Annotated in this window: 494 protein-coding genes, 1 pseudogene, 6 riboswitches and 1 other annotated feature (2 of these 502 running past the window's edge); of the genes and pseudogenes, 139 read left to right on the top strand and 356 right to left on the bottom strand. The window is 44.0% G+C overall.

Going from position 1 to position 457,580, the window contains the following annotated elements:
• Both ACSVDE_RS03110 and ACSVDE_RS03105 read right to left on the bottom strand, forming a co-directional pair.
• Positions 1-381, bottom strand: partial view of a GNAT family N-acetyltransferase gene (locus ACSVDE_RS03110; RefSeq protein WP_439301921.1) — the 5' portion only. The gene continues 21 nt to the left of window position 1, outside the view; only the first 381 of its 402 coding nucleotides appear in the window; the start codon lies at positions 379-381; the stop codon falls past the left edge of the window.
• Between the two features lie 56 nt (positions 382-437).
• Positions 438-1,433, bottom strand: a complete 996-nt coding sequence (locus tag ACSVDE_RS03105; protein WP_439299501.1) for a serine hydrolase domain-containing protein — start codon at positions 1,431-1,433, stop codon at positions 438-440.
• A 317-nt stretch (positions 1,434-1,750) separates the two neighbouring features.
• On the opposite strand from ACSVDE_RS03105, the gene ACSVDE_RS03100 reads away from it, so the two are divergent.
• Positions 1,751-1,909: a DUF1540 domain-containing protein gene (locus ACSVDE_RS03100; protein ID WP_439299500.1), complete on the top strand. Its 159-nt coding sequence runs from the start codon at positions 1,751-1,753 to the stop codon at positions 1,907-1,909.
• 455 nt (positions 1,910-2,364) lie between these two features.
• On the opposite strand, the gene ACSVDE_RS03095 is transcribed toward ACSVDE_RS03100, so the two are convergent.
• The 5 genes from ACSVDE_RS03095 to ACSVDE_RS03075 all read right to left on the bottom strand — a co-directional run bounded on the left by ACSVDE_RS03095 (position 2,365) and on the right by ACSVDE_RS03075 (position 7,433).
• Positions 2,365-3,600, bottom strand: coding sequence for a homoserine dehydrogenase (locus tag ACSVDE_RS03095; protein WP_439299499.1), 1,236 nt, complete (start codon positions 3,598-3,600; stop codon positions 2,365-2,367).
• Positions 3,601-3,713: 113 nt separating this feature from the next.
• Positions 3,714-5,036 (bottom strand): O-acetylhomoserine aminocarboxypropyltransferase/cysteine synthase family protein, encoded by a 1,323-nt coding sequence (locus ACSVDE_RS03090; RefSeq protein WP_439299498.1) that lies wholly within the window; start codon positions 5,034-5,036, stop codon positions 3,714-3,716.
• A gap of 19 nt (positions 5,037-5,055) precedes the next feature.
• Positions 5,056-6,120: a homoserine O-acetyltransferase family protein gene (locus ACSVDE_RS03085; RefSeq protein WP_439299497.1), complete on the bottom strand. Its 1,065-nt coding sequence runs from the start codon at positions 6,118-6,120 to the stop codon at positions 5,056-5,058.
• A gap of 99 nt (positions 6,121-6,219) precedes the next feature.
• Positions 6,220-6,337: riboswitch (SAM riboswitch) on the bottom strand.
• A 137-nt stretch (positions 6,338-6,474) separates the two neighbouring features.
• Positions 6,475-7,035 carry a GNAT family N-acetyltransferase gene (locus ACSVDE_RS03080; protein WP_439299496.1) on the bottom strand — a complete coding sequence of 187 codons (561 nt, stop codon included), beginning with the start codon at positions 7,033-7,035 and terminating at the stop codon, positions 6,475-6,477.
• Positions 7,036-7,247: 212 nt separating this feature from the next.
• Positions 7,248-7,433, bottom strand: coding sequence for a hypothetical protein (locus ACSVDE_RS03075; protein ID WP_439299495.1), 186 nt, complete (start codon positions 7,431-7,433; stop codon positions 7,248-7,250).
• Between the two features lie 210 nt (positions 7,434-7,643).
• On the opposite strand from ACSVDE_RS03075, the gene ACSVDE_RS03070 reads away from it, so the two are divergent.
• Positions 7,644-8,423, top strand: coding sequence for a sulfotransferase family 2 domain-containing protein (locus ACSVDE_RS03070; RefSeq protein WP_439299494.1), 780 nt, complete (start codon positions 7,644-7,646; stop codon positions 8,421-8,423).
• A gap of 40 nt (positions 8,424-8,463) precedes the next feature.
• Here ACSVDE_RS03070 and ACSVDE_RS03065 read toward each other — a convergent pair whose 3' ends face one another.
• From ACSVDE_RS03065 to ACSVDE_RS03050, 4 genes are all read right to left on the bottom strand, one after another.
• Positions 8,464-8,886, bottom strand: coding sequence for a hypothetical protein (locus ACSVDE_RS03065; protein WP_439299493.1), 423 nt, complete (start codon positions 8,884-8,886; stop codon positions 8,464-8,466).
• Entirely contained in the window at positions 8,883-9,713 is an 831-nt protein-coding gene (locus ACSVDE_RS03060; RefSeq protein ID WP_439299492.1) for a TIM barrel protein, read from the bottom strand. The genes ACSVDE_RS03065 and ACSVDE_RS03060 overlap by 4 nt, the downstream gene beginning before the upstream one ends.
• A 258-nt stretch (positions 9,714-9,971) precedes the next feature.
• The gene (locus ACSVDE_RS03055; RefSeq protein ID WP_439299491.1) at positions 9,972-10,505 is read right to left on the bottom strand and encodes a hypothetical protein; all 534 of its coding nucleotides are present in this window, start codon (positions 10,503-10,505) and stop codon (positions 9,972-9,974) included.
• A 379-nt stretch (positions 10,506-10,884) separates the two neighbouring features.
• Entirely contained in the window at positions 10,885-11,904 is a 1,020-nt protein-coding gene (locus ACSVDE_RS03050; protein ID WP_439301920.1) for a CotS family spore coat protein, read from the bottom strand.
• Between the two features lie 308 nt (positions 11,905-12,212).
• Here ACSVDE_RS03050 and ACSVDE_RS03045 point away from each other — a divergent pair, with 308 nt between their 5' ends.
• From ACSVDE_RS03045 to ACSVDE_RS03025, 5 genes are all read left to right on the top strand, one after another.
• Complete coding sequence (locus tag ACSVDE_RS03045) at positions 12,213-13,343, top strand: glycosyltransferase family 4 protein (RefSeq protein ID WP_439299490.1); 1,131 nt, start codon at positions 12,213-12,215, stop codon at positions 13,341-13,343.
• A gap of 177 nt (positions 13,344-13,520) precedes the next feature.
• Positions 13,521-14,585 (top strand): CotS family spore coat protein, encoded by a 1,065-nt coding sequence (locus ACSVDE_RS03040; protein ID WP_439301919.1) that lies wholly within the window; start codon positions 13,521-13,523, stop codon positions 14,583-14,585.
• Positions 14,578-15,045, top strand: coding sequence for a hypothetical protein (locus ACSVDE_RS03035; RefSeq protein WP_439299489.1), 468 nt, complete (start codon positions 14,578-14,580; stop codon positions 15,043-15,045). Before ACSVDE_RS03040 ends, ACSVDE_RS03035 begins: the two co-directional genes overlap by 8 nt.
• A 120-nt stretch (positions 15,046-15,165) precedes the next feature.
• Positions 15,166-15,381, top strand: coding sequence for a hypothetical protein (locus tag ACSVDE_RS03030; RefSeq protein WP_439299488.1), 216 nt, complete (start codon positions 15,166-15,168; stop codon positions 15,379-15,381).
• A 37-nt stretch (positions 15,382-15,418) separates the two neighbouring features.
• On the top strand, positions 15,419-15,619 hold the full coding sequence (locus ACSVDE_RS03025; protein WP_439299487.1) for a hypothetical protein: 201 nt from the start codon (positions 15,419-15,421) through the stop codon (positions 15,617-15,619).
• Positions 15,620-15,690: 71 nt separating this feature from the next.
• Here ACSVDE_RS03025 and ACSVDE_RS03020 read toward each other — a convergent pair whose 3' ends face one another.
• Positions 15,691-16,647, bottom strand: coding sequence for an NAD-dependent epimerase/dehydratase family protein (locus ACSVDE_RS03020; protein ID WP_439299486.1), 957 nt, complete (start codon positions 16,645-16,647; stop codon positions 15,691-15,693).
• A complete protein-coding gene (locus ACSVDE_RS03015) occupies positions 16,644-17,927 on the bottom strand; it encodes a UDP-glucose dehydrogenase family protein (protein ID WP_439299485.1) in 1,284 nt (427 codons plus the stop codon). Before ACSVDE_RS03015 ends, ACSVDE_RS03020 begins: the two co-directional genes overlap by 4 nt.
• Positions 17,928-18,101: 174 nt before the next feature.
• Here ACSVDE_RS03015 and ACSVDE_RS03010 point away from each other — a divergent pair, with 174 nt between their 5' ends.
• Positions 18,102-18,917, top strand: coding sequence for a UTP--glucose-1-phosphate uridylyltransferase (locus ACSVDE_RS03010; protein WP_439299484.1), 816 nt, complete (start codon positions 18,102-18,104; stop codon positions 18,915-18,917).
• A gap of 288 nt (positions 18,918-19,205) precedes the next feature.
• Here the strand turns inward: ACSVDE_RS03010 and ACSVDE_RS03005 are convergent, their stop codons facing one another.
• Genes ACSVDE_RS03005 through ACSVDE_RS02995 form a run of 3 tightly spaced genes read right to left on the bottom strand, consistent with a single transcriptional unit; the run spans position 19,206 to position 21,660 of the window.
• Positions 19,206-20,336, bottom strand: a complete 1,131-nt coding sequence (locus ACSVDE_RS03005) for an MGDG synthase family glycosyltransferase (RefSeq protein ID WP_439299483.1) — start codon at positions 20,334-20,336, stop codon at positions 19,206-19,208.
• Entirely contained in the window at positions 20,333-20,923 is a 591-nt protein-coding gene (locus tag ACSVDE_RS03000) for a DedA family protein (RefSeq protein ID WP_439299482.1), read from the bottom strand. Before ACSVDE_RS03000 ends, ACSVDE_RS03005 begins: the two co-directional genes overlap by 4 nt.
• Positions 20,920-21,660, bottom strand: coding sequence for a polysaccharide deacetylase family protein (locus tag ACSVDE_RS02995; protein ID WP_439299481.1), 741 nt, complete (start codon positions 21,658-21,660; stop codon positions 20,920-20,922). The genes ACSVDE_RS03000 and ACSVDE_RS02995 overlap by 4 nt, the downstream gene beginning before the upstream one ends.
• Before the next feature lie 260 nt (positions 21,661-21,920).
• On the opposite strand from ACSVDE_RS02995, the gene ACSVDE_RS02990 reads away from it, so the two are divergent.
• A complete protein-coding gene (locus tag ACSVDE_RS02990; protein WP_439299480.1) occupies positions 21,921-23,000 on the top strand; it encodes a CotH kinase family protein in 1,080 nt (359 codons plus the stop codon).
• Positions 23,001-23,021: 21 nt separating this feature from the next.
• Here ACSVDE_RS02990 and ACSVDE_RS02985 read toward each other — a convergent pair whose 3' ends face one another.
• Both ACSVDE_RS02985 and ACSVDE_RS02980 read right to left on the bottom strand, forming a co-directional pair.
• Positions 23,022-23,645, bottom strand: a complete 624-nt coding sequence (locus tag ACSVDE_RS02985) for a class I SAM-dependent methyltransferase (RefSeq protein WP_439299479.1) — start codon at positions 23,643-23,645, stop codon at positions 23,022-23,024.
• On the bottom strand, positions 23,632-24,489 hold the full coding sequence (locus ACSVDE_RS02980; protein ID WP_439299478.1) for an alpha/beta fold hydrolase: 858 nt from the start codon (positions 24,487-24,489) through the stop codon (positions 23,632-23,634). Before ACSVDE_RS02980 ends, ACSVDE_RS02985 begins: the two co-directional genes overlap by 14 nt.
• Before the next feature lie 137 nt (positions 24,490-24,626).
• Between ACSVDE_RS02980 and ACSVDE_RS02975 the strand changes: the two genes are divergently transcribed.
• Complete coding sequence (locus tag ACSVDE_RS02975) at positions 24,627-25,217, top strand: hypothetical protein (protein WP_439299477.1); 591 nt, start codon at positions 24,627-24,629, stop codon at positions 25,215-25,217.
• 62 nt (positions 25,218-25,279) lie between these two features.
• Here ACSVDE_RS02975 and ACSVDE_RS02970 read toward each other — a convergent pair whose 3' ends face one another.
• The 17 genes from ACSVDE_RS02970 to ACSVDE_RS02890 form a co-directional block, all read right to left on the bottom strand.
• Positions 25,280-25,702 (bottom strand): DoxX family protein, encoded by a 423-nt coding sequence (locus ACSVDE_RS02970; RefSeq protein ID WP_439299476.1) that lies wholly within the window; start codon positions 25,700-25,702, stop codon positions 25,280-25,282.
• Between the two features lie 21 nt (positions 25,703-25,723).
• The gene (locus ACSVDE_RS02965; RefSeq protein ID WP_439301918.1) at positions 25,724-26,428 is read right to left on the bottom strand and encodes a pirin family protein; all 705 of its coding nucleotides are present in this window, start codon (positions 26,426-26,428) and stop codon (positions 25,724-25,726) included.
• A gap of 180 nt (positions 26,429-26,608) precedes the next feature.
• On the bottom strand, positions 26,609-27,457 hold the full coding sequence (locus ACSVDE_RS02960; RefSeq protein WP_439299475.1) for an alpha/beta fold hydrolase: 849 nt from the start codon (positions 27,455-27,457) through the stop codon (positions 26,609-26,611).
• A gap of 161 nt (positions 27,458-27,618) precedes the next feature.
• On the bottom strand, positions 27,619-28,122 hold the full coding sequence (locus tag ACSVDE_RS02955) for a DUF4188 domain-containing protein (RefSeq protein WP_439299474.1): 504 nt from the start codon (positions 28,120-28,122) through the stop codon (positions 27,619-27,621).
• A gap of 2 nt (positions 28,123-28,124) precedes the next feature.
• On the bottom strand, positions 28,125-28,682 hold the full coding sequence (locus tag ACSVDE_RS02950; protein ID WP_439299473.1) for a PadR family transcriptional regulator: 558 nt from the start codon (positions 28,680-28,682) through the stop codon (positions 28,125-28,127).
• Between the two features lie 303 nt (positions 28,683-28,985).
• The gene (locus ACSVDE_RS02945) at positions 28,986-29,435 is read right to left on the bottom strand and encodes a GNAT family N-acetyltransferase (RefSeq protein WP_439299472.1); all 450 of its coding nucleotides are present in this window, start codon (positions 29,433-29,435) and stop codon (positions 28,986-28,988) included.
• Positions 29,432-29,854, bottom strand: coding sequence for an ester cyclase (locus ACSVDE_RS02940; RefSeq protein WP_439299471.1), 423 nt, complete (start codon positions 29,852-29,854; stop codon positions 29,432-29,434). The genes ACSVDE_RS02945 and ACSVDE_RS02940 overlap by 4 nt, the downstream gene beginning before the upstream one ends.
• 118 nt (positions 29,855-29,972) lie before the next feature.
• Positions 29,973-30,266, bottom strand: a complete 294-nt coding sequence (locus ACSVDE_RS02935; protein ID WP_439299470.1) for a DNA-binding protein — start codon at positions 30,264-30,266, stop codon at positions 29,973-29,975.
• Positions 30,267-30,336: 70 nt separating this feature from the next.
• Positions 30,337-30,678, bottom strand: a complete 342-nt coding sequence (locus ACSVDE_RS02930) for an ASCH domain-containing protein (RefSeq protein ID WP_439299469.1) — start codon at positions 30,676-30,678, stop codon at positions 30,337-30,339.
• Positions 30,668-30,913 (bottom strand): hypothetical protein, encoded by a 246-nt coding sequence (locus tag ACSVDE_RS02925; protein ID WP_439299468.1) that lies wholly within the window; start codon positions 30,911-30,913, stop codon positions 30,668-30,670. The genes ACSVDE_RS02930 and ACSVDE_RS02925 overlap by 11 nt, the downstream gene beginning before the upstream one ends.
• Positions 30,914-31,010: 97 nt before the next feature.
• Positions 31,011-33,416 carry a S8 family serine peptidase gene (locus tag ACSVDE_RS02920; protein ID WP_439299467.1) on the bottom strand — a complete coding sequence of 802 codons (2,406 nt, stop codon included), beginning with the start codon at positions 33,414-33,416 and terminating at the stop codon, positions 31,011-31,013.
• A 463-nt stretch (positions 33,417-33,879) separates the two neighbouring features.
• Complete coding sequence (locus ACSVDE_RS02915) at positions 33,880-34,500, bottom strand: FMN-binding negative transcriptional regulator (RefSeq protein WP_439299466.1); 621 nt, start codon at positions 34,498-34,500, stop codon at positions 33,880-33,882.
• An 11-nt stretch (positions 34,501-34,511) separates the two neighbouring features.
• Positions 34,512-35,042 carry a GNAT family N-acetyltransferase gene (locus ACSVDE_RS02910; protein ID WP_439299465.1) on the bottom strand — a complete coding sequence of 177 codons (531 nt, stop codon included), beginning with the start codon at positions 35,040-35,042 and terminating at the stop codon, positions 34,512-34,514.
• Positions 35,043-35,069: 27 nt separating this feature from the next.
• The gene (locus ACSVDE_RS02905) at positions 35,070-35,519 is read right to left on the bottom strand and encodes a GNAT family N-acetyltransferase (RefSeq protein WP_439299464.1); all 450 of its coding nucleotides are present in this window, start codon (positions 35,517-35,519) and stop codon (positions 35,070-35,072) included.
• A 133-nt stretch (positions 35,520-35,652) separates the two neighbouring features.
• Positions 35,653-36,864, bottom strand: a complete 1,212-nt coding sequence (locus ACSVDE_RS02900) for a M14 family zinc carboxypeptidase (protein WP_439299463.1) — start codon at positions 36,862-36,864, stop codon at positions 35,653-35,655.
• A gap of 155 nt (positions 36,865-37,019) precedes the next feature.
• A complete protein-coding gene (locus tag ACSVDE_RS02895; RefSeq protein ID WP_439299462.1) occupies positions 37,020-37,301 on the bottom strand; it encodes a hypothetical protein in 282 nt (93 codons plus the stop codon).
• Between the two features lie 128 nt (positions 37,302-37,429).
• On the bottom strand, positions 37,430-38,971 hold the full coding sequence (locus ACSVDE_RS02890; protein WP_439299461.1) for a BCCT family transporter: 1,542 nt from the start codon (positions 38,969-38,971) through the stop codon (positions 37,430-37,432).
• Positions 38,972-39,169: 198 nt separating this feature from the next.
• Here ACSVDE_RS02890 and ACSVDE_RS02885 point away from each other — a divergent pair, with 198 nt between their 5' ends.
• The gene (locus ACSVDE_RS02885; protein ID WP_439299460.1) at positions 39,170-40,075 is read left to right on the top strand and encodes a DMT family transporter; all 906 of its coding nucleotides are present in this window, start codon (positions 39,170-39,172) and stop codon (positions 40,073-40,075) included.
• A gap of 168 nt (positions 40,076-40,243) precedes the next feature.
• Here the strand turns inward: ACSVDE_RS02885 and ACSVDE_RS02880 are convergent, their stop codons facing one another.
• The 23 genes from ACSVDE_RS02880 to ACSVDE_RS02770 all read right to left on the bottom strand — a co-directional run bounded on the left by ACSVDE_RS02880 (position 40,244) and on the right by ACSVDE_RS02770 (position 54,498).
• Positions 40,244-40,870, bottom strand: a complete 627-nt coding sequence (locus ACSVDE_RS02880; protein WP_439299459.1) for a DJ-1/PfpI family protein — start codon at positions 40,868-40,870, stop codon at positions 40,244-40,246.
• A 151-nt stretch (positions 40,871-41,021) separates the two neighbouring features.
• Positions 41,022-41,219 (bottom strand): hypothetical protein, encoded by a 198-nt coding sequence (locus tag ACSVDE_RS02875; protein WP_439299458.1) that lies wholly within the window; start codon positions 41,217-41,219, stop codon positions 41,022-41,024.
• A gap of 22 nt (positions 41,220-41,241) precedes the next feature.
• The gene (locus tag ACSVDE_RS02870; RefSeq protein WP_439299457.1) at positions 41,242-41,592 is read right to left on the bottom strand and encodes a DUF2200 domain-containing protein; all 351 of its coding nucleotides are present in this window, start codon (positions 41,590-41,592) and stop codon (positions 41,242-41,244) included.
• Between the two features lie 23 nt (positions 41,593-41,615).
• A complete protein-coding gene (locus tag ACSVDE_RS02865) occupies positions 41,616-42,062 on the bottom strand; it encodes a VOC family protein (RefSeq protein WP_439299456.1) in 447 nt (148 codons plus the stop codon).
• A 415-nt stretch (positions 42,063-42,477) separates the two neighbouring features.
• Positions 42,478-42,918, bottom strand: coding sequence for a hypothetical protein (locus ACSVDE_RS02860; protein WP_439299455.1), 441 nt, complete (start codon positions 42,916-42,918; stop codon positions 42,478-42,480).
• Positions 42,919-43,412: 494 nt separating this feature from the next.
• Positions 43,413-43,859 carry a hypothetical protein gene (locus tag ACSVDE_RS02855; protein ID WP_439299454.1) on the bottom strand — a complete coding sequence of 149 codons (447 nt, stop codon included), beginning with the start codon at positions 43,857-43,859 and terminating at the stop codon, positions 43,413-43,415.
• Positions 43,859-44,278: an NUDIX hydrolase gene (locus tag ACSVDE_RS02850; RefSeq protein ID WP_439299453.1), complete on the bottom strand. Its 420-nt coding sequence runs from the start codon at positions 44,276-44,278 to the stop codon at positions 43,859-43,861. Before ACSVDE_RS02850 ends, ACSVDE_RS02855 begins: the two co-directional genes overlap by 1 nt.
• An 11-nt stretch (positions 44,279-44,289) precedes the next feature.
• Positions 44,290-45,039: a phosphorylase family protein gene (locus ACSVDE_RS02845; protein WP_439299452.1), complete on the bottom strand. Its 750-nt coding sequence runs from the start codon at positions 45,037-45,039 to the stop codon at positions 44,290-44,292.
• A 99-nt stretch (positions 45,040-45,138) separates the two neighbouring features.
• On the bottom strand, positions 45,139-45,840 hold the full coding sequence (locus tag ACSVDE_RS02840; protein ID WP_439299451.1) for a DUF459 domain-containing protein: 702 nt from the start codon (positions 45,838-45,840) through the stop codon (positions 45,139-45,141).
• 434 nt (positions 45,841-46,274) lie between these two features.
• Positions 46,275-46,985, bottom strand: a complete 711-nt coding sequence (locus tag ACSVDE_RS02835; protein ID WP_439299450.1) for a hypothetical protein — start codon at positions 46,983-46,985, stop codon at positions 46,275-46,277.
• A 147-nt stretch (positions 46,986-47,132) separates the two neighbouring features.
• A complete protein-coding gene (locus ACSVDE_RS02830) occupies positions 47,133-47,576 on the bottom strand; it encodes a GNAT family N-acetyltransferase (RefSeq protein ID WP_439299449.1) in 444 nt (147 codons plus the stop codon).
• Entirely contained in the window at positions 47,566-47,781 is a 216-nt protein-coding gene (locus ACSVDE_RS02825; protein WP_439299448.1) for a short-chain dehydrogenase, read from the bottom strand. Before ACSVDE_RS02825 ends, ACSVDE_RS02830 begins: the two co-directional genes overlap by 11 nt.
• A gap of 26 nt (positions 47,782-47,807) precedes the next feature.
• On the bottom strand, positions 47,808-48,347 hold the full coding sequence (locus ACSVDE_RS02820) for a GNAT family N-acetyltransferase (protein ID WP_439299447.1): 540 nt from the start codon (positions 48,345-48,347) through the stop codon (positions 47,808-47,810).
• Between the two features lie 11 nt (positions 48,348-48,358).
• Positions 48,359-48,616 (bottom strand): hypothetical protein, encoded by a 258-nt coding sequence (locus ACSVDE_RS02815; RefSeq protein WP_439299446.1) that lies wholly within the window; start codon positions 48,614-48,616, stop codon positions 48,359-48,361.
• A 93-nt stretch (positions 48,617-48,709) separates the two neighbouring features.
• Complete coding sequence (locus ACSVDE_RS02810) at positions 48,710-49,843, bottom strand: aminopeptidase (RefSeq protein ID WP_439299445.1); 1,134 nt, start codon at positions 49,841-49,843, stop codon at positions 48,710-48,712.
• A gap of 125 nt (positions 49,844-49,968) precedes the next feature.
• The gene (locus ACSVDE_RS02805) at positions 49,969-50,340 is read right to left on the bottom strand and encodes a hypothetical protein (protein ID WP_439299444.1); all 372 of its coding nucleotides are present in this window, start codon (positions 50,338-50,340) and stop codon (positions 49,969-49,971) included.
• Positions 50,341-50,342: 2 nt separating this feature from the next.
• Positions 50,343-50,867, bottom strand: a complete 525-nt coding sequence (locus ACSVDE_RS02800; protein WP_439299443.1) for a hypothetical protein — start codon at positions 50,865-50,867, stop codon at positions 50,343-50,345.
• Between the two features lie 5 nt (positions 50,868-50,872).
• Positions 50,873-51,400: a DNA topology modulation protein FlaR gene (locus tag ACSVDE_RS02795; protein ID WP_439299442.1), complete on the bottom strand. Its 528-nt coding sequence runs from the start codon at positions 51,398-51,400 to the stop codon at positions 50,873-50,875.
• Positions 51,393-52,289 (bottom strand): hypothetical protein, encoded by an 897-nt coding sequence (locus tag ACSVDE_RS02790; RefSeq protein ID WP_439299441.1) that lies wholly within the window; start codon positions 52,287-52,289, stop codon positions 51,393-51,395. The genes ACSVDE_RS02795 and ACSVDE_RS02790 overlap by 8 nt, the downstream gene beginning before the upstream one ends.
• A 20-nt stretch (positions 52,290-52,309) precedes the next feature.
• Positions 52,310-52,777, bottom strand: a complete 468-nt coding sequence (locus ACSVDE_RS02785) for an 8-oxo-dGTP diphosphatase (protein ID WP_439299440.1) — start codon at positions 52,775-52,777, stop codon at positions 52,310-52,312.
• A gap of 13 nt (positions 52,778-52,790) precedes the next feature.
• Entirely contained in the window at positions 52,791-53,288 is a 498-nt protein-coding gene (locus ACSVDE_RS02780) for a GNAT family N-acetyltransferase (RefSeq protein WP_439299439.1), read from the bottom strand.
• Between the two features lies 1 nt (position 53,289).
• Positions 53,290-54,000, bottom strand: coding sequence for a class I SAM-dependent methyltransferase (locus ACSVDE_RS02775; protein ID WP_439299438.1), 711 nt, complete (start codon positions 53,998-54,000; stop codon positions 53,290-53,292).
• Between the two features lie 15 nt (positions 54,001-54,015).
• The gene (locus tag ACSVDE_RS02770; RefSeq protein WP_439299437.1) at positions 54,016-54,498 is read right to left on the bottom strand and encodes a hypothetical protein; all 483 of its coding nucleotides are present in this window, start codon (positions 54,496-54,498) and stop codon (positions 54,016-54,018) included.
• A 223-nt stretch (positions 54,499-54,721) separates the two neighbouring features.
• On the opposite strand from ACSVDE_RS02770, the gene glsA reads away from it, so the two are divergent.
• Positions 54,722-55,675, top strand: a complete 954-nt coding sequence (glsA, locus tag ACSVDE_RS02765) for a glutaminase A (RefSeq protein ID WP_439299436.1) — start codon at positions 54,722-54,724, stop codon at positions 55,673-55,675.
• Between the two features lie 29 nt (positions 55,676-55,704).
• Here glsA and ACSVDE_RS02760 read toward each other — a convergent pair whose 3' ends face one another.
• Positions 55,705-56,277: a DedA family protein gene (locus ACSVDE_RS02760; protein WP_439299435.1), complete on the bottom strand. Its 573-nt coding sequence runs from the start codon at positions 56,275-56,277 to the stop codon at positions 55,705-55,707.
• 217 nt (positions 56,278-56,494) lie between these two features.
• Here ACSVDE_RS02760 and ACSVDE_RS02755 point away from each other — a divergent pair, with 217 nt between their 5' ends.
• Positions 56,495-57,538 (top strand): DUF2332 domain-containing protein, encoded by a 1,044-nt coding sequence (locus ACSVDE_RS02755; RefSeq protein WP_439301917.1) that lies wholly within the window; start codon positions 56,495-56,497, stop codon positions 57,536-57,538.
• A 46-nt stretch (positions 57,539-57,584) separates the two neighbouring features.
• Here ACSVDE_RS02755 and ACSVDE_RS02750 read toward each other — a convergent pair whose 3' ends face one another.
• On the bottom strand, positions 57,585-57,755 hold the full coding sequence (locus ACSVDE_RS02750) for a hypothetical protein (protein WP_439299434.1): 171 nt from the start codon (positions 57,753-57,755) through the stop codon (positions 57,585-57,587).
• 173 nt (positions 57,756-57,928) lie between these two features.
• Between ACSVDE_RS02750 and blaOXA the strand changes: the two genes are divergently transcribed.
• Positions 57,929-58,738 (top strand): class D beta-lactamase, encoded by an 810-nt coding sequence (gene blaOXA / locus ACSVDE_RS02745; RefSeq protein ID WP_439299433.1) that lies wholly within the window; start codon positions 57,929-57,931, stop codon positions 58,736-58,738.
• 31 nt (positions 58,739-58,769) lie between these two features.
• Positions 58,770-59,120 carry a VOC family protein gene (locus ACSVDE_RS02740; protein WP_439299432.1) on the top strand — a complete coding sequence of 117 codons (351 nt, stop codon included), beginning with the start codon at positions 58,770-58,772 and terminating at the stop codon, positions 59,118-59,120.
• A gap of 710 nt (positions 59,121-59,830) precedes the next feature.
• On the opposite strand, the gene ACSVDE_RS02735 is transcribed toward ACSVDE_RS02740, so the two are convergent.
• Complete coding sequence (locus ACSVDE_RS02735) at positions 59,831-60,658, bottom strand: DUF4397 domain-containing protein (protein WP_439299431.1); 828 nt, start codon at positions 60,656-60,658, stop codon at positions 59,831-59,833.
• Positions 60,659-60,806: 148 nt separating this feature from the next.
• Positions 60,807-61,469, bottom strand: a complete 663-nt coding sequence (locus ACSVDE_RS02730) for a peroxiredoxin (RefSeq protein WP_439299430.1) — start codon at positions 61,467-61,469, stop codon at positions 60,807-60,809.
• Positions 61,470-61,680: 211 nt separating this feature from the next.
• Here ACSVDE_RS02730 and ACSVDE_RS02725 point away from each other — a divergent pair, with 211 nt between their 5' ends.
• Genes ACSVDE_RS02725 through ACSVDE_RS02715 form a run of 3 tightly spaced genes read left to right on the top strand, consistent with a single transcriptional unit; the run spans position 61,681 to position 62,955 of the window.
• The gene (locus ACSVDE_RS02725; protein WP_439299429.1) at positions 61,681-62,133 is read left to right on the top strand and encodes a PH domain-containing protein; all 453 of its coding nucleotides are present in this window, start codon (positions 61,681-61,683) and stop codon (positions 62,131-62,133) included.
• Between the two features lie 15 nt (positions 62,134-62,148).
• Positions 62,149-62,601 (top strand): hypothetical protein, encoded by a 453-nt coding sequence (locus ACSVDE_RS02720; RefSeq protein WP_439299428.1) that lies wholly within the window; start codon positions 62,149-62,151, stop codon positions 62,599-62,601.
• Positions 62,602-62,631: 30 nt separating this feature from the next.
• Positions 62,632-62,955 (top strand): hypothetical protein, encoded by a 324-nt coding sequence (locus ACSVDE_RS02715; protein ID WP_439299427.1) that lies wholly within the window; start codon positions 62,632-62,634, stop codon positions 62,953-62,955.
• A gap of 37 nt (positions 62,956-62,992) precedes the next feature.
• Here ACSVDE_RS02715 and ACSVDE_RS02710 read toward each other — a convergent pair whose 3' ends face one another.
• From ACSVDE_RS02710 to ACSVDE_RS02690, 5 genes are all read right to left on the bottom strand, one after another.
• The gene (locus tag ACSVDE_RS02710) at positions 62,993-63,400 is read right to left on the bottom strand and encodes a hypothetical protein (RefSeq protein WP_439299426.1); all 408 of its coding nucleotides are present in this window, start codon (positions 63,398-63,400) and stop codon (positions 62,993-62,995) included.
• A gap of 66 nt (positions 63,401-63,466) precedes the next feature.
• Positions 63,467-63,919 carry a hypothetical protein gene (locus ACSVDE_RS02705; RefSeq protein WP_439299425.1) on the bottom strand — a complete coding sequence of 151 codons (453 nt, stop codon included), beginning with the start codon at positions 63,917-63,919 and terminating at the stop codon, positions 63,467-63,469.
• 83 nt (positions 63,920-64,002) lie between these two features.
• Positions 64,003-64,170: a hypothetical protein gene (locus ACSVDE_RS02700; protein WP_439299424.1), complete on the bottom strand. Its 168-nt coding sequence runs from the start codon at positions 64,168-64,170 to the stop codon at positions 64,003-64,005.
• A 26-nt stretch (positions 64,171-64,196) separates the two neighbouring features.
• Positions 64,197-64,751, bottom strand: a complete 555-nt coding sequence (locus ACSVDE_RS02695) for a DJ-1/PfpI family protein (RefSeq protein WP_439299423.1) — start codon at positions 64,749-64,751, stop codon at positions 64,197-64,199.
• A gap of 108 nt (positions 64,752-64,859) precedes the next feature.
• Positions 64,860-65,708: a DUF1206 domain-containing protein gene (locus tag ACSVDE_RS02690; protein WP_439299422.1), complete on the bottom strand. Its 849-nt coding sequence runs from the start codon at positions 65,706-65,708 to the stop codon at positions 64,860-64,862.
• A gap of 138 nt (positions 65,709-65,846) precedes the next feature.
• On the opposite strand from ACSVDE_RS02690, the gene ACSVDE_RS02685 reads away from it, so the two are divergent.
• A complete protein-coding gene (locus ACSVDE_RS02685) occupies positions 65,847-66,377 on the top strand; it encodes a hypothetical protein (RefSeq protein ID WP_439299421.1) in 531 nt (176 codons plus the stop codon).
• 135 nt (positions 66,378-66,512) lie between these two features.
• On the opposite strand, the gene ACSVDE_RS02680 is transcribed toward ACSVDE_RS02685, so the two are convergent.
• From ACSVDE_RS02680 to ACSVDE_RS02660, 5 genes are all read right to left on the bottom strand, one after another.
• The gene (locus tag ACSVDE_RS02680) at positions 66,513-67,037 is read right to left on the bottom strand and encodes a GNAT family N-acetyltransferase (protein ID WP_439299420.1); all 525 of its coding nucleotides are present in this window, start codon (positions 67,035-67,037) and stop codon (positions 66,513-66,515) included.
• Positions 67,038-67,153: 116 nt separating this feature from the next.
• Entirely contained in the window at positions 67,154-68,071 is a 918-nt protein-coding gene (gene ctaG / locus ACSVDE_RS02675) for a cytochrome c oxidase assembly factor CtaG (RefSeq protein WP_439299419.1), read from the bottom strand.
• Positions 68,072-68,094: 23 nt separating this feature from the next.
• The gene (locus ACSVDE_RS02670; protein WP_439299418.1) at positions 68,095-68,685 is read right to left on the bottom strand and encodes an SCO family protein; all 591 of its coding nucleotides are present in this window, start codon (positions 68,683-68,685) and stop codon (positions 68,095-68,097) included.
• 89 nt (positions 68,686-68,774) lie between these two features.
• A complete protein-coding gene (locus ACSVDE_RS02665; protein WP_439299417.1) occupies positions 68,775-69,218 on the bottom strand; it encodes a FixH family protein in 444 nt (147 codons plus the stop codon).
• 153 nt (positions 69,219-69,371) lie between these two features.
• The gene (locus ACSVDE_RS02660; RefSeq protein ID WP_439299416.1) at positions 69,372-69,842 is read right to left on the bottom strand and encodes a hypothetical protein; all 471 of its coding nucleotides are present in this window, start codon (positions 69,840-69,842) and stop codon (positions 69,372-69,374) included.
• Between the two features lie 168 nt (positions 69,843-70,010).
• On the opposite strand from ACSVDE_RS02660, the gene ACSVDE_RS02655 reads away from it, so the two are divergent.
• A complete protein-coding gene (locus ACSVDE_RS02655) occupies positions 70,011-71,564 on the top strand; it encodes an alkaline phosphatase family protein (protein ID WP_439299415.1) in 1,554 nt (517 codons plus the stop codon).
• A gap of 164 nt (positions 71,565-71,728) precedes the next feature.
• Here ACSVDE_RS02655 and ACSVDE_RS02650 read toward each other — a convergent pair whose 3' ends face one another.
• Positions 71,729-72,553, bottom strand: coding sequence for an MBL fold metallo-hydrolase (locus ACSVDE_RS02650; protein ID WP_439299414.1), 825 nt, complete (start codon positions 72,551-72,553; stop codon positions 71,729-71,731).
• Between the two features lie 157 nt (positions 72,554-72,710).
• Between ACSVDE_RS02650 and ACSVDE_RS02645 the strand changes: the two genes are divergently transcribed.
• The gene (locus ACSVDE_RS02645) at positions 72,711-72,899 is read left to right on the top strand and encodes a hypothetical protein (protein ID WP_439299413.1); all 189 of its coding nucleotides are present in this window, start codon (positions 72,711-72,713) and stop codon (positions 72,897-72,899) included.
• Here ACSVDE_RS02645 and ACSVDE_RS02640 read toward each other — a convergent pair.
• Positions 72,896-73,060 carry a hypothetical protein gene (locus ACSVDE_RS02640; RefSeq protein ID WP_439299412.1) on the bottom strand — a complete coding sequence of 55 codons (165 nt, stop codon included), beginning with the start codon at positions 73,058-73,060 and terminating at the stop codon, positions 72,896-72,898. The two genes, ACSVDE_RS02645 and ACSVDE_RS02640, sit on opposite strands and share 4 nt — an antisense overlap.
• 69 nt (positions 73,061-73,129) lie before the next feature.
• Between ACSVDE_RS02640 and ACSVDE_RS02635 the strand changes: the two genes are divergently transcribed.
• Positions 73,130-73,423, top strand: a complete 294-nt coding sequence (locus tag ACSVDE_RS02635) for a hypothetical protein (RefSeq protein WP_439299411.1) — start codon at positions 73,130-73,132, stop codon at positions 73,421-73,423.
• 20 nt (positions 73,424-73,443) lie between these two features.
• On the opposite strand, the gene ACSVDE_RS02630 is transcribed toward ACSVDE_RS02635, so the two are convergent.
• Complete coding sequence (locus ACSVDE_RS02630; protein ID WP_439299410.1) at positions 73,444-73,977, bottom strand: hypothetical protein; 534 nt, start codon at positions 73,975-73,977, stop codon at positions 73,444-73,446.
• A gap of 112 nt (positions 73,978-74,089) precedes the next feature.
• On the opposite strand from ACSVDE_RS02630, the gene ACSVDE_RS02625 reads away from it, so the two are divergent.
• Complete coding sequence (locus tag ACSVDE_RS02625; RefSeq protein ID WP_439299409.1) at positions 74,090-74,506, top strand: DUF3888 domain-containing protein; 417 nt, start codon at positions 74,090-74,092, stop codon at positions 74,504-74,506.
• 51 nt (positions 74,507-74,557) lie between these two features.
• Here the strand turns inward: ACSVDE_RS02625 and ACSVDE_RS02620 are convergent, their stop codons facing one another.
• On the bottom strand, positions 74,558-75,100 hold the full coding sequence (locus ACSVDE_RS02620; RefSeq protein WP_439299408.1) for a YhcN/YlaJ family sporulation lipoprotein: 543 nt from the start codon (positions 75,098-75,100) through the stop codon (positions 74,558-74,560).
• A 146-nt stretch (positions 75,101-75,246) separates the two neighbouring features.
• Here ACSVDE_RS02620 and ACSVDE_RS02615 point away from each other — a divergent pair, with 146 nt between their 5' ends.
• Together ACSVDE_RS02615 and ACSVDE_RS02610 are read left to right on the top strand one after the other, a co-directional pair.
• Positions 75,247-75,429, top strand: coding sequence for a hypothetical protein (locus ACSVDE_RS02615; protein ID WP_439299407.1), 183 nt, complete (start codon positions 75,247-75,249; stop codon positions 75,427-75,429).
• Between the two features lie 106 nt (positions 75,430-75,535).
• A complete protein-coding gene (locus ACSVDE_RS02610; protein WP_439299406.1) occupies positions 75,536-76,600 on the top strand; it encodes a DmpA family aminopeptidase in 1,065 nt (354 codons plus the stop codon).
• A gap of 150 nt (positions 76,601-76,750) precedes the next feature.
• On the opposite strand, the gene ACSVDE_RS02605 is transcribed toward ACSVDE_RS02610, so the two are convergent.
• The 5 genes from ACSVDE_RS02605 to fabI all read right to left on the bottom strand — a co-directional run bounded on the left by ACSVDE_RS02605 (position 76,751) and on the right by fabI (position 81,469).
• Entirely contained in the window at positions 76,751-77,053 is a 303-nt protein-coding gene (locus ACSVDE_RS02605) for a DUF4190 domain-containing protein (protein WP_439299405.1), read from the bottom strand.
• A gap of 104 nt (positions 77,054-77,157) precedes the next feature.
• Positions 77,158-77,655 carry a GNAT family N-acetyltransferase gene (locus tag ACSVDE_RS02600; RefSeq protein WP_439299404.1) on the bottom strand — a complete coding sequence of 166 codons (498 nt, stop codon included), beginning with the start codon at positions 77,653-77,655 and terminating at the stop codon, positions 77,158-77,160.
• Positions 77,652-78,002 (bottom strand): YunG family protein, encoded by a 351-nt coding sequence (locus ACSVDE_RS02595; RefSeq protein WP_439299403.1) that lies wholly within the window; start codon positions 78,000-78,002, stop codon positions 77,652-77,654. Before ACSVDE_RS02595 ends, ACSVDE_RS02600 begins: the two co-directional genes overlap by 4 nt.
• An 82-nt stretch (positions 78,003-78,084) precedes the next feature.
• Entirely contained in the window at positions 78,085-80,535 is a 2,451-nt protein-coding gene (locus tag ACSVDE_RS02590) for an EAL domain-containing protein (protein ID WP_439299402.1), read from the bottom strand.
• A 154-nt stretch (positions 80,536-80,689) separates the two neighbouring features.
• Positions 80,690-81,469: an enoyl-ACP reductase FabI gene (gene fabI / locus ACSVDE_RS02585; protein ID WP_439299401.1), complete on the bottom strand. Its 780-nt coding sequence runs from the start codon at positions 81,467-81,469 to the stop codon at positions 80,690-80,692.
• 130 nt (positions 81,470-81,599) lie between these two features.
• On the opposite strand from fabI, the gene ACSVDE_RS02580 reads away from it, so the two are divergent.
• Positions 81,600-82,091, top strand: a complete 492-nt coding sequence (locus tag ACSVDE_RS02580) for a GyrI-like domain-containing protein (RefSeq protein WP_439299400.1) — start codon at positions 81,600-81,602, stop codon at positions 82,089-82,091.
• 44 nt (positions 82,092-82,135) lie between these two features.
• Here the strand turns inward: ACSVDE_RS02580 and ACSVDE_RS02575 are convergent, their stop codons facing one another.
• The 10 genes from ACSVDE_RS02575 to ACSVDE_RS02530 all read right to left on the bottom strand — a co-directional run bounded on the left by ACSVDE_RS02575 (position 82,136) and on the right by ACSVDE_RS02530 (position 92,286).
• Entirely contained in the window at positions 82,136-82,606 is a 471-nt protein-coding gene (locus tag ACSVDE_RS02575; protein ID WP_439299399.1) for a hypothetical protein, read from the bottom strand.
• Positions 82,607-82,978: 372 nt separating this feature from the next.
• A complete protein-coding gene (locus ACSVDE_RS02570) occupies positions 82,979-83,257 on the bottom strand; it encodes a hypothetical protein (protein ID WP_439299398.1) in 279 nt (92 codons plus the stop codon).
• Positions 83,258-83,623: a hypothetical protein gene (locus ACSVDE_RS02565; RefSeq protein ID WP_439299397.1), complete on the bottom strand. Its 366-nt coding sequence runs from the start codon at positions 83,621-83,623 to the stop codon at positions 83,258-83,260.
• Between the two features lie 18 nt (positions 83,624-83,641).
• Positions 83,642-84,112: an immunity protein YezG family protein gene (locus ACSVDE_RS02560; RefSeq protein WP_439299396.1), complete on the bottom strand. Its 471-nt coding sequence runs from the start codon at positions 84,110-84,112 to the stop codon at positions 83,642-83,644.
• Positions 84,113-84,117: 5 nt separating this feature from the next.
• Positions 84,118-85,914: a DNA/RNA non-specific endonuclease gene (locus tag ACSVDE_RS02555; RefSeq protein ID WP_439299395.1), complete on the bottom strand. Its 1,797-nt coding sequence runs from the start codon at positions 85,912-85,914 to the stop codon at positions 84,118-84,120.
• Between the two features lie 153 nt (positions 85,915-86,067).
• Positions 86,068-87,117, bottom strand: a complete 1,050-nt coding sequence (locus tag ACSVDE_RS02550; RefSeq protein WP_439299394.1) for an ATP synthase beta subunit C-terminal domain-containing protein — start codon at positions 87,115-87,117, stop codon at positions 86,068-86,070.
• A gap of 131 nt (positions 87,118-87,248) precedes the next feature.
• Positions 87,249-87,599, bottom strand: coding sequence for a VOC family protein (locus ACSVDE_RS02545; protein WP_439299393.1), 351 nt, complete (start codon positions 87,597-87,599; stop codon positions 87,249-87,251).
• Between the two features lie 76 nt (positions 87,600-87,675).
• Complete coding sequence (locus ACSVDE_RS02540; protein WP_439299392.1) at positions 87,676-88,332, bottom strand: RNA polymerase sigma factor; 657 nt, start codon at positions 88,330-88,332, stop codon at positions 87,676-87,678.
• 312 nt (positions 88,333-88,644) lie between these two features.
• A complete protein-coding gene (gene argF / locus ACSVDE_RS02535; protein WP_439299391.1) occupies positions 88,645-89,628 on the bottom strand; it encodes an ornithine carbamoyltransferase in 984 nt (327 codons plus the stop codon).
• A 189-nt stretch (positions 89,629-89,817) separates the two neighbouring features.
• Positions 89,818-92,286, bottom strand: coding sequence for a S8 family serine peptidase (locus ACSVDE_RS02530; RefSeq protein ID WP_439299390.1), 2,469 nt, complete (start codon positions 92,284-92,286; stop codon positions 89,818-89,820).
• Positions 92,287-92,711: 425 nt separating this feature from the next.
• On the opposite strand from ACSVDE_RS02530, the gene ACSVDE_RS02525 reads away from it, so the two are divergent.
• Entirely contained in the window at positions 92,712-94,196 is a 1,485-nt protein-coding gene (locus tag ACSVDE_RS02525) for a S8 family serine peptidase (RefSeq protein WP_439299389.1), read from the top strand.
• A 75-nt stretch (positions 94,197-94,271) separates the two neighbouring features.
• Here ACSVDE_RS02525 and ACSVDE_RS02520 read toward each other — a convergent pair whose 3' ends face one another.
• Positions 94,272-94,496: a hypothetical protein gene (locus tag ACSVDE_RS02520; protein WP_439299388.1), complete on the bottom strand. Its 225-nt coding sequence runs from the start codon at positions 94,494-94,496 to the stop codon at positions 94,272-94,274.
• Between the two features lie 221 nt (positions 94,497-94,717).
• Here ACSVDE_RS02520 and ACSVDE_RS02515 point away from each other — a divergent pair, with 221 nt between their 5' ends.
• Entirely contained in the window at positions 94,718-95,185 is a 468-nt protein-coding gene (locus tag ACSVDE_RS02515) for a hypothetical protein (RefSeq protein WP_439299387.1), read from the top strand.
• A gap of 132 nt (positions 95,186-95,317) precedes the next feature.
• Positions 95,318-95,563 (top strand): hypothetical protein, encoded by a 246-nt coding sequence (locus tag ACSVDE_RS02510; protein ID WP_439299386.1) that lies wholly within the window; start codon positions 95,318-95,320, stop codon positions 95,561-95,563.
• Between the two features lie 54 nt (positions 95,564-95,617).
• On the opposite strand, the gene ACSVDE_RS02505 is transcribed toward ACSVDE_RS02510, so the two are convergent.
• The 5 genes from ACSVDE_RS02505 to ACSVDE_RS02485 form a co-directional block, all read right to left on the bottom strand.
• The gene (locus ACSVDE_RS02505) at positions 95,618-96,571 is read right to left on the bottom strand and encodes an alpha/beta hydrolase (protein WP_439301916.1); all 954 of its coding nucleotides are present in this window, start codon (positions 96,569-96,571) and stop codon (positions 95,618-95,620) included.
• 111 nt (positions 96,572-96,682) lie between these two features.
• On the bottom strand, positions 96,683-96,814 hold the full coding sequence (locus tag ACSVDE_RS02500) for a YczI family protein (protein ID WP_439301915.1): 132 nt from the start codon (positions 96,812-96,814) through the stop codon (positions 96,683-96,685).
• A gap of 235 nt (positions 96,815-97,049) precedes the next feature.
• Positions 97,050-97,538, bottom strand: coding sequence for a small multi-drug export protein (locus ACSVDE_RS02495; protein WP_439299385.1), 489 nt, complete (start codon positions 97,536-97,538; stop codon positions 97,050-97,052).
• 32 nt (positions 97,539-97,570) lie between these two features.
• A complete protein-coding gene (locus ACSVDE_RS02490) occupies positions 97,571-97,993 on the bottom strand; it encodes a hypothetical protein (protein WP_439299384.1) in 423 nt (140 codons plus the stop codon).
• Positions 97,993-98,202, bottom strand: a complete 210-nt coding sequence (locus ACSVDE_RS02485) for a helix-turn-helix transcriptional regulator (protein WP_439299383.1) — start codon at positions 98,200-98,202, stop codon at positions 97,993-97,995. Before ACSVDE_RS02485 ends, ACSVDE_RS02490 begins: the two co-directional genes overlap by 1 nt.
• A 588-nt stretch (positions 98,203-98,790) precedes the next feature.
• Between ACSVDE_RS02485 and ACSVDE_RS02480 the strand changes: the two genes are divergently transcribed.
• Positions 98,791-99,498 carry a lysostaphin resistance A-like protein gene (locus ACSVDE_RS02480; protein ID WP_439299382.1) on the top strand — a complete coding sequence of 236 codons (708 nt, stop codon included), beginning with the start codon at positions 98,791-98,793 and terminating at the stop codon, positions 99,496-99,498.
• Here the strand turns inward: ACSVDE_RS02480 and ACSVDE_RS02475 are convergent.
• Positions 99,495-100,217 (bottom strand): MerR family transcriptional regulator, encoded by a 723-nt coding sequence (locus ACSVDE_RS02475; protein WP_439299381.1) that lies wholly within the window; start codon positions 100,215-100,217, stop codon positions 99,495-99,497. The genes ACSVDE_RS02480 and ACSVDE_RS02475 overlap by 4 nt on opposite strands.
• A 460-nt stretch (positions 100,218-100,677) precedes the next feature.
• Between ACSVDE_RS02475 and ACSVDE_RS02470 the strand changes: the two genes are divergently transcribed.
• Together ACSVDE_RS02470 and ACSVDE_RS02465 are read left to right on the top strand one after the other, a co-directional pair.
• Positions 100,678-101,136, top strand: coding sequence for a LytTR family DNA-binding domain-containing protein (locus ACSVDE_RS02470; protein ID WP_439299380.1), 459 nt, complete (start codon positions 100,678-100,680; stop codon positions 101,134-101,136).
• Positions 101,129-101,527 carry a DUF3021 domain-containing protein gene (locus tag ACSVDE_RS02465; RefSeq protein WP_439299379.1) on the top strand — a complete coding sequence of 133 codons (399 nt, stop codon included), beginning with the start codon at positions 101,129-101,131 and terminating at the stop codon, positions 101,525-101,527. Before ACSVDE_RS02470 ends, ACSVDE_RS02465 begins: the two co-directional genes overlap by 8 nt.
• Positions 101,528-101,643: 116 nt before the next feature.
• On the opposite strand, the gene ACSVDE_RS02460 is transcribed toward ACSVDE_RS02465, so the two are convergent.
• From ACSVDE_RS02460 to ACSVDE_RS02430, 7 genes are all read right to left on the bottom strand, one after another.
• Positions 101,644-103,026 carry an L-cystine transporter gene (locus ACSVDE_RS02460; protein WP_439299378.1) on the bottom strand — a complete coding sequence of 461 codons (1,383 nt, stop codon included), beginning with the start codon at positions 103,024-103,026 and terminating at the stop codon, positions 101,644-101,646.
• Between the two features lie 186 nt (positions 103,027-103,212).
• Complete coding sequence (locus ACSVDE_RS02455) at positions 103,213-103,506, bottom strand: hypothetical protein (protein ID WP_439299377.1); 294 nt, start codon at positions 103,504-103,506, stop codon at positions 103,213-103,215.
• A 152-nt stretch (positions 103,507-103,658) separates the two neighbouring features.
• Complete coding sequence (locus ACSVDE_RS02450; RefSeq protein WP_439299376.1) at positions 103,659-104,603, bottom strand: ABC transporter permease; 945 nt, start codon at positions 104,601-104,603, stop codon at positions 103,659-103,661.
• Complete coding sequence (locus ACSVDE_RS02445) at positions 104,600-105,535, bottom strand: ABC transporter ATP-binding protein (RefSeq protein WP_439299375.1); 936 nt, start codon at positions 105,533-105,535, stop codon at positions 104,600-104,602. Before ACSVDE_RS02445 ends, ACSVDE_RS02450 begins: the two co-directional genes overlap by 4 nt.
• Before the next feature lie 236 nt (positions 105,536-105,771).
• Complete coding sequence (locus tag ACSVDE_RS02440; protein WP_439299374.1) at positions 105,772-106,248, bottom strand: DinB family protein; 477 nt, start codon at positions 106,246-106,248, stop codon at positions 105,772-105,774.
• An 83-nt stretch (positions 106,249-106,331) separates the two neighbouring features.
• Positions 106,332-106,658 carry an antibiotic biosynthesis monooxygenase family protein gene (locus tag ACSVDE_RS02435; RefSeq protein ID WP_439299373.1) on the bottom strand — a complete coding sequence of 109 codons (327 nt, stop codon included), beginning with the start codon at positions 106,656-106,658 and terminating at the stop codon, positions 106,332-106,334.
• Between the two features lie 146 nt (positions 106,659-106,804).
• Positions 106,805-106,969 (bottom strand): hypothetical protein, encoded by a 165-nt coding sequence (locus tag ACSVDE_RS02430; protein ID WP_439299372.1) that lies wholly within the window; start codon positions 106,967-106,969, stop codon positions 106,805-106,807.
• A 189-nt stretch (positions 106,970-107,158) separates the two neighbouring features.
• On the opposite strand from ACSVDE_RS02430, the gene ACSVDE_RS02425 reads away from it, so the two are divergent.
• A complete protein-coding gene (locus ACSVDE_RS02425; RefSeq protein ID WP_439299371.1) occupies positions 107,159-108,082 on the top strand; it encodes a DMT family transporter in 924 nt (307 codons plus the stop codon).
• Between the two features lie 111 nt (positions 108,083-108,193).
• On the opposite strand, the gene ACSVDE_RS02420 is transcribed toward ACSVDE_RS02425, so the two are convergent.
• The 4 genes from ACSVDE_RS02420 to ACSVDE_RS02405 all read right to left on the bottom strand — a co-directional run bounded on the left by ACSVDE_RS02420 (position 108,194) and on the right by ACSVDE_RS02405 (position 112,288).
• The gene (locus ACSVDE_RS02420) at positions 108,194-108,757 is read right to left on the bottom strand and encodes an alpha/beta hydrolase (RefSeq protein ID WP_439299370.1); all 564 of its coding nucleotides are present in this window, start codon (positions 108,755-108,757) and stop codon (positions 108,194-108,196) included.
• Between the two features lie 71 nt (positions 108,758-108,828).
• Entirely contained in the window at positions 108,829-108,969 is a 141-nt protein-coding gene (locus tag ACSVDE_RS02415) for a hypothetical protein (protein WP_439299369.1), read from the bottom strand.
• Positions 108,970-109,280: 311 nt separating this feature from the next.
• On the bottom strand, positions 109,281-110,789 hold the full coding sequence (locus ACSVDE_RS02410) for a sodium:solute symporter family transporter (protein WP_439299368.1): 1,509 nt from the start codon (positions 110,787-110,789) through the stop codon (positions 109,281-109,283).
• A gap of 113 nt (positions 110,790-110,902) precedes the next feature.
• Positions 110,903-112,288: an LLM class flavin-dependent oxidoreductase gene (locus ACSVDE_RS02405; RefSeq protein ID WP_439299367.1), complete on the bottom strand. Its 1,386-nt coding sequence runs from the start codon at positions 112,286-112,288 to the stop codon at positions 110,903-110,905.
• A gap of 76 nt (positions 112,289-112,364) precedes the next feature.
• Positions 112,365-112,469, bottom strand: a riboswitch (SAM riboswitch).
• A 117-nt stretch (positions 112,470-112,586) separates the two neighbouring features.
• Positions 112,587-112,691: riboswitch (SAM riboswitch) on the bottom strand.
• 223 nt (positions 112,692-112,914) lie between these two features.
• On the opposite strand from ACSVDE_RS02405, the gene ACSVDE_RS02400 reads away from it, so the two are divergent.
• Positions 112,915-113,382 (top strand): hypothetical protein, encoded by a 468-nt coding sequence (locus ACSVDE_RS02400; protein WP_439299366.1) that lies wholly within the window; start codon positions 112,915-112,917, stop codon positions 113,380-113,382.
• 79 nt (positions 113,383-113,461) lie between these two features.
• Here ACSVDE_RS02400 and qoxD read toward each other — a convergent pair whose 3' ends face one another.
• The 4 genes from qoxD to qoxA are packed head-to-tail and all read right to left on the bottom strand — an operon-like array spanning position 113,462 to position 117,277.
• Positions 113,462-113,746, bottom strand: coding sequence for a cytochrome aa3 quinol oxidase subunit IV (qoxD, locus tag ACSVDE_RS02395; protein ID WP_439299365.1), 285 nt, complete (start codon positions 113,744-113,746; stop codon positions 113,462-113,464).
• 1 nt (position 113,747) lies between these two features.
• A complete protein-coding gene (gene qoxC / locus ACSVDE_RS02390) occupies positions 113,748-114,344 on the bottom strand; it encodes a cytochrome aa3 quinol oxidase subunit III (protein WP_439299364.1) in 597 nt (198 codons plus the stop codon).
• 2 nt (positions 114,345-114,346) lie between these two features.
• Positions 114,347-116,281 carry a cytochrome aa3 quinol oxidase subunit I gene (gene qoxB / locus ACSVDE_RS02385; protein ID WP_439299363.1) on the bottom strand — a complete coding sequence of 645 codons (1,935 nt, stop codon included), beginning with the start codon at positions 116,279-116,281 and terminating at the stop codon, positions 114,347-114,349.
• A 48-nt stretch (positions 116,282-116,329) separates the two neighbouring features.
• Positions 116,330-117,277 (bottom strand): cytochrome aa3 quinol oxidase subunit II, encoded by a 948-nt coding sequence (gene qoxA / locus ACSVDE_RS02380; protein ID WP_439299362.1) that lies wholly within the window; start codon positions 117,275-117,277, stop codon positions 116,330-116,332.
• A 587-nt stretch (positions 117,278-117,864) separates the two neighbouring features.
• Between qoxA and ACSVDE_RS02375 the strand changes: the two genes are divergently transcribed.
• Positions 117,865-118,401, top strand: coding sequence for a sigma-70 family RNA polymerase sigma factor (locus ACSVDE_RS02375; protein ID WP_439299361.1), 537 nt, complete (start codon positions 117,865-117,867; stop codon positions 118,399-118,401).
• A complete protein-coding gene (locus ACSVDE_RS02370) occupies positions 118,394-119,020 on the top strand; it encodes a hypothetical protein (protein ID WP_439299360.1) in 627 nt (208 codons plus the stop codon). Before ACSVDE_RS02375 ends, ACSVDE_RS02370 begins: the two co-directional genes overlap by 8 nt.
• 38 nt (positions 119,021-119,058) lie before the next feature.
• On the opposite strand, the gene ACSVDE_RS02365 is transcribed toward ACSVDE_RS02370, so the two are convergent.
• The 4 genes from ACSVDE_RS02365 to ACSVDE_RS02350 form a co-directional block, all read right to left on the bottom strand.
• Positions 119,059-120,402: an FAD-binding oxidoreductase gene (locus ACSVDE_RS02365; RefSeq protein ID WP_439299359.1), complete on the bottom strand. Its 1,344-nt coding sequence runs from the start codon at positions 120,400-120,402 to the stop codon at positions 119,059-119,061.
• 127 nt (positions 120,403-120,529) lie between these two features.
• A complete protein-coding gene (locus tag ACSVDE_RS02360; RefSeq protein WP_439299358.1) occupies positions 120,530-121,087 on the bottom strand; it encodes a hypothetical protein in 558 nt (185 codons plus the stop codon).
• Between the two features lies 1 nt (position 121,088).
• Positions 121,089-121,637, bottom strand: coding sequence for a DUF1697 domain-containing protein (locus ACSVDE_RS02355; protein WP_439299357.1), 549 nt, complete (start codon positions 121,635-121,637; stop codon positions 121,089-121,091).
• Positions 121,638-121,640: 3 nt separating this feature from the next.
• Positions 121,641-122,042: a bleomycin resistance protein gene (locus ACSVDE_RS02350; RefSeq protein WP_439299356.1), complete on the bottom strand. Its 402-nt coding sequence runs from the start codon at positions 122,040-122,042 to the stop codon at positions 121,641-121,643.
• Between the two features lie 480 nt (positions 122,043-122,522).
• Here ACSVDE_RS02350 and ACSVDE_RS02345 point away from each other — a divergent pair, with 480 nt between their 5' ends.
• Positions 122,523-123,278, top strand: coding sequence for a hypothetical protein (locus ACSVDE_RS02345; protein ID WP_439299355.1), 756 nt, complete (start codon positions 122,523-122,525; stop codon positions 123,276-123,278).
• Between the two features lie 34 nt (positions 123,279-123,312).
• Here the strand turns inward: ACSVDE_RS02345 and ACSVDE_RS02340 are convergent, their stop codons facing one another.
• The 12 genes from ACSVDE_RS02340 to ACSVDE_RS02285 all read right to left on the bottom strand — a co-directional run bounded on the left by ACSVDE_RS02340 (position 123,313) and on the right by ACSVDE_RS02285 (position 137,872).
• Positions 123,313-124,230 carry a hypothetical protein gene (locus ACSVDE_RS02340; RefSeq protein ID WP_439299354.1) on the bottom strand — a complete coding sequence of 306 codons (918 nt, stop codon included), beginning with the start codon at positions 124,228-124,230 and terminating at the stop codon, positions 123,313-123,315.
• A 93-nt stretch (positions 124,231-124,323) separates the two neighbouring features.
• Positions 124,324-125,466 carry a CehA/McbA family metallohydrolase gene (locus tag ACSVDE_RS02335; RefSeq protein ID WP_439299353.1) on the bottom strand — a complete coding sequence of 381 codons (1,143 nt, stop codon included), beginning with the start codon at positions 125,464-125,466 and terminating at the stop codon, positions 124,324-124,326.
• 171 nt (positions 125,467-125,637) lie between these two features.
• A complete protein-coding gene (locus ACSVDE_RS02330) occupies positions 125,638-126,060 on the bottom strand; it encodes a very short patch repair endonuclease (protein WP_439299352.1) in 423 nt (140 codons plus the stop codon).
• Positions 126,061-126,168: 108 nt separating this feature from the next.
• A complete protein-coding gene (locus tag ACSVDE_RS02325; RefSeq protein WP_439299351.1) occupies positions 126,169-127,296 on the bottom strand; it encodes an AIPR family protein in 1,128 nt (375 codons plus the stop codon).
• Between the two features lie 143 nt (positions 127,297-127,439).
• Positions 127,440-128,777, bottom strand: a complete 1,338-nt coding sequence (locus tag ACSVDE_RS02320; protein ID WP_439299350.1) for a DNA cytosine methyltransferase — start codon at positions 128,775-128,777, stop codon at positions 127,440-127,442.
• A gap of 112 nt (positions 128,778-128,889) precedes the next feature.
• Positions 128,890-129,870: a PD-(D/E)XK motif protein gene (locus tag ACSVDE_RS02315; RefSeq protein WP_439299349.1), complete on the bottom strand. Its 981-nt coding sequence runs from the start codon at positions 129,868-129,870 to the stop codon at positions 128,890-128,892.
• Positions 129,860-132,526, bottom strand: coding sequence for a Z1 domain-containing protein (locus tag ACSVDE_RS02310; RefSeq protein WP_439299348.1), 2,667 nt, complete (start codon positions 132,524-132,526; stop codon positions 129,860-129,862). The genes ACSVDE_RS02315 and ACSVDE_RS02310 overlap by 11 nt, the downstream gene beginning before the upstream one ends.
• Positions 132,519-133,880, bottom strand: a complete 1,362-nt coding sequence (locus ACSVDE_RS02305; protein WP_439299347.1) for an ATP-binding protein — start codon at positions 133,878-133,880, stop codon at positions 132,519-132,521. The genes ACSVDE_RS02310 and ACSVDE_RS02305 overlap by 8 nt, the downstream gene beginning before the upstream one ends.
• A 92-nt stretch (positions 133,881-133,972) precedes the next feature.
• Complete coding sequence (locus ACSVDE_RS02300; protein WP_439299346.1) at positions 133,973-134,338, bottom strand: Swt1 family HEPN domain-containing protein; 366 nt, start codon at positions 134,336-134,338, stop codon at positions 133,973-133,975.
• A gap of 12 nt (positions 134,339-134,350) precedes the next feature.
• Entirely contained in the window at positions 134,351-135,217 is an 867-nt protein-coding gene (locus ACSVDE_RS02295) for a phosphorothioated DNA-binding restriction endonuclease (RefSeq protein ID WP_439299345.1), read from the bottom strand.
• A gap of 140 nt (positions 135,218-135,357) precedes the next feature.
• Positions 135,358-137,055 carry a DUF2207 domain-containing protein gene (locus ACSVDE_RS02290; RefSeq protein ID WP_439299344.1) on the bottom strand — a complete coding sequence of 566 codons (1,698 nt, stop codon included), beginning with the start codon at positions 137,053-137,055 and terminating at the stop codon, positions 135,358-135,360.
• A gap of 112 nt (positions 137,056-137,167) precedes the next feature.
• Positions 137,168-137,872, bottom strand: coding sequence for an MBL fold metallo-hydrolase (locus ACSVDE_RS02285; protein WP_439299343.1), 705 nt, complete (start codon positions 137,870-137,872; stop codon positions 137,168-137,170).
• A gap of 231 nt (positions 137,873-138,103) precedes the next feature.
• Between ACSVDE_RS02285 and guaC the strand changes: the two genes are divergently transcribed.
• From guaC to ACSVDE_RS02270, 3 genes are all read left to right on the top strand, one after another.
• On the top strand, positions 138,104-139,087 hold the full coding sequence (gene guaC, locus ACSVDE_RS02280) for a GMP reductase (RefSeq protein WP_439299342.1): 984 nt from the start codon (positions 138,104-138,106) through the stop codon (positions 139,085-139,087).
• A 118-nt stretch (positions 139,088-139,205) separates the two neighbouring features.
• Entirely contained in the window at positions 139,206-140,435 is a 1,230-nt protein-coding gene (locus ACSVDE_RS02275) for a DHH family phosphoesterase (protein ID WP_439299341.1), read from the top strand.
• Between the two features lie 242 nt (positions 140,436-140,677).
• The gene (locus tag ACSVDE_RS02270) at positions 140,678-141,931 is read left to right on the top strand and encodes a beta-propeller fold lactonase family protein (RefSeq protein ID WP_439299340.1); all 1,254 of its coding nucleotides are present in this window, start codon (positions 140,678-140,680) and stop codon (positions 141,929-141,931) included.
• A 248-nt stretch (positions 141,932-142,179) separates the two neighbouring features.
• On the opposite strand, the gene ACSVDE_RS02265 is transcribed toward ACSVDE_RS02270, so the two are convergent.
• The 12 genes from ACSVDE_RS02265 to ACSVDE_RS02210 form a co-directional block, all read right to left on the bottom strand.
• A complete protein-coding gene (locus ACSVDE_RS02265) occupies positions 142,180-143,352 on the bottom strand; it encodes an MFS transporter (protein ID WP_439299339.1) in 1,173 nt (390 codons plus the stop codon).
• A 244-nt stretch (positions 143,353-143,596) separates the two neighbouring features.
• Positions 143,597-145,621 carry a peptidase G2 autoproteolytic cleavage domain-containing protein gene (locus ACSVDE_RS02260; RefSeq protein ID WP_439299338.1) on the bottom strand — a complete coding sequence of 675 codons (2,025 nt, stop codon included), beginning with the start codon at positions 145,619-145,621 and terminating at the stop codon, positions 143,597-143,599.
• Between the two features lie 359 nt (positions 145,622-145,980).
• A complete protein-coding gene (locus tag ACSVDE_RS02255; protein WP_439299337.1) occupies positions 145,981-146,481 on the bottom strand; it encodes a VOC family protein in 501 nt (166 codons plus the stop codon).
• A 116-nt stretch (positions 146,482-146,597) separates the two neighbouring features.
• On the bottom strand, positions 146,598-147,308 hold the full coding sequence (locus ACSVDE_RS02250; protein WP_439299336.1) for an ATP-binding cassette domain-containing protein: 711 nt from the start codon (positions 147,306-147,308) through the stop codon (positions 146,598-146,600).
• Between the two features lie 15 nt (positions 147,309-147,323).
• Complete coding sequence (locus ACSVDE_RS02245) at positions 147,324-148,082, bottom strand: ABC transporter (RefSeq protein ID WP_439299335.1); 759 nt, start codon at positions 148,080-148,082, stop codon at positions 147,324-147,326.
• Positions 148,083-148,116: 34 nt separating this feature from the next.
• On the bottom strand, positions 148,117-149,223 hold the full coding sequence (locus ACSVDE_RS02240) for a YcaO-like family protein (protein WP_439299334.1): 1,107 nt from the start codon (positions 149,221-149,223) through the stop codon (positions 148,117-148,119).
• 15 nt (positions 149,224-149,238) lie between these two features.
• Positions 149,239-150,360 (bottom strand): YcaO-like family protein, encoded by a 1,122-nt coding sequence (locus ACSVDE_RS02235; RefSeq protein ID WP_439299333.1) that lies wholly within the window; start codon positions 150,358-150,360, stop codon positions 149,239-149,241.
• Positions 150,357-151,187 (bottom strand): hypothetical protein, encoded by an 831-nt coding sequence (locus ACSVDE_RS02230; RefSeq protein WP_439299332.1) that lies wholly within the window; start codon positions 151,185-151,187, stop codon positions 150,357-150,359. The genes ACSVDE_RS02235 and ACSVDE_RS02230 overlap by 4 nt, the downstream gene beginning before the upstream one ends.
• Entirely contained in the window at positions 151,180-152,043 is an 864-nt protein-coding gene (locus ACSVDE_RS02225; protein WP_439299331.1) for an McbB family protein, read from the bottom strand. The genes ACSVDE_RS02230 and ACSVDE_RS02225 overlap by 8 nt, the downstream gene beginning before the upstream one ends.
• Positions 152,044-152,106: 63 nt before the next feature.
• Entirely contained in the window at positions 152,107-152,268 is a 162-nt protein-coding gene (locus ACSVDE_RS02220) for a hypothetical protein (protein ID WP_439299330.1), read from the bottom strand.
• Between the two features lie 184 nt (positions 152,269-152,452).
• The gene (locus ACSVDE_RS02215) at positions 152,453-152,617 is read right to left on the bottom strand and encodes a hypothetical protein (protein ID WP_439299329.1); all 165 of its coding nucleotides are present in this window, start codon (positions 152,615-152,617) and stop codon (positions 152,453-152,455) included.
• A gap of 227 nt (positions 152,618-152,844) precedes the next feature.
• Positions 152,845-153,648 carry an alpha/beta fold hydrolase gene (locus ACSVDE_RS02210; RefSeq protein WP_439299328.1) on the bottom strand — a complete coding sequence of 268 codons (804 nt, stop codon included), beginning with the start codon at positions 153,646-153,648 and terminating at the stop codon, positions 152,845-152,847.
• Between the two features lie 229 nt (positions 153,649-153,877).
• On the opposite strand from ACSVDE_RS02210, the gene ACSVDE_RS02205 reads away from it, so the two are divergent.
• Positions 153,878-154,447, top strand: a complete 570-nt coding sequence (locus ACSVDE_RS02205; protein WP_439299327.1) for a biotin transporter BioY — start codon at positions 153,878-153,880, stop codon at positions 154,445-154,447.
• Here the strand turns inward: ACSVDE_RS02205 and ACSVDE_RS02200 are convergent.
• Genes ACSVDE_RS02200 through ACSVDE_RS02190 form a run of 3 tightly spaced genes read right to left on the bottom strand, consistent with a single transcriptional unit; the run spans position 154,427 to position 159,662 of the window.
• On the bottom strand, positions 154,427-155,911 hold the full coding sequence (locus ACSVDE_RS02200; RefSeq protein WP_439299326.1) for a SagB family peptide dehydrogenase: 1,485 nt from the start codon (positions 155,909-155,911) through the stop codon (positions 154,427-154,429). The two genes, ACSVDE_RS02205 and ACSVDE_RS02200, sit on opposite strands and share 21 nt — an antisense overlap.
• 14 nt (positions 155,912-155,925) lie before the next feature.
• Complete coding sequence (locus ACSVDE_RS02195; RefSeq protein WP_439299325.1) at positions 155,926-157,851, bottom strand: TOMM precursor leader peptide-binding protein; 1,926 nt, start codon at positions 157,849-157,851, stop codon at positions 155,926-155,928.
• A complete protein-coding gene (locus ACSVDE_RS02190) occupies positions 157,848-159,662 on the bottom strand; it encodes a putative thiazole-containing bacteriocin maturation protein (protein ID WP_439299324.1) in 1,815 nt (604 codons plus the stop codon). The genes ACSVDE_RS02195 and ACSVDE_RS02190 overlap by 4 nt, the downstream gene beginning before the upstream one ends.
• A gap of 190 nt (positions 159,663-159,852) precedes the next feature.
• Between ACSVDE_RS02190 and ACSVDE_RS02185 the strand changes: the two genes are divergently transcribed.
• Entirely contained in the window at positions 159,853-160,269 is a 417-nt protein-coding gene (locus ACSVDE_RS02185) for a hypothetical protein (RefSeq protein WP_439299323.1), read from the top strand.
• On the opposite strand, the gene ACSVDE_RS02180 is transcribed toward ACSVDE_RS02185, so the two are convergent.
• The 5 genes from ACSVDE_RS02180 to nikA are packed head-to-tail and all read right to left on the bottom strand — an operon-like array spanning position 160,266 to position 165,290.
• Entirely contained in the window at positions 160,266-161,021 is a 756-nt protein-coding gene (locus ACSVDE_RS02180; RefSeq protein ID WP_439299322.1) for an ABC transporter ATP-binding protein, read from the bottom strand. The genes ACSVDE_RS02185 and ACSVDE_RS02180 overlap by 4 nt on opposite strands.
• Complete coding sequence (locus ACSVDE_RS02175) at positions 160,990-161,988, bottom strand: ABC transporter ATP-binding protein (RefSeq protein WP_439299321.1); 999 nt, start codon at positions 161,986-161,988, stop codon at positions 160,990-160,992. Before ACSVDE_RS02175 ends, ACSVDE_RS02180 begins: the two co-directional genes overlap by 32 nt.
• Before the next feature lie 11 nt (positions 161,989-161,999).
• Positions 162,000-162,833, bottom strand: a complete 834-nt coding sequence (nikC, locus tag ACSVDE_RS02170) for a nickel transporter permease (protein WP_439299320.1) — start codon at positions 162,831-162,833, stop codon at positions 162,000-162,002.
• Positions 162,830-163,771 carry a nickel ABC transporter permease gene (gene nikB / locus ACSVDE_RS02165; RefSeq protein WP_439299319.1) on the bottom strand — a complete coding sequence of 314 codons (942 nt, stop codon included), beginning with the start codon at positions 163,769-163,771 and terminating at the stop codon, positions 162,830-162,832. The genes nikC and nikB overlap by 4 nt, the downstream gene beginning before the upstream one ends.
• Position 163,772: 1 nt before the next feature.
• Entirely contained in the window at positions 163,773-165,290 is a 1,518-nt protein-coding gene (nikA, locus tag ACSVDE_RS02160) for a nickel ABC transporter substrate-binding protein (protein ID WP_439299318.1), read from the bottom strand.
• A gap of 303 nt (positions 165,291-165,593) precedes the next feature.
• On the opposite strand from nikA, the gene ACSVDE_RS02155 reads away from it, so the two are divergent.
• Positions 165,594-166,490 carry an alpha/beta hydrolase gene (locus tag ACSVDE_RS02155; RefSeq protein ID WP_439299317.1) on the top strand — a complete coding sequence of 299 codons (897 nt, stop codon included), beginning with the start codon at positions 165,594-165,596 and terminating at the stop codon, positions 166,488-166,490.
• 41 nt (positions 166,491-166,531) lie between these two features.
• On the opposite strand, the gene ACSVDE_RS02150 is transcribed toward ACSVDE_RS02155, so the two are convergent.
• Positions 166,532-166,828 (bottom strand): hypothetical protein, encoded by a 297-nt coding sequence (locus ACSVDE_RS02150; protein ID WP_439299316.1) that lies wholly within the window; start codon positions 166,826-166,828, stop codon positions 166,532-166,534.
• 186 nt (positions 166,829-167,014) lie between these two features.
• On the opposite strand from ACSVDE_RS02150, the gene ACSVDE_RS02145 reads away from it, so the two are divergent.
• Both ACSVDE_RS02145 and ACSVDE_RS02140 read left to right on the top strand, forming a co-directional pair.
• On the top strand, positions 167,015-167,350 hold the full coding sequence (locus ACSVDE_RS02145) for an ArsR/SmtB family transcription factor (RefSeq protein ID WP_439299315.1): 336 nt from the start codon (positions 167,015-167,017) through the stop codon (positions 167,348-167,350).
• Positions 167,351-167,392: 42 nt separating this feature from the next.
• Positions 167,393-167,914 (top strand): SRPBCC domain-containing protein, encoded by a 522-nt coding sequence (locus ACSVDE_RS02140; RefSeq protein ID WP_439299314.1) that lies wholly within the window; start codon positions 167,393-167,395, stop codon positions 167,912-167,914.
• A gap of 69 nt (positions 167,915-167,983) precedes the next feature.
• On the opposite strand, the gene ACSVDE_RS02135 is transcribed toward ACSVDE_RS02140, so the two are convergent.
• The gene (locus tag ACSVDE_RS02135) at positions 167,984-168,160 is read right to left on the bottom strand and encodes a hypothetical protein (RefSeq protein ID WP_439299313.1); all 177 of its coding nucleotides are present in this window, start codon (positions 168,158-168,160) and stop codon (positions 167,984-167,986) included.
• Positions 168,161-168,493: 333 nt separating this feature from the next.
• Between ACSVDE_RS02135 and ACSVDE_RS02130 the strand changes: the two genes are divergently transcribed.
• Positions 168,494-168,691, top strand: a complete 198-nt coding sequence (locus tag ACSVDE_RS02130) for a DUF2188 domain-containing protein (RefSeq protein WP_439299312.1) — start codon at positions 168,494-168,496, stop codon at positions 168,689-168,691.
• 189 nt (positions 168,692-168,880) lie between these two features.
• Here ACSVDE_RS02130 and ACSVDE_RS02125 read toward each other — a convergent pair whose 3' ends face one another.
• The 4 genes from ACSVDE_RS02125 to ACSVDE_RS02110 form a co-directional block, all read right to left on the bottom strand.
• A complete protein-coding gene (locus ACSVDE_RS02125) occupies positions 168,881-169,090 on the bottom strand; it encodes a hypothetical protein (protein WP_439299311.1) in 210 nt (69 codons plus the stop codon).
• A gap of 105 nt (positions 169,091-169,195) precedes the next feature.
• The gene (locus tag ACSVDE_RS02120; RefSeq protein WP_439299310.1) at positions 169,196-169,903 is read right to left on the bottom strand and encodes a nitroreductase family protein; all 708 of its coding nucleotides are present in this window, start codon (positions 169,901-169,903) and stop codon (positions 169,196-169,198) included.
• 113 nt (positions 169,904-170,016) lie between these two features.
• On the bottom strand, positions 170,017-170,427 hold the full coding sequence (locus ACSVDE_RS02115; RefSeq protein ID WP_439299309.1) for an RrF2 family transcriptional regulator: 411 nt from the start codon (positions 170,425-170,427) through the stop codon (positions 170,017-170,019).
• Between the two features lie 61 nt (positions 170,428-170,488).
• On the bottom strand, positions 170,489-171,760 hold the full coding sequence (locus ACSVDE_RS02110; protein ID WP_439299308.1) for an alpha/beta hydrolase: 1,272 nt from the start codon (positions 171,758-171,760) through the stop codon (positions 170,489-170,491).
• Positions 171,761-171,879: 119 nt separating this feature from the next.
• On the opposite strand from ACSVDE_RS02110, the gene ACSVDE_RS02105 reads away from it, so the two are divergent.
• Positions 171,880-172,251 carry a hypothetical protein gene (locus ACSVDE_RS02105; protein WP_439299307.1) on the top strand — a complete coding sequence of 124 codons (372 nt, stop codon included), beginning with the start codon at positions 171,880-171,882 and terminating at the stop codon, positions 172,249-172,251.
• 151 nt (positions 172,252-172,402) lie between these two features.
• Here ACSVDE_RS02105 and ACSVDE_RS02100 read toward each other — a convergent pair whose 3' ends face one another.
• Positions 172,403-173,296 (bottom strand): hypothetical protein, encoded by an 894-nt coding sequence (locus ACSVDE_RS02100; protein WP_439299306.1) that lies wholly within the window; start codon positions 173,294-173,296, stop codon positions 172,403-172,405.
• Positions 173,297-173,417: 121 nt separating this feature from the next.
• The gene (locus ACSVDE_RS02095) at positions 173,418-174,593 is read right to left on the bottom strand and encodes a S8 family peptidase (RefSeq protein WP_439299305.1); all 1,176 of its coding nucleotides are present in this window, start codon (positions 174,591-174,593) and stop codon (positions 173,418-173,420) included.
• Between the two features lie 325 nt (positions 174,594-174,918).
• On the opposite strand from ACSVDE_RS02095, the gene ACSVDE_RS02090 reads away from it, so the two are divergent.
• The gene (locus tag ACSVDE_RS02090; RefSeq protein WP_226548057.1) at positions 174,919-175,047 is read left to right on the top strand and encodes an FbpB family small basic protein; all 129 of its coding nucleotides are present in this window, start codon (positions 174,919-174,921) and stop codon (positions 175,045-175,047) included.
• A gap of 43 nt (positions 175,048-175,090) precedes the next feature.
• Here the strand turns inward: ACSVDE_RS02090 and ACSVDE_RS02085 are convergent, their stop codons facing one another.
• The 5 genes from ACSVDE_RS02085 to ACSVDE_RS02065 form a co-directional block, all read right to left on the bottom strand.
• Positions 175,091-176,020, bottom strand: a complete 930-nt coding sequence (locus ACSVDE_RS02085; protein WP_439299304.1) for an aminoglycoside phosphotransferase family protein — start codon at positions 176,018-176,020, stop codon at positions 175,091-175,093.
• Positions 176,004-176,312 carry a MazG nucleotide pyrophosphohydrolase domain-containing protein gene (locus ACSVDE_RS02080; protein WP_439299303.1) on the bottom strand — a complete coding sequence of 103 codons (309 nt, stop codon included), beginning with the start codon at positions 176,310-176,312 and terminating at the stop codon, positions 176,004-176,006. Before ACSVDE_RS02080 ends, ACSVDE_RS02085 begins: the two co-directional genes overlap by 17 nt.
• Before the next feature lie 67 nt (positions 176,313-176,379).
• Positions 176,380-177,354 carry an NAD-dependent epimerase/dehydratase family protein gene (locus tag ACSVDE_RS02075; RefSeq protein ID WP_439299302.1) on the bottom strand — a complete coding sequence of 325 codons (975 nt, stop codon included), beginning with the start codon at positions 177,352-177,354 and terminating at the stop codon, positions 176,380-176,382.
• A 120-nt stretch (positions 177,355-177,474) separates the two neighbouring features.
• Positions 177,475-178,371, bottom strand: a complete 897-nt coding sequence (locus ACSVDE_RS02070; RefSeq protein WP_439299301.1) for a vanadium-dependent haloperoxidase — start codon at positions 178,369-178,371, stop codon at positions 177,475-177,477.
• 208 nt (positions 178,372-178,579) lie between these two features.
• On the bottom strand, positions 178,580-180,049 hold the full coding sequence (locus ACSVDE_RS02065; protein WP_439299300.1) for a methyl-accepting chemotaxis protein: 1,470 nt from the start codon (positions 180,047-180,049) through the stop codon (positions 178,580-178,582).
• A 216-nt stretch (positions 180,050-180,265) separates the two neighbouring features.
• Here ACSVDE_RS02065 and ACSVDE_RS02060 point away from each other — a divergent pair, with 216 nt between their 5' ends.
• The 4 genes from ACSVDE_RS02060 (at position 180,266) to ACSVDE_RS02045 (ending at position 183,978) form a co-directional block, all read left to right on the top strand.
• Entirely contained in the window at positions 180,266-181,501 is a 1,236-nt protein-coding gene (locus tag ACSVDE_RS02060) for a glycoside hydrolase family 18 protein (RefSeq protein WP_439299299.1), read from the top strand.
• Positions 181,502-181,551: 50 nt separating this feature from the next.
• Complete coding sequence (locus tag ACSVDE_RS02055; protein WP_439299298.1) at positions 181,552-182,559, top strand: oxidoreductase; 1,008 nt, start codon at positions 181,552-181,554, stop codon at positions 182,557-182,559.
• Positions 182,560-182,693: 134 nt separating this feature from the next.
• Positions 182,694-183,593, top strand: coding sequence for a DMT family transporter (locus ACSVDE_RS02050; RefSeq protein WP_439299297.1), 900 nt, complete (start codon positions 182,694-182,696; stop codon positions 183,591-183,593).
• Positions 183,594-183,678: 85 nt separating this feature from the next.
• On the top strand, positions 183,679-183,978 hold the full coding sequence (locus ACSVDE_RS02045; RefSeq protein ID WP_439299296.1) for a DUF3243 domain-containing protein: 300 nt from the start codon (positions 183,679-183,681) through the stop codon (positions 183,976-183,978).
• Positions 183,979-184,024: 46 nt separating this feature from the next.
• Here ACSVDE_RS02045 and ACSVDE_RS02040 read toward each other — a convergent pair whose 3' ends face one another.
• The 5 genes from ACSVDE_RS02040 to ACSVDE_RS02020 form a co-directional block, all read right to left on the bottom strand.
• Positions 184,025-184,432 carry a VOC family protein gene (locus ACSVDE_RS02040; RefSeq protein ID WP_439299295.1) on the bottom strand — a complete coding sequence of 136 codons (408 nt, stop codon included), beginning with the start codon at positions 184,430-184,432 and terminating at the stop codon, positions 184,025-184,027.
• Between the two features lie 120 nt (positions 184,433-184,552).
• Positions 184,553-184,690, bottom strand: a complete 138-nt coding sequence (locus ACSVDE_RS02035; protein ID WP_439299294.1) for a hypothetical protein — start codon at positions 184,688-184,690, stop codon at positions 184,553-184,555.
• Between the two features lie 73 nt (positions 184,691-184,763).
• Positions 184,764-185,480 (bottom strand): 5'-methylthioadenosine/adenosylhomocysteine nucleosidase, encoded by a 717-nt coding sequence (locus tag ACSVDE_RS02030; RefSeq protein ID WP_439299293.1) that lies wholly within the window; start codon positions 185,478-185,480, stop codon positions 184,764-184,766.
• Positions 185,481-185,547: 67 nt separating this feature from the next.
• On the bottom strand, positions 185,548-186,495 hold the full coding sequence (locus ACSVDE_RS02025; RefSeq protein WP_439299292.1) for a sigma-70 family RNA polymerase sigma factor: 948 nt from the start codon (positions 186,493-186,495) through the stop codon (positions 185,548-185,550).
• A 63-nt stretch (positions 186,496-186,558) separates the two neighbouring features.
• A complete protein-coding gene (locus ACSVDE_RS02020) occupies positions 186,559-187,389 on the bottom strand; it encodes an undecaprenyl-diphosphate phosphatase (protein ID WP_439299291.1) in 831 nt (276 codons plus the stop codon).
• Positions 187,390-187,599: 210 nt separating this feature from the next.
• Between ACSVDE_RS02020 and ACSVDE_RS02015 the strand changes: the two genes are divergently transcribed.
• The gene (locus ACSVDE_RS02015; protein WP_439299290.1) at positions 187,600-189,057 is read left to right on the top strand and encodes an MDR family MFS transporter; all 1,458 of its coding nucleotides are present in this window, start codon (positions 187,600-187,602) and stop codon (positions 189,055-189,057) included.
• A gap of 63 nt (positions 189,058-189,120) precedes the next feature.
• On the opposite strand, the gene ACSVDE_RS02010 is transcribed toward ACSVDE_RS02015, so the two are convergent.
• Complete coding sequence (locus tag ACSVDE_RS02010) at positions 189,121-190,068, bottom strand: nucleoside hydrolase (RefSeq protein WP_439299289.1); 948 nt, start codon at positions 190,066-190,068, stop codon at positions 189,121-189,123.
• 148 nt (positions 190,069-190,216) lie between these two features.
• Between ACSVDE_RS02010 and ACSVDE_RS02005 the strand changes: the two genes are divergently transcribed.
• Entirely contained in the window at positions 190,217-191,167 is a 951-nt protein-coding gene (locus tag ACSVDE_RS02005) for a nucleoside hydrolase (RefSeq protein ID WP_439299288.1), read from the top strand.
• A gap of 69 nt (positions 191,168-191,236) precedes the next feature.
• The gene (locus ACSVDE_RS02000; RefSeq protein WP_439299287.1) at positions 191,237-192,070 is read left to right on the top strand and encodes a manganese catalase family protein; all 834 of its coding nucleotides are present in this window, start codon (positions 191,237-191,239) and stop codon (positions 192,068-192,070) included.
• Positions 192,071-192,360: 290 nt separating this feature from the next.
• On the opposite strand, the gene ACSVDE_RS01995 is transcribed toward ACSVDE_RS02000, so the two are convergent.
• On the bottom strand, positions 192,361-194,409 hold the full coding sequence (locus ACSVDE_RS01995) for a catalase (RefSeq protein ID WP_439299286.1): 2,049 nt from the start codon (positions 194,407-194,409) through the stop codon (positions 192,361-192,363).
• A 206-nt stretch (positions 194,410-194,615) separates the two neighbouring features.
• On the opposite strand from ACSVDE_RS01995, the gene ACSVDE_RS01990 reads away from it, so the two are divergent.
• Positions 194,616-195,521, top strand: coding sequence for an ABC transporter permease subunit (locus ACSVDE_RS01990; RefSeq protein ID WP_439299285.1), 906 nt, complete (start codon positions 194,616-194,618; stop codon positions 195,519-195,521).
• Positions 195,518-196,564: an ABC transporter permease subunit gene (locus tag ACSVDE_RS01985; protein ID WP_439299284.1), complete on the top strand. Its 1,047-nt coding sequence runs from the start codon at positions 195,518-195,520 to the stop codon at positions 196,562-196,564. Before ACSVDE_RS01990 ends, ACSVDE_RS01985 begins: the two co-directional genes overlap by 4 nt.
• Before the next feature lie 35 nt (positions 196,565-196,599).
• On the opposite strand, the gene ACSVDE_RS01980 is transcribed toward ACSVDE_RS01985, so the two are convergent.
• Positions 196,600-197,439, bottom strand: a complete 840-nt coding sequence (locus ACSVDE_RS01980) for a DUF2785 domain-containing protein (RefSeq protein ID WP_439299283.1) — start codon at positions 197,437-197,439, stop codon at positions 196,600-196,602.
• 222 nt (positions 197,440-197,661) lie between these two features.
• Here ACSVDE_RS01980 and ACSVDE_RS01975 point away from each other — a divergent pair, with 222 nt between their 5' ends.
• Positions 197,662-198,288, top strand: a complete 627-nt coding sequence (locus ACSVDE_RS01975; protein ID WP_439301914.1) for a spore coat protein — start codon at positions 197,662-197,664, stop codon at positions 198,286-198,288.
• Positions 198,289-198,486: 198 nt separating this feature from the next.
• Here the strand turns inward: ACSVDE_RS01975 and ACSVDE_RS01970 are convergent, their stop codons facing one another.
• A complete protein-coding gene (locus ACSVDE_RS01970) occupies positions 198,487-199,248 on the bottom strand; it encodes a kanamycin nucleotidyltransferase C-terminal domain-containing protein (RefSeq protein ID WP_439299282.1) in 762 nt (253 codons plus the stop codon).
• Positions 199,249-199,495: 247 nt separating this feature from the next.
• On the opposite strand from ACSVDE_RS01970, the gene ACSVDE_RS01965 reads away from it, so the two are divergent.
• Positions 199,496-202,714 carry a M36 family metallopeptidase gene (locus tag ACSVDE_RS01965; protein ID WP_439299281.1) on the top strand — a complete coding sequence of 1,073 codons (3,219 nt, stop codon included), beginning with the start codon at positions 199,496-199,498 and terminating at the stop codon, positions 202,712-202,714.
• A gap of 194 nt (positions 202,715-202,908) precedes the next feature.
• Entirely contained in the window at positions 202,909-203,691 is a 783-nt protein-coding gene (locus ACSVDE_RS01960) for a PAS domain S-box protein (RefSeq protein WP_439299280.1), read from the top strand.
• A gap of 5 nt (positions 203,692-203,696) precedes the next feature.
• On the opposite strand, the gene ACSVDE_RS01955 is transcribed toward ACSVDE_RS01960, so the two are convergent.
• The 4 genes from ACSVDE_RS01955 to ACSVDE_RS01940 form a co-directional block, all read right to left on the bottom strand.
• The gene (locus tag ACSVDE_RS01955; protein WP_439299279.1) at positions 203,697-204,227 is read right to left on the bottom strand and encodes a histidine phosphatase family protein; all 531 of its coding nucleotides are present in this window, start codon (positions 204,225-204,227) and stop codon (positions 203,697-203,699) included.
• On the bottom strand, positions 204,224-204,697 hold the full coding sequence (locus ACSVDE_RS01950; RefSeq protein ID WP_439299278.1) for an HIT family protein: 474 nt from the start codon (positions 204,695-204,697) through the stop codon (positions 204,224-204,226). Before ACSVDE_RS01950 ends, ACSVDE_RS01955 begins: the two co-directional genes overlap by 4 nt.
• A 123-nt stretch (positions 204,698-204,820) precedes the next feature.
• Positions 204,821-207,280 carry a S8 family serine peptidase gene (locus ACSVDE_RS01945; protein ID WP_439299277.1) on the bottom strand — a complete coding sequence of 820 codons (2,460 nt, stop codon included), beginning with the start codon at positions 207,278-207,280 and terminating at the stop codon, positions 204,821-204,823.
• 217 nt (positions 207,281-207,497) lie between these two features.
• Positions 207,498-208,130, bottom strand: coding sequence for a hypothetical protein (locus ACSVDE_RS01940; RefSeq protein ID WP_439299276.1), 633 nt, complete (start codon positions 208,128-208,130; stop codon positions 207,498-207,500).
• Between the two features lie 278 nt (positions 208,131-208,408).
• Here ACSVDE_RS01940 and ACSVDE_RS01935 point away from each other — a divergent pair, with 278 nt between their 5' ends.
• Complete coding sequence (locus tag ACSVDE_RS01935) at positions 208,409-209,023, top strand: DUF421 domain-containing protein (protein ID WP_439299275.1); 615 nt, start codon at positions 208,409-208,411, stop codon at positions 209,021-209,023.
• Positions 209,024-209,064: 41 nt separating this feature from the next.
• Here the strand turns inward: ACSVDE_RS01935 and ACSVDE_RS01930 are convergent, their stop codons facing one another.
• Positions 209,065-209,703, bottom strand: coding sequence for a response regulator (locus tag ACSVDE_RS01930; RefSeq protein ID WP_439299274.1), 639 nt, complete (start codon positions 209,701-209,703; stop codon positions 209,065-209,067).
• Complete coding sequence (locus ACSVDE_RS01925) at positions 209,678-211,522, bottom strand: histidine kinase (RefSeq protein ID WP_439299273.1); 1,845 nt, start codon at positions 211,520-211,522, stop codon at positions 209,678-209,680. The genes ACSVDE_RS01930 and ACSVDE_RS01925 overlap by 26 nt, the downstream gene beginning before the upstream one ends.
• Positions 211,523-211,856: 334 nt before the next feature.
• Here ACSVDE_RS01925 and ACSVDE_RS01920 point away from each other — a divergent pair, with 334 nt between their 5' ends.
• From ACSVDE_RS01920 to ACSVDE_RS01910, 3 genes are all read left to right on the top strand, one after another.
• Positions 211,857-212,480 carry a peroxiredoxin gene (locus tag ACSVDE_RS01920; protein ID WP_439299272.1) on the top strand — a complete coding sequence of 208 codons (624 nt, stop codon included), beginning with the start codon at positions 211,857-211,859 and terminating at the stop codon, positions 212,478-212,480.
• A gap of 120 nt (positions 212,481-212,600) precedes the next feature.
• Positions 212,601-213,224: a LysE family transporter gene (locus ACSVDE_RS01915; RefSeq protein ID WP_439299271.1), complete on the top strand. Its 624-nt coding sequence runs from the start codon at positions 212,601-212,603 to the stop codon at positions 213,222-213,224.
• A 224-nt stretch (positions 213,225-213,448) separates the two neighbouring features.
• On the top strand, positions 213,449-214,210 hold the full coding sequence (locus tag ACSVDE_RS01910; RefSeq protein ID WP_439299270.1) for a YqcI/YcgG family protein: 762 nt from the start codon (positions 213,449-213,451) through the stop codon (positions 214,208-214,210).
• On the opposite strand, the gene ACSVDE_RS01905 is transcribed toward ACSVDE_RS01910, so the two are convergent.
• Positions 214,191-215,516, bottom strand: a complete 1,326-nt coding sequence (locus ACSVDE_RS01905; protein ID WP_439299269.1) for an amino acid permease — start codon at positions 215,514-215,516, stop codon at positions 214,191-214,193. The genes ACSVDE_RS01910 and ACSVDE_RS01905 overlap by 20 nt on opposite strands.
• A 136-nt stretch (positions 215,517-215,652) precedes the next feature.
• On the opposite strand from ACSVDE_RS01905, the gene ACSVDE_RS01900 reads away from it, so the two are divergent.
• Entirely contained in the window at positions 215,653-216,594 is a 942-nt protein-coding gene (locus tag ACSVDE_RS01900; protein ID WP_439299268.1) for an arginine deiminase family protein, read from the top strand.
• Between the two features lie 209 nt (positions 216,595-216,803).
• Here the strand turns inward: ACSVDE_RS01900 and ACSVDE_RS01895 are convergent, their stop codons facing one another.
• The 4 genes from ACSVDE_RS01895 to ACSVDE_RS01880 form a co-directional block, all read right to left on the bottom strand.
• A complete protein-coding gene (locus tag ACSVDE_RS01895) occupies positions 216,804-218,489 on the bottom strand; it encodes a glycerol-3-phosphate dehydrogenase/oxidase (protein WP_439301913.1) in 1,686 nt (561 codons plus the stop codon).
• Positions 218,490-218,665: 176 nt separating this feature from the next.
• On the bottom strand, positions 218,666-220,156 hold the full coding sequence (gene glpK, locus ACSVDE_RS01890) for a glycerol kinase GlpK (protein ID WP_439299267.1): 1,491 nt from the start codon (positions 220,154-220,156) through the stop codon (positions 218,666-218,668).
• Between the two features lie 23 nt (positions 220,157-220,179).
• The gene (locus ACSVDE_RS01885; protein ID WP_439299266.1) at positions 220,180-221,022 is read right to left on the bottom strand and encodes an MIP/aquaporin family protein; all 843 of its coding nucleotides are present in this window, start codon (positions 221,020-221,022) and stop codon (positions 220,180-220,182) included.
• 197 nt (positions 221,023-221,219) lie between these two features.
• Positions 221,220-221,780, bottom strand: a complete 561-nt coding sequence (locus ACSVDE_RS01880) for a glycerol-3-phosphate responsive antiterminator (protein WP_439299265.1) — start codon at positions 221,778-221,780, stop codon at positions 221,220-221,222.
• Between the two features lie 250 nt (positions 221,781-222,030).
• On the opposite strand from ACSVDE_RS01880, the gene ACSVDE_RS01875 reads away from it, so the two are divergent.
• Positions 222,031-222,261 (top strand): hypothetical protein, encoded by a 231-nt coding sequence (locus ACSVDE_RS01875; protein WP_439299264.1) that lies wholly within the window; start codon positions 222,031-222,033, stop codon positions 222,259-222,261.
• Positions 222,262-222,538: 277 nt separating this feature from the next.
• Here ACSVDE_RS01875 and ACSVDE_RS01870 read toward each other — a convergent pair whose 3' ends face one another.
• The 8 genes from ACSVDE_RS01870 to ACSVDE_RS01835 all read right to left on the bottom strand — a co-directional run bounded on the left by ACSVDE_RS01870 (position 222,539) and on the right by ACSVDE_RS01835 (position 235,173).
• Positions 222,539-224,104, bottom strand: a complete 1,566-nt coding sequence (locus tag ACSVDE_RS01870) for an AbgT family transporter (protein ID WP_439299263.1) — start codon at positions 224,102-224,104, stop codon at positions 222,539-222,541.
• A 531-nt stretch (positions 224,105-224,635) separates the two neighbouring features.
• Positions 224,636-225,814, bottom strand: coding sequence for an MFS transporter (locus tag ACSVDE_RS01865; protein ID WP_439299262.1), 1,179 nt, complete (start codon positions 225,812-225,814; stop codon positions 224,636-224,638).
• Positions 225,815-226,141: 327 nt separating this feature from the next.
• A complete protein-coding gene (locus tag ACSVDE_RS01860) occupies positions 226,142-227,353 on the bottom strand; it encodes a type III PLP-dependent enzyme (RefSeq protein ID WP_439299261.1) in 1,212 nt (403 codons plus the stop codon).
• 16 nt (positions 227,354-227,369) lie between these two features.
• The gene (locus tag ACSVDE_RS01855) at positions 227,370-228,605 is read right to left on the bottom strand and encodes an MFS transporter (RefSeq protein ID WP_439299260.1); all 1,236 of its coding nucleotides are present in this window, start codon (positions 228,603-228,605) and stop codon (positions 227,370-227,372) included.
• On the bottom strand, positions 228,598-230,625 hold the full coding sequence (locus ACSVDE_RS01850) for an IucA/IucC family protein (RefSeq protein ID WP_439299259.1): 2,028 nt from the start codon (positions 230,623-230,625) through the stop codon (positions 228,598-228,600). The genes ACSVDE_RS01855 and ACSVDE_RS01850 overlap by 8 nt, the downstream gene beginning before the upstream one ends.
• On the bottom strand, positions 230,622-232,568 hold the full coding sequence (locus ACSVDE_RS01845) for an IucA/IucC family protein (RefSeq protein WP_439299258.1): 1,947 nt from the start codon (positions 232,566-232,568) through the stop codon (positions 230,622-230,624). The genes ACSVDE_RS01850 and ACSVDE_RS01845 overlap by 4 nt, the downstream gene beginning before the upstream one ends.
• Positions 232,569-232,826: 258 nt before the next feature.
• Positions 232,827-234,308, bottom strand: coding sequence for an LVIVD repeat-containing protein (locus ACSVDE_RS01840; protein WP_439299257.1), 1,482 nt, complete (start codon positions 234,306-234,308; stop codon positions 232,827-232,829).
• A 316-nt stretch (positions 234,309-234,624) separates the two neighbouring features.
• On the bottom strand, positions 234,625-235,173 hold the full coding sequence (locus ACSVDE_RS01835; protein ID WP_439299256.1) for a DNA topology modulation protein: 549 nt from the start codon (positions 235,171-235,173) through the stop codon (positions 234,625-234,627).
• A gap of 164 nt (positions 235,174-235,337) precedes the next feature.
• Between ACSVDE_RS01835 and ACSVDE_RS01830 the strand changes: the two genes are divergently transcribed.
• The 4 genes from ACSVDE_RS01830 (at position 235,338) to ACSVDE_RS01815 (ending at position 237,786) form a co-directional block, all read left to right on the top strand.
• Entirely contained in the window at positions 235,338-235,511 is a 174-nt protein-coding gene (locus tag ACSVDE_RS01830; RefSeq protein WP_439299255.1) for a hypothetical protein, read from the top strand.
• A 66-nt stretch (positions 235,512-235,577) separates the two neighbouring features.
• On the top strand, positions 235,578-236,708 hold the full coding sequence (gene dnaN / locus ACSVDE_RS01825; RefSeq protein WP_439299254.1) for a DNA polymerase III subunit beta: 1,131 nt from the start codon (positions 235,578-235,580) through the stop codon (positions 236,706-236,708).
• Positions 236,709-237,017: 309 nt separating this feature from the next.
• Complete coding sequence (locus ACSVDE_RS01820) at positions 237,018-237,326, top strand: ArsR/SmtB family transcription factor (protein WP_439299253.1); 309 nt, start codon at positions 237,018-237,020, stop codon at positions 237,324-237,326.
• Position 237,327: 1 nt separating this feature from the next.
• Entirely contained in the window at positions 237,328-237,786 is a 459-nt protein-coding gene (locus ACSVDE_RS01815) for an SRPBCC family protein (protein ID WP_439299252.1), read from the top strand.
• A gap of 62 nt (positions 237,787-237,848) precedes the next feature.
• On the opposite strand, the gene ACSVDE_RS01810 is transcribed toward ACSVDE_RS01815, so the two are convergent.
• From ACSVDE_RS01810 to merR, 5 genes and pseudogenes are all read right to left on the bottom strand, one after another.
• Positions 237,849-238,247 carry a hypothetical protein gene (locus ACSVDE_RS01810; RefSeq protein ID WP_439299251.1) on the bottom strand — a complete coding sequence of 133 codons (399 nt, stop codon included), beginning with the start codon at positions 238,245-238,247 and terminating at the stop codon, positions 237,849-237,851.
• Positions 238,248-238,282: 35 nt separating this feature from the next.
• A complete protein-coding gene (locus ACSVDE_RS01805; RefSeq protein WP_439299250.1) occupies positions 238,283-239,110 on the bottom strand; it encodes a DUF3224 domain-containing protein in 828 nt (275 codons plus the stop codon).
• Between the two features lie 272 nt (positions 239,111-239,382).
• Positions 239,383-240,771 (bottom strand): annotated as a pseudogene (gene merA / locus ACSVDE_RS01800) (mercury(II) reductase); the annotation flags it as partial.
• Positions 240,772-240,777: 6 nt separating this feature from the next.
• A complete protein-coding gene (merF, locus tag ACSVDE_RS01795; RefSeq protein WP_439299249.1) occupies positions 240,778-240,990 on the bottom strand; it encodes a mercury resistance system transport protein MerF in 213 nt (70 codons plus the stop codon).
• A 12-nt stretch (positions 240,991-241,002) separates the two neighbouring features.
• Positions 241,003-241,401, bottom strand: a complete 399-nt coding sequence (gene merR, locus ACSVDE_RS01790; RefSeq protein ID WP_439299248.1) for an Hg(II)-responsive transcriptional regulator — start codon at positions 241,399-241,401, stop codon at positions 241,003-241,005.
• A gap of 168 nt (positions 241,402-241,569) precedes the next feature.
• Here merR and ACSVDE_RS01785 point away from each other — a divergent pair, with 168 nt between their 5' ends.
• Together ACSVDE_RS01785 and ACSVDE_RS01780 are read left to right on the top strand one after the other, a co-directional pair.
• Positions 241,570-242,109, top strand: a complete 540-nt coding sequence (locus tag ACSVDE_RS01785) for a sigma-70 family RNA polymerase sigma factor (protein WP_439299247.1) — start codon at positions 241,570-241,572, stop codon at positions 242,107-242,109.
• A complete protein-coding gene (locus ACSVDE_RS01780; RefSeq protein WP_439299246.1) occupies positions 242,090-243,493 on the top strand; it encodes a DUF4179 domain-containing protein in 1,404 nt (467 codons plus the stop codon). Before ACSVDE_RS01785 ends, ACSVDE_RS01780 begins: the two co-directional genes overlap by 20 nt.
• A gap of 34 nt (positions 243,494-243,527) precedes the next feature.
• On the opposite strand, the gene ACSVDE_RS01775 is transcribed toward ACSVDE_RS01780, so the two are convergent.
• The 6 genes from ACSVDE_RS01775 to ACSVDE_RS01750 all read right to left on the bottom strand — a co-directional run bounded on the left by ACSVDE_RS01775 (position 243,528) and on the right by ACSVDE_RS01750 (position 247,524).
• Entirely contained in the window at positions 243,528-243,908 is a 381-nt protein-coding gene (locus ACSVDE_RS01775) for a hypothetical protein (protein ID WP_439299245.1), read from the bottom strand.
• 9 nt (positions 243,909-243,917) lie between these two features.
• A complete protein-coding gene (locus tag ACSVDE_RS01770) occupies positions 243,918-244,577 on the bottom strand; it encodes an alpha/beta hydrolase (RefSeq protein WP_439299244.1) in 660 nt (219 codons plus the stop codon).
• A 20-nt stretch (positions 244,578-244,597) separates the two neighbouring features.
• On the bottom strand, positions 244,598-245,083 hold the full coding sequence (locus ACSVDE_RS01765; RefSeq protein WP_439299243.1) for a GNAT family N-acetyltransferase: 486 nt from the start codon (positions 245,081-245,083) through the stop codon (positions 244,598-244,600).
• A gap of 12 nt (positions 245,084-245,095) precedes the next feature.
• Positions 245,096-245,506: a VOC family protein gene (locus ACSVDE_RS01760; RefSeq protein ID WP_439299242.1), complete on the bottom strand. Its 411-nt coding sequence runs from the start codon at positions 245,504-245,506 to the stop codon at positions 245,096-245,098.
• The gene (locus ACSVDE_RS01755) at positions 245,503-245,865 is read right to left on the bottom strand and encodes a VOC family protein (RefSeq protein WP_439299241.1); all 363 of its coding nucleotides are present in this window, start codon (positions 245,863-245,865) and stop codon (positions 245,503-245,505) included. The genes ACSVDE_RS01760 and ACSVDE_RS01755 overlap by 4 nt, the downstream gene beginning before the upstream one ends.
• A 117-nt stretch (positions 245,866-245,982) precedes the next feature.
• Entirely contained in the window at positions 245,983-247,524 is a 1,542-nt protein-coding gene (locus ACSVDE_RS01750; protein ID WP_439299240.1) for a hypothetical protein, read from the bottom strand.
• A gap of 187 nt (positions 247,525-247,711) precedes the next feature.
• On the opposite strand from ACSVDE_RS01750, the gene ACSVDE_RS01745 reads away from it, so the two are divergent.
• Both ACSVDE_RS01745 and clpP read left to right on the top strand, forming a co-directional pair.
• On the top strand, positions 247,712-248,371 hold the full coding sequence (locus tag ACSVDE_RS01745) for a sigma factor-like helix-turn-helix DNA-binding protein (RefSeq protein WP_439299239.1): 660 nt from the start codon (positions 247,712-247,714) through the stop codon (positions 248,369-248,371).
• 18 nt (positions 248,372-248,389) lie between these two features.
• Positions 248,390-248,974: an ATP-dependent Clp endopeptidase proteolytic subunit ClpP gene (gene clpP / locus ACSVDE_RS01740; RefSeq protein WP_439299238.1), complete on the top strand. Its 585-nt coding sequence runs from the start codon at positions 248,390-248,392 to the stop codon at positions 248,972-248,974.
• A gap of 56 nt (positions 248,975-249,030) precedes the next feature.
• Here the strand turns inward: clpP and ACSVDE_RS01735 are convergent, their stop codons facing one another.
• Positions 249,031-249,357 (bottom strand): four-helix bundle copper-binding protein, encoded by a 327-nt coding sequence (locus ACSVDE_RS01735; RefSeq protein WP_439299237.1) that lies wholly within the window; start codon positions 249,355-249,357, stop codon positions 249,031-249,033.
• Positions 249,358-249,502: 145 nt separating this feature from the next.
• On the bottom strand, positions 249,503-249,703 hold the full coding sequence (locus tag ACSVDE_RS01730; RefSeq protein WP_226548119.1) for a cold-shock protein: 201 nt from the start codon (positions 249,701-249,703) through the stop codon (positions 249,503-249,505).
• 416 nt (positions 249,704-250,119) lie between these two features.
• Here ACSVDE_RS01730 and ACSVDE_RS01725 point away from each other — a divergent pair, with 416 nt between their 5' ends.
• The gene (locus ACSVDE_RS01725; protein ID WP_439299236.1) at positions 250,120-251,289 is read left to right on the top strand and encodes a lamin tail domain-containing protein; all 1,170 of its coding nucleotides are present in this window, start codon (positions 250,120-250,122) and stop codon (positions 251,287-251,289) included.
• A gap of 252 nt (positions 251,290-251,541) precedes the next feature.
• Here ACSVDE_RS01725 and ACSVDE_RS01720 read toward each other — a convergent pair whose 3' ends face one another.
• On the bottom strand, positions 251,542-252,105 hold the full coding sequence (locus ACSVDE_RS01720) for a hypothetical protein (protein ID WP_439299235.1): 564 nt from the start codon (positions 252,103-252,105) through the stop codon (positions 251,542-251,544).
• 115 nt (positions 252,106-252,220) lie between these two features.
• On the opposite strand from ACSVDE_RS01720, the gene ACSVDE_RS01715 reads away from it, so the two are divergent.
• From ACSVDE_RS01715 to ACSVDE_RS01705, 3 genes are read left to right on the top strand one after another with little or no spacing between them, the layout of a single operon-like run.
• Complete coding sequence (locus tag ACSVDE_RS01715) at positions 252,221-253,654, top strand: FAD-binding oxidoreductase (RefSeq protein ID WP_439299234.1); 1,434 nt, start codon at positions 252,221-252,223, stop codon at positions 253,652-253,654.
• Positions 253,651-254,235, top strand: a complete 585-nt coding sequence (locus tag ACSVDE_RS01710) for an MFS transporter (protein ID WP_439299233.1) — start codon at positions 253,651-253,653, stop codon at positions 254,233-254,235. Before ACSVDE_RS01715 ends, ACSVDE_RS01710 begins: the two co-directional genes overlap by 4 nt.
• Before the next feature lie 30 nt (positions 254,236-254,265).
• Positions 254,266-255,162 carry an alpha/beta fold hydrolase gene (locus ACSVDE_RS01705; RefSeq protein ID WP_439301912.1) on the top strand — a complete coding sequence of 299 codons (897 nt, stop codon included), beginning with the start codon at positions 254,266-254,268 and terminating at the stop codon, positions 255,160-255,162.
• A 111-nt stretch (positions 255,163-255,273) separates the two neighbouring features.
• On the opposite strand, the gene ACSVDE_RS01700 is transcribed toward ACSVDE_RS01705, so the two are convergent.
• Positions 255,274-256,065: an SDR family oxidoreductase gene (locus ACSVDE_RS01700; protein WP_439299232.1), complete on the bottom strand. Its 792-nt coding sequence runs from the start codon at positions 256,063-256,065 to the stop codon at positions 255,274-255,276.
• Complete coding sequence (locus tag ACSVDE_RS01695) at positions 256,043-256,951, bottom strand: fumarylacetoacetate hydrolase family protein (RefSeq protein ID WP_439299231.1); 909 nt, start codon at positions 256,949-256,951, stop codon at positions 256,043-256,045. Before ACSVDE_RS01695 ends, ACSVDE_RS01700 begins: the two co-directional genes overlap by 23 nt.
• A gap of 144 nt (positions 256,952-257,095) precedes the next feature.
• Here ACSVDE_RS01695 and ACSVDE_RS01690 point away from each other — a divergent pair, with 144 nt between their 5' ends.
• Together ACSVDE_RS01690 and ACSVDE_RS01685 are read left to right on the top strand one after the other, a co-directional pair.
• A complete protein-coding gene (locus ACSVDE_RS01690; protein ID WP_439299230.1) occupies positions 257,096-257,413 on the top strand; it encodes a DUF3870 domain-containing protein in 318 nt (105 codons plus the stop codon).
• A 158-nt stretch (positions 257,414-257,571) separates the two neighbouring features.
• Positions 257,572-258,396, top strand: a complete 825-nt coding sequence (locus ACSVDE_RS01685; protein ID WP_439299229.1) for a YihY/virulence factor BrkB family protein — start codon at positions 257,572-257,574, stop codon at positions 258,394-258,396.
• Here ACSVDE_RS01685 and ACSVDE_RS01680 read toward each other — a convergent pair.
• Together ACSVDE_RS01680 and ACSVDE_RS01675 are read right to left on the bottom strand one after the other, a co-directional pair.
• The gene (locus tag ACSVDE_RS01680; protein WP_439299228.1) at positions 258,393-258,824 is read right to left on the bottom strand and encodes an NUDIX hydrolase; all 432 of its coding nucleotides are present in this window, start codon (positions 258,822-258,824) and stop codon (positions 258,393-258,395) included. The two genes, ACSVDE_RS01685 and ACSVDE_RS01680, sit on opposite strands and share 4 nt — an antisense overlap.
• Positions 258,825-259,033: 209 nt before the next feature.
• The gene (locus tag ACSVDE_RS01675; protein WP_439299227.1) at positions 259,034-259,390 is read right to left on the bottom strand and encodes a hypothetical protein; all 357 of its coding nucleotides are present in this window, start codon (positions 259,388-259,390) and stop codon (positions 259,034-259,036) included.
• A 154-nt stretch (positions 259,391-259,544) separates the two neighbouring features.
• On the opposite strand from ACSVDE_RS01675, the gene ACSVDE_RS01670 reads away from it, so the two are divergent.
• The gene (locus ACSVDE_RS01670; RefSeq protein ID WP_439299226.1) at positions 259,545-260,876 is read left to right on the top strand and encodes a helix-turn-helix domain-containing protein; all 1,332 of its coding nucleotides are present in this window, start codon (positions 259,545-259,547) and stop codon (positions 260,874-260,876) included.
• 230 nt (positions 260,877-261,106) lie between these two features.
• Here ACSVDE_RS01670 and ACSVDE_RS01665 read toward each other — a convergent pair whose 3' ends face one another.
• Together ACSVDE_RS01665 and ACSVDE_RS01660 are read right to left on the bottom strand one after the other, a co-directional pair.
• Complete coding sequence (locus ACSVDE_RS01665) at positions 261,107-261,700, bottom strand: hypothetical protein (protein WP_439299225.1); 594 nt, start codon at positions 261,698-261,700, stop codon at positions 261,107-261,109.
• Complete coding sequence (locus tag ACSVDE_RS01660; protein WP_439299224.1) at positions 261,697-262,599, bottom strand: hypothetical protein; 903 nt, start codon at positions 262,597-262,599, stop codon at positions 261,697-261,699. The genes ACSVDE_RS01665 and ACSVDE_RS01660 overlap by 4 nt, the downstream gene beginning before the upstream one ends.
• Before the next feature lie 183 nt (positions 262,600-262,782).
• On the opposite strand from ACSVDE_RS01660, the gene ACSVDE_RS01655 reads away from it, so the two are divergent.
• On the top strand, positions 262,783-263,799 hold the full coding sequence (locus tag ACSVDE_RS01655; protein ID WP_439299223.1) for a S8 family peptidase: 1,017 nt from the start codon (positions 262,783-262,785) through the stop codon (positions 263,797-263,799).
• A 40-nt stretch (positions 263,800-263,839) separates the two neighbouring features.
• Here the strand turns inward: ACSVDE_RS01655 and ACSVDE_RS01650 are convergent, their stop codons facing one another.
• From ACSVDE_RS01650 to ACSVDE_RS01640, 3 genes are all read right to left on the bottom strand, one after another.
• A complete protein-coding gene (locus ACSVDE_RS01650) occupies positions 263,840-265,105 on the bottom strand; it encodes an MFS transporter (protein WP_439299222.1) in 1,266 nt (421 codons plus the stop codon).
• 480 nt (positions 265,106-265,585) lie between these two features.
• Positions 265,586-266,623, bottom strand: a complete 1,038-nt coding sequence (locus ACSVDE_RS01645; RefSeq protein ID WP_439299221.1) for an NAD-dependent epimerase/dehydratase family protein — start codon at positions 266,621-266,623, stop codon at positions 265,586-265,588.
• Positions 266,624-266,747: 124 nt separating this feature from the next.
• Positions 266,748-267,680, bottom strand: a complete 933-nt coding sequence (locus ACSVDE_RS01640) for a hypothetical protein (protein WP_439299220.1) — start codon at positions 267,678-267,680, stop codon at positions 266,748-266,750.
• A gap of 154 nt (positions 267,681-267,834) precedes the next feature.
• Here ACSVDE_RS01640 and ACSVDE_RS01635 point away from each other — a divergent pair, with 154 nt between their 5' ends.
• A complete protein-coding gene (locus ACSVDE_RS01635; protein WP_439299219.1) occupies positions 267,835-268,050 on the top strand; it encodes a hypothetical protein in 216 nt (71 codons plus the stop codon).
• 26 nt (positions 268,051-268,076) lie between these two features.
• On the opposite strand, the gene ACSVDE_RS01630 is transcribed toward ACSVDE_RS01635, so the two are convergent.
• The 6 genes from ACSVDE_RS01630 to nadB form a co-directional block, all read right to left on the bottom strand.
• Complete coding sequence (locus tag ACSVDE_RS01630; protein WP_439299218.1) at positions 268,077-269,261, bottom strand: molybdopterin-dependent oxidoreductase; 1,185 nt, start codon at positions 269,259-269,261, stop codon at positions 268,077-268,079.
• A 28-nt stretch (positions 269,262-269,289) separates the two neighbouring features.
• Complete coding sequence (locus tag ACSVDE_RS01625; protein ID WP_439299217.1) at positions 269,290-269,808, bottom strand: DM13 domain-containing protein; 519 nt, start codon at positions 269,806-269,808, stop codon at positions 269,290-269,292.
• A gap of 30 nt (positions 269,809-269,838) precedes the next feature.
• Positions 269,839-270,465 carry a YczE/YyaS/YitT family protein gene (locus ACSVDE_RS01620; protein WP_439299216.1) on the bottom strand — a complete coding sequence of 209 codons (627 nt, stop codon included), beginning with the start codon at positions 270,463-270,465 and terminating at the stop codon, positions 269,839-269,841.
• Between the two features lie 244 nt (positions 270,466-270,709).
• Entirely contained in the window at positions 270,710-271,816 is a 1,107-nt protein-coding gene (gene nadA / locus ACSVDE_RS01615; protein WP_439299215.1) for a quinolinate synthase NadA, read from the bottom strand.
• Position 271,817: 1 nt separating this feature from the next.
• Complete coding sequence (nadC, locus tag ACSVDE_RS01610) at positions 271,818-272,654, bottom strand: carboxylating nicotinate-nucleotide diphosphorylase (protein WP_439299214.1); 837 nt, start codon at positions 272,652-272,654, stop codon at positions 271,818-271,820.
• Positions 272,623-274,176, bottom strand: a complete 1,554-nt coding sequence (nadB, locus tag ACSVDE_RS01605) for an L-aspartate oxidase (protein ID WP_439299213.1) — start codon at positions 274,174-274,176, stop codon at positions 272,623-272,625. Before nadB ends, nadC begins: the two co-directional genes overlap by 32 nt.
• Before the next feature lie 118 nt (positions 274,177-274,294).
• On the opposite strand from nadB, the gene ACSVDE_RS01600 reads away from it, so the two are divergent.
• The 4 genes from ACSVDE_RS01600 (at position 274,295) to ACSVDE_RS01585 (ending at position 278,410) form a co-directional block, all read left to right on the top strand.
• Positions 274,295-275,434 carry an IscS subfamily cysteine desulfurase gene (locus tag ACSVDE_RS01600; protein WP_439299212.1) on the top strand — a complete coding sequence of 380 codons (1,140 nt, stop codon included), beginning with the start codon at positions 274,295-274,297 and terminating at the stop codon, positions 275,432-275,434.
• 150 nt (positions 275,435-275,584) lie between these two features.
• Positions 275,585-275,929, top strand: coding sequence for a nuclear transport factor 2 family protein (locus ACSVDE_RS01595; RefSeq protein ID WP_439301911.1), 345 nt, complete (start codon positions 275,585-275,587; stop codon positions 275,927-275,929).
• A 134-nt stretch (positions 275,930-276,063) separates the two neighbouring features.
• Positions 276,064-277,389 (top strand): FAD-dependent oxidoreductase, encoded by a 1,326-nt coding sequence (locus tag ACSVDE_RS01590; RefSeq protein WP_439299211.1) that lies wholly within the window; start codon positions 276,064-276,066, stop codon positions 277,387-277,389.
• A gap of 25 nt (positions 277,390-277,414) precedes the next feature.
• On the top strand, positions 277,415-278,410 hold the full coding sequence (locus ACSVDE_RS01585) for a class I SAM-dependent methyltransferase (protein WP_439299210.1): 996 nt from the start codon (positions 277,415-277,417) through the stop codon (positions 278,408-278,410).
• A gap of 59 nt (positions 278,411-278,469) precedes the next feature.
• On the opposite strand, the gene ACSVDE_RS01580 is transcribed toward ACSVDE_RS01585, so the two are convergent.
• Positions 278,470-280,434 carry a phospholipase D-like domain-containing protein gene (locus tag ACSVDE_RS01580; protein ID WP_439299209.1) on the bottom strand — a complete coding sequence of 655 codons (1,965 nt, stop codon included), beginning with the start codon at positions 280,432-280,434 and terminating at the stop codon, positions 278,470-278,472.
• A 201-nt stretch (positions 280,435-280,635) separates the two neighbouring features.
• Here ACSVDE_RS01580 and ACSVDE_RS01575 point away from each other — a divergent pair, with 201 nt between their 5' ends.
• Positions 280,636-281,391 carry a sulfotransferase domain-containing protein gene (locus ACSVDE_RS01575; protein WP_439301910.1) on the top strand — a complete coding sequence of 252 codons (756 nt, stop codon included), beginning with the start codon at positions 280,636-280,638 and terminating at the stop codon, positions 281,389-281,391.
• A gap of 66 nt (positions 281,392-281,457) precedes the next feature.
• Here ACSVDE_RS01575 and ACSVDE_RS01570 read toward each other — a convergent pair whose 3' ends face one another.
• Positions 281,458-281,742, bottom strand: a complete 285-nt coding sequence (locus tag ACSVDE_RS01570; protein ID WP_439299208.1) for a hypothetical protein — start codon at positions 281,740-281,742, stop codon at positions 281,458-281,460.
• A 395-nt stretch (positions 281,743-282,137) separates the two neighbouring features.
• Here ACSVDE_RS01570 and ytvI point away from each other — a divergent pair, with 395 nt between their 5' ends.
• Together ytvI and ACSVDE_RS01560 are read left to right on the top strand one after the other, a co-directional pair.
• Complete coding sequence (gene ytvI, locus ACSVDE_RS01565) at positions 282,138-283,169, top strand: sporulation integral membrane protein YtvI (protein WP_439299207.1); 1,032 nt, start codon at positions 282,138-282,140, stop codon at positions 283,167-283,169.
• 118 nt (positions 283,170-283,287) lie between these two features.
• Positions 283,288-285,540, top strand: coding sequence for a PAS domain S-box protein (locus tag ACSVDE_RS01560; protein ID WP_439299206.1), 2,253 nt, complete (start codon positions 283,288-283,290; stop codon positions 285,538-285,540).
• A 270-nt stretch (positions 285,541-285,810) separates the two neighbouring features.
• On the opposite strand, the gene ACSVDE_RS01555 is transcribed toward ACSVDE_RS01560, so the two are convergent.
• From ACSVDE_RS01555 to ACSVDE_RS01510, 10 genes are all read right to left on the bottom strand, one after another.
• Positions 285,811-286,728, bottom strand: a complete 918-nt coding sequence (locus ACSVDE_RS01555) for a DUF6454 family protein (RefSeq protein WP_439299205.1) — start codon at positions 286,726-286,728, stop codon at positions 285,811-285,813.
• 209 nt (positions 286,729-286,937) lie between these two features.
• A complete protein-coding gene (locus tag ACSVDE_RS01550; protein WP_439299204.1) occupies positions 286,938-287,519 on the bottom strand; it encodes an ECF transporter S component in 582 nt (193 codons plus the stop codon).
• Positions 287,520-287,720: 201 nt separating this feature from the next.
• Positions 287,721-287,873, bottom strand: a riboswitch (FMN riboswitch).
• Between the two features lie 74 nt (positions 287,874-287,947).
• Positions 287,948-288,691: a twin-arginine translocase subunit TatC gene (tatC, locus tag ACSVDE_RS01545; protein WP_439299203.1), complete on the bottom strand. Its 744-nt coding sequence runs from the start codon at positions 288,689-288,691 to the stop codon at positions 287,948-287,950.
• Positions 288,692-288,764: 73 nt separating this feature from the next.
• On the bottom strand, positions 288,765-288,977 hold the full coding sequence (gene tatA, locus ACSVDE_RS01540) for a twin-arginine translocase TatA/TatE family subunit (RefSeq protein ID WP_439299202.1): 213 nt from the start codon (positions 288,975-288,977) through the stop codon (positions 288,765-288,767).
• Between the two features lie 26 nt (positions 288,978-289,003).
• Entirely contained in the window at positions 289,004-290,665 is a 1,662-nt protein-coding gene (locus ACSVDE_RS01535) for a PhoX family protein (RefSeq protein ID WP_439299201.1), read from the bottom strand.
• Positions 290,666-291,394: 729 nt separating this feature from the next.
• Positions 291,395-291,604, bottom strand: a complete 210-nt coding sequence (locus tag ACSVDE_RS01530; RefSeq protein WP_226548154.1) for a hypothetical protein — start codon at positions 291,602-291,604, stop codon at positions 291,395-291,397.
• A gap of 207 nt (positions 291,605-291,811) precedes the next feature.
• Positions 291,812-292,912, bottom strand: a complete 1,101-nt coding sequence (locus tag ACSVDE_RS01525) for a GerAB/ArcD/ProY family transporter (protein WP_439299200.1) — start codon at positions 292,910-292,912, stop codon at positions 291,812-291,814.
• A 15-nt stretch (positions 292,913-292,927) separates the two neighbouring features.
• The gene (locus ACSVDE_RS01520; protein ID WP_439299199.1) at positions 292,928-293,161 is read right to left on the bottom strand and encodes a hypothetical protein; all 234 of its coding nucleotides are present in this window, start codon (positions 293,159-293,161) and stop codon (positions 292,928-292,930) included.
• A 4-nt stretch (positions 293,162-293,165) separates the two neighbouring features.
• A complete protein-coding gene (locus ACSVDE_RS01515) occupies positions 293,166-294,359 on the bottom strand; it encodes a Ger(x)C family spore germination protein (protein WP_439299198.1) in 1,194 nt (397 codons plus the stop codon).
• A gap of 28 nt (positions 294,360-294,387) precedes the next feature.
• Positions 294,388-295,929, bottom strand: a complete 1,542-nt coding sequence (locus tag ACSVDE_RS01510) for a spore germination protein (protein WP_439299197.1) — start codon at positions 295,927-295,929, stop codon at positions 294,388-294,390.
• Positions 295,930-296,103: 174 nt separating this feature from the next.
• Here ACSVDE_RS01510 and ACSVDE_RS01505 point away from each other — a divergent pair, with 174 nt between their 5' ends.
• From ACSVDE_RS01505 to ACSVDE_RS01490, 4 genes are all read left to right on the top strand, one after another.
• Positions 296,104-297,615 (top strand): glycine betaine uptake BCCT transporter, encoded by a 1,512-nt coding sequence (locus ACSVDE_RS01505; RefSeq protein WP_439301909.1) that lies wholly within the window; start codon positions 296,104-296,106, stop codon positions 297,613-297,615.
• A gap of 64 nt (positions 297,616-297,679) precedes the next feature.
• The gene (locus ACSVDE_RS01500; protein ID WP_439299196.1) at positions 297,680-298,552 is read left to right on the top strand and encodes a phosphotransferase family protein; all 873 of its coding nucleotides are present in this window, start codon (positions 297,680-297,682) and stop codon (positions 298,550-298,552) included.
• Between the two features lie 79 nt (positions 298,553-298,631).
• Positions 298,632-298,904: a small, acid-soluble spore protein, alpha/beta type gene (locus ACSVDE_RS01495; protein ID WP_439299195.1), complete on the top strand. Its 273-nt coding sequence runs from the start codon at positions 298,632-298,634 to the stop codon at positions 298,902-298,904.
• Positions 298,905-299,266: 362 nt separating this feature from the next.
• Entirely contained in the window at positions 299,267-300,799 is a 1,533-nt protein-coding gene (locus tag ACSVDE_RS01490) for a carboxypeptidase M32 (protein WP_439299194.1), read from the top strand.
• Between the two features lie 51 nt (positions 300,800-300,850).
• Here ACSVDE_RS01490 and ACSVDE_RS01485 read toward each other — a convergent pair whose 3' ends face one another.
• On the bottom strand, positions 300,851-301,036 hold the full coding sequence (locus ACSVDE_RS01485; protein ID WP_439299193.1) for a hypothetical protein: 186 nt from the start codon (positions 301,034-301,036) through the stop codon (positions 300,851-300,853).
• 142 nt (positions 301,037-301,178) lie between these two features.
• On the opposite strand from ACSVDE_RS01485, the gene modA reads away from it, so the two are divergent.
• Both modA and modB read left to right on the top strand, forming a co-directional pair.
• Positions 301,179-301,964, top strand: coding sequence for a molybdate ABC transporter substrate-binding protein (gene modA / locus ACSVDE_RS01480; protein ID WP_439299192.1), 786 nt, complete (start codon positions 301,179-301,181; stop codon positions 301,962-301,964).
• 9 nt (positions 301,965-301,973) lie between these two features.
• Positions 301,974-302,642, top strand: a complete 669-nt coding sequence (gene modB / locus ACSVDE_RS01475) for a molybdate ABC transporter permease subunit (RefSeq protein ID WP_439299191.1) — start codon at positions 301,974-301,976, stop codon at positions 302,640-302,642.
• 47 nt (positions 302,643-302,689) lie between these two features.
• Here the strand turns inward: modB and ACSVDE_RS01470 are convergent, their stop codons facing one another.
• The 10 genes from ACSVDE_RS01470 to ACSVDE_RS01425 all read right to left on the bottom strand — a co-directional run bounded on the left by ACSVDE_RS01470 (position 302,690) and on the right by ACSVDE_RS01425 (position 310,091).
• Positions 302,690-303,478, bottom strand: a complete 789-nt coding sequence (locus tag ACSVDE_RS01470) for a putative hydro-lyase (RefSeq protein ID WP_439299190.1) — start codon at positions 303,476-303,478, stop codon at positions 302,690-302,692.
• 18 nt (positions 303,479-303,496) lie between these two features.
• On the bottom strand, positions 303,497-304,684 hold the full coding sequence (locus ACSVDE_RS01465; RefSeq protein ID WP_439299189.1) for an NRAMP family divalent metal transporter: 1,188 nt from the start codon (positions 304,682-304,684) through the stop codon (positions 303,497-303,499).
• Between the two features lie 11 nt (positions 304,685-304,695).
• Complete coding sequence (locus ACSVDE_RS01460; RefSeq protein ID WP_439299188.1) at positions 304,696-305,466, bottom strand: LamB/YcsF family protein; 771 nt, start codon at positions 305,464-305,466, stop codon at positions 304,696-304,698.
• Positions 305,463-306,473, bottom strand: a complete 1,011-nt coding sequence (locus tag ACSVDE_RS01455) for a biotin-dependent carboxyltransferase family protein (RefSeq protein ID WP_439299187.1) — start codon at positions 306,471-306,473, stop codon at positions 305,463-305,465. Before ACSVDE_RS01455 ends, ACSVDE_RS01460 begins: the two co-directional genes overlap by 4 nt.
• Positions 306,470-307,183, bottom strand: a complete 714-nt coding sequence (gene pxpB / locus ACSVDE_RS01450) for a 5-oxoprolinase subunit PxpB (protein WP_439299186.1) — start codon at positions 307,181-307,183, stop codon at positions 306,470-306,472. Before pxpB ends, ACSVDE_RS01455 begins: the two co-directional genes overlap by 4 nt.
• Before the next feature lie 14 nt (positions 307,184-307,197).
• Positions 307,198-307,956, bottom strand: coding sequence for an IclR family transcriptional regulator (locus ACSVDE_RS01445; RefSeq protein ID WP_439299185.1), 759 nt, complete (start codon positions 307,954-307,956; stop codon positions 307,198-307,200).
• A 364-nt stretch (positions 307,957-308,320) separates the two neighbouring features.
• On the bottom strand, positions 308,321-308,635 hold the full coding sequence (gene sugE / locus ACSVDE_RS01440) for a quaternary ammonium compound efflux SMR transporter SugE (protein WP_439299184.1): 315 nt from the start codon (positions 308,633-308,635) through the stop codon (positions 308,321-308,323).
• Between the two features lie 63 nt (positions 308,636-308,698).
• A riboswitch (guanidine-I (ykkC/yxkD leader) is annotated at positions 308,699-308,791 on the bottom strand.
• A gap of 48 nt (positions 308,792-308,839) precedes the next feature.
• A complete protein-coding gene (locus ACSVDE_RS01435) occupies positions 308,840-309,205 on the bottom strand; it encodes a hypothetical protein (RefSeq protein WP_439299183.1) in 366 nt (121 codons plus the stop codon).
• Positions 309,206-309,310: 105 nt separating this feature from the next.
• The gene (locus tag ACSVDE_RS01430; RefSeq protein WP_439299182.1) at positions 309,311-309,460 is read right to left on the bottom strand and encodes a hypothetical protein; all 150 of its coding nucleotides are present in this window, start codon (positions 309,458-309,460) and stop codon (positions 309,311-309,313) included.
• Positions 309,461-309,605: 145 nt separating this feature from the next.
• Positions 309,606-310,091 carry a DinB family protein gene (locus ACSVDE_RS01425; protein WP_439299181.1) on the bottom strand — a complete coding sequence of 162 codons (486 nt, stop codon included), beginning with the start codon at positions 310,089-310,091 and terminating at the stop codon, positions 309,606-309,608.
• 171 nt (positions 310,092-310,262) lie between these two features.
• Here ACSVDE_RS01425 and ACSVDE_RS01420 point away from each other — a divergent pair, with 171 nt between their 5' ends.
• From ACSVDE_RS01420 to ACSVDE_RS01410, 3 genes are read left to right on the top strand one after another with little or no spacing between them, the layout of a single operon-like run.
• The gene (locus ACSVDE_RS01420; RefSeq protein WP_439299180.1) at positions 310,263-311,243 is read left to right on the top strand and encodes a metal ABC transporter solute-binding protein, Zn/Mn family; all 981 of its coding nucleotides are present in this window, start codon (positions 310,263-310,265) and stop codon (positions 311,241-311,243) included.
• Positions 311,244-311,258: 15 nt separating this feature from the next.
• Positions 311,259-312,275, top strand: a complete 1,017-nt coding sequence (locus ACSVDE_RS01415) for a permease (RefSeq protein WP_439299179.1) — start codon at positions 311,259-311,261, stop codon at positions 312,273-312,275.
• Between the two features lie 4 nt (positions 312,276-312,279).
• On the top strand, positions 312,280-313,248 hold the full coding sequence (locus ACSVDE_RS01410; RefSeq protein ID WP_439299178.1) for a TIGR03943 family putative permease subunit: 969 nt from the start codon (positions 312,280-312,282) through the stop codon (positions 313,246-313,248).
• A 19-nt stretch (positions 313,249-313,267) separates the two neighbouring features.
• Here ACSVDE_RS01410 and ACSVDE_RS01405 read toward each other — a convergent pair whose 3' ends face one another.
• The 6 genes from ACSVDE_RS01405 to ACSVDE_RS01380 all read right to left on the bottom strand — a co-directional run bounded on the left by ACSVDE_RS01405 (position 313,268) and on the right by ACSVDE_RS01380 (position 316,439).
• Entirely contained in the window at positions 313,268-313,822 is a 555-nt protein-coding gene (locus ACSVDE_RS01405) for a GNAT family N-acetyltransferase (RefSeq protein ID WP_439299177.1), read from the bottom strand.
• A gap of 14 nt (positions 313,823-313,836) precedes the next feature.
• On the bottom strand, positions 313,837-314,229 hold the full coding sequence (locus ACSVDE_RS01400) for a hypothetical protein (RefSeq protein ID WP_439299176.1): 393 nt from the start codon (positions 314,227-314,229) through the stop codon (positions 313,837-313,839).
• 121 nt (positions 314,230-314,350) lie between these two features.
• On the bottom strand, positions 314,351-314,731 hold the full coding sequence (locus ACSVDE_RS01395) for a VOC family protein (protein ID WP_439299175.1): 381 nt from the start codon (positions 314,729-314,731) through the stop codon (positions 314,351-314,353).
• An 11-nt stretch (positions 314,732-314,742) separates the two neighbouring features.
• Complete coding sequence (locus ACSVDE_RS01390) at positions 314,743-315,294, bottom strand: cysteine hydrolase family protein (RefSeq protein WP_439299174.1); 552 nt, start codon at positions 315,292-315,294, stop codon at positions 314,743-314,745.
• Between the two features lie 227 nt (positions 315,295-315,521).
• The gene (locus tag ACSVDE_RS01385) at positions 315,522-316,073 is read right to left on the bottom strand and encodes a GNAT family N-acetyltransferase (protein WP_439299173.1); all 552 of its coding nucleotides are present in this window, start codon (positions 316,071-316,073) and stop codon (positions 315,522-315,524) included.
• A 111-nt stretch (positions 316,074-316,184) separates the two neighbouring features.
• Positions 316,185-316,439, bottom strand: coding sequence for a hypothetical protein (locus tag ACSVDE_RS01380; RefSeq protein ID WP_226548183.1), 255 nt, complete (start codon positions 316,437-316,439; stop codon positions 316,185-316,187).
• Positions 316,440-316,706: 267 nt separating this feature from the next.
• Between ACSVDE_RS01380 and ACSVDE_RS01375 the strand changes: the two genes are divergently transcribed.
• Entirely contained in the window at positions 316,707-317,237 is a 531-nt protein-coding gene (locus ACSVDE_RS01375; protein ID WP_439299172.1) for a GNAT family N-acetyltransferase, read from the top strand.
• Here the strand turns inward: ACSVDE_RS01375 and ACSVDE_RS01370 are convergent.
• The 5 genes from ACSVDE_RS01370 to ACSVDE_RS01350 form a co-directional block, all read right to left on the bottom strand.
• Positions 317,213-317,641, bottom strand: coding sequence for a gamma-glutamylcyclotransferase family protein (locus ACSVDE_RS01370; protein ID WP_439299171.1), 429 nt, complete (start codon positions 317,639-317,641; stop codon positions 317,213-317,215). The genes ACSVDE_RS01375 and ACSVDE_RS01370 overlap by 25 nt on opposite strands.
• A 9-nt stretch (positions 317,642-317,650) precedes the next feature.
• A complete protein-coding gene (locus ACSVDE_RS01365; RefSeq protein ID WP_439299170.1) occupies positions 317,651-317,812 on the bottom strand; it encodes a hypothetical protein in 162 nt (53 codons plus the stop codon).
• A gap of 100 nt (positions 317,813-317,912) precedes the next feature.
• Positions 317,913-318,012, bottom strand: a riboswitch (SAM riboswitch).
• A 77-nt stretch (positions 318,013-318,089) separates the two neighbouring features.
• Entirely contained in the window at positions 318,090-318,350 is a 261-nt protein-coding gene (locus ACSVDE_RS01360) for a DUF2164 domain-containing protein (RefSeq protein ID WP_439299169.1), read from the bottom strand.
• The gene (locus ACSVDE_RS01355; protein WP_439299168.1) at positions 318,347-319,078 is read right to left on the bottom strand and encodes an SIR2 family NAD-dependent protein deacylase; all 732 of its coding nucleotides are present in this window, start codon (positions 319,076-319,078) and stop codon (positions 318,347-318,349) included. Before ACSVDE_RS01355 ends, ACSVDE_RS01360 begins: the two co-directional genes overlap by 4 nt.
• 151 nt (positions 319,079-319,229) lie before the next feature.
• Positions 319,230-319,421: a YjcZ family sporulation protein gene (locus tag ACSVDE_RS01350; RefSeq protein ID WP_439299167.1), complete on the bottom strand. Its 192-nt coding sequence runs from the start codon at positions 319,419-319,421 to the stop codon at positions 319,230-319,232.
• Between the two features lie 174 nt (positions 319,422-319,595).
• On the opposite strand from ACSVDE_RS01350, the gene ACSVDE_RS01345 reads away from it, so the two are divergent.
• Positions 319,596-319,859: a DUF2524 family protein gene (locus ACSVDE_RS01345; protein WP_439299166.1), complete on the top strand. Its 264-nt coding sequence runs from the start codon at positions 319,596-319,598 to the stop codon at positions 319,857-319,859.
• Between the two features lie 85 nt (positions 319,860-319,944).
• Here the strand turns inward: ACSVDE_RS01345 and ACSVDE_RS01340 are convergent, their stop codons facing one another.
• The 5 genes from ACSVDE_RS01340 to ACSVDE_RS01320 form a co-directional block, all read right to left on the bottom strand.
• Positions 319,945-320,340, bottom strand: coding sequence for a hypothetical protein (locus ACSVDE_RS01340; RefSeq protein WP_439299165.1), 396 nt, complete (start codon positions 320,338-320,340; stop codon positions 319,945-319,947).
• Entirely contained in the window at positions 320,300-321,124 is an 825-nt protein-coding gene (locus ACSVDE_RS01335) for a DUF6843 domain-containing protein (RefSeq protein ID WP_439299164.1), read from the bottom strand. Before ACSVDE_RS01335 ends, ACSVDE_RS01340 begins: the two co-directional genes overlap by 41 nt.
• A 115-nt stretch (positions 321,125-321,239) precedes the next feature.
• Entirely contained in the window at positions 321,240-322,016 is a 777-nt protein-coding gene (locus ACSVDE_RS01330; RefSeq protein WP_439299163.1) for a 3-hydroxybutyrate dehydrogenase, read from the bottom strand.
• Between the two features lie 19 nt (positions 322,017-322,035).
• Positions 322,036-323,355: a GntP family permease gene (locus ACSVDE_RS01325; protein WP_439299162.1), complete on the bottom strand. Its 1,320-nt coding sequence runs from the start codon at positions 323,353-323,355 to the stop codon at positions 322,036-322,038.
• 271 nt (positions 323,356-323,626) lie between these two features.
• Entirely contained in the window at positions 323,627-324,994 is a 1,368-nt protein-coding gene (locus ACSVDE_RS01320; protein WP_439299161.1) for a sigma-54 interaction domain-containing protein, read from the bottom strand.
• A gap of 139 nt (positions 324,995-325,133) precedes the next feature.
• Between ACSVDE_RS01320 and ACSVDE_RS01315 the strand changes: the two genes are divergently transcribed.
• Together ACSVDE_RS01315 and ACSVDE_RS01310 are read left to right on the top strand one after the other, a co-directional pair.
• Positions 325,134-325,817, top strand: a complete 684-nt coding sequence (locus ACSVDE_RS01315; protein ID WP_439299160.1) for a hypothetical protein — start codon at positions 325,134-325,136, stop codon at positions 325,815-325,817.
• A 66-nt stretch (positions 325,818-325,883) separates the two neighbouring features.
• Positions 325,884-326,096 (top strand): hypothetical protein, encoded by a 213-nt coding sequence (locus ACSVDE_RS01310; protein ID WP_439299159.1) that lies wholly within the window; start codon positions 325,884-325,886, stop codon positions 326,094-326,096.
• 31 nt (positions 326,097-326,127) lie between these two features.
• Here the strand turns inward: ACSVDE_RS01310 and ACSVDE_RS01305 are convergent, their stop codons facing one another.
• On the bottom strand, positions 326,128-327,546 hold the full coding sequence (locus ACSVDE_RS01305) for an ATP-binding protein (protein WP_439299158.1): 1,419 nt from the start codon (positions 327,544-327,546) through the stop codon (positions 326,128-326,130).
• Positions 327,536-328,234 (bottom strand): winged helix-turn-helix domain-containing protein, encoded by a 699-nt coding sequence (locus tag ACSVDE_RS01300; protein ID WP_439299157.1) that lies wholly within the window; start codon positions 328,232-328,234, stop codon positions 327,536-327,538. The genes ACSVDE_RS01305 and ACSVDE_RS01300 overlap by 11 nt, the downstream gene beginning before the upstream one ends.
• Positions 328,235-328,407: 173 nt before the next feature.
• On the opposite strand from ACSVDE_RS01300, the gene ACSVDE_RS01295 reads away from it, so the two are divergent.
• The 3 genes from ACSVDE_RS01295 (at position 328,408) to hpaB (ending at position 331,725) form a co-directional block, all read left to right on the top strand.
• Positions 328,408-329,286, top strand: coding sequence for a hypothetical protein (locus ACSVDE_RS01295; protein ID WP_439299156.1), 879 nt, complete (start codon positions 328,408-328,410; stop codon positions 329,284-329,286).
• A 305-nt stretch (positions 329,287-329,591) separates the two neighbouring features.
• Positions 329,592-330,176, top strand: a complete 585-nt coding sequence (locus ACSVDE_RS01290; protein WP_439299155.1) for a GNAT family N-acetyltransferase — start codon at positions 329,592-329,594, stop codon at positions 330,174-330,176.
• 97 nt (positions 330,177-330,273) lie between these two features.
• Complete coding sequence (gene hpaB, locus ACSVDE_RS01285) at positions 330,274-331,725, top strand: 4-hydroxyphenylacetate 3-monooxygenase, oxygenase component (RefSeq protein WP_439299154.1); 1,452 nt, start codon at positions 330,274-330,276, stop codon at positions 331,723-331,725.
• 240 nt (positions 331,726-331,965) lie between these two features.
• On the opposite strand, the gene ACSVDE_RS01280 is transcribed toward hpaB, so the two are convergent.
• Genes ACSVDE_RS01280 through ACSVDE_RS01265 form a run of 4 tightly spaced genes read right to left on the bottom strand, consistent with a single transcriptional unit; the run spans position 331,966 to position 335,009 of the window.
• Positions 331,966-332,730, bottom strand: a complete 765-nt coding sequence (locus ACSVDE_RS01280; RefSeq protein WP_439299153.1) for an NUDIX domain-containing protein — start codon at positions 332,728-332,730, stop codon at positions 331,966-331,968.
• Positions 332,727-333,305: a histidine phosphatase family protein gene (locus ACSVDE_RS01275; protein WP_439299152.1), complete on the bottom strand. Its 579-nt coding sequence runs from the start codon at positions 333,303-333,305 to the stop codon at positions 332,727-332,729. Before ACSVDE_RS01275 ends, ACSVDE_RS01280 begins: the two co-directional genes overlap by 4 nt.
• Before the next feature lie 11 nt (positions 333,306-333,316).
• Complete coding sequence (locus ACSVDE_RS01270; RefSeq protein ID WP_439299151.1) at positions 333,317-334,093, bottom strand: SDR family oxidoreductase; 777 nt, start codon at positions 334,091-334,093, stop codon at positions 333,317-333,319.
• A 13-nt stretch (positions 334,094-334,106) separates the two neighbouring features.
• Entirely contained in the window at positions 334,107-335,009 is a 903-nt protein-coding gene (locus ACSVDE_RS01265; RefSeq protein ID WP_439299150.1) for a DMT family transporter, read from the bottom strand.
• Positions 335,010-335,100: 91 nt separating this feature from the next.
• Here ACSVDE_RS01265 and ACSVDE_RS01260 point away from each other — a divergent pair, with 91 nt between their 5' ends.
• The 3 genes from ACSVDE_RS01260 to ACSVDE_RS01250 all read left to right on the top strand — a co-directional run bounded on the left by ACSVDE_RS01260 (position 335,101) and on the right by ACSVDE_RS01250 (position 337,307).
• Complete coding sequence (locus ACSVDE_RS01260; protein WP_439299149.1) at positions 335,101-335,556, top strand: GNAT family N-acetyltransferase; 456 nt, start codon at positions 335,101-335,103, stop codon at positions 335,554-335,556.
• A gap of 102 nt (positions 335,557-335,658) precedes the next feature.
• Entirely contained in the window at positions 335,659-336,570 is a 912-nt protein-coding gene (locus ACSVDE_RS01255; RefSeq protein ID WP_439299148.1) for an ATP-binding cassette domain-containing protein, read from the top strand.
• Entirely contained in the window at positions 336,567-337,307 is a 741-nt protein-coding gene (locus tag ACSVDE_RS01250; protein ID WP_439299147.1) for an ABC transporter permease, read from the top strand. The genes ACSVDE_RS01255 and ACSVDE_RS01250 overlap by 4 nt, the downstream gene beginning before the upstream one ends.
• 175 nt (positions 337,308-337,482) lie before the next feature.
• On the opposite strand, the gene ACSVDE_RS01245 is transcribed toward ACSVDE_RS01250, so the two are convergent.
• The gene (locus tag ACSVDE_RS01245; protein WP_439299146.1) at positions 337,483-339,606 is read right to left on the bottom strand and encodes an AAA family ATPase; all 2,124 of its coding nucleotides are present in this window, start codon (positions 339,604-339,606) and stop codon (positions 337,483-337,485) included.
• Between the two features lie 287 nt (positions 339,607-339,893).
• Between ACSVDE_RS01245 and ACSVDE_RS01240 the strand changes: the two genes are divergently transcribed.
• Positions 339,894-340,433: a flavodoxin family protein gene (locus ACSVDE_RS01240; RefSeq protein WP_439299145.1), complete on the top strand. Its 540-nt coding sequence runs from the start codon at positions 339,894-339,896 to the stop codon at positions 340,431-340,433.
• A gap of 33 nt (positions 340,434-340,466) precedes the next feature.
• On the opposite strand, the gene ACSVDE_RS01235 is transcribed toward ACSVDE_RS01240, so the two are convergent.
• The 4 genes from ACSVDE_RS01235 to ACSVDE_RS01220 form a co-directional block, all read right to left on the bottom strand.
• Positions 340,467-340,622 (bottom strand): hypothetical protein, encoded by a 156-nt coding sequence (locus tag ACSVDE_RS01235; RefSeq protein WP_226548209.1) that lies wholly within the window; start codon positions 340,620-340,622, stop codon positions 340,467-340,469.
• 69 nt (positions 340,623-340,691) lie between these two features.
• A complete protein-coding gene (gene nfsA, locus ACSVDE_RS01230) occupies positions 340,692-341,450 on the bottom strand; it encodes an oxygen-insensitive NADPH nitroreductase (protein ID WP_439299144.1) in 759 nt (252 codons plus the stop codon).
• A gap of 280 nt (positions 341,451-341,730) precedes the next feature.
• Positions 341,731-342,138, bottom strand: coding sequence for a disulfide oxidoreductase (locus ACSVDE_RS01225; RefSeq protein ID WP_439299143.1), 408 nt, complete (start codon positions 342,136-342,138; stop codon positions 341,731-341,733).
• Positions 342,128-342,847 carry a DsbA family protein gene (locus ACSVDE_RS01220; protein ID WP_439299142.1) on the bottom strand — a complete coding sequence of 240 codons (720 nt, stop codon included), beginning with the start codon at positions 342,845-342,847 and terminating at the stop codon, positions 342,128-342,130. Before ACSVDE_RS01220 ends, ACSVDE_RS01225 begins: the two co-directional genes overlap by 11 nt.
• 193 nt (positions 342,848-343,040) lie before the next feature.
• Here ACSVDE_RS01220 and ACSVDE_RS01215 point away from each other — a divergent pair, with 193 nt between their 5' ends.
• On the top strand, positions 343,041-343,361 hold the full coding sequence (locus ACSVDE_RS01215; protein ID WP_439299141.1) for a hypothetical protein: 321 nt from the start codon (positions 343,041-343,043) through the stop codon (positions 343,359-343,361).
• A gap of 72 nt (positions 343,362-343,433) precedes the next feature.
• On the opposite strand, the gene ACSVDE_RS01210 is transcribed toward ACSVDE_RS01215, so the two are convergent.
• The 3 genes from ACSVDE_RS01210 to ACSVDE_RS01200 form a co-directional block, all read right to left on the bottom strand.
• On the bottom strand, positions 343,434-344,378 hold the full coding sequence (locus tag ACSVDE_RS01210) for an STAS domain-containing protein (protein WP_439299140.1): 945 nt from the start codon (positions 344,376-344,378) through the stop codon (positions 343,434-343,436).
• A gap of 114 nt (positions 344,379-344,492) precedes the next feature.
• The gene (locus ACSVDE_RS01205) at positions 344,493-345,377 is read right to left on the bottom strand and encodes a patatin-like phospholipase family protein (protein ID WP_439299139.1); all 885 of its coding nucleotides are present in this window, start codon (positions 345,375-345,377) and stop codon (positions 344,493-344,495) included.
• 160 nt (positions 345,378-345,537) lie between these two features.
• Positions 345,538-345,729 carry a hypothetical protein gene (locus ACSVDE_RS01200; RefSeq protein ID WP_439299138.1) on the bottom strand — a complete coding sequence of 64 codons (192 nt, stop codon included), beginning with the start codon at positions 345,727-345,729 and terminating at the stop codon, positions 345,538-345,540.
• Positions 345,730-345,856: 127 nt separating this feature from the next.
• Between ACSVDE_RS01200 and ACSVDE_RS01195 the strand changes: the two genes are divergently transcribed.
• Entirely contained in the window at positions 345,857-346,153 is a 297-nt protein-coding gene (locus tag ACSVDE_RS01195; protein ID WP_439299137.1) for a DUF3784 domain-containing protein, read from the top strand.
• 92 nt (positions 346,154-346,245) lie between these two features.
• A complete protein-coding gene (locus tag ACSVDE_RS01190) occupies positions 346,246-346,431 on the top strand; it encodes a hypothetical protein (RefSeq protein WP_439299136.1) in 186 nt (61 codons plus the stop codon).
• Between the two features lie 441 nt (positions 346,432-346,872).
• Here the strand turns inward: ACSVDE_RS01190 and ACSVDE_RS01185 are convergent, their stop codons facing one another.
• Positions 346,873-347,865, bottom strand: coding sequence for a zinc-binding dehydrogenase (locus tag ACSVDE_RS01185; RefSeq protein ID WP_439299135.1), 993 nt, complete (start codon positions 347,863-347,865; stop codon positions 346,873-346,875).
• Positions 347,866-347,987: 122 nt separating this feature from the next.
• On the opposite strand from ACSVDE_RS01185, the gene ACSVDE_RS01180 reads away from it, so the two are divergent.
• Both ACSVDE_RS01180 and yfkAB read left to right on the top strand, forming a co-directional pair.
• Entirely contained in the window at positions 347,988-348,452 is a 465-nt protein-coding gene (locus tag ACSVDE_RS01180; RefSeq protein WP_439299134.1) for a GNAT family N-acetyltransferase, read from the top strand.
• Between the two features lie 81 nt (positions 348,453-348,533).
• On the top strand, positions 348,534-349,652 hold the full coding sequence (gene yfkAB, locus ACSVDE_RS01175; protein ID WP_439299133.1) for a radical SAM/CxCxxxxC motif protein YfkAB: 1,119 nt from the start codon (positions 348,534-348,536) through the stop codon (positions 349,650-349,652).
• Between the two features lie 51 nt (positions 349,653-349,703).
• Here yfkAB and ACSVDE_RS01170 read toward each other — a convergent pair whose 3' ends face one another.
• The 11 genes from ACSVDE_RS01170 to ACSVDE_RS01120 all read right to left on the bottom strand — a co-directional run bounded on the left by ACSVDE_RS01170 (position 349,704) and on the right by ACSVDE_RS01120 (position 364,213).
• Positions 349,704-351,356 (bottom strand): M4 family metallopeptidase, encoded by a 1,653-nt coding sequence (locus ACSVDE_RS01170; RefSeq protein ID WP_439299132.1) that lies wholly within the window; start codon positions 351,354-351,356, stop codon positions 349,704-349,706.
• Positions 351,357-351,879: 523 nt separating this feature from the next.
• Positions 351,880-352,767 (bottom strand): TIGR01777 family oxidoreductase, encoded by an 888-nt coding sequence (locus ACSVDE_RS01165; RefSeq protein ID WP_439299131.1) that lies wholly within the window; start codon positions 352,765-352,767, stop codon positions 351,880-351,882.
• Between the two features lie 130 nt (positions 352,768-352,897).
• A complete protein-coding gene (locus tag ACSVDE_RS01160; RefSeq protein WP_439299130.1) occupies positions 352,898-353,548 on the bottom strand; it encodes a putative bacteriocin export ABC transporter in 651 nt (216 codons plus the stop codon).
• Positions 353,549-353,551: 3 nt separating this feature from the next.
• A complete protein-coding gene (locus ACSVDE_RS01155; protein WP_439299129.1) occupies positions 353,552-355,576 on the bottom strand; it encodes a hypothetical protein in 2,025 nt (674 codons plus the stop codon).
• A 62-nt stretch (positions 355,577-355,638) separates the two neighbouring features.
• Positions 355,639-355,950, bottom strand: a complete 312-nt coding sequence (locus ACSVDE_RS01150) for a hypothetical protein (protein WP_439299128.1) — start codon at positions 355,948-355,950, stop codon at positions 355,639-355,641.
• Between the two features lie 392 nt (positions 355,951-356,342).
• Positions 356,343-358,241 (bottom strand): endonuclease MutS2, encoded by a 1,899-nt coding sequence (locus ACSVDE_RS01145; protein WP_439299127.1) that lies wholly within the window; start codon positions 358,239-358,241, stop codon positions 356,343-356,345.
• 348 nt (positions 358,242-358,589) lie between these two features.
• Complete coding sequence (locus ACSVDE_RS01140; RefSeq protein ID WP_439299126.1) at positions 358,590-359,219, bottom strand: hypothetical protein; 630 nt, start codon at positions 359,217-359,219, stop codon at positions 358,590-358,592.
• A gap of 107 nt (positions 359,220-359,326) precedes the next feature.
• On the bottom strand, positions 359,327-359,770 hold the full coding sequence (locus ACSVDE_RS01135; RefSeq protein WP_439299125.1) for a GNAT family N-acetyltransferase: 444 nt from the start codon (positions 359,768-359,770) through the stop codon (positions 359,327-359,329).
• A gap of 9 nt (positions 359,771-359,779) precedes the next feature.
• Positions 359,780-360,760, bottom strand: coding sequence for a S66 family peptidase (locus ACSVDE_RS01130; RefSeq protein WP_439299124.1), 981 nt, complete (start codon positions 360,758-360,760; stop codon positions 359,780-359,782).
• A gap of 119 nt (positions 360,761-360,879) precedes the next feature.
• Positions 360,880-363,279, bottom strand: a complete 2,400-nt coding sequence (locus ACSVDE_RS01125) for an immune inhibitor A domain-containing protein (RefSeq protein ID WP_439299123.1) — start codon at positions 363,277-363,279, stop codon at positions 360,880-360,882.
• 292 nt (positions 363,280-363,571) lie between these two features.
• Entirely contained in the window at positions 363,572-364,213 is a 642-nt protein-coding gene (locus ACSVDE_RS01120; RefSeq protein WP_439299122.1) for a toast rack family protein, read from the bottom strand.
• Between the two features lie 161 nt (positions 364,214-364,374).
• Here ACSVDE_RS01120 and rnz point away from each other — a divergent pair, with 161 nt between their 5' ends.
• On the top strand, positions 364,375-365,310 hold the full coding sequence (gene rnz / locus ACSVDE_RS01115; protein WP_439299121.1) for a ribonuclease Z: 936 nt from the start codon (positions 364,375-364,377) through the stop codon (positions 365,308-365,310).
• 34 nt (positions 365,311-365,344) lie between these two features.
• Here rnz and ACSVDE_RS01110 read toward each other — a convergent pair whose 3' ends face one another.
• From ACSVDE_RS01110 to ACSVDE_RS01085, 6 genes are all read right to left on the bottom strand, one after another.
• Positions 365,345-366,892, bottom strand: a complete 1,548-nt coding sequence (locus tag ACSVDE_RS01110) for an ABC-F family ATP-binding cassette domain-containing protein (protein WP_439299120.1) — start codon at positions 366,890-366,892, stop codon at positions 365,345-365,347.
• Positions 366,893-367,234: 342 nt separating this feature from the next.
• On the bottom strand, positions 367,235-368,461 hold the full coding sequence (locus ACSVDE_RS01105) for an MFS transporter (protein ID WP_439299119.1): 1,227 nt from the start codon (positions 368,459-368,461) through the stop codon (positions 367,235-367,237).
• Between the two features lie 96 nt (positions 368,462-368,557).
• Positions 368,558-368,914 carry a cyclic-phosphate processing receiver domain-containing protein gene (locus ACSVDE_RS01100; protein WP_439299118.1) on the bottom strand — a complete coding sequence of 119 codons (357 nt, stop codon included), beginning with the start codon at positions 368,912-368,914 and terminating at the stop codon, positions 368,558-368,560.
• Positions 368,915-368,987: 73 nt separating this feature from the next.
• Positions 368,988-369,503: a GDYXXLXY domain-containing protein gene (locus ACSVDE_RS01095; RefSeq protein ID WP_439299117.1), complete on the bottom strand. Its 516-nt coding sequence runs from the start codon at positions 369,501-369,503 to the stop codon at positions 368,988-368,990.
• Complete coding sequence (locus ACSVDE_RS01090; protein WP_439299116.1) at positions 369,500-370,714, bottom strand: DUF2157 domain-containing protein; 1,215 nt, start codon at positions 370,712-370,714, stop codon at positions 369,500-369,502. Before ACSVDE_RS01090 ends, ACSVDE_RS01095 begins: the two co-directional genes overlap by 4 nt.
• A 133-nt stretch (positions 370,715-370,847) precedes the next feature.
• Complete coding sequence (locus tag ACSVDE_RS01085) at positions 370,848-371,594, bottom strand: DUF1836 domain-containing protein (protein WP_439299115.1); 747 nt, start codon at positions 371,592-371,594, stop codon at positions 370,848-370,850.
• A gap of 395 nt (positions 371,595-371,989) precedes the next feature.
• Here ACSVDE_RS01085 and htpX point away from each other — a divergent pair, with 395 nt between their 5' ends.
• The 3 genes from htpX to ACSVDE_RS01070 all read left to right on the top strand — a co-directional run bounded on the left by htpX (position 371,990) and on the right by ACSVDE_RS01070 (position 373,932).
• Positions 371,990-372,871, top strand: coding sequence for a protease HtpX (gene htpX, locus ACSVDE_RS01080; RefSeq protein ID WP_439299114.1), 882 nt, complete (start codon positions 371,990-371,992; stop codon positions 372,869-372,871).
• A gap of 147 nt (positions 372,872-373,018) precedes the next feature.
• The gene (locus ACSVDE_RS01075) at positions 373,019-373,342 is read left to right on the top strand and encodes an ArsR/SmtB family transcription factor (protein WP_439299113.1); all 324 of its coding nucleotides are present in this window, start codon (positions 373,019-373,021) and stop codon (positions 373,340-373,342) included.
• Between the two features lie 104 nt (positions 373,343-373,446).
• Positions 373,447-373,932, top strand: a complete 486-nt coding sequence (locus ACSVDE_RS01070; RefSeq protein WP_439299112.1) for a BsuPI-related putative proteinase inhibitor — start codon at positions 373,447-373,449, stop codon at positions 373,930-373,932.
• Positions 373,933-373,983: 51 nt separating this feature from the next.
• Here ACSVDE_RS01070 and ACSVDE_RS01065 read toward each other — a convergent pair whose 3' ends face one another.
• From ACSVDE_RS01065 to ACSVDE_RS01045, 5 genes are all read right to left on the bottom strand, one after another.
• Entirely contained in the window at positions 373,984-374,496 is a 513-nt protein-coding gene (locus ACSVDE_RS01065) for a DinB family protein (RefSeq protein ID WP_439299111.1), read from the bottom strand.
• A gap of 72 nt (positions 374,497-374,568) precedes the next feature.
• Positions 374,569-375,741, bottom strand: a complete 1,173-nt coding sequence (locus tag ACSVDE_RS01060; RefSeq protein WP_439299110.1) for an MFS transporter — start codon at positions 375,739-375,741, stop codon at positions 374,569-374,571.
• Between the two features lie 158 nt (positions 375,742-375,899).
• Positions 375,900-377,291 (bottom strand): N-acetylmuramoyl-L-alanine amidase, encoded by a 1,392-nt coding sequence (locus ACSVDE_RS01055; protein WP_439299109.1) that lies wholly within the window; start codon positions 377,289-377,291, stop codon positions 375,900-375,902.
• A 134-nt stretch (positions 377,292-377,425) separates the two neighbouring features.
• Positions 377,426-377,590, bottom strand: coding sequence for a YtzI protein (gene ytzI / locus ACSVDE_RS01050; RefSeq protein WP_439299108.1), 165 nt, complete (start codon positions 377,588-377,590; stop codon positions 377,426-377,428).
• Positions 377,591-377,671: 81 nt separating this feature from the next.
• On the bottom strand, positions 377,672-378,166 hold the full coding sequence (locus tag ACSVDE_RS01045; protein ID WP_439299107.1) for a hypothetical protein: 495 nt from the start codon (positions 378,164-378,166) through the stop codon (positions 377,672-377,674).
• Between the two features lie 328 nt (positions 378,167-378,494).
• On the opposite strand from ACSVDE_RS01045, the gene ACSVDE_RS01040 reads away from it, so the two are divergent.
• The 4 genes from ACSVDE_RS01040 to ACSVDE_RS01025 all read left to right on the top strand — a co-directional run bounded on the left by ACSVDE_RS01040 (position 378,495) and on the right by ACSVDE_RS01025 (position 382,775).
• Complete coding sequence (locus ACSVDE_RS01040) at positions 378,495-379,406, top strand: glycoside hydrolase family 16 protein (RefSeq protein WP_439299106.1); 912 nt, start codon at positions 378,495-378,497, stop codon at positions 379,404-379,406.
• Positions 379,406-380,743, top strand: coding sequence for a glycosyltransferase family 2 protein (locus ACSVDE_RS01035; RefSeq protein WP_439299105.1), 1,338 nt, complete (start codon positions 379,406-379,408; stop codon positions 380,741-380,743). Before ACSVDE_RS01040 ends, ACSVDE_RS01035 begins: the two co-directional genes overlap by 1 nt.
• Positions 380,744-380,785: 42 nt before the next feature.
• Positions 380,786-381,715, top strand: coding sequence for a polysaccharide deacetylase family protein (locus ACSVDE_RS01030; protein WP_439299104.1), 930 nt, complete (start codon positions 380,786-380,788; stop codon positions 381,713-381,715).
• A gap of 184 nt (positions 381,716-381,899) precedes the next feature.
• Positions 381,900-382,775, top strand: a complete 876-nt coding sequence (locus ACSVDE_RS01025) for a peptidoglycan-binding protein (RefSeq protein WP_439299103.1) — start codon at positions 381,900-381,902, stop codon at positions 382,773-382,775.
• Positions 382,776-382,982: 207 nt separating this feature from the next.
• On the opposite strand, the gene ACSVDE_RS01020 is transcribed toward ACSVDE_RS01025, so the two are convergent.
• Positions 382,983-383,903, bottom strand: a complete 921-nt coding sequence (locus ACSVDE_RS01020; RefSeq protein WP_439299102.1) for a DNA-3-methyladenine glycosylase family protein — start codon at positions 383,901-383,903, stop codon at positions 382,983-382,985.
• Between the two features lie 206 nt (positions 383,904-384,109).
• Here ACSVDE_RS01020 and ACSVDE_RS01015 point away from each other — a divergent pair, with 206 nt between their 5' ends.
• Positions 384,110-385,129 carry an acyltransferase family protein gene (locus ACSVDE_RS01015; protein WP_439299101.1) on the top strand — a complete coding sequence of 340 codons (1,020 nt, stop codon included), beginning with the start codon at positions 384,110-384,112 and terminating at the stop codon, positions 385,127-385,129.
• A 98-nt stretch (positions 385,130-385,227) separates the two neighbouring features.
• Here ACSVDE_RS01015 and ACSVDE_RS01010 read toward each other — a convergent pair whose 3' ends face one another.
• Positions 385,228-386,943: a S8 family serine peptidase gene (locus tag ACSVDE_RS01010; RefSeq protein ID WP_439299100.1), complete on the bottom strand. Its 1,716-nt coding sequence runs from the start codon at positions 386,941-386,943 to the stop codon at positions 385,228-385,230.
• 291 nt (positions 386,944-387,234) lie between these two features.
• Here ACSVDE_RS01010 and ACSVDE_RS01005 point away from each other — a divergent pair, with 291 nt between their 5' ends.
• A complete protein-coding gene (locus ACSVDE_RS01005; RefSeq protein WP_439299099.1) occupies positions 387,235-388,614 on the top strand; it encodes a Glu/Leu/Phe/Val family dehydrogenase in 1,380 nt (459 codons plus the stop codon).
• A gap of 156 nt (positions 388,615-388,770) precedes the next feature.
• On the opposite strand, the gene ACSVDE_RS01000 is transcribed toward ACSVDE_RS01005, so the two are convergent.
• Positions 388,771-389,616, bottom strand: coding sequence for a sensor histidine kinase (locus tag ACSVDE_RS01000; RefSeq protein ID WP_439301908.1), 846 nt, complete (start codon positions 389,614-389,616; stop codon positions 388,771-388,773).
• Between the two features lie 541 nt (positions 389,617-390,157).
• Positions 390,158-390,892, bottom strand: coding sequence for a response regulator (locus ACSVDE_RS00995; RefSeq protein ID WP_439299098.1), 735 nt, complete (start codon positions 390,890-390,892; stop codon positions 390,158-390,160).
• Between the two features lie 192 nt (positions 390,893-391,084).
• Between ACSVDE_RS00995 and ACSVDE_RS00990 the strand changes: the two genes are divergently transcribed.
• Entirely contained in the window at positions 391,085-391,474 is a 390-nt protein-coding gene (locus tag ACSVDE_RS00990; protein ID WP_439299097.1) for a PepSY domain-containing protein, read from the top strand.
• Between the two features lie 238 nt (positions 391,475-391,712).
• Here ACSVDE_RS00990 and hutG read toward each other — a convergent pair whose 3' ends face one another.
• Genes hutG through hutH form a run of 4 tightly spaced genes read right to left on the bottom strand, consistent with a single transcriptional unit; the run spans position 391,713 to position 397,131 of the window.
• Entirely contained in the window at positions 391,713-392,696 is a 984-nt protein-coding gene (hutG, locus tag ACSVDE_RS00985; protein WP_439299096.1) for a formimidoylglutamase, read from the bottom strand.
• Positions 392,641-393,915 (bottom strand): imidazolonepropionase, encoded by a 1,275-nt coding sequence (gene hutI, locus ACSVDE_RS00980; RefSeq protein ID WP_439299095.1) that lies wholly within the window; start codon positions 393,913-393,915, stop codon positions 392,641-392,643. The genes hutG and hutI overlap by 56 nt, the downstream gene beginning before the upstream one ends.
• Position 393,916: 1 nt before the next feature.
• Complete coding sequence (gene hutU / locus ACSVDE_RS00975; protein ID WP_439299094.1) at positions 393,917-395,599, bottom strand: urocanate hydratase; 1,683 nt, start codon at positions 395,597-395,599, stop codon at positions 393,917-393,919.
• 26 nt (positions 395,600-395,625) lie between these two features.
• Positions 395,626-397,131 (bottom strand): histidine ammonia-lyase, encoded by a 1,506-nt coding sequence (gene hutH / locus ACSVDE_RS00970; RefSeq protein ID WP_439299093.1) that lies wholly within the window; start codon positions 397,129-397,131, stop codon positions 395,626-395,628.
• Between the two features lie 346 nt (positions 397,132-397,477).
• On the opposite strand from hutH, the gene ACSVDE_RS00965 reads away from it, so the two are divergent.
• A complete protein-coding gene (locus ACSVDE_RS00965) occupies positions 397,478-397,945 on the top strand; it encodes a hypothetical protein (protein WP_439299092.1) in 468 nt (155 codons plus the stop codon).
• A 65-nt stretch (positions 397,946-398,010) separates the two neighbouring features.
• Here the strand turns inward: ACSVDE_RS00965 and ACSVDE_RS00960 are convergent, their stop codons facing one another.
• From ACSVDE_RS00960 to ACSVDE_RS00950, 3 genes are all read right to left on the bottom strand, one after another.
• The gene (locus ACSVDE_RS00960; protein WP_439299091.1) at positions 398,011-398,745 is read right to left on the bottom strand and encodes a C39 family peptidase; all 735 of its coding nucleotides are present in this window, start codon (positions 398,743-398,745) and stop codon (positions 398,011-398,013) included.
• Positions 398,746-399,052: 307 nt separating this feature from the next.
• Entirely contained in the window at positions 399,053-399,283 is a 231-nt protein-coding gene (locus ACSVDE_RS00955) for a hypothetical protein (protein WP_439299090.1), read from the bottom strand.
• A gap of 93 nt (positions 399,284-399,376) precedes the next feature.
• Entirely contained in the window at positions 399,377-400,363 is a 987-nt protein-coding gene (locus ACSVDE_RS00950; RefSeq protein ID WP_439299089.1) for an aminoglycoside phosphotransferase family protein, read from the bottom strand.
• Between the two features lie 112 nt (positions 400,364-400,475).
• Here ACSVDE_RS00950 and ACSVDE_RS00945 point away from each other — a divergent pair, with 112 nt between their 5' ends.
• Positions 400,476-400,577, top strand: coding sequence for a YjcZ family sporulation protein (locus ACSVDE_RS00945; protein ID WP_439299088.1), 102 nt, complete (start codon positions 400,476-400,478; stop codon positions 400,575-400,577).
• A gap of 261 nt (positions 400,578-400,838) precedes the next feature.
• On the opposite strand, the gene ACSVDE_RS00940 is transcribed toward ACSVDE_RS00945, so the two are convergent.
• Positions 400,839-401,462 (bottom strand): hypothetical protein, encoded by a 624-nt coding sequence (locus ACSVDE_RS00940; RefSeq protein WP_439299087.1) that lies wholly within the window; start codon positions 401,460-401,462, stop codon positions 400,839-400,841.
• Between the two features lie 181 nt (positions 401,463-401,643).
• On the opposite strand from ACSVDE_RS00940, the gene ACSVDE_RS00935 reads away from it, so the two are divergent.
• Both ACSVDE_RS00935 and ACSVDE_RS00930 read left to right on the top strand, forming a co-directional pair.
• Positions 401,644-402,486 carry a CAP domain-containing protein gene (locus tag ACSVDE_RS00935; RefSeq protein ID WP_439299086.1) on the top strand — a complete coding sequence of 281 codons (843 nt, stop codon included), beginning with the start codon at positions 401,644-401,646 and terminating at the stop codon, positions 402,484-402,486.
• A gap of 96 nt (positions 402,487-402,582) precedes the next feature.
• Positions 402,583-403,926 (top strand): DUF2254 domain-containing protein, encoded by a 1,344-nt coding sequence (locus ACSVDE_RS00930; protein WP_439299085.1) that lies wholly within the window; start codon positions 402,583-402,585, stop codon positions 403,924-403,926.
• Positions 403,927-403,946: 20 nt separating this feature from the next.
• Here the strand turns inward: ACSVDE_RS00930 and ACSVDE_RS00925 are convergent, their stop codons facing one another.
• Positions 403,947-404,129: a hypothetical protein gene (locus tag ACSVDE_RS00925; protein WP_439299084.1), complete on the bottom strand. Its 183-nt coding sequence runs from the start codon at positions 404,127-404,129 to the stop codon at positions 403,947-403,949.
• Between the two features lie 58 nt (positions 404,130-404,187).
• On the opposite strand from ACSVDE_RS00925, the gene ACSVDE_RS00920 reads away from it, so the two are divergent.
• Positions 404,188-405,519, top strand: coding sequence for a DUF2254 domain-containing protein (locus ACSVDE_RS00920; RefSeq protein WP_439299083.1), 1,332 nt, complete (start codon positions 404,188-404,190; stop codon positions 405,517-405,519).
• Positions 405,520-405,522: 3 nt separating this feature from the next.
• On the opposite strand, the gene ACSVDE_RS00915 is transcribed toward ACSVDE_RS00920, so the two are convergent.
• Positions 405,523-406,089 carry a peroxiredoxin family protein gene (locus ACSVDE_RS00915; protein WP_439299082.1) on the bottom strand — a complete coding sequence of 189 codons (567 nt, stop codon included), beginning with the start codon at positions 406,087-406,089 and terminating at the stop codon, positions 405,523-405,525.
• 174 nt (positions 406,090-406,263) lie between these two features.
• Positions 406,264-406,481, top strand: a binding site (T-box leader).
• A 50-nt stretch (positions 406,482-406,531) separates the two neighbouring features.
• Between ACSVDE_RS00915 and proS the strand changes: the two genes are divergently transcribed.
• Positions 406,532-407,971 carry a proline--tRNA ligase gene (proS, locus tag ACSVDE_RS00910; protein WP_439299081.1) on the top strand — a complete coding sequence of 480 codons (1,440 nt, stop codon included), beginning with the start codon at positions 406,532-406,534 and terminating at the stop codon, positions 407,969-407,971.
• Positions 407,972-408,137: 166 nt separating this feature from the next.
• Here the strand turns inward: proS and ACSVDE_RS00905 are convergent, their stop codons facing one another.
• From ACSVDE_RS00905 to ACSVDE_RS00855, 11 genes are all read right to left on the bottom strand, one after another.
• Positions 408,138-408,296, bottom strand: a complete 159-nt coding sequence (locus ACSVDE_RS00905; RefSeq protein ID WP_439299080.1) for a hypothetical protein — start codon at positions 408,294-408,296, stop codon at positions 408,138-408,140.
• Positions 408,297-408,396: 100 nt separating this feature from the next.
• A complete protein-coding gene (locus ACSVDE_RS00900; RefSeq protein ID WP_439299079.1) occupies positions 408,397-409,692 on the bottom strand; it encodes a M48 family metallopeptidase in 1,296 nt (431 codons plus the stop codon).
• A 357-nt stretch (positions 409,693-410,049) separates the two neighbouring features.
• Positions 410,050-410,514: an SRPBCC family protein gene (locus tag ACSVDE_RS00895; RefSeq protein WP_439299078.1), complete on the bottom strand. Its 465-nt coding sequence runs from the start codon at positions 410,512-410,514 to the stop codon at positions 410,050-410,052.
• Positions 410,498-410,857: a MerR family transcriptional regulator gene (locus tag ACSVDE_RS00890; protein WP_439299077.1), complete on the bottom strand. Its 360-nt coding sequence runs from the start codon at positions 410,855-410,857 to the stop codon at positions 410,498-410,500. Before ACSVDE_RS00890 ends, ACSVDE_RS00895 begins: the two co-directional genes overlap by 17 nt.
• A gap of 333 nt (positions 410,858-411,190) precedes the next feature.
• Positions 411,191-411,562 carry a VOC family protein gene (locus ACSVDE_RS00885; protein ID WP_439299076.1) on the bottom strand — a complete coding sequence of 124 codons (372 nt, stop codon included), beginning with the start codon at positions 411,560-411,562 and terminating at the stop codon, positions 411,191-411,193.
• Positions 411,563-411,588: 26 nt separating this feature from the next.
• A complete protein-coding gene (locus tag ACSVDE_RS00880) occupies positions 411,589-412,068 on the bottom strand; it encodes a hypothetical protein (protein WP_439299075.1) in 480 nt (159 codons plus the stop codon).
• A 26-nt stretch (positions 412,069-412,094) separates the two neighbouring features.
• The gene (locus tag ACSVDE_RS00875) at positions 412,095-412,487 is read right to left on the bottom strand and encodes a DUF4181 domain-containing protein (RefSeq protein ID WP_439299074.1); all 393 of its coding nucleotides are present in this window, start codon (positions 412,485-412,487) and stop codon (positions 412,095-412,097) included.
• Between the two features lies 1 nt (position 412,488).
• Positions 412,489-412,932, bottom strand: coding sequence for a hypothetical protein (locus tag ACSVDE_RS00870; RefSeq protein WP_439299073.1), 444 nt, complete (start codon positions 412,930-412,932; stop codon positions 412,489-412,491).
• A gap of 104 nt (positions 412,933-413,036) precedes the next feature.
• Positions 413,037-413,831: an IucA/IucC family C-terminal-domain containing protein gene (locus ACSVDE_RS00865; RefSeq protein ID WP_439299072.1), complete on the bottom strand. Its 795-nt coding sequence runs from the start codon at positions 413,829-413,831 to the stop codon at positions 413,037-413,039.
• Positions 413,806-414,624 carry an ABC transporter ATP-binding protein gene (locus ACSVDE_RS00860; RefSeq protein WP_439299071.1) on the bottom strand — a complete coding sequence of 273 codons (819 nt, stop codon included), beginning with the start codon at positions 414,622-414,624 and terminating at the stop codon, positions 413,806-413,808. The genes ACSVDE_RS00865 and ACSVDE_RS00860 overlap by 26 nt, the downstream gene beginning before the upstream one ends.
• Before the next feature lie 172 nt (positions 414,625-414,796).
• A complete protein-coding gene (locus ACSVDE_RS00855) occupies positions 414,797-415,639 on the bottom strand; it encodes an HAD family hydrolase (protein ID WP_439299070.1) in 843 nt (280 codons plus the stop codon).
• Positions 415,640-415,854: 215 nt separating this feature from the next.
• On the opposite strand from ACSVDE_RS00855, the gene ACSVDE_RS00850 reads away from it, so the two are divergent.
• The 4 genes from ACSVDE_RS00850 to phnE (ACSVDE_RS00835) all read left to right on the top strand — a co-directional run bounded on the left by ACSVDE_RS00850 (position 415,855) and on the right by phnE (ACSVDE_RS00835) (position 419,309).
• A complete protein-coding gene (locus ACSVDE_RS00850; protein WP_439299069.1) occupies positions 415,855-416,769 on the top strand; it encodes a phosphate/phosphite/phosphonate ABC transporter substrate-binding protein in 915 nt (304 codons plus the stop codon).
• Positions 416,770-416,927: 158 nt separating this feature from the next.
• On the top strand, positions 416,928-417,716 hold the full coding sequence (gene phnC, locus ACSVDE_RS00845; protein ID WP_439299068.1) for a phosphonate ABC transporter ATP-binding protein: 789 nt from the start codon (positions 416,928-416,930) through the stop codon (positions 417,714-417,716).
• Positions 417,700-418,506 (top strand): phosphonate ABC transporter, permease protein PhnE, encoded by an 807-nt coding sequence (phnE, locus tag ACSVDE_RS00840; RefSeq protein WP_439299067.1) that lies wholly within the window; start codon positions 417,700-417,702, stop codon positions 418,504-418,506. Before phnC ends, phnE (ACSVDE_RS00840) begins: the two co-directional genes overlap by 17 nt.
• Positions 418,506-419,309: a phosphonate ABC transporter, permease protein PhnE gene (gene phnE, locus ACSVDE_RS00835; RefSeq protein WP_439299066.1), complete on the top strand. Its 804-nt coding sequence runs from the start codon at positions 418,506-418,508 to the stop codon at positions 419,307-419,309. The genes phnE (ACSVDE_RS00840) and phnE (ACSVDE_RS00835) overlap by 1 nt, the downstream gene beginning before the upstream one ends.
• Positions 419,310-419,544: 235 nt before the next feature.
• Here the strand turns inward: phnE (ACSVDE_RS00835) and ACSVDE_RS00830 are convergent, their stop codons facing one another.
• The 3 genes from ACSVDE_RS00830 to ACSVDE_RS00820 all read right to left on the bottom strand — a co-directional run bounded on the left by ACSVDE_RS00830 (position 419,545) and on the right by ACSVDE_RS00820 (position 421,688).
• Positions 419,545-420,417 carry a Cof-type HAD-IIB family hydrolase gene (locus ACSVDE_RS00830; RefSeq protein WP_439299065.1) on the bottom strand — a complete coding sequence of 291 codons (873 nt, stop codon included), beginning with the start codon at positions 420,415-420,417 and terminating at the stop codon, positions 419,545-419,547.
• Positions 420,418-420,670: 253 nt separating this feature from the next.
• On the bottom strand, positions 420,671-420,979 hold the full coding sequence (locus tag ACSVDE_RS00825) for an AzlD domain-containing protein (protein ID WP_439299064.1): 309 nt from the start codon (positions 420,977-420,979) through the stop codon (positions 420,671-420,673).
• A complete protein-coding gene (locus ACSVDE_RS00820) occupies positions 420,972-421,688 on the bottom strand; it encodes an AzlC family ABC transporter permease (protein WP_439299063.1) in 717 nt (238 codons plus the stop codon). The genes ACSVDE_RS00825 and ACSVDE_RS00820 overlap by 8 nt, the downstream gene beginning before the upstream one ends.
• A gap of 102 nt (positions 421,689-421,790) precedes the next feature.
• Between ACSVDE_RS00820 and ACSVDE_RS00815 the strand changes: the two genes are divergently transcribed.
• Entirely contained in the window at positions 421,791-422,345 is a 555-nt protein-coding gene (locus ACSVDE_RS00815; RefSeq protein WP_439299062.1) for a helix-turn-helix domain-containing protein, read from the top strand.
• A 36-nt stretch (positions 422,346-422,381) separates the two neighbouring features.
• Here ACSVDE_RS00815 and lpdA read toward each other — a convergent pair whose 3' ends face one another.
• The 9 genes from lpdA to ACSVDE_RS00770 all read right to left on the bottom strand — a co-directional run bounded on the left by lpdA (position 422,382) and on the right by ACSVDE_RS00770 (position 432,449).
• Complete coding sequence (gene lpdA, locus ACSVDE_RS00810) at positions 422,382-423,827, bottom strand: dihydrolipoyl dehydrogenase (RefSeq protein WP_439299061.1); 1,446 nt, start codon at positions 423,825-423,827, stop codon at positions 422,382-422,384.
• Complete coding sequence (locus ACSVDE_RS00805; RefSeq protein WP_439299060.1) at positions 423,828-425,111, bottom strand: dihydrolipoamide acetyltransferase family protein; 1,284 nt, start codon at positions 425,109-425,111, stop codon at positions 423,828-423,830.
• A 14-nt stretch (positions 425,112-425,125) separates the two neighbouring features.
• Positions 425,126-426,124 (bottom strand): alpha-ketoacid dehydrogenase subunit beta, encoded by a 999-nt coding sequence (locus tag ACSVDE_RS00800; RefSeq protein ID WP_439299059.1) that lies wholly within the window; start codon positions 426,122-426,124, stop codon positions 425,126-425,128.
• Positions 426,125-427,192 carry a pyruvate dehydrogenase (acetyl-transferring) E1 component subunit alpha gene (gene pdhA, locus ACSVDE_RS00795; protein ID WP_439299058.1) on the bottom strand — a complete coding sequence of 356 codons (1,068 nt, stop codon included), beginning with the start codon at positions 427,190-427,192 and terminating at the stop codon, positions 426,125-426,127.
• Positions 427,193-427,203: 11 nt separating this feature from the next.
• On the bottom strand, positions 427,204-428,304 hold the full coding sequence (locus ACSVDE_RS00790) for a Glu/Leu/Phe/Val dehydrogenase dimerization domain-containing protein (protein WP_439299057.1): 1,101 nt from the start codon (positions 428,302-428,304) through the stop codon (positions 427,204-427,206).
• Positions 428,305-428,382: 78 nt separating this feature from the next.
• Entirely contained in the window at positions 428,383-428,778 is a 396-nt protein-coding gene (locus ACSVDE_RS00785; protein WP_439299056.1) for a thioesterase family protein, read from the bottom strand.
• Between the two features lie 226 nt (positions 428,779-429,004).
• Complete coding sequence (locus ACSVDE_RS00780) at positions 429,005-429,724, bottom strand: SDR family oxidoreductase (protein WP_439299055.1); 720 nt, start codon at positions 429,722-429,724, stop codon at positions 429,005-429,007.
• 288 nt (positions 429,725-430,012) lie between these two features.
• On the bottom strand, positions 430,013-431,359 hold the full coding sequence (locus tag ACSVDE_RS00775; RefSeq protein ID WP_439299054.1) for a sodium-dependent transporter: 1,347 nt from the start codon (positions 431,357-431,359) through the stop codon (positions 430,013-430,015).
• 142 nt (positions 431,360-431,501) lie between these two features.
• Positions 431,502-432,449: an NAD(P)H-dependent flavin oxidoreductase gene (locus ACSVDE_RS00770; protein ID WP_439299053.1), complete on the bottom strand. Its 948-nt coding sequence runs from the start codon at positions 432,447-432,449 to the stop codon at positions 431,502-431,504.
• A gap of 288 nt (positions 432,450-432,737) precedes the next feature.
• On the opposite strand from ACSVDE_RS00770, the gene ACSVDE_RS00765 reads away from it, so the two are divergent.
• Complete coding sequence (locus ACSVDE_RS00765) at positions 432,738-433,262, top strand: gamma carbonic anhydrase family protein (protein WP_439299052.1); 525 nt, start codon at positions 432,738-432,740, stop codon at positions 433,260-433,262.
• Positions 433,263-433,429: 167 nt separating this feature from the next.
• On the opposite strand, the gene paaX is transcribed toward ACSVDE_RS00765, so the two are convergent.
• From paaX to ACSVDE_RS00680, 17 genes are all read right to left on the bottom strand, one after another.
• Positions 433,430-434,326, bottom strand: a complete 897-nt coding sequence (gene paaX / locus ACSVDE_RS00760) for a phenylacetic acid degradation operon negative regulatory protein PaaX (protein ID WP_439299051.1) — start codon at positions 434,324-434,326, stop codon at positions 433,430-433,432.
• A gap of 114 nt (positions 434,327-434,440) precedes the next feature.
• A complete protein-coding gene (locus ACSVDE_RS00755; protein ID WP_439299050.1) occupies positions 434,441-435,217 on the bottom strand; it encodes an enoyl-CoA hydratase-related protein in 777 nt (258 codons plus the stop codon).
• Between the two features lie 21 nt (positions 435,218-435,238).
• On the bottom strand, positions 435,239-436,444 hold the full coding sequence (locus tag ACSVDE_RS00750; RefSeq protein WP_439299049.1) for a thiolase family protein: 1,206 nt from the start codon (positions 436,442-436,444) through the stop codon (positions 435,239-435,241).
• Position 436,445: 1 nt separating this feature from the next.
• Entirely contained in the window at positions 436,446-437,309 is an 864-nt protein-coding gene (locus tag ACSVDE_RS00745) for a 3-hydroxyacyl-CoA dehydrogenase (RefSeq protein WP_439299048.1), read from the bottom strand.
• A gap of 392 nt (positions 437,310-437,701) precedes the next feature.
• Positions 437,702-439,219, bottom strand: a complete 1,518-nt coding sequence (locus ACSVDE_RS00740; RefSeq protein WP_439299047.1) for an aldehyde dehydrogenase family protein — start codon at positions 439,217-439,219, stop codon at positions 437,702-437,704.
• A 63-nt stretch (positions 439,220-439,282) separates the two neighbouring features.
• Entirely contained in the window at positions 439,283-440,056 is a 774-nt protein-coding gene (locus tag ACSVDE_RS00735) for an enoyl-CoA hydratase-related protein (protein ID WP_439299046.1), read from the bottom strand.
• Positions 440,057-440,070: 14 nt separating this feature from the next.
• Positions 440,071-440,847 carry an enoyl-CoA hydratase/isomerase family protein gene (locus tag ACSVDE_RS00730; RefSeq protein ID WP_439299045.1) on the bottom strand — a complete coding sequence of 259 codons (777 nt, stop codon included), beginning with the start codon at positions 440,845-440,847 and terminating at the stop codon, positions 440,071-440,073.
• Entirely contained in the window at positions 440,837-441,145 is a 309-nt protein-coding gene (locus ACSVDE_RS00725) for an EthD family reductase (protein WP_226548346.1), read from the bottom strand. The genes ACSVDE_RS00730 and ACSVDE_RS00725 overlap by 11 nt, the downstream gene beginning before the upstream one ends.
• Positions 441,146-441,162: 17 nt before the next feature.
• Positions 441,163-441,672 (bottom strand): 1,2-phenylacetyl-CoA epoxidase subunit PaaD, encoded by a 510-nt coding sequence (paaD, locus tag ACSVDE_RS00720; RefSeq protein WP_439299044.1) that lies wholly within the window; start codon positions 441,670-441,672, stop codon positions 441,163-441,165.
• A 56-nt stretch (positions 441,673-441,728) separates the two neighbouring features.
• Positions 441,729-442,514 carry a 1,2-phenylacetyl-CoA epoxidase subunit PaaC gene (paaC, locus tag ACSVDE_RS00715; protein WP_439299043.1) on the bottom strand — a complete coding sequence of 262 codons (786 nt, stop codon included), beginning with the start codon at positions 442,512-442,514 and terminating at the stop codon, positions 441,729-441,731.
• Positions 442,514-442,876 carry a 1,2-phenylacetyl-CoA epoxidase subunit PaaB gene (gene paaB, locus ACSVDE_RS00710; RefSeq protein ID WP_439299042.1) on the bottom strand — a complete coding sequence of 121 codons (363 nt, stop codon included), beginning with the start codon at positions 442,874-442,876 and terminating at the stop codon, positions 442,514-442,516. The genes paaC and paaB overlap by 1 nt, the downstream gene beginning before the upstream one ends.
• A gap of 20 nt (positions 442,877-442,896) precedes the next feature.
• On the bottom strand, positions 442,897-443,865 hold the full coding sequence (gene paaA / locus ACSVDE_RS00705; protein ID WP_439299041.1) for a 1,2-phenylacetyl-CoA epoxidase subunit PaaA: 969 nt from the start codon (positions 443,863-443,865) through the stop codon (positions 442,897-442,899).
• Between the two features lie 95 nt (positions 443,866-443,960).
• Positions 443,961-445,265 (bottom strand): phenylacetate--CoA ligase PaaK, encoded by a 1,305-nt coding sequence (gene paaK / locus ACSVDE_RS00700; RefSeq protein ID WP_439301907.1) that lies wholly within the window; start codon positions 445,263-445,265, stop codon positions 443,961-443,963.
• A 130-nt stretch (positions 445,266-445,395) separates the two neighbouring features.
• A complete protein-coding gene (locus ACSVDE_RS00695; protein ID WP_439299040.1) occupies positions 445,396-445,545 on the bottom strand; it encodes a hypothetical protein in 150 nt (49 codons plus the stop codon).
• 27 nt (positions 445,546-445,572) lie between these two features.
• Entirely contained in the window at positions 445,573-445,938 is a 366-nt protein-coding gene (locus tag ACSVDE_RS00690; protein WP_439299039.1) for a hypothetical protein, read from the bottom strand.
• A gap of 150 nt (positions 445,939-446,088) precedes the next feature.
• Positions 446,089-447,084: a lipoate--protein ligase gene (locus tag ACSVDE_RS00685; RefSeq protein WP_439299038.1), complete on the bottom strand. Its 996-nt coding sequence runs from the start codon at positions 447,082-447,084 to the stop codon at positions 446,089-446,091.
• Between the two features lie 14 nt (positions 447,085-447,098).
• Entirely contained in the window at positions 447,099-447,842 is a 744-nt protein-coding gene (locus ACSVDE_RS00680) for an MBL fold metallo-hydrolase (protein WP_439299037.1), read from the bottom strand.
• A gap of 145 nt (positions 447,843-447,987) precedes the next feature.
• On the opposite strand from ACSVDE_RS00680, the gene ACSVDE_RS00675 reads away from it, so the two are divergent.
• Positions 447,988-448,629, top strand: coding sequence for an SDR family oxidoreductase (locus ACSVDE_RS00675; RefSeq protein WP_439299036.1), 642 nt, complete (start codon positions 447,988-447,990; stop codon positions 448,627-448,629).
• 33 nt (positions 448,630-448,662) lie between these two features.
• Here the strand turns inward: ACSVDE_RS00675 and ACSVDE_RS00670 are convergent, their stop codons facing one another.
• The 7 genes from ACSVDE_RS00670 to ACSVDE_RS00640 form a co-directional block, all read right to left on the bottom strand.
• A complete protein-coding gene (locus ACSVDE_RS00670; RefSeq protein WP_439299035.1) occupies positions 448,663-448,833 on the bottom strand; it encodes a hypothetical protein in 171 nt (56 codons plus the stop codon).
• A 261-nt stretch (positions 448,834-449,094) separates the two neighbouring features.
• Positions 449,095-450,789, bottom strand: a complete 1,695-nt coding sequence (locus tag ACSVDE_RS00665; RefSeq protein ID WP_439299034.1) for a glycoside hydrolase family 13 protein — start codon at positions 450,787-450,789, stop codon at positions 449,095-449,097.
• Between the two features lie 28 nt (positions 450,790-450,817).
• Entirely contained in the window at positions 450,818-451,645 is an 828-nt protein-coding gene (locus tag ACSVDE_RS00660) for a carbohydrate ABC transporter permease (RefSeq protein WP_226548365.1), read from the bottom strand.
• Between the two features lie 22 nt (positions 451,646-451,667).
• The gene (locus ACSVDE_RS00655; protein ID WP_439299033.1) at positions 451,668-452,978 is read right to left on the bottom strand and encodes an ABC transporter permease subunit; all 1,311 of its coding nucleotides are present in this window, start codon (positions 452,976-452,978) and stop codon (positions 451,668-451,670) included.
• A 69-nt stretch (positions 452,979-453,047) separates the two neighbouring features.
• Positions 453,048-454,352, bottom strand: a complete 1,305-nt coding sequence (locus tag ACSVDE_RS00650) for an extracellular solute-binding protein (protein ID WP_439299032.1) — start codon at positions 454,350-454,352, stop codon at positions 453,048-453,050.
• A gap of 105 nt (positions 454,353-454,457) precedes the next feature.
• Positions 454,458-455,444 carry a LacI family DNA-binding transcriptional regulator gene (locus ACSVDE_RS00645; protein ID WP_439299031.1) on the bottom strand — a complete coding sequence of 329 codons (987 nt, stop codon included), beginning with the start codon at positions 455,442-455,444 and terminating at the stop codon, positions 454,458-454,460.
• A 288-nt stretch (positions 455,445-455,732) separates the two neighbouring features.
• Positions 455,733-457,580 carry the 3' portion of a HelD family protein gene (locus ACSVDE_RS00640; protein ID WP_439301906.1) on the bottom strand. Its footprint extends 261 nt past the window's final position, so the window shows 1,848 of its 2,109 coding nt (coding positions 262-2,109); its start codon lies beyond the right edge, outside the window; it ends in the stop codon at positions 455,733-455,735.

Here is a 457,580-nt window from a genome sequence, read left to right as displayed (position 1 = left end):
TTCATGGGAGGCTTTGAACCCGAGTTTTTCGTAAAACCGGATGGCGTCCTTTCGTTCTTTGTCAGATGTCAGTTGGACCAACTGACATCCTCTTTCTTTTGCTCGTTCAACGGCATATTGGATCAGCTGTGAACCAAGGCCTTTTCCGCGTGTTGCCGATGAGGTCCGAACACCTTCAATCGTTGCGCGCCAACCACCTTGTCGGGCAATGTGCGGTGTATAGGTGATCTGGATGACGCCAACGACTTCATCCCTTAGGCAAGCGACGATCAACTCGTTGTTCGGATCTTTGTCGATCGCGTGAAAAGCATCCGTATAACAATCTGGTAGTGGCTTTTCAAACCGCTCCCGCTTGCTCCCTAACACATCATCAGCAAGCATTGCTACGATTTTTTCCAGGTCGTGTTCTATCGCTGTTCTGAACTCTAGTTCTGTGTTCACTGGACTTTTTCTTTTATGAGTAACGGCTTTATTTGATCCATCAACTCAAAGGTGTTCACTTTTTCAAAGTTCCATAGCATGATGATGTTGATTTTCTCTTCGGGATATTGCCATACTTCCGATTTAAAACCAGGTGTTCCCCCAGGTACAAGTCTGAAATCCTTCCCTAAGAACCACCCATAGCCATATTTCAGATTCGGTGAAATTGTCGTCTGATGATAAGGCGTAAACATTTTCTCAGTTGATTCTTCAGAAAGCACAGAACCGTTGAGGATGGCGTTGCACCACGTGCTGAGGTCTCCAACCGTCGAATAGAGCTCGCCAGGCGCATCTACATCCGCCAACCTGTCATTTTTTGCGTTGATATACGTACCATCCTCAATAGAGTGGCCGTATGCGCGTCCGATGTTGATATTCTTCGGATCGTCTTGTCCCGTATTTTTCATATCGAGTGGTTTGAAAAACAGGTGATCAAGCAGTTGTTCGAACTTGAGACCGGTCACTTCCTCCATAATATAGCTCGTCATGATAAAACCTGTACTGCTGTAATCCCACTTCTCACCAGGTGTGAACATTTGCTCTTGATTGGATAAGTAGGTGAGAAAATCACCTTCCTCTTTATTCAGTTCGGCCATTTTCAACCTTAAGTCGTTTTCACCATAGATGTCGGGAAGTCCTGAAGTGTGATTAAGTAAGTGATGGAGTGTGATTTCTGGGTGGAGGTTTTCAAGGCTAGGTATGTAATGGCTCGGTTTTTGTTTCAAATCCAGCAATCCTTGTTCTTCCAACTTGAGGGCTGCAGCAGCGATGAACATTTTCGTCACAGAGGCGATATGGTATTTCGTCTCTACCGAATTGGGGACGCCAAGCTGAATGGATGCCTCCCCATACGCTTTTTTCATTAGGACCTCCCCATCCCTCTCGATCAGGATGGATCCGCTCAAGTAATTTTTCTCACTATACGCGTCAATTACTCTTTCTAACTCATTCATAAAAACTTTCCCCTCCCCAAAGATAAAAACTGCCATGCATCAATGATTATGGACAGTTTTGTTTCAAGTGATTTATGCGAGTGTCTCGATATGAGGTATTCTGTTTTTATTTGGAATATCCTGCTAGGAACTGTGACTCCCTCCACAGTTCCTACTTTCGACTCAAATTGATATGTTATTTAAATTTTCTGTCATTTTAGTGTACATTTTAAGAATTGAGGGTATGTAAGAGGCAATTGAATATAAATGATCCCACTTGATTGTATGAACTTTTGCGAAAAGGTCAACTCTAAAAACATGAAGGGTGGTGAATGATCATGGCACAAGATGTTTTATGTGAAGTAAGCAATTGTGTGCATAATCGTGATGGAAAGCAGTGCATGGCTGAGAAAATTTTCGTAGTCAGCCATAAAGGTGAAAAGGCACATAACAGTGAGGAAACAGATTGCAAGACGTTTGAACCACAAGGACTATAATGAAAATAGGGAAGGCAGCCAATGGCGTGGTTGCCTTCTTTCCTATTATTGATAATAATTATCAATCTTATACCCGACTAAGTCCATCATGGAGAGTAATTTATATGGTTCTTGAATAGCGGACAGATATGTACTTTTCATCTTCTTTATTTGCGTATCCTTCTTGTTCTGAGTGGTATTGAAATCCTTTTGCACAACCTTTATTTCGACTGGTCAGTTCCATTTCCTTCCTATACAAGTATCTGGCTTTCTGCAAAATGAGAATATAATCCGAAATTCAGATTTATAAACCAAAATAAGAATTTATAATCCAAATTCAGAAATTATAATCCAAACCCGGAAATTATAATCCAAACCCGGAAATTATAATCCAAACCCGGAAATTATAATCCAAAATCAGGATTTATAATCCAAAATTGAAAAAACACTCATCTGAAAATGAGTGTTTCTCCCCGTTATGCCGTTACGGAAGCTTTTCGGACTCCGGAAGGAAAGGTGCCGGAAATCGGATAGGCGACCAATCCAGGTGATTTTTCAACGATTTGCTCGACAACGGTCGGCCTCACTGTGACTACCTTTACCGCATGCAACTGACCATGGATCTGCAATGTGTGATCGATTTCCACCTTTCCTGGAACAGTCGTTTTACAGTTTCCGATTAGAAGGTAGGATTGCTCTTGCTCAACAGCGCATATATTAAGCTCTACTTTTCCAGGTAATACAGGCTCTTGAACGCCACGACCCACGTTCACCAAATCCTCCACTACTGCACTCGCTGTCGGGAACTTTCCGGCACCTGGTCCTTGGAGCTTCAACTGTCCGACGAAATCCCCTGTGATGACGAGAGCGTTGTCGACCCCTTCGACAGAATAAAGGGGATGATCTTCAGCTACCAATTTCGGTTCCACTCCGAGCGTCAACTTTCCTTCCCGCAACTCGAGTGATGCGATGTGCTTCAATCGGAATCCAAGCGCTTCCGCCACTTGAAGATCTTTTACCGAAACGTGCCGGATCCCTTTGTGGTTCACCTCGTCCCAGTTGACCCTGACCCCATACAATAACTCTGTCAGAATTACGGTTTTGAAAAAAGCGTCATGTCCATCGACGTCGTTGGACGGATCAGCCTCTGCATACCCCGCTTCCTGTGCCGCTGCCAACGCATCTGAGAAAGAACGACCTTTTTCACGTATTTCGGTCAGGATATAGTTAGAGGTTCCGTTCAGAATCGCGTCGATCTTCACCACCTGGTTGGCTTGGAGAAGCTGCTTCAACGTGCCGATCACCGGGATTCCGCCTGCGACTGCCGCTTCAAAAGACACCTCTACTCCATGGACTGCTGCCAGCTTTTTCAACTCATGCCCTTTATGTGCGAACAACTCCTTGTTCGCTGTGACCACATGACACCCTTTTTCAATGACACGCTTTAAGTACGTATAACCCGGTTCCACTCCGACGATTGCTTCAACCACAATATCCAAATCCGGTATGTGAAGAATCTCCTCGAAGTTCGATGTCACCAGTACGTCCTCATCAACCTCGCGAGATTTCGTTTCATCCTGGATCAGGACTCCGGCGACCTCGACCTCTTTGCCAAAAATCGTCCGGAGCCTATCTTGCTGTTTTTGAATGATCTCATACACACCGCTTCCAACAGTCCCGAAACCGAGTAACGCTATCTTCAATTTGGCCAATTTTTTACCTCCTTTTCTCAAACTACTATGAACCTGACCACCATACCTACCAACACGAGAACGAGAAAACTTCGAACATCCATAAGTGGTATGCGTTCTTTTTTCATAAAAGTTTAGCCGACCACTTTCGTTGTGTTGAAGGAGGAGAAGCCAGTCGCAACTTCGATCGCCTGCTCAAGGTCCTCAATCAGATCTTCGACGTTCTCGATGCCGACCGATAAACGGACCAGATCTTCCGTCACTCCTGAATCTTTCAACTGGTCCGGGGACAACTGCTGGTGCGTCGTACTTGCCGGATGGATGATCAAGCTCTTCGCGTCACCGACATTGGCGACATGCGACCAAAGAGCAACACTGTTGATGACCGCTGATCCTGAATCCCTTCCACCCTGGATACCGAACACGACAATCGAGCCTGCTCCTTTCGGCAAGTATTTTTTCGCCAGTTCATGGGATGGGTGATTTTCACTTTCCGGATACAACACCCATTTGACCGCCGGATGGTTTTCCAAGTATTCCACCACTTTACGAGTATTGGCGACGTGCTCCTTGATTCGCACGTGCAAGGTCTCCAAACCGAGTGCGATCTGGAACGCATTGTATGGGCTGATAGATGGCCCTGTATCACGTAAAAGCTGTACGCGCGCCTTCACGATGAAAGCTGCTTCAGGCAACGCTTCCGAATAGATGATGCCGTGATAGCTGTGATCCGGCTCTGTAAAACCAGGAAACTTCGGTGAGTTCCAGTCGAACTTTCCGGCGTCGACGATGATGCCACCGAGCGATGTGCCGTTCCCTCCAAGCCATTTCGTCGCAGAATGGATGACGATATCCGCTCCGTGATCGATCGGTCGCGAGAGATACGGTGTGGCGAACGTGTTATCGACGATCAACGGGATGCCTGCGTCATGGGCGACTTTCGCAACCGCTTCGATATCCAATACGTGAAGTCCCGGATTCCCGATCGTTTCTGCGAAAATCGCCTTCGTTTTCGGTGTGATTGCTCTTCTGAAGTTCTCTGGATCCTTCGGGTCGACGAAATGTGTCGTGATGCCGTGCTTTGGCAGCGTTGTCGCAAACAAGTTAAACGTCCCACCGTACAGAGTGGATGCGGAGACGACTTCATCCCCCGCTTCTGCGATGTTGAAGATGGCCGTTGAAATTGCCGCCATTCCGCTGGCCAGCGCCAAAGCGCCGATACCGCCTTCAAGTTGCGCCACCCGCTCTTCCACCGTCGTCACCGTCGGATTATGGATTCGCGAGTAAATGTAGCCTTCTTCTTTTAACGCGAATAAGTCCGCAGCATGATCCGTATTTTCGAACTTGTATGCGTTCGATTGATAGATTGGTAGCGCTCGCGCACCTGTTACAGGATCAGCCTGCAGACCACCATGTACCCCGATTGTTTCTAAACGATATTTCTTGTTTTCACTCATTTGAACCTCTCCTTTTCATTTATGCTTGTTTGTGTTGGACCAATGTGTCGAGCTCGGTTAATTTTTCCTGAATGAACCAGCCCCATTTTTCAAATTCGACGAGAAAGCCGTCATGACCGAATTTTGATTTCACCTCGTAAAACTCCGCGTATCCTCCTTCTTGCTGAATCGCTGAAATGAAACCTGCCAATACTTCCGACGGATAGACGAGATCCCGGGTGAATCCGACACCGAAAACCGGAACCTGATACCCGTGGATGACTTGCTCGAGGCCACCTCTTCCCCGGCCGATGTCGTGTGTGTTCATCACATCAAGCAGCGTCAAATAACTGTCTTTGTTGAATCGTTCCTGCAATTTTTCCCCTTGATAACTTAAGTAAGAAGCGATTTCGTACGTTGGAATTCCATCTTCTGCAATGCGCTGGTTTCGGTTGAACCGCTCATTGAAGAGCACATCCGAACGATAGGTCATCATGCCGATCATACGGGCGATGCTCAAGCCTTGGTCCCCTCCGTTCCGGATCGCTTCACCGGAAATATGGTTGAACGCGATGCCGTAGTCGCTTAAGGTTGGCGTCACTGCAATCGGAAACAGCGCATTCACGAACTCCGGATACATGAGTCCCCACTCAAGGACCTGCATGCCCCCAAGTGAACCGCCCATCACACCCTTCAACCGTTTGAACCCTAAGATTTTCAAAGCGACGTATTGGACTTCGACGAGATCCCGGACTGTGAGACGCGGAAAATGCTCCCCGTATGGCTCACCCTTTTTCGGATCCATTGACTGCGGACCGGTCGAGCCGTTGCACCCACCGAGTACATTGAAGGTGATGACCTGGTACTCTGTTGTATCGATATAGCCGCCATCCTCAATCAATCCTTTCCACCAGCCGGGTTCATCCTCTGTTCCCACAGTCAGATGTTGACCGGTCAGTGCGTGGCATACAAGAATCGCTGGGGCATCCCGTGGTCCGCACCGTTCATAAGCGAGTTCCACCTCCACCAGGCTCTCACCCGACTCAAGCGTAAAATTAGGAATCTGCACGATGCCCGTTTTGTAAAAGTTTTTCTGACTACTCACCAAATCGATCCCCCTTTGTCTCAGATTGATTTATGAAGATTCGAGAAACGTAAAAAGCCTCTCTGTATAGACAGAGAGGCAAAGTTAGCGAATTTGTCTCTCTCATCTCCCAAAGCGCATAAACGCCTTGCAGGATTTGGCACCATTTCAAACGTGACGTACGTTTGACGGTTGCCGGGCTTCATCGGGCCAGTCCCTCTGCCTCTCTTGATAAGAGCTTGCATATGAAATTAAGTTTTAAATTATCTGAATCTTAGCACGGTGATTTCAACGTGTCAACATCCAGATTTCAATTTTCCGAGTTGTACATCTATTCCTATTCAGAGTATAGCGAAAAAGTTCCAGCCAATTTTTTTAAACGGATTCTTTCTTCGGAACGATCGCACCTTTCTTGGAACGTAACGTCGTAATGAAACCGTCCAGCACCTCGTTGCTATAGACGAACCCTTTTCTTTTATAAAATTCGAGGGCCTTCTCATTGCCGTTGGAAACGAACACAAAGTAGTCCTCTACTTCCCGGTAGCTGTCGAGCCATTCCATCGACATGTTGAAAAGCTTGGACCCGATGCCGAGATCGCGGTACCCTTCATCGATGTAGAAGTTCGCCAAGCAGCCCACTTCTTCTCCCTCCACCGTATCCAGGTCGAAGAACGTGGCGAAATCCATGTCGTACGTCTCCTTAGGGGCGATGTTGGAATACACGTAAGCCACCGCTTTTCCATCGATCTTCGCGACCACGGTAAAATTATGTGTAGACCGTTGTACGGCAGGAATCATGCGCGATTCGAAGCTCATCGAGTCGAACAGCTCTGGGCGGAAATGCGCCATCGACTTCTGGAACTTCATCAATTTGTTGCAAAGGTCCCTGCAACATTCAATTTCGTCATCTTTGACGATTTCATATGTAATTTCCACTGGATTCACTCCTTTTTCAGCTCAAAACCTCCACTCGGTGGTCGGTTTTGGCACTTTTCGTGGGCGGTTTTGTAAAAAACAGCGTCGGTTTTAGAAAAATCAGGGGTGGTTTTAGAAAAATCCACTCTGGTTTTGCAAAAAATCACTGACGTTTTGTAAAAATGAAGGGTCGTTTTAGAAAAACGACCTACATTATTTTATGTGTGGGCCACCTATTTCTTTTTCACCGACTTCGACTTCGCTGATCCCGTAAACGGATTCATCTCGTACGTTAAGTCTTTACCAGCCGCTTGTTCCTCTTCATGAACTGCTTTTCCAATTGCTGCATAGTACCAGATTCCCGCGCCTAATGCGATGATTCCACCGACAACCGGCACCCAGACAAAGAACTGATCCATGTCGACCTCCTATGTCCTTTTACTCTTTTTCAAAGTTGTATACACTGAACCGCTATAAAACTAGCAGTTCGGCACCTTATACTCTTCTCCTTCTACATGAAAAATCCTCTTCCTAGGTGTGGAATAGGTGTTTCCTCCCATCACACAGGGATAAGGTCGTTCATATGATATATAATCGAGCATTGGACAACCCTTCTGGAGGTACACAATATGACAAGTCATAGTTTTCATAAACGTAAAATTGCGAACCACCTGATTACCCGGCCAATCCCTCTTTTTGATGAAGATTTTCCTATCATATTCTTCTGGAATCCTAAATGTGGATGTACTTCTCTCATAAAATGGTTTTTCTATCAAATCGGGAAGCTACAGGATGCTACGGAATACGATGAAATCATCCATACTTACAGAATGAAAATATTTGAACAACAAGACAACCATACGAATAAAATCCGGAAGCATTTGTTGGATGGGACGAAAGATGTTTATAAACTTGTCCGTGATCCTTATACGAGAGCCGTCAGCTCTTACTTCCATACACTCCGGACCCCGAGCATCATGAACTCGGTTGCTCCAGGCATGGATCAGGGATTGTCGTTCAAACAATTTCTGTATCGTGTTCAAAATATGGGAGTTGAACGTGGTAACATCAACGGGCATATGATACAGCAATATCTTGATGGTGAGAAGATGTTCATCAAGAACTTTATCAAGCTTGAACAATTCGCTCCCTCAATCAAAAAGATAGAGGAAAAGTATCAGCTACCCCCTTCACCGCTGGAGGAAATTATCAAATCTCCTCATCACGTCACCCAGAAGATGAATACCAGCGACAACCGTAACTTTGCCAACATGAGATTATCTAGCCAATCATTTTATCAACCTTTGCCACCATATGAAAATTTCTACGATCAAGATACCTTGCAATTAGTCAGTACAATTTATCAAAAGGATTTCATCAATTATGGGTACGACCTCAAAAAGATCTAAAGAAAAAGAGCTGATATGAAGTCAGCTCTTTTCTCATGATTTAACGTCCTGATGAAGTGCTAAAGTGCGTTTCTTCCCCGTTTTTGAAAATCGCAAGACGATCATAATCTCTGTCGAATTGGACTTCATAGATCATCCTGTTATCTAGCTCTTTGTTTTTATCTTCTGTTGTAGTTTGTTCCTCATAATAAATGTTCAAGGTATCGCCTTCTGGATCAACTTCGAAGTTACTGAAGCTTGAGGCTGCTTCACCTTGTTTCACGTTCCACCCGTTCAAAAATACATATATTCTTTCCCCTTGATCTTGAAAAAGGTAAATCCCATTCTCATCTTGTTCATTGAGAAAAAATGAGCTGATTTCTTTATCCAATTCATCCATTTTGACTTCCTTATGGACCAACTCGTTTTGACTACACCCTGCTGATAGAAGGAACACAACCAACATCACAAGTATTTTCTTCATCTTGAGATCTCCTGTTCTTGAGGAGCGATCGACTTCACCCATTCGAATCCTTCTTTTACAAAAGACGCACTTGGATCGGTATGCGGTGTGTGCTCAAATACAAACCGCAGCCCTTCAATACTCGCCAGATACTTCAGCAAAGGCTTTAGTGTGTACAACTCTCCTTCATAAGATGGATGTACCATCGTCCAAATGTACTTGTCACCGTGAAAAGTCACATTATGAATATGCGCGACAGCGATATGTTTTTCCCACTTTTTTATGTAATCGAGTGCGGATTCACCTTTTGCCATCAGGTAATCCCCAATGTCGATACAGAGCTTCAGACCATACGTGGACCACGTCTGCTCTGAAAATTGATGTAAATATTCGATGCCTGCAGTTGACCTGTTCAATCCAAGTTTCGGTTCACATACAATCGGCAGCTGATATCGTTCTTGGATAGTGCTTAATTTCTGAAGACCTTCCTCAATGCGCTCGTTGGCGTCTCCATCATTCTCCCCTTTAAAAAATGGAAAATGGACGAGCAGATACTCCGCACCTAGCGACGACAAGCGCTCCGCTTCCTCTTCAAGCCTTTTCCAGGCAAACGACGGATCGTGGACGACTTTTTCCAAAAGATCGTATTTACTATCCTGTCGAAACACTGGTGAATGAACACCAAAGCTTGCCCGATGTTTTTTACAAGTTTGCAAGAACAATTGAAAGTCTTCTTCCTTCGCAAATTCGCCAATTTCAATATGTTCGATTCCCTTCCAGAACAGATCCTCAAATCGATCTGGATCAGATAAGATGGTACTTCCGGATACTGCATAAGTCAAAGCCAAACTAAAACCCCCAATGAACAGCTATATTTCTACCATAAACATTTCATTATGAGCTCTTCATTTTCCTTCTATGAATTTGAGAAGTACATAAACGCAAAAAAGCATCCAACAGCGGATGCTCATAAGCGATTTCGTATAAAAAACTGGAAGAACTCCGCCCGAGTGGTTGGAGTCCTTGTGCTAGATATTAGAGCCCACTCTGAGCATAGTTGGAAAAAAGGCAGGGTGTTTGTCCATTTTCGCAAAACGAAAAAAGGATTACCAGCGCTTTTTCTTCTTTTTCTTGCAACGGCAAGTAAGCGGGTACGGAGAAGTCAAGATGTGTGTGTAAGAATCTACTGCATAGCCTTTAGAGCATTTGCATTTCTTGTGCTTCTTATGGCTCTTTTTGTGGTGGTGGCTGGATTTTTTACCTGAAGATCCTGAAGATCCTGAAGAACCATACGGATCATTGTACATGTACTTTTCGTTTCCATGTTTGCTTGCTTTCTTGTAAGCTTCAGATACCTTCTTGCAGCTTTTCTTACCTTTAGAATGTTTTTTGCCGGAAGATTTACCAGAGGACTTGCCTGAAGATTTGCCTGAGGACTTTCCAGAGGATTTACCAGAAGATTTGCCTTTACTGCATTTTCCAGATGACTTTCCGGATGATTTTCCAGAAGATTTACCGGAAGACTTACCAGAGCTCTTTCCTGAAGACTTTTTCTTCTCCTTTTTGTCATACTCAATTTCTACATGTTCTTCTTTTTCGGAGCTAGAAGAACATACGTAAATCTTTTCATTACTTTCCATTAAGATTTCCTCCTATTTTAGATGTGAAAGCTTGTACTTGCATTATATGTAGGGCGTGAGGAAACGTTATGGTCATCCGTTTAAATCTTCATCCAATTCGTATGAAAGACTAGTAAACACCCATATTTTCCATATCACTGGACTGAAGAAAAAGAGAATAGAGTACGAGACATCGTATAACAAACATAGGCCTTTTATCTTAATTGACGTAATAATCCGTTCAAATGATCAGAATACGCACTGAAATGAACAGAATAAGCAGTGAAATGCACAGATTCATCCTCAGATGACCAAAAAAAGCGTCCAAATGACCAGAATACACCTCCAAATAACAAGAAAAGGAGCGAACGACTAAGTTCACTCCTTCAAATCCTCTTTTTTATCCTAGATCCGAAATGATCCGGTTGATTTCAGTGACTTTCGCCCGCTCGAACTGCATCGCGATGGCCAATTCATCTTCCAGCACTTCATTTTTCTTTCCATACTTTTCGCGGGTAATTTCATGTAATTCATACGGAAACAGCATGTCAGTGAGCATGACCTTTTTCTGATCGACAGATAATGGATTGACTGACTCGTAGCCTTTCAGCATATGGTTGATGACATCGTCATTCCATACGCCTGTATCACCCATTGAAGGTATGATCATTTTACGTAAGTCCCGGATCGGTAAGTCGAATGTCGTTGTATCCAAGTCGATGACCCAAACTTCGTCATTCGCCAAAAGGGTATTCCCTGTTCCATAGTCCTGGTGGCATAGATTCGGTCTTGCCTTACACTGTGCGACCCACTCCGGATAATGAGAGTCTTGTAACTTCAGTAGCGTCTCTTCTCCAAAATCTATGAAATAATCAATCTCCTGCACATATAACTTGGAAAAAGGATCCTCAGGCGTCTTTTCCGCAAGCATCTTCCATGAGCGCATTTGCTGGCACCTTTTCACATAGTGGTTCGGCCATCTACCGAGCTTCGTAAAAATTGGGATTCCACTAGGCGGCACATAACCGACAGAATCCAAATGGTAGTTTGCAAGACCTTTCATGATCCATTCCATGTCCTCGGGTAGCGTGATGTCGAAGGTACGTCCTTCTACCCAATCATATAAGACGAAAAGGAACGGTCCCTGTTTCGCATACAGGCTACCCTGTTTCGTCGGTATGATCCCGGGTACTCTCGCACCTTTTTTCGCTAGATAATTCTGTGCATTGATGGAAAACAACGACTTCTTCTCAGGACGGTTCATCCTCTTCAAACAGCGCGGACCATCATCCGTCATGATCTTCCATACCAATGCCATCTGCCCGCCCTGGATCAGTTCGATACCTTGTACATTCACATCCCAGTGAACGATCAGCTTTTCTGCCAACCGCTGCAGACTCTCCAGCATCTCGGGGGTCATATCGGGGTTTGCCTCGGTCTCCTCGACCTCTTCTGTTTCCTCTACCCATTCTCTTTCATTGTTTTCTTCAAACTCTGAATTACGAGTTGCCATTCTTTCACCTTCCTATTGCTTAACATTCTCTTATTATGTGTATGGCGGAATAGAAGATATGTCCTAGTTACTCGTCCATCCCTTGCAAATAGGGCGGTTGATTCAGTAGATTCGCCTTTTTTGCATTCCGATTTAAGGATTTTGCACAAAGACTCGTCTAGCTTCGTAACATGAAGAGAACCTAAAAAAATTGGAAAAGCTTTGGAGGAAAGAGAATGAAAATAGCTTTAATTGCGACAGAAAAATTGCCTGTTCCTGCAATTAGAGGTGGAGCGATACAAATATACATCGAATCTGTTGCACCGATCATGGCAAAAAGACATGAAGTCACCGTGTATTCGATCCAAGACCCGAAATTACCGCATAAAGAAAATGTACAAGGGGTCCAGTACGTTCGGTTCGAAAGTGAGAACTTCTTAGATGGAATCATCCAACATATGAAGGAAGAAAGACACGATGTCGTTCATGTTTGCAACCGTCCACACTGGATCAACATTTTACATGACAAAGTTCCTGGACCGAAGTATATCTTGAGTGTCCATAATGAAATGTTTGCGGACGGTAAGATTGAACCAGAAGACGGAGAACGCTGTATTTCGACCGTTTCGAGAATCGTCACAGTCAGTGACTTCATCGGACGTACGATCACGGAACGATTTCCGAGTGCGGATGGAAAAGTGAAAACCGTCTACAGCGGTGTGGATCTGGATAGCTACCACCCAAAATGGACAAGTGAAGGGCGAAAAATCCGAAACCGTATGAGAGAGAGTCTAGGAATTGAAGGGAAGAATGTCATCCTTTTCGTAGGAAGGTTAAGTAAGGTAAAAGGACCTCATATCCTCATCCAATCCTTACCTGAAATCATCAAACAGCATCCGGATACGTATTTGGTATTCGTCGGATCGAAATGGTTCGGAGATGATTTCGTCAACAACTATGTCAAGTATCTATATCGACTTGGAACGTTGCACATGGATAACGTGAAATTCATCAAATTCGTTGAACCTTCCGATATCCCGAACTACTATTCCATGGCCGATGTTTTCGTATGCTGTTCGCAATGGCGTGAGCCGCTGGCACGCGTACACTATGAAGCTATGGCTGCTGGTCTCCCGATCATCACGACCAACCGGGGCGGGAATAAAGAGGTCATCCAGACGGGTGGCAACGGTTATGCCATCGACAATTTCGATGATCCGTTCGAGTATTCGAAGCACATCAATAAGTTGCTGGATAGTCGATCTCTATGTGAAAAGATCGGTAAAAAAGGTCGTTCCATCGCTGAAGAATCTTTCGGATTCGAACGAGTGGCACGACAGCTTCAACAAGTATATGGAAACGCTTAACCTTAAAAAACACGACTACGATAAAAACGAAAGGATGGGACTTGAATGGAGAATGAACAACTCCGACACGATTTCATCGAGGAAATCGATGAAGAACAACTTGAAAAAGCGATAGAAGAACTTGAAGAAGATGATGGCCAGAATCTTCTCGAAGAACTGCCCGATGAAGAAGAGGAAATGTCTTCTCAGTTAAAAGACGTCAATCAATATGCCGAGCGCGTATTAAGATATTACCCGATCAAGGTGAATGGAATCAAACTCAAATCCAGCAAAAGCGGACGTACGAAATGGATCGTGGATACCGATCAAGGAAAAATGGTGCTGAAACAAGCCATCATGCCACCCGGAAGAATGCTTTTCATCAGCAACGCACACGAGCACCTTCAGGAGAACGGCGTTCCAATCGCAAAAATCATCAAAACCAAAGGCGGGGGCCTCTGTGTAGCCGCGGATGACCATGCATTCATCCTTTATGAACACCATGAAGGTAAAGAAGTGCTGTATTACAGTCGGAACCATTTGAAAAAAATCATGGAATTCATGGCAGACTTCCACATCAAATCGAAAGGATTCCATCCGATTGAAGGAACGAAGAAACGACGTCGAGTCGGAAAATGGGAAAAGCTTTATCGCTGGAAGCTTCAAGAATTGGAAGGATTCAAAAAGCTCGCCCAGAACTATCAGACCGATCCATTTTCTGAACTGTTCCTTCAACATGTCGATCAAATGCTGGAACTAGGCAGACAATCTTTAGAAGAACTCGACCATGCGGAATTCGAAAGCTGGACGAAAGATGTCATTGAATCGAAGATGTTCTGTCAACAGGACTTCACTTTGGCTCGATTGATCTTGAAAGACGATGAAATTTTCATGAGTGAACTTCATTCCGTCAACCACGATCTCCCTTCTCGAGATTTGAGATTGTTCCTGACTAAGGTCATGAAGAAGCAACACGTATGGGACAGCCAGCTATGTTGCGAAATGTTGAGAGCTTACGACCGCAAAAACCCACTCACAAAAGGGAATTACAAAGTCCTCTGGACCGATCTGAAATTCCCGCACCTCTTCTGCGCGATCATCCACAAATATTATTTAAGCCAAAAGAAAGCCTGGTCCGATGAAAAATATTTAGCAGCGCTGAAAAATACGATCGCGGTCGAAACGACAAAAATGGATTTCATCCACCAGTTCGATGACATGGTCGAACGCATCAAATTAGAAGGAGCGAAGGACAATGAGTAAACACATTGATATTCCAGTCGTCGATCTCGAGGAATTCGTGTTCTCCCCACCTGGTGCAATGGGTTGGAGTGAATCCGAATATCAAAGAGTGATGGACGAAGAACCGGATGCTTCAATGACCAACTTCTCCAACCTCTATAACATCCGAAAAGAATCCAAGCAATTGAATGTACTCCCACCTGTCGGAGAGATCGATTTAGAAGAAACGTATACCATCGAACAAGAAGAAACGCACAAAGAACCTATTCATGAACCTGTCTTGGAAGAAGTACCACAACTCGAAGAAACAGAAGTGGAAGAAACGGAAGAGATTGAAGAAGAGGAAAAAGAACTTGTGGCACCACACAAAATTCCGGAAGTGGTCCTCAATTACAAATTGAAGGTCAAGAAGTTGTCGACGACCCCATCTCTCAACAACAAAAAGAATGTGAAACAAAGCAGCATCTTCGCAAGAGGGTAAGCTTCAGTATATCTCGATTTGAAATTCTTCCCCCTCGTTCAGCACGTACCCAAACAAATGATAGGAAACCCCATATCTTAATGGTAGTAAGATTAACTCAATAAAAAGGAGGAGTATGTCTTGTTTCGTAATAATGATGAAGTTTTGGCTCTTATTACAAACTGTTTGAGCAAGAAAACTTTCTCAGAAATTGAAGTCAAGATCAAGATGCCGAATGGAGACGAAGTGGAGATCGAATTGCAAGGGGATTCTTTACCGAAAGGAAAACCTTCAAAGCCTTGGGTTTCGAATGAAGTGTTAGTGAAGAGGATCAACTCTGCCCCTTCCCTACGCTAAGGAATTCAGATCACCCGAATAGAAGGAGGGGTATAAAGTGTCAAAACACAAAAACCGGTTGTTACAAGAATTAGCCGAGTGTTTATCGGGACATCCCGGTTCTAAGATCAGCATTAAATTCAAGCATCATAGTGGAGACGATATCGAATTGTTCCATGACGTCATCGAGCTGGACGATGAAGATGATGAGGAACTGGATGATGATTTTGACGATGAAGAAGGTTTTGGTGACGAATAATTCGTCCATCAAATAAAGGATGAAGGGGCTGACGTACGTGTCGTGAGAGCCCCTTTTTACATTGTCACCATTTAAGGCAACTTCAGGTTATACAGTTTCAACAAGTCATCAAGCTCATGCTTCAACCCTTCCTTCAAACTTGTTGAAGGATTGTAGCCGAGTAATTGCTGTGCAGTGGAAATGTCTGCCCACGTATGTTTCGGTTCCCCTTTGGCATCTGGGCCAAATTGTAAGGTCGCTTTTTTGCCGACGAGTTCCTCCATGATCGAGATGACCTCCAAGATCGTTGCATTCTCTTTTCCACCGATATTCATCGTCTTTCCGATGCAAGCATCACAATCGAGCACAGCTGCTGTTCCTTTTACACAATCCTCAATGTAGGTAAAGTCCCTGCTCTGCTTCCCATCCCCGTTGATCGTTATCGGTTGGTTTTCCAGCATCTGTTTGATGAATATATGGAAAGCCATGTCTGGCCGTTGTCTCGGCCCGTACACCGTGAAATACCGTAAAATTGCAATCGGAATCTGCCAGCTTTTGTGGTACGCATGACACAAGTACTCCCCTGTCAGCTTCGTAATGCCATACGGTGAGAGTGGATCGGGCTTCAAATCCTCAGACACTTTCCCATGCTTTTCACCATACACAGACGAGGTAGAGATATAGATGAATTTTTTGATCGGTAAACCTTTACTGGCTTCTAGTAAGCGTTGCGTCGCCAGGATATTGTTCTGTACATATTCTGTGAACTCGTTCCCCCAGCTCGACCGGACACCCGGCATCCCTGCAAGATGATACACAACATCGATTTCTTGTAAAATCGGTTTCAATTCGTCCGTCGCCAGATCGACGGGTAAACATTGAAAGCGAGGATGATTGACGAGATAGCTCAAGTTTCGATTCTTGATCTCAGGCTCGTAATTGTTTGTCAATTTATCAATACCGACAATGTAGTGATTAGGATCTCGAAGCAAATATTCACTTAGATGAGAGCCAACAAATCCGGCAGCCCCGGTGATGAGAATCTTCAATGCCTGCCCACTCCCAAGTATTGAAACCCGTATTGGTGCGCAACTTCCGGATCAAGGACATTTCGTCCGTCCAAAATCACACTGCCTTTCATATTCTGCTTCACTTTGTTCCAGTCGACATTTTGGTGAAACTCTTCCCATTCGGTTACAAGGATGAGTGCATCGCAATTTTTGACGGATTCATATAGATCATCCAGTTGTCGGAAGGAAGGATGGTTCAGGACGGCAACAGGATCATATCCTTGCACTTCACATTTGTGCTCGGAAAGACGCTCCAGTAAGCGGATTGCCGGTGAGTGCCGTGTATCATCCGTCCCTGGTTTGAACGCGAGCCCCCATAAAGCAATTCTGGCGGTTGAGAGATCCGGTATGGAATCCTGTAATTTTTCAAGGTAATAATCGACCTGCGTATCATTCACTTTTTGCACAGCATGAAGTAGATAGGGTACGACTTGTTTGCTGATGGCTGAGAATGTCAATGTCGTCAGGTCCTTCGGAAAGCATGAACCTCCATACCCGATACCGGCATTTAAAAAATGTGGGCCGATTCGAGGGTCTGTGCCCAAAGCTTTGGAGATGGTTTTGATGTCCACATCGAATGCGTCACTAATTCGTGCCAACTCATTTATGAAGGAAATTTTAGTGGCCAAAAACGCATTGGAAGCATATTTGATCAATTCCGCTCCATTCAGATTCGTCACGATATATAACGTATCAAGCCCCTTATACAATTGTTTGACGGTATCGACCATCTTCTCATTCGTCGTCCCAACGACGATTTTATCGGGGTTCAGCATATCTTTAATGGCTGTCCCCTCTTTCAGGAATTCTGGATTCGAAACGAGATCGAACAGATCAGGTCGGACGCCTTTTTGAATGAGTGTCCTGTTCATCCATTCATTCGTGCCCACAGGAACGGTGCTTTTGGTGATGATGATTTTATAAGAATTAATGCTGTTGGCAAGATCCTCAATAACACTTTCCACATAAGACAAATCAGTCGTTTGATCCGGTCGTAATGGTGTCCCGACGGCAATCATGATGATTTCGTTCTGTTGAATGGCTTTCTGGACTTCCGTGGTGAATGACAACGTCCCTTTTTTCGCATTTTCTTGTATCAGTTCTTCCAGTCCCGGTTCATAAATCGGAACCTTTCCATCGTTCAATGTTTTGACTTTATTCTGATCTAGGTCTACACAGGTGACGTGATGACCAAGTTGTGCAAGAACTGCACCAGTGGTGAGGCCGACATAACCAGAGCCAATTATACATACGTTCATTCAGATCATCCTTTGCTAACGGCTCTTATATCGTATTAACCATTTCAGCGTACGTGCATCGGTACAAACATGGACAATTGAAAAATAGGCAATCGGACATTTTGTCTCCCTTTAAGCACGTACTTGTTTACATAGGAATAAATAATAAAAGTATGATATTTAGGGGGAGGAATATTGATTAAAAAAGCGATCATCCCAGCAGCTGGTTATGGTACCCGGAGTCTTCCGGTTACAAAGGTCATCCCGAAAGAAATGTTCCCGATCGGTGGCAAACCAGCCATTCATTATATTGTAGAAGAAGCGATCCAATCAGGAATCGAAGAAATATTGATCGTCGTTTCCAAATGGAAAAACATCATCGTCGATTATTTCGACGCTTCTCTTGAATTGGAAGCGTTTTTAGAAAAGAACAATAAACTGCATCTATTGAAATATACAGAGATGCCTGACGTTCATATCCAATATGTCCGCCAGCCTTATTCGAGGGGATTGGGAGATGCGATCTTACTCGGAAAGCGGTTCGTCGGCAATGAACCTTTTGCTGTGTTGCTCCCGGACGACATCATCATCAACGCCAAAACTCCCGCTCTTTCTCAACTTGTGGAAACATATAACTCCACAAACGCAAGTGTCATCGGACTGAATCAAGTCAGTCCGGAGCTCGTCAAGAAGTACGGCGTTATCGATGGAACCCCTGTGTCCTCGAACGTTTACAAGCTCAACGGGATCGTTGAGAAGCCTCAAAGCAATCCTCCATCCAACCTGGCTGTCATCGGCAGATACCTTTTTGATCCTGCTATTTTTTCTTTTTTAGAACAGGTGACACCAGATCAATCCAATGAAATACAGTTGACTGAAGCGATATCAAAAATGCTTGGTGGGCATGATTGTTACGGGGAATTGATTGATGGGGACCGATTTGATATCGGAAGCGATGATGAATATACGGAACTGGTGAAGAAATTTACTCATCCTAAGGGAAAAAAGTAAGCCGCCTTTGTCGGCGGCTTCTATCATTATTGAAGAGTGGACGTGGGTTGAAAGGGTCATTCGTGCATTTCGGCTTATACTCCAGATTTCGAAATTATAAACCCAAATCGTCAAATTATAATCCAAAATCGGGATTTATAATCCAAATCCCGAAATTATAATCCAAATCCCGAAATTATAATCCAAATCCGGAATTTATAATCCAAATCTCGAAATTATAATCCAAAACAAAAAGAGGCTGAGATTAAAAGGACATTGCACTTCCTTTTGAATCAGCCTCTTTTTACCTTAACCTGGTTGAACACTGAGCATCGGTGGTGTTTCAATCAGCTTGACGATTTCGTTCTTCGGACAGCTTTCTTTCGAATCCAGATAGTCGTCCATGCGCTGGAAAATCTGCTTGCGGCGCCATCTATTTTCCAATACGTGCGCAATGTTCTCTTCAAAATTGTCCGCTTCAATCGGTATGATCAGCTGTTTTTCACTTAAGCCCTTCAGGTTGTATTGTTCCTGACCGGGGAGTGCTGAATGAACGAAAATCAACAGCCTCTTCTTCAATGCTTCACTGATCGTGATGCCTCCAGGCTTCGTAATAATCGCATCAGCTTGCTCATATAAACGGTTCATCTCGCCACGACTCTCGATATACGGTCTGGGCTCGATATGCGCGACACCCCATGATTTCAGTTCCTTGTAGAGCTTTTCATTTTTACCGCATAAGACCGTGTAGCGATATCGGGAGTCAGAGCGAACGGGTTTCAAATATTCGAGTATGCTTCCGACCCCACTGCTGCCGCCAGCGAGCAGTATGTGCTTTTTCTCAGATGGTCGTCGTACTGTATATGAAACGATGTCCTCACTCGTCGGTATGCCTGTAATCACGATTTGATCTTCAGCAACCCCATGGTTCATCATCAGATCTCGTTTCATCAGCTCATCATTGACAAGATGGAGATCGATGCCTTCCTTCCCCCAGATGCCGTTGATGAAAAAGTCCGTATACACGTTAACGGTCGGAACATCGACGCGATGGTCCTTTTTCAACCGGTTCAGAATACTGGATGGAAAACAATGCGTACAAACGATCAAGTCGGGTTGTTCCTCTTCAATCAATTCGAGCATTTTCGCTTCAAATCGGAGCAACTGCACATAATCGAGTGGCATTGCGATCTGTTGATTCCGAGTTTCATACATGAAGTGCTTGTACACCCAATGATACGTTTTCGGGAGGGAGTTGATCCACTTCAAATACATCTTTCCGATTGTCTTTTCCAGCGTCTCATTCCAATAGCTGAGGAAATCGATTTTCTTACACTCGATTTCATCCTCGGAATTCCGAATGGATTCGATCAGCGCATCTGCCACTTGATGATGACCTGATGGCATTTGGAACAACGGCAGGAACAGTATTTTCTTCATGCTTCGCTCCCTCCTCTCCATCTCCACTTTTTCACCAAAACAACCCCGACGAATACAACGAGTGCAAGGACACTTAACCATGGTAAAAATTGCAGCGGAATCCGATCGCCGATCCAGAAACCGACCATAATGTAACCTATTGTCCAAAGGGCACTACTGATGAGTCCAAGAACGGTGTAGACACCGATCGGGTAGCTGCTTGTTCCGGCAACGTACGGAGCAATCTGTCTGAACCCAGGAACGAACATGCTGAACAGGATGGTCACTTTCCCGTATTCATGGAACTTCCTGCTGACTTTTCCCCACAGATCAGGCGTGATTTTCACATAATGCCCATATCGTTGGATGAACGGTACGCCGAAATAACGGCCGATGGCGTAAGAAACGGCTAGCCCTAAGATGGTCCCGGTGAACGCACTGAATAACGTCCAGCTGAGCATCAAATGGAACTGAGCTGCCAGCATGCCAATCAACACCATAAACGTTTCTTCCGGTGCAGGAATGCCGACGATTCCACAGAACAACGTTAACAGAATGATCCAATATCCATATGTCTCAAGTGCAATCATCACATTGTCAAAACTCATAGTATCCTCTTCTTCTGTTCCTTTTGTAATGATTTCCTATCAAGGTGTTCGTCCAGGTTGACGCATTTATAGCCTTTATTCAACGCTTCTGGCAAGAAACGTTTCAGAGCTTGAATCGTGCTTTCAGGTGCAGTCATATCCGCTGTTCGGTTCGATCCATCATCATGTAAAAGATAGATTTCCCCGTCGGACAAACGGTCGAGCATCTTTTCCTTCAGCTGACCAGGGTCTTGCACTTTCCAGTCTTGAAAAATCGAAGACCATAGCACCAATGTATATTCCTTTGCATAGTGGAAGGTAAACCAGTTCAGGCGACCATATGGCGGTCGATAATAGACGGGTCTAATTCCGGTTGTTTCTTCAATCAAATCTGCGGATCTCTCAATCTCTTTTTTCAAAGCAAAAGGTGTCAGGTACCAGCTGTCAGTATGCGTATAATGATGAACCCCGACCTGATGTCCTTCTGCCACCATCCGTTTTACCATTTCAGGATGTTCTTTCACATGATCAGCTACGACAAAAAAGGTCGCTTTACAATCATATCGTTTCAATAGTTCCAACAATTGCGGTGTATATTGCGGGTTTGGCCCGTCATCAAACGTCAATGCAAGTGTCTTTTCCTGATGTCCTTTTTTAATCATGCCAATGGATGATGTGCGGAACAGCACCGTAGGAACGACTCCATAAAGGAGAAATGCGCACAAACCTACGACAAAAATCCACAAAATGATATCCATTTCTACTTCACCTTCATACATTTGATAAATACTTTCACAATCATAACACATCCATCACAGGTGGCTGTTGAAAAAGCTACAACCTCCCTGATTCTACCAAATTCGAGCTTGTTCGGGAAGTGAGTTTAATAGCTCCAAGGTAAAATTTGTGCGTTCCCCTCAAACTTCCTGAATTCCTTTGTTCCCCTTACAAACGACCATACACTCCCTCTCAAAATACATATAGTGATAGGAGGAAATAAAACGTAAAGGAAGATTGGATGAGTAACAAGCTCCCCTCTTTTTATATAGATCTTGATCGATTCGACTGGAAAGCGATGAGGAACAATTTTTGGTCGGATGAGCTGTATGATGCGACCTTGACTGCACATAACCAAGAACACGATATCGGGTTTGCCTTTCGTGGTAACCATACCCGTAAAGTGGAAAAGAAATCATATGAATGTATTTTCCCTTTGGTGACCCAAGGAATTAAAGAGTTGCATTTGAATGCTGAATTCTACGATAAATCGTTGATCCGGAACAAATTGTCTTTTGAATTTTTCTCAGATCTAGGCGTACTTGCCCCAAAGTCTGAGCATATCACCCTGACCATCAACGATCGATTTAAAGGTGTTTACTTGCAAATCGAATCTGTAGACCGGTTCTTCTTGAAAATCAGAAATCTACCTAGTGGTGCAATCTTTTATGCAGAAAATGATAACGCGAATTTTTCATTGATGAGTCCGATCCGGAATGAACTGAAACGGAGACTGGATTCAGGATATAGCTGTAAAGAAGGAAATGAAGAGGATAAAGAAGCTTTGAGGGATCTCGTCTATCAGATCAATACGATTGAGAGTTCGAGATTCGAAAAGGACATTCAGGACTATGTCGATGTAGATCGATACTTGCGCTGGTTAGCAGGCGTTGTTTGTACGCAGAACTATGACGGATTCATCCATAACTATGCGTTGTATAAGCGGAGCGATACGGGTTTATACGAGATGATACCGTGGGATTACGATGCTACATGGGGTCGCGATATTCACGGAGATATCATGGAATTCGACTATACGCCGATCACCGGATTCAACACGTTGACTGGCCGAATCATAGATACACCCGCTTTCCGCGAACGCTACTACCACTTGATGAAGGATATCCTGGATCGAGAATTTACGGAAGAATATCAACGACCAAGAATCGAAGCGATGTATGAGAGCATTGCGCCTTATGTGGAAAAAGACCCCTTTCTGCAAGATACACTCCATCATTTTTACGATGAACCAACCGTTATCTACAACTATATCAACGGACGTAACCGATTCTTACGTGAACAATTGAACCAATTGAAATAAAGGCGTTTCATGGAACGCCTTTTAATTTTTTCGTAAAATGACCGACTGGAAGTGGAATGGTCCTCCGACGAGCTCTTTCGGTACAACATTGAAGTATTCGATCTGGAAGATTTCTGATAGGACTTCTTTCAGGTCCTCGTCCTGGAAAAACGAAAAGAACCGTTTCGGCTCGTGGAAATCGCCTTCCCAAACGCCTTCTGAATCCTGACCGCCATAAACACCCATGTAAAAAAGACCACCCGGCTTCATCACTCTTTTGATCTCTTTTAACACGGAAGGCAAATCGGATTTCGGAATATGAAGAAGACAATTCAGAGCCCAAACGGCATCAAACTTCTCGTCCGGAATCTCCAGGTTGTCGAAGCTCATCACCTCTGCATCAAGGCCTTTTTCACGGCAGATTCGAACCGATTCAGGTGAGAGGTCGGTACTTAACGTCTTTAGACCTTGTTGTTGGAAAAACAGACTGTCTCTCCCAGGTCCTGCGCCGACTTCAAGTAATGTCTGCTTTTCTTCGTTTTGGAGATGTGTTAGGAAGACATCCCGCTCAGCGACCTTCCAATCTTGTGTCGGACTCTCATTTCGTGCATCGGACTGTTGATCATATGCTGTGGCTAAATTCTTTTTGATTTCACTGTACAACATCTGCATTCTCCTCGATCCATTTAATGATTTCTTTTGCTACATCCTCCGGACAGTCCCAGTGGACGTTGTGTTTTGTATTCTCAATTCCTATAACATTCAGATCGTTAATTTTCTCATATATGCTCTTTATGGCTGCACTTCTTGTAGGGTCCTTTTCCGGTTGGGTCGCATGGAACAACAACACAGGACAATGAATGTATTGATATGTCGTCGAACAAGGTTCTGAGTAAAATGCTCTTATGGTTGAGATGACACTGAATACGTCTGCCTTCAAATGATATTTCCCATTCACCTCACGAAAGTTTGACCTGATGAGATGATTAAACGAGGCATCCAATGCACCTGTCGTATAATCCTGATAAGTATTGAGAACCCCATTCCAATCTTTGTATCTCGCGGATTCCATGTATGCTTTCCAAGCTTCAAGTGCTTGTTCTTCTGATAGGTTTACGTTTTCCGGGAACATGTAACCCCCATCAATTAATACAACTCCCCTCACCATGCTCGGGAATTCTTTTGCAAAGTGAAGCGCAAGATCACCACCCCACGAATGACCGATTATGGAAAATGGTTCTGTTGTGATGGTCTCGACAACTCGATTGAGCTTATCGACCATTGTGGAAAACCGATAATCCCTCTCCTTTGTAAAAGGATCCGTATCACCATGGCCTGGAAGATCCAAAAGAATCAGGTGAAACTTCTTATTGAGAAATTCCGTAAGTTGAACAAAAGAAAAAGAATCACTCGTCAATCCATGAAGACAAAGGATTTTCGGGTTCTGAGGATTTCCGGATTCATAACCGTAGAACGTGTGACCGTCTATTGTTCTTGTGAAATCTCTCATAACGTCTCCTCCATTTTTAAACTTCCACTCTGTTGTATACGAGATTTGAAGTTGGTATTCCTGCTTTTCATCGCTTTTAACGACTGTTGGGAGACTGGATTTCATGATACACTGTTTGTTGGTTTGGAGGAATGATTATGGAAGAACCCCCGTTAAATATACATAACACCTATGTGATCGAAGAAGGCGCATTTACTACTCGGCAAATCCGGTATTGTTCGGTGGATGGTGAGCTTGTATTTCAGATAGAGGATACGAAGAAATCCATCAGTGAGCGGATCTTGAAGGTCATCCCCCTTTATTCATTGTTGAGCTCAATAAGAAGATCTCATTTTATCTCAACCGCACCCGATCGGGAGCAGCCACTTTTTCATGTGGAAAAGAAACCAGGATTTACGGAGCACTATCGGGTTTATGATGAAAATGGTGATTTCGTAGCACAAATTCGAAGTGCCTCGAAGTGGAAATTCCAACTTGATGTGGGTGTCTACGAAGAACACCTTGGTACCATTGAAGGCGGAAGTGGTTGGTGGACGTTTGACTCTCCGGAAGGATCCCGCTATTTAGATTACAAACAAAACAGTTATTTACCTGAATATAAAACCAAGAATCCTTTGACAGGCCCAAATGTAGCCAAAATCTCAAACACCTCATCCAAAACACTTTCAATCGTAACCCACGCGATTCCTTTTATAATTGAAGAATTCACCCAAAGACAAAGTTCATAAGGAACGACTCACTATTCAACAAGAAAAAAACACCGGGAACGAATTTCCCGGTGTTCTCCTATTTATGCAGTTTCTTTCAGTTCCTTGTTCTCTTTGTTGAAAAGGACTTGGTCTAGGGCGAAGAGCTTACTGCCGCTTACTGCAAGGTAGATCGTCATCGCTAACAGCGCGAGATCAAATTCATATCCTGCCATCTCCCCATTCCCTGTGAATCCGACTGAAAGTTTTACCGTAAAGATTGCTCCTACCATGATCAGACCGAGCAAGATGGATACAATCCGAGTAGCAAAGCCGATGATCAACGCAATCCCTCCGACAAGCTCAATCACAGCAACCACATAAGCAAGAAATCCGGGCAGGCCGATACTACTGAACCATCCAGCAGTATTCTCCAGTCCTCCCTGGAACTTTCCGAGTCCATGTACAAAGAAAATGATTCCTAACGTAATACGTAAAATGACTGCTCCGATTTCACTGGTGTTCATTTTGTCATTCCTCCTTTTTCATTATGGTAAATCAATCAACATGAAACGCGCGCCAGATTCCGAGACAAGTGCCAATTCATCCAACTCTGTGATGCGTGCAGAATCTCGGTTGTTTAAGATGGCTTCCTCATTCACTGCCACATCTCCTTCAATGACGAATAGGAATATCCGACGATTTTCACCTGGTGCAAAAGTAATCTTTTTCCCTTTTTCAAGTTCGGATAGGTAGATGGTCAAATCCTGATTGATGTTTGCAACGTCATCATTCGAAGCGTTTTTGCTTACAACCGGCAGCAGCTGGTTCTTCATTTTTTCCACATCGAAATTCGTTTGTTCGTATGATGGTGTAACGCCTGCGACCTCGGGCTCGAACCACATTTGCAGGAAGTTCACCTTCTCCGTTGCAGACGGGTTCATTTCTGAGTGAACTACACCGGTACCGGCAGACATGCGTTGTACACCACCGAAAGTGGTTGTCGCTGTATGACCGCCATTGTCTTCGTGCTGCAGATGTCCGTCGAGAACGATCGATACGATCTCCATTTCCTTGTGCGGATGAGCACCGAAACCTCTCATCGGTTCTACGATGTCATCATTCAATACCCGCATCGGTCCGAAATTCATGTTCTTTGGATCAAAATACTCCGCAAACGAAAAACTGAAGTTGCTTTTCAACCAGCCATGATCGGCTGTGTATCTGGAATCTGCTGGATAAACTTTAATCATCATGATTGCCTCCTCATAGTTATCTTGAATTCGAGATATTAGGGTAAAAAAATCTAGTGGACCTTTAAGAAATTATCTCGAATCCGAGATATATTGTATAACTTGCAGTCTTGACTTGTCAACACTCCATATAAAAGAAGACCTCACTTTAAATGTGAAGTCCCCTATCGTACAATTATTTTACTGTAAAAAAGCAATAGAAACGAGGCTCGATTCGACTGGATGAGAAAGCATCAACAAGTGATCAGACTTATTGATCTGTGTAATTTGCAAGTCCGACATGATCCTCTTGTATTCGAAAAGATCGATTTCATTTGAATCACGGAACTCTTTCGGTAAAATCAATTGATCCGCCAAAATCAGAAGGATCGGCGCTTTAACTTTGGATGCGACATCCTTTCTGAAGTTCATCGACGCAACATCCTCAAGATACCCTCTCAGAGCATCATCCGGCGTTTTATGGACGAAAACCCCTTCCTCAGTCTGTTCAAAACAGATTTTGTGAGCGTTCTTAATAAGGGGAATGACATCTCTCGTTACTTCGACTCCTGCCAGCTTCATCTCTTTGATATGTTCACTCAAGTGGCTGTCCAGCTCCCGCTCTGTTTTGAAAGTCGGCTGCGACAGATCGCCTTCGACTGAGTCCACTTCGTAATAACCGCCATCCAACAAAATCACACGATCGACTTTTTCAGGGTAATGGAGCGCAAAATACTGAGCGACCCAACAAAAATAAGAACCAGCGACAATGGAGACGAACTCGATTTTCAAATCTTCCAACACGAGCAAAAGATCCTTTGATGCCTGTTCAAGTGTGTAAGGGCCTTCTACAAGCGAGTCCCCGTGCCCTCTGAAGTCCAAGGCAATACAGCGATATTGACCCGCGAACTGCTCAATCATCTTCTCATAAGATTCTTTTGTTTCTCCCAATCCATGTAAAAACACGACCACCGGAAGGTTCACCTCAGCTGTATCTATAAAAGAGATTCCGTCGACATAAGAAATATTTTTCGTCAATGAATTGGTCATCTGATCTCTCTCCTTTTTTCGAGGATATGTAACCCTTCGAGAAATGGATTAGTTTTCCTTTAACCTTTTTGTAAAAAATGTCGCTGATGAATACTGAGGACTTTCGAAGTGTATTGAAAAAGCGACCTCACTCTATCGTGAGATCGCAGGCTGTATGTGGGTTAGGAATGGACATGCTCTTTCTTCGTTTTCGTTCGAAGTCTTTCGCTTGCTGTTTTAGTCGAGTGACTCACCGGCTTCAGTCCTAATGCTTTTGCTAATCCGAACTTCGGCATGTTCCCATAGATTGATTCAAATTGATTCGGCTTGATCAGATACGTTTCGTGATAAATGCCGACCGCTTCATTTTTACCCACTTTCTTGTTGAAGTCATTCCATGCTTTCAGATGCTTCTGGCCTCGGGAATACTTCATCAAATCCTCTTCCGTTTCCCAATACTGTACCATGAGGGTCGTTCGTAAGTTGAAAAAATTCTCCATCGTCAGGAATCCTAACTGTTTATTCGTGTATAGCTCTTTGATCATTGGTGGCATCGCGAGAAAGACGGGTAGCCATTTGTGGATGGCCCACCATTTGTTGATTCGCATGCCAATCAGAAACACCACGAACTCATCCGAACCGCTTGTTTCAACCGTATACCTTCCTTGAAGAATCTCCTTCGCCATCCTTACTCCTCCTTAAGGTTTAATATGGTTTGTTTCGTTTTCACACACCAGTCCATTGCCGCTTCTGTCGTACACAGTCCATAATCCAAAGTAATGATCCAAAATGGTGCATCTCCTTCATTGCATAAATCGGATAAAATCATCTCTTTAATCCCTGCATATGTGTTGTATCTCTCGTTGAGTTTTTTGTGGTATGTGTCCAGTAAATCAATCGTAGTGGATGTTTGTTGATGACGGCTGAAAAACAGCTTCAAAAGCAGGTCGTTCTTTTCAGAAGGCAGTTCTTGGATGGGTTGCTGGAGCCAGTTTCGTAGGGTTTCTTCTCCTGTTGGTGTAATAAAGTATTCTTTTTTGTCTGGCTTTCCTTCTTGAGAGGAAAGCTTCACGTCCGCAAATCCTTGATCTACGAGCCGTTTCAATGTCGGGTAGATTTGTCCGTAGCTGATTTTCCAAAAATGATTCAGGCTACCGTCGATCATCTTCTTCATCGCGTATCCGGTATGATATCCCGTAGTCAACAGTCCGAGAATGGCATATTGCGTGTAGTTTTCTTTAGCCATTGTACACCTCATTAGTAATGTATCTTTTTGATACATATCTATTTGATATATACTGTAACAACTTTACACTCGTAAGTAAACCTTTTAGTTGAAAAAATGGTCCCGGATCTTTTTGTAGGGAGGAGGATTGCACTGTTTTCAATACCGATGAGAAATGATGAACCCAGATTCGTGATTTATAATCCAAATCCAAGAATTATAATCCAAAACCTCATTCTATACTGAAAAATTTCCGATACGATCGGAAATCTCCTCATTAAGAAAAAGACCCCGAAGGTACTTCCTTCAGGGTCTCCCTTAAACTTATAACGTTTTAACGACGGCCATTTCTTTTCCAAAGCGATCGCCATGGTCGACAAATCCAAGGCTTTCATACAATTGGTGAGCCCCTTTGTTCTCTGGATGATAGCCAACGACGATTTTCTTCGCATCCGGTAGCTTTGCCATTTCACCGAGCATCAATTCAGTTGCAATTTTCCCGATACCTTTTCGCTGATACGCTTCATCGAGCATGATTCGGTAGATCCAGTAGCCATCGAGCTCTTCTTTTTCACTATTGAACATCAAGAAACCGACGACTTTTTCACCATAATAGATCGCAAAAGCTTTCAAAGAGGGTTCAAATTTCGTCTGTGCAATGGAGACTGCATTCGATTCCATGTAAGCTTCTTGATCCTTTGTTAAGGTTAACTGACAGCATTCATACCAATTTTCTTCATTCAATTCTACGATTTCTACTTCGTTGTTTTTCATGTGTTGACTCCTTTTGCTTGTAGTGGCCGTAATTGATCCAATACGTGAAGGTCGCTCATTTCACACCAGATCTCTTGGATCCGACCTTCTTCAAACCGGATGATCATCAACCCGGTTTCTTTTACACGCTGGTCGGTAGACGGAATGTCCAACCACCCACCCTTGTACGTCATGTGACCTGTGTATCGGACTACAGCCTTTTCTCCACTTTCAAAATAATCCTCAATGATCCACTCATCATCAACGAAAACATTTCTGAACCATCCCATGAAGTCGGCAATGAATTCTTCTTGCCCGTTGAAGGCATGATTTGGAACATGCACGATTAAATCTGAATGAGTAATTTCTTTTAAACTATGTACATCCCCTTTGGTAAAAACCTCGCTGAACCATTTCTTGACGATATGTATGTGTTGCATAGGATCACTCCTTGGACTAAGGTTACTACCACCTTCTCCTTCTGTTGAAGGACCCCTTCCAAAAGAAGCGAATGGTCATAAAAAGGACATACTTTTATCTAGTGGATGTTAATTGAGATTAATGATCCCCTAGTTCAGTCATCCACTTCATTACTTTTTTCCGCGGATAATATATATTCCCATTCAATCGGATGTGTGGAATATCCGGGTATTCTTGGATTAATGCTTTCGCATCTTCTTTCGAAACTCCAATATGATGATGAATCTGGTCTTCCTTTACAAAGTTATCAGAATCCGATGAATCAAGGCTATCCATCAAACTTTTGCCATTTGGATTTTTGAAGTTCTTCAGCCCTTCTCCAATAAAAAAAGCAGCCCCGACCAGACCGAGCCCAATCCACATTAAATCCATTCCAATTCCCCCATGATTGTTGTTATGTTCCTTTTATACGTTTTGAAAAATTAGAAGTTTCAGGTGAGCACTATGTTACACGAACCTCAATGGCCAGTACTCCATATTGCTTCTCTTGCTCAGGTGTATAAATTTCATAAGTTCCGTCTACTAATTCTTGAAGTGTCCAGCCTGCGCATCCCATTTTTGAGTAAGGGAGATCTTCGTATAATTCATTGAAAGTTTGATAGTGTTTCAGCTTAATAACATCCACTTGCAATGTCTCATCCTGATCTGGCAGTTTTGTAAACTCGATTGTGTCCCCGATTTGAATACGTCTTCTCTTCTCATCATTCAACCGGATTTCAATCGTCTTATGTCCAGACTCCATCAAATCAAAATACTCTTCATACAAGCTCATCTTATGTAACATGTTCATCTCTCCCGTTCGCCTGTTCCTGCAAATAATGCTCGTATGCTTCAACGTGTTTTTCTTTATCGGGTACGAGTACGTCCATTTTCTTCTTCAACTTAAGTATTTGATATAGTCCGTAGAGGATGCTGCCAAAAACAAGCCCGAATGCGAGAATTCCTCCTATTAATGGCCCCATGCTCATGAGCACGAATCCTAATATACTGGCTAACACAATAAAAATAGGTAAGTACATCTCATCCCCTCCCCCAAACCATGTTAACATATATTTCCTTTATTGAATGAACTAAAAAAGAAGCCTTCACATGCAGAAGGCTTCTTCTTAAACGTTATTAATAGTTATTAAAAAAGCGTGTCATCGCTACTGCAAAGTCACCTCGCGTCAGTTCTTTCGCTGGGTGGAACTCTGCATGGATGGTCGGTTCCTTGTCGTAAGGGCCTTGGCTTGATGTGAAGTGTGCGTTGAAGATACCAAGGTCTAGTGCCAACTGCACGTATCCTTTCAATTCTGCCGGGATGTCTCCAGCATCCTCCACCGGCAGTCTTTCTCCTTTATAAGCGACTGTCACATCGCCTTCAAAGCTACGCGCTTCCTCTTGAAGTCCTAAGCTTTGGATGAGCGTATAAGCGAGTTCCGCTCGAGTAACGCTCTCCTCACCGTCCACTGAATTCATAACGCCATCGTGTGTATACTCACCTTTTAACGCTGAACCTTTCGTAATCACTGCGTCAACTGCCGCATCAGAACTTGTCTGATCGACTTGGCGGATTCCCGCTCCCATGAGAAGGTAGCTTGCCAGGTCTCCTTCAGTCAACAGGTCATCTGCGTTAAAATCGCCTTCGGCTTCCGCATCAAACAACCGCTCGTTGATTCCAAGCTTGATTGCATCTGCTGCTGCATGCCCTTCAATGTCTCCGAGACCATTCATGACACTCGCTGTTTTTTGGGTGAGTGTACCGACGACTTTTTCCGGTAAAGCGACTCCTGGATAAGCACTCACTTCAAGCTTCCATTCACCTGCAACCGGATTGTCGACCGTAATCGTGTTAACGAGGTCGATGCTGTACGTCGGGTTGAAACCTGATTCATACACTTCTCCGTTCGGATCCGTAATCGTGAACACGAGCGGATTTCCACCTTCTTCAGTAAACGTGTCTCCGTCCGCATACATTTTCGCTACGAGCTGTGCTTGGTTTTCTTTTACGTTGAAAGTCGTTTCGTTCGTTCCAGTAGGATCATAATCCATTTCATAGTTTTCACGTGTGACGTCCATAGAACTATAAGCGTTGAACGTCTTGTCTTTGTTCACCGTCGCTCCGTACTTTTTATCAGGATGGAAAGCCAGGTCGACTGCGCCGTATGCATTCACATATCCAGAGCCGACTTCATACGCTTCACGACCTGGAATGTTCGTTGCCGTACGACTGATGAGCTCCTTCACTTCACTCGGTGACAAGGTCGGATCTGCATCTAAAAGTAAAGCGACGATACCAGCGACATGAGGGGTCGCCATCGATGTTCCGTTCAACATCGTATAGTACGGTAGGTAAGCTGCCGGGATGTTGTCTTTATCTTTATCCGTCGCGATGACACCGACAGGAGAAACGGTCCGCGCTGAGATGATATCCACTCCAGGAGCGGTCACTGTCGGCTGGTCCTTCCACGTCCATGTTTCTCCATCGACTTCAAACGTTTCTTCCACGCCTCTCGTTCCACGGGATGAAAAGCTTGCGAGCGTGCCATCCTTCACACCTGCTGCTACTGAAATGACCCAAGGCGCTTTTGCATATGGATTGTGTGTATCCTCATCCGGTCCTGCATTCCCAGCTGCGAAAAGAACGGTGATTCCGCGATCAAAACAGTCTTTCGTCGCAACGTTCACTGGATCGTCTACGAAAAAGTCGTCATTCGATCCCCAGGAGTTGGTGATGACGCGAATGTTGTACTCATTCTGATGTGTAATCGCATAGTCGAATCCACCGACCAGATCGAGAATCAGCACGCCTCCTCCTGAGCCATAACCAATCAGGTCTGCGCCGGGTGCAACTCCTTCATAAATTCCGCCTGAAGCTGCGCCAGTTCCTCCAACCGTTCCAGCTACGTGCGTTCCATGTCCAGAGTTCGTATCCGTATTCACCACATCTTCTTGGTAGACAATAGGCGTCAGTCCTGTCGTCTTCGCCATGTTCGTCGTGGCTAGTACGTTTTGCACGAGATTCTTACCAAGTTTCAGGTCTGGGTGCGCACCATCAACACCACTGTCGTTGACGACAACGCCGATTCCTTTACCAGATACAGGGAACCCGTCGTTCGCCTTCTGCATGTCTTTGTCAGTTCGAACTTTGTTGACGCCTGTCAATTCCGTCGCGTCCCCATTGTACATCTCCACTTTACGGTTCAAGTAAAGGGAACGGACATCGTCCTTTTGAGACAATGCTTCAATTTGATCAGCGGTTGCCATCACACCTGCAATCGGTAGGGATTTCATCGTAATCCCCGTGTTGATGCCTAATGCTTTTAACAGATCCACGTTCTCTATTGTTGGAGCCCCTTCACCATGGAAGGTGACGATGACATTCAGCAGCCCAGTCGAGTCTTTCATTTTATCCAAAAGGTGCTGGTCGATCGTTGCTGTGCCATTATCCGTTGTTGCACTGCCACTACTTGTTGGTAAAAATAATCCGATAACCAATACTGCAGCCATCAGTATTGAAATGAGTGATTTGTTTCTCTTCAAATGAACGCACTTCCTTTTCCTGAAATTTCTGACATTCTCACTACATCAATTATCACACCGTTCAGGCCCGTAATCTATTAGGAGAAAGGCATATTTGCAGGTGAAAGAAAGTAGTAGATCGAGCTAGTACCTAAGGGGTAAGCCATGATATTTGGTCTAATAAAAATGCGACTACCTTTTACAGGTAATCGCAATATGTACAATTTAAGCATGATCAGTGAAGACTTTTCGGTAGGTAACGAGCAGTCCTCCAACTAACACGGATAAGACAACGAATGAAAGCACAAATAGGATAGGTGATACAGTAAAGCCAAATGCCACTTCATTCGAGAGAGGTGTTCCATTTGATAGTTCCGGGGTATAGTTCCATGTTTGAACAAAACCTATAACAAGGATGGAAACAAAATAAATAAGGTGTAAGATGGCAGAAACCATCATGGATTTCAGTATTAATTTCTTCAATTTAAAACTCCGTTCCTTTCCATTTCATTTTCATTCGGGATGCGATCTCTTGTTCATTCGTGCCTGGGCTTTTCTCCAGTTCTTGTACGACACGTTTTTGTCGCTCTGGAGAATGATTTTGACTCAGCTTCTCTTTGCCTTCCACTTGATCAATCTTGATCCTGAAGCCCTGAACCGCTTTACTCATTCCCTCAATATAACCGGTATCCACTTCATTAAGCTGATAAGGACTGTCTTTCTCTTCATATTTTTGTACCATTTCACGAAATGAACCCATCAGCTCTTCTTGGTCGGTCACAAGCTCCAAGGTTCCATAGACGTGGACCGTCACATAATTCCAGGTCGGAACCGCTCGATCCGTTTCATACCAGGAAGGAGAAATGTAACTGTGTGGACCGTGGAATATGGTAAGCACACGCTGGTTCTCAATGTCCTTCCATTGCGGATTCGCACGTGCAAAATGGCCGTATAGGTATGTCCGATCATCATTGATCAGAATCGGCAAATGGGTTGCAAACGGTATACCATCATGCTGGGAAATGAGGGTTGCAAAGCTATACTCATCTATGAACTTATAAGCCATTTCAGGCTCTATCATTTTAAAATGTGAAGGGATATACATGAGGTCCTCCTCTAGACAAGCTTATACATCAGAATATCATCTGCGTATTCATTTTCGTTGAACTTGAATTCGTTCACCTTTCGTCCTTCTTCTAAGAAACCTAAGCTCTTATACAATGAAATCGCTCTATGGTTCGTTGAAAATACACCCAAACTCACTTTTTCAATCAATGAGTTCTCTTCTGCCCAATTTAAGAGAGCACTTACGAGCAATCGTCCAAGTCCGCGGTCTCTAAACTCTTTTCGTATCATCAATCCAAAGGATCCTGTATGAGCCATACGCTTTCGTTCTTGTGCAATGAACACGATCCACCCAACTACATGGCCATCAATTTCAGCCACTAGCAATGTATCCCGCTCATTCTCGATTCTCGCTTGAACCCATTCTCTTTGTTCCTCATGTGTTCTCGTAAACTCGTCAGAAACTGCAATGAAGTAGTCACCTTCCGTAATCACATCGATATGTATGTCCAAAACCGCTTCGGCATCTTCTAATACGGCAGATCTAATCAGGCAGATTTGATCATCTTTTAACACGGTCATCTCGGTCTCCAATCTATCTCTAAATACTTATCCAGCTTTCCATTCATAAAGTATATCGGGCAGATTCTCTTCGTTTTCATGGCCTCTGCCAATGATCTCAAATCCCTTTTTCTCATAAAAATGCTGTGCTTTCTTATTCACCTCAAAAGTGTACACCTGCAATTTCCCAGTTGAGTGTGCCATTGCGTTCTCAAGCAGTCTACTCCCGATTCCTAAGCGTTGATAACCGGTATGAATATAGAGCTGGCTTATTTGAGAATCATGATATGCGATGACGCCAACCACTTTCTCCTCCACAACTGCTATCTCAATTTTGAATTCTGTAGGTAAGATGTGATCTAGAAAGTATACATGATTTTCAAAGCTATGCACTTCTTTCTGACCAATCGCCTCGTATTTGCTATCTCGCCACATCTTGACTGTTTGTACAGCATATTTAGGATCATAAGGAATAATCATGATGTCATTCTGTTTCAATGCATTACATCCTTTCGATTACAATCATCTCTTGTTCACAATCCGCAACTTAAAGTTTCGATTTATTCGTTGCTGAATCCTTTATTTGTCATAGAAAAAGAAGCTGCTTGTTACAGCAGCTTCTTTCAACAAATCAATGGTGTCCGTAATGTTGGCTTCGGTCCGTGAGCGGAATGTCATCGTAGCGATCCGGATCGATGTCATACACATCTCCTGATGCCATGCCATTGATTATACCGTACAGACCCCTCTCAACCGCTTTGACAAGTTGTCCAATCCGCTTTTGACCATAGCTTTGCGTTTGACCTGTCACTTCGAACAGCACTGCTCCACTTCCATTAAGAGCAAAAGATCCAAGTGCCGTACCTGGGAGATCAAGATTTTGTGGATATAATGAAATATTGCCGAACGGTGAATTGCCCATTTCTTGCAACGCATCATAGGCTGCAACATTCAATTGCTTGGATAAATCACCATCATACGTGTCGGCATACTCACTATACTTCTCACCTTCAGATGAACTCGGATCTGGTACGAAACTTCCTGATAGGGATAGGGTTACAGGCTCTCCGCTACCTTCAACCTTATAGACTCCTTGATGATGAAGGTCGATGAAACCATCAACTGTACCAAATTCCTCAGTCAAGTTTTTATACACATCTCGTACTGTTTGGGCTTCTGGTGTAATGTACCATCCTGGCTCAGAAGATTGACCTGGGAAATCTTCCGGTTGAGGGACGTAATCCAAGTCTGGATTGAAATCCCGGTTTACATCGAATCCAGGATTAGAAGCATAGTCCCAATATTCATTTTGGAACGTGTAGTAATTCCATGAAGGAGTGACCCCTTCTAATTGTGGAAAGTCCTCTTCTACTTCACTCCAAGATCGATCGTTTCCACGGCGATCCAATTCGGTCGCATCGGGATTGATCATCGGCATGGCAACAATCGTCACTTCATCTCGAATTTTTTGAGCTTCAGGCGAGTTATTGGATCCCAAATGCTGAAGAATGTTCAACAGTGCTCTTGTTCCTGTTTTCTCGTTTCCGTGGATCTCACTTTGGATCAACAAGACTTTATCTCCATTACCCACTCTGGCAGTGTAAATTTCACGGTCATGATTGGAATATCCAGCAACCTCTACATCAACAGTTCCTTTGCTGTTCTTTTCAATCTGTTCAAGCTTCCGGCTTAACTCATCATGACTGATGAAACCTGAAGTTGACTGGTTTTGGTTCTGATCGTTGTTGGGACTATTACCTGGCGAATCCGCATAAACAGGACTGATTAATCCAGAGACTAAAAGAATCGAACTGCACAACATGGCCATCTTCTTACTTCGCATAGAATCCCTCCTGATATTTTGATCTTTTTTAACATTCTTTTTCATATTTCGAACTCCTTGCCAAAAAGAAAAAACACAACATTCGTCGTGTTTTGTAAGGTCTTTATTTAGTTCAATCTCATTAAGTGTAGGTACATGTAAGCATACCTTATTGTTTAAAAGTACTTCTTTCCTTTCTTATTCACTAATGTGGTGATGGAATCAGAGACCATCATGATGATGCTGCTTCCTAACAATCCAGCAGCAAAGATGACCGCACCAGTCGCGATATCCTGAGACTGATGATAGGTTGCCCATCCCAGAGCGAATATCCCGTATAGAATAGAAACCATAACCATCGCTAAGCCTAGCTTCATGTTCGAACGGCGGTGCATTTTATTTCGATAAAACAACAACCAACCTCCCAAGAACAAAAAGAGAGCCAACACCTCAATCATTTCGCATCCCCCTCCTTGGTCAATCCCTACTTGTAACATTCGATTTTATCGTGATAATACCTCCTTATTCATTTTGAACCATAAAAAGAACGCAATTCACAAATGAATTGCGCCCTTTTCAATATTTTTCACCCGTTCGATAGTGCAGATTTTTTCTTCTGTCGGATGCTTTGTAGGTTTTCGGCGTTCTTCGCCTTCACTTCTTTAAAGGCAGCTTTATAGAACGCCATTCCCATCAAGAGGATCACCAATGAAAATGGGAGTGCTGTAATAATCAACACATTTTGCAAGCCCTGGGTACCCCCGAAATACATGATGATGGCAGCCATCGTCGATAAGGTAAGTCCCCAAATGATCTTTACTCTGCTCGCCGGATTCAACGATCCTTCAGTCGAAAGCATACCCAGTACGAAAGTGGCTGAATCGGCTGAAGTAATGAAGAAAATAGCAATGACGAAAATGGTGATGAACGACATTAAGGTTCCTAACGGATATTCCTGTAGGACTCCGAATGTCGCCGTTTCTAAGGCAAATTGAGAGATTGTTGCCAACCCGTTCTGTTCCAGGTACAAGGCAGATACCCCAAATACTGAGAAGAAAATGAAACAGACGAGAGAGGGTACGAACAAGACACCGAGCATGAACTCTTTGATCGTTCTTCCTCTTGAAATCCGAGCAATGAATATGCCGACGAACGGAGACCACGAAACCCACCATGCCCAATAGAAGATGGTCCAGTTATTGACCCACGTCCGATTCTCTTCATTCAATGGTGCGATATTGAAACTCATGTTGAAGAAGTTCGTGATGTACCCTCCAACGCTCTGTGTAAACATATTCAAAATGTATAAAGTCGGACCGACAATGAACAAGAGTACCAATAGTAAGAACCCCAGTCCCATATTGATATTGCTCAAGTATTTGATGCCCTTATTGATTCCAGACCATGCTGAAATGATGAATAAAACGGTCGAGACGGCAAGGATCAGGATTTGAACGGTAAAATTACTTGGTGTTCCGAATAAGAAGGACAACCCTTCATTAATCTGTGCTGTCCCGAAGCCAAGTGTAGCTGCTACACCGACAACAGTCGCGACGATCGCCAGAGTATCAATCATCTTTCCTAAGATACCTTTCATTCTCTCTACTCCGAACAAAGGAACCAACGTTGCACTGATCAATCCAGGATAACCTTTATGGAATTTAAAATAAGCAAGAACGAGTGCCACCACTCCATAAATCGCCCACGCATGTAATCCCCAATGGAAAAATGAATATTGCAAGGACTCAAGGATGGCTTTGTCCGAACCGGTCTTAGAAACAGGTGCATTTTTGAATGCGTGCGAAATCGGTTCTGCTGTCGTCCAGAACACCATCCCCATTCCCATACCTGCACTGAATAACATCGCGAACCAGGTCGGTAATGAGAACTGTGGTTTTTCATTCTCTCCACCTAGTTTGATTTTTCCAAACCGAGAAAAAATCAAATACACGCAAAAAGCAAGCATGACCACAATGATTAAGAGATAATACCACCCAAATTTATTTGAAATCCATCCAGTTAAGCTACTCGTCATCTTTTCCAAATGAGAAGGTGCAAAACCTCCCCACAGAACAAAAGCTGTACATATGGTAACTGCGTACCAAAACACTGATGTCACATTCTTCATATTTCCACCTCGTATATATGTAATCGTCTTCCCCCACCCATTTCACACGAGTGTACTTACCCTTCATACCACCGGTAGTGGAAAGAAAAACATTTTTCAATTACGTTTTAGCCAGAAAAATTCTGGGAAAAGCGGGTAACACAAATGTTTCAACACGGTCAAGCTGTATCGGTTTAAAGCATAAGGGAGGACTCTACGATGGAAAAAGCACAAAATAATGTAGCATTTTATTATGGACTCGCGTTTGTGATGTTCGCCTCATTCCTATGGGGAGTGACAGGTGGACTTTCAGGTTTCTTGCTTGATAGAGGCTGGGACCCTCTTGTCATTGCGACTTTCCGTGGATTGGTAGGTCTTCTCTTTACGGTGCTTTGGTTGCTCAGCAAGGGAACGATAAAAATCACTCTCAACCGTCATCTCATTCTCTGGTCTGTATTTGCCGGTGTGGGAATTGCAGGAAACTATGTATTTTATTACTTTAGCATCTCTCAGACCAGTGTGGCGATCGCCGCAACCCTGATGTATACTGCACCTATTTTTGTCATTATGATATCCGCGCTTTTGAACTTGGAAAGAGTGACAACATTAAAGCTTGTCTCCATTGTTGTCGTCATCATCGGCATTATCCTGTTGACGGGTTCCTATAAAAAAGACCTAGCGGATTTGAATCTATTCGGCATCATTGCTGGATTACTTTCTGGTCTCTCTTATGCAGTGTTCATTTTCGGATTGAAAAACAGCTCCAAAAATGGAGATCAAATCAGCGTATTGGTACTGGCATTCCTCGTCCAGTTTCTACTCGTTTTCACGTATGCTGATAAACAACAAATCGCTCAAGTGTTATTCGAGTTCAAGGACATTTGGTGGTTCATCCTGACAGGTATTGCCGGCGCTGGACTGTCGTTCTTCTTTTACATTAATGGGTTGAAAAAAATCAACCCAGGGATTGCCTCGATTGTTGCGATGATTGAACCCGTAACGGCTTCTCTGTTCGGAGTTCTTATTCTCGGCCAATTCTTATCACCCGTCCAACTCGTCGGAATGGCGATGATCCTCTTCATCATCACTTTCTTGTGCAAACAAACGCTCAGAAGTGGAGAATGAAAATTGTCATACTTGAGGTTAAAAGACTCGTTAGTTGCGAGTCTTTTTATTCGTGTTATTTTGCCTATGCGCAACTTTATTTCTTGTGTGCTACAATAAGTCTGCAAGGTAGTTCGTATACGAATCAGTCCCCCAGGGTGGTAGCTGGGGGACTCCTCCATTTAATTTTTATTTCTCTAACGTCTGCAATAAATCATAGAAATATTTTGCGTCACTGGTATCAAAGTAGTTGTACCAAGCTTCAAGCGTATCCTCAGAGAATAAATCTAACTTCTCTATAATAGTACGGGCGAAAAGTAATCCACCCCCGGAACTTGCAGTGATCAAATTACCATCCACTATTGCTTTCTCATCTCTATAGTAGATTTCTCCATCATAATTCGGACAAAACATCTTCAGATACTCAAGACTGTTACTCGTATGTAGTCGTTTGTCCAATATTCCAGCCTCGGCAAGTACAGTTGTTGCGCCACAAATCGCCCCAACGGTACCACCACACTTTAGTAGCTCTTTTGCTTTTTCAACGATAGGAGCATGCTTTGGATCATCCCACGTATCAGCTCCAGGTAACAATAAGACGGACGAAGAATTGAGGATCATTTCATCCACTTCCATGTCTGGGATAACTGTCATACCTCCTTTTGTCACGATAGATTCTTTTGTAGCTCCAACGGTTTTTATGGAAACAAGCTCGCTATCTTTTTTAAAATACTGACCTGAATTTAGTTCAGCAGTAACATATCCAAGTTCCCAATCCGCTAGTGTGTCCAATACATAATTGTAAACATTAATCATACATACCCTCCTGGTTTCTTGCAGCGATATTCTTAATACTACATAACTTCTGAAGCAAAATCATTAAACAATCCGTTTTACAAAAGCTCTTGACCAGAACAAAAGAAGCTTATCGTATCCCGATAAGCCTCTAATAAATTCATAGAATAGATTATGCAACACTTCTGTCCTTTTTAATTTGATTCAGAGTAATCATCAAGCCAGTAAAGCCGGCAGCAAAAGATGGTGGAAGACTCCACGCAAGATATCCCCAATTCCCTGTATTCATGGATACAAAGAGAAACAGAATTGGAAAACCGATTAAAACAATTAATGAAATCATAAGTGCGGATCTGTTATTCTTTTTCATAGCGAACCTCTTTCCCAAAGCATTATTTTCTCAAAATCTTCTCCATTGATTTTCCCTTCGCTAACTCATCAACGAGCTTATCCAAGTAACGGATTTCCTGCATGGTCGGTTCTTCAATATCTTCAACTCTGACGCCACAAACTACACCTTTAATCAAAGATCTTGAAGGATTCATGTGCGGAGCCTCAGCAAAGAAGGTCTCAAAGTCTGTCTTTTTTTCCAGTTTCTCTTCTAATTGTTCCTGGCTATAGCCTGTCAACCAACGTATAATTTCATCGACTTCTGATTTTGTCCGCTCTTTTTTCTCTGCTTTGGTGATGTAATGGGGATAGACACTTGCAAAACTCATCGTATAAATTCTATGTTTAGTCATGATACATCCTCCTTTAGATTAACTTAATTTAGAAAACTAATTTTCTCTGCCAACTCTAAAATAATTCCTTCTGGCCCTCGAACGTAGCATAATTTATATGTATTTTCATAGTTTTGTATCTCGCCTATAAGATCTGCACCTTTCTCTTTCAATCTTACAACAACGCCTTCAATATCATCCACAGCAAATGCAATATGTCGTATACCTAAGGTGTTTGCGAAAGAGGGCTGCATCCCTAGATCATCTGATGGCGTATGGAATTTGACCAACTCCAAAGTTGCCTCGCCGTCCGGCAACCCCAACATGACAACCGTACTTTCAACGTCATTAAGCCCTACGATCCGTTCTACCCACTTGCCTTTGACTTTAGCTTCCCCTAGTTCTTCCAGTCCGAAAACAAGAAAAAACGCTTTAGCTGCCGATAAATCATTCACCACTACACCCACATGATCTATCCTAAGGGCTTTCATCTCTCATACCTCCGATATTCTTAAGGTATTTACAACTTCCTCCTAAAGCTTCTCAACAAATGAACGCCGTTTGCTTCTTTTTGCTCTCCAGCCATTTTCTTCTTAACTAACTATCATTTTTACTGATTCTCTTTATACTGGGGTATCCCTGTTTATGGTGTGTTATGATCTTCTAGTTTTTTCGTAATCTGTTTTATTTCATTCCTTAGTGATCTAACTTCAACCGAAGAGTCGATACCAGTTTTCACTGCATAATGGATTATTAAGTAAAACAACCCCAACCCTAAAAGTCCGTAGAATAACAAAGCAAGAATATTAATGATTCCCAATTAACTATCCCCCATAGTATTTAAGATTTTGACTTGCACACTCCTTCACTTATAAAAGTTAATTGTTACACCCTAATCTAAACTACTTAGTCATCTTCATCATAATCAATCCAATCACCATTTTTCGCTTTTACTTTAGAAATGGTGACTTTACCCGACATAAATTCAATTGTGTATTCTTGGTCTTTATACTTTGTAATAGGATACTCAACCGTCAATAACTCATAATTAAGATGTTCATCTATTACATAGAAGGCGTGAAAGGCTTTGTCTAAACCTTCTCGGACTTCTTCAGCCACCAAAGCATATTTCTTAGAAGACTCTAGCCTTTGAGCTAATTTCCTTTGATGATGTACAATTTCTAAAAACTCAGTACGGGATACGACTTTGGTTTCAGTAAAAACTTCTTTGTTATGATCAAACGAATATTTAATCAGTTGTGCTTGTAAAGAAGGTATGTACATGAAAACGATTAAAAGAAGAAAAACCACTGAAATAATAATTAATAGTCTCCTATTTTTCTTCAACCTTTCAACCCAGCCCCCATCTTATCGATAAACTCATCCCCATATAAAATCCCAAGGGGGATGAATTTGTTTTTTAATTAATAAAGATAAACTACAAAAAGAAGAGTAACGACAATATATACAATCGTGCCTGCTAACTCTGGAGTCAATTCAAACTCATTAGAAAGCGTTGACGGATAACTACCTTCAATTCTTTTATCAGCTTCAATATTGTTTATACTTTGTAGTTAATGATTAACCTTTTTAGGATTAAGTATGTAGGTACATAGATTACTAAGAAAATACTGAATTCAGCTAGTAGCAATAGTAAATTAAACTTGTCTATAACCCAATTATAATCAAGCCCGATAAGATAATGGATCCAATCAGAGACAATTTCTGAAATGAAGATGCTAATAAAAATGATTATGAGTTCCTTCATAACACCACCCCCTTGGAAATAATTTATGCCATTCGTCAATTATACTTTTTCAGTCGGCTTCGTTCATTGCCTTCTACTTCCATTTCTCGTTGTATGTTTTGATCCATTCGATATCAATCGGTCCGTTGACAACTTCGTAGTATTTTCCGTTCAGAATGTGAACGTAGTTTTCCATTGAATGGACGATCGCTGGATTGGCCTGCCTATGATAGATGGTCGTTTCGAAATTTTCCTCAAGTGCCAAAAATTGATTGTATGTATCTTCGTCGATTCTTTTCACACGGTATTGACTTAGGAAGTCCATTAGTTCATCTGCTGATTCCTGGTCCCTCGATTCCCATTCAAAGAAACCATCCCCGACTTTTGAACGATCTTCAGTAAAGTGGATCCAAAGAAAATCCTTCGGTTGATAAGGGATGAGATCAACAAGATCCCTCTCACGGTAGTCGTTGTAAACTCTGATGGAAAGCGCAGTGAGGATACTTACCACTACAATAAGCACAAATCTTTTTTTGTTCATCAGTATCTACCCTGATACACATACGGAGCAGCGGCACCTAGCAAACCACGAACTCCACCTGTGTAATATGGCATGAGCTCATTTGCTGTCTCTATGTCTTTCCACTGCACATCGGATATGGTTGCTGTGTCCTGGATAGCAATCTCACCTCCAACGATCTTTGCTCTGAATGTTATGAAATACGCATGGACGTCTTTTGTCTCCAGAAATGCTTCATTCACGCTAACGATTTCTTCAACGTCAATGGTAAGACCGGTCTCTTCCTTTGCCTCTCGAATGGCTGCTTCCCGTAGCGTTTCGCCTTTTTCCACAGCTCCTCCTGGCAACGACCAGTTATCATGTCTGATGTTTTGGACCATCAATACTTTGTCAGATTGCTCATCATAGATCAAAGAATAAACGACATCTACTCTTTCCATACAAAATCTCCTTATCTCTTTAACGTTGAAAGATACAACGCGATTTCTCTGATTTTCTCATCTGTTTCGTCAATTTGTTCGTCTCTTGAATCTCCAACTGAATAGAATGTATCGCCCTTAATGATATGATCAGATAAGTTCAACAAGCCGACTGCCTTTCGGTTGAATCTTTCAGCGATCGCAAACGTTGTAGCGGTCTCCATATCCACGCCGATATGTCCTTGTTCCGCCCACCCCTTTACCATTTCTGAAGTTTCGACCATGATCGCTCCAGTTGTAAAAATAGATCCAGTCACATAGCGGTAGCCCTTTTCTTCACAATACTTGATCGCTTCTTCAACAAGTTGTGGATCAGCAGCAACGGTTTTCCGATCGTTCACGTACCACTGGGAAACCCCATCCTCCATTACAGCCGACGTCACAATGAAAATGTCGCCGTACTGAACCTCATGGGATAATCCGCCAAAATATCCAGTTTGGACGAAAGTCTCTGTGCCTAGTACAGCGAAGCGATGGACGATAGCTGCTGCAATGGGGCCACCGAATACATTCGCAAAGCCGATTTGATGCTTCTTATACTTTCCGACGATGGTATTCCAGATCGGAATCCATTGCTCTTCACTTAAGATTTCTTTCCATGTAGATAAGTTCCACTCATGCTCCCATTCCCCATGTAAAATGAATGATGGCGGAACCTTCTCTTCAGTTATTTTGAATGCTTCTAACCAATCCTCTTTTGTAAAGTCACCATATAATTTCATACTAAACCCCCGACAATTTCCAATAAATAAAGAGCCTTAACCTTTGTTAAGACTCTTCCATTTATGTCCTATTCGACTTTTATTTGGATATTCCTATGTCTAAAAATCATATTCTTTTACGATTCGTTGCGTAATCAGCTTATAGCCAGACTTGTTCGGATGGAGGGAGTCGCTGAAATATTTGTGTGACTTCTCTTCAAAAAGATTGTCTGTCGGAATGAACTTCATATGGTCATGCTGTTTGACGATTTGCTGACTCGATCGGTTCCACTCATCAATGACTTGCTGAATTTTATCAGACGATGGATAAGGATTATATAGTCCTAAAAATAAGATTCGCGCGTCTGGATTTTTTTCACGGATGATTTTGAAGATCTTCTGGAGATTATGCTCATAATCTTCTTTACCGATCTCCAATCTGTCTTCACGAATCGGATTTAAGTCCTTACCATTGCTCTTCACCAAGTCATTCATACCAATAAACACCGTGATGTAATCCGCTTCTTCAACATCATTCAACACTTCTGGTTGCCCTAATTGAGCGAGCAATCCATCGGACTGTTGACCGGGAATTCCGTGATTTTCAACCGTCACTTCCTCCTGTTGGTTTTCCTTAAGTAAATATTGAAGATCACCGACATAACCGCTTCCCTGCTGGTCACCCACGCCATGGGTCAAAGAATCACCTAATGCGACAAACACTTCACTGTTCTTCATCTTTACATCTTCAACCACATTGATCATCATAAATACCGCAAGAATCAGAATTGGAATAAGAGAAATCAGCAGTCGTTTATCCATGATGCCCTCCTTCGACTTACAACCTAGAACTACCCGGTAGGACATAAGCTTAAACAAGCCACCATGAAAAAAGACCAGAGTGTCACCACTCTGATCAGATTGAACCTATGTAACTGTAAGATAAGTAAACGCATAAGATTGCGGCGATGAACATCGGGACTGAAACTTTGAGATTTCTACGATATTTAAGACCAAAAGTACAAAAGAAAACCGCCGCACTGCCCTTTGCGATACTTTCGAATAAGGGGTTATGGGAGAAGTAAGTACTACTGAACACGATTGAACTGATGAAAGTAGCTAGGATCAGTACTTTGAACCACATCGGCTCTCGAAGGAATAGCTTGAAAAATCCTTTGATTTGGTTCACGGAACGCCTCCCTTGTGTAAATCTAAATTTTTTCAAGAGTATGTTCGTGTTGCAACGAATAGTACGCTTAGAATCTCTTCACGCGTTCATTGAGCTTCTTCTCAATCTGGTCTTGAACGGATTCGATCTTTTCTGGCAGGATGAAAAGATATTCAATGAGTCCCTCTAACAATTCCATCAACAATACCGCTGTCTCGTCGTCAATTTCACGCTCCAGATCAAGCATCGCATTGAAGGGACGATCAGGATGTACGAGTTGACTCAAGGAATAGATCGGTTTCGTCAAATCCACATGTTCCGGCAGCTGCTCGAATTGTTGGGCAAGAGACTGATCTTTCGTCCGCTCTCCCATGAAGTTTTTCAAAACACTCTCAAGGACTCTTTTCGACATGACGGCAGTTGCTGAATTATCTTGAGACTGACTGACGTTCAACGCGGATGTATAGGAACGGACAAGGTCAATCGGCATATTCTTGTTCTGTTCAAAATGCTCAAGACGTCCTTCCGAAGCGGTCGGATCGTATATGTAGATGTCGGCTTCTTTCACCTGTTGATTCGGTTGATCTTTCAGCATGATGACGAACTCGGACGGCTTCTTACACTCTGAACAGATCCCCTCCCCGAACAATCCGGTTTTCCGAACCTGGTAAAAGTTCGCTTTTAACGCAAATTCTCCTGTCTTGCTGCACTTTGGACATTTGGTTTTGATGTTCTTTGCTACCTTCAAGTAACCGTATTGTGTGTAGGATAGAATAGACCCCGGCAAAATTTTTCTCACGTTGTACCTCCCTGGATTCTAACCATGTCTTTAGGTTACTTTTTCTATACACAGATAGTAATTTCCTCTAAGATTCCATGATTTGTGTAACAAGATTTCACCAAATTCTACAAAAAACACCCAATTGCACAGGATTTTTACAACATGTTAGGCGAACTTTTTCACTAAGGTGTAATGGCTGACGCCAGGTGGATAGTCTTTAATTTCACCGACGACTTCAAATCCATGCTTTTCATAAAAAGAACGAGCCTGGAATTCAAAGGTCGTGACAAGTACTTTCGTGACTCCTTTCGCCTTTGCCTCTTCCTCCATTTTCTCGAGCAATTGTGCGCCGAGCCCTTTTTGACGGTACGCCTCACTAATCCAGAAATAATGGAGTTCGCACCAGTCCCAATAAACATCTGCAGTCAACCCGCCGATCCATTGTTCCTGATCATCGGTCAAAATGACGCGAATTGGCTTGCGCGAACCTTCTTTTCTCGATTCCTTATGATGAATGGATTTTGAATTGTTGTATTCCTTGAGCTTGTTCGTAATGAATTCAGAGAACGCTTCGTACTTTTCTGTAGAAACTTCTATTTTATAGTTCATGATGGTCTCCTTCGTTTTTAGTAGGACCTTTTATTTCAAACCACTCAACAAACCATTGGTTTTTATCCAAAATAAACGTACCAACTATCGTGGCAAGGAAAAATGAAATGGAGGGAAATGCTGTTTCTAGTGTGGAAGTCACAATAAAAAACAATAGAAATGAAACTGAAAACAAAGCACACACGTAAGCTAGTCCTTTTCTCATGTGATCCCCCCTATAGAATTTATCTACTATTCCCATTCAGGCATTAACAAAGAGAAGATGAGCGCATCGTGAGACTGTTGATTTTGATAGAGATAGCCTCTTAATCTACCTTCTTCCTTGAAACCAAGATTCATGAGCAGATTAATAGATGCTTCGTTTTGTGGATATGTGACTGCTCCCAACCGGTACAATTCCAGCTCGGTGAACGAATAATCCAACACTGCTTTCACCGCTTCAGAAGTCAGCCCCATTTTCCAGTAGTCAGGGTGCAATTCAAATCCGATTTCCGATTTATTGCTCCAGAGACTCAAATTGTTCAAGCCTAAAGTGCCGATGAACTCCTCTGTTTCTTTATGCACCATTCCCCAACGTATCGCTTGTTTCTTTTCAAAATGACTTTGGAATGAATCAATGATTTTAGATGCCTGGTCCATGCTCGTCAGGCGATCCATTCCATAATATTGGATAACATCATCCCTTGATAGGATGTTGTAGAAGCTTTCAGTGTGTCCCTGTTTAATTTGAACCAGATGTAGTCGTTCTGTTTCCAGCTGCTGAAATTCCATTCGATCTCTCCCTATGTAAGATAAGCTGTACTTGCCCATATGAGTAGGCCCACTGTAACGAGAACAAAAAGATAATCACTTTTGCGACTCTTCTTATTTTCAAGTTTATCTCGAAGTAAATAATGGATGCCCTGGATGAACATCATCACAATGAGCAGATATTGGCCATAATGGTCGTTATTCGGGTTATCATCGTATAACATTTCTATGATTCCAACGATTATTACAATATATATAACTGAAAAAGTGTATGTAATGACTTTCTTCATGGTGCACTCCTTACACTTAAATAATGAACCTATCAAATGGAAAAACCGAGTACAAACTTTTCCGTTCATACTCGATTTTCATTCCACCTTCTATCAAACCTGTACTTTTTCTTCCTTTTTCACCAGTTGTTCTGGGTTCAATCCTTGCAGCTCCGCTGGTTGGAAGATGCCGTTCTTCTGAATCAGTTGATCATCGAAGTAGATTTCTCCGCCACCGAAGGCTTCCTTCATGATCAATACCATATCCCAGTGGACCATGGAGCGGTTGCCGTTGTCCGCACTTTCGTACGCTTGCCCTGGTGTAAAGTGGATACTTCCATTGATCTTCTCATCAAACAAGATGTCTCCGACTGGATTATTGATGAGTGGATTGAGTCCGATTGCGAACTCACCTATATATCGAGCTCCTTCGTCTGAATCGAGGATTTCGTTCAATTTTTCCGTGTTGTCACTCGTCGCCTCAATGATTTTACCGTCTTTGAACGTAAGGGAAACATTGTTGAACGTTACACCGCGATATGGACAAGGCGTGTTGAATGTAATCGTTCCGTTTACGCTGTCTTTTACCGGTGATGTGAAAATCTCACCATCTGGAATGTTTCGTTTCCCATGGCTTGCAACCACTGGGATATCTTTAATGGAGAACGACAAATCTGTGTTCGGTGCAACAAGTCGGACTCGGTCGGTTCGTTCCATCAATTCCACAAGTGGCTTCTGTTTTTCCGCCATCTTCTCGTAATCGACACTGCATACTTCCAGCAGATAATCTTCATACTGTTCTGTACCCATCTTCGCTTTTTGAGCCGCTGCAGGTGTCGGATAGTTCAACAGCACCCACTTCCGTTCGTTCATGATACGGGTGTTCACACTACGAATGACTTTTCCATACTGCTGGAGGATTTCAGAAGGTACGCCCGACATTTCCGCATCGTTCTCATTCACACGGACAAAGATGAAGGCATCAAGGTCTTCAAGTTTTCGTTCCATCCATCCCTTTTGGATTTCCGCCGTACGTTCTGTGGAATCTTTTACAATCTCCACCAACAACTCGTCGTCTTTCAAATCCAAGAAGGGCAAGCCACCGATCCGATATACCTCACGGATGATTTCTTTCATCAACGGCTTGGCGATGACACTGCCTGATATCAAAACCTTTTCATTTTCCTTTAATTCCACTGAATGATTGACAAGTGTTTTTGCTAATTGAACAAGTCTTTCGTCTCGCATTCCTTCATCTCCTAACGATTGGTTTCATCTGAATTCTATTTCGCTTAATTGGAAGGGAATCCCTTTTTATTGTTATGGATTTGTCGTCTGTTTTCTCTCACTTAACTCAACAAGCTCCACCTTCATCATCTTTCAAAAAACGCCTTCACGTCATCAGGTACAGGTTTCACATCAACAATTTGGTAATGTTCATCGTCTTCCAGTTTTGGAGCGAATTCTACAAGCAGCATTTCCCCATTGGTAAAAGTGACAAGCATATGCTCTCGAAAATCGGTACTTGCAGTTGTCAACTTACCAAGTTCATCAAACTCTTCCATTGTGACTTCCCCTTTGGATGCTTCATGGAACAACTGTTTAAACGCTTCATAGTTTTCAATATTCATTCGGTGCTTCATCAATGTGGCAGCATTCATCGCAGTATCTGGCTCTAATACTTTTTCATTATTGCAACCGGACAAAAGGGCAAACAAGAAGATGCATAGTATAGATTTTTTCATTTCTACTCTCTCCTGAAAGACACGCATACAAAACAAATAATTGTCGCAACAACCGTGACAATCATCGCCATGATGAGTCCGATGGCAGCCATAAAGGTATCCTCACCTGGATAAGAGGGCTCAATATTTATGTACATGTAAAGGAAAATAAGAAACATAATGAGATAAAAGCTACTACCCAAAGTTCCCAACTTATAACGGCTACGTTTAGTTCCTTCATAAGAACTTCCTACTGTCACCCATGAAAGGATGCTGACGATGACCGCACTTAGCATGACTATCAAGTGGATATATGGGATGTGAATCAACATGAGTAGATAGAGAATGAGTATCGTTAATCCGAAATATAATGCATTCATCAAGAACACCAATCCCCCGCTCAACCATGGGCTCCGAAACCACTTTTGAGAAGCCATCCATTTGGTGAGCCGATTGTTAAATCCAGCCGTTTGATACATCTGTTTCCTTCGAGTAAGAAGGAAGAAAATAATGACAACACCCAATAGAAAAATCAATGATAATGACAACTTAATTATTCCTTTCTATTCCTAGTTTCATCTAGGAACCTTTCAATCTCTTTGTTGTTTTTTAAAATGACAAGTTTCTGTTCGTATGAGGCGAACTGCTCCAGCAGATCGTCTTTGCCTCGATATTCAAACTTGTAGTTCCATTTATACAACTTGAACAGATGCCGGAACTCATGCTTGTAATTCAATTGTTCATAGCCCAGCTTGAACCGGACGTAACGCCTTAATATGCGGTAGTTCCGGATCCAGAGATGCGGATACAGCATGATGATCAGGTCCGCTCTTCGGAAGCCTTCGCTCGTCCACCCATATTGTGCACCTTCAATGATCCATTCCTCTTTGGAAATCAATTCAGCGAACTGGCGGTTCCGCTCTTTTTCCGGATGACGAACATCCTCTGTTCCCGAGCGATCCCACACGACATTATCAATCTCGTAAAAAGGAATGCCCATCACCGAGGACAATTTCCTCGCGAAGATAGTCTTCCCACTGCCGACCGAACCGATGATGTGGATTTTCATTTGATCATTCATGGGCATCGTCTTTTGCATTCAAAACGGGTTCAAATAGGTAATTGGCATAGGTTGTACAATCTTCCACTTTTCCAGAATAGCCACACATATCGACTGTATATCCATAGACTGGGAGTTGATCATTCGTGATTTCAAAAACTTCACTTCCCGTTACCCCATACTTTTCGTTTTCTTTCACAGCATAATAGGACTTGGTCAAATAATGAGCCGTCACATGAAACCTCTTAGAAGATTCACCAGGTTGCATTTCCCTCAAGTCCACCTCATCCAACATACGGAAAAATTGGTTGACTGTCAGCTTTTCTTGTTCTTCCTGCCAATGAGGAGGTTGTTCATACTCTGAACGAGATCGCTGCACATGCCATTCCTCGGAGCCTTCCAATTCGATGAAGTAACGAACCTGGTCAATACCATTACTATGATCTTCCGCCTGAAAACGGAAATATTCGATGTGCCCATCCTTTGTATACTTTAGATCAATCATCTCGATTATGGCAAAATTGATATTGAACTCTTCCTTTAGCTTTTTCCAGTTATCCTGAAACTGAAAATCATAGATGCTGTTTGGTCCTTTCGCCTCGACCTCACGCGGAAACTCGTAAAATTTCTCTTGAGCGTAAGGAATCGTGATGGAAAGAATCACAACCGCCAACCCTGTATAAACGGCGTAGGATTTTACTTTTTGATTGATGGTAGGTTTTAATAATAGAAGGAATATTACAAGCCCTAAAGGAATAGGGAACCCATTGAATTTGAACGTAAAAATGCCCAGCAAATAATAGCCAACGAGCTTCCATCCCAAATGTCGCTCCTCGTCCTCTCTCCTCTTGAACCAATACCATAAAACGAATGCCACTAACCCTAACAAAATCAAATCTATGTATTCCATATGGTAAACCAACCTATCATTCATGTTCGATTAATCGTCACCTCTTCTTCCTCGTTCTGCACGTTGTCCCAGACGACATGTATTTCAAAGGTCCCATCTTCAAAAAACAGCGGGAACCTCCGCTTGAACGACTTTTGCATCGGAAGTTGAAGGGCTTCATCAATCGGCACCCAGTAAAGTTTCCCTTCCGGTGGATTCTCCAGCAGTTCGCCTTCAAAGTCTTTCGTCAAGTAATTGAAGATCATATAACGAGCATTCGTCGTAGGATTCACGTATTCATTCAGCCCTTTGAACTCCAGGTTGCGCACCGTCAGTCCAGTTTCTTCCTTCACTTCACGTATGGCACAGTCCATGATGGACTCTGGGAATTCCACACTGCCTCCAGGCGGAATGAAACCTTTGAATACTTCTTTCTGTCGGTCGATCAGCAAGATCTTGTCTCCGTCCTGAATCATACAAAATGTCCATATTTTATAGTTGACCGTCATGCTCTCTCCACCTTTAAATCAGTTTCGCCATGTAATATTCATCAATGTAAGTACCATTCACTTGCATGGAATGACGCTTGACCCCTTCAATTTCATAGCCTGCTTTATTATATAATGCGATCCCTGCTTCGTTATGGACCATCACCGTCAACTCGAGTCGATGCATTCCATTTTGCTTCGCCCATCGTTCCACTTCCTCAAAAAGCTTTCTGCCGATGCCCTGTCCGACCCACTGTTGTAAGATCCCGATTGCAATATGAATGCTATGACGCCTTCGGTTTTGCGCATTTCCCATCGCTCCGAGGAATCCGATGAGTCGGGCTTCTTTTTCAACGACAAAAATGGTCGAATGCGGGTCATGGGTAATGGATTTAATCTTGGAAGCTTGCTCATTGATCGTCGTTGTCCGCTCTCCGTCTTCAAAAAGCATGAACTCGGTCTCGCCATCCAATTGTTTAAGAAGCTTAAGGAATGCTTTGGCATCAGACTCCTTGATCTGGCGAATCTTCATCTCATGCTTCATCCTCTTTCTGGAACAATCCGACCCATAAAAACGGAACGCCGAACGTGTCCGCGGGCTGTTGAATGTCTTTCATTTTTCGCATCTCCACTGGTTTGAAAGCATTGAAGATCTCCTTCAGCTTCTCATCGGTATACCCGAGCCCGCCCTTCATGCTGCCTTGACGATACACTTCCCAGTCCGAGATTTCTGAGCCCATGTCCCCTGCCGCAAAACAGGTGATGACAAAAAGACCGCCTGGCTTCAACGCTCTCTGGATGAGGTTCACAAACGTCATCCGACGGTGAGGCGGAATGTGATGGAAACAGCCGGAATCATAAATGATATCATAACTGGCTTCCTCCACTTCCAGCTCATAGAGGCTTCCGTTCATGAAGTTGATCTGGACCTGCTTTTCGTCCGCTCTTTCCTTCGCCCATTGGAGCGCTTCTATCGATAAGTCGATTGCATCCACCTCACACCCTTGCTCTGCGAAGTAGACCGAGTTGCGACCAGGACCACATCCTAACTCTAGCACGCGTCCCGGTTTTGCCCATCCTTTTTCGAAATACTCGACGAGGTTCTCATCCGGCACATTGACGAAGAATGGGATCTCCTTCTTCCGATCTTCGTAAAATGAATCCCAAAATGCTGCCTCGTCACGCAGCATCGAGTCGAGCATCTTCAGCACATCTTCCGTATTATGTATGGTTTCGGTCTTCATCTCTAATCCTCCATCCTATTTTTCCTTGATCCAGTAGGTAGATCCGTCTTCTTTCACAGCTTTGATGGGATAGTTGTAGCCGTTGGGTTCAAGGTGGATAAAATATTTGAAATTCCCTTCGCTATTATAAAATTGAGCTGGCTGTTCACCAATGAGAATCTCTTCAACATCAGGCTCAATTACAATACCCGTATAGAACCATTCCGGTCCAACAGTGAAAAAGCCCCACCCATCATCTTTTATTTCAGTACCTCTTAAGAGGTTCCATAAACCGAGTTTTCTTTCAAAACTGACAAGATACAGCTCATCCCCCTTGGAGTACGTCACAAATCCGTATTGTTCGAAAGTCTCCTGATGGATGATTGCATCATTGGATACATATTGTGCAACCACTTCATTGAAGTCCGCTCGATTGACTTGGTTCACGTACCAATCTGCTGTGTAAACAACTACAAATACAAGTACCGCAAGCCAAACAGGAGCCTTGTAATCTTTCATGTTCCACACCTCTTTTTCTGCGCCTACAATACTTCTGTACATGGGTGTCGAATTCCTAGCAAAATACAAAAATTACTGGAAAACTGAAACAGTGCCAGGTACCGATCGAGAACCGTTGCCCTGCAACGGATTCCCATCGGTACCTGGCACCATCTTAGTTTCAAATTCCCTAGGAAGTGGAAAGCTACTGTTTAGGAGTGCAATTCGATTGGGGTGTTAACATATGAAGAAATTGACGAATGAGTTTCTGGATGAACTTGTGACGGAATGCAAGCCTTATTCACGAGAAGGAGAAGTCGTGAAAGATATACCGGGGCAAGATGCGGTAGATCAGAACAAACTCGGGGTGTGCATCATCGACATGAACGATCAGGTCTACTCTGCGGGTGACACGGATCTACGCTTCACGCTCCAGAGTGCTTCCAAAATCGTGAGTCTGATGATGGCACTCGATGACTTTGGGAAGGAAGAAGTCTTTCAGAATGTCGGCATGGAACCGATGGGCGACTTTTACAACTCCATCAGCCACCTCGAGTCCCATGACGTAAGTAAACCATTCAATCCGATGGTCAATGCAGGTGCAATTGCCGTTGCAGCGATGATCAAAGGAAAGGACACGGACGAAAGATTCAACCGTGTGCTCAAACGCTTGAGACAAATCACGCATAACAATTCCTTGAAAATGAACCAAGAAGTGTACGAATCGGAGAAGCGGAAGGGAGATCGAAACCGTTCCCTTGCCTACTTCATGAAAAGTACCGGAGCGATTGCTCACGATATCGAGGAATCACTGGACCTGTACTTCCGGATCAACTCCATCGAGGTAACGACGACCGATATTGCGAAGATCGGCGTGTTTTTCGCGAATGGCGGCCTTTGCCTCAGAACCGGGAAGCAACTCATTCCAATGCATCACATCAATACGATTGAAGCGATCATGATGACATCGGGTATGTATAATGAAGCTGGAAAGTACGCTGTCGAAGTCGGATTCCCCGTCAAAAGTGGCGTCAGTGGCTGCATCGTCGGTTCCGTCCCAGGTCGGTACGGTATCGGCATCATTGGTCCCGCCATCAATGAAAAAGGGAACAGTACTGCGGGTGGTGAATTGCTTCAACGCATTTCGCGACAGCTGGAACTGAATATCTTCTCTGTCATACGACAACAAAAAGATTGACCTCGAATGGTATCGAGGTCAATCTTTTTTTATCCTGTCTGATGGGCTTTCCGCTGTCTGTACACAAAATAGATCAGTACAGCCAGTCCAAGTGCGACGAACCCATATAGTTGAATTTCATCGAGAAACCCTTTGATGGATTTCAAGTTTCCTGTACTTCCCAACCAGAGCATCGTCATCGTCCACGGAAAGATTCCAATGAAGGTGAGGATCCCGAACTTCCATACGTTCACCTTACTGACGCCGGCAATGTAAGACACATAGTTTCCGAGTCCAAGCGGTCGCGTTAAGGCTATGCTCCAGCTTCCACATTTCTTGAACCAACGCTGTGCTTTTTCAATCTTGTTCGTGTTTGTCTTTTCCTTCAACTTGTCCTCAAGCTTATGCCCGATTCCATAAGGGATGAAGCTGAACAACGTGTACACGGCACTTGCCATTAACGAGTATGTGAATAGCTTCGTCCATGACGGATCCAGGAAATAACCGAAGGTCAGCGTAACCAGCCCTCCTGGGAAAGGTACAGATGAGGCTTCCAATGCGACACTTAACAGTAATCCCCAAACACCATATTCTTTTATCAAATCTATCACCATTTGAAACATACGCTTGTCCTCTTTCGTTTTAGACTTTTTCCTACAGCTGTAGTTTCCTTTTTCACCGTTCTGATGGGATTTAAACATTACGGACCGGTAATATTACTGGAAAATTTGTGGCGAACGAGCAGGATCTCCTGCTCGTTCACTTTTTCTGGGAAGGAGATTGTGAGGGGAATGTGTAAAGTAGAACGTGTGGAAAAAACGAGTGCAAACGAGGAGGTCTATCATGAATACAACCCAATTATCCGAACGATTTATCAACTTCGCAAAACTGGAATGCAGTGGATCGAGTGATTTATATGAGCACTTATCCTACCAGATTGCAGAAGATGACGATTTGCTAGAAATATGTACACACGCACAAGAAGGTCAGCCAGTGCCGAACCTGTTCTTAGGTGCCGTCCACTATCTACTGTTAAAAGGAAAAGATCATCCATTACGCGCTTATTACCCGAGCGTAACAGATGATCCTAAAGCACCTGAGGAAGCGTTTGACCATTTCAAGGACTTCTGTCTGATGCATCGTGAAGAGATCCTTCCAATTTTACAAACCAGACTCGTGCAGACGAATGAGGTCCGCCGGTGTGCGTACCTTTATCCGATATTCTGCTATATCCACAATAAAGTCCAGAAGCCCCTTTCGCTCATTGAAATCGGGTCCAGTGCTGGCTTGCAGCTTTTATGGGACAAGTATCAATATTCCTATGGTACAGACGAAGTGTATGGTGACCCGTATTCACCTGTACATATCACATCCGAAATCAGAAGTGCGCATACACCGACTTTCCAAAAAGAGAGTCCTCCCGTCGCTTCGAAAATCGGATTGGATCTCCATATCAGTGACCTGAGTGATGAGGACGATTTCCTGTGGCTGAAGTCACTCATCTGGCCGGAGCATGGAGAGCGTCTCGAATTGTTTGAAAAAGCGGCTAAACGATTCAACGAGGAACCGGCGAAATTGATCGAAGGCGACGGTGTCAGGTTGTTGCCTGAAATCGTGGAAACCCTTCCGGAAGATACACCGATCTGCATCTTCCACACCCATGTCGCCAACCAAATCCCTGAAGAGCTGAAGCATGAGCTGTCGTCTACAATCAAAACACTCGGGCAGACACGGGACGTCTTCCATTTGTACAACAACATGTGGGACCGTGAGCTGCACCTTGATTTTTACTTGGATGGAAAAGAATACACCAACACGATCGGAAAAACCGACGGACACGGAAGATGGTTCGAGTGGAACCTCGAGGCTTCAGTAGTGAAATAACTAAAGTAGAGCGATTACTGACATTCGTAATCGCTCTTTTTCCCATCTAGAAGAAGTTGTTAAAATCGTTTCTGTCCTTATTGTAGTAGGCTCTGTTGTTTTTGAGGTTCTCGTTCAGTTTTCTCTCGTCAATTCTTCGTTTTGCCCGCTTGTCATAGATATAGCCGAATAACATCAGCAAGCCGAAAACAAGTAGCAGCCAACCGAAAAAAGGCATGTGAGTCCTCCCCTTGGATGATAAGTTGTGAACGTTTCTAAGTGTATGTGCATTGATGAGATGGTATTAATCAATAAGGGAAAATAAGACATTCACACTATTTATAAAATAGGGATTTTGCCTTTTCCTCATCTCTTTACCAACGTTTAAGATGAGTAAAGGAGGCGATTCTCATGAAGAAAATAATCTGGTTTACAGTAACCTTTTTACTTTTTAGTATGGTGGGATGGTCAGTAGGTACAAATGCGGATGGTGAGAAACATGGAAATGGGAAAATGAAAGAGATTGATGTTAGTGACGCATTCGGTGAACATGAAGGAACTTTCATTCTAAAGGATCTCAAGCGAGACAAGACCTACGTCTATAACCCTGAACGGGCGAATGCCTCTTTCACACCAGAATCGACCTTTAAAGTGCCAAACGCATTAATTGGCTTAGAGGTAGGAGTCGTCCGAGATGAGTATGATGTGAAACGTTGGGATGGTGTTGAACGGGAATTTGACATCTGGAATGATGATCACACTCTTGGTTCTGGCATACGATACTCTGTCATCTGGTATTACCAGGAGATGGCGAGAGAAATCGGGCATGAGCGGATGCAAACATGGGTGAACGATCTTTCTTATGGTAATCAAGATCTCTCAGGAGGTATCGACCGATTCTGGCTCGATAATACACTGGAAATCACACCACTTGCACAAGCCGATTTTATGGAAAAGCTATTTGAAGAGGACCTCCCTTTCTCTGAAAAAAGTATGAAAACCGTCAAACGGATGATGATTCATAAAGAAAACGACGATTACATCGTATACGGAAAAACCGGGACTCGTTTGTCGGACTACGGACTAGGATGGTTCGTCGGTTTCGTTGAGAACGAGAAGGGAGCATATATCTTCGTCACCAACGTCAGTTCATCTGGTACGACTGCTACGAACATTACCTATGACATTTTAAGAGACCGAAACATCATAGCTGATGAATGAAAATCTTGAAGTTATGGGAGTGAGATTGGATATGAAAGTATTAAGGATTGTCTCAAATATTGATACCACTGAAATCGAGAAGGCGAAACGCTTTTATCAGGATGTTCTCGGACTTGAAGAGTTGATGAACCATGGTTGGATGGTCACATATGGATCAGAGGGAACATCAAAAGTTCAAGTGAGCTTTGCATCGCAGGGTGGTTCAGGCACACCGACACCGGATCTGTCGATTGAAGTTGACGATTTGGATGAGGCGTATCGGGTCATGAAGGAAGCAGGTTTTGAAATAGAATATGGACCTGTAGAAGAACCTTGGGGCGTGCGACGGTTCTTCGTCCGGGACCCATTCGACAAACTGATTAATATCCTTACTCATATGTAAAAAAACAGGCAGCTCATCTTAACCGGTTCGGTTATCTATCACAAACAATAAATATGTTGACTAAAATGTGCCCCGAATTGCATAGCAATTTGAGGCACTATTTTTGTTGATAAATAAGGATTATTGCTCAAATAGAACAATTTGTAACCTTACAGAATCCCCTGTATGTTTGCAAATTGACCTGCATTTTACTATTAATTGTTTTTGTTAGAATGCGGTAGGTAATCAAGATTTTAAACTTATTGTTATTCAACAAAAGGACAGGATTGTTGAAGGTGGGAGATAGGGTTTAACGGACATCAGATCCGTTATGTGTGACAAAAACGCCAATTTCGGTGTGCAAACGGACATCAGATGCGCTATTTTTTAAAAAGTATATTGTTTTTGATGATTTTGAACCAAATAAGGTATCATATGTCCGTTAAGTTTAGTGAAAATGAATAAGTTATAGAAATAAGGTCCTCAATGTCCGTTAGATTTATGAATTAGTCATTCTTCATTAATTATCGAGCGCTTTAGTTTAAAAAACTGGAATAAAATAATAGCCGCACATCGATCCGTAATGGATTGAAAGTTCGGCTTATTTTTTATCTTATACGATATGAAATACAGTGAAATTATCTATGCATTTCCATATGCAATTTCTTAAGTAAATTACGGTTTTGTGACAGGTATCAGAACCCGTTAAGCTCATCTGCCTGTTTTCTTGTTTATGGTTGTAAGAAGACGGCTTCAAGCGGAGGATCTTCTCCCGCCAAACCGACCGCCGTTGCCGTATAGACTTGATTCGGCTCAAGCGTCACTTCCGGAATGGTCAACACCGGTTGCTCGGTACCAGCGATACGAACTTCTAAGTCTGACGTGGTCGGTGGTAACGTCAGATAGCGAGTCGCCTTTCCGAATGGGACATTTCGGAAAAGTACGTCCCCACCTTTGACTGCGATATCGACAGCCGGGGCATTCGGAGATAAGTGCCAGACCCTAACTTTGGATTGACCAGGTGAAACGTTGTCACTGTCTAACACAGCAATCAAGCGCAGGTTTTCCAATGTGTCTGCTGCAGCGACCGTGTACATCTTGCCAGGTTCCACCATCACCATCTGGCTGAGCACGGGTTGATTCATTTTACCAGCGGGATAGATTTCAATCTGATATTGACCTCCAGGTACGCTTATATACTCGCTCTTCTGTTGATAGGAGATGTTCTCCAGGATTTGTTGGCCATTCACGTACACATCCACGGCAGGGGCATCCGGTGACGCGTGAAGGACCCGGACCTTCGCCATACCCATATTCCCCATACTTCCCATGCCCATGCTGTTCGGCATGCCCATTCCCATGCCATTGCCCATAGCATTGCCCATACCCATCCCATTGCCTTCTCCCCGCTCATACATGACCCATCTCTGCATACACGCCAGATGTTTTTTATAGTAGTAGATGTGTTTTTGCGGATCGCAGTATTTGTAATAGTTGGAAAGCATATCGTATTTTATAGCCTGCCATGCCAGTTGATCGCAGTTGTCATAATAATTCATCGGCAGCCTCCTTTTATCTAAAAATCTCCCATCATAAACCTATTCATTTTTTTGAAAAAGAGAACTATTTGGTGCGTGTTTGATAAGCATGTATTGCATTAAAAGATAAAAAAACATGTCGCTCTTTCGAACGACATGCTTCATATATTTATTCGGCTTTCTTTTTACAAAGATACCAATCGATGCATTCCAGGCTATCATCCTGTGATCTTTCTTCAGCCTCTTGCTGCGTTTTCGGTGGCGGGACAAGAACATTTTCACCTGGCTGCCAATTTGCAGGGGTAGGTACCTTTTCCTCTTCGGTTTTTTGAAGCGCCTTGACCAGCCGAAGAATTTCTTGCATATTCCGACCAGTGGTTAATGGATAATAGATGATGGATTTCACTGTCTGTTCGGGGTCTATGACAAATACAGCTCTTGTCGTTTCGGTGGAGCTTTCTTCCGGCATGATCATTCCGTACTTCGTTGAAACATTGCGATCAAGATCTGCTATTACTGGAAATTCAATTGACGTATTAAAATTCTTTTCAATGTTCCGTATCCATGCAAGGTGAGAAGAAATACTGTCTACACTTAGACCAATTAGTTCCGTGTTCAAATCTTCTAATTCACTAAAGATTTCTTGGAACGCGACAAACTCTGTTGTACATACTGGAGTAAAGTCAGCTGGGTGAGAGAACATCACCACCCATTTTCCTTTATAATCCGATAATCGAATCTCCCCTTGAGTCGTATTTGCTGAAAAGTCAGGAGCAGTCGATCCAATTCGAGGCAACGACACCTGCTCGACTTCTTCTTTTACACCTTCCATTCTGAATTCCCTCCTTAAGCTTCGTATGGTTTAGGTGTACCCACTCAAGTTATGTAATAACAGAATTGCAGAAATCTAGTTCTTTTTTAATGGTGTCCGTTTTCACATATAGGGTGAATAAGTCTGTAGTGGTGGTTCTCAAAACAATAAAGTCCCTTCCCCTACTGGAATATTTTTCATATAATGAGACTGAAGGATTAGGAGGGAGATTATGAGATTCGAGACAAAGTATGACGGGACGTTTCTATCCATAATCGGTGGGACAATCATTATGATTCTAGGCGTCTTTCTCATTCCTCTTTTTTTGGAAGAGAGCCTCACAGCTATCGAAATAATTGTTTCTCTATCCATCGTGATCGGCGTCATCGGTTCCTTGCTCTGGCTTATGTTTTCCACCTCTTACACCTTATTGGACAACCATCTACTTGTTATAAGTGGGCCGATTCGAAGCAAAATTCCATATGAAGAGATTACTAGAATTGCGCCAACAAGTCAGATTATAGTCGGATACAGAATCCTAACTTCTAAGGATGCCATTGATATCTCATACAAATCCGGATGGATGGGAAGCGTCAAAATCTCGCCGAAACAGAAAGAACGGTTTGTAGGAGAGCTGTTTAAACGGTGTCCGAATGCGAAAGTTGAAGGATTTGATTTAGGATAGAAAGGATTACAAGGGATGACCCAATATTGGTATATTGCCTCACCTATTAAACTACCTGTAGGCTCATACGGGTTAACTCCCGTATCACTTGAACGACCAAATGTTTTTCGTAATGAACTGGATTTCACACATTTGTACTTTGAAGATAATATTGAAAACAGGTCAAAGAAGAGGATTTCTTTCAGTCCTCATTTCAGTTTTGAATATCAAGTAGACACAAGCCATAACTTCATGCCCTTGAAAGGTTCAGAAACCGGACATCCTAATGAGGAAAAATGTCTTCATATTCTTTATTGCTATTTAGATGAAGCACTTCATGACAGTGGAATTGTTGAGATTTTTACGTGTGTTAGTGGAGATGAGCATCGAGCAATAAACAGTAAGAAACAAGTTAAATGGAAGGATATCCAATCCCCATATGACCTTGTAATGATGGATCGGGAATTTTGGGTGATTCATTTAAATTAAGTAAAAATCAAGTTTGAGGAGTTGTAAGGCATGCCGTTAGAACAAGAAGCACTTTCTATGATTTCAGGAGGAATGACGATTGTTATAGGGATAACGTTCTTCTTCACAATTCTTTTCTGGCTCAGACAGAAAAAACATCACGCAGGGTTTGCTTTGACTATTTTATCCCTATTGTTACTGTCTCTTGCTGGCCGGTTTATGGTAGAGATTTTTCAATATGATGTGACACATCCAATGGCATCTGAAGAGATATCACTTCAACTCGGGGTATCGGGTGTAACCTGGGCGTTCAGTATGGTGTGCTTGGTATTGGGAATCTATCATTTTACGAAGAATAGGACGAACGTTGGATAAAATAAATAAGCAGCCAGTTCTGGTCTCGTGTAGTCCATTACTGTCTGCTTAACCTTTCAATATCGGATTCAACTTTGTACACTCTTTTGTTTAAAGCTCCCGTTTTGTCATCAACATGATCCATAATTCTATCCGTGAATCCACCTAAACTCTCGATAATATTCTTTTGCATCTTTTCTTGGCTTTCTTCTAACCTTCGTTGGCCTTGCTTCAAGTCGCTGATGTCTGTTTTCATATCAGAAATATCTGTTTTCATATCACTGATGTCTGTTTTCATACCAGAATTATCTGTTTTCATGCCACTGATGTCTGTTTTCATACCACAAATATCTGTTTTTATATCACAGATGTCTGTTTTCATTCCAGAGATTTCTGTTTTCATATCACTTATATCCGTTTTCATGCCTTTGATTTCACTTAGGATTTGGTTTAACGTATTCTCCATATTCACTCCTCCCTTCTCTTTTCCTGCTTATTATACCATTTTTAATCTTGTTTTTGAGCCGCACCATTATATGACTTCTTTTAATTGTACCTCTATATTGTCTCCGTTAAGCATGCAATTGTCGGCCCTTACAATGGTGTATGTAAAGGATTTGTCCCCGATTATTAAAGGTTCTTTCTGAGTTTCTTCTGTATATGAATAATGGAGTGTGATCCCTTTAAAGAATTGGGACTCCCCTTTATGTATCATAATTGCTTTGTTGTCTGTATGCTTCTTCCCAATGAAAATATAAGGTGTCATTTCATAAGAAAACATAAAGCATGATAATTGTTTCTCATCGTTCAAGAAGTATTTGTTTACCTTCATCATCATTAAAAACCGTTTGCGAACTTTTTCATCCAATTCATCCATTGAGAATTGATGAAACCCTGGCCTTTGTTCAGATTGAGATTTCTTTATTGAAAAGTAAAGTCCGATGATGGGTAATGCAAATAATAGAATGATTAAGAATTTCCACATAAAATTCTCTCCTAGTTGTTGTCATTTAAAGTGAAAAATCTTCTAAGCAACATACCTATTTCTCTTTTTCCTTACCTAACTTCTTAGTTCCTATCAAATCTGAATAAACTAATCATGAGTATGAACAAAGCACCAATCAAACCAATCATGATGTTTTCCCATCTGATTTCCTCGAACATGAAAAAGCTCGCAATGGTCCATCCTATGAAAAATCCTATTGCAATACGTAATCCTTTCTTATGTATGTGCATCTCTATCTCCTTGTTTACTCGTTTGATTATGATTTTAATTCATACCAGGCCTTGTTATATTGAAGATGTAATAAGTCTCCGAACTTAAAGGCAAAATCTATGAAAGCTGACCCTCTTGCGGTAACGATATAATCATCTACAACTACTGGCAAATCGACATAGTTCGTTCCATCAAACGTGCCCAGAAACTCTCTTTGTTCCCTTGTTAATCCAGTAGTATATTTTTTATCACCCAGTATGCCACTCATAGACAACAAATACGGTGCACTGGAGATGGCAGCTATAATTCTCTTTTGATTATCTATCTTTCTTAAAAAGTCAGACAAAACGTTGTGGTCAACTAAGTGTTCAAAATCATCCACTCCAGGTAGAACGACACCATCAAGTGTTTGAACGTCAACCTCTCTAATGGTCGTTTCAGGTACACAAGGTAATCCAGCTTCTCCTATAACAACCTCATGATTTAATCCAATATAAATCGGCTGTTTCCCACCTTGCTTAATAACAGAAAGAAGGACCGACAATTCATACTCACTGAATCTTGGGTAAAGTAGAATTCCTACCTTTTTAGAGTTGTTCATTTACCTACCACCTTTGAAACTTCATTATCCTAATTTTACCATAATGAATTCGCAGTTTGGGCTTATTCTCCATTAAAAAAACGACTCGTAACCACGAGCCGTTTCCGTTTAGTAAAGTCCCATATGACGGTTTTTCCCTTTGAGGAGCTGGAAGACTCCATAGAGGAAGAGTCCGATGGCAACTGCTCCAAGCATGAATTGCCCGAACGGTTGCTGGGCGATTTTCGCAAGTGCGCCATCCAGTCCAATCACTTTATCGGTATCAGTCGTCAATGCCGTTTGAATGAGGAAATAGCCGATGATGGCAAACGTGATGCCTCGGGCAATCAAACCGATCTTACCGATTTTCTTCCCTACTCTTAATTCGTGTGAGCTCATTTCACTCGTTTTGAACCTTTTCGTAAATTCCTCACGGTAGCCTCTAATCATCTGCTTTACACCGAAACCGATGATGATGACACCGATGATACCGACCATCCATACGCCGAAGGGCTGACTCATCAATTTTGCCGTCCAAGTCTGTTTGGAATCCCCCGAGCTTCCAGCATGCATCGCCACTTTAAATGCTTTAAGCGCCAAACCACCGTAGATGATGCCACTGATGAGATATCCAATCCTTGCTCCGATACCTTTCAAGCTATTTCCTTTATTTTCTGGGTCCCAGAATGTCTGGATCAAGCGCCAACAAACGTATCCGATGAGTCCTACACCTACGATCCAGAGAAGAACTTCCCCGAATGGTTTGCTTGCAACTGAAGCAAATGCACCAGATGAATCCGTCGTTTTACCACCGACACCTGCGGCGGCCAGCATGGATAAGACACCTATGAGGATATATACCGATCCTTTTGAGAAATAGCCGAATCGCGCGAACCACCGGATCCATGGCTTCACATCGTTTTGGGCTTGCCTCGCTTTACGGCTTGTTTTGACTTTATCTAGAACCGAATCCATCATACATATTGCTCCCTTCGTTTATCAATCAGCAGTGCTTACAAGATTCCCTGAAACTTTGAAAAAGAAACTTATTATAGGAGAAAAGGAATTCAGATGTATGTAACGAAGGTGTAGATAACAATTCGAGGAGGGGGGCTCATGTACAGAATTCTGTTCCTTGCCTGTATACTTTTGCTTTTTGTAACTGTGGAAGGTCAAACGTCTACACGAGAGCAGTTGTCACCTGAAGAAATTTTTGAAAAAGCAGATGTGATCGTTTTAGGGAAATTACAACTGGACAAAGAGCCCGTATCAAATTTCGTTTTTCGCGGATATCCATTCGAGGTGGAGAAGGTGATCAAAGGGGAAGACATTCCGAAAGTGATCACAGCTGGCATTGAAATGTATGATGTACCCTCTATGGAAAATTTCCAAAAGAATGAGGGACGTTTCTTATTGTTTTTGGAGGAAAATGAACTTACCGGGTTTTTGACATCCGTAGGCGGTTCTCAAGGGATGGTCTCAGTGAAGCATTCTGTCATCCTCTCACCAGAATATATTCAGTTCAACGGTCTTTTGCATAAGGATCTCGTGCAAAATCGGGTGTTCCCGGCTATTTTCTGGCTGATTTTGTTAGGTGGAGCTGTTGTTGGGGTTATTGTGATGCGAAAAAGGAAGAAATCACTCTAAATTAGTACTCTCATTTATCGTGTTTCTCGATTTTTGAGATTTGTCTTGCCAAAAAGAGGTTAGGTTCGGCTATTCGGTCCTATCTTACTACCTATAATGTAAAAAAAGAGTGATCCACTCACTCCTTTCCTTATTCTAAACTTCCAAAAAAGCATCCGGGTAGCGGACGGTGCCTTCCACTTCATCCAACGCTCCTGGATCAAGCTCCAACACCATAAACACTTCATCGGAAACATCAAACGGCGGTTTGATGCCTTTTTCACTTGCCGGGATGAATCCGAACTTAGGGTAGTACGTCGGATGACCGAGCACAACGACCGACTCGTAGCCAATTTCCTCAGCTCTCTTCAATCCTTCACGTACAAGCGCAGAGCCGATTCCCTTGTTCTGACTCTCGGGTTTGACCGCCATTGGAGCGAGTGCCAGTGAATGTGAATCCACCATCCCGCTCTCTGTCTCAATCCTGATGCGGCTGAAAAGAATATGCCCGATGATCTCTTGTTGCTCTGTCTCTGCTACAAGAGACAACTCTTCAACAAACGCCTCCGACTCGCGGAGTTTCGCGATCAACTTGCCTTCGTTCTCCTGCTCGAAAGCCGAATCGTTCACTTCTCTAATCTTCTCAACATCAGACGGCTGCTCAGCCCGAATCGTATACATCTCCAACATCCTCTCTCAAATGGAAGTGCCAAATGGAAGTGCCAGGTACTGTTTAGGAACCCTTGTTGCACAAGGAGTTCAAAACGGTACCTGGCACCGAAATCACTTCTTCTTCTTTATTCCAACCGTGTTGCTGGTCGTGTTGCAGATAGCAGGCGGTTGATCTCTTCGTCGTCCTTCGAGCGTTCTGTGCGCACCCATTGGAAGAACACGTAGCCTAGGACAGATCCATAGATGATCTCCTGCATGACCTTCATGATGATACCGCCAAGCTTCTGATCTTCAAGCGGTGCCATCGGCACGAACTGGCTGTACAACTCTGGTGAAACCGGTCCACCCAGCTGCAAGCAAAGCCCCAAAGCATACGACCATGTCGCCGGGTTGCTGTATGTTTCATACAACATGGAGTCTGAGAAGATGATCAGCGCACATGCTGGCGTCAGCAAGACCCCGTTCCCGAAGATGTACGCGACTTTTTTCAAACCGGACATCGTATCCCATTCCGGAATCGGACAGATCATCGGCCACCACATGATGACCGCGGCAACGAACAACACCGCGAGGAACAGGATATGTTCCACGTAGTTCGTCATTAAGTAATCAAAAACGATCGGGAAATGGTAGAACGAGAACATCATGTTGAACAGCACCAACGCCACAAGCGGCTTCGTCAAGAACGCCAACGGTCGCAAGAACCCGCCATGTTTCACGAATGGACGAAGCATCCATCCCGGTGTCCCGTACAACAGCAACGGCGGCACCAATAAGAAACAGACTGACATTTGCACCATGTGGATGCTGAACATCAAGTGGGAGATCAGATAAAGCGGACCTCCGAATCCGACGTAGAACGTCAGCGCTCCTGCCACAAAGGAGGTTTTCTTTTTCCAATCAACAGGTTCTGCACCAGCAATCTTATGCCGCCATGGTCCCGTATATAGGATGTATAGCAATATGACAATGAGGGTTCCCGCTAGGAAAATCGGGCTCCACAACTGGCTGAAGCTGAAGTTGGTTGTGATTTGATCCCACATAGTAACACCTTCTCATTTCGCACTTATTGTTGAAGTGCTTTAATATCGTTGATGACCTCTTCGTCATCTTCGTTCGAACGGTTCACCCCGTCGTAACGTGTACGGACAATGCCTTCCTGATCGACGAGATAGAACGCCGTCCCGTGTGTGACCTGGTCATCGTCTTTCGGTTTCTGCACAATCGTCTTGAAGCTATCTTTTGCGAACGCTTCAATCTCAGACTGCTCATAGCCCGTCAAGAAATGCCAGTTGGAGAAGTCAGCATCGAACTTCTGACCGAATTCCTTCAACACTTCGGGTGAATCTACGCCTGGGTCGACACTGAACGAAACGATCTCAACGTTCTCAAGACCTTCCTTCTTCATGTTCTCCTGAAGGCTCGCCATGTGATTCGTCATCGGCGGGCAGACCGTTTCACAATTTGTGAAAATGAAATCGGCAATCCATACCTTGCCTTTCAAATCTTCCAGACTGACCGATTCGCCATCCTGGTTCGTATAAGTAAAGGATTGTACTTCAAAATCGTAATCATCCGGCTTGTCCATATTTTGTCCGCAAGCGGAAAGGAGCGTGAGGACAAAAAGGATGCTAAGTATAGAAAGTATTTTTTTCAAAGTAAAGCTCCTCTCTAACTCCACTACTGCCATTGTACATAGGTGATGAAGGTCGATTCAAGTCCCGAATGGTACAAAGCAGTGACAGTTTATTCCGATTTCGTCACGGTTACTTGCTGTTTCGGCATTGTATGCATGCTTCGGGCGGTGACATGGGACTGTACGAAGAACGTCCCTTCTTCATCGAACGTCGTTTCGATCGAGTACATGCCTCCCCCCTCGTTGCTCGCTTCGATCATCTTGCTTTCGTCCTTCGCGCCCTCTTTCCAGATCTCGAACATCACTTCATCTGCATCGGCAACATGTTCTTCCCCTTGTGTGACCATCGCTTTGAACGTGACGGAATCCCCTTGCTTCACTTCTTCCGGTCCATCAAGCTTCACTTCAAGAGCTTCCATGGAACCGCCCATATCTTCTCCATGCTCGCCATGACTTTCGTCTTCTGAATGACCGTCGTGATTTCCTTGATCCCCACAAGCAGCCAGGACAAGCATTAATACAAACATCGGTAGAAATAACTTGAATTTTTTCATATATGTACGTCCTTTCAATCGGTATAATTAGGTTCATTTTAACCGTATAAAAAAATTCATAAACGAACAAGGTGATATCGCGGTGGTTCTGTGAAGGTTTCTTGACAGTTAAAAAGGACACTGTTCAGGTTCAAACAGTATCCTTCCCGTCCCCTAGTAAAATTTCTCGTTCGTCTCCCACGACTCGACCATTTTGTACGCCATTTGGGGAGGGACACCCTTCCCTAGCAGGTAACTGATCGCCGCCACTTCTGTCATGGCATGCTTGTAAGACGTTTTCTTCGCTTCCTTCATGCCGTAATCCACCCACTTGTCGACCTTCATCAACGTTTCATGCTTCAAGTGATGGTGGTGAGAATGGTGGTGCATATCTTTTTCCATTTGGTACGGCATATATCCCATGTAGTGCGGGTTGTGACCGCCCATGTGATGCGGGTTCGGCCCACCCCAATCAAAAGGACTCTGCCCTTCCATATGATAGGGCATCGGCATGCCTTCCATATGGTAAGGCATCTCTTCTTGCATATGGTAGGACATCGATTCATCCATCTGGTACTGTTCCGTCTCCATCTCGTAAGGGCTTCCCCATGACCCTTTCGGCTTCGGCTTTTTCTTTTTGAACATGCTTGACACCTCTCCGTTAGAATTCAATTCACCATCATCATATGTCCAACCCGGTCCATCTGCGCAATAATTCCACAGACACCTAGACAGCCTGTTTAAATTGAACCTCCACCCCACATACTAACCAGGAGTTTACATTTCAGAGGATGATTTAAGGTGATGCGAAAAATGTTAGCAGTTTTCATTGTACTTTTACTATTGTTGATCGCATTGTATTGGTTTGGTTTTGCCACCGACGCGAAGGGGTTGGAAGACCGTTCGACGCTAAAAGTTTCAAAGCCTGTCGTGTTGCTTATCGTGGATTCCTTGATGGATGAACCTCTGCGAGCAGCCATTTCGGAAGGCCGCGCTCCCGCCCTCCAGTTTTTAATGGAAAAAGGACTGTATTATCCTGAGATGGTCAGCTCGTATCCTACGATGTCCGTCACGATCGACAGCACCTTGTTGACCGGGACGTATTCGGATGAACATCGCTTGCCAGGACTGGTCTGGTACGATGAGGCAGAACAACGGGTCATCAATTACGGAAGTGCACGAGGAGAAATCATGCGCCTCGGTACGAAGAAAGTTCTTTTTGACGGTGTCTATCAGATGAATCACGATCATTTAAGCGAAAAAGTAGAGACGGTCCATGAAGCCCTTTATAAGGATGGTCTTTCGTCCGCTTCCATCAACGGGATGATCTTCCGTGGAGATGTTGAACAGCACTTGACCGTCCCGAGGGCGATTTCCGGTTTGAACTTTTTACCGAAAAACCTGGAGATTAAAGGACCTGAACTGTTTGTGCTCGGGAGCTTGTCCCGCTACAATCCGAAGAACCAGATGAAAGGGACCGCTTGGCAAGCGTTCGGGATGAATGATTCATTTGCGATCCAAGAAATGAAGCATTTGATTTTGAAGGATAAGATGCCCGCCTTTTCGCTCGTGTATATGTCTGACCTCGATAAGTCTGTCCATAAAAAAGGACGGATGGATTTGAAAGGCGTAGAGCAAGTCGACAAAGAGATTGGGAAATTGTTAGATGCATACGGATCGTGGGAGGAAGCGAAAGAGCAGGCGGTGTGGATTGTGCTCGGAGACAGCGGTCAAGCACGCGTGAAGGATAAAGATGAGGATTCATTGATTCGGCTCGCTTCTCTTACCGACCATTACCAGGTGGATGTCGGAACGAAGCGCCCTGCTGCCGATGATCAACTCGTCTTCGCATTGAATGAACGGATGGCGTATGTTTATTTGATGGATGACAGTCTCGCGTATAAAGATGTCTTTTCAATGGTGAGTACAGATGACCGGATTGGGTGGATTGCCTGGAAAGAAGATGACGTGAATCATGTGGTTTCTGGAACGAAACGCATGCAGTTCCAGCCTGGAGGAGATCTGGTGGATGAGTACGGGAAATCGTGGAGCTTGGACGGAGATGCTACGGTGCTGGATCTCTTTATCGAGGATGATAGGACGATTCGTTGCGGGGATTATCCCGATGCCTTGTCAAGGTTGAACGGTGCTCTTCATTCCCATGAAGGTCGCTATCTGATTTTGGACGCGAAGCCGGGGTTTGAGTTCGCTACCGAACACTCTCCGACACATCCGGGTGGAGCTAGCCACGGCTCCCTCCATCGAGATGACTCGATCACACCGATGATCGTCACCGGAACCGACGTCCGCCCAGCTACCAACCGCCTCGTCGACCTCAAAAGTTGGATACTGGAGTTAGTTAGGTAGAGGTAGCGTGCCAGGTACTATGAAAGAACCCTTGTGTCCCAAGGGATTGAAAACAGTGCCAGGCACCATTCAGAAACCCTTGAGCCACAACGGGTTGAGAATGGTGCCTGGCACTTCCAATGAACTCTTGCGCCACAGGGGATTGAAAACGGTACCTGGTACCGTTAAGTATTGAAAAGCCTGCCTTCGAGGGCGTCGATGTAGCGCTTCGCTGATCGTTGCACGGCTTCGTTTGCATTCTCCCGGACGATCTTATGGAAAGCGTTGTAGACGCGGTCAAACGACAAAGGCTCGACGCGGCAAGCGATGTCCGCTACTTTGCTTGCTGGCAATGGAATAAGGTTAGGATAGCTGTACATGAAGCTCACCCACTCTTGGTCGGCAACGACCTGGATGATGTCACCCGTCAACAAGATGCCTTGTCCTTCCTTGCCGCCAGACCAGTGCAACACAGCACCTCCAGCAAAGTGACCACCCAATCGGTGCAACGTGATGCCCGCTTCAAGCTCTAACTGCTCCCCTGACCAAAACTCGATCCGCTCACTCGGCTCCATCACCCACTCTTTATCATCTCCATGGATATATACCGGAGCATCAAATGTTTCTGCCCAGTGCGCAATCGTTGAATAATAATGCGGATGGGACATCGCAATCGCATCAATGCCGCCGAGCTCTTTGATCTGCTCAATCGTTTTTCCATCTAAGTATGTCATACAATCCCACAAAATATTGAACCCGTTTTTCTGCACAAGATAAGCTGTCTGACCAATTCCGAACTGTGGTGTCGTCTTGATGCTGTACAGTCCTTCTTCCTCTTTTACTATCGAATTCTCATATCTTCCGCTTTCCTTCATCTCACCGAGCGTCGTCCATTCCTGCCCATCAGGATTGACATACTGCCGCTCCTCATTACAAATCGAGCAGCTCTTTGGCGCGTAATCACTTTCAGGATATTGAACCCCACACGTCGTACATATGTATTTACTCATCGTCTTCTCTCCCTTGTCATCTAAGTCTGATTTCATCATAGCGCAATACTTCCATTGGCAACACCTTCCTCTGATTGAACAAATCTACAACTTTTGATGTAGATTCATTTTCCATTTCGTGTAAAATAGAACTATCAATCATTCGGAGGAGATTTCGATGTTTACAAAAATGATGCACGTCTTATCCATCCTATTGCTGACAATGTTTTCACTCGCCATCCTAACAGAACGCTTTCCAGCAACACTTCCATACATCATGTACAGCTCACTCTTGTTTTTACTGTTCGCAATCGGATATCTTATCGTCCATTATGTAAAAAGAATCAGCCACATCATCAGAAGTTAATCTTCATCACGCATATTGAACGCTTTTTTAAGTGTTGTATGAATGTTCTCTAGCGTAATCAGAATCAGTCCTAACATGATGAACGTTACGACCTCAGCCGTAAACCAAGATACAATCGCCAAAATAAAGAAATAAAGTATGTACCATTTGTTTTTGAACACGACATAAACTCCTTTCAGAGATTTCCATGTAAAAGCTTACCATATTCTTGGGGTGAAAAGAGGTGACCTATGGATATTGAAAAAATAATATTATTGATTTTCGGAACCGGTCTTATTGCTTTTCTTATCATTCAAAGCTTCAAGCAACTTCGAGAGAGAAAGTATGCTGATTTTGTTGGCGCAGTGCTTGTGACTGCTGGCTTTGGAACATTCCTTCTTAGCCATCTTCACCACGGGATCGACGGTATTTTTTATGGCATGTTAGGGTTTATGTTCATCGGTTCAGGCTTTCTCTGGTTCATCATCACTCTCATCGTCCGGTCGGTTAGTGAGAAAACAAAACTAAAAAAAGAGCTTCCCTAGAATAGGTCAGCTCCTCAATCTCATCTGAACGCATTTGCAATTTCCACCAATGTTTCCGGAGGAACCGTTTCAATTACTCTTTTGTCTATTGATAAAATATACTGCCATCCGTCTCGCTCAAAAACCAACATATTCGCACCATTCAAAGGTTTTGTGAAATACTCTGCCTTATTGCCGTTATCAAGCGTGAAAACCTTCTCTGGTCTATGGTTCATCATAGAAATCCCGTGTTTGATTTGCCTCATCTGAATATTATAATGATTTTTTGGTTGTTGAAAATTTGTAACATCGACTTCAAAGTTGTCATTTACTTCTCCATCCGAATCATTACATCGCCCTACCATAAAAGTAAACGGAATCGGTGGTACCTTATAAGGTAGTTCGATGCTCTTCCCAAAATGCTTTTCACATTCTTCTAGCGCTTGTTCAAAGGGTTTATAGCCTATATCAAAAATCATCTCTTCATTATGTTTTTGAATCTCTTTCATATTTTCTGCTAAAGCATCTTCTTTTACAAAAATCATCACTAAGACAATAACTATCAGTATCCTCATACTCTTCTCCTATATCCTTTTCAGCTATTTTTCCAAGATCCCCACTCCATCATTCATAATAAAACTCTCTGAATGGCACATTAAGACGAAGCCTGAAAAGGAGTTGGATAATATGAAACGTCTCATTCTCATTGCAGTATTAGTGCTTGCACCCTTCAGCACAGTCCATGCAAACAACCTGCCCGTCCCACCTGAAAAATCAACAGAAGAGCTCTACCACGACCTCTTCATTTCACTTTTATCCGATGATATCCAAAAGCACGTAAACGAGTATTATTCCATTTTGCTGAAGGATGATCCGCTGGTTTATCCGTATGAAGTGTACATAAAGCAAGCGAAACGGACGCAAGGCCACCGGTCTTTCCGCTTCACGGTCGTCATGGAAGTCACACCCGTCATCGGTGCTCACAATTCAGTAGGGAAAGACGAACTGACCTACGACATCCAACCTGGACATGCGAAGCTCATCAAGTACAAACACCTAGAAACGTACGAAATCCCACCTCACCTGAAAGGTGTCCAACTATAAAGAAAACAGGGTGCCCTGAGTCATCAGGACACCCTTTTTACAAGCGATTTCTTATCGAGCGTTAGGGAATATACGACGAACCGTTTCGTTGAATTCTTCAAACATTCCTTCAATCGGCTCACCTTCCTCTACGCGCTCTGCGTAAGTTCCAGCACGATCGACGAACTCAGGATTCGTTGAAACGTAGACGTTGTCGATATCCGGGTCTGTCGCTTTCACATGCTTGGAAATTTTACGCTCCAAATCACGTGTCGCTTTGCCTTCCGTCTTCATACCTGTCTTCAATTCAGCAGCCACATACGCACCTTCATCGGTTACGAAAACATTTGCATCTTCTACTTCAGGCATGTTCGCAATTTTTTCAGCTGCCTTGTCCGCGATTTCAAAACGGTTGTTTCCGTTCATGTTACGGTCACGATCGTCGTCTCTGATGATGCCGCCATCCTCATTGATGTTCTCGATTTCAGCGCCATCTTCGTTCATTCCATCTTCACCATTGTCTTCGTCCATGTTACATGCGACTAAAGAAACGAGAAGCACACCTGCAAGAACCATAAACTTCGTGTTGCGACTCCATTTTTTCCAAAATTCCATCATGATTCCTCCTTATACTTAAAATCGATTATATGTTTCTTCATCGGAAGGAAATTTATACATGCGTATCTGAGGTATGAACCGACCTCCGTTAACGGACAATAAAAAGGCTCATGATGAGTACTTCTGAAGTGGAGGTGTCAGTAATGAGACAGCGACAATCCATGTTGTTACCTTTTATCACAGGAATCGGTGTAGGAGCTGCCGTTTCCGGAATGATGAAAGGCCGAAATGCGAACATGCAGAACATGGCGCAAATGATTCCTGGACTGAGCCAATTGACCGGTGCTACAACGACCGGAACCAATCCGACGAACCAGAATCAATAGCCTTTCCGAGCTCACCTTTTGGGTGGGCTCTTTTTATCAAGACAGGAATTCAAGGCGTTTATCCCGTATTAGGTAAAAAGAGAAATCATACACGACGGAGGTAATCATGCTATATCAGAAGAGAATTCGGGACTATGGAGTGGAAATCGGCCGATTACAGCCTGGAAAAAAGAATGCCATCACAGATGTGGAAGGCGTGACAGTCGGGCACGTAACATTGGATGAAGGAGATACACAAACCGGTGTGACAGCGATTCTGCCGCACCAAGGCAATCTTTTCCGCGAAAAATTGATCGCTTCTAGCCACGTCATCAACGGTTTCGGTAAAACGATGGGAACGATCCAGATGAGTGAACTCGGTACAATCGAGACGCCGATTGTGCTGACAAACACGCTCAGCATCGGAACAGCAGCCGATGCGCTCATAGAATATATGCTAGAGCAAACGCCTGAAATCGGAAAAACGACTGGAACGGTAAACCCGATTGTCGGTGAATGCAATGACATGTTCTTGAATGACATTAGGGCTCGGAATGTAACGATAGAGCATGTGTGGAAAGCGATTCAGAATGCATCAGAGGAGTTTGAAGAAGGAGCTGTCGGCGCAGGACGAGGCATGCTTTGTTACTCGTTGAAGGGTGGAATCGGAACAGCTTCACGCATGATGGAGTTTGAACATGGTACATATACGATGGGGATTCTTGTATTAGCGAACTTCGGAATATTGAGTGACTTGAGAATCAACGGAAAACCCGTCGGAGAAGAATTGAAGGAAGTCATCTTAAAAACGTGGGAAGAGAAAGACAAAGGATCGATCATGATGATTGTCGCAACGGATTTGCCAGTGTCTGAACGACAACTGAACCGGATCATCAAGCGAACCGTCACAGGCCTCTCTCGTACCGGTTCCATCATCACGACAGGCTCCGGAGAAATCGCAATCGGGTTCTCCACAGCGACGAAAATCCCGCACGAAAAGCCGGACCGCTTGCTTTCCGTTCCGACAATTCACGAAGAAGACATGGACACAGCCTTCCGAGCCGCTGGAGAAGCGACGGAAGAAGCCGTCCTCAACGTCCTCGCAACCGCAGAACACGTCACCGGCCGAGACGGAAACGAACGCCCCGCCTTCAAAGACCTGATTGAGGAACATGGGATCAGTCTTTTGTAGATCCGTACCAGGTACCATTTGAAAACCCTTGGTAGACTTGGCTTCCGAATTGGTGCCAGGTACCATTTCACTTCCCTTGATACGCTTGAGGTTTGAAATGGTACCTGGCACTAAAAAATAATAATAAAAAGAGCCTGGGATCCCAGGCTCTTACATCATTGTTTCAAATGAAGAGAAAGTCGCGAATGATACAATGATAAGCAATGCAAACAACAGATGAATTCCCACTCCCACGATGCTGCACACCAATCCTGCAGTCGCTAATCCTTTTCCTCTCTCATTTGTGGTTTGAATTTCTTTCTGCGCTTTCCTCGACATCACAATCCCAATTACTCCAAGAATGAATCCGATCACTGGGATTATAAGAGACAGAATCCCCATCACCAGACCTATAATCGCGTTACTATTTGTCTGGCCTGCTCTGTCATTAACAATTGCATTATTTTCACTCATCACAACGCCCCCTTTAAGCTAACTTTTAATTCCACAAAAAGTGCATTTCTCCTTTAAAGAAATGCATAATCACGAACTTTTATGATGATGCATATAAGAAGGCATCATATTTTCTTATAATAAATCACTGTCGCTTCTAGCTTGCTATCCAAAGACATGGCATAATCCGGTATTCTTCCCGCTTCCACATATCCAAGAGATGAATAAAGTAGGTTGGAAGGATCTCCTTCTCTTGTGTCTAGTATAAATAACGTACGCCCTTCACTTGTCGCGCGTTTTTCTGCTGCTTCCATTAATAATCGACCGATTCCCTTCCGTCGATAATCAGGATGAGTCATCAGTTTTGCGATTTCCGCACGGTGTCCACCATTTTGCTTCGTACACAGATGGACTTGAACACTTCCCACAATCCGTCCTTCAAATTTTGCAACAATTATTATGATCTCCGGGCTTACCACCGATGACCAATAACTCTGCATGATCAAACCATCGACGGGAGGCAAAAACCCAATCGATGCTCCGTTCTCTACGACTTGCGTCAATAAAGTTGAAAGCTCTTCAAGGTGTTCGTCAACTGTAGAAATTTCCTCAAAAGTGATCATACGCTCTTCCTTCCCCATGCTTTATGTACAGCTTGTTTCAAGTACATATATTGTGCTTCATTTGTATCAGAAAAAGCTTCCACACGATTAGACAAGAGATCCATATACTCGATAGGCTCGTTAAACTGAGACACAGTCAAATCATACCGAACCCCATCAATTCTATTGTAGTAGTGGGACCCTTGAAGCATTTCCGTTTTCAGTATTTCTCCACCTAACAAATCCTGGACGACGAGTGTCGTCACACCACACTGGCCTCTTGCAGGGTTTTTGAACATCCATTTCGAACTTGATTCTTTTGACCAGACTTTAAACAGGATTCTTTGTAACAATTCCAAGTTGTTCACTCTAATCACCTATAGCAAGTATACTTCAATGCATGTAAAAAAGCGCTCACCTTTTTTAGATGAGCACTTTAAAGAACTTTTCTTACACTTTCGAAGTCGGTTCGAATATTTTTGGCGTAATGAATTTGTCTGTAATTTGCGTGTAGGGTAAAGGCGGACTACATAAATAACCCTGGAATTCATTACAGTTACTTTCTAGGATACTTGCTAATTGATCCGTCGTTTCAATACCTTCCGCAATGACATTCAGTCCGAGTCTTTTTGCCATATGTACGATTGTTTCGACAACGGCTTTATCCTTCGCACTTAAATGAATTTCTTTCGTAAAGGATTTGTCGATCTTCAAAGTATCCAACGGAAAATCCTTCAGGTAACTGAACGAGGAGTACCCTGTTCCGAAATCATCCAAGGAAAGCTTCACACCCATAGCTTTCAATTGTTTCATGATTGGAATCGCTCGCTTAGGATCCTGGACAATGGTTTCTGTTAACTCAAGTTCAAGATTCTGTGGCATCAACTCTGTTTCAGCCAAAATATCCGCTACAATTTCCGGGAAGTTCGGCTGGCGGAATTGCAAGGCCGATATATTCACGGAAACATGTTTCAAGTCAGGTTTCACTTTCAACCATTCTTTGAATTCTCTGCAAGATTCTCTCAATATCCATTCACCCATCGGAATGATCAAGTTCGTTTCTTCAGCTAATGGAATGAAATCAGCAGGGGAAACGGTCCCCAGCTCTGGATGATTCCAACGGATCAGCGCTTCAAACCCGACAATCTTATCCGTCTTAACCTCCACTTGTGGTTGATAATAGACCTCTAATTCTTCACGCTCCAGTGCTTTTCGAAGACCTGTCTCCAACACCATTTTCCTTGAAATGATTTCATTGATCTCATTTGTAAAATAGTAATACTGGTTCCCGCCTTCTTTCTTCGCTTCGTACATGGCGGTATCGGCATGCTTTAGCAAGGTGCTAGCCGTTTCTCCATCTTCCGGATAAAGACTGATCCCGATAGAAGTCGAGGTATAGAGCTCTAAATCATCAATCACAACAGGTGTAGAAATGTTATTGATGATCTGTCTGGCAACGTAACCAGCCTGGTAATGGCTCGTTTGAGGTAAAACGACCACAAACTCATCACCGCTTTGCCTGGCCAGCAAATCTTTTGTGGAGAGACATCTCTGTATCCGTACTGCAATTTCCTTTAACAATACGTCCCCTATACTGTGGCCATACACATCATTGATCTGCTTGAACCGATCCAAATCGAGGAACAAGACCGCAATCATATGTCCATCCAACTTCGCTTGTTCAATATAGGAGGTCAGATGCTCCTTCAACATTCTTCGATTTGGTAAGTTCGTCAACTCATCTCGATAGACCAATTCTTTAATTCGTTTCTGACTTTCCACACGCTCTGTAATATTCCGGATGATCCCGGTAAAATAGCTGTTTTCGCCATCTTGCGTCGTTGATAATGACAATTCAATCGGAAATTCTTTTCCTGATTTATTTAGCCCCGTCAGTTCAACGGTTTGACCGATTACCTTCTTCTGATTCGTTTGATTATATCTTTCCATGCCATCTATGTGCGCTTGACGAAAATCATGAGGAACAATTGTATGTAGTGGTTTCCCAATCATTTCAGTTGAAGTATAGCCAAAAATCTTGCCAGCAGCTTCATTCCAGGACAGGATCACACCTTTATGATCCGACGTGATGATGGCATCATTAGCAGATTGAATAATCGAATGATACATCCTGTCGATGACTTCAAGACGGTGATCGCTGTCTTCGATTTTTGCTTTATATCGCAATAAGACAATGGTGAATCCAATGATCATCAAAATTCCGATCGCTACCAAAAAACCAAGGACTGTCGGGCCGACTTGACTGGTCAGATCATCCTGAGGCATTTTTACACTCGAATCATGAATGAACGTAGCTGACGCCATTCCTGTGTAATGCATACCAGAGATCGCTGCCCCCATGACGAGTGAACTAAGCGTAATCCATCTCTTCCGATTCTTTGCAGTTGAACTTGTCCGAAACAAATTCAGTGCTACAAATGATGCCACCATCGCAATCACTACGGAAAGCGCAACGATCCACATATCATATTGGATGACAGCCTGCATTTGCATCGCTTCCATTCCCACGTAATGCATCAGGACAATACCTGTTCCGATCAAAATCGAGGATGCAATTTGCGTTAGACGGGAACCTGATTTTTTGATTAAATAGAATGCAATTCCACTTGAGACGATTGAAAATAGGATACTGATGGTCAGTAAAACCGGCTCGTAGGTTACATTCATCCCCATATCATAGGCAAGCATAGCAACGAAGTGCATTGACCAAATGCCTCCACCAAGACTAAGGCTGCCCATCGCCAACCACGTCAACCGACTTTTTCCCTTCAAGTTATTCAAGCGAGCAGCTATTTCAAGAGAGATATACGACGATAATACCGCAACCGCTATTGATAAAAGGACGAGTCCAACATGATACTGCGCGTCCATTTCCCCCATTTTAATCTCCTCTATCCGTAAATTTACCGAAAGGCTAGTTTAATATATAAAAAGGATTATACCAGAAATATCTTTCAGTAACATAAATTGGATAACCATTTATGTAAAAAAACAGTAATCCCCTATCTGGAATTACTGTTCTGTTTATTTTGGGTTATCCCATAATGTTGTAGCCGGAATCGACGTAAACGATCTCGCCTGTAACGCCTCTTGAGAGGTTACTGAGGATCGCGAGTGTCATGTCACCGACTTCTTCTTGTGTCACATTTCTGCGCAGTGGTGCCGTTTCTTCGATTTTATGAAGAATCTGATTGAACGAAGGTACACCTTTTGCCGCAAGTGTACGAACCGCCCCAGCCGAAATCGCGTTTACACGGATATTCTCTTTCCCCAAATCAGATGCAAGGTAACGAACCGTCGCTTCGAGTGAAGCCTTCGCTACACCCATCACATTGTAGCCGTCTACGACACGCTCTGCCCCAAGGTAACTCATCGCAACAATCGATCCGCCTTCTGTCATGAGCTTGCTCGCCTCACGAGCCACCGCTACGAGGGAATATGCGCTTGTATCTTGCGCGAACGCATAGCCTTCACGGGATGTATTGACGAACTTGTCCTTAAGGTCATCTGCATGTGCGAATGCGATGGAATGCACGACACCGTGGATGGTCCCGACTTTTTCACCAATCTCCGCAAAAGCTTCCTTAATGCTAGCATCTTCATTCACATCACATTGGATGGTTAGCTTCGATTCGAATCCATGCTCTTCAAGCAGTTGCTCCAATTTTCCAAGTGAGCGTTCTTTTCTGTACGTAAAAATGAGGTTCGCTCCCGCTTGATAGAGGGATTTTGCTACGCCCCAAGCGAGACTTCGCTTATTCGCGACACCCATGATGACGATATTTTTGTCTTTCAGTTTCAATAAATCTTCCATTGTAGACCTCCGTTGTTATACCTGGTATTAACACCTGTTGCCAACACTCATTATAGCACAATTCAAACCCTGTCAAACTGTAAAAAGATGTATAATGGAAGAGATGAAAATATGGAGAGGAGCGTGTCCAATGTCTGTCGGACAGAAAAATGAAGTGAAAGTCGTCAGCCAAAAAGGTTTCCAAGCAGTCGGTTTGAAGTGGGAAGGTACGTTTGAAGAAGCGTTCGGTGGTGCCATCCGCAAAATCCAAGAGGAAATGCATCAGCGTCTAGCCGAAATTCCTCATGTAGCTGATTCGGATGTATTACTCGGATTGTCTTACCATGCATCACTCGGTGGAACAGGTTTCACGCATTATGCTGCAGTCGAAGTGGACAAAGTCGAGGAGTTACCAGATGGAATGGTACCGGTATCCGTCCCTGAACTTACATACGCCCAGACAGAACACAACAAAGGACAAAGCGTCAAACACTCCTATGACAACATCTATGTATGGATTAAAAGTGAAGGATATCAAGAGGACAACGCAGACGGCTTGACCCATTATGAGCGCTATCCAATGAGCCAAGATCCATATGACGAAAACCCCGAATTCACAATCCGCATCCCAGTGAAAAAGTAAAGAAATAGGGAAGGCTGATCGAGATATCTCGACCAGCCTTTGCTTCAGCTAATTAACGTCAATAGAGCAAAATTCACAACACCGAAGAATACTAGCCCTATGATGAAACTGACTACTAACATCTTCAGGGTATACCCTTTCTTAACGGTACCACGGTCGACCTTCCTGCTCTGTACATACACAGTAATGTTCATAAACACCATCAGGACAATCAAGATAAAGAACAAATCCGGAAAGGCGGTAAATACGAAAGGTTCATCGCCCATCATCCAAGCATTGAATAGCGCAATGACCCCTACAAAGGCTTGACCTCCCGCTGATACCTTCTTCTGCTTTTCCCACTCGTTCCCCATCATTAGTTTCTCATGCTCGTGGAGCTCTGCCAGTTTCCTTGATAAAAACAACATGATGGGTTTACCTTTTACAATCGCTACATAAGCTTGAACAAATAGTAGTACTGAAAGAGCAATCCAAAATGTCCTCATGGTAATCCCGGCAACTGAGACTAAACTCATAAAGGTGAAACATACCACCATGAAGACATTCATCCAGAGAATTTGAAACTTACGAAGCTTACTGATCCTTTCATGACTCATATTCCACACTACTTTCTTCTCTTTATCTGATGTCAACTTATTTACGCATGCTTATCCAGAAAGGTTTCATCACTGTTTCAAGACATAGGGTAGTAAACTTTGATCCCCTGCCGTGTACAGATAAAATATGAAAACCAATACTAAAGTAAGAATAGCGACAACTAGTTGTTTATTCGAAATCACAATATACCCCCTAAAAGTCCTAGTCCCTCTTCTTTTCTATACTACTTTTCCATTTTCCTTCCATGAAAAAAAGCAGGGTGGGATTCACCTGCTTCAAATCGGTTCATTTTAGTTTATACTTTCAAGTAATTCCTCAGCTCTATGCATCTCCTTAAGCAAGGGATTATCATAGTCACTATAACCATCAAGATATGCCCTTACTCCACCTGTTATAAATAGTTTATTTCTGTCAAATTCCCTACATTCCAGTAATTCTATAGCAATTGAATATCGTTTATATATTAAATCTAATACACCTTTTCTCTGTATCTCACTATATTTTTCTTCAATTAATCTTTTGACAATGTTTAATTGAATGACTAGTTCAGTTTTATTTTCATCATACACCTAATAAGCCTTTCCTTCCCTGGTCAATTCACCATTTATTGTATTAACAGAAAAATACCAATCACTCCAACCTTTTGTTGTCCTGGTATCCAGACATACTACAGCAGCACCATAAACTTTGTGATTAGTGAGATACGAGTATACATAGACGCTGGGCGGTTCAACTTCAAATTTTCGAACTCCTTCTAAAGTAAAACCGATTAACTTATTCGGAAAAGCATCAGGACCAGTTAGAAGCAAAACCGTATTGTTACGTAAATCTAATATTCCCTGTTTCAAATCGTTTAGTTGAACATGAAGGGTTTGATCTCTATATGTCCAAGATGCTCTTTGGCCTTCAATCCAAAAGTTTTGGCGAGCGTTCATATAACCACCTTAATATGACTAATCCTTTTGTTCTTCTAAATACGATGCAATTATTTCACTTTCCCAGTTTCCTTGTGGTATTATTTTGAAATTCAAATAATCAAAAATAACTTTATTTTCATATGGACCTCTAGAATTATTCCTATATTCATAATCTATTTTAAAAGTACCATCATTCTTCAGAACAAACGTTACATGTGTCCATAACTCTTGGGCATTATTTTTAAATTCATCTTGGAGTTTGTTGAAACTCTCATATATTTCATAGCTTTTTAACTCAAAAAAACTCTCATCTATGTTGAACTTATCCTTTATATCTAAACTATAAATATATTCTTCCCGATCTTCTGGCATGTAGTAAAAGAATATCTGTCCATGGTCTTCATCAATTTGTCCATGCAATAAAATATGTTGCCAATCTTCCGGAATAATTTCTAAAATATTATCGACTATTAGTTGGTAGATTTGCTCCATTTCCTTTGTTTGCATCCTAGTCACTCCTTGCTTGAATTTTTTAGAAATTTGCTTACTTTAATATCATTAATTGAATAGTTAATACTAAATGCCTCAGGTCTTAATGAATCACCTTTAAAAATTGGTTTTACATTTATTTCAACCTCGTCACCATTATTTAAAGCTTTAGCCCATTCATTCTCTATGGTTTTAAATGCTCCCCTATTTAGATTTGCATCCATAGGCACCAGGTTATCTATCTCACCAGATCCTTTAAAAATACTCGCTACTAAGTGACCTCCATCATCATTGGATAATCGATCATTTCCACCTACTGTTCTTTGTGCATAGGTATTTCTTTTCGCCTTACCTAATGACAATGTACCTTCTACACTTTTGATTCTACCTAATTCGTCTGTTTGATACTTGTATCCTTCTGGGGTTACATATCTTATATTGGACTGTAATACTTTCTTCCTGCCTTGTTTTACAATGTGGTCACCATAGTTGACTTCATTGATTTTTATTTTCGAATTGCCTATTTGGTTTTTAGTATTTATATTTTGTTTAAGATTTAGTGACAGATTGTCCCCAGCAACAGGTTTGTTCACTCCAACATTCGGAGCTGCTATGTTAGTCTTCACTGGATTAACCGTTATGTGGTTGTTTCCATCGATGATGGTTCGGGTTTTGGTTGCACTTTGGCTGACACTTGTATCTACAACGTTGGTTGTTGTTTTCCCTGCCTGGCTGACGGTTGTGTCTGATACTTGGGTTGACGATAGGGCAACTTGAGCTGGGTTTCCTTTTATTAAGGGAACCGCATGTGTCGCACCCATAACGGCAAGTGGGATGGTTGCTGCAATCACCGTCACTGTCGCTGCTGTCTTGAGGTTCGGCGCTTTTCCTTTAAAGATGTTGCCTAAGCTATATTCCGATCCACCGGCAACTCCGCTTCCTACCGACATTCCAGCAACTCTAGATCGGAGTAATGCGCTGGCACCTTTCATCGCTCCGCGTCCGAGTGGTCCGGCAATCGTTCCTGCCGCTCCCCAGACTACCATGTCCTGTACCATTGCTCCTGCATCAAGCGGCTGTCCATGGACGAAGTGGTTGTACAGATGTGTACCGCCTGCAAAGCCAGCGGATATTCCGCCTCCAATCATTCCGGTTCGGCCAATCAATCCGCCGACAAAGCGTAAACCAGATCCAGCAACGGACGCACCTCTTGCCCCCCATGCGGCAGCAGTTGTTCCTCTCGCAAGCCAACCTGCTCCACCAGGAACCATTCCGAGTCCCATGAACGCCATTCCGCCCCAGAAACTGACATTGTCTGTCGATGCTGCGTATAATCCGTAACTCAATGCGCCTCCAGCACCCATTACGAGTGCAGCTGTACCTGCTAATGGTGTAAGAACGACCGCTCCAGCTAAGATGACTGCGCCTCCACCGAGAATGATCAAGGATTTCGTGAACTTGTTCTGTTCACCCCACCATTCATTTGCGGCTTCCATGCCATCCTGTACTTTACCTTTCGTCCATTCATAAGCGTCTGTGACTTTTTCCTTCGTCCATTCGAAGGTATCGCCCACCGCTTTTTTAATAGGTTCAGGTAGATCGACATCTGGAATACCTAGTTTGTTCAATACCCAGTCTACTGGGTTGGGGTCTTTCTTCTCTTCAGGTGGATATCCTGTTGAATCAGTCGGTTTCAAGGAATTTCCTTCGTATTCGAACTTACCGATATTCGAGTTCGTTTCAGCTTCCGCGACCTGCTGAATAGCGAACCCTGAAGACAACACGATCAAAATGAGAATAAGCTGCAGGATTCTCTTCATTTTTCCAATATACGCCACCTTCCAAATCTATCCTACTAATATCATACCTACCCGTTTTTGGAAGTTCTATCATCCTATTGCAGAAAAATAAAAATGAGAGTTTCCTAACGTGAGGAAACTCCCATGAACAATAAAATCTCTAGTAAAATTTAATTACAGGCTCCCGATATAGTCCAGCTGGTCGACTTCTTTGGAGTCGGCGGAGCCATCGAGGATTTTTTGGACGTCGTTCAGTGTATTCTTCAGGCTGACCGTTTCCCCTTTTTTACCGGTGAATGGTTCGGCAACATAGAACGGTTGCGTCAAGTACGCTTCCAGTCGCTCGCCACGTTTGTACGTTTGCATTTCTGCGTCTGGTACAGCCTCAATTCCTTTCACATTCACGAATGCACGGAGCTCACGGTATCGGCGTAAAAGTTTCTGCGCGCGCTGTTGGATTGTGAGGTGGTGCTGATCCAGGTGAGCACCTTCCAATACAGAAGACGTCGAGTAGAGCGGGTTGATTGCCGGGAACTTATGGCGTGTCGTTAAGTCCATGTCGAATTGCCATAATGTTTCAAGCGGTCCGTATGGTAGGTCTTCGTCGACCGCTTCGCCTTTCAAGTCGACGAGGAACGTCGTGACGTTTTCAATTCCGATGCCTTGAAGACGGTCTTGAAGGTCGTGCAGTTCACCAGTCAAAACGTGTGACCGATCTGCTGAGAACAGGATGTCTTTTTTACCGAGAGAAGCCATTTTTTCGTACGTTTCGTCGATGGAATTCGTCACATGGTCGAAGTACTCAAGGATATCATTGACCTCTGGGTGGTCGCCTTCTGGTTTTAACAACAAAGTCGTGTAACCTTCTTTTTTCAATCGGTGGAAGGTTTCAGCCAGAATGACGAGCTGCCCCATACCTGGTCGTGCGACAAGTCCTACTGATCCGCCTTTGGCGAGTGGTGCAAATAAATCCAACGCTTTGATTCCCGTTTCGATCATATCGATCTTCTCCCCTCTGATTATGAGTTCATCCAAACTACATTCCGCGAGTGATGCGAGTGCGACGAGTGTCTTTACCTCAGCACGTCCGACCGGGATCTTACCGGTGCACAAGTTCGATACGGTTGCTGGGCGCAAGCCGACTGAGCGGGCTGCACTCGTCAGGTTCGGCACTCGTTTTCGTAAAAGTGAGACGTTCAAGCGAATATTTTCTAGTGTTTCCAAAATTTACACCTCCTGTTACGTTATATCGTATTCTAAGTTACGTTAAAAAGCAACATTAAATTACGTTAAAACGTAATTATTTTTTCTTCGTACACAAAAATGCCACCCTTACGCAGGATGGCATCTTTAATTTACCTAGTACAGGCAAGCAACATATTCCCTTCTGGATCGTAAAAGTGACAACCTCTCATTGATTCACCGAACGGCTCGATCGGATCCACTTTCGCACCCTTCTCAAGCAATTCCTGACGAGTCTTTTCTACGTCCTCCGTTTCAAAAAAGAAAACCGAGTAGGGTAGCGGTGTAATATCGTCCACTTGAGCCTTCAGCAAAATGAGCGGAGGTCCGTCCAGATTGAACTCCAAGAAATCGTCCCCCTCAGCACCGACCTCAAAACCGAACATCTTCTTGTACCACTCTTTCGATTTCTCGAAATCGACGAGGTGGATGAAACAACAATTGATTTGACTTTTCACAGGCATAGATATGTCCCCTTTCATGTATTTTCACTTAATAAACGTACATAAAGTTCAAATAGATACGCTCAAAATAAAAAAATTATCTTTGGATCATTCCTAAGATGTTGCCTTCCGGATCCTCAATCGTAAAGCTTTGCTTCTCTTTATCGTAAGCAATTGAGAATCCTGCTTGAGTCAGCCTTCTATATGCTGTACTGATTCGCGTTGGATCGTTATGGCGGATCGCTTGTTGAAAGACCTGTATCCATTCCATCGTCGTCTCTTCGTTCTTTTCCCGTTCAATCAGGTTTTTCACGTTCTTTCTTGCTCTATGTAAAACTGCCTTAACACTTCCAACAGAGGTGTTAAGCATTCCTGCCGTTTCCTTGGAGGTGAAGTGAAAGACTTCTATCAGCAACAGAACGGCAGCTTGCTTGGGAGGTAATGACGATGCGAGCCCTTCAACCATTTCATCCAACACGATAGGATCATTATCATGTGTTGGTATTTGAGTCATGCTGTGCTCATCCATATCCAGGACCACTTTCTTTTTCCGACAATGATCCATCCAAGTTGTGGATGCAACTCTTAACATGTACGCCTTCGGGTTGGGATGAGCATTGAGCTTTTCCTTAAATTGAAATGATTTTAAAAGCGTGTCCTGATACAGGTCTTCGGCATCCCATGGTGTACCGGTGAGCATCCTACAGTAATTCTTCAAATCCGTTTGATAATCATGGATAAGCTTGTCGAACAAACGAGCACCTCCTTCGCCCTCCTCACTTCGACTCTCTTCAGGATCTTTCCTGCTCATAGGAAAAAGAACGTAACTGCACAAGGCAGTTACGCTCCTTATTGAAGATCTAATTTTCTTCAGGAGAACCATTTTCCAGTTACGAACCACTTCTCTGGAGTTACGACCCGTTTCTCAGTGGTCTCGAACCACTTCTCTGAGGTTACGACCCACTTATTCGGTATTACGAACCACTCCTCCGCAATTACGAACCACTTCTCCAGAGTTACGAACCACTCCCCCGCAATTACGACCCACTTTCCCGAAACTAGCAACCTACTTCCCGCCCATCAGTGCCTCCATGATCGCTTTCTGTACGTGCAGGCGGTTTTCTGCTTCATCAAATACGACAGAATGCGGTCCGTCGATGATCTCAGCTGTCACTTCTTTTCCTCGATAGGCCGGCAAACAGTGCAGAAAGATGAAGTCGTTCTTCGCTTTCGAACACAACTCCGCGTTAACCTGATACGGCTTGAAGATTTCAAGCCGTTTTTCCGCTTCCTCTTCCATTCCCATGCTTGCCCACGTATCGGTCACCACAACATCCGCACCTTCAATCGCTTCCTCAGGAGAGTTCGTGATCACCACTGAGCTCTCGTTCTGTTTCGCGACAAGCTTGGCGTGGTCACGGATCCAATGGTCAGGCTCATACCCGAACGGACTTGCCACCGCGATGTCCATCCCGACTTTTGCCGCTCCCTCAAGCAACGAGTGCGTCATGTTGTTGTATCCGTCCCCAACATAACCGAGCTTCAGTCCAGAAAGCTTTCCTTTGTGCTCCAGGATCGTCAGCAGATCCGCCATCACTTGTGTCGGATGGTGCAAGTCGGTCAGTCCGTTGATCACCGGCACGTCGGCATGGGCGGCGAATTGCTCGATCGTTTGATGGTCGAACGTACGGATCAGGATGCCGTCCACATATCCGGATAAAACCTTGGCCGTATCCTCGATGCTTTCCCCGCGTCCGAGCTGGATATCTTTTGTACTGAGAAAAATCGGGTCCCCACCAAGCTGCACGACACCTACTTCAAAAGAAACGCGCGTACGTGTCGACGCTTTATCGAAGATCATCGCAAGCACTTTCCCTTCAAGGGGCTTACGGCGCACTCCGCTCTTTAGCTCTGCCTTGATTTCAACCGCTTTTTCCAGTAAGTAAAGGATCTCACTTGAATGAAAATCCGATATTGTCAAAAAGTCCTGGCCCGTGAAATTAGCAGCGGTTACCCCATATGTCTGTTGCGTTTCAATAGCGTATGCCAATGAACACCTCTCCAATCTCATCTGTATTTCGTATGATTATACGACAGTAATTATATTTATTCAATACATAATTTACTATCACTTTATTTAAAGCGTTTTCTTTTTATATAAATGCATACAGACGAATAAAAACCCGTATCAGGCAGGGGAACCTGATACGGGTCGGGGGAAATGACATTCATTCAGTTTTTACTCGAAATAAGTTGTATAGTAACGGGAGACGGATACTGCATAATCTCCGCGGGTTACCGTTTGATCCGGGTTGAAGGAAGCGACGATTGTCGGCTCCTTGTCATAAGGACCTTGCGTGACATCGAAGTAAGCGTTCAAGATATTCATGTCAAGCGCAAGTTGTACATAGCCTTTCAAATCAGCTGGAACAGCGTCCGCATCTGAAATCGCAACGCGCTCATCCTTATATTGAACCGTCAACGGCTCGTCGTTCAACGCTTTCGCTTCACTTTCAAGTCCTAACGCTTGAACGAGTGAGTAAGCAAGTTCCGCACGCTTCACCGCTTGATTTGGAGCAAAAGAACCGTCCCCACGTGCCAACATTACGCCAGCATCGCTTAAGTCAGTGTCTTTCAGTGCTGCCCCACCAGCAGTTACCGCTTGGACGTAAGCAGAATCAGCTGCTTTCACATCAGAGAATGTCAATCCATTTGTTAGGTTTTGACGGACAGCTGCACCCATTGTTAAGAACTTTGCCAAATCAGCACGCGTCAATGCACTATCAGGCTTGTAAGTGCCGTTCGCTTTTCCATCAAGAAGGCGTTCGCTGACACCCATTTTGATTGCATCTTCTGCTGGGTGGCCACTTACATCATTGATGCCTGTGAATCCGCCTGCTTTTTTATATGCCAACTCACCTTGGACTGTTTCTGGAAGTCCTGGACCACCGTCAAGTCCTTCGAGACGGAGCGTCCACTTCCCAGCCATCGGGCTCGTCACTTGGACAGTACGATCGGTGTAAAGTGTGAACACAAGATAGATGCCAGAAGAGTATTCCGTTCCATCTGGAGCTGTCAAGATCAGGTTCAACGGGTTGCCTGTTTCGCCAAGCAAGCCTTTCGCGTTCACTTTTGCTGTAAGCTCGGTCAATCCTTCTTCTACATTAAACTCGACCTGATTTGAAGAAGCCGTCGCCGGGTTGTAGTTCACCTCAACCGGCTCACGCGTTACGTCCATTTCAACGTTCGCATTGTATTCGTTCGTATGGTTCAATGTTTCACCGTATTCTTTACCGTTCAAAACCATATCGACTGCAGCGTATGCATTCGCATATCCCGCACCGACTTCCCACGCCTCATAGCCAGGCATGTTCGTCGCTGTCTTCTGGATGATGGACTTCACTTCCATCGGCGTCAATGTCGGATCTGCATCAAGCATCAAAGCGACAATTCCAGCTGCGTGTGGTGCTGCCATCGATGTTCCACTCATGTGTGTGTAATAAGGTAAGTGTGCTGGTTCAAGGTTCTCTGCATCTTGATCTGCGCCAAGTGCTGTAAGTGGAGAAACCGTCTTCGTTGAAATGATGTCTTTACCAGGCGTTGTTATGGTCGGGCGATCTTCCCAAACGAACTGCTCGCCGTCAACTGTCACTGTACCGCCTTTCCCTTTCACTCCGCGAGAAGAGAAATCTGCAAGTGAGCCTTGCTTGTCACCAGCTGCTACTGTAATGACCCATGGTGCTTTTTTATAGTTACCGGAAATCGTGGATTCTCCAGGACCGGAGTTACCAGCTGAGAATACGACGACGATGTTTCGGTCATACATTTTTTTCGTAGCGATGTTGATCGGATCTTCCGGATCGAAGTCAGTACCCGCATCACTTGTAGATCCCCAAGAATTCGTCACAACACGGATGTTGTACTGTGCTTGGTTCGTTAATGCGTAGTCGAATGCGCCAAGTGTATCGAGAATTGCGATTCCTGCTCCAGAACCGTAACCGACAAGGTCCGCTCCTGGTGCTACACCTTCGTATTTGCCTTTAGACATTGCACCGTTACCACCGACAATTCCAGCAACATGAGTACCGTGACCAGAATCTGTGTCCGTGTTCGGAACATCTTCCGTATATGTAACCGGAAGTACATCAACCAATGCATTCAAGTTCGTCGCACCTTGTACGTTTTGTACGAGATGATCACCAAATTTGATATCGTTATGTGTGCCATCGACTCCGCTGTCGTTGACTACAACACCGATGCCTTTACCGGAAACCGGCATGCCGCCGTTTTTCTCCGTCATGCTTGCATCGTTACGAAGCTCATCGACACCAGTCATTGCAGTGCCTGTATTGTTTTCATACTCCAATTTTTCATTATAATAAACCGAACGGACTTCAGGATTGTCTGCAAGGGCATTGATCTGGTCCGCTGTCGCGAGCACCCCTGCCATCGGAAGCTCATTGAATACAAGCCCCTTCGTAATGCCGACTTCTTTTAAAAGATCGACATGTTCAGCCTGCGGAGCATCATTCGTGTTGAACGTGATGATGACCTCAAGTGGTCCCGTTGCTCCCTTCATCTTCTCAACCAACGTGGCATTGATGGTCGTTGTGTTTGTCTGTGCCTTTGCCGATGATGCCGGAGAAAGGGCCATCATCCACGTCGAAAGTACGAGCATAACGCTCATCAGTAAGGTTAACCGTCTCATCTTTCCGCCTCCCATAGCGTAATCGTTAGAATACTTTAATTATTTCAATAAATCCACAACGACGCTATTCTGCAAAAGGTATAAAGTACGAACAACAAAAGATATAGAAGGACTAGAAAGAAAGTTGTAGTCGGTGCGGACAGGTAGTAGAAAGGGACTAGTTAACTTCATTAAGGTCAGGCATTAATGAACACAATCCTCCCCAATTTATAAATCGCATCGTTCTATCCTATGACCTATCTTTTCCCCACGATTCAACAAAGCATAGATGAAATATCGTCTTACCCACTACATAACTGTATCCAATGAACCATTTCGTGTAGAAGAGTGTCAGAATTTGATAAATCCATAGAGAAGGAGTCTATTTATGTGTATGGAATTATTTATCTTGCTACAAGAAAACATACCTTGAGAGGATGGAACAAATGAAGAAAGGCTTACTCGTATTTTTGGGGGTTTTACTCGCTTTATCATCATTCAGTTTCAGCGTATTTGCATCACCACAAGAGACATCCAGTTCAAAGCAGGCATTTTTAGTCGTATTCAAATCTGAAAACAGCCTGCCTGCCAATTACGAATCTATCATTGAAAAAGCTGGAGGAGAAGTGACCTATGAGGTAGCGAAGATCGGAACGGTTGAAGCAACAACTTCCAATCCAACTGCCTTCATTAAGGCTTTAGTTAAAAATACAAACATAGCAAGTCTTGCACCTGCGATGGAAGTTTCATTAAACTTACCGGAATTTGAAGTAACAGCTGCTGACGTAGAACAAAGTGGATTACAACCTGTTCCTGCAGGTGAAAGCATCTGGGAAGCTGGATGGCAATGGGATATTGAGCGCGTGACGAATAAAGGTGCAAGCCACGCCCTATCAAGTGGAAATAAAGATGTTGTGGTCGGTGTAATCGACACGGGTTTTGATTTTGACCATCCTGATCTAAAAAATAACATTGTTCCTGGGTCCAAAACCTTTGTACCTGGAACGGTTGATGCATGGGACGCACATAGCCACGGGACACACGTTGCCGGAACGATCGGGGCAAATGGTCGTATTAAAGGGATTGCACCTGAAGTCGGACTCCGCGCATACCGTGTATTCTCAACAGGTAGCGCTCAACAAATTTGGATTACTAATGCGATTATTGCCGCAGCAGATGATGGCGTAGATGTCATCAATATGAGCCTAGGCGGTACACGCGTTGTTGGCCAATGGTATTACACAGATCCAACTACAGGTGAAAAGATCCGTTTAGGTAATGACGCAGCCGATATGGTCGCTTACAACAGGGCAATTCGATATGCAACGAATAAAAATGTAACAGTTGTCGCTTCTGCAGGAAACGACGGTCAAGACTTAAGCAACCCTGCAAAGCTTGCAGATTGGTATAACCGCGTATTAGATGCAAATCCTGCTACAGCTGCTTATGATGTACAAGGTGCAGCATTTAAAGTTCCTGCACAGATTCCAGGAGTAATTACTGTTTCTGCCCTAGGTGGAGGGTTTGGTACTGAGGATCGGTTAGCATTCTACTCAAACTATGGAAATGGAAACATCAATCTTTCTGCTCCAGGCGGCGATTTAGGTCCTGATTATAACGGAACACGCGTACCTGGTGACTACAAATGGTTAGTATTGAGTGCTATTCCGACTTACATGAATTCTTCAACAGGCGTCGCCCAATTCGGAACGCAAGGTTATGGTTGGAAAGGTGGAACTTCAATGGCTTCACCTCAAGTGGCTGGAGTAGCCGCGGCTTACATCGCAAAAGTTTATGAGGAAACTGGAAAGAAGCCATCTCCTAACCAAGTGCAGACCCACTTACAACAAACTGCAGATGATGCAGGTAAAAACGGTTTTGATCCAATCTTCGGTCATGGCGTTGTTAATGCGTATCATGCAGTAAAATAAAAAAATCCCTTTCCCTTGTGTGAAAGGTTCCTTAATAAAGTAACGGTGTACCAAGTGAAAAGCCTAGGTACACCGTTATTTTTCATTTCCCCTCTTAAAGTTTCCCGTAATTTTTGCCATAATGAGCTGTTCTGCTTTTTCATCTTCAGCTGCGTCCATTTTCCTCAAGAACTTCTCCGCGTCTTTACCTTTTAAAATTTTCACTTGTTTTCCCTGATAGTCCACAAACACAGTCTGATCTTTATTCACACGATAACCAAACGGTGACTCTTTTAACCGATTCCTTTTATCAATGCTCATTTCTTCCTCCCGAGTTTATGATTCCATTACAAATTAAGTCTTCTTTACGTGCTCTATTAAAATGCATTCTTCCAACCCAAATTATTGATTAGAGTTAAAGTGATACTCTTAATTATTTAACAAACGGTTAACAATCACCTTTCTAAAAAAGAAATTAATAGAGTTATTCGTACAATCAACTTCATCTACCTAAAATATACTAGTAAAAAGGAGGTATTACCTTGAAATGTGAGTGTTTTGAGTTAAAAAGGGTAAAATCCTGTCCTGATCCTGTTCCTTCTAATGAATCACCTGAATGTACACTAAGGCGATCAGAAATTAATGGAGATATTTTCTTTACTGATTTAGGAGGTCAAATCTTTTTTATTAACTCTACTTTTAATTTTCCTGATGCTTTTCAGTTATGCCCTGACCTAGATAGTAGTTTCCATCTGATAACAGTAGAAGAGCTAAATACTACAGATATTCTTAATACAATCAAAGAAATGTTTACGGTAAATGGTAAGCCTTGTTCAATAGTAATCTGGTCAACAATAAATGGAAGACCCACATTAGTACGTCTTTTTAGTAAAAAGTGCTTTTGTGTTAATGAATGTCTTTCTGTTTGTCATGAAGTTGATTTTGAAATTTTAAATACCCCATCAACTAATTGCCTTGCTTTTTCTATATGTGTTGCACCACCAGCATAATACCCTGATCATGTTTATCTCATGATCAGAATATCTTTTATTATACATCAACAAAAATTGTGTACAATTTGAGAAAAGTATTTGACAAAATTGTGACAAAGGTTCAATAATAGAAGAAAGGGGATGAGGAACATGAATTCGAGAACAAAACTAATTAACGCTACAAAATTTGTTGGGGGATCCGTTCTTTCATTAGGCATCATGATGTTTTTAATCGGTTTCATTGTAAGCGATTTCAGCTTTCTGATGTCCATTGGAATTGGAACGGTGACCGGAGCTGTGTTCATCTTCCTGATCGGAATGTTTTTTGTAGCAACGGAAGAAATGCTTGAGAAGAGTGACAGAGGAACGAGAGAAACGACTCCTTCCAGATCGTAAATTGAACTACATACAATGATAAAAGGTGCAGCCACCAGCTGCACCTTTTTTAGGTCAATCCATATGTTTTTTCAAAAAGTCCTCAAGCTTTACTTCATAATCCTCGCGATGGCTCACAAACGACTCTCCGTGATTGGCTCCATCGTAAATTACGAGTTCCGCTTCACTTTTCGCATTTTTATAAAGTTCCTTAGACATGGTGGTCGGCACAAACGAATCATCATTTCCGTGAATGAAAAGTATTGGTGCCTCCGCTTTCTTCACTTGATCCAGAGCAGATGCTTCCGTTAATGAATAGCCCGCTTTCCATTTTGTCACCAGACTGGTCGTCGGCAACACAGGAACATCAGGCAGGTGATACATGCGATCCATCTGATACTCGAACAAGTCATATACGCTCGTATACGCGCTGTCTGCGACGATCGCTTTTACATTGTCGGGAAGCTCTTCTCCACTGGTCATCAGTACGGTCGCTGCACCCATGGAAATCCCGTGCATGACGATATCCGTCCCTGGACCTCGCTTCTCTAGCAACTTGTCCACCCACTGGACCATGTCCAACCGGTCATGCCAGCCGAAGCCGATATAGTCCCCTTCACTCATTTCATGACCACGAAGATCGACTGTCAGGACATTGTAACCGAGCTGTTCGTGATAATGTTCCGCATACAGTCCCATATCCTGACCATCCCCAAGATAACCATGAGCAAACACGACGGTTTTATCTGTTGGTTCTTTTGCTTCTAAAAAGTACCCTTGAAGCTTCAGCCCATCAGCAGACTCGATCTCCCAGTTTTCAAAAGGTTGGTTCCGGTACCAGGTACGCCAATCACCCTTAAGGAAGACATCCATCGCTTTAGCAGAAACTTCTAAGTCTTGATTGCCTGCTAGGAATTCTTTCACATCTCTTTTTATAGCTAAATCATAAAAATAAAAACTAGCAACAATATTGACCAAAAGTAAAATACACAAAAATCCTAGTCCAATTTTGACCCCTAATTTCTTTATCACGTTGTCTCCTTCCCCCTCGTCTCTCTCTAACTCCATTATACTAGGATAATAGAGGGAAGAAACCAGAAACAGCATGGTATTTCTTAACATATTCTAAGCTCAACTTTATTAATAAGTATAAATGGATACGTAAATGACAAATGCAGAGGTAAGAAATGAGAACATGGCTGTTAATTTCCTTTTCTCTTTTAGTTCATTTAAACCACCAACGAATAACATTAATCCAGCAAAAAGAAACATGTAAAAATTGAATGCATAGTTACCAGACAATAATCCATAAACGGATAAGCTTAACACGATTATCCCTAAAGAGATTTGTAACCATTTCAACAATTTCTCCACCTCAATTAAATGCAATGACATTTCCAATACTTATATATTAAGCAAAAAGAGCTAGTATCCTTGTTCAATAGAACGTGATTTCATGGTATTTGAGTGTGTGTAAAAGCAATAAATACCTTTTTCGTATAAGTCATTACTTGTTAATGAGATCGACAAGAAAACCGTCACCACGGTCTTGATAAAAGAAATCAACGCCATAATAGGTAAGCACTCCAGTTACAACTGCCCATAGGATTAAGCTGCCTTGCATCCAGAAGGCTACCATTCGTTTGTTCTGTACAAATGCCATGCTCAAAAAGGCTGCAAGGTGACTTCCAACTAGAATCGGTCCAAATAACGCCAAACCTGGAAGTCCATATTTCTTCCAAATCCTCTCTGCACGTTCACTTCGCTTTTTGGCGACCTTCCCTTTCTTTTCTCTTCTCTTCTCCAACCAGATCGTGATTTTTTCAATTAAAAGAATGACTAACAGAACTGTAAGAAGGTTTCCTAGTAAACTCACTAATATGACAACCCATGGATTCAACCCTGCAATGATCCCGATTGGAATAACCGCAATCATTTCAAAAAACGGCGTTGCAGCCAATAAAAAGACAATTAAATAGGCAATCATGAATTCCATCTGCCTTACCCCCTATGCTAGATTTCTAGTTTCTAATGCAAATACCGATATGCCTCATACCAATAAATACTGTATTGAACGGCCGCCATTACAAATAAAACGATAAGTGGTACTTCTGGAAAGATTGGATACATCGTGATGATTATAGCTCCAACTGGTACAGCAAAATAAAAGAAAACATAAACTTTGCGACAAGCTTTATTCGTCATCCATTCTTGACCTTCATCTTCTTCCTTCAATTCATAAGGAATCAACGTAAAAATGTTTACTTTTCGATCTGGATTTTTATAATTATGGACGACAATCATCAAAATGTACGCTGCTGAAAATGACAAAGTCACCCATAACATTAATGAAATCAAACCTTCATGTTCAGAAGTTATATATAAAAATAAGATAACCAATGCCATATAGAACATCATAGTAAATGGTGATCGAATGAATCTTTCTAGCATTATTCCTCTTCTCCCTTCTCCAGCCAAAACACTTCTTCTAGAGGTACTGTAAATGTTTCAGCAATTTTGAGTGCTAATGTGACTGAAGGGGCATAATCCCCTTTTTCAATCATGCCTACTGTCTGTCTTGTAGCTCCAATTCGCTTTGCTAAATCATTCTGCGTCAGATCATGACGCGCTCGCAATTCTTTAACTCGGTTCCGTAACATCTATTCCCCTTCCTTCTAAATACTGTAAGTCAAATTGTAAATGATAATTGTCATAATGTAAAGGATAGTTGTCATAATGTAAAGGATAGTTGTCATTTTGTTTAGAAAAGTTTACATGATTCAGTTTGTAGTTGAACTTAGAGCGTTTAGTAGAATTTAACTTTTATATTAAAACCATTGAACGTGAAAAAAAGTGGATAAGAGAATACCTGTCTCAAAACCCTAAGTATTCCAAGATTGAAAGATCCCTACATAAAATAGCGGAACAAGACAGGAAAAAATAATTATGAACAAGCCCAATAAAATAATGAGGAGCTTCTTTTTCCAGAGTCCGATATGCATGAGTCCAATACCCAGGACGTACCCGGCAAATATGGACCAACCCATGCTCATCAAGAATGTAAGTGCCCCCAGCAAGACAAAGATAATGAAACTGATCCACCATTTATACATGGTTGTTCCACCTTCTTATTTTTTGTTTTTAATTTACCATTTATGCGGTATGGCGATGTTGCTAAATTTTTTTAGATAAATCCTTGTAGGTGACGTTGCGTAACCTCTTACACTGTTAGTAAGGGGGAGATTTGTATGTTGAACAGAGAATCCTATTTTCGAGAGGTACCATGGAGTTGGAGACATTTTGTATCATTAATGTTGATTGTTCTTGTGTTGGTCCCATACTTTGTTGAATACCATCTGAAAAACTATGTAAATGAAAATTTTCAAAATGAATTATATTCTGGAACCTTCATTGGATTGGTCATGGCTTTCATATTTCTAATAAGTCTTTATTTTGTAGCCATAAGACCATTACAACTCACTTGGGTAGATGTTGGAGTGAGATCTTTTCCTAAAGGATACTGGCGATCTATTATAGGATGGACTCTTGCTGTAATCTTGCTCAGTATTATCATCGTCATAATTATGGACCTACTTATCCATGTTGGTACAGAGAATAGCAAAACTGAAAGCTTACAGTCACAATTAAACATTGTAACTTTCCTTATCGGCTTCATATCCGCAGCTATTGTTTCACCGATCTATGAAGAAATTTTTTATCGCGGATTTGTTTATAGGTTTTTACGATATAAATACGGAATACCAGCGGGGTTGATCATAAGCTCTACCATTTTCATGATCGTGCATATCCCAACCTATAACACATTACCGATTAATTTAGTAACAGGGCTTGTTTTTGCTTGGACCTATGAAAAAACAGGGTCTATCTGGCCAGGTGTCATCATTCATGGAACATTTAACGGAATTGCAATTGTACTTACTGCGATTAGTAGTTAATGAAAATAATCATAAGCCTGCTCAATAAAGTCGATTACCTCTGGTTTAACCGGATATAGATCAAGGGATTCTGAAGAACTTTGTGATCGACGTACTTTCCAAAACTTCTCGATAAGATCAGCATTCCCATCAAAAGTCTCTTCTGATAATAAGTCCATATCATCAGTGATAAGGCTCGCCTGAATAGAATGAGGAGAAACACCTTCTTCTATACAGAGTTCAATACGCTTGATGAGGTTTATCCATTTCTTTGTCATGATTGTATCCTCTTCAAGTTTAGGTAATCTTTCTTGTAAAATGGCTTCTTCATTTTCGGTGAAAAAATCGCTCCAATGACTTGAACTTTCTTTCGTCACTATTAAAGTCAATAGATCTTCCCATTTGATGGATCCTTCAAGCTTTAAGATATTTAACACTGAGTTAGTATGTGAGATGGACTGGCTCAGTGTCTCAGATTGTTCAATAAGTTGAGCCTTATGTGCTAATAATATTGTTTCTGTTGATTGCTCTTCTATTATTTTCTTTATTTCTTCTAAAGATAATGACAGTGACTTCAATAGAATTACCTTCTCTAGCTTTAAACAGTCATCCGACGAATAAAGTCGTTTACCACCTTCTTCTATCAAAGAGGGTTCAACTAATCCTACTTGGTCGTAATATCTAATCGTTCGAACAGAAACCTTAAGTTTCTTTGATAATTGGCCCGTTGATATGTACAAGTAATAGTCCCCTTTTAAAAATTTATTGTTTGCTCTTCTATTGCTACGCAACCATGAACACCGCGATGATACTTATCATCGCAATAAAGCCTAAACTCCACAACACGACTTTCTTACCTGTTTCACTTTTGTGGAACAAATAATTAAAACTTAAGTAGATTGCTGTCCCTATTGTATAAAAAACGATACCTGAAATAAGCTTCTCAATCTTATAACCGCCAAATATAAAATGTAGAAATGTAACGGGAATAAGAAACAGTATGATTCGATTGTGCAGTTGTTTTGTATTCAATGTATACCTCCCTTTCATTTACCTCTTAACGATCATTTACGATTCAAACGAGGTTAAGTTCCTTCATACACCCTTTCATGCATTTCATTCGACCCATTCTGCAGGTCATCCATATTTTGAAGCGAAAGTTAAAATATGGGTTTATCATCGTAACTGAGGTGTTGGGAAATGAAAATACAAATCGATATTAACGAAAACTATGAGGAAACATCAGTCACAATCAATGCAAACGCATGGACGGATGAGTTGGACCGGATCGTTCAGAAGTTAAAAGAACCCCATATGCAGAAGGTTCTCGGAATAAGAGGTGAACAATCCATTCTACTTTCCCCAGAAGATATTGAATTCGTATATGCGGAGAATCGAAAGGTCTTTGCGGAAACGGATCAATCGACGGTTGAGCTGAAACTTAAATTGTATGAAGTAGAATCGCTGCTCGGGGATTTTAATTTCACGCGATTATCCAAATCTGTAATCGGAAACATTACGCACATTCAGCGGTTTGAATTATCGTTCAATGGCAATCTGTGCGTACATTTTACATCAGGGAAAAAAGAATATGTATCAAGAAAATATGTCCCAATCCTCAAGAAAAAAGTGATTTTAGGAGGAGATTCGAATGATTGAAGCATTAAGAAGAGCGATTATTGGTGTGGGAATCGGAGGATTGGCAACGTTTGTCATGTTGACCATTTTCAAAATGAATGCAATCTCAGTAACAGTGGATGAATTATGGATCCATATGCTAGGGAGCTTAATACTAGGTATCTACTTTGGGGTCGGATCCCTCATCTTTGAAAAAGAAGATTGGAGCCCTTTAAAGCAGATTATCACTCATTTATCCCTTTCAGTAATCGTGTTCTTTCCGATTGCTTTGACAACGGGTTGGGTTTCGGCTAAACCTGTGCCCATCCTGTTCTGTCTGATCACATTTCTCATCATCTATGCATTATTTTGGTTTTCAATCCGCTGGTACTTAAAAAAGATGGAAGCCTCAATGAATGAGTCCATCCAATAACACACAGGGTCATCCGATTTTGATTGGATGACCCCTTTTTATGAATGACCATAATAAAAGCCCAACTTCCTGATCTTAAGAAATTGGGCTTCTGTCGTTATTTCATTAGCACCGATTTATACTTCTACAACATCCTTCTGCTGGTATACTTCGTTTTCGAATTCTCCTGTGGCTTTGCTTGTCAGGATACCAGATGTCATGGCTCCACTGACGTTTACGGCAGTTCGGCCCATGTCGATGAGAGGTTCAACTGATATGAGCAGTGCCACGATTGTGATCGGCAGGTTCATGACGGACAGTACGATGAGAGCTGCAAAGGTTGCGCCTCCCCCGACACCTGCAACACCAAATGAACTGATTGCGACTACGAGAATAAGAGAAATCAAGAATGATGGACTTGTAGGGTCGATACCAGCTGCTGGGGCTACCATAACCGCTAACATGGCTGGATAAACACCAGCACATCCATTTTGCCCAATGGTTAGTCCAAAGGAACCGGCAAAGTTTGCAATCCCTTCCGAAACACCAAAATCCTTTGTTTGTGACTTAATGGTCATCGGCAGTGTTCCTGCACTTGTACGCGACGTAAAGGCAAACGTTAAAGTCGGCAGACCTTTTTTCACGTAATTGACAGGGTTTAATTTTGCAAAGAACAACAATAGTAAGTGAATGATAAACACCACAGCTAATGCCACATAAGAAGCCACAACAAACGTGCCTAATTTCATGATGGCATCATAGTTACTTGTCGCTGCAACTTTTGCAATAATCGCTAGGATCCCATATGGCGTTAGACGGAGAATCAACGTGACCACTCTCATGACAATCGAGTATATACTATCAATGATTTTCGCAAATAATTCTGCATGCTCTGGTTCTTTTCGCTTCACACCAAGGTAACCCATCCCGATAATGGCGGCAAAAAAGACAACGGCAATTGTTGAGGTTGCACGAGCACCTGTAAAATCTAAAAATGGATTGCTTGGAATGAACTGTAGGATTTGCTGAGGAATCGTCATATTTTCTACAGTCCCAACACGTTCCTGTAATTGTTCATTCCGAGCGTTCTCCGCTTCACCAGCCGACAACTCAATACCATCCAGTCCAAATCCTAACGCAGATCCAATTCCAACAGCTGCCGAAATCGCAGTCGTTCCAATTAAAATCCCCACGACAAGGAAACTGATTTTCCCGATATTCTTCGTTAACTTCAACTTCGTAAAGGCTCCGACAATTGAAATGAAAATGAGCGGGATAACAACCATTTGTAGAAGCTTCACATAACCATTGCCAACAATGCTGAACCAATCAAGTGTTCCGGCTGTAACTTCGTGCTCTGTTCCATAGATCAGATGAAGAAGATAACCGAAAATGATACCTAAACCTAATCCTGTGAATACACGTTTCGAAAAGGATACTTGCTTCTTTTGCATGTAGTACAAACCAAGTATCAGCAACAATAATATTGCGACGTTTAAGGAGATCAGGAATATATTCATCTTTATCCTCCTTTTTGTTTGTTAATTTATATTACGAATTTTTCTGATGTGTATTCCTAATCTCTCCAGTAACCATTCCTATGTAAAAATAAAAACACCACAAAAAAACACTATCCATCTAGTTGGGTTAGAGGATAGTGTTTTTATGACTGCTTACATTAGTTACTAAATGAGCACACCAATTAATCAAAATAACAAAAATAATAAAGAGACAGCTGTATAACTGATTGCCACTAATAGACTTATGATGGTCTGGCGATCCAAACCATTACCACCGCTTTCTGGTGTAGACACAAATGATAGTGTTTGTGGATCCACATGACTTCCCGAGCCTTCGTGTGAAATATTCAATACTAAGAGCACGATCACGGCAGTAATCCCCACCATCACAGCAAGATCAAGAAAGTGGAAGCCTAATAAAAGAGCAGCAATGACATTTGCTATTACTAAAAGGCTAAGTGTAACCAGTACCCGCACCAAAATCTTTATATTACTCACCCCAATGACGATGTGACATCAGTCTATATTTGCAAAAGCGGTCTTCACATGAGCTTTAGTAACAACTGGGAGATCACATCAGAACTTCTTGGCATCAACAATATTATTGAAGAAACAATCAAAATGAGCTGTTTTTATATACTAATATCCCTCTTCTGGAAGAAGACGAATGTTAGGATCATGAAGATCGCATAGTACACAGTTAAGATCATCAATGAGAACTGCAGTGTGACGTCTCCCAGGATTTTATCCTGCAAAGCGTAAATCGTTAAGTCGAGATGCGGGAAAATCACAAATTTAGCCCACTCGTACTTCTCTGCCAAAAAGACCATCAATCCGCCTAGTGTGGAAGATACGAACAAGACAAAGATTCCAATACCAACCGCCAGCGCCTGACTTTTAAATAAAGTGGAGAGCATAAACGCGATTGCAGTTATGATCAACAGGCTCGGAAGGTAATAGGCCATCTTCAGGAAGAATTGTGGACCGACTTCTGCTTCCTTCTGTCCATCCATCGCCATCTCAAAGATTTTAGCTGAAAATTCCCCGTTACCGAATGCGATCAATCCTACAAGATATCCAGAAACAATCATTGTCACCAAAAGAATAAGTGAATAGATGAGTATGGATATATATTTAGAAAGGAGGATCGCCCACCTTTGATGTGGTCGGATCAAAAGCTGCTTAATCGTCCCATCCGCAAATTCAGAAGACACGCTTGCACTTGCCACAATAACAGAAAGCAATGTGACCAATATCGTGACCCCGTATACAACTTCATTCATAAAATGCCAGTTACTTTGAGCATCCGGATTCACGTCTTTATCCAGATATTGTTGTTTTTGTTGAATTTGTTCTTCAAAAAACTGCCTTTCTCCCTCAGGTACTTCTTTGGCATTTTTCTGTAATTCTTCGATCTCAGCCTTCATAGTAGCTTTCCAATCCTCATCAGCTTCACCTGCAACTGCATTGGAAATAATACCGCCCGCAATGACCGCGATCAGAATAATGATGAGATAGATCCAACTCGATTTCTTTTGGAACATTTTCATGAGTTCGTTACGAATTAAGGAAATCACTTCACTTCCTCCTTTACGCCTTGATTTGTAATCTCAAAGAAGCGGTCTTCCAGCGAAGCTTCTACACGGTTGATGCCATAGACATCTATTTCATTTGAAATCAAAAGTCGATTAATCATATTAATGCCAGCTCTATTGATATGGACGGAAAACTGTTGGTCTGAAAGTACTTTGATATTAGAAACTTCTATTTGTTCTTTCACGACATCAACGGCTTCTTGAGAGTTGTCCACCTCAAATACGACCTCTTTCGCTTCGTCAATCTCCGTCGTTTCATTCATGGATGAGATATGGATCAGCTTTCCTTTTTCGAGAATCGCAAAACGATTACACATCAGCTGCATTTCCGATAATAGATGAGAAGAAACGAGGACTGACATTCCTTCAGCTGCAAGGGTATGGAGGTAATCTCTGAATTCTCTGATTCCCTGCGGATCCAATCCATTCGTAGGCTCATCAAGGATAAGCAGTGACGGGTTATGTAACAACGCTTGAGCCACGCCAAGCCTTTGTCGCATTCCTAGTGAATACGTCTTTACTTTCTTATGCATGACGTCTTCCAGTTTCACTAATTTGACGACCTCTTTAATACGTTCATCTGACACTTCCTTAAGCGCCATATTTGCATAATGCTTTAAATTTTTGTAACCACTCATATACTTGTAAAATTCCGGGTTTTCAACGATGGCTCCCATTTCACTCATCGCATCTTTATATTGTTCATCCAGGTTGGTGCCATTAATGATAACAGCGCCATCTGTCCGTTTGATCAAGCTGACAATCATACGGATGATGGTCGTCTTCCCGGCTCCGTTGGGACCCAAAAGTCCAAAGATTTCACCCTTTTCCACACTGAAACTCACATCATCTACGAGCTTCTTCTTTCCAATGACCTTCGTCAACGATTGTACTTCTAAAGCATGTGTTGCCATAAGTTCCCCTCTTCCTATCTGAATTCTAAAGTTCTGTTTAAAAACTCCACCTATTCATACGATGAGAAACCAAAATAGTTCCCAATCTTAACCAATTTGTTTTTCTGGATTTTTCAACAAAAACAAAAACACATCAAAAAAGCTTAGGAGTAATCCTAAACCATTTCTTATATTTTTTTATAAAATCGCCTCTTAAGCTCCTGATTTCATTCTTCAAAACAAAATATTTCTTTCAGTTAACGGTTGGATGGCCACGACTTTTGCATTTTTCTGATTTGCATAATTTGACCAGTATGATAGGCGTCGTGAAGAAAAATGTCCAATAGCTTTTCTTCAAGTGAATTTTGCTCAAGCTTCTCAACAGAAGTGTTACTAAGTACCTCTCGCAACCGATGTTGAGCATTTTCTGCACGTACAACGACTTTCTTCCATTCTTCATCTTCATTAGATGGTGTAATGAAATGAAAGGTATCATCGCCATCAAGGTTGTGTGCCCACTCACGCCCTTCCATGTTTGTGGCAAGTCGCTCTTTGTAGTAAATGAGATGATTGACGTTTTCCCAGATTGATTTTGTCGCCTCTCCAGCTGGTTTCCAATTGGCTTGTTCTGCTGTGATTCCTTCAATTGCATGTTTGAACGGTGCATACCAACTCTCTTTATCATATGTTGAATCTAGAACGTTTAAAAGTAAGTTAATTTGATTCAAAATCATCTCTCCTTGTAAAGGTAGAATTCTAAAACCCTTAGTGCTGAGGCAATAGACATTACGTAATGAATAAAGTGCAGAAGTATGTATCACATTTCATAAAACTGATCTCTCTCCACCCTACAAACTCTAAGTACAAATTTTTTATACCATTCTGATTTGCCTCTATCTTGGGCAACTTGATGTGCTGAATGTTCCTTCCAATTCTTTATTGCATCCAGAGACTCCCAGTATGACACGGTAATGCCCAGCCCCTCATCACGAGCATTTTCCACACCTAAGAAGCCCTCCTGTTGAGAAGCGAGCTCTACCATTTTGTCCGCCATCTTACCATAACCACCATCAACTTCTGTTCGCTGTGAAGAAAAGATCACTGCAAAATACGGTGGTTGAGGAGTTTTTGCGATTCGACTCATATTGCTGGTCCCCCAATTTTCAAAAGAGAATACACTTTAAATTCTCCATCCTGCTCAACAACTCCTACTCGCAACAAAAATAAAAACACCACATTTAGTACTGTGATGTTCGTAGTAAACCTTTTTAAACACTTCTTATAAGGCAATCAGGTCTCATCATTTCTTTTTGGCTTTTTAATGAAGATCGGAGCTGCGTTGTTATTCAAGAGCGGGGCTAGATCAAGCGTGTCATTATCATCGCCGTTTAAAGCCTTGTTGATCTCTTCATTCGCATGTACTGCTTCATCTTCACCGCTTTTTCTTTCATTCATAGTTTGGACAACCTCCTTTTTGTGTATTTTAGCCCTAAAGTTGCAATGGTATGTCTTGTTTCATTCTTTATGTTCATCTTTCAAATTTCCAGGCAAAACCTGCCTCTCTTCGTTCCTTTTCGTGTTATGATTTGAAGATAATTCAGCTCGAATCAAACGAGAAGATCCGAAAGAAAGAAGATGATGGCTTTGACAAAACCAATCATTTATCTGTTACTGTTGATGCTCATGATTATCTGGGGCTTCAATGTCATTGCGATAAAAATTTTAGTGGACTATTTTGCACCAATCACGATCACGGCATTCCGGATTTTGACGGCAGGCTTTGTCGTGATGATTGTTTTAGGTATGAAAAAAGAATTTCGGAAAGTGAATCGGAAACAACTCTTTTATATCGTCATCTGTGCGTTGACAGGTTATTTGGGACATCATTATTTCCTAGCAACCGGATTGACGATGACGACCGCTTCAAACACAGGTCTCATTTTAGGTCTTGTTCCATTGATGACCTCGCTCTCCGCGATCCTGTTTCTTGGTGATCGATTGACGCCTTTGAAGCTTTTGGGGATTTTACTCGGATTGACTGGGGTTTCCTTCATCGTTTTGAATGGCTCAGGTAACTTGAACGGTATTTCCTTAGGGGATGTTTTCGTCTTCCTATGTGTCGTGGCACAAGCAATCAGCTTCGTATATATCAAAAAATTAACCCAAACGATGGATGCCCGTTTGATTACTGGATGGATGCAGCTTTTAGGTGCTGTATTCTTGTTTTTAGTCAGTTTTCAAATTGAACCTGGTGGGATGTCGACCCTGACTGGTAAACCGAGTTGGGTGTGGAGCGTCTTTTTCGCATCCGCCATACTCGCCACAGGCGTCGGGCATATGATCTACAACAAAGCGATCCATCAACTTGGTGCAGGTGAATCGGCGATCTTCATCAACTTGACGCCATTTTTCTCTTTGATGGGGGCTTGGCTGTTTTTAGGAGAAACCATTCAACTATCCCAGCTTGCCGGCTTTTTCTTCATCGTCACAGGAGTCGTACTAGGAACTGGCGCATTGGAAAACAAAAAGCACTATCGTGTACAGCGTACAGTCCAGAAGGGAAGCTGACGTTTCTATAACAAACAAAAGACCAAGTAGATCAAATTCTTTCTACATGGTCTTCTTTTTGTCTTTTCTTGGAAAGTGTCAAGTGGATGACCAGCTACTTTCGTTACCAATTTATATTTTGAGATTTTTTGCTTTAATATCATGAACAAGTTCTGGTAGATCATCTTGAAATAAATGCCCGTGGTTCTCGAATATTCTTTTCTGAGCGTGTGGAAGCTTATAGGCATAGTGTTCAAAATGTGAAAAAGGTACAACATCATCATTTCGGCTATGATAAAGATAGATTTGGGAGATTGAAGGTAGTCTCGTTTCAAAATTATCCGTGAGTTCAAATTCTTTATATTGCCAATCTTTATCCAAACCCCAAAAAGGTGAACCCATTACAAACAAACCAGAGATAGATACATCACAAAATTCTTCAGTTAGATACTTTAGAAGAACTGAACCACCTAATGAATGTCCGATCAAGATTACAGAACTCTTTAACTCAGAAAGTTTCTCTTCTAGTACGTTCTTCCATAAATCATAGCTTGGGTTTTCCGGATCCGGCATGGCAGGGGATGAAAAATGGAAATCCGAACTAATGGACTTTTGTAAATAAGCGATTAGTCTACTACTTCCTTGCTCTCCGTCCTGGGGTCCTGCACTGTGAATGAACAATACATGCTCCTTCAATTCATATCCTCCTCACGTTAATTTGAAAAAGGGTGGGGTGAAATAGTTAATCCATATTTAACTATTTCACCTTAGTGTTGAAGATCCCTTTTCGTACTTTCCACTTTCATAAGCACTCTTTGAGTGGGTGACTTCACCAGTTTCAGCGTTTTCACCCATCCAAAAGCACTCTTTGAGTGGGTGACTTCACCAGTTTCAGTGTTTTCACCCATCCAAAAGCCCTCTTTGAGTGGGTGACTTCACCAGTTTCAGCGTTTTCACCATATCAGAAAGCCTCTCTGGTTAGGTGACTTGACGGATTTGTCGTTTTCATCATGTCAGAACCTTTCGTAATAGAAAATACACCGTAATCATTCTCTTTGATAACTGACCTTTTGAATGTCAGGCTATGTCATCATTTCAACAGGAACACCTATCAAATTTTAGTGCAATTTGATAGGTGTTTTAATGTGCTTTTTAAATTTTTGTTGTGTTAGGTCACGTCTTCGTGCCTGTTTGCAAAAGGTGTTTGTTTTCGCCAACATCAATGATTAATTGAATACTTCAGCTTGCGTTTGACTGCTGGCTGTGTAACTAGACAAACCGAGATCATAAGGGTGAATCCGAGGATTGAACTGTAGAACAACGCGATGAACAGATTCGAGACGATTTCCAGACTGGTCAACGTCATGTAGAGTCCTGCTCCTCCGATCAAGGAGGCGAGTGCGCCGTACTTGTTCGCTTTCGGCCAGAAGTAACCAAGGGCAATCGGGGCTGCAATTCCACTGATGATTGCTGACGTTCCGAATTGGATCAATAGTGCTAGGGAATCTGGCCGTTGAACTGCAAGGTATAACGACAGTAACCCGATTACAATCAGTGATGATTTTGAGATTTTCACAGCCCGATCGTCGACCATTTTTACCGTAACCGATTTGTTCTTCAAAAGGAATGGACCGACCAATGGTTTGAAAATATCGTTTCCGATGCTTGAAGAGATCCCCAGATAGAGACTATCCGTCGTTGAGAGGATTGCTGAAATGATTCCCGTTAAAATGATGGCGACGATTACTGGATGAAACGCTTCTATTAAATACAACGGGATAGCTTTATCTGGCGCTTCAATGTTTGGTAAAATCACCCGAGCTGCTAGCCCCGCAAAAACGGTGAGCGTGGATAAGAGGAACAGGGAAATGCCGGCCGATAGCGTGAACGGTCGCAACTGCTTCTCATCATCCAACGTTAACACTTTGTTCAGTAGATGCGGCAATAAGACGAAGCTGAACAGTAGCCACTGAATCGATAAGATTGAAAATCCACTGTTGAACGGACCGTCGCTGGTCGAAGTCGCTGCCACTAGCTGAGGACTGATGGATGCGAGCTGGCCGTGGAGCCGGTCAAACACTCCGAGCCCACCGCCGACTGTCCACAACAAGGAAACGAAGATGATGATGGAGGTAATGCACATGATGATGCCTTGAACACCATCACTTACGAGTTGCGCAAAGGCACCGCCCCAGCCGACATAGAGGATCGTAATCGTAACCCCGAGCACGACGCCCCATATGTATGGGATTCCGACGATCGTCTCGAACAACGTTGCAAGACCGACATTTTGTCCGACGATATAATACACGTTGAATAGGATCAGAAAGGCGACAAGGATGCGGATCGTGTCACTGTCATACTTCTTTCCCAACCATTCCGGCAGCGTGACGACGCCGCCATTTTTCTGACCGTATCGCCAGAACGTCTTACTGAAAACCAGGAGGCCAATCCAGGAGATGCCGAAGCACCCGAGCGTCCACCATAGCGTCGAAACGCCATACGAATAGGCCCAGGCGGGGACCCCGAGGAACAGGTTGGCACTGGCAAACGAGGCACCGAAGCTCATTCCGACGATCCATGGATTCACTTTCCCTTTGGCGATCGTAAAGCCGACGAGGGTTCCGCTATGCGCAGACCCTTTCTTTCCGAGCCATATGACAAATGCGAAATAGGCGGCGAGCAATACAACAGTGATCCAAATGAATGAAATGGCGTATGATCCCATTACGACTCCCTCTCCTTACTTTCCTTCGGATACAGATGATTCCATAGACCAAGACCGATGACCCAGAAGACGAACAAACCGATTAGATAAAATGTGAACATTGGCCCCACTCCTTAAATATGTTGTAGAGTTTTCCCTTTGCGGTATTGTGTTCCTGTATGCGTATCCGGTAGCTTGACCTTCCCGTGCCCGAACAATTTCTCCCGGTAAGTCCCTTGTTCATATTCATGCTGAACGAGTCCACGATCCTGCAGGATCGGAACGACCAGCTCGACGAAATCCTCGAAAGTTCCAGGTGCAAGGGTATACGCGATGTTAAAGCCATCGACATCCGCTTCCCTCACCCAGCGCTCCAGTTCATCCGCCACCTGTTCCGGTGATCCAACGACAAGCGGTCCGCGACCACCAAGACCGACGTGCTTCGCCAGTTCCTCAACCGTCCATCGCCGGTTCGGATCGGCTGTCGTAAATACCTCCACGGAGGATCGCATCGCATCATTTTCGATATACTCAAGGGTCTGATCCGGACTGAACTGGGAAAAATCGATTCCTGTCCATCCCCCAAGTAGCGCCAACGCTCCGTCATAGCTGATGTAGCTTTTCTGTTCTTCGTACTTTTGCTTCGCTTCCTCTTCTGTCCGACCGACAATTGGTGTGAACACCGTAAAGACCTTGACACTATCCGCTCCACGCCCATTTTCATCAGCTTTTAAACGAATATCATCGACCGTCTTCCGCACGATTTGTGGCGTTGGACCGGCTACGAAAACACATTCGGCGTGCCTTGCTGCGAACTTTCGTCCACGTGGGGACGCGCCTGCTTGATAGAGGACGGGTGTCCCTTGAGGAGAAGGGTCACACAGGTGTATTCCCTGTACTTTGTAAAACGCTCCGTCATGATTGATGGCATGCACTTTTTCCGGATCGGCGAACACCCGCGATGTCTTATCGTGCTTCACCGCATCGTCCTCCCAGCTGCCTTCCCAGAGCTTGTAGCTTACCTCAAGGAATTCCTCCGCCAGCTCATAACGGTTATCATGACCGATTTGTCGATCAAGCCCGTAGTTCCGAGCAGCACTGTCGAGGTACGAGCAAACGATGTTCCATGCCACGCGCCCTTTCGTCAGGTGATCGAGGGTTGAAAATCGCCTCGCAAGTGTATACGGCTGTTCATAGGTAAGTGTATACGTAAGTCCGAAGCTCAAATGTTCGGTCGCCTGTGCCATCGCTGGAACGAGCAAGAGGGGATCATTGACTGGGATCTGCACGCCTTCCCGTATGGCCGTATCCTGACTTCCCTGATACACATCATAAACCCCGACCACATCCGCTAAAAACAGGCCGTCGAACTTTCCTTTTTCAAGGAGCTGTGCAAGCTCCACCCAATAATTCACATCGTTATACCGAAGCGACTGATCGTCCGGATGTGCCCAAAGCCCTGGTGATTGATGCCCCGCACACCCCATATCAAATGCGTTCAACAAGATTCGTTTCGTCATGATTACTCCTCCTTTTTCAAATAAAAAACCCTCTTCCAAAATAAGAAGAGGGCTGAAAATACGTTTCATATCGCTCTTCTTATCTTTCAAGCACATCGGCTTGCTGGAGTTGGCACAGTACTGCACGCAGTCTGTTGCCGAGGTTTCGCAGGGCCAGTCCCTCCACCTCTCTGGATAAGAAATGCAACTATTCTTTTTAAAAACATACCGTTCGTTCACCAATCACCTCTTTCAACAAAATAATAAAACCTCTTCTTAACGAATAAGAAGAGGTTGAAAATACGTAATCTCACGGCTCTTCTTATCTTTCAAGCACATTGACTTGCTGGAGTTGGCACAGTACTGCACGCAGTCTGTTGCCGAGGTTTCGCAGGGCCAGTCCCTCCACCTCTCTGGATAAGAATTCGATTCAGTTGTCATTTTTAATATGAATAATAATCTACTATCCACACGTGCACCTGTCAACAGGAATTTTGAATTTTTTTAAAATAAAAAAGGAGCACCCTACACAAATCCCATGATTTGTTTACACATAAACTATTGATATTAGTAAGTTCAAAAATAATAGGGTGCTTGTACAAGCAAACTCCACATTCCTAAATAAACTGTTAATAGGAGGTGCTTGCATGAAACGTTGCTCTATCAAAAGTTTTACTAGTGTATCTTGTCCTATTCCGCTTCCATCCAAAGAAAGCCCAGAATGTACACAGCGAAGAAATGAAATAGATACTGTTCCTTTTACAACCCCATCATTTGGACAAATATTCTTTATTAACCAACTATTTATTTTTATGGATGCCAAAACAGCTTGCCAAAATATTGATAATGAGTTTAGTTTGATTAACGAGCAAGATTTAAATGATCCTAATATTATTGTGACCCTTAAACAGATGTTTACCGTTAATAATACACTCTGCTCCATTGTTACGTGGGCACTAATAAATGGTCAACCAAAGCTTGTACAAATATTCGGGGAAAATTGTGTATGTGTTAACGGATGTCTTATCTTATGTGAAGATGTTGACTATGAAGTTTTGAAAACTCCCTCTTTGAATTGCCCTGCATTTGTTTTATGTATTAGACCACCTGCTTAAGGGCAGCTGACCATTACAATATAGAGAAAGCAAGAGTTCCCAAATGCGGAATCTCTTGCTTTCTTTGTGTGCTATTCTTTTATCCCATATCCCATACAAGTACGAGCAGTGTACCGAAGACGGTGAACAGGGCGATGATGACGCCGTAGTAGACGTTCGCGTAAATCGCGCCTTTATCTTCTGTTTCACCGGCGTGCATGAACACGACGAGCTGTAGGCCCGCTTGAAGGAACGCCGTGATCAGAAGGACCGTCATTGCGACTGCATACGACATGTCGAAGAAATAGACGCCCATCGCGACTGCCGTCAGTACCAATGAGAAGACAAATCCCATGATCTGTTTACGAGGAAAGAGTTCGCTCATATTACAACATTCCTTTCAAATAGATGAAACTGAAAATGAAGATCCAAACAACGTCCAAGAAGTGCCAGTACAGTGAGAAGATGAACGACTTGTTACCTGTTTCAGGCGTCAAGCCACGCTTCTTCACTTGCATCATGATGTAGAGACCCCAGAACAATCCGACAGTTACGTGCGCTCCGTGTGTTCCAAGTGTCGTGAGCAAGATCGACGTGAACGCACTCGTTTGGATGCCTGCTCCTTCATGTGCGTACGTAAAGAATTCGAAAATCTCTACGCCTAAGAATCCAAGCCCGAGGGCGAGCGTAATTCCGAAGAACCACAGCATCGCCTTCTGGCGACCGAGACGCATCGCATGAATTCCCAGTCCGATTGTAAAACTACTTGTCAAAAGCAAGAACGTTTCAATGAGAACCGGCGTGATCACGAAAATCTCAGCCCCACCCGGACCATTCCCTGTGCGGTTTTCTAGTGTGAAATACGTCGCGAATAGCGTCGCAAACAACATGATTTCCGCACCTAGGAACATCCAGAATCCGAAGATCTTCAATCTATTTTCTTCTGTACTATATTCTAACGGCAGCGAGTGATCGATTTTCATAATTAAGCACCTCGCATTTCTGATTCTGTGTCTTCGATTTCTTCCACAGAAATGTAATGACCGTGATCGATTTCAAATGAACGCATTGTCATGAAGACGAAGATTGCGATCGTTGCAATGATCGCCGGAATCCATAAGCTGAAGATGAGCGCGAAGCCCCATACAAAGAATACACAGCTCATGATGAACGGTATACCACTGTTGTTCGGCATGTGAATCTTCTTATACTCGCCTTTAAACAGCTCATGCCCCTTCTTCTTCGCATCCCAAAGTGCTTCGCTGGATGCGACTTCCGGTGTAACTGCAAAGTTATAGTGTGGTACTGGTGTGTGCGTCGCCCACTCAAGTGTACGCGCATTCCACGGGTCAGCACCGATATCACGTGAAGCATAACGGACACTGTGATAGATGTTGTACACAATCAGTACGAATCCGACTGCCATGATCGCAGCTCCGATAAAGGAAACCATGTTCATCGGACCAAATCCAGTAGACTCAGAATACGTGTACATACGGCGTGCTTGACCGTCCAAGCCTGTGATATACATCGGGATGAACGCGAGTATGAATCCAATCGATAGCAACCATGCCGTCCACTTTCCTATTCTTTCGTTCAGCATGAAGCCGAACATCTTCGGCCAGTAGTACGTGAGTCCAGCAAGCATCGCGAATACGACACCAGGGATGATCACGTTATGGAAGTGAGCGACCAGGAACATCGTATTGTGATACTGATAGTCCGCCGCTGACATTGCAAGCATGACCCCTGTCACTCCACCAAGTGTGAAGAGCGGGATGAATAGGATCGAATACAGCATCGGTGATGTGAACTCGATTTTACCCTTCCATAGTGTCAGCAACCAGTTGAAGATCTTGACTCCTGTCGGAACCGCAATCGCCATCGTCGTGATGGAGAAGATGCTGTTCGCGAATGCGCCTTGACCCATTGTGAAAAAGTGGTGGGCCCATACGACGAAGGATAGGAGTGAAATCAAGACCATTGATCCGACCATCGACTTGTATCCGTATAAATTACGACGTGCAAACGTCGAGATAATTTCACTGTAAAGTCCGAATGCCGGCAGAATCAGGATATACACTTCAGGATGTCCCCAAACCCAGAACAGGTTCGCCCAAAGCATCGCCATTCCGCCGTTATCGAGCGTAAAGAACTGTGTTCCGAATAGGAGGTCCATCGTTCCGAATGCGAGAGCAACCGTCAATACCGGGAATGCGAAGATGATGATGACACTTGTGATCAGGATTGACCATGTGAACATCGGCATCTTCATAAGCGTCATGCCTGGTGCTCTCATTTTCAAAATGGTCGTCAGGAAGTTGATCCCGGTCAAGAGTGTACCGATTCCGGCAATCTGGATCGCTATCATATAGTAGTGCGAACCGACCGACTCGCCATCAGCGAGCGGGAAGTACGATGTCCACCCTGCGTCCGGTGATCCACCGACCATGAATGAGATATTGAACAGCATCGCACCCATGAAGAACAGCCAGAAGCTGAGTGCATTCAATCGTGGGAACGCAACGTCACGCGCCCCGATTTGAAGCGGTACGACAAAGTTCATGAAGAATATGATAAAAGGCATCGCCATGAACAGGATCATGACAACCCCGTGCGTTGTAAAAATTTCGTTATAGTGCTGCGCATCCAGAATCTCGTTCTCAGGTACAGCGAGCTGGGCACGCATCATGATCGCGTCGACGCCACCTCGGAACAGCATCAAGAGTGCCGAGATGAGATACATGATCCCGATTCGCTTATGGTCAACAGTCGTCAACCATTCGCGCCAAAGGTATCCCCACTTTTTGAAGTAAGTAAGCCCTGCGAGGACGGCAACCAACGTAAGTGCGGCTGCGACCATGGAAGCGTAAATCGCGAAACTCGGATGTGGTATGGCAAATCGTTCAAAGAATTCCATACGATTTGACTCCTTTCAAGATATCTATAATCGGTAAAACCCGTTCATTTACTCGTGGTGTTTATGATCGTTGCTTTCGCTTCCCTTTTTAGAGGAAGCGTGATGGTCATGGCCATCTTTCTTTTCGTCTTCCTTGTGCATATCGTGTTCTTCGTACTTGTCACCTTCGTGGTGATGTTCCGGTGCCGGTTCGTATTGTTGCTGTGTTCCGGTGAACGTCATGCGTCCAAGGTGACCTGGCTCAAGCAGTTCCTCAAATTTCTCTTCAGTCAGAGGATCCGCGTTGTCTTTGACTTCTTTTACCCATTCGTCGAACTCTTGTTGAGACATCGCCGTTACGTCGAACGTGTTCTCGGCGAACCCTTTACCAGAGAAGTTGGCGTTCCGTCCCATGAAGTCGCCTTCTACGTCAGCCGCGAGATGCAGCGTTGTGACATGGGCGTTCATCGCGTATTTCTGTCCTCCAAGCTGAGGAATCCAGAAACTCGTGATCGGTCCGTGTGAGTAGAGTCGGAATTCTAGCGGACGATCGGTCGGAACGTATAAGTAGTTGACTGTTTCAATGTCTTGCTCCGGATAACTGAAATGCCACTTCCAGTCAGAGGAAGATGCATAAACGACCAATGGTTCTTTGTCTTCGTATCCTTGTGGTGCCGATTCAACGATATAGTTACTCTGAACAGAAACGACGGACAGGATGGCTACGATGATGACCGGAATCCCGACGAGAATCCCTTCCACCCATGGGTTCCCCTCGATGTGTGGTGGTTCATAGTCATCCGGCTGCTTGGATGCCCGATATTTGACGAGCATAATCACAAGCCACACCAGTACGGCAATCACAATACCTGCCATCATGATCATTGTAAAAATGATGTCACTCGCTAACCGTTCCGCTTGCGGTCCTTTCGGATCGAGCACAGTCAGCTGTTCACACCCCGTCAGGACGGAGAGCACAAACATCATGAGCGCAAACAAACCCAACTTGAGTTTCATACACGTTCCCCTCTTTCTCCTTGCTAAAATCTATGAAAATCACTATCATCTAAAGTTCTTGACCCTAATATATCAGGTTTTTCGGCGGACTTTGTGAAGTTTTGAACGTTGTCACTAAATCGCAAAAAACTTTTGACAAACCTTTGTCAGTTGTCTGAAAACAGTCACAATCTGGACAAAAATGTAGGACGGATCCCCGTGGGACCGTCCTTTCCTAATGGATTTATTGAAAATGAGGGACGGTTCTTTTGTGAACCGTCCTTTTCCTTATGGGGTTTTGTAGTAAGAATGAACCGATTTACAAGACGAGTGCTCGTTTTTACAAGACCGAAGCTGATTTTTCTAAAACAAGCCGTCATTTTTCTAAAACCACCAGTGATTTTTCTAAAACCAACACCAAGTTTTACATAACAAAGCCCCATATTGTCATTACACACTCAAAAAGCTGCGCAAAAGGTCCATTTTCACAGACTTTCTAGGCAGCTTTTTTACATAATGAAGCGATTGGAGATCTTTTTCAGTTAAAAGTGCACCTTTTTCCAACTGGGAGTCGTCTGTTTTGTAAAGAGATTATGCGGAGTGATTGTATGATTGAGTATTCGAATTGGGAGTCCGCGACAAATGAGGAGATCCTCCAGCTGTTGATGGAGGATTACGGGACCGATGCAATGCACGTCGCTTTTTCCTATGTAAAAGATTACGCCACAGCTGAAGACCTTGCTCAGGAAGCCTTCATCAAGGTGTATCAAAGCCTGCATCAATTCAAAGGGAATTCGAGCATCAAAACATGGGTGCTGAAAATAACGATCAACCACTGCAAGGATTATTTGAGGAGCTGGCATTACCGAACTGTAAAACTAGCAAAAGATGCGCAGCAGATTTTCGGCATCCAAAAGTCAACGGATCAAATCGTCTTGAAAAACTCGATGCAAGAACAGGTCACAAACCACGTGTTGGCATTACCATTAAAGTACAGAGAGGTCATTTTCCTCTATTTTTACGAAGAGTTGAATGTTCCGGAAATCAGTGACTTACTGAATGTGAATCCAAACACGATCAAATCCAGGCTACTTAGGGCTAAAAAAATTCTCAAAGATCAACTCGGGAGTGATTTCAATGCTTAATAAACATCTTAAGCAACTTCGCCCACATTTAAAAGAAACGAAGTTCAAAGACTTTACCTTTGACGAGCAACATCAAGAAAAGGTCTTTCATGGGATACGGGAAAACAAAGGCGTTCACTCGAAACGAAGTTATTGGAACTTCGGATTAAGCATCGCAGTTTCGTTGTCTTTGCTTTTCGGAATCGTATACTTTGGTGCCAGTCAAATGGATTTCTTTAATGGGTATAACGTGGCACATGAAGGAAAAGAGGTGAATTGGGAAGCTCGACAAGACTATAAAGAAGACGGCAAGCTTTTATTGTCTGTTTATCCTGACCCAGCACTTACAGCAGGTAAACCATACGGGTATCTCTTTCATTTCACCGAACCCTTCAAAACCTATGAAGGTAAGGAGCTAACGATCAATGCTTACCATAAAGAAACTGGTGAAAAGTTGATGGTGGTGCCTCCAACTACAATCACGAATCCTTCATCAGGGTATCCAAGCTTAGAACGTTACACCCCGACATTTGAGGTTCCAGAAGGCGGCTTATGGAGATACGAAGTCCTTTTAAATGGAGAATTTTATGCCGATGTGATTATTAGGGTTTCCTACGGGGATACGAAGAAAGAGGAATAGGGTCATCATGAGGAAATAGATGATGACCCTTAAGACCATTATGGAGCTGGTGGAATACTTTGTGGAAAACAGAAGAAGTTTTCGGGATCGTATTTCGCCTTCACTCTTCTTAAACGTTCGAAGTTCGAGGCGTAATACTCTTCTCCGAAGTTTTTAATATTCTGATCCGGTACGTTCACATAGGATCCTTTTACAAACGGTTGAAGTTGTTGACGGACTTTTTCAACGGAAGCAAGGTTCCTGGCTTCATCTTTCGGTTGATTCCAGCTCGCGTTCCATTCCGAATAAAATAACGGTTCACGCCAATAGAAGGCGGTCTTGTCTTTCGGTATTCGACGGATTTGCCCACCCCAATTCTCAAAAAAGAAATTGGCTTCTGTTCCAGTGGCTTCTTCAAGGTAATTTTTCATAATGGAAATCGGTTCTTCCGACCAAAGATCCAGTGACCAAACAGAGGAAAACTTCACACTCTGTGATGATTGTTCAGGGATTGGCTGAGGAGGATCTAAGTAATTGATCGCGTCAAGGTAGAACAAAGATTGTATATCGACTTGTGTTGGTGTTCCTGTTGTCGTTAAAGGTTCTAGTAATCTGACCGCCTCGGTTTTCGTTCCCAGGAAAATTCCATTAACGCGACAGAGCCCGTTGATTTTACTATATATCTCTAGATAGCAGCCTAATCGTTCGTCTACAAACGGAGCCCATCGTTGCCAGGTTCTAAATACCGATTCAAGCTGGTCCCATGGCCATACGATATTAAAAACAGTGGCGGTTTCCGGCGCACGAGGAACTCTGAATGTGTATTCCGTGTTATAACCGAAATTCCCTCCGCCACCACCCCTCGATGCCCAGAATAAATCTTCATTGTGGTGTGCATTCGCTGTAACGATTCTACCTTTCGCATCGACCATTTCAAGTCCGCGGAGGTTGTCACTGATCAGTCCGATCGACCTTGAGACCACTCCAAATCCCCCGCCCATCGTGATTCCACCGATCCCAACGGTTGGACTGTCGCCAAACGGGGCCATGAAACCATTCAAGGCTAATTCCTTTACAAGGGGACCGACAAGAATACCCGTTTGAACAGTTGCAAGTCCCTTCCTTTTGTCTATGGTCACTTTATTCATATCACTAACATCAATCACAAGCCCTCCCTTTACAACAGAGAGGTTCTTATCCAGCGCATGGCGACCACTTCTGACGCGTAATGGTACGTCATTCTCACGTGCCCATTTGATGCCATTACTTACATCCCTTGCGTTCTGGGCAAAAACAAAGACAAGAGGAAAGGTATCAACATAAGGATTCCAGTTCTTAATCGCTTCTTCATAACCGAGGTCTCCTTTATAGATGACCCGCCCGGTTAACTGTGTAGATCCCATATATTCAACTCCCACCAAACGTAATCTAGATAGTTAGTGTATGATGTGGGAGTTTATCCTGTTCGAAAGATATTAGGCTGTCAGTTGTCCACATTGTTGATGACAATATATTGGAGTTTCCTTGTTCTTATCTATTCTTCACAAGTGGATAGTACGAGTTCTCAATCAATTTAATCCCTGTAGTTTCATATCGCTTAAAAACACTGGTGCCATCCCAATCCCCATCTTTAACCATCACTTGTCTAAGACCTAACTCATTCAACAAATCGTCTTCTTTTCTCGTTATATAAGCAGTGAAATAATACTTTGACAGTTGTTCTAAAACCAATTTTTTATCTGGGTCATCTTTCTTGAGTTCTTCCATGATCTTTTTAAAATAGAGGTTCTTACATACGACGTGTTCACCTATAAAGGGTTCTTTCTTATTTTGTGAATATCGTTCTAACGCTTCAGGTGATACGTACTTATGTGCTTTTATACCTGTTCCCATTAGATCTATTCCGTACAATTCTTTTGCAGCCGATTTCATCGATCTGTATACAAAACCTTGGATGAAATTCATGTGAGTTTGAAAAATCTTAATAGATTCTTCGTCCATTAACTTGATCGCTTTGTAGTTCTGTATCAAGAGCTCTGTAGCTCTTTCATAGACTTTCTCTTCTTTTTCATTTAGTCGATGTATCATGTCATCCTCCGTCTTTGCCTATCTCTGCAATCTTCATAATGGAGTTCCAGTTGCGGGTGGTGGCAGCGACTTTCAGTTTCTTTTCAAGGAATGTGTTGGAGAAGACGGTCTTTTTGTAGCCTTGCCGACAAAGGACGTAGGCGGTCGTCCCCTGGAGTTTGAACTCGTCGATGTCACTTTCGGTCTCCTTCAGCTTCTGGATTCCTTCCCTACTCGGTTCTTCTGCTAAAAAGGAAACGTGCAGCTTTTCATCTTCTCTTAACGCATCGACATCAAACGGACACTTTTCCATCACCGCCTGCCATTCCTCTGCTGTTTTTACAATGACAGGGACGGCAAAGCCGAGCGCACCTTCAAGCTCTACCTCAATCCGTCCTGTCAATTCTCTGGCATCCTGATACTCCGCTTCAAAAATGACATTCCCACTCTGGATATACGTCTTCACATTCTCAAAGCCCATTGACGTAAAAATTTCCCTCAGGTTGTCCATTTTCACCTTTTTATGCCCACCAACATTAATGCCGCGCAGCAATGCAATATAAACCGCCATCCACTACCTCTTCCACTCAAAAAACGTGATCAGATTGCGATCCGGGTCTAACACTGAAAACTCCCGAGTCCCCCAGGGCTTGTCCTCAATGGGTGCATTCGGATGAATGATGTCCTTTGGTCCTAAACGCTCATACATGGCATCCACACCTTCCATCCCGATACGGCAGCCCGACGTCCCGGCGATGAACGACTCCGCCCCTGTCACAACGGGATTCCAATGCTCCTCCTTGCGCCAATTCTCATCGTCCGCAAGCCACAAATGCACCTGGACCTCATCAAGCCCAAGAACTACAAATTCATCCCCCACATGCAAAATCGAAAACCCTAATGTGTCCTTGTAAAACAACAGACTTCTCTCCATCTCTTTCACCGGTAAAGCCGGAATCGCCTCTATCATCTTCATAACCCCAACCCCTTTCGTTCTACTCATCTAAATTAAACGATTCGGCTTCCTCTTAATAAATCCTGCAAATGTGTATGAATTGGAAAATAAAAGGTGTATAGGGTCCAAGTATTGAAATTATTTAAAGGATATATGAGTTTATTGGAAGGTAGGATAACAACTATGAAAGACAAAAAAACAATGAATACGAGAAGTTTAGTCCAATGGACAGCCTTTGCGATTGCGCTTGGAACCTCTGCTGTATATGGACTGCTCTTTTTTACAAAGGTAGCTCAAACCATGTCAATAAACACCCTCCATAGCATCGCCCTCACTGGTTACGTGATTTCAATGATCGTTCTACTTTTTCTTTTAGAATGAAGAAATCGTAACGATATCTTTCCTTATACGGTTAGTGATGGACAAGTCCTCTAACACACACAATCCCTTTGAAAGCATATAGTGGCTAATGACATCATACATCGAAATGGGGATTGGATTATGAATCAATATCAATACCGACCTCGTCAGTTTCCTCCGTTCGGTCCGGGGATGGGTGGACCTGGAGGACTTGGTGGGTTACCAGGCTTAGGCGGTGGTATCCCTGGTGGCCCGGGTATGGGAGGCTTCCCTGGCGGACCTGGAATGGGCGGTTTTCCTGGAGGTCCTGGAGGAATGCCAGGATTCCCTGGTGGTCCGGGTGGAATGCCCGGAGGACCAGGAGGTATTCCTGGTGGGCCAGGCTTCCCTGGTGGGCCCGGTGGACCTGGTTTTCCAGGAGGTCCAGGCATGCCTGGTGGCCCTGGTCTCCCTGGAAACGGACCTTCTGCATTACCTGGTCAATTGACGCTCCAACAGCAACAGCAAGTCCAACAGATTTTACCGACATTATCCCAACCACAGAGTGGACCTCCACAAAACCTGGTCAGCTTGTACTCAACCTTATCGGCATTACCACAAACCCAGCTCCAATCATTGGTTGGACAGCAGCCTCAGAGCACGACCCAGATCACATCACTACTCGGAGGTCAGCCACGTCCCGAATTCGAGTATGAAGACAACGATGATCGAATCAACGGGATCTGGGGCTGTCAGGGCAGATGGACGTTAGTCTTCTATCAGACGCCATTCGGCGGAATCGGCATCGCACTCGTCTGGGTTGCGTTCGTCAACTTCTTCATCACCATCGGATTCTGCTACCCGACATTCAACCTATGCTTCTTCTACACACCACAGATCTTCCTTGCACTATGCTAAAAAAAGCAGGTTGGAATTCTCCAACCTGCTTTACTTAATTACCATCATTGTAGACTTCTTTTTCAAAGGTTCTTCCATTGTTATACGTGACTTGGACAACCAGTCGCATATCTTTAACTTTTTTCACCTTATCCAATTTGAAAGCGTTCATCATCGGATCAGCAGGATCGTATTGTTCATCAACTTCAAATTTTTCTTTATCTGATAAGGTTCCATCCTTATATTTCAGAAGATAAGCTTCCTCTATACCAGCGGAAGGAGAGTCCGCATGATGATTGAATAACATGATGCTAAAGTTTTCATCATTCATCAGCACGTCCGTCTGTAATGTACCATAAAGGTGACTGCCAAAATCACCTAAATGTTCCGTGTGGACCTTTCCACTCTTCACCATATCACCATAAGACACGGTTACATAGAACTTGAGCGTCTCTTCTAACATTTGTTCTTCCATCTCTTTCTCGGAGGTTACTTGTTGAGACTCAGCCGTTTCGTTCATGTATCCCACGTGCCACATCGGTCCCATATCCAATTTGATTGGAACCTTCACTTGAAAAAGACCTTGCTGGGTCTCTTCTGCTGGAAGCGCCTTATACTTTTCATCATCGCCATATGTATAATGGAACACGACTTCTGAATCTTTTTGAAGCTCTTTCACTTGCCATTGGAATGTCGCTTCCGCCTGATCACCCACTACCTCATTTGGATCGAGATCCATCCTGATCGGAGTGATCCAACTCTGTTCTGCTTGCATCTCATCCAATACACCAATAATTTGATAGGCTTGATCGTTCACATTATCCGATATGTTATATTGCATGTTAGAAATTGAATTCACCTGATTCTCCACCTGATTGATCTTCGAAAATAAGGTGAAATTCATAATCAGACTAACAACTAATGCACCTACTACAAATACTACGAAGATTTTTATCTGCTTCTCCCGTTCCACTATAATCCCCCTACATTACTATTTCCTTCCAAAATCATAACATAATTTCCATAAAAAGAAGGTTGGATTTCTCCAACCTTCTGCTGCAACATTCTATTGGTTCACCCAGATCGGACTTGAGTAAATCATCTCACCGTCTGCTTGAGTCATACGGACGAAATACCAGGCACTTTCAGAAGTTGCTGGTGTTGTGGGACTCCACTCAAAAGTCTGTCCACCATTACTAGGTTCATATGTTTCAACGACTTCTCCACCGTTCGTCACGAGTTCCGCTTTGACGATGGACTCTCCAGCATCAGGATCATGCCCGATCACATTCAACTGGACAGGTTGATGGGTCGTCAACTTCGCTCCCATCATCTGACCGTTACCTGTAAACACCATCTGATAGTTGGAGTCCTGCGTTGCATACACATGATGCTGTTCCAAGGCGGCTCTTACTGCCTCATGAGAATTTTCCGTAGCAATAATTCCAGTTCGCGCAAACGTCGGGTCTCCCCAATTTTCTCCGTGATGGTCCGATACACCGATGGCTCCGACATGCCAGCCCTTATCGAGAGCTTCTACATAAGTAGAGTCATAGATATCATCCCGGTTGAACACCTCAATGGAAACGACACGGTCATCCACTTCAGGGACATAAGCGAGATCATCCAGCTTACCAGGCTCACGACCCGGATGATTGAAACCACCAATTCCGTCACTGCCACCTAGTAACTGCGTATCCGTCTGGAACCAATTCCAGAATGGCTTCATCGTCGGCGTTCCAGGTGAACGGAACACATCTGTATAATGCTTCGAGAACCAGACGTTGAAATGCCCTTGATACGGATCGCTCCACTCGAAACCGCGGATTGCCGTAAACGACTCATCTGAAATCTGATCCGCTTGATATTGGACGTCCTCCCACTCCGTACGGTAAGGAAGCGGTGTATTCACACCCTCTTCTTCATTCGCAATCAGGTTCAACCCTTCCGAATGCTCCGTAATCGCGATAAAATCAAGCCCATTCATCTTCGCACTTTCATACGCCATCTTCGGAGTCCCCGAACCATCCGGAGAATAACCCGTATGATTATGTAAATCCCCAAAGATGATCTGCTTCCCTACCAACTGATCTTGAATCGCTTCATAAACCGAAACCTCATCACCATGCGCATTGACATCCTGTCCAAACATCATCATTGCAGCCGCACCAACAGCTACCACTTTCCATGTAAAACTACCTAACTTCATCTCTCCACCTCGTTCTACGTTAGTCTCTTTAAGTATGAAAACAAGTAGAGGTGAATTACAAGGGTTTGAATGTAAAGTAATTCTAAAGAATTAATTATTTTTGCGAATTACTAACAATATATATTCCTACAATCAGACTAAAGAATATTTATCATCCTACTTACTATTTGTTTATGTTTCTTTTTTGGCTTTATCAATAAAAGTACTAATCTTATCTATAGTACCATCAAATACGTTGTTGTTTAATTCATGTTCCCATACCCTCATAATAAACCACCCTTTTTGTTTGTAATAAGTTGTTACAATTTCATCTCTTTTTTTATTTTGTTGAAGCTTGTTCCTCCAGAACTGTGTGTTACTTTCAGGAAAGTTTCCATGTTCTGGGCATACATGCCAAAAACAAGAATCAATAAAAATAACTATTTTATACTTTTTTATGACTATATCCGGTGTACCTCTCAAACTTTTAACATTCTTTCTAAATCTATATCCACGTGCCCATAGTGCTTTACTGACCTTGTCTTCTAACTTAGAGCGCGAACGAATTTTACTCATCGTTTTCTTTCTTTGCTCTTTAGTCATTACATCACTCATATTAAAACCTCCCTTATCATCCTCTTTATAGTAATAACCTAAATTGAAAAGTAATAACTAAAATAGACAAAGAAAAGCCACCCTATAAGAGTGGCTCCTATTTCATGTTTATTTTGTAATCATAATTTGACGTTCAACTATCATGTAAAGCATTAGCCAAAGTTGAGAGTCTTTTCCTACAGCGTTTGGATTCCCACCAGTGACGGATAATTTTGAATGAATCTGACTTGTTAATTCAGGTAGCACTTCATCTAAAACTACCAATGGGTCAACTTTCCATTGATATTTTCCCTCATGCTCTTCTAATAAACTTCTAAAACTTGCTAACACAGGAAGAAGTAGTCCTGATGGAACATAGTAATCTATTGTATCACCATCATTTCCAAATAAAACTTGACGTGTTTCTCCTGCTTTAGCGCATTTATTTTTTCCATACATAGCACCTTTTTTACTGTTGTATGCTTTTTTCCATTTCTTTTCAATATTTTCGTGAAGATCAAAAACAGTTGGGTTAATTTGGGCGAGTTTATGGAACGGCTCAGGTTTTTCCAAAAAATAATCAATAGGTTTGGAATTTGCAACATAAGAAACTGTTGGTTGTTTCATATTGTCATAACGTTCTAGGTTAAATACATTCATAACTTGGAGTAAGTTCTTCACTTCAATCTCTTTATCTTCATTCTGTTTAAAACCTACTCTGTTTTCAAAAGGTTTACCCTTAATGGCCTCTTTTAAAAATTGAAACCTTCCTTCTAATTCAGCAATCGAATATTCCTTTACAGCAACATTTGTATTACGTGTTTTGGCCAGTTCAACAGCTTTTTCAAAATCTAATCCTGTAAAGACCTCAGCTCGAACATATTTTCCTGAAAGGTTAATCCCTTCTTCTTGTACTTCTAGAATTGATCTAGCTGTATGTCCACCATCAATCAAACCATCTTCAGAATTTGTAAATGTTAACGTAACCTCACCTGTATGCTTAACAAGATTAGAACATGTTATAGTAAGCCCCCTATTTAATACTTCAAAATAGGTCTTATTCGGATCCCTCAAAGTTTCCTTAATTTGTTTTACTACTTTAGTATTCATGTTTTGCTCACGTGGATTGGCTTCTGTAGGTAAATCAACAAGTGATTCACATGGTATGTAAAATTGGTAATGGGTAATCGAGGGATCATTAGGATTAGCCATAGATGTAAAGCTTGAATCGTTTACTTTCAAACTAATTTTCTGCATTTATTTTTTACCTCCTAAATTTATATCTATATACTATATTTTAACAGATTTTACTAACTAGACCATATTTTTATTATCGGGAATACCAATTATAAAATAGTCTTATGTTTTCAAAAAAAAAAGAAGCAATAATTACTAAGTAATTATTGCTTCGTATTATTTAATACTTCTTTAACTGCTTTTGCTACCACATTGGACATTGTAGGCGGGACTGCATTCCCAACTTGAACAAATTGAGCGGTTCTAGGTCCTTCAAAATAGTAATTATCCGGGAACCCTTGTATTCTAGCAGCCTCTCTCACCGTCAATGACCTTAATTGTTTTTGGTCAGGATGAATATTATAATGACCATCTTTAGAAATATGAGCAACTACTGTATGTGGCAATTCATTCCACCTGTGTACTTTAAATCTATCAAGAAAAGAACTGGTATTTTTATGAGTTTTTAAACTTGCTGGTAAATCAGAATAGTTTAATTGTTTACCCTCACTTGCTTTTTTAATAGCAATACTATATATTTTTTCATCTTGTTTTTGAAGTTTTCTTGCTTTATGATTTAGAATCCCTGGGCTATTTCTTCTCATTAGTTTTTGGTATTCTGATAAACTTGTTCTAGCTTCACTTTCATAACGTATAAGTTTGTGATCATAGCCCTGACCAGGTGTTAATGTTGGGAGATCTGATAATACATTTTTTGTGTTCATTTCTTCTGAAATTCTTAACGCATATGAACTAAAATCTGGATACTCCATTTTAAATTCACTTTTATGCCCAAACAAGATAAGTCTTTTTCTTCTTTGGTATGTACCATACTCAGAAAAATCTAATACATTCTTTTTATCATCATCTTCTCTTCCTGAAGATAATTTATACCCTATTTTATCAAATTCTTCTTGAATGATTTCAAACAATTTTCCTTTTTTCGCGGAAATTAATCCAGGTACATTTTCAAAAACAAATACTTTTGGTTGAAATTCTTTAACTAAATTTAAATAATGATAAAACAAAAAATTTCTACCATCTCTGTCCACATCTTGCTTCATACGCCCCCTACCAATTAAAGAATAAGCTTGACAAGGGGGACCGCCTATAATAGCACTAACTTCGGTCGTATTGTTATATATTAATGATCTTTCGATTAGTTTAATAATTTGCTTCGACGATGTTGCTTGCTTATCTTTCTCTGGATTTCCAAATTTCTTATTTAGAACTTCAATATTGAGTTTTTCTTCTAGATCTGGATACTTCTTAAATATTATCTTTCTTTTATCATTAATATCTCTATATGACTCTATCGAATTTAAATACTCATAATACAACGATAAATCATCATTAGATTCCAAATAATGGAATACACCTCTAGTTTTTAATGTCTCGCAAGCCCATGTATCCTTTTCTACTTGGGCAACAATATTAAATCCATGTTCATGAAACCCCTCACTAAGACCTCCACCACCTGAAAATAAATCAATAATATCCATATTTAACTCCCCTATTACTAAAATCAATAAATAAACGAACATTTGTTTCGTCTTAGTAAGTTAATTATTACATATCTTTAATAATAAATATATAGAAATTATCTAATTAATTTCAAAAGAAATTTGATGGTGTAGTAGCAATAATTGGACTTCTTGAAGTATCTAAGTTTATTACATAACTTACCTTCTCTATACCTTCTGGAAAAGTAACAAAAGAATCAGTGCTTAATTTAGGAAATAAATCATCTACTTCATAAAGTCTTTCTTCAATTATCCGAAATCGGAAACTATCATATTTCTCTTTATGAGCCTCAAAATATCCTGCTTGTGCAAGTCTAATTTCAAACAACTCTAACAATTCTTCATCATTAGAAATTAGATCCCGCACCTTATTTATTAGAGAGTCCAATGTATTGGTTGAAGATCCTTCTTTTCTACATCTAAGACTATAAAAATAAAGGTTTCCATTTTGGGGAATCAATAACTGATCCAGACCATTAATGGAATGTACATGTCCTTTAATTGATGTTGTTGACTTGACTTCTATACCAATATTAGGTAACTCAAAATCATTTCTTGATCCCGTAGGACCAGACCAATACTTTAAATAGTTTTTGTTTTTTGGTAATAACCAAACAAGCAAAAACCATAATTCACCAAACAATCCAATAATTCTTTCTTCTGTAAGGATTGCTTCATTGACTTTCCCCCAAAAGCTTCTCCATTTATTAATTACTTTAGAAACAGCTATTTTAGGATTATTTCCACTCTTCAATAAGTTAATAATATCTATTATTACTAGATTAAATAAATTATTTCCCTTTGGGTCTGTACAAACAATATCCAAAAATAGTCTTTCAGGATCTTGGTTTATTACCAATTTCTTTCCTTCAACCGTTATTCCTCTACTCTTTGTATCTTTAATAGAATCTTCAATGTTTTCAATACCAATGAGTAAATGCCTAAGTCCTTGGTAATCAATCCCTATCAAGACATCTCTATTTTCTAATAAATATTTAGCGTTTAACGATCCATAAGTTGGTATATTTTTATCAAGATCATTCCACTTATCAGTTACTACTTCAATTTTCATTGGATAATGCCCCCACTGAACCAACCACATATTGTACCGTAGCTGCAGTATTAGATTTAGGAAATACTAATGCCATTCCAATTATGTGCTGACCTTGATCAAAGTCCTCAAATAGCGGTTCTCGGTTATTTGAATCTTCATTATTGTTATACCTCAATTTGTAACCTGAGTATTTACTTATTGGATAAATTAGTAATAATCCTTCATCACTATCTCTAACATGCCTCAACGCTTCAACATAAGATAAATTATTATCATTTTCAGACATTTCCATTGCCAGTGCAAGCTGACTATCATTTAATCCTATTTCTTGATCATCTTGGGATACAATTGCCTTTAAGGAATTAGTTTCTTTTATTTTTGTTCTTTCTATCAGATTTATTCCATCTCTTCCAGTTATACCAAAGTCTATTTTACCTAATTCTTCATTATGTTTCGATCTTCCAATAATGCTTACGGTCCATTTATTTAGCTCTTGATAATTATTTTGTTTTATTATATATTCTCTTAGCTTTTCACATCTAACCCTAGTTGCAAAAGGATCCGTCTTATATTCAGCAAGAAAGTCTAAGATTAAAGAAGGTTCATTCAGTTTCCATACAGGTTTGTTTTTAGAAGAATTTAGGAGCGGAACCCCTAATGATTTGATAAAACCTTTAGTAATTTGAAGATTAGAATCAAGCCAAATTTTATTATTAAGTGGGAACGTAATTGTTTGTAGTAATTGATTTTCATAAGATATATTCAAGATCTGTGAAGCTTTCATTTTTAAAGGGCTAGTAACTAACATTGAAGAATGTTGTCTTATTTTTATACCCACTTCTAGAGGTGTCAATTTCTCACGTTGATATCTTGCTATTTCTCTGTGTAATTCCTCTTCAACTGTTGCTAAATCTCTAAACCACTTATCCAATATTGCAGTTGTGTATATTCTAGTTAAATCTGCATAATCTCTACGATATCCAAACCATCTTCCCATTTGCATTAGCGTATCATAAGTAGCTGAGGATCTAACAAAGTAACTTACTAACAAACCTTCAATTGTTAACCCCCTCGATAATCTGTTACCACCTATAACTATCACACATTGATTCGGATCAGTTTCATAATTGATTTGATCTTCAGATTCACTATGTAATTGTATAATGTCAACTTTTTCAAAAAAAGTTGATATATGTGACTCAATTTCATAAAAGCTTTTATCTTCATTTACATTAATAGAGCGAGTTAAAGGCCTGAATTTTTCATTCCAAATTTTTTCAAATTTACTTCTTAAACCTTGTTCGCGAAAATATCGCCAATCATCCCTTAACTCACTGAAATATTTTACTATCAAAGTGGTAAGTCTCTCTTGAATAAGAGTCCTATAACTTGTATGAATAAGCATTGAAGTTGGAACATTGGCACTTTCTCTTTGGTGTCTAGCTGCACCTGCCAAAATAAAATCTATAATTGCTTCTTTCAAGCTCTCCGGTATGTTCGGTTGAAAGGACTCAACTTCATTACGATGTTGAGGAACTAGATCCTTAATTTCATTCTTGGGAACATGCACGATAACATTTAATCGATCATCTGGATTATCTGATGAGCCAAATATTTCTGTTGCACCTAAATAATTGTTTGGTTTTGGTAGAGCAACAATAAATGATTTGGGATACAAATCATGACCCGCGTTAACATCAACAGCTTCATGATCAATCAATACATTCGCAAATGGTGTTGCAGTATATGCTATATAAGCTTTTTTAGTAAACATATTTAATAACTTTCTAATAAGATCATTAATTGTGCTTGGCGAGTCTTCGTTATCTTCATAATCAGGATCAATGTCAATAGGTTTGTTTCCACCTGTGTTAATAGAAGCTTGATCGGCTTCATCGTCTATTATTAAGCAAGGGACTGTACGCCTTGTATCCTCATGACTTTGTTCTAACCATGATAATAATCTTCTTAACACTGTTCCATTTTTCTTAACTACTAATAATACAGGATTATTTCCGCTTAAGCCGGCCGACGAATTTCCTGGATTAAAGTCACCATTATGCAGGTCTGCTTTTGTGAAAGTCTGCCATTCTTTTTCTGGAGATGGTCTTTTTACTCCGACTTGCCTTCCATTAGATATACCTACAAGTTCTTTATCTAATCTCGTTTGGGTTTGGTATCTTAATGAATTCTGCATACCAGCTAGGACTATAATTATTTTGTATCCTGTATCAACTGCTTTAGAAATAAGAGCAGTATAGTTAGCTGTCTTACCACTTTGGACATATCCAACTACTAAACCTTTAGTATCAAATTCTTCGTTAGATGACGGATTGTCCATTGCACCTAAAATTTTATCAGTAGCGTCATCAATAGATCTTACTGTTTCATTAGACCAACCTTTACTATCTATCAAATAATTTCTTAACCTTGGCCAGTAATACCAACTATTTCTATCAATGTATGGTAACCATTGTTTACTTTCTCTATTTGGATCAGTTACCACACTTGGGTCCCTTATAGTAATATAATTATCTTTGTAATACTCTTTTTTAATTTGTTCCCTATATTCTTCAGGAATAGCAGGATTAATTATTGCTTCTTCTATAGAACAATTTGTAGTGTCTATTAGAACATTTACAATTCTGAGATATGATTCTATAAGACTATTCATTATTTTTGCCCCTTTCTTGTAGCTTTTTAATCTCATCAATATTTGAAAGCCTACTTAAAATTTTATTTAGTAAATATTCTTCTTCACTTAGCTCTTGTTTAATAATGTCTAGAATCTTTATTATTGTATTATCCAAATCTTTATTGCTATGTAGAATCTGGGTTGAAGAGTTTTTTTTGGGTTTAGTCTTTATTTCTAATCCAGGTTCTTTTCTTGGATGTTTTTTGGGAGGCAGCTTTGCTTTTTGAGGAGGTCTCTTTGAATCACCCTTATTACGATAGACTTCATTTGCTTTCGCACTCACTTTTTTTGCAATTTCTAATAATTCCCCTCGAATAACATTAGGAATTTTCACTTTCATTTTTGAAATATTTATCTGAAATGCATTATCAGCTCTTGAGTCAAAATCTATTGCCAAACGGGCAAGTTTTGTATGCTCGTCAGCAGCTCTTAGCCTATTCCAACCTCCACTTTGTATCAATCTATTATTTCTATAGATATATAATCCTTGCTGCCTATTCCATTTTTTAGGTCCAGCAGCCTTAGCATGGGCTTGCTTAGATGAAAATTGAGATTCATGCGGGAGGATATAGGGTCTAACTTTAACATTTATTTCAGAGTTAGAGCTGTCTTTAAATTTCAATATTGAAGTATCTATAGCTTTTGTACAGGGTTCATCCACTACAAAAGGATCCCATGCTTGAATTAAATTCCCATTTATATAGATGTTAACCTTTGGAACATTTGTACCTGAAATAAATCTATGAAATACCATCCCTATATGCTCTTCAATTTGTCTACAAATTCCCGCAAATTCCCTTTGTGTGAGAATACTATCTTCGTCTTTATATAGAATTCTATCTAAATTCTCCCAAACTACTACTGTTCCATTGTTACTGTTTAACCTTTCTAAAATAATCTCGTTAAACTCATTCTCACTTAATTTTAGAGCTTCCCACTTGTCACTTTTGTTTATATGATCTAAATCCCAACATAGTGTATTAATTTCTTCATATTGGTTTTTACTAGCAATAGTGATTTTTTTACAATGACTTAATGAGGCTGTCTTAAGACCTAACCCAAATTTCCCTAAACTTTTTTCATTATAATTACTATTGCTTCCATAACGAAGGGCTTCATCTATCTCATTTGCACTCATGCCAACGCCATTATCAGATATCGAAATATACGAGTGGATACCAATGTATTCGACATCTATCCATATTTCGGTTGCTTTTGCTTCAATGCTATTATCTACTAGATCTGCAATAGATGTTGGTATATCATATCCTATATCTCTTAATGACTCGGTAAGTCTTGAGGCAGAAGGAACAATCATTACTTTATTATCCATTTACATAAACCCTTTCTACTAGTTCTTATATATAAGTATAACTTACCATAATAGTTAAATATAGGGTTTGGGTTTACTATTAATTACTATTGTTATATCTGTATAGTCTCAAGAAGTTGGTTATATGTGTTTCTCAAAATTTTGAACTCTGTTTCATCAAGCACAACGCAATGAGCTATTTTGTTTCTGATTGGACATAAATAATAGAGATTTGAAAATAAACTCCTAGGAAGGCTGTTGATAAAAATACGGCAACTTTTAAAGAAACTTATTAATTCATGAAATTGTAAATTTACAAATGATTTATTAGGTTGCCTTCTTAAATAAAATTTATATGAAGCTTCGTACCAGTTCTCACCATAAACCAACTGTAATTCTTTAGATATGTATTTTCTAAGTGTGTTCTCAATCTTATACAAAAAACCATACGCTTCCTTCATATGGTTTAATTCGTTCATAATTAACCTCCTTTAAAAAGGTCTGGCTTCTCCTCGGAAAACCTCTCTAAAATGCCAGTTAAGATATGCCTCATTTGGGGAGTAGGAATTGTTTATTGGACTCTTTAAATAATTTCCATGATAATTCATAAGCCATTCTCTAAATCCTTTCGTACCATGTGCTTCTTCTGATACAATTAATTGCCTCTTATTTGTCAGTGTGAAAACTCCTCTATCAAATAACTTATGATGTAGTGAACATAAGGCTATGCCGTTTTGTTCAGTATCCGGTCCACCCAATTGAAACCACTTGATATGCGCAGCTTCTATGGCAACCAGGTTATTTCCTAATCGGATATTAAATCCACACACAGCACAACTATACTCGTAAGCTCTTAATATTTTATTTCTAAACAATGGATCTCTAGTTTTACTTTTCTTTATCCTTATTTCCAATCCAACTGCCAATAGAATATCTTCATGTATACTTTGCGGGAAATGTTTATGAAGTATCAAGTCGGCTAATTCTTCTATAATATTGGGATTCCTGTTTAACAATTGACACACTTCATCGTTGAATCCACCAACCAATTCATTTTGGACAAGGTAGTTATTTTTGATATTGTCCCTTCCAACTTGTTTATTTAAAGACCATATACCATCATTGGTTAACCTTACAAAAGGATGCTCAGGATGATACGAATGTCGGTGAGGTCCGAACTCAGATAGTAACTTTTTTAACTTATCTTTAACCTCAATATACGGTAAGTCCCGAATCTTATCTCTTTGATATTTGGCAAGAGCATACAGTAATAATAATGGTTTATGAGGTGCTCTTTGGTCACCCTTAGTCCATATACTCAAATTTCCTATTTTATCTTTTAAAGTTTTTTCATTCATATAATTTCTCACCAACTTAAAAGGTAATCACTTTAATAATAGCAGAAAATGGTTTATAGACAGAGTTACCCAGTCATGTTGAACAACTCAGCTCTCGTTTCTTTATTGAAAGGCTTCCTCAATATAAATTTAATGTTACATCAGAATGCACCGGATCCACCTCCTCCACCGCCAACTCCTGCTCCAGATCCTGCTGTACTTGCTCCCAATGAGACTCCAGTGGATTGGTTGGCTGCCTGGAAGTTGTTGGAGCATGCTGCTCCCAATATGATGAAGCTGCTGACATCCGTGGAGGAATAGGCTACCTCCTCTGCATTTTTAGTACTTGGTGGATAGAATGATTTGGAGAACCTTTCATTCTTCTTAATGATTGATTTGGTTTTCGTACCGAGTCCGTAGATATAGGCGCGTAATTGATCGTCATCTGACCATGTTCTCCAGTCTTCTTCATTCAGGGTTTCAAATCGTTTCTTGAACTCCTTCCATTCATAATGGATCAAGGCTCCTTTTTCCGTTCTCGGATTGTACGAGAACGCATAAACGATGATTGCACCGACGAGAAGGACTGTTGTAATCATCCAGAGTAGCAAACCATGGAAGCCGAAGATGAATGGCATAAAAATGATACTGGATAACCCGATTGATATACGGTATGCTTTCTTGTTTTCATAGAGCTGGTTCTCGTTCACTTCTTCTTTTACGGCTTTCTGCCATTTCGTACTGTAGTTGCGATAAGTTTCATGGTTTATCTTTAGTCGTGTATAGCGTTTAAGATCATTGAAACCGAATTCACCGTTTTCTCCGATTACATCAAACAGCCATTCCATAAGGATTTGTTCATGCTTCAAGGCACCTTCCCTATGGATGATTTGGAAACGGTCTTCGGCAATGCGCTTCACATACTTTTTCCGTACGAGATCCAACATAGCGGCAGAGATGGCTTCAGGTGGAAGTTGCTTATAATTGGTGTAAGCAATGGTCGCCGATAGGCTCATCCTCTGTTTCGGTACATTGCGGGTAAGGTCCATCTCCCTTTCGGCTTCCCTTTTCCGATTGGCATGACCTTTCCATAACCCTATATAGTTTAAAACGATTAACAGACCTACAATCGGGAGGGCGATGCTTGCCGTCCTGTCGAGAGCCCTATGTCGTTCCGCTTTTGCTATGACTTGTGCCTGAAGATCCTCTTTCTCCTGTAAAATCTCTTCTTTCATCGGTTGATCGGAAAATGGAGTCGCGGATGGAAACAGAGCTTGATCATAAGCTACCCGGATATCTCCGTTCGTATTGTCCGGTACCCGACCCATGTCAAAATAGACCGTTCCATTCGGCAGAATGTCTTCATCTCCATACGCTTCATCATAACCGAACGCAATCACATCTTCGGTATCTTTCGGAGGGTGTATGGCGATCAACAGGTTTTCATACGTTGATTCATTACTTCTATCGTAAAAAGCCCAATAGAACTGAGCGACATCAGAATAGACTTCGACGCCTTTTTTAATCGTATAGGTGAGATCCACTTCGACCACTTCGTCCGACCCTTTCCGATGGATCTTGTAAAAATGATCGTCTCGTTCCACCTTCAACGCTTTTCCATCTTCAGTGGCTTTGAAGGCTTTGATCTCGGACCCTTTCTTCGGAATCACTTCCCTTGTGATGCCGTTGAACTTCCCTTCGAATGCATATGTAAATGTCTCCTCAACTTGTACGTCCCCGTTTTCCTGCAGATAGGCATCGATCCTTGCTTCCGTAATCGAATATTCCACAGCAAATGCTTGGTTCGGGAACAATAACATGACCAAGAAGAAAATAAGAATTGGAATCCATCGTTTCATTTCGTTCACCTGCTTTCAGTATCTGTTTACGATTGAAACGGGGAAAAAGTTTCATTATTTTGGAAAATAGAAAAAGACCAGCGTTCTCGTTTGAGACCCTGGTCTTGTATGCTTATCCTTTGAACACGTTCTCTTCCTTGATTGAATAGGTTTTCGTTGTTTCCTGGATGTATTGATCGAGGTGGTCTGCGGGATTCAGGACCGCTTTTCCATGACAGACTTCGAGGCGTTTTGGCTTCAGTTCTCCGACGATCTGGCTGCTCCGGACCGCTTCCTCCATGTCATAGGTGAACATCGGCATCGGTCGATAGAGCTTCTCATTTTTCGAAGTGAATAAATCACCTGCGAGCAACACGCCATCTTCCGGTTGATAATAGACAACATGACCTGGCGCGTGCCCTGGCGTCCAATACGGTTCCAGGTTGCCGATTTTGTTGAGCTTTCCTGTTTCGTCTTCCATCAATGGTTGTGCGAGATTTTCGGAGACATTTGCGGAAGGTTTCTTTCGTCCCGGATACGCTTTTTTACCTTCCATATACGGAATTTCATTACTGTGCACATATACCGGGACTTCGGTTTCTTTTAATATTGACTTCAATGCTCCGACATGATCGGGATGTCCGTGCGTCAGGACAATCCTTTTCAAAGGTCCAGCATCCAATCCATTGATGAATTTGAGAATTCCCTTCCCCATCATCCCGATACCTGCATCAACGAGTGTGACCCCGTCTTCTTCTTTTACAACCCATACGTGGATCGGCACAATCATCCACGTCTTCAAGCTCCAAATGTGCTCTGATATTTGTTTGATTTCCATTCCGCCAGCCCCTTACCTTTTTTACAAAAATGGTCGTGCCTTAATGTCCGATTCCTGTTCGTATGAACCTTTTTATTTTATGTAACCGTCTTTCCGATCTCAGGTCAAGAAATATTTTACAAATAACGAAAAGTCCCTTTGACTTCTTCTTCATAATGATTTACATTAGACTATGTACGAACAATTATTATAATTAACAATATAAATATTCGTGTTTAGGGGTGTTTCATCTTGGATAATGTATTTGATTATGAAGATATTCAGTTAATTCCCGCAAAATGTGTGGTTAATAGCCGTTCAGAATGTGATACAACCGTTACTTTAGGAGAGCATACGTTCAAGCTTCCTGTCGTTCCAGCGAACATGCAAACGATCATCGACGAGAAGATCGCCGTTTATCTTGCTGAAAAACAATACTTCTATATCATGCACCGCTTCCAACCTGAAAAGCGTTTAAATTTTATCAAAAACATGAAAGAGCACGGCTTGATCTCCTCCATCAGTGTCGGCGTGAAGGAAGAAGAGTACAGTTTCATCCGTCAATTAGCGGAGCAGCAGTTGGTGCCGGAATACATCACAATTGATATCGCTCATGGTCATTCTACTGCGGTCATTGAGATGATCCAACATATCAAATACCATTTACCTGGAAGCTTTGTGATTGCCGGTAACGTTGGTACGCCTGAAGCGGTAAGAGAGTTGGAGAATGCCGGAGCTGATGCAACCAAGGTCGGTATCGGACCTGGGAAGGTTTGTATCACCAAAATCAAAACCGGTTTTGGTACAGGTGGATGGCAATTGGCAGCTCTTCGGTGGTGTGCGAAGGCAGCAAGCAAACCGATTATTGCTGACGGCGGAATCCGTACACATGGAGATGTTGCGAAATCGATCCGTTTCGGAGCTTCGATGGTGATGATCGGTTCGTTGTTCGCGGGTCATGAAGAATCTCCTGGTGAAACGATGACGATAGACGGAAAGCTGGTTAAAGAATATTTCGGTTCCGCTTCCGAGTTCCAAAAAGGCGAAAAGAAAAATGTTGAAGGTAAGAAAATGTTTGTCGAACATAAAGGTTCCCTACAGGATACATTGACCGAGATGGAGCAGGATCTTCAATCCGCTATCTCTTATGCGGGCGGAACAAACATTGATGCCATCCGTCACGTCGATTATGTCATCGTGAAGAACTCCATTTTTAACGGAGACAAAGTTTACTAAAATCGAACGATTTGATGAGCAGGTCCCTTGTGGCTTGCTCGTCTTTTTTTGTGCGAATAGTTCCTTGTATTCTTAACAAACTAAAACAGCTAAGACTTACATACACAAGGAGACGGTTATGTACAAATTGTTCACGCACAATGATTTGGATGGTGTCGGATGTGGGATTGTCGCAAAGATTGCGTTCGGCGACCAGGTGGATGTTCGCTACAATTCGGTGATGGGGCTCGATCACCAGGTGGAGCGGTTTCTCGACTATTTATATGAGAAAAAAAACAAAGATTGGACTGTGTTGATTACCGATCTTTCGGTCAATGAAAAGAATGAAGAAGCGTTGGGTGAATGGTTTCATGATGGCGGAAAGGTCCAACTGATTGACCATCATAAAACGGCCCTCCGTTTCAATGACTATGATTGGGGTTATGTGAAAGTCGAGTATGACGACGGTCGCCTCGCATGTGCGACCTCCCTTTTATATGGGTACCTCGTTCATAAGGGACATCTGGAGCCTTCCGCTGCGCTAGAGGAATTCGTCGAGCTCGTCCGTCAATACGATACGTGGGAATGGGACGCGAATGACAACATCAAAGCGAAGCAGTTGAATGACCTCTTTTTCATGGTGTCGATCGATGAGTTCGTTGAAAAGATGGTGCCGAGGCTGCAAGAGCAGGCGCACTTCGAATATGATGATTTTGAAGTTAAGCTTCTTGATATGGAGGAGGATAAGATCGAGCGTTACATCCGCCGGAAAAAGCGGGAGCTTGTCCAGACGTTCGTCGGAGATCATTGCACAGGCATCGTTCATGCAGAATCGTATTTCTCTGAGCTCGGGAACGAATTAGGATTGGAAAATCCCCACCTCGATTACATTACGATCCTCAATATGGGCGGGAAAAAGATCAGCTTCCGGACGATCCATGACCATGTCGATGTCTCCGAGGTAGCCGGTCAGTTCGGTGGAGGCGGGCATGCGAAGGCGTCCGGATGCTCGATGAACGAAGAGTCCTATCAATTGTATGCTCGGGCTGCCTTCTTGATCGAACCGATGAGACCGGATGCGATCCGTAACCGATACAACCTGAAGGAAACGGCAGAAGGCAGTTTGTTCGAGAACAGAAACGAAGATCGCTTTTTCATTTATGCGGCTGATGGGGAAAATTGGGTCGTTGAAATGAATGGCGAGATATTATCTGAACAGTACGCTAGCTTTCAGGATGCTGAGCGTTTCGTGAAACGAAACCACTTGGCATGGTTGGTAAGAGATGAACACTATGTAGCGTTTTTGCGGGAAATTATTATGGAATTTAAATTAAATGAGAGCGAAAGAATTAGACCTAGCTCATTATAAATTGTCGTGGAGAAACCATAAATGTCATGTTTTAATTCTCTAATAGAACCCTTTTGACTTAGTAACTTTATTATCTAAAAAAAAACCTATCATGAAACCTCTATTACCGGTATGTAAACGAATCTTGTAATTTAAGGAATCATGTTAGGCTTTTCTTTTGTAACTCATGATGGGCTTGCCTATACCACTCCCCCTCCTCCTACATACATTAAGTGTACGAGCATAAAAAAGGAGGGTGGAAAATGAAGAAGTTCCCCTCATGTAATGATTCATGTTTATGTAGTATATTCAGACACCTACAAGCAGGTACCAGAGTAAATGTCCGTTTTGAGAAATCATCAGAACGGATTGGCATTGTCTTTTTGTGTTTCGATCATAAGACATGTTGTGTTACAGGCACAAACGAAGGCGATCCTGTTACATTTAGTTGCAAAAGTGTAGTTTCAGTTGATTTTGGACCAATTGAATCTTGCGATGTACTTTCTTATGTTCTTAATGAAGAGAGTAATAATGTTTCTGTAATCAATACAGCAACAGATTTAGTCATTGCAACTGTACCTGTTGGGGTAACCCCATCGGAAGTAGCAATAACACCAGATGGGACTAAAACATATGTTACTAACCTTAATAGTAACAATGTTTCTGTAATCAACACGACTACAAATACTGTTATTGCTACTGTTCCAGTTGGAGTTGGACCCAGAACACTAGCAATTACACCAGATGGAATCAAAGCTTATGTAGTTAATCAAGATGATAACAGTGTATCTGTAATTAACACGTCCACTAATACTGTTATCGCTACTATTCCTGTTGGGCTTGGAGCTTTTGATGTTGCAATAACGCCAGATGGAACCAAAGTATATGTTCCTAATATGGTTAGTAACAATGTTTCTGTAATCAACACTACTACAAACACTGTTATGGCTACTGTTCCTGTTGGAACCTCTCCTGCTAATGTGGCAATAACACCAGATGGCACAAAAGCTTATGTTACTAATCTCGATAGTAACAATGTTTCTGTGATCAACACAACAACAAATACTGTTATTGCTACTGTTTCTGTTGGAACCTCTCCCAGACAACTAGTAATAATACCAGATGGAACTAAAGTATATGTCTCTAATGGTAATAGTAACAATGTTTCTGTTATTAACACTACTACAAATACTATTATTACTACTGTCCCTGTTGGAGTTCGACCCGGCACACTAGCAATAACACCAGATGGGACTAAAGTGTATGTTGTCAATCGTTTTAGTGCAAATGTTTCTGTTATTAATGTAGTTACTGATACTGTTATCACAACAGTTCCTGTCGGAGATGATCCTATAGATGTTGCTGTTACACCCAATGGCACAAAAGCTTATGTGGTTAATAATGACAGTAACAATGTATCTGTCATCGATTCTTCAACAGATGCCGTTATTGGCACTGTTCCTGTTGGAAATTTACCCCGTAGACTTGCTATTGGTAAAGTATGTACAGCCCAATAAAACATAAAACCTAGCATGAAATCCCAATTTCAGGTATCATGCTAGGCAAAATCAGCTGAATGATTAACTAATATGTGGCCTCTCAAGGTTCAGATGAAACACTCATAACGCGTGTCTATCAATCTGTTCCTGGAGAGGTCTTTCTTACTTTCTAGAAGTAAGGGTTTACAAAGGTCAAGACCAATTGAAATGGTGTCTTAAAGTTTTCTCAGAAGAAGAACAAGCACTGAGTGATTCAGCGCCCTCTTTTATATGTCCAGTTCTTTTTTGTCCATCGTAAGGTATAGAAGGAAAATCGTACAGAAGATGGCGATGAAACCGAACCCTCCGAACAGATCGTATCGGGTTGAAAAATAACCGAACCCTAAACTTGTGAGGATCATGATGACGTTCAAGCCGAGTGATTGGAACGAATCAACCGTCGCCCGCATTTTAGAATCGATCCGGTGATGCAAGTATCCTGTCGTGAGCGGTTCCGTGATGCCTGCAAACAAGCAGACGATCAGGATCGCAATCAAACCGATACTTCCCTTGAACAGTGCAATGCAGGCGATACCAATCGAAAACACGACAGATACCGTGATGAGCAAACTTCGGTAGCTGAACGTACTTTTTAACAGATATGCGAACAGCGTCCCGGGTATCCTCAAGAGAAAAGTTGCTGCTGAAAAGATCCCGAAGAACACGATCGGAATCCCGATCCGGTCCAGATACAGCTGCCAAAACTCATCGATGAACGTAATCGCAGCTCCCGTTACCATCCCGACAAGGACCACCTGGAAAATGGCGGGATTTCTCCGGAACACATTGAATGAGGTACTGATGTATTCTCGGAAGTTCGTCGTTTCATCGGATTCATGCTGGTTCGGCGGTTCTACGAGCGTAAAAGAAAACAGCATGGCAATGGTCATTCCGCCAAAGGACAGCCAGTAGTTCAACTCGAAGTCGAAACGGCTCGCGAGGAAACTCCCGCTTAATGCCGCGATGATCGTCGACGTGATATCGATCGCATTGATCCGGCCGAGTTCTTTTTCAAAGTGTGTCTCTGCGCCACTCGTTTTCAAGGAATCGAACAGAAATGCATTCGCTGATCCGCTGTAGGCCGTGGTGGCGATTCCGGCAAGGAACACGACAACGGCGAAGTGCCAGAATTCCGTCGAGTAGATCAATAGGAAAAACTCGAGACTCCCGAGGAAGGCACAGACGACAATCATGTTCTTCCGTCCCCATTTATCGGCGAGGATTCCGGTCGGCACCTCTAGTAAAACGATCGTGGCCGCATAGATGATCTCCGCATAAACGACCATCTGAATCGTCATGCCTCGCGCTTTCCAAAACAGCCGCTCGATTACATAGGCTGGCATGAGTCCAAAAAAGAAACTGATGATATAGAGTTTGTGGATGTTTTTCGTATAGTTCATTTGAGCGCTCCTCTCCATGATGATTGCCTGGTTGCTGAATCATCTGGAGGTGCTCGAGAACTACGGAAGCATAGGGATTAACAAGGAGGTCGTGCGAACGTCATAGGAATCTCTCCTCTCTTCATTCTTCCTGTCTTTGATATTTTCATCATAATTGGGAAGGTTTGTTCAGGTCAAACAGATTTTGTTTCCCATTTAAAAAGAGCTGACTCATAGATAGTGGCAGCTCTCTGTAAAACTTCTATTAAGATGCTAGTAATTTCTGTTTCTCAATAAGGAATTCTTCTTCCGTCAGAATCCCCTGATCTCTTAATTCAGCCAACCCTTTTAGCTGGTCTACCTTGTTGTATTGATTGTTTGTTGTAGAGTTAATTAAGACCAGTACTTGGTTTGGTCCCGTTCGTTTCAAGACTAAGAATCCTTTTTTAGCATTGGTAGCTATTCCTTTTTCATTTGGCCAGCAGTACCCATGGGTTTTACAGGTTCCATCATCTCGGACCAAAATCTTTCCAACAAGTCCTACTGGAACCCACTCTGGACGCTTCTTTCTCGGAATATATTCACGTTGGGGATCCCAATCCGGATTAATGACAGGTTGAATTTCTGTTCGCTCAGGAATGATCTCATTTCCATCTCCGTCTTTCTGAGCTGGAATCGTAACTTCATGATAGGTTCTTCTTCCCCATTCGTCGAGGTCGTACCTGCCATGCCAACTTAGTCCCGCACTATCTCCTATTAAACTAGGGGTAGCACTGCTGATACCTAAGATGAAATCATCTTTATTGGTAGCAATTCTTATCTTGTCCTCTGAACTAACGGTTACAAAATAACCAACATCTATACTCTTGCCATCCTCTGTTTCAAACATTTCTGCGAAGTCTGCTCCACCTGTGTTGTAAGCTGCACCATCAATATACATCTCACCATCCGATGCAAGCCACTTTGCGCCTAAACCTCTCAAAACAGCTGTAGTACCATTTCCGATAAACCATGAGTGGGCTTCTTCTGCATCCCCGAAACGTCCCATGATATGAGCGTTTTGGAATCCTGCTGTAGTCGTGTTTTCTCCTTCTGCATGGGAGTTAAGACCGCTAGCTATAGTTCCATTCCCCTCAGCATGAGAGTTTCCACCGCTGGCAATAGTTGAACTGCCTTCTGCATGTGCATTTATACCCTGTGTTGGATCAGCTGCATCTCCTGTTGTAGTTCGAAAGCCTTCTGCATGAGAATTCTCTCCGAATGCTCTCGTCTCTCTTCCTTCTGTGTGGGAAGCTTCTCCCTCAGAAGTAGTAACTATACCTTCTGCATGAGCATAATTCCCATTTGCATTAGTGTTACAACCTTCTGAATGTGAAGCGAATGCATTTGCGATTGTTTCAAAACCTTCAGCATGAGAGCCCGTTCCATTAGCTTCAGTCCTTATTCCTTCCGAATGGGAAGCTACACCAACGGCGAATGTACTTGCACCTTCGGCATGTGAAAAATCACCAGTTGTTTGTGGACCAAGGTCTGAATTAACATCAGAAGTTCCTCCTTCTGCATGAGCCGCAAATCCACTAGCAATTGTACCAACACCTTCGGCATGAGAACTATCTCCACTCGCTAATGTAGGGGCTCCATTTCCGAGTTGATCAACCGCTCCTCCTTCTGCATGGGACGCTCTTCCTGTGGCACTGTTTCCCTCCCCTTCAGCATGTGAGCTATTACCAAAGGCAATATTAGCAGACCCCTCAGCATGAGAGAAATCCCCTTCAGCAGTTGAATCTACACCCTCTACATGTGACGATAGGCCGCTTGCGATGGTAGCGTTACCTTCTGCATGAGAATTTGCTCCTGTAGCTTGTGTATCAATTCCTTCTGCATGAGATTGATCACCACTAGCAATTGTATTCTCACCTTCCGAATGAGAGCCAACTCCACTGGCAGTTGTGTTTTTACCTTCAGAGTGTGAAGCTTCATTACTAGCAGTTGTTCCTCTACCTTCCGCATGAGAGAAATTCCCACTTGAGACCGTCTCCGACCCCTCCGCATGAGCAGCAAGACCACTCGCTGTTGTATTCACTCCCTCCGCATGGGAAGATTCACCACCAGCAGTCGTGCCATTCCCTTCTGCGTGTGATTGAGCACCATTCGCAGTAGTACTCTCTCCCTCTGCGTGCGAGGCAACTCCATTAGCGTTCGTATTGCTCCCTTCGGCATGTGCTGAAGTCGCTGAAGCTGATGTTTGTGTGTCACTTCCCTCCGCATGGGAACAATCCCCACTTGCCACTGTATTACACCCTTCTGCATGGGAAGCAAAACCATTTGCAACAGTCGTCTCTATTCCTTCCGCGACAGAACATCCATTTTCAGGATTGGTTCTAATACATGTTGTTCCTGGAGGTCCTGGTGGACCAGGAGGGCCTGGTGGTCCCGGTGGACAAATCGTACAGCTGTTGTTTTTTTCACAACATTTATCACATTCACAATTAGCATCACACTTTGATTTAGACTTTAGGATTTCATTTCGTATATAATTCATTAATTCTCTTTTAATCGACACAACAAAAACCCTCTCCTAAACATAAGTATTTTATCTTATGTTTAGAGAACAAAGATGACTGTACAGCTGACTAGGGCATTAGGAAGTTATCCTTCATAAGCCCGTTTGAGCGTTGCGATGTCGATCTTTTTCATTTGGAGCAAGGCTTGCATGACTCTGTTCACTTTTTCAGGGTCCGGGTCGCTGAGCATTTCTGGCAAGTTGGCGGGGACGATCTGCCACGATATTCCGAACTGATCCTTCAGCCAGCCACATACTTGCGCCTCTTCGTCTCCCCCTTCACTCAGCTTTTCCCAGTAGTAGTCGATTTCCTCTTGGCTCTCGCAATGGATGATAAACGAGATCGATTCGTTGAATTTGAACTGAGACCCGCCATTCAATGCGACAAATGATTGGCCCTCCAGTTGGAATTCCACGTTCATCACGGTGCCTTCCGGCTTTCCGTGGATTTCATACCCTTCCTTCCCGTAGCGAGTCATTCTCCCAATCTTGGAGTTTTCGAAAACAGTCGTATAGAAATGTGCCGCTTCTTCCGCTTGCGAATCAAACCACAGGTTCGTCGAGATCTTCTGGATTTTGTTCAACACCTTCACTCCTTTTCCAGTTCTTCTTACTTGTTACTTATACAACTTGTTGTCATCTCCTGCTTAATCGGTTAATCATGCAAAAAGAGCTGACTCGATGGAACGAGTCAGCTGCTTCTTTATAGGTTGATGCAATGGTCGAATGCAATGTCTGGGTTGGTGGTGTCATATGTGGCAAGGAATTCCTGATAAGAACCATGAAAGGTGATGCTTCCCTTGTTGATGATGAACAATTTGCATGCGATGAACTCCAGTTCATGAAGATGATGGCTCGACATGATGACCGTCTTGCCAGGTTCTTTCGCAAGCTTTTCTAACCGTTTACAAATTTTCAGCCTTGAAGACGGATCGATTGCACTGGTCGGTTCATCGAATAGATACATTTTCCTGTCTAGTTGAGATAAGAGAGTGACATACAACCATCTCCTCTCACCTACAGACATCTGTCCGATTTCACGCCACCATAGCTTCTCCAGCAATTCATTCTCCCGCTTATCCCCTAAATCGATGAAAGACGATGGAGACCCTTTTTGAAATTTCTTACCTGATATCTTGTACACAAGTCTTGCATAATCTTTTCCTAATATCATGAGTGATAAGAATGCACCTTGGATTTGATACAGGATTTCATCCATGGTAGGGATGTTATGGAATTCGCCTTCTTGTTTCGGATATACTCCTGTGATCAAATCGAAAAGGGTTGTCTTCCCCGCACCGTTCAAACCAGCAATCACGTTTACTTTGTCCGGATTAAAGGACATGGAAATATCATTAAGCACATTACTTTTGGATTTCGGATACCGATAGTTGATTCCTTTCATTGAAATCATGATTCAAACCTCCATTCATGTTCGAACAATCGTTGATACAAGCTTCAATTTTCTCCAGCATAAAATCCCGATCGTCATGTATAGGATCGAAATCGCTACAATGATCCAATTGTTATACGTTGCGATGTCAGTCAATTGGAATGTATTGCTGAGCAGGATGGACATTCGATAGACGTATTCGACCGGATTCAGACTGAATACGAAATTCAACAGTGGAAAGTTGATTACATCACGGTATACGGCAATGAAGGTTGCCGGGAAAATCAGCATGTTACTGATGGAATAGATCGTCATCGATCGGACCGATATGGACGGTAGCCACATCATCAACAGAAAAATCGGTAACGCCACCAGTATGTAGATGGATATAGCTAAATACAGTAACGTGAAGACAGGCAGTTGAAAAATCAAACCGTTCACGAATGTGAAGATGATCAAGGAGATGAAGCCCAGCCCCATCTGGTTCATCAACAAGCCGAATACGATCGGGTTTTTCGATCCAGCCATATACGTGAAACTCTTCAGAAAGCCGGTCTCCCTGAAGATGGACAGGCGTAACCCTACTCCATTCAAGAATATCGTAACGATGATGAACGCCCAGAATCCTGCAAAGTAGGAAATCATCGTGTCAAAATCCGGTTTATCATAAAACCATCGATAGTTGATCAGGAAGAATGTAATCAATGGGAGCATCATCGGCCATACAATCGCCAATTTACTTTCCTTCCATACGACCCGATTGAAAAAAACAAAGAATTCATACGTCTTAACCATGTTCGCACCTCTCTTCGTGTTGTCCTTCCATCCCTCATGGGAAGGGAATATGTCTCCCTCTATTCGGGAACCCGTTATGAGGGAATGAGCTGGATATTCGATAATCTTCTGGATCGAATTGTTCCGTATTCATATGTGGATAGGCCTCAGGTGAAAATATTTTCACGACTTTTTCTCTACCCGACTCTATGAAACTGGGGATGAATGTACAGTAAATCGGTACCTGCAGTTCTCTGCTTACCTTCTCGATGAGGGAATTGAAACTTAGAGCAGGCTGATCCGACCGCTTCCCCAGGGGAGGAGATTTCATCAAGAATTCGTACTTGCGGCGGAACTCCTCACCTGTTTGCTGATAGAAGATTTCCGTGTAAAGCTGACTATCTTGAAAGACACGTTCCTCAGTAGGTTTTTGATGAATCAGGATACTTCCTTCCACAATCATAGCGAATTCGTTCAATGATCCTTGTACTGCTTTATCAAGGTCCACGTCCGCGTCAATACCGATTGAAAAGTAATTCTCGTGAAAGCCGAGTGTCATGATGACGTACACTTCTTCTGTAATCGATATATTGAACTGGTGGATCTCATCCACATATTTGTTCATGTAATGGATGGACTTAAGGATCAACTCATCCGTAATGGATGCTTCCGTCACTCTTTCCCCCACTCGTTCAGTGAGCCAGGTTTGTATCAACGACTGGCGTTCCACGAATTCGAGAAATCCGTTCTGCATCGCATCTTTACTATTCAAATGTGCCGCCACTCCACACGTATCACTATAGAGCTTTTCTAAATTTCCATATCCCTTGAATACCGGAAGATTATATTCCAATAATACAGAGGCAGCTGGTACTTGAATGGTCTCTCCGGTTATCATGTTGAACGCATCAAACTGCCTATCACCATAGCCGTCTGGTCTCAGCTTGGATTTGAAAAGACTCAATCTTTCAAGATGCTCGCCGAATGAGGCTTTGATCACTTTTTCCATGCTGTAACCAACAGATCGACCTGAGGTCCCTTCATGTAGGTTTGGAGATAGTTTACAGCTCTTTATCCCGTTTGAAAAAACCGGCCTCCTGATGGAAACACGGGAAACAACGGAGGGAGAGCAGTTTGATTCGTTATGAAAGACGATATCCATGGCATTTCTCTCCTATTAGATGATTGGACATTCCGGTAAATGATGTAGCTCTGTCTTGCTCAATTTCAAAAATTCAGATAGGATTGGGGTTTCACATTCTGCAAAAGCTTTTTTAGGTATATGGTTGACGAGATCAGGCGAAAAGGCTTTGACCACTATCAAATCATTCCTCAAGGCCTGAGGCAAAACGGTTATGTATAATTCGGATACCCATTCCGGTAAACCATCAATGATTGGCGCGATGTTTTCTGGGGAATTCCCAGTACTTTCACCTTCATGAATATCAAGACTGTGAAAATGCTCGATGTGGGATTCAACGTCTCTCCTGATGGGTTGTAGAATCATTTCATTGTCATAGGAGGACGTGTTCGGATTTTCTTCTCCTCTGAAATAGAGCACATTATAATAAAGCCGTAACATGTAGGCTTCAGTCGTCGCTTTTTGGGATGCATCTTCCAAGTCAAAACCGGATCCGACACCGAAAATATATTTCAACTGTGTAAAGTGTTCAGGGTTATGACCAATCAGAATAACGACCCTTAATGGAGAAAAGAGATCAACGACATAATAGTTCAATTCATAGCCCATTCTTTCAAGTTTCCTTGCTAACCCATTTGAAATGTTATGGTCAAGCCTTTCTCCTTTCTTTCCATACCAGAAAGAGAATAAGGCATTCTTCTCCAATAATTCTTTCACAGCATATAGAGTGGCCATCTCAGTAGATGAGTGTGCTGCCGTTCCAGTCGTATCCACAATGAAAGGCTTCTCAGATCGAAAGGACGTAGTCGCTTTCGGAATGAGTGCTGGACACTTGTTGATCAGATCGAATGAAAAACTGTATTCCTCGAAGTCATTTATACCGAATGTACGCTTAGGCAATCGATCGTATAAAGGATCTTGTTTAGAAGCTACCTTCGCACCAATGGTCACCGCTCTTCTTTCAACCGATTCTGAGAAAGCTTTTTTTACCGCAAGAGAAGTGCTCCGGTCTATGCCCCCACATTCGATTGGACCGGTGTATCCATCCTTATCCAGGAAGTTGGGAATTCTTGAATAAGCTTGAACCAAGGGTTCCGTTGTCTGAAAGGATCGTGTCTTATAACCGTAGATTTCTCCTCTGTTCTTTTGAAAGATCATCGGACCATTCCAAACCACTGGATCAACAGAATCGGTGCCAATTTCGGATTCAATCCTGCAACGTGGGTCAATGCATTATCATTGAAACCAGACCAACAGAATTCTCCCATGTCTTCATATCTCTCCATACTGTGCCTGAAGCTCTGAGCCATGAGCCCGACTTCGATCAATCCGTGCCGGTAGCCTCTTCTTCGGTACTTCGTAATCGCACGTTTGAGGTCAAGGGCATAGCCAACTGCAAGAGACGAAAAGAAATCATCATTCGGACACAGATGGCGTTTCAGCTTTTCTATATCCGACGCGGTGAACGGCTTTATGAGTGAAAGTTTGTGATTGGTAGAATCATAGACATAACAGCCCTCTATCCCTTCAGACTCAATGGCACTAGAATCCATTACAAATAACAAAGGAATGATCGGATATAGTGCACCAGCAGATGGATAGGGTTTGCTTCTCCTATATGTATCTCGGCCAAAGGCACCTTGAAAAATTTCACCGATCCGTACTTTTGACAGTGGTTTATGTACTATGAAATCCCTAGTACTTTGAAACGGGTGCTCATGAGGCGAATCTTGGTCGAAGACGATTTCACCATCCGCATTTTCAGGTAGGACATCCGTATTTTCTACAAGGTCCATCCATTCTTGTGTATCTTCATCCAATCCCCAGTTGAAAGGCATGTTCCACGTTGTGGATTGATGAAATTTCGTGACGGTTTGTAACGTTCTCTCGTCCAGAACTTTGTCTTGAATGGCTTCAGAAAAGAACAGATCTTGTTTTTGCTTGAAAACATCGTAATATGGAGTTGTCTGACTGCTTCTACTCATAGCAATCACACATTTCCCAATGAATGGACGTATCTTGATAGGATTTCAACGTTTTCAAGTCGAGTAATGTACAATCCGTCATCTCTTCTGGATGAAGGTTCGATTGATGAAAGTCGTTCATGAATCGATTCAATTTGTTACTGATCAACGTCACGATGTTCATCTGTTGGGTTGTGGTGAGCGGAATATTAATTTTAAAATCCCGATCCACTGAGTAAAGGGAGGAAACCATTTGTTGATAGGTCATCGTGTCAGAGTCCGCTACCAATGACTGGCTTTCGATGTGTCCCATATGACATAGGTGACAAGGCATTTTCCAATCGTCACTATAAAAGCAGTCCATATAAAAACTGCTCTCATACACATAACTCATCAACATCATGGAATTCGGAGTGTTCCTTTGTCGATCTCTCAACTCTATACCAAGTGCTTTGTTGTATGGATTCAAGAATACGATGGACAACTCATTTTCCTGACTCGGCTTGATCGAATGGATATCGCAATGATTGACTTCAGTATGATTTTGATAATCATTTTTCAATGTTTTATGTAAAAGCTCTCCAATTTCACTATGATTTGAAATAACGGAAAGTCGATCGATGCTCAATTTCTTTTCTTTTACTTCTTCTATGATTCTATATGATTCGAGAAACTCGATGGCCTCCAAATAATCTTCAGCAAAAACGGCCTTGAACTCTTCTTCACTCGCGAGCGTTTGGTTCTTTTGATCCCAATTTTCAATGAGCTCCATCATTTCCATATGATCTGTGCGGACCATTCCTGCTTGGGTCTGGATGACAGCTTCCCCATTCGCCAAAACATGATATATGAATTTGTTGATTCTATATGTATCCATTTATAATAGCTCCTTTAAAGAGAAGTAGAGTAATGGTCTAGGACCATCACTCTACTAAATTGACTATTTTTTTACTTTAGTCGCAGCCCCGCAACCACTTGAACAACTACAAGCACCTGGGTTCGTATCTGCGTTTCTTACTGGTGTTCCTGTCGCACCTACACCAAACTTAGAACGAATTCCTGTAGGCTTTTTCACAGGGTTTTTACCTTTAGTATCAGCCATGTGTTTCACCCTTTCATTTTTCTGAATTTTGTAACTACACTTGGAAGTATGAATATTTTGTCTAATTATGTAAAGTCTTCTTATACTGGTAAAAATAGTATAATAGTCACTTGATATTTCTGCCCGATAAACGAGTGAAGTGGAGTAAGCCATTTAGTGTCACTTACTCCACTCCCCCTTATGATTATGCTTTCTTGACCTTCGTTGCAGCACCACATCCACTGGAACATCCACAACCACCACCTGGATCATGTGCGTTTCTATCAGGAGTTCCGTTGACGCCTACACCGAACTTGGAGCGCGTACCTGTCTGTTTTTTAATCGGATTCTTACCTTTTGTATGAGCCAATATGAATTCACCCCCTTTGTCATAATTTAGTAGATTTCAGAAAAGTATGTATTTTCCAAATTCTACTTGTAGTATAGAAAAGTTTTCCAAATAAAGAAAGTTTAATATCCAAATAATTGGAAAAATGAATCTATTGGACTATTTAACAATAAATGTAATGTTGACGTTTATAGACATGAAAAAAGGGCAACTGATGATCAGTCAGAAGCCCGTTAAAATATGACTATTTACAATGACTCAACAAATGCCTTTACAACTTTGTTGAAACTTTCTGGTTCTTCTAAAAACGGGCAGTGGCAGCTGTTTTCGAAAATGGTGAGCTGTGAGTTTTGCATACGTTCATGGATGTATTCTCCTGCTGCGACGGGGATGAGTTTCTCTTCGCGTCCGAAGCATAAGAGGGTCGGAGTTTGGATGCCTTCGTATTGCTCTCGGTAGTCAACGACTGTTTGATCGAAGAGAATCGCACTCGCAACGGACTCTGGCAGTTTCGTCGTTTCTTCGAGCATCCAGTCGAAGTCTTCTTGAGAGAGCTCGTTTTTAAACATGAGTGGGATGAACTCAGTCAGGAATCCGGTGCGGTTGTTCTGGACTTCGCGCATGAGGTGGATGAGGGTAGGAAAGTCGAAAGCGCCCATCGGGAAGTCCTCCCATTTGTAATCGGACGGCAGTTCATCGACAATGACCGTTCCTTTGACGTTGTGGTCGCCGAACTGCTGGAGATAATCCCAAACGACGAACGCTCCCATCGACCAACCGACGAGCACGACATCCTTGAGGTTCAGTTTTTCAATGAACGTCTGGACGTCTTTTGCGTAGTTGGCGACGGTGTGTCCGTGATGGCATTTGGTAGACTCCCCGTGTCCGCGGAGATCGAGCAGAATCGCACGGTGGTTTTTACTGAAAAACTCGGTCTGCTTCCGGAAGAACTTGCTGCTCATCCAGACGCCATGGATGAATATGACCGGCGTCCCCTCCCCGACATCTTCATAAAACAAGTCGACTTGATCCTCCACGCTTACATACGGCATAGTGATGACCTCCTTTTTCGTGGTTACATCTTACTAAATTCAAAGATCCACTTCGTTTTTTCTAAAACCACTCGTGATTTTTCTAAGACCCTTTATGAAATTTCTAAAACGAAGCTCCGAATTTCTAAAACCAAGGCCAAAAATTCTAAGACTACCCAACAATCGAATTATATGTTAACTTATTTATGTTATAAGTTAACATTTTTCTAATGAAAGAGGGGTTATGAAAATGAAGTTAGACAGAGTCAGAATGATTACGTTGTGCGCGATGTTCGCTGCGGTTACAGCGATCTTCGCACAGATTGAAATTCCGTTGCCGATCGTCCCGATCAGCGGACAGACGCTGGCAGTCGGGTTGACGGCGACGATCCTCGGTAGCCGTTATGGTGCGGTTGCGATGCTTTGCTATGTGGGCATGGGCGCGATTGGTTTGCCAGTCTTTGCTGAAGCGAAAGGCGGCGCGCAAGTGCTTGTCGGGCCAACTGGCGGTTACATATTCGGGTTCATCGTCACGGCATTCGTGACTGGATGGATCCTTGAGCGCACGAAGTTCAACCTTACGTGGGCGCTCGTTGCGAACACGATCGGAATGGTCATTACGCTCGTGATGGGCTGCATCCAGCTGAAGTACGTCCTCGATATGTCTTGGACACAGGCGCTTGCCGTCGGTGTGTATCCGTTCATCGTCGTCGGATTGATTAAGGCGTTTTTAGCAAGTTGGATCGGAATTACAGTGCGTAAGCGATTGGTTCATGCGAAATTGCTGCGCGTTTCCAAGCTAGAAAAGGCTGCCTCTTAGTGCCACTCTCGGGTGCACAGGTCCGATTGGAACTTGGATGAGGCAGGTCTCGTGGCGATACGAATAGATGTCATCGCAAAGCTTCACATCGAAACCGAGGAGCGGGTGGCCCCCGAGTCCGAGGACTGTGGCTGCTGTCAGCAACCGTTGTAACAGCCTTCCCGCTTCCATCTGCAGAATCCGATAATCCCGTTTACGGAATTCTTTCGGGCTGATGATATGGAAACAGAGCGGAACTTGATAGAGATTCACGTTATGGGCGGTCATTCCGGCTTGCAGCTGCAACCGGAAGTCGCCCTTTTTTAATAACCGCAACGTATGGGTGCAATGATCGTATTCATACGCTCCATCCGGTAACCCTTCTACATTGTAAAAGCAACCGGCAATTGCAAGAGATGGTGCTGAGTCACTTCTCGGGGGTGCATTCATCGTATGCTGAAGCATGGTTGCAACTTGCGATAATGGAATTTTTCCCATCGTAAAATCCATGCCTGGTGAGTATCTTCGCCGGTAAGCTTCCATCAGATTCTCTGACAGTGGCTCTCCATTCGGTAAAAGAAACCCTCCCTGAATCGGCTTCCTTCTTGATTTTACAGGTTCAGAAAATTGTTCGGTCGACTCGATTTTTATGGCGTCATTCATACGTTGGATCATCGGAAAATCGAGTACCTTTTGAGAATGGACGTAATGGTCGGATTGGATCGCTGGAATGCTTCCGACAACCGTTTCTGCGGTATACGTCTTCGTGTCCTGCGTACGGATTGTCTTTTCAGAAAGCGGAATCACGGCATAGACATTTTCGTCTTGGTCATCGAATCCGAGCAGATGATTCAACGGCTGATCGAGAAACTGATAGTACACATTTGTTTCGTAGCCGTATTGCTTGCTCACCTCCAGCAGTTGGCCGATGGCGACTCCTGCGTCCAGCCCTTGAAGCCGGTAACTGAAGTTGTTGTACTTGAAAAAGTTCTTCCAGAACATCGTTGAGATGAAAACAGCGGCGAAACATTCCGCCATATCGCATCGACCGCCGAGCGTTTTCTGGATATAGTCATCAAAGTTCCCTTCCCGCAAGCATACGAGACGGTGATGAGCGACGTCGTAATGGTAGATGCCCGGTGTGACACCCTCCACTTTTACATAAAGATAGATTTCGTTCGGATAGAGCCCTCCACCAGAAGGGACAAACCTGCGGAGGGACTGGGAAACGTCCTCTGTAAAAACATCTTTCGCTTGCGAAACCTGGTTCAATCCGTACGTGAACCAGAGAAAATGCGACATGTTTTCCATTGTCGGTTTCCTCTCCACTTTTTCAAAGGTAAGCGGCACTTCCGATGACAACGGGACGACCCGCAAGTTGCGATACAGCTTATACGGAAGCGGTGCGTCGTCCCAGTCTACCTCCCAATCCGGGGGGCTCACCCGCTCGATGTCGTAATGGAGGTTGTAGAGAAAGTCGTTCATGGTGACCCTCCTTCCTACGGGAACGGGTGCGGAAACGGGTTGAGCGTTTCGTAAGTGAGCGGTTCCTCCACATACCCGAGTTCCATCGGCACCTTGAGCACACGTTCGAGTCCCTTGTAACGGGTCAAGTGATGGCCGAACGTCATCGGCAGCATGCCCGGTATGAGGACTTTCATGCAATGGAGGCCGTTCTGCCGGACTTCCGGTGTCGTCTGGTCGACAACGATGACATCAAGCCCGAGTTCGTGTAGCTTCTGGATGATCTCTTTCAGTTCCTCGGTCAGATCCGGGTTCTTCGGTCGTTCCGGGAACGCCTGCCCGAACGTCTGCATCGGCCCGTTATCCTTCAGTAAAAAGTTCAGCCGTTCCTCCGCCTCCTTCAGTCCATACAGCATCCCGTGATCATCCATCCGCCGGACGAGTGAGTCATTATGGAGCATTTTCATGTGCTCTGCTTTGCCTGTTTCGAACTTTTCATCCATATTGAGCACCATACCGGCCAGTTCGTACACCGCGCTTTTCGTCGCGCGGATTGGGTCGAGGTGGGCACCCGCCGCACAAATGATGTTCATCCCTTCCTCTTTCCGGTTCTTCGCCATCGCCCACACACCTGGGATGCCGTGTTCCATTGTTGCATTGTACAGATGAAGGTCATAGCCTGCGACATCCCGCATCCGCGTCACCATCTGCTCGAGCTCTTTGTCACCGGCGGACTTCGGGTCGAGCCGCGGCAGCTCGAGTTGTGCGTACCAGGTGAGCAGGAACGCATCTCGTTCGATGACTTCCATAATTCCGTAAAAGATCGCTTCTTCCCGGCTTCCACCGAGCGCACAGCCATTGGATGTCTCGAATATGAAACCGCCACCGCAGCCCATGCTGTAATAGGCGAGCAGCTCAGGCACGAGCATCGGCTTTTCCTGTAAAAACGAGTAGCCCCACACCCAGTTCATTTTCCTGTCTGGGTCGAACTTTTTGAATGGAAAGTTCGGCAGCGCGTATTGTTCATCGGAATGAACGCCGACCGACAGCGGGTTCAACGCGTGATCCTTGATGTTATTATAGGCGTCACGGACGACGGTCTTTTTGCCTCGGGCACCGATTCCACACGATCGTTCCAGTGCTTCGAGGATCGCGGTCGATGTGCTCAGTTCATACGAGTGCGTCCGACCAGCTGTTCCTTCGTTTCCGTTGAAGAGCGGCAGATTGACGATCACGTCTGCGAAAATGGTCTGCGGGTCATACGTTTTGGAGTTCAGCATGCCGGTCCGGTTGTCGAGATAATCTTTCGCGAGCGCTTGCTTCAGCTCACCCATCGGACGGCACCGGTATGTGTCCAGGCTCACTTTCATGCTCGGTTCAAGTTTCATCTCTTCCGGAGCATCCGCCGGGATCTCTGCACAATTCGGACACATCGCATCCGGCAAGATGGTACGCCATGAGTTTTCAAGCGTTTTTAGACTGAGCAGGCACACATGGTTTTCAGACTGTGGATTCTCTCCTTTAAGAAGTTTGCAAACTTCCGACTGTAAAACGAGTGCCATCTGTAGGAAACCTGAGTTGGATGTCCAGGCGTCGGGGTTCCGGTCTTGAATCGACACCTGTTGCTGCCGTAGGTCCCACATTTCTTTCCGGTCACGCCCCGCCATCAACATCCGCGTATCGGCGCACTGGGAACAGCCCGCTTCTCCTGGTCGGACGAGGGGCCCGATGACACCTTCTCCAAATGAAACGAACCCTCGGAGCCATGGAATATCGAGCATTTCTTCCGCCTGTTGGTGGACTGCCGGCACCCATGTGTCATGTAAAACGAGCGCGAGTTCCGCTTGAGGCAATCCTTTTTCCACTTCAGCCCTTCGGATCACTTCACATTGACCTTTCAGTTGGTTGCACACATATTCTGCGAGCACGCCGTGACCAATCACGAGAACCGTCTGCATCATTCCACCACCTCCTCTCGCAAGAGGACACCATAGACACCGAGTTCATCCTTTTTGAACAGGGCCTCCATCTTCAATTCGTACACATCACACGTTTCGGTGATTTTGAAAAGATCGATTTCGAGTTGTGGAACGTCAAGTGCTTGTGGATCACACTTGGTTACGGTTACGTTTTCCGTACAGATCGCATTCGTGTGGCAATCCTTCAATATCGCTTTCTCCAGGCAGCATCTGAGTGCCTGCGTCACATTCATTCCGGCACTGCCGTACCAACAATCATTGACGCACACCCAGGTGACCGGATAACCGAATAGATACTCTCCCAGGAACACGCATGGTTCCTCCAACACGTTCATGTAAAACTTGCAATGGTCGTCAGTGACCTCACCTAGTTTTACAGGCGTTAATGTATGCTCACCGCGTGCTTTCAGTTTTTCCATGAGACATTTCTGTACACCGCGGCTGATGCCTTCTTCCGCCGTTTCACCTGCACCGACCCCGTTATAGGCGGGCTGGAACGAGTCGATCAGTCTTCCACAATAGTCTTCCACGCCGACTAGCCCCGCTTCTTTCCGCGCTTCCTCGTGCGTGAGTCCGCTGCAATTTTTCACCGGTAAAAGTTCCGCCGGTCCATCGCAGATCGGGTCTGCCACCTGAACCGCGCACTGCGACAGTGGAATCTGGTTGAGGTCGCCCTCTTCCCAGCGATGGAAAATGCCGGTCACCTGAGACGTCATCCTGCCGAACGTGAGGAACAACTCGCTCTCTTCCTTCTTCTCTCGATTCAGCGAATCGACTTTTACAATCGAGGTGCAGTCCGTCACCCTTGGATATGGTCGGAAGGTGTGCCATTTTCCGGTCAGTGTAAAAAGGTCCAACGTGTAGAGCTGGTTAGGGGTGGTGCTGACGCCTGTCATCGTCTTGAAGCCTTCAAACACGCAAAGGTTCGCGAGCAACGCGCCGGCGGTCGTTGCATATAGACCTGTCGAGTGCTCGTTTTCCAATGCGCTCTGATGCAAGCTTCGCCACGCCGATTCCCAACATGCCTCTGAATCCGGTGTAACGACCGGACCTGCCATCCCTACTTTTTCAAAACAGACGGCCGGAATGAATCGTTTGTTCTGATCGCGGCAGACAGCGTGAAGGACTCTGAGCTCCTCCAGCTCGCCCGTTTGCGAAACATAGTAGACGGTCTCGAACGGTTCGATGACCTCGCTCCATGAGCGGACCGCTTCTGCTTTCGTAACGACCTCGACTGCAACTTGCGGGTCGGTTTTACGGGCATGGGACGTTAATTCCGCGAGCCGCTTTCGGTTCGTCTCGACTTCTTCATTCACGAGTACGTGGAAATTCGGGAGACCAGACTCGAGAAGTGCATTGACGAGCGACAGGAAAAACGGACCCGAGCCGATTGCGAGCACTTTTTCCTTCCGGTATTGTTCAAAACGATAAGCGCCTGAACCGCCGAAACTGTTCAGGAACTCGATCTGTGATGCGTATTTGGTGAGGACGTCCTCCTTCAATCCATGTGGTTTGTAGTCGCTGATGTCCTGGACGAACCCATTCTGATGGAGGGCTTCCGCAATCTCGTAAACTCTCTTTTTGTATGGTTCCGGAAGGCCATCGGTGAGCTCTGCCAAACTATGGTCGCCGTTGAACATCGGCACTAGTTTTTCTATCCAGCGATCAATTGATTCCCCTTCCATTTGGAAAGATCCTGCGTTGTTCCGGAAATACACCCGCCCTGCGGCATCCGGCAGAAAGAACGTATCCCGGTTCACTTTCAAACGCATCGTCGGTGTCATTTTGGTCATACGCGCTCCTCCTCACTGTGAGAGCTGTCCTATCCTACAAAAACGTCATTCTTACTGATTGTATGAGCGGGAATTTGTCTCTTATGTATAGGAGTTTGATGGTATACTCGAATTATCATATTTTACCAGTTAAAGAGAGAAGGTTGGGGTGCAGATGAAGACTTCTTTTGCGGGTATAGGGGTGTTTTGTATGTTGCTTCTGGTGTTGCCGTTTCAAGCATTGGCGACATCCTGGGTGTATCCATTTGTCGTTTGGGACGGCTTTATGTATGAAGTGACCGATGATTATATCACGGACGTGGAGCGAGAAATCGGCCATGTGACGAGCTATTCGGATATGAACACGATGTCCGGTAACTTTTCAAACGCATATCGGAAAGGGACGAAATACTATGAGATTACTGGCGTGAGTACGGATGAGGCGATTGCGGTTGAAATCGGTAAAGTGCAGTATAAGAAGGCGTTCCGTCGCGGGGAATATGCTTATACCAACAGTCCAGTCCATGTTGTACAAAAGGGGACGACTATTGTTCTCATTGGACTCCTTATTGCAGCAGTGATCTATTTTTTGATTCGAATGAGGCGTATTGTGGGAGGGTCGAGCTAACCCTCCGCAAATTTAATCAGTGCTTTTGTATAATCATGCCGATCATGGTCCAACAGGCGTTTGGACTTGAATGTCTCCACAATCGCCCCGTCATTCATGACCATGATGTCCTCACATAGATAACGGACAGCCGCTATGTCGTGTGAAATGAATAAGAAAGCCATACCGAATCGGTTTTGCAGATCCTTCAAAAGGTTCAAGATTTGCGCTTGTACGGAAACGTCGAGGCTGGAGGTCGGTTCGTCTAGGATAAGTAATTTGGGATGCAAGCTGATGCCTCTTGCAATGGAAATCCTCTGCTTCTGTCCACCGCTCAATTCGTGGGGAAGTCTGCGTAGCAGTGCTTCTTCAATCCCGACCCTTTCACCTAATTCGACGGCTTTTTGATACAGTCTTTGCTTATTCCGTAGGGAAGGTGTCCATTTGTTGATGTGAAAATTGCTGTACGGTTCCATCATGCTCACCCTAACCGGTAATTTAGGATTCAGTGAGGAACTCGGATCCTGCAGGATGATTTGCATGTCTTTGTAGGTTTGCTTCCGTTTTTTGTGCAGGCATCTTTCGTCAAAGAAGATCTTTCCGGATTGAATCTGTTCAATGCCCGTGATGCATTTGATCAATGTACTCTTGCCACTCCCGCTTCCTCCGACGATTCCAAGGGATTCACCGTGCCCAAGCGCAAATGTGATATCCTTCAACACTTCGACATCGCCGTACTTTTTACTGATGGACTGGACTTCGAGCAACGACATGTTCATCCTCCTTCCAATCGGAAAGCTTCGAATAGTGATGACAGGCGAGACGGTGGCTTCCCTTTCCGCTCAATACGACTGGTATTTCAAAACACTCACTTCCTGAAAAAGGACACCTTCTAGCAAATGGACACCCGTTCCGATGGATGTCCCCTGGTTCTCCGGGAATGACGGAAAGAATTTGCACACCGTTCGTGATGCGAGGTTTTGCTTCCATTAGCAGTCTCGTGTAAGGATGGATGGCTTGACGTTTGATCTGTTGGATTTCCCCAATTTCCATGATTTCGCCCCCATACATCACAGCCACCACATCGCTGATTTTCAAGACTTGATTCAGCTGATGAGAGATGAAAATGATCGCTGTGCCAAAATCTTCGCGTAAACCATTGAGCAGATTCAAAATCTCTTCGGCGTTCTCCCCATCCAAAGCGGTGGTCACTTCGTCACAGATAAGCAGCTTGGGTTCAAGGATCATCGCAGAGGCAATGACTGCACGCTGAAGCTGTCCGCCGCTCAGTTGAAAGAGGTACGAATCAAACACCTTATGGGGTTGAAGCTTGACTCGCTCGAGCATATCGTAGATTTTGACCTTCCGTTGCTTCTTATTTAACGAGGTATGTGTTTGTAGAAGTTCATCCATCTGGTGACCGATTTTAAAAAATGGCGAGAACCCGCTGTTGTAATCTTGTGGGATATAACCGATGCTACTGCCGATCACCTTACGAATCTCGTCAAGATCATGAAATGACAGGTCCTGATCATAAAAGCGGATCGTACCACTCTTCTTCAATTCAGGCGGCAGCGCTCCGAGGATTGCGCTTGCTGTTATGCTTTTTCCGCTCCCGCTTTCACCTATGAGACCTACAATCTGCTTCTCCTCAACCTCTAGCGATAAGTTGTTGACAATAACCTGATCGTCAAGACTGTTAAAGATTTTCAAGCCGTCGATCTTTAGAATTGGATCCATCTTCTCCCCCCCTATCTCCGCTTGCCATCCAGTTGGTCACGAATCCCATCTCCTATCAGATTGAACGCCATGACCACAAGCATGATGGCGAGCCCGGGAAAGATGATTAAAGAAGGCGACGCATGAAAATAGAGCCTGCCTTCATTGAGCATCGTCCCCCATTCGGGTATAGGTGGTTGTGCACCTAGACCGATATAGGACAAGGACGAGATCAAGAGTATGACTTTGCCCATATCCAATGTAGCGAGTACGATGGTAGGTGCTAAAACATGCCGGGACAGATGAAGGGTAATCGTTTTCCATACACTGCTTCCGCTCAACTTCGAAATAGTTATGTAATCCTTATGCTTCTCTGTCAGGACAATCCCTCTCGCCAACCGGGCATAGCCTACCCATTTGACGAACACGATGGCCATCAGTACATTCCATATGCCTGGTCCTAAAAGGGCTGTGATGACGATGGCAACCAGAAAATCAGGAAATGCGACAAAGCTATCAATAATCCGCATCAGCACTTGATCCATCTTTTTTCCTAAAAAGCCAGATATCATGCCGAGCGGCAGACCAATGAGCAAGGAGACGAGAATTGCGACAAAAGAAATGCCTAAAGTATAGGTCGCCCCTTCCGCAATCCGTGCAAGGATATCCCGACCTAATTGATCGGTCCCTAGCGGGTGTTCCAGGCTGGATGGCAGAAGTCTCTCTCCCGTATTGACCGTATAAGGATCATGTTCAGTCCATAAAGGTATTCCAAGAATGATACCAACGATCATGATCAAAAGGAACCCACCGGTCAGTACGAAGGGGTTCCATTTGGTTTGAATGCGTCTTGTGAGCGTCGTCATGCTTGGTGCTCCTTTAATCTCAGTCTCGGATCCAGCACATAATAAGAAAGGTCAACAATCAAATTCACGAGCATCACAAAAATACCCGCGAACAGGATATAGCCTTGGATGAGTGGATAATCTCTATTAAGGATGGCTTCGACCGCCATTTTACCAAGACCCGGCCAGGAAAAGAGAATCTCTACGACGATGGCACCCGCCAACAGATTGCCGAGGCTCATGCCGAACATCGTGATGACGGGAATCAAGCTTTCTCTCAATGCATACTTGAAAGTCAAGCTCTTCTCTTTGATCCCTCTGATTTTCAAAAGGTGGATGTATGGCTTATTCATCGTATCAAGCATACTTGCTCTAAGCAGTCTGGCATAAACCGCGGCCATCGCCAAACCGAGTGTCACAGATGGGAGGATCATACTTTCAATCCCCTGGTAACCGATAAAAGGTAAAATGCCCAACTCCACACAGATCACTTGAATCAACAATAGCCCCAACCAAAAATTCGGAATGGATGCGCCTAAGAAAGCAAATCCCCTTCCGAGATGATCGATCATCTTGGATTGGTGTATCGCTGAATACACACCTAACGGAATCGAGACCATCAGTACGACGAGCATGCCTCCCCCCATCAGCTGAAGGGTAGCAGGAATCCTGTTCATGATTTCATCCGTGACTGGACGGTTGGTGAGATACGATTCGCCAAAATCGAATTGTAATGCCTGTTGCAGCCACCTGACATATTGGACGTGAAGAGGGAGATCGAATCCCATTTCACGTCTTACTTCTTGTATTTCCGCTTGTGTGATCGTCACTTCATCCACGTTGAGCATTGATTTTACAGGATCGCCAGGCGCGAGTTTAATCAAGATGAAGCTCAAGAACGTGATGCAGAAAAGGACGATCACTAATTGAATGATCCTGGATAGGCATAGCCGTAACATCTCATTCAACATCCAATGTGTGCGTGATCAAATAGTGCTCTTGTTCTCCAGGGTGAAAGTGTTTGACCCGATCGTTCATGGCAACGGTAAGCGTAGGGTGCACGATGAACGATTGGTAGACTTTCTCATTCGTGATGCCTTCTATGTCCTTCGCGAGCGCATTCCGTTTTTCAGGTTCTGTCATCTGGTTGAGTTCGGAAACTTTTTCATTGATAGCAGGATCATCGATCTCTCCGACATTCAGTGCCCCGTCTGGAAGATAGGCTACATTCAGGAAGTAACCCGCATCTCCTCTTGGAGCGGTTAGGTTGCTATAAGTTGCAATGTCCCAATCCTCGTTCGTACTTAAATATTCATCAATGTTATCCACGGTCTTGATGTTCATCTTCACCCCAAGCTGTTCAGCATTGGATTGGATCATCTGAGCAATCAACGGCAGCTCCGGTCTCGACTGATAGGTGATCATGTTCAAGACCAGTGGTTGACCAGCCTTCGACATTCTGCCATCTTTCTCTGTATACCCCGCTTCTTCCAGCAACGTTTTCGCTTTATGTACATCTAGTGAAGCCGGCTTTTCCCCAAGACTGAACGGGAACTCAGGATTGAACGGTCCGCCAGCAGGCACCGCAAGTTTGCCCATAATGTCTTTCGCGACCGCTTCCCGATCGATAAGAGCGTCAATCGCTTTTCTCACCTTCAGATCGTCGACTTGCTGACTCTTCAAGTTATACGCGATAAAATGCGTGCGTAAGCTGCTGTTGGATTCCACTTTGAGGTTCTTCTCCTCTTTCAGAGATGAAGCGATGTCAGATGGAAGGTAATAAACGATATCGGCTTCTCCTGATCTCAACGCCATCGCCCGAGCATTGGCGTCTGTGTTGAATCCGAAGTTCACCTTGTCCAACTTAGGCTCTCCATCCCAATAAGCCGTGTACTTGGATAGTTCTACATTCACTTCCGATTGGAACTGCTCGACCTTGAACGGCCCTGTCCCTACCGGCTGTTTACTAAGTGTTTCATCCTCATCCATTTTGACGATCGAGGTATGTGGATGCGTCAGTTCTGAAGGGAAGGCAGCGAGTGGTTCTGTCGTTTTGAAAATGACTTGATTCCCTTCCACACTGATCGTGTCAATTTTTAAAGCCGCTTTCACCGACTCACTCACGTCAATGGCTCTCTGGAAAGATTCTTTCACGGCATGCGCATCCATTTCAGTACCGTCTTGAAACGTAATGCCTTCCTTAATCGTGAAAGTCCAGGTCGTTGGATCTGTGTTCTCCCATTCACTTGCAAGCCATGGCTCGAGCTCCAAGTCCTCGTTCAGCTTTACCAGTGTTTCTGTAATGCCTGCTCTGACTGCTGTACTATTCTGATCAATATGTGGATCCAAGGTTGAGGCAGTAAAGTTAAAGAGAAATGTCAGTTCTTTTTCCCCTGAAGTCCCATTCGTCTGTCCAGATGAACAGGCTGTAACGACTAACATCAATACGAGTAATGTGAATAAGTGTTTTATTTTCATCTGATGTCCCCCTATCTTGTGGTAAATCGAAATTATTACGATTTAATCCGCAAAAAAATTTAGTTCCGATTGGAACCGACTAAAGATGTTGAACGATAAGACTATGTAAATGGAGCTTCTCCCCTTTTGAAAGGAAATGATGATGGTGCGCAAATCGTAATTATTACGTTTTGTATGTTACCTTCACCGGTTCATAAAGTCAATAGAATTTATTCTTTGTGCAATGTTTTATATAATTTAGTGAAAACCAACAGCTTACTTTATTCCTATACAGGGTAAACAGCTAAAAAAGGGGGGCTCCCTGTGTTGAAATGGACTGCTGCAAAGTTGATTCGACTTTTATCGAGTGAAGATGATCCAACGGTCGATCATCAAGAAGTGAAAGAAAAGAAAGACGTATTAATCCATACGAGTGTGAAGCCGACTGACATTACCATCTATTATCCGATGAACACAACCGTTGAAAAACTGCCGGTGTACATGAACCTTCACGGAGGCGCGTTCATCATGAATTCGAAAGAGATGGATGATGTGTATTGCCGGCGCATCGCCAATCATACCGGTTGCGCAGTGGTCAATGTGGATTATGGGAAGGCTCCTGAGTACTCATTTCCTCAGCCCATCCAGCAATGCTATGAGGTTCTACAATGGATTCGTGCGCATACGGAAGAACTGAGTTTCGACCGGGAAAAGATCATGATCGGTGGTCAGAGCTCTGGTGCGAACATCACTGCTGCCCTCTGCCTCTTTTTAAAAGAACGGAACGAGCCACAACCGTTGCTGCAGGTGTTATCTTGTCCGATGGTCGATTTCGTGACGCCGCATGCGGATAAGCCGGAACCCGATCCTAGAAGGGCGAAATATCCTCAGGTCGCGAACTTCATGAACCGGTGCTATGTACCGAATGCTGATCTTGAAAAACACCCGCATGCCTCTCCTGTTCTTGCTGATAACGTGGAAGGTTTGGCGAGCGCGCTTTTTATCATCGCTGAGTATGATGCTTTTCATCCTGAAGGAATAGCTTACGCAGATAAGCTAGAAAAGGCCGGCGTCCCTGTCCGGAAACACGTATTCAAAGATTGCTATCACGCTTTTACACATAAAGGTCCTAATGATCGGGCTGAAGAAGCCTGGGCTTTGATCGAGGAGACCATCAAGGAAACCGTCTCGCAAAAACAACTGCATGTAACGTATGAATAGGAAACGACCCGTAACTGGTACGGGTCGTTTTTTTCCACCTATTATTCCTCTTCTGATCCACCTGCGCAACCGCCGCATCTACCGCAGCCACCGCAACGGCCACATCCACCACATCGGGCACATCGAGCACAGCCTCCGCAACGTGCGCATCCGCCACATCCTCCGCAACGAGCACAGCCGAAACATCGGAAACAGCCAAAGCAACCGAAGCAACCTACACACGCACCAACAATGATCCGCTCATCATCAGAGTCTCCATGCTGCTCACTCGGCACCATTTGGCTCGCCTTGTAGTCCCCAACATTCAAGTCCCTGATGTCTTTGTGAAAATCGGTCATGTCTTAACCTCCATATGTTCAATTTAAAATTCCATGTGAAGAGACCTATTACCCTACAACAACTCTCCTCAACAAAATATGAACATAGGTTGGGCATTGTTACAGATTGAGTTTGTCGAAAACTTTTACGTGGAAAAATTTAAATATTCCTTGACGGGAATATTCCCTTTAGAGTATATTGGATGTATGGAAAAGATACTAAGTGCTCTCGCTGAGCACAACCGATTAAAGATTATAGAACTCTTGCGTGAACAGCATCTAACCGTAGGAGAAATCGCTGAGCAACTTGATCTCCGTCAGCCTCAGGTCTCAAAACACCTGAAAGTCTTGAGTGAAGCGGGTCTAGTCGCAGTCTTTCCAGTGGGCAACAAGCGGATTTACCAATTAAGGGGAGAGCCATTCAAGCAGTTGGATCGATGGTTGGCATCTTATCGTGACATTCAGGATGCGCGGTTCGATCGCTTGGATGCATATCTGAAAGAACTACAACGTAATGACGAGAATCATGGCAGTGAGCAGTGATGGCTTTACATTCTTTTTAAAAAAGATGATGGAGGAATGAAAATGTCAAACAATCCTGTAACAAAGAGCATTACAACGAGTGTAGAAGGTCGAGATCTCATTATGGAACGCGTTTTCGATGCCCCGAAGGAATTGGTTTTCAAGGCGTATGCGGAAAAAGACCATCTAGAAAAATGGTGGGGCCCTGAAGGCTGGGAGACGAAAGTTATGGCGTTTGAATTCAAGCCTGGTGGCGAATGGCGCTACTGCATGACTTGTGTGGATAAGAACCAGGGGGACTTCTTCGGGATGGAATCGTGTGGATTGGCGGAGTATCAAGAGATTTCCGCACCAGAGAAGATCGTTTACAAGGATTCTTTTACCGACAAGGAAGGCAATAAGCTCGAGATGCCTGAGATGCTGATCACAATCAACTTCGAGGATCATGAAGGAAAGACGAAGCTCGTCAGCCGTACACAATTTGCAACGGAAGAAGCGCTTCAACAAGTCATCGACATGGGCGTGGAACAAGGTGTCGCTTCCCAATTCAAGAAATTGGATGCTTACCTGGAAAAATTGCAATAACGAACAAAACCGAGCACTCCCTCTTAGAGGGGAATGCTCGGTTTTTCTTTTGACGTATGGAGGATGGGTTCAGGTCTGCTGGCTGCTCTCGATGGCGGCATCCCAATTCGGAAAATAATACAGTGCGTTTCTCATCAGCTCCGGGTTGGACTTCTTCACCTGCTTTTTGCGCGGTGCCTCCCCTTCCTTTTGTGCTAAGTTCGAAATCTGCTGGACAACTTCTTCAAGGCTCATACTCGCTTCCATTGTCTTTCCTCCCTTGTTTAGGTTAGTTACCATTCTAACCTTAACCCCCCTTCAAGATACCCTTATTTTTACTTTTTTCCTATCGAGGGCGGTGGTCTTTCTTTATAATTGAGGTAGCGGATTGTTTACGGAGGTGGATGTTGATGAGTGGATTGGCTGGATTGGGGATCTTTTTCGCAGGTCTCGGGGTCTTTTTTGCAGGTTGCGGATTTCTCTGGTGGTGCTCATTATATGAAAAACGGCACATTGGAAAAAAGCAGGATTAGATTGTACGTTTGACGGCTCCTCCTCGTGGGAAGTGTTGTATAACGACGCATTGAGGAGGTTGTACAAATGAAGAAGTATCATGTAGTTCCAGATAGAGACGTCCAGGGCTGGTACGTGAAAATCGAAGACACAGCCCCGGTCGATCATTATGAAATGAAAACCGATGCGATCGAGTACGCCGAAAAGATTGCGCAGGAAAACAAGCCGAGCAAGCTGTACATCCTGGATCAGGATCGCGAAGTCGTAGAAGAGCGAAAGTATTAAATGAAGAGGGCTGCCCTTAATGGGGCAGCCTTTCCGTATTTATGTAGGAAAATCGTACTGTTTTCTAAAACGAGGCAGTGTTTTTACAAGACTGCACCTCATTTTTGTAAATCGAGGTAGTATTTTTGTAAAACCAACTGCTATTTTTCTAAAACGAGGAGCGATTTTTCTAAAACAAGGACTCAAAACTCAAATCGGCCGGTAACAATTCGGGCATTCCTGGCTGTTTTTCCCTCTAAAAAACTCCGTATCGCAGTATTGACACTTAATGAGCGCAGAATTAGGTGCCATCAAGCCTTTCAAGCCACCTTTTTGGACCTTTCTGGACGAAATCAATCCATATTTCAGCTCCAGAACCAACAAGACGCCTAACAACAAAAAACCGAAAAAGATCATCATAGAAATCTTCTCCCTTCAGCATCTTCTTTCCCCTTTTACAGAAAATAACACACAAAAAAACTGGAGAGTATGCCTCCCCAGCTGAAATGAAGTGCAGCAGTGCACTTAGTACTTATTCCATTGTAAAACTTCGTCCAGCGGCAGGCGGTTCTTCTCAAATCCAGCCTTCGCGCCTTTTCCGAGTGCGATCAACATGACCGGCTCGAAATTCTCCGGAACACGGAATGCTTCGACGAACTTCTCCTGGTCGAATCCGCCCATCGGCACCGTGTCATAACCCTTAGCTTTTGCCGCAAGCATCAATTGCATGGAAACGAGCCCACCGTCGATCATCGCGATCTTCAATAAACGCTCTTCCGGAAAGCTTCCGTACCCTTGCGTAATGCTGTTCACATACGTGTTCTTCAGCTCTTCATCCATTCGGCCCATCTCGACGAGTTCTCCGAAAATGCGTTCAGCGTTTTTGTAGCCTTCACGATCTCCAAGGACAGCGATGACTGCGGATGCTTCCACGACCTGTTGTTGGTTGTTCGCGATCGGAAGCAACTCTTCTTTCGCAGCCTGATCCTGGATGACGAGGAATCTCCATGGCTGAAGGTTGGATGAAGACGGTGCCTGACTTGCCACCTCCAACAATTCACGGATTTCTTCTTCAGAAATTTTTACCGTCGGGTCGTATTGACGGACGGAACGACGTTCTTTGGCGACTGTGAAAAAGTCTGTATCCTCAAGAACTTTCGGTGCTCCTGCATCTTTATTAAGATCTTTCGCTTTATTTAAATATTCTTCTTTGCTCATCGTTTTTTGCGACATGTTTGTTGGCTCCCTTTAACTGTAATTATTTCAGGAACAGTATATCTGCTAAACTGTAACTTTGTCAAGAACAGTTAACTGGAGAAAAAAACGAAACCTTCTAAGTTTCGTTTTTAACGGATGAGATCCGCGATCGTCTTCTGTTTCAGGCCTTCGACGAGCCAGCTTTCCATTTCGTCCTTCAGTTCAAAAAGCGCTTCCCTAGTCGGCGGCGCAAAGCATTCCTTGCTTTCGACACCGAGGAAACCTTTCTGCGAATTCTCTGCTTTCATCGCCTCGTACACTTCTGCAAGTGTGATTTCCTCCGGCTTTTTCACAAGGGAATAACCACCGTCACGACCTTCCTTCGCCTGGATCAAGTCGGCCTTCACCAGGTGCGTCAATATTTTACGTAAAAAGGCGGATTGGGACTCGAGCTTCTCCGCGATCTTGCCGCTCGGACACAGGGTATCCTCTTCAGCAAGAACGATCAAAGCTTGCAGCGCCATTCCAAACCATTTCGTATTTGATACTTTCTCAGCCATCACGTTTCACCTCTTCATCCCTTCTATTCTGCGGCATCCGTGAAGGAATGTCAAAGCCTCCCTATTGTAAAAACTCCAGAATTCCCGAAAGCAAACCATCTGCGAGCGGTAACGATGGATCTGAATATGTCGCGATATTCTTCTCTCGATCCGCCGGCGCTTCCTTCAGCACGTGGTTCATTTTATCGACTAAAAGCAAGGTCGCATCCTCATCCACTTTTGCCAAAGCTTCCGCATCCTGCTTCGGTACTTGGATGTCGTGCGTTCCATTGATGATGAGCGCAGGGATGTCGAGTTTCTGAATTTCATTAGTCGGTTCGTATTTCATCCAAGAAATAAGGAACGGTTGGACGCTCGGTTTGAACATGTTCATGAGCTGTTGGTCGACCTCGGCGACGGTCTCCCCTTTTCTCAACGATTCCAGGATCTGCTCACTTTCTTTTTTGAGATCATCCGGTAAGGTCTGCAACTGTTCCGCTAAAACTTCATCGATCGAACGGCCCGCTCCCGCTATGGAAATAAACGCATCTGCTTCCGAATTTTGAGCCGCCACCATGCCAACGAGCGACCCCTGGCTGTGGCCGATTACGTAGATGTCCGTGAACCGCTCATCGTTGTTCAGTTTCTCGATCCACATTTCAGCATCTTTGATGAAAAGATCGAAACGGAGATCCTTTTCGTCCATGATCGCTTGCGCATTTTTCCCAGCACCACGCTTATCGTATCGGAGACTCGCAATACCTTCCTCTGCCAAACCTTCCGCCAACAGCTTCAGGCTGTTGTTTTTACCAGGAAGTGCAGGCGAATTACCGTTGCGATCCGTCGGTCCAGACCCTGGGATGATAATCGCGATCGGGGACGGTTCTTTTGTTTCAGGCGTAAGCAAAGAACCATACAGTTTACCCGTTTCTGTCTCAATCGTTAGAAACTCTTCTTTCTCTTCAGGCTCTTGGGCGTTTTCAGGTTCGCCTTTCACCACTTCAAACGGAAGCGACTTCCCTTGTTGTGTGAACGTACCCGTAATTTTCTCGTTTTTCAACGTTCCCTTGAAGTAGATGTTCTGTCCGGAAAACGGCATCTTGAACGAAACATCGCCTTCTTTAATGGTCACTTGAGTGAGCTCGAAATCCTCTACGTTTTGCACGGGAATCGAGATTGTTCCTGAGAGTTGATCTTCATTTTTAAACTTGAGGATGATGTTCAATGGCTGACCGGGCACTTCAATCGAGCCGTTCCAAGTTCCAACGAGTTGATCTGCCTCTTGTTCGTCACTACATCCTGTGAATACGAGCACCATCAAGGCTATTGTTGTCCATACAATCCACTTTTTCATATGTACCGCTCCTTTTCTCAACTACTATACATACGATTGAAGAGCTCGTTGGTTCCGTTTTGAAACATTCGTTACGATGATTCGTATACGTTTTAGCGGAAGAAAAGGAGGGCGGTTGCATGAAGAAGTTTGTGGTATTTACATTGCTGGTGGGTTTCGTACTCGGTGCTAGCATCTATTGGAACAAAAGCTGTCACGTTTTTCGATCAGATTTGATAAAAGAAGCGTTTACTCAAGCTAAGGTGATTCCTACGAATGGAGAAGAGGTTGCGCTTACGAAAGAAGAGGTATCTACACTGCTCACCAAGATCAACAACTGCCCACGTAAAGGAACTCAGGAAATGAGCTTTCCTGGACCTGATGGCCGGATTGTTTTTTCAAATGAAGAAGAGTCCGTTTCGGTTACTTATTTAGGCTCTCTCGAACGTGGACTGGACATCCTTTACTCCGGACATATCATCCGCACAGAGTTCCAGCGATCATCACCTTGATTTGAGCTATAAATTTCAATTTTTATTGGAAATAACACCCTTTTTATGGGAAATAACCGAAAACTGATCTATAATTTCTCATTTTTATGGGAAAACGCGAAAACTGATCTATAAATTGAAAAAAGAGGATGACACGAGGTCATCCTCTCCCTTATTGTTGTTCTTTCACTTCAATATTCAGTGAAAATCCTAAGCTCATATCCGTCCAATCGGCATTGATCCCGTAACCGTACATTCCTGGCTCGTTCGGGACTACCCACTGACCATCTGTAATCATCGTTTTCTGAATTTCATCGTTTTTCCAGTACGATATTTGAATCTCGGGTTCTTCGGGACTGTTCTCGAAAGTGAAGTTCAAAGTATCACCTGGCTCCACCACAATGTCTCCTTCAGACCCATACAGATTTGTAGAGGTGAGTGGATAGACGTCCCTTCCACATCGCTCTTTGTCATCATTATCCCAACAGGCCATCGGCTTTACATCGGTATATTCTTCACCATCCACTATGATAACCGGTTCTGGAAACCCTTCCTTATCCAACCTTGCCACTTCTTGGTCCGTTTGGATCTCGTGATTAATAGCAGGAATAATGTAAAAGCCAGTAATAATAGCTGGTAAAATCATAGCCAATAAGATTGGTTTCCATTGAACTTTCTTCTTTTTCTGAAGCGAGTAAACCAACTCATCTATGATAAAAAAGATAGCTGCGATTATGATTGTGGCTACGCTAAATACATATTCGGGCCAAAAGAGCGCAGTAACAGCAGCAAAACCAATATGTATGAGGTATGCGAAGGCCATACGTTTCCATCCACTCATTTTTTTCGTCAGAAATTCAGAAAGAATGGATACCGGGAGACCATATGCGAATATTACAGGTACAAAAAAGATTAAATAAAGGGTCAGCCAATCAGAAAAACCGTCTGTAATATGTTCTAAACCTGTTTCTCGAAAATAGGTGATGAATAAGCCAAGATAAGTTGAAATAAGGATGAATGCAAGAATACAAGTAATGACAGTGACTAATAACTTTCGTAAAAACATTTGAACCCCCAAGGCATGTGAATTTTCTCACATATCATCATACCTGTTTTTTACATATTTGGACAGGGTCGTTTTTCATATTATAAAAAAACTCCCCTCATTCGAGGGGAGTTTTCCCGTATTAATGATTCACTGCTTTTTCTGCGTTTACTCGTCCGTTTTGGAATAGGACGCCTGTTCCGGTTACATTGTCGGCTGTATCTTCAAGTGCTGTACGAATATCAGAAGCGCTTCGCCCTTGTGCTGCCAACAATCCAGCTACACCTGCAACGACTGGTGCTGCCATTGATGTTCCGGAGAATTTCTCATAGCCTCCACCGACGACTGTTGAGTAGATGCTCACACCAGGTGCTGCGATATCGACCCAAGTTCCATAGTTCGAGAAGTATGCGATTGTGTCATTTTTATCTGTTGCTGCGACTGCTATTGCGTTAGAGTAGTAAGCTGGGTAACTTGGTTTCGCTGAGCTTTCGTTACCTGCTGCTGCAATAACGACAGATCCTTTATTCCAAGCGTAGTCAACTGCTTCTCGTAACGTCTGAGTACCGAGCAATCCGCCAAGGCTCAAGTTGATGACTTGTGCACCTTGGTCAGCTGCGTAACGGATACCTTGTGCGACATCATCCAACGTTCCACTTCCGCCTGCATCAAGAACACGTACGGCTAAAATGGAAGCCTTCGGTGCAAGTCCTGCCATTCCGATTCCGTTGTTCGTGTTTGCTGCTGCGATTCCTGAAACGTGTGTCCCGTGGTCGTGCTCATCCATCGGGTCGTTGTCATCTTGAACGAAGTCGTAACCTTTGATGACTTTTCCAGCTAGATCTGGGTGGTTATAGTCAACGCCTGTGTCGATGACGGCGATTTTTACATTGGCAGAGCTTTGGGTAACGTCCCAAGCTTTATTTGCACTCACCTTTTGTGGTGCGTATTGCTGGGATTGATAAGCCGGATCGTTCGGCGTATAGCTCGCATGGAACGTTGCATTCGGCTCAGCGTACTCGACTAAGCTGTTTGCTTCGAATGCTTTCAATGCCTCATTGACTTGTCCGTCAACTTTAACAACGACAAAGTCTTCTGTCGTTTCAACAACATCTCCACCCAATTGGGACACAATCTGCTCTGCATTCGGTGCTAGGACCGAATCCTTAAAATGGACGATGAGTTCCTGTGGAGCAAGTTGCTCACTGGATTTGTTGAAAGTAGCTTCCTTGACTTCATAATTTGCTGCTGATGCTGGTGCCGCTGCCGATACGAGCAGGGTAGCTGATGCAGCAAGTGCTGCGAAACGCTTAAACATTCAATCACTCCTCTGTTGTTGTTCCCAGACGTCGGACTTTCCGGGTCATGACAGAGGATTCGTCGATATTCTACATATTCCTTTTTATTTCCCGATAAATAAAGAGAATTTACTATTTTAATAAAATGTATGCGGTGTTATCTGAGACCCCAATAGTACTAACAGGTAACTGGTACTAGTACTCTTTTTCTAATACCAATCGCAGAAACACCTAGAAAATTACTATTTTAAATTTCGGTTAATGAATTTTCACAAAAATGTAATAATTATTATGATTATTAAATAAGATTAAGTGGTAGTATTAAAAATGAAGGAGTTGATGAAAATGAGAAAGCGAAAACCTTCATTTGAACAACTATTGACACAAAATCGGAATCAATTAATCAATGATCCGAAAGAAATGGAAAAGATCGAGAAGAAGATCGAAAACAAACAGCTACAAAAGTCATCATGATAGATTGAAAAAAGCGAGACCCTTCATGAGGGTCTCGCTTTTGTTATATGAACATATCGCTCTTCTTGAAATGATGTTGGTAAAGAGACTGAAAAATGTCGATTCCACGGTAAAAGTCTTCACTGTAACTGCCATCCTTCGCGTCCACTGACCAGGCTGTCGAAAGGACAGCATGGGCATACCCCCACAATAATAAGCGCTTTTTGTTAAGGTTCAGTTCGTTCGTGAAGATTTCCACCCGTTGTCCAATCACTTCATATGCATTTTGTTGAGTTTGCCGGTTCAACATGAACTGAATGAGGTCATACTCAATCTCACCGACCAACCCTTTTGGATCAATCACCGTCCACTCCCCGTCTCCGGATGACAGCACGTTGTAATGATGGAAATCGCCGTGCAGAAGGTAACGCTGTTCGGTTGTTTCATTTAAAAAGGTGAAAATATCAAGTGACCGGTCTAGGATGTCTCTTGGGATTGGACCGATGCCGTTCGGATGGTTCCGAATTTGTTTCCTGAGATTTTCTTCTCTTGCTTTCGTTGTTGGAAGAATAGTCTTTGCTGGAGCTGGTGTGATCAGCTTTCTGATGGCTCTTGCCGCAATACGAGCCGTGTCCTCATGATCTTCTAACGTCGCAAGCGTATGACCTGGCGTTAGTATTTCAAGAATGAGCACACCCTTTTCAGCATCAGAATCGATAAGGCGTACCATTCCTTGTCCGTTGAACAGCTTTAACGCTTCTAGTTCGTGGTGGAACCCTTCTCCAGGGATACATAGTTTGATAACGACCTCTGTCCCATCATCCATAATAGCTGGAGCGACATAATTGATGGACAACTCGTAAGGTTCCCCTACTTCCATAGACCATTTCTCTTCACAATATCGAATCAGGTTAGGGAGCTCGTTCAGCCACTCTTCTCCCTGCTCCTGAAAATATAACTTCACATTTTTTACGAAATCATTCTGTAATGGCATCATGTTGCTCCTTGTACTTTTCCTTATTGATCTCTTCCTTCAAGTGAAAGGATTCTTCCAGGTCAATTTCATACACGTTTGCAAGAGTGGTTACATAGTACAAAACATCATACAGTTCTTCTTCAATCGTTCCTTTGATTGAACGATCATCTTTTAAGCGTTTGTCTTTGCGAATGGCTTCTGACAACTCGCCAACCTCTTCTATAAGCTTTTGAAAATAGCCATGTTTCAGCTCAGGTTTGTAATCTTTTTCTTTTATGTACGATTGTAGTTTCTTGATGGTTATGCTCATGATCAATCACTCTCCACATATTCTCCGATCATTTGATTGTTCCACTTCATCATTGGTGGTAAGTGATTCAGATCCCAGAATCACACAACCTAACAACCTTGTCGATACTTTTCATTTTCCTGAAATCCGGTTTGTTTTGCTGAGTGACATACCATTGATATGCTCTTTCTAGACCCTCTTTTAAGTTGATGGAAGGTACATGCAAACCAGATTGGTGTAATTTATCTACCGACATGAGGAAAGTTTCGTCCTTGTAAGGGAAAAAATCTTTGAAGCTCATGCCGTTTTGATCCATCCAATCATGGGATACCTGGACGAGGGGAGCATTATTCCCTACCACTTCCATTCCTGTCTTTATATACTCTATCCATGTAATATCCTCTGGAAAGGATAAGTTGTAGATTTGACCTACTGAGCTATCAAGATTTATTGTGCTGCTAAATCCCTTAACTAGATCTTCAATATGGATGAATTGCACCTTCGTCGTACCATCTCCTGGGTAAGGTATTGGTTCATCACTTTGAATGCGGTCAAATAAAAAAGCTTCTCTATAAATATTATTCCCTTCTCCATATATGTATGGTGGACGGAAGATGACTGCGGGGAATTCTTCTGCATGATATAGCTCCATCAAATAATTTTCTGCTTCAAACTTATCTTTCCCATATTGACTCCAAGAAGGATTATTACCAGTTGCCATTTCTTCCTGAACATGCCCATCACTTTGCGGGTAAACTGCCCCAGAACTACAAAACACGTATCCTTTCAGTTTCTCCTTATTCAATACGTTCGTAAGAATTTTTACATCCTCCTGTGTGTATGCAGTCACATCGAAGACATAGTCATATTGGATATCATTCAACTTCTCAAACAATTGGTGTCCTTCTTTCCGATCACAAATATGATGTTCATGAACACCTTCATAAATAGGATTACGATTTCCTCTTGTTAAAATATCTACTTCATGACCTTCTGAAATCAGTTGTTTAGCAACCGCTTCACTTACAAACTCAGTTCCACCCATCACAAGGGTTTTCATCATTATCAATCCACTCCTAAACTATCGAAATACATTTCTAGTCTCTTTTCGGTTCAAAAGACATTGATTCCTCCCTCAACGAAAAACTCTACTGCAACATGTGCAGTAGAGTGAATGACGAATTTAAAAAAACAGTCTTGGACGTCCGTCATATGGCGTCCGTTCACGGCGAGGTTTTTTCAGTTTTTTCCGATTAGAAGTGCAAGTGTCTTCGAAGTCATATGGTAAAGCTTGATCGTAGTTTGAGAAACGAAGATCTGCATCGAGATCTTCCTGATACGGTTTGTCGATCGGTTGACCGCTGGAATCCGTCTGACGTTTCAAATGCTCTACGACAGCTTCTCCAATCGTCCGTCCTACTACTAGACCGGCTTCATTATCAATCGGGAAGTGAATGCCTCCATATAATCTTGAAACGGCCGCTTCCTCAGCAAGTTCATGAAGTTTTTCCGACTCACCTGGGAAATAGTAGCTCAGGATGACTGCCGCACAGCCAGATATAGCGGAATGACCCGATACGTATGTCGGGAATCTCGGTGTACAAAGAATCGGTTCAAGGTCTGGATCGTACTGGATCGGACGAGCCACATTCCAGTGGTACTTGTAATACCAGACGACAGCAAAAGTATCATTGAGACCTGCTTCGACCGCAGCCAAAATTCGGCTTGCATATGGTGGTGTGCATCCGTACGTATCAATCAAGCGGTCGATGATCGGGGTCCATTGCTTTGTTGCGACACCTGTGCCCCAAAATTTAGCGATTTTGATTTGTTCAGGGGTGATATTGTCCATCGTCTCTTGCACAACCGCCAGTTCTGAATCCCAATCAATGTCATTCGGGTTTTGAATATTGAACTGGAGTGGACCTCTTGGACCGAAGAACCTGCTACCCCTCCGTTTGATGACATAGGTCGACCAGGATTCCGCAAGTGGATCGATTCCATCGTTCGGTGGTGTTTCTTCTCCTCCGTAAGGAAGCTGCGACCATTCTAAATAATTTGTTTTAGGTTTTCTCCTCATTTTTTTCTCCTTTATTCTCGTTAGTACTAGGCAATGCTTTTATATTGTATGAAGACAAGCAGATTACGCTTGTACATCCGTTTAGATTTGCTCGGTTTTCTATAAACGATCGCAATCGTTCCCCCAGAATGCGTACTTGTCCCGTCAACAAAAAATGCCTGCCACCTCCGGCCGTTTTCTGGAGGTAACAGACATTTCAACTCAAGTTTTATTTCGTTGTAGATTCAGCAAGACTTCCGACTTGTTCATTGATGTCTTCAATCTGTTTCACGATGATCTCATTTTGTGAAGTGTGCTGCTGGATGGATGCTGATACTTCCTCCGTTGTCGCAGTGGATTCTTCAATGACTGCTGCAAACTCATTGACAGATCTTTCAACATCCTGGGTGTCCTTGCTGACGTGTTCCGCGATGCTTTGGAACTCCGCCATTTCTGTGTTCAGCATTTGAATGGAAGCATTGATGCTTTCGAAAATCGCTTTCGTTTCTTCCGTTTCACGGATATTCTCTTCCATCTCCGTTGCAATGCTCTTCATCTGCTTCTGAGTACGTCCATTGCTGGAGTGGATTTCGGTCAGGTTCTTCGAGATACTGTCCGCTGTTTTTTCCGTCATGTCAGCAAGTTTTCGGATCTCAGATGCGACTACCGCAAAACCTTTTCCAGCTTCTCCTGCACGAGCCGCTTCAATCGAAGCGTTCAACGCAAGCAAGTTCGTCTGCGCCGTAATTTCTTGGATTGAGTTCAAGGAAGATACGGATTCTCCGACATGCTTTGTTAGGATGTTCATATCTTCTGCCATTGCGGAAACTAGTGTTTTAAACTCGGTGATTTGCTTATGTAATTGTTCGACTCGAGCTGTTCCATGGGAAGAACTTTCACCAGTTTGTTCCGTTTTCTCTAAAATCACTTCAGCACTTGCAAGCATCCGGTTGACGAGCTCGTTCGTACTTTCAATGGAGCTCATGATGTCACTGACACTTTCACTTTGTGATTGTGTACCGGAAGCAATCTCTTGGATTGCGATGTTCATTTCATTGAAGGAATGTTGATTGTGTTCACTCGTACTTGTCAGGTTCTGAAGTTCAACCGCAATGGACTTCGTTTTCTGTTCAAGCATCTGACGACTGGATTGCTCACGTTCTAGACGCTCTTCCACTTCACTTTGGAGTGTTTCCATCTTATTGTTCATATTCTTTGCAATCGCCAACTGCAAATAGAACACGACCAGAACGAGAATCATGACGAGCAACGTTTTTCCGAGCGTCGTCTCAAGCGTCGTTCCATACATCATGTAATAGGATACAACGAGTCCAAGCGCAAGGGTGGTCCCAACAAAAAAGACTTTGCGATCCAGATATAAAATAGAAAAAGCCAACAGGAAGTACACGAGAAATGCATTTTGATCCGAAGGGTTTGCATGCATGATGGTAGCGAGAATTGCACTTAAACCAATAACTCCTATGTAAGGCGCTAAGGTAATGAATTTCTTTTTGAAATGCGAGAAGGCTAAGATTCCCGTCAAAATGGTACCACCTATGAAGATAATCAAAATGTTCATGAGTGGTGCTTTCAAGCTAATGTCGATTCCGGTCGCTAGAATCGTACATAGGCCTGAAATGATCAACATGATTTTGTTCTTCTGCTTCAGAGCTTCAAGCTGTAAAGAATTTTGTTCCAACACGTCCACCTCATTTTATGTATAGTCCATCTATCCTATATATCGGTCGTTGTAATCCCTTCCTTTACATATTGTTCTACTTAAAAAATATTTCTTTATAGTAATTCGTTTTCCATAATGTACTAGTCTTCAATTCCTTCTGAACCCTTGGACTTCCCCAACTACTCTCGTATTCTATGAGAAGAGGATTTACATACGTCATGGGGAGTGAGCGTTATGAAGTTAAAAGGTTGGCTCGGATTCGGATTGATCATTATCCTAATTGCAGGAATGGTCAGTGTATTCAAAAGCCCTGGTGCAAACGAGGTGACGAATAAAATCATTAATAACAGTCTGCAGACGAAATCAAGTAACGTTGGTCCGAAAGAAGTGAACGCCACCAACAGTTCTACTAAAAAAGTGGTCGGTTATTATGGTGGCTGGGGTGCATATTCGGGTTATGAAGCGAAAGACATCAAAGCTAGCAAACTGACACACTTGAATTATGCTTTCGCTGACGTTTCTGACGGCGGAAAAGTAGTGATTGGCGACCCGGAAGTCGATCCGACGAACTTCCAGCAGCTCAAGCAATTGAAACTGGACAATCCAAACCTTCAAACGCTGATTTCCGTTGGTGGTTGGAGCTATTCAGAGAACTTTTCAGACGCAGCTGCAACCCCATCAGCCCGGGAAAAGTTTGCAGAAAGTGCAGTCTCATTCATTCAAAAGCATGGATTTGACGGTGTAGATATTGATTGGGAGTACCCTGTGAATGGTGGTGCTCCAAATAACAAACATAGACCAGAAGATAAAGAGAATTTCACCTTGCTGATCAAAGAGACGCGCAGTCAACTCGATGCACTTGAACAGAAGACTGGAGAACAGTATATCCTGACGATTGCAGGTACTGCTGGGACCAGTTTCCTGAAAAACACGGAAATGGACAAGCTTGCGACTCATTTGGACTTCGTCAACTTGATGACCTATGACATCAATGGGCAGTGGTATCAAAAGACTGGACACAATGCACCGCTCTATACCTCTTCAGGCAATCCTCCGAATAAATGGAGTGCTGATGATACGGTAAAAGTGTATGCGGAAGCTGGTGTACCAAAAGACAAACTCGTTCTTGGTGTTCCTTTTTACGGTCGGAAGTATGATGCAATTACACCATTGAACAAAGGCCTTCATCAACCGTTTGTCGTCGATGGCGGCAGTCTCACATACGATACGCTAGAAAAAAGTTATATCAATCAGAACGGCTATAAGCGACACCTGGATCCCGAAACGAAAGTGCCTTATCTCTGGAATGGAACATCCTCATTCATCAGTTATGAAGACCCTGAATCCATCGGGTTCAAGACCGACTATATTCATGACAACGGCTTAGCAGGCGCAATGATCTGGGAATTGAGTCACGACAGGAAAGGAAAGTTGCTTGAAGCACTTTATACTGGGTTGATGGCGAAATAGTGTGCTACAGTGGAGACGTGAAAATTTTTCCTTAGATTGGAGTCTTGATTATGAAGCCAGTACAAGTAGGATTGATTGGATACGGGCTGTCAGGAAAAGTGTTCCACGCACCCTTTTTCAGAACCCTTCCACAATATGAATTAGCACTCATCTCCACATCAAAACCAGATCATGTATACGAAGACATGGATGACGTAGAGGTTGTTCCTACTGCAGAAGAAATCATCCAATCTGATGATGTGGAACTCGTCGTCATCACGGCTCCGAACGAGCATCATTTTTCATTAGGAAAAAAGGCGTTAGAAGCCGGTAAACATGTTGTCATTGAAAAACCTTTCGTCGTCCACTCCGAGGAAGGAGAAGCATTGCAACGGTTGGCAGAAGAGAAAGGACTCGTCTTGAGCCCTTATCACAATCGTCGCTGGGACAACGATTTCCTCACTGTCAAAAAGATGATCGATGAAGGTGCGCTAGGTGAGATTATGAGCTATGAGGCTCATTTCGACCGTTTCCGACCTGACGTCCGCGATCGTTGGCGTGAGAAACCAGTGCCTGGTGGCGGTATCCTTTATGATCTCGGTTCACATCTGATCGATCAGGCATTGATGTTGTTCGGCACTGATTTCAAAAGTGTCAGTGCGGATGTAAAAGCACAGCGCGAGGAAGCAACGGTAGATGATTATTTCCACATCCGCCTCGATTACGATCCACTACAGGTCATCCTTCACTCGAGTGCACTTGTCCGTTCGCCTGGACCGAAGTTTCAGGTCCATGGAACGAAAGGAAGCTTCGTGAAATACGGAATGGATCCTCAGGAAGGTCAATTACGTGATGGAATGATGCCTGGTGAAACCGGCTGGGGATTGGATCAGGAACAAACGTATGGCATCTTGACGAATGACGAATATCCAGAGGGTAAACGGATCATGACGGAAATCGGAAGCTATGAATCCTACTACACTCAGTTGGCAAAAGCGATTCGAAACGGCGCTTCCCTACCTGCTACCCCCTCTCAAGGAACAGATGTCATCCGAGTCATTGAAGAATGCTTGAAATAATGAAGATTCAGTCCTAGCAGAGCCTATTTCTGCTAGGGCTTTTTATATGAAAAATAGATTATCTCCCACCATTTACTTCAGTGCAGTAAAGTGTTAAGTTTGGCTTAGATCAATAGATAGAGGGGGAATTCAATATGAACATGAAAGCATTTTTGATGGCTCTCACAACCGTCATCATTTGGGGTTCAACCTTTGCCGCAATCCGCGCCAGTCTGCATGGCGGATATACCGCAGGTCATCTTGTTCTAAGTCGATATGCAATCGCATCGGCTATTTTTATTGCCCTTGCTTTAGTGCCGGGCATTCGCATCCGGATTCCTCATAAAAAGGATCTCATCAAAATATTTCTGCTCGGCTTTGTCGGGATCACTCTTTACAATATCGGAGTTACGTTTGGGGAACTGACCATTACGGCAGGCAGTGCTGGCATGCTGATCGGTTCTACACCGATCTTCACAGCGCTCATCGCGGTTCTTTTCATGAAAGAACGCCTTGGTAAAGCCGGATGGACCGGATTATCGATTGGATTTCTCGGTGTCATCCTGATTACGGTCGGTACCTCAGGAGCGTCTTTTTCCATTTCAATCGGTGCTGTGCTGGTATTGATGGCAGCCATTGCTACCTCCATATTTTTCGTGTTCCAACAACCTCTTCACAAACGTTATACGCCTATAGAATTAACAGCATATTTTACATGGGCAGGTACAATCCCTTTTCTGATTTTCTCGCCAGGTTTAATGCAAGATATTCAGCAGGCGACTCTGGAAGCCAATCTGGCAGCTCTCTATACAGGTATCTTTCCGGCCGCAGTCGCTTATGTCACTTGGGCTACCGCTCTTTCACTCGGTAGAGCGAGCACAGTGACGAGCATGCTTTACGTTGAACCAGTCATTGCAATTGTCACCGCTTGGGTTTGGCTAAAAGAGTGGCCAAGCACCATATCGCTCATAGGCGGTCTAGTTGCCATCATAGGGGTTGTGGTCGTAAATGGAGTGGGTCGAAAGCACACGGTTTCAACCAAAGAAGCAGCTTGATGTTATGTAGATCATCGTTCTTCAAATGTTTAACATCTACTCTATGTGGTATTAGTATATTAATACAGCAAAAGGAGTGGATAAGATGAAAGATCCAAAAAATGCTGCAGCTGAATTGAACCAGGAAAAGAAAGAAGAAATCCTGGATAACTTCCAGAACTTTAAAGATTACTTAGGTGACCAAGTGAGTAAAGGTGAAAAGCTTGGGTTAAGTGATGAAGGACTTGCAACTGGCGCAAAACGTGTTGCCGATTACTTAGCGAAGCACGAAGAGCCTCGTAACCGTGAAGAAAAGGTACTGAACGAGTTATGGAATGTAGCGAACGAAGAAGAACGCCAGCATATGTCCCACGTATTAGTGAAATTGGCAGATCAAACGAATTAATATAAGAAAATCCCGCTTGAATGAGCGGGATTTTTTCATGTATCCATTATTCTGTAGGGTAGTTCAGATCCCAAGTGAAGCCATAAGCATCCACTACTTTTGCATATTTCGCACCCCAGAACATATCTTGTAGCTCCATTGCGACCTTCCCTTTCTCACTTAACTTCTCATAAAGGGATTGAATTTGTTCTTCGCTCTCCATTTCTAGAGTCAAAGAAATGTTGGTTCCTCTTTCCACTTCCTGTCCAGGAAATGTATCAGACACCATGAAAAATAAATCACCTTTTTTGAATCGTGCATGTAAAACCATTTCGTCGGCTTCAGGAGGTGTAGGGAAATCTGCCTCTCCGAACGTTTGAAGATCCGTCACTTCGCCACCAAAAATGTCCTTGTAATACTCAAGTGCTTCTTTAGCCTGACCATTGAATACGAGATAAGGTATTGTCTGTTTCATTTTTGAACACTCTCCTCAATTTTAAGTGGGCATTTCAATTCCATCATAATACATATTCAAATTTTTAACAAGAACAAATGTTCCCATTTAACTAAAATACATCCTAAGTCGTATAAGGAGTCAACTTTGATCCTCTTCCTCTGTTGCAGGAGCATCTTCATCCCCGATGATGATTTCTTGTTCCTCTCCAGGCCCGCTGCATCCGGTAAGAAGTAGAAGGAGAAATAGGGCTGTCATCCAAAATTTCTTCGTGTTCATCGACTTACACCTCGTCTTTCAAAAAACTGAGTGCGAATAAAAAACCAATCTCATCTTTGCGAGATTGGTCTTGTTATTTCTTATTCTTCGCCTTAAGCGCTTTAATTCCTTTCAACATTCTTAAAACAAGCAGTTGGGCATGAATTGCGACTTCTTCCAAAAGTTCTTGGAAATCGGTTGGAGCATTGGCATCTGCATCATCTGAAATCACCCTTACCACGACAAAGGGGATTTTATTCAAATAACAAACTTCACCGACCGCAGCACCTTCAGCTTCAACTGCGTCGCCTTTGAACATTTCCCTTAATTCCTCTTTTTCTTTGTCGCTTGCAATAAACTGATCTCCAGATAAGATTCTGCCTTTCTTCACTTTTATCCCTTTCATGCCTTTTCCTGCTTGAAGTGCCACTTTCACTAAAAGCGGATTTGCTTGATACGCTAAGGGCAGCCCTGGGATTTCACCAGGTGGATAACCGAGTGGAGTGAAATCCACATCGTATTCGACCGCATCCTCCGATACGACGATGTCCCCTGTTTTCAAAACCGGATTCAAAAGACCAGCGGTTCCCGCAACGATGACAAACCGGACATGAAAGTGATCGATTAGAAGCTGGGTCGTCATGGATGCATTCACTTTCCCGATGCCTGAATAGCAAAGGATGACATCCTCTTTATCAATTGTGCCGATGTAGAAATGTTTCTGAGCAATCGTTTCCTTCTGCTTGACCTCCATCTTTTCCAAAAGATAGGCGATTTCCTCGACGAGCGCACTCATAATACCAATAGCCAAGCGGTTCATCCCCTTTTCAAGTCCATATGAAAAGTGTATGAATGGGGAGATGGAATTATATTACGTCCTAATCAGCCCATGTTTCTGGAAACTTGTCCATTTGGGGTTCGCAACCTAATTCTTCTGCTGCAGCGATAAGCAATTCCTTCCGGAAATAAAAACTCTTATGGTAAACAATTTTATGATTTTCGACTTCTTGATATTGAATGTCATGGATTTGAGGACCCGTTTCACTGTCATAATAAATGACGATGACATCTCTTCCCCATAGTGTCTCCAGTTCTGCTCGATAACCAGGTAAACCAAACTGCATGGAACCTGAACGCATCTCATCCTTAGAGAACTCCTGGAATCCAAGCGTAGCTTCGTTATGTGCCTCATCACTGATCAAATCCAAAACACCTTGTAGATCTCCTTCATTCAAGGCTTTCAAATACGTTTTAATAAGAGGATGTATAGGATTCTTTTCATTGTTTTGTAATGCCTCTCTACCTTGTGTACTTGGCTGATTTTTCAGCTTCTCTTTCATACGTCGAACCGCTGCATAAACCGCACCGGGTGTCGTTCGGACGATTCCAGCAACTTCTTTTGCTGTAAAAGAAAACACTTCCATGAGAAGGAATACGGCCGTTTGGCGTGGAGAAAATCGATCTGCTAGATAACGTAGCGCTTCTTCCATGTCTAAATCATCTGAAAAATCCTCTGACGGAACATCTTCCTCTTCTAAATGACCGACAAAGCGCTTTTCCCGTCTGCAATGGTCAATCCACGTGTTGGTTGCAATGCGATATAGATAGGATTTCGGATTGGTAGGATGCCAACGTTGATAAAAACTACCAAAAGCTTTCATCACCGTTTCTTGGAATAGATCTTCACCATCCCAAGGAGATCCAGTAAGATGACGGCAGTATTTCCAGAGTCCTTTTTTCGAGTCCTGAATCAACGTATTAAACTCTGCTTTCAGTTCGCGTTGTTTCTCTGCTAAACTTTGTTGCTCTTTTTCTGTAGAATTCATAGATTCCTCCTTAAATTCGGCTTTCAGTATGTATAACGATTGATGGGACTCAAATTATACGGATTAGTTAAAAAAAACGGAATAAATGACCAGAGCGAGCACAATCCGATAGATTGCGAATGGGATCAGTTTGATTTTACCGATGACGCTCAGGAAAAATTGAATCGATAGCAAGGCGAAAATGAACGCACTTACGAAACCGACGATAAAGAACGGCAATGCGTCCATCGTGAAGTACTGCCAGTTTTTCACCAAGGATAAGAGACTTGCTCCAGCCATGATTGGCACCGCCATGATAAAGGTAAAATCAGCGGCAGCCCTGTGGCTCATACCGACAAGTACTCCGCCTGAAATCGTCGAGCCTGAGCGCGAAAAACCGGGCCATAACGAAAAGCACTGGATTAGCCCCACTGTAAAAGCTTGCTTGTACGTAATTTGGTCGACCGTCTCTGTGGTCGTGCTCTTCCCTCCCGACCAATCTGCAAAAATCATCAGAAATGCTCCGAGGACAAGTCCGATCAATACCGTTTCTGTGGAAAACAAATGCTCATCTATGAAGTCTTCGAAAAGAACCCCTAAAACACCTGCCGGAAGTAATCCTACGATAACCTGGGACAGTTTCAAACGTTCTCCCTTAGGCGCACTGTTTGTCTCCTTTTTCAATCCGATTAGATTCAGCAGTCTTTTCCAGAAGACGACTACGACGGCAAGGATCGATCCTAGCTGGATGACGACTTTGAACGTGTTCGCGACGTATTTGGTGAGAAAATCTTTCGACTGCAGCCACATGTCATCCACAATGATCATGTGCCCTGTCGATGAAATCGGCGCAAACTCTGTCAGCCCTTCTACCATCCCTAACAACAATGCTTTTAAGAAAAGTATAAGATCCATTCTTAATCCCCTGTCCCCGATCTCAATTTTTCTAGCTATCCTACTCTATTTTTCTATCAAAGGAAATATGATTTTTCACAGTTTGAGAATGCGTTCACAAACAACATGTTTGTCTGGGAGGTCTTTGAAGGAGTATAATTCTGTCGTTAGTAGAAGATCGATTGCACTTTGCAATTCAACATATACACATCTTAGAAAGGATGCTGCTCCATGTCATCTCAATCGTATAGTAGAGTGTTGATTGCAGCCTTGTTGTTAGCGGGATCCTTTATTACGATCCTGAATCAAACATTGATGATCACTGCCATACCTCCGATCATGGAAGAAATGAACATCACTGCGAATACCGGGCAGTGGTTGACGACTGTCTTCATGCTGGTCAACGGCATCATGATACCCGTCAGCGCTTTCTTGATCGAACGTTTCACAACGAGACAATTGTTCATGGCAGCAATGGGGATTTTCACTGTAGGAACGGTCATCGGTGGAGTGGCCCCCAACTTCAGTTTTTTACTATTAGGAAGGATCGTCCAATCCGCCGGTGCTGGTGTGATGCTGCCATTGATGCAAACCGTATTCCTGATGATCTTCCCGGTCAATAAGCGTGGCGCTGCAATGGGGTATATCGGACTGGTCATCTCGTTTGCACCAGCCATCGGTCCTGCTTTATCGGGGTGGGTCACAGCCAATTACAGCTGGCGCTTATTGTTCTGGCTCATCTTACCGCTCGCGATCATGATCATCATCGTTGCGCATTTCATTTTGAAAAACGTAACAGAGCTGTCTTATCCGAAAGTCGATCCTGTTTCGATCATCCTTTCTTCTATCGGATTCGGGGGACTGCTTTACGGATTCACGAGTGCAGGTAATTACGGATGGGATAGTGCGAGAACGATCGTCGTTCTGGTCATCGGAATCGTAGCGTTATCCATCTTCACTGTACGACAATTACGCATGCACCATCCGATGCTTGAGTTCAGAGTGTTTAAATATAAGACGTTTACCATAACGACGGTCATTGCGATGATCCTTTTCCTTGGACTGATTGGTGCGGAAACGCTGATCCCCCTTTATATGCAAAACATGAGGGATTTTACCGCATTTGAGTCAGGCCTAGTTCTTTTACCGGGGGCGGTCATAACCGGATTTATGTCCCCGATTACAGGTCGGATATTCGACCGGATCGGCGCGCGGTTGTTATCGATTGTAGGCTTGACCATCATAACGGGTGCCACATTGGCTTTTTCCTTTCTCGATACGACAACGACCATCTGGACCCTTACCATTCTGTACGCAATCCGGATGTTCGGGCTGTCCATGGTGATGATGCCGGTTACGACAGCCGGACTGAATCAGTTGCCACGGCATTTGATCCCACATGGTACCGCAATGAGCAATACGATGCGGCAGATTGCAGCATCTGTCGGGACGGCGATTCTGGTCACTGTCATGACCTCGACGGCACTATCTGCGCAACAACAGCCGTCAATTCCTAGCCCGGATATCCATGGTGTGAATGTTGCCTTCATGGTGATTACCATCCTGTCATTCATCGGCTTGATCTTGTCCTTCTTCGTCAAGAAAACTTCACCGGAAGAGGATGAGGATATCCGGTCAACGGAACAACAACCGAATGAGGAACATGTTGAAAAAGTAGGAAATGCATGATTGAGTTGGGAGGACTTCGTTCGAGGTCCTCTCTTTTTTACATTTCACTGACCTTTGTCTGTTTCACCCGACGGTTTGGGACCTCGTCATCGTTTTTAAAAAATCCTGGTAGAACAGGTTGTAATTCAATTGAATCGCTATACGGATTGGGTTTCCTTTTTGCGGTTCAGGAGGATTGCGGAAATCGGCAATCGTTTGTCCCTTTGAAGGTCCAGAAGTCTGAACATCCACGGTTTTCGTTACATATTGACATACATTGGGATTCGTCAGCCCCATTAATGTAAGCACATCATGAAGAGCTGCACCTGGGATGCCTGGATGCAATTTCTGATAAGCGTTGATATAGTAACGGATGATTTTCGGAGTAAGCTCCCGGTAAACATTTCTTGCATTCTGCTGTATGAGTGCGGCCATGGCATCCGTCACATATGCATAATTCGTCACGTTGAGTGGAAACAGTGTTGTGTTCTTTGCTTTGTGAAGGATATTTCGAGCGGCAATCGGATCGCCATGAATGTTTGCTTCCGCCAGAGGTGTTACGTTTCCAGGTACGAAGAAAGCCCCTCCCATCAGGTAAAAAGAAGAGACATTCTCCATGATATCCGGTTCTAAAATCAGCGCCATCGATAATGAAGAGTTCCTCCCAAGATTGACGACTGTGAGGTCACCTTCGAACTGATTCACGATTTCAAAGATCTCCTCATAGGAGTTGAATTCAGGAGGAATTGACTCATTTGGCTGGATTGGTCCTAATCCTTCAGGTCCGTGAATCTCAGGATAGAAAACCGTGAAATCACCGTTCAACGGTCCTTCTGCCCCTCGTATGACGGGTACGTCTTGAACACCGCTAATTTCCAGAAGGTACCGAACATTTCGGACGGCTTGTTGCTTTTCGATGTTTCCATAACAAGCTACAACTCCGACTAAATTGATATCTGGATGTAAGATGGCATAAATCAGCGCTAATGAATCATCAATTCCAGGATCCCCGAACAACAACACATTTTTCACAGGATCACCCCCATGAATAGCAATCTACTCCACACTACTATATTCCATATATTGGTATACAAATACTTCATTATATTATTCCAGAAGAATCTCTATACTTTTATATCATCTAAAATCATAAGGTGTACTAAATGGCAGGTGATGGAGAATGAAAAAAGTACTGCTTTTTGCGGATTTTGGAATTGATGATACGATTGCCCTCATTTATATGTTATTTAACCCTGGAATCGAGATCTTGGGAATTGTTGCTGATTATGGGAACGTTTCTAGAGAGAAAGTGTTGAGGAATGTGAATTATATCAAATATCTCTCGGGACATGGAGATATTCCGGTTTTTGAAGGGGCAACCAGTCCATTGACTGGTATTCCACTCGTTTATTATCCTGAAGTCCATGGGAAAGAAGGTTTGGGACCAATCACCACCCCAATTATCGATTACCCTGTTCATCCACTAAATGATGTAAAGAAGATTATTAGAGAACACATTGATGATCTTACGGTTGTGAATATCGGAAGACTCTCTTCCTTGGCTACTGCTTTCATTTTTGAAGTAGAACTGATGAAACAGATCAAGGAGTATGTCATCATGGGCGGGACATTCTTTTTTCCTGGTAATGTGACATCCGTTGCGGAAGCGAATTTTTACGGTGATCCTTATGCAGCTAACCTTGTCATGCTAAATGCAAAGAACATGACGATCTTCCCATTGAATGTAACTACCTACGCCATCCTTCCCCCTGCTCAAGTGAACCAGATCAATACGTTTCATGCTTCGACTAAAGATCCTCTAGGTCTCGTCATCAAACCACTGCTCGATTTTTACTACCAATTTTATCTTGGAAAAAATCCTGGCATAACAGGAAGCCCTTTGCATGACGTCCTTCCGATTTGGTACTTATTAAACAAAAACAAAGTGAAGACAGTTAACTTACCAGTCAAAATCGTAGTAGCTCCTGGAGAAGCTTTCGGTCAGAGTATCGTGGACTTGCGCTACGAAACCTCTCCGGATTTCAACAAGCATCAGATCGCGGTCTCATTCGACTACCCAAGTTTCCTGAAGGACATCCCTTCTACCTTCATGCAAAAAAGAGTCCACTAAGTTGAACTAGCACAGGACATTCGCGTTTCTCATAGGTTAAGGTTGATGAATTGTAAAAGGAGAATGCGAATGTTCTATCACATCAAGGAACTCCAATATGATGCAAAGCCTGAACGTCCAGACCCGATCTTCGCCAAACAACTCCAAGAGATATTGGGCGGACAATATGGTGAAATTTCCGTCATGATGCAATACTTATTCCAGGGTTTCAACGGTAGAGCGGACAAAAAATACCGGGACCTTTGTCTTGATATGGGAACGGAGGAAATGGCTCACGTGGAGATGCTCGCAACCATGATCGCCCGGTTGTTGGATAACGCTCCAGTTAAAGATCAAGAAGCGGCATACAAGAGCAATCCGGTAGTAGCTGCTGCGATGGGCGGCATGAATCCTCAGCATGCAATCGTGAGCGGTTTGGGAGCGATGCCAGTCGACAGTGTCGGAAACCGGTGGACGGCATCCTATATCGGGGCGAGCGGAAATTTGATGGCGGACTTCAGAGCGAACTTGACTGCGGAGTCACAAGGACGATTACAAGCTGTGAGACTTTACGAAATGGCGACTGATCAAGGTGTCAAAGATACATTATCGTTCATGATAGCACGTGACACTGCACATCAAAACCAATGGTACGCCGCGCTTTACGAACTCGAACAACGGGAGAATGATATCGTTGTGCCCTCCACTTTCCCGAGGAAACTCGAAAAGCAGGAAGTCTCCTACACCCTTTACAACCTTTCAGAAGGTGAAGAAAGTAAGAAAGGTCGATGGGCGAGCGGTCCAAGTATGGATGGAAAAGGACAATTCAAATACTCACAACCTGTTTCGTATGGCCCGGCACCGAGCCTTACCCCAGCACCGAAGTATATCCATGATACGATGATTCCCCCTATCAAATCGTAAAAAAGAGTGAGGAGCTGACCGAGGTGACGATTTGGAACGTCATCTTTGTTGGGTCCTCATTTTATGTTACAGGGAGTAGGTCTATCATCCTAATTGATGTAATACATGCTCAGAATGACCAGAAAATGCTCTGAAATGAACAGAATATCCTCCAGAATGAACAGAATACACCCTGAAGTGAACAGAATATCCCTCAGAATGAACAGAATACACCCTGAAATGCCGAGAAACCATCAAAATAGACTGAACCGAAGCTCCAATCGCTTCAGTCCAGTCTCTTCAATCACACTTTACACGTTTACAAGTTGTCGTTTCCAATGACGGTGAGCCGCGACAGCATCAATGAATTTGTCTGCGAATACATTAACGTCATCCTCCATGACGACTCCAATTTGATCTTTATAAGTTTCAATCAACTCTTTCCCTTCATGGGTTGCACCAATCGGTTTGAAATGGCTGAAGGCTTCTTCAGCGAAATTGTATGCATGTTGTTCGAACTCTTTATCGATGTTCTTTCCTCCCACGACATAGATCGCATCAAACAGGACGGAATCAGCGGTCAAGAATGTGTGGTCGACTTCGAGCGTTTTGTCGTCCGAGCCATTCAACGTCCCCAGCTTACTGCTGATGATTTCCGGCATCGCACCTTCCGCTTTGAACTCCCGAAGAATATGCGTCACATCCACACCGTTAAATCCATCACCGACAATCACTCCGATTTTACGTGACTTTGCTGTTTTTGTCGTCTTTTCCATGCTTAACGCTGGCGAAGATTTCGTATAATCGATTTCTCCGCCTTCCGGCCGGTCTACACCGATGTTGTCAGCTACTTCCGTTACTAGTTCTGAGCTGACTTTCGCAAACATGTTGACGACTTGCTGCTGGACGGATTTACTTTCCACTTTTCCAAGCTCGAAGCTGAACGCCTTCTTGATGTGATCCTTCTCCACTTCACTCATACTGTTCCAGAAAAGCTTCGCTTGTGAGAAGAAGTCCTCGAAGCTTTCACTTCTCGCACGGATTTTATGACCTTCCACTTTTTCCTGATAATGCTTGTATCCGCCCTCTTCTTCGCTTGCTGGGCTCGGTGTGTTATCAGCTAACGAGTTTTTGTGATAGCTGACTTGACCCGTATTGATCGTCTGGCGGTGCATACCATCACGTTGGTTGTTGTGGAACGGGCAGACAGGCTTGTTGACCGGAATCTCGTGGAAATTCGGTCCTCCGAGTCGGGAAATTTGCGTATCCGTGTAAGAGAACAAACGGCCTTGCAACAATGGATCATTGGAAAAGTCGATTCCTGGTACGACGTGACCCGGGTGGAACGCCACCTGCTCATTTTCAGCAAACACGTTATCCACATTTCGGTTGAGCGTCATTTTACCGATGATTTTGACCGGTACCTCTTCTTCCGGCCACAGTTTCGTCGGATCAAGGACATCGAAATCGTATTTGAATTCGTCTTCTTCAGCAATAATTTGAACGCCTAATTCGTATTCGGGATAGTCACCGTTTTCAATGGACTCGTAAAGGTCTGCACGATGGAAGTCCGGATTTTTACCAGAGATTTTCTGTGCTTCGTCCCAGACGAGACCGTGTGTCCCAAGAATCGGTTTCCAGTGGAATTTGACGAAGTGGGCTTTCCCTTCTTCATTTACGAATCGGAATGTGTGGACGCCGAATCCTTCCATCATACGGAGACTTCTTGGAATGGCGCGGTCGGACATTGTCCACATGACCATGTGTGCGGACTCCTGGTTGTTCGCGACGAAATCCCAGAACGTATCATGAGCGGATGCAGCTTGTGGCATGCCATGGTGTGGTTCTGCTTTGACCGCATGGACAAGGTCAGGGAACTTGACTGCATCCTGGATGAAAAAGACTGGTATGTTGTTTCCGACTAGGTCGAAATTCCCTTCTTGCGTGTAAAATTTCGTTGCAAATCCACGTGCGTCACGTGCTGTATCAAATGAACCTTTGGACCCTGCGACTGTGGAAAAACGGACGAATACCGGGGTTTTCACAGATGGGTCAGCAAGGAAGTTCGCTTTCGTATATTCTTTCATGGACTCATATACTTCGAATTCGCCGTGAGCTGAGAATCCACGGGCATGGACGATTCGCTCTGGAATACGCTCATGGTCGAAGTGCGTCATTTTTTCACGGAAATGGAAGTCCTCCATCAATGTCGGTCCACGTACCCCTGCTTTGAGGGAATGTTCATCGTTGGAGACCTTTAAACCTTGGTTGGTGGTCAGATGTTTATCTTTATCATCGACACGATGTTGTTCGAGCTGTTCGTCTTTCTTGTTTTGAAACTCTTTACGATCATCACTCATGAAGAAGTCCTCCTTTATACATCCAGAAAAATTATGTAATCAACATTACATACATGTGCGATTCCCTCTTAAAAGTTGCGGCAAACGGTTTTTAGCTAATTGTACTATTTTTACTATTTAGGATCAGGTATTTCCTGATTTTTTCCATCCAAGCCGGATGTATTTCGTCTTTACTTGTAAAGGAATGTTTATGGGATGGTGGTCATTTGTTTAAAGCAATTTCGAGTAGTTTTGTACGATTCATTGCCGTTATAGTGGGGATTGTTGCGATTTCTTCTTTTCTAGGGATGACGATGTACGGGTTTGACTTCAGTTTATCAACCTACCTGGGTTATTTGAAAAATACCATCGTATCACTCTTAAATCCAGGTGAAATGAAGGTCTATAAAGATATTTACAGCTTCAAGTTTGGACAGGATTTCTACAACTGGAGTGATAAAAAGTATGCGGTGTTCCCAGTGTTCTGGGAGTATTATTTCTACTCCATGAAGATTTTCCTGGTGTCATTGATCGTTTCAATGATCGGTGGTCTTCTTTTGACGTATGTGACCTCGTTCTTTTCGAAAAGGACAGTGGGCAAGATTGCAAAAGTACTCTCCTTATTAGAAGCATTACCAGACATCTTCGTTATTTTTGTGGTGCAATTTTTCATCATCTGGTTTTTCAAGAAAACAGAAATACTCCTGTTTCCGATTGCAGGTGGATTTGAAGAGGTGTACTTCGTGCCGATCCTCGTTCTGTCGCTCTTACCGACCCTGTTCTTTTTCAAAGTGTCGTTGTTCATGACGATGGAAGAGAATGAACAATTGTACGTGGAGTTTGCGACGAGTAAAGGGCTGCAGGCCAACAGGCTTTTCCTCCGACACATTTTCCGAAATGCGATTATCGGAATCATGAGCCATTCGAAAGCGATCATCTGGATCATGCTGTCGAACCTGATCATCTTGGAAAGGCTTTTCAATATCAGTGGTCTCACGAAGTACATACTGACTTACAATCAGACCGATGTAATTGCACTTAGCCTGATTCTCTTTTACATACCCGTGTTCCTGATCCTGTTGGCGATCAAGCTCGTCATCCATCGTTCGACTGGAAAAGAGGTGGTCATATGACGTTGATGTTCCGTTTATTGAGAAATCCGATGTTCATGATTGGTTCACTGTTTATCTTTGGATTGTTCATGGCTAGTGTTGGGTATTATTTCTTTACGAATGATCATATTCCATACGTGAGGCTGCTTTATGATAAAAGTGGCGAACTCTTGAAGCATCCATATGGACCGTTGGATCATTTTCCAATGGGAACGGATCACTTTGGGAGGGATATTTTCACTCTCATGTTAATCGGGACAAAATATACACTTGGGATCGCCTTTGTCGTTGCCTTCCTAAGACTGTTTTTCTCTTCTGTAATCGGTGTGTTGCTCGGGATGTATGTACCGAAATGGAAAAAGTGGATTGCATCGGTTGTGGATGCAACGAACTATTTTCCAGCAACACTGCTTGCTTACTTCATCTTAGTTTGGGTGATGCTTTATGAAAGACGGTTTGGTGGCGAAAATCCTCAATTCTTCGATAATTACTTGTTGTTCGTCACCGTTTTTACTGCCATTGCAATTCCGACGATTTCCGTCCTAGTAATGAATGAGACAGACCGAATTATGAAAAAGGAATTCATTGAAGGCGTTAAGGTGCTAGGTGCAGGTAAATGGCAATTGGTCCGGAAACACTTGATGCCTTACCTGGTCCCTCAATTCTTCATGATTTATTTGCGAGAGCTGATTCAGGTCTTGCTGTTGCTTGCCCACCTTGGGTTGCTGAGGATTTTCTTCGGAGGGTTTGATGTGGAGAAAGACATGTATTGGGTGAATAGGGAATATTCCTTGTCCAATGAATGGTCTGGATTGCTCGGTTTTTGGTGGGAGTTCATCTGGGCTGGTCATCCGTGGATTACTGGTATTCCAGTGCTCTTTTTCACAGTGACGATTTTAGCGGCAAAGATGACCCTTATGGGGTTTGAGCAGGAGTATGGTCATGTCGTGAAAGCTCCTAAGGTGAAGAGAAAGCCTCTAGATCGGACTAACAAGGTTCCCACGAAAAAAGATTTCAAACCGATTACGGTTCATTTTGATCGGAAGAAAAGCGTGAATGAATAGAAAAACGGCAAGGGCATTCATCCCTTGCCGTTCTTTTATAGTTGGTAGAGGCTTTTCAGGTCGTTCGTTATGTAGGCTACAATCTTTTCCCTGCAATCCGGGGCTGATTCTATTAAGGCTGGCAGGAAGTACAAGGACTTAAGGAAAGTCGTGATGTTCCTACGCATATGAAAATATTCGTTGGACCAGCCATGCTCCTTCTTGTCTTGAAGTTCCGTCCAAATCGAATCCACCCATTTTTCCAATAAGGATGGGTCCATTCCTCTTTGGAACATGTAGTGGATGACCATGAGCAAACGCTCGTCCTCTTCATTCGTGTAGACGCCGTTTTCGCGAAGGATGCAGTGTTTAAGAGTATCCAACGCTTTCGGATAAAAGCTTTCCTTTTTTACAGCCGGATGTTGGACAGCAACGGCGAGTAGGTCAGCTCCGTGCGCTACTGCATGTGCCCACCCTTTTTCCTCCTCAAATCCTCTGAGGTCTTGTTCTTCTAACAGGTAGCGGACAGCATTTTCGCAAGCTTCTACCGCTTTTGCTTCTGAAAGGAACCGCCCTTTCACGTCTTCATTTAAAATGAGTGCAACGACGAGAGCTGAAAAAGACCTCGTGAAGACAGCGTCGGTCTCTTTATCACCTATACGATAAAAAAGGTGGTCGTCATCCATACAGATGTCGAGGATGTCTGCCATGAAAGGCGTTGTCAGGTGTTGTTCTGTGATGAGCTTGGCGAAGTTGGTGTAAATGAGATGATCCCTTAACTCTGGATCTTGATCACCGATGGAAGCCAGCATTCTTTGGACGAGATCCACTTTGTCCATTCTGTCGATTTCATTATCTGTCATCTCTTTCAATTCTTTCAACTGTTCCGTTAGCATGGTTTCAATTACTCCCTTCTCTTTCTTCCTTCTTCCACAATCGATACATGATTTCCTCCACAATTGAAACACTAACTACGTAGCAAGATTTGTATAGGAGGAAAAGAGATGAATAATCCAATGAACCAAGGTGGCGGCCAACAACCACAAGGGATGCAGCAACAAGGCATGCAGCCGCAACAACCTAGAATGAATCAGTTCGGTGCTCCCCAAGGCGGGGCGATGCCTCCACAAGGGAATGCACAACCTGGATTCCAGCCGAACCCTGCACCGACGCCAGCGAACATGAATCATGGCGGGCACGAGATGTTCGATAGTCACGAGGTTCTCGCTTCGATCATCAGTGTGTTGGATCAATATTTGATTTACGATCAGTACATCAAGGACCAAGAGCTTCGCACGATTTTATATCGTCAGCACGCTTTCATCAACGACCTTTACAATACAATCGTTGAAGCGTTCTCGACGGGCGAGAAGCCGTCCCACTCTACACGCGTCTATAAGATGCATCAGAACAACAATACGGTTTACGGACTCACACCGGGGCAACCGAAAAAGCCGTTCACTTCTGCAAACCAAGTGAACGACCAGGGCGTATCTGGATATATGCTCGGATTGCTGAAATCGACTGGAAGTTTGTTTGCGATGACAGCTCTTGAAATGACGAACCCGGTGTTGCGCCGCGTCATTGCTGACAGCGTACCGAATTTTATCGAGATGGCGTATGAAATCTTCTTGTATCAAAATAAGCGTCACTACTATCAAGTACCACAACTTGCGCAACAAGACATGAACCAAATGCTGAGCAGCTTCGCACCATCACAACAACCCCCGCAGTTCAGACAGTAAAAATAGGAAAAAAGAAGTCGAGTCCACGTGGACTTGACTTTTTCCTTATTGGTGAAGGTCAGGTACTTGAATATAAGCCGGTTTCAGAAATTATAATCCAGATTCGGAAGTTATAATCCAAAATCCGAAATTATAATCCAAACTCGGTAATTATAATCCAAATCCAGAATTTATAATCCAAAACGAGCGGATCTCCAATCAAAACGGCAACTGCTCCACTCGATATTCAATACCTAGCTCATCGAACCAGTCGTTCAGCCCGGTCCAGAGTGCTTCACATAGTTCATACACTTCGGCTCGGTCTCTCATATCCCCACTCATTACTTTACGCGCCAATGCTTCGTATCCTACCGGCTTCGCTTCTATCCGTAGCGATTCTTCAAAGGTCTCGGCACGAGTCGTGTAATACTGCTTGTTCGCTAGGCCAATCAGCTTTGCTGTTTGCCACGCGAAATCCCGTGCTCCGACGGGTATGTAGTCGAGATTTCCGCTCTCATAATTGTTCCTCATTTTTCCCATCGTCTCATACGGTTCCCAAATCATGAACTCCCTCATCACGTCGCGTATTGCAGTATCTGACACGGACATCGGCCGCTTCTTCACTTCTTCAAAAAAGCCGTCCCGATCGTAAACCGGCTTGATCTGAACAAAAGATCCCGCCTTCACCGGCCAGTTGTCACTCACTTCGGAAGCCCGTTCCAACAGCTCGGAGCGTTGCGACGTGTAGAGCTCCATCTTGAACTTTCCATATATGAATTCATGTCCCTCAATCTCGTAGCCATCTTCAGAAACGATGTGCATCTCGATATCGGAATATACACCTTCTTTTTCAAATCCGATAGAGCCGTAAACGCCAACTGCTACAACCTTGTCTCCATGCAGTTGAAGCATGCGATCCTTCACGTACTCGATCATTTCGAACTTCTCTTCTCTCGTTGACGGTGCTGGAAAAGACAACATCGTACTCCCCCTCTTTTTCTGATCAAAACCTATTTCGCGGAAACCCGACATATCCCTGCCCGAACGGCCAACTAGTCCTTTCTTAACAAGACGGACTATGCCCGGTATATCTTTGGTAGTAGCGGTCTGTAGTGCTAACAAATAAACCCTATAGACTGTTGTCAGTATTTGTAGCATGAAGGGGAGGGAACGCCGATATACTGGCGAAAAAGGCTAGTAATGCTAATTAAATGGGGAGGAACTATACGTGAAGAAAACAGGAATCCTTACCGCGCTGAGCGTCAGTTTGCTGGCCGGTCAAGTTCTCATAGGTTCCGGTGGAAACGCTGAGACGACCGCTGGACCGAACGTAGAGAACATCTTACATGAACATGATCATTCAGAACATTACGATGTACGGAATGTCCTCAATCAGGTCGTGCCGACGAACCTGCAGCTCGATGCTGCGAACGCACTGATCCAGGAAGTCGGTGCCGGTACGAAGATTAAGTGGAACAGCTTGTTCGGAACACCTTCTACCATTGTAAAAGAGAAAGGATACCTCACAGGGGCATCCAACAAGAATGCGGAAACCGTAGCGCGCGACTGGTTGAAAGACAACGCTGCCCTTTTCGGGTTATCTGCTTCTGAAATCGACTCGTTGAAAGTAATCCGGGACTACGCGATGAAAGACACAGGGCTTCATCCGGTGACGTTCCAACAGACGTTTGACGGCATCGAGTCCGTGTACGGTGGAAGAATCATCGTTGCGGTCAACAAGGAAGGGAAAATTTTATCCGTAACAGGAAATTCAAGCCGCTCGAAGTCGCTTAAAGGGGATTTCGTCTTATCTTCAACGGACGCTTTGAATAAAGCGATCGACCTTGAAGCGAAGAGCTTGCAATATACACCTAAATTGACAGGAACCGAAAAAGGCTGGGACGTATTTGACGGTGGCGACGTGCTTCCATCGAAACAACGCGTGAAGAAAGCGACGTTCATTACGAAGGATGGCGTCCGACCGGCATACCGCGTCCTCTTTATTGAAGAGCTGAACGAAGGCTATGAAATGGTCATCGACGCGGAAACAGGTGAAGAGCTTTACAAGCGTTCACTCGTCGACTATCTGACAGACCCTGAAGGATTGATCTTCGAAAACTATCCTGGTGCCAAACAAGGCGGAACGCAGGTCGTGAAATCGTTCAAAGGTGACCCGAATGCCTCCCCTTACGGATGGTTGACGCCAGGTACGAACTTAGGTGTGACGACGTTCGGTAACAATGCGAACTCTTACGCGAACTGGAGTAACTTCCTCGTGCCAGCGGACGAAGCGGTACGCCCTGTCGCTCCGACTGGTAAGTTCAAATACAACTTCAACAATGCATGGCAAGAGACCCAAGGTGCGACAGTGCCTCCTTCATACGCAGAGGATGTCCACAGTGCAACGACCAACCTCTTTTACCATCACAATCTGTTCCATGATTACTTCTATAATCTTGGATGGACAGAGCCGGCAGGAAACATGCAGGTATCCAATTTCGGTAAAGGCGGTCTAGAAGGCGACCCGATTCTAGGACTTGTCCAAGCAGGTGCTGTTTCTGGTGGCGCTCCTACTTATACTGGTCGTGACAATGCCTACATGCTGACGTTGCCGGATGGCATTCCAGCATGGAGCGGAATGTTCCTTTGGGAGCCGATTCCTGGCGCGTTTGAAGGCGAATATGCAGATGGTGACTATGATGCAGGAATCATCTATCATGAATACTCCCATGCCCTTTCCAACCGTTATGTAGCAGGTGGAGAAGCACTTGGTAGCCATCAATCCGGTTCCATGGGCGAAGGTTGGGGTGATTGGTTCGGTATGCATTACCTCATTAAGAATGGTAAGGAAGAGAAGCCAGTTGTCGGTGCTTATGTAACAGGCAACGAAGAGCGCGGGATCCGAAGTTATTCACTAGATGAAGCGCCTTACAACTATGGTGATGTCGGTTATGACGTCGGCGGACCGGAAGTTCACTCGGACGGAGATATCTGGGCTGCGATTTTATGGCATGTTAGAGAGAACCTCATTGCTACGTATGGTAAAAGTGAAGGCGAATCCATTGCGGAACATCTTGTGATGGATGCGATGCCGATTTCTGTTCCGGATCCATCGATGGAAGATATGAGAACAGCAATCATCGCGGCTGACTTCGAACGCTATGACGGTGCACACTATGACGCACTCTGGACAGCATTCGCTCAACGTGGTCTTGGTGCTGACGCGTTCTCGAACGGCGGAGATGACACGGATCCGATTCCTGGATTCAACCATCCGGATGGTCAGCATAACGGCCAGCTCGTCGGTAAGGTCATCAACAGCGCGACGAACAAGCCGATTGAAGACGCTCGCATTATGATTGGTGAATTTGAAGCACGTACGACTCCGGTTTCTACAACTACTGACAGTGGTGGTTTTGCAACGTACATGGTCGAAGGTACGTATGACATAACGATTCAAGCACGCGGTTACGGTTCTCGCACGATTCGTGACGTGAAGATTGAGCCAGGTAAGAAGAACAAGCTGAAGTTCAAGCTTGAGCCGAACGTCGCTTCTTCCTTCAACGGCGCTTCCATCAAAAGCGTTTCTGGTGAGTCCGACAGCAACCCGGTCAAGTTCACGATTGACGATACAGAAGCAAGTGTTTATGCGACTGATACACAAGAGAACGGATTCAAAGGATCTGAGTTCGTTGTCGATCTAGCTGGAGATAAAGCTGTTGATGTTTCTCATATCCAGGTAAGTGCGATGAAGGATGTTTCGAAGTCCCGTTTCGCTACATTGAAAAACTTCAGCGTCCAAGTATCTGAAGACGGTGAGAACTGGACGACGGTCGTACGTGAGAAGTTTGAGGAAGCGAAGCCACGTCCAACAGTCGCTGACTTGCACTATCGCGGATATGACCTGGCTGAGCCTGTGAAAGCGAAGTACTTGAAGTTCATCGCTCACGATGCGCAAGACAACTCTAAAGGTTACGTCCAAGTAGCAGATATCCAAGCATTTGCGAATAAAAAAGCGAAGGTCGAGCCAGTGTTGATTGAGCCAGAAGAGCCGTTTGTAGCAGAAGGTTCAGTAACAGCTGGTAATGCTGGAACAGGTATCGGAAGTTTGGCTGGCGTACCAGCAACTCTCGCAGTGACAGAGAACGAATTCGTCACGACGCAAAATCCTGAGCCTGCATCCCAGGGGGCAGATGGATATGTCGTCACTCTCCCTGAGCAATATGGAGATGGCATTCACAACTTCACGTTGGAAGGTGCAGAGAGCGCAGCAGATTACGATTATGATGTGTACTTCTACAACAAGAACTTTGAGTTGATCGGTGGCGTAGCAACTTCTGGGGCGAACGAATCAGGCGTCATTCCAGGTGGAACGAAATACGTCTACGTCGGTCTCTATACAGGCGCGAACGTACCATTCACCCTAACAGCAACAAGCCCATACTAAAAAAATGGATAAGGAAAAGAGGCGCAGTGATGCGCCTCTTTTTACTTAATATATAAGTGCTTTAAGGGGGATGGCCGATTTCGGATACTGCATGCAGATTGTTTCTCTTAAAAGGTTCTATCAGCCACATTTTTCTTCTTATGGAAATGTTAAAATGGTACTAATATACATTTTTCCGAATGGGGTGAAGGGAAATGAGAAGTGTATCGAGAGTGCCGATGAAGACCATTGACCCAGAAGATATGTATCGACAGATTGTTGAATACACATATGAAACGACCGTCATCCATGCAGACCTAAGAGTTTTATACATAAATCAGTTCGGTGCAGATTTCTTAAAAGCACCAAAAGATGAAATCATCGGAGCGAATGTGCTCGATATTTTTAGAGAAGGACATGATCAAGAGCTCATAGAAGACCGGATTCGGCTAAACCAGGAAGAAAACATCATCGGGGAACTCATTGATATTCAGATTTTCAAATGCGATGGTACGCTTGTAGATGTTGAACTATACTGCCACCCTGTTATGTTCGGCGAACAATTTGCAATCCATTCCACCCTCCGTGATATCACATCTCGAAAAAAGGCTGAAAAACAACTTGAAAAAATTTCAACTGAAGTTGTGGAAATATCCTCTCCCATCGTGCCGGTCTCTGAAGGCATTGCCATCATTCCGTTGATCGGTTATTTCGATCAAGAAAAGGTAGATCACCTATTAGATTTCATACCTCATAAGCTTGCAAAGCATCAACTCAAATATCTCATCATCGACTTCTCCGGAATTTATCAAATGAACAAGGACGTAGTAGCATTTCTGTTCAAAATCAATTCCATTTTGCGATTGCTCGGAATCTATCCTGTTTTGACAGGGATCAGACCAGAACTAGCCCATAAAGCCGTACAACTGGGAGAAGATATGTCCAAAATCCGGACAATCCGCAATGTAAAAGAAGCACTCAGCCAGTTACGCGTGTGATAGATTCAACTCCATATCCGCTTTAAGCTCATGTCTTCGTCTAACGAAAGATGATAGACATCCGGATTGCTCAGGTCCTTCCATTTTTCAAAGCCGTTAACGTTATCAAAATGCTGAAGAATCAAGGACATCAGGTTGCCATGAGTGACGATGACGGCATCTTTGTTATCGCTCTTTAGTTCATTAATGACCGCCATCGCTCGGTCCGTTGCCTCCTGACTAGACTCTCCACCCTCAAATTTAAGATGCATGTCTTCGTATGTTCTTGCTAAATTGACCATCCAATTTTCCATTGGTTGTGTACTTAGTGTCCGCTCAGCAAGTCGATCATCGAGTTCCATTTCGATGCCAAGCTGATCTGCAGTAGGTTGAATGGATTGCTGCGCACGTGTGAAAGGACTCGACACGATCCGTTCAACCTTTTTATTGGTGAAAAAGTCCGGCAATTCCTCTGCCTGTTTGAAACCTTCTTCCGTAAGCGGTGCCTCTGGCGGTTGCCCCTCTGCCTTACAATGCCGCACGATGTAGAGATTCATAATCGTTTGCCCCTTTCATAAACCAGCTTTTCTAAAGCATCTGTTAATTTTGTTCGTAATTTTTCATGTAGATTTTCATGATATAAGTATTGATCCTCAGTCCAGCTTTCACTCGGATAAAGCCATACAGGCTTCACTCTCCGCTCTTCTGTTTCCCAGTCGTATCTCGGAAAAATGTGTGCATGTAGGTATGTATCTGTGTTTCCATAAATGGAATAATTGATTCGGAGAGGACTGCAAACTTTTTGAATGGCATCTCCAATCAAACTCATATCTAGTAGGTAATCGCTTCTTTCTTCTAAAGTTAATGAATTGAGCGAGTCTACCTTTCTGTTTGGCAGGAGCACACAATAACCTGGTAGAAACTGAGTATCCCCTATTACCGCAAAACCACTTTTCATTTTTGCAAGTACCATGGGATTCTCCCCTTGTTTGGCAGCTTGTATTCGATCCTTTTTCCAGTCCATCATTCATTTCCCTCCTATCAAACTCGCAAGTCATCTACCTTTCATTTTACAGCAACCACCTTCTATTGAAAAAGCACAACAAAAACTCAGCCCTGGTGTCAGGGCTGAGTCTCATAAATCTAAACTTTATTTATGATAAGCGTTGTAGTAACGGGAGATTGCGACTGCGAAGTCTCCTCGTTTCACTGTTTCGTTCGGTGCGAAGGTTGCGTGTACTGTCGGCTCATGATCATATGGTCCTTGTGTCACATCGAACTTGGCGTTCAAGATGTTCAAGTCCAGTGCAAGCTGTACATACCCTTTCAACTCAGCCGGGATGTCCGCCTGGTCTTCAATCAACAAGCGCTCGTCACCGTATTGCACAGTAACATCACCTTCATGCGTTTGAGCTTGTTCTTGCAAGCCTAAGCTTTGGACAAGAGAGTATGCAACTTCCGCTTTCGAAATGGTTCCGTCCGGGTTGAACGTTCCATCAGCTGCTGGCTTCATGACCGCATCCGTCTGATACGTTTCCCCTTTGAAAGCTGCTCCAAGAGCTGCAACAGAAGCTACGAAAGGTAAATCTGCTGCTTTTACATCTGAAAAAGTCGCTCCAGACTGCTGACGGACTTCCGCACCCATCACTAAGTATTTCGCCATATCTTTACGCAACAGGTTTGCGTCAGGCTTGTATGTGCCATCTGCAAAACCGTCTATCAATCGTTCACTGACAGCCGTCTTGATTGCCGCTGCTGCTGGATGGCCTTCAATATCGCTCAAGCCTGTAAATCCACTGACCGATTTGAACGTAAGCGTTCCTTTGACATTCTCCGGTGCACCTGCTCCGTTCGGGTTCTCTTCAGCTCCACGCAAGCCACGGATCTCCGCTTTCCACGTCCCTGCCATTGGTGCGTTCACTGATACCGTGCGATCGGTATAAAGCGTGAACAACAGGCTGATGCCTGAGCTGTATTCGGTTCCGTCTGGTGCAATCAATACGAGGTTAATCGGGTTCCCTGTCTCTTCAAGGATTCCTTTGCCGTTCACTTTTGCCACCAAGCTCGATAATCCTTCTTCCACTGTGAACTCGTGCTGGTTGTCAGATACAAGCGTTGCAGGATTGTAGTCGACCGAAAATTCTTCACGGTCTGCGCTGGAATCGACTGAACTGTTGAAATCCTGGTTCAAGTTCGTCGTTGCGCCGTATTGCGTACCGAACATCGCTGTGTCCACAGCGTTATACGCGTTCACATAACCTGCTCCGACTTCCCAAGGCTCATAGCCAGGCATGTTCGTCGCTGTATCTTGTAAAATCGTCTTGATTTCATCCGGCGTCAAGTTCGGATTCGCTTCAAGCATCAATGCGACGATTCCGGCAACGTGTGGTGTTGCCATTGATGTACCGCTCATCAACGTGTAATAAGGTAAGTAAGCTGTTTCGATCTCTTCAGCATCTGCATCCAACGATAGAGATGAAACTGGTGCAATGACACGAGTTGAAATGATGTCAACGCCTGGTGCTGTAACCGTCGGGCGGTCGACCCATGTCCACTCTTTTCCGTCCATCGTGAATGTTCCGCCGACACCTTTCGTTCCGCGAGAGGAGAAGTCAGCGAGTGAGCCGTCCTTCACGCCAGCTGCGACTGAAATGACCCATGGTGCTTTTGCATATGGATTGTGCGTGTCTTCACCTGGTCCTTCATTTCCTGCTGCGAAAAGAGTTGTGATGCCTTGGTCGTAAGCTTCCTTACTTGCTACGTTCACCGGATGGTTCGGATCGAAATCACCTGAAGATCCCCAGGAGTTCGTGATCAGTCCGATGTTGTACTTTTCCTTATGCGTGATCGCGTAGTCGAATCCACCGATACCATCGAGGACGAACAATGCGCCCCCTGTTCCGTAACCGATCATGTCAGCGCCTGGTGCTGCGCCTTCATACTTGCCGCCAGACATGGCACCGGTTCCACCGACTGTTCCAGCTACGTGAGTACCGTGTCCTGAGTTTGTATCCGTATTCGGTACGTCTTCGGTGTATGTGATGGGAATGACACCAGAGACGATGCTGTTCAAGTTCGTGCTTCCGAGTACGTTTTGCACGAGATTTTTACCTAGCTCATGATCTTTATGCGTTCCGTCGACTCCGCTGTCGTTGACGACGACTCCGACACCTTTACCGGATACTGGCATGCCGCCGTTTTCCTTCGTCATCTTCGCGTCTGTACGTGCTTTGTCAACGCCTGTGAGTAGTGTAGAGTCTGCGTTGAAATACTTTACTTTTTCATTCAAGTAGAGGGATCTGACTTCCGGACTCGATGCTAGTGCATCCACCTGGGATTTCGTTGCAAGAACGCCAGCGATCGGCAATGCGTTCATCGAGACCCCCTTCTTCACCCCTACGTCTTTTAATAGATCCAGTTGAGCCGCCGTAGGTTTTCCATCCCCTTTGAAGGTGACGATGACCTGGACAGCGCCCGTCGTATTCGCTAATTTTTCAGTGAGCAATGGATCAATGCTTGCTTCAGATTGTGCATTCGCGATCGGCACACTTGTAAAAAGAAGCGGCACGATGAGCGCAATTGCCATCAATACAGAAAAAATCTTCTTCATGATCGTAAATCCTCCCCGTCAGAATATTGTAAAAGTTCTCTAACTCTATTATCCGTGTTGGCGGGGAATCTGACTATTACGCGAACGGAGTATTCTTTTTTGCATTTGTACTATAGCAGGGTCGTACAAAAGTTATAAAGGGACCTATTTTTATATAAAAACCAATATTATTCAGTAAAAAAACCGGGGCCATTCAGGCTCCCGGTTCGTCTTATGCTTATTGAACTTGGGTTGATACGCCGCGGTAAAAACGTAGTTGTGCGACCTTCAAGCCATTGTTGTCATATTCCCAATAGTAATCTTCGAACTGTTCATTGAACAGGTTATAGCGTTCAGGTTCGCCATCCCCATCCGTATCCGTATAGATATAGAAAAGCTCACCGGAAGCATTCGTCCAAGGGCTCTGACCAGCTGTACGCGTAACAACCAATTTGTCATCCGAGCAGTACGTTTCACCTGTGTCTGCATCAGTTCCACATGTATTTATGCTCGCTTCCCCACCTGGTTTACCTAGCGCACGTACATAAACCGTGTATTCGGTCGTTCCATCATTGTTCGGGTCAGGATTCGGAAGCTGGAATTCCGCATCGTCTTCATCCGTTCCGTTAGCATCCAATACTTTGAAGTCGCCTTCACGGAGCCAGATGTTCGACTCACCATACAATGGTACAAAAATTCGCGTTCCATCATTATTGTTCATCGGTGCTTTCTTATCCTTTGGAACACCTATGATCTTCAAATTGTAGAAATCGCCTTTCGGAAGTTCACTTGTCGTTTCGGCATATGATTGAACAGCAAATCCAGAGACTAGCAAAGCAACTGTCATGATTAAGCTCATTATCGTTTTCATTAAGTATCTCCCTTTTGCATTAAGTATGGTTGTAATGGCCATTACGGAAATGATCGTACCATATAGATCTGAAAAAGTTCTCCAGTTCCATCTACGACCAATAATCCATGCAAAAGGTATAAGGTTCTATCAGTTTCTTCCAGTTCATCATCCTTTTGGAACTGAACGAAAATAGCGTTAAAGACGGATTTCCTTTTCCTTTCTTAGTTGTTCCCATGACAGAATAGTTTTTTCATGAAGGTTTCATACTACGTTCAATACCGGAAAAGGGTGAGCTTATGGAACTCGATTGGATTTGGAAAGCAGTCATCATCGTCCTCGGAGGCACTTTGATACTGAAGATTGCAGGAAGGAAGTCGATTTCGCAATTGACGTTGGCTCAGACGGTCATCATGGTCGGAATCGGGCCTTTACTCATGCGACCGATCGGTAATCAAAGCATCTGGGTCACCCTAGGTATTGGGAGCACTCTTATTCTGACACTGATTTTACTGGAGTACGCTCAGATGAAATTTGATGCAATCGAAAAGTTGATTACCGGGAAGTCGATTGTATTGGTTGAAGATGGTGTTCTGAACGAGAAACATTTGAAAAAGCTCCGGTTCACAGTCGATCAGCTGGAGATGAAATTACGACAGCAGAATGTCGCGCGATTGAGTGATTTGAAGTGGGCGACGCTCGAACCGAACGGGCAGATTGGATATGAATTGAAGCCGGAAGCTCAACCTGTCACGATGAAAGATTTCGAGTTGTTGAAGAAAGACCTAGAACAGATCCTTCAAACTTTGAACCCGGGTGTGGTGGAGCAAACTCAGCAACCTGAGTCGGAGGATGACCTCTTTTCAGAAGTATCAAGGAAATCGAAAAACGAACCACCCGAACATCTACAATAGGAAAACGGCCCGTGCCATAGACACGAGCCGCTCTTTTTAACTTATGGCAATGGGACAAGCTGATTCTGGACCGCATAGATGACGGCCTGGGATCGGCTTTTCACGTTGATTTTTTTGAAAATCTTGCTGACGTGGATCTTCACCGTCTTATCGCTGATAAAAAGACGTTCGCCGATTTCTTTGTTGCTCAAGCCTTCGACCAGACAGAGCAGCACTTCCTTCTCCCGCTCGGTCAGCTCGTTTTTATCCGCAGATTCATTCTTCTGATTATAAAACCCTAACAGCTTTTTCGTCAGGGAAGGGTCGATGACGGACTCCCCTTTGGCGACTGTCCGGATCGCTTCCACGACCTGGACAGATGGTGCATCCTTCAGCAAGTATCCGTCTGCACCCTCCCGAATGGCAGCCATGAAATACTCATCCATACTATGCATCGTCAGAATCAGAACTTTGATTTCCGGATAGTCCCTCTTCAAGATGGCTGTCAGTTCCACCCCATTTTTATCAGGCAAATTGATATCGAGCAATACGACATCCGGGTTCATACCTTCAATGGATTCCAGTGCTTCGTTTCCACTGACGGCTTCCCCTACCACATTGATATCATCTTCCATTTCAAAAATATTCGACAATCCGTCCCTTAAGACTGCGTGATCATCCACTAACATGACGTTGATCATCGCCCATTCCTCCTTCCATCCCTAGCTTTGGCACAGTCAGGTTGATCTCTGTACCTTTCCCTTCTTTACTATCGATTTGTAACACCGCTTCAATTTTCTCTGCTTGTTCGTTCATGCTCAGGATGCCGAAGTGCGGATCATTCTTCGCCTTGATCATCGCATCGAGCAATGAAAATCCTACCCCATTATCGGAAACTCTCAATAGAACATGTTCTTTCTGATAGCTGAGCAGCACATCCACTTTGGAGGCTTGCGCGTGCTTGACGATGTTCTGAACACTTTCCTGGAAAATATCGAACATCACTTTTTCGACCATCGAGCTCAGGTACACTGGCCGTCCGCGTTCTTCAAACGTTATATTGAGTCCGGATTCTTTCTTGATGACGTCGATCCGTTTCGTGACCGCTTGCTTCAAGCCGACGCGTTCCGTTTCGTATGGTCGGAGTGCGTAAATGGACTCGCGGATCTCCTTCAGACTGAGGCGGAGCTTGTCCAGACTGTCGGTCACAAGCTTGTGAGCTTCCGGCGGCTTTTGGTAAAACTTCCGGTCCGCCGTCTCCAGTTTCATGACCGCCCCGGCAAGTGATTGCGCAACACCGTCGTGGATTTCACGTGCAATCCGGTTCCGCTCCTCAAGCACCGTCCTCTTTTCTTGTTCTGAGATGAGGCTTCTCGTCTTGATGACCACGGCGAGCTGATTCGCGAGTGTCGCCACAGACTGGATCTCTTCCGGTCGGAAACTGTTGCTTCGGCTTTTCGCGACGGCAAACACGCCGAGCATGTTGTCTTCGAGTATGATCGGTGCGTAAATGATCGAGCGCAATCCGTTGTGGAAGCAGGTCGGTGTGACACCAGGGTCTTTTCTTCGGTCATGGATAATGGTCAGTTCTTTGATGTGCTCGAGCTGACTAAGTTCGTCTCGGTCCTGACACGATTCCTTCTTGACCTGTCCATGTTGGAAACGAACCTTCCAGTTCCCATTTTCATTGACCCATAAAATACTAGCGTCGGCATCGACGAAACTGTTCAAGCTTGATCGGATGGATTCGATCCACTGTTTCGATGGCAGCCACCGGTTCAATTCTGTCGAGATGTGGAATAAAGCGTTCAAGCGATTCCGTTCCGTCTCCAGCCGTACGATGATTGAACTGAGCAAGGCGAGTCCGACGAGCGGCGAGAAGAAGAAGAAATACGCGAAAACATCTATGACTCCCCGGTTCTGATTCCCTAAGTAGAACATGATCCCAAGGTAAATGACGGAGATGAATGCACTGATCGACTCTGTGGTCAGCTTCTTTTTCCAAATGGCAAATGTATAAGGTTGCGGACGGATCAGCAGAACGATGTCGACCATGATGTTATTGACGATATAAAACAACGCTGTCGTGACGAGCATCGGAATGATCATCCACGGAACCAGCGCATCCCCGAGGATGAGTCTGGCAATCGCTTCACCTAATATGAAACTTAGCACTAACAGCGCTGGGTTGAAAAACAGGATCCTCAGCGGTCTTCTCTGGACAAAATTGACGATGAAGACGACGAGTCCGTAAATGAAGACCAGCCAGGGCAATCCGTAGACAAGATAGATCGTGAATACGATCGGATAGCTGAGTGAACTGTGCCCTTTCCAAACCGCCATCGGGAAAAATTCGGTTATGAACAGGAAGAGTATGAATAATAGCAAGACGACGGCGTTTTCAGGTATGGAAAGATTGAAGGTGGCAATCAGGATAGATACCCACCCAGCAATGGATATGAATGATAAATACAAGTTCGATAGTTTATCTTTTTTCTGAAGTTGTGTCTCTTGTCCCATGTCTCCCTCCCCATTCTATCGAAATTTTCTGTTAATAATAGTTTACCTTGAAACGTCGAATTAATAAAGAACTCTTATTTTCCAAGTAAAAAAGACAAAATTAAAGCCGGAACTGGTCGAATGGAAAGCCACTAACCAATTCCGGCACGTCTCCTACCGTATATGTAGGATGCGTTTGTCTTCCATTATGGCAAACATATTGCCCTGAACCAATTCCCCTAAAGATATATTTCCCTTAGTACATTGGTTGTACAGCATCGGAAAAATAACGGGAAGGATATTTTATTCATATCATAAATACATATGAAATGAGGACATTTTGTGAGGTGATGAAGTGACGGACCATCGGAAAAATGACCATGATGCAGATGAAGTGTGTGAACAACCTTTTTGCGCGCAGACGAAGGATGTCGCACCTGCTTTTACCGCAGAAGCCTATTTGAATACAGAAAAGAAGATCGTTGAAGTCGCACTCGAAGATTACCAGGGGAAATGGGTGGTCTTGTTCTTCTATGGCAGTGATTTTACATTCGTCTGACCAACCGAGTTGGCGGCGGTCGCTGCCCTTTACCCTCAATTGCAGGATTTGAATGTTGAAGTGTTAGGTATCAGTACGGATAGTGTGTATGCGCATAAGGTGTTTACAGAGGTTTCACCGATGGCGTCTAAAGTGCAATATCCATTGGTGAGTGATCGGACGCAGGAAATAAGCCGGCGTTACCGGGTGTTGAACGAAAGTGCAGGCGCTGCTTTCCGGGCGACGATCATCATTGATCCGGAAGGTAAGATCGTTTCCAAGCTCGTCAATCCACTGGAAGTCGGACGGAATGTGTTTGAGATCCTTCGACTCGTGCAGGCGATCCAGTACGGGGAAAAAACAGGAGAAGGCGTTCCGGCGAACTGGTTGCCTGGGCAACCGGGAATCAAGATGAACGCAAGGAGCATCGGAAGGATATAGGATGGCGTTTCAGATGAATTCGGGAGACCGGATTCATCTTTTTATATGTGGGAGTATTAGAGGGTGAGGCGGATGAATAGACTGTGGTAAGAACATAGACAAGTTGTCGAGGTGATGAATGTGGGTGTGTTTTTCAGTTACATATTGCTCGGGCTGTCCTTGTCCGCTCCGATCGGACCGATCAATGCGGCCCAGGTGGACAAAGGGATCAAGTTCGGGTTCCTGCACGCATGGGTCGTCGGCGTCGGTGCGATGGTGGCCGATCTCATCTTCATGATGCTCATCTATTTCGGTCTCGTTCAATTCATGGACTTGCCATTCGTGAAAACGTTTTTGTGGTCGTTCGGCTGTTTTGTGTTGATCTACACAGGTGTCGAAGGGATTCTCGGTTCGAAACAGGACCCGACGGATGGCGGACTCGTGCGGGAAAGTCCGATGAAGTCGTTTCGGACGGGCTTTTTCATGGCGTTGTCGAACCCGTTGAACATCTTGTTCTGGCTCGGGATCTACGGTTCAGTTCTTGCGAAGACCGCCGATTCCTTTGAGAATTATCAATTGTTCATCTACAGTTCTGGGATTTTTGTCGGAATCCTCATCTGGGATTTCGTGATGGCGAGTGTCGCGAGTGGATTCCGGAAGCATTTGAATACGCGCTACCTTCAAGGAATTTCAATCGTGGCTGGACTCTTCTTGATTGCATTCGGCTTTTACTTCGGCTACCAAGCGCTTAGTTTGCTGCTTTAAAGTGCCGGTCAGTGCCAGGTGCCGATTTGGAACCGTTGGTACGACTGACTTCTTAATCGGTACCTGACACCATTTTCAACCCCTTGATATGACTGGCTTCGTGATCGGTGCCAGGCACTGCAGCGGGTATTGCTCCGTTTGCGGTGCCTGGCACTTTCTGTTGTGGGACATTCACCCATCTGCGCCTCACCTAATAGTATGTGTTGTAGCTAGGAGGGATGTAGATGGCTGAGCTTTACACAAAAAGTTGGCTTGAGGAAAATCTAGCATCGATCGAGGATTGGCAGCATGATGCCTTCAAGCATTTCGGCAACATGATTGCGGATAAAGGGAACACCTATCCTTGTATCCCGGGGCGTCAGGGGTTCCTATCAGATAATCTCCGTTTCGGATTCACATCGGATCCTCGGGAGGAAGGTTCTATTGAAGACTTGGCTTTATTGTTGAAATCATACGGTGAAATTTCAAGAGATACAGGGAAATATGCTTCCCTCGTCGTCTTTTTCGAAACATCTGAAGCGCTGAAGGAAAACTATGAAGTGGCGGAATTCGAATCGCTTTTCTGGTCGGTGCTCAACCGGGTCAGTGCGATCGACGAAATCGAGTGGCCGGAGGACATACCGACCGATCCATCCCATCATGAATGGGAATTCTGCTTCCACGGGGAGCCGTATTTCGCTTTCTGTGCGACACCTGCCCACATTTTCAGGAAAAGCCGAAGCTTTCCTTGTTTCATGATGGCTTTCCAGCCCCGCTGGGTGTTCGATGAAATCAACGACTCAACCATATTTGGCCGTAAAATGAAAAAGGCAATCCGTAAACGGCTCGCCGATTATGATGAGCTGCCGATCCATCCCGACCTGAAATGGTACGGTCAGACTGACAACCACGAATGGAAGCAATACTTTTTAAGCGACGATGAGTCCAGTCCCTCCAAGTGTCCTTACACATACGTAAAAAACAAGCTCAAGAAGCTCCGTCGTTAGTGCGTGCACCTTTTACATGGCGATAGAAAGCCGTGCCCCCAATGATCAACAGGAACAGCAGGCTCACATAAAAGCCGGGTCTGCTCGTTCCATCCAATAATGTCCCACTCACCGCAAGCAGAATCAGAATCGCCCCGACATACATCTTGATCTGATCCCACATGTTCTTCTTCATCAATTTCCAGAACGACAACAGAATGAGGAACCACGTGTACAGAAGCATGAGCCCGGCAGCCGTTGTGATGTACTCATAGATTTTACCTGGGAAAATCAACGAGATGATTATGGACGCGCCTAAACCGCCAGCCGTCAAGGCTAGTGCTGGCAGCGGGACGCTCAGTCGACCTTTTTTCGCGAATAAACAAGGTGCATCTCCGTCCTTCGCCAACGTAACGATCATTGTCGTGACGGCAAAAAGCGCCGCTACCATGGTCGAAAATCCAGCGATGATGAGCATGCCATTGAAAATGTGCGGCACAAACGGCAGATTGTAATCGTTCAGTGCGGTCATGAACGGACTTTCATCCTTCGTGACGTCCTTCCATGAAACGAGCAACAGGACGAGCCCGATTGCAACGACATACATGATCGAAAGCACGATCAACATCAACCGACCTGACTTCGGTGCGTCGTTTTTATCCTTCAGCTCAGTCGCCATCAGCCCCATCACTTCAATGCCTCCGAATGTGTAAAAAGCATAGATGAGCGCTGCCCACAGACCAAGCGTTCCTTTTTCAAAAAAAACGTCCAAAACGCCACGTTCCGTCTTTCCACCTGTTACATCCAAAACGCCGAAAAGCGCGAGCAATCCGATGATGATGAACATGACGATCGCAGCGACTTTAATGATGCCGAAGAGGTTCTCCACACGCTCGAAATCGTCGACTCCCATTAAGATGATCGCAAGGCCGATTACGGCATAGATCGTGGCAAGGAGCCATAGCGGCATCCCAGGAAACCAGAACTGGGTGAAGATGGCGAGTGCGGTCAATTGACTCCCCATGATCAATGTCTCGGACGTCCAGAACACCCAGCCCGTGCCGAAGCCGGTTTCCTTGCCGAATGCTTTTTTCGCAAAGGTCCGGAACGATCCTTTTTCCGGATATTCGACCGTCATACGTGCCATTGCATCGAACACGATATACGTTCCGATCGCTGCTAAAATGAACGCGATGATCACGGCTGGTCCGCTTTTATCTATCGCAATGGAACTACCGAGGAAAAACCCTGTCCCGATGATGCATCCGACACCGATCAACGACAGCTTCCACCACGTGAGCTCCGGATGTTGCTCCTTCTTCTTCAACCGACTTCCTCCTCTCCAAACCTTTTCTATAGTTTGAGAAGAAGAAATTCCCTTTATGTATGTCTTTTTGTCGGATGAGATGGGGCTGAGGTGGAAAGGCTATAACAAGATCACTAATGAAATGGAGAGGAACTTCATGTTGAACATTACGCCGAGCTGTTGGTCTGAGACGGATACGTTGAAAACCGTCGTCCTCTGTCCTCCTGCCGTGTTGGACGTGCCGGATCAGCAGACTGCGACAGATGTCCTCTGGGAAAAACCGGTCATTCAGAACAAAGCAATTCACAACCATAACGAGCTATGTCACGCGTTGGAAGAGGCAGGCGTGGAGGTCATCAATTACTCAAAATACTTGTCCATCGATGATTTCAAGGTGAATGAACAGCTGATCAACCGGGTGTTCGTGCGCGATCTCGCTTGTGTATTCGGAAAAACCGTCATCCCTGGTGAGCCAGGGATCACAATGCGAAAGCCTGAGTACATCCATGCCCATAACCTGTTCGAACAATGGATGGGAGAACAATTTGATCTGGAAGGGAACAACGGTATGAAAGGCATGGAGTTCGGGGATGTGCTCGTGTTGAACCGAAATGCCGTGCTTGTGAATGTCGGGTTGCGAACGAGCATCTTAAGCATTGAAAAATTGAAGGGGAAGATTTTCGAAGCTGGATTCTCTGAAATCGGGGTGATTGACTTACCTCGCCGCGCCGATACGTTACATACTGATATGAACCTAAATGTTGCGGGCCCTGACTTGATATTGTCGAAGTGCTTTGTGCGGTTCATGCCTGTTTTGGTGCTTACGGAAAAAGAGCATCGCTATGAGATGTTCCACACATTCGTGAAGCACCATGGGTTTGATATCCATTGGACGTCAAAAGTGACCGATACGGTAGCGGATATCAACTTCCTGAACCTCGATCCGGAGACGATCCTCATCAGTAAACAACGACGGAAGAGCATTTTCCGCGATCATCCTAAGCTGAAAAAGCTCAATTACATTGAAATAGACGTCTCTGAGCTCGAAAAAGGCGGAGGCGGCATCCGTTGCATGACTTTGCCGCTGAAACGGGGGTAAATTGAGGGGGTTATGCTCAGCTTTTAAGAGTGGTCTTGCCAAAATTGGGTGATGTTTCTCGAAAATGGAGTGAGGTCTTGCCAAAATCCGAGATGGTCTCTCGAAAATAGAGCTTCATCTCTCGAATTTGCTCACCTGTTCAGCCAAACCAGTCTTTCTTACTATCAAAAAAACGAAGGGACTGTCGTCATGACAGTCCCTCTCCTTATTCAAATCGCTTTTTCTGTTTTTTCATCGTCCAAAGGCGTCACCGCGTCATGGATGAGTTGATCGAGTTCAGTGGCATGGCGGACCTTTTCTTCATCCGTCCAACCGAGCTCCTCTGCCATCCGTTCGATCACAGCTGACTTCCACTTCGTCACCCAGTGGATGTCGAAGAACATGGCACCTGTGCGACGGATGAAGAAATCCACCGGTTTCGCAACCATTTCCTCTTCTATTCCGTACATCAGCATCGCTGCAACCTCATTCGGTAACGATGGATCCCCATCGCTTTCTTTCATCATTTCATACACACGGTCGATGTTCGAGCCATACCGCTGCACCATCACTTTCGCGACCGCTTCGTCCAGTCCGAGCTCTTCCACCCCTTGCTTCACTTTCTTTTCCATGAACGCCGGGAACTGCTTGGAACCGCCGACTTCACCACCTGATATCGGCATATGCTTCGTTTTACAACCTGGATAAGTGCCGCCGTGACCCTCTTCCTTCAACTGCTCGCCGACCAGATTGACGATGCTTTCTGCCATTTTACGATACCCGGTCAGCTTCCCGCCAGCAATCGTAATCAAGCCTGAGTTCGAAATGAAAATTTCATCTTTCCGTGAAATTTCCGATGGATCCTTACCTTCCTCATGGATAAGCGGGCGCAATCCAGCCCAGCTCGACTCTACGTCCCCCGGCTTCACATCCAGTTCTGGGAACATGAAGTGGATGGAATTCAGAATGTAATCCCGGTCATCTACAGTCATCCGAGGATGGGCGATGTCCGATTCATATGTCGTGTCGGTCGTCCCGACGTACGTCTTGCCTTCACGAGGAATCGCAAACACCATCCGGCCGTCATCGGTATCGTAATAAACCGCCTGATTCAATGGGAATTTGCTTTGATCGAAAACGAGATGGACACCTTTCGTCAGATGCAACGTTTTCCCTTTTTTCGAGCGATCCTGCTCGCGCAGCTCATCGACCCATGGTCCCGCCGCATTAACGATCTTTTTCGCCCGTACCTGGTACGTTTCGCCTTTCAGCTCATCGCGAACGACCGCACCGACCGCTTTTCCATTCTCATAAATGAAGTCGACGACCTTGGCGTAATTCACCGCATTCACTCCGTGCTCGACTGCTTTTTTCAGGACCTCGATTGTCAGGCGCGCATCATCAGTCCGATATTCTACGTAGTAACCGCCGCCTTTCAAGCCGTCTTTTTTCAAAGTCGGAACGCGTTCCAGCGTCTCTTCCCGGCTGAGCATCGAGCGTCGTTCTTTTCTTTTTACACCGGCTAAAAAGTCATATACCCGTAAGCCGATGGACGTACTGAACCGTCCGAATGTCCCCTCTTTAAAAATAGGCAACACCATCCATTCTGGCGTCGTTACGTGAGGTCCGTTCTCATAGACGATCGCACGCTCTTTCCCGACTTCCGCCACCATCTTCACTTCAAATTGCTTCAGATAGCGAAGTCCACCGTGCACGAGTTTCGTCGATCGGCTCGACGTTCCGGCAGCGAAGTCCTGCATTTCGACAAGTGCGGTCTTCATTCCCCGGCTCGATGCATCGAGCGAAATCCCAGCTCCTGTAATGCCTCCACCGATCACCAGTACATCGTATTCTTCTGTTTGCATATGTTCTAAACGATCCGTTCGTTGTTTACCTGAAAAAGTTCCACTCATGATCTCTCTCCTCCTATATAGAAAACTTACCCGAAAATGGCTTCTGCTTATACTTTATTCGGAGCAAAAAAAAGAGACCACAACTGGAACCTATAAGCTGCGCGCTTATAAGTCCGTTGCGGTCTCTCCGTTTCTCCGACGCATGTATTAACTTGTCTTCATCTTACCACACGTTTTCTTTATTTGAAAGCCATTGTTGCGTTGACCGCTTTTTTCCAGCCCTCGTATAGGGATTCGCGGTCCTGTTCGCTCATCTCATTATTAAAGGTACGGTCCACTTTCCACTGTTTCGCGATTTCGTCGCGGTTCTCCCAATAGCCGACCGCGAGTCCAGCAAGATAAGCGGCACCGAGCGCTGTCGTTTCGTTCACGACCGGACGTTCAACCGGTACACCGAGCACGTCACTTTGGAATTGAGAAAGGAAGTTGTTCTTCACTGCGCCTCCATCGACCCGTAACGTTTTCAGTGAGATGCCTGAATCTGCTTCCATCGCGGTCAGAACGTCCTTCGTCTGATAGGCGAGTGATTCTAGTGTCGCACGGACGAAGTGTTCTTTCGACGTTCCACGCGTCAATCCGAATACCGCGCCTCGCACATCACTGTCCCAATATGGCGTACCAAGTCCTACGAAGGCAGGGACAACATAAACGCCTTCTGTCGACTCGACGCGTTCAGCGTATTTCTCACTGTCTGCGGCATCAGCGAACATTCGGAGCCCATCACGTAACCATTGAATCGCAGATCCGGCGACAAAAATACTGCCTTCAAGGGCATACTCGACTTTTCCGTCGATGCCCCAAGCAATCGTCGTGAGCAGGCCGTGCTCTGAGGTGACTGCTTTTTCCCCGGTATTCATGAGCATGAAGCAGCCTGTTCCGTACGTGTTCTTCGCCATACCTTTTTCATAGCACGCTTGTCCGAACAGCGCGGCTTGCTGGTCACCTGCAACGCCTCCGATCGGTATGGAATGCCCGAAGAAATGGTGCTCGACCGTGTGTCCGTAAACTTCTGACGATGGTTTCACTTCCGGCAGCATCGTTTTCGGTACGCCGAGGATATCTAGCAGTTCTTCGTCCCAATCGAGCTCATGGATGTTGTACATCAACGTACGGGATGCGTTCGAATAGTCTGTGACATGTGCTTTTCCACCTGTCAGTTTCCAGATGAGCCACGTGTCGATCGTACCGAACAAGAGGTCACCCGCTTCTGCTTTTTCACGAGCGCCTTCTACGTTGTCGAGGATCCATTTCACTTTTGTCCCGGAAAAATAAGCGTCGATCAAGAGGCCTGTCTTCTCACGGAACTTGTCGTTATGGCCTTGCTCTTTCAATTCTTCACAAATGCCTGCGGTCTGACGGGATTGCCAGACGATCGCATTGTAGATCGGTTTTTCTGTGTTTTTATCCCAGACGACCGTCGTTTCACGTTGGTTCGTGATACCGATACCGGCAATCTGTTCCGGTTTTATATCGGAATGGGACAACACCTGTGCGATGACCGACAAAATCGATCCCCAAATTTCGTTCGCATTGTGCTCAACCCAACCGGATTTCGGGAAATGCTGAGTGAATTCTTTTTGTGCAGTCTCGACGATTTCCCCTTCTTTATTGAATAGGATCGCGCGTGAGCTTGTCGTTCCTTGGTCTAATGATAAGATGTACTTTTCCATATTTCCACTCTCCCTTAAAACATTTATTGGTTCGATAATCCAAGCTTGGACACTTTCTTCTTCTCTTTGGCCGGCACTTCCTTCTCACTCGTCACATAAGCGACAACGAGTACACCGAGGACAAGCGCTCCGACCACCCAGAATGCTAATGTATCTGTACCCGTAAAGAACTTTTGGTAAAAGAGGGCACCGAACACACCGCCAAGTACCGGTCCGACTACAGGAATCCAGGAGTAGCCCCAATCCGATGACGCTTTCCCTGGAATCGGCAAGATGAAATGTGCGATACGCGGACCGAGGTCACGTGCCGGGTTGATCGCATACCCTGTCGTACCTCCGAGAGACATTCCGATCGCTACGATGAGGAATCCGACGATCAGTGGATTCAAGCCTTCTGTAAACTCGTTTGCACCGATTGCAAGCAGACCGAGCAACAGGACGAACGTTCCGATGACCTCACTGAGCAGGTTCGAGAATGTATGGCGGATTGCCGGGTCTGTTGAGAAAACCGCCCGTTTCAAGCCAGGGTCCTCCGTCTCTCTCCAGTGCGGCAAGTAGTGGAAATAGACGATGATGGCACCGATGAACGCACCGATCATCTGCGCTGTGATGTACATCGGCACTTTCGCCCAAGGGAATTCTCCGATGGATGCGAGTCCGAGCGTGACCGCCGGATTGATGTGCGCCCCGCTGATTCCACCGACAGCGTAAACCGCGACGGCAACCGCAAGACCCCATCCCATCGTAATGACGATCCATCCGGAATCTTGTGCCTTTGTTTTATTTAATACGACGCCTCCAACGACGCCTCCTCCTAAGATGATAAGAATCATCGTACCCATGATTTCTGCCATGAATTCTGACATTGTTCCTTCCTCCGATCACTTTTTTATAGTGTAAACCCTTTCATTTCTGACAGAGAATAATGCGTTCGGAACACAAAAAATCCACACGAATCGCCTCATCTGAAATGAGGGATAAGTGTGGATCTCCGTTTCTCCGTCACATGTTATTAACTTGCCTATCAAGTTACATGATTCGGAAAGCGCTGTCAAGGACAATTTTACAAATCCTTAACATAATGTTTCCACAGTTCACCCCTCGATGTCGTCACTGCTCTGGCACCTGCGCCTAAAGCCTGTTCGACATCCTCTATGGTCCGGATCAAGCCTCCAGCAAAAATCGGGATTCCGGTATGCTCATGTACTTCTTGAATGATGTTGGGCATGAGCCCTGGTAAAACTTCAATGTAATCCGGCTTCGTCTTCTCGAGCAGTGTATAGCTTTTGTTCAGTGCGCTCGAGTCAAGCAGGAACAGCCTCTGAATCGCAAGGACTCCTTTCTTTTTCGCCGTTAAAATGACATTCGTACGGGTGGAGATCAATCCGTCCGCCTTGATGTCCTGGCAAAGGAATTCGGCTGCATAATCGTCGTTGCTCAGCCCATGGATGAGATCGACGTGAATGAGCATCTTCTTATCGTGACGCTTCGCCATCTGCACGATGCTCTTCAGCTGACTGACATGGCTGTCGAGCAATACGAGATATTCATATGGGCTCTTCAGCAATTTCTCAAAGTCCTTCATATTTCGGACTGCAGGTAGTATCTTCTGTTGGATCGGCATGTTTCACCATCCTTCTTTCTTCAGAGTCGTGAAGACTCTACTTTCGCATAGTTCATTTATGGACGCAAAGCGAATAATCAAACTAATAATAGCCCGCGTGACAAGGGTTGAAACCTCTTTTCCATAAAATAGAACCAACATACTATTCGGTCTTCCCTCCTACGTTTAGGAGGGTCGAATTTTGGGAAGTGGGTAAGAAGGCCCTCCCCCATCCACTTCAATCATTGTAAAAAATGAGGGATAATGAACCGTGGATGACTTTTACAAAGACTCCCATAACCGTTATGAGCATGTACTAAATGTTTGTCAGTCGGTCATTACAAACGAACTAAAGATTCAAAAGAAATTCCCCGATGTTCAGCGTATTTCGAGATTGACAGGTTATACCGAAGAGAGGATTTTGGAATCTCTTGAGTTTGGAAAAGGAGACGATCAAAACGACCGGTTCCATTATTCAAAGAGACGTTACTTACGACACTAAATGGTGGCGGGAGGGGCTTGTTTTTTCCAGTATTTGCATTTTGGTGTTTGGTAGTTGGGATAGTAAGTAAGTCCCGATTTATAAAACGTTTGTCCGAATTTATAAGACTAAGCTGTGTTTTTGTGAAACACAACTGCTTTTTTCTAAAACCGAAGCTCGATTTTCGAAAACCGAAGCCATTTTTTCTAAAACACCGCTTCTCCTTGGCTGGAACGCTTCCAGGCAAGCCTCAAAAACCCATAAGGAAGCACCAGTCTCAATGGACTGGTGCTTTTTCCTATTGATCCAAATGGATGTATTCGCCAGGTCCGAGCGGCAGACCGAGCCAATACCAGACGGCGAAAAGAAGCATCCAGAAGATTGCAAAACCGATCGAGTAAGGCAGCAGGACGGAGATGAGCGTCCCGACGCCCATCTTAGGGTCGTACTTTTTCGCAAAGGTGAGCAGGATGGCAAAGTACGCTAGCATCGGTGTCACCGCGTTCGTAATCGAGTCACCAATCCGGTACGCCATCTGCGTGAATGCCGGGCTGTAGTCCATGAACATGAACATCGGTACGAACACCGGACCGAGCAAAGCCCACTTGGCAGATGAACTCGCGATGAGCAAGTTGATGAGCGCACAGAACAGGATGAACGCCAGGAGTAGCGGCAAACCTGTCATGCCCGATTCCTTCAAGAAATCCGCCCCTTTGATGGCAATGATCGTTCCGAGATTGCTCCAGTTGAAGTACGTAATCATCTGCGCTGCGATGAACGCTAGCACGATGTAATACCCCATGCCGGACATCGCCTTCGTCAAATGCTCTGCCACGTCCTTATCGGATTTGATCACCTTCGCACCGATTCCATAAAGCAACGCCGGTATGAAAAAGAAGAACAACATGATCGGCACGATGCCATTCATGAATGGGGAGTCCTCGATGAGCGACCCCGTCTCGGCGTTCCGGAACAAACCGCCTTCTGGAATCGTCAGAACACACAATAAAGCGATATAGGCGAAAACTCCGATACCAGCCCAGGTAAGCCCTCTTCGCTCGCTTTTTTTCAGTTTCGTTTCCGTGTCCACTTGCGCGTTCAGCGTATACGTACCGAGACGGGGCTCGACGATTTTCGAACAGACGAACACCGCCACTGGCACAAGGACGAAGGTCGAAGCGATCAGGAAGTAGTAGTTCATCGCTGGATTGGCTTTGTAACTTTTATCAACGATATGGGCACTCGATTCGGTAAAACCGGCGAGCAACACATCCAGCATGCTAAGGATCAAGTTCGCACTGAATCCCCCTGCCACTGAAGCGTAGCCGAGTGCGAGACCTGCGATCGGATGCCGACCCATCGTCATGAAAACGAACGCCGCGATTGGCGGTAGTACGATAAGTGCCGCGTCGGCTGCCGCATTTCCGAAAATTCCGATGACGACGATGATCGGCAGGATCAACGTTTTCGGTGAAGCGAGTACGACCTTCCGCATGAAAGCCGATACGAGCCCCGTCGATTCCGCGAGTCCGACACCGAGCATGACGACGAGTACGAGACCGAGCGGCGGGAAGGCCATGAAGTTGTTCACCATCTCGGTGAGGATCTTCACGATCCCTTTTCCGTCGATCAAGTTGACGGCGTTGACAGTTTCATTCGTTGCCGGATTGACGGCACTCCAGTTCAGCTTGCTTGCCACGTAGGATGCAAACAAGATGATTCCGGTGAAAATAACAAACAGCGTCAATACATCCGGCAGTTTGTTGCCGTAACGTTCAATCCAATCGAGGAATTTGTTGAAAATTCCTCTCCTTTTGGAATGTGCCTGTTTGTTTTCGAGTTTGTGCTGTGGAACGCTCATCATAACCACTCCCTGCTGAAAATGTCTGAATTTTTCGTATTATTGTACAGATACGTTCGCAGGAAGACAACTTGGTGTGAGCGTCGTGCTAGAATCGGGTGCTAGTTCTTTTAAGCTAAAAATGATTGTAGGAAAGGGCTGTCATTTCCAGATTGATGATGAGAACTTCCTAGATTGTGGTTGTCCGCTCATGATGCCCAGAAGGCCCAGAAACACGGCAATCTATCAGTTTATGCTAGAAGTTTAGGAATCAGAACGATTTGTGATAGAAAAAGTGAAAAACGGTATGGATGTACTAGTTTTTGAGAGCTTTGCGAGGGGTGATTTTGAGCGATCATGCATGAAATGCGGTCGATTTTAGAAAAATGGTGCTTCGTTTTAGAAAAACAGCGGGGTGTTTTAGAAAAATCAGGCACAGTTTTAGAAAATCTGTGCTCCGTCTTAGAAAAAACCACTCCGGTTTTAGAATTCAGTAAAATCTACCTACACAATTCCAATATGGATGAGGATGACGAAACGTCATCCTCTACATCTTTAAAATGCTTTTTTCGGTTTAAGAAGCACGGCAGCATAAATCGCAACGAGCAGTAGAAGCAGCACCAAAAAGCCGTTTTCGAACCCGATGTGCTCGATCGCGTAGCCGAAAGCTGGGAACCCGACCATGATCACGAAGCTTTCCACCAAACTGATCAACGAGAAAAAGGTGGAGCGCACATCGCTGCTCAACATGTTCTGGATGAAGTTCGAGAAAACTGGCTCGAATAGCGTCACCAGTTGCGCGAGTGCAAGGAAAGACAACACGATTCCGTGGCGCGGTGACACGATGAACAACACGAAAAAGAGCAGGTAGAACGCATAGCCGTATTTGACGATTGAGAAGAACGCCCACCTTTGCTCCAAACGGTATGCTAGCTTTGCCATCACTACACCCAACAATCCATCCACTGTAAAAATGACGCCGATGACAAACGAGGAGTATCCGAGCCTCGTAAAGTATTCCTGACCGTAAAATGTCAAGATGACGAGCACTGTGCTGACAGCGATGAACAGGACAATCGGCACACGTACCGGTGGATTCTCCTTCCAAACGATAAGACCACTTACAAACTGGTCCCGCCACGTTTGCAGAATCCCCTTCCGTTCGACCACCCTCATCTCCCGCTCAGGTTCGTGAAGTAGTAACACTGGAATCAACGCGAGCACCTGCATGACGATCATACCGCCATACACCCACTCCCAGCTGACTTCTGCCATCAAGCCTCCAGCGAGTTTCGCAAAACTGAGGGACAATAAGGCAAGTGCGGTCATGTTGCCGAACACTCTCGTGTAGTCCTTCTCACGGTTCACTTCCCTCAACGTATCATATGCGAGCGCTTGTTGCGCGCCCGAATGGAAGGTCAACCCTACTCCAAGCGACACGAACGCCAAACCGAAAAGGGTCAACGAATCACTGATCAACATGAATCCGGCATAGCCGATGCTCAACACGCTCCCTATGAGGATGCTGATTTTTCGCCCATAAAGGTCGGCAATCATACCGGTCGGAAGTTCGAATAAGACGATGCTCAAGTGCAGAATTGCCTCAATGATGCCGATTTCACCGAGCGACAAGCCTGAATCACTCAAGTAGATGACCCAGAGTGCGCGGTCAAAGAAAAGCTGACCGAAGAAAATGTATAAATAAATCATATTGATATTGCGATTACGAAACATATAAATCCTCCTAAACACAAAAAACCACAGGCAAATAAGCTTTACCTGTGGTTGGATGCTCCTGTTTTTTCAAAATGAAAAGAGAAAAGGCAGTCCCTTTTCTCTTCCAAATAAAATCCGATGAAAGGTAACTTATTCAATGTTGATGAAAGGGTTATGGAATTTGCCTAAAAAAGGACACACTGGTTCCGTTGAAGCGCAAAATCCCAAAAATGGTACTCATGAACGCGATAAAACGTTTCATGCAGTCCATACCCATTTCAAACATTGTGTCACCCTCCTTTTCCATTCAAGTTAATTCCATCGTAATCGAGTCAGCTTTCAATATCAATCTTTTTTAATAAAAACGTGATCGGGATGAGGATGGCTTAAAAAATCATGGTGGGAAATCGTCCATCCGTATGCTCCTGCAAAACGGAAGATCATCACATCACCTGCACGCAGCTGCTGAACGTGTTCTTTCCGGACGAGCACGTCATTCGGCGTACATAGTTCACCCGCAACCGTTACAACATCACCCATAATCCCCGGCCGTTCGAACGGGTAACGCCAATCCTCAACCGGATACACCTCGAATGGATGGCTAATCTTCCATGCGGCCGGGAGGCGTAAATGGTGCGACCCGCCTCGCAATACTGCAAAGTGCTCACCATGATTCGTTTTCACATCCAACACTTCCGCCAGATAAGATCCGCATTCTGCTGTCATGTATCGTCCAATCTCCAAGAACAGCGTGAGGTTTTCTTTTTCATAATAGTGGTGGAAACGATGTAAACCTTCTGCAAGCACCGACCAGTCAAAAGGCTGTTCCGGGTCCCAGTAATTGATGCCGATTCCGCCGCCGACATTGATGATGGGAGCATCCAACTTAAATTCTTCACGCCAGTACAAGGACTTTTCAATGCACAACTGGATGAATTTCAGATGTGCTTCTGCGTCCAGGTTGTTGGACATCGCATGGAAGTGAAACCCTTTGATGTCGATGTGTTCACAACCGAGCGCTTTTGTAATCAACGCCGGTATGTCTCGCTCATCCACTCCGAATTGTGTCGGAACACCCGACATGCGGATGTGGCTTTCGGAAACGTTCGTGCTCAGGTTCACTCGAATCAATACCGGTATGCGGACATCCATTTGTTCAGCGATATACGCCATCCGGTTCAATTCATGAAAGCTTTCTACATTCAAGTACTCTACGTTCGTCTGAAGCGCCGCACGGATCTCCTGATCTTTTTTTCCAGGTCCGCCAAAGAGCATCGGTTTTTCAGTCAACGTTCCGAGTTTCGTCATCTCGCCTTGCGAAGCGACTTCAAACCCGTCGATGATCGGTTCCAGCGTTTCGAGTATCGGCCGCTCGGGGTTGGCTTTTACCGCATAATACAACCGGCAAAACGGCGGTAAGCTCTGCTTGATTGTTTCCGCATGCTCCTTCAGGCGATCGAGGTCATAGACATACGCACAAATTGGCTCTTCGTTTCCTCGTGTGTGTAATTTATTTTCCAAATATCGTTGTACTGCATTCTTTTCGATTGTCAGCATGTGCTCTTCCTCCAACTTAAGTGTTCCATAAATCTGGTCGTTTCCAAACGATGAGTAAGGTGACAGCGAAGCATCCGAACCCCATGAACAACCCTGCCGTCATCGCTCCGAATTGTGCAGCAATGACACCGATCAATAGCGCGCCTAGTGGAATGTATGCCCTGTCCATTAATGCGATGCTCAACACCCTTCCACGTAATGCATCCGCCACTTGCATCTGAAGGGTGATCCGGCTTGTCGTACGGTACAACTGACTTGTAAAGCCGACCACCAACATGAGAACGATCGATAAAAAGTAGCTTGCGCTGAACAGGATGAAGCATCCGAGAAACAGCCCAAAGCCGAGGGCGGAGAAAATCAGGATCTTCCCCTGATGACTCGGTGGTTTTACCGATAGGACCAATGTTGCGATGATTGCTCCGACAGAGGATGCAGAAAGCAGCAGGCCAAAGCCATCCGGCCCCATCCCCATCAGTTCCTCGACGAACAAGGGGAGCATCGTCGTATAAGGGAATCCGAAAACCATCGGTGCGACAGCCATCAACAGAATCGATACGATCAAGCGGTTTTCTTTTATATACTGGAAGGTTTCTTTCAAATCCGACTTGTCCGATTTGACCGAGCGTTCAATCGGCACTCGCTTTTCTTCCTCCACACTGATGCCATTCAAGGATGCCATGATGACCAATGTCCCTAATCCGATCAGGACGAAGAGAATCGGTGCCTCCATTTTCAACAACATCCAGCCCGCTAACGCTGGTCCAACCATTCGCGCTACATTGATGACCATGGTTTGCAGTGAGATGGCATTCGGAAGTTGATCAGCTTCCACAAGATCAGACAAGAACGCGTTCCGGACAGGCACCTCGACCGTCATGAAGAGCGACCTGGCAAACACCAGCACATAAAGCCATACTATTGAAAAATCAGCATAGACCATGTACGCGAGAAAGAGCGTGCTTGCAAAAATTCCGGCGTAGCTAAACATGAGCACTTTTTTACGACTGTACCGATCGGCAAGGACACCAGCTTGCAGCCCGCACAACAAAATCGGAAGCAGCCGGCACGCGTTCAAAATACCGAGTGCAACGGGGGATTGCGTCCATTGATAGACAAGCCAGTTCAACAAGGTCAGGTCCATCCAATCGGTCGTACGTACGACGAAACTGCCAAACAGAAAATGGCGGAATGATTGGACTCTCAACGCAAATGAACGATTGGCTTGGATGAATCCAGGCAGTTTCTCAATCATCGGACGGATCCGCACAATGTAGCGGATTGGCTACCTCACTATAGCTATAGCCTTTTCCGTTCTCCAATCGCATTTTCGTCAAAGACTTATGTTTGACGATCGGCTGGTAAAGGAACGCTTCATCCTGAGAGATGTTTTCAGCGAGCCCTTTTTCAGCCGCTAAAGAACGGAGTGTCGTTGCGCAAACCTTTTTCACCCGTTTCCAGAACTCTTCCTCACGGATGCCAGAATATTGGACGAGCATGCGGATGATTTCACCGAGATGGTTTTGGAACACTGTGTAATAAAGCTTATTGTGCATTTCGTTCACGTCATTGGTAACGGAAATGGATCCAGGTGTGAACGAGATGTCCATCCCTTGATGATTCAAGCGTTCTCTGTAGATGCGAGAGCCTCCCCAATCTCGGAAAAAGAAACGGGACAATCGACCATTCTTGAAAACAGGGATGCTGTTCTGCAAGTGCCCTTCGAGCGCGATGCCGTACTTCACCATCAAAGTGAGATAACCCGGGATGACGGTCGTGATGTAGTCTTCAAAAAACGGGAAGGCTGCCCGGTTTTTCGTCAAATTGTTCTCTTCCGCATACTGGTTGATCAGCTCAGATAGGATCGTCTTCCCGGTGATCGGTGATGTCGCATATAATGCAGGTCCGGCAATGGCAAGTTCCTCGTCCTGAAGTTGATCCTCGATGCTTTCCCGCATGAGCATCGTCAAATTCCGGCTTTTCAACTCTTCATCAGATTTAAAGGCTGCACCCGCCACTTCATTCAACGGAATAAAGTTCGTTAGGTGTACCTCTTTTTCCATAAGGGATGTCATCATTTCTGTAAAAAGGGTCGAGTTCAGTGCCGTCTGAGTCGAGATGGATCGGACCGTCGAAGTCATCTGGCTGTTGACCGCAAGCTTCAACGCAGGCTTCGTGCGATCCTTCGGATATACGGTTCGGAACGAAGAAGTCGCTTCTGCTTTTAACGTGACGTTTTCAATCAAAATGATCTTACCTGTTTCCAGCTCGTCTCGGTATATGGTTTGAATCGCATTCTCATACTGCCATTCATGGACAGGGATGACGTCGAATTGTTCAGGATCGTATCCGCGTTCTGTTAATTCAATGAGACACTGTTCCAATTCCTCCGGGTAAAAATCGTCTAACAATCGCTTCGTCTCAGGAGTTGTCGAGACCACCCATTCACGCTCGACTGCCACAAACCGGACGTCGAAAGCTTGATGGAATTCCGGTGAATAGCGGAACACATCGTTCTCCGATAGACCGATTTTCGTCTTCGCACCTGGATGAAGATGATGCCCCTCCAAAACGAGCTGCTCAAAGAACAGGCTCGGTGAAAAGGATGCATCGGTCTCTCTTTTCTTCGAGAGATAATCCATTGTGCTTTCTGAACCCAGATGGCGAGCTTCTTCCTGTACTTCATCCTTCCACACATCATCAAACATGTACGCGAGCGTCAAGTTGGCAGCCCCGTTATCCAATTCCGAGATGAACGCGTCAAGATTCTCCGGTTTCTCTTCACCCTCATAAATCACCTTCAACAAATCAGAGGCAACAGAAATCGTCGTCATCTCTTCTGAACTGATGTGCAGGATGTCATCGGTCGTTTCGATCCGGTGATACGCAAACTCATTTTTAATCGGGAATACAAGGACCGAATGTTGAAGTTGAGCGATTTTATACGTCATCCCTTCAAGAAACGGATACCGCTCGATCTTATTATAAAAATGGTCGGGTAACTCCTTTTCGCCATTCATTGTGATCACAAGGGCCGAACCGATCTTTCTCAGATTGATGGCTTGTGAATATAAGCCGTTGATGTCTTCCCGGAGGATGGCGGAAGCTAATTTATGTAGAATACCCTTCCTCCCTCTCTCCAGATTTCCGAAATAGTGGGCAACATAGGCGGGTTTCTGTTTCATGACGTACTTGACACAATTGACTTCCTCTTCTAGCATGGACTCCTTGCTTGTCTTTTGTACGGCTGGCTTCTGAATCAATTGAATCGTCATTTTGGGAACACCTCATTTTTTATCAATAAAGGATTGGCAACGTCAACGTATGCATTCTCTGTGAATTTGTCTGTGAGTCTCATTTGGACGAGTGCTTTCATGCTCGATTTGTCCGATAAAATGTATGCTTCATCTCGGAGATTGTCCTTTGGAATGGAAGCATCCCTTTTCAGTGCTGCAAATACTTCCTCCACGACATTCCGGACAGGAGCCCACAAGCTGTATTCATCGAGCTCTAAGTTCCTTGCTAATGGAACGATGATTTCCCCTAGATGGTTATGGATGATCGCATGGAAGAAGATATCGAGCAGTTCTTCTCGCTTCGATGTCATGAGATTCGTGCTGTTGTTCAAGTCCTCTAATGCCATGTAAGTATTCAACCTGGATTCCATGATCCGGATGCCACCGTTATCCCGGACGATGACCCGTTTCGGCATTCCATCGCGGAATACGGCAACACAGTTCTGCATGTGGACTTCCATACTGATTCCATATTTCGTCATGAGCCCGATGACACCAGGCAGTAGTACACTCGCATATTGTTCCATATAATCCACGGCCGCTTCTGTAAGGCTAAGGTCCTTTCGTTTCGCCTGTTGCCTGATGAGCTCTTCCATCATGAGTTGTCCGGATACAGGAGACTCTGCAATCAATGCCGCTGCCGGTAGAGCTACTTCCCCTTCGGATAAGGTTTTCTCAGGATTTTCTCGTAAAATGGAAGCCATATTTTTCTGCAGGAAATACTTCTCACCTGCGTCAATGTCCTTCTTCGGTTCGAAGTGGATGCCTGCATCTTCACGCATGAAGCTTAACGTGTTTGCGATGAACGGATCTTCCGTTTGGATTTTCTGGAGCACGGATGAAATTTTCGGTCCGTTATAAGTAGATGCAGCAGACACCGTCCTAACTGCACTCGTCATCTGAACGTTCATCGCAGTCTTGATATGGTGATTGAGCTTACTTTTTAACGGTGCCAGCGATCGGAATGAAACGAGTGCTGCCGTTTCAATAGACACATGATCAAGCGGAATGATCACATCGTTTTGAATTTCCTCCTGATAATGTCGGTGAATTGTATTCTCGAGCTGCCACGGATGCACCGGTATCAGTTCATACTCCTCTTTGTTCAGTTGCTTTTTCGTAAGGGTGTTTTGGAAGGCTTGCTCCACTTTCGGATATTCTTCCATTAAAATTTGCGTCACGGAGCTCTCGATGTGAGTCAGTCGACAATACGCTTTATGGACGGCGACGGGAATGACGTTCGGCTGTCCTTCCCATTCAGGTGCATATTTCGTGATGTCTTCAGGCGATAATCCTAAACGCGTACGGGAGCATGGATGAATCGTATGTCCCTGGATGACCCATTGTTCAAAAAACCTAAGCGGACTGAAGTACGGGTCTTGTTCTGCCTTTTTCAACACATAGTCGAACGTATCATCGGCTTCCAGTTTTTTCGCTTCAGTACGGTCTTGCTTTTTACGGCATTCCGCAATTGTCAGTGCAAGCGCGAAATTGTATGTGCTGTTGGTGATTTCCTTACTAAACTGTTCCATGTTGTCGAAGGTGAGAGTGAGTCCATTGACAATCATCAACATCAACAGTTGATCCGGACTTATGAGATCGCTCTTGTTCCCTTTTCGATCGGTATAGGTGATGTGACCACCGATATCGATCTGTCCAAGGATATACTTTTTCTCAATCGGAACTTCGATTTGTTCCTCTTCACTTAATCGAATGATCGCTGTGTGTTCAGTCCAGCTGGATTTAACGATTTTTTCTCGTAAAATCGCTTGAATCAGCTGACGAAGAACCATCTTTTCTGCGGTCTTGATGTTTTCTCGGTATCGTTCTACAAGATGTGGGTATTCTTTATGCAGGTGTTGTTCAATTGCTCTATCATAGGTGTCTGAATCTAGTTGATTGTTCAGCATTGTCGCTTCCAATCACGATCCCTCCCAGGCTATATTGAATGTTATATGTGTTAGTGAAAATGATTATCAATTACGCAATACCCATATTAATTGATATTGATTCTCAATGTCAATTCGAAATTCCAAATACGATTCCTTTGGTCCAGTTATTGATCATTTCATTGCCTGAATTAGGATAAAACGGTACATCGAGGGGGCTTTTGGCCTATCTAAGTGAAGGCTTAACATAATGAAAAAAGGCTGCCATGGAGGCAGCCTTCCTTTTTACAATTAATGATCGTGGTTGTGGGACATTTTGTCTTGAAGTGCATCCGAGAGGTCCGTTGCAGGAACTTCAATCATGTCAATACTGATGTCCGCTTTCAGATCCAACGTGTTTGCAGGTGATTCATCCGGGAAGGTGACTTTCAGGATGTCCAACCCTCTCGTTGGGTCATACGCGTACACATAGTTCGTATGTTCACCATTTGCCTTACCTTCTTCATCACGGTCAGGGACCCATTGTGCTCCCCAAGTTTCTTGTATTCCAGTGAACCAGTAACCGATTTGCTTGATGTCGGACGGATCTCTTACGTCCAAAATCCTAACGCCTTGTTGATAATAACCGATCGAGACGAATCCTTCCTCATGATAGGATGAATAGTGAGCTGAACAGATGAAGCCAGCCTTCGTATTCGTATCGGTTCCTAAAATCTTCGAGTTCCATGTATCGAGCGGTTCGATCGTCCCCGATCCTGGCTCGACGTTCGTCTGTCCTTCAAACTCGTCCAAGTTTTGCAAGTGCCAAGTTTGGAAAGATCCTTCGTCATCACAAGTACCTGGGTGCAGGTAATCTTCTTCTGTCACCATGACAACTTCTCCAGCGCGGATCTGATCAGCGGTCCTTTCTGTGCTTTCACCTGTTTCCATCTCAGCTGGAGCCCGATTTTCGAATTGATCGCCGTTCGGTCTCAGCGTGTTGTGATGGATGAAATTGTTCCACGATGTTCCGTTCAGTCCTCTTTCATCCGTCGAGTTCAGTACGACCGGGTTCAACGGATCGGAGATGTCATACGCGACCGTTCCTGCAAGTCCTGTGTGCCAGGCAATTCCTGTAGAATCGATGTCCCAATCGTGTCCGACAGCGTCAACTGAGCTTGGGAACACCTTTTCTTCAAAAGCGTTTGCCGGATCTTCCAGATTAATGATTGAAAATGCCGGATTACCATTCTCATCCTCACTTCCGGAAGTGTAAGCGTACGTACATTCATCATTTGCACATGTGACGGTGTGTGTCCGGGTCGTTGTTTTCACACGGGATGCAACGTATGGATTTTCCGGGTCTGAAACATCCACGACTGCAACCTCTGTTCCGGTAGAAATGCTTTTATCGTCATAGGTGGGTGTGACGCCGGCTGGATCATAGCCGATTAAAACGAATTTCGTGCCGTTTTCCCGTTCCCCGAAGGTCATATCCTCATTTTCAAAATGAGCTTCCGGGAGTTCTCCTTTCAGCATTGGCTTTGTAGGGTCTGTGATATCATACACTGCGATGCCAGAAAGCGTATTGGCATACATGTAAGGCTCCATTTTGGAAAAAGCAGCGGAAATGATCGACAAGTGGGGCATATTGTTCACAAGCTGCACGTTGTCACTAGAAATGACTGGAACATTCGCTTCCCCCTCCAAATTGACATGCGTCGCGTCTACTGAGGAAATACCACTTCCGAGTATCAGCATGACGGCTGCAAACAGGGTGATCGCTCTTTTCATCTCGATGTCCTCCCTTTTCGTAATACACTACGGTTTCCATAAGGAGAAGCAGAGTTCCTACGTACAAAAGTTTAAAATCACCCTACTACTTGTTGTCTAATTTGATTTGTGAAAACAGGTCGAAATTCACGCACAAAAAGAAGAGGTGCAGTCGAAACCTCTTCTTTCTATCCTTCATTTTGGTTTTTTCTTAATTTGGAGGATAGAAAGGGTCTCTTTCTATCCTTCATTTTTGGCTTTTATAGTTTTGAGGGATCGAATACGTCTCTTTCTATCCTTCATTTTACCTTTTCCATAATTTCAAGGATAGAACGGCCTATTCCCCGGTCGTACTGATCTCTTCCTGCAAGATTCGGTTCTGATTGGCGAGCTCCAAGAACAACTCGATGTCCTGATTGTTTTTCAGCGTAATGACTTGCTTCTCACCTTCGTATTCAGCTAATTTCCACAGGATATCCACTCGTTTTTCAACTGGAAACTCCCATACATATCGTAAAAACGCCGCGTCCAAACGCTCTGTACAACCTTCCCCCATGTCCGGGCGGCTCTTTCCGTGGAACATGAGCCTCCTTTTAATGACCCTATAAAAGCATTTCGACCTCGGTATGTCTAGAAAAACGATCGTATCCGCGGCGTCCAAACGAATATCCATCGTCGAACCGAAATTGCCGTCGATGATCCATTGATCCTTCTGAACAAGCTCCAGTTGAATTCTACGAATCTCTTCTCTCGAAGACTCTACCCACCCAGGCTTCCAATAAAGCCGGTCCAAGTGATAGACTTCGATACCGGAAACAACGCTTAGCCTCCGGGATAATGTTGATTTACCAGCGCCTGGTGAGCCGATAATGGCAATTTTCTTCATAGGCAGAGCCTCCTTATGTTCATCCTATACAAAGTGTATTACAAGAAGTCTAGAAGAATCCTAATTTACCATTTTTAATCATGGATCAACATCTAATGGAATTTAATGTTAGTATAAGGGTAAGAAAACTGCAAATGCGATTCCTCCTGAAAGGAGCATGTTTCATGGGTTGGTTTTTCATTTATTTAGGCGGTCTCCTTGCTTTTGCCGGTATAATTGATTGGAGAAGAAGACGCAACAATAACAAAGGTGAACGTCCCATCAATTCGCACGCAAAACAAGGTGAAAGCACGAATTATGTAATGGGTGACAACGAGTACATGAACGGAGGAAGTTAAGCTGAGCGACGAACTTCGTCGGTCAGTTTTTCCTTTAAGATTTGACATAAAAGGAGTTTAACAGCAATGGAATTTACAGTGGATCAACACTACTTCTATGAAGCGATTTCCGATATTCGAAAAGGGATTTCCATATCAAGCATGATTCCAGCCACAGCAGGTTTTTGTTTAGTGGCAAAAGATAACGGTCTGACTATAATCGGGACAGACTTGGACTTGTTCATCCAGAGGGATATCCCTGCAGTGGTTGACGGGCAAACGATCGTTGAAATTACAGAGCCAGGCGAAGTCCATGTCCCGAGCAGACATTTCAGTGAAATCGTCAAGCGAATGCCTGCCAAGGTCTCAATCCAAGTAGACGACCATCGCTTTGTAAAAATCCAATCCGGTTCCATCGTGACAAGGTTGAATCAATTGAAAGTCGATGAGTTCCCTCCATTCCCGAAAGCGAACACGGATATGCGTTTGATGTTGAATCGGGATGATTTTGCGGAAATGATTCAACATACGCTCTTTGCGGTTGCAAAAAATGAGACAAGACCTGCATTGACGGGATTGCACATGGAGTTTCACGATCAAAAGCTTTCATGTGTAGCAACCAATTCAATCCGTCTAGCCATGCAATCATTACCGGTTGAAGCGGATTATGAGTTTTCGTGTATCGTGCCGAGCTCGACCTTGAAGGAGTTTATGAAGCTTCGCTCGTCGTTCTCAAAAGAAGTGGAACTTTCCATCAGTGAAAACCATGTCCTTTTCCAATCGGATCAAATCAAGCTGTATTCAAGATTGATCGAAGGAGCTTATCCAAGTACAACAGGATTGATTCCTACAGATATGAAAACTGAAATCATCATGGATACGGAACAGATGCTTGAAGGAATTGATCGATCCTATTTCCTGGCGAGCGATCAAAAGAATAACAATGTGAACCTTGCCATCAGTGAAGAGGGTCAACTGCAGATTTCTTCCACCTCATCAGAAGTGGGACAAATCAAGGAAACACAGGAAATCAAGGAAATCATCGGGGAGCCATCATTGGAAATCTCGTTTGATGGTCAGTTAATGATTGATGCACTGAAAACGTTGAAAGACGACCAGGTCTCCATCAGTTTCAACGGCTCGATGCGCCCGATCCTCATCAAGCCGGCAACCGAAGAAGATGACCAGGTTCACCTTATCTCCCCAGTGCGTTCATAAGTTTGTATAGTAGAGGCTGACTTTGGTCAGCTTCTTTTTTATGGAATTGATCTATCATTTCTGATTTTGATCTATAATTTCTCATATTTATGGGAAAACCGGAAATCTGATCTATAATTTCTCATTTTTATCGGAAATAGAACGTTTTTTATGGGAAATACATCAGATCCTGTGGTTACATCTTAAAACAAAACCGTTTTAACCACTTTCATGCCTCATTATGCATAATTTCACTCCCAACGCTCATCAAAAACAGTAAAAATCGATTATCAATTGACACGCAACCATTTAGTTGCATATAATACAAACATGGACAACGTATTTAAAGCACTGGCCGATGCCAGTCGGAGAAAATTGATGGATTCACTCTACATAAAGAATGGACAGACATTGAGTGAACTCTGTAAACACCTTGAGATGTCGAGGCAAGCTGTTACGAAGCACTTGAAACTACTAGAAGAGGCGAACCTCGTCACTGTCGTTTGGAAAGGACGCAGCAAACAGCACTATCTGAACACTGCTCCCATCAGTGAAATCTATGATCGTTGGATTGGAAAATACTACCGACATCGCTTAGAGGCACTAAATGAGCTGAAATCTAAATTAGAGGAGGAATAGGATGAGTAACCGCACGTTCGTATACTCGACGTACATCGCTTCTACCCCTGAAAAAGTGTGGGAAGCACTGACTTCCGGGGATTTTACGGAACAATACTTCTTTGGACACCGCGTCTCTTCGGATTGGAAAGAAGGTTCTGAAGTTACTTTTTTGAGGGACAAGGGTGGTGTGGATATAGAAGGTAAGGTGTTAAAGAGTGAGCCATATCAACGGTTGACATACACCTGGAGTTCACCGGAAGATCCTACCGAGCGAGATGAAACGACGGTCGTCACTTTCGACTTGAAACAAATGGAGGACACTGTAAAACTGACAGTGATCCACGAGAACCTCGTCGACTCAGACTTCGTAGAAGATATGGACACCTTCCAGGGCGTCAACAACGGATGGCCAGCCATTCTCAGCAACCTGAAAACACTTCTGGAATCCGGCAAAACGTTACCCGCTGTAAAAGTTTAATCAGAACAAGGCTACTGGCATTTCGCCGGTAGCCTTTCCTTATATATTGAAGTATTGAAGAATCAGAATGACTGTTCCAACAATTGTTTTAACGTATCCAGGTCTTGCTGTACTTGAGAAATGTCCTGGTTGAACTGCTCTTCTGACATCATCGGCTGCTGGAAAACCGTTAAGGTCACTTCACAGCCTGTACCGTTAGGAAACACACGCATCGGCACCATGATCGACTCTTCTGGCGAAGGTGTAACAAAGTGATCAAGAATGCCGAAAACATTGTGATCGACGAAACGAAAATTCATTGGACCATCCCCACCATCAACAATCCACTGGTCATTTATCTTTTTAACAGATTTGAAGAACGACCATTGAGGCAGATTTTCCGGGTTAGAAATGTACGCGTACGCTTTATTCACACTGCAATCAATGGAAATGGATAATGTTTCGGCATTGACTAGAGACATCTCGTCCCATCCTTTCGCATCCTATTTGTACACCATTATAAAACTTTATCACTCTCTTGGATGCCAGCTTCTTTCAACGCTTTCTCAAGGCTATCGAATCTTGCGATGAAAGCGACTTTACCATCTTTCACTTTCAGGACTGAGGCAGCATTCGCTTCACCTGCTGTCCTGCCTTCTTGTCCACTCCATTTCGCGTGTTGCTCATAAACCAGTACGCCTTTTCTGCCATAGATGGAGAGCGTTTCGAGTTTCAGGCCTGTTCGCTCCAGCCAATCGACCAACAGTCCTTTTCCGAAACCGGAGCCTCTCGGACCTGAAATCTCAATGGTTGGAGATGTGATTTCCAATAAGGCTTCAATTTCTAGCGCATTGCATGCATCCAGCCACTGATCGGCAATGATGATTTCTTCTTCAATGTATTTGTCTTCTTCCTCTTCCTTTTCTTTGAGGAAAGTCGCCATCTCTTCATCAAATGAATAATTGAACGTAATCGAAAAGGCATCCGATTGTGTCGACTCTACATCAAAAACGCCTTCGATCCCTTTCAAATCTCCTGTGCCTGATTGTGGAATCACTTTTTGCGTGGACGAGAGAACTCCGTTTTCAAAGGTTCCGTTATGTTCAATGACAAAACTGCCGATCCGCTCTCCGATATTGCCCGTAAATCGCTCCAGGCCATATACCGTTGCAGCGGTTTCTGTAAAATAACATTTCAATTCTTCCAGTATACCTTCTCCACGCAGGTCACCTTCATAACTCATTTCAAAATGACTTTTTGTCAGTTTAGGTCCACCTTTAATGTCACTGTAAGGGATTTCGCTCCCTCGTTTTATTTTTATGATAGATGATGCTTGTCCTTCCATAACCAACTACCTCCCCTTTATAAATGAAAAAATCATTCGATAACGACACACGATAAGAGGTAAAATCAATTCTCTGTTTTCCCCTCCCTATAGTCATTCGGAGGAAACAACAGCATTTCGGCATAACATTGGTATTTTTTTCGAAAACTTCATCGTTCTATTTGCTTATTCGATTTCTGAACGGATATTCCTTTAGAGTTCGGTAAAAATAGACGCTCAAGCCGGTACTATAAAAAAAAGTGTGACCCTCATGAGGGTCACACTCTAGGTATTTATCCTGCACAACAGGAGAGCTTAGATACGTCTTTATCAAACGATAGGCTTGCAAGCTTGATTCCTTCTGCCATGGTCAAATAAGGAACCATTGTTTCTTTGAGATCCTCTGCTGTCAGTTTGAATTTGACCGCTAGAGTTGCAGCGTAAATGATTTCACCTGCATTTTCTGCGACCACTTGTACACCAAGAATTTGTTTGGAATTCTCTTCTACCACAATTTTGAACAACCCTTGGGTTTCGTGATTGGCTAATGCTCTTGGAACAGCATCCAACGGTAACGTCGAAGTCGCAACCCTATACCCTTCCTGAATTGCTTCTTCCTCTGTGAGTCCCACTTTTGCTATCGATGGATTCGTAAATGTGACTGCTGGTACTGTTTTTAAATCCACTTTTTCTTTTTCCTTTTGTAGGATGTTCTTTGCAACAAGACCGCCCTCATAGGCAGCAACATAAACGAATTGCGGGCCAAGAATAACATCTCCAGCTGCAAAAATATGTGGCACATTGGTTTGGAGATATTCATTGATTCGTACTTCGCCGTTTTCCCCCGTTTCGACTCCCGCCTGTTTAAGTTGGAGTGCACTTGTATTCGGTTTTCTTCCTGCTGCTACAATCACCTCATCCACTTTAAGCTGTTTTTCTTCTCCGTTTCGTGTGTAATGTATGATTTTTATGCCCTTATCCTCATCGACTTTGTGATAGGTTACGCCTTTTTCAAACTGAATGCCTTTGTTACTCAAAATATCTCCTACAACGTCGGAAATTTCAGGATCGTACTCTTTCATCAGGCGTTCACCTCGCTGGAGAAGCGTAACTTCAGCCCCAAGGTTGTGAAACATTTCTCCAAGCTCCATTCCTACATATCCAGCTCCGATTACAGCAATCCGTTTCGGTATTTCCGATAATTCAAGCGCTTTTGTACTCGTCAAATAATCTACGTCCTTCAGTCCAGGAATCTCTGGAATAGATGGTGAGGCTCCTGTTGCAATCAAAAAATGTTCTGATGAGTAGGTATGGTCCGCTACAGAAATCGTGTTTTGACCCATGAATTTGGCTTCACCTTGCAGTAAATCAATGCCATATTCCTTGATCAGATCTTCGTACTTTTCTTTCCTGAGTCGTCCCACCAATTCATCTTTCTGTTTTTTCAGTTGAGCAAAGTCGGGGGCTTCAGCTTTCGTGGACAGTCCATTGAATGGCTGATTGTTGGCCAAACGTTGGATGTCTCCCGCTCTGAGCATCGTTTTCGATGGTACACATCCAATATTGACGCATGTTCCGCCGATTGTCCCCTTCTCTACCATCGCTACTTTCGCTCCTCCTTCAACTGCCTTGATCGCTGCTGAGAAAGAAGCTGCCCCAGATCCGATTACAATCAAATCATACATCGATTATCCACTCCTTTTTCGATATTTATCGTAGGCGTAAATCGTCAAACCAATGAATACAAAAAGCGCTGGTATCAACACATAGTCGAGGTAACCTGTGAATGCCCCCAGGCCAATCGCCCCAAACAGGATGACCAAAATCGGTGTCGCACAACAAATGAGCGTCAATACCGTTCCAATGATCGCCCCTGTTAATAACCTTTTCTCTTTTTTCATCAACTCAACCCTCTATTCTTCTGTCAGCCGTTCAATTACTGGACAAGTATATAAATCATCATTTTCTTCACACCGTTCATTCAAATCTTCTAATATCTTTTTCATTCGCACGAGATCCGAAATTTTCCGTTCAATCTCAATGATCTTTTCTGCTGTAAAATCAGCCATGTTTTGACAACGTTGATCATCTTGATCGACGACCCCGAGCAGTTGATCCACTTCCTGCAAGGTAAACCCAAGCTCTTGTGCCTTGCGGATGAATGTAAGCCGTTGTAAGGCACTTTCAGGATAGACCCGATAACCGGACTCATTCCTCGGTGGTTCATGCAAAATCCCAATTCGTTCATAGTAACGGATCGTCTCTTTATTCACTCCAGATAATTTTGCTAACTCACCCGTTCGAAACGCCATTTCGATCACCTCTTTATCAATCATAAACCCTGTACCATACTACAGGGTCAATCAAAAGATACCGATTTTATACTTGGAAAATCAATTTTTACGATAAAATGAAAAAGATGAAAAGACTTGAAACTTATCATTCTTCTGAGTGCTCTAATGGGTGATGGGAGGTTGAACATGACACATACAAAGCTTGTGAAAAAAGCGATCAAAGGAAACGAGGAAGCCTTTGAAACACTCATTCGAGAGCAACACGAAAAGCTTTATCGGACTGCTTTCCTCTATGTTCGAAATAAAGATGATGCACTCGACATCGTTCAAGATACGGTATGCAAGGCTTACATGTCCATTGGTCAATTGAAGCAGCCTGAATACTTCAGTACATGGCTTACAAAGATCTTGATCCGGACTGCTTACGATTTATTGAAAAAGAAAAAGAAGGTTGTTTTGAATGGTGACGACTTTTTAACCATGGTTCGCGATCAGAAAAGTCCAAAGACGGAAGATCGTCTGGACCTAGCCGAGGCAATTGGTCATTTAAGCATTCCATATCAGACAGCTATCATTCTATTTTATTACCATGATCAGTCGATCCAAACGATTGCAGAAACGATGGACAAACCTGAAGGCACGATTAAAACGTATCTGCATCGTGCTAAGCAAGAATTGAAGAAACAGTTGGAGGGGGCGAATATTTATGAACAAAGATTGGTTTGAAAAAGAGACAGAAAAAATCGAGGTCTCGAAAGATGATGTATTCCAAGCGATTTCAAATGGCATGAAGGATGGACGTCGATTGAAGAAAAGGAAAAAAGCGTTCAAGCTTAGCGCGGTGTTTTCCTCAGCCGCCGCTTCACTCGTGCTCGCATCTGGCTTTCTGTTCGCCCCAATGAACCATGCACTTGCTCAGGTCCCTTTACTTGGCTCAATTTACGAGCATCTATCGGTCGGAAGTGAACTGTTCGCAAGCGATCTCGTAACAGAATTAGATGAAAAAGCGACAAGTAAAGGTGTCGATGTGACGATTACGAACGCTTACTATGATGGGAATGTCATTGGAGTCACGTTCGAAGCAAAAGGCGACAAACTGACGATTGAAAACATGGACCTCGGTAATCGACCAGCTGCTGGATACAGTTATCATATATTCGATGGGAAAGACCGAAATCAATGGTCAGCCAGTTCGACTCAGTTAAAAGAAACGAATGACGGTACGTTCATAGGAGCCATTGAATTTTACAACGATAAAAAAGAGCTGCCAGAAGAATTCACATTGCCTCTCACCTTCACCCATATGGCCGATGTGTTCGGAAAATGGAAGTTCGAAGTGCCTGTGAAACAAATCCCGGCTGAAAAACTAGAAGTCGCTGGCACATCCACATTTGAAGACGGTGCCTATGAACTATCTGTTAATACGATTACAAAAGGTAAAGCGACGACATTGATTGAGTATCAGGTGAAAAAGCCGAAGGATGGAAAGTTAGACTACATGAACTTAACGGTTACGGATGATCAGAAGCAACGATTAATGAAATCGAATGTAAATCCAATTGAAAGGCAATTCGTTGATGGGAATTGGATTGTTACTTACCGAGAACTGTTCACAAGTAAGATTGATGAAGAGGCAGACTTTCTTATGATAGCCCCTAAACTACATCTGGATGAACAAGAAATCTTCCAATCATTGAATACTTCTGTCCCTTTTCAAGTACAGAGTGAACGCTTTGATACGTCCATTACTGTGAACGAAGTTAAAATGGATGAAGATGAATTAGTATTCAATTACACGCTTAATAACAAAGATTCGTTAAAAAAGAACACACTACAGAATTTCGCCACTCGGATAAAAATCGTACCAACAGCTGAAATAACCTTCGATGAATACGGATATATTGCAGATAAGAATGACTTGCTAGGTCATGCGACATGGGAACAAACTTCTGAAATTGTCGATAAAGAAAAAATGCAATTTCAAACACGTATTCCAATAAATAACCCAAAATCATTTGATATGAAAGATTACTCGCTTATGGTTCCATTCGGTGCCTTAACAATAAACAACGCTATCAAACTAGACCCAGTTAAAATCGAACTCAAATAGTAAAAATAAAGACGCCCTGGCTAGGGCGTCTTTATTATCTATAAGTATCTGCAAGCGTCAGTCCCATGATATGATCTGTGAACAATACGAACTCATCTAGGTAAGTTGGTATATCTGGGGAAGCGAGCGGAGTAATTTTCACATCTTTTAAATAGACACATGCATGTACATTTAATACTTCTTTTTCAGGGACAACGACATTCGGGTCTGTTTCCATCTTGCCCAATGCCGCTCCCAGGTTGGGAAATTCATCAAAACTCTCAGGTTCATGAGTACGGATGTCCGCTTCAATGAATCCTGAAGGCGTAAGGAACTTGAGCCTTTTCCCTCCATATTCCTCTTGCAGTGTAATCTGTAATTCTACAATGGTAAGCTTCTTAAAATCTATGATATTTTCTAATTCTGCTACTTTCATTTTTTCCTCCTAATGGTTTAACACCTTTTCTTCCAAAAACACTTGCATACCCATCAGCGTTTCTTTTAAAAGTTCCAGAGATTGTATCGTTTTAAAGGGTTGTTTGTCCAGGGAATGATTTGCACCCTGAAATTCCTCCAGCACGATGTTCTCTTTTTCAGTAAGCGTATTGATTCTGTCTGAGATATAGTGCGGATCATCAGTTCCGATGACAAGATAGACTGCTTGTTCAGCATCCATCAGATTATTGAAGATCCTATCGAATTTTACTAATGGTGTTAAGATGACCATTTTGGTATTTGAAAAGCGCTCATCTTTCATATAAGCGTTGATGATCGGAATGGTTCCAAAGGACTTTCCTAAAAGTAGTTTTTCTTCATATGATTTTATGTTCAACACTTCTTCCATGATTCCATCAACATCTTTTGCTATCACGTTCGTCATTGATTCCATTGGAAGATCTAGTTCTTCGTCTTTGTAAGAAAAATGGATGTACACGACATCGTATTTGTGCTCAAGCATGAGCATCGTTGAATAGTAGAATAATGGATTATCATACAAATAGCTCGCACCTGAAAACATGAAACAGACTTTGTCACCATCATTATCAATGAAAGTATATTCGACCTTTTTGCCGTCAACGATTACAGACTTTCTTTCAGATTTCATCCTCTTGCTCCTTTGCCACTTTAATGACCTGTCATATTTTTGACGAGAAGTAGCTCATCCCGGATGGGAATGCCGTTGTCAGCTATCAACGGAATTTCAGGTTTCATTGTACGAGCCCTTTCAACCGCACCAGGAAAAACCTCCACAAGGTGATAGCCTCTTTTCTGGTAAAACTTCAATGCATTCAGATTGTCATTTGTGGTAATGAGCCGGATGGTACTTACCCCAAGCTCTACTGCCACTCGTTCCACTACTTCCATCAGCATTGAACCGATCCCTCTGTTCTCCTTAAGGCTATCCAGAGACATAATCTCCAGGAAATCGTTCTGACTCACGTAGGTGATCATTCCGAGGATATTCCCCTCTCGATTCAGAACAGCGAAACCATCCAGTTCATCACATCGGTAGGTGCCTGATGAGATGACCATTTCAGGGCTGCCCCAATGCTCTCTGAAAAAAGTTGTCCGTATTTCTTTCGGCAACTCTGCCGTCTTCAATAATTTCATGATGTTTCCTCGTTATGTGATTTGATATTTTTCTTTGAACTCCGGGCTTAGCTCACTCCATACATCGAACTTGTTCCCGTCCAGATCATAAAATACGAAATTGTTCCCTGCGTGACCTCGGTCTTCGATTTCTCCTACCCGGATCCCGTTTTGTTGGAAGTTTTTATGGAGGGACTTCAACTGCTCCAGTCCATCCACTTCGAACGTGAGCGAAAACCGCTCTTGTCCATCTTCATCTGTAAAATTAGCCGTTTCTTGACCATCTGTTTTAACGAGGAAAAAGCTCTGGTTCGCCAGATTGAGGATCGCTTTCTTCTCATCCTTATAGTTCAATTCGGCCTTCAGGTTTTCCACATACCAATCGCTTGCTTTCGTGACGTCAGATACCGGAATATAAGTCGTCCCTACACGCATTAAACTCATGTTGTGACCTTCAATTCTTCATATAGCCCAATGAGATTTCCATCAGGATCTTCAAACGTACACCATTTCACCGGCACGCCTTCTCTTGTGTTCACATCTTCTATCGAGATCTGGAATTTTTTCATTAGACGGATGCGTTCTTCCTGTATGTTTTCCACTCCGATTCGTAGTGGTCCGTTTCCTACTGAAGGGACGCCTTTAGAAACTTGAAGCCATGTATTCGGAATGATCTCCCATTCCACAAAATCAGCGTGAGGAATGAAATCCGCCTTTCGGTTGAAGAGCTTTTCATACCATTCCTTCCCTTTATCAAAATCAGAAACTCTTACTTGAAATGTTACTCCGGATAATTGGTTCATCTGTTACTCCTCCTATATGTAAAAAAAGCATAAACTATCACTTCCACACAGCTTCTGTAATTCCCTTCCAATTCATAAAAAATCGCTCCTTCGTGAAAAGGAGCGATGTATTCCGTATTAAATCGTATATGGCCCAATCAGAGTAATGAAAATGAGGAGATTGACACCGACGAAGTAAGAAACGCGGCTGATGATTCCCCATGATTGGTCTGTCCCTGCTTTCATCATTCCGTAGGCAAATAGGGCGAAAACCAACGGAAGGATATACATCGTCCCAGAAAACGTCAGATAATCCGGCGCATTCATAAAGAAGGAACGATTGAACACTTTCGGCATCAATGTCAGCTGTATTCCTAAATAAATCAAGATACTTGCCCATAACACCCAGGATTTGTTTTCATCCAGGGATTCCTCTTTTATAAAGTTGACGAGTACTAAGAAAATGGCTGGTGGCGCGATCCAAATGGATGCGATGAGTAAGATCAAAAATCCTGTGAACAAACCGGAGATGGCATTGGATGTTGCGTTTGCCCAATCGTCAGAAGTAATCTGTTGACTCTGTTCGACGATTTCAGGATTGTTTGATGAACCACTGAGATTGTATTCTTTTCCCGTATAATCGAGCCATACGACCGTCCCATCGTTTAACGGCTGGGGTTGTTCAGATGACTCCTTACTCGTACTGATCCGCTTGGCAACCCACTTGTTGTTTTGTATGGTTGCCATGTAGATGTTCGAGGCCACCTGCTTTCCTACTGTTCTGCCATCTGTTGAGAACAGGACCGTCGGTGTATCTTCTTTCATGTAGATTTCTAAATCTCTTGGTTTGAACAATCGCTCCCCCGTTTTTTCCAGATGGAAGAGCATTTCCTTGAAATCAGGCTTCTGATTGCTACCAGGTTCAATGGATGCGTAATAGGCTCTGTAATTCAATTTCTGCTGGGCTGTACTGTATGTCGTGAATACCAGGTGGAGCTTCCCATCTTGTTCAACAAAGTCCATCCCAGTATACTCAGCGACGCCCGCTTCTGAAATTTCAGTAATTTTTGTCGGTTGGTATAAGTCGGCTTCTTTTTCAAAATAGTGGACCTTCAAATCTGTTGATGCGCGGTCTGAGAGGACGATGAAGGCGTTTGGGTCGTTATGTAAGATGATGTCTTCTATTGGAAATTCGCTCTTCGCTACTAGGCGGCTTTCCAAAGATTCCGTCTCGATGGTATAGATTTCGTTGTCGTTCCAATAGACGACTTGATCAGGTGTTGCTTTCATTCCCTGCACATCTTCAAATAATATGTTCTCTGTCTGACCATCGTTGTGGAAGATTGTGTTGTCCTTGAAATACAGCAATTGATCCTCTTTTGCCCAAAAATAGGACGTACTCGAAATCTGTGCCTGTATGCTTTCCTGTTTTTGAACTTTCAAATCGTTGACAACATAATGAAGAACCTTTTGCTCATCGGATTGGTACAGATGGAACTGATTCCCTTCTTCATACACATATGGTTTACTTTTCCCAGTGGAATCCATGACGGTAATGGTCCTGCTCCAGTCTTCCGTTGGTAAAGCTCGTTCTTTTTCCAAGTAATGATAAAGCAGTAATCCAATGAAAAGGATACATATGAGGATTGGACCTAACCAGCTCATCCACTTTTTACTCATTTCCCTCACCTCACACCCATATTAACATAATATTCCAAAACAATAATCTGAATAGGCTAATTTGTATACCGGCTTAATGGAATGGAATAGAATAAAAGTATACATACCGAAAATTTCTCTAGCCCATATCTTTTATCCTTCCTGAATCGTTTAAAGAGTAGAGAGGAGCAAAAAAGGAGTGAGGTAAATGTTCGCCAGGCCTGGCAATATGGAACAAAAAGAAACGCCCTCGACAGATCATACAGTTGAAATGTACAGCAAGTTGAAACGCTATTGTCTCTTTCTTTCCAAGAATGTATGGGATGGAGAAGATCTTGCCCAAGAGGCATTTTGTAGAGGATTGGATCATTACAAGGAGAAATATTTAACAACCGCTCTATTGAAAAAAATCGCCTATCATCTTTGGCTCGATCAAATAAAGAAACGAAACCGCGAAACCGTCGGACCTATTCCTGAGGAGGAGCGTGAAGAGGTTCAGACTCAATATGACTTCATGGAACAGCTGTCCTCTCTGACCGCGAAGCAATCCGCCATTTTTACATTGAAGGAAGGTTTCCGGTTCCAGATCTCAGAGATTGCGGAGATGTTCCAGATGACTGAGACTGCTGTAAAAGCCTTGCTGCACAGGGCGAGAAGAAGACTCGACCTTTTAACGGATGAAAAAGATCCCCCAGTGTTGAAGCCTGTTTCAGACGAGGAAGATCAACTGGAATCAGCGATTTATGAAGCGATCCATACCGAAGATCCTCAAGTGTTGATCGATCAAGTGAAGGTGTTGTTCCCTGTGGAGATTCCACCGACCCGGAAGTCCTCCACTCCTTCAGGCTTCCTCTCTATGGCAGCATAAGTTGAAGGAGGACTCTAAATGGCAACGATTCCTTATGTCATTGAACAATCTAATCACGGTGAACGCTCGTATGACATCTATTCAAGACTATTGAAAGACCGCATCATCATGGTCAGTGACGAAATCAACGATCACATGGCCAACAGCATTGTCGCACAGCTCCTATTTCTGGCTGCTGACGACCCTGATAAAGATATTTCCCTCTACATCAACAGTCCAGGAGGTTCGACCTCCGCTGGCTTCGCGATATTCGATACCATGCAATACATCAAACCGGACATCAGTACGATTTGTACAGGGATGGCCGCATCTTTCGGAGCGATGTTGCTGCTCGCAGGCACGAAAGGGAAACGATATGCGTTACCGAATAGCGAAATCATGCTTCACCAGCCTCTAGGTGGGGCTCGCGGTCAAGCGACTGATATTGAAATTTCCGCTAAAAGGATCCTGAAATTAAGGGAGCATCTGAATCACATCATTGCAGAACGTACCGGTCAACCTGTTGAAAAAGTGGCTGGAGATACAGATCGCGACTATTTCCTGAGTGCGGAGGAAGCAAAGTCTTACGGGATCATTGATGAGATCATCAAGTCACACAAATAAACACTAAAAAGCCTGTCATCCCTTTGGACGACAGGCATTTCTCATTGTGGTTCGATTTAGGAAATCTTTCTGCATTCCTCCGCACATTTGAAGCATGCTTCTGCACATTTCTGACAGTGGTCATGGTCATGTTTCTTGCATTCGTTTCCACAAGCTTCACAAATCTTTGCACATACTGCAGCCAGTTCAGACGCGAACGGCGTGTTTCGGACTAAAGCTTGTTCTAAGTATGAACACATATCTGCACATTCCCGATCGAGACGTATGCAGTCCGCCATCATTTTCACATCGTCTTCTTGCAAGCATACATCATAACAATGGTTACAAGCTTCCATACATTCATGTAGAGCACTTACGACAGATTGATATTTTTCATGTGCCATTTTTTGAGCCGCCTCCTTTTTATCCTATACAATTTCTCTTTTACCGGAAGCTTCCAACTTTAAACTTCAATTTAGCGCTGAAAAAAACTTTCTTAACAAAAAACAGGCCCCTCGATTGAGGGGCCTGTCTATTGGTTTAGTCAGATTAAACTTTTTGTACGTTCGCAGCTTGTGGTCCGCGTTGTCCTTCTTCGATATCGAAAGAAACGTCTTGACCTTCTTCTAGTGTTTTGAATCCGTCACCTTGGATTGCAGAGAAGTGTACGAATACATCGTCAGCACCTTCACGCTCGATGAAACCAAAACCTTTTTCAGCATTGAACCATTTTACTTTACCTTGTTCCATTTTGTTGCCTCCTATAGCACATTAAGCACATTGTATTACTATTCTTGCCCTAATAAATAAAATATCTATCCGAACAAAAATAATTATCTTTATCGTACCAGTATACCCACTTTTGGACAAGAAAAACATTCTGACAAATTTCTTGTCGAAAGTTTATATTTCTACAAAGTCGTTTGTAAATTTTCAATAATTTGAGCCATTGGTCTCTATTCTGATCTTTTTCTTATATAAAAGATGATGAAAGTCATATTTAAATGGTCCATTCGAGGCGTTCATCCAGTTGAAAAGAAGATTTCTACACCCTTCTCTGTATCAAAAGTCATCACTATCGATTTTTACAACTGCTTTATACAGCATTTACATCCTTTTGTTACATTTATTGGGCAATACCAAACAATTTGGGGAGGTTTTTTGTAGTGAAGAAGATTTTAAGCATTTGGATGTTAGTGGCAGTCATGATTGTGCCGATTTCCATCATTGATACGGAAACGGCGAAAGCAGGTACATACACAGCAACAGTCGATTACGTAAAAGATGGTGACACCATCATGCTGCAGAGCCCAGTTAGAGGAGCTGACGAAGTTCGTTTCCTAGGAATCGATACACCTGAGACATTCGTTTCAAACGGAAAAGACCCTGGCAATCAAATCGATCCTCATGGAAACGCAGCAACAAATTATTTGAAGTCCATTCTTCCAAGCGGTACACAGATTACGCTCGTCACAGGACAAGAAGAAGTTGATGGATTCGGACGTTTGCTTGCTTATGTTTTCAAAGGGAATATGGACGTCAACCGTGCAATCCTTGAAAATGGACATGCGATTTCTTACTTCATCTGGCCTTTTGAAGATGCGAAATTCGAAGATTACCGTGGCGCAATGTTGACTGCAATGAACAACAATGTCGGTGTATGGGATGCATCCAACCCACTTGAAGAACTTCCTTTCGAATACCGTGACCGTATGTTCAATGACCAACCAGACAAATATGTAGGAAATTATTTTACGAAAGAATATGTCACCCCGTTGAATTATACACAAGTCCCGATTGAAGACCGTGTTTTCTTTTTCACAGAACAAGACGCTCAATCAGCTGGATACACATGTGATTGCTCTGGTGGTGGCGGAACAGCTTCTGACGAATTGTTGATCCAGGAAGTGTATTACGATGCAGAAGGATCCGACAGTGCAGGAGAATACCTGGAGATCTATAATACTTCCAACGAAACATTGGACATCAGCGGCTATATCTTGAAAGACAACTACAGTACATTCAACTTACCGAACGGCACGACTATCGATCCGGGTCAATATCTCGTCGTTGCTCGTGATGCTTCAGGGTTCAATAGCCTATTCGGATTTAATCCGGATGTTTCAGGTATGAACCTTGCGCTTGGTAACTCCGGTGATCAAGTATCTCTTCAGACACCATCTGGGGCTGAAATTGATTTCGTAGCTTACGAGAACTACGTTTCTGGATGGAACATCACTGCACGAACAGGTGAAGCGATTTACCGCTCTGACGTCAACAATGACACAGACTCTGTAAACGATTGGTCTGTCGGCGTCCCACTCCCTGGTAAATAAGTTAAACAAAAGGTATGCAGCCTAACGGGCGCATACCTTTTTAATTCATCATGGCTGATAAGAATGACAGCTAATAGTATCACTAATGGGAACAATAACCCAGGCATACATACCTCCTTTTTACGTTATTGAATCTTCATTTCCATCCTACGTACTTGTGTCGACATGCCCATCGCTTCATAAAATCGGATTGCGTCCTGGTTGAACTCCCACACCCAAGTTCCAGGTTGTTTGCGCCCATTTCATTGTCTTCTACTTGATAAACTTCCACAGAACGAGTCCTGTGAACAAAGTGAAGATTGCCCAGACTCCTGCATACATAACCATTTCTTCTAATGGAGGACTTTTTGGTGGCACTTTCCCTTCACTAGGCGGAAAAATCACTTTCTTGGGATGAAGCGGATTGGCGTCCTTTTCGTATAGATTGCTCGTCAGATCACAGAGTGTCGTCGTTAATACAGCAGTGTTCGTGTACGCATTGGATTCTGTAGCGTAAACGATATAATCCTGCCCGACTTCAAAATTGAACCCACAATCTCCTGAGCCAATACCCGTTACGACGAACATCTTGGACTTGTTCTGTCCTTTCCACGTTTTCTCAACATCAAAATAGACCTTCTTCGGACTGTAGAGGCCCATGCCGACCTTTTTTATTTTGGTCACCGTTCCGGTAAAAACCGCGTCGGATCGCTCCATCTCCTTCTCTGCCGATTGCGGAACAGCACACGAGCATGCTTGTGCTGAAGAAGGGTTCCACGTCAGAAACGTCATGAACAATATACTCAAAAAAATCCCAATGCGCAGCGTTTTAACCATGCCACCACACCCCACTCTGTTTTTATTTTCCATTTAGGTATTGAAGATTCCTTCGAATAGTGTAAAATTACACTAAATACATTTATTTATCCCTTTTAGAGAAAGGAGCGCTCATATGAAAAAAGTTTTGATCCTTCTTATTTGTATCGGCCTTTATGGCACTATTTTTGCATACTCTTTACATGAACCGACCACCAGCTCATCAAATCAATATATGACAGATGTGTCTAAGCTTATGCCGGTCAAAGTCGACCGTGTCGTGAAAGGTTCTGAGTTTGAAAGTATCCGAGAAGTCCTTAAGGAGGCTGAAGAGAAGAACCTCCGAGTGTCCATAGCCGGTAAACGACATAGCATGGGCGGTCACACGTATTATCATGATTCGGTCGTCATTGACATGACCGGATTTAACAAGATTTTAGAGTTTGATAAAAAGGAGAAGACGATCACAGTCCAGAGCGGTGCCACCTGGGAGGATATCCAGCAGTACATAAACCCGCATGGCCTTGCGGTTCAGGTCATGCAGTCCCAAAATATTTTCACTGTGGGAGGCTCCATCAGTGTCAACGCGCATGGAAGGGATATCCGGAAAGGTTCGCTGATCAGTACGGTTCGATCTTTCCGCCTGTTGACAGCAGATGGACGGATTCTGAATGTCAGTAGAGATGAAAATCGAGAGCTTTTTTACCTCGCGCTCGGCGGCTACGGGCTGTTCGGTGTCATATTGGATGTCGAGCTTCAACTGACGGACGATGAGCTTTACGAAATGAGGACCAAAACGCTCGATTACAAGGATTACTCGGAGTATTTCAAGACAGAGGTAGAAGGTGATCCCGATGCACAGCTCCACCTGGCACGGATCTCCACTGCTCCGGACTCCTTTTTAACGGAGATGTATGTGACCGATTATTTGCGCGCGGACGGGACACTCAGCGAACATAATACGTTGAAAAAGGAACAACTGACGGGTGTCACGAAGTTCGCGCTCGGCCTTGCACGAGATTTTAATTGGGGAAAAAATTCGTTCTGGTCGTTGCAGAAGGCGTATTTTGAACAGGTGGATGGAGACTTGATCACCCGAAACAATGCGATGCGCGGGGAGTCGAAGTTTTTGGAGTATAAAGCAGAGAATGACACCGACGTCCTTCAAGAATATTTCGTGCCAGTGGATGGGTTCGCTGATTACATCGACGACCTGAGGGATGTCCTTTCTGAAGAGGACTTGAACCTTCTTAATATCACAGTCCGCTACGTCAATCATGAGGAAGGACCAGTCTTGTCCTATTCCGATGAAGAGATGTTTGCGCTCGTCCTTTTGATCAACCAGGGATTATCTGAAAAGGAACAGAAGAAGACCGAGGAGATCGTTCGTAAGATGGTCGACGTAACCCTCGATCACGGTGGCAGTTATTATCTGCCGTACATGTCCTACCCGACCCGGGAGCAGCTTCACCGAGCCTATCCGCGTGCGGATGAATTTTTCCGAAAGAAGCTGAAGTATGATCCGGAGGAGCGGTTCACCAACTTTTTCTATGAGGAGTATAAGCGATGAATGCATTGAAACTGAAAGGTCTCATCATCTCACAGAGCAGCGTCTTTTTTGCGAGCAGTCTGATCTTCCCTTTCTACATCCTGTTCATTAAAAATGTGGGTTCGAGCTTCGCCCAGTTCGGGTTGTCCTATGGGCTGTTCGGTCTCAGCTCTGCCTTGCTCCACCCAGTGATCGGTCGGCTCTCCTCTAAAGTGGACCACCGGCTCTTCCTTGTTGTTCATGCCTGGGGGATGGCTGGGTTGTTGCTCGTTTTGCCGCATGTGACGAGCATTGCTCAAGTGTATGTCATCCAGCTCTTGCTCGGAATGTTCGGTGCATTGCAAAAGCACGGGGAAAAGATCATGGTGGCGGAATTTTCGGATGGAGCAGATCGTGGGGTAAAAATCGGTCGCTATCATTTCTGGACATCCATTTTCTCTGCATTTGCCATCATTGCTGGGGGATTTTTGGCAGACTATTTCACGATCTATTTCATCTTCTACTTGAGCTCCGCCCTCTATTTTGTCAGTGGTCTTATGGTCAGTCCGTTTTGGAAAAAGGAATCGCGGGTGTTGGCGAGAAGTAGTTGGGCAGAACGATAAAATGAGGTGTTGTCATTGAATGGAAAATTGATGAATATCCGTGGGAAAGACCTTTACGTTGAAACCTACGGATCGAAAGAGAACCCTTCTCTCCTTTACTTGCACGGTGGACCTGGTGAGAGCTGCTACGATTTCTCCGCCCACCAACCGGAGAGATTGCAGGACAATTTTTACCTGATTGCCATTGATCAGCGGGGCGTTTGCCGTTCTGCGTTAATTGAAAAAGGTGAATCATTCGGCTTTCAGGATCTGGTCGATGATTGTGAAGCGTTGAGAGAAGCGCTCGGCATCGAGAAATGGTCCTTGCTTGGGCACTCGGTCGGGGGTTACCTTGCGCTTTCGTATGTGAGCCAGTATCCCGAGTCGGTTGAACGGGTCATTTTCGAATGTCCGACGTTCGATTTCAAGCTGACTTCCAAGTTCTTGCTGAAGAAAACGGCTCGCCTGCTCGAAAAGTATGGGAAGCCGGAATCCGCGCGTAAAGCGTTGGATTTGATTGAACAGGATCTGGCGCCAAGGGATTTTGTAGAGTCCTACCTGCCGTTAAGTGATGAACTTGGCGAAAAGCGGATGGAAATCTACACGTATAACTTCGATAACCCAACGGACTACTGGGCGGGCTATACGGATGAGGAAGTCGATGAGCTGTATGACCGTTCCGAGGTGCATTACACTCGTTTACGGGAAGAGGGGAAAATCTTTGAAAACCTTCTTCCGACTTTGAATAAAGTGAAAAGACCGATGCTGTTGATGACGGCGGAACACGATGCGGTCACGTGTGAGCACCATATTGCTGCTTTCGAACAAGATGCCGAATATGGTGAGATCATTCATTTTGAAGAATGCGGCCATACACCTCACTATGAAGCAGCCGACCGGTTTGCGGACGTCGTGAAGCAGTACTTGCTGGGGGCGAAGACTGTGTAGTTAGTGGTGATTTCGGGGTGCGATATCGACGAAAATCGGACTTCGCACCTCGCAAAAACCGCATCATCCATAAATTGAGGGAACTTCCGACTGGAAGTTCCCTTCATTATTTTACAAAGCCTTGACCATTCCGCCATCGACTAGCAGGGATTGGCCGGTGATGTAGGTATTCGCTCCTGAGCCGAGGAATACGACCATTTTTGCAAACTCTTCTGGGGTTCCGTACCGCTGAAGTGGGATTTTCTTAGCTGTATTGTCCACATGCTCCTCTAACGGAATGCCGAGCTTTCCAGCACGGATTTCATCAAGTTCCGCTACCCGATCGGTAGCAATACGTCCCGGTCCAATCGTATTGACGAGAATCTGATACTCTGCCAGCTCCTGTGACAGACTCTTCGCCAGTCCCACTATCCCAGCGCGGAATGTATTCGAAAGGATCAGATTATCCAAGGGCTGCTTGATTGAGGACGAAGCGAAATTGACGATTCGTCCACTCTGTTGCTTTTGCATATGTGGGATGACTTTTCGCGTTAATCTCACAAAACTCAACAGGTTCAATTCGAACGCCTTCTGCCAGTCTTCGTCTCGCATATCTTCAAACCTGCCTGCCGGTGGTCCACCCGCATTGTTGATCAGCACGTCCACTGTGCCGTTCCTCTCAACCGCATAGTCCCCCAGGTGATTGATTTGATCCGGATCTGTGATGTCGCAAATGACATAGTCCACATGCTCGTTGCGTGTTTCTTTGAAAATCTCTTCCTTCGCTTGCTGCAGCTGTTGTTCGTTCCGGCTCGCTATCAGAACGTGTGCGCCTTCCTTTGCGAATTCCATCGCTGTCGCTTTGCCTAAGCCTTTACTGCCTGCTGTTACAATGACGCTTTTACCTTTCAGTTGTAAGTCCATCTATCGCCTCTCCCTTTCTTGCCTTCAGATCTTTTACCGGATTGACCAATCGACGAAAGCCGTCAATCTGACACTCCACAACGTCTCCATCCCTTATGACGACAGCACCTGGCGTCCCGGTTGAAATGATGTCCCCTGGATGTAATGTCATCACTTTCGAGTGGAAACTGACGAGATGATACGGATCGAAGGTCATGTTTTTCACCTGATTGAATCGGTGCACACTGCCATTGATGACCGTCGTGACCTGGAGACTATCGAGATCATCAACCTCATCAGGTATGACGAGTTCCGGACCGAAGCTGAAAAACGTATCGAAGCTCTTCGATCGGGTTAAGTATCTCGGGTTCTGCTGCAAAATATCTTCTGCCGTCATATCGATGATCGTCGTAAAACCCGCAATCACATCAGCAGCTTCCTCCTCCGATACGTTTTTACACGTCTTACCAATCACAACGCCGAGCTCCGCTTCAGCCGTTGTGCGCTCCGATTGCTCTGGAATTTCAATCGCATCACCTGCCCCTATAATCGTCGTGTCCGGCTTCATAAAACTTGCAGGTTCCGTCGACGGAGCTTTCTCCGATAATTCCGAAGCATGCTCTACGTAATTCAAGCCGATGCCCCAAATTTTTCTCGGATGCCGGTATAAAGGGGCAAACTGGATGTCCTCCACTGGATGTCCGATGTCCTCGACAAGCCGCTCTTTATCCAAGGTTTCCCACCAGCTTTTCAACAAGCCGAATGCCTCCGGCTGGATGAGTTCGAACACCGTTTCCGGATGTTTGATATTCAAATATTTGTTCACCTCGGCAATCAAAATCGCACGTTCGTCAATTATGATTGCCGCGCTTTCCACGTCTCCAATACGTACAGTCGCTAACCGCACATCAATCCCTCCTTCTCCAAACCTTACCCTTTTCTAACGGGCTGAAATCGTTGAATGAGAACGATTAAATTAATGAAGGAATCAAAACTATTATGTCAAATATATACGTGAGAATTAATTCGTCATATTTCTAGGAGGAAAACGATGTCCCATACACTTTTGATTTCTGGAAGTGCACGTCTACCAAACAGCATGGTTTTGAACGACTTAAATCAGTCCGTTACAGTAACTTTAGAAGTAGATAAATTGTATGGTGTCATAGTCTGGGCAGACTGTACACTCGACACCACACATGCCCAAAACTATTTAGGAAGGCTGATTAAGGGCTTAAGTATGCGTGATGGATTGAATGCAATCAACAAGGAAATAGAGAATCACTATTACGGGAAGACGCAATCCGTATTGTTAGCAGCAGTGCTCGACGCTTATAAGCAATATAAAACCCCACATGTCATCAAATAAATTATATTCGATGAAAAACTCATTCTCATGAATGGGTTTTTATTTTTGGAGCGAGCACTACGCATTGACCTGCACAATCAAATAAAAACGATCTCTCCTCTCATAAACTCCTTCTTTTTGGTTATACCAAGCATAGTGATGAAAATGAGGGATGATCTGTGAGTACTGTCTTTTGGCTGGTAAAAGCACTTTACCGAGAATTTTTCAATCGTAAAATCTACGACCTTGCTGCACAGATGTCGTATTATTTCCTGTTGTCTCTTTTTCCATTTCTCATTGTCGTCATCACTCTGGTCGGGAAGCTCCCGTTAAACACAGGTTCCGTGCTTGACCTTGTGGAACCATATGCACCTGAACAAACGATCTACTTTCTTAGAGAAACGTTGACTGGAATCTTCGCCAACCAGGAAGAGAACTTGATGACGTTCGGTTTCCTTGCTTCCATCTGGCTTTCTTCGTTCGCCATTCAATCCTTTTCGAGAATTCTCAATGAAAGCTATCCTCAAACGACAAAAAGGTCGTTCATCATCCAACTGCTCGAAGGGTTACTACTCACGTTCGCCTTCATCAGTGTTGTGGTCATATCGGTATTGGTACCAGTCGCAGAGCGCATCGTCCTCAACTTCATCGATAAAGATGCGTGGTTGTTTACCTTCATCATCACGTTTTGGAATCCGATCAAATGGATCGTCGGAAGTCTCGTCCTGTTCGTGTTCTTTTATGTACTCTATCATTTTGTGCCAAAAGCGCGGCTGAAGTTCATTGAAGTGTTACCTGGCGCGCTTACTGCGACGGTTCTCTGGCAACTGATTTCCGTCGGCTTCTCCTTCTATGTACGGTATAGTCAATATTCACTCATTTACGGGAATGTCAAAACGCTCATCATCCTGATGATCTGGCTGTACTTGACCGCACAAACCTTGATCATCGGTGGAACGATCAACGCCCTCTTGTTCAAAAAGAAATACAATCACGAGTGTTAAACGACGCCTTGATAGAAGTACGGAATTCCCTTGTTTGGTCCGGTAATTCTGAAGGACTCCGGCAAGTAATCCATACGTTCATTGGCTATCTTTAAATCAACCCATTCAACTTCTAAGATATCGTTATCGGGATCAGCACTTCTTAATTCTCCTCCAATAATTCTTCCGTAAAAATGAAAGAAGACCACTTGATGTCCGCGTTCTTGAAAAATAGTTTCACGGACTGAGTGCAGCCCAGTAATTTCAATATCGAGTCCTGCTTCTTCCTTCGTTTCCCTGACCGCTGCTTGTTCGATTGTTTCACCTTCTTCAACAGCACCACCCGGTACACTCCAGAAGTACGAATCTTCCTTTTTATTCTTTACCATAACGACCCGCTCTCCACTTTCATCAAAAAGGATGGCGGATGCAACGTGGATTTTCTTCATAGTCGGTACTCCTCTCAATAAAATTACAAAGGTCGACTCTATTTTCGAGCCGACCTTAGCATTCTCCTTTTTTTCTTCTTTCATATGTGAAGAATCCACGAACAGGTTAAGTGATTTTCATTAATATTCGGGTGCAAAAAAGAATCGACTCACGTTGGGGATTTCACTTACTTCAGAGGAAATTAAATGAAGAATTTCAGTGGAACTTGTTACACGGAACGTGGTTCATCATCTGGCCATACTGGATCGGAGCTGGCTGTTACATCACTGTCAGGCCATACTGGATCGTTCTCAGGTTTTTCAGGGGAATCCGGCCACACTGGGTCTCCATCGGGGTTGCTTGGAGCATCGGGCCATACTGGGTCAGAACTAGCGATGGGTGGGCTGTCTGGCCATACTGGGTCATTATCCGGCCAAACGGGGTCTGAATTGACGATGATTGGGCTTTCTTCCGCACGACTCGTGTCATTTCCACTTAGGTCGACACTGTGACCTGCGAATGCGATCCCCAATGCCATCGCACCTGCACTTACACTCTTTACAATTGTTTTTAACCTTCTTTCCATAGAGCACCTCCAAATAATTGAATATTTTTACATTTTTATCTTAAATTTAACATTTTACGTTGTCAATAACTTTTTTGTTAATATATTTAATTATTCAAAAATTGTGTTAATAAATTTACATTAATGGTAAAATGGGTATGGGAGGCGATTGAATTTGGAAAGTAGTGTTGGTACACGCATTAAGAGATTGAGGAAAGATTTAGGATTGACACAAGGGGATTTAGCTGGGGATCAATTGAGCCGTGCTATGTTAAGCCTGATTGAAAGAGACCTGACCACCCCCTCCCTGCGGACAATCGAGTATTTGTCACAAAAATTGGGTGTTTCTGTCGGAGATCTCTTAGGTGAAATCCGCGATGCCTCATTACCCGTGACAACTCCAGAAGACATTAAAAGAGGGCTCAATATATGTAAGACTCTGTTCAAAGTCGCGAAATATGACGAAGCAGAAAGTCGCTTGCAGGAACTCATTCATATAGAGAATGTCCCTTTCCCTGAAAAGTGGCTCGCTTATAAATTGTTGGGTCGCATTTGCGAAAAACTCAATCGAGATAAAGAGGCTGTAGAACATTATCGTGAAGCACTCTCTTATTTATCATCTATGGATACAAACGAAATTGTTGAAGTTTACTATTACATATCCTTATCCAACCGGAAGCTTGAAAATTATAAAGAAGGAATTGAAGCTGCCCTCCGTGCGTCCGCTCTCATCAACACGTATCATGCTGAGGTAGATGGACTCCTAACAATCAACATCCTTTATAACCTTGCGCTATGTTATTGTCGCATTCGAGAATTCCAAAAAGGACTGGATGTCATTCATGAAGCGATTGTCATCATGGACGATAATGAAATTCAATTTTCCAATGGTCATTTCTATATGCTGAAGGGAATTGCTGAATTATATATGCGGAAGTTTGCAGCCGGCATCGGCTCTACGAAAGCCGCAATCCAGTATTTCAATTCTGAGGAAGAAACACACCGCTACGTCGGCTCCAAGATCAACCTCGGAATCTTGTACCGTAAACAAGATAAAGCGGTTCAAGCCTTGAAAGAACTCCATAATTGCTTAGATGAAGCGAATGAGCTTAATTATAAAACCTTGGCAGTGAACAACTACTATGAGCTCTCTCTATCCTATCTGTACATCAATGATGTTGAGCTTGCGGAATATTACATCCAATCCGGCTTGGAACTGGCTGAACCGAAATCCCACTTACATGCGCAATGTCACTATGTACTCGGCAAGATCCTCATGAAAAAAGAACAATTCAAAGAAGCCATCAAAGAATTCAATACGGCTGAATCTATTTTTTATACCAAAAAGAACGATTCATGGCTCGCATTGGTCAAATCAGAAAAAGCGATCTGTTATGAAACATTAGAGGACCATACGAATGCCTTCCAAAACTTGCTTGAAGCCAATCAGAAATTGTTGTCCCACGATATCAATTTAATCAGTACAGAGCTTCCTGTAATAAGTTGAGGTTTCAACGTGAGGAGGAAATCCCAGGTGTTGCACAAAGGGAATAAGGTGATCTATCGAGGTAAGACATACATTGTCATCTGGAGGTATGATTCTGGGTACCTTGAATTGAAAGGTGACTTCAGAATTTACCTTGTTCATGAAAATGACGTGAAATATGTATAGTAGAGCAAAAAGGCTGACATAGGAATCAGCCTTTTTATTATTAATCTTTCAATTCGTGGAAAAAATTAGACTTGTACGGTTTCTTTTGAACGTCCCTCACCAGTTCGACCTTCTTTTTTACCGAATCTCCTTAAAAGGACTAGGAAGAAGATGTCGAGTACAATAGATAGGATTGCAGAAGCAATAATAGCTCCAGCGAGCAAATCTCCATACATATTCATAAAGAATGCGTGCGCAATTTGAAAGATTAACATGAGTACAATATAGATATTAAATAATTTTTGGGTGTATTGTTTAAGTTCTATGTCTCCGATCTCTTCCGCTACATTCACTAATAACTTGAATACATAAAACGTAAGTACAAGTTTTGCAAGCCCTAGCCCATACTCGTAAAATTCCAAACCATTCAACTGCATAAAAAGGGCTGATTCATTCACATTCGATTGGTTGATGAACACTGTCGGAACAGAAACAACGAGTAGAATCATTGATATTGGGCGTGAAAGATTACTTTTTCCATACGTATCCCTGATCTCCAATAGACCTAGGTAGATGAAAAGGTATCCAATCGGATCTGGTAATATATCGATGACAAATAGGTGGATTTCCACCAACACGAACAAGAATCCCCAGAATAACTTTTTAAATGTTTTGTTCATTCCATCCCCTCCTCCTTCTCGGCTATGATCTGATTGATATCATCCTGATCGAAGCGGGGTTGTGAATTCATAAAGATTAAATTTTCGAAGCTCTCTCCATCTTCCGTTTTCCCAACCCACCTTAAAGGCATATGAAGGTAGCTTTTAAAACTGTCATCTACTTTCAGATAAATGCTCAAGGTATCCCCTTGCATCAGTTGAATTGGAAATGCTATTTCTCCAAACGGCTTACCAGGGATTTCAGACCAATTTCGTCGATCCTCAGCCAGGTTGAATTCATCGTTGACTCCAATCTTTATGTCTAAGGAATCAGCAATTTTTTTATGATGAGGAATCACAAGTTTTTCAATCAATACGTTTTCTTGAGCTGTTGCCGAGTGATATGTCTCATTGGTATTACTACTGCCAGACATTTGATTCCCGAAAAGTTGATTGCCTTGAGTGTATGCTTTGACTGAAATATTCCCCACATCTTCACTTTCAGGCCGCTTTGCTGCATTTACATGTGTATAATGAGGTATAACTTCTTGAACTGACCATTTATCACCTGAATTTGGTTCTAAAGGAAGCCCATGATCTCGTAATTCAAATCTCACCTTTTTCAAGTAATGATGTCTGAATTCTTTTTCGAATTGAGGAACATTTTGTTCATAAACAAAGTGATTAAATTCTTCAGAGGGATACACACCTACCCCATTTAATTCAAGGTAATTTAATTTTTGATGATCTTTATTCGTAAGATAATAGATTTCAAAGAATGATCTGTCTTCAAATGGAATTTCATAATAGTGAGTTAGTAGAATCGGATTTTCCAGTTGCTGAGATTTTAAATAGGTATAGTTGCCAATCCATGCAATGACGATGACGACCATGATCAGCCAAAAATATCTTTCTTTCAAGCTATCCCCCCTCATTTCAATACTACATATTTTACCATATGAGAGAATCCCTGACTTCATCCTATCAATATTCAGGTACTTCACCCTATTGAATTGTTCTTGCCTTTCCGTTATTCTTTTCATAATTCAGAAAACTTGTCCTACATCATGCGATTTTCATCATTCAATTTAAGGAGGATGAATATGAGCGAAGTAAGATTGATTCCTTATCATGTCGAAGAAATTGTCGATGAACTGACCAACGTCCCCCGTGGTGTGAAAATGATTGAGGCACCGGACGTTTGGGATCAGGCGGATAAAGGTGAAGGAAATGTCGTCGCTGTCATTGATACAGGGTGCCAAATGGCCCATCCAGACTTGAAGGATCAGATTATCGATGGACGTAATTTCACGACAGATTACAATAGTGACGAAAACAACTATTCGGACAACAATGGTCATGGAACACATGTCGCCGGTACGATTGCAGCTGTCGGCACGAGTAATGGCATCGCCGGGGTCGCCCCGAAATCGAAGCTGTTGGTGCTGAAAGTGCTCACCCAACAAGGAAGCGGTAGAATGGCATGGATCATTGAAGCGATCCGGTACGCCGTCGATTGGGAAGGTCCTAAGGGTGAAAAAGTACGTGTCATTTCCATGTCGCTCGGCGGTCCTCAAGGAACGGATGAGCTTCACGATGCAGTGAAGTATGCAGTAGAAAACAATGTTTCTGTTGTATGTGCTGCCGGAAATGAAGGAGACGACAACGAGGGAACAGAAGAATTTTCTTATCCAGGTGCTTATAACGAAGTAATCCAGGTCGGGGCGATGGATTTCAAACGGAAGCTTGCCCGATTTACGAACACGAATGACGAGATTGACCTCGTTGCACCAGGCGTCAATATTCTGTCTACGTTCCCGGACAATCGGTATGCGAAGCTTTCGGGAACTTCGATGGCGACACCGCACGTGTCCGGTGCCCTTGCACTGCTAAACAACATCAGTCAAAAAGAATTCAACCGAAATCTAACCGAGGTAGAGTTATACGCCCAGTTGGTCAAAAGGACGATTCCACTCGGCTATACGAAGCGAGGCGTCGGAAACGGTCTCCTCACACTAGCGATTCAGGATAAGATGAAGAATCTTTTCCAACCGTACACCGAGCTTTGGGAAAATGAAATCAAACACGATGTCGGCATCTTGTCGACACAACGTTCATAATAGCAAGAAAGACGGATGGCAGCTGCCAGCCGTCTTTTTTTTACACTTTGGAAGGACGAGGAGAAATAAGGGCGAAAATGAAGCCGATGATCGGGAAAATCATCGTCAGGAGTAGAATCTCCGAGTATCCACCGAACAAGTCGAAAGCAAATCCGTAAGGAAGCGGGCCAAATGCCGAGCCGATGACCATTGTCGTCATCGCTATGCCTTTGATGCTTCCCAAATACTTACGTCCGAAATAATCCGGCCAGATGATTGATAGCGTAATCCGCTCAAGACCATTCACGATTCCCCAGACGATTCCAAATAGAATCGCCATCCAATAGGAGTTCGTAAAGAGTAGAAGGATGACAAACGCCAATTGCCCAATATAGCTGACGGACAGTACGACATGCACCTTCACGCGCTCCAGAATGAATCCGGAAACCATCGTGATCGGAAATCCTACGATTGCCATCAGACTGAGGATGAATGCCGCCGTACCTCTGCCCAGTCCACCTTCTTCAAAAATCGAAACGAGATGAAAAGTAATGCCGGTGTTCACCAATGCAGGGATACTGACACAGACGAGGATGAGCCAGAATTGTCTCGTTCTCATCGCTTCTTTCAGCGTCCATGACACATCGTATTCGTTTTCCTCCTCGACTTCGGTTCCATCCGCATTCTGTTTCCGTACGGCATTGTCCGGCTTCAAGCCGATGTCTTCCGGTTTATTTTTCATAAAGAAGAAAACGAGCGGAACGAAGAGGATCAGAATGGAAAATCCGAGAATACGGAAGGCGATCTCCCATGAGAAGGTGCTGATGAGCCAAGCATTCACAGGTGGAATCAGGGCAGAACTCAAGAAACCTCCGATGGCCATGAAACTGAGCGCTCTTCCTCTTTTTTCGATGAACCATTGGGGAACAAGCGTGTTCGGCACAAGCGTCATTGATCCTTGTCCGAAGAATCGCAGTAAGAAAAACCCGATGAATAGCATCACCGGCGTGAAAACGAAACTGTTCCAGAAACATGCGATTGCAAGCGATATACCGACGATCAGTGCCATCGTGCGCTGACCGTATTTATCAACCGCCCTCCCCATCAAAAACAGGAGTGAACCGGATAAGAGGGTCGCACCTGAATAAATGCCGGATACGAGTGACCGGCTCCAATCGAATTCTTCAATATATGAGTCTATGAAAACAGAAATTCCGTACGTTTGACCAGGTCCAGAGAAAAAGAGACCGAGCCCTCCGAGAAATACGATGATCCAGCCATAAAAGAATGAAAAGCGTGATTGTATGTATTGTTGTAGGTTCTTCATTGTGGCCACCTCAACCGTTGTATCGTTACCTGACTCATTGTATCAAAATTGAACAAACAATCCTAAAATTTCCTCTTTCCGGTTTACCGGAATTTTTTCTATCTAGTATTGCTAAACAGGTGGTTAATTCCAGTGTTAAAAGGAAGGCTATCTCTCTATGAGTAGGTGACTTCACCAGTTTTGGCATTTTCACCTATCAAAAAGCTCTCTTTGAGTGGGTGACTTCACCGGTTTTGGTGTTTTCACCTATCAAAAAGCTCTCTTTGGGTGGGTGACTTCACTAGTTTTGGTGTTTTCACCTATCCAGAAGCTCTCTAATGTTGCGACAACCGCAACCCTGTCCTTTGCATTATCTCAACAAGAAAAAGCAGACCAAAAATTTGGCCTGCTCATCTTCTTATTAGTGAATGTGTTTAAAAGGAACCGCTCAATTGAACCCCGTTAATTTCTGCAGCATCCAGCTCTTATCAATTTAGTGGATTATACACTCGCCGCTTCTGTCCATTTCGAAATGATTCTCTTCTCCTTCAATGGGTCCATGCAAGCTTGCGATAGTTCACGATTTTCTTGCATGAACCAATCATGTGTGTCCTTCAACGTTTCTTCAAACGTGCGGAAGGTCAATCCTTCCTGGACCGCTTTGAAAGGATCGAGCCCGATGTCGCCATTCGCTGGCGTCATTTCTTCGGATAGCCCGTATGTTTCAGGGATCCATAACGGCAGTTCAACCCATGGCATCACATCGTTCCGTTTCAAAAACGACTCCGACACCCATGTGATCTCGGTAGGATTGTTGAAAAGCGCTTTCCCTTTTTCCAAAAAAGTCTCCATCATTAACTTCATTTCTGGACCGACAGCATTGTATGTTCCGACGATCTGATCCTCAACCATTCGGATCGTCCATTCTGCAAGATCTCGAGCATCGATGAATTGTATTTTCCGATCCGGTCTTCCAGGTGCAAGAATCGGTCGGTCCTCTGCTAAGCGCATTGCCCAATACGTGAAACGATCAGTCGGATCGTATGGCCCAACAATCAATCCAGGCCGAATGACAAGGCCTCGACCTTCCATCTCTTCATAAACGACTTGTTCACATTGGTACTTCAATGGACCATAAGTTTCAGGTGTCCGATCGGCCGTTTCTGGGATTGCGCTGATCTCATCATCGGACATTGTAAGTACAATGGATTCCTCATTGACCATGTCTTGATTTGCGAAATGTTTGTACACAGATGCGGTGGAAATGAACGTATAGATTTCCGTTTGTTCCTTGACCGCTTGAACGGACTTCCGGACGGTGGTCGGATGATAGCCACACGTGTCTATGACAGCATCCCACTTTCGTCCACTGATTCGATCGGCATCTTTCGTCCGGTCACCCTGGATCCACTCCAAATCAGGGAAAAGGTCTTGGTTTGTACCTCTGTTGAACAAGGTCACCTCATGCCCTCTCTGAGTGGCTGCCTCGACGATATGCCTTCCGACAAACTTTGTACCACCGATGACGAGAATATTCATTCTTTCTTGCACCTCCAATAAAATTGTTTTTTGATCTATGATGTATTGCAATTATGTATGAAAAAATCAGAGAGCTGTCCCTGTTCCAATGCTTCCTACATTCCAGGTCAGCCCTCTGAAGATCTTACGATTTCACCGTTTGTGACTCCAATCGGTCATACACTTTCAACAGCTTCAAATTCTGCAGGGTCAAAATCCCTTTCCATTGTTCCTTCGCTTTTGGCCAGTCATGCTCATATTGGCCCCATTCCCAGTTCGGATGCCAAGAACCGTCTGCCTGCTGCTGGTCGATGATATAATCCAGATTCTCCTCGACATTCTCCTTCAACTGCCCATAAAAAGAAGACTGAGGATGCTCCGCAAGCTGTACTGGCTGCATGCCATACGATTTCCACTGCTCTTTCTTCACATTTACAAGCTCAGGTACGTGTTCCCTGACCTTTTCGATGATCATCTTCCGTTCTTCATCCTTCAATTCATCGGCTAATCTCAAATAACAGAATGTCTCATGCATATCAATCGCATCAAGCTCCTGAAAATGAGTCAGAGCCCTTTGCTTCAGATTCTCTCGCATATCCTCAGGCGTTAACGGATGATATCTAAGGAGATACCCTGCAAGCTCTGCATTCGGATTACCCCATGCCGCTTCTACCATGACCCGTTCATTTTCATGATCGTAATGCCACCAAGGTGCATGAGGGACTTGGTTCACCTCGGGTGGTACAGCATGCCAGCGCCCGTTCTCATCATCGTACACAGTGAGAAGATAATGCATCGCTTCCCTTACCATCGGGTGGTCCGCACCTACCTCTAACTCTTTGAAAATTTGAAACGCATGTGAGGCCGCCATCGGGGATGAAATTTCCAGCTGAAAGTCCGGCTCCATCTTTTTCCCGAATCCTCCGTCTTCGTTTTGATAGAATTGGAGAGCTTCCATGACCTCTTCTTTCGTCCCGTTTTCAAAATGGTAACGGAAAAGGGCTTTCTCCAACTCTCGACCATTTTCCATAATCCAGTTCCGAGCATTGTTAAATGATTGATTCGTCAATAATTTCATTGAATCCTCCTCGTCCCAATCGAAAATATGTTCTGCATAATCATTTCGGGAAAAAACATCGTTCTCCTTCCTTCTTCAGAACGATTTATTCATGTTCCAGCAGCATATATTTAGTGGTAAAATATGGGTAGGTTTGAGGGGGGAGGGATTTGGGATGATGTTTGATGTAGAGCGCTTAAGGAGCGCAATTATTTTCCTTGGAATCTGTGTATTGTTAGGGTCTTGCGCAATCGGGAATTCGAATACTCAGTATGTGGATGACACTTTTACCGATTACAGTTCAAATCTTTGGGAGATTAATAACCAGTTAGAGATACTAAATCAGAACATCGAGGAATTGACGAAGGTAATTAAGGAACAAGAACAATAAACGTACGGGGTCCTTCCGTACGTTCCTTATTTCCTCACCCACGCGTCCGTATCGTAACCCCGCATTTGCCAGTATCCTAAGTGGGGTGAGTCGATCAGCTCGATTCGAACAAGCCATTTGACGGCTTTATAAGCATACATTCTTGGAACGATGAGTCGGACAGGTCCTCCATAATCAGATGGGATGAGCTCTCCATCCATGATCATCGCCACCATGACATCATCCATCCGGGCTTGATCGAGCGTGAGTGCATCGGTATAGACGCCGTCACCAGAGTAGAACTTTACGTACTTCGCATCCTTCTGGACCCCCGCTTTTTCCAATAAGGCTTTCAATGGAATCCCTTCATAGGTCACTTTTCGAACAGACCAACCTGTCACACAGTGGAAATCGCTGACCTGAACGGTTCGTTTCTGCTTCACGAACTCTTCCCACTTGAAGGTGAGAGGCTTGTCCACTAGACCATCGATTGTAAAAGACCAATTTTCATTTGTGAACTTTGGTATTTCTGTCACTGTGTAGACCCGGAAGTTCCCTTCATAGCCCCCGCCTTTGGGAGGATTGGATGCCGGCAGTGGGGTTGGTGGTGGGGTCATCTCGTTCCGGTCATTGGCAATGACGCTTTTCAGCGAGTTCCCTCCATCATCCAGGACTTGCTTCAACCATTTGAAAAACGAGGGACCAATGAACACGACGAATGCCGTTCCAGCAACCATCTGGATGAAACCTCTTCTCGTGAGTGGAATCTTCAGTTTCGTGTCCTCATCTTTTGTTTGAACGAGTGGTTTTCTCTGCTTCTGCACCCATCTCAACCGGGTCACAGAATGATAAAGGATGATCGGAAGTCCGATCCAGGTGAACAGATCGTGGATGAACAACGCGGCTGCAGCCGTTGCTTCAGAAACCGATCTCTCGAATGTCAAAATGAATCCACTGACCGCCCAGACGACGATGAAGGCGATGATTGTCAGCAGGTTCACCCGTTTACCGGTCTGTTTCCGGCTCTTGTAGTGCTTTTTCAAATAAGGAAGGTAAAGGAGAAGGACGGCAACGGAGGCGATTCCAACGCCGATATGGGCTTGTTTCAACCCAACACGAATTGGTGCTAAAAACCCCCGCAAGGACGGAAGAAACAATAGAATGCCACTAACCATCAAAAATGTGATGATCCAACCGTTATAGGTGTGCAATGTCTTCAATTTCTTCCACATTTCCATCCACCTCCGCTTTGTCGGGATTTTAATTCAATGTAAGAGCAGCATAACCGAAGTCTTCATCAAAGGCCTTGCACCAGATGACGACCGTATTGAACTGGCTCAGATCAGCACCTTTAGGCAGAGGATAGTTTTGATCCCCTTTGTTTCCCTTCAATTTTCCAAGCTCGATTCCTTCTTTCGTCGGTTTTCCTTCTTCCGCTAAATACACATAAAGATCCGGACCATTTGTCGCTTCGAATTGTTCAAAACGGAGGAAGGTCCCTTCTTCGGTTGTGATGGTTTGTACATTCCCGCTCGCTTTATGCTTGTCATCTGCATCCACGAATGTTCCGCTATACATTTGTTCAACAGGTTCTGCATCTTCTGAGTCCGTTTGTTTTTCCTCATCACTGGTAGCTGATGATTCGTTTTCATTGGCGGGCTCCGTTACGCTTTGTGGTGCTTCTTCATTCACTTCCTTGTCCAAAAAAAGAGGAGAACCAAGCCACCAACCGACGCCTAAAAATACGATTGCAACAACCCCAATCATCACCTTTTTCACAGCTGTACACCTCTTTCATTTTTTATGAATTTATACAGAATACACTAAATCATCTATCTTGGTTTTCAAGACGGAAATGTATTTGTGGAAGAAACCGATCAGCGGTCCGACGAGCAAGACAACGATAAAGGTACCGATTCCGACTGGGCCACCCGCAATCAACGCCAGGATCAGAATGAAAGCCCCTGCTAGTGTCTTGGCTATGGCGAGCCTGAAACCGAACCGTCTGTGTAGCGCAATCATCAAACCATCGACCGGAATGAGTGCAATATTGGAATGGAGATAGATGGATATTCCAAGTCCGAGTAAGATGAGACCACTCATAAGGACAGTCGCCATCATCGGTAAGGTAACCGGCTCCCAAACTTGCCAGAGCGTAAACAGCCAAAAATCAATTCCGATCCCTGTGATCAGGGCGGTTACAATGCTGAAATAGGATGGTTTTTCCTTTTGTACGAATGCATTGATAAATACAAGAATAATACCGCCGATGAATTCCCAGCTACCGACGGTTAAACCGAAGTGATCCGTCAATCCGACATTGAGGGCATCAAGTGGTGAGGCACCGAGACCCGAGACGATTGTTGCACTAATTCCTAGTGTCATGATGAAGAGTCCGACCAAGTAGAAACTGATGTTTTCAAGGGATTTTTTCACAGATCTCCCTCCTTCACACAGATGTTTCTCTAGTTTCATTTTAACTCATTAGTTGCTGTATAGGCGAAAATAACGAATTAATCCGAAGTTGGGTAGAATTACAAGGCTTCCACCTCATATATGTAAAAAATAAAGACCAGCTCAAAAGCGATCTCCTCCCCACACAACAAAAGTAAAATTCAATGAAATTAATGAGCAAATGTTGTATGTTCAGAGCCTCGTTACTGAGCCAGCCTCTGCTATATTATATGGATTTTTCCAGCATACGTTCGAGTGCAACTTTCGCAAAATGAGCGGTTTCCGCATCTACCTTGATTTGATTGATCACATTACCCTCAACAATTGATTCTAATGCCCATAAGAGGTGAGGCAAGTCAATCCTATTCATCGTCAAACATGGGCACATATTCGGGTTCAACGAAACGATGTTCTTATCCGGATGAGTCTGAATCAGACGATTGACCAAATTCATTTCAGTCCCGATTGCCCACGAGGATCCGGCTGGCGCACTTTCAATCGTATCGATGATTTTCTTCGTCGAGCCGTTCTCATCGGAAGCTTGAACGACTTCAAACGTACACTCCGGATGCACAAGGACTTTCACGCCGGGCATCTCCTCTCGGACTTGAGCAATGTTCTCCAGCGTGAACTTCTCATGCACAGAACAATGACCTTTCCAGAGGATGATTCGCACATCCTCCCACGGTCCATCATACTCAAGCTCATTCGCAATCGGGTCCCAGACCGCCATCTGTTCGAGAGGAATGCCTAAGTTATGAGCTGTATTCCGTCCAAGATGCTGATCCGGTAAAAACAGGATGCGTTCCTTCTGTTCCAGCGCCCAATCGACCATCGCTTTTGCATTGGATGACGTGACGGTCGCCCCTCCGTTTTTCCCGACAAAGCTCTTGATGCTCGCAGTCGAATTGACATAGGTGAGCGGAAGGATGGTATCGCCGAATGCATCTTGTAAGATTTTCCATGCTTTTTCTGTCTGGTAGATATCTGCCATATCAGCCATTGAACAGCCAGCCCGCATGTCAGGAAGGACCACGATCTGCTCTTCACTGGACAAAATGTCAGCCGTTTCGGCCATGAAATGGACCCCGCAAAACACGATATACTTTGCTTGTGCATTTTCAGCTGAAAGCTGTGCCAGTTTCAACGAGTCCCCAGTATCATCTGCAAACTGGATGACTTCATCCTTTTGATAATGATGTCCTGGTAAATAAAGTTCCTCACCCAATTTTTCTTTAATGGTTTGGATACGTGCAACCATTTCCAGTTCGGTCAAATTCTTATACTTAGCGGGGAGTCCGTTCGACTGTTTCAAAATATCGAGTACACCCATGTTATTGAACCTCCATTTCAAGACTGATATCCAAGCCTTTGACAGAATGCGTCAATGCACCTAATGAGATGAAGTCGACTCCGCAGCCTTTGTAAGATGCCAGGTTACGAAGGCTGATGCCACCAGACGCTTCTGTAACGATATGCTCCGGGACGAGGGTGACCAGTTCCTTCACTTCATCTGGCGTCCGGTTATCGAACATGATGATGTCCGCTCCAGCTTCAACTGCAGCTTTTACCTGATCCGCGGATTCTGTTTCCACCTCGATTTTCGTCATCGGTCCTAACGCTTCCCGAACATGCTGAACCGCCTGATGGATACTTCCATACATGGCGATATGATTATCCTTAATCATCACCCCGCCATCGAGCGTCATGCGATGGTTCGCGCCACCGCCACATCGAACTGCATATTTTTCGAACATCCGCAGTCCTGGTGTCGTTTTCCGAGTGTCACATACTTGTGTTGAATCTCCTTCTAACAGCTTCTTCGCTTCATTCGTTTGGGTAGCGATGCCACTCATTCTCTGAATCAGGTTCAAAATGACGCGCTCCCCTTCTAAAATGGAAGCGACAGGACCTGTAAGGGCAGCAATTGTGTCACCTGCTTCCAGCCATTCCCCATCTCGGGCGACCATTTCAACTTGGATGTCCTCTGATACGAGCTTGAATCCCTCAACAATCACCATTTCACCCGCAAACACGCCGGACTCTTTGACAAACAGTTTCCCCCTTGCCATCTGTCCTTTTTGAAACAAAAGCTGGCTGGTCAGATCACCTGATGCGATATCTTCAATGAAGAATCTTTCAAGGTCTTGCCGTACTTTCAACCGGTTCATAGGATCTCTTCCTCCTCTTTATGCGCTTTTGACGCCAATACTCTTTTTCTAGTGGATGGTCGGTCCGGTAATGACTGCCTCTGCTTTCCGTCCGTTCCAGTGCTGAACGAGCGACGAGTGCACCGACCTGCACATGCTGATACGTTTGTATATCTTCCAAACTAGGAAACGCTTTATAAACTGTGTTAGTGAGATACCCCTCGAACCATTGAACGGCTCGCTCAAGACCGATCCGATTCCGCTCAATGCCAATATGGTCGTTGAATATCGTCTGGATACTTCTGAAATCAAGACTGTGAGAGAGCACCGGTACACTTGACCATAGATCTATCCCTTCCATTTGGACCGAATGCAGGTTAGAAAGGATGCTCTGTGCGACTTCATATGCAAAAACGCCCCCTTCCAACAGGGAATTGCTCGCAAGACGGTTTGCGCCGTGTACGCCTGTATTAGCCACTTCTCCTACAGCGTATAAGTTTGGAACGGTTGTAGCTCCATGCCGGTCGACCTCGATACCTCCCATTGTAAAATGAGCACCAGGTGCCACTGGGATGAATCCTTCTCGAAGGTCGATGTAGCCTTTACTACATAACTTTGTAACCGTCGGGAATTTCTTTTCAAAATCGGTGATTCCTCGGATGTCGAGGAACGATTTCCTACCACTCTGTCGTGCGCGATACAACACGCGGGAGACCACATCTCTTGGTGCCAGGTCTTCAAGTGGGTGCTCCCCTTCCATCAATGAGCGGCCATCCTGATCGACGAGTTTGGCTCCTTGACCTCTTACCGCTTCGGTCACCAATCCTGACGTCTTCCCTTCTGAAACCAACAAGGTCGGATGGAATTGGATGAATTCCAGGTCGGATAGTTCCGCTCCAGCCTCATAAGCCAGCGCAAGTCCATCCCCTGTTATCGTGGCAGCATTGGAGTTGAAAGGATACAAACCGGACATCCCGCCAGTCGCAAGGATGACCGTCGAGGCATATGTCGCAGTCCATTCCCCATTCGGATCGATACTCCAAGCACCGACGCAACGGCCGCTCCTCATCATTAACCTGACTACCGTTTGCCCCTCTTGAACCAGATCATGAGACTGTACTCTTCTTTTAACCGTATCAATCAAGTGTTTACCGGTCGCATCTCCGCATATATGTAGAATACGAGCCCGATTGTGCGCACCTTCTTGACCATATTGATAGCTTCCATCTTCGTTCCGATCGAATCGGACGCCCAATTCAACCAATCTATGAATCGCATCAGGCCCGCCTTCAACCAGCTGTTGTGTCGCTTCTGGTTCATTGTGGTAACACCCGGCCTGAAGCGTATCCAGGAAATGATCATACCAACTGTCATCGCTTTGTGTTACAGCTGCAATCCCACCTTGAGCCAAATAAGAATTGCTTTCTTCTAATCTATTCTTTGTGAAAATTATCACATTCTTGTGCGCAGAAAGAAGCTCCGCCGTCATGATGCCAGCTAGGCCACTTCCAATTACAAGGACATCCGTTTTTTGTGTTTTCATGTGGACCTCCTAGCAAACTCGTAGACTGATATTTTACATGTGTCTTGACACCTATATTTACATAAAACTAAACTGATAGCAAGAGGTTTTCAACCAGAACGAAACTTAGGAGGTTGTCATGATCTATTTTGACTATGCGGCGTCGACTCCGATGTCAGAGTCTTCATTACGTGTTTTCACTGAAGCTTCTACACGTTTTTTCGGGAATTCTTCCAGCCTACATGATATGGGAAGTAACGCGGAAATGTTGCTCGAAGAATGCCGGAAACAGCTTGCGGGATACTTGAATGGGGATCCGAATGGTGTTTATTTTACAAGTGGGGGATCGGAGAGCAACCATCTCGCCATCGTGTCATTGGTCCGTGCCCATTCACATAAAGGGAAACACCTGATCACCACAGTGACGGAACATCCCTCTGTGACGAACACGTTTCAGTTGCTGGAAGAGGAAGGTTTCACCGTTACAAAGCTTCCAGTGGATTCGACGGGTAGAATTCGGTTACAGGACTTGAACCAAGCGATTACCGAAAACACGATCCTCGTCAGCATCGGACATGCGAATAGCGAAATCGGTACCCTACAGCCATTACAAGAAATCGGCGAAATTTTGAGTGGCAAGGGGATCCTGTTCCACAGTGATTGTGTCCAAACCTTCGGAAAAATGCCGATTGATGTCCACATACTCGGATTGGACAGCATTTCTATCTCAAGCCATAAGATATACGGTCCAAAAGGTGTCGGAGCTTGTTATGTCTCTCCACAAACTCACTGGAAAGCGACGATTCCTGGTACGTCTCATGAAAAAGGCTTCCGCTCCGGGACCGTCAATGTTCCCGGCATTGCTGCATTCGTCACAGCTGCTGGGGATATGATCGATCATATGCGGGAGAATGAAATGCATTTTCGTAAGCTGAGAGACCGTGTCCTGACGAAATTGGAAGGCGAGGATGGTTTTTATGTTGAAGGCCATCCGATGACCGTCCTACCTTCAATCATCGGGCTTCGCGTAAAAGGGATGGAAGGTCAGTACATCATGCTTGAATTGAACAGAAGAGGGTTCGCTGTATCCACTGGATCGGCTTGTTCAGTCGGGCAACAATCCCCTTCGAAAACAATGATGGCCATCGGTCGTACACCAGATAAGGCGAGGGAATTCATCCGGATCTCACTCGGCTTGCATTCATCTGCAGACGATATCGATTCGCTATTAGACGAATTGCTCACTATCGCTACTCGAAACAGAACGGCAAAAGCTTGATCTCATCCCTCCCTTCTCGAATTGGTTAAAATTACTAGTAACATAGTACTTCTAAGTTATCAGAAAACTTTGTATAATAATGTTACATACGACTAAAGTAGGTATTAACGAATACTACCAAAGTTAGAGGAGGGAAGGGTCTTGTCGAATGTGGACATCGTAAAGGAAGCATATAACCAGTTTGCGAATGGAAATCTGACAGCAGTCGTTTCCAATCTTGCGCCTGATGTGCAGTGGATCAAGGCAGAGAAAAACGTGACGATCCAAGGCCGTACACGTGTTAAAAACGTCTTCAAGAAGCTCGAGAAGAATTATAAGATATTTGAAGTGGTCCCTGAAAAATTCGTAGAAGTAGGTGATCATGTCATCGTCTTCAGTCGTTATAAAGCCGTTTACAAAGAATCCAATGTCCATATCGATCGTCCAGTTGCTCAAATCATCAAATTGAAAAATGAACAGGTCATCTCTGTGAAAGAACATATTAGTTCGGCATAATACTTTTATATTAAAAATATACCCGCCCAGGTACCTGGCACGACACATGTGTCAGGTGCTTTTTTTATGTCCTCTAACGTTTACATCCTTATCATCAGTGGAAAAGAACCTTTACTACGAAGGTGGTGAGGACATTGGATTATCAAGTGATGATAGTCGGAGGTGGCATAGCCGGCTTGACGTTGGCTGTCAAGCTTGCTTCCTGTAAAGTCAAAGTACTTATGGTGGAAAAAGACGAGAAAAGTGGATTGATTTATAAGGGTGAACTGTTACAGCCGAAAAGCCTCGCTATCCTAAAAAAATTAGGCGTTTACGAACAGATCAAGGAAAACGGGAAAATGCTCCCCTCCATCGAGATGACAGAATTTTATCAAGATGGAGACTCTCTGGAACTGATTGGCGAGAACGAATTCCGCTATGATATCATCCGCTCAGAATTCAACACCTCCGTCATGCTTCCCCACGAAAAGTTGAAAGAAATTTTATTCCGAAAAGCGAAGCAATATCCTGATTTCCATCATATGAGACCTGCGAAATTCACAGGTTTTACAAATAAAGACGGACGACGGGTTGCGAACGTGTCAACGAAAGACGGTGAGACGTCTATTGAAGCACTGTTCTATATAGGAGCTGAAGGTAGGGTTTCCCCTGTCCGAAATGAAATGGATGTGCAGATAAAGAAGTATTCCTACAATCATCATTTCCTGACCGTATCCTTTCCGCGACCTCCTACCTTGAAATCCTCTTCCATCATCACCACCCAGGAACGGTTCCTAGGTCTGTTTCCACTACCAGATGGAGAAGTCCGAAGTGTACTGTTGATCAAGCCAGGTGAATACAAGTCTATGCGGAAACAAGGACTTGAATCTTTTTACCAGGCCTACATCGAACTGATGCCGGAGATGGAAGGGTACGTCAACCAGATCTCTTCCTGGAAACAGATACAGCTGATGATCCCGGTTCGACATAATGTATCGAGCTATGTAAAAGACAATTGTGTCCTTGTCGGTGATGCAGCACATAGTGTGCATCCGATGGCTGGTGAAGGCATGAATCTCGCCATCCAGGATTCCGATGTACTTGGAGAATTACTCTGTTGGATGTTTGAAACCGATCGAACCGATCCAAGCCACTTGAAATGGTTTGAGCAAGTGCGGAAACCTCGTGCAGAGTTCGTGTCGAGGTTGAGTCATCAGGCTGCCCTCCTCTATTCTTTCCCGTCGTTGAGCTGGCAGAAGTTGAGGATGAAAGGTATCCATAATACGGAGCGGAACAACCGATTGCATTTCAAACAAATGCTGAACACATCCGGTCTAGGCATCTGGAAATTCAGCATCGTCGATCGTATGAAACAGATCGGCTTGGTGCCCCACTCTTTCGGAAGCCGATCCATTCCAGAATCTGAACAGACCAAGCATTTTTTTACGGAACAAGAGGACTATCCATGGTTGAAGCAATGATCGAAACGAAGGAGGTACACATAATATGAACGAATGGTTGAAGCTACTCAAAGCACGGAAATGGATGAAAAGTAATGAACCTTTCCTATATGCATGGCACGCCTATGTTGGTTATGAGTTGGATTTGTTCGATTACTTTCAAAACGGTAACACCGTAGAGGCGGTTGCTGCTAAACATAAGCTTGATGAAGCTTTATTGAGAAGATGGTCCGAGGTCGGGTTGGCGATCGGTCATTTGAAAGGTGAAGTAGATGGTAAGGTTACTTCTCAACCGAGCATTCACAAGTATACATCCAAAAATAGTCCCCATACAGTCGGTGCATTATTAAAGGAGATGATGGAGCTTCACATTCCAATCTTGCTCGAATATCCTCAGCTCTTGAACCATCAAGAGAAGATGCAATATCAAGACAAAGATTTCGCTGCGACTGTTGCTGAAACCTCCACTTTCATTGAACGCTTCGCTTTTCCGAAGGTATATAAGTGGATGAAGAAGAACAAAGTCAAATCCATGCTCGATTTAGGTTGTGGACATGCCGGTTACATCTCACGTCTTAGTTCAAAGAATAAGAAATTGGATTTGCATGGGGTCGAGCTCAATCAACAGGTCTGTGACGAAGCCGTTTCACGCTTATCCCGAGTGAAAAATAAGAATGCGACGATCCATCAAGGGGATCTGACAAACTGGGAATGGCACGGGAAACCGTTTGATATGGTGATGATGAACAATGTATTGTATTATTTCTCACCGCTAGAAAGAGCCGGTCTTTTCCAACGAGCGCATGAGCTGACAGGTAAAAAAGGTTCCCTCGTTCTGATTTCCCCTTTGCGGGAACCTGAACACGGGCATGCTTTTTCAGCAGCATTCAACAGTTTCATGAGCGCGCATGATAATCTGTTCGCTTTACCTTCAAAGGATGAAATCTTTTCGCATGCTTCCGATCAGGGATACAAGCTGAAATCGATGACCCCTGTTGTAAAAGAAGGGGCATGGTATTTCATGGCGTTCAGAAAGAAATGATGATTATGTAAAAAGGATTGACACTGACAACCGTCAGGTCAATCCTTTTCGCTATATGGTTATTGAGCTGGAATCGTACCGCCAGCTTGTGAATAGCGTGCATAGAATTCTTGGACGAACTGGTTCGTAATCTGGTCATCATGGATGAACAACATATTCTCATCATTGTTATCGTTCCCGTTCGTACTCCAGTTCGTTGAGCCAACAACAACAGTCGGATCGCTGTTTGTATCTGCATCGATCAACATCGTCTTACTATGAAGCTTACGCGTTTCAGCATCGATATAGACAGGAGCAGGATTCGCCCAGCGGATGTTCGGGTTGTTTGCGCTTGTTTGAGAAGCTGTCCGCCCCGTCATCTCAATACTTGCCGACCACCATTGATTCCAGAAATCACTGTCGAACACCCCTTTGATATCAAAGCCGGTGAGTGTCCCTTGCATGTCATTGTATGAGCCTTCCCATTTGTACTTCAGTTCATCGACCAACGCCTGATCAGACCATGCGAAAATAGTGAAATATGTGTTGATGTTTGCTTCATTCTTCACAAGTTCAGTCAATTTACCAACTGCATTGTCTCCAGAAGAGAAATACACCTCAACTGTTTTTCCACCAATGTTAACGGAATGTGGCGTGTTGTCCGTTTTACGTGGTCCAAGGTTTGCATCTTGTGGAGAAGGATTCATCGTCGCACTCCCCCACATTTCGTTGAATTCTGTTTCATAGATTCCTGAAAGCTCAGGTGAATGTAATTCGACGACATGTTGTTGATTTCCATCTAGTACACCGTTCGCCATGTTTTCATCCGATCCATAAAGACCTGTTACAGTGAAATTCCATGTTCCAGTGAATACCCAAGTGTCATCTACAATAGCGAATTTGTTATGCATTTGGTTACCAGGGGAATAATACGTACCGTCCGGCTGTTGCTCCCCTTCTACGAACCAGTAGCCTGTTGTAGCCGTCGACCCGACTGTTCTCGTTTCATATGGGAAATCATCCGGAGACGCCGGTAGACCATGATCCGCACGTTTCGTCTGATCTTCTACTGCATACATCGGTGAATCAGAGAACACAGTGATGTCATCCGCTGTCCCTAATGTCATATCTTTTCCGCGTACCATTTCTTCCAAGTACAATCGCATCGTCGCAAAACGTTCTACGTAATGTGGATCATCTGCATCCTTCGCATCCGCAACTACACGAACGTCCACACCTTGAGCTGCTTTATTGACCAACGCATCGACCACTTTTGGCAAGTTGATTTCATACGTCGCAAAATCAATGCTTGTTGTCGCTTGGTTGATACGATGGATCAAGCGGTCCTCCAGGTTCACGTTGTAATTCGCTTCATTCCCTGCGTCCGCATAACCTGTTAACGCACATTTATTGAAATATACGTTGATAGAGCCAGCTGTCTCGGATACTTGGTTCAATTGTTCCGTTGTTGTGTCGCAAGATGATCCATTTCCTCCAGAAGAACTTTGGTTCGGAGTACCGTAACCGACATCATATGTAGCTGTTGCAGTAGCCCAATTGGAAGCCGTAGTACCACTGACCGCAGCATCGACACGTTCCATCGTTGCTTTCGTATCATTATCTCCTGCATACCATTGATCGACAGAGTCGATTACGGATCCGGAGTTATCTTTCAATTCAAGGACTTCATTCGAATTACTCATTGAGCCTGTATAGATCAGGTTGGCTGACACGTTAGGTACCGTACTGTCATCGGTACGTTCCAACAGATAATGTCCACCTGCCGGAATACTACCAGTCAAATTGATGGCAGGATCTCCGTCCGTCGCATTTAATGTCCAACCGTCCAATGTAATACTGCTGGACGTAGGGTTATACAACTCAATCCATTCGTCATTGTAGCTCGCTGTCGTTCCCATCCACGCAACTTCGTTGATGACCACATCACGAGTAGATGCTGCTTCCGCGGTGTCTACTTCAGTAATCGGGTTCATAAACGAGAGTGTAAGCGCTGTCATTAATAAAATCTGCAAAAACTTCTTCATTCTTCGATGCCCCATTTCGTATTGTTTGAATTTAAAAGCTTACCTTTCTATTAAACACAGAAACATGTAAACGCTTCAACATCATTTCGTGAATTTTATGTAAAGTTAGGCCTTATTTCATGCGGGTTTGTCCAATCCCGGACCATAAAATTACATATGATGAATATTAAGTTAAAAATGGTAAGGAGTTTAGTAAAGGTGATGAACGAGACTAATAAAATCATCGATCCTTTTTTCGTAAATTCTATTGCGAAAAGTGGTACACACTTGATTCGGCCGTTGCTTGAAGGTGTACCTGAACTGAAGCACCAAAACTTCATTTATCCAGGTCACATATATCAACTTCAGGAACATAAGCAAGTTCTTTCTAGAATGTCTGCAAATCAATTTGCAAACGGTCATCTCTTCCACTCTGAAGAATATGTAAAACTATTTGAAGATCTTAATATGAAACAAGTATTTCTTTACAGAGACCCACGAGATATCGTTGTTTCCTATGCCCACTTTTTCATGAAGTTCCCGAATCATCCATACTATCAATTTTTCACAGAAAACAATATGACCGTGCAATCCCGATGTAAGTTGATCATTAATGGAAATGAGATTCTAAGAAGACCGAACATAAATGATTGGTATCATCGCTTCCTTCCTTGGAAGAATGAACCGAACGTTCTCCCTGTAAAATATGAGAATCTAGTTGCATCCCCAGAACTGCAGAAACAAGAGTTGCGGAGAATTCTACAATTTGTAGGTGTCAACAGAAAGAGTTCCCTTCAGATTGAAGGTTTGTTACGCAGGATGCAAAATCATGTGGATCCTACCAAGTCCCCTACTTATCGAAAAGGTCAATCTGGGAACTGGAGACAGGAATTTGATGAAGAGGTGAAAAACCAGTTCAAAAGAGTGGCTGGTCAGCTACTGATTGAACTAGGTTACGAGAGAGACCTGAACTGGTAGAAAAAAAGGGACAACCCTTCGTTGGGCTGTCCCGTACATCGTTTTCTAGCAAGTTAATCGTCTTCATTACAATAAGAACATTGTCTTTTTCAAATAAAAATACACGTTTTGAAGCTTCAATTTGCTGCCCTCGATCCTGTCGACTTCTTGTTCGGAAGCTACAGTAATCAGGAAATTAGCATTGTCGTTCATTTGAATTGTTCCATATACATCATCAGTAGTGAAGTATACAGTTTTCCCTTTGTTTACGTACGTACATAAATCCTCGAATGATTGAATATAGGTTTTGTTTTGGCTATCTAACAATTTTCTGTCCAGTTGAGCAAAACCATCGAACCCAATGTTCAACATTCTCCCCCCTTCTTGCTATACTAGTAGAATAACAGAAAATCCACCAAATTTATTATTCTTTTTTACAAAAATCTGCTATTTTTTCATAAATAGTTTTATAGGAACAGTTCTTTATCATCATTTTCCATGAAAATAAGCTTCAAAACCTAACTATATTACTATAAGTTCAGTCCAATGATTTGTTATGCTGAGGAATAGAAACAATACAGCTTTGCTCAAAAATGTCACCCTTTCAAAAACATGTGAGAAAAGATATTTTCTCCAAGTGTTCTTGAGGAAATGGTGCAAAGTGAGCAAAAAATTTAGTTATGTCGAATAGATGCTCTTTTCATATAGAAAAGGTATAATAGGGATAATTTAGATTCGGGGACTTTCCCTCACGGAGGAGAACAACTTTGGAGTTAAAGAAATACATACCGTTCGTCTTACTTGTCGGCATCATCATTTTCCTAATTCCATATAGTATTCCACTGGTCTTGGCACTATTGACAGCAGCTCTTCTGGAACCGTTTGTGAAAATGCTCAATCGCACGTTTTCCATCAAGCGGGTCTGGAGTGTCGTCATCAGCTTCACCCTCTTCCTGGCATTATTGTTGGTCGGTTGTTACTGGGCTGTTACGACACTGATTGTACAGGTCATCGAGTTTTCCGAACAATTGCCTGAATTCGCCCAATACATTTTTGCCAGTGTCGAACAGTTCGTGCTTCAAATGGAAGAATATTATCAAGAGGTCCCTCCTGAGTATTTATCGACCATCCAGGAAGCGTTAGAAGATCTTCGTAAATTCTCAGTGGATTTCCTATCAGGGATTGCAAACGGCATTGTCGGATTCGTCACAGCAGTTCCGGTCCTTCTGATTCAACTGATGATTTATCTTGTCAGTCTGTTCCTGTTCAGTTTGGACCTGCCAAGACTTCATGCTGGATTCCTGAACTTGTTCTCTGAAAAAGCGAAGGAGAAAGTGCAGCTCGTTTTGCAGCAGCTTTCATTCGCCTTTGTCGGATTCTTACGTGCCCAGTTGATCTTAAGCTTTCTGACCTTCATCATTGCATGGATCGGCTTGCTCATATTAGATGTGAAGTATGCCTTGATCTTTTCGATCTTGATTGTCATTGTCGACATCCTACCGATACTTGGGACAGGCTCCTTCCTCGTTCCATGGTCACTATACAACTTTTACGCAGGTGATCAACGGTTGGCGATCGGCTTGCTGGTACTGTTCTTCTTGATTACGATTTTCAGGAGGATCATCGAGCCGAAGATTCTTGGTTCCAGCCTTGGAATCAGTGCACTTGCTGCATTAGCAAGCTTGTACATCGGATTCGCACTGTTAGGTGTGGTCGGGTTGATCATCGGTCCAGCTGTCGTCATCATCATCAAGTCGCTCGTAAACGCAGGATTCTTGAATGTGAAAATTGATTTTTGATCAAACCAGAGGGGTTGTTAATTCGTGAAAGAAATCACGGATGACAAACCCTTTTTCTATTCTGAAATTGGAAATTTTTTGCCTTGAAATGAGGAAATGAAGCAGGATTGTTCACATAATGAGAAGAATGATTAATACAGTAGATACTTGTCGAAGATTTGAGGGTGATGTCATGAAACCTTTTGAGCATTCTATACTAGATAGTTACCCTGAGCCGTATATCATGTTTGTCTTTTCGAAGGATTCTCAGGATGGTGGGCACATCAACTATGCGAATCAGGCAGCCTTAGAGGCACTACAATTGAATAAGAACAGCATCGGTAAAAGTATCGAAGAAGTGTTCCTCCATCCAGAACAAATCATACAGGGGTGCCGTAAAGCGATTTCGACTAGTGAGCATGAGACGTTAGAACACGTTTCCATTACACATCATGACATCGTTTTTGAGTCGGTCAAATTTGCGCCCATCTCTTCGGAGAGTGGTGTTCAATATTGTGGCATGATTCTGGATACCCCTTATACTTCGGACAAGATGATGACCGATGACCGGATGGTCGAGTCCATTTTCATGTCGTCTCCAAATGCAACGCTCGTCCAAAGTGTGGATGGAGAAGTTTTCAAAATCAATCCGGCTTTTACAGAAATGTTCGGCTGGAAAGATTACGAAGTGATCGGACACACGATTTCGTTGTTCCCATCCGGGTATGAAAAGGAATACGAAGAAATCGTCCGTCAGCTGAGGAAGCAGGATGTGTATCTCATTCCGAAGACGAAGCGTGTCCATAAAGACGGCACTGTGAAAGATGTATCGATCTGCTATATGAACATCTACAATCACCGTCGCGAACGGACAGCTGTAGCTAGACTATATATAGATATTTCAAAACAGATCCTTTTCCACGAAAAATATTTAGCACAGCGCAACTCTTTTCAGCTGATCACAGAGAACATGAAAGACCTGGTCGTGATCGCCGATTTTTCAGGAAAGGTCCTGTACGCATCTCCATCCCATTTAGAGATCACCGGATTTTCAGCTGATACATATTTGAACCGGAACGTCTTCAGGCACATCTATTCTGAAGACCGAAGGAAAGTGTTCAAGCAGATCCAGAACATGGTCCATGCCGGCCGGTCCGCTAAGGCTGAAATCCGATATAAACATGCGAGCAAAGGATTTATCTGGATAGAATTGATTGCTTCTCCATTATATGAAGGAAAAGCGCCGTATAAGAAGTTCGTCATCGTCGGCCGGGATATAACCGATCGCAAGCATGCAGAGCAGGCACTACAGGAAAGTGAGCGGAAATATCGTCTGATTCTCGAAAAGACATCAGACTTCATCGTGACCTTCAATCAATCCGGTGATGTGAATTTTGTTTCCCCTTCCCTGAAGACATGGTTGAACCATTCGTCGGTTACGAATATGTATGCCTTCATGACCGACTATGTCGTGAGAGATGACTTTAAGCTTCTATATGAAATCACCCGGAGTGTTTTTGAAACGAAGGAAGCCGAACAGATCGCTTTTACACTGGAAAAGAATCAAAAGAATTACACCTTCGATGCGGTGCTGACGCCACTGATCTCGAATGAATACAATTCCTATGAAGAAGACATGATCCTATTGATTGCGCGCGACATTACAAAGCGCCTGGAAGATGAGCACGTTTCCATGCAATTGGAGAAAATGTCGACGGTCGGACAGTTAGCTGCAGGGATTGCTCATGAATTGAGGAATCCGCTTACGAGCGTCAAAGGGTTCATCCGAATGATCAATGATGAAGTGGAAGATCCGCTTCTTCAAAACTACTTGGATATCATTGGTGGCGAGCTGGATAGCATTGAGCGGATTGCGGATGAGTTCATGGACCTTGCGAAACCGCATGTCGTCAAGTTGAGTGAAACCGAGCTTCATGATATTGTCGACGGCTGTGTCCGCTTGTTCGAGGGGACTGCTTTCCTGAAAGGAATCAACATGGAAGTCGAATATATCGACGAGCAAGAAATCATCCTCAACTGCCAAAAGAGTGCGTTGAAAAGAGTGTTCATCAACATCATGAAGAATGCGATGGAAGCGATGGAAGAAGGCGGAGACCTTAAGATACAGGTGGAATTGAGAGACCATTTCGTCGAATTGCGGTTCATTGATTCCGGTAAAGGCATTAAAGAAGAACGCCTGAAGTACATCGGAGAGCCCTTCTATTCCACGAAAGAAAAAGGAATTGGTCTTGGCTTGATGATGAGCCGTAAAATCGTCCGCGAACATGGTGGAAAGCTGACGATCGAATCGGAATACCTTAAAGGCACGACGATCCGAATCATATTGCCGCTTGCGAAAGCCCCTTCTGGTCTTATACCTATACGTTCATAATGATATTGTGATGAAAAAAGGATGCCTACCTCAAATTGAGGAGGCATCCTTCCTTTTTTACGTTATTTTGAGCGCTTCAGTTGTCTCGTTTTGCTCTGTTTTTGAGTTGATCTTGCCAAAATGAAGGTTGATCCAGCCAAACTCAGGTGTTGTCTTGCCGTAATGAAGCAAGGTTCAGCCAATCAGGTCTTTCTTACTAAAAAGAGATATCTTTATGAATCACAGTAAGGACAAACCGGATTCATCATTGAAACCCCTTTTCCCACCACATTATTTTGTTTCATAAATCAACAATGAAGCGTCGTCATCATCTGGAACAGCATATAATCTTATGCCGTCCTCTTCTTCCTTCGTTTCGAGATAAACCGGATTACGTGTAATTACATGGTGCTGTGGTGAGAATTCCGCAAGTGGTACTTCATGCTGTATTTCGTGCGACTTTTTGTCCAATAACGCTAGTCCACCTAATTCGTAAGTGCCTCCATCTTCTGACGGCAACCCAGCTAAACCACTGCAAATCATATTATTCTCATCGATTCCTTCACAGTCCTGGTAATCAATGAAATGGCTCGGATTCTTTTCAACCGACTTCACTTTCCCTTTATGATTCCATTCATAATACGTCCTAGATCCCCAGCTGACGCCGTATAGACGACTCTTCTCTTCATCGCTCACGACACCGCCGATGTGGTCGTCCACCTCAAATACTTCATTCACTTCGTTAGACTCCGGATCCACCTTGTACATGATGGATTGGCTATGTGGCCGGTATTCCGCAACGGGTACCCAAATGTGTTCACCATCAAAATCAATTCCACCTGGATGATACATATCGCCTTCACCCAGCTCGATATCCTTCAACAATTGGCCTTGCTCATCTACAACAAACAGATGCCCGACTCCCTTACCGGCTGTTCGATCATATCCATCTTTCGGCTGATTATATTTCTTCGGCTTCTCAATGATCTCCACCGATGAGATGTAGTACTTATCCTCGATCTTCGTCATCCCTTGTGGGTGATGGACGTTGAAATTCAAATCAAGCTCCTCGACTTGGTTCCACTCTGTACTACGTTCCAGCTGTTTGAATTCATTTGTCAGACCTTCCGTATCGCTGTCAGTGGCAACGACCGTCGATACCGTTCCAATCAGTAAAGCGGCTGATAAAATGGTTGTGATTACGCGCATGTGCGTTCCTCCTTGTGGGTATGTACGTTAACGTTTTAAACGTAAACAATTTCACCCTCATTAGGAAGAGGAACCTGCACTTCTTTAGACTATTTACGAAGAATTAAATGTCTCTTTAGTTTTAACACGAAACTGTAATCCTACATGTAACAATTCCCATGTAAAAAACCCCTTCTCTCATCGGAAAAGGGGTTCATTATCTAAATTTTTTATGAAGCAAGTTGTTCCATCCGTTTCAAGTATGGTGCCAACTTGTAGTAGATCATCACGAACAATACGGCGACAATCGTGCTCTTGATCAAGTTGAATGGCGTAATCCCTGTTAGAATCAACTGCGTCATCATTTCAGACGTCATCGGATCATAATTCAGGAACCATGTGTACGCTGGCAGGATCAACACGTAATTCAATAGTGCCATCACGAGCGTCATTGTAAACGTTCCTGCAACCAATCCCATTGTCAAACCTTTCTTGCTGCGATACTTACGGAACAAGATTGAAGCCGGGACGATATACAAGCTGCCCGCCAGGAAGTTGGCGAACTGTCCGACAGGTACCCCTGTCATACTACCTTGCACACCGTAATGCAGAATGTTCTTGATCGCTTCGACGGTAATTCCTGCAACCGGTCCGAAGACGATTCCGCTTAATAATGCCGGTACATCACTCAAGTCGATCTTAAGAAATGGCGGCAGTCCTGGAAATGGAAAATCCAGGAGCATCAATACGTACGCCATGCTGCTCATTAGTGAGACAGCAATCATGCGATACAATCTCCCCTTTTTTTGCATAGGAAACCTCTCCTTTTCCTAAACGCCATCTTGCTTCCAATGCATTGCACACTTCCGCCCATATGAGATCCACCTGTTTTCTATGGCATAAAAATCCCTAAAGCTATTCGCAGCTTTAGGGAGTATTTGCGCTTTCTATGACAGGTTTTTAGACCATTAGAAACTAAGCCTCTTCTCGTACGTGACTAAAAGAAACCGTGCAAACATCTTCTCCCATCCAGACTATACTGTCGGCTCTGGCCTTTAACCAGATCAGCAAAGCTCTTCTGTTTGAGAAGAACAAAGCTCGCGGGCTCATGAAGGGGGTCTTCATCTACCGCCGGTCGGGAATTTCACCCTGCCCCGAAGATGGTGTTTATGTTGTTGTATTTACAATTACAGTATATCGTTAAATGGCTTGATTCTGCAATAGGAATGCTTATTTCCCATCAACTGACACTTTTCAGGTCCGGTCTTTCCTTCTTCTGTTTTTTCTTATAGACCATCTTAGCTAGAGATATACTGATCTCATACAACAACAGTAACGGTATCGTCACAAGGAAGTCAGAAATGAAATCCGGCGGCGTAACCGAAACGGCGACCACAACGAGAACGAAATATGCGACTTTCCTTGCTTTGATCAGATGGGTCGGGTTCAATATACCGATGGTCGTCAAGAATAGAATGACCACAGGTAATTCAAATAACAACCCGAAAGGAAGGGTCATCTGCATCATGAATCGGAAATACTTCTCTGTTGTGTACATTTCTTGGAAATGATTAGCTGACAGACCTTCCATGAAGGAAAGGACCATCGGGAAGACAATGAAATAACCGAACGATATGCCGACCAAGAATAATAGAAATAATACTGGAATATAGGAGAGCGTTGCTTTCTGTTCTTTCAAGTTCAGCGCTGGTTTAATATAACGATAGATTTGAAATGCGGCAAAAGGTATGGTCATGGCAATCGCACAAATCCCCGAGATCATGAAATACACCCAAAGGATATCTGAAGGTCCAAGGATGACGAGCTTTTGATCGAGTTCCCGAATCAGCCATTCATAAATCTCCTCGACAAACACGAAGGATCCAACCAGGAATAGGATGAACACAACCAAAGTCCAGATGATTCTTTTTCTTAATTCTTCTAGATGTTCTGTGACTTCCAACTCTTCATCCACTTCACGCATAGCATTCACCGCCTTTCTTCTTTAGTAGAAAGAGGCTGACTCAATCGCATCGATTAAGCCAACCCCCATCCCATTATTTCTGTTCGCTTTGAGCTGTTGCTTTTTTCTCTGCTTTATCGTCGTCATCATCATCAGAAGACATCAAATCTTTTGTAGAATTTTTGAATTCTCTCAATGTGCTGCCGGCTGCTCGTCCGAGCTCAGGCAGTTTAGATGGTCCGAAGATGATCAATGCGATGATCAAAATCAAGATCAATCCAGGAATACCAATTTGACCGAAAGGCATCGTTCATTCCTCCTCTTTTTTATCGATTAAAATCCGATGATTGCTACGACTGCAGGTCGTGGCATACGTTCTCCTGCTCGGTGTGGCCATGTGCTTGTCGGATTGGATAGGTCTTCTGTTTCTTCACCTGGATGTTGGACGGATAAGAACAACGTCTTTTCATCGGGAGTGAAGGATGGTCCAGTCAATTCAGCTTGAATAGGCGCAGATGCGAACTGGAATGCTTCCCCTTCTTGGGGACCAGACGTTGGGATTGCAAACATTCCGTTATTCTTGAACGGTTTCCAGACTTTATCGTTCAACTTGCTGCTCGAGATATCCGTAACCGTCCACAATGTTCCGTACTGGTCGAATGTCAGGTTATCCGGAGCACTGAATCCGCTCTGGATTCCACCTGCTGCGAAAATAGAGAATTGGAATTCGGAAGCTCCGTGGTCTCCATCTTTCTCAAAGAAACGTGTGATGTGTCCATGGATGTTTCCGTGCTTATCATTATTTGTGTGTGCAACGAAAATCGTTCCATCAAACGGGCTGATTTCTACATCTTCCGGACGGTCTGTCGGTGTTGCACCAAGAAGGATGGCAGCATCATGTGCATGCACAACGACATCCGCTTGTGTTTGGAACTTTTCAAGCATTTCTTGGTTCCCTTTTGCAGCTTCCCGAACCGCTTCTACTGTCAATGCGATCCATTCTCCACTGCTTAAATCTGCTGCATAAAGCGTTCCTTCATTCAATAGATCTGCGTTTTTCTTCCCTGCTTGCTTATTGTATTTTCCTTTACTTACAAACTTGTAGACGCAAGCATCTTTCTTGTCATCACCCATATAAACGACGACGCGTCCATCTTTTGTAGTGCCCATCGATGCGTTTTCGTGATTGAAACGCCCTAGAGCCGTATGTTTACGGACTTTGAAGTTCGGATCAAAAGGATCGACCTCGACAACCCATCCGTAATGCGTCTCATCCAAACCTGCATCTTCAGCTGTATCTTCATAGTTTTCTTCACATGTCAGCAGGGTACCCCACAATGTTTTACCACCAGAACAGTTGGCAAATGTACCTTGAACCTTCGTTGCACCATTCACAGCCTTCGATCCAGCTGCTGGTCCAGTCAAGTTGATTTGTGTGAGCCCTGTAATACGGCGAGCGTATTTTGATTTCGTGTCCATCTTCCAGGTACGACCATCTCGATAAACTTCAATGATGGATCCACCCTGGTTGTAAAGAAGCGTTTGGATTTGCTCTTTCGAATACTTGTCTACCTCTTGTCCGAAAACGAAAAGATCTGAAACATATTCATGGTTGACCCAGAGCAATCCGCGCTCACTTTTACGACGATCATCGTCATCATCGTCTTCCCGCTCACCATCTCTTTCATTGATCGGGAAGTAAAGCGTGAAATCATTATTAAATCCAAATGTGTCTCCTTGTTGATTGATCTTATCTCCGTAGGCCGCAACAACATTGTATTGGTAGCCACGAGGCAAAACTAGATCATCTTTAGAAGAAGGCTCGATCGGGCTGAACTTGAGTCGGCCGATTTTTGGCTTCCTCTGTCCTTCTTTATGAAAGTCACCTGCTTGAACAGGTTTTGTAAGAACATTTAATCCCGTGCTTGATGCCGCAAGGGCTGTTGCACCCGTACCAAGATAGGTTAGGAATTTTCTTCGATTCACCTTACCCATTTCCCGTCACTCCTTATATATGTGAGTTGAAGTTTGTTGCAATTTTCATGATAAGCCTCATTTTTTAAGGAATCGTGTAGAAAGGGTTACAAGCTTGAAATAAGACGCATTTTAGCGATTTTCAGGAAAAAAAGTCTATTTTGTTGAACAATTTTGTAGTTCTAATTTACTATACTGCTTCCATGAACAGGATGATTTGGATGTTCATACAATCAGCTTTCTGACAACACCATTGAATTGTAAAGGAATTGTGTAGAGCTTTACGTTTTGTTCATATATAACGATTGGATTGTGCCACAAAATAGACAAAAATAAAGCCCCCACCAATTTGGATGAGGGCTAGAATAGTATAGACAAGCGGGAAACATACCCGCTGTTCTTACAAAAATATAAACAAGCTGCATAGCGAACCTCTTGCCGGAGAGAACCTCCCCTAAATATTGGAACGTCCTTGGAACAACCGTCTCGATGCAAAGATGTTCTTCCTCTCCGCTTGCAGGCTAGTGCTCACGTTATTTGGAAGGGTGATTCATTTCACCCTTCTTTCTTTGTTTTACATCCAATGAGTTGGAGTGCTATAATTTGGAAAAATCCTCTTTTCCAAGGAGAATTGCTATGTTCAAGGTATTTAAACAATTCGGTGCTGTGACATGGGCTTCCATGGTCTTTCTGTTTACCCTGATCACATTCGGAATCAATCGAAAACTCAAGAAAACCAAGAAATGAGACTCAGTGCCTCACTTGATGGTCGCGATTGATTTTAATGGATGAATTGAGAATTTCCGCACACTTCATTTCTTTCACCTTACCAGCACGCTTTTCCACCAGCTCTTGAAGTTCCCCCGCAGACACTTCTTCAGGTATGTCTAGTAACTCCACATAATACTCCTTGTTTCCTTCTACCAGAAAATCAATGGTAATTTTCGCAGTTAAACTCATGAACATCACCCTTCTTATGAAATCATTTTATGTATGGACATCCCTATATACCTAGTTTCTGTATATTATACGATGATATTGAGTTAATGTTTCAAAAAAAAGTAAATTTTTAAAAAATGACGAAAATGTTAAACTAATTGTATCCTTTTTCCCATATTATGACCACCCGTAATTCTCTTTAATCAAGTGAAGAACTAATTTTGTCCATTAATTATTTTTGAGATAAAACAAACCAGCAAGAAGAATCAAAGGTATAAAGATGAGACTGATTGTAAAATCCAGAAGTGGCCAATACTTTGAAATCACTTCATTGTAATATGTGATGCTTGGTGAAACCTCTAAAGATAGTACAATAGCAAGCATTCCCAGTGGAAATGTCAATGGTCGATAATCTTGTAATTTCAATAGTTGGGCGAGTCCGAGCGTCGAACTGTAAAAATAAAAGGTTGCCTTTATGAAGATTGTAATCAACCATAGGATGGCAATGATGGCCTCGATCCGTTCAAGAAACTTCCCGATATTGATTTTCTTCGCCAGGGAATAACTAGGATATTGCTGATGCGCAACGAGTTCACCCCCGAATACCAATAGGGCTGTCAGCATCATGAAAATAAGCAATGCCCCACCTGCAGTTTGCGCAAGCAGCATGGCATTCCTTAAATCTATTTGTTTTTTTACTTTTACATATGGAAAGATCATGATTAAGACAATCAGGGTTTCCATGAAGGGAAATGCGGTGAAGGTGAGCGAACCTCGCAGCATTGGCTTTAATCCATCACCCAAAATCGGCTTTATGTTATCCAACTGAAATTGAGGAGTCAGAAAGGCGAAGAATAATGCAACAAGAAGAAGGAAAAAAGGTAAAAAAACTTGTCCTGCTCGAACCCATGTTTCCAATCCTAATCGTGTGCCGTATATGACAAACACCATAAATAGAATCGTAATGGCTTCCATCGGAGTGTGTGGCAGGATCTGTGTCGTTAAAAAATCCCCCAACTCCCGTAACAGTAAAGCGACTGATAAAAAAGGATAAAGCAAAAAGAGACCAGCTAAGATTTTTCCTAGGAAAGAACCGAAAATCCGATCACTGTATTCTACAAAGGTAAGGTCAGGAAAGAGCTTACTGACTTGATAGAAAAGGAGCACAAGGAGTAATCCGATGCCTAACGCGAAGATACCCGAAAGCCAGGCGTCATTTTTCGCCTCTCCTGCAATACTGGAAGGCAGAACGAGAATCGAATCCCCTGTTGTTACAAGAAAAACAAGGATTGTAAATTGGGCAACAGATATCCTTCCTCTCTCCAGCATGCTTGATCAACTCCTTCATAACACTCGGTTGAATACAATTTCATAGATCGGCTTATAGATGAACTCGATGGCTTGTAGTGGGTTGAATAGTGGTACATCATATATTTTCATGATGCTCAACATTGATGCTATACCAAGTAAAACCGCAAAACTCCATCGATCCATTCTGCTTCGATTCTTCTTCAACTGTGGATATTCAATTAGGACAATAGCTGCTGATACTAACAGTAATCCGATTATCTTCCACATTCTCTTACTCCAATTCACTCACAATAGAATCTGTTATCGTTCCAAAGCGACGTATTTTCAACTTCGTAGTTACCTTAACTTCGAGGTCCATGAATTCCTCATCCCATTGATCTTTTAACGATTTCCACTTGCTCGGGTGCTGCCTATGGATGACTTCTCCAAAACCGAAAATATCGGTTTGGAACTCTTGTTGAGCTGCATCGACTGCTTGTAAACATAGGGATTTGATCCGTTGATTCCAACTCTGTTCAAGCTTGGCGAAATTCTCTTGCCTTCTAATATCAATCCCACAAGATACTTCATCTATATTACCTTCTCCTGTAATCTCGATATACATAATGGGCTTCTCACCTGTAAATCGACTTTTCAACTTTGTCTTTGTTTTGATTAGGTTCATGCCGACCTTACCACCATCTGGGCAAGGGACTACCCCGTTCGCTCTGACTACATTGTCGATTAAATAGTTGTATCCTTTACTTTCTTCTTCTGAAAGCCAACCAATTAATCTGTCCGATTTAAATACAGCTAAATTTTCGTATTTCAATTTACTCGTGTTCTTCAGATTTTTAACATTTTCTTCTGAAGCCGCTCGATCCTCATCCCCTATCAGTCTGATACCAGTTAGCACGGGCTGTTTCCCTTTATTCAAAAGGTCTATTTTCAAATCATCCAGTGTCACTGCTTTAGTCGGTGCATAGAGTTCTTCTGATTTAAGCAAGGACTCATACATCTTGTTAGCAGGTACATTTTCTGTTGCTGTCATGACTTTTAAAATGGTATCTGCAGTGGAGTCTTTTGCCACGATCAAAAAGAAATCCGTTCGAAATTCATGGTTCCGAGATATAAAGTCCAATACATATTTCATGCGATCTTTAGCCAGTTCTTCCCCTATGACCACCACTCGCACATGGGAGAGGTAAATATTGTTCGGGGATGTCGTCAGGATCTTCCGGAATGCCTCTGTAATGGTTTCACCTGTTTCTTCATACACCGTTACAGGTTTCTTATTACCAGCGCCTCCAGCAGTTCTTGAAATTTCACCAGGATTCACCACTTGGACAGCAACGTTGAATTCGTCCCCCTTTTTATCCAACCCTAAGGCTACGGTAATCCCAAGATCGCTTAATTCCCTAACATCCCAACAACCTGATGTGAATATAGGCATCAAGATCATCAGAAATATGATTACCTTTTTCATGGTTTCACCAACTCTTCAGTATGACTATTTATCGTTTTGGTTCTTTTCTTCCGACAGATTGCCTTTGTTGATCTTGTTGTTGCAAAAAGGAGGGGCGATTGTGCATTGCAGGCCAAGGAAACCTGAACAGCACATCCTTCTGATCATTCATGTTGAACGGTCCGACCGGAGATAAGTAAGGTACCCCGAAGGAACGAAGACTGCATAAGTGCAAAGTCAATCCAAATAAGGCGATCAAGATCCCGTAAAGACCGAACGTCGCAGCAAAGATCATTAATATGAATCGGAGAACCCGGATGGATATCGACATGGTGAATGCGGGTGTCACAAAACTTGCGATCGCCGTAATCGACACGACGATGACCATTGCTGGTGACACGAGTCCAGCTGTATATGCTGCTTCTCCTAAAACGATGGCACCCACGATTGAAATGGCAGAACCGATCACTTTCGGCATACGAATACTTGCCTCTCTTAAAATCTCAAATGTAACGGCCATCAACGAAGCTTCCACAAAGGCTGGAAAAGGTATCCCTTCCAGTTGTGCCGCGAGACTAATCAATAATGAAGTCTGCAGCATTTCCTGGTGGAAAGTCGTGATCGCGATGTATAAAGATGGTGCCAACAACGAAATGAAAAAAGTAAGAAGACGAAGGAATCGGATGAGACCAAAATCGGATCGGAGGTAGTAATCCTCTGACGCTTGAAAGAATTGGACGAAAAGTGCAGGTACGATCAACACAAACGGGGTGCCATCCACTATGATTGCAATTCGTCCCTCGAGTAGGTTGGCGGCAACAGTATCCGGACGTTCTGTGTTGTATACCGTCGGAAAAGGAGAGTAGGTTGAATCTTGAATGAATTCTTCAATATATCCTCCCTCTAAGATTCCATCAATCTTGATTTTGTCTAACCTTGAGCGGACTTCTTCTACAATGGCATCATCAGCAACACCGTTAATGTATGCGATGGCTACATCGGTTTTTGTACGAGTGCCTATCTGCCTGTTCTCTATCCAAAGGTTTTCGTCTCTGATCTTTCTTCGAATCAGTGCGGTGTTCGTAATCAACGTTTCTGTGAATGCTTCTTGAGGACCCCGCACAACCGGTTGAGTAATAGGTTCAGAGACACCTCTTCCTTTCCATTTCCTCGTGTTGATTAATAGTGCTGTTTCATATCCATCCAAAAACAAGATGGAATCTCCCGATAGTAATCCGGTTAATAGCTGGCTCATTTCCTTTTGTTCTTCTACTTGTGACACCGTCAAAATTGATTTTTTTACATCTTCAAATTGAATCCTTTTATCTTCGTCACCATGTAACATCAGGGACTCTAGAAGCTCTTGTATCATTTGGAGGTCCGTAAGACCTTTCGTATAGATGATTGCCCCGTTTAAGTTTTCTTGGATGAGAAACTCTCTGACAATGATATCCATGGAGTTTCCAATGGATTGCTTCATTTCGTTGATGTTGTCCTCTAATTTCGGATGGATCTGCAGAATCGAGTGATTTTGTTGAACGGGCTTTGAATCATGTTCTTTCAAATGCTTTCTACGCTTAGCACGTTTCATAATCACGTCTCCTTCCATTCCGATTTACACACTTATCGTTAGCATCTTCCACCCTCCACGAGCCTATACAAGATGTTTTTGCACTGAAGTTAATCTTTACGGTAGTAGGGTATACCTATAAAAGACGCACCTTTCATCTCAGCAATCATTAAAGGAGGAACTCGAATGGAAAAAATGAAAGGAAAAGCTCCCCATCGCAACATCGTGTTCTGGGTATCATCCATCATCGTTTTTCTCTTCGTCCTATGGGGAGCCCTATCACCGAAATCACTAGGAGATAATGCCGCATCCGTGTTCGATTTCACTACATATGCTTTTGGTTGGTTTTATCTCATCGCCGTGTTTTTCTTCACGATTTTTTGTTTGATTTTAGCAATCAGCCGTTATGGTAAAATCCGACTTGGCGGAGACGATTCCCGACCGGACTATCCCTTTTTCACCTGGATCGGGATGTTGTTCAGCGCAGGATTCGGGGTCGGTCTCGTTTTCTGGGGCGTAGCAGAACCGATGAGCCACTTCTTCAAGCCTCCCATGGGCTTGGAAGGACAGTCTGAAGAAGCTGCACGTGTTTCCATGCGCTACTCCTTCTTCCACTGGGGCATCCATCAATGGTCTGTCTTCACCGTCGTTGGATTGGCACTCGGATATTTTCAATATCGTAAAAAAGAGAAAGGATTGATCAGCACGACGTTCAATCCTTTGATCGGGCATTCTGGCAAAACGCCTTTAAGAAGGACGGTCGATATCCTTGCAGTCATCGCGACCATTACCGGGGTAGCAACTTCTCTCGGTTTCGGGATCCTGCAAATCAACGGTGGTTTGAAAACTGTCTTCGATCTTCCGAACAATGCCATGATGCAATTGATCATTACGGGTGTGTTGCTCATCCTTTATCTTACTTCTGCGATGACAGGCCTCGATAAAGGCATCAAATGGTTAAGTAACTTGAACTTAGGATTGGCTCTTCTCCTGATGATTGCCGTCCTTATCATGGGACCGACCGTTTTCATTCTTAACAGTATGACGCTTGGAATCGGAGATTATATTTCGAATTTCTTTGAAATGAGTTTCCGTTTGACCCCTTATGAAGGTGGGACCTGGGTCCGTGACTGGACTGTCTTCTATTGGGCATGGGTCATCGCCTGGTCCCCTTTCGTCGGATCATTTGTTGCGAGGGTATCCCGTGGCCGGACGATTCGTGAGTTCGTTTTCGGAGTGCTGATCGTTCCACCCTTCCTCGCGATCATCTGGATCGCAATTTTCGGAGGAACGGCTCTACACCTGGATTTAACTCAGGGTACGAATATCGCTGAGCTTGTGAATGAGGATGTTACAACGGCATTGTTCGTCACGTATGCTGAACTGCCATTGACCTTCCTGTTCTCACTCTTATCGATTTTGTTGATATTGACATTCCTGATTACGTCAGCAGACAGCGCTACGTTCGTACTCGGCATCATGACGACAGACGGCAATTTGAATCCAGGACGCTTCGTCAAATTCATCTGGGGTCTTTTGATGGCAGCAATTGCAGCGGTCCTCATCATCAGCAGCGGGCTGCAAGGTTTGCAAACCGCCTCGTTGATAGCTGCACTACCATTTACGGTCATTCTCATTGTCATGTGTCTATCGATTATTAAAGTGGTGAGAAAAGAGCCACACATTCCACGTAAGAGTAAGAAATAAGCTATATTGAAAAAAGGAAAACAGTCCCTTCTAGTCGAATATTCTCGATGGGAGGGATTGTTTTATGTATTTGGAACAATATTTGAAGTGTATTCATTCTTTTTATCCTTCACTTGAATTCCAGGTGATTCATTGGAATCACTTCGGTCAGAACAATGATATTCTTTTTCTCAATAATGAGTGGGTGTTCCGCTTTCCGAAGAACGAGGATGCAGCTGATACTCTGCACACTGAATGCGAGCAACTTGGCTATATCTATCCCTATATCTCCCTTCCGATTCCGGTACCCGTCTTCCATAACACCGATACGAATATCCTCGGACAGTCGTTCGTCGGTTATCCTTTGATTCCTGGTGATCCTCTTTATCCGGAGACAGTCAATGGACTGGACGAAGTGGCGGCAGAAAGATTAGCGAAGGATTTGTCCCTGTTTTTGACCGAGATGCACGCCATCCCGACTGAACAAGCGCCAGGTAAAGTCATTACAGGGAAAGACGCTTACAGATTTTGGGTGAACATGTACGAGAATATCTCACAGTCGTTATTTTCTTATATTCGTGAGGAAAAGCAGGTAGAGATCACTTCCCATTTTGAACTTTACTTGAATGACGAAGAGAATTTCACTTTCTCTCCAGCAATCATCCACGGAGATTTCGGCGTCTCCAACATCCTTTTTGATGAAGACGAGCGAAAAGTGAGTGGCATCATCGATTTTGCAAGCAGCCATGTCGGAGATCCCGCAGTGGATTTCGCCGGGCTTTTGAAAAAATATGGGCTTGATTTTGTCCAAAAGATGGGACGATATTATTCAGGCTTAGATGAGTTGTTGCCGCGTGCTCAGTTCTATGCCGGCACATTCGCCTTGCAAGAGGCGCTCCACGGCTACAACAACAGAAATCCAGAATCGTTGAAGAACGGTTTGAAAGAATATGTCTGATGGTGAACAGCAGGTTCGCTTCCGCTCGTAATTTGTCCCTTACATGCACATACTAAGTGTAAAAAAGGAGGCAAAGAACATGGCGAGACAACGCAGACCCCTCGTGCCTGAAGCAAGAGAAAGCCTGGACCAGTTGAAAGTGGAAGTCTTGAAGGAGAAAGGCTACAACGTAAATGAAGCTGATCCGAACAAAGCGAAGTTCGAAGTGGCGAAAGGACTCGGGATTCCTCTTAAGGAAAAAGGAAACCGCGATCTCAGTTCGCACGATGCCGGTAGAATCGGTGGTCAAATCGGGGGTAGCATGGTCCACGAACTCATCAAACGAGCAAAAGATCAATTAAATAAACAATGAACATGAAGGATTGACTCGCGATTGAGAGCAGAGTCGATCTTTTTTGTTTGAGCTTGATGTGACGAGTTTGCGGGGGGTGAAATCGCGATTTTCGCATTGTCGGGGTGCGATTGAACTTCTTGCGGGGTGCGAAACTTGAGTTTTCGCGTTTTCGGGGTGCGATTAAGCCTCTTGCGGGGTGCGAAACTTGAGTTTTCACGTTTTGGGGGTGCGATTAAGCCTCTTGCGGGGTGCGAAACTTGAGTTTTCGCATTTTCGGGGTGCGGTCACCTAACAAATATTTCGTCACTCGAAGGAAATCAGCTCCCAAGACCGAATAGGTTAGGTAGGTTCTTTTACAATTATAAGGAGGGGTTTTGAAGATGACGCAACAAGTATTGGATGAAACGGTTCAACAAGCGGTCAAGCAATTCACTGAGCTCGATGAAAAGATCTGTCACTTCACGAATATCATGGGGTTACTAGGTTGGGACGCACGTACATATGCACCGAAAAAAGGAAAGCCGATCTTCGCGAAGGCAAAAGGTACGCTTTCAACAGAGACGTTCAAGCTTTCCATTTCAAAAGAGATGGGTGAATGTCTTGAAAAGCTTTCACAACCTGATGTATTCAATCAACTCGATCCGGCGACACAAGCTTGTGTGAGAGAGCGGAAACAAGACTATGACAAGTCGAAACAGATTCCGTCCAATGTGTATAACGAGTATGTTGTCTTAGCTTCAAATGCGAACGATGCCTGGGAAGAAGCACGCGCGAATGACGACTTTGCACACTTCCAGCCTTATTTGGAAAAAATGATCGACATGAAAAAGCGTTTCGCAGAGTATTACGGATATGAAAAACACCCGTACGATGCACTGCTCGATGAGTTCGAGCCAGGTTTGACGGTCGAAAAATTGGATCCTCTTTTCGCAGACCTTAGAGAATCTAGCATAAATCTCTTGAATCGCATTCAACAATCGTCTAGAAAGCCAAGGACTGAAATCTTCAATCAAACGTTTGATATCGAAAAGCAAAAGCAGTTCGCTCATTTTATTATCGAAAAACTCGGTTATGACCTGGACGCTGGTCGACTGGACGAAACGACGCATCCATTTGCAATGGGAATTAACACGGGTGATGTCCGGATTACGACTCGTTATGAGCATGACAATATGAGAATGGCGATCTTCGGAACGATTCATGAGACCGGTCATGCGCTCTACGAACAGGGTGTGGATGCGGACTATGAAGGACGTGTCATCCGTAGAGGTGCATCATTTGGAATTCATGAGTCACAATCCCGTTTCCTGGAGAATTTCGTAGGACGCACGAAAGAGTTCTGGATGTATTTTTACGATGACCTGAAAACGCATTTCCCACACGAATTAAGCGGAGTGTCGTTGGAGGAATTCTACCGAGCAATCAACAGCGTCGAACCTTCCCTCATTCGTGTCGAGGCGGATGAACTCACTTATAACCTACACATTATGCTCCGTTATGAGATTGAAAAAGGTTTGATTGCAGGTGACATTGAAGTGAAGGATCTTCCGCAGGTTTGGAATGAGAAGTTCGAAGATTATCTAGGAATCACGCCTCCATCTAACCGTTTAGGTGTACTACAGGATGTTCACTGGTCCCATGGTGGCGTCGGGTACTTCCCTTCTTATTCACTTGGTAACTTGTACGGTGCTCAGATGTTGGATAAAGTGCTGAAGGATATGCCTGACTTCTATTCACATATTCAAAATGGGGAGTTCATGAAGATCCGTGAGTGGCTCGGAGAAAACGTCCACCAATACGGTAAGCTGTATACGCCTGGTGAGTTGATTAAAAAAGTGACAGGTGAAGAGCTTAATTCCAAGTATCTGGTCGACTATTTGGAACAAAAATTCAGCAAGTTGTATGATTTGTAAGCAAACAAACGAAATGGCTGTCTTCCTAAGAAGACAGCCTTTCTATTTAATCTACTTCTCAACCGACTCTTTATTTATTGAACTGTGTTCCAGCTCTTTCATTCTCAGATCCAATTTCTTTTGCTCGAGCTCCAATTCTTTACCTTTATACTCATACTTCTTTTTTTCAATGTAACCGTAGTACAGAAGAGAAAAACCAACAATGACGATGATGAATCCAAAGAACCAAATTTCCAATCCGTCTCCCCCTTTAACTTAACCACTGCCATTTTAACATAATATTCCTTTTCACGGTTCTAAAAATGAGATTTACTGTTCTTTTAACAAGGCATTCGGTATAGTAAACTTGTTAGAGATTATCGTTTTGGATGTGAATGTAATGAGGGCTCCGGGCTTCTTTTTCCTGGTCATGATCACCATAATTATTGCAGGATGTACGAACCAACCATCGACAGATCCTCATGAAAAAGTAGAGCTGCATGTATTGTCTGCCGCCAGTTTGAGCGATGCGATGCTGGTCATCGAGCAGCAATTCGAAGAGGACTACCCTGAAATCGACCTGATCCTGAACTTTGCATCGTCTGGTACCCTTCAAAGACAAATTGAGCAAGGCGCACCGGCTGACGTATTTCTGTCGGCTTCTGAAGAGAAATTCAATACCCTAAAAAAAGCAGGTCACATCCATCAGGACTATGCAACAAGCTTATTCAAAAATGAACTCGTCGTCATTACGAAAAAGTCGGATGAAACAGCTTCATTACCTGAGCTTTCCAATCTGAAAAACGATGCGATCGACCGGATTTCCATTGGTGTTCCGGAGTCTGTACCAGCTGGTCATTATGCGAGAGAAACACTCGAGAACTCGAACCTGTGGCAAGGAATCCAAGAGAAGATCGTTTATGCGAAAGATGTCCGACAGGTGCTCTCTTATGTGGAAACCGGGAATGTAGAAGTTGGCTTCGTTTATGCCACAGATGCGAAGAGTTCATCCAAGATCCATCTCCTCCAGAAGGTCGATTCCATACTACATACAGACATCATCTATCCTGGTGGCATCGTAAAGGATACGAAGCATCTTGAGGAAGCGAAGACACTCTTCAACTTCCTTCAGACTGAACAGTCCATAAAAACGTTCCAAAAATTCGGCTTTATGCCAATAGATTGAGGTTTTTCAATGGTTTCATCTTTCTGGTCTCCGATTTATTTATCTATCACAATTGCCATAACGGCCGGTATCATCGTTGGTGTGCTCGGAACATTGATCGGGCGTCTCATGGCTCGGCGCTCTTTTCGCGGTAAAACGGCTCTTGAGACCTTCTTGATGCTTCCACTTGTGCTGCCTCCGACGGTGGTCGGCTTTTTGCTGATTGTCATTTTTGGTGTGAACAGTCCCATCGGAAAACTGATTGAAACACTTTTCAATCAGTCGCTCATTTTTACATGGTGGGCTGCGGTTCTTGCGGCAGTGGTCGTCTCGTTTCCACTCATGTATCAATCGGCGAAAACCGGCTTCGCCTCTGTGGATTCTGAAATTGAAGATGCCGCAAAAATCGATGGGGCGACTTCAATGGCCGTATTCATCAAAGTATCAGTTCCACTCGCCGCTCAAGCGATTCTTACCGGTTTTGTGCTCAGTTTCACACGGGCCCTCGGGGAATTCGGTGCGACATTGATGTTCGCGGGCAACATCCCTGGTAAAACACAAACCGTTCCGACCGCGATTTATCTTGCTTTTGATACGGGAAACATGCAACTCGCCTGGATGTGGGTCGGCTCCATCATCCTGCTTTCGTATATTCTTTTGTTCATCATTTATCGTTTTTCACGTACAGCCCGTTATTAAGACGGGAAAAAGCAGCACCAGAATCATTCTGGATGCTGCTTTTTTTATCAATACTCAAAATGGTCATCAGTCCAGTCTGTGATGAACATGTGTCCCGGTGCATGTGTAATCATGAGTTCAGGCTTCACCTGCATCGCGACCGCTTGTGGCGTCACGCCGCAAGCCCAAAATACCGGCACCTCACCCTCACCAATCGTAACCGGTTCACCAAAGTCAGGTGTTGATAAATTATGAATGCCAAGGTGTTCCGGGTTTCCTATATGAACGGGAGCTCCGTGTACCGATGGAAAGCGGGAGGTGATCTGAACAGCTTTCGCAATATCCTTTGAAGGGATCGGCCGCATACTGACGACCATGTTTCCTTCGAACGGTCCGGCTTTTTCACATGGAAGGTTGGTCCGGAACATCGGAACGTTGACACCTTCTTCTACATGTCTGATCGGAATCCCCTGTTCCATCAAGGCTTTTTCAAATGTAAAACTGCAGCCGAGGAGGAAAGCGACCATGTCCTCCCGCCAATATGCAGAAATGTCTTCCGGCTCAGCAGTCTTTACGCCATTCTCATACACATGGTATTTCGGAAGATCCGTCCGCAAATCCGCTCCCAAAGCGGCTAAAGCAGGTTCACTAGAGCCGACCTCTGTCACATCGAGAACGGGACAAGGCTTTGGATTTCGTTGGCAAAACAACAAGAATTCAAAGGCCAACGTTTTCGGTAGAACGACTAAATTGGCCTGTGTGTAACCATTCGCAATACCTGCTGTCGGTTTATTCCACTTATTCAGACGGAACATGTTTCTCGCTTCTTCAGGCTTCATATTGTCGTATTTCACCATGTAGATGCCTCTCCTCCATTATTGGAATAACTTCGGTAGCTGATCAATCATCGTCACAGCACCCATGTAAGACATGGCAACCACGATGATTCCTCCGAATACCGTCAACCAAACAGGGTGCTTGTAAGAACCGACGATTTTCGGTTTATGTGCCGCAATCAGCATGACACCGAGTGAAATTGGGAGAATCAATCCGTTCAATGCACCGACGAGAATCAATACTTTTACTGGCTTCCCGATCGATACGAAAACGAGTGTCGATAGCGCGATGAACGCGACAATCAAATACTTGTGATACTTTTCAAGCATCGGGTTCATTGTACGGATGAATGAAACAGACGTATACGCGGCACCGATGACCGATGTGATCGCTGCAGACCACATGATGACACCGAAGATTTTATATCCGATATCCCCTGCCGCTAGTTGGAAAACGGAAGCGGGTGGGTTCGACGGATCAAGAGACACTCCTTGAGCTACGACACCTAAGGTCGCAAGGAATAAGAAGATTCGCATGATCGATGCAATCCCGATCGCAGATACGGAACTTTTCGTCACTTCAGGCAACGACTCTTTACCTTTGACTCCTGCATCCAATAGTCTGTGTCCACCTGAGAACGTGATGTATCCCCCTACCGTTCCTCCTACGAGCGTAATGATTGCGATGATATCGATCGTTTCCGGTACGAACGTTTTCTGCACCGCTTCTCCGACTGGAGGAGAAGCTGAGAACATGACGAACACGGTCAGAGCGATCATGAGGAATCCGAGCACCTGCGTGAAACGGTCCATGATCTTGTTTGCTTCGCGCAATAGGAAAATGCCGATTGCGATGAGTCCGCTTAGGAATGCGCCCATCTCTGGAGACACTCCTAAGATGACATTCGAACCTAAGCCTGCACCTGCAATATTTCCGATGTTAAAGGCAAGACCACCGATGACGATCAGGAACGCTACGAAATATCCGAGTCCTGGTAGCACCATATTGGCAATGTCCTGAGTTCTACGCTCTGATATCGCAATGATCCGCCAAATGTTCAACTGTGCCCCGATGTCGATGATGATCGAGACTAAAATGACAAATCCGAAACTTGCCATAAGTGTTTCAGTGAAAAAGGTCGTTTGTGTCAGAAATCCTGGTCCAATGGCGGACGTTGCCATCAGGAACGCCGCTCCGAGTAATATGCTACGATTCGATTGCTTCATCTAATCCCACCTTACCCTTTTATTTGTCCGATGCTTTCAATCGTGATGTCCGCTGATGTCAATCCTTTGGTGATGGTCTGCGCAAATTCAAGAGCATGGATTCCATCTCCGTGTATACAAATCGTATCTGCTTCAATGGGTATATCGACATCCTGCAGCGAATGCACTTTCCCTTCCTTCACCATCCGTACGACTTGTCGGACAGAGTCCTCTTCCTTTTCAATTAGTGCGTTCGGTAGTTTCCTTGAGGTCAACGATCCATCTTCCTGATACGTCCGGTCTGAAAACACTTCATTCGCCGTTTTCAGTCCAGCCCGATCTCCAGCTTTAACCAGTTCACTGCCTGAAAGACCGAAAAGGATCAGTTCAGGATGAACTCGATAGACCGCTTCTGCGATGGCATCTGCAAGTTTATCGTCTTTCGCTGCCATATTGTACAACGCACCATGCGGTTTCACATGCTGCATGATTCCGCCTTCTGCTTTTACAAATCCATAAAGTGCGCCGACTTGATACACGACCATATCATACGCTTCATCCGGTGTGATCTGCATCGGGCGTCTGCCGAATCCCATCAAGTCCGGGAGACCTGGATGCGCACCGATTCCTACCTTCTTCTCCAAAGCCATCTGAACCGTTTTGCGCATGACGGAAGGGTCGCCCGCATGGAACCCGCATGCAATGTTCGCCGATGTGACGTAATCGAGAATTTCCTCGTCACGACCTTTTTGATATGTTCCGAAGCTCTCTCCTAAATCACAATTGATATCGACTGTCTTCATCCTATCTCGCTCCCTTCTCGCAGTTTCAACGAAATACCTTGCTCGAGCTGTTGCAGATGTTGTTCTTGTTCAATGATCAACCTTTCAGCTTCCCTTTGGGTGATTTTCTGAAAACGGACCTTCTCACCTGGTTTCAGCTGAGCGACTTTCGAAAAATCGACCGTTGCGATTTGCGCGATCTTCGGGTAACCTCCTGCTGTCTGCCGGTCAGCGAGCAATACGATCGGATTCCCTTCCGATGGAACTTGAACGGTCCCGAACGCTACACCCTCTGAAATCATGTCTCGTTCATCAGTCCGCTTCAACTTTTCCCCTTTAAAACGGAAGCCCATCCGGTCGGATTGAGGCGTCAACTCGAATTCCGTCTCTGTAAAAAGCTGGTGACTATCTTCTGTAAAATCCGTCCATTCCCGGCCAGGAATGAAACGGATGACATTCTCATCCCTCATCTCTGGACTCCATTCCGATGCAGACGACCAATCAGATTCCATGAAAGGTTCACCTGTATTGTTGAACAGTTCGAAAATCTGGTTTGACCGCTCTGAAGGATTTCCGGTAGTCAGATGATCTCCTTCCTTCAACGCTCGTCCGTTAAAACCACCGAATTCTGCTCTCAAGTATGTGGAACGGCTTCCCATTACTTCAGGAACGTCGACTCCACCACCGACTGCCAAATAGGCGCGGCAACCAGATTTGCATGCACCGAATTTCAGATTAGACCCTGCTTTGACATATACAGGTCTCCACCGTTTAACCGGTTGATCGTTGATGGTCGGTGAAAGGTCTCCACCTGTCACGGTGATGAGCGTATCTTCTTCAAATTCAATTTCCGGACCTTTCATCGTCATTTCTAGCACCGCTGCATCTTCGTCATTCCCGACGAGGATGTTTCCGATTCTCTGGGCAAGTCGATCCATGACACCACTTACGATAACGCCATATCTTTGGTAACCGTAACGTCCGGCATCCTGGACGGTCGTCTGTAATCCTGGTTTGATGATTTTCATTCCTGCCCCTCCTTCATGGCTTCGAATTCCGATAAGGAGATCGGCTTGAACCGGATCTTATCACCGGCTTCGACCAACGTAGGCGGTTCTTGATTGATATCAAATAATGCGGAAGGTGTTTGTCCAATCAGTTGCCAGCCGCCTGGAGTTTCAATCGGATACACCCCGGTCTGCGAACCCGCAATACCAACAGAACCAGCTGGGATCTTTTGTCTAGGTGTTTCTTTACGGGGAGTTGCAATCTGTTCAGACATACCGCCCAAGTATGGGAAACCAGGTGCGAATCCGAGCATGTACACGAGGTACTCCCCTTTTGAATGAATGTCGATCACCTTATCAGGCGTGAGTTGATTATGTTTCGCAACCTCCTCAAGGTCTGGTCCAAACTCTCCTCCATAACAAACCGGTATTTCCACCGTTTTCGCCTCTTTCGGTTTTGAGCGTTTCATATTTTCAAGGATATAACCCAACTTGTCGCAAATAACTTCGTATGGTGAAGCATCGCTCTCCATTCGAGTCCATACTTTTATCGGATCGTAGTAAACTGTAACCGTCGTGAATGCAGGTACGAAATCAAGCATTCCGTCGATCGGATTTTTCTCCAAATAGATGGTCAGGTTCCGAACCGCATGATGCGTCTTCTCCGTAATTTCGGTTTCGAGTTGGACGATGACAGCCGAATCACCAAGCGGACTTAGTTCATACTTCAAAAGATCACCTCAGTTCATTTATTCCATCCTAAAGATGTTGAAATTTCATCAGCAGCTTGTTTCACTTTTTCGATTAAAAGAGGGAGCGAGTCCGAGTTCCGGAAGCGTCTTTCTGGACCGACGATGCTGATTGCAGCATAGACTTCACCTTCATAATCAAATATAGGAGCTCCGATCGCTGATGAATCATCATGTAATTCCGAATGGCTGATCGTGAATCCATTTTGTTTGGATTCTTGTAAAATGTGTTCCAATGCATCTCGATCAGTGACCGTACCTGATGCGATCGGCACAAGATCTACGTGCTCTAGATATTCGGCTCTTTCCGACTCAGGCATATACGCTAAAAGGATGCGCGGACACGCTCCTGCATATAGGGGAGCTGTCTTCCCGATACCTGTGTACACCCTAACAGGTTTGTCGGTTTCCACCTTCTCTACGTAAATCGCTTCGTGCCCTTCCCGCACGATCAGGTTGACTGCTTCTCCAAGCTCATTTTTCAACCGTTGCATGATTGGATAAGCCGTTCTTCTGACATCCAACCTCGACTTTACGAGTTGACCGTATTCGAGGAAAGCGAAGCCAAGTTCATACTCACCAGATGCGTTTCTTCTTAGAAATCCGGTTTCCTCAAGCGACAACACCATTCGATAAATGGTCGTTTTCGGGGAACCGGTTAAAGTGACGAGCTTTTGCAATGATAATGTATGATGTTGTTTAAATATTTCAAGGATCGTCATCGCTTTGATGACAGTGCTATTTTTCTCTCTCATATTCCACCTGCTCTGTTCTTAAAACCATTTGTTCCGATATTCGGAATAGTTGTTCCGTTTTTTTAAAACGCTTACATATTAGTCTAGTCGGAATTGTGCAACTTTTCAATGTATATATTATCCATACCCATTTTGCCAGCCCTATCATCTACTCCATTTTGTCTAAAAACATTATGACGGTTTTTTCAGGCGATATGTCCTTGGTACACAAAAAGCAGACCCTGATAGGATCTGCTTACTTCGCATACTTTGATGCTCTTGCACTTGAAGAAAGTATAAGGGCAACTAAGGCTCGACCTACAAAAGTCTTGGTCTCGCCAAGTTTTCTTTTAAAGTAGTTGATTTCCGCTCTACGAGCTTACTTTTAAGATGTCACTTTCAAACCGATGATTCCAAAGAAGATCATCGATAAGAATAGAAGGCGCATGATATTGTATGGTTCTTGGAACAAGATGATGCCTAGCAACACGGTCCCCAAAGCACCTATTCCTGTCCAAATCGCATAAGCCGTGCCCATCGGGAGTTCCTTGATCGCCATGGAAAGGAAGTAAAAACTGATGATCATTCCAATTCCTGTGATCAGTGATGGATACAGTTTTGTAAATCCTTGCGTATACTTCAATCCAACTGCCCAAACCACCTCAAATATTCCGGCAATAACTAAATAAATCCAAGCCATGTTGCTTTTCCTCTCTTTCGGTAAGATTGAATCATAAAAGCCCGGGAAAATATCGGTTAGATATCCTCCCGGGCTTTTGTCCCTCCGTGTACACATCCATATGTGCGGTTTCTCTTGGACCAGACCATGACATGCGGAACCCTAGAAACCTTTTCATTTTCAAATTTTCATTCCATTTTGGCACATCGGCGATTTCCTGTCAAATTATTGAATTGAATTTGCCACCTTGATTAGCTCAGTTTTGATGGTTTCTTCATCTTTTGTGAAAAAAGTGTAATGAAGATTGTATTCTGTTCCATCTTTAAACCAATGTAATTCAGCAGATGGGAAATCCGTCATTTTATATAAAGCATTACTTCCGTCTGCTAATTCAACTTTTTCATAGCTTGGATCTTCTTCTATTTTGTTGAAAAAGCGATTGAATCCAGCCACTATGTATTCAATCTCTTCTTTCTGATCGTTTGTATTGGAATAGGTGACGGTGTATACGGTTTGACCTTCACCCTCCGGCCATTCGGTTTCCTCTAGTTCCGACTCTTCAAATGTTTCAAAAGGTAGAAATGTTGGCATTTCAATCGATCCATCCGAGGAGGTTTCGGTTAAACAGCCAGTCAGAATCAGCACACCTATAATCGAAAACAACTTCCATTTTATGATCGGGAAACATCCTTTCCTTTAAATGAACTCTTTGAACAGACGGATGATCATTCTGGGAATAAATAATATGATTCGGAATAAGATCGAACCGAATATGAAGTCACGGATTTCATCCTTCAGCCAGCTTAGGAATCCTTCTTCTTTCCTTTTCTTCCGGTTTTTGCTCACTTTACATCTCTCCGTCCGTTTGATCAACTTTATCTTTACGTACGTTTGATTATAAAGAAGGTTTCGTTTAGTGAAGAATCGTGAATGAAGTAATAGATTCCTTACATAAAAAAATAAGCATATGGGATCACCACATGCTTATCTGCTAATTCATCTTTTCAACTTCCCATTGCTGATTGAGGAAATCATCAATCTGTTGTTTATGGTGCCGGTCATGCTCACATAGGTTGATTAAGTAATCTCGAAGCGTTTCCTTGTGCCCACGATTATAGAAAACCATATCCATTTCTTCTTCCGACCTGGCATTGATTGCCTTGACAATCAAGTCTCTCGTTTCAAGAAATTCTTTGATGAGCTCTTCTTTCGCCACGCCGCTCTTCGCGTATAAAGAAGCTCTTTGGTTCATCACATCCACGTCAATGGACCGCGGCAATCTTGCTCCCGCTTTCATCCTCGGATATCTTTCCTTCAAAAAATACCGATCCCAATAAGTAAGATGAGCGATAATTTCCGCAACTGACCATTTACCTGGTTTTAAAGGCTTTAACCATTCCTCTTCACTAAGAGACTCCAAACTTTGAACCCACTGACTGAAACGGACAAATCGAAGTGCAATTTCTGTTTTTGTCATGGTTCCTCCTCCATAAAATGTTTGTTATATATCCCTTTCCCTAAAATCCTATGATTTAATAGTGAAATTTATGGTTTCTCGTTTTTTATATAAATCGTAATTATTACGGTTCTCAAATCGTAATCGTTACGATATACTGTTTTGTGTATTGATTCTTTAGGGGGATAAAAAATGTTTAAAAAAATGCTATTCATACTAACCAGTTTGCTATTAGTCGCAGCTTGCGGCCAGAATAAATCCGCAACAACAACGGACGCTAATGGCTCCATTGAAAAATTGGAGATCATGGCCACTCTTTACCCGTTAGCCGATTTCACTAAAAAAATCGGAGGCTCCCACGTTGAAGTGGATAGTATCCTCCCACCCGGGGCAGATGCCCATACCTTCGAACCTACACCAAAGACGATGATCGATCTAGCAGATAGCGATCTATTCATTTACATGGGAGCAGGTTTGGAAGGATTTGCAGAATCTGCAGCTAAAACATTGAAGGATGGAGAAGTTGAAGTCATTGAAGCATCTGAAGGTGTGACTTTCGAGGTTTTTCAAACCACTCATGACCATGAACACCACGACCACGGGGACGAAGAAGCCCAACAAACGGATGAACATCGTGATGATCATGGAGATGTGGACCCTCATGTATGGCTCGACCCAATCTTAGCAATTGATCTAGCTGACCATATCAAGTCTGAGCTGATTAAAGCAAAACCTGAGGCGAAGGAAGAGTTCGAGCGCAACTTCCTTGATTTGAAGCAAAAACTTGAAGAGCTTGACCGATCTTATAAGCAAATGGTCGAGCAGGCGGATAGAAAAGAAATATTGGTATCTCATGCGGCCTATGGTTACTGGGAGCACCGATACGGTATTGAACAAATCAGTGTTTCTGGTCTGTCGCCGACAAATGAACCGACTCAAAAACAAATCAAAAAGATCATAGAAGAAACGCGTGCGCATGATATACAATACATTCTATTCGAACAGAATGTCAGCACAAAACCAGCTGAAACGATCAAGAAGCAACTGAATCTCGATATTTTGTACCTTCATAATTTATCAGTTCTGACCGAAAAAGATGTTGAGAATAATGAAGATTATTTTTCTTTGATGGAACGGAACATTTCAACTTTACAAAAAGCTTTGAGCCATTAAAATAAAGTGATGTGAATGAATATGCCCCAACATAATATACGCGAAAATGTAATCCTTTTTCTCTTGTTCTTTTTATTCTTGTTTGGATTTTTCTTTGTTGACGAAATTAAAAGTTCTACGGTACCTTCTTCAATTCCTACGACACTAGTAGACTTGAATACCATTTTCTTGAGTATCGTGCTGGAGGCCTTCCCTTTTCTATTATTAGGTGTGTTCGTATCCGCTCTGATTCAATCTTTCGTTTCAGAAGAGACGATCAGGCGGTTCACTCCTAAAAAAGGGTATCTCGCATTATTTCCCGCAGCAGTTATGGCTGCACTTTTCCCAGTTTGTGAGTGTGCCATCATACCAGTCGTTCGTAGATTGATCAAAAAAGGGATGCCGCTACATATCGGTATCGTCTTTCTTGTCGGTGCACCGATCTTGAATCCAATTGTATTTCTATCAACCTATTATGCATTCCGCTCTGATTTGACGGTCTTATATGCAAGAATGGGACTGGGTTTCATTTTGGCAATATTGATTGGAGGAATCATCTACGCACTCTACAAGAATCGTGATATGTTAAAGAGGTCGAACCACGACCATGAACACAATCATTCACATAATAACGAACAACCCGCTTCTAAATGGAAGCTGACGATGTATCATATGACGGATGAATTCTTCGACACAGGAAAATTCCTCTTGCTCGGAGCACTGTTAGCCAGTTCATTCCAGGCTTTCGTCAGCCGGGATGTCATCGCCGCGATCGGTTCGGAAGTGTGGTCGTCTACTTTAGTGATGATGGCTTTCGCTTATCTTGTATCACTCTGTTCTGAAGCAGATGCATTTGTTGCGGTAACCTTCCAATCGACTTTCAGTACAGCATCGATTGTCGCATTTCTCGTTTATGGACCGATGCTGGATATCAAGAATACAATGATGCTTCTTGCCTATTTCAAAAAGAAATTCGTATTGGTGCTCATGGGTGTCATAACGGGCACAGTGTTCATCGCTATCTTCATTTTCCAACTATTGATCGGAGGTTGAGCTGTTGAATAACCAATTCTATATCAATTTGCGAGCGATCATTCTGTTCGGGTTTGCTTTTCTGTTATGTTCATTTATCTACAGTGGGAAAATCCAATATTATATCGCCCCGCAAATGATGAAGTTCATTTACTTTGCAGCAGGAACGTTTTTTGTTTTAGGTGTCGTCCAAATGTTCCGATCCGAGGATTCAGAGGAACATTGTCTTTGTGGTCATGATCATGCCGATACGAGCAAACCGTTCATGCGATTCTCTGTGTATTTCTTGTTTCTACTGCCGTTAATGACCGGGTTTGTGTTCCCAGATAAAGTATTGGATAGTGCCATGGCCGAAAAGAAAGGGGTATCGCTTAACGGGACGATCGGGATGAAGGCTTCTGCATCAAAAACAGACAAGCCTTCCGAAAAAACACAATCAGATAGTGATACACCGAATGCAGATGCTTATCTGGAAGATCCGGAAAAGTATATGGCAGAGCTGGAAGAGAAATATGCAGATGATTCAGAAGACAGTTCAACCACTGGATCAGCCGATAGTGATGCGGTTTTTGATTACGATGAATATTACTTAGAAATTGCTGAGAAATATGATGATCGAGAAAAGATCAAGGTCAATGACGACAATTACGCGGACCTCGTCGATTCTATTGCCATTTTCTCAGACCGGTTCGAAGGGAAAGAAATTGAAATCAAAGGGTTCGTGTATCGCGAGGAAGGCATGGAACAAAATCAGCTCGTCGTAGCTCGATTCCTGATGAGCTGTTGTTCAGCAGACACCTCTGTAATCGGTATGATGGCTGAGGGTCACGACTTAGGTGAGATTGAAACAGATAGCTGGGTGAAGGTGACTGGCACGATCTCTCAAACAACGTATGGAGATGCTCGTATCCCTTCCATTGAAGTGAGTGAAATTAAACAAATTAAAAAGCCGGACACCCCATATGTATATCAGGATTTGGGGATATTCAATTAAAAAAGCTGACCGTAATTGGTCAGCTTCTTTGCATTTTCTTATAATCTCGTTTCAACATGCTGTATAGATAGCAATCATGATAATGGTCATACAAGTATTCTGCATCTCGTATCGTACCTTCTTTTACGAAACCAAGCCGTTCAGGGATTGCTACACTCTTGCGATTTTCCGTTCCACATTGGATTTCAACACGGTTCAAGTGAAATGTGTTGAAGGCGTAGTCCACTAACACTTCCACCGCTTTGGTCATGATCCCTTTACCCTGGTATTTTTCAGCCAGCCAATAACCGATGGAAGTCTTCTTACTTGCATGGTCAATGTAATGAAATCCGACCATTCCAACAATCTTTCCTTCATAAAGGATCCCCGCTTGAAAGCCATTATCTTCAGCATACTGCTTCAACCACATATCAATGACCGGTTCATAATCCTCTTCTGTCTTCATGTTGTCTACCCACGGAAGCCACTCTCTTAGATAAGGACGGGAACCATCCACAAGCGCGAATAACTGTGGCGCGTCCCTCTTTTCTAACAGTTTAAGAGATAAGCCTTCTTCTATTGGAAAAATGAACATTTGATCCTCCCCTGTTACTCGTATGGATTGATTCTTACATCGATGATGTCCCAGTCTCGAAAGCCGACTTTCTTCATGATGATGTACAAATCCCCATCATAAGACTCAATCACTTCGGAACCCTCATCTTTATACTCATAAGCCTGGAAACGCGCTCTCACCTCGTAGCCATTATCAACATCTTCTGCGGAGTCGATAATCATACGGGTTTGGTCAAGTTCTTTTGTCTCCGGAAACTTGATGAACGCTTCAAGCTCTTCTCTTTTATTTTCGACAGAATCATCACTGATTGTGCCTGCCTTCAATTCTTCTATGAATTCGTTCGCTTGTTCCTCAGGAGTCTTGATTAAGTAAGAGGTTAAAACGACCAGCAAAACCCCAGTGAGGAATGCACTTACGAAAATCATGATCAACTTCTTGTTAATGGATCATCCCTGCCTTCTATGTAATATCTGTACGTATACTACCATAATTCCACATAAAAAGGGAATTGCCTACATAAGACAATTCCCGCACAAATCAGGATTCCTATTTTCCAGCTTCGTGTTGCTCACAGATCATCAGAACATTACCTTCTGGATCCTTGAAGTTAAAAAATGAGACATCTGGATGCCTTTCAATTTCACGGACGATTTGGCCGCCTTTTTCTTTTACAAATTGATAGGCTTTATCAATATTATCTGTATGGAGCATGACAGAAGCTTCTGTTCCTGGTGCGTTGTTTCGGTCATCATCCAACAGGATGCCGCCTCCGTCTTCCAATTCAAAGTAATGAACAGGATGTTCCGGGTTGACGTCCGGGGTCTTCTTTCCTAATAGGTCTGCATACCAGTTTGCAGTCTTTTGAAGGTCCTTCACATGAATAAAAGGTGTTCCTACTCTATTGATCGGGCTTTTCGTAATTTTCATCATTGTCCTCCTTAATGGGTAATCGGCTTGTTCATCCAATGGATTTCACTCGTTTGGAGTAACGATAACGTCGCTTTCGGACTCCAGAAGTTTTCAAGCGTATGATGGACATGGTTGATGATTTCTTCAGCTGTCATATGATCTTTGTCCGTTGTCGTGTGGGCATCTTTCACCAACGTCACATCCAGATGGTGGTCAAATGCACCTCTGCAAGATGAATCGACGCAAAAGTCGGTTTGTGCTCCACAAATGTAGAGATGATTGATATTCCTGGTGGTCAATACATCTTTCAATTTGGTGTCTGAAAAAGCATTAGGCAACGTCTTGTGGATGATCGTTTCTGCCTCTATCGGCTTTTCCAGCTTGTCATGAAGCTGCCAATTGGGCTCTCCACGCTTCATCGGACCAATCGGGTATTCATGCTGAACATAAATGACGTCTATGTCGTTCTGTCTAGCACGTTTGATCAACTGATTGATTCTGTCGATGGTCCGCAATTCCTGATGACTGTTTTCCATGACAGCTTTCTGAACATCAATGACGAGCAGAGCCTCTTTTGTCATGTAGTAGCCTCCTTCATATATAGAGAATTGCAACGGAACGTAAGTTCGCATTTCCTCACCATAAGATTTTCGCGATTATTTGTCGATTCCCTGCAACCTTTTTCAAATTCTTTCGTCTATATTAGTAGGAGGTTCCTTTGAAGTGAAAATTTCTGGTTCCCCCTAAACAGATTATCCTACCTCCCCTTACATTGGACTGGCTTTCCCTAGCCAGTCCCTATTTTTGTTCATTCGGCATTGATAAAGTAAACAAGATTATCCGTCCATTCTTCGAATTCATAGATGAATCCCTTCCGTACGCATTCGAATGCCATACCGACACTTTTCGCTAATTGAATAGACGCATCGTTATCCAGATTGATATGTGCCTCTATTCGGTGAAAATCGAGTTTTTCAAAAGCAAGATCCAGAGCTGCCTGCACCGCTTCCTTCCCGAACCCTTTCCGCCAGAAATGATTGTGGAGCGTATATCCTATCCGCCCCCATTGGAAGTCGTATCGCAACAGAGTGGAAATATCGATCGTGCCGATGTGCTCACCAGACTCTTTATCAAAAACTCCGAATATGTAACAATCATCCTCTTTTATCATGTCATGATGCCTTTCGACCAATTGATGAAACCAAACTTCGGTACATTCGCTCATGTCCGTTTTTCCCTGGTCATATTTATGTTGTGACGGCAACCGCTCTTCATGCTGATGCAGCCAGTTGGAATAGTCTTCTTTTTCAAAAGGCCTTATTATTAATCGTTCTGTTTCTACAGATAAGTTCAGTTGCATGATCTTCCCCGCTTTCGTGGTTGACTCTATCTTGATGATAGCTAATTAAAACAAGTATGAAGGGGCATTCCCTTACATACTTGTTTATGTCGTGCCTATTCTATTTCTGGATTACTGGACTTTAATCCTTTTTTTCGATTTCTTTTTCTTAACGACGAGTTGATAGGCGAGCGTCACCTTCTCTTCCACATAGTTCAGTGTTACATTTCGATCTGGATCAGACAGCATTCCTACCGCTCTGGCCATATGGTCCAATGCAGCCCTCAAATCCTTCTCACTTCTGGATGTCTCATTCAGGTGGAGGTCATCCATCACATGATAAGCCATCGCTTGAATGTCCCTTAAACGCGCCTCTTCACTCTTCAAAGCGTCCCCTCCCAGCTAGTACTTTTCGCGAGCATACTCTAATTTATGGAAAGATCCAGCTGAAAATGAATCTTTTTTAGTCCGTGCCAGGTACTTTCAACGAAGCCTGTCACAGCAGCGTTTGTTGGAGGTGCCAGGTACCGTTTATGAACCCTGTCCTACCAAGGGTTTGAAAACGGTACCTGGCACTTGGATTGTTTTAGGCATGGCTCCCATACTATGATGGTAGGGGAACTAATAGGAAGTAATGTGTCAGGAGGGTTCCGTATGTTCGAATTGGTAACAGAGCGGTTGCGTTTGAGGGCTCTCAGGGAATCGGATGTGGTGAACTTGATGAAGATCTTCGAAGATCCAATCGCCATGGAGCATTATCCGAGTACGAAGTCAGAGCAGGAAGCAAAAGAATGGATAGTTTGGAACCACAATAACTATGATGCGTTCAACGTCGGCTTATGGGCAGTCGAGCTTCTGGACTCCGGCACATTCATCGGTCAATGCGGTATTGTACCTCAAAAAGTGGACGGAAAAATACAAATGGAGATCGGCTATTTGCTCGTCCGTGAGCATTGGGGGAAGGGCTACGCCACCGAAGCAGCGAAAGCCTGCCTCCAATATGGTTTCGAGACATGTAAATTTCCTAAGATGATCTCACTGATCGATCCTGCAAACGGACCATCGGTTGCGGTCGCCAAACGAATCGGCATGCAAAAGGAAAACCGAATCCAGAAATGGAATCGGTCAATTGATGTGTATTCTATTCATTCGGAAGCTGTTCAAGAAGAAACAGATGTATCTTGATTCTCAAGCCTTTTCACCCACTGTATCCAGTCACCTGATGGAATGCATTTTTGACAAATAGAGAGATTGTGGTCGACGGTATAGATGTAAGTGTCCAAAAGTCCATCCCTTGTCGTCACCTTTTGGACCATCCGCTCATACAAGTTGCTTTCGCGGTCTGCTACAAAACCCTCCAATTGATCAAGGGTTTGGAGACCGATATCATCCACTTCAAAGATTTCACCATGCACTTTGCCATGAGGCGATAAACTCAATGCCGGATATCCAAGACCTGTATCATACAAGGTCCCTTTAATCCAGGCGTTTTCTGCCACACAACGGGCTCCATTTAATACGTGATGATTACTTGCCCCTTTTCGAAGCGTGCCATATACAAAAACTAAATGACGCACAGAATCAATCATGCCATCCCTCTACTTCCTCCGAATACGTTTTCTCTCACGTACATAACTCCGAATGTATTTTTCGTAGGTTTTCCTATGAAAAGCTTTAATCTCTTCATCACTCATCGCGCGAATATGCTCTTGGTCATTTGGCAAGGCGTTCGTCTCTTCATTCCATCCCTTTTTCACCATTTCCATTCCTCCTCGATCGGATTCACATAGGAAACACCGTCTATTTTGCGAAAAAACAAAAACTCCTTCTGCTTTGATGCAAAAAGAGTTCGAACGATGACCCTTATCACTCAAAGTTGCCTTTGCTGGTTGGAGCACCTTTCAAAAGCAGGTTGCTGTGGAGTCTTCAAGCCAGTTCTTTCGTCCACTCTTGATAATTTGTTTATGAAATTTGACGCCATTATATGACGGAAGAAATGGAATGTCAACGGGATTTTTCTGAAGATTCGAGAAAAGTTCAATAACGATCGTGCAAGTGGATCGGTTTCTTCAGAGCATCCAAATCCTCTTCCATGTTCATCATCTTATCCTGAAGGAGTTTCTTTGCATCCTTCACGCCCTTGTTATAGGCGTATGGACCGGCTTCCTTCAAAAAGAAATCCAGCATCAACCCTGCAGCCAAATCGCCGATTTCTTCCCCTCTCTCATCCATGAAATAACCTTGGATGTTTTTCACCAACTGTTCTCGCTCTTCTTTCGGTATTTCAATGACCATCATACTGTCCCCTCCAATACTTTATCTCGAATCAATTGCAAAACTTCGCCTGCTTTCCCTTCAATCTGCAGGTCAAATTGGTTATGTAAGTACGTCTCTTCTTGATTGATGATGACCTTTTTTCCATCCGATAGAAAAGGTAATTCATTTGCTGGAGCGACTTGTAGACTCGATCCAATCACAATCAACAGATCTGATTCTTCAATGTCTTGTATCGCACGGCCCCATACATCTTGCGGCAACATTTCCCCGAACAGGATGATCTTCGGACGGAGATGACCTTCGCAATCCGAACAAGACTCTCGTTCCATAAAGGCAGCTTCATCTGCTCGAGCTCCACATTCATGGCAGAAGATCTTCCGAAGGGACCCATGCAGTTCATGAACTGTACCGCTTCCAGACTGCTGATGGAATCCATCGACATTCTGGGTGACGACTGCAGAAACATGACCCTCTTTTTCCAAATCGGCCAACGCATCATGCCCTTTGTGAGGCTCGCATTTTTTCAAATCGGATAACCTCAAGCTGTAAAACCCATGGAAAAGATCGTATTGATGTTCTAGCGCATCAACCGTTGATACCGTCATCGGATCGATCTTTTTCCACCAACCCTCTTTGGAACGGAAATCGGGAATGCCGCTTTCGGTGGACATGCCTGCTCCAGTCAAAATGACCGTACGACGGGATTCTTTCATCCATTCTGCTAAAAGGTCAATCTTCGGTTGGTCCATGAATGATCCTCCTGTTTTGGACATCTGGAAATGGTTCCATTATAGCATATATGATAAAAAGGCTAACCTGATGCAACAGGTTAACCCTTGTTTCAATCATTTTCAATTGAAAACAGATGGTGGTCATTCCCCCCCATCTGTCCAACCTTTATTAATACCAGCTATATCCGCCGCCGCCATATCCATAGTCGTCGCATCCGCAGCCGCCATATCCATAACCGCCGCCGCCGTAGCTACCATATCCACTCGTACATGCACAGCCAACGATAATTAGCAGGATGAACAATACAACGATTAACGTGAAGCTTTTGCCGTGGCCTTTTTTCTTACATCCATCACTCATCTTTTCAGCCTCCTTTTCTTCTATTCACTATTACTGTATGTACTAATAAAAACTCTCGATAGGGACAAATATGGAGGTCGAAAAAATTATGCTAGTGTCCAACGTCCGTGACACATAAAATTTGTGGTGCTTTACCACACTATATGTACAACAACCAGAGGAGGATACCCTTACATGACAGAACATGAATCGTTAGAGATGTTTCTGAACCGTGCGAAACAAGTCATCGACCATGCAACCGAACAGAATGAACTTTACAATAGGCAAGAACCACAAATTGATGCAGCCATCTATTCCAGTGCCCAACAGCAGCTGGAAGAAGCGTATCTCGATCTGCAAAAAGTATCCAACAGTGCCACACCACAACAAAGAGAAGAAATACAGCGCATAATGGCACAAATCCTGCAGCTCCAAAGCGATATGATCATCAACGAATAAATGAAAAAGCACCCAACGAAATAGTACCAGGCACCGATCTGGAAGCGTTGCGCTGCAACGACTTCTGAACGGTGCCTGGTACTGTCTATTCTTTCTTTTCCTTTAAATACTCGTGATAAGGGAAAGGTTCCTCGGGTTTACGAGGACCGACGTGGAAGACAATCAGTTCTGGGAAGTTATAAATTTCGGATATATGTTCTTTCGGAATTTTTTTCTTTTCGGTATTGCTTATGTAATAGAAATGATCATACTCCGTGAGTAAAGTGATGCCCTCATAAGGAAACACCGCTTCTCCGTTCTCCTTCACCTTGATGCTCCTCTCTGGAAGCTCATTCGATTCAGAAGATGTGTGGATTTTGACCCAACCCGTATAGCCTACAGGGATGAGAATGTCATAATCTGCCCGAGCAGGATCTGGTTTCGGTATGAATTTCGTATAATCAGGATCCCGATTTTGATTGAATTCGTTCAATCGTTTCATAATCGCCTAATTCGGTAGAAGAAAAACCAGATATCGGGCCAAAGTGAATCCTCTCTTTTGGAATGGTCTTTTTTTCGCCACTCTCACTAACAAAAAAATACTCATTGTCCAAAAGGGAAGCCCCTTCAAATTCAGTAGAAGTCCAAGCTACTCCTTTTTCATTGAATTGGATGACTCTGAAATCACCTTCTTTTTCCAACGCTGGTTTACCAGGCCGGTCGTAAAAGACGTACAGCCAACCTTTATGATCTTCAGGTACATAATATTTCGTCAAAGGCGGATTACCACTTACGAATCCGATTTGATCACTAAAACCGAACCACCCTAAGGAGCTTAGGATTAAGATAGAGCTTACGATTCCACTGATCATCTTCGTTTTCCGATCAGGCACACGATTCAGAAAAGGCATCCATCTTTTGAGCAGTTCATCCATTCCCCAGAAAACAGCTGCAATCGTGCTAACTAGCAACAGAATATAAAGAATATGTGTCCTCGGCTCTATCATCTTAAAAATCAACAACGGCACAATAACAAATCCCACATGTATTAAGAGGGCGTACAGCCATCTGTATTTCACCTTTTCGGGCAATATAACTTCTGCAAGGATAGATACAGGCACTCCGTACAGTCCAATTGTAAGGAGGACAAAAAACAAAACAATGAGTCCCACCATAAGTACACTGACATCGCCGTTAAATAACCCCTCTGCAACAAAAATCAACGTGACTACTATCCCCGTAAATAAGCCAGCAAGTATTTTACGCCATAGGAAAATCGCCCCCATACAACCACCCCTAAACCATTCATTTCAACCTTATTCTACCATAGTAAAAAGTACCAGGCACCGATCTGGAAGCGTTGCGCTGCAACGACTTCTGAACGGTGCCTGGTACATATCATTATTGGGCGGTGTAGCCTCCGTCGATGACGACGGCTTGCCCTGTGATCCCTTTAGCTTGTTCACTTGCTAGGAACAGCGTATAGTCTGCGATTTCTTTTACCGATAACAAACGTTTTTGAGGGACAAGTGGATAAATGACTTCCTCCATCACTTGTTCTTTTGTTACTCCACGGTTTTTGGCCAAGTCATCCAATTGATTTTGGACGAGTGGCGTATCAATGTATCCCGGACAGATGGCATTGACGGTTACGCCATGTTCCGCAGCTTCCAACGCGGTGACTTTCGTCAAACCGATCACCCCGTGCTTCGCGCTGTTGTAAGCAGCTTTTCCTGCGAAACCAACCAACCCATTGATAGAAGACATGTTCAATATCCGTCCGAAGCCTTGTTTCTTCATATAAGGGAGGACATGTTTCGTTGCGATGAACGGCGCAACCAGCATGACCCGTGTCAACAGCTCGAACTTCTCGGTCGGAAATTCCTCAACAGAAGAAATGTATTGAAGACCTGCGTTATTGACGAGAATATCCAGTCTGCCGTAATGCTCGACGGTTTTCTCGATCGAGGACTTCACTTCCTCTTCATTCGTCACATCACACTTCAAGCCTAGCGCATCGTATCCTTCATTGGTCAATTCTTTCGCTGCTCCTGATACGCCATCTTCATTCAAATCCGTCAGGACAACTTTTGCTCCTTGTTCGGCGAAGGACCTTGCGAGCTCATTTCCGATACCACTAGCTGCTCCTGTAATATATACGACTTTATCTTGAACCACAATGAAACCTCCTCAACGATTAAATCCCAAGTCCGAATGAGAATAAGACGACAGCTAATGCGAGACCGATCAACGGCACAATAACAGTCAAAGCACCGACAGCTCCATAGGCAGCTGCATGCGTTTCCCCACAGATTGCACGAACGGTCGTGACGACATATCCGTTGTGCGGCAAGGAATCCAGCGCACCTGAGGAAATCGCGACTGTTCTGTGCAATGCCTCCGGATTGACGCCCATATCGATATAATGCGGCGCTAAGATCGGCAAGGCAATTGCCTGACCACCTGAAGCGGATCCTGTCATACCAGCAATCACACTGACCGCGATCGCACCACCGATGAGTGGACTTCCAGGTATGCTCGTCATCGCATTGACGGCAACATCGAATGCTGGCACCCCTTTCGCGACACCACCGAATCCGACGACAGCTGCAGTGTTACCAATTGCGATCAAAGCCCCAAGTGTACCACCAGAAACGGCTTCCCAGAAATCGGTGAAATACTTTCGATTCAACAGGTAGGCTGCAATGACACCACCGAGCAATGCGACAATCAACGCAGATTGCTTCAATGCATCATGAAAAATGAACGATATGATGAGTACAACGACCAGCGGCAATAGACCAGCGATCGGATTCGGCAATTCTTTTTCCGCTACTTCCGGATCGTCTTTTCTCGCTTCGAATTTTTCTCCATTCTTGACCGCTTTCGTAATCATCTTCCTTAGCCACCAATATCCGAACACCGCCATGAACACAGCGACAATCAAACTGACTTCCCAACCTGCGTATGGTGAAGTGCCTAAATACTCAATTGGAATCCAGTTTTGAATTTCAGGTGATCCGGCTGAAGTCATCGTAAAGGTGACCGAGCCGAATGCCAATGAGGCAGGAATGAAACGTCGTGGCAAATTCGCTTGTTTGAATAGCCCTACTGCCATCGGATAAACCGAGAACGCGACAACGAACAAGCTCACGCCACCATATGTCAAAATGGCACAAGCCAACACGATCGCCAGCACAGCCTGCTTCATACCAAGTTTTGCTACAATCCACTTGGATACACTATCGGCCGCGCCACTATCTTCCATGACTTTTCCGAAAATCGCACCTAGCAAGAACATTAAAAACCAGGCGGCGACAAATCCTGAAAATCCAGCCATGTAATTTCCGACTAAGTTCGCTTCACCCTCTGCCGCTAGCTGTGGAAACAGTGGAATGCCACTGAGGGCAGCAACAAAGAGCGCACATAGAGGTGCAACAACCAACAGGTTCATACCCCTCATCGTTAAGACAATTAATAAGATGAGTCCCCCTAGTAAACCAATCATGCTTAACATCTGATATCCTCCCTTGACGAAACAGTTTTGTGGAACCGCTTTCAAATTTTCACAGTTAATCTATTTAAAAATAACAGGCGATTCCGTTCTCCCAGATAAGTAATGCAATAATCGTGCCAACTTTTCATCACTGCTCTATCACTTGTTACAAATTATTGAACGTTTTCATTTTTCCGAAAAATCGGAAACAAGCACCGAATAACCTCTCTAAACCCTTGTCAATCATAAAAATTCCAGAATTCCGGACAGTATTCCGGGATTCTGGAATCATTCACAACAAACCGTATTTGTTCAATTTTTCATAAAAGCTGGACTTACCGATGCCAAGCGTCTTAGCAGCAGCCAGTTTATTTCCGTCATTCTGATTGAGCGCATCGATCAATGCGTTGCGTTCCGTTTGTTCCAGGAGTTCCTTTAGCGACTTGTTCCCTACACGCAAGCTTTCCTGCTCAGTCAGATAGTCGGGTAATGCCTCGAGATCGATTGTCTCCCCATATGTCAGATGGACCGCAGCTTCAATGACATTCTCCAGCTCTCGGATATTGCCTGGCCAATTATGGCGACGGAACACTTGCATCACGTTGTTTTCCATTCCTTGAATCCGTTTCCCCGTCCTTCTCGTCACTTTCTCAAGAAAGTGATTGATTAGCGGTAAAAGATCGTCTTTCCGCTCACGAAGTGCAGGAATGTGGAGCTGAAATCCGTTGATCCGGTAAAATAAATCTTCGCGGAACAATTTTTCCTGGACCATCTTCTCTAGCGGACGGTTCGTCGCCGCAATCACCCGGACATTCACTTTCTCCGTCTTGTTCGCACCGATCGGTTCAATCTCTTTTTCCTGAAGTACGCGTAACAGCTTGACTTGCATCTGCAGAGGCATGTCCCCGATTTCATCCAGAAAGAGCGTCCCTCCATTTGCAAGGATGAACTTTCCGACTTTCCCGCCTTTTTTCGCTCCGGTAAACGCACCTTCAACATACCCGAACAACTCTGACTCAAGAAGATGCTCTGGAATCGCCGCACAGTTCACTTTCACGAATGGCGCAGTACTCCGTTCACTGAGCTGATGGATACTATGGGCAAAAAGCTCCTTACCTGTTCCACTTTCCCCACGGACGAGAACGGAAATATCCCCGCTGGAGATTTTCTTCACCCGTTTTTCCAATTCCAGCATAGCCTCAGAATTGCCGACGAGATCATTCAATGAATATTTCGCGCCATTGTTCGCCGTCCATTCTTTCCGGTAAAATTCCAGCTCTGAAAATAGACTCTTCACATGACTATTCATCTTCTTCCACTGTTCCGTATCGCGGAAAATGACCGTTCCGAGTGCTGCGACAACTTGTCCTTCATGAAAAATGGGAATCCGGTTTGCAATCATATAGTTCCCTTTAATGAACTGCAAATCGGCGATTTCTTTTTCACCGGTCTCTGCTACAATATGCATTCTCGTGTTTTCAATCACTTCCGTCACATGCTTGCCAATCACTTCTTTGGAATCCACTTCAAGGAATTCGCAATACGTTTTGTTCATAAAACGAATGACACCTTCAGGATCGACGACTACAACCCATTCGAAAGCGTTATCAATAATCGCTTCAAGAATTTGATTTTTGATTTGAAAATCGGTTTGCAGCATGATTGACCGTCCTCTCGTCCAACATTCTGTTTTTACTTTATCATAACTTTCGCAAATCATTAGAGGATTCTGAAGAAATGACAACTATTTTCCAACTATTACCTGTATAATGGTATAGGTTACTAGGGAGGGAGAAATCATGATTAGAAGTTTAAAATTTTTGATCCTTGCATTCGTATGTATATCCGTGTCTTTCGTGCTGACCTTCTCTTTTCCAAATGGCAAACCTTTGGGAGAGCAAGTTTTTTCTGCACTAGGGATTCCATTTTATACTAACCCTGAAACACAAACGGGTGTAAATATGTTGGCGATAGGTATTCTGGTTGTATTCTTGTTCGGACTCATATTTCTTTTCCACTCGTTCCAGAAATATCAATTACTGGTCGTATTCTTGACGATCTTTGTTTTGATGTCTGTGCCTTCCTTTATCATGAAAGTCTATCAATCTACTGCTGCAAATGGAGTATACGCCATTACTTATGGAAAAGAGTATAGCAGTTGTGAATTTCAATTTGATGAGGAAAAAGAAATCCTCAACGGGGAATGCAGCATCCCATTAAGAAACCATAGTAATGACATTCTTGATATTTCAATCGAACTTTTGGATTGGAATCATTCAGAGGAAAGGAAGACTACCTCTCTGATGACAATGGATGGACCCCTGCAAATTCAATTGAGACCAAATGAAAGTAAGATCTTCCATTTTGAAAAAGCCATCGATGTCAGTCAGTTGGGGCGAGGAAAATATCCATACGGTGGTAACTATTTTTATATTGATTTAATCCTTTCTGATGGAAAGAAAAATATTGAATTGAGTGGATAAATCAAGCACGATTCTCCCTGTTATGGCATATGGATAATTACAATAGCCTTTTTATGGGGGAGTTGTATGAAGGAGACATCCGTCTTGATCATATTGGTCTTGTACCTTTTGCTTATCATCGTGCTGCAGAACGCCATATTCCACAACAAGCATGATTCCAATTCAAATCCTCACTCCAATCCGATTACGATTGTGGGTAACATCGGACCCACCACCTATGAAGACGGGACATTGAACATCCAATATATCGGATATCCATATGTTCCTTTCCGGACTTAAGAAAAGGACTGAACGAGTCAATTCGACTGCGTCAGTCCTTTTGTTTTGATGGCAATTTTATCGTAAACTTCGTCCCCTGGCCTTTTGTACTTTCCACTTCAATTGATCCATCGTGAAGTTCCACAAGCTGCTTTACGATCGATAATCCGAGGCCGAATTCTCCTAACGGATTATTTTTTCTTGAAATGTCCGCTTTATAGAACCGGTCCCAAATTGACTCGATGTCGTTCCGATCGATCCCTATTCCGTTATCCGTAATTTCGATGATTGTCTCGTCGTGACCCATATGACCCGATAGCTCAATATGTCCGCTCGTTGTAAACTGCATGCTGTTTTGTGTGATATTCAATATGATTTGTATGAGCCTGTCATAATCGGCATAGACCTTTAGATCGTCCTCCACGTTCATCACGATCTCGTTTTGTTGGGCATCCGCTTGATACAACAGTTGTTCTTTGATAATTTCAAAGACTTCCCTCAGAACAATCGTTTCTTTTTCAAGCTTGATCTGATTGGAACGGATTTTTTCATAATCGAGGTTTTCATTGACCAGCCGGATGAGCCTTCTCGTTTCTTTTTCGACCAGGTCCATTGATTTATCCCGATCTTCATATGGGATCATGTCATTCCGAATGCCTTCGATCACCCCACGGATCGTCGTCAACGGAGTGCGCATTTCGTGAGATACATCCCCGAGAAACTTTTTGCGACGAGCTTCTAAACGTTCAATTTCTTCATTCGATCTCTTCAAGCGTTTCGTCATCTCATTAAAATCCTTCGTCAGCTCTCCGATCTCGTCTGATTTCCCGTAAGGCACTTTTACGTTATAGTTACCTGAAGCGATTTGAGACGCTGCTTGCCGTAACCGCATGATCCTTTTTCCATGAGATCTCGATAAAAACCAACTCATCAAGAGCGCAACGATCAGGGACACGACCATCGTCAAGGTCAGAAACTTGTTCAATTGCTGGATGAACTGTCTCGTTCCACTGATTGGAGAAATGAGCAGTACGCCTCCCGAAAATTGATCCCCTTGCATTTTCGGGAAGGCGACCATCGTCACTTCCTGGTTGAATCGCTTTAAATCTTGTTTAACGGAAACCACCTCTCCATCCGAAAGTTTATCCCATTCTGTACCGGATAGCTTCAGTCCATTAATTCCCCTGTTCGGCGATTGGATGTCTCCTTCTTGGGTGAACGTTACGAACTGGATGTCCCGCGCTCTCAACATTTGAACATAGGTTGCAAACGCCACTTTTGCACCGATTTTATGATCGAGAATGGCACTTTCATTGACGATCTGATTGCCGTAGCTTTTCAGTTCATTCACCTTGGTCTGGAACACATAATCCTCTACGAACCTTGTAAAAAGGACGCTCAACAGTAGGAACGCAATAAGTAGAATGCTGATGTGAGTCCCGAGCAGTTGGTGAAAATACTTAACCTTCATCAGCGGTCACCGTTTCATCAAACTTGTAACCCACTCCCCAAATCGTATGGATGAACGGTCTTTCTTTTGAACCGATCTTTTTCCTGAGGCGTTTGATATGTACATCGACGGTCCGTTCGTCTCCATAAAACTGGTAGCCCCATACCCGCTCTAATAACTGTTCTCTTGAGAAGACTTGCCTCGGATGCTCAGCCATGTAATGCAGCAACTCAAATTCTTTTGGCGTGAGATCCCTTACCTGCTTTCCATCCAATAGGACGTCTCGTGTATTCTTATCGATTTTCAAATGCAGCGTTTCCAGGTTATGCGCACTACTTACATCGGTTTTCAGCTGGTAACGGCGCGCGACAGCTTTGATTCTCGCCATGAGCGTGAGCGGGCTGAAAGGTTTCGTCACATAATCGTCTGCCCCTAACTCCAAGCCTAGGACTTGATCGGATTCGCTGTCTTTCGCCGTCAGCATAATGATCGGGATACTGCTTTCTTCCCTTATCTTGTGGCAGATGGTCACTCCATCCATTCCTGGCAGCATCCAGTCCAGGATGATCAGATCCCAATCGCCTTCTTGAAACCGGGTATACCCCTTCAATCCATCCTGGATGAATTCGCCCTTGTACCCTTCCTTCGTGAAAAACATTTCAAGCATTGAACAGACGCTGTCGTTATCTTCAATCACCAAAATGTTCATCCATCATCACCATCTTTTACGCATAGATTTACTATTATCTTAACGGTTGCAGAGCGCTTTTTGGGGATTTTGAAAAGATTTCTAAATTTTTAATGGTTTGCTCATCGTTCGTTCATAGTTTGTTCATAAAGTCTGGATAAGCTATTAATAACTCATGGAAGGAGTGAAGGATTTTGTTGAAGAAAAAAGCGCTTTGGATTGGAACTTTAGGACTTGCGACTCTAGGGATGTTGAGCCCACAGTTTGTAGGAGCATCCACATCCGGTGAATCACCGTCTGTCGCCTTAGAGCAAAAAGAAGATTGGAAGTTGGGATTCCACTTCAAGAAACATCTGTTAGAGGATGAGTTCCAAGCTTTGTTGGACGCAGGTTATTCGAAGAAAGAAATTTTGAAAGCGTCCCATATCACAAACGCAAGTGACGCATCAATTGAAGACGTACTGCAAAATTATAAGGAAACAGGTTCTTGGAAGGAAACAGCAGAGCACTTCGGCTTGGATCCGGAACGACATATGAAGCGATCAATTGGAAAAGCGCTTCACAAAGACTTCAATAAGGAAAAATTCGAAACTCTGTTAGAGGACGGCTACACCAAAGAAGAGATCATGAAAGGCATCCATATCGCCAGAGCCGCAGATAAGACTGTGGAAGAAGTTTTGGAGGATTATAAAGGGACCAACTCCTGGGAAGAAACGATGAACAACTTGGGTGTTGAGAAAGAAGATCTCATGAAACATAAAGGCAAATGGGCGAAAGGTGCAAAATATCTAGAAGCTCATAAGGAAGAGGTCGTGAACTATTTGAGTGAATATACAGGTGAGCGTGTTGAGAACTTGAACGGTTACCTGGAAAACGACATGCGTTTGCATCATCTGGTCCGTGTAGCTGTCGTTGCGCACCTGAGTGATTCCACAATCAGCGAAGTGATCGAGTATAAACAAGCCGGACATAGCCGTGAAGAGTTTAAAGAGAAGTTCAGCATCGAGAAAGAAGAATTTCACACAGAAATGAAGAAAGTTTGGACAGAAATCAAGTCTTCCATCAAGGAATAGAACTATAATGGGTGAAAATCGTCCGATTCCAGTCAGGATCGGGCGATTTTTTCGTCTAATAAGTGTTGTGGAACTGTGGTTTTAGAAAAAAGGGCTCTTGTTTTGTAAAACTGAGGCGTAGTCTTGCAAAAAGGAGGGTTTGTTTTACAAAAATGAAGCTCAGTCTTGTAAAAAGAGTGTGGTGTTTTATAAATCGGGTTTATTTTACCATCAAAAATCCCTACCTCAATAGATAGGAAGGACATTTCAGCTTCCAAAGGGAATAAGTAGTTAGCCAAACTATTTAAACTGTGGAGGGAAATTTTATGTGGATCCAACCTGTGACACTGCAAGGCCGACGTGTAACAATACGACCGATGGAACGGGACGATATCAATGATTTATTTGAAGCGGGAAAGGACTCGGAAATCTGGACGTACATGCCGATGGATATCACAAGTCGCGAGGACATGGAAACACTCGTCCATCAAGCATTACAGGATAAAGAAGCAGGCACCGCATTCCCATTCGTCATCTATGATCATGAGCAAGAAAAGTTGGTCGGCAGCACACGGTTTCTCAACATCTCGGAAAAAGACCGACACCTTGAGATCGGCTGGACATGGTTGTCACCGTCCGTGTGGCGTTCGCAAGTCAATACACAGTGCAAATACCTTCTCTTAAAGCACTGTTTCGAGAATTTGTCGACCGTCCGTGTACAATTGAAAACCGATGCACGGAACATCCGCTCTCAAAACGCGATCGATCGAATCGGCGGAATCCGCGAAGGCGTCCTCCGCAAGTGTAAAATCATGCACAATGGTCATGTGAGAGACACGGTCTACTACAGTATCCTGGACGAGGAATGGCCAAGAGTGAGGGAGAAGATCGAGAAAAAACTCGTCGACTGATTTTCAATTTATTACCATAACGGGCGTTTGGACGTACCTTTGCCACAAACTATGCATACCTTGTTTATAACAATGGCTTGGCAAAGGAGTTAGTTGAATGGCACTTATTTCTGGTCAGCAATATATCGACCGAATCAATGAACTGAAGCCTGAAATTTGGGTCGACGGCAAACAAGTAAGTGGTAAGCTGTCTGAACATCCGGCCTTGAAGGGGATAATAAAGAGCAAAGCAAGACTGTACGATATACAGAAAGACCCGGATCACATCGATCATATGTCTTTCACAACATACTCAGGAGAGCAAGCTGGCATGGCTTTTCTCCCTCCGAGAACGAAGGAAGATCTGGAACGGAGACGAATCGCCATCCGAACATGGGCAAAGTCGTGCGGGGGATTGATGGGACGTTCTCCGGATTATTTGAACACCATCTTAATGACTTTTGCTCAATCTGCGGAACTCTTGAAATCCCAGGACCCTACTTTCTGTCAGAACATGATCAATCTTTATGAAAAAGCGGTCACCCATGATCTGTCATTCACCCATACATTCGTGCATCCTCAGATGAACCGCGGGCGTTTTCAGTTGGAATGGGCGGACAAACAGGTCGCTGCACACATAACGAGTAAAACAAAAGACGGCATCATCATCCGGGGGGCCCGCCTTCTCGCTACCCAAGGAGGATTGACGGATGAAATCATCGTTTTCCCACAAGGTGGTATTTCTGAACTGAGTGTAGCAAACGGTTTTTCACTGCCGGCAAATACACCTGGATTACGATTCATCGCAAGGGAATCCTTCGATTATGGAAAATCACATTTCGATCATCCACTTGGTTCCAGATTTGACGAACTGGATTCTATCGTCGTTTTTGACGACGTACTCGTCCCATGGGAAAATGTTTTTTTCTATGAAAACTTGGAACTCTCTCAACAGATCTATGATAAATCTAGCTTTTTCCAACACACCGTTCACCAGGTCGTCAATCGATGTATCGTCAAAACCGAATTCATTCTAGGCACGATCCAATTGATGATCCAGACGATCAACATCGGTGGATACGATCACGTTCAAGAGAAGGTTTCCGACATCATCATTGCGCTAGAAGCGATGAAAGCATTCGTATTATCATCGGAAATCCAGGCAGAAATCGATCAGTGGGGAACGATGACGCCTGCGAAGGAACCGCTTCACGCGGCCTTGACCTATTACGCTAAAATCTATCCGACCTTCAATGAGATCATCCAAATTCTCGGTGCGAGCGGACTTGTTTCCATACCAGGGGAAAATGATTTCAATTCTCCGATTCGGAAGGACCTCGATCTATACCTCCAAGGTGCGAACGCGAATGCCGAAGATCGGGTGAAGATTTTCCGTTTGGCCTGGGATCTGTCCATGAGTGCTTTCGGTACAAGACAGTCGTTATACGAACAGTACTTTTTCGGAGGACCACTGAGTCTATCAAAACGGCTATATCTAAGTTACTACCGGAATGAACAAATCCAATGGGTGAAAGAATTTCTTTCTATTGAAGATGATGAAGACAGCTGATGGACAGCTGTCTTTTTACAATGAAAAAAGAGGGTGACTCGATCCTGTCACCCTCCGTCCTTTACTTACGTCTTTGTTTTTTATGATGGTCGATGATGATCTTCTCAATCTCGTAATAGTTCAACATGGAAACCGCTCCCTTTCGTCTTTTGTTACTCTTAGTTTACGAATTTCCATGTCGTTTCTTAACGGTCAGCGGTATGGACTTTTCTCAGTCTCTGGAATGAACTTTACTTCCGTCTAAGACCCAATTCTATGCAACAGCTCATATGGCTTCACTTTCACCGATTCAACTGGCACTGTCTCTGTTGACTTCAATGCGTCATATACCCGTGTCGCCATATGTGGCCGCGTAATGTAATCTTCCACATTCCCTTCGGTCAATCGGACGAATTTCGCCTCTCTTATCTCGGAATCTTGCTTTACGATTTCTGCGTTCAATGCCACCCCTTCAAAAACGATACTGACGATTCGGCTCGTCGTATTTTGGTAAACGCCTGTCGTTTTATCGATTCTCACTTCTATCCCAGTTTCCTCGAGAATTTCCCGTCGGAGCGCAGTTTCAAGCACTTCCCCCTCTTCAACCTGACCTCCTGGCAGCTCCCACGTATCACTCCGCCAATTGGTTTTGACCAGCAGCACTTCCCCTTCAGCATTTCTGATCAGTGCTGAAACGGCAACGATATGTCTTGGCACATGGTAGTTTTCCGTTGGTTCCATGAATTCCTGTTTACTAGAGAGGATCGCAGGAGCGATGGCTGGTCGCTTTTCTTGTGCTGTTTTGTGCATCTCATCACTTCGAACGAGCGATTCAATTTTTTCATATGCTTCAAAACTCTCATACTCCCAGATTGCAGTGATATGCCGACGGTTCTCACTGACCCACCGACCGACGAGCTTAGACCCATGTTTCCGCTGATTCGGCAATAAATATGTATGGAAAAAATCGTTGAAAGCTTCCAAATAGGCTGGGTCAATCTCATATGTCTTTTTCCGATATATCAATGTGCTCCTCCTATTTTTGTCTTTGGGTCCCACATTCGGTCCACTTCAACCAAATCGGCCCCCTCGAACGTCAATTTGTAAACATCGGGCATCGTCAACTGTTTCCAAAAATCGAGATCATAGGATGCGTTGAAGTGCTTCATCGTCAGCACCATCATATTCCCATGTGACCCGATGACGATGTTTTTCCCTTTGTGCTCCTCCAACAACACACGGAGTATATCGCCGCCACGCTGTTGAGCCGTTTCATTGGATTCTCCACCTGGAAAAGCGTAATCTGGCTCCGACCACAACCGATCGACGGCAGCTGGGAAATCATCCACTGGTTCCTCCGCTAATCGCCGTTCTTTCAACTCCTCAATGATGTGCACATCCAACCCGCGGTCTTCCGCTACACCTTTTACCGTTTCAATCGCTCGCGCATACGGACTGGAGAAAACGAGGTCTACAGGGACATCCTTGAACTGTTCCCTTACCCGTTCTGCATCTTCAGCCCCTCGATCGGAAAGCTTACGCCCATACTCATCCGGCGTATAATCGGAATGAGCATGCCGTACAAAATAAATGACTGTCATATTGTCCTCCTTTAAAACCACGTTCGCTGGAAACCACCTTCTGTATGGATCACCTGACCTGTCACCCATTCCGCTTCCTGACTTGCTAAAAACCGGATCAACCGTGCAGCATCTACTGGCGTACCTACGCGCCCCATCGGAAACTTCGGCAACAATGCATTTTTCAGCTCCTCTTCCATCCAGCCTGTGTCATTAGGTCCTGGGTTGACGGCGTTGATTGTCATCCCTTTTTTCGCGAGATCAGGGACAAGCGTTTTCGTGATGTGTTCGATGGCACCTTTCGTAATCGCATACGATAATTCGTTACTCATCGGTTCTAGTGATTGACCGGATGTCAGGTTGATGACCCGGCCACCGCTTCCATTTGTAAAACCTCTCGCAAAATACGACGTCAACAGCGTGGTCGCTTTTACATTGATGGCATAATGCCGGTCCAGGCTTTCCGGATCAATCGTTTCATAGGAATCCATCGTCGAATAGCAAGCATTATTCACGAGGATATCTGGGTAACCGAGCGCCTCTTCCACCGTTCTCAGGAGTGTCGGGATTTCTTCTGCATTCGATAAGTCCCACTCCAGCTTGTAGCATCGTACCCCTTTTTCCTCAATGGATGCTTGGAGAATGGATGGATCTTCTTCCCCCATTTCCAACTCCAGCTCCCGGTCATAGTTCGACCAATAGGTGAAAAAGATATCACAGCCGGCATCAGCGAGCTCCAGACAAGTCGCTGCACCGATTCCTTTCAAGCGGCTCGCGCCGGTCACCAATGCAATTCTTCTTTTTTCCATATAAAACAACTCCTTATTGTGCGAGTGAATGCTCGGTCTTCACTCGTCGATTCTCTTGCACCACCATCACCGCACTCAATACGAAGAAGATGCCGACGATCTGCCACATACTAAGCTGTTCCTGAAACAGGATGACCCCGACCAACGTAGCGATGACCGGTTCGACCGTTGCCGTGATGGAAGCCCGGCTTGATTCTACGAACTGCAGTCCAACGGTGTACAGCATATAAGCGAGCACCGTCGACACGAACCCGATTCCTACGGCGTTCATCAATACCCCAGATTGCAGGATGACATCCGTCTTCTGCCAACAAAGCCCCGTCACAGGTATGAGCGCAACAGAAGCGTAAATGAAGGTGTATGTGATGACGGTGAGTGAAGAATATTTCTCCAGGGCATACTTTCCGAAAATGCTGTACAGCGCATATCCAAGTCCAGATCCAAGACCTGCTAATACACCAAACAAGGAAGCATTGCTCGCACCACCTGGCAATATGCCGATGACAAACATACACCCGAAGAAAGTCATACATAGCGCGAGAATCTTACGTTTCGTGAACCATTCCTGGAATAAAAACCTGGATAAAATCGTGACGATCGCAGGTGCTGTATACAATAAAATCGCGGCAACAGCGATGGACGTTTCCTTGATGGCCGTAAACAAACACCAGTTGAAGAAGACGATGCTGAAAATACCGGTACCAATGAAGTACATGCTGTCCCGCCAATTGATCTTCAACAGCTTGACATCTTTTATGGAGACAAATAGGATGAGAAGGATCGCTGCCACCATCACCCGAATTGCAACGATTTCCAATGCCGTAAATCCATATGTATAAAGTCCTTCAACGAAAATAGCGATGAGCCCCCAGAGGGATGCGCCAAGTGCGATGAATAGATATGCCCACTTCTTCATAGATGTCTCCCCTATCTTTTTAAAAATCGAATGCCACATTACATTCGATACAGGATTCGAGAATTCCTTTTCTTAACTGGAGGTTTAGGATATGAAAATATGTGCGCTACAACCATCCGATCTGGATGAAGTCCAGGAACTGTTCCAGAAAACGATTGTAACGGTGAATAGAAGCGACTACTCAGAAGAACAAACGAAACGCTGGTCCGAACAGACGAAGTGGAAAGAGAATCTCCTTCATCATCATTCTTATGTAGCAGTAGATGAAGCGCAAATCATCGGTTTTGCAACCCTGAGTCATAATGGATCCATTGAAATGCTGTATGTCCATCATGCTTTTCAAGGTCAGAAAGTCGCCTCCAAGTTGTTGGATGTACTTGAAAAAATTGCGCATGAGCTCGACCTTGAAGAACTCGTAACCGAAGCGAGCATCACGGCGAAACCGTTTTTTGAAAAGAAAGGCTTCTTTGTTGAGGAAGAACAAGTGAAATGGATCCAGGACACGCCTTTCACCAACTATCGGATGCTTAAAAAGCTTAATCACTGATCAAAGTGCGAACTTGACAAAAAGTTCGTACTTTTTTTATGAAACTAATGTATCATCAAAACGTATAAACAATTGGAATCATGTTCCAGAGGAGGGGAATTCATGAATCACGTCATCACGGTTGAAAGCTTATCGAAAAAGTACGGAGAAGTACAGGCAGTCCAGGATATTTCTTTTTCAGTTCGTAAAGGGGAAATTTTCGGGATCATAGGTCCGAACGGTGCCGGTAAAACCACGACGATCGAGATGTTGGAAGGCATTCGGAAGCCGGACAGCGGAACGATCGATGTCCTTGGGCTCGTTCCAAGTAAACAACTGAGAGAGTTGAACAAACGGATCGGTGTCCAATTCCAGGCCACTTCCATCCAAAAGAAAATGAAAGTGAAGGAAGCGCTGGATCTGTTTTCATCGTTCTACAACAAACCGACTCAGAAAGATCACCTCATCGATTTATTAGGGCTAGGCGAAAAGCTGAATGTCCAGTTCGATGATTTATCGGGTGGTTGGAAGCAAAGAGTGACCCTGGCACTTGCTACGCTTCACCAACCTGAGATCCTGTTTTTGGATGAACCGAGTATGGGGCTCGATCCACACGCACGGAGGGAAATGTGGTCGATGATCCAACTACTGAAAGAACAGGGATGTACCATCGTCATTACGACGCATTACATGGAAGAAGCAGAAAAGCTTTGTGACCGGGTTGCGATGATTTATGGTGGACAATTGAAAGCCCTCAACACCCCAGAAGAGCTGTTGGATGAAATGGCAGTCCATTATCTCGCATTCGAAAGCGACGGTTTGGAGTATGATTATTTGCTGTCCCTTCCGGATGTCGTCAGGGTGGAGCAGGATCAATCCACCTACAAAGTATTCAGCGATGATCAGCAGAACACCGCTTACCACATATTCAAGTATTGCAACGAGAAAGGCATCACCTTGAAAGACTTCAAGTTTGAAAAAGGCTCTCTAGACGATTTGTTCGTCCATTACCTGGAAAAGGAGCGATCCGCATGACGGCGATGGTGAAACTAGCTGGCTTAGAGACGAAAATGTTTTTCAGGGATCGCTTGAGCGTATTTTGGACGTTCTTATTCCCTGTGTTGATGATTTGGTTGTTCGGTTCCATGTTCGACGGCAATGACATGAATGGAATGAGCTTTGCGGAGTTGTACGTCCCTTCGTGGATCGGGGTCAACATCGTGACCACATCATTCTTCACACTCGGAACGGTGTTGGCCGGCTACCGCGAGACCGGTGTACTGCGCCGCTATCAATCTACTCCGTTGCAGCCCTGGAAGATTCTTGCCGCACACACATTCCAGGGAACGGTCATCTTCTTCATTTCAGCAGTCTTGCTGATGATTTTCGGTATGTTGATGTATGATTTGACGTTACCCGCGTATATCGGAAGTACGTTGCTTGCTTTATTGATCAGTATTCTGGCGTTTTTCCCTTTTGCGCTGTTTTTGACGTCACTGGCGAAAAACACCCAAGCAGCGGCGGCGATCAGTTCATTGTTCTTGAACCTGATGCTGTTCCTATCAGGCGCGACTTTCCCGCTTGATTTCATGCCGACGATCTTGCAGTACGTAGCGAAAGTCCTTCCGCTCTATTACGTCATTCAGCTGTTGCGTGGCACGTGGAACGATGCACCGATCACCGATTATCCGTTGGAAGTCGGGGTACTGCTCGGGATAGCGGTCGTCTCCATCATCCTCGCCTCCCGATTCTTCCGTTGGAGTGGGAAGTAAGAGGAGCGTGGTAATTGTGACGTAATTTGGATTAATTCTACCCAAATTGGAGTTTATCCTGTCCAATCGTGGATTAATTCTAATCACAGTCGAATTAATTCTCACCAAACACAGAATAATTCTATCCAATCATAAAAAAATGACCCAGAGAATCCTCTGGGTCATTCATTTCTAATTAACCTTTATTAACGACGATTTCGTCATCGACGAAATCCACCTTAATTTTCATTACGTCTTCTTCATCCAGCAGCAGGTCGGCAATTCCGTCCTCCACTTTTTCTTGAAGTACACGGCGGATCGGACGAGCACCGAATCGTGGATCGTAACCGAGTGAAGCGATATGTTTCTTCGCTTCTTCCGTTACTTCAATTTCACGCCCTTCATCTTTTACCATTTCACGGATATCCTCGAGCATGAGGTCGACGATTTGTACAAGGTGATCTTGAGACAATTCGTTGAATGGAACAATCCCGTCAAAACGGTTCAAGAATTCAGGTTTGAAGTAAGCACTTAATCTTTCAAGTACAGACACCGCTTCTGATCCATGGTTCTCAAATCCCATCTTGATCTTCTTCTCACCCGTGCCTGCGTTACTCGTCATGATGATGACCGTATCCTTGAAGCTTACGGTACGACCCTGACTGTCCGTCAATCGACCATCCTCCATGATCTGAAGGAACATGTGCTGCACATCCGGGTGCGCCTTTTCAATCTCATCCAGCAAAATGATGCTGTATGGGTTGCGGCGCACGCGCTCGGTGAGTTGACCAGCTTCATCATGACCGACATATCCTGGTGGTGAACCGATGAGCTTGGACACGGAGTGTTTTTCCATATACTCACTCATGTCCAGACGGATCATCGCATCCTTCGAGCCGAACAGTTCTTTAGCCAGCGTTTTAGTCAGTTCGGTCTTACCGACACCAGTCGGTCCGACGAATAGGAATGCACCGATCGGGCGTACTTTGGATTTCAGACCAGCACGGCTACGGCGTATTGCTTTCGCTACCTTCTGAACCGCTTCGTCTTGACCAATCACACTTGATCCAAGACGTTCCGCAAAATTCTTCAGTTTGTTTTGTTCGTCGTTCTGCAGTTTGCGGACTGGGATACCTGTTTTCTCTTCGACGATGTATTGCACATCCACGATTGTGATTTCAGGCATATCCTCTGGTTTTGTAGCAGTCTGGTTCTGAAGCTTCAGTTCTTCATCACGGAGTTTTGCAGCACGCTCATAATCTTCTTGTTGCGTCGCTTCTTCCTTTTCTTTTGCAATCGCAGCGAGACGTTCTTCCACGTCATCTTCGCTTGTACCAGCGTGTTTCAAGTTCATTTTAGAACCGGCTTCATCCATCAAGTCAATCGCCTTGTCTGGTAGGAATCGATCCTGGATGTAGCGTTTGGATAGCGTTACGCATGCACGAAGTGCTTCGTCCGTATAACGAATTTCGTGATACTTCTCATATTTCTCTTTCAATCCTTGTAGGATCTCCACTGCTTCCTCTTCTGTCGGTTCTTTGACCATGACAGGTTGGAAACGACGTTCGAGCGCAGCGTCTTTTTCAATTTGACGATATTCCTTCAACGTCGTTGCACCGACGAGTTGAAGCTCTCCACGCGCAAGGGCAGGTTTCAGAATGTTTCCTGCATCCATCGAACCTTCTGCAGACCCTGCACCGACCAAGAGATGAATCTCATCTACGAAAAGGATCACGTTCTTGCGCTCTTTCACTTCCTTGATCAGTTGCTTCATACGTTCTTCGAATTGACCACGAATCCCCGTATTTGCAACGAGTGATGACACGTCCAGGAGGTATACTTGTTTATTAAGGAGCTTTTTCGGTGCCTCCTGGTTCGCAATCTTCAACGCAAGTCCTTCTGCAATGGCCGTCTTACCGACACCTGGTTCCCCGATCATGACTGGGTTGTTTTTGTTTCGACGGTTCAGGATCTCTGTGACCCGTTCTACTTCTTTGTCACGTCCGATGACCGGATCGATCAGACCTGCTTTTGCTGCGTCCGTCAAATTACGTCCGAGGTCATCTAAGAGACCGCCGCCTTTTTTACCTTGTCCAGGACCGGCTTGCCCTTGTTGCTCCTGTTGGTGATCCATGAAGTCGTTCATATCGAATCCACCCATGTTTTTCCCCATGAAAGGATTCATGTTACTTGGCTGCTTCATTTCGCTCTGGATTTCTTTATAGCATTTCGGGCAGAGTCGAATCTGCTTCGTAATACCGTTTATGTGAAGAGTCATTCGTACATTTGCTTCATTAACTTGACAGTGTTGGCAACGCATAATAATGACCTCCTTGTAAAAGTAGAATTAATTGTTGGTGAAGTCTTAGCTTTAATCAAAATTGACTTTGACTATCTTTGACCTTTGTTTATATTATAGTTTGACCTTCTTTGACTTTCAAGTATTTTGTTTTGTCTTTTTTCCTGCCAATTTTTGATTGGTTTACGATGATAACAGGGTGTCTCGGTGTATGCAAAGAACGTGCTTATAGCGAAGTCTGATTGCTCGCAATCCCTTCATGCCTCCGTTATGATGGGTATGAAAGAGGATTGAAGGAGGTACATACAATGAAAATTCTAGCGATACATGGGAGTTCCCGTCCGAATGGGAATACCGAACAATTGACGACAAAAGCACTCGACGGCTTGGATGCAACCCACATCCATCTCCGCGAATTCAACATTCAGCCGATAGATGACCTACGTCATGAACCGGGCGGATTCCGATCAGTAGAAGATGACAATGACCGCATAGTAGACTTGATGCTTGAACATGACATCATTGTGTTTGCTACTCCAGTTTATTGGTATGGAATGTCTGGCATGATGAAAGATCTGATTGATCGTTTCTCACAAAACATGCGCGATGACCGATATGATTTCAAGGCTGAGCTTCGTAAAAAGAAAGCGTATGTCATCTGCTGCGGAGGCGACAATCCGAAGATCAAAGCATTGCCGCTTATCCAACAGTTCAACTACATCTTTGACTTTGTAGATCTTGAATTCGGTGGATACATCATCGGACAAGCGAACAAACCAGGCGACATCGCAGACGATCACTTAGCGATGCAACAAGCTGTAGAACTGAATCAATTGTTGAAAAAGTAAGAAGGACAGCCAGGCGGCTGTCCTTTTCCTTATTTAGAATTCTTGATTTTCGCGCTCGGGTAGATCCTCGTCACGCAATTCTGTCTGCCCTTTTGCAAGCTCTTCAGCAATTTCAATGTCTGGAAGACTTTCCTTCGGCGTTTGATTATGGTGTTTCGTCTTATCGTTCAACTGCTTGCGCTTCGTCATACGATCGCCTCCAATTTTTCACGGTATGATGGTAGTTTGGACGAAGCGATCCTATGGTATGCGCTGCAATTATTTAAGCGGAATCTTGATGCTTTTCAAGAAGTCCTTCATATAAAGTCTCATCGGCTTACTCATCTTGTTGGCGATGATCTGCGTCCAAGTATGCGTGCGCTTTCCTTGGGTACGCTCACGATAGTAATCAGCAATATCTTCGTTATAACGAGCCAACTGCTCGATGAATTCTGTTTCGTCTTGCTGATACTCATCTACATGATAGATGTTCTCCATCGGCAACCGCTGTTTTTTATCAGGATTCTGATCCGGTACACCGACACACATACCGAACAATGGAATGACGCGGTCCGGCGTTTTCAAGACTTCCGCCACTTCTTCCAGGTTGTTACGCAATCCACCGATATAGCAGATACCGAGTCCCATTGATTCAGCAGCAAGTGCCGCATTTTGAGCCGCAAGCGCTGCATCAATCGTTCCGACCATGAATTTTTCCGTAGATTCAAGCGATTCGACAACTTCATCCTCTGTTAGACCTTCCATTTCCACAGCAATTTTATGCCGGTTAAGATCCGCACAAAATACGAAAAAGTGTCCGTTCTTCTCCACGTATTCCTGGTTTCCTGCGAGTTCTGCCAACTTCTTTTTCTTGGCCGGATCTTTCACCCCGATGATGGAATAGACCTGGAGATAGCTGGATGTAGCTGCCGCTTGAGCGCTTCGGACGATCGCGGTGATTTGTTCTTCTGAAAGCGGTTCATCTTTAAACGCGCGGATACTGCGATGATTCAATATCGTTTCGATTGTCTCGTTCATTTCTCTCACCCTTACTTTCATCAGTTTCGTTATTCTAAATTCATCGTATCCAACGTGAGGTCTGAGGACAACTATTGTGCCTTTAAGCGTGTTTTGGCTTATAATTCTGGATTTTGGATTATAATACTGGATTTTGGATTATAATACTGGATTTCGTTTTATAATTTCTGGATTTGGATTATAATTACAAATTTCGGCTTATAATTCTTGAATCTGGCTTATATTCCACTAGATCAAAAAAAGAGAGCTGTACCCGAGGACAACTCTCTCCATTACTGCTTTATTTTGAACTTTTCATCCGGCTAATCATCAATACAGTGATTCCCACAAACGCCATTAATGCTAAAAAAGGAATCGTGATGAAGCCGAGCCAGTTAATATACTCTCCAGAACATGGAACACCTTGTGTACATGATCCCACCTTTGAAAACAAATCGGTTTTCTGATGAAGGAAATGATACGTCGATACGAATATTCCGATCACGCTGAACGGAAGCACATACCAATGAATCTTTTCCTCATCCAGGAAAAGTCCGACTCCAAGAATGATAGCGAGCGGGTACATCAGAATCCGCTGATACCAGCATAACTGACACGGGACGAAACCGGCTATTTCGCTAAAATAAAGACTCCCAAGCACCGCAACGAGTGATATGATCCAAGCGATGCCTGTCCGTTTACTGCTCACCGGCTTCCTCCAAAGCTTCCTCGATAGCAGGTTTGATGGAGCCCTCATAATCTAGTTCGACCATCTTGCCATTCACCAATACTGTTGGAGTACTCTCGACTTGGGCACTCATATCTCGATCTTCTTCTACTCTTTGATTGATGGTTTCGTTGTCGATATCTTCCTTCAATTGATCAACGTCAATTCCATCCACATTTTTTTCAACTAGATCGAACAAGAATTCTTCTGTTGCCCAAGGCTCGCTCATTTCACCCTGATTGGCTAAGACAGCATCATAATATTGAATGAATGCATCAGGATTTTGTTCATACACTGCTTCACCAACGAGAGCAGCTGTGAATGAATCTGGTGCCAGGAACGGTTTATTGATGAACGTCATGCTCGCTTTTCCTGTATCAATGAAGTCTGCTTTGATCTGAGGATAGACTTGCTGAGCGAAAGATGCACAGTGCGGACACTTGAAATCGAAAAACTCAACCAATTTGACCGGTGCATCTTCTTCACCGACAGTCGGTTGATTTTCATAACTGACCTCAATCTCTTGACCAGGCTGAGCAGACTCCGCTTGATCCTGACTCGGGTTATTATTTTCATTGCTGATGATGAACAGTAATACTGCAGCTAATACGAATACTGCTCCTATAATGATGATGAATCCTTTATTGTTCTGTTTGGGCGGCTTATAGACCGTTTTCTTTTTCTTTGCCATGACAGGTCCTCCTATATATGTACTAACTCTATTCTTCCTCAATTCGAACACCTATGTCAATGAACGTGCTATGAACATTTGTACATCTCCCAAAATACACTCAATTTTTCCTAATTAATGGAGATTAGTTGTAGATATAGCGCTCTTGTTAGTGTAAAATTACACTAAATGAGAGTTTTATTAGGGGGATTGGATGTATGCTATGGACACACTCCCAACCTGGGTATGGGTAATGTATTTTGCTTACATCATTGCTAGCATGGTCGTTTCTTTTCATGCCATACGGAAAAAACGGTTAATCGTGTTGTCGGTCTTACATATCGGCTTCACTATCACAACCCCAATCATAGGATTTGTGCATGCAATCGAACGTATTGAAGGGAATGAATTGAATCATCTGATCCGAGGTTTGGAAAACTTCGAATTGTGGTCTGTCTATGTATTGGTAGGGTACGTCTACTCTTTTGTTTGGTGGATTCTTTACCTATTTAAAAAGAAAAACGGGAACTTCTAATCAATAGAAGCTCCCTTCCTTATAAGTACGTTATTTTGCGCTATCTTTATATTAAAGTTTGGTCAATTACTTTTATAAATTCTCATGAGGAACCGAAGAAACCAATTTCTTCTCTTCCTCTTCTTCAGCTTCGGATCGACTATAAATTTCATCGGTCAATCCCCAGTCCTTCTTATTGGCAAGATAACGTAAGCCTGTACGGAAAGTCGAGAATGTTTCAGCTTCAATCTTCACGCCAGCACGAACGATCTCTTGAACAAGTCGGGATGAGAAACCTACATAGATGATTTCGACTCCCATCAATGAGACCGATCTTGTCAATTGCTCGATCTGATGGGCAAGGTCATCCATTTGGAAGTGCCCATTATCCGGTAGGATGGCACCTGTAAAATCACAAACGATGGATTCAGCATCCTGGGTTGTAATGTTATGCAACAGTTTATCACGAGTGATTTCGAATCGTTCATTGGTCAACATGCCTACAATCGGTACGAGGATCGTGTTCGGGACGATTGAAGGTATGATCGGCACAGACAAATCGGCGATCAACTTCTTGTCATGTTTCATCATTTGTTCGGACTCATCGATTCGGCCTTCAAAGTTAACAATTAACGAGTGCACATAATAGAAAGCTGCATGGTCTAACATGGTATCGATACTTCGAAGCGTCGAAATCAGTTCTTTGTTCGACCAATCTTCAGATTCCGTTTGGAGTTCGACAACGTCTAGAACTTGACCCTTGAATATCTCGAATGCTTTGAAAGACTGATTGAAAGGTCTTTTTTCATTGATTGCATTCCAGCTCGTTTTCTCCGCCCATTCATTGATCAGTTGCTTCGCTTCAACCTCATCTTCTAATTCCAGGCCCCTACTGAGATACTCCGCTAATGACATGTGTGCTTCAAGAAAGTTTCGCGTGTTCTTGGTGCCAAGTGATTCTGAGAGTACTTCGTCGGTCTTCTGAGCAATGGCTTCTTTTTCATCATAAATTCGTTGAGCAATTACGGCGATACTCATGACCAGTCCCCCCCTGGGAAAAATGTTTAACATATTCTTAATACCCTATTAGATGTATGTTAAACCCCATATTACAGATTCTCTCGATTTTTTTTGATAAGGGCGCTCGACTCGTCAATGAGCTGTTAACGTCTCTTCGGTCTGAACAGCCGTTCCCAACCATTCTTTCAATGCATCGAATTGCTTTGCAGCATCGTAATAGCCTTGATCATATAACGCAGTCAATTTAGCAGGGTCCCTTTCTACACGCCCTACTTGGAGCGGCTCTAACGGTCGGATGACGAAGACGTCTCCGTTTTGCTCTTTATCCCGGATATAATCCATCGTCTCGTTATACACCTGGAATCTCTTACTCATGCTATCAACCAGACCGTTATATTGCGGATAGGCTTTACGAGTGATCCAATTCATTCTGGAAGGTTTCTTGATATAACCGTCATTACGCGTCAAAATGAGGATATTTTTTCGATTGCCATCCAATTCAGATTTACGGATCGGAATCGGGTCTGAGATGCCTCCATCCATTAAACATCGATCACCCAATTCAATGACCGGTGCCATGAAAGGTAATGAACTTGATGCTCTTAGGATGGAAAGTATTTCGTTTGAGTAAGCCCCTTTCTCAAAATACACTGGTTCACCTGTCCTGCAATCTGTCGTTCCGATCACGAACTTTTCCTCCGCTGTATGGAACCGATCGAAATCAAAAGGGACGAGTTTATTCGGAATTTCATCAAAGATCAAATCCATCCCGAATAATTGACGCTTTTTCCAGAAATTTTTGAAAGATATGTAGTCAGGATGTTTGGAATAACCGATTGTCACTTTCTTGTTTCTTCCCCGTTGACGGGCGAGATAAGACGTCGCATTACATGCGCCTGCTGATACACCGATGACATATGGTAAATAAAAATCCTGCTCCATGAAATACTCCAGCACACCGGCTGTATATACCCCACGCATCCCGCCACCTTCTAGCACAAGTCCTGTACCGTTCATGCAAACAACACTCCTAGCTTGATCTCTTTTTTCCAGTTTATCAAAAATAATCTTCCAATGTCAGGAAATGCGCAGGTTTTTACAAAGGATTAAGATTCAATCTTTTTTCCATATATAAAAAAACCGAATACCTCGATGAGGATCCGGTTTTGGATATCGTTTATGTCGGCGGGGGCTGACTTCCTTCCCTTCCTGCTTGGCTGCGATGTCTGTCTGTCACATTTTGATGTGACGGCCTTTCTTGGTCTTCAGAAGAGTTCAAATGAACCTCTGTTCTTTTCCTATTCTGATATTCATAGTAAATGGCGATCAACAAGACGACCAACAGTGGTATAAGCATCCACATCCACATTGCACAAGCACCTCCTTTGTCACTTACCATACCCGCATTCCATAAAAAGCTAACATGAAACAAGCTGTGGAAAATTTCGGCCACACCATGTAAAGTAAAAGGTAGACAAAGAAAAGGTGGTCAAACAATGGTAACAAAACAACTTATCGTGTTTTACATGATTGGCGGCGCTCTGATCTTGTTAGGAGCTGGCTTTTGGTTGAAAAAAAATATTTTCCTCATTAAAAACTATGAGGCAAGTTCAATAGCCGATAAAGAAGGATTAGCAAAGTCTGCGGGGATCTATGTCATTGCAATCGGCGTTTTGATTTTCTTGACTTCCTTCCTTACACAAGCAATCGGGAATTTCGCCTGGATGATTTTCGCCATCCTCGTATCCTTGTCCTCATTGCTCATGATGCGCATCATCATGAAATACATGTAACGAAAAATGAACCTTCCGGGTTCATTTTTTTGTGATCTTATATGGAAATGTCTGGTACTATGGTATAGAGAATATGTATGGGGGTGAAACATTTGGACGTTGGTTTCTTTGGACTGTTCGGTCTTTTATATACTTTATTTATTTTAGGGTTATTTGTATTTGCCATCTATTTCGTCATTTCATTGCTCAAGTTCATGAAAAACAAGCAAAAAACCGATCAAGAGATGAACGAAAAACTGAATACTTTAATAGAAGAGATCCGTTATCGGAAAAACTAGCATCCTTCCCCTTCCATCTACCTAGTAAATAGGCATTAGAAACGAAAAAACCCCTCCCGGATCCGGGAAAGGTTTCTTCTAAGGGTTTAGGGGTTAGGGGGATAAAAGGTTGTTAGTATAAGGATACCCACCTCTACATTTTTTAAACATCAAAAACTATAAAATTTCGAGATTTTTTTCGTTTAGGTCTTTCGTAACATTTGTGTAATATTTGTAATAAACACGAAACTTTCCTCCGAATCATTCGTCTATATAAGTAAGAAGAACAAATTGGAGGAGGAAGATACATATGAACACATTCATGAACCTATTTCGACCATTGTTGGCAGGAACAATTGCGGTGATAGCGTTTATCTTTGTTGTTCTTTCACTTTGGCACTATGTGTCCTAAGAAAGACTGAAGGGATTGATCACGATGATCAATCCCTTCTTTTTTATAGTCTATGAAATTGTGAATCCGATTTTTCCGAACTGTTTTGCTTCTTCCATTCTATTAAATGCTTCCTTCGCTTCTTCCAACGTGAACGTTCGGTCGATGACAGGCTTGATGTTGTACTTACGAATGAAGGAAAGCATATCACGGAATTCTTCATGACTCCCCATCGTCGTGCCGAGTAGATTGTATTGACCATAAAAGAACTCACGGATATTGATGTGTACTTCATCTCCGGCGGATGCCCCGAAAGTGACTACCGTTCCACCTGGCTTCACAGCATTCAGTGATTTGTCGAACGTAGCTGCCCCTACACTTTCAATCACTAAGTCTACCTTTTCACCTTGCAGGGTTTCCGTCCAATCTGATGCACTATCAATCGCTCTATCGGCACCCATCCTCAACGCTTCCTGCCGTTTTGCTTCACTTCTAGAAGTAACGGTTACTTGAGCACCGACCGCTTTCGCATATTGTAAAATGAACGTGATGACACCACTTCCGACACCCGGCAGTAATACGTGTTGCCCTTCTTGTAGTTGACCTCTCGTAAACAATGCGCGATATGCCGTCAAAGCCGCAAGAGGTAACACCCCTGCTTCCATCCAATTGAGATGTTCAGGCTTCGGTTCGACCTGGTTAGCGGGAACGACAACCTCCTCTGCAAAAGTTCCGTTAGATGGAAATCCGAGAATCCCGAATCCTTCAGGAGGAGCAGGCGATTTTTCCGGCCAGCCGAGACCCGGATTGATGACGACTTCATCTCCAACCGAGACGCCTTCCACCCCGCTTCCGACTTCTGAAACGATACCTGCGCCATCTGATCCGATGACAAATGGAGGTTGATCCTCTTCGTGACGATGAAGTACGAACAGATCGCGGTGATTCAATCCAGCTGCCTTCAACTGAACCTTCACTTGTCCTTCTTTTACAATGGGAGATTCAAAGTCTTCCAGCTTCATACCTTCCATGCCTTTCGGACTTGTATGTACGATTGCTTTCATAACGATTCCTCCTTCTTTTCCACCATTATGGCATACTCTTACTTCATACTCATCTTACACGCATCTGAATATTCGAAACTTTTTAGTTTTATGGTAAGGTTATGGAAAAAGGAGTGATGGTTATGGTCCGTTTCACGAATATGACCGAAAAGCAGTTTCACGAGTACCGAGCACGGTCTCTAGCCGAATACGCAGAAAATATCCGTAAAAATTATGACGTGTCCGAAGAGGTTGCCACTGAACAAGCAACAGACCAGTTCGATGAGTTATTGAAAAATGGCTTACATACGGAAAACCACAGCATTTACCATGTGACAGATGAAGAAACGGAAGAAAACGTCGGGATCATCTGGTATTCCCTACGACAGGAAACAGAAGAAGTCTTCCTTTATGAAATCTGGATGGACCCAGAATTCAGAGGGAAAGGATATGGGACACAATCGATGAAAGAGTTGCACCGGCGGGCGAAGGAGCTCGGTGCCAAGAAGGTCGGTCTACACGTATTCGGACAGAATACAGGTGCGATCACTTTATATAAACGGCTCGGGTATGTCGAGAACAGCATCGTCATGCAGTATCAATTATAAGAATATTATGGAACTGACACCCCTTCCGTCTCTTTCTGTTATAGTAAGGAGTGGAACATTGTACGTGTAAAGGAGTTTCATATGTTAAAAGAAACAAAACCAGCTAGAATCACCCCGGATTTCGATCCATGGGAAGCTTATATGGACGTGGAAGATCATGGCCGGATGGTCCTCAGCAATGTCGAGTTCACGACGACGACGATCTGCAACATGCGATGCGAGCATTGTGCGGTCGGTTATACGTTGCAGCCGAAGGACCCGGATGCGCTACCGGTGGAGTTGATGATCAAGCGCTTGGAGGAAATTCCGCATTTGAGATCGATCAGCATTACGGGTGGAGAACCGATGCTTTCCATGAAATCTGTGAAACAGCATGTGGTCCCTCTTCTTCGTTATGCACATGAACGTGGCGTACGGACGCAGATCAACTCCAACCTGACATTGGACTTGAAACGGTATGAATTGATCACGCCTTATTTGGACGTGTTACATATATCCCATAACTACGGGTCAGTGGAAGATTTCAATGAAATCGGTTTTGCAATGATGGAGAAGAAACCGAAGATAGCACAACGCGAAAAATACTTCGAACGGATGGTTGAGAATTCGAGAGCGCTCACTTCGGAAGGTGTCATCGTTTCAGCGGAAACGATGTTGAACAAGCGTACGCTTCCTCACCTGGAGGATATCCACCGTCAAATTGTCGAGATGGGTTGTCAACGACACGAAGTTCACCCAATGTATCCGAGCGACTTTGCAAGTGGATTGGAAGTCGCCACCTTGCCTGAAATACGCGAAGGAATTCATCGATTATTGGATTCGAAGGACCCAGACACTTGGATGCTCTTCGGCACGCTCCCTTTCTATCCGTGCAGTGACGATACGGAAGATCTCGAGTTGCTGAAACGTTTATATAAGGAAAACAATGTGACGGTACGAAACGATCCAGATGGTCGCTCACGTTTGAACGTGAATATTTTCGACGGCAATGTCATCGTTACCGATTTCGGAGAAGATGGACCGCTAGGCAATATCAAAACCGATTCACTCAATGACGTGTATGATCGTTGGATGGACAGCAAGTTGGCTCAATCTGTGAATTGTCACTGTCCGGCAGTCAAATGCCTCGGACCGAACCTGCTCGTCAAGAACGCATACTATCCTGACCAAGATTTCACTTTAAAAAAGTCCAATATATGAAGAAAAGGCTATCGAATTTGTCATTCGATAGCCTTCTTTATGAACGATTGATTATTGGATGCCGACTGCGTCAAAGGATAAGTTTACGGCATTGACTTCAGGAGAACCTGCTCCAAAAAGGTCTATAGCCGATTGGACAGCTGCTGATCGAGCTTGACTGAATGTGGAGGACGCTGTCAAATACACCGTATTCATACGGTAGTAGACGTCTCCCATCTTGTCCTTTCCAATCCCCGGTACCGTCACGCCGTAATGGGTGCCGCCTTCGCTCAACAAGTAGGCCGCTTTATTGATGATCCCGCTGTTCGTATGAACCCCTCCGTTATCACCTGTTCCTGTGTATCGGTTAGAGTAATGATCCGGATCACCGTATTTCGTCGGATCACTCATGGAACGTAGTGCGTCCCCTGGCGTTCCAGGTGTATAAATATCTTCTCCTACCTCAAAGTCAGGGTTTGTCCCATGGTAATACTCGACAAGCGTACCGAAGATATCGGATAATGCTTCGTTCAACGCTCCAGATTCATTTTCATAGACGAGGTCCGAACTATAATCGGTAACCGCATGTGTTAATTCGTGGGCGACTACATCAATTCCTCCGGATAGAGCTTGGAATGTAGTACCATCACCATCTCCGTAGACCATTTGAGAGCCGTTCCAAAATGCATTGTTGTAATTAGAGCTATAGTGAACGGAAGATTGGATCGTCGCACCGTTTCCATCATATGAATTACGCCCGAACTCCCCTAGATAGTAGTCGTATGTAACGCCTGCATAATGGTGTGCATCGACTGCTGCAGCATCGTACGCTTGATGGAACTGGTTGTCACTATCGGCCCACAGTTTACCTGGAAGGAAGAACTGAGGGAAGAACGTCCTGTTTTCCATATCGTATGTCATGATGCCGTTCCCTCTGGTGTTGTCCTGTAGATAATAGGTATTGTTCGAGAGTGTGGTGTTAAGAGATTTCGTATTTCCTAGCACACCAGTTCCTGAACCGACTTCATTCGTTCCACTCACATCATGCATATCATTGTACTTGTGGATGATGTTGCCCGTCGCCTTATCAATGAAATAGTTCCAGTTTCCAGGCTTCGGATCCAGGAAGTTCAAATTGACGAGATACGCGTTGTAGGTTTTGCCATCCTTTTGATAGACGATGGACTCTCCTTTCGCCTTATCTTCCAGGTCAGGATTGAAGTCCAAGTCTTTCAAGGCGATCTGTGTCGCTTTGTTTGCGTTGATTTTGCTTTTCTTTTTCAGAGATTTCTCTTTTGCAAGATCGGATACAACTGACCCGGAAACGACCTTCAACACGCCATCATCACCAACGTGTGCGACCTGTGTCGATCCCCATACTGGTGAACCTTTATACATTTGCTGTAGGCGGACGATTGTTCCACCTAAGTCATCCTTCTTCACTTCTACTATTTTGAAGGATTCTTTCGCTTGCGCTTTTCCAATCTTGAACTTGTCTTTATTACTATTAAAATACTTGTACACAATTTCTTCAGGTGCTGCCTTCATAGGTGCTGTCAAATTTCCAGCAACGAATTCCGGCGAATCTAGCTTCTCATTGAATATGTATTGAGAAAGTTCGACCTGCGGCAACTCTACAGGAGGTTTTGCCATGGCATTCGGGGCCATTGCTCCTGAAACGAGCCCCACCGATAAACCGACTGCTAATAGATTCTTTTTGTTCATGTAACGAAACATCTCCTTCACCCCATAGATTTGAATACGAGAAAAAGCTTAACATTATTTACAATTTTCTAATAATTCAGATATGTTTACTACTAACGTACTACTTGTTGTCAATCACTAACGTTAATTCAGTCGTTTTGCTTATATAGATGTGTGCAGGTTTAGGTTAAATGGAGGGGTTTTTGGAGGTTAAGAACTGAAAAGGTGTCCTGGATCTCGGTGAAAAAGCTATTTAGGCATTTGGGAGGGACTTTTACCGCTTGTTTTTGTGGGCTTATTGGAGAGGTTTCGCGGATTTTGGGGTGGGTTTTAGAAATTTCGTAGTTGGTTTTAGAAATTCGTTGGGCTGTTTTGTAAATTTCAAGACTCGTTTTGTAAAAATGCACGCTTGTTTTGTAAAAACAGCCACCGGTTTTTGAATTCGGATCTTTTTTACTATGAAAAAAGACTTCATCCTCACAGAATGAAGTCTTCCTTATTTAATTCATCCAGGCGGATGATTTCCCGTCGATTCTCAAGGGACTTACTTCATAGCATCAACAAGCGCATCATTGATTGTTTCATACTTGAATTTGAATCCCTCTTTTTCCAATCTTTCTGGCAGTACCCATCGACTTTTCAGCACAAGTTCTGCCTCTGTGCGAAGGAAGAATGAGCCGATTTCGAGCATCCACCTTGGTGAGGACATCCCCACTTTGCGTCCTAATGTATCTCGGAGTTGTTGCATCAGTTCACGATTTGTAATCGGATCAGGTGAAGAACAATTGAATACTCCAGACAATTCATCATGCTCTTTTAAGAAAAGAACGATTCGCCAGAGATCTTCAACATGGATCCAACTGAACATTTGATTCCCCGAACCTTGTACGCCTCCAAGTCCAAATTTGACCATATATTTATATGGTGTCATTACACCGCCTCCTGGACCTAACACGATTGCTGTCCGTAACGCGACTTGTCTTGTTTGAGGAAGTTTAAAGTTGAAGAATGTCTTTTCCCATTCCTGAGCGACATTTACGGAAAAACCAGTGCCTAGCTCCCCATCGTCCTCTGTCATCGGGCGGTCCTCTGCGTGTCGGTAGATGGTTGCCGTACTTGAATTGATCCATAAGGATGGTGGATTCGAGCATTGTTCCACCGCTTGCCCGAGCATTTGTGTCGTCTCGATTCTCGAGTCCATAATCGTTTTTCGATTTTGTTCATGATACCTGCAATTGACCGACTTTCCGGCCAAGTTGATGAGCATGTCTGCACCTTCTAATGCATCGATGATTTCGTGTTGGTTCTCCCAGGTTATGTGAGGGCGTTTCCTTGATATAATCAACACCTCATAACCGGCACGAATCAATTGTTTTTCAAAATACTGTCCGATGAACCCTGTTCCTCCAGCTAATACAACCTTCTTTTTCATAGAATCATCCCAATCTTATTAAACTGGAAAACTAATATGTGAAGTATTTCACATATTAGTATAACAAACATAGTCCAGAAAAAGGAAGTAAAAAAAGACTTCATTTAAATTAAACGAAGTCTTTTTTTACTTACACATTCAATTCATCCAGGCGGATGATGCGTGAAAAGTAAGGTAAGATCTTATGATTATGGGTCACGACGACGATTGTTTTCCCGAGCCCGTTCAATTTTTTCAAGTAATCCATGATGATCCTCTCATTATCTGCATCCAGGCTGGCCGTCGGTTCATCAGCTAGAATTAAATCACTTTCCTGTAATATCAATCGCATGATGGCGATCCGTTGCTGTTCCCCACCGCTCAGTTGATAGACCATTTTATCTTTCAAATGGTAGAGTCCGAACTCTTTCAAGAGACTCTCGACCTTTTCCAGCCTCTTTTTCTTATTCAACTTCTTATATTCAAGAGCGAGGTTCAAGTTCCACTTTACGGTTTCGTCATCGACGAGCCCGTAATTTTGAAACAAGTATCCGATTTTGTTCCGTCGTAACATCATCGCTGATTTGGAATGGATGGCAGGATTGTCTTCCCCAAATAGCTTCAACTGGCCGGCATCCTTTTTCGTAATCAAGCCCATAATATTCAATAAGGTCGTTTTCCCTTTTCCACTTTCTCCAGTGATGGCGACCATTTCCCCTTGTTTAATCGATAGATTGACATCCGAAAAGATCTCTTCCTTCTCATACGCTTTGTTTATATTCTTTAGTTCAATGATTGACATCGCTTATCCACCTTTAACGATTTTGTGCAGATCGCTGCTGACCAATTTTTTATACAAGTAGAATAGAATCAATAAATCCACCGCCAATATCCCGATGTAGAGGACGGCATTAAAATCTACAAAGAAATGAAGACCGATCATACCAAGCAACATGATGTAGATGATGAAATGAACCTTGAACGTCCTTGCACCATCGTATCCGTAAATGAACTGCATGATGTATCTTTTGTTGTTCGAGGTCACATCGACAAAATTGGAAATATAGATGACGAAGATCAGTGTGAATAAAAACAGGACCGTAAACACTAAAGAGTTGTACATGACGAACTCAGTGTAATGGACCCTATCCATATAAGGAGTCAAAAGTGTCCCTACATTCACGAGCTTCTGAAGGTCGAATTTGGCAATCGCCTGGCTGAATTCATCTCTTTCATCCAATTGGAAGTAAACGTCCCCTGCATTCAATAAATCATAATAGTACAGGCTATCAAAATTTCCTGTGTCCAGCATGACGATCGTATCCCTCAACTTGATGTCCGTTCCCGAGACGTTCTGACCGAGTAACGCATATTCCTGACCATTTTGCATGTATAGGATATTCAAATCCTCTACCCGCTTCGGATTCTCATTTTCAATCCCAAAGAACTCATTATAATTCATCAAGTGCTCGAATTTTTCTTGGTAGATGTTCCGGACCACATCCTCTTGTTCCATATATTTGACCGGAACCAAAAGGGTTGGTTTATCGGCCTCCAGGTTGTCGATCGGCACGCCATTCTCATCATGAAGATTCATGAACGCTTTGAAATATCGCTCATTAACGACGATATGATTTTCCTCAAGTGAATTGAATATATCTTCTTTCTTCAAGCCCTGAATCTCCAAATAACTAGGAGACAGTAATTCGAGTAGGTAGGCGTCATTCACATACAACTGACCACGTGCTTCGAAATGCTCATATAGGTTTTGAATCGACTGACCATATTCTGCGATTCTTTCCGGCTGTTTTCTAGCAATCGTATCTTCCTCATAATTGTAGCCATTGGATGTAAAATAACCATTCAACTGTTTATATTGCTCCAGGTCCCTCATTTTCTCCTTATAGTCGGTGTAATTGGACATGAAAGAAGAAATGGAAACGGTTATGGAAAGGATCAATACGATTTTCAGTCCGTATAAAGCGTAGTTCAACTTGTTCGAGTAGACTTTATTCTTGATCATCAGATTGATATCGATGAATCTTAAGCTCGTTTGAGTAATCAACAAAAGGATGATGTTACATAATGCCACAACGAGCATGAATGCAGCTAGTAGGTAAAAATAACGCAACACGATCTGATCGACGAACAAGTAATAGAAGAAATGGGTACAAAGTACACCGAGTAAGATTGCACCCTCCATGTAGACGAAGTCTTTCAGCGAGCCGAGGATCATTTTCATATTAGAAAAACCAAGCATTTTCTTTACAGCATTCACTTTGATCCTTGTAAATGTATATATGAAGAGGACCAACTGGGATAAGACCAGCAATAAGGTGAAGTTCAAGAGATTGTACTTCAACACTTGTCCATAAGCGATCGTATTTTCATAAGGTTCAATTGTAACGCCGAGTGTAGATGCTATACTGTCTATTTCATCCCGTTGTAGATCTGTATAGAATACCCCGTTGTTATCAATGAAATCTTCCTTCTGCAAAGGATAGTAATTGAAGATTGTATCTGATGATATGGATGCAGGCTTTGCGATTTCATCCAGTTCACTATGATAGATTTCGTAAACGAATTGATTGTTCTCAGATACAGGTGTTTTGATGAGTTGAACTCTGCAGGATTGATCAGATAAACACAATGCGTCAATCTCTTCATAAAGCGCATTCAATCTGTCACCTGAAAGGTCCTCTACGATATAGGCATCTAGTGTCGAATCACCTAGATGATTCAATTCATATATATCGAATAAAGATTTATTGAAGATATAGGATAATAACAAGAATTGACCAATCAAGAAAATGAATAATAGTTTTTTCATCGTTCCTCCATGTCTTGTGTATCTTGTTGGTAAGGAAAAAGGACAAAAGATTTGTTTAAACCTTACCTTTGATAATAGTCGTAATGCGATGTTTCGTTACAATACCATTTGCGGTCCGCTTGCTTATAAGCTTTGTCCTGCTTCCAGCCAGAAGAATATGTACTACTACATACCTTGACAGCCGCCCAAACATTGTAATACTTGCTATTGCTTGGCTTCGCATCTCTAATATCCGAGTATACGTACGAATCCGTCTGACCGCCTTTATAGATCAATTCACCACCAGCGACAGATGCTGCGTATGCAGCGCCGAATGGGACCAAGAACATAGCAGCAGCAATAAAAGTAATGATTCCTCGATTAAGCTTCTTCATTAATTCCCCACCTCATATGGTTTGTCCTTTTTCCTTGATGAAAAATATACCATTCGTTTGATTATTTGTAATTTTTTGTAATATTTTTCAGTAAATGATTCAAAACGCCTATTTAACAGGGTCTGAAGCAAGTAAGACCCTTTCGTAAAGCGATATTTTCAAGTTTACCTTTTTTAATGAATAAAACTTAATTGAAATTTGTTAATATATTTAATTCCACTAACTACGCGAGATTCCTCATCTTAGATGAAAGAGAGGGTGTTTCGACTTAGGTCTTTGTTCTTATTTATGTATTGGTGGTCAAAATTCCCTTTCTGAACACGTTCGTTTATAATATGTGTTTTTAAAAAAAGACTGCCTCCATATCACATGAGGCAGCCTTCATTTGAAGATTAATCTTCGCTCTTATATTCGATTTTCAACCCATCAACATGCCTCTTCTCCATAATCCGTTTCTTTTTCCGGTTTTCAACCGTTTCGAAGAGTATATCGTAATCATAACCCTCTGGATAAAGTTCTTCTGCTGGCAATTCGAGCTTTACACGCTTATGGTTCATTTTCTTGAACGCACCATCTATGAAAAGAGTCAGATTCCCATTGGCATCTACACTTTCGTATACGATCGCTTTCCTTTCTTCTGACGGGATAAAAACGCTGTCCCCTTTTTTAAGAGTAGAGTCCGGTTTCTTACTCTTTTCCATTTTTCTCACTGGACCAGATGTAATTTGCAAGTCATGATGCGCTTCACTTTCATAATGGACTTCTTCTCCATAAGTGCGTCCATGTGCGTTTTCAAGAATTTTCGGATGCAATCCAAGCTTACGAGCGATATGGAAGGCCTGACTTTGCCCAGGTTTTCCAATCGTTAACTGATAGAGCGGTTGTAACGTTTCTAGGTCGAACTCCATTCGGGCATTTTCAAAGTCGGGATGTTCGGAAGCAAACGTTTTGATATCGTTGTAGTGGGTTGTGGCAATGGTCTTCGCCCCCATGTCATTCAACTGTTCAAGAATGGCGATGGCAAGCCCCATTCCCTCTGCCGGATCCGTTCCTGCCCCCAATTCATCCAACAAAACGAGACTTCGGGGGTTGGACAGTTTCAAGATTTCAATGACGTTCGTCAATCTTGACGAGAACGTACTTAACGATTGTTGGATACTCTGCCCGTCACCAATATCGGTCAATACGGTCTCAAAAATCCCCACTTCGCTCTCCGGAGAAGCCGGAACGAGCATTCCAGACAAGGTCATTACCGTCAATAGTCCCGCTGTTTTCAGGCTGACTGTCTTACCTCCAGTGTTCGGGCCTGTAATGACCAACGTTTGATATCGGTGTCCAAGATCAAGCGTCAAAGGCTTCGCTTCAGACCCAAGCAATGGATGCCGCGCTTCAACCAACTTCAATGCCGGCTCTGATACGATTTTCACCTGGTTACCTGAGATCTCTTCGCTGTACTTCGCTTTTGCAAAAATAAAATCGTAATGTGCCATCGTCTCGATGTTGATTCTGAGTTCATGTTCACAGCCTTCTACATGCCCTGTGAGCATTGAAAGAATTCGCTGTTCTTCCAAATATTCATCTGATCGGAGCTCTGCGATCTTCACCTGATCCTTTTGAACGACCTTCGGCTCCATGTAAACGGTGGACCCGCTTGCAGAGGCATCGACCACCTGACCGCCAAATTGTTTTCGGTATTCTTTTTTAACCGGGATGACATATCGACCATCTCTCTGACTTACAATAGGTTCTTGTAAGTATTTGCTTTTGGAAGGTGAGCGGACGATCTGATACACACTTTCTTTGATACGGCTCTCAAGAATCGCAATCTGCTTCCGGACTTTGGCTAGCTCTTTTGAGGCGTGGTCTTGAATTTGACCACTCCGAATGGATTCTCTGAGCGTTTCCGCCAACTCCTCCAGGTCGTAGATGGAATCGGCATAGCTTGATACGGTTGGACCCAGTGAGGCCTGGTTTTTCATAAAACGCTTGATTCTTCCACAACCCTCAATCAAATCGAGAACAGCCTCCAATTGATGTGGTGTGAGTACGATACCTTTATTGAATTGATTCAACAACGTTTCTGTTCCACTTAATCCATGGACAGGCACGCTTCCTTTTCGAATGATTGCTTGTGCTTCAGCCGTTTCTTGTAGTCGTAATTCAACCGCACGTTTTTGTGTAAATGGTTCTATCCGTTCAATCAATTCTTTCCCTTGCACGGAAAGAGCATATTCCTTCATTTGTTGTTTGATTGTATGAAATTCTAACATCATTTCAGTTGTATGATTCAATGTATTTTCCTCCTGATTGATTTGAAATATAAAAAAGCCACAGGTGAACACATCGTCACCTGCGGCTTCGCAGTAAAGTCGATCGAGATACAAATAACCCAATCCCAGAATATTCGTATTCTTGGAGTCAGCTTATGTGTACGAGTGTGTTCTTAACATGCAAACCAGAGAATGGCAAAATGGGCATACGTATCCCGTTGCAATGAAAGGCGATTTTTAAGAAAACCCCTTTCCACCATTACTCTGTATCTAATTTGCGTTAGTTAAGAACCCTCAGTAACATAAATTACATCTACCTTTTTATTAGAATGTACTATTACTATACTGAATCCTTGTGCATTTGACAAGTCAGCTTACGCCCAATTTCTTATAAATCCGTTTCACCCTTTTCAATTGAGGGGCAGTGAGATACTCTTCTCTTTCTTGTAACACTTCAATGAACGCTTCTTTATTCTGTTCGTTCACCGCGACCATTGTGCTTTCGGCATGCTGCGGAATTTCTTTCACCCGGCAATTCTTCAAATGTTCAATTAGGCTCGGAAACACTTTTTCGTTATTTGATTCATGAACAGAAGCAAGCTTCGCCAACGTAAGCACACCTTTATCCACCGTAATGACAGAGCCCGTTTTCATTGCTGAAAGGATGGGTGACAGGTGTTGCACCAGTGTATCTGGGACTTGGTCTGCGATTGTGGACAATGCAGACATCGCTCCCCACACCATACGGTTTTGCCCGCTCTTCAGTAGTTCAATGAAACTCAATACGTAATTGCTGATCAGGCCAGGGTCCCTCTCACCAATTTCATACGCAACTTTTATGCAATCACTTTGGATTTTTTTATCCTTATTATGCAAGTTTTCCATTACCTCTTTTATTCCAGAATGATCTCTTTCTTGAACCAATCTTTCCGCCAGCTCAATATTCGGTTGTTCATCGTTTCGACCTTGCTGGGAAGCTAAAGAATGAACAATCGACATACTATCACCCCTTTTATGGATGGTTTTTTGACAAAGTAGAACAGGGTGTTCATGATACAAATGAATCGTATGTAACCAATTTCCTCCCAAGTGCTGGATTGCAGAAGTCAGCTTATCAACTTTTTCTCGAGTATGATTTTCGGTTCTCCTTTTTGATCGGTGAACGTTCCGATTACATCAAATCCATTTTTCAGATTCAGGACAAGCATATTTTTGAATTGGTTTTTCGTATGCGTTCGGATCGTATGATAGCCCTCTCTTATACACCAGTCCTTTTGTTCCAACAGTAAAGCTTGACCGATTCCTTTTTTTCGGTGATGAGGGTCCACTCCACCCAACCAACTATAAAAGTGCTTGTCCTTCCGTTCATACCCGATCTTATAACCGACTAATTCATCGTCCAGAAAAGCCGCAGCGATGTGTACGTTGTGCTTCTTCTCCAACTCGTCTTCCAGTTCGTTAGAACCGGACCTGAACACGCGGTCATGTAAAACCATCAACTTTTCAAGAGTTGTCACGTCCAGCCTACCTGTTATGCTCCGTATCTCCATAATCCCACCTCAATGCTTGATGATTTTTATAGTCGCTTTGTTTTCATTTGCTGTTAGTTGTACTCGTCCACCTATCGGGAAAGTCGTGATTGGTTGTGTATGACCGAAATTGACGTTCGTAATGATCGGAATGTTCTTCAATTCGTTTTTGGTTTCAAGTACTTTTTTCAAAATCTCTTCTGCCATCTCTGACTTCTTCTGAAAACGACCGATGACCAATCCTCTGATTTGATCGGCATCAGGTAGATGAAGCAATGACTGCAAGTCCCGGTCGAATAAAGCCGGTTCTGTCATGTAGTCATCTTCTAGAAACAGGATGGCCTCTTTCAAGCTTGGCATATATTCCGTGCCTTGGAGGAGGTTCAACGTACATAAGTTGCCACCGATCAGTTGCCCTTCGGCAGTACCGTTCCGTATGACATCAAAGTCATCTTGTTGTAAAAAGTTTCGATTCTCCTGGTCCATGTACCACGCGTCATCGCTCCAATAATCTGCCGGTTCGATTTCATACGGCTCCTCAGACATCAAGCATTTCTTGAGATTGTCCCTCGTATATTCAATGCCTTTCAGCATACTGAATGTTGAAAAATGAGGACCAGAATATGTAACTAATCCCGTTTTTGCATAAATGGCAGTAGATAAAGCTGTGATGTCGGAAAATCCACAAAGAATTTTCGGGTTGTTCTTGATCAATTCGTAATCCAGATACTGCAACAGCTGGTTGGAATTGAAACCGCCGATGACCGTCAGAATCCCTTTCACATTCGGATCACGGAAAGCGTCATGCAGGTCTTCCACTCTTGACGCAATATTCGATGAGTGAAAATCATTCGCTTCCTCAACGTGCTTACCGAACGTCACCTTCAATCCAAGCTCTTCTAACCTTTGAATCGCAGTCTTTCTTTGGTTCTCATCTAAGATGACCATGCTTGTTGCTGGAGCAACTACCCTGATTTCATCACCCGGTTGTAATTTTTTGGGTATGTGCATATGTATCTTCTCCTTTTCGTATGTATGTAGCTCATAAGTTTACCAGATTACAGGAAAAAGAGAATAGAAAAGAAGAAAAACCAACCTCGAATATTCGAGGTTGGTTTCCAACTCAATGATTATTTGAATAATAATACTTTACCGACAGTTCCATCATCACTTTGTCCGATAACGCGGAACTTCAAGCCATAGTTTGGAACGTTTCTTCCAGCATCAACAAGTCCTGGGTTCAGGTAGTTGTTGCTGTCATCGAATAATGGATTACGTTTTGTATGATTGTCTTTCATAGTGATACCGAGCAAGTCTGTGTAATCCAAGAACATCTTCTCGCTCTTATCTAGGCTGAATGCAGCATCATGCACTTGGTAACGAGTAGAACCTACTGAACCATCACTCCAATAGTTTGTGTGTTGATCAGCATCAACTACACCAACAAATCCTTCACCAGGATGTGCACCAGTCCAGTTATCGCCATACTTCTTGTCTACATACCACACGACTAAGCCATCATCGAATGTCATCAAGCTATCACCACGGCGGATATTGTCAAGTCCTCTATCCACACCATTGTGACTGCGCCATTCTAATAGATAATAATGATCGGAACGCTTAATTCCATCGTTTGTTGTAAACCCATCCAGGTTGAATTTCGGTTCACCTTCAACGTCATCGAACAACACTTCTTCTCCATCAACAACGATTGAAAGATCGTCCGCATATAGACCAGGATTTGTAACTGCTGCATCTGTTACATATTCAATTGCCACTTCAACTTCTTCTCCAACATAGTCAGATAGGTCAAATGAAGCATCGATCCATCCATTTGAAGAACCAGTAATTCCATTTCCTAGGTTACTACCATATGGATTAGTATCCGTTGTAATATCACTTGGAATTGTCTCACCATTCACCGTTACGTATGCATAATCCCAATCAACTTCAATGTCGTACCAAGCTTTGAAATTGAACTGAGCAGACGTGGCATTGGTCAAATCAACCGTTTTTGTCAAATACGTATGCAAATCATCTGCACTTCCAGAGAAATACTCTTTTTCTCCACTTGCAGGTTCATTGATTACCGTTTCTTTTTGAGGAAGTGTCACTTTAACAACGTCATTGTTTGTACCTTTCGTTACACCCTCGTCAAGTAAAACCTCTACACCATTTGCATCGATTTCGCTTTGATCGATTTCAGTACCTGTCAACCAGTTTCCTTTTGTTCCCTGGTTATCGACAACGGCAGTTTCTTGAAGCATTTCTTTCATATAAGGACTGAATCCTGTAGGCATTGTACCTGGGATTTGTCCAGCCCAGCTTCCACTAGACATGATCGACCAGTAACTTACCGGTTCGCCTGCACCAGTGTACTGCGTGTCATACTCATCCGGGAGTCCAAGGTCGTGTCCAAATTCGTGGGCCATAACACCAACCGCACCATCTTCAGGCTCGATTGTGTAGTCGTAGGCAGCCATTTGACCTCCCCAATAAGGGACCTCAGCTTCGGTTCCACCTAAAGTATACACGCCACCTAAATTCCAACGGTGAGACCAGATCGCATCCGAACCAAGGGAACCTCCACCTGCTTCTTCACCTACACCAGAGTGGATAATCATCAAATGATCGACAAGTCCGTCTGGCTCAAGGTAATTTCCGTCACCATCAAGGTCATAACGATCCCATTGGTCGTAGTCTGCTAGGTTTACATCAGGGTCTGCTGCTGCAGCTTCTAATGCTTCTTTTACCAAGCCACGCGCATTTACGTCATTACCGTTTTCATCCGGATAGTTTCCGCCATATGCTGCCGCCGGTTGACTTGCTGTATACCATCCAGCTACTTCCCCTTCTACGGAGTAGCTTCCACCGGATTGTTGCTCATAATATTGTTTCATTGATACGTAGTTTTTGCCGTCTGGACCTGTCCAACCACCGGTACCGAACAACATATCTTGATAGTGTTCACGTGAGTATGCATTCTCACCTTCGTAATACATATCTGTTTCATCAGCGGTCATTGAGTTGGTAGGCTTGTCCGGATAGTCTATGAGGATTGCTAGAACTTTATCGGTACGCATTTGTCCATCGTACGCTTCCTCTACAACTCCGTCAGGCTTGTTTTTCTTAGCTTGTCCTAATTTATTTCCTTTTCCGGAAGTTAATCCGTTCTTCTTCATATCCTTTTGCAACTTGGCTTTTGACTCTTGAGCCTCATCATGAAGCTCTCCTTCTTCATGCGAATGCTCAGAGTTAGCTGATCTTTTCTTCAGATATATCTTTAACGCTTTTTCTGCTTCTGCTGCAGTTGCATTCTTATCGATTGTTCCTTCTTTCTTGAGCATTTCTATCAATCTTTCATCGTTGGCGATGCCCAGATCAATCGGTGCTCCACCATATTGCTGAGTTACACTCTCTCGTGCCTTTTCTGCTTCTGCCATTTGCGGTGAAGCGACTGCACCGTATGTAAGCGTACTCAACCCCATCATGACTGCTAAGGCTGTTGATGTGATTTTACTTTTCTTCACGTATTGATGCCCTCCCCTAAATTAGTAAAATCTTGCAATCTAATACTTTTGTAGTAATAGTAGCAATTTGACGAAAAATTGTAAATATTATGTTTAATATTTCAGAAAAAGGGGAATAAAGGTATATTTTTGTAGGTATTTGAGATAAATTGGTAAAATTCGTAGTACAATGAACCTTATTATCTTGAAATATTTTGAAGAATAAAGAAGTTTTCCAACCAATTTACTTGTCTTCATAAATTTTACAACAGTAAAAAGACCCATTTAACGAACATGGGTCGTTGGTTACCAATTATGAAATTTGCTCAATAATGACGTCACCTATGCCGATATCAATATCTATATCAATTTTTACATCTGCGGTTTCATAGGCTTGGTTTTGATAACTGCTTCCTACCTTCATGAAATAGTCAGCATCGATTTTTCCGACCCCTTTATCGACATCCAGACTTACACCGATTCGCTTCGGGACCATTACTCTCGTTTTTCCGACACCGCTATCGATTTTGACCTTGAAGCTTTCTTTCCAGTCACCAGAAAGGTCAATTTTTGTTTCTCCTACACCTGCTTCAATGACCAGGTCTTTCAACTTCAAATTCGTTAAGTTCAAATCCGATTTTCCAGCTCCTAACGCCAGATTCAAGGACAGAGGTAGTGTGTCGTTCAGTGCGACTTCCCAATCTTGTTTTACAGAAAAGAAATCCCATCCCTTTGTACTTTTCTGACTGACGGTCAAATCTCCCTTCTGATTCTCATGGATTTCGTAGTTCACATGAGGATCCATTTCTTCGCCTTTGTAGGAGAACGTCCCTTCCATAATTTGATTGGTTCCTCCCGTCACCTGAAGCTTTCCAGCTCCTAGTTGCAGGGATACTTCCAATTCCTTTTCTTCTTTTCGCTCGATCACTTTCTTCGTTTTCTCTTTCGTAAACATTACCTTCGCTCCTTTTTGTTCTTCTTATTTGTAGTGTAAGCCAGTTCGACAAGACAGATAACGTTCAGGAGGTTGGTTCTCTATCCGTCTCAGGGCTGATTTTTTCGTTCGGTTTGAGGACGAATTCGAGATGGTATACTAGTAACGAAAGGATGAATGGTATGGAGTTTCAATTTTTAGGAACTGGTGCAGGGATCCCATCGAAAGGTCGCAACGTTTCATCCATTGCGCTGCGATTCATGACGAATCGTCAAGGTGAAGTTTGGCTGTTTGATTGCGGGGAAGCGACCCAGCATCAGATTTTACATACGAATCTGAAATTATGGCAAATCACGAAAATCTTCATCACGCATATGCATGGAGACCATATTTATGGTTTGCCTGGCGTTCTCGGGAGCCGATCATTTCAGGGAGCTGATGATCCTCTCACGGTTTATGGTCCGAAAGGAATCAAGGACTTTATCACCGTCACGCTTGAAACGAGCCGGACCTATCTGAAGTACCCGTTAGAAATCGTCGAATTCGAGGATGATTTTGTAGAGCTTGATAACGGCTATGAAATCAAAATTGCCCAGCTTGAGCATGTCATTCCTTCGTATGGCTTCAGAATTACAGAGCCGGAACAGCCTGGCCGCCTTCAAGTGGAGAAATTGAAAGAAGCTGGTATTCCACCTGGTCCTTTGTATAGTGATTTGAAAACAGGGAAATCCGTAACGCTCGAGGACGGACGGGAAATCGATGGTGCAGATTTCACTAGTCCACGCCAACCTGGGAGAGTTGTAACGATATGCGGTGATACTCGGCCATCTGTCAAAACCGTTGAGCTTGCAAAGGACGCTGACTTGTTCATTCATGAGGCGACCTTTGCTGAAGGGATGGATGAAAGAGCGATCGAATACTTCCACTCGACAACGAATCAAGCCGCTGAATTAGCGAAACAAGCTGGTGCTAAGCGTTTGATCCTCACCCATATCAGCTCCCGTTACTATGATCAAGCTGACGAACTGCTTGAAAGCGCGGTGAATGTTTTTCCGGATACAGAATTGGCCCATGATTTCTCCGTCTATCAACTGAATAAGCGTAAAAACGAAGAATGACTCCACTAGAGGGAGTCATTTTTCTTGTACCCGATTATCGAATCCATTCCTCGACGTTCCATGTTTCCGTTATCCAATCTTCGTAAAAATCAGGCTCGTGGGAGACGAGCAGAATCGTTCCCTTATAAAGCTCGAGGGCTTCTTTCAGCGCTTGTTTGGCACGAATGTCTAGATGGTTTGTCGGTTCATCCAGTACGAGGAAATTGCTCTCTTTCATCATCAGAACACAAAGCCTCACTTTCGTCTGTTCTCCTCCACTCAACGTATCCATCGGTTGATAGATGTGCTCATTCCTCAAACCGCATCTGGCAAGCTGCTTCCGGACGTCTTTCTCCTTCATTTCAGGATATTGCGACCATACGTATTGTAAGGCGGAATCCTGAATGGGAATCTGTAGTTCCTGTTCCAGATAGACCGGGCGCACGTAGCTACCGATCTCAACCCGTCCGCCTAATGGTTCAATCAGCCCGAGCAATGACTTGATCGTCGTCGTTTTTCCGATTCCGTTATAGCCTGTTAATGCGATTTTGGCGTTCTTTTTGATCGACATATCGAGCCCTTCAAGCAGTGGTTCTTCATAACCGATTTTCAAGCCTTCGGCTACAAGCACTTCCTGATTCGGTTCTCGACAGACGCGAAAAGCAAACCTCGGAGTCGGTAAGTTGGTCGGTTTTTCAATCCGGTCGATTTTCTCGAGTTTCTTCTCCCGGCTCTTCGCTTGTTTCGCAGTGGATGCTCTCGCTTTATTCCGGGCGATGTAGTCTTCCAGCTTCTCGATCTCCTTCTGTTGCCTGAGATAGGTTTGGTACGCTTGCTTCTTCCGTAGTTCATACGCTTCTGTAAACGCTACATAATTCCCGACATATCGGGTGAGCTGTTTATGCTCGAGATGGTGGATGACCTTCGCCACTTCATTCATGAAATTCGTATCATGTGAAATCAGGATAAAAGCGTTCGGGTAGTTCACCAGGTATTTTTGCAGCCAGGTGATATGGATGTCATCCAGATAGTTGGTCGGTTCATCCATGAGCAGTACATCCGGCTTACTCAATAAAAGCTTCGCGAGCATCAACTTCGTCCTCTGTCCACCGCTTAAGTGACTCGTTTTCGTCTCCATTCCGAGCGCAGTGATCCCGAGGCCAGCTGCCACTTCTTCAATGGTGGCATCCAATGTGTAAAATTGGTTGGCTTCCAAAGTTTCCTGAATGAAGCCAAGTCGTTCCAAGTCCTTCTCTAGGTTTGTCGTATCTGGGCTTGAGAGACGTTCTGTGATGCGGAGCATCTCTTTTTCCATTGCATAAAGTCGCTCAAACGCGCCTCTCAAGTAATCCATGATCGTTTCATCTTGATTGAAATCTGGATGCTGAACGAGATAGCCGACTTCAACACCAGGATGCCATTCAATGCTTCCTCCGTCCGGAATCAACTCCTTGGTCAACAAATTCAGCAAAGTCGATTTACCGCTCCCGTTCGCTCCGACCAAACCGATGTGCTCGCCTTTCAACAGACGGAACTCGATTTGATTGAATAGATGACGGTCACCAAAACCGTGGGTCAGTTCTTTAACATGTAAAACACTCATGATTATTTCCTCGTTTCTCTTATGTGTTGGTTTTTTGGACACCATCACACAAAACGAATGGACCAACATCCTTATGAAAATGTCAGCATATAAAAAAGCAGCGTGTTTTCACACCCTGCTCTTGATTCTGCACATGATTGTACAGAAAATAGACCTTTTCCGGTCATGCCGATAAAGGGGGTGCGAGGATGTCGATCTGTCGTCTTTGTGATGGCTTGGTTTTATCAAAAATGGGCATACTTCTCCCGTCATCAAGCCACTACAATACAAAGAACAACAGATCGATTCATCATCTCGCTTCCTCCACCCTTTCATTGGTTATGCCTTCCATTTTAGCTGAAGTCATTTTTCTTGTAAAGCCCACTTCTGTTTCTGGACCATTGGCCGGGCTGATCGGATATAAACGAAGTATGACACGATCAAGAATAGGGAAGATGTAAGAAACATGTTCCCGTAACCGATTTGAACGACGACCCATCCCAATAGGAAGGATCCGATTCCGACACCGATATCGAAGAAAGTGAAAAACGTCGCAGTCGCCGCACCTCTCCTATGAGAAGGTGATAGTTGGATCGAGAGTGCTTGGTAGCTCGGTTGGAGAACGCCATAACCAATACCGATAATAAGCGCTGCGGCATAGACCATCCAACTGTTCATCGCCAATCCGAGGACAATCATACCGATCAAGTAAAAGAGTGTTCCGAATGCGATGAGCCGGTTCGGTCCTTTCTGATCAAACCATTTCCCTGCGAAAGGCCGGCAGATGACGATCGCAATTGCATATAAGGTAAAATAAGTCCCTGCGATCGAGGCATCACCGATCTCTTTTGCGTAAAGAGAGACGAAACTGATGACTCCCCCGAAGACGATGGCGATCATCATCATGGCTGCAGCAACCGGCACTGCTCTTTTCTCTATCAATTCGTTCGCCCAAAAACGAAAGTCCTCTTTCGTTTTCAAAGAAAACTTGCGGATGTTTTCATTCTTCTTACCAGGTTGTTTGTAGTTCGGCAACAGGCTTGCCATGATCAGTCCAATGACCGACAATGCAAAACAGAACCAGAACATGCCTTGATAGCTCGTTTTGGCGGCCACGTATACCCCGACAACAGGTCCGACACTCATCGCAACCATGATGAACGTACCATAATAGCCGAGACCTTCCCCTCTCCGCTCTTCAGGAATCCATTCGGCAGCCATCGTGCCACCAGCTGTCGTTGACATACCGAAACCGAATCCATATATGAAGCGGATAAGGAACACGAAGAGCACCGTCTGTGCGACTAAATAGCCGAAGGTTGCCACCACAAAGACGATGATGGCGATCAAGAACAGTGCTTTCTGGTTTTTCAAGTCCATCAGATAGCCTGTCAATGGCCGAGCAAATACAGCGGCAATCGTGAAGATTCCCATGATCAAGCCGACCTGATCCTCACTTGCCTGCAAGTTTTCCACCAAATATACCGGCAATGTCGGCAACAATAGGAAAAAGCTCATGAAGAATAAGAAATTGCTCGCACAGAGCAGTATGAATCGTTTCGTCCAAAGGGGTTTTCTTGTTGAGTCCATTTTTGACCGCTTCCTTTCTCACCCCATCTATTATAAGTTTGCTTCCGAAGATTTCCAAAGGAATCGTCTTATTCTACAGCACAAAAAAAAAGCACCCTACGGATGCTTTTTCTTTTTATTTATATTCAACGGCAATGGATGATAATGAATTCTGACATTCTGAGGTATAATCAAACTTTCCTGTGCGTCTTTCAAGTAGTGAAACATCTTTTTCCCCGCACCAGCGTTTGCAGAATGGACCGTAATGGTCTCTTCAGCAAAAAGTTTATGTCTCACCATATATTCAACGACCATAAAGCCATTCCTCAGCTTATTTTCCAAGTCGTGATCCAAGGATAGGTGCTGGATAGTGTTTTCACGCAGTAGCTTAATACATTCTTCCATATCAGACGCAAGTACATAATCATCGGGAGCTGAGCGGACATCGTCTAAAAAAACATTGATAGTTGACAATATATGTCTCCTTCCCGCTGGCTTGTATCAAGTATAACACGGATCGTATATAAACCCCACAACTATTATCGAATTATTCAGAAGATGTGTAGATCAGATCTTCAATCGTCACTTGGCCCCATGGTGCGACCCGGATTGCAACCCGATCGGGTCGTTCTTCTTCAATCTGTCGCCCTGTGCCTTCTTCCACATAATATCGTTCGATTCCATAATCCAGTCGGATCACCCCTACATGGTCCATCATCCCTCTGACGATGGCTTTAAGGACGACCTCCCCTTCGTCAGTGTCTGGTCGATTGTTGTGGATACTGCTCGCTTCATAGACTTCGCCTGATTCTTTTAGCACGACATACACGCTTTCATTATAATCAGGCTCTCCTTCATCAGCCCAGAGTGAAACTGGCAATCGGGATATCTTGTAATTCAAGATCACATAATCACCATGGAAAAGATCTTTCGGATCAATCGGTTCGGTTTCTAAAGTGACCCTTTCTCCGGTTTGAAGCGTCATAAAATGAGATCCTGCTATACCACCTAGGATGACCAACTGAAGGACAATCAACAGGTAAATCAATTTTTTACGATTCATGATTGACCTCCTTTCGCTTCATGCACCCATTTTCTACGTCTTCTTTCCAAATACCAGCTTAATAAGAACAAGAGAATCCCCCCTGCGAGGAAAAACATGGATTTAGGTAGGAAATCCCATGCCAGCTGGATGTATGCGACCAACGTACTGATCAAGAATAGGAAGGTCCCCCGGTTGATTTGGGTGGAATCCTCCAGCTTATACCCTTCGACCAGGATGTATAACGAATAGCCGAATACGAGTAATAAATAAAACACACCAGCTGTTTCCCCAATTAAGAAAAGGGGTGCGAATAAGATTAGATCAATCCAATGTGATTCTGATGGCCTTCTATACTTCGACCAACTGATGAGGCCGATAGTGATCAATAACAGTATGAAATACGGTAGAGACGCAGGTATTATATTTTCGTTGTAACGAATCATGTCTTCCAGCAAGAATACATGCACCAACGTGAGAATCACGACACCGAGCAGGCTGATGTTTTTATACGCAAACTGCGCTTTTTCAGCCGGTACCCATTCACTCATTGCATAAATGAAGAGAAATACAATCGTCATCCAAATATACGTCAGATCGTAACCGACAAGGAACGTAATGCCTGTGATCGTCAAAGCCCCTGCATACAAGTGATAGAATAAAGACTCGTTTTCTTTAAGGGTGATGATGCCGACACCTATGACAACAAGGAGAGCAAGAATGAAACTGAACGACTGGAATGACACTGCACTATAGATGAGACCCGCTGTACCGATCACGAGTGTAAGCAGATAAAAATACCGGTTCGGCAGGATGAAATACGTAAGCAGTGCAATCAGCGTCCATAAGACGAAGGCATTTGCACTATAACTGACGATGTGGAAAATTTGTGCCGTTAAGAAAATCCCCGCTCCGAATGTCAAAGTACCAATCCCGATCCAGGCAATCCCTAACGTACGTTTATCCTTTCCTAATAGATAAAGCCCCGTCAAGTTGAATCCGATTATGGCTGCACAAATTAGAGAGAACCGGAACAGATCGCTCATTTGCCCCCAATTCGAAGCAATAAAGGTCAAGACACCGAGTCCAATCAGCAGGCTTGCTAATATCGGTAACAAATTGCTGCTCTTCTTTTCGTACAGCGAAATGATTCCGTTCAATTGATCTTCCTCGATCAAACCTTTCTCGATCCATTTCGCACCTTCTTTTTTTAACCATTTCCGCTCGTTCATGTTGTACCCTCCCCTTCCCTTTAACATATGATAGCTGTTAGCGTGCTCATGTTCGTTTAGTGTAATTTTACACTATAAATGTTTATTTTCCAATATAAAAAAGTGGTGTTTCCACCACTTTCGTAAAAATTCCTTATATGAATAAAGTCGAATTCAAAAACTGTCTTGATACAGATTGAAAATAAGACGTCTGAACGGAGAGAGTTGCAATGACCAATGCATTTTTTACAATCGATTGTTCCCTTAATTCCAGATCGACGAGCCGCTCCATTTTTTCTTCAGCCTTCTGATAGATCATCATTTCAGCTTTATTTCCATCTTTCACACGGAAATCTACATCCACAACATGATCATCATTCAAGTCCAATTCCTCAAAAATCGTCGCATATGTATGGTAAAAATGAATCGGGTCAATCAAGTCGTCATGCCGATCTTCTATGTTATTGAAAATCAAAGTCAACAGATTCCGGATTGAAACGAAGTCGAGTGTACTTTTCAAATCCTCAACGATGAAGAGGATCGCGGCCTGTTCCAGGGAGTATTTCTTGCCTTGTTGAGGAGAACCAATCAAGCTTCTTACATCCCGTTTCACCCAGTTCTGAACTGCAGTAGTAGAAAAGCTGCTGTATTCAATCTGATTTCCGAGCGAAACGATTTCATTGATGGAGAAACCGATCTCCTTCTTGGAGCTTTTGATGATCTTTTCAAAAATACCTGGTAAAGAAGATTCCCCCATGCCTTTCATCGCGGCATCCTCTGACATACCATTTGTTTCTAACCACGCTTGCTTCAATACTTTGGTAGGGGTGCTGACCTCATTGTTTTGTAATGATACAAGCAGTTCAGCCATCTGTTTTCGGGTAAGGGTCAAGGAAGGCATCGTTTTTCACCTCTATTTATCCGTTCATTTGAACTTATCATACGCAACAAAAATGTGGACGTCAATTTATTGAAGATATTTAAATGATACAATTAACAGTATCATAAGGCTTCGTTTGTTGATTTCAATAGAAAATCACGACACTCCTGCGGGAATAGCGAGCCAGGCAAGACCCCACAGCGCTAACTTTAGTAGTAAACACATCCCCGCAAGCGAGGAGGCTTGCGGTTCGCCCGCGGAAAGGGAGTGAATTTCGAAGAAATCAACAATATAGCTATGACCTCATGTATCCTTTATAAAATCGTAATCTTCTATCTTGATTAATTTGAAGTGGTAATTTATACTCAACTTATATACAATATTAAGTTCAAATGAACTTGAAATGAGGTATGAAAATGTTTAAACGGATTTCATTATTCATCTTAACGAACATTCTAGTCCTTACGACCATCATGATTGTTCTATCGGTGTTAGGCGTAAACAACTACATCGGTGCTGATGGTAACATCATGTTCGGACAGTTGTTGGTGTTCAGTGCTGTCGTCGGTTTTACTGGCTCCTTCATGTCCCTTGCAATTTCCCGATGGATGGCTAAGAAACTCATGGGCGTTAAAGTCATCAACCCTGATAACCCTGGCTCAGCTTATGAGCGTGATCTCGTGGAACGCGTCCACCGCCTTTCACGTGCTGCAGGACTAACAGTCATGCCAGAAGTCGGATTGTATAACTCGCCTGAAGTTAACGCTTTTGCAACAGGTCCTTCAAAACGCCGATCACTCGTTGCTGTTTCAACTGGTCTACTTCAAAACATGGATGATGACGCAGTTGAAGGCGTACTTGCACATGAAGTTGCGCACGTTGCAAATGGTGATATGGTAACGATGACCTTATTGCAAGGTGTCATCAATACATTCGTAGTATTCCTATCCAGAATTGCAGCTTGGGCAGTCGCTCAGTTGGTGGATGAAGATAAAGCCATGATTGTTCATTTCATTGCCATCTTCGTTTTCCAAATCGCATTTTCCATTCTCGGAAGTATCGTCGTCATGGCGTACTCCCGATATCGTGAATTCCATGCGGACCGAGGCGGTGCAGATCTGGCCGGTAAGGACAAGATGCTACACGCACTTGAATCCCTTCGTGCCCATGTCAACCGCGTCGATACTCGTCAAGAATCTCTAGCGACTATGAAAATCAGTGGCGGTAAGAAAAAGAGACTTCTTTTCTCAACACACCCTGACCTTGATGAGCGAATCCGTCGTTTACAAGCGAAGTAATAATGGTATATAGAAACAGAGCAGACATCTCGTCTGTTCTGTTTTTTTCATTGCCAAGTCTTCTCTACATGTAACCAATTGCCAAACAGCCCGACCTGATATACTATGTACATATAGGTTTAAACTATTAAACGAATGGTGATCGATATGACAGATACAAACGAAAAAGAGCAATTCCTGGAGTCCTTCCGGAATGCCACCCCATTATTTCAGGCATTAGCAGATCCTGTACGTCAGGAACTGATTTTGTTGTTAGCGGAACATGAACGGTTGAACGTCAATGAGATTTCGGATTACTCTCCGATGTCCCGCCCGACGATCTCCCATCACCTAAAGATCCTAAAACAAGTCCATCTTGTCAGTTCCGAGAAAAAAGGTACTCAGAATTACTATAAACTAGAGGTGGAACGTCCTCTGGAACAACTGAAGGAACTGATCAAAGTTATTGAGGCGGAATGCATTTTTGAGTAAATTATAAAAAATGGTTGAAACATAAGCCCGCCCGGTTACGTCAATACTACGAACAATTAAAATCAAGGATTGTAAGGTCCTTTGATCAAAGGGAGGGTTACACCATGTTACGACTTCTTTCAATTGTGGGGTTGATGATCCTTTTAGCAGCTTGCGGAACGACGGAAACGAACGAGGAACCGGCTTCTGAACCGACTAACGGACAAGCTAGTGAAAAACCAGAAAAACCGGAAAAACCACCTGAAGGGAATGAGATTGTGGCAGGTGAACTTGAGCTGAACGTCGTTTCTTTCACGAACGACAAAGCAGTCATCGAATTAAAGAACCAAACTGAACGAGCGCAAAATCTAGAGTTTACAAGTGGACAACAGTATGACATGTGGATCATGGATGAGAACGGTAAACAGGTGTTCCATTGGGGAGAAGGCAAAATGTTCACTCAGGCACTTAAAACCGAGACGATTGAGCCTGGCGAAAGCAAAAGCTTCAGCGTAGCCTTACCGAAGTTGGACCCAGGAACATATCAGATCCGCTTCAAAGTCACTTCCAAGCCACCATTTGAAACGACATTCAAACAAACGATTGAATAATGTAAAAGCTGGTCCGATAGTTGAACGGACCAGCTTTTTGCTTGCGATCATTTATTTCGTTTCTTGTGCCTCGAGCGGTTTCCATAATTCCTGGATGCCTTGCGCACGTTTGATTCCATTGATGACACCGAGATGGAGACCTTCATGCCAAATCATGAAGTTGAGCACTTCTCCGTACGTTTCAAACGCAGTCCGTTCATTCAAGCGCAAAGGCTCTGGCAGCGTATCTTGCAATTTTTCCCCATATATAGATGCAATGCGCTCCGTTTGTTCTTCTAGTTGTGTCGCCAGCTCTTTTAACGTTGGTGGCTCTTTCGTCCAGGTGGATGGACTCGTACTATGGCCGAAGAATTCTTTGTAGCCATCCGGTATGTTCGCTTTACTTCCATCTACATGAGCCATGATGTTTTCTACCGCGATGAAGATGTGTCCAAGATTCCAAACGATCGAGTTGTTGAAACCTTCTGGTACGATTAGAGCTTGTTCCTCTGTTGTCGCCTTCAAGCTTGCCAATGTGTTGCTTCTTGAAAAGTTGAACATTTGCAAAATTGCTTTATTATCCATACGTCCTCATCTCCCCTGTTTTCCATTACTTTTAACAGTATCGTCAGAATATTCAGGTGTCAATAGAATCTGTCATCGATCATGAACACCGAATTTGACGAGGACACTGCCAGCCATCAAAATTACACCGGCAAAACCAAATACATATGCCGTGACAAAATTTCCTGAAATCCATCCACCGATCAAGGGACCGATCAAATTCCCTAGAAAACGGCAACTCGCTGTCACACCAAAGGCTCGCCCCTCGATATCTGCCGGTGTCTTCTTATAGATCAAGGTCTGGATTGCCGGCCAGACACCCCCAAGCAGCAATCCTTGGATGAAGCGCCATATATACAATTCATATATGTTATCAGTCCACAATTGAGGTAAAAACAAGACTCCGCTCGCGAACATCACGACCGGAAGCATTTTCAAATGACCGATCCGGTCTCCGAGCTTACCTAGATAAGGAGAGCCGATGATTGTCGCGATTCCAAGGATGGACGCCGCAAACCCAGCCAATAAGGCAAGGTTCTCTTTGTTGTCCACGAACGTTTTTACGAAGATCGTCATCATCGAGTTCGTACTGAGCATAGCCGCTTGCAAGATGAATGTCGCAATGAACAGCACCAGCAATTGCTTGTTCTTCAGGACATCCATGAAAGTCCCTGGCTTTCCTTTTTTAGATTGCATCGGCTGATCTTGAGGGATCGAGTAGATGACGAGCAGCAAGGTCAACAAAATGCTGATGCCCGTCACAGCAAAAACTGGTCGGAAACCGAACAAGTCTGACAAAGCACCTCCAAATAACGGTCCGACGATGCCTCCGGATATCCCGCCGGTTTGCAGAAATCCTAGCGCACTCCCGGTATGGTCTTTCGGAGTAATTCTAGAAAGATAAGAAAAGGATACGGTAATGAATCCTGAGAAAAAGCCCATGAAAAAACGGAGCCCCAGAAGCATCCATGGACCTGTCGCGAATGCCATCGAGAATGTAAGGATCCCCATTCCGATCCCCGCACGGATCAGATTTGCTTTCTGACCGAATTTATCTGCGAAGATGCCCCAAATCGGTGACATGATCGCGCCAGATAAAAACGCAGCAGAAAAGATGGCACCTGTCCAAACACTCAGTTCCTTTTCACCCGTTACCCCGAGTTCTTCCAAGTATAGTGGCAGGAATGGCAGGATCATCGTCATCGCCGCAACGATTATGAAATTACATAGCCATAAAAATCGTGCACTTTTCTTCCAATTTTCCATTGTTGTTCATCCTAACTCACTCGTACAAAGTCCGTCTTCAATACTATTCCTCATTGTAACACTAGACATGAGTGACTTAGGACTATCTTGCCTAAGCAACAATCTTGTAGAAAGGACCAGAAACAAAAAAAGCCCCCTGCAAATAAGGAGCTTTCCTACTATTGAAGTTGCTGTTTCGTTTTTTCCAGATCATCAATCAACTTATTGGCTGCATCGATTTCAGCGTTGACCATCTTTTCATAGATCGTCAGGATCTGTTGACCATAGGTCGTACCTGGTACGGCCCATTTTCCATTCAGCTTGATCCAAGTCGGTGCCGAGCCACGGGCAACGAGATTGAATCGCGGATCCACGAGTACTTGTCCCTCAGGTAACTTTTCTTTTGTCGCATACGCATACAAATGCTGGATGTGAGCGAGCACGCCTTCTCTTGGTGTTGCAAAGCTTGCGCCTGGCGTATTTGCATCTGTCGTTCCGATTCCCGCATAGTTGTTCTGTTCAGGCTTCACCGTTCCAGTGAATCGGAAGTAATTGGTTTCATGAATCGCTTGAGCGAGAGCCGTATCGCCTCGAATTCCATATAAATTACCGATATTCAAATACAACTGGGCCAATGCAGGAGCTTGAGGGTTCACCCGCTTGACGAAATCGTTCATCGTTTCAGCCGTAAGCACACTTGATCCTGTAATGGTAAAACCGACAACAGGCTCTGGCTTAGGAGGCTCTGATGGTTCACCTTCCGTTACGATGAATGCATCACCGATTCCGATGGTTCTCAACCGAGCAACCAACTCTTCTGCATTCTCTTTCTGAGAAAAAGCGCCGGCTTGTACACGGTAAAACCTCGTCCCATTGATGACAATCGGGTAGATATACGCTTCAATCTTATTGGACTGGAGCGTTTTTGCTCGTTGTTCTGCATTCTCTTCTTCTTTAAAAGAACCAGCGATCACCTTATAAAGGGTTCCCGTACCTGGTTGAGGTTGAGGCTGCGGCTTTGGCTTCTGTGGTAAGTTCAGTGCCTTCGCAACTCCTGTAGCCGCTGCTTTCGCTACATCTCTTAAGAATTTGTCATTCAACATCAACTGCAAGTCACGTTCATTATCAATGAAAAGCACTTCAATTAATAATGCGTTCATTCTTGTATTTCGGAGCACATAGAAATTCGCTCTCTTTTGTCCACGGTTGAAAACCTTGTATTGATCCGTCGTGAAGACGATCTCTTTGTGGATGATGCCCTGGATCTCTTTCGTTGCACTCGGTATCGTTCCGTTGTAGATATAACTCTCAAAGCCCGTCCCACCTGCTGCATTGTGGTGGATCGAAAAGAAAAAGTCAGCGTTCTTTTCATTCGCAAAATCGGTACGTGCTTTCAGACTTACGGTTTGGTCTTTCGTTCGGGTCATCAACACATTGACGACATATGATTCGAGCAAAAACTCTCGGACCATCAATGCTACTTTCAGGTTAAAATCCTTTTCCTTATATTGTTTGTAGACAGCCCCGCTATCAGAGCCACCATGTCCTGGATCTAAAACGACTGTTACCATCTATTCACCACTTTCATAGAATTTTCCCTTTATACACTCTATGCAATTTTCGGTCGATTGCTTGTACAAATATAAAAGGTTGACTGAATTGTACAGCCAACCTTATCAATCGGGAAAACTATGAAATCGAGCATTTATCGGTCTGTTTTGTCTTCTTCTTCATCGTTTCCATCCAGGTACGGGTTGTTTTCCAATGGATCGATTGTATGTTTATAAGAATATCCCTTCGTTATTGCTGCCACGAAAAGAATGAGGACAACGATGATGATGAGTACGGAAGCTATTAATACTTTGAACATGATAGAATCCCATCCTTCCATCTATCAATTTAACATAGTTGCTAGAATAGGTGCGATGGAAAAATGACAGATTCAAGACACCTACTTGCCGTAGGTCGCAGTTACGCCCCAATACACATCCACCACAATATCATTCATGACGACATCCAGATCATGAAAGATCCTGTGGGCCATCTTCAGGTGTGTAGAATCATTCTCTTCCAGCGCTTTCTCAATACTATTCGCTGCTCTTTCCATATCCTTTTTTAACGGTCCTCGAGTTTCTGGAGCAATGATCTTTTCAATGTGCATCAGTTGAGTACGCAGCTCTTCTTCTTTGTTCGTAGGATCAAAGCTTTGCCATGCTCCCCAACCGAGGAGTTGATTCAAATACGTATGCATCTGACTGATCTCTTTGAGTACGGCCTCTTCATTGCTTTCATTGACAAATAGAGCATCATTGGAGACGACACGGACGTCCCCGCTGCTCTTTGCCTCTTTTAACGTCGTTGCTCCACCATCTGCTTTTTGAAACAGGTAAAAGCTTGTCCATCCTCCGATCCCGATCACGATGAGAGAAACCAATACGATTGTCAAAATCATCTTCGATGGCCGTTTTGATTTTTCCAGAACAACCCCTCCAATAATATGGCGTTGGATGTATATGGTAATAATTTTATTTTAACTGATATGTTTATGAATAACAAAAACAAGACGTTCTTTATATAAAACGAATTAATACGCAGATAAACTTCTAAATTCCATTAAAAACCCTTAATAACGAACATAAATCGCTTAATTTCGTAAAAAAGAACAAATAAACCATTTTACTATTATGTTTGTTCGTTATATAATACATTTAATCAGTTGTTCTTAATCAAGAACTTTTTGAATATGCTATTTAAAGGAACGGGGGCGTGTCCAAATGAAAAAAGCATTTCAAATATTACTCATATTGTTATTAATCGTTTTTAGTTTAGCTATTTATGTGAACGTGCCCGCACTAAAATGGCTTGGTGATAATTATCTCGATATTACAAGTAATAATGAAACTGTCTTTGCTACAGACCTTGTTTCTAAAAGCTCTGTTTCTCAAAACCTGACTCCACAACACAGTAGAATACAAGATCCAATTTATTATGATGAAGCTAATAAGGATTGGGAACTTGTTTGGCATGATGAGTTTGACCAAGCTCAACTACACCGAGGTAAATGGGTGAAAGAAGATTGGGTTGCAGAAAAAAATAATGAGTTACAATATTATTCACCCGAAAATGTGCAACTGAAGAATGGCTTTTTACAGCTCGTGAGCAGAGAAGAGAATGAAAAGGGTCGCCATTTTACTTCTGGTGCAATTCATACAAGAGATAGATTCAGTTTTCTATATGGGAAAGTTGAAATGAGAGCTAAGCTTCCTTATGGAAAAGGGATATTCCCAGCTTTTTGGATGTTACCTAATCGGCATGACGTCTGGCTCCCAGAAATAGACATTATGGAGATGCTGGGAGATAAACCAGATGAAACTTGGATGGTTCTCCATTGGACTGATAAAGAAGGAAAATTGGCTACCGAATACAAATCACACCTTGGCCCAGATTATTCAAAGGGTTTCCACACCTTTGGAATTGAGTGGACACCTAGTAAAATCGTATGGTTCATTGATGGCGTAGAACGGTTTCAAACCGACAAATATGTTCCACAGGAAGAAATGTATCTGTATGTCAATACTGCTGTTGGAGGTGATTGGCCTGGTAGTCCTGATGATACGACAGTCTTCCCTCAATATTTTGAAGTTGACTATATTCGAGTTTATCAACAGACGGGAGAGGGTTTATAATGTTAGAAATTACAATGATAATGTTCATATTTTACCTCTTCTTCCAAATGCTATATATTTTTTATCCATTATTAACTGCAAGAAACAATTTGATTTCAAATTTAGAAAAGGAAAAAGGCATTTCAATTTTAGTTCCAGCATTTAATGAAGAAAAAGTGATACGGCAATGCCTGAAAGGTATATTACATCTGAACTATACGAATTTTGAAGCCATATTTATTAATGATGGATCCACTGATAGGACTTTAGAAGTTTTGTCCCAACAATTACATCTAGTGCCCACGTCTAAAAAGCTTCCCGCAGTCAGAATTTCTCATCAAGAAATTAATGAAGTTTACCAATCCAAACAATTTCCCAACATCTACTGTATTGATAAAAAGAATGGTGGAAAAGCAGATGCACTAAATGCAGGAATTGAGTACAGTGCAAAAAAAATCATTATTACGCTGGATGCTGATAGCGTTCTTGACACTGATTCAATGCAAGCCATTAATTATGCGTTTGAAGATGATAAAGTAATTGCAGCAGGTGGTATGGTACAAATTGGGCAAGGTTACAAAGGAATTGATACAGAGCCCGAGCCTACTTTTAAACAAAAGGGTGTCATTCGTTTCCAAATCCTTCAATACTTTACATCGTTTTACCTTCATAAGCTTACACAAGCTAGATTGAAATCGATCGTTGTAATTGCTGGAGCATTTGGTGCTTTCCGAAGAGGTGCTCTATATGACATAGGTGGATTTCGTCAAACTGTTGGGGAAGACATGGATATCACCCTAAGACTCCATCAATTAATCAAAACCAATATAGAGTACGTTCAACATACGCTTCTATTTATACCACAAGCTATTTGTTACACAGAATGCCCCGAAACCATTAAGGATTTATACAATCAAAGAATTAGATGGCAAAAAGCATTTGTAGACTGTGTATTTTACTTCAAAAAATCCTTCTTCAGAAAACTTGGCATACGATTATCCATATTTTTTCTTATTGATTCTCTATTACTCGGTACGCTGAATTCTTTTGCACTACTACTAATCCCCATAATGATTTTTCTCAATCCAGATCACTACATGGTAGCTGTAGCTTTATTTACAATTACTGTGATGATGTCAAACTACCAGAATATCGCAACTATTATTGTCAGTAGAAGGTTCGGGGTAAAATATTCAGGTATGAATTATCTCAGAATATTTCTGTTCATTCCTTTTGAAGTTCTTACTTATCGAATGTTAAGTGTTGTGTTTGTTGTCGCTGGCACGATTTTCTATTTTAAAAATAAAGAGGCTTGGTATGTGTCTAAACGTATTGGCTCGAATGTAGATTTTAACTAAAACATTTATGAGATAGATACGCTACTTAAGGAGAGATGATTCATGAAAAAGATTATCGTGAATATGGCTTTCATTCTTTCATTCATCTGCTTTGTATGTCTCATTAGCCTTCTTTTTTACGATGATTTTGTCCAAGCTTTTTCGGATGACAACTTATTCCCGAAGAATAAAAGCTTAGGCTTGTCAGAGTGCCAAGAATGGACAGAAGAAGTCCGACAATTTGATGTGCAAAAGGGTAATGAAGCAATTGAGGTACCTGTATTGATGTATCATAGAATCATTGAGGAAAAAAAGATAGTATCGGAACATCTTACTGACGATCTACATCTAAAGAAAACAATCATACCGAAATCAAATTTCCTTGAACAGATGCAGTTTTTACATGAAGAAAATTATACAACCTTGACCGCAAAAGAATTTCTAATGTTTATGGAGGGACGGTTAAAGGTCCCTAAGAAAAGCGTGCTCTTAACCTTTGATGATGGATATAAAGATAATTACACAGAAGTTTATCCCATTTTAAAGAAGTATGACTTTAAGGCGTTAAACTTCATAATAACTGGAGCAATAACTACACATAGGAAAACGTATAAGAGTGAAAAGCATCAATATTTCAGTTTGGATGAACTAAATAAGAGTTGTGATGTTTTCGATTTCCAAAGTCATACCTATAACTTCCATAAACGCACAACAGAAGGAACACCCTATTTAATCCATAAAAATAGGAAAGAAATTTCAAATGATCTTGCCTACAGTTTGAAAAATTTAGAGGGGCGTAACCACGCTTTCGCTTATCCATTTGGAGCATATGACAAAAAAACAATTAAAGCTCTAAAGAAGTTAGGGTTTAAGATGGCATTTACTACAAATTATAAGAATGCTAAACCTGGGATGGCTATGTATGAAATCCCCAGAAAAGAAGTGTTTCCTGAAGATAGTCTGATTGATTTTAAAAATAAGATAAACGATTAAGAGGCTGATTCTGTTCGGCCTCTTTTTTAATTGTGTGAAAAATGACAGACCCTCCTCCCCTCTGTAGTCTAATCGTAATCTCAATGTAACTGCACTATTATTGTCATGTCATATTGAGCTAGTAGAATGTGCAATTGGGACGTCATAAACAGGCGTTCATACTTCAAAGGAGGGAACCTTCTATATGTTTAAGAAACTTGCACTTACTGTAGCGCTAGCAGGAACTGCTGTCCTTGCACCTACAGCTACTCAAGCGGCTGAACTGGACAAGCCCCTTAAAAAGAACATGTGGCATGAAGATGTCCACACCATTCAACAGGACCTGAAAGAACTAGGATTCTTCGATTACCATAAAACTACCGGATATTTCGGTGACATCACTCATAAAGGCGTCAAAGCCTTCCAAAAAGACTACAACATGACACCGACAGGTACGGTAGACCAAAAAACAGCAGATGTTCTAGAAGAAGCAACAGCATTGATCCAACGTGGTGATGAAGGTAAAGCAGTCGAGCACTTGCAAAAGCACTTGGCTGAATTGAAGCTCTATAACTACCATGTAGATGGAATCTATGGCCCGTTGACTCAACAAGCTGTTGAGAAATTCCAGCAGAATAATAGTTTAGTAGTGGATGGAATTGTAGGTCCTGAAACGAAAGCCGCTTTATTCGACTTAAAAGAAACAGCAAAAGCTGAACCAGCTAAAGAAGAAACAACACAAGAATCTTCTGAACCAGAAGAAGCAGAAACAGCAAAAGCAGATGAAGAAAAAGCAACAATGACGATGGAAGCGACAGCTTATACAGCAAATTGTGATGGTTGCTCAGGTGTAACCGCTACAGGTATCGACTTGAATGCAAACCCTGATCAAAAAGTGATTGCAGTCGACCCGAATGTCATCCCTCTAGGAACTGAGGTATATGTTGAAGGTTATGGTCGCGCAATTGCTGGCGATACAGGTGGTGCAATCAAAGGAAACCGCATCGATCTTTACATGCAATCTAAAGATGCTGCAGTAAACTTTGGTCGCCAAAATGTTGAGGTAACAATTTTAAATTAATAGTTTAAGGTGAAAGAAAGGCTGCTCCGATCGTGGAGCAGCCTTTTTATGTGGAGTTGGCTTAGGTAGTTCTTACTATTTTCAAAAACGATGCTGCGTTTTTACAAAACCATGCCCTATTTTTCTAAAATGAAGCTCCGTTTTTCTAAAACGGAGCACCCTTTTTCCAAAACAAACCCGAATTTTTACAAAACCCACCACTCCGGCTCATTTCCCCATCGTATTCAAGTACTGCCAGAGATAGAAAGTGATGTAACTTTCCCATGGGTTCCAATCTTCTTTTTCCGCTAACAGACGGATTTCCTCCGTTTTCGGTTGTTTTTCTGTCCCATAAAGCATTTTCACCGCATTTCTCAGACCGATATCTGCAGCTGGCAAAACATCCGCCCGGTTAAGCCCGAACAACATCAAGCATTCGATCGTCCAAACGCCGATTCCCCTTAATGGAAGCAAACGGTCAATGATTTCTTGATTGGACATCGCCCACAAAGCATCCAGATCAATCTCTCCATTCGCAACAAGTCTCGCGAAATCAATGATATATTCCGATTTTCGCTGACTGAAAGATAACGCACGCAGGTCTTCGTAATCGAGCATAGCCACTTTTTCGGCAGTAGGAAACAGATAAAGGTCATCCCCTTCGTATTCCTTCACCTCTCCCGCCAATCTGACAAGCCTTTCTTTTAACGTAGCGGCGAACTTTAAATTCACTTGCTGACCGATGATCGTATCCACTGTCGTTTCAAACAGGTCCGGATTCGTAATCACCCGCATGCCATGGAACTGCTTAATCAGCCCATTCAGTCTATCATTCGTCTTCAAATGCTCATAAAACGCATTCAGAGAATTTCCTACACCAAACATGCGATGGAGATGGTGATGAAGAGCCTCCATCTGCGTTTCCGAAACATTTCTGTTCAATTGAATGGAAATTCCGTCTTCTTCATTTTGAATGGATGCATCCAAAAGAAATGCTTCATCACCAAGGTGGATCCATTTAATGAAACGGTTTTCTTCCCGTTTCACGACCATCGTTTTCAATGTATCGGTCGTCCGATGATGGCGTTGGAACGTGTGATCGAACGAAAATGGTCCTGGAATGTATAGAAGATTGCGCGTTTTTTCCATATTGACCCCTCTTTCTTTGTTTACATTTATTACAAAATGAGCATAGATGTTAAAACTCATTTACAGACGTCCAAAAACAGATGACAATTTCGAATAAATTAGGTGACAAACGATTGATTCATAATCTGACGGGGTATGTTAAATCACAGCATACTTCGTTTTTAATGATTGCACAAATTTTTTCAGACAACTTGGAGGCTAAGATTATGAATAAACAAAAGCGTGAGTATTACTTTGACAATGCAAAATTCATATTGATTTTTCTTGTGGTGTTCGGACACTTCATCAGTCCGCATAAGTCAAACAGCGATGTGTTATATACAGTATACAACTTCATCTACACGTTCCATATGCCTGCTTTCATATTGATCGCCGGCTTCTTCTCGAAAAGCATTTTGAAGGAAGGCTATCTGAAGAAGATTTTCAAGAAAATCCTGATTCCGTATTTCATTTTCCAAATGATCTACTTCGCCTTTTATACGGTGAAAAATGGTAGTGAAACATTCACATTGTTCGATCCGTACTGGACATTGTGGTTCTTACTCAGTATGGTGCTTTGGAATGTATTGCTCTTCGTGTTCGCACGCATGAAGTATCCATTGGTCATTGCACTCGCGATCGGACTTGTCGCAGGTTATATTCAAGATATCGGAACGTTTCTCAGCCTATCTAGAACATTCGTGTTCTTCCCGGTATTCTTATTGGGCTATTACTTGAAAAAGGAACACTTCTACGCGCTGCTTCGTACAGATGTGCGAATCGCGTCAGGTGCCATTTTCGCAAGTATGCTGATCAGCTATTACTTCTTCTTTCCAGATGCGGCAAAAGAGTGGCTCCTCGCTTCGTCCTCTTATGAGGAGTTGGGCGTAGGCGCAGAACAAGCGATTCTCATCAGACTGCTCATGTATGGATTGATGTTCATCGCGACATTCAGCTTCATGGCACTTGTACCAAGACGTCAACTATTCTTTACCCATATGGGCGGAAGAACACTTTATGTATATCTTTTACATGGATTCGTCGTCAAGCTGTTCTCGATCACTCCGTTCTATGATGCGATTCAGGACACAGGAAGCTATGTGTTATTCCTCGCTCTTGCAGCGGCGGTCACATTGCTCTTAGCTTCCAAACCGATTATCACGGTTGCACAACCACTGATTGAACTGAGAACGAATCTGCTGCAGAAATATATGAACCGTACTAGAAACACAGCAGATGCATCTTAAGATACGACGGAAGCCATCTTTTTCCTGGGAAATAATACGTTTTTCGACATGATAAAAGAGATGATCCCTCTTGGGACCATCTCTTTTTTTCGTCAAAATTATTGGTTGGAAGTCTGTGTCAAACCGTTCGTACCAGCGCTCAAGTCAACATAGTAGGAGCCGCTGCCGCTGTAAGAAGAAACCTTCAGTGTGTAAGTTCCTGTCTGTGTCGGTGTGAACGTAAGTGTTTCTTGACGCTTCGTTCCTTCCGCCTTCGCTACTTGTACACCGGATGGGTCGTACAAGTAAACGTCGAAGTCAGGAGATCCGCCGAACCACCAGCTTGCTGTCCAGTTCGGGATGATCATCGTAACGGCTGTCGGATAGTTCGTGTTGTTCACTGTGAACTGGTACGTGTCTTCACTACCCGTACCACCTAGAGAGTCTTGCTCCGCGAAGTGATTCGGAGTCGCGATGTTCGTGCCGCTCAAGCCTCCAGCATCCTTGATCGCTTCATATCCGTCCAGGCGTCCATGACCATAGTCGATGTCCTTACCTGCTGGACCCCAATCTTCAGCCGTGTTGGATAGGATGTTTTTCACATCAGTCGGCGTCAATCCTGGGTTTGCATCGAGCATCAATGCAATCGTACCAGCCGTGAACGGTGTAGCCATACTCGTTCCACTATACGTTACATAGCCACTTGAAGTGTTCGTTTGAGCAGCTGTAATGTTGTAGCCAGGTGCAAAGATATCCGGCTTGATACGGCCATCCGCTGTTGTACCACGACTTGAGAAGTCTGCAAGGAAGAAACCGCCTTCTCCAAGGTCAGCACCTGCCCCGACTGTAATCGCCTTTTCTGCTGCTCCAGGAGATCCGATCGTCTTCTTGCCTGGTCCATCGTTTCCAGCTGCAACTGTGACGACGAGTCCTGCGTCAACTGCATTGTTGACCGCTACAGAGGTAGAGTCTGTCCCATCTGAGCTTCCAGAAGTCCCAAGGCTCAAGCTCAACACTTCAATTCCATATACATCTTTGTTCGCTACTGCCCAATCGATCCCGGCTGTAACGGTACTCATGCTTCCGCTTCCCTGTGCATTCAATACTTTTATCCCGACAAGAGCCGCTCCAGGTGCAACACCTTTATGAGTCGGATTCCCATCTCCATCACCTGCTACCGTACTGGCAACGTGTGTACCATGTCCGTTGTCATCATAAGGAGTTGTCCGATTATTGACCAGGTCCTTCCAACCGATGACTTTTCCTTCATCCAAGTCAACGTGGTTTCCGTCGATTCCGGTATCAATGACCGCTACGACTTGGTCATCTTTTGAATACGTGTTTTCGTTTCCATCGCTGTTTCCTGTAAGACCGAAGTCACCACGTGCTTTTTCTGTTCCAAACCATTTGTTTGCTGTACCGTTCAAGGTTTGGATTTGAGCATCATGCTCGATGGATTTGACGAAAGGCAGTTTCTCAAGCTTTTCAATTTGTTTCTTGGTCAGAGTGACAGCTACCCCGTTCAAAGCGTTTGAAAAGACATGCTTTGTCTTGAATTTACCGAGGCGTTTCATCACCGCTTTGTGGGCCTTCTCACTCGCCATCGATTTATCGAACTGGACGATCACGTCGATCGTCTCAGATTCTGATTTCTGCTTCAGCATGGATTCAAGGTTGTCGAACACCTTGTTGTTGTTCATGTTCACCATTGCTGCAGGCAATTCCGGGTTTTTTGACACTTTCTTTTCAAAATCGGCACCACTCGCTCCACCCATTGCAGATAGGAGCATACTCGTCGCTAACACTGCGGAAGCGACAACATGTTTCTTCTTCATTCTTTTTCCTCCCTCAATTTTCTTTACTTTTCGAATGTTTAAAATATTCTGTAGTCATATCGTAATACAAATGACCTATGATGAAATGAGCAGATAGATGGAAGTAACTGTTTTTCATATCTGTGTGAAACGTCACGATTATTTGAATTTAAAAGTATTTAAAAGTCGGCTCGTCTACCATCTTTTCGACAAAATGGAAGAATTGTCGGATGATTCAGACCGTATCTTTTTAAATGAAAAGCATTTCTTGGTTATAATGTAATTAGTAGATGAAGGGGAGGTCGTTAAGGTATGGCAAGTTATTTTGGTTCGATCGTCCAGCATTCATTGGACGCATTACTTGAGGACGAGTCATTTTTACCAGATCTAAAGGAGCAAGACCGTGAACAGGCATTTACATCTCTGACAGCGATTCTATCAACGCCAAATCACATACATAAGTCGTTTTTACGAATCGCTCTAGAGAACGGAAAAGTCGTCAGAATCCCGGCATTCCGCGTACAACACAACAACACGCTTGGTCCTTATAAGGGCGGTATTCGTTTTCATGAATCGGTCAATGAAGAAGAGGTCATGAATCTCGCATCTCTCATGACATTGAAAAATGCACTGCATGAAGTGCCGTTCGGGGGCGGTAAAGGCGGAGTAGTCCTCAATCCACGAGATTATGAGGTGAAAGAACTCCACCAGATTTGTAAAAAGTACGTCCACTACTTCAGTGATATCCTTGGTCCGGACAAGGACATTCCAGCTCCGGACATGGGGACTGGTGATCGTGAAATGGACTGGATGATGGCAGAATATAAGAGCATCCGTCCGGGAACGACGTATCGTGGAAGTTTTACCGGCAAGAGCATCATCAACGGAGGTTCACTAGGCCGAAGAGAAGCGACAGGAAAAGGCGTCTACTTCACCTATCGTTACATGATGCATGACTTTATGAATGAAAACCGGGAATGGCTCGATGCACAAGAGAATCCGTTCGCTAGAACAGCATTGAATCATGATCGGAAAGATTTGAAGATGGCGATTCAAGGCTTCGGTAATGTCGGGTCTGTCGCTGCATTGGAAGCCTATCGTTGCTCACACCTGAACAATAAAATCGTTGCGGTGAGTGATCGTAATGTTACGATATACAACGAAGAAGGCTTGGATATTCCAGCGCTTGTCGATTACACCGCGAACAATGAAGGTGATCTACCGACAACGGAAAAGGAACTCGCTGGACTTGAAATGAAGGCAGAGATCCTCGATCGTGAAAAAGTGCTCTACATGGACGTCGATGTATTGGTGTTGGCAGCCTTAGAAGGACAAATCCATAAGGATAATGTCGATCAGATAAAAGCGAAAATCATCGTTGAAGGTGCGAATGCTCCTGTAACGGGTGATGCCGATAAATATCTGGCGGACAATGGCGTCATCATTGTCCCGGATATTCTCGCCAACGCTGGTGGTGTAATCGTCTCCTATTTCGAATGGGTACAAGGACGTGAAACTCAATTTTACAGTGAAGAGCAAATCTTCGAAAAGCTGGTCGAAAAGATGGAAGAAACGATGGTGACGATCCTGCCGCAATTCTTCGGGGATCCGTTCCCACTCCGTCAAAACTGTTACATCCACGCGGTTATGAAGCTATCCACAGTTCTATACAGACAAGGGAAATTGTACTGATTTGATTTGAAGAAGACCTGAGAGAGGATGATGCCTCTGCTCAGGTCTTTTTTATGTGGAGATAGATCTAGGTTTGGGCATAATAATTTTGGTTTTGGGCACATAAATTTGGATTCTGGACAGATAATATTCGATTCTGGTCTATATTTTCACCGCTCAATTGGTCTTTTTACTCATTGGGAGTAGTACCCTGAATGTACTTCCTTCCCCAAGTTCACTTTCTAATGAAATTTCTCCACCATGTAGTTCCACGAGTTCTTTGGCAATGGCGAGTCCTAGCCCTGTGCCCCCCATTTCTCGAGAGCGACCTTTATCGACACGGTAAAATCGCTCAAAAACGCGCTCTTGATCTTCTAGAGGTATGCCAGGTCCAGAGTCTGCGATACTCATTTTTACGTGACCATCCGAGTGACGAAGTTGGATTTTGACAGTATCTCCCTCACTAGAATACCGTTGAGCATTGTCTAATAGAATGATGACGACCTGAGAAAGAAACCCTTCATCCCCTTTGACAAAAACGTGATTCTCATAATTTTCCACCAGCTCAATACCGGACTCCGAATTCCAAACATGTTGAATGGCTGCTTTACATATATCGACTAGATCGACCGTTTTGAATTGAGTTTCGATTTGCTCGGATTTCGCCAGTGTCATCAACTGATCTAGCAACCGCTTCATCCTATTATTCTCAGAATCTAGTGCAGCTATGGATGTCTCCAACACATCAGGTTGGTCCTTACCCCACCGTTTGATCAAGTTGATATACCCGTTGAATGAGGTGAGGGGTGTTCTCAGCTCATGCGATGCATTTGCTATGAAACTCTTCTCTCGTTCTAGCTGTTTTCCTAATCGGTGCAGGAGTATATTGATTGATTCCGCTAAATCGTTCAACTCCTTAGGTGTATCTGGAACAGCAATCGGTTCTTTCAAGTCCGCATATGATTTCACTTTTTTAACCGAATGAATGATTGAAAGGAGTGGTTGCAGCTTTCTTTTTGTCATCCGATAGATGATGAAGGGTGTTGTGAACACACTGATCAGGAATGTCACTAAGAAAATGTTAAAGAGCAAGATCAGAAATTCGTTTATATGATTCAGCTCGACTTCATATAGAATCGTGCCGTTCACTCCGTCCGAATTCCAAGTGAGGCGGTCTCTGTAAAACAAACCCCGGTCATCGTTCCACATATAGTGAGGGAATCCGAGGATTGAGATATCCTCCTCCACTTCCTCTTCAAACTCCTTACTCCAACCACGAGTTTTGGCCAATAAATCTCCTTCATCCGTGAGGACTTTGACGAAGTAGTTCGGGTAATCAGGGTAAAGGGTATCATCTATCGCTTGTTGGAAGGATTCTGGGTTGTTTCCGATTTGAGTCACGATCTTTTTTTCCACATTCGTGATTTCTTGCTTTGAATCTTCCATTAAAAAGTAACCGGCAAAAAGAAGGATGGTGACGGCAAGGATTAAAATCATCCCTACGACAGTAATGGCATGCCAAATCGTAAATTGGAATACGATCGAAGAGGTTTTATCCCCTTTCCTAAAAAGGTTCATCATTTGTGTCAGCCTTTATCCTTTCTTCCGAAGAACGGATCACATAGCCGATGCCTCGGACCGTATGGATGAGGGTCCTTTCATAATCGCGATCTAACTTGTTTCTTAAATATCGAATGTAAACGTCAACCACATTCGTTTCACCGATAAAGTCGTAACCCCAAGCAGCCGTGAGAATCTGTTCCCTGTTAAGCACTTCTCCTTCATGTCGAAGCAAATGGACAAGCAGGTCAAATTCTCTTTGCGTCAAATCGATGAGATTCCCTCCACGTTTAACCATTCTTTTTTTTAGATCTACAGTCAAATCCTCAATGGATAGGAGTTCCTCATCTTTATCTTGATTTCGATGGAAGGCGTTTCTCCTTAAAATGGCACGGATTCTTGCGAGCAGCTCCTCAATTTCGAACGGTTTCGTCAGGTAGTCGTCCGCTCCCGTATCCAAGCCTGCAATCTTATCACCGATGTCCTCCTTAGCAGTCAGTAAGATGATGGGCACTTGACTGGTCTTGCGGATTCTTCGGCATACTTCCAGTCCGCTAAGATGAGGGAGCATCCAGTCCAAAATGATCAGGTCGAATTTCTGTTTTTGGAAAACTTCCAAGGCATTTGCCCCATCGCCTGATACTTCTACCTCGTATCCTTCATGGTTCATCTCCAGCTGGATGAATTGTGCAACGTGGAAATCATCTTCTACAATCAGAATCTTTTCAGCAGCGCTCAAGACTCTCGCCTCCTATCACCATTCTCTACCTTCTAGTGTAACGTTTTATCCAGGTGGATGTTTGGAATTTACTCATGAGAAATGGATGAAATTTTTCTCATCAAAATCTCATTTTCTTATTCTTATTTTTTCATTTCAAATTGATAGACTTAGAAATATAACATCAACCATTCTTCAAGGAGGTATTTTGTAATGAAACGATTCAGTAAGAAAACGATGTGGATCAGCGGATTAGCTGTTCTCCTAATTGGAGGAGGAATCCTGTTCGGTACAAAAGGGATGGATGCACTCGCCAATTCCAACCAAAGCGAGTTAATGAAACAAGCGGATCTGACGGTGGAAGAAGCGGAAGAGGCAGCACTGAAAGAAGTTCCAGGTAAAGTGACAGGAAAAACGGAGATTGAAAAAGAAGACGGCAAGCTGGTCTATGAAGTAACAATCGAATCCGCAGAGGATCAAAGTGTAAAAGAAGTCGAACTGGATGCAAATTCTGGAGAAATTCTTGAAGTAGAAGCGGAAGACGATGACGATGATGATGACGAAGACGAAGATGAGTCTGAAGAGGACGATGAACAGAAATAAAGGATAGAGGAAAGAGCCTGATTGCAATCATCAGGTTCTTTTTTCAGTTTGAGCTATATTTTCTGAATCTGATCTATAATTTCTGAATCTGAGCTATAATTTTTGATTCTGGTCTATATTTTTCAATTTTTATTGGAAATACACTCATTTTTATGGGAAATACGAGCAAATTAGCTTTCACCCCATGAAAAAAGACCTGAAAGAAGGCTTCCACCCCTCACTTTCAGGTCTTTTTCTATCATTTTCGGTGCAGCATGAACGTCAGGATGACATAAGCTGCTAGTTTGGTAGTCATATTGCGGAAATCAACGGTCGGGTCGATTTCTACGATATCCATTCCTTGCACCATCGGTTCAGCAGCGAGCATTCGGATGCCTTCCAGGAGGTCATCACTCGTCATGCCCCCTGGGCCAATTGCTGGACATCCGGGCGCGAATGCCTGATCCAGCACATCCATATCGAGCGAGACATAAATGACATCGACATGCTCTTTCAGCTGAGCAACCGACTTCTGAATCAGCTCTTCAATCCCCTTTTTCCGAACATCCTTCATCGTGTAGACGGTCACACCGTGTTTTTTCCCGTATTCATGATAAGGGCGGCTGTTCGAGAAGTTTCGGATTCCAATCTGGATGAGCTGATCGCCTTGGATGATCCCTTCCTCAATCAACGCCCGGAAAGGTGTTCCATTACCGGTTCCACCGTCTTCTCGATTTCGCAAGTCATGATGGGCGTCGAACTGGATGATGCCTACCTTTTTCCTAGTCTCAGAAAAAGCCTTGATACTCGGGTAGCTGATCGAATGATCGCCCCCAAGCACAACCGGCACCAGGTCCGGCTGATCGTTCAAAACACCAGAGAATGTTTCATAGATTCGCTTGTGGCTTTCCGGAATGTCAGTCAAATGCATTTCCACATCACCGAAATCCGTGATCACCTCGTCTTGAAGATCGCATTCCTCTTCTATCGCATATGTGGAAAGCGCGGAGAACATCGACCGGATTACGCCAGGTGATTGGGACGCACCAGACAAACTGATTGACGGCTTTGATAATGGTGCACCTAACAATCCGATGCCCTTCACCTTCGTTTCTCCGTCCCACTTTTTCACGATTTCATGCGCTTTGACGACTTCTGAATCCTTGAATCCTGCTTCGCCTGCTGGTTTAAGATACGGTAACGTTGCCAACCCGCTCTCCCCTTTCAAAAAGGGTTTTTCCATTCTTGATGACAGTCCGGACATGGTTCACACCGTAATGATACGGAATGTACAAGTAGTTCGGCGCGTCCCATACGAGAAGATCTGCCTGGCGACCTTCGCTGATTTTTCCAGCCCGCTCTCCACATCCAATCGCATAGGCTGAATTGACCGTAACCGCGTTCCAGATTTCTTCCGGTGTCATCCGCAATTTAAGCGCCGCGAGGTTCATGATCAACTGCAAGTTTTCCGTCGGACAGCTGCCCGGATTGAAGTCGGTAGCCAGTGCAACGGCCGCATTGCCCTCAATCATCTCTCGCGCCTTCGCAAATTCGTTTTTATTCAGGTAAAACGTCGTTCCTGGTAAAAGCACAGCGATCGTGTTCGTTTCACCGAGCTGACGGATGCCTTCTTCAGATGCTCCGACCAGGTGATCGGCGGAGATCGCTCCGACCTCACACGCCATTTCCGTTCCTCCGAGTGGGTCGATTTCATCCGCATGAATCTTGACGTCGAAGCCCATCTCTTTCGCTTTTTTCAAATAGGCTCGAGATTCTTCAACCGTAAACACACCGGTCTCGCAGAAAATATCGACGAATTCCGCCAAGTCTTCTTCTTTAACGGTTTCCATCAGCTTCACCATCTCATCTAAAAATGCCTGGGATCGGCCTTTGTATTCGTTCGGTATCGCATGCGCACCAAGGTAAGTCGATACGATATCTGCGTTCTTCGTTTCACGTAAGCGTTTGATGACGCGCAGCTGCTTCAGCTCTGTATCGGCGTCCAACCCATATCCGCTCTTCGCTTCCATCGTCGTGATGCCATAGCTCAGCATGCGCTCGAGGTGGAAGGACGCTTTTTCATACAGCGCCTCTTCATCCGCTTCACGCGTCGCCTGGACCGTCGACAAGATTCCGCCGCCTTGTTTTAAAATTTCAAGATACGGAACGCCTTGTTGTTTCAAAGCGAGCTCATGTTCACGCGATCCGCCAAAAACGAGATGCGTGTGCGGATCGACGAGTCCCGGTGTGACGAGTTTCCCTTCACAGTCGATGACTTCATGAGCATCAATGGAATGCGCATCGTCTTTCGGTCCTACATAGACGACTTTTCCGTCCGCTACAGCGACCACAGCATCTTCTACCAAGCCGATTTCTTTCATCGCTTCGCCTTTTCGAATGCCTTCTGAACCGTCCATCGTCAGTAATTGTCCGATATTTTTCAGTAGTAGATCTGCTTTCATATTACTTGCCACTCCTTTCGCTGACACTTTCCATTTCAAGCATCGGAATGCGGACTCCTTTTTCTTTAGCTGTGTCGATTGCCAGTTCATACCCCGCATCCGCATGTCGTGCTACGCCCATTCCCGGGTCAGATGCCAGAACACGCTCCAAACGTGCTGCCGCTTTCTTCGTACCATCCGCGACAATGACCATACCCGCATGCTGCGAGTAACCCATGCCGACACCGCCACCGTGATGGACGGATACCCAGCTTGCACCGTTGACCCCATTGATCATCGCGTTCAAGATTGGCCAGTCACTAATCGCGTCACTGCCATCCTTCATCGCTTCCGTCTCGCGATTCGGTGACGCGACGGAACCACAATCGAGATGATCACGCCCGATGACGATCGGTGCACTCACTTTTCCACTCTCAACCATGTCATTGATGATTTTTCCAAGTTTCGCGCGATCTCCGTAACCGAGCCAGCAAATACGTGACGGCAGCCCTTGGAAGGCAACTTTCTCCTGAGCCATCTTGATCCACTTGCACAAGTGCTCATCATGAGCGAACTCCTTCAGGATGACTTCATCAATCGCGTAAATGTCTTCTGGGTTTCCTGATAACGCCGCCCAGCGAAATGGTCCTTTTCCTTCACAGAACATCGGTCGGATGAACGCTGGAACGAACCCAGGGAAGGCGAACGCATCCTCGAAGCCTTCATCTTTCGCGACCTGTCGGATGTTGTTTCCGTAGTCGAACACGACCGCTCCTGCTTTCTGTAAGTCGACCATCGCTTCCACGTGCTGCTTGATGCTCGCTTTTGATTTCGCGATATAAGTATCCGCATCCCGCTTTCTCAGTTCTGCACCCTCTTCTAATGTAAAACCGATCGGCAAGTAGCCGTTCAACACATCATGAGAGGATGTCTGATCCGTGACGAGATGAGGGATTTCTTGACGTTTCACGAGTTCCGGTAAAATTTCAGCCGCGTTCCCGAGTAGGGCGATCGACAACGGTTCCTTCTTCTCCATCGCCTCTTTTGCAAGTTTCAAAGCCTCGTCGAGAGAATCCGCTTTCGTATCACAATAACGCGTTTCAATCCGGCGCTGGATGCGGTGCGGGTCACACTCGATTGCAATGACGACACCGCCGTTCATCGTGACAGCCAGTGGTTGCGCGCCTCCCATTCCGCCTAGACCAGCTGTGACCGTCAATGTACCGGCGAGTGTTCCACCGAAATGTTTACGCGCCGCCTCTGCGAACGTTTCGTACGTTCCCTGAAGGATGCCCTGCGTTCCAATGTAAATCCAGCTTCCTGCCGTCATCTGACCGTACATCATCAAGCCTTTTTTCTCGAGTTCACGGAACGTCTCCCAGTTCGACCATGCCGGTACGAGGTTCGAGTTGGCAATCAATACCCGTGGTGCATTTTCGTGTGACTTGAAGATCGCGACTGGCTTTCCGGATTGGACCATCAACGTTTCATCGTTTTCGAGCGTTTTTAATGATTCAACGATTGCATCAAAGCTTTCCCAGTTACGGGCTGCTTTTCCGATTCCGCCGTAAACGACCAGTTCATCCGGGTTTTCTGCAACCTCCGGATCGAGATTGTTCATTAGCATCCGTAAGGCCGCTTCCTGGACCCAGCCTTTCGTATTCAATTCCGTTCCTCTAGGCGCTTGAATTTTCTTCATGTTCATTCCTCCACTTCTCGTTTCATATTTTTTTATTGGGTGATGAGTATGCCATTCCAATGGTCCTCTTTTAGTGCGTTGGACAATCGTTCGATATCTTTGGAGAAGACGCGGTCACCAGTGATGCTCGGGGCGACTTTTCTGCCATGGTCGTAAGCTTTTCGCGTCCGTGGTGCCATCTTCTCTACGTCACGGAACTCGACTGCCTGCATCGCACAGAACAACTCGATCGCCAGCACATTCCTCGTGTTTTGGATGATCTGATAGGCGTGTCTTGATCCGATCGTCCCCATGCTCACATGATCTTCCTGGTTCGCAGACGATGGAATCGAGTCGACCGAAGCCGGATGAGCAAGTGTTTTGTTCTCGGAAACGAGTGATGCTGCAGAATATTGTAAAATCATCGCTCCGGATTCGACACCAGGATTTGCCGATAAAAACGCAGGCAAATCACTCAGCTGCGGATTGACCATCCGCTCGATTCTTCTTTCCGAAATGTTCGCAAGCTCCGCCATCGCAATTCCAAGAAAGTCCATCGCTAGCGCAATCGGCTGACCGTGGAAGTTCCCTCCTGAGATGACCTTCCTTCCATAATCGAAAATGAGCGGATTGTCGGTCGCTGCATTGATTTCGATCTCAAGTTTTTCTTTTACATAATTGAGGGTTTGCCAGCTAGCACCGTGTACTTGCGGGATACAGCGCAAGGAGTAAGCATCCTGTACGCGGACCTCTCCTTGTTCAGTGATGAGACCGCTTTGTTTGATGTACATGCGAATCCGTTGTGCTACACCGACTTGTTCCGGATACCCCCGTGCAAAATGGATGTCTTCATCAAACGCATCCGAGATGCCTCGCAACCCTTCGAGCGTCAAAGCAGAAATGAGCTCACTCTGATAAGCGAGTTTTTCCGCCTCCAAATAAGAGATAACGCCCATTGCTGTCATCGCCTGGGTGCCGTTGATGAGCGCGAGCCCTTCCTTCGCACTCAGTACGATCGGCTTCAGATCTTCCTTTTGTAAGGCTTCGCCACCAGCCATCTGCTCTCCTTGATAGTAAGCTTCTCCTTCTCCGATCAAGACAAGTGCGAGATGGGACAACGGGGCAAGATCACCGCTTGCACCTAGTGAACCTTGCTTCGGTACGATCGGATGGATCCTTTTATTGAGGCAATCGATCAACAGTTGGATGACCTCGACCCGGACGCCTGAGAAACCTTTCAACAATGCGTTCACCCGTAAAAGCAGCATCGCCCGGCTGACGATTTCAGGGAAAGGCTCCCCGACACCGCAAGCGTGGCTCCGTATCAAGTTGAGCTGGAGTTCTTCCACTTCTGTCGGCGCAATCCATACATCGCTCATTTTTCCAAAACCAGTCGTAATGCCATAGACCACCTGATGATCATCTACGATCTTTTCAACAGATTTCCGACTCACCTTCACGTTTTCCAGACTCTCTGCGGATGCCTGGACTTCTTCCCCTTCATAAAGGACATGATAGAGATCTTTCAAAGTGAGCGTATTCCCTGTAAGTGTAATCATTTATGATGTTCCCCCTTCCTAATGCACTACCAATTTAGCGAGATAAAATCGCATTAAAAAAGCCGCTGTCCCGATTGATTCAACCGGACAACGGCTCGCTTTCGATTCTATGCAATTGATGAAAATGCAAAAATAAATCTCGCATTTTGGTCAACTTCTTTCATAATTTTCTTAATTCTCTAATAGTATTTTTAGTGTAAACCTTCTTTTGAACTTTTGTCAATGACGATTCAAAAAAGGACAAGCTGTCACTGAACTCTATTAATCTTTCATTTGCATGTATAAAAGGCCGTTGATGTGGACATTCTGTTGATACTTATCATTCGAAATTGAGGGGGAAACGGAAATGATTGAAACTCAACGATTACTGGTTCAATGTACGATGTTACGCCAGCCTACCATTCATGAATCTGCTGCTGACTTTTTTGTCGGATTTGATATCGACCATACACCTTACTTGTTTTTACCGACGGCACACGGTGTGCTGGAGGATCATGAGCTGTACGCAGTACCGATCTTGATGAGGAAAAAAGATGCCCGCATGTACTTGTTGGACGATACGATTTTAGCAGTGGATCTCAAGGATTTCGATGAGTTTCATTGTGACTTATCCTACTACTTCGGACCGGAATACAACATGCTGAAGAAATACTTGAAAAGCACTGAATATCGCTCCTATGTGATGTGGAGTAACGGCATCCGCCAGGATCAGATCAATGAACTGTTGGATTCGTACGCATCGGCTGATACGGAAGAAGCGAAGCAGACCATCCGCCAACAACTGTCCCGTTTTAGTGGACGAGTTACAGGTTGAGGTTATAACCCTGACTTGAATAGAGATAAAACAAACAGGCCAAGATTGCATCTTGGCCTGTTTTCTTATTGATAAGTGATCGCTTGGCGACCCATTTGTTCCCATCCTTTTTGGAACTGCGTTTTAGGGATTTTGTGGTTTTTGATGCCGAGTAGTGGATCATTGAAATAGACGTACGTTTCATCATAACCGGTGACGAGGACCGAATGCTCTTTATAGGTGATCTTCACTTTTCCTTGTGGCGTGTTCCACTCTTGCCAGTACTTCGGCGGCAATTGGTTGAAAGCGGTATTGTTGATCACCCAGACAGGTTTTTCGTTTTGAACATGTGTGAGCACATCTTCAAATTCAGCACCTGTCATATCGACGATTCTTCCCGGAAGGTATTTTTCTCCGAGGTCCGCGATCGGCTTATGATACACCCCAAAGCCGGGTTTGCTTTTATCGTACATATTTCCAACGAAACCGACATTCGGATTCCCGAAGTGAACCACTCCATTTTTCCTTTGAAAAGGTGTGGGATCTTTCTTCACTTCTTTCGCCAACGTCATTTTACTCACTTTGACACCAGCGTGTTGAAGCAACATGGAAAGACTGGTCACTTCACAACCTCTTGGCAGTTCGGGCAATTGATTGATCAATGGAACATCGAGTTTGATTTCCTTTTTGATCTCCGGATTCACCCGCTGCGCTTGACTGACAACTGAAGAAGATTGCAACGACTTTTGTGAAATCGTGACTGCATTGTTACATCCTGCTACAAGAACTGCACATACCAACACAGAAGAAATTTTCTTCATTATCATACCCCGTTTTTGTGGGATGTATGTTTAGCGTCTCCGTTAACGACTGAGTGAAGTCGTATGAGTATTTGGCAATCATCCCAACAATCCCTATTTACCGTAAATATCGGCATTTTCCATCATATTTCAAGGTATGATAATAAGAAAAGTGCAAGCGCCCTGGGCAGACTCGAAGGGCACTGGAGGTCCGACGAGGAGGCTGCAGGAGGACTGAAGTGACCGAGAGTCTGGGCGCTGAGCTAGACATCACTTCTGTGAATTTAAACTTTTCACACTCTAACTCCAATAAAAAAAACAGCCTTTTTTAGGCTGTTTCTTCATAATTGGAATTGTTCCCTCTCACTTCATTGATTCCGCTTAATGTTGTAGTCAAGCCGATTCCACCGAATACGAAGGAAAGAACATAAGGCAATATGTATACGAAAAGGGATGATTGTGTTTCAACAATGCTTGCTGATCCTACAACTGCGTCCCACCAATTAAAGCTGACAAAACTCAATGCAATCAAGATAATTCCAGTGATGATGTTCTTCATGTCGTAAAACTCCCCCTGTAAAAGTTGTATTACTTAACTATTCACATATAGGTGGAGAACAAAACATTTTTTCGGTAAAAAGGGAATTAAGTCCTAATATTGATTTCTTACTATAGTACTTTGTGGCGAGAACAACGCTGTCGGCCACATGATTTCCGTCAGTTCATCCAGTGTGCTCACAGAAGTAATATTTTGTCTTTTGAATGTCTCACGTATCATGTCGGCACCGAATTGATGGATAAACGTCATATAAATGAGTGTATTGCGCATCTCCTTCATTCGAAAGGTTCGATCATCGTAAGCGATCATGAATGCTTGCATTGCATCAATACCGCCTTTGAACAGCTCAAACCAGATCGCAGGCAGTTCCAATAGAACGCTCGAATATTTGCTATCCGCCACATCAATCAATCCACTCAACTTCCAGCTTCCATCTTCTTTGTTCAAAAAGACGTGATCTTCTGTCAGGTCTGCATGGACGACAGTTTGAGGGAACTTGGCATTCGGCTTGAACGTCTGTAAAAAGTGGGCGATTTCGCTTATAACCTCCTCGTTCAGTGCATCAAGCTTTTTTAGGTTCTTTTTTAACGTTGAAAGATGATCTTCTGAACGTAAAGACCACTCAGGGATGTCATTGTACACCCATTGAATACCATGGTATTCCTTCAATTGTGTTGCGAGTGATTTCGCGAGCTGTGTTTTCTCTTCAACCGTCAAGAGGCTTTCGACATCCCGATATGCCACACCTTCCACGACTGAGACGATTGTATACTGCCACAACTCTGGACAGCGGACTTCCCCGGCAGCGACGAGCTCTGGAAAGTATGTATGGCCAGCTTTGGCAATGTTCTTGTAAACCGAAACCTCGACTGAAAAATCATCAGGTGATAACGGGGTGTAAATTTTTAAAATGTATCGACCATCCACTTCAAAAACCGCGTGTGTTCCTGGGTGCTTCGTCAACGTGACTTCGTTGTATGGGAGCTTTTCCGTTTCCAGCACTTGTTCAATGATCGGACTCCATAAATCCAGATTGACGTACATTTTACCCCATTCAGACCATGTCTTAGGATAGATCAAGGCTTTTCCCCCTTCAAAATTCCATTAATGTCCTAATTCACTTGTCCATACATCGGCTTCTTCTCCGCATATTGTATTAGTGTGAGGCAACTCTCACTGGAGGCAAGTTTTGATGGGGGTGTTAGCATGGGTTACTCTTACGGTGCCGGATTTTGCGTTAATCGTAGTATTGTTTATCTTGCTAATAAATGTAGGTACAGCGTTTGTAAATTAAACCTATTGTACTTCCCCTATTTCATAATAGTTAATTACGAACGCTAAAATGTAATTCACTATTACCCTTCCAATCCTGTACGGACGAAAAGCCACGACTCCCCCCCAGTTGTGGCTTTTCACTTTTGAGCTATAATCAGGCATTGGTGAGAATTAAATTGAGTTTGGTCACAATTAATTCAACTTTGGTCAGAATTCCATTAAGTTTGGTCATAATTAATGCACGTTCGGTGAGAATTCCATACCACCATCACAGCCCTTCTCAGCCGTTCATCTTCCGACTGAACCATTCCGGCATTTTACCATGCTTCGATACATAATCGAGATCCTGTTGGAGCTCTGCAAGCATCAGTTTCGCATCTCGCCTCACATGGATCGCCTGGAGCTGCAATGTTTCCCGCTCTTCTTTTGTCATGAAATCATTACAAGCCCGTGTATACGCGAGATGGATCTCATGTATGTACTCTTCTATTTCGAAAACTTGCTGGACAAGCAGCAGCATTTCCATTCGGTAGCGCTGGAACTCTTCCTTTTTCAATTTCAAATGCTGTTTTGCAGCCATTACTTCGCGGTCAAGCCCTCGCTGCAATGGCTTCATCCATTCATCAAGGCGTTCTTTTTGCGCTCGAGAAAGGTGAGAACTTTCTTCCATCACATCGCCCAGCTCTTCAGTCAACTTTTGCAAATCGGTACGAAGACTCGTCAGGCTTTCACGGTCTGGCGAGTTTGCCTTTTGTTGAGCACTGACTTTCGAGAGCAGATCCTCATATTCATTCAACATCTTCTCTTTTTCTTCCTCTAAATCGCCCTGTTCCAATTTCAACTTATTCAGCTGCTCTTCATATTGTTGTTTGATCTCTTTATATTTTACCAATTCAGGATACAAAACCTTCTCCTCCTCTGACCCACTCATTATATATAGTCTTCGTAAACCGATCGCTCTTTTCGTTGCCCAGAACCATATTTATCATACACGATTTCATTTTCCAATTGTTTCCTAACCCCCACCCGATATGGCGTATAGGCGAAACGTGTTTATGTAACCAAAATTGAGGAGGTAGAAAACATTGTTTAAAAAAGTTCTCGTTACTTCTTTACTATCTGCATCCATCATTGGAGCTAGCGCTGGTGTCAGTGAAGCTTCAACTACACAAGCAGATGCACAAGTTCATGTTTACAAGCAATCTGGTCAAGTTCAAATTGACCAAGCTCAAGTCAATACATTCGTACAAAATTTCATGAAGCAAAACAATATACAGCTTGATCCTGCATTACAAGACAAGATTCAAGCGGCACTAGATCAAGCTTACGGTCAAAAAGCTGAAGAACCAAAGGCTGAAGAACCTAAAGCTGAGGAGCCGAAAGCTGAAAAGCCAGCTCCAAAGCAGGAAGAACCAAAGGCAGAACAACCTGCTCCACAGCCTGAAAAAAAACAGCCTAAAGCTCAGGAGCCAACACCAGCTCCTCAACCACAACCAAAGCAAGAACAGCAACAACCAAAAGAAACATCTTCTAATGCAGAATTCCAACTAACAGCTGATGAACAGCAAATGTTGGACCTTGTGAACCAGGAGCGTCAAAAAGCTGGTCTAGCACCATTGAAAGCAGACCCTGAGCTTACGAAGATGGCGCGTGTGAAATCACAAGATATGATCGACAACAACTATTTCAGCCATAACTCACCAACTTACGGATCTCCATTCGATATGATGGATCAGTTCGGTATTGAATACAATACTGCAGGTGAGAACATTGCAGGAAACGGCTCTGTCCAAGGTGCTCATACATCTCTTATGAACTCTGATGGTCACCGTGCGAACATCCTCGGAAGCCAATATACGAAGATTGGTATCGGTATCGTGGATGGCGGACCATACGGTAAAATGTTCACTCAAGCATTCACTGGATAATTTGAATAAATGCTATGAAAGAAGCATCGCCCATTTGGGTTGATGCTTCTTCTTTTTGGGAATAAGTAAGACTATACAAAATGAAGGATGAGTCCCATGAAAATCAATGAACTATGGATCAAATTCAGACACAGCTTCTGGTTCCTGCCATCTTTTTACGGCACGCTTGCCCTTTTGCTAGCCATTTTAAGTGTATATTTAGAGAAAAACGTACCGGTCGAACAGATTCGGGCTTATGTGCCGAACGCGCTTTTGACCGATGCGAAACTTGGTCAGACGATCTTGAACGCTATTGCCGTATCCGTTTTAACGATGACGACGATCACGTTCTCTTCCATCATGGTCGTACTGACAACGTATTCCTCTCAATTCTCCCCACGTACCCTGCAAGACTTCATCAGTGATGTTGTCACACAAAGGGTCCTTGGCGTTTTTACAGGAGCATTCATCTACTCCTTATTGATTTTATTGTTTTTGAAAGATGTCAGTGATAAGAAGCTGTTCATCGCACCGGGAATAGCAGTCGTTTGGGCGATTATCTCGCTCGGTTTTTTCGTGTTCTTCATCCACCATGTGGCCACTTGGACTCAAGTGAACAACCTCATTGATAAGATTTCGACCCGAACGCTAAAAACGATCAATGAAAGCTTTCACCTAGTGGATGATCGATCCAAATCCAAATACTTATCCGCTCATGAAGACGTTTCGCATATCGATTCAAAGGATAAAGTGCAGGTTAATGCGCCGAATGCGGGTTATTTACAGATGGTCAAACTGCCAAAAATTTTGGAAAAAGCGAAAGAGCATGATCATGTCCTCCAGGTAGAGCGCAGAATCGGTGACTACATTTTGAAAGACACTCCGCTTTTCTCGATTATAGGCGGTCGTTCTGGTGAGGAGGAAAATTATCAGGAAATCTATAAAGAAGAGTTCGTGATCGGCACCGAGCGGAATACGGTGCAGGACGTCGAGTTTGGTATACAGAAGCTGGTGGAGATCGCCCTACGTGCCATTTCACCTGGAATCAACGATCCGCATACAGCCATCAACAGCATCAACCGGATCGGGTCCATACTCGCTGAACTTGGGTCGATCCCCTTCCCTCGCCCGTACTATTATGATGAGGATGATGAGCTCCGGGTGATCATCGACATCCAGACCTACCGGGAGCTTTTATATAAAGCGTTCTATCAACTGAGACATTATGCGCGAGAGGATGTTTCCGTGTGTGCATCCACACTGTCTGTACTGCACGGCATCACCGAACGGAATGACGACCGCGCGATTCAAAAAGCGATATGGGATTTTTCGTTGTATTTCATTGACGGCATCGAGACGGATGTCCTGCTGGATTGGGACAAAGACTTCATCAACGAGAAAATCAAGCGAATTGCTGAATCCACCGGTTGTGCTGACGATTATGATAAAGTGAAATTGTGAGCGTGAGTGAGGGCTGTCCTTTAGAGAGGGCAGTCTTTTTTAATGGTAAAAAAGACCTCATTTCTAAAACCTGCTCCTGATTTTACAAGACTGGGCGAAGAATTTCTAAAACGAAGCGTTGTTTTTACAAAACAACGGCCGATTTTTACAAAACTACCCTCTATTTTTACAAAACCATCCGGTGTGCACCAGTTGAATCTCATAGAATTCGCTCTCCTGTGGAAGAATATCGCCTAAATACACCGGGGTGGCGAGTCGGCGATGTTCATGAATGCATTTTCCCGCACAATTCGAAAGAGTTTCTGGTATTTACCCGCATTTTATAGTGTTTTTTCTGTCGTTTTGGCCTACTTTTCGGTTGTAATCGATGAACGGCTCTACCGGACAAATACGCAAACTGTTTTCCCAGCCTTCATGGTGACGGATCGCGAAACGACCCAAATCATACTGAGCGCTTTGGCAACTTCAATCCTGACGATGACGGCAATCACCTTTTCATCGATCATGGTGCTGTTATCGACTTATCTATCTCAATATTCACCGCGTACCTTGAACAACTTCATCAGCGACATGGTCACGAGGCGGGTATTGGGCGTTTTCATCGGATCCTTCCTCTTCTTCGTGCTCGTGATGCTTTGGATGAACATCACCGATCAAGCCTTGTTCTTGATCGTCCCGACTTTATCCGTGTTCCTTTCCGCTGTCTGTCTCGCCTTCTTCGTTTACTTTATCCATCATGTCGGCACTTGGATCCAGGTGAGCAACCTCATTCAGGACATCACCGACAACTGCTTATCGATTTTACAAAATCAGAAAAAGGGCCGTAAACAATTGCAAACATCCATCGAATCACCATGGTCCAGCTGGGAAAATGAGGAGTACAAATTGAACGTCCATAAGACGGCTACCTCTGTTCTTCCAGGGTTCATCCAACTCCTCGACTTGGAAGCCATCGTCAAACAAGCGCACAAGGATGATCTGCTCATCCACATGGAAAAGAAGATTGGTGATTACGTAGATGAAGGGACGCCTCTATTCCAATACTGGTCGCTAGGTGATCGTCCGCATGATGAAAAAGACTACCTCAAGCACATACGGATCGGGGAACAAAGGTCGTCGGAGCAAGATATTGAATTCGGCATCCAAAAGCTGACCGAGATTGCAGTCCGTGCCGTTTCTCCTGGCATCAACGACCCTCAGACGGCGATCAACTGTATCCAACGACTCGGAAAAGTGCTCTCCCGTCTAGCGGAGGAATCGGTAGATGAACCGTACATTTATGACCAGGATCAGAATTTGCGGATCGTGCTGCAAACTTCTACTTTCTCTCATATCCTGTACAAAACCTTCTATCAGATCCGGTTCTATGCCCGTCAGGATGTCTCGGTTTTGGCTGCAGTCTTTGAAGCGCTCACGTTAATTGCAGAAAAAAGCCAAACCTCTCTGCAGGAAAAGGTTTGGCAGTTCGCAAAATCCGTCGTAGAAGGCATCGATCGGTCCGCTATGATTGATATGGACTACCTGTACCTGAATGAAAAACTTGATGAGATCGCCAAGAACACAGGACATTTGAAAGAGAAGTACCACCTCTGACGATCACTGTTTCTTCAAATGCTGTTCCAGCTGATCGAGTTGGACCGGCCCCATGATTTTGTTTTGGATCCTGCCGTCTGGTCCGATGATGAACGTGGTCGGAATCATCACGATCTGGTACGTTTCCCCCACGATACCTTCTTTATCCAGCGGGATGGTGAAAGGAATCTCAAACTCCTTCGCAAACAACGCGACCTGCTCGAGGTTTTCTTCTTCTGAACTTAAGTTTACGGCGAGCACGACAATGCCCTCTTTTTCATATAGATGATGCAAGTTGATCAGCTCCGGAATCTCTTTTTTACAATAAGAGCACCAGGTTGTCCAGAAGTTGAGGACGACGGTTTTCCCTTTCAAATCTGAGAGTTGGACATCTTCACCGGATAACGCCTGCAGCTTGAAGTCAGGTGCTGGCTTTCCAATCTGGGCGATAGCCGGGACGGCTTGGGAGGATGCTTTCAACGCTTCGACTTGCAGTTGAGATTGCTCCGTGATACTTGGCACTCTCCATGCCAGGATTCCAAGGCTTATGAATAATCCAATCAGAATGGCGAATTTCACTCGTCTTTTCACTTTTTCACCTCAAATCAAATCCATTACTATACTATAAGTAGGAATGGGCGAAAAAATGAACAAGCTCACAAAGTTTTTTGGAAAAGTTCCTGAACGTGTAAAAATAGCCATTCATGGTTATGCTGTAGATATTCTCTTGACATTTTACAAGAACAGGCTTATATTACTATCAAAACTGAAGCGATGAAGAGGACTAGTAAGATGTTCCGGTCATTTTTAGAGAGGAATCCAGTTGCTGAAAGGCTTCCATTGATCCGCATTTGAACCTGCCTCCGAGTTCTGTATCGACTGAAGATACAGCGGTGTGAAAACCGTTATCCTGTTGAGTGTTTAAGGCATGTTTGATGTGCTTTACGAATGTAGGGTGGTACCGCCAAGTCTTGGTCCCTTTTGGGGCTAAGGCTTTTTTTGTTTTTATCAATTTTTTTACTATAAAAATGAGGTGATGAAAATGGGTAAGGGATTTGTCCAAGATGTAACCGCTATGGAGGAAGATTTCGCCCAGTGGTATACGGATGTCGTCAAGAAAGCAGACTTGATCGACTATTCGAGTGTCCGAGGGTCGATGATCATCCGCCCATACGGATACGCGATTTGGGAAAACATCAAAAACGAGCTCGACTCCATGATCAAAGAAACCGGTCATGAAAACGTGTATATGCCGCTCTTCATCCCTGAAAGTCTCTTACAACGGGAAAAAGACCATATCGAAGGCTTTGCGCCAGAAGTTGCCTGGGTCACGCATGGCGGTGAAGAAGAATTGACGGAACGCCTTTGTGTTCGCCCTACGTCGGAAATTCTCTTCTGTGAACATTATAAAAACATCATCCACTCGTACCGCGATCTGCCGAAGCTCTATAACCAATGGGCAAATGTCGTGCGTTGGGAAAAAACGACTCGTCCGTTCCTTCGTACCCTGGAGTTTCTCTGGCAGGAGGGGCATACGTGCCATGTAGATGCGGAAGACGCTCAAGAAGAGACGACGAGAATGTTGAATGTGTACGCATCTTTATGTGAAGACATCCTCGCGATTCCGGTCATCAAAGGGAAAAAGACGGAAAAGGAAAAGTTCGCTGGAGCTGATTTTACCTACACGATTGAAAGTCTCATGCATGACGGTAAAGCGCTACAATCCGGGACTTCCCACTACCTAGGTGACGGATTCGCAAAAGCGTTCGGTATCCAATATTCCGATCAGAATGGGGACCTTCAATATGTCCATCAGACGTCTTGGGGTCTGACAACACGGATTATTGGAGCGATGATCATGGTTCATGGAGACAACCGAGGTTTGGTCGTTCCACCAAAGGTTGCCCCGACTCAAGTGATGATTGTGCCGATTGCACAGCATAAAGAAGGTGTCCTGGACTTCGCATATGACCTGAAGGATCAGTTGTCAGCTTCCATTCGTGTCGGCATTGATGCGAGTGATAAGAAGCCGGGCTGGAAGTTCAATGAATATGAAATGAAGGGCATCCCATTGCGCCTTGAAGTCGGACCGAAAGACATCGAGAAGGAACAAGTGGTACTTGTCCGACGGGATACTGGAGAAAAGCTTTTCACACCTTTAAAAGATCTTGAAGGAACCATTGCACAGCTGCTGGACGAGATTCAAGACAATCTGTTGCGAAAAGCACAACAGTTGCGAGAGGATCGCACGTCCGTCGCGCTTACATTCAGCGAATTTGAAGGTCAGCTCGAGAATCAGCCTGGATTCATCAAGGCAATGTGGTGCGGCAAGACGTCTTGTGAGGAACAGATTAAAGAGAAGACGTCCGCAACGTCTCGCTGCATCCCATTCGAGCAGGAATCAATATCTGAAGAATGCATCTGTTGTGGTGAAAAAGCTGAGCACATGGTGTACTGGGCAAAAGCGTATTGAGTAGAATAAATCTGAGTTTGGGTAGAAATATTCAGAATTTGGATAGAATAATTCCGAGTTGAGGCAGAATTATTCTTACTTTGGTCAGAATAAATTACAGATCCAGCAGAATGTTCATTTCCATTCAAAAAGGCACCCGCTCAGGGTGCCTTCCTTATTGATTATTTTAAAACATCGGCAATATATAGTTGATGAGGAAATACAAAATTCCGAAAAAGATGATTAAGTAAGCTGCGTACTTGATGAAGGTTGAAGCCACCATGCTGGAATCTTTTCGTTTCTCAACCTTTCTTTCTCTTACATCCATTTCATCATGACGATCCATAGGATCACCCCTCTCATCATGTTCTTGTAAATGGATATTCCCTTCTTTCCGAAGCGGAAAACATCGCTCATTTACACACACTTATGAGAGGTTTCGGTAGCTATTTTTCCTCCTCATCCACTTCCTGATCGTTTGTAATTGTCCGCTCCCACTGGTCCAAGAATGTGATTCGTTCGAGCATCGTCGGATGACCGTACAAGAATAATTTTACGAGGAAAGGTGGATGCACTTCACTCAAGCCAGAAACAGCTAACTGTTGGAACGATCCTACTGCCGCTTCAGGGTCCTGCGTCATTTCAATCGCATATTGATCAGCAGAGTGTTCCGCATTCCTCGAAATCGCGTTCTCGACTGGACTTGCCATGAAAGACAACACCGAAAACACGAGTAAAAGTGCCGGAAGAGAAGCAATATCCGTCGGTTTTTCCACGCCCCAATGGTGACCCCAACGCCTGATCATTGCGACGAAAAGCTTTGAACCGATCCATAATCCGAGGAACGTGGATACGATGGATCCGATCAGATTCCAATACAGATGGTTCTTAACAAAGTGTCCCATTTCGTGGGCCATGACGAACAGCACTTCTTGATCACTCAACTTCTGTAACGTCGTATCCCATAGGACGATTCTGAGGTTGGACCCGATCCCGTTCACATACGCATTCAACGCATTCGTTTTCTCTGACATGTTCACTTCGTAAACCCTGTCCGCTGAGATGTCAGCTCGATCAGCGAGCGATAGGATTTTATCTTCGAGCGCTTTGTCTTCTAATCGGTAAAAGTCGTTGTACAGTGGATCGATCCAGATCGGCTGGATAAAGTAGATGAATAATGTGAAAGGAACGGATAAGAGAAATCCGTACACCCACCATCTTTTTTCCGACTTGTTCATGAGCCAGTACAACGCCTGGACGATGATGAATAAGAACATCGTATTGATCCAGAACGAAATCACCTTATCCCTCATCCAATCGGAAAAAGGCTGAACCGAAATTTCATAATCGAGTGAAACGGTATAACTATAATAGTCGATCGGCAAGGTCAAAATGAAAGCCATCAAGGAAAGCAGCACGACATAAAGTGCGTTATGGACGATGGAGAATCGCGTGATTTCCGTAGCACGGTTCCGGAACCATTTCGATAAGCCGAATCCCAATACCGCAATATAGATCACCCATTCAAACGGGATCGACAAGAAGTACAGCCATTGCTTGATTCGTGAGAAATCGTGACTCAATTCCAACTGCCGTTCAGACATGAAAACCGCTGGATCCGCTTCTGTCCCCTGATACTGTGCAGGAATGGATGTGTCCGCACCTACAAACAAGTACCATGAAATCAAGACTCCGTACAATAAGAATGCCGTGCCGATCCAGATCGATTTTTTCTTCTTCATCTATTCACCCCTCTCGGATTTGTCCATTATTATTGTAGTGACCTTTGTCCACGTTTAGAACAAGCAGTGAATCTCTTGCTTGGAAAATTTCAGCTAATTGGAGCACAGTCTGACTGTTTTTCAGGAGAAGAGCACATTTTTGAGTATTTCCCATAAAAATCGGGTTGTTTCCAATAAAAATGAAAAAATATAGCTCAGTTTTTGGATTTTCCCATAAAAATGAGAAATTATAGACCAGATTCAGGATTTATAGACCAGATTTCAAAATTATAATCCAAACTCCTTTTCGATCACCATAGCGAAAAGGGGCTGAAATCAATAGGACGTTCTAACTGCCCTTTGATTCAGCCCCTGATGTTAACTGGCGTCGCGTTCTTTAATGGCCTCTTCTTCTACCCGGTCCATGAAGTCTGTAACGACTTTCTGGTTACTCTTCTTCCCGCCGAGCTTCAGTAACGTTTTGCCTAAGAAGTTGAGCCCCTCGTTTTGTCCTTGATAGATGAATCTTGTTTCGTTTTCACTTACTTTTTCCAATGTGAAGGAGGCTTCGATTTCAAATGCCTTCGCGAGTGTAAAACCGATTTTGTTATGTTTCTTTTCAGGCGTGTTCTCGTATTCAAGGTCCTCGACGATATACGTTTCGATACGTTTGCCTTCCTTGTACTTTTGTTGATACGTGGTACCGACCACACCATCTTTCTTTTCCAATACCTTCGTCTCTACGACGTTCGGCATGATCCGGCTCAAGTTATCGATTTCAAACAAGTGCCAAATCACCTCGATATTGACGGGTATCATTCGTTCTTCATACCATTGGATCATGTTCTTCATCTCCTATTCCCAATTCAAAAAACTCGTCCATTTCCTCAATGACGGTTTGTAAGCGCTGGACTTCCTGCACTAGATTCTCTCTTTTTTCACGGATGAGCGTCTCTAAGTTCTCGAATGATTCATCATTCACGACTTCCAGCATCTCCTGGATCGTGAAATTGAATTTCCGCAGATACACCAATAACCTCGCAACTAGATAGGATCCATTATCATAATAGCGGTATTTGTTGCGCGGATCGATGTACACCGGTTCAAGAAGCTGGATCTCCGCATAATATCGCAGTGTTTCCTTGCTTAACCCAGTCATTTTGGAAAATTCACTAACCTTATACATGATTGCCACCTCACAATTCATCTTAAACGATGTGGTGCACCACAAGGTCAATAACATTCTTTATCTTTGTCTAATTCTTTCTTCGGAATGCATGATTGGTATGAGGTAACACTGCTTTTAACTGTAAAAAAAGCAATTGTCTGATCAGACAATTGCTTTCGTATAGAGCTTACTGTCTTCCCCTTTTGACCAATAGCACAGCTTGCATGATGAAGAAAGCCGCCGCTATAAAATAACAAATAGGCGTCAGCCATGAATTGTCGTCACTTAAGTACCCGGTCACCATAAACAAGATTCCCAGGATTAAATACAAATAATTTTTCATCTACTACCTTATCTGTGCTGATCGACGAGAATAGGATTTCCATCTGGATCTTCTATCGTGAAGCTTGCTGGTCCTTCAGTCGTTTCATCTGCACCTGAAAGGATTTCAATCCCTTGCTCTTTCAACTGTTTTTGAAGATCTCGAACATCTGTGAAAGAATCCAGATTCTCTGCATTCTCATTCCATCCAGGGTTGAACGTTAAAATGTTCTTTTCAAACATACCCTGGAAAAGCCCAATTACACAGCTTTCATTTTTCATGATAAGCCAGTTCTGATCGAGATCTCCTCCAAACGCTTCAAAGCCAAGTTTCTCATAAAACGCTTTCGATTTGTGAATGTCCTTTACATTTAAACTTACAGAAAAAGCACCTAGTTTCATATCATTTCCTCCTTAAATTAATTAAACTAAAATAGTTGGCTCCCTATTTGGGAAGGAACAGTGTTTGTAATCCTTACCTCAATGACTGGACTTGCCAAGATAGTAATGGATTGAGCTCCGAGTTTTAACACAAGTGCGGTTAAATATTCGCTACCCTCATTCCTGAAGCCATGCCCGCTCACTTTTTCTACTTTATCTGGTTCACACCAATATGTAGAAGCTATTACATCATGTTTTTGGTAAGGACGGTTAATCTTTTCATAATTTAGAGGATGGGGTGTATATTGCTCCGTACATTTCAAAATGTGATCACCTAACGTGTCCTCTTCCCACTCAAGTTTCCAGTATTGAACTTCTGATGAATTCGGTTTTCTAAACTGTAAAAGAGGTTCGACGCAATACAAATGTGTCTCATTAGATTTTTGAAAAGTATCAAGCCTATTTCCATAAATACCTCCCAACAACCATCCTTCCACGGACCTCAATCTTATCCAAACGTCATCCACTCTCACTCTACCTCCCTCATCACCGGTCACTCATATTCCCCTACAAAAAAGATGATAAATGTGACCAGCATGACAAAGGATGCGAGCCAGTTATGATAATACCTCTTCTCATCACGCCTCGTTAGACGTTCTTCAATGCCTTGATTCAGATTCTGTAGAAAAAACAGTCCAAACATCGGACTCATCCGGATCACTGGAGAGATCAAGTGCGAGTTCGCCCCCGTATTAAGATGCCACATACTACCAATGAACAGAATGAGGATGAGACCATCAATCCATACAGCCAGTTTGTTTCTCTCATCCGAAAACATCCATCGACCTTCTAATTTGATCCCTAAATATCTTTTAAAATAATACTCGCTCATCAAAATATAGATTGCGAATACGAGCACTAATAGGACAATCGTTGAAGTTTCCACATCAATCTCCTAATCTCTCTGTTTTCTTGTATAAACACTTTGCTAGATTGAACCCGAATATAGCCGTAACAATAAGACCGAACTCAAAATGTTCTTTGATAAAAATATCTGTCAAAGGTCTTACAATGTCATACAACGTATAACTCAGGAAAAAGCCGTATGAACCTGCGATCAGAATGACCAAAGGTAAACATACAAAAAGGATCTTGTGTACATTCAAACTCCAACTGCCTTCTTTCTTGAACTGCTTCCAAATATGAGGTATCCCTAGATAGATCCCGATTACAAAAGCAGTCATCATCATATAAAAGAGTACAGGTCGGGTGTTGAAGTTGTTCGCCGCCTCATCCATTAAATGATTCAAGTATGTGTAGATTTCTATGGAACCAATTAATAGCAAAAGGTAGTAAAGTAACCAGAGGAACTCTTTCTTGGATTTAGACATGTAATCATCCTCTTCCTAGTAACCTAATTTCCATAGAAACCGGACATATCCCTTCCTTTTCAAAAAAGTATCGCGTAAAAAAAGCAAGTGACTCCGGGATGAGGTCACTTGCTTTCGTCTGATGGTTGGTCTGTAAATCCGGTAAGGCATTTCGGACACGTTTTACAGAAATTCCGTTCTTCATTCACTTCATAGTAGAAACAACATGTTTTCCGAACCCGAATCGGCGGATCGTTCTTCACCAGCTGTTGTTTGTCATAATGGAACTTTTTCAATGGATTATCGGTTTCCCCGAAACATTCACCCGGGGCGTCCAGGATCAGTTGGAAGTCTTCTTCAATTTTGTTCGCTGGAAGTCCAAGTTCGTGACTGTAGAAATTCGTCTCATACAACCAGTAAAAGTAGGTCGCGGTATTCTCCCATAAGACGGGCATAGGTACACATGTTACTTTATTCAATGTCTCCCATACAGGCTTCAGGTGATTTTTGAACATCATCTCAAGCGCTCTATGTACCGCTTCTTTCCGATCCAATCCTGCTTCAGTCGTCCCCTCGTCCTTCAGGGCTAACCGTGGCAAAAAGAACCCTTTTTCAGGATCAGGCTGTACACTTGTATTTTTTGGTCCGACATTCAAAATTTGATTGAACAACGTCAGACTTGCGAAAAAGGGTGCTGTCACGAGAAATGCATATCGTTTGGAAAATTGAGATGCGCTCACCATTCCGTTCGGTGCATTCAACAATGGTGTCAATTGACGATTGATGAAGTGCTCTACACCGCAAGCATGCATCAAATCTTCCGATGGAAGAACCGTTTGATCGGAAGATTTCAGCGTCGCCAAACGATAATTTTCCTGTAAAAATTGAATTTGATTAGGCATTAGCACGTCTGAGATCATGGTTCAACATCCTACCCTTCCCGCAAGGTATGCACAATGGAGTACCAAACATCGGGTCGTATGTGATTTGAGCCTGCAGCCCGAATACATCCTGCACCATTTGCGGTGTTACAATTTGTTCTGGCGCACCTTCCGCATAAATCCCTTTGTCATGGACAGCGACGATATTGTCTGCATAGCGGCATGCGAGATTCAAGTCATGAAGAACCATGACAATCGTACGTTGTTCATTTTGGTTCAAATCGTACAAAAGATCGAGCACTTCAATTTGATGCGCTAAATCCAAATACGTTGTCGGCTCATCCAAAAGAATCGTCTCCGTATTTTGTGCCAGAGACATGGCAATCCAAGCACGTTGACGCTGTCCTCCAGATAAGGAGTCTACAGGACGATCTTGCAGCTCAATAAGATGAGTCGCCTCTAAAGCAGAACGCACAGCTTCTTCATCTTTCTTGGACCACTGTTGCAACCAGCTTTGATAAGGATATCGTCCTTGTTTCACCAATTGGATGACCGTCAATCCTTCTGGTGTGACAGGTGACTGTGGAAGAATGGCGAGTTGTCTTGCCACTTTTTTCGTGGAAGATTGATGGATGTCCTTACCATTTATGATGATGTTGCCTGATTTCGGTTTCAACAGCCGGGCAAGCGCTTTCAACAATGTTGACTTACCAGAACCGTTGCTTCCGATCAGGACGGTGATTTTACCTTTAGGTATTTTAAAATTCAGATCCTCGATAATCGGTGTATCTTGATAAGCTAATGTGAGCTTTTTCGTTTCAAGAGAAAACATGTTTTTCTCCCCTTTATCGTACCGGGTACCGGCATTATTCGCTCCTTTAAGTTTATTTCAAATGAGAATCACTGTCAATGAATTTGAGAATCATTATCACCATTTTATCAATAATATTCACCCTTTTTACATAAAAAAAGCACTGACCCTTAATGGACCAGTACTTTCAGTTTCATAGATTTTCTTTGAATACTTCTTCTAGTCCGGTTACGACTTTCAGGTTGTCATGCTCGAGCTCGATGCCTGTTGGTTGGATGTACATGGTCCGCATTCCCAATAGGAGAGCAGGTGCAATTTCATTGATCAGATTATCTCCGATTGAGACGGTTTCTTCTGGCTTCACTCCATACTTCTCCATCAATTCAAGGAAGATTTTTTTCGTTTGCACCGGCTTTTGTGCAAGCGGAATGATTTCTGGGAAGATGTCTTTGAGGCCCAACTCCTCTAGAAGACGCTGCACATCGTCTTCTTCACTATTGGTGACGAGAACGACCTCTGCCTCTTCTTTTAACTTCAAAAGTCCTTCCTTCAAACCAGGAGTCTTCGTCAGTTGAAACGCATCGGTCACCATGAATTCCTTCGTTCGGGAATAACATTCATATGTTTCTTCAATGGAAACACCGTGATGTCTTGCAGAGGAATATGGAAGCCACCATCCATCTCCTATGGCAATGATTTTTTCAAAATCGAATGAGAGGTCACCGGAGTATGTATGTTCAATGCGCTCTTTATCCCATTCTGTTCCGTCCCAATCCTGTACATGTGTCACCTTCAAAGTCAGGGGATCGAGTGTTAGAACAGAGTCGTTGACAGCGTCATATGCCTTTCCGATGCTGACAGTATGTTCTCCTCTCTTCATTGCTACATAATCGTCCATGAAATCTTCTTGATGTTCAGGAGCGACTCTTTCTTGTAGAAGAGAAGCATAGTGATCGAAGTGATCGGTATCTTCATATAAAGTCCCGTCCAAGTCGAAAATGATCAATTTACAATCCGGGTAGTACCGTTTCATCATTACATCCCCCACTGATCTATTTTGATTAAATTATATTCTTAGTCATTATAAGGGTTCTTTTTTCGGAAGGCAAAGAAGAAACAGTATGACACAATTATTTAATAATATGTAAATATAATAAAGAATTTGTAAATGAGTATGGAAAAGTTTGTAGAATTATAGGATAATATAGTTGTTGTTTTTAAATTTTCTAAACTTTTTGGGGGGAAATAGGAATGAAAAAGGTTTTTGCACTTTTGTTTGCGGCTCTTCTCGTAGTCGGGTTGACTGCATGCGGTACAAGCAGTGACTCTGGTTCTGGTGATTCAAAAGACGGAGGCGATCCAGAAAAGCTCGTGATGGGATTCGTACCATCTCAAGACTCTGATGAAATTGCTGACACGGTCAAGCCACTTGCAGACAAGTTGAGCGAGGAGCTCGGCGTTGAAGTTGAAGGACAGGTCATGACGAGCTATTCAGCACTTGTTGAAGCAATGGGAAGCAATCAGGTACAAATCGGTTTCCTACCTGCTTTCGGTTACGTTCTTGCAAATGAAAAGCACGGTGTAGAAGTAATTTTGAAGTCTGAGCGTTATGGCAGCGGAACTTACAAAGCACAATATGTTGTCCGTGCAGACTCTGACATTGAAACGCTTGAAGACATGGAAGGAAAAGCTTGGGCGATTCCTGACCTGACATCTACTAGTGGGTTCTTGTTCCCAGCAGCTCAAATCATGGATAAGTTCAATGTAGAAGATGTTCAATCTGGTTTCTTCAGCAACACGATTGAAGCAGGTGGACATGACAACGCGTTGATCGCTGTTTACGAAGGGGATGCAGATGTTGCTACAACATTTGACGATGCACGCTCTACGATTGAAGAAGACTATCCAGACGTAATGGAAAAGCTGAAAGTAGTAGAATATACTGCTGAAATTCCAAACGACACCATTTCCGTATCAAAAGACCTTTCTGACGACATGCAAAAGAAAGTCAAAGAAACATTCCTATCATTCAATGAAGACGAAGAAATGATCAAAGTCATGAACGAAGTATACAGCTGGGATGCGATCATTGAAGCAGACGACAGCGAATACGACGTTGTTCGTGACACTTATGAGAAGTTCAAAGATTCAATTTCACTTGATTAATAGAATTAATAGAATTGAAGATTTATGATGATTGAAGACCTGGGGGAAGCTAGCCTTCTCCCTTTTTTTCTACAAAAATGCAATTTAAAACTATTTCAAAAGTAGAGAAATTGCACCTCTGTAACTACTAAATATTCATTTTTGTTAGGGGAGTAAGTATGATCGAATTCAAAGATTTATCACTCGTATATCCAAATGGCACCCAAGGTTTGAAAGATGTGAATGTCAAGATCAATGAAGGTGAATTTGTCGTCATCGTCGGCTTGTCCGGTGCAGGTAAATCCACGTTCATTCGTAGCATCAACCGTATGGTAACACCGACACATGGTGAATTGCTTGTTGAGGATGAAAACATACTGAAGTATAAAGGAAATGATCTACGGAAACTTCGTACAAAAGTCGGTATGATCTTCCAAAACTATAATCTCGTCAAACGTTCGACCGTCATGAAGAACGTCATTTCAGGTCGCTTAGGGCATACAGGTACGTTGAGAAGTATCCTGAACCTCTACAAGAAAGAAGATATGGCTTTGGCTTATGAAAGCTTGAAGCGTGTCAATATTGAAGAAAAGCTCTATTCTCGTGCAGATCAATTGAGTGGCGGACAACAGCAAAGGGTATCGATCGCACGCGTATTGACTCAGCAACCGTCTGTCGTATTGGCGGATGAGCCTGTAGCGAGTCTTGACCCTCCAACCTCTCACCAGGTCATGAAATACTTGAAGAAAATCAACCGTGAAGATAACATCACGACTATTGTCAACTTGCACTTCATTGATATGGCGATGGAATATGCGGATCGCATCATCGGTATGCGCTCTGGAGAAATCGTATTTGATGGTCCAGCGAGCGAAGTGAATGAGCAAACATTCGAAGAAATTTACGGCCGACCGATTAAAGAGGATGATATTCGAGGGGGGAAGGACGACAATGAGCAAACCCCTTAATACAAACGTTCCTTCCGGCCTTGTTTCCGGTAAAGCGAAACTTCGGATGAATCTGATCATGCTCGTCGTACTCGGACTTTATATCTTCAGTTCTGTCATGACCAATTCTTCAGTACTCCGTTTCAACGCTGAGTTCTTTGAAAATGTTTGGGTCATGGTCGTTCAGCTCTTCCCTCCTAACTGGGCCTATACAGGTGTCGTATGGGATAAGCTGATGGAAACTGTGAAAATGGCACTGATTGCAACGACAATCGCTGGTATTTTATGTATACCGTTCAGTCTTTTGGCTGCTAACAACATTGTCCATAATAAGTTTTTGTACAACTTTACGAAGATGTTCTTGAACATCATGCGTACGATTCCAGAACTCATTCTGGCGGTTGTGTTCGTTGGTTTGTTCGGAATCGGGGTATTTTCAGGGATTCTCGCATTGATCATCTTTTCACTCGGAATCCTTGCGAAGTTGATCAGTGAAACGATTGAATCAATCGATATGAATCCTTTGGAAGCGATTCGGGCATCTGGTGGTAACACCCTACAGGTGATTTGGTATGCTGTCGTACCTCAAGTGTTGCCTCAGTTCGTATCGTTCACGCTTTATGTGTTTGAAATCAACGTACGGGCTTCTGTCGTCCTCGGGTTCGTCGGTGCAGGTGGAATAGGTTTGATCCTCCGCCAGCAAATCAACTTCCTGAGCTATCAGAATGTCAGTACGATCATCGTCATAACGTTCGTAGTCGTTGTCATCATCGACTATATCAGTAACAAGTTAAGGGGGCGACTTGTCTAATGAACAACATCACAGTACCTCCTAAACCACAGAAAAGTCCTACTAAACTGGTTCGTAACATCGGGATTGGTATCGGTTTGCTCGCTTTGTATATCTGGGCATTCGCTACGATTGAAATCCCGTGGGGTCGTATTTTCAGTGAGCGGACAATCGCGAACTTTGACCGTGTCATACCGAAGCTGTTCAATCCAGACTTCACATTTGCGGAAAAAGTGCTGAACTACATGATGGAAACGTTGTTCATCGCTTTCACAGGCTCATTTATGGCAGCGATCCTAGCCGTTCCATTCGGATTTTTTGCAGCATCGAACATCAACCGTAATCCATTCCTGAATACGATGGGAAAATGGATTTTGAATGCTGACCGGACGTTCCCGGAAATCTTGCTTGCATTGATTTTCGTCGTTGCGATCGGACCAGGTGCTTTTGCCGGTGTCCTTGCGATTGCAATCCACTCGGTCGGAATGCTCGGGAAATTGTACTCTGAAGTCATCGAGTCGATTGATATGCATGTCGTTGAAGCGATGGAAGCCAACGGGGCAAACAAGATCCAGATTTTCTTCTACGGCATCATGCCGCAGGTCATTCCTGAATTCTTGTCTTATGCGATTTATCGATTCGAAATCGATGTCCGTGCTTCCTCCATTCTTGGAATCATCGGCGCCGGTGGTATCGGTACGCTTCTCGTCATTTCATCCCGTAACCGTAACTGGGATGAAGTCGGTATGATCTTGCTCGTCATCATCATATTCGTAAGCATCATCGACTATATTAGTACCGCAATCCGAAAAAGAATCGTATAAAGTCGAAAGGAGCCTGAACCAAAAGCATATGAAGCTTTGGTTCGGCTCTTTTTTGTTGTTTTCTGGTCACCCTTGTAGGTTTTCTGTTCATCCTTGTAGGTTTTCTGGTCATTTCGAAGCTTTTTCTGGTCATTCCAGAACATATTCTGTTCATTCTACTGCATTATTACATCAATTCTCTTCTTCTGTATCAAAAGAAAGACTGACCTCTACACGAAAAGGTCAGTCCCCTATATCATTTACTCACTTCAATTTTTCGCATGAACGTATGAATGGCATGAGCTACGCCGCTTTCATCATTCGTTTTCGTCGTAAAGGAACAAAGCCGCTTGATGTCTTCCTCCGCGTTCCCCATCGCCACACTGATACCAGCGAGCTCGAACATGGAAACATCGTTGTAATTATCACCTATCGCCATGACCTCTTTCATCGGAATGCCGAGTTCATCTGCATAGTTTTTCACTGCGATCCCTTTCTGTGCATCACGGTGTGTAATCTCAATATTCGCTTCTGCAGAACGGCTCACCGCTAAATCATTGAATGTAAGGAAATCATTCATCGCATCTGTTCGATTCTTCTCATTCCGTGAGAAGCTCAACAGTTTGTAGATTTCCACCTCAGGATCCTTCACGATATCATGGTAATCTTCAGTATAGTGAATGCGGCCATTTTTCACTCGGTAGTCCGCCAGTTTATGTGCATGAGAGTCCGTCACTTCTGGGTTCGCACTCTTAATGATGTCGACGATGATATCGATTGCCATTTCCAAATCGTTGCTGTACGTCCCTTTATTCGTATATAACTCATAGTACATGGAGTAATGGTTCAGCAACTCATCTACTTTATAGTACGTCTCTTTGGAGAGCGTGATGCTGTTTTTGATTTCGCCTTCTTTATTTCGAAATTGCGCTCCGTTGATCGCGATGATCGGGAGATTCAATCCGGCTTCTTCAACTGGATTGACCGCCTCTTCAAAAGAGCGTCCAGTAGCTACGACAACATGAATGCCCGCCGCCTGCGCTTTTTTGATCGCTTCAACATTCTCCTCATTGATCGTTGTATTATTATTGACAAGTGTTCCGTCCATATCGATTGCGATTAATTTCATAGTATCCTGTCCTTTTTTGAAGTTTTCTTAGCTATTTTTCCCATTTTATCAGTCTGGGAAACAAAAAGAAAAAAAGAGCCTCTAATCAGCTCTTTTGAAAACGCTTTATATTCCCTTTAGCTCCCATGAACGTGGTGATGGTTTCTTTTACATTAAAAAAAGCATTCATTGTTGTTGCCATCTCAGTCACCTCAAATATGGGAGTAAAATCAATATAACATTCTTCTCCAGTGTTTGGAAAGTTAAGTTATTGTTAAGTGAACAGCAAGCTGAGCGTACATAACACGCCTACTGAGCAGATGACGATAACGATCAGACTAGCCCCGAAATAAGCTGCAACAAACGCAGTCAGTGCTCCGACAATCCCCATCCAAAGATTTTCGTTGAAGACCAGGATTCCCGGGAAAATCAATGCCCCTAAAATCGCGTAAGGAACGTTCTTCAATACCCCTCTCAGGAATGGAGGAATTGAATCCGTCTGGAAAGCGACGAGCGGTAACATCCGTGGGATATAAGTGACGATCGCCATACCGAGAATGATCCATATATACGTGCTATTCATCGACCTTCTCCCCTTTCCAAACGAGTTCAATGACGACCGCAGCGACAGATGTCGATAAGATGATCGTCCAGCCCGTTGACATTTCTGTTGTGAACGTTAGAATACTATTCAACAAGGCTGCAATTGCAGCTAACAAGACGACTTTCATCGATTTCCGTGCGCTTGGTACGAGAAGCCCGATGAACAAGGCATATAATGCGATGCCCATACTATCTTGCAGGATGGATGGCAGTCCCGCACCAATCAGATAACCGATTGCAGAAAACGAAACCCAGCTGGTCCAGACGACCAACCCAAGCCCGATCATGAAGGCGGATTGAACCTTCCCTTTCTCCAGAGACGCGAGGGTAAAGGTTTCATCGGTTATGAAAAAGCTGTACAGTGCCTTTTTCCACTTTGGTTCATTGGCCGATTTTTCACCGATTGAAGCACTCATCAACAGGTGACGGATGTTGACGATGAACGTAGTCAGTATGATTTCAAAACCGCCGATACCAGCTGCAAAAAGGGTGAGCGAGATGTATTGAGCGGCCCCGGCAAAAACGAACACACTCATGCTGACCGTCTCGAACAGATTGAGCCCGGAACTTTTCGCCAATAGACCGAATGTAAAAGCAACCGGCATATACCCGATGGCGATACTGCTCCCCTTCTGGAATCCCTGCTTAAATAACGATGTTGTCAAACGCTGTGCCAAAGCGGTATTCATAGGTTTCCCTGCCTTCCAGAATTTTGTGTGAATGATGTTATGTATGATATATTGTATGTATTGTATGTTATAGCATATATCTAGTCAAGGAGAATTTAATAAATGTCACATGAAGTAAATCGAATGATCGGTGATAAAATTAAAGCGATCCGTGCTGAGCGCAAGTTAAGCCTGGATGAACTATCGAGAATAACACAGGTGAGCAAAGCGATGCTCGGACAAATCGAAAGAGGTACTTCCAGTCCAACCGTCAGCACACTCTGGAAAATTGCGACCGGACTCGGTGTTGCGTTTTCTTCATTCGTTGAGGAAGAACAGCCGAAGTTTTCGAAGGTCAACATTTCTGAGATTGAACCGTTACTTGAAGATGATGGACGCTATCTCGTCCACACGCTGTTTCCGACTGAACCGAAGCGGAATTTCGAGGTGTATTCCGTTTCTTTAAAACCAGGATGTGAATACACGAGTCCCGCTCATATCCATGGTGTGGAAGAATATCTGTTTTTACATAGCGGGGAAATGACCGTTATGGTCGCCGAGGCTGAACACCTGTTGAAAGCAGGAGATGCATTCCGGTTCTCTGCGGATTACGAGCATACGTATGTGAACCAATCGGAAGAGACATGCGAGCTCTTCCTGATTGTGCATTACACTTAAAAAGGAGGTCTGACCAAGTGTCAGACCTCCTTTTACTCATCCTACGGGTTGAGCGTCCTTTTTCTGTTGTTTATTCGGCGGTACGTGGATAGCTGTTCCGGTCATGCTTTCGAGCGCTTCCAACCAGCCTTCATTGAAACTTGGGTGTGGATAGAATGGATACAGCATATCTTCCTCTCTCGCTGCCATTTCTAATGCGGTCACACCGGACGAAATCATTTCAACGGCTCCTTGGCCAATCATATGCACTCCGAGCAAAAGATCCGTCTTGCTGTCTTTGACGATCTTGACGAGGCCTTCTTTTTTACCGGTGATGCTCGCAAATCCATTTCCAGACATCGAGAATTGACCTGTCGTTACTTCAAATCCTTCTGCCACTGCTTCCTCTTCAGTCAAACCTGCAAATGCGATCGGAGTCGACGTGTGCACGACTGTCGGAATGTAACGGAGATTGAGCTCAGTGGATTGACCAGCTGCGTGTTCAGCTGCCACTTTTCCTTGTTTGATCGCTTTAACAGCAAGGGCAGGTCCGATCGTCACGTCCCCAACTGCATACAGCCCTGTTTCATTCGTTTCGCTGTACTCGTTCACAACGAGGAATCCGTTGTCATCTGTTTCAACCTTCAGTGCATCTAGACCTAATTCCTTCGTGTTCGGTCTGAACCCTGTGGAAATCAGTAGGTGACTACCTTCCACCGTCACTTTTTCCTCCCCTTTTACGAGGTGCAGTGTGACGTGATCTCCATTTGATTCCACTGATTCCAGACTGCTGTCTTTGACGACCTTCACTTTGGACTTTTTCAATACTCGGTTCAACTCTTTGTTAAGATCTGCGTCAAAACCAAAGTCACTTTCCTCATCAAGTACGATCGTCACTTTCGCGCCTAATGCATTGAAGCTTGTTGCAGCTTCCAATGCAATGTAATCAGAACCATAAATGACGAGATGTTCAGGTACCTCTTCAAGAGAGTAGATGTTCTGAGCGGAGTATACACGTTCCGCACTCAGATCGATTCCTTCTGGCACATAGACGGAAGCTCCTGTCGCAACGATTGCTTTCTCGTACTTGTATATTTCGAACGTGTCGCCCGACTCTACACCGATTCGATTTCCTGTCATGAAGGAACCTGAACCGTTGATGACCTCAATCTTATTCGCTTTGCAGAGTGCTTCTACACCTTTCTGCAATCCTGAAACAGTTTGTGCCATATACTTTTGGTGTTGCTCCATGTTAAAAGTAGGCTCACCTGCTTCGATTCCGATCTGCTCCATATGCTTCCAATCGGAAAGTTTGCCAGCAGTATGTGCGAAAAGCTTGGAAGGAATACAGCCTTTGCTTAAGCAGATTCCTCCGAGCTCTCCTTTTTCAACCAGCGTCACTTCGATTCCGAGCTGAGCGGCACGGATGGCAGCATTGTAACCACCAGGTCCGCCACCGACGATGATCAGCTCACGCTCTTGGATTACTTCGCCAACTACCATCTATATCAGCTCCAATGTCATTGCTGCAGGGTTTTCAATATAGTGCATAAAACGATTCGTGAACGCAACAGCTGTTGCACCATCCGCTACACGATGGTCGAATGTCATCGACACGTTCATGATTGAACGAATGACGATTTCATCATTGATGACGACCGGCATCTTCTTCGTCTTATGGAACGCCATCAAGCCGACTTCAGGATGGTTGATGATCGGTGTCGCACCCGTACTGCCGAGTGGGCCGACGTTACTGATCGTGAACGTTCCACCTTTCATGTCAGATGGCTTCAGCTTGTTCGTCTTCGCCTTTTGAATCAACTCTTTCATTTCACGGTTGATTGTCGCGATCGACTTTTGTTCCACGTTTTTCACGACAGGAACGATCAAGCCATCATCGGCATCCGTTGCGAGCCCCATGTTCACTTCGCCTTCTAAGCGGATGACTTCGTTCTCTTCATCGAGCTTTGCATTGAAGATCGGATAGTCGCGCATCGCGAGCTGGATCGCTTTGACGAAAAAGGCTGCAAGGGATACGTTCATACCTTTTGAACCGTCTGGATCTGCTGCTTTCAGAGATTTTTTCAATTCTAATAGATTCGTAAGGTCTACTTCGTCAAAATGAGAGACGTGCGGAATCGTATACAACGATTGCGTCATCTTCTGAGCGATCTGTTTACGACGGCCTTTGAACGGAATCTCTTTCGCTTCCATCGACTTGTAGACCGGTTGAGCATCAGGCGTGGTACTCGTTTCTTCGGCTACAGGCTCAGCTTGCGTTTGCGGCTCGCTGCCTCCGTCGATAAAGTTGTAGACATCCTCTTCGGTCACACGACCACCAGGTCCTGTACCTTCAACCTGTTCGATATCGACGCTGTTGTCTCGTGCAATTTTTCGCGTATAAGGAGCTGCCAACACGCGGCGTGTCAGTCGTGCCATCGTCTGTACTGCCGTATTGGTGCGCTTTTGTTTCATTTCCTCGGAATGCGTACTCTTCGGTTTTTCTTCTGCTTTTGGTTCGTTTGATGGTGCATCGTCAGAAGGGACACTGCCTTCTTTTTCAATGAGGATGATCGTCGTGCCGACCGTGACGACATCCCCTTCGGATGCTTTGATTTCTTTTACCGTACCAGCGACAGGAGACGGAAGTTCTGCTGTGACCTTGTCCGTCTGTACTTCGACAAGCGGTTGGTCGATTTTCACAGCATCGCCAGGAGAAACGTGAAAATGCGTAATCTCCCCTTCTGTAATTCCTTCGCCAATGTCATGGAGCTTTACTTCAATCATTTTCTTCCTCCTTTTTAAAAACGAGCGGTTTCGATGATCGCTTGCTTGACGCGGTCTGCGTTCGGTAGATATTCGTCTTCGATGGCGCACATTGGTACTGGCGTATCATGGCCTGTCACACGCTTGATCGGTGAACGCATGTATAAGAAAGATGTATCGTTGATAAGGGAAACAACGTCGTTCCCGACTCCGCCTGTTCCAGGTGCTTCATGTACGATGACTGCGCGTCCTGTTTTTTGTACCGATTCGGCAATAAGATCACGGTCCATCGGATAAAGTGTACGAAGGTCGAGCACGTCACACTTGATGCCTTCTTCCTCTTCAATTTCCTTGGCAGCTTTTTTGATCACGTCGACCATTGCGCCCCAGGCGATCAAAGTAATGTCGTCGCCTTCTTGAAGACGAGCACCTTTTCCGATTTCGACTGTGTACTTCTCTTCTGGTACTTCTAGTTTGTGAGAACGATAGTTACGCATCGGCTCAAGGAATAGAACCGGATCCGGGTCCTCGATACTCGCAATCAGTAGACCTTTCGCGTCATATGCGTTGGACGGAATGACGACCTTAATCCCTGGCATATGCGTGAAGAGTGCCTCTACACTGTCCGAGTGGATTTCCGGTGCTCTTACACCTGCTCCGAACGGCGCACGAATGACCATTGGCACGGTAAAATGTCCAAGCGTCCGTGAACGGATACGGGAAGCGTGCGTCATGATCTGGTTGAACGCCGGGTAGATGAATCCGAGGAATTGCATTTCAGCAATCGGACGGAAGCCGTTCATCGCAAGTCCGATTGACGTGCCGATGATGCCGGATTCTGCAAGAGGTGTATCGATGACACGCTTATCACCGAATTCAGCTTCAAGCCCGTCTGTCGCACGGAATACGCCTCCGTTTTTCCCAACATCTTCACCGAGGACGAGGATGTCGTCGTGCTCACGCATCATTGTCGCCATCGCATCTGTGATCGCTTGTACCATCGTAAGTTTCTGAGTTTTTACCGCTGTACTCATCTATACTTCCTCCTTTACGCGAGCCTTGAATGCATCAAACTGATCCTGGACAGACCAAGTCGGAGTCTTGAAAACATGGGTGAACATGTCGTTCGGCTCTGCTGGACCGAACGCTTCCATATCCTCAACCGCTTTTTCGATTTCCTTCGTGATGTCTTCTTCCACTTGTGCTTTCCATGATTCTTCAAAATAGCCTTTGTTTTGTAGATAACGCTCAAGGCGTAGAAGTGGATCCGTCGTTTCACGTCTGCGCTTGCTTTCTTCCTGATCACGGTATTTGCTCGGATCATCTGCTGTCGTGTGAGCGCCATAACGGTAGGTCACCGCTTCAATCAATGTAGGACCTTCGCCATGACGAGCGCGTTCCATCGCTGCTTTCGTTTCAAAATAGACGACGAAGATATCGTTTCCGTCAAGACGTACACCAGGAATATCATACGCGACCGCTTTTTGCGCAATCGTCTTCGATTTCATTTGTTTTTCCGTCGGTACGGAAATCGCGAATCCGTTGTTCTGGTTGAAGAAGACGACCGGTGCATTGAATACGCTTGCAAAATTGAGCCCTTCATGGAAGTCCCCTTCAGAAGTCGCTCCATCACCGAAGTAGACAATCGAGCCGCGGTCTGTTCCTTTCAACTGTTCCGCCCAAGCTGTACCTGTCGCATGTAGCAGCTGGGAAGCAATCGGTACCGCTGGTGGAAAGATGTTCTTTCCTTCCGGTGGCACACAGCCCATCGGATACCCTTTCCAATATAAGAACAGGTTTCGCGCAGAGTGACCATACGTTAGTGTTGCACCGTGATCACGGTACGTCGGGAACATCCAGTCACCTTCTTCAAGGACGAGTGCACTACCGACTTGTGCCGCCTCTTGTCCTTCAAATGGCACATAAGTCCCGATACGCCCCTGACGTTGCAGATTGACGCTTTTACGGTCGAACATGCGCGCTCTCAGCATCATGACATAAAGCTCTTTCGTCAGTTCCTCTGTCATTTGGCTTTCATATTCCGCGTTCACAACGATTCCATCTTCATTTAAGATCTGTTTCATCGGAAATTGCGTTTCCATAAGACCCCTCCTTAGTTACGTACGTTCCATTTTGGTCGCTTATCATGACTGAAGAAGCTGTTACGCTTTCGTCTGCTTTCGATTCGGTTGTTACAGAATTGATTCGCTGCTTCTGCAGTTGAAATCGAGTCTGCCTTCGATTGTTGATAGATTTCCATGAGCGTGTCATAGATCGCTCTCGTTTTCGCCAACACACGCGCTTTGTTCGGTGTGTACAGCTCATCTGCTACTTGGATGAGTCCACCGGCATTAACGATGTAGTCCGGTGCATACAGAATGCCTCTTTCCTGTAAGAAAGAACCATGCTCATCTCTTAAAAGCTGGTTGTTCGCTGAACCGACAACCGCTTTCACTTTCAGGTGCTCGATTGTTTCGTCGTTGATGATGCCGCCTAAAGCACACGGGACGAACACATCCGCAGGGACACTGTAAATCTCATCTCCTTCGACGACTTTAACATTCCCTTTCAGGACTTCCGCCTGGTCGACGATTTGACGGATCGCTTTTTCATTGATATCGGTCACATAGATATCTGCGCCTGCTTCAAGAAGTTGTTCAGCGACTTTATAACCGACTTTGCCTAATCCTTGGATGGAGTAGGTTTTACCAGATAAGTCTTCAGAACCGAAGAGCACGTTGTTCGTCGCTTTCAGTCCATAAAGCACACCCTCTGCCGTCGGTACGGAAGAATCGCCGTTTCCGCCATACTCTTCCGGTACTCCGACGATGCAATTCGTCTCTTTCAATGCGTGGACGAAATCGTTCGGCGTCGTCCCCATGTCCGTTCCTGTGTAGAATCGGCCGTTGAGAGAGTCGACAAACTGTCCGAACGCACGGAACATTTCCGGTGTGCGGTCTTTCAACGGATCGCCGATGATGACGGCTTTACCGCCGCCGAAGTCCACATCAGCAGCCGCACATTTGTACGTCATCCCTTTTGATAGACGGAGGACGTCTTCAATCGCCTCATCCGTCGTCTTATATGGACGCATCCGGCAGCCACCGAGTGCTGGCCCTAGCGTCGTATTATGTATGGCGATGATCGCCTTCAACCCCGTGTGTTCATCATTACAAAATAGCAATTGTTCATGTTCACTTATGCGTTCAAACATGTTGTCTTCCCCCAATACTAGTAATCTTTCAAACTTTCAAACGAGTAAACGCTTTCATAAAATCTTTTTTAAAAAGGCTTATGCCTTCATGGCCTCTATTTTTTCGCGGATCATTTCTCTTGGCAGGATATATTGTGTAACTTCCCCTTCACCGATGACTTCTTTCTGATTGCGGACCTCCAAGTCACAAATGACCGCTTTTCCCTTGATAGCGCGTAATGTTGCAGTCACCGAGATCTCGCTTCCTTCCGGTGTCGGATTCAGGTGTTTGGCAGCTACTCCCCCACCGATTCCTTCTTCATGATCCTCTAGATACGGAAGGATGATCTGACGCGCCGCCCATTCCATATGGTACACCATCGAAACCGTCGAGTACGCTGGATGTACGACGTTTCCTTCGAATTGAGCGAACATTTCTGGTGTGACCGTTGCTGTAATCGTAGCCTGTTGGCCAACTTCCATGCCTGGTTTCACTCGTTCTCCGCCTCCTTTTATGTGTAAAAAATGCGTTCTCATTTTGTAGCGTATTATCCGTAAAATATATGACGTTTATTTAACGATATAATATCATTTTGTTAAATAAAAAGCAATGTAATGTCAGGTTGTGTCGAGGGCTGAAGGACTGGTACGAATGGGTTTTTACGTAAAAAAAGATGACCCATCCTTTCGTTCTGGGTCATCTCCTGGTGTATGGTTTTTATTATGCGCGTGGGTATTCTTGTGAGAGTGGATGGAGCAGAATCTCATCGACGACCATATGTTTTGCGGCAGATGCCATGTAGCATACCGCTTCAGCGATGTCATCGACCTTCAGCCAATCCTCTTTGTGCGTTTCACCTTGATTCGAACCTGCAAAGTACGTGTCGATTGCGCCCGGGTTCACCGTTCCCATGCGGATACCGTATTCCTGGACTTCTTGCGCGACCGAGTTGATGAAGCCTTGGACCGCATATTTTGTCGCCGTGTAAGCCGATCCATTTGCGATCGCTCTTCGTCCAACGTCAGATGAGATCGTGATGATGGTTCCCGACCGGTTTTCCTTCATGGAAGGCAGGACTTCACGCGTTGTAAGGAAGACGCCTTTCGTGTTCACATTGAACACCTTGTCCCACTCTTCGACCGTTGTTTCTTCTGCCGTTTTGAAAAATCCGATTCCTGCATTGTTGACGAGAATGTCGATTTTGCCATATTGATCAATCGCTTGCTGGAATGCTTCTTTCACTTGTTGTTCGTTTGCTACGTCCGCTTGAAGGCTGAGGACTTCCCCTCCGCTTTCTTTCAGCTCTGTGGCTGTTTCGTGGATTTGTTCAGAAGAACCGATGATTGCAAGCTTGACGCCTTCTGACATGAGGCGCGTCGCAATTGCTTTCCCTGCTCCTCTTGAAGCTCCTGTAACGACTGCTACTTTTCCATTCAGCATGATTTTGGTCTCCTTTCCACTGTCTGATCTAAGTTGTCCATCCATATTGTACTACAAACCTACCAAAACATTCGAATCCGGGGGCGATTTTGGTGTCGGTTTGGGGTGGTTTTAGAAAAAGTGGGCTTGGTTTTAGAAAAAAGAGGGTTCATTTTAGAAAAATGAACCTACGTTTTAGAAATTTGAGGGTTGGTTTTCGAAAAATGAAGGTCGGTTTTAGAATTCGGGTCAAAAGTCCTGCTCCATATAGAAAAAGGACTGCCCCTATCAAGGGACAGTCCTCTCAGATTAACCAAATAATAAGTCGAACACGCCGAGCGCATCCAGGAATACGATGATGATCAGAACCGGTACGAAGTACTTCAGCATGAGGAGCCAGAGCGCCAACAGCTGTTTGCCGCGACTGCTGCCATCCGTCAGTTCTTCGACCAACACTTCGCGCTTCATTTTCCATGGTACGAAGATGGAGATCAACAATGCACCAATCGGAAGCATGATGTTACTCACAAGGTAGTCCATTAAATCAAAGATCGTTTTGTCGAACAGCTTCACATCGGCCAGTAAGCCGTAAGAAAGTGCTGATGGAATTCCAACACCGAAAATGATCAATCCGACAACCCAAGCCGCTTTTGAACGACGTTGGCTGGAATTCTTCGAAACCGAAGCGACGATGATCTCAAGCATCGAGAACGCAGATGTTAAGGTTGCGAACAAGAACAATGCCAAGAACACGATGAAGAAAATGGTTCCGCCCGGCATTTCCGCAAACACAGACGGCAAGACGATGAACAGCAGTCCTGGTCCTTCGGTCGGCTCGAAATTGAACGAGAAGACTGCTGGGAAAATTGCCAGTCCAGACAGGATCGTAATGAAGATGTTCATGAAAACGATAGACGTTGCAGATCTTCCAAGGCTTTCTGTTTTAGATAGGTAAGAACTGTATGTGACCATGACCGACACACCGAGACTGAGTGAGAAGAACGACTGGCCGAGTGCGAACAGGACGCCTTCAGACGTTAACTTCGAGAAGTCCGGTTGCAGGAAGAAACGGACCCCTTCCATTGCCCCATCGAGTGTCAAAGAACGTGCGATCAAGATGATGAAGAGCACGAACAAGGCCGGCATCATCCATTTACTCGCTTTTTCAATCCCTTCTTTAATCCCTTTCGCAACGACGAGGATCGTCAAGAGAATGAACGCAAGCTGTGAACCGACTGCGGTCCAAGGGTTGGAAATAATCGTTCCGAATAACTGTTCATAGTTGTCGACACCCGATACATAACCGGTAATACTAGCACCAAAGTATAATAGAATCCAACCACCGATCACACTGTAGAAGGATAATAGGATGAATGCTGTGAAAACACCAATCCGACCGATGAATTCCCAACCTGGTGCAATTGAGCGGTAGGCAGAGATCGCTTCTTTCTGAGTGCTACGTCCAATAACGAATTCAGCTAGTAAAAGTGGAAAACCTACTAAAAACGTGAAGAGTAGGAATACGAGGAAGAATGCTCCTCCACCACTCGTACCTGCGACATAAGGAAACTTCCAAATCGCACCGAGCCCGATTGCAGAGCCGGCAGCTGCTAGAATGAATGTGAGTTTCGAAGTCCATTGCTCTTGTTGTGCCATAAGTACCTCCAGTGGTTAAAAAGAATTAGTTCAATTAATGTATATTTGTAACAAATCTCACCGATATAGGCAAGAGGAAATTTTTCCGCACCAAAGCTTTTAAGTGTTAAAGCGACTTCATAGCCTGGTAAAAATTCCGCGTCTACAGCAAATTTTCCGTTTTACGAAGCGTCTCTTTTGCTTCTTTTACCATACGCTGAAGCAATTCTTCGGCGGTAGGGATGTCTTTGATCAGCCCTGCAATCTGTCCGGAGTTGATGAATCCTTTATCGAAGTCACCCTCAACTGCGCCTTTGCGATGATAATCTTCTGTTGTCTTCTGCACGAACTTCTCAACATCAGCACCAGAAGCTTCGTCTTTCAACAGTTCGAGTGCGTATGGCGTTTTCATGAGTCTGCGGATTTTACCATATGATCGCCCGACAATCGTCGTTTCCGTATCTGTCGCTTCCATCAACTTCTGTTTGTAGTTCTCATGGAAAGCACCTTCCTGGGTGGCGATGAACCTTGTGCCCATTTGTACACCCGCTGCACCGAGAGAGAGTGCTGCGGCTAGTCCTCTGCCATCGCCAATCCCACCAGCTGCGATGACCGGAATGTCCACCGCATCCACGACCTGAGGAATCAACGTCATCGTAGTCGATTCTTCCGTCGCATTGATACCAGCCGCTTCGTATCCTTCAGCCACGATGATGTCAGCTCCAGCCTGTTCCGCTTTTTTCGCATGCTTGACGGAGGCGACCACGCATATGACCGTCAGTCCCTTTTCTTTGAACTTCGGAATGAACGGTGCCGGGTTACCAGCTGAAAGCACGACGACTGGAACCTCATATTGAAAAAGCAGCATCGCTGTTTCTTTGACCGCAGGTGAGACGCTAAGCGGGATGTTCACGGCGAACGGCTTGTCCGTTCGTTCCTTTGTATCCTTTATGAGCGCTTCAATTTCATCAGGTTGCATCGTACCAATTCCGAGTGTTCCGAGGCCGCCCGCTTCGGAAATTGCTGCAGTCAACGGGGCATTCGAAACGTTCCCCATGCCTCCCTGGATGATCGGATATTGGATGTTGAGCAGTTCATATAACCGGTTCATTTTGAAAGATCCTTTCTATAGAAAATTACAATTTATCGGGAGAAGTGGTTCGATCTCCTCGACAAGTGGTTCGTATTGATCGTGAAGTGGAGCGATTTCCTCTAGAAGTGGTTCGCAAACCTCCAGAAACGGGTCGATCGCTTCGAGAAGTGGTTCGTAAACCTCCTGAAACGGGTCGTAACCTCTCAAAAGTGGTTCGTAAACCCCAGATACGGGTCAATCACCTCTCGTTCAACTCCCGACTTCTGATATGTTATACTTTAGAAAACGTTTTCAAGGAGGTCTATTATGCTTTATCCATATAACGGGAAGAATCCGAAAGTCGATGAATCCGTCTTCATCGCGCCAGGAGTACATATCATAGGTGACGTTTCCATCGGCAAAAATTCAAGTGTTTGGTTCAACACGGTCGTCCGTGGAGACGAAGCGCCGATCGTCATCGGTGAGCGCTGCAATATTCAAGACAATTGCACGTGTCATTTGTATGAAGAGTACCCGCTCATCCTGGAAGACGAGGTTTCTGTCGGGCATAACGTCATCCTTCATGGATGTACGATTCGTAAAGGTGCCTTGATCGGCATGGGCGCAACCATCCTCGATGGTGCTGAAATCGGGGAATCGGCATTCATCGGTGCAAATACGTTGATTCCTCCAGGTAAAAAGATCCCCCCTCGTACTATGGTCATGGGTTCTCCAGGAAAAGTCATCCGCGAACTCACGGACAAAGACCTGGAGCTCATCCAATTGACAATCGACACTTACGAGCAAAAGGGCAAAGAGTTTAAAGAAAACTTAGGTGAAATCAAGCTGTAAGCGCAGATTGAACCTTAGTTGCGCTTATACTGGTTTCCCAACTTTTCCACCACGTCGAAACAACACCTTGCTGAAAAGTAATTCAAATCAGTGTAAAGAAAACTTAGGTGAAATTAAGCTATAAACGAAATAGTTTCATAGATAAGGGGCTGACCTTCGTCAGTCCCTTATTTGTTATTCTCTATGATCAGCGGATGATTCAACGCGTCATACTTCTTGTCCTTGTTCTTCACTTCGTTTCCTTCACTGAATACGTCCTCGAAGAATCGGCTCGCGGGCTGAGCGAGCGCCTTGTAATAATCACTGAACAGACTCGCAGCATAATCCCCCAGCCATTTTTTCGGTAAAAGCTCTTCAGGCAAACCTGGGTCGACGAACAAGAATTTACGGTATTCATGGACGAGCTTCGTACGCTCGACGAAACACTCTCCATCCGTCATCTCGCCTTTTTCAATCTTGTTTTTGTCCATAACGTACTTCTGACTGTACGTCTTGATGAACTCATCATACTTCTCGTTGATGTCGTTCAAGTCCCAGCATTCTTCCACAAGCTTCTCGCTTTTATGAGGACCTTTGTATTCCGAAACGAAGAAATGGACGTAATCTTCGATGTCATACTTATCGATCATCTGTTTCAATTGTTTCTCCTGCTTGTTCGGAGAAATCCAAAAGCTGTTGGACAGAAGTCCGAACCCGCTCCACACAAGTTCCTTCCGCAACTCATCCCGGATGTTTCGTTTCTCCTCCGGTATCGTGTAAGTGAACATGCGCCACTGACCGTCCCAGTTTTCCGGTTGCAACTTGAAGATCCTCTTCGCCGCTTCTTCAATTCTTTGCACACCAGGTTCCGTCAAACGGTAATAACTTTTGTTCCCTTTCCGTTCCGCTATGACCCAGCCTTGTTTGTTCATTCTCGAGATCGCTGCGCGTACGGATTGCTCGTTATGTCCGAATTCCTTCAACAGTCTGATCAGACTTCCAATCCATATGTCGTTGCCGTAATGGCGAATGTAATCTCCGTATAACGTGAAAATCATTGAACGAGTGTTCAAACTGTTCTGCATGGTGCTCATCCTTTTCCGGTTCATTTCTAAATGATTTCTTTATGATACTAAATATCGTGTACCCTCTCAATCTTTCTCTTTATAACGGCGAAAAGGATGGCCACTTTGTTCCTGTTATTCTCCCTTGAATTCAGGCGGACGCTTTTCACCGAATGCGACTAACGCTTCGACACGGTCCTTCGTCGGAATCGTCACTTCGTAGGCTTTCGCTTCGAGATTCAATCCTGTTTCGAGGTCGACGTTCATTCCTTGCTTGATCGCATATTTCGCTTGCTTCAATGCGATTGGACCGTTGCTTAGCATTCTTTCTGCCCATTGCTCGGCCGTTTCAATCAATCTGTCGAAAGAAACGACTTCATTGACGATACCATATTGGAGTGCTTCTTCGGATGATACTTTTTTCGCTGTTAAAATCAGTTCCATCGCTTTCGCCTGGCCGATCAAGCGTGGCAAGCGTTGCGTACCGCCAGCTCCAGGGATAATCGCCCATCCAAGCTCGGTCAAGCCCATCTTCGTATCTTCGACTGCAATTCGGAAGTCACACGCCAACGCCAGCTCGAATCCTCCACCAAATGCATAGCCGTTCATGACGGCAATCGTCGGCTGAGGCAACTTATCGACTGCCGTAAAGACGTCTCTGATTTTCGTGACGTTACGACGGACTTCGTTTTCCGTCAACGTCTTACGTTCTTTCAGGTCAGCACCTGCACTGAACGCTTTCTCCCCTGCACCTGTGAAGATGACGACTCTCGCTTCAGGGTTATGATGGATCTCCTCGACGACTTCGCCCAACTGTTTCAACGTATCGTAATTGAAGCAGTTCAACACGTCCGGACGATTCAATGTGACGTATGCGATATGGTTCTTCACTTCATATAAAATGGATGACATGCCGATTCCTCCTAATAAAATTTAGTCGTTATATCCTTCTACGATTGCTGCGATTCCCTGGCCGACACCGATGCACATCGTTGCAAGGCCGTATTGGGTCTTCTGTTTCCGCATCTCATGTAAAAGCGTTGTGAGAATACGCGCGCCGCTTGCTCCGAGCGGATGACCGTAAGCGATCGCTCCTCCGTTCATGTTGACGCGAGATGGATCGAGCTCCAGTTGACGGATACACTCAAGCGACTGGGAAGCAAAAGCTTCGTTCAGCTCAATCAATCCGAGGTCGCTCGATGAAAGTCCTGCACGTTTCAACGCTTTACGTGAAGCGTGGATGGGTCCGAGTCCCATGACACGTGGCTCGAGTCCTGCTGTTGCGGACGTCACGTATTTCGCCATCGGCTTCAAACCGAGCGCTTCCGCTTTTTCCTTGCTCATGATCAGGAGGGCTGATGCACCATCGTTGATTCCCGATGCGTTTCCTGCAGTAATCGTCCCGTCTTTGAACAGCGGTTTTAGCGTGGAAAGCTTTTCAAGAGAACTTGTCGGACGAGGGTGCTCATCCGTATCGACGACGATTTCATTCCCTTTGCGATCCTTGTAAACGACGGGAACGATTTCGTCCTTAAGGCGACCTTCATCCATTGCGCGTTTCGCCTTCATCTGGCTTTCATAAGCGAATTGGTCCTGCTCTTCACGGGAAATTCCGTAGTCTTGTGCTACGTTTTCCGCCGTCTCCGGCATGCTGTCTGTCCCGAATTTTTCCTCAAGCGCCGGGTTTACGAAGCGCCAGCCAATCGTCGTATCGAACATTTCCATGTTGCCACGTGGGAATTCCTTGTCCGGTTTCCCCATAACAAACGGTGCACGGGTCATACTCTCCGTACCACCTGCAATGAAAATGTCCCCTTCATCCGCCATGATGGCACGTGCCGCATAAGAGACAGCATCAAGACCGGATCCACAAAGACGGTTGATGGTCGTACCGCCGACCTCGACTGGTAGATCTGCAAGGAGTGCTGACATACGCGCTACGTTCCGGTTTTCTTCACCGGCACCGTTCGCGTTTCCGAAAACGACTTCCTCGATTTGTTCCTTCGGTAGATCAGGATTCCGTTCTAGAAGCGCTTTGATGACAAGGCTTCCGAGGTCATCCGGGCGAATGTTCTTCAGTGCGCCTTTATAGCGTCCAATCGGTGTGCGGACTGCATCTACGATGACAACTTCACGCATGTTAGTTGCCTCCTTTTTCACTATAATCGTAAACACCCATGCCTGACTTGCGGCCAAGGCGTCCTGCTTTGACATATTTCACAAGCAGCGGACATGGGCGATATTTTTCACCAAGTGTTTCATGTAAATACTTCAAATTGTTCAAGCGTGTATCAAGTCCGACGAGGTCACCGAGTTCAAAAGGTCCCATCGGATAATTCAAACCAAGCTTGATCGCTTTGTCGATTTCCTCCGGTGCGCCAACGCCTTCTTGCAGCATATAGAACGCTTCGTTTCCGACGAGTGCACTGATCCGGCTCGTCACAAATCCAGGAAATTCATTCACTGTGACGGTTTCTTTCCCCATCTTAGTCGCGACTTCATTGGCGACTTTCACCGTATCTTCAGCTGTATCCAGTCCTTTGATGATTTCGATCAACGGCATCTTATGTACCGGATTGAAAAAGTGCATTGCGATCACTTTCCCAGGACGGTTCGTGAATGAAGCGATTTCCGTCGGGCTCATTGTGGATGTATTCGTTGCAAAATAGCAATGCTCCGGTGCATGCTTGTCGATCGTTTCGAAGACGTTCTTCTTGATGTTGAGGTTTTCCGGTACCGCTTCGATGACCATGTCCGTGTTGGCGACGGTCTCTTCCAAGCTTGACGAATAGCTCATGCGCTCCATGCTTTCGTTCGCTGCATCTTCAGAAATCTTGTTGCGTTGAACCCCTTTGTCGAAGATGGCATTGATTTCCGTTTTAGCACTAGCGAGCGCTTGTTCAGATATGTCCACGAGCGTCGTGTTGTAACCACCGACCGCTGAAACGTAGGCGATTCCACGACCCATGACACCAGAACCGATGACTGTAATGTGCTTGATCATGCTCTTCCACTCCCTTATTGGAACTTTTGTCCGATAGTATTCAAACGTTGAAGCAATTTTTCTATGCTCTTTTCGCATACATTGTTGCTCTTGTATGTTTTGATCTCCGCTCCAGGTTGCTCGCTTTCCACGGGGCGACGGTGAGCCTCCTGGCGCTTTGCGCCATTAGGAGTCTCCACCTGACCGCTTGTCCCGTAGGACAAGGAAAGCTTCAGCAGCGATACATCGCACGAAGAAAATACGATTTCCATTTTCGAGGAGTATCGCACCTTACGCTTCAATCAACTCAAATAAAGAAGAGTGCCAAAAGCAACAATCTTTTAGAAAACTGCCTTTTTCTAAAATGGAAGGCGAGCTACCTGAAAAGGTGCTCGCCTATTGGTTGATTATGGTTACACTCCGAACGGATTCAGCGGCTTGCCTCCAACATAGGAGATGACACTTTTTGTTTCTGTATATAGGTCGAGTGTTTCAATACAAAGCTCTCTTCCGAATCCAGATTGCTTGTAACCACCGAACGGCGTTCCAGGGAATGCGGAGAACGGTGAGTTGACCATCACAGTACCAGCTTTCAGCTTAGTAGCGACGCGGTTTGCACGTGCGTGGTCCGTTGTCCAGATTGCTGCTGCAAGTCCGAATACTGTATCGTTCGCAAGCTTCAGAACTTCCTTCTCGTCACTGTACTTCATAACAACGACAACTGGTCCGAAGATTTCTTCTTGAGCAATCTTCATGTCGTTCGTAACATCCGTGATGACTGTTGGCAGGTACCAGTGCCCGTTTTCGTAGCCGTCGACCTTCGCGCGACCACCACCGACAAGTACTTTCGCACCTTGTTTTTCTGCTTCTTTTACATAACCGTCGATCACTTCTACCTGGCTTTCGCTGATGATTGAGCCGATGTGTGTACCTTGATCAAGCGGGTTACCAAGAACTAGCTTTTTCGTCTTCTCAACGAACTTCTCCATGAACTCGTCATAAATGTTTTCGTGTACGAAGAGACGGGAACGAGCTTCACAAGATTGACCTGTGTTGTAGAAGATTCCGAATAGAGACCCGTCAACAGCAGCGTCCATGTTCGCATCTTCGAATACGATGTTCGGAGACTTTCCTCCAAGCTCAAGCGTTACGCGCTTCAATGTTTCAGAAGCTTTTGCCATGATGTCTTTCCCTGTTCCTGTTTCACCAGTGAACGCAACTTTATCAACACCAGGGTGCTCGACCAAGTGGTTTCCGACTGTTGAACCAGGTCCTGTTACGATGTTTACAACACCTTCTGGTACGCCTGCTTCGTGGCAGATTTCCGTCAAGATGATTGCTGTTAGTGGCGTCAAGCTTGCTGGCTTCAATACGATCGAGTTACCAGCAGCGATTGCCGGCGCTACTTTCCAAGAAGCCATCATCATCGGATAGTTCCATGGGATGATTTGCGCACATACGCCAAGTGGCTCTTTCGTTTCTGTATTTGTAAAAGGTCCAGGCATGTTGTTTACATGTCCGCGGTGACCAACGATTGCACCTGCGTAGAATTCGAAGTTTTCAACTGCTTGCATCACTTGCCCTTGAGCAGCTGACAATGACTTACCGCTGTTCAAGACTTCTAGTTCAACCAATTCGTTGAAACGGCTGCGCATGATTGAAGCGATTTTGTTCAATACGCGAGCACGCTTTCCGACTGGATACTTCGGCCATTTCCCTTTTTCAAAAGCGTTACGAGCTGCTTCGACCGCTTTGTCGACGTCTTCTGTACCCGCTTTAGCTACTTGAGCAAGTACTTCACCAGTTGCTGGGTTATATGTTGTGAATGTTTCACCAGATACGCTGTCGACTTGCTCTCCGTTGATGACCATTTTGTAAGCGTCACGTTTCATCTCTACTGCAGTTTGTTGTTGTTCTTTCGTTGTACTCATTGATCAGTCACTCCTTCTAAGTAATTTAGTTCTAACGTTGATACATCTTCTGCTTCTTCTAATCTAACGCCCTTTGAATTCAGGCATTCTTTTTTCGATAAAAGCTTTGACTCCTTCGGCGTGGTCTTCCGTCATCCCCGCTGTTCGTTGAGCGTATGCCTCGTTCTCGAGCATTTCGCTCAAGTCCGCGTCCCAACTTTTACGTAGATAGCGCTTGATGAGACCGATCGCTTTCGTCGGTTTGTTCGCAAGATTTTCCGCAAAAGCGGTCACTTCTTCTTCCCAGCTGTCCAATGGAATCACCTTGTTCGCAAGTCCAAGGTCTTTCGCTTCTTCTGCCGACACCTTGTCTCCCATGACCGCAAGCTCTAGTGCTTTTGCATGTCCAACAAGTCTTGGAAGATAGAACAAGTTCCCTGAGTCAGGTACGAGTCCGACATTGATGAACGCCTCTATGAAACTCGCTTTCTCTGACATCAGTCGGAAATCACAAGCAAGTGCGAGACTCATGCCTGCTCCAGCTGCAACCCCATTGACTGCCGCCACGACTGGTTTTTCGAAGCTCGCCAGCTTCTCCACCATCGGGTTATATCTTTTTCGTAAAATTTCCGCGTGATCCGTATCCTCTTTGACCCCCGCCAGGTCTTCGCCTGAACAAAATGCTTTTCCATTACCGGTGATGACCAGGCAACGAACTTCCTTGTCTCTCTCTGCCTCTTTTAATGCTTTCGTGATCTCGAAGTTCATTTGTTCGGTGAAGGCATTAAATTTGTCCGGTCGGTTCAGTCGAAGCCAAGCAACATTGTTTTCCGTACGGTATTCAATCGTTTCAAACATCCTTCAACCGCTCCTTATTTCCCTTTGAATTGTGGTTTCCGTTTTTCGACGAATGCGCGCATGCCTTCCTTCTGATCTTCTGAAGAGAACAGCATATAGAAGTTTTTACGCTCGAACTGCATCGCTTCATAAATGGAATGATCGACAGATTTGTTGACCGCTTCCTTGATCATACGGACAGACAACGGTGCTTGCTTCGCAATTTTCCGAGCGAGTTTCATCGCTTCTTCAAATACGAGCTCAGGTGCGACCGTTCGGTTCACGACGCCATTTGCTTTCGCAAATTCTGCTGTCATATAGTCTCCCGTCCAGAGCCATTCAAGTGCTTTTGCACGGCCCATCAATTTCGTCAGTCGAACCGTTCCTCCAGCACCAGGCATGACACCGAGGTTGATTTCAGGGAATCCGAACTGGGCATTTTCCGCTGCAACGATCAAGTCACAGCTGAGTGCCAATTCGAAAGCTCCTCCAAGACAATAGCCGTTAACAGCACCGATGATCGGCTTCTTCACCCAGGCAAGACGGTCCCACTCAGCGAACTGGTTCAACAGCTCGAGAGAAATCGAGTCGTCTTCTGCCATTTCGTCGATATCAGCACCTGCCGCGAAGACTTTCGGTCCGCCTGTCACGATCATGACCGCGACGTCATCATCACGATCCCACGCTTCCATCGTTTCAAGGATTTCAGTAACCATTTTACGGTTGAGTGCGTTCAAAACCTTCGGACGATCTAGTTGGATGACACCGACACCAGCTTCAGTCCATGTTTTGATGGTTTCTTTACTCACCATCGACTTCCTCACCGATCATCAGTGTTACCAAGTCACCTGCAAATCCCATGAGGTCCTTCCCAGAAGCTTTTGCTTCATCTGTTTTCATTGCTGCTTTCAAAGCATCGTGATCGTCATAGTACATTTCACATAGAAGGTGATAGTCGCTTCCTCCCATTGGTGAACCTACGATTTTCGTCACTTCCATTTTGCGAAGTCCGGGTATCTTAGCTGTGATTGGTGAATGTGTGTTGAAATAGTGCTCGTCGAATTCTTCTTTGTTTTCAGGATTTCTGTAAAGTGCGATCAATTTTACCATTAAATAAACACCCTTTCTTATTCGTCACCGATGTTGGCGACGGGTTTCATAGCTTCAAATGGATTTTTACAGCTTCTGCAATAGAGAATGCATCGGCACGCTGTCGGGCCGAACAGATTCTCCATCGTGGTATAGACCGACCCGCAATACGGGCATGGGATCTCCCACGGTTCTCCAGGTGTATGATTTGCAGGAGGAGGCGATATTCCGAATTGCTTCAGTTGTTCTTTCCCTTGATCAGTGATTCGGTCTGTCGTCCAGATCGGTTTGGATGGAAAAATGACTTCCACTTCTTCGATGCCGTCTACTTCAATGACAGCATTGACAATGTCCCGTTGGATGATGTCGAGTGCTGGACAACCTGTGAATGTCGGTAAAATTGAGACCGTTGCTTTCGATTCATCCACGTCAACCTTCTCCACCATTCCAAGATCACGGATGCTGACAGAATCAATTTCAGGGTCAGTGACATTTTGAAGCACTTGATAAACCGTCTCTACCAATTGTTTCGATTCGATTCCGGTCATCGTAATCCTCCTCTCAAACTCATAATCTTAAAAATTAGGTCAAAACTCGTCGTTTTCTACCAGGCTACCTTTGGATTTGTTTCGTACACTTCCGAAAGTGTTTCTAGTGCTTGCGTCAGGTCTTCTGTATGTTCTCCCTGACGGCCGTTTCCTTTTGTCATACCGAGCTCGCCTGGGAAGTCCGCGCCGATTTGTTCGAATGTCTTTTCCATATGATCGAGCCATTTCGTACGCATCGTTTCTTCGCTTGCGATATAGCCCTTCTCAGCCATTTCGTCTGCCATCGGTCCGAGTGAAAGCACTCCGCCCATTTCATTCCAGCAACGATCGATCGCTGCTGTCATACGGCGCTTCGCTTCATCGGTACTCGTCATCAATTGCTTGAACCAAGTCTCCCAGTGCATCAGGTGGTACTGAAGCTCGATGCTTACTTTTTTCGCGGTATCGCTGAGAGGTTCATAGCTTGATTTTCTCAGAGAGTCCATTCGGTACTTTTTATGGATCGAATAGAAGTAGTTTCGAACAACAGCGAACGCCCAATCGTATTGAGGTTGTTCAAGGTACGTCCCTTCTCCGTTCTTCTCCTCTAAAAGGACTGCGTTCCGGAACTTCTCAGGTGCTCTCAAGTGAGAAAGCTCGTCTGCGTCGCCTTCTCCCAACTCTTCCAATAGGTGATAATACTTCGCTGCGTGTCCCATCATGTCCTGATTGATCGATGAGTACGCAACATCTTCCTCGATGTGTGGTGCAAGACCGAGCCACTCAGACCCTCGATACGCCAAAATGAAATCATCATCAGCAAGTGTGTAGAGAAGCTCAACCAATGCTTTGTCTTGTGCCATTACTTGGATCCTCCCTTGCTGTTGCTATTACTAAGCAGGTTCTTTTCTGTAAATTGCTCCTGCTGGTATTTACGCCACTTTTTCTTCAGATAACCGTAACCTTTTGTTTCACGGTAATCCTTATCGTCCAAACGCTTGAGCATTTCCTTCTCTTCCTGGTTCATCACGCGGATATCTTCACGCTTGACGACCCAGATGTCGGCTACAGGCTCACGGCGGAAGAAGTTTTCACGAGCCATGATGAGTGCCATTTCTTCGTTCGGTGCCAATAGACTGAATTGATGTTGTAGTGGACTTTTATCTGTTTTTTTACTGAATACTTCATAGACGCTGTAGAAGCCGTCTTTTCCTTTTTCACTCAATGGATTCCCTCCTCCTCCGGTTAAATCGCTTGTGCTGCAGAGTTCAATGCTTCGCGTACCCAGCGGTTGTTTTCGTATGATGTTTCACGAAGCTCAAGGCGTTCTTTCGATTGAGGTCCGTTACCAGTAACGATTTCTTTGAATTCGTTCCAGTCAGGATCTTGATAGACCCATAGACCTTGTTCTTCGTCAAAGTGGATCGTTTCATCCGGAATCGTCAGGCCGAGAGACCAGATTCGCGGTACATATTTGTTGAAGAATTCTTGACGAAGTTCTTCGTTCGTTTTTTCACGGATTTTATAGCGCATGTTCTTATCAACGTGAGAAGTCGATGCATTCTCTTTGCTCTTTGGTCCGAAGAACATGAGAAGTGCAGTCCACCAGCGGTTCAATGCATCTTGTAAAAGTTCGCGCTGCTCTGGCGTTCCTTCTGCTAAAGCCATGATGATACTTTCTCCGTGTTGTGCATGGAAGACTTCCTCTGCACAAATTCGCTTCAATGCTCTTGCATACGGGCCGTATGAAGAATTCAGCATCATACTCTGTGAAATGATCGCCGCGCCGTCAACGAGCCATGCGATGATTCCAGCGTCGCCCCATGTAGGCGCTTTCATATGAAACACATTGTGGAACTTCAGTTTTCCCGAGAATAAGTTCTGCATAATGTCTTCACGGTTCATTCCAAGTGGTTCCATCAGGTCTTCAGCTACACGAAGAAGGAGCTGGCCGTGGCCCATCTCATCTTGAACCTTTGCCATGATGGCAAGTTTACGGTGTAACGTCGGTGCTTTCGGAACCCATTCCTTTTCTGGAAGCGCTCCCATTATTTCGCTGATTCCATGCATGGAGATCAGACGAATCAACGATTGACGGTAATCATCCGGCATCCAGTCGTTTGGCTCGATCTTCTCACCAGCGTCGATACGCGCAAGGAAATGCTCGTATTTTTCATCTTCTGTCAACTGATCGAACGATGTTTCGATAGTCATCTATTATCACCTTCCGAGTATTACGTTTATTTAACGTCATTATAGAATATCGTTATAATTAATTCAATGCTTTTTACCCCATATTCTGAAAAGTACTACTTCTGTAGGGCTTCTTCTTTTCGTAAATCCACAACCCGCACGGCTTTTCCTTCTGATCGGGGAACAGAATTCGGCTTCTGGATATCAACATCGATGGAAACGAGGCAATTCGTTTTGATCGTGTGCTGAATTTTGCTCTTCAAGCCTTCCATCATGAGGTGAGACAAGTCTTGAGAGCATTCATCGAACACCTTTTCACTGACTTCAACTTGTAAAACGACCTGGTCCATCGTACCGTCCCTCTTCAATTGAATTTGATAATGTGGAACGATTTCTTCTAGCTGTAAAAGGCAGTTTTCAATTTCAGAAGGGAAAACATTCACACCGCGGATGATGAGCATGTCATCGATTCGGCCTTTCACTCGCGACATCCGGACCGATGTACGTCCGCATTTACACGGCTCACTATTGATGGCAGCGATATCACCTGTACGATAACGGATGATCGGGAATGCTTCTTTCGTCAAGCTTGTGAAAACGAGTTCACCGTATTCTCCATCCGGCAGCGGTTGAAGTGTTTCGGGATCGATAACTTCAGCGTAAAAATGATCGTCTGCGATATGTAGTCCATCTTGTGCTTCATGGCATTCAATGGAGACCCCTGGTCCGATAATTTCGCTCAGTCCGTAGATATCGACTGCCTTGATGTTGAGCTTCTCTTCAAGCGTTTGCCGCATTTCCTCTGACCATGGTTCGGCACCGAAGATCCCGTATTTGAGACTCGTATTTCTCGGGTCTTTCCCCATCTTTTCCATCGTTTCAGCAATGTTGAGAATGTAGGAAGGTGTCCCACAGATGACCTGAGGTTTGAAATCTTCAATCAATAGGATTTGTCGTTGCGTGTTCCCGCCTGATACCGGAACAGTCGCCATTCCAAGCTGTTCAGACCCATAATGCAGACCAAGTCCACCCGTGAAGAGGCCGTACCCGTAGGCGTTATGAAGCACATTGCCCGGTTCGCCACCAGAAGCTGCAATCGCTCGTGCAACGACTTCGCTGAATAATTCAATATCACTTTTCGTATACCCGACGACAGTCGGTTTTCCACTTGTACCTGATGACGCATGGAGACGAACGATGTCCTTTTGATCCACCGCAAAAAGACCGAATGGATAGTGGTCACGCAAGTCCTGTTTCTTCGTAAACGGAAGCTTCTTCAAATCTTCTAAACTATTGATTTGATCAGGAGTAATGTTTGAATCTTCAAACTTCTTTTTGTAAAAAGGGACCTTCTCATACACAGTCTGTGCCGTTTTCTTCAAGCGTTCGAGTTGCAACCGCTCCTTTTCCTCGACACCCATCGTTTCCTTCTCGACATTGTAAATCACTGCTTCCCCTCCTCTGAAATATAACGAAAATAAATCGAACTCCAATAAATATGATATATAAAAAGCTTATAAGGAAAGCGCTTTCTTGTCAACGAAGTGCTCATCAGTACTCCATCATTACCTCTTCAGTACCTGGTACGCTCAAAGAATCCTTGCCAGCAGCGGAATCGTAATCGGTGCCAGGTACCGATAGTGTCAGGCACCTACTACTGGAATGATCAATGTTGTTGGAGCCTGACACATCGAGAAGCATAAAAAAACTCCCTGAAGTGAGGGAGTTTTAGTAGTACGGGTATGGATAGTATGGATAGGGTTGGTAGTAGGGGACGAGTGACAGGGCTGCAAGACCCGCAAGCGGTAAAATCAATCCCCCGAAACGGCGGAACCTCGGCTGTCGATACCCTTGTTCTCTCATTTGTCCATAGGATTCCGGCTCCATCATTTCCGGTACGAGCAGTTCCACCTTATCCTTCTTCACGTCCATGATGATTGCATCGAATTTCTTACCGTCTTTCGTTTCGACAAGGACGTGGTACTTCGTATATTCCTTACATTTTTCATACATGTGTTTGTGTTTCGCTCGATCTTCTTCTCTCGGTTGGTTGCCCTGTCTCGTCGAATTTGTCGGTCGTTTTTGTTCAGACATCATCATCACTCCTTTCTTACATAACCATGATATTCACCTATAGGAGGGATGTGCCTATTTTTTGTTCACACGAGCTTGTCACCTGTGAAAAGTAAAAAACGGATGCATTGAAAAAGACGACCTGTCCAAAGGTCGCCTCTCCTTAATTCCTTAGTGCACCAAATCCAAGAATTGCTCTCTTGTAATTTTTCCAAGGTAATGTCCGATATCCAAATCACTGATTGCTTTCTCGATTTCCTCTCGATCATATTTCACTCCGATTAAACGGGACTCGATCTCTTCTACATCCCCTACACCGAAGAAGTCACCATAAATTTTACAATGCTGGATCGTATTCTTCTCCACATCCAATCGGAGATCAAGCTGCCCAGCTCCCTCAAAACGGTGAGAATGCTTCACGTTGAACTTAGGTGATTTACCATAATTCCAATCCCAGTTTTGATAGCGTTCCTCGGAAATCTTGTGGATGTTCTTCCAATCTTCCTCGGTCAACGTGTAATACGGGATTTCCTCTTGCTCCTCGAAAAGGTACTTCAGAAGGGTTTCTCTGAACTCCTCAGCTGTCATGTCCTCATCCAGGTGCTCACGGATATTCGTGACTCGACTTCGGATCGATTTGATTCCCTTTGACTTGATCTTGTCCATGTTCACATTCAATGCAGAAACGACGTTCTCAATTTCAGAGTCAAACATGAGCGTCCCATGACTGAACATGCGCCCTTTCGTTGAGAACTGTGCATTCCCAGAGATCTTTTTCCCATCTACTAAAATGTCGTTCCGACCACTGAGTTCAGCCGGTACACCCAGGCGATGCAGTGCTTTGACGACTGGATCGGTGAACTTTTTGAAATCGTGGAAGCTGTTGCCATCATCCTTCGTTATGAAACTGAAGTTCAAGTTCCCAAGGTCATGATACACAGCTCCACCACCTGATAGACGACGGACGACATGAATGCCATGTTCCCTCACATAATCGGAATTGATTTCTTCTACCGTATTCTGGTTCTTTCCAATGATAATGGACGGTTCGTTGATGTAGAACAGCAAGTAAGTATCATTGATATCAAGGTGTTTCAAGGCATATTCTTCAATCGCCAAATTGATTCTTGGATCTGTGATGTTGTTGTTATCGATAAATAAGAGCATATTTATGTCCTCCTCTATATTTTTTCTCCGTCCCAGACGTAACCACTTTTCGCAAGGGTCACGGGACCGTCAAACTTTTCTTCCGCTTCTTTCACGAGCTGGTCGAGATCACCAAAGTGAGGCAGATGGGTCAGGACGAGTTGACGAACATTCGACTCCTTCGCAAGAATTCCCGCTTCTTCACTCGTCGTATGGCCGATGCTGGCACCGTCCATTCCTTTATACAGGTTAGATTCCATCAACAAGAGATCCGCTCCACGGAAAAAGTCGAAAAACTCCTCCTGGTAACTCGTATCCGCCGAATAGACGACCGTATGATTCTGACCTTCAATCCGCATCGCATAACATGGGACTGGATGCCTCGTTTGTAAAAACGAAATTTTAAACGGACCAATTGTAATCGGAACCGCCGGATTATACTCTTCACCAACCGTAAAACCTTTATAGGAAAGCCGCTGGAATTCCCCTTCGTTGAAACGATGGCCGTAAATCGGAAGCTCAGGTAACTTAGAGCCAGTGTGTGATTTGACGAGCCGTGCGAATTGCAAAGGACCGATATCGGCAATATGGTCATGATGATAGTGGGACAAAATGACGGCGTCCAAATCCTCAACATCTATGTACGCTTGCAGCTGGGAAAGCACACCACTTCCGCAATCGACGAGCAGGTTGAATCCATCTTCCTGTAGCAAGTAACCAGATGTCGCTTCCAGCTTCCTAGGAAAGCCGCCCCAGCAACCGACTATTGTGACTTTCATTTAGTTCACCTCTCACTTTTCTTCTATTGTATAAAAACACCGACTAATGTTCTAGTATGGCGCTGCTTCTCATTCGAAATCGTTTATATTCTTTGCTAATGTGGAACATAATAACTATGTTTTCAGAAGGGAGCTGGAATAGACAATGAAAGTACTCGTTGCAGGAGCAAACGGAGGTACAGGTCGAAGTATCATTCAACATTTAGCTGAAAATGGACATGAGCCAGTGGCCATGATCCGTGACATTACACAATCTGCTGAACTAGAGCAGTTAGGAGCGAAAGAGACAGCGCTCGCGAACCTGGAAGATGAGGTGGACCATGCCGTAGAAGGCTGCGATGCGATCATCTTCGCTGCGGGATCCGGATCCAAGACCGGACCTGAAAAAACGATTACGGTCGACCAAGAAGGTGCCATCAAACTGATTGAAAGCGCTGAAAAATTGGGTGTGAAACGCTTCGTTATGCTCAGTACAGTCGGAGCCGACAACCCTGAATATGGTTCTGACGAAATGAAGCACTATTTTGAGGCAAAAGGAAAAGCAGATGATGCACTCCGAAACAGTTCTCTCGAATACACGATCGTAAGACCAGGAAGGCTTTCTTATGGTGCTGGCAACGGTCAGATCCGTGCAGCAGAGAAACTGGACAATTATGAAGGAGAGATTTCGCGTGAAGACGTTGCTAATGTGATGGTTAAAACGCTGGATCTTAAGAACACATATGGAAAAACGTTCGAAATCCTTTCAGGCGATAAAAGCATTACGGATGCTTTGAAAGCTATATAAAATAATGAAAGCGGCCATTTGCGGCCGCTTTTTTCATTCATTTTCTCTATATTTACGTTCACTGGAGGAGTCGTCTTTCGATTTCTCCTTCTTCTTTTCCTCTTTTATTTCTTGCCTATGGTCCTCTGTTGGTATCGGATCGACGGTCTCGTCTTCATGAAGTGTATGGTCAGGTTCTTTCTGCTTCTTTTTATCAGTTGGCATGGTTAATACCTCCTTTTAACCCCTCATTACCGTTCTGCGGAGTTTTAAAACTTGGGAAACTAAAGGATCAGCCCAAATTTTTGGGGTTGCTTCAGGAAGTTTGATACTGACTTGTGGAAGATTCGCTTTTACTTGGGGAACTTTTGCTCTCACTTGTGGAACTTTCATCTTCACTTGTGGAACTTTCCCTCTCGCTTGGGGAACTCAATACTTTTTTACTACGAAAAAAGAGCCCCACTAATCAGTGGGACTCTTCCTCATTTATGCCAACTTATAAACGCGTGCTTCATACGGTTTCAACGTCAACCCTTCGAGTGAATGATCGCGTACATCATAGTTGGAGATCAACAGCTCAGGACGACTGCCGTCAAGACCAGCTGGAAGCTTGAAGACAGGCTTCTCTCCACTGAAGTTCGTAATGACGAGCAGCTTCTCATCACCTAACGTTCTTGTATACGCGTAAATTTGCTCATCGTCTTCGAGAATCAAGTCGTAATCGCCATGAACGACGATTTCGTGCTGTTTTCTCAACTGGATAAGACGCTTGTAGTACGAGTAAACGGAGTTTGGATCGTTCACTTGCTGTTCCGCATTGATGTCTTTGTAATTCGGATTCACCTTGATCCACGGTTCAGCATCACTGAAGCCAGCGTTCGTGCCACTGTTCCAATGCATCGGCGTACGCGCATTGTCTCGACCTTTCGCACGGATTGCATCCATGATCATTTCCGGATCCTCGCTTCCGTTCTCGACGACATCACGGTAGAAGTTATGGATCTCAACATCCTTATAATCTTCTAAACGCTCGAATGCGACGTTCGTCATGCCAAGCTCTTGCCCTTGATAAACATAAGGCGTTCCTTGCATCATATGAAGCCAGGTCGCAAGCATCTTCGCAGACACCTCATGGTATTTTCCGTCATCGGCAAAACGGGAAACCGACCGTGGTTGATCGTGATTTTCCAAGTAAAGGCTGTTCCAACCTTTCCCTTCCTGCATAGAGACCTGCCACTTCGTCATGATCTTCTTCAGATCCGTCAGTTTCCAGTCCGGATTGATTTTCCACTTTCCGAGGTGGCTTCCAGGCGTACTGTCGACGTCCATGTGTTCGAATTGGAACAGCATGCTGCAGATCCCATCTTCTTCATTTGTAAAACGAACGCCGTCCTCTGGCGTGACCATCGGTGTTTCGCCGACCGTCATCACATCGTAGTGATCCAGCACTTTCTCGTTCATCTCTTTCATGAACTCCATGAAGCGTGGACCGTTCACAAAGTGCTCTCCACCCCACTGGTACTTGCTGTCTGTTGTCACTTCTGCATCCGGGAGACCTGGCGTTTTCGAAATGACGTTGATGACGTCCATGCGGAAGCCGTCAATTCCTTTATCGAGCCAGAATTTCATCAGATCATACACTTCTTCACGGAGCTTCGGGTTCTCCCAGTTGAGATCCGGCTGCTTTTTCGTGAAAAGGTGCAAGTAATATTCTTCCGTTGCCTCATCATACTGCCATGCGGAACCACTGAAGAACGACACCCAGTTGTTCGGTTCAGCCCCATCTTTTCCAGGATCCCAAATATAGTAATCACGATATGGATTATCCTTCGATTTTCTCGATTCTGCGAACCAGGCGTGCTCATCAGACGAGTGGTTGACCACCAAGTCCATCACGAGCTTCAAGCCGCGATTGTGCATCTCTTCCAACAAGCGATCCCAATCTTCCATTGTCCCGAATTCGTCCATGATCGCCCGGTAATTGGAAATGTCATAGCCATTATCGTCATTTGGAGATTCATAGACTGGAGATAACCAGACGACGTCGACACCCAGGTCCTTCAGGTAATCCAATTTTTCAATGATGCCATTCAAGTCTCCGATTCCGTCATTGTTGCTGTCGTTGAAGCTACGAGGATAGATTTGATAAACGACACTTTCTTTCCACCATTGTTTCGCCATAATTGCCTCCTAAGTTGTAAACTGATCCCTATTCTTTCACTGCTCCTGATGTTAGTCCGGATACGATTCGTCGTTGGAACAAGAGTACCATGATGACAAGTGGTACCGTCACGACGACGGTTGCAGCTGAAATTTCGCCCCAAGGAATCGTGAACTGTCCCTGGAACATCGCGATTCCGACTGGTACCGTCTTATACGCTTCCTCCGTATTCAACACGAGCGCGAACAGGAACTCGTTCCATGCTGCAATGAATACAAGAATTGCTGTTGTAAAAATACCAGGCACCGCAAGTGGAAGGATGACCCTCCAATACGTCTGCATGATGCTTGCCCCATCGATTTTCGCGGCTTCCTCCAAATCGAATGGGATCTTCCGGAAGAACGTCACCAAAATCCAGATCGATAGCGGCAAGGTGATTGTTGTATAAGGAATGATCAGCCCAATATAACTATTGGTCAGACCGAGATTTTTCAAAATGATATAGATCGGTGAAATCGTCGCCACTTGCGGGAACATCGACACGGACAGAACAAGTCCGAGGATGATCGTTTTCCCTTTGAATTGCATACGCGCAATGGCGTAAGCTGCGAACGATGCGATGAACACCGTGTAGATCGTCGTCACACCCGAGACGATCAAACTGTTTTTCAAATAAACCAAGAACGGATGGTTCACGAATACCGATTCATAGTTTTTGAACGTCGGATCTGAAGTATAGGGAATGAATGCTTTCTCACCGAATAATTCAGATACCGGCTTGAACGAACTGATCAAAATCCATAAGAATGGAAACATGACAAGGAAAATAAACACGAATAAACCTATATAGAATAATGGTCCAGCTTTCTTCTGCATTCAACTCACCCTTTCCCTTCCATTATTTCTTATCATCCAACAGGTCTCTGCCGAGTAATGAAATGTAGATGATCGAGATGATCGCCACACAAATGAACACGACTACAGATAATGCGGAACCTTCACCGAAGTTCGATTGCGCAATCATGACCTTGTAGGCGAGGAGGGATATGGTTTCCGTTGAATTCGCTGGTCCTCCACCCGTCAATACGAAAATCAGGTCGAATACACGGAATGCATCCAACGTACGGAATAGCAATGCGACGAGAATGCTCGTTTTCAACAATGGCAGTGTGATGGTGAAAAATTGCTTCAACTTGCCAGCTCCATCGATGGCTGCAGCTTCATACAAGCTGCGCGGGATCGTCTGAAGACCTGCCAAAAGCAACAACGCCATGTACGGAGTCGTTTTCCATACGTCTGCAAAAATGACCGAGAACATCGCACCGGTATCGTTTGTGAGCAAGGTCGCCATCCGATTGATAAGCCCAACCTCTTCAAATACTTTTGCAACGATTCCGTTCTGACCATCATATAGGAACTTCCACATCAACGCGGCTACAACGGTCGGAATTGCCCAAGGTATTAGGATCGAGGCACGGACCAATCCTCTTCCGAAGAAAGCTTTGTTGATCAACAATGCAATCAAGAGACCGAGGACTAATTCAAAAGCGACCGAAACGACTGTAAAAACAACGGTGTTCCAGATCGACATCCACATCCGTTTGTCGGTCAGGTTTTTCGCGTAATGGTCAAAGCCGATGAAGTTCGGCTTGATGACGGTCTCTGCAAGTGCGGAACTCAGTCCTTTTACACCGTTTGCGTCTTCCAAGTTTTCAAGTGCCTTCAGTTCCTTTTCAACAGAACTTAATTTCCCCTGGATTTTTTGAGCTCGTTCTTGATCAACTTCAATCATCCGTTCTTTCGCACCGATTTTTTCGAAGTTCATGAGCTTCTCATCAATGACTTCATATCGTTCAGCAATTTTCTCATCTTCTAAAAGGGTACTGTTCAGTTGATTAAGATCTTCTTTTACCGAAGTCAATGTTTCTTCATTCGGTCCTTCAGCATTTCTCAATTCTTTATCGATTGCACCTTGCAAGAAAGGATAGTTATCCAAATACCGCTTCAAATCCAGCTGATAATCAGTATGTACCTCTGATTTCGTCGGATTGTTGAGCCTGAGGTCGAACATTGAAAAATAAAACGATTGAATGACCGGCCAAATGGCAATGACAAGTATCAAAAGTAAAGAAGGTGCAATGAGTAAATAGGCGATGGATTTTTCCGAAAGTTTTCTTTTTTTCTTAGGCTTTGATGTGTTTTCGCTCAACCGTTCTTCACACCTTTCAAAGATAGAGGCTGACCTGAAAAGCATTCAGTCAGCCTCATATGATTTTCGTTATTGCATTGCTTCTTCGATTTTGGTCTGCATGTTCTTGGCTGCTTCTTCAGCTGTCACCTTACCTGTGATCGCTTTAGAGATTTCAATCTGGATGATCTCAGAGATTTCAGGATAGTTCGGTACGACTGGTCTAGATACAGCACTGTCGAGCGCATTGACGAAACCTTCTTCTTTAAAGAACGGGTTCGCTTCTAAGATTTCCTCATCTTCAAAAAGGGATGGAAGGGTTGGTGCAAGTCCACCATGAATCGCAGAAATCTTCTGCCCTTCAGGTCCAGTCATGAACTTCAAGAACTCCCAAGCTTCCTTCGGATGCTCAGAGTATGCATTGATTGCACTCATCCAACCGCCTAAGGCTGCAGCAGAACCTGCATTACCTTCTGGTAGTGGTGCTACGCCTACATTACCAACGATTTCAGATTGCTCTTTGTCATTTGCCAACGCATATTGATATGGCCAGTTACGGATGAACGGGGATTCTCCTTCAATGAAAGAAGTATGAGATTCAGGCTCAGTGAATGTTGTGATGTTTTCTGGAACAAAGTCAGCATTCGCTACCTCAACCATTTTCTTGATACCTTGGATTGCATCTTCACTATTGACTACGACTTCTCCATTTTCGTCAACGATCTGTCCACCGTAGGAAGCGATATACTCAACAGCGTTCGTTACAAGACCTTCATATTGCTTCGCTTGCATCAAGTAGCCGAACTTCGTGTCTTTCTCACCTTGAAGTTCTCCTGCTTTCGTCAGCAACTCGTCCCACGTTTTCGGTACACTTCCTTCTTCCACGATATCAGTACGGTAAAACAACATTCCAGCATCGATGAATTTCGGCATAGCCCATTGCTTACCGTTGAAGTTAGCTGCGCTTAAAGCACCTTCGTTGTATTCACTCAATTCGATGCCATCTTTTTGGATGAAACGATCGAGCGCCATGACGTAACCCGCTTGTGCGAATTCTGCCGGCCAAACAACATCAAGGTCCATCACGTCAATTTCACTTGATTTTCCGTTTAGAGAAGTTACATATGCATCATGCTGTGCACCGGAATCAGAAGGCATTTCACGGTATTCAACGTTGATGTTCGGGTGTTTTTCCTCAAAAGCTTCAATAATCTTGTCTGTCGCTTTTGTCGCATCCATTCCTCTTGCATAGACGATTGTCACTTGTTCTTCAGAGTCGTTGTTTTCATCTTCGTTTCCACCTTCGCCACTTTCACTATCAGAACTACAAGCTGCTAGCACAAGGACGAAAACGAGCATTAATGAAAATAGGCTTGTCCATTTTACTTTACGCATCAATAAATCCTCCCTGAATTCTTGTTTTTGGAATCGATTCCATAATCGTGTAAAAAGAAACTTGGTTATACCAAGGTTCTACTAAACTGTTCAACTGGTTTTCTATCAAGTCGTTTCTCGGATGATCAGTTCGAAAGGTAATTCCACACGTCGTGCATCACCCATCTTCTTGGATTTGATTTGTTGGATCATGAGTTCCATCGCGGTCTTTCCGAGCCTGTCGATCGGTTGCTTCACCGTCGTCAGTCCCATCAGCTCCGCAATCGGTTGATCATCAAATCCGATGACGGCCAAATCTTCTGGGACCCGGTAACCGTTCTTCCTCGCCTCATGAATGAGTCCTGCTGCGACTTCATCACTTCCGGTGAAGATGGCGGTTGGTCGGTCCTTCTGGTGATGGATGCGATAAAAGAGCCTTTTACCGCCTTCAACTGTAAACTGGTCTGAAAACATCCACTCCGGTCTGATCTTCAAATCAGCCTGTTGCATCGCCTTTATGTATCCTTCTTGGCGGTCTTTGGAAACCCTGCTGATGCCAGGCTCCGAACTGCAATAGACGATTGCTTCATGTCCTCGATCGATCAAGTGCTTCGTCCCGATGTACCCGCCCATGACTTGGTCAAGATGAGCAATAGGAACTCTAGCGGAGTAATCGTAATCATTGCAAAGGACGATGGGACCATATAATAAGTAAGGCTCGATCTCAGACCATGGGTTTTCCATTGAAGTAAGAATCAAACCATCAATCTGTTTACCTTTTAAAATTTGCAGGTAATTCAATTCTTGTTGCTTGTTGTATCTGGTTTGACAAAGTAATAATTGAAAGCCTTCTTCCACTGCAACCTCTTCCATCGTTTCAACCAATTGGCTGAAAAATGGATTGGTCAGTCGCGGTACATAAACTGCAATCGTTTCCGTACTCTGTTTCCTCAATTTCTGAGCGTTCGAGTTCGGAACATACTTCAACTCAAGCATCGCCTGTTCGACGAGTTTTTTCTTATCCTCGCTCACATAGGGATGTTGGTTGATGACTCTCGATACAGTCGTACGTGAAAGCCCAGCGCGCTTCGCTACATCTGATATCGTTGCCATTTGGATATCCTACGTATAGGATGCGCCTCCCTTCAAATGGAATCGATTTCATAGAAACTATGAAATCGTTTTCATAGTCCGATTATAGTGAATCTAGTAAGCGATGACAACCCAAATCTACAAATTTCTTATAAAGTTTTCTGATAATTCGAAAGGAGTCGTACCAGGTACCAATCCGTAACCGTTGATACATAAGAGGTTATGATCGGTACCTGGCACCGTTCTCAAACCGTTGATACATTTGGATTCAAAAAAAGTGCCAGGCACCAGGACCTGACACTTGATCTACTATTCTACTTTCTTTCCGACGAGTGGTGAGATCTCCCCTTCATGGAGGATCCAGAGCTGGTGCAGTGCGCGGGTACATCCGACATACATCAGCTTCGCATCAAAATCATTCAGCGGATAATGCTGAGCGTCCGCATCCATCATTATGACTGCATCGAATTCGAGTCCCTTCGTCATGTACACGGGCATGATTGATATCCCGCCTCGGTACTCGGTTTGATCCGCAGTGATGAGCGTAGCTTCCACGCCTGCATCAGTCAGACTTTCATACAAGTCTGCGCAGGATTTTGCCGTCCTTCCTACTAATGCGATGCTTTGGAAATCGGCTTTTTCAATCTCCTTCAACAGACGGATCACTTCTGACGTCCGTTCTCCACTCTTGATCCGGACTTCTTTCACCGGCTCTCCACTTCGGAAAACCGGTTTTGCCAATCCGGCTGTATGTTTCATATTTTCTAACATTCGGTTTGCATATTCGATGATTTCATAGGTGGAGCGATAACTTCTTTCCAGTTGAACGTATTTGCTCGGTCTTTCGTCAAACACATCCATGAATTCCTCCCACCGGTCAATTCCTTTATACGCATGAATGCCTTGCGAGATATCTCCTAGAATGGTGAATGAATCTTCCATCGCAATAGACTTCAACACTTCTATATGGAAAGGTGACACATCTTGCGCTTCATCAATCACCACGTGCTGATACGTAAACTGTTTCTCTTTACCGACAAGCTTCTGGTGGATCCACAGTATTGCAGGAAGATCTTCCGCAGTGACTTCTTTCTTTCCTAACCGCTTTCTCGTCTCTGCCACCACTTCATCCGGCAGGTATGTTTGAACCGGCTGTGCATACTCAGGCGCGTTCGTCTTTTTGAATAATTCCTTGTAAAAAGAGAACGCATCATAGTCCGGCCATGCCTTCATATATGTTCTTAATTTCTGATTGGCTGTTTTCTTCCGTTCTTTCCGCTCATGCGGCATTTGGTTTTCGACCTGTTGCTCGATCCAGGATTTCATCCGTTTCATGATTCGGTTACGTCGCACGCTCACCGCAAACAGCTGCTGCTCTTCATACCATTTCCTAATGATCTCACCTGTCAGCCTACAACCTTCCCATAAAACGAGATCGCCGTCTGGCACGAGGTTCTTCTCATACTTCAAAAAGACGTCTTCTGTCGCCTGTAGATACTTAAGAGAACCTTTCAACTTGCCGGGCTCCATCCCATTCTCTACAATGGTTCCTTTTTCAAAATAAGATTCCAAATGACTACTGTCGTCTATGACCTTGAACGTTCCACCGAGAATCTCTTTCGCCCATTCAGCGAATGTTGTTTGCTGGATGCCACCTACCCCTAGCTCCGGTAATACATTTGAAATGTAATCCAAGAACATCCGGTTTGGTGCAAAAATGATCATCTGACCTGCGCTGAGCGTATCCCTGTAATGGTATAGAAGATACGCAAGCCGATGCAACGCAACCGTCGTCTTTCCAGAACCTGCGACTCCTTGGATGATCAACGGCTGATTTTTTTCCGCTCGGATAATGTGGTTCTGCTCTGACTGAATCGTTGAAACGATATCGCGGAGCCGATTATCTTTCCGGTCCCCTAACCGGTATAGCAGGAATTCATCCGTACCACCCGTTTCATGGCTACCTTTCACATATGTATCGACCACTCGCTGCAATTTCCGGTTGCGTATGACGACATTCCGTTTCAGATGGATGTCCCCTTCAACCGTTCCCTCAGGCGAAGTGTAATAGATGTCTTCTTCTCCGCCGCTGAACGAGTAGAAAAGACTTGCAACTGGTGCCCTCCAATCAATGACAAGCAAGTCGTTCGTCGCTTC

It is taken from the genome of Pseudalkalibacillus sp. Hm43 (assembly GCF_051842935.1).
GTDB lineage: Bacteria > Bacillota > Bacilli > Bacillales > Fictibacillaceae > Pseudalkalibacillus.
This window is presented reverse-complemented; position numbering and strand designations above follow the sequence as displayed.

Excerpts from the sequence above, each read along its gene's own strand:
- ACSVDE_RS02095 (WP_439299305.1), bottom strand. The coding sequence starts at position 174,593 with ATGTTTAAGCGTTTCGCAGCACTTGCTGCATCAGCTACCCTGCTCGTA.
- ACSVDE_RS01360 (WP_439299169.1), bottom strand. The coding sequence starts at position 318,350 with ATGATGGTCATTGAAATACCGAAAGAAGAGCGAGAACAGTTGGTGAAA.
- ACSVDE_RS02235 (WP_439299333.1), bottom strand. The coding sequence starts at position 150,360 with ATGATCTTTCAAAAGAACAGAGGAGAAATCTACGGTTATAAGACACGA.
- ACSVDE_RS02780 (WP_439299439.1), bottom strand. The coding sequence starts at position 53,288 with ATGAAGATTCGCCAGATCAAGGAGTCTGATGCCAAAGCATTCCTTAAG.
- ACSVDE_RS02750 (WP_439299434.1), bottom strand. The coding sequence starts at position 57,755 with ATGCCTTTTTTCGGTTGGCTGCTACTTGTTTTCGGCTTGCTGATGTTA.
- ACSVDE_RS02955 (WP_439299474.1), bottom strand. The coding sequence starts at position 28,122 with ATGGCGAAGGAGATTCTTCAAGGAAGGTATACGGTTGAAACAAGCGGT.
- ACSVDE_RS01700 (WP_439299232.1), bottom strand. The coding sequence starts at position 256,065 with ATGGACTTACAACTGAAAGGTAAAAGCGTCATTGTAACAGCAGGCAGT.
- ACSVDE_RS02190 (WP_439299324.1), bottom strand. The coding sequence starts at position 159,662 with ATGACCAAAATGACACCGACGATGCGTTTGAAAGTGAACCGGGATACG.
- ACSVDE_RS03075 (WP_439299495.1), bottom strand. The coding sequence starts at position 7,433 with ATGGATCAGTTCTTTGTCTGGGTGCCGGTTGTCGGTGGAATCATCGCA.
- ACSVDE_RS02730 (WP_439299430.1), bottom strand. The coding sequence starts at position 61,469 with ATGGAAGGTGTAAAAGAAGAAGTCGAGCAGGTGTCGTTGCCTCGAATT.
- ACSVDE_RS00925 (WP_439299084.1), bottom strand. The coding sequence starts at position 404,129 with ATGAGATTCAACTGGTGCACACCGGATGGTTTTGTAAAAATAGAGGGT.
- ACSVDE_RS01300 (WP_439299157.1), bottom strand. The coding sequence starts at position 328,234 with ATGAACATTTTGGTGATTGAAGATAACGACAGCGTCTGTTCAATGCTT.
- ACSVDE_RS02195 (WP_439299325.1), bottom strand. The coding sequence starts at position 157,851 with ATGATGCAGACGGTTCTCGTGATTGGTCACGGCGTGCTCGCAGAATAT.
- ACSVDE_RS03035 (WP_439299489.1), top strand. The coding sequence starts at position 14,578 with ATGAGTAAACACATTGATATTCCAGTCGTCGATCTCGAGGAATTCGTG.
- ACSVDE_RS01520 (WP_439299199.1), bottom strand. The coding sequence starts at position 293,161 with ATGTGGAAGATAATCGGATTACTGTTAGTATCAGCAGCTATTGTCCTA.
- ACSVDE_RS01955 (WP_439299279.1), bottom strand. The coding sequence starts at position 204,227 with ATGAATCTCTACATCGTGCGGCATTGTAAGGCAGAGGGGCAACCGCCA.
- ACSVDE_RS01420 (WP_439299180.1), top strand. The coding sequence starts at position 310,263 with ATGTTTAAAAAAATGCTATTCATACTAACCAGTTTGCTATTAGTCGCA.
- ACSVDE_RS01445 (WP_439299185.1), bottom strand. The coding sequence starts at position 307,956 with ATGAGAGAGAAAAATAGCACTGTCATCAAAGCGATGACGATCCTTGAA.
- ACSVDE_RS01835 (WP_439299256.1), bottom strand. The coding sequence starts at position 235,173 with ATGAAGAAAATTGCCATTATCGGCTCACCAGGCGCTGGTAAATCAACA.
- qoxA (WP_439299362.1), bottom strand. The coding sequence starts at position 117,277 with ATGAAACTCAAGTTGGGTTTGTTTGCGCTCATGATGTTTGTGCTCTCC.
- ACSVDE_RS00805 (WP_439299060.1), bottom strand. The coding sequence starts at position 425,111 with ATGATTGAAGTAAAGCTCCATGACATTGGCGAAGGAATTACAGAAGGG.
- ACSVDE_RS01000 (WP_439301908.1), bottom strand. The coding sequence starts at position 389,616 with ATGACAAAAAGAAAGCTGCAACCACTCCTTTCAATCATTCATTCGGTT.
- ACSVDE_RS02680 (WP_439299420.1), bottom strand. The coding sequence starts at position 67,037 with ATGTATACGATTCGGGCTGAGCAGCCGTCTGATGTTGAGAAGATTAGA.
- ACSVDE_RS00670 (WP_439299035.1), bottom strand. The coding sequence starts at position 448,833 with ATGCCAACTGATAAAAAGAAGCAGAAAGAACCTGACCATACACTTCAT.
- ACSVDE_RS01345 (WP_439299166.1), top strand. The coding sequence starts at position 319,596 with ATGACAGAACATGAATCGTTAGAGATGTTTCTGAACCGTGCGAAACAA.
- ACSVDE_RS01030 (WP_439299104.1), top strand. The coding sequence starts at position 380,786 with ATGAAAAAGATTATCGTGAATATGGCTTTCATTCTTTCATTCATCTGC.
- htpX (WP_439299114.1), top strand. The coding sequence starts at position 371,990 with ATGTTTAAACGGATTTCATTATTCATCTTAACGAACATTCTAGTCCTT.
- ACSVDE_RS02790 (WP_439299441.1), bottom strand. The coding sequence starts at position 52,289 with ATGGAATACATAGATTTGATTTTGTTAGGGTTAGTGGCATTCGTTTTA.
- ACSVDE_RS03070 (WP_439299494.1), top strand. The coding sequence starts at position 7,644 with ATGACAAGTCATAGTTTTCATAAACGTAAAATTGCGAACCACCTGATT.
- ACSVDE_RS01260 (WP_439299149.1), top strand. The coding sequence starts at position 335,101 with ATGAAAATATGTGCGCTACAACCATCCGATCTGGATGAAGTCCAGGAA.
- ACSVDE_RS01390 (WP_439299174.1), bottom strand. The coding sequence starts at position 315,294 with ATGACAAAAGAGGCTCTGCTCGTCATTGATGTTCAGAAAGCTGTCATG.
- ACSVDE_RS01315 (WP_439299160.1), top strand. The coding sequence starts at position 325,134 with ATGATTAGAAGTTTAAAATTTTTGATCCTTGCATTCGTATGTATATCC.
- ACSVDE_RS02630 (WP_439299410.1), bottom strand. The coding sequence starts at position 73,977 with ATGAGGATACTGATAGTTATTGTCTTAGTGATGATTTTTGTAAAAGAA.
- ACSVDE_RS02250 (WP_439299336.1), bottom strand. The coding sequence starts at position 147,308 with ATGATTTCAATGAAAGGAATCAACTATCGGTATCCGAAATCCAAAAGT.
- ACSVDE_RS01640 (WP_439299220.1), bottom strand. The coding sequence starts at position 267,680 with ATGAAATTATTGACGAATCAATCATTTAACAATGCTCGGAACTGGATT.
- ACSVDE_RS01580 (WP_439299209.1), bottom strand. The coding sequence starts at position 280,434 with ATGAAGAAGTTTTTGCAGATTTTATTAATGACAGCGCTTACACTCTCG.
- ACSVDE_RS02850 (WP_439299453.1), bottom strand. The coding sequence starts at position 44,278 with ATGGAAAGAGTAGATGTCGTTTATTCTTTGATCTATGATGAGCAATCT.
- ACSVDE_RS01130 (WP_439299124.1), bottom strand. The coding sequence starts at position 360,760 with ATGCACATACCCAAAAAATTACAACCGGGTGATGAAATCAGGGTAGTT.
- ACSVDE_RS01185 (WP_439299135.1), bottom strand. The coding sequence starts at position 347,865 with ATGAAAGCAATCGTACATACAAGTCCGAAAGGCATGGAAGGTATGAAG.
- nadB (WP_439299213.1), bottom strand. The coding sequence starts at position 274,176 with ATGAAAACACAAAAAACGGATGTCCTTGTAATTGGAAGTGGCCTAGCT.
- paaA (WP_439299041.1), bottom strand. The coding sequence starts at position 443,865 with ATGACTATCGAAACATCGTTCGATCAGTTGACAGAAGATGAAAAATAC.
- ACSVDE_RS02405 (WP_439299367.1), bottom strand. The coding sequence starts at position 112,288 with ATGACGAAACGAATCTTGTTGAACGCATTTGATATGGGGTGTGCGGGG.
- ACSVDE_RS02960 (WP_439299475.1), bottom strand. The coding sequence starts at position 27,457 with ATGACCAATTCATTGACGAAAAATATTTCTTATGTCGACGGAATCTCT.
- ACSVDE_RS01010 (WP_439299100.1), bottom strand. The coding sequence starts at position 386,943 with ATGAAGAAGAAACATGTTGTCGCTTCCGCAGTGTTAGCGACGAGTATG.
- ACSVDE_RS01510 (WP_439299197.1), bottom strand. The coding sequence starts at position 295,929 with ATGAAACGTGCTAAGCGTAGAAAGCATTTGAAAGAACATGATTCAAAG.
- ACSVDE_RS02690 (WP_439299422.1), bottom strand. The coding sequence starts at position 65,708 with ATGATGGATTCGGTTCTAGATAAAGTCAAAACAAGCCGTAAAGCGAGG.
- ACSVDE_RS01550 (WP_439299204.1), bottom strand. The coding sequence starts at position 287,519 with ATGCAAAAAAAGGGGAGATTGTATCGCATGATTGCTGTCTCACTAATG.
- ACSVDE_RS02135 (WP_439299313.1), bottom strand. The coding sequence starts at position 168,160 with ATGGAAGCGAGTATGAGCCTTGAAGAAGTTGTCCAGCAGATTTCGAAC.
- ACSVDE_RS02330 (WP_439299352.1), bottom strand. The coding sequence starts at position 126,060 with ATGAGTGATGTAATGACTAAAGAGCAAAGAAAGAAAACGATGAGTAAA.
- ACSVDE_RS02610 (WP_439299406.1), top strand. The coding sequence starts at position 75,536 with ATGCTATATCAGAAGAGAATTCGGGACTATGGAGTGGAAATCGGCCGA.
- ACSVDE_RS01170 (WP_439299132.1), bottom strand. The coding sequence starts at position 351,356 with ATGAACAAAAAGAATCTATTAGCAGTCGGTTTATCGGTGGGGCTCGTT.
- nikB (WP_439299319.1), bottom strand. The coding sequence starts at position 163,771 with ATGTTACGGCTATGCCTATCCAGGATCATTCAATTAGTGATCGTCCTT.
- ACSVDE_RS02410 (WP_439299368.1), bottom strand. The coding sequence starts at position 110,789 with ATGGGATCATACGCCATTTCATTCATTTGGATCACTGTTGTATTGCTC.
- ACSVDE_RS00660 (WP_226548365.1), bottom strand. The coding sequence starts at position 451,645 with ATGCAGAAGAAAGCTGGACCATTATTCTATATAGGTTTATTCGTGTTT.
- ACSVDE_RS01980 (WP_439299283.1), bottom strand. The coding sequence starts at position 197,439 with ATGCTAACGGAACAGTTGAAAGAATTGAAAGAGATGACAGATAATGAA.
- ACSVDE_RS02075 (WP_439299302.1), bottom strand. The coding sequence starts at position 177,354 with ATGATGAAAACCCTTGTGATGGGTGGAACTGAGTTTGTAAGTGAAGCG.
- ACSVDE_RS02660 (WP_439299416.1), bottom strand. The coding sequence starts at position 69,842 with ATGTTCAAAAAGAAAAAGCCGAAGCCGAAAGGGTCATGGGGAAGCCCT.
- hutG (WP_439299096.1), bottom strand. The coding sequence starts at position 392,696 with ATGGAAAAACCCTTTTTGAAAGGGGAGAGCGGGTTGGCAACGTTACCG.
- ACSVDE_RS02120 (WP_439299310.1), bottom strand. The coding sequence starts at position 169,903 with ATGTCGCAAAAAACGATGAGCAAAGAAGAATATTTAAATAAAGCGAAA.
- ACSVDE_RS02980 (WP_439299478.1), bottom strand. The coding sequence starts at position 24,489 with ATGAGAGATTTCACAAGAACAATAGACGGTCACACGTTCTACGGTTAT.
- ACSVDE_RS00855 (WP_439299070.1), bottom strand. The coding sequence starts at position 415,639 with ATGATGAAACGGTACTACCCGGATTGTAAATTGATCATTTTCGACTTG.
- yfkAB (WP_439299133.1), top strand. The coding sequence starts at position 348,534 with ATGTTAAAAGAAACAAAACCAGCTAGAATCACCCCGGATTTCGATCCA.
- ACSVDE_RS02950 (WP_439299473.1), bottom strand. The coding sequence starts at position 28,682 with ATGGCTAAAGAAAACTACACGCAATATGCCATTCTCGGACTGTTGACT.
- ACSVDE_RS01165 (WP_439299131.1), bottom strand. The coding sequence starts at position 352,767 with ATGAAAAAGAAGGTTGTATTAGCTGGAGGAACAGGGTTCATCGGACAG.
- ACSVDE_RS01095 (WP_439299117.1), bottom strand. The coding sequence starts at position 369,503 with ATGAATCGTAAAAAATTGATTTACCTGTTGATTGTCCTTCAGTTGGTC.
- ACSVDE_RS02995 (WP_439299481.1), bottom strand. The coding sequence starts at position 21,660 with ATGGATATCATTTTGTGGATTTTTGTCGTAGGTTTGTGCGCATTTCTC.
- ACSVDE_RS00775 (WP_439299054.1), bottom strand. The coding sequence starts at position 431,359 with ATGGCACAACAAGAGCAATGGACTTCGAAACTCACATTCATTCTAGCA.
- ACSVDE_RS01465 (WP_439299189.1), bottom strand. The coding sequence starts at position 304,684 with ATGAAGCAATCGAATCGTAGCATATTACTCGGAGCGGCGTTCCTGATG.
- ACSVDE_RS03015 (WP_439299485.1), bottom strand. The coding sequence starts at position 17,927 with ATGAACGTATGTATAATTGGCTCTGGTTATGTCGGCCTCACCACTGGT.
- ACSVDE_RS01255 (WP_439299148.1), top strand. The coding sequence starts at position 335,659 with ATGAATCACGTCATCACGGTTGAAAGCTTATCGAAAAAGTACGGAGAA.
- fabI (WP_439299401.1), bottom strand. The coding sequence starts at position 81,469 with ATGGAAGATTTATTGAAACTGAAAGACAAAAATATCGTCATCATGGGT.
- ACSVDE_RS02735 (WP_439299431.1), bottom strand. The coding sequence starts at position 60,658 with ATGAATTATTATGACAACTGCGATCAACTGGCATGGCAGGCTATAAAA.
- qoxB (WP_439299363.1), bottom strand. The coding sequence starts at position 116,281 with ATGGAATTCTTTGAACGATTTGCCATACCACATCCGAGTTTCGCGATT.
- ACSVDE_RS00755 (WP_439299050.1), bottom strand. The coding sequence starts at position 435,217 with ATGTCATCCATTTTATATGAAGTGAAGAACCATATCGCATACGTCACA.
- ACSVDE_RS02480 (WP_439299382.1), top strand. The coding sequence starts at position 98,791 with ATGTTGAACAGAGAATCCTATTTTCGAGAGGTACCATGGAGTTGGAGA.
- ACSVDE_RS01200 (WP_439299138.1), bottom strand. The coding sequence starts at position 345,729 with ATGTGGATGTGGATGCTTATACCACTGTTGGTCGTCTTGTTGATCGCC.
- hpaB (WP_439299154.1), top strand. The coding sequence starts at position 330,274 with ATGGCACTTATTTCTGGTCAGCAATATATCGACCGAATCAATGAACTG.
- ACSVDE_RS02620 (WP_439299408.1), bottom strand. The coding sequence starts at position 75,100 with ATGGAATTTTGGAAAAAATGGAGTCGCAACACGAAGTTTATGGTTCTT.
- ACSVDE_RS00990 (WP_439299097.1), top strand. The coding sequence starts at position 391,085 with ATGAAACGATTCAGTAAGAAAACGATGTGGATCAGCGGATTAGCTGTT.
- ACSVDE_RS01265 (WP_439299150.1), bottom strand. The coding sequence starts at position 335,009 with ATGAAGAAGTGGGCATATCTATTCATCGCACTTGGCGCATCCCTCTGG.
- ACSVDE_RS01600 (WP_439299212.1), top strand. The coding sequence starts at position 274,295 with ATGATCTATTTTGACTATGCGGCGTCGACTCCGATGTCAGAGTCTTCA.
- ACSVDE_RS02210 (WP_439299328.1), bottom strand. The coding sequence starts at position 153,648 with ATGCCGTATGTAAGCGTGGAGGATCAAGTCGACTTGTTTTATGAAGAT.
- ACSVDE_RS01035 (WP_439299105.1), top strand. The coding sequence starts at position 379,406 with ATGTTAGAAATTACAATGATAATGTTCATATTTTACCTCTTCTTCCAA.
- ACSVDE_RS02655 (WP_439299415.1), top strand. The coding sequence starts at position 70,011 with ATGTTAGCAGTTTTCATTGTACTTTTACTATTGTTGATCGCATTGTAT.
- ACSVDE_RS01760 (WP_439299242.1), bottom strand. The coding sequence starts at position 245,506 with ATGAGTTTAATGCGTGTAGGGACGACTTATATTCCGGTATCTGACGTC.
- ACSVDE_RS02105 (WP_439299307.1), top strand. The coding sequence starts at position 171,880 with ATGAAGAAGTTTGTGGTATTTACATTGCTGGTGGGTTTCGTACTCGGT.
- ACSVDE_RS01765 (WP_439299243.1), bottom strand. The coding sequence starts at position 245,083 with ATGAAATTATTGAAGACGGCAGAGTTGCCGAAAGAAATACGGACAACT.
- ACSVDE_RS02605 (WP_439299405.1), bottom strand. The coding sequence starts at position 77,053 with ATGAGTGAAAATAATGCAATTGTTAATGACAGAGCAGGCCAGACAAAT.
- ACSVDE_RS01880 (WP_439299265.1), bottom strand. The coding sequence starts at position 221,780 with ATGCCGATCCAACAGAAGATACTACCTGCAGTCCGAAATATGAAGGAC.
- ACSVDE_RS00965 (WP_439299092.1), top strand. The coding sequence starts at position 397,478 with ATGATTGAAACTCAACGATTACTGGTTCAATGTACGATGTTACGCCAG.
- ACSVDE_RS01680 (WP_439299228.1), bottom strand. The coding sequence starts at position 258,824 with ATGAAGAAAATCCACGTTGCATCCGCCATCCTTTTTGATGAAAGTGGA.
- ACSVDE_RS01235 (WP_226548209.1), bottom strand. The coding sequence starts at position 340,622 with ATGACGAAGCGCAAGCAGTTGAACGATAAGACGAAACACCATAATCAA.
- ACSVDE_RS01770 (WP_439299244.1), bottom strand. The coding sequence starts at position 244,577 with ATGAAATCTGAAAGAAAGTCTGTAATCGTTGACGGCAAAAAGGTCGAA.
- ACSVDE_RS00770 (WP_439299053.1), bottom strand. The coding sequence starts at position 432,449 with ATGAACCGGTTATATGAACTGCTCAACATCCAATATCCGATCATCCAG.
- hutU (WP_439299094.1), bottom strand. The coding sequence starts at position 395,599 with ATGAACATGAAGAAAATTCAAGCGCCTAGAGGAACGGAATTGAATACG.
- ACSVDE_RS02360 (WP_439299358.1), bottom strand. The coding sequence starts at position 121,087 with ATGATACATCGACTAAATGAAAAAGAAGAGAAAGTCTATGAAAGAGCT.
- ACSVDE_RS00815 (WP_439299062.1), top strand. The coding sequence starts at position 421,791 with ATGTCACATGAAGTAAATCGAATGATCGGTGATAAAATTAAAGCGATC.
- ACSVDE_RS01930 (WP_439299274.1), bottom strand. The coding sequence starts at position 209,703 with ATGATCAACGTCATGTTAGTGGATGATCACGCAGTCTTAAGGGACGGA.
- ACSVDE_RS02760 (WP_439299435.1), bottom strand. The coding sequence starts at position 56,277 with ATGTTTCAAATGGTGATAGATTTGATAAAAGAATATGGTGTTTGGGGA.
- ACSVDE_RS01415 (WP_439299179.1), top strand. The coding sequence starts at position 311,259 with ATGAATATGCCCCAACATAATATACGCGAAAATGTAATCCTTTTTCTC.
- ACSVDE_RS01865 (WP_439299262.1), bottom strand. The coding sequence starts at position 225,814 with ATGTTTCGTAATCGCAATATCAATATGATTTATTTATACATTTTCTTC.
- ACSVDE_RS00930 (WP_439299085.1), top strand. The coding sequence starts at position 402,583 with ATGAAAATCAATGAACTATGGATCAAATTCAGACACAGCTTCTGGTTC.
- ACSVDE_RS00765 (WP_439299052.1), top strand. The coding sequence starts at position 432,738 with ATGCTTTATCCATATAACGGGAAGAATCCGAAAGTCGATGAATCCGTC.
- ACSVDE_RS02575 (WP_439299399.1), bottom strand. The coding sequence starts at position 82,606 with ATGAGTTTAGTCTCAGTTGCCGGGATTACCATGAGGACATTTTGGATT.
- paaC (WP_439299043.1), bottom strand. The coding sequence starts at position 442,514 with ATGGCACAAGACAAAGCATTGGTTGAGCTTCTCTACACACTTGCTGAT.
- tatA (WP_439299202.1), bottom strand. The coding sequence starts at position 288,977 with ATGCCTTTCGGTCAAATTGGTATTCCTGGATTGATCTTGATTTTGATC.
- ACSVDE_RS01055 (WP_439299109.1), bottom strand. The coding sequence starts at position 377,291 with ATGGTAACAGTCGTTTTAGATCCAGGACATGGTGGCTCTGATAGCGGG.
- ACSVDE_RS03000 (WP_439299482.1), bottom strand. The coding sequence starts at position 20,923 with ATGAGTTTTGACAATGTGATGATTGCACTTGAGACATATGGATATTGG.
- ACSVDE_RS00695 (WP_439299040.1), bottom strand. The coding sequence starts at position 445,545 with ATGCTTCTCGATGTGTCAGGCTCCAACAACATTGATCATTCCAGTAGT.
- ACSVDE_RS01525 (WP_439299200.1), bottom strand. The coding sequence starts at position 292,912 with ATGCTGGAGAGAGGAAGGATATCTGTTGCCCAATTTACAATCCTTGTT.
- ACSVDE_RS01250 (WP_439299147.1), top strand. The coding sequence starts at position 336,567 with ATGACGGCGATGGTGAAACTAGCTGGCTTAGAGACGAAAATGTTTTTC.
- ACSVDE_RS01375 (WP_439299172.1), top strand. The coding sequence starts at position 316,707 with ATGTTCGAATTGGTAACAGAGCGGTTGCGTTTGAGGGCTCTCAGGGAA.
- ACSVDE_RS01025 (WP_439299103.1), top strand. The coding sequence starts at position 381,900 with ATGTTTAAGAAACTTGCACTTACTGTAGCGCTAGCAGGAACTGCTGTC.
- nfsA (WP_439299144.1), bottom strand. The coding sequence starts at position 341,450 with ATGAACGAGACAATCGAAACGATATTGAATCATCGCAGTATCCGCGCG.
- ACSVDE_RS01705 (WP_439301912.1), top strand. The coding sequence starts at position 254,266 with ATGAATATCCGTGGGAAAGACCTTTACGTTGAAACCTACGGATCGAAA.
- ACSVDE_RS01820 (WP_439299253.1), top strand. The coding sequence starts at position 237,018 with ATGGACAACGTATTTAAAGCACTGGCCGATGCCAGTCGGAGAAAATTG.
- ACSVDE_RS01785 (WP_439299247.1), top strand. The coding sequence starts at position 241,570 with ATGACACATACAAAGCTTGTGAAAAAAGCGATCAAAGGAAACGAGGAA.
- ACSVDE_RS01205 (WP_439299139.1), bottom strand. The coding sequence starts at position 345,377 with ATGAACGGTACAGGACTTGTGCTAGAAGGTGGCGGGATGCGTGGGGTA.
- ACSVDE_RS02375 (WP_439299361.1), top strand. The coding sequence starts at position 117,865 with ATGATTGAGTATTCGAATTGGGAGTCCGCGACAAATGAGGAGATCCTC.
- ACSVDE_RS00830 (WP_439299065.1), bottom strand. The coding sequence starts at position 420,417 with ATGAAATTAATCGCAATCGATATGGACGGAACACTTGTCAATAATAAT.
- nadC (WP_439299214.1), bottom strand. The coding sequence starts at position 272,654 with ATGAACCGGTTGAAAGTACGGCAAGACCTTGAAAGATTCTTCATTGAA.
- ACSVDE_RS00740 (WP_439299047.1), bottom strand. The coding sequence starts at position 439,219 with ATGAGTACAACGAAAGAACAACAACAAACTGCAGTAGAGATGAAACGT.
- ACSVDE_RS01325 (WP_439299162.1), bottom strand. The coding sequence starts at position 323,355 with ATGTTAAGCATGATTGGTTTACTAGGGGGACTCATCTTATTAATTGTC.
- ACSVDE_RS02845 (WP_439299452.1), bottom strand. The coding sequence starts at position 45,039 with ATGAAATTATATGGTGACTTTACAAAAGAGGATTGGTTAGAAGCATTC.
- ACSVDE_RS02440 (WP_439299374.1), bottom strand. The coding sequence starts at position 106,248 with ATGATTTTGAATCAAATTAACTTACTTTTAAACGTTCTAGATTCAACA.
- ACSVDE_RS03055 (WP_439299491.1), bottom strand. The coding sequence starts at position 10,505 with ATGGAAAGTAATGAAAAGATTTACGTATGTTCTTCTAGCTCCGAAAAA.
- ACSVDE_RS01635 (WP_439299219.1), top strand. The coding sequence starts at position 267,835 with ATGATGTTTGATGTAGAGCGCTTAAGGAGCGCAATTATTTTCCTTGGA.
- ACSVDE_RS01110 (WP_439299120.1), bottom strand. The coding sequence starts at position 366,892 with ATGAGTGTTTTACATGTTAAAGAACTGACCCACGGTTTTGGTGACCGT.
- ACSVDE_RS01945 (WP_439299277.1), bottom strand. The coding sequence starts at position 207,280 with ATGAAGAAGATTTTTTCTGTATTGATGGCAATTGCGCTCATCGTGCCG.
- ACSVDE_RS00735 (WP_439299046.1), bottom strand. The coding sequence starts at position 440,056 with ATGTTTGAAACGATTGAATACCGTACGGAAAACAATGTTGCTTGGCTT.
- ACSVDE_RS02510 (WP_439299386.1), top strand. The coding sequence starts at position 95,318 with ATGAATTCGAGAACAAAACTAATTAACGCTACAAAATTTGTTGGGGGA.
- ACSVDE_RS01425 (WP_439299181.1), bottom strand. The coding sequence starts at position 310,091 with ATGACAAAAACAGAAATTGCACTTCGATTTGTCCGTTTCAGTCAGTGG.
- ACSVDE_RS01515 (WP_439299198.1), bottom strand. The coding sequence starts at position 294,359 with ATGAAAAAGGTAATCATATTTCTGATGATCTTGATGCCTATATTCACA.
- ACSVDE_RS02785 (WP_439299440.1), bottom strand. The coding sequence starts at position 52,777 with ATGACGGTCAACTATAAAATATGGACATTTTGTATGATTCAGGACGGA.
- ACSVDE_RS02945 (WP_439299472.1), bottom strand. The coding sequence starts at position 29,435 with ATGAAAAACAACGAAGTAGAAATCGTAGAATTGAATGAAGAAAATTGG.
- ACSVDE_RS01575 (WP_439301910.1), top strand. The coding sequence starts at position 280,636 with ATGAACGAGACTAATAAAATCATCGATCCTTTTTTCGTAAATTCTATT.
- ACSVDE_RS01645 (WP_439299221.1), bottom strand. The coding sequence starts at position 266,623 with ATGAATATTCTCGTCATCGGTGGTACAAAGTTTGTCGGAAGGCATATC.
- ACSVDE_RS01195 (WP_439299137.1), top strand. The coding sequence starts at position 345,857 with ATGGTAACAAAACAACTTATCGTGTTTTACATGATTGGCGGCGCTCTG.
- ACSVDE_RS01805 (WP_439299250.1), bottom strand. The coding sequence starts at position 239,110 with ATGGAAGGACAAGCATCATCTATCATAAAAATAAAACGAGGGAGCGAA.
- ACSVDE_RS02820 (WP_439299447.1), bottom strand. The coding sequence starts at position 48,347 with ATGGAATTTCAGCAGCTGGAAACAGAACGACTACATCTGGTTCAAATT.
- ACSVDE_RS01405 (WP_439299177.1), bottom strand. The coding sequence starts at position 313,822 with ATGTTCATTTTTCCAATAGAAGAAGGCTTATCTCTTAAACTGTTAGAA.
- ACSVDE_RS02090 (WP_226548057.1), top strand. The coding sequence starts at position 174,919 with ATGAGAAAGCGAAAACCTTCATTTGAACAACTATTGACACAAAATCGG.
- ACSVDE_RS02335 (WP_439299353.1), bottom strand. The coding sequence starts at position 125,466 with ATGAAGTTAGGTAGTTTTACATGGAAAGTGGTAGCTGTTGGTGCGGCT.
- ACSVDE_RS02890 (WP_439299461.1), bottom strand. The coding sequence starts at position 38,971 with ATGAAGAATGTGACATCAGTGTTTTGGTACGCAGTTACCATATGTACA.
- ACSVDE_RS02775 (WP_439299438.1), bottom strand. The coding sequence starts at position 54,000 with ATGAAGACCGAAACCATACATAATACGGAAGATGTGCTGAAGATGCTC.
- ACSVDE_RS01720 (WP_439299235.1), bottom strand. The coding sequence starts at position 252,105 with ATGGTTAAAACGCTGCGCATTGGGATTTTTTTGAGTATATTGTTCATG.
- ACSVDE_RS00920 (WP_439299083.1), top strand. The coding sequence starts at position 404,188 with ATGTTCATGAATGCATTTTCCCGCACAATTCGAAAGAGTTTCTGGTAT.
- ACSVDE_RS02545 (WP_439299393.1), bottom strand. The coding sequence starts at position 87,599 with ATGCCTGTGAAAAGTCAAATCAATTGTTGTTTCATCCACCTCGTCGAT.
- ACSVDE_RS01160 (WP_439299130.1), bottom strand. The coding sequence starts at position 353,548 with ATGTCAATCATTGAACTAAAGAATATAAACAAAGCGTATGAGAAGGAA.
- ACSVDE_RS00675 (WP_439299036.1), top strand. The coding sequence starts at position 447,988 with ATGAAAGTACTCGTTGCAGGAGCAAACGGAGGTACAGGTCGAAGTATC.
- ACSVDE_RS02285 (WP_439299343.1), bottom strand. The coding sequence starts at position 137,872 with ATGGAAATCAAACAAATATCAGAGCACATTTGGAGCTTGAAGACGTGG.
- ACSVDE_RS02070 (WP_439299301.1), bottom strand. The coding sequence starts at position 178,371 with ATGAGGAGAAAACCTAAAACAAATTATTTAGAATGGTCGCAGCTTCCT.
- ACSVDE_RS02685 (WP_439299421.1), top strand. The coding sequence starts at position 65,847 with ATGTACAGAATTCTGTTCCTTGCCTGTATACTTTTGCTTTTTGTAACT.
- ACSVDE_RS01830 (WP_439299255.1), top strand. The coding sequence starts at position 235,338 with ATGGGTTGGTTTTTCATTTATTTAGGCGGTCTCCTTGCTTTTGCCGGT.
- ACSVDE_RS01675 (WP_439299227.1), bottom strand. The coding sequence starts at position 259,390 with ATGGAAAGAAGGTTAAAAACAATTGTAAAGAGTGTAAGTGCAGGTGCG.
- ACSVDE_RS02965 (WP_439301918.1), bottom strand. The coding sequence starts at position 26,428 with ATGATTAAAGTTTATCCAGCAGATTCCAGATACACAGCCGATCATGGC.
- ACSVDE_RS02040 (WP_439299295.1), bottom strand. The coding sequence starts at position 184,432 with ATGAAACAGACAATACCTTATCTCGTATTCAATGGTCAGGCTAAAGAA.
- ACSVDE_RS02990 (WP_439299480.1), top strand. The coding sequence starts at position 21,921 with ATGAGTAACAAGCTCCCCTCTTTTTATATAGATCTTGATCGATTCGAC.
- merR (WP_439299248.1), bottom strand. The coding sequence starts at position 241,401 with ATGGCGTTTCGAACGGGTGAGTTAGCAAAATTATCTGGAGTGAATAAA.
- ACSVDE_RS01040 (WP_439299106.1), top strand. The coding sequence starts at position 378,495 with ATGAAAAAAGCATTTCAAATATTACTCATATTGTTATTAATCGTTTTT.
- ACSVDE_RS02470 (WP_439299380.1), top strand. The coding sequence starts at position 100,678 with ATGAAAATACAAATCGATATTAACGAAAACTATGAGGAAACATCAGTC.
- ACSVDE_RS01350 (WP_439299167.1), bottom strand. The coding sequence starts at position 319,421 with ATGAGTGATGGATGTAAGAAAAAAGGCCACGGCAAAAGCTTCACGTTA.
- ACSVDE_RS00865 (WP_439299072.1), bottom strand. The coding sequence starts at position 413,831 with ATGATCTCAGACGTGCTAATGCCTAATCAAATTCAATTTTTACAGGAA.
- ACSVDE_RS01535 (WP_439299201.1), bottom strand. The coding sequence starts at position 290,665 with ATGGGTAAGGTGAATCGAAGAAAATTCCTAACCTATCTTGGTACGGGT.
- paaD (WP_439299044.1), bottom strand. The coding sequence starts at position 441,672 with ATGACCGGAATCGAATCGAAACAATTGGTAGAGACGGTTTATCAAGTG.
- ACSVDE_RS02495 (WP_439299385.1), bottom strand. The coding sequence starts at position 97,538 with ATGGAATTCATGATTGCCTATTTAATTGTCTTTTTATTGGCTGCAACG.
- ACSVDE_RS02665 (WP_439299417.1), bottom strand. The coding sequence starts at position 69,218 with ATGAAAAAATTCAAGTTATTTCTACCGATGTTTGTATTAATGCTTGTC.
- ACSVDE_RS02325 (WP_439299351.1), bottom strand. The coding sequence starts at position 127,296 with ATGCAGAAAATTAGTTTGAAAGTAAACGATTCAAGCTTTACATCTATG.
- ACSVDE_RS02110 (WP_439299308.1), bottom strand. The coding sequence starts at position 171,760 with ATGAAAAAGTGGATTGTATGGACAACAATAGCCTTGATGGTGCTCGTA.
- ACSVDE_RS00645 (WP_439299031.1), bottom strand. The coding sequence starts at position 455,444 with ATGGCAACGATATCAGATGTAGCGAAGCGCGCTGGGCTTTCACGTACG.
- ACSVDE_RS00850 (WP_439299069.1), top strand. The coding sequence starts at position 415,855 with ATGAAAAAGGTTTTTGCACTTTTGTTTGCGGCTCTTCTCGTAGTCGGG.
- ACSVDE_RS02710 (WP_439299426.1), bottom strand. The coding sequence starts at position 63,400 with ATGGAGAATACGTTAAACCAAATCCTAAGTGAAATCAAAGGCATGAAA.
- ACSVDE_RS02275 (WP_439299341.1), top strand. The coding sequence starts at position 139,206 with ATGTACAAATTGTTCACGCACAATGATTTGGATGGTGTCGGATGTGGG.
- ACSVDE_RS02815 (WP_439299446.1), bottom strand. The coding sequence starts at position 48,616 with ATGAAGAAAGTCATTACATACACTTTTTCAGTTATATATATTGTAATA.
- ACSVDE_RS01495 (WP_439299195.1), top strand. The coding sequence starts at position 298,632 with ATGGCGAGACAACGCAGACCCCTCGTGCCTGAAGCAAGAGAAAGCCTG.
- pdhA (WP_439299058.1), bottom strand. The coding sequence starts at position 427,192 with ATGGAAACGCAATTTCCGATGAAACAGATCTTAAATGAAGATGGAATC.
- ACSVDE_RS00890 (WP_439299077.1), bottom strand. The coding sequence starts at position 410,857 with ATGTATAAGGTTAGTGAATTTTCCAAAATGACTGGGTTAAGCAAGGAA.
- ACSVDE_RS02720 (WP_439299428.1), top strand. The coding sequence starts at position 62,149 with ATGACCCAATATTGGTATATTGCCTCACCTATTAAACTACCTGTAGGC.
- ACSVDE_RS02150 (WP_439299316.1), bottom strand. The coding sequence starts at position 166,828 with ATGACCGATTTTCACAAAGACATCAGGGACTTGAATGTTGGGGACTAC.
- ACSVDE_RS02305 (WP_439299347.1), bottom strand. The coding sequence starts at position 133,880 with ATGGATAATAAAGTAATGATTGTTCCTTCTGCCTCAAGACTTACCGAG.
- ACSVDE_RS02125 (WP_439299311.1), bottom strand. The coding sequence starts at position 169,090 with ATGATGATCTTTTTCGGTTTTTTGTTGTTAGGCGTCTTGTTGGTTCTG.
- ACSVDE_RS02445 (WP_439299375.1), bottom strand. The coding sequence starts at position 105,535 with ATGGCAACACATGCTTTAGAAGTACAATCGTTGACGAAGGTCATTGGA.
- blaOXA (WP_439299433.1), top strand. The coding sequence starts at position 57,929 with ATGAAGAAAATAATCTGGTTTACAGTAACCTTTTTACTTTTTAGTATG.
- ACSVDE_RS02100 (WP_439299306.1), bottom strand. The coding sequence starts at position 173,296 with ATGTTTTTACGAAAGTTATTAGTCACTGTCATTACTTGTATTCTTGCA.
- ACSVDE_RS00725 (WP_226548346.1), bottom strand. The coding sequence starts at position 441,145 with ATGGTAAAATTGATCGCACTTTACAGAAATCCTGAAAACAAAGAAGAA.
- sugE (WP_439299184.1), bottom strand. The coding sequence starts at position 308,635 with ATGGCTTGGATTTATTTAGTTATTGCCGGAATATTTGAGGTGGTTTGG.
- ACSVDE_RS02705 (WP_439299425.1), bottom strand. The coding sequence starts at position 63,919 with ATGTGGAAATTCTTAATCATTCTATTATTTGCATTACCCATCATCGGA.
- ACSVDE_RS01780 (WP_439299246.1), top strand. The coding sequence starts at position 242,090 with ATGAACAAAGATTGGTTTGAAAAAGAGACAGAAAAAATCGAGGTCTCG.
- ACSVDE_RS02115 (WP_439299309.1), bottom strand. The coding sequence starts at position 170,427 with ATGGCTGAGAAAGTATCAAATACGAAATGGTTTGGAATGGCGCTGCAA.
- ACSVDE_RS01910 (WP_439299270.1), top strand. The coding sequence starts at position 213,449 with ATGGCTGAGCTTTACACAAAAAGTTGGCTTGAGGAAAATCTAGCATCG.
- ACSVDE_RS02055 (WP_439299298.1), top strand. The coding sequence starts at position 181,552 with ATGAAGCCAGTACAAGTAGGATTGATTGGATACGGGCTGTCAGGAAAA.
- ACSVDE_RS02345 (WP_439299355.1), top strand. The coding sequence starts at position 122,523 with ATGAATCAATATCAATACCGACCTCGTCAGTTTCCTCCGTTCGGTCCG.
- ACSVDE_RS02700 (WP_439299424.1), bottom strand. The coding sequence starts at position 64,170 with ATGCACATACATAAGAAAGGATTACGTATTGCAATAGGATTTTTCATA.
- ACSVDE_RS02900 (WP_439299463.1), bottom strand. The coding sequence starts at position 36,864 with ATGCGAAGTAAGAAGATGGCCATGTTGTGCAGTTCGATTCTTTTAGTC.
- ACSVDE_RS02870 (WP_439299457.1), bottom strand. The coding sequence starts at position 41,592 with ATGACTAAACATAGAATTTATACGATGAGTTTTGCAAGTGTCTATCCC.
- ACSVDE_RS01395 (WP_439299175.1), bottom strand. The coding sequence starts at position 314,731 with ATGAAAATTACGAAAAGCCCGATCAATAGAGTAGGAACACCTTTTATT.
- ACSVDE_RS01665 (WP_439299225.1), bottom strand. The coding sequence starts at position 261,700 with ATGAACAAAACATTTAAAAAGTTATTCTGGGGATTCTTGTTCGTGTTG.
- ACSVDE_RS00680 (WP_439299037.1), bottom strand. The coding sequence starts at position 447,842 with ATGAAAGTCACAATAGTCGGTTGCTGGGGCGGCTTTCCTAGGAAGCTG.
- ACSVDE_RS02020 (WP_439299291.1), bottom strand. The coding sequence starts at position 187,389 with ATGGATCTTATACTTTTCTTAAAAGCATTGTTGTTAGGGATGGTAGAA.
- ACSVDE_RS02295 (WP_439299345.1), bottom strand. The coding sequence starts at position 135,217 with ATGAATGAAAAAACTTTAAAAGATAAAATAGGAAATTTGAGTATATGG.
- nikA (WP_439299318.1), bottom strand. The coding sequence starts at position 165,290 with ATGAAAATAAAACACTTATTCACATTACTCGTATTGATGTTAGTCGTT.
- ACSVDE_RS01735 (WP_439299237.1), bottom strand. The coding sequence starts at position 249,357 with ATGGCACATGAAAAATATCAATCTGTCGTAAGTGCTCTACATGAATGT.
- modA (WP_439299192.1), top strand. The coding sequence starts at position 301,179 with ATGAGGGCTCCGGGCTTCTTTTTCCTGGTCATGATCACCATAATTATT.
- ACSVDE_RS02625 (WP_439299409.1), top strand. The coding sequence starts at position 74,090 with ATGAAACGTCTCATTCTCATTGCAGTATTAGTGCTTGCACCCTTCAGC.
- ACSVDE_RS02885 (WP_439299460.1), top strand. The coding sequence starts at position 39,170 with ATGGAAAAAGCACAAAATAATGTAGCATTTTATTATGGACTCGCGTTT.
- ACSVDE_RS01085 (WP_439299115.1), bottom strand. The coding sequence starts at position 371,594 with ATGCCTTCCTTGACCCTTACCCGAAAACAGATGGCTGAACTGCTTGTA.
- ACSVDE_RS02180 (WP_439299322.1), bottom strand. The coding sequence starts at position 161,021 with ATGTCGTTGCTCGAAGTCCAGTCCATCAGTAAAAAGTACGGCGATGTC.
- ACSVDE_RS02225 (WP_439299331.1), bottom strand. The coding sequence starts at position 152,043 with ATGGATACATATAGAATCAACAAATTCATATATCATGTTTTGGCGAAT.
- ACSVDE_RS02970 (WP_439299476.1), bottom strand. The coding sequence starts at position 25,702 with ATGAACACCAGTGAAATCGGAGCAGTCATTTTACGTATTACGTTAGGA.
- ACSVDE_RS02565 (WP_439299397.1), bottom strand. The coding sequence starts at position 83,623 with ATGAACGCTCGCCAAAACTTTTGGATTGAAGGCCAAAGAGCATCTTGG.
- glsA (WP_439299436.1), top strand. The coding sequence starts at position 54,722 with ATGAAGAAATTGACGAATGAGTTTCTGGATGAACTTGTGACGGAATGC.
- ACSVDE_RS02635 (WP_439299411.1), top strand. The coding sequence starts at position 73,130 with ATGGATATTGAAAAAATAATATTATTGATTTTCGGAACCGGTCTTATT.
- ACSVDE_RS01950 (WP_439299278.1), bottom strand. The coding sequence starts at position 204,697 with ATGATGGACTGGAAAAAGGATCGAATACAAGCTGCCAAACAAGGGGAG.
- ACSVDE_RS01585 (WP_439299210.1), top strand. The coding sequence starts at position 277,415 with ATGAACGAATGGTTGAAGCTACTCAAAGCACGGAAATGGATGAAAAGT.
- ACSVDE_RS01710 (WP_439299233.1), top strand. The coding sequence starts at position 253,651 with ATGAATGCATTGAAACTGAAAGGTCTCATCATCTCACAGAGCAGCGTC.
- ACSVDE_RS02145 (WP_439299315.1), top strand. The coding sequence starts at position 167,015 with ATGGAAAAGATACTAAGTGCTCTCGCTGAGCACAACCGATTAAAGATT.
- ACSVDE_RS02865 (WP_439299456.1), bottom strand. The coding sequence starts at position 42,062 with ATGAAAGCCCTTAGGATAGATCATGTGGGTGTAGTGGTGAATGATTTA.
- ACSVDE_RS02770 (WP_439299437.1), bottom strand. The coding sequence starts at position 54,498 with ATGAAAGATTACAAGGCTCCTGTTTGGCTTGCGGTACTTGTATTTGTA.
- ACSVDE_RS01630 (WP_439299218.1), bottom strand. The coding sequence starts at position 269,261 with ATGTGGAAGAAATTGAAGACATTGCACACCTATAACGGTTGGATCATC.
- ACSVDE_RS02795 (WP_439299442.1), bottom strand. The coding sequence starts at position 51,400 with ATGAATGATCAAATGAAAATCCACATCATCGGTTCGGTCGGCAGTGGG.
- ACSVDE_RS02715 (WP_439299427.1), top strand. The coding sequence starts at position 62,632 with ATGCCGTTAGAACAAGAAGCACTTTCTATGATTTCAGGAGGAATGACG.
- ACSVDE_RS02590 (WP_439299402.1), bottom strand. The coding sequence starts at position 80,535 with ATGGGGGAAATGGACGCGCAGTATCATGTTGGACTCGTCCTTTTATCA.
- ACSVDE_RS02915 (WP_439299466.1), bottom strand. The coding sequence starts at position 34,500 with ATGTATATCCCTTCACATTTTAAAATGATAGAGCCTGAAATGGCTTAT.
- ACSVDE_RS02355 (WP_439299357.1), bottom strand. The coding sequence starts at position 121,637 with ATGGCGGTTTATATTGCATTGCTGCGCGGCATTAATGTTGGTGGGCAT.
- ACSVDE_RS02460 (WP_439299378.1), bottom strand. The coding sequence starts at position 103,026 with ATGAATATATTCCTGATCTCCTTAAACGTCGCAATATTATTGTTGCTG.
- ACSVDE_RS02240 (WP_439299334.1), bottom strand. The coding sequence starts at position 149,223 with ATGGATATCGTCTTTCATAACGAATCAAACTGCTCTCCCTCCGTTGTT.
- ACSVDE_RS02400 (WP_439299366.1), top strand. The coding sequence starts at position 112,915 with ATGAAACGTTGCTCTATCAAAAGTTTTACTAGTGTATCTTGTCCTATT.
- ACSVDE_RS01530 (WP_226548154.1), bottom strand. The coding sequence starts at position 291,604 with ATGAGTTTAACTGCGAAAATTACCATTGATTTTCTGGTAGAAGGAAAC.
- ACSVDE_RS01090 (WP_439299116.1), bottom strand. The coding sequence starts at position 370,714 with ATGAACGAGCGGAAATGGTTAAAAAAAGAAGGTGCGAAATGGATCGAG.
- ACSVDE_RS00825 (WP_439299064.1), bottom strand. The coding sequence starts at position 420,979 with ATGAATAGCACGTATATATGGATCATTCTCGGTATGGCGATCGTCACT.
- ACSVDE_RS02740 (WP_439299432.1), top strand. The coding sequence starts at position 58,770 with ATGAAAGTATTAAGGATTGTCTCAAATATTGATACCACTGAAATCGAG.
- ACSVDE_RS01005 (WP_439299099.1), top strand. The coding sequence starts at position 387,235 with ATGGCAAGTTATTTTGGTTCGATCGTCCAGCATTCATTGGACGCATTA.
- ACSVDE_RS01755 (WP_439299241.1), bottom strand. The coding sequence starts at position 245,865 with ATGAACCAATTATCCGGAGTAACATTTCAAGTAAGAGTTTCTGATTTT.
- ACSVDE_RS01245 (WP_439299146.1), bottom strand. The coding sequence starts at position 339,606 with ATGCGTTGCCAACACTGTCAAGTTAATGAAGCAAATGTACGAATGACT.
- nikC (WP_439299320.1), bottom strand. The coding sequence starts at position 162,833 with ATGACGACGCTCACAAGACGCATTCAAACCAAATGGAACCCCTTCGTA.
- ACSVDE_RS01340 (WP_439299165.1), bottom strand. The coding sequence starts at position 320,340 with ATGAAACGATTGAACGAATTCAATCAAAATCGGGATCCTGATTATACG.
- ACSVDE_RS02530 (WP_439299390.1), bottom strand. The coding sequence starts at position 92,286 with ATGAGACGGTTAACCTTACTGATGAGCGTTATGCTCGTACTTTCGACG.
- ACSVDE_RS00905 (WP_439299080.1), bottom strand. The coding sequence starts at position 408,296 with ATGGATCGTCATGATGAAATGGATGTAAGAGAAAGAAAGGTTGAGAAA.
- ACSVDE_RS02940 (WP_439299471.1), bottom strand. The coding sequence starts at position 29,854 with ATGCAACACATACATATCGTCAAGAAATGGTTCAGCGAGGTTTTTACC.
- ACSVDE_RS03065 (WP_439299493.1), bottom strand. The coding sequence starts at position 8,886 with ATGAAGAAAATACTTGTGATGTTGGTTGTGTTCCTTCTATCAGCAGGG.
- ACSVDE_RS01335 (WP_439299164.1), bottom strand. The coding sequence starts at position 321,124 with ATGGGGGCGATTTTCCTATGGCGTAAAATACTTGCTGGCTTATTTACG.
- ACSVDE_RS01400 (WP_439299176.1), bottom strand. The coding sequence starts at position 314,229 with ATGATTTTCGTAAGTGCATTCCTCACTGGGGTTTTGCTGGTCGTTTTA.
- ACSVDE_RS02520 (WP_439299388.1), bottom strand. The coding sequence starts at position 94,496 with ATGAGCATTGATAAAAGGAATCGGTTAAAAGAGTCACCGTTTGGTTAT.
- ACSVDE_RS00800 (WP_439299059.1), bottom strand. The coding sequence starts at position 426,124 with ATGAGTACAGCGGTAAAAACTCAGAAACTTACGATGGTACAAGCGATC.
- glpK (WP_439299267.1), bottom strand. The coding sequence starts at position 220,156 with ATGGAAAAGTACATCTTATCATTAGACCAAGGAACGACAAGCTCACGC.
- ACSVDE_RS01355 (WP_439299168.1), bottom strand. The coding sequence starts at position 319,078 with ATGGACCAACCGAAGATTGACCTTTTAGCAGAATGGATGAAAGAATCC.
- ACSVDE_RS01690 (WP_439299230.1), top strand. The coding sequence starts at position 257,096 with ATGTCCCATACACTTTTGATTTCTGGAAGTGCACGTCTACCAAACAGC.
- ACSVDE_RS02220 (WP_439299330.1), bottom strand. The coding sequence starts at position 152,268 with ATGGCTGATACTAAAGGTAAAAACCCTGTGAAAAAGCCTACAGGAATT.
- ACSVDE_RS01935 (WP_439299275.1), top strand. The coding sequence starts at position 208,409 with ATGGAACTCGATTGGATTTGGAAAGCAGTCATCATCGTCCTCGGAGGC.
- ACSVDE_RS01210 (WP_439299140.1), bottom strand. The coding sequence starts at position 344,378 with ATGAGTATCGCCGTAATTGCTCAACGAATTTATGATGAAAAAGAAGCC.
- qoxD (WP_439299365.1), bottom strand. The coding sequence starts at position 113,746 with ATGAGCGAACTCTTTCCTCGTAAACAGATCATGGGATTTGTCTTCTCA.
- ACSVDE_RS01840 (WP_439299257.1), bottom strand. The coding sequence starts at position 234,308 with ATGAAAAGAGCGATCACCCTGTTTGCAGCCGTCATGCTGATACTCGGA.
- ACSVDE_RS00885 (WP_439299076.1), bottom strand. The coding sequence starts at position 411,562 with ATGAAACTAGGTGCTTTTTCTGTAAGTTTAAATGTAAAGGACATTCAC.
- ACSVDE_RS02525 (WP_439299389.1), top strand. The coding sequence starts at position 92,712 with ATGAAGAAAGGCTTACTCGTATTTTTGGGGGTTTTACTCGCTTTATCA.
- ACSVDE_RS01460 (WP_439299188.1), bottom strand. The coding sequence starts at position 305,466 with ATGAAGACAGTCGATATCAATTGTGATTTAGGAGAGAGCTTCGGAACA.
- ACSVDE_RS02490 (WP_439299384.1), bottom strand. The coding sequence starts at position 97,993 with ATGCTAGAAAGATTCATTCGATCACCATTTACTATGATGTTCTATATG.
- ACSVDE_RS02370 (WP_439299360.1), top strand. The coding sequence starts at position 118,394 with ATGCTTAATAAACATCTTAAGCAACTTCGCCCACATTTAAAAGAAACG.
- ACSVDE_RS02025 (WP_439299292.1), bottom strand. The coding sequence starts at position 186,495 with ATGAATTCTACAGAAAAAGAGCAACAAAGTTTAGCAGAGAAACAACGC.
- ACSVDE_RS03040 (WP_439301919.1), top strand. The coding sequence starts at position 13,521 with ATGTCTTCTCAGTTAAAAGACGTCAATCAATATGCCGAGCGCGTATTA.
- ACSVDE_RS01120 (WP_439299122.1), bottom strand. The coding sequence starts at position 364,213 with ATGTTTACGAAAGAGAAAACGAAGAAAGTGATCGAGCGAAAAGAAGAA.
- ACSVDE_RS00780 (WP_439299055.1), bottom strand. The coding sequence starts at position 429,724 with ATGCTGAATGGAAAAGTAGCAGTCGTTACAGGAGCTTCAAGAGGAGCA.
- ACSVDE_RS01750 (WP_439299240.1), bottom strand. The coding sequence starts at position 247,524 with ATGAGTAAAAAGTGGATGAGCTGGTTAGGTCCAATCCTCATATGTATC.
- ACSVDE_RS01320 (WP_439299161.1), bottom strand. The coding sequence starts at position 324,994 with ATGCTGCAAACCGATTTTCAAATCAAAAATCAAATTCTTGAAGCGATT.
- ACSVDE_RS02200 (WP_439299326.1), bottom strand. The coding sequence starts at position 155,911 with ATGAACGACTTTCTCTACAACCTCCATTACGACATCGAGCGGGTGAGC.
- ACSVDE_RS02435 (WP_439299373.1), bottom strand. The coding sequence starts at position 106,658 with ATGAGTCGAATCGCAAAAACTCCTCAACCACCGTATTTTGCAGTGATC.
- ACSVDE_RS02600 (WP_439299404.1), bottom strand. The coding sequence starts at position 77,655 with ATGATCACTTTTGAGGAAATTTCTACAGTTGACGAACACCTTGAAGAG.
- ACSVDE_RS02560 (WP_439299396.1), bottom strand. The coding sequence starts at position 84,112 with ATGCAAACAAAGGAAATGGAGCAAATCTACCAACTAATAGTCGATAAT.
- ACSVDE_RS02320 (WP_439299350.1), bottom strand. The coding sequence starts at position 128,777 with ATGGATATTATTGATTTATTTTCAGGTGGTGGAGGTCTTAGTGAGGGG.
- ACSVDE_RS02365 (WP_439299359.1), bottom strand. The coding sequence starts at position 120,402 with ATGGGATCTACACAGTTAACCGGGCGGGTCATCTATAAAGGAGACCTC.
- ACSVDE_RS02300 (WP_439299346.1), bottom strand. The coding sequence starts at position 134,338 with ATGAACGAATTAAACCATATGAAGGAAGCGTATGGTTTTTTGTATAAG.
- ACSVDE_RS01960 (WP_439299280.1), top strand. The coding sequence starts at position 202,909 with ATGAGAAGTGTATCGAGAGTGCCGATGAAGACCATTGACCCAGAAGAT.
- ACSVDE_RS01065 (WP_439299111.1), bottom strand. The coding sequence starts at position 374,496 with ATGGATAATAAAGCAATTTTGCAAATGTTCAACTTTTCAAGAAGCAAC.
- merF (WP_439299249.1), bottom strand. The coding sequence starts at position 240,990 with ATGAAAAAAGAGAAAAGGTTATTAACAGGGGCGATCATTGGAACGGTA.
- ACSVDE_RS00730 (WP_439299045.1), bottom strand. The coding sequence starts at position 440,847 with ATGGTGAGTAAAGAAACCATCAAAACATGGACTGAAGCTGGTGTCGGT.
- ACSVDE_RS01860 (WP_439299261.1), bottom strand. The coding sequence starts at position 227,353 with ATGCTGACAATCGAAAAGAATGCAGTACAACGATATTTGGAAAATAAA.
- ACSVDE_RS02880 (WP_439299459.1), bottom strand. The coding sequence starts at position 40,870 with ATGATTAATGTTTACAATTATGTATTGGACACACTAGCGGATTGGGAA.
- ACSVDE_RS01370 (WP_439299171.1), bottom strand. The coding sequence starts at position 317,641 with ATGATTGATTCTGTGCGTCATTTAGTTTTTGTATATGGCACGCTTCGA.
- ACSVDE_RS01365 (WP_439299170.1), bottom strand. The coding sequence starts at position 317,812 with ATGGTGAAAAAGGGATGGAATGAAGAGACGAACGCCTTGCCAAATGAC.
- ACSVDE_RS00900 (WP_439299079.1), bottom strand. The coding sequence starts at position 409,692 with ATGAAGAAGAAAAAATCGATCTGGATCGGCACGGCATTCTTATTGTAC.
- ACSVDE_RS00945 (WP_439299088.1), top strand. The coding sequence starts at position 400,476 with ATGGGGGTGTTAGCATGGGTTACTCTTACGGTGCCGGATTTTGCGTTA.
- ACSVDE_RS02830 (WP_439299449.1), bottom strand. The coding sequence starts at position 47,576 with ATGAACTATAAAATAGAAGTTTCTACAGAAAAGTACGAAGCGTTCTCT.
- lpdA (WP_439299061.1), bottom strand. The coding sequence starts at position 423,827 with ATGGTAGTTGGCGAAGTAATCCAAGAGCGTGAGCTGATCATCGTCGGT.
- ACSVDE_RS01970 (WP_439299282.1), bottom strand. The coding sequence starts at position 199,248 with ATGTTGTCTTTTCCAGCACCGTCAACGAGAGAAGAGAAGTTCGAAATG.
- ACSVDE_RS03090 (WP_439299498.1), bottom strand. The coding sequence starts at position 5,036 with ATGAGTGAAAACAAGAAATATCGTTTAGAAACAATCGGGGTACATGGT.
- ACSVDE_RS01455 (WP_439299187.1), bottom strand. The coding sequence starts at position 306,473 with ATGAAAATCATCAAACCAGGATTACAGACGACCGTCCAGGATGCCGGA.
- ACSVDE_RS02140 (WP_439299314.1), top strand. The coding sequence starts at position 167,393 with ATGTCAAACAATCCTGTAACAAAGAGCATTACAACGAGTGTAGAAGGT.
- ACSVDE_RS01060 (WP_439299110.1), bottom strand. The coding sequence starts at position 375,741 with ATGGAAAATTGGAAGAAAAGTGCACGATTTTTATGGCTATGTAATTTC.
- ACSVDE_RS01435 (WP_439299183.1), bottom strand. The coding sequence starts at position 309,205 with ATGCCAACATTTCTACCTTTTGAAACATTTGAAGAGTCGGAACTAGAG.
- ACSVDE_RS02035 (WP_439299294.1), bottom strand. The coding sequence starts at position 184,690 with ATGAACACGAAGAAATTTTGGATGACAGCCCTATTTCTCCTTCTACTT.
- ACSVDE_RS01650 (WP_439299222.1), bottom strand. The coding sequence starts at position 265,105 with ATGAAGAACCTACAACAATACATACAATCACGCTTTTCATTCTTTTAT.
- ACSVDE_RS02130 (WP_439299312.1), top strand. The coding sequence starts at position 168,494 with ATGAAGAAGTATCATGTAGTTCCAGATAGAGACGTCCAGGGCTGGTAC.
- ACSVDE_RS02645 (WP_439299413.1), top strand. The coding sequence starts at position 72,711 with ATGTTTACAAAAATGATGCACGTCTTATCCATCCTATTGCTGACAATG.
- ACSVDE_RS01150 (WP_439299128.1), bottom strand. The coding sequence starts at position 355,950 with ATGAAGAAGCTTAATCGAGGAATCATTACTTTTATTGCTGCTGCTATG.
- ACSVDE_RS00665 (WP_439299034.1), bottom strand. The coding sequence starts at position 450,789 with ATGGCGAAACAATGGTGGAAAGAAAGTGTCGTTTATCAAATCTATCCT.
- ACSVDE_RS00955 (WP_439299090.1), bottom strand. The coding sequence starts at position 399,283 with ATGAAGAACATCATCACTGGAATTATCTTGATTGCATTGAGTTTTGTC.
- ACSVDE_RS02205 (WP_439299327.1), top strand. The coding sequence starts at position 153,878 with ATGAAGTTAGACAGAGTCAGAATGATTACGTTGTGCGCGATGTTCGCT.
- ACSVDE_RS02805 (WP_439299444.1), bottom strand. The coding sequence starts at position 50,340 with ATGAAAAAATCTATACTATGCATCTTCTTGTTTGCCCTTTTGTCCGGT.
- dnaN (WP_439299254.1), top strand. The coding sequence starts at position 235,578 with ATGGAATTTACAGTGGATCAACACTACTTCTATGAAGCGATTTCCGAT.
- ACSVDE_RS02485 (WP_439299383.1), bottom strand. The coding sequence starts at position 98,202 with ATGTTACGGAACCGAGTTAAAGAATTGCGAGCGCGTCATGATCTGACG.
- ACSVDE_RS01310 (WP_439299159.1), top strand. The coding sequence starts at position 325,884 with ATGAAGGAGACATCCGTCTTGATCATATTGGTCTTGTACCTTTTGCTT.
- ACSVDE_RS00750 (WP_439299049.1), bottom strand. The coding sequence starts at position 436,444 with ATGCGTGAAGTTGTCATCGTAGATGCAGTCCGCACACCGATTGGACGC.
- ACSVDE_RS00895 (WP_439299078.1), bottom strand. The coding sequence starts at position 410,514 with ATGATCCAATGGTATGAAGAACGAATGATACCCGTCAATATCGAGGTG.
- ACSVDE_RS01775 (WP_439299245.1), bottom strand. The coding sequence starts at position 243,908 with ATGAAAGTAGCAGAATTAGAAAATATCATAGATTTTAAGAAGCTTACC.
- ACSVDE_RS02725 (WP_439299429.1), top strand. The coding sequence starts at position 61,681 with ATGAGATTCGAGACAAAGTATGACGGGACGTTTCTATCCATAATCGGT.
- ACSVDE_RS01220 (WP_439299142.1), bottom strand. The coding sequence starts at position 342,847 with ATGGCAAAGAAAAAGAAAACGGTCTATAAGCCGCCCAAACAGAACAAT.
- ACSVDE_RS01020 (WP_439299102.1), bottom strand. The coding sequence starts at position 383,903 with ATGGAAAAAACGCGCAATCTTCTATACATTCCAGGACCATTTTCGTTC.
- ACSVDE_RS02695 (WP_439299423.1), bottom strand. The coding sequence starts at position 64,751 with ATGAACAACTCTAAAAAGGTAGGAATTCTACTTTACCCAAGATTCAGT.
- ACSVDE_RS01215 (WP_439299141.1), top strand. The coding sequence starts at position 343,041 with ATGTATGCTATGGACACACTCCCAACCTGGGTATGGGTAATGTATTTT.
- ACSVDE_RS02245 (WP_439299335.1), bottom strand. The coding sequence starts at position 148,082 with ATGGTTAAGACGTATGAATTCTTTGTTTTTTTCAATCGGGTCGTATGG.
- ACSVDE_RS01715 (WP_439299234.1), top strand. The coding sequence starts at position 252,221 with ATGAAAAAAGTTTTGATCCTTCTTATTTGTATCGGCCTTTATGGCACT.
- ACSVDE_RS01730 (WP_226548119.1), bottom strand. The coding sequence starts at position 249,703 with ATGGAACAAGGTAAAGTAAAATGGTTCAATGCTGAAAAAGGTTTTGGT.
- ACSVDE_RS01155 (WP_439299129.1), bottom strand. The coding sequence starts at position 355,576 with ATGAAAAAACTATTATTCATTTTCTTGATTGGTCAATTCTTGTTATTA.
- ACSVDE_RS00860 (WP_439299071.1), bottom strand. The coding sequence starts at position 414,624 with ATGTTTTCTCTTGAAACGAAAAAGCTCACATTAGCTTATCAAGATACA.
- ACSVDE_RS01290 (WP_439299155.1), top strand. The coding sequence starts at position 329,592 with ATGTGGATCCAACCTGTGACACTGCAAGGCCGACGTGTAACAATACGA.
- ACSVDE_RS02895 (WP_439299462.1), bottom strand. The coding sequence starts at position 37,301 with ATGATTGAGGTGTTGGCTCTCTTTTTGTTCTTGGGAGGTTGGTTGTTG.
- ACSVDE_RS02005 (WP_439299288.1), top strand. The coding sequence starts at position 190,217 with ATGAAAAAAGTACTGCTTTTTGCGGATTTTGGAATTGATGATACGATT.
- ACSVDE_RS01870 (WP_439299263.1), bottom strand. The coding sequence starts at position 224,104 with ATGATGAGCGTTCCACAGCACAAACTCGAAAACAAACAGGCACATTCC.
- ACSVDE_RS02415 (WP_439299369.1), bottom strand. The coding sequence starts at position 108,969 with ATGGGTGAAAACACTGAAACTGGTGAAGTCACCCACTCAAAGAGTGCT.
- ACSVDE_RS02825 (WP_439299448.1), bottom strand. The coding sequence starts at position 47,781 with ATGAGAAAAGGACTAGCTTACGTGTGTGCTTTGTTTTCAGTTTCATTT.
- ACSVDE_RS01385 (WP_439299173.1), bottom strand. The coding sequence starts at position 316,073 with ATGCAACTGAACTTATCTGTAGAAACAGAACGATTAATAATAAGGCCT.
- ACSVDE_RS02060 (WP_439299299.1), top strand. The coding sequence starts at position 180,266 with ATGAAGTTAAAAGGTTGGCTCGGATTCGGATTGATCATTATCCTAATT.
- ACSVDE_RS01925 (WP_439299273.1), bottom strand. The coding sequence starts at position 211,522 with ATGGGACAAGAGACACAACTTCAGAAAAAAGATAAACTATCGAACTTG.
- ACSVDE_RS02500 (WP_439301915.1), bottom strand. The coding sequence starts at position 96,814 with ATGTTTCTTTTTGCTGGATTAATGTTATTCGTTGGTGGTTTAAATGAA.
- ACSVDE_RS01135 (WP_439299125.1), bottom strand. The coding sequence starts at position 359,770 with ATGGAGATACGGAGCATAACAGGTAGGCTGGACGTGACAACTCTTGAA.
- ACSVDE_RS01490 (WP_439299194.1), top strand. The coding sequence starts at position 299,267 with ATGACGCAACAAGTATTGGATGAAACGGTTCAACAAGCGGTCAAGCAA.
- ACSVDE_RS01240 (WP_439299145.1), top strand. The coding sequence starts at position 339,894 with ATGAAAATTCTAGCGATACATGGGAGTTCCCGTCCGAATGGGAATACC.
- ACSVDE_RS02465 (WP_439299379.1), top strand. The coding sequence starts at position 101,129 with ATGATTGAAGCATTAAGAAGAGCGATTATTGGTGTGGGAATCGGAGGA.
- ACSVDE_RS01975 (WP_439301914.1), top strand. The coding sequence starts at position 197,662 with ATGCCTCCACAAGGGAATGCACAACCTGGATTCCAGCCGAACCCTGCA.
- ytzI (WP_439299108.1), bottom strand. The coding sequence starts at position 377,590 with ATGTTCAAAGTATTAATAGCTTCCGTACTCATCATCATCGTTGTCCTC.
- qoxC (WP_439299364.1), bottom strand. The coding sequence starts at position 114,344 with ATGAAAATCGATCACTCGCTGCCGTTAGAATATAGTACAGAAGAAAAT.
- ACSVDE_RS02875 (WP_439299458.1), bottom strand. The coding sequence starts at position 41,219 with ATGAAAAAGAATAACAGATCCGCACTTATGATTTCATTAATTGTTTTA.
- ACSVDE_RS03005 (WP_439299483.1), bottom strand. The coding sequence starts at position 20,336 with ATGAAGAAAATACTGTTCCTGCCGTTGTTCCAAATGCCATCAGGTCAT.
- ACSVDE_RS02175 (WP_439299321.1), bottom strand. The coding sequence starts at position 161,988 with ATGGATCCAATTCTAAAGATCGACGGCTTGAAAATCTTTAACAGTCTT.
- ACSVDE_RS02580 (WP_439299400.1), top strand. The coding sequence starts at position 81,600 with ATGTCTGTCGGACAGAAAAATGAAGTGAAAGTCGTCAGCCAAAAAGGT.
- hutH (WP_439299093.1), bottom strand. The coding sequence starts at position 397,131 with ATGATTACACTTACAGGGAATACGCTCACTTTGAAAGATCTCTATCAT.
- ACSVDE_RS01855 (WP_439299260.1), bottom strand. The coding sequence starts at position 228,605 with ATGATTGAGAAACTGCCTGGATTCATCCAAGCCAATCGTTCATTTGCG.
- ACSVDE_RS02840 (WP_439299451.1), bottom strand. The coding sequence starts at position 45,840 with ATGGATAAACGACTGCTGATTTCTCTTATTCCAATTCTGATTCTTGCG.
- paaX (WP_439299051.1), bottom strand. The coding sequence starts at position 434,326 with ATGCAGAACAGTTTGAACACTCGTTCAATGATTTTCACGTTATACGGA.
- ACSVDE_RS01940 (WP_439299276.1), bottom strand. The coding sequence starts at position 208,130 with ATGAAAACGATAATGAGCTTAATCATGACAGTTGCTTTGCTAGTCTCT.
- ACSVDE_RS02935 (WP_439299470.1), bottom strand. The coding sequence starts at position 30,266 with ATGGATTTAATGTGGATTGGGCTCGGTCTGGTCGGGGCTGCTTTTTTT.
- ACSVDE_RS02350 (WP_439299356.1), bottom strand. The coding sequence starts at position 122,042 with ATGAAGATGATAGAGGCGATTCCGGCTTTACCGGTGAAAGAGATGGAG.
- ACSVDE_RS02315 (WP_439299349.1), bottom strand. The coding sequence starts at position 129,870 with ATGAAAATTGAAGTAGTAACTGATAAGTGGAATGATCTTGATAAAAAT.
- ACSVDE_RS01140 (WP_439299126.1), bottom strand. The coding sequence starts at position 359,219 with ATGTCGATTGTTCATTCTTTAGCTTCCCAGCAAGGTCGAAACGATGAA.
- ACSVDE_RS01815 (WP_439299252.1), top strand. The coding sequence starts at position 237,328 with ATGAGTAACCGCACGTTCGTATACTCGACGTACATCGCTTCTACCCCT.
- paaK (WP_439301907.1), bottom strand. The coding sequence starts at position 445,265 with ATGGGTGTCGAGGAAAAGGAGCGGTTGCAACTCGAACGCTTGAAGAAA.
- ACSVDE_RS02925 (WP_439299468.1), bottom strand. The coding sequence starts at position 30,913 with ATGTACTTACCTATTTTTATTGTGTTAGCCAGTATATTAGGATTCGTG.
- ACSVDE_RS02290 (WP_439299344.1), bottom strand. The coding sequence starts at position 137,055 with ATGAAACGATGGATTCCAATTCTTATTTTCTTCTTGGTCATGTTATTG.
- ACSVDE_RS02310 (WP_439299348.1), bottom strand. The coding sequence starts at position 132,526 with ATGAATAGTCTTATAGAATCATATCTCAGAATTGTAAATGTTCTAATA.
- ACSVDE_RS02080 (WP_439299303.1), bottom strand. The coding sequence starts at position 176,312 with ATGAGCATAACCATCAAGAAACTACAATCGTACATAAAAGAAAAAGAT.
- clpP (WP_439299238.1), top strand. The coding sequence starts at position 248,390 with ATGGCAACGATTCCTTATGTCATTGAACAATCTAATCACGGTGAACGC.
- ACSVDE_RS02045 (WP_439299296.1), top strand. The coding sequence starts at position 183,679 with ATGAAAGATCCAAAAAATGCTGCAGCTGAATTGAACCAGGAAAAGAAA.
- hutI (WP_439299095.1), bottom strand. The coding sequence starts at position 393,915 with ATGAAAGCAGATCTACTACTGAAAAATATCGGACAATTACTGACGATG.
- modB (WP_439299191.1), top strand. The coding sequence starts at position 301,974 with ATGGTTTCATCTTTCTGGTCTCCGATTTATTTATCTATCACAATTGCC.
- ACSVDE_RS02855 (WP_439299454.1), bottom strand. The coding sequence starts at position 43,859 with ATGAACAAAAAAAGATTTGTGCTTATTGTAGTGGTAAGTATCCTCACT.
- ACSVDE_RS02615 (WP_439299407.1), top strand. The coding sequence starts at position 75,247 with ATGAGACAGCGACAATCCATGTTGTTACCTTTTATCACAGGAATCGGT.
- ACSVDE_RS02985 (WP_439299479.1), bottom strand. The coding sequence starts at position 23,645 with ATGTTGTACAGTGAAATCAAAAAGAATTTAGCCACAGCATATGATCAA.
- ACSVDE_RS02975 (WP_439299477.1), top strand. The coding sequence starts at position 24,627 with ATGGAAGAACCCCCGTTAAATATACATAACACCTATGTGATCGAAGAA.
- ACSVDE_RS00650 (WP_439299032.1), bottom strand. The coding sequence starts at position 454,352 with ATGCGTAAAGTAAAATGGACAAGCCTATTTTCATTAATGCTCGTTTTC.
- ACSVDE_RS01570 (WP_439299208.1), bottom strand. The coding sequence starts at position 281,742 with ATGTTGAACATTGGGTTCGATGGTTTTGCTCAACTGGACAGAAAATTG.
- ACSVDE_RS00690 (WP_439299039.1), bottom strand. The coding sequence starts at position 445,938 with ATGTCTGAACAAAAACGACCGACAAATTCGACGAGACAGGGCAACCAA.
- ACSVDE_RS01655 (WP_439299223.1), top strand. The coding sequence starts at position 262,783 with ATGAGCGAAGTAAGATTGATTCCTTATCATGTCGAAGAAATTGTCGAT.
- ACSVDE_RS01810 (WP_439299251.1), bottom strand. The coding sequence starts at position 238,247 with ATGTCTCTAGTCAATGCCGAAACATTATCCATTTCCATTGATTGCAGT.
- ACSVDE_RS02000 (WP_439299287.1), top strand. The coding sequence starts at position 191,237 with ATGTTCTATCACATCAAGGAACTCCAATATGATGCAAAGCCTGAACGT.
- ACSVDE_RS02810 (WP_439299445.1), bottom strand. The coding sequence starts at position 49,843 with ATGCGAGACGAAAGACTTGTTCAATTAGCAAAAACACTTGTCAATCAT.
- ACSVDE_RS01885 (WP_439299266.1), bottom strand. The coding sequence starts at position 221,022 with ATGTCAGAATTCATGGCAGAAATCATGGGTACGATGATTCTTATCATC.
- ACSVDE_RS01505 (WP_439301909.1), top strand. The coding sequence starts at position 296,104 with ATGAAAGGAAAAGCTCCCCATCGCAACATCGTGTTCTGGGTATCATCC.
- ACSVDE_RS03045 (WP_439299490.1), top strand. The coding sequence starts at position 12,213 with ATGAAAATAGCTTTAATTGCGACAGAAAAATTGCCTGTTCCTGCAATT.
- ACSVDE_RS01850 (WP_439299259.1), bottom strand. The coding sequence starts at position 230,625 with ATGACGATTCAATTGATTCAGAAGCCAGCCGTACAAAAGACAAGCAAG.
- ACSVDE_RS02265 (WP_439299339.1), bottom strand. The coding sequence starts at position 143,352 with ATGAACTATACGAAAAACATCCACAAACTCTATATCATCAGTTTCTTT.
- ACSVDE_RS01470 (WP_439299190.1), bottom strand. The coding sequence starts at position 303,478 with ATGGTGAAATACGACAATATGAAGCCTGAAGAAGCGAGAAACATGTTC.
- ACSVDE_RS02015 (WP_439299290.1), top strand. The coding sequence starts at position 187,600 with ATGTCATCTCAATCGTATAGTAGAGTGTTGATTGCAGCCTTGTTGTTA.
- ACSVDE_RS01900 (WP_439299268.1), top strand. The coding sequence starts at position 215,653 with ATGTTGAACATTACGCCGAGCTGTTGGTCTGAGACGGATACGTTGAAA.
- ACSVDE_RS02085 (WP_439299304.1), bottom strand. The coding sequence starts at position 176,020 with ATGCCATTACAGAATGATTTCGTAAAAAATGTGAAGTTATATTTTCAG.
- ACSVDE_RS02050 (WP_439299297.1), top strand. The coding sequence starts at position 182,694 with ATGAACATGAAAGCATTTTTGATGGCTCTCACAACCGTCATCATTTGG.
- phnC (WP_439299068.1), top strand. The coding sequence starts at position 416,928 with ATGATCGAATTCAAAGATTTATCACTCGTATATCCAAATGGCACCCAA.
- ACSVDE_RS01500 (WP_439299196.1), top strand. The coding sequence starts at position 297,680 with ATGTATTTGGAACAATATTTGAAGTGTATTCATTCTTTTTATCCTTCA.
- ACSVDE_RS01270 (WP_439299151.1), bottom strand. The coding sequence starts at position 334,093 with ATGGAAAAAAGAAGAATTGCATTGGTGACCGGCGCGAGCCGCTTGAAA.
- ACSVDE_RS00960 (WP_439299091.1), bottom strand. The coding sequence starts at position 398,745 with ATGAAGAAAATTTCTTCTGTGTTGGTATGTGCAGTTCTTGTAGCAGGA.
- rnz (WP_439299121.1), top strand. The coding sequence starts at position 364,375 with ATGGAGTTTCAATTTTTAGGAACTGGTGCAGGGATCCCATCGAAAGGT.
- phnE (WP_439299067.1), top strand. The coding sequence starts at position 417,700 with ATGAGCAAACCCCTTAATACAAACGTTCCTTCCGGCCTTGTTTCCGGT.
- ACSVDE_RS01985 (WP_439299284.1), top strand. The coding sequence starts at position 195,518 with ATGACGTTGATGTTCCGTTTATTGAGAAATCCGATGTTCATGATTGGT.
- ACSVDE_RS01105 (WP_439299119.1), bottom strand. The coding sequence starts at position 368,461 with ATGGACTCAACAAGAAAACCCCTTTGGACGAAACGATTCATACTGCTC.
- ACSVDE_RS01075 (WP_439299113.1), top strand. The coding sequence starts at position 373,019 with ATGACAGATACAAACGAAAAAGAGCAATTCCTGGAGTCCTTCCGGAAT.
- ACSVDE_RS03105 (WP_439299501.1), bottom strand. The coding sequence starts at position 1,433 with ATGAATGAGTTAGAAAGAGTAATTGACGCGTATAGTGAGAAAAATTAC.
- ACSVDE_RS01275 (WP_439299152.1), bottom strand. The coding sequence starts at position 333,305 with ATGACAGTCATTTATTTTGTACGGCATGCTCATTCCGATTATACGCCG.
- ACSVDE_RS02185 (WP_439299323.1), top strand. The coding sequence starts at position 159,853 with ATGTTGCTTCTGGTGTTGCCGTTTCAAGCATTGGCGACATCCTGGGTG.
- ACSVDE_RS01180 (WP_439299134.1), top strand. The coding sequence starts at position 347,988 with ATGGTCCGTTTCACGAATATGACCGAAAAGCAGTTTCACGAGTACCGA.
- tatC (WP_439299203.1), bottom strand. The coding sequence starts at position 288,691 with ATGCGTGAAGTGGATGAAGAGTTGGAAGTCACAGAACATCTAGAAGAA.
- ACSVDE_RS01745 (WP_439299239.1), top strand. The coding sequence starts at position 247,712 with ATGTTCGCCAGGCCTGGCAATATGGAACAAAAAGAAACGCCCTCGACA.
- ACSVDE_RS00745 (WP_439299048.1), bottom strand. The coding sequence starts at position 437,309 with ATGATCAAGCACATTACAGTCATCGGTTCTGGTGTCATGGGTCGTGGA.
- ctaG (WP_439299419.1), bottom strand. The coding sequence starts at position 68,071 with ATGTGGGATCAAATCACAACCAACTTCAGCTTCAGCCAGTTGTGGAGC.
- ACSVDE_RS02555 (WP_439299395.1), bottom strand. The coding sequence starts at position 85,914 with ATGAAGAGAATCCTGCAGCTTATTCTCATTTTGATCGTGTTGTCTTCA.
- ACSVDE_RS02930 (WP_439299469.1), bottom strand. The coding sequence starts at position 30,678 with ATGTTACATAAGATGAGCTTGTATGAAGAGTATTTTGATTTGATGGAG.
- ACSVDE_RS02430 (WP_439299372.1), bottom strand. The coding sequence starts at position 106,969 with ATGAATGAAAGAAAAAGCGGTGAAGATGAAGCAGTACATGCGAATGAA.
- ACSVDE_RS02230 (WP_439299332.1), bottom strand. The coding sequence starts at position 151,187 with ATGAGTAGAAGCAGTCAGACAACTCCATATTACGATGTTTTCAAGCAA.
- ACSVDE_RS01070 (WP_439299112.1), top strand. The coding sequence starts at position 373,447 with ATGTTACGACTTCTTTCAATTGTGGGGTTGATGATCCTTTTAGCAGCT.
- ACSVDE_RS00790 (WP_439299057.1), bottom strand. The coding sequence starts at position 428,304 with ATGTTTGAACGCATAAGTGAACATGAACAATTGCTATTTTGTAATGAT.
- ACSVDE_RS02270 (WP_439299340.1), top strand. The coding sequence starts at position 140,678 with ATGAAGAAGTTCCCCTCATGTAATGATTCATGTTTATGTAGTATATTC.
- ACSVDE_RS00870 (WP_439299073.1), bottom strand. The coding sequence starts at position 412,932 with ATGTCTAAATCCAAGAAAGAGTTCCTCTGGTTACTTTACTACCTTTTG.
- ACSVDE_RS00685 (WP_439299038.1), bottom strand. The coding sequence starts at position 447,084 with ATGCTCTTATTTATCGATAACAACAACATCACAGATCCAAGAATCAAT.
- ACSVDE_RS01305 (WP_439299158.1), bottom strand. The coding sequence starts at position 327,546 with ATGAAGGTTAAGTATTTTCACCAACTGCTCGGGACTCACATCAGCATT.
- ACSVDE_RS02910 (WP_439299465.1), bottom strand. The coding sequence starts at position 35,042 with ATGACCGTGTTAAAAGATGATCAAATCTGCCTGATTAGATCTGCCGTA.
- phnE (WP_439299066.1), top strand. The coding sequence starts at position 418,506 with ATGAACAACATCACAGTACCTCCTAAACCACAGAAAAGTCCTACTAAA.
- nadA (WP_439299215.1), bottom strand. The coding sequence starts at position 271,816 with ATGGGTGTACTCGATATTTTGAAACAGTCGAACGGACTCCCCGCTAAG.
- ACSVDE_RS01015 (WP_439299101.1), top strand. The coding sequence starts at position 384,110 with ATGAATAAACAAAAGCGTGAGTATTACTTTGACAATGCAAAATTCATA.
- ACSVDE_RS01555 (WP_439299205.1), bottom strand. The coding sequence starts at position 286,728 with ATGCGCGTAATCACAACCATTTTATCAGCCGCTTTACTGATTGGAACG.
- ACSVDE_RS01560 (WP_439299206.1), top strand. The coding sequence starts at position 283,288 with ATGAGAAGAATGATTAATACAGTAGATACTTGTCGAAGATTTGAGGGT.
- ACSVDE_RS00820 (WP_439299063.1), bottom strand. The coding sequence starts at position 421,688 with ATGAATACCGCTTTGGCACAGCGTTTGACAACATCGTTATTTAAGCAG.
- ACSVDE_RS01995 (WP_439299286.1), bottom strand. The coding sequence starts at position 194,409 with ATGAGTGATGATCGTAAAGAGTTTCAAAACAAGAAAGACGAACAGCTC.
- ACSVDE_RS03050 (WP_439301920.1), bottom strand. The coding sequence starts at position 11,904 with ATGACCCCCGAGATGCTGGAGAGTCTGCAGCGGTTGGCAGAAAAGCTG.
- ACSVDE_RS03100 (WP_439299500.1), top strand. The coding sequence starts at position 1,751 with ATGGCACAAGATGTTTTATGTGAAGTAAGCAATTGTGTGCATAATCGT.
- ACSVDE_RS02650 (WP_439299414.1), bottom strand. The coding sequence starts at position 72,553 with ATGAGTAAATACATATGTACGACGTGTGGGGTTCAATATCCTGAAAGT.